Source organism: Actinomycetospora succinea (assembly GCF_004363095.1).
Lineage (GTDB): Bacteria > Actinomycetota > Actinomycetes > Mycobacteriales > Pseudonocardiaceae > Actinomycetospora > Actinomycetospora succinea.
In genome coordinates this window covers 225,521-683,867 of sequence record NZ_SNYO01000001.1, presented here as the reverse complement: position 1 = coordinate 683,867, position 458,347 = coordinate 225,521, and the positions used below count along the sequence as shown (strand labels likewise).

The following is a 458,347-nucleotide window of genomic DNA, read 5'->3' as shown; positions in this document are numbered from 1 at the left end:
GGCGAGCAGCGCGGTGTCGGGCTCGTCGCGCAGGCGCGTGTGCGCGTCGTCGGGCATGTAGTTCTCGACCCACTGCGCGGCGCGGTCCAGGCGCGGGCGGGCGCCCTCGAGGGTGGCGCCGACCCCGGCGAGGATGCGCTCGAGCTGGGCCGGGTCGCCCGCGGTGATGTCGACGACCGACGCCAGCGTCCGGTACGCCACCGGCTCCGGGGTGCGGGGCAGCTCGCGCTCGGCGGTGGTCACCGCGCGGACGTGGCCGGTGGTCTCGATCCCGCCCGCCGTGCCCGCGGCCACCTTGCGCCCGAGGGCGTCCCACTCGTCGTAGAGCCGGTGGATCTCCTGGTCGAACGCGACCTTGATCGCCTGGTTGGGCCGGCGGCGCGCGAACTGCCAGCGCAGCACCGGCACCTCGAGGATCTCCAGGGCGTCACCCGGCGTCGGCACGGAGCCGCGCGAGCTCGACATCTTCGCCTGGCCGGTGATCCCGACGAACGCGTACATGGGGCCGATCGGCTGCCGCCCGCCGAAGACCTCGTCGACGATCAGCCCGCCGACCTGGTACGACGACCCTGGCGAGGAGTGGTCGACGCCGGAGGGCTCGAAGTGCACGCCCTCGTAGGCCCAGCGCATCGGCCAGTCGACCTTCCACACGAGCTTGCCGCGGGTGAAGTCGCGCAGCAGCACCGTCTCGCCGAACCCGCACGCGCACGTGTAGGTCATCTCGGTGGAGTCGTCGTCGTACGCGGTGATCGTCGTGTCGTCGCGCCCGCAGCCGCCGCAGTAGGGCTTGAACGGGAAGTACTCGGCGCTGGTGACGACGTCGGCATCATCATCGGGGTCGTCGTCCGCTGCCGCGTCCTTCTTCTTCGTGCGGAAGCGGCCGAGGATGCCGTCGATCTTCTGCCGCTCGCGCATCGCCAGGAGCACCTGGTCGCGGTAGGCGCCCGAGGTGTACATCTCGGTCTGGCTGACGCCGCGGAACGGCACCCCGAGGTCCTCGAGCGCCGCGATCATCGGGGCCTTGAAGTGCTCGGCCCAGGAGTCGAACGGGCTGCCGAACGGGGCCGGCACCGCCGAGAGCGGCTTGCCGATGTGCTCGGACCACGCCGGGTCGACGCCGGCGGGCACGCGGCGGTAGCGGTCGTAGTCGTCCCACGAGATGAGGTGCTCGCAGTCGTGGCCACGGCGGCGGATCTCATCGGCGACGAGGTGCGGCGTCATGACCTCGCGCAGGTTGCCGAGGTGGATCGGGCCCGACGGGCTCAGGCCCGAGGCGCAGACGATCTTGTTGCCGGGGCCGGCCGCCTCGATGACCTCGTCGGCCATCGTCGACACCCAGTCCGGCTCCGGTGTCCCGGCCGTGTCCATCACGTGCGCGCGCCCTCCTGATCGATCCTGTCCAGGATACGGCGCGCTATCGCGCCTGGACGGGGTTGGTCAGGGTGCCGATGCCCTCGACGGTGACGCTGACCTGCTGGCCCGCCGTCATCGGCCCGACGCCCGCCGGGGTGCCGGTGAGGATCACGTCGCCGGGCAGCAGCGTCATCACCCGCGAGATGTAGGCGATGAGCTCGTCGATCGGATGCAGCAGCAGGTGCGTGCGGGAGTCCTGGCGGACCTCGCCGTCGAGCTCGGTGCGGATCGCGAGGTCGTCGGGGTTGACCGTCGTCTCGATCCACGGCCCCAGCGGGCAGAACGAGTCGTAGCCCTTCGCGCGGGTCCACTGCCCGTCGGACTGCTGGAGGTCGCGGGCGGTGACGTCGTTCGCGACCGTGTAGCCGAGGACGACGTCGCGGGCGCGGGCCTCGGGGACATCGCGGCACGGCATGCCGATGACGATCGCGAGCTCGCCCTCGAAGTCGACGCGCTGCGAGTCCGGCGGCAGCAGGATCGGCAGGCCGGGGCCGATGACGCTGGTCGACGGCTTCATGAAGATCAGCGGGGCCGGCGGGGCCTCGCCGCCCATCTCGTCGACGTGCGCGGCGTAGTTCTTGCCGATGCAGACCACCTTGGTGGGCAGGATCGGCGCGAGGGTCCGGACGTCGGCGAGCGGCCAGGTCCGTCCCGTGAAGGTCGGGTCGCCGAAGGGGTGCTCGGCGATCTCGGCGCAGACGTCGCCGGCCCCGGGCTCACCGCCCGCCGTGGTCGGCGACTGCAGCGCGGCGAACGAGACTCCGTCGGCGTGGGCGATCCGGGCGAGGCGCACGGCCGCCGACCCTATCCGGCGGGGTGCTCAGAGCGCGCCGGCGGCCATCGGCTCGTCCTCGTCCACCCACGACCACCGCTCGTGGTCCGGGGCGACGGCGTTCAGCTCCGCGAGGCCCGTGGCCGGCACGGCGAGGTACACGCCCTGGTCGACCCACAGCCACGCGAGACGGGTGCCGGCGGCGTACGCGGCGCGGGCGACCGCGACGTGCAGGACGGTGCTGAGGTACTTGACGTGACCGGCGTAGTCGAGGTCCGCCACGTCGTCACCCAATCGCAGGCGCAGGTGGTGGCGCCCGTCGTCGGTGATCTCGACGTGCTCGAGGCGCACGGCGAGCGCGTCCCCGACCAGCCGGGCGAGGTCGTCGACCTGCTCGCGCAGGGTGTCGACGAACTGCTCGACGTGCCCGTCGTGGAAGGCGAGGTTCGCGAGGTGGGGCTCGGCGTCGAACCCGGGGTGCCAGAAGCCGGCCTCCCCGATCGCGCCGAGCACCGACCCGGCGGTCGGCGGCTCGCCCGCGTCGGCGACGGCCTCGGCGATCGCGTCGACGTCGGGGACGGCGGAGAGCACCCCGGCCTCGCCGAGCACCCGCAGCACCCGCTCCGTCTCCGCCCGCCCTTTCTCGGTCAGCGCGGGCGGAGGCGTCGGCGTGAACTCGGGCGCCAGCGGAGGAGCGGGCGTGGCTCGGGGTGTCTCAGCCTGGCGGCCACGCTGACGTTGAACGTCAGGAAAGCCGCCACGATCACTCGGGGCGCTGCGAGCGCGGCGCACACTGCGCCACGCCATGCCGCCCAGCACGGCCAGGGCGAGCACGGCGACGACGAACGGGAAGGCGCGGTCGACGGCGGTGCGGCCGGCCCCCTCGGCCGTCACGCCGAGGACGACGAAGTACACCGCGACCGCGACGCCGCACACCAGCTCCACGGCCGCGACGACGAGATGACCTCGGCGTGTCGTCATCGAGGATGTGGCGATCCTGGCGTCAGACGCCAGCAAAGCCGCATCGCTCGCACCGGGACGGTGCGCATCCGCTAGGCCGGGGTGCGGGTGTTCGCGTGGGAGGACACGAGGGCCGCGAGGCGGTCCCCGACGGCGTGGGTGCCGCCGGGGTTGGCGTGGTCGCGGGTCGCGAGGTCGAAGGCCACGGCCGCCTCGACGCGCCGGGCGAGCTCGGGCTCACCCAGGTGGTCGAGCAGCAGGGCCACCGACAGGATCGCGGCGGTCGGGTCGGCGATGCCCTTGCCGGCGATGTCCGGCGCGGAGCCGTGGACCGGCTCGAACATGCTCGGGTTGGCGCGCGAGACGTCGAGGTTGCCCGACGCCGCGAGCCCGATGCCGCCGGTCACGGCCGCCGCGAGGTCGGTGAGGATGTCGCCGAACAGGTTGTCGGTGACGATCACGTCGTAGCGCGACGGGTCGGTGATCAGGTGGATCGTCGTCGAGTCGACGTGCTGGTAGTCGACCGAGACGTCCGGGTGCTCGAGCGAGACCTCCTCGACCACGCGCGACCACAGCGACCCGGCGTGGGTCAGCACGTTGGTCTTGTGCACCAGCGTCAGCTTGCGGCGGGGCCGCGCGGCGGCGCGGGTGAAGGCGTCGCGCACGACCCGCTCGACGCCGAACGCCGTGTTGACGCTGACCTCGGTGGCGATCTCCTGGGGCGTGTCCTTGCGCAGCAGGCCACCGGTGCCGGCGTACGGCCCCTCGGTGCCCTCGCGGACGACGACCAGGTCGATCTCGGCGTTGCCGGCCAGCGGGCCGCGCACGCCCGGGTAGAGCCGGGCGGGCCGCAGGTTGACGTGGTGGTCGAGCTCGAAGCGCAGGCGCAGCAGCAGCCCGCGCTCGAGGATCCCGCTGGGCACCGACGGGTCGCCGACCGCGCCGAGCAGGATCGCGTCGTGCTCCCGCAGCTCCGAGAGCACCGATTCGGGCAGCAGCTCCCCTGTCGAGTGCCAGCGGGCGGCACCGAGGTCGTACTGCGTGGTCTCCACCGACGGGGCGACCTCGTCCAGCACCTTGAGCGCTTCACCGACGACCTCGGGACCGATGCCGTCGCCGGGCACCACCGCGAGTCGCATCCGCACCAACCTCCACGAGCGGGTCGCCCCGCGACGGAGTGACCGGGGCCGACCCGGGGAGACTACTAGGCGTGTCGGTCGATCACGGAACCGGATCGCCGGATCGTAGGAACGCGGTGTCCGACCGAGTTGCAGCGCCCGGCGGGGTTTGACGTCGCCGCGTCTCCCCCGCCAGGCCCAACAAGAACAGCTGCTCAGCGGATCAGCCGAAGCTGATCAGCCGCGTCGTCTGCGCGTCGAGGGCCTCGCCGATCTTCTCGAGGACCTCGGCCGCGACCGGCTGGTCGACGCGCAGCAGCATGATCGACGAGCCGCGGTCGCGCTGCTGCGAGAGCTGGGCGGCCTCGATGTTGACGCCCGACTCGCCCAGCATCGTGCCGACGGTGCCCATGGCGCCCGGGCGGTCGGTGTACTCGAAGAGCAGCACGTCGCCCTCGGCGCGCAGGTCGAAGCTGCGGCCGTTGATCTCCACGAGCTTCTCCACCTCGTCGGCGCCGGTCAGCGTGCCGGAGACGGTGACGGCCTCGCCGCCGTCGCGCACCGACCGCAGGGTGACCATGCTGCGGTGGTTCGGGCTCTCGGTCGCGGTCTCGACGGTGGCGGTGACCCCGCGCTCCTCGGCCAGGGCCGGGGCGTTGACGAAGGTGACCGGCTCGTCGACGACCTCGCCGAACACCCCGCGCAGCGCGGCCAGCGAGAGCACCGAGACGTCCTCGTGGGCGAGCTCGCCGCGCACCTGCACCTGCAGCTCCTCGGGCGCCCCGGCCAGGTCGGAGAGCAGGATGCCCAGCTTCTGGGTGATGCCCAGCCAGGGGCGGACCTCCTCGCCGACCGCGCCGCCGGACACGTTCACGGCGTCCGGGACGAAGTCGCCGCGCAGGCCGGCGAGCACGGAGTGGGCGACGTCGGTGCCGGCGCGGTCCTGCGCCTCGGCGGTGGACGCACCGAGGTGCGGCGTGACCGTGACCTGCGGGAGCTCGAACAGCGGGCTCGAGGTGGTGGGCTCGGTGACGTAGACGTCGATGCCGGCGCCCGCGACGTGGCCGGAGCGCACGGCCTCGGCCAGCGCGTCCTCGTCGACGAGGCCACCGCGCGCGGCGTTGACGATGATGACGCCCGGCTTGGTCTTGGCCAGCGCCTCCTTGCCGATGAGGCCCTGGGTCTCCGGGGTCTTGGGCAGGTGGATGGTCATCATGTCGGCGCGGGCGAGCAGCTCGTCGAGCTCGACCAGCTCGATGCCGAGCTGGGTGGCGCGGCTCTGCGGCAGGTACGGGTCGTAGGCGATGACGTGCGTGCCGAACGAGGCGATGCGCGCCGCGAAGAGCTGGCCGATCTTGCCGAGACCGATGACGCCGACGGTCTTGCCCTGGATCTCGACACCGGAGAGCTTGCTGCGCTCCCACCTGCCGTCGCGCAGGCTCGCGTCGGCCTGCGGGATGTGGCGCGCGGTGGCCAGCAGCAGCGCGAGCGCGTGCTCGGCGGCGGAGACGATGTTCGACGTCGGCGCGTTGACCACCATGACGCCCTGCGCGGTGGCCGCGGGGACCTCGACGTTGTCGAGCCCGACGCCCGCGCGGCCCACGATCTTCAGCTTCTTGGCCGCGGCGAAGACCTCGGCGTCGACCTGCGTCGCCGAGCGCACGAGCAGCGCGTCGGCGGTCGCAACGGCCTCGAGCAGCGACGCACGGTCGGTGCCGTCGACGGTGCGGATCTCGACCTCGTCGCCGAACACCTCCAGCGTCGACGGCGCGAGCTTCTCGGCCATCAGGACGACGGGCTTGCTGGCGGCGGTGGTCACGTGTGATCGCTCCCGGGGGTCGACGGTCGGTCCACGCCGACGAGCCCTGCACTACCGAGATGTCACACGCCGACGTGCTCGCGGGGATCGTCCCGCACTCACGCGGAGCCTACCGACCGGTCGTGAACCGATTCACAGAGCCGGCGCGTCACGAACGAACGGCGCTCTCGCTGCTCCGGAAGCAGCGAAAGCGCCGTTCGTTCGTCCTGCAGGCGGGCTCAGGTGGTCGGGCGCGCCATCCAGGGCATGAGGCCGCGGAGCTTGGCGCCGACCTGCTCGATCTGGTGCGCCTTGCCCTCGTCCTCGAGCTTCTGGAAGTTCGGGCGGCCGTTGTCGTCCTCGGCCACCCACTCGCGGGCGAAGGTGCCGTCCTGGATCTCGCCCAGGATCTTGCGCATCTCCTCCTTGACCGCGTTGTTGACGATGCGCGGGCCGCGGGTGAGGTCGCCGTACTCGGCGGTGTCGCTGATCGAGTAGCGCTGGCCCCAGATGCCGTTCTCGTACATGAGGTCCACGATCAGCTTGAGCTCGTGGAGGCACTCGAAGTAGGCGATCTCGGGCTGGTAGCCGGCCTCGACGAGGGTCTCGAACCCGGCCTGGACCAGCGCGGACGTGCCGCCGCAGAGCACGGCCTGCTCGCCGAAGAGGTCGGTCTCGGTCTCCTCGGTGAACGTCGTCTTGATGACGCCCGCGCGGGCGCCGCCGATCGCCGCGGCGTAGGACAGCGCGAGCGCCTGGGCGCCGCCGGTCGCGTCCTGCTCGACGGCGATGAGGCAGGGCACGCCCTTGCCGTCGACGAACTGGCGGCGGACGAGGTGGCCCGGGCCCTTCGGCGCGACCATGGCCACGTCGACGTCCTTCGGCGGCTGGATCAGGTCGTAGCGGATGTTGAAGCCGTGCCCGAAGAAGATCGCGTTGCCCGACTCGAGGTTGGGGGCGATGTCCTGCGCGTAGATCGTGCGCTGCTTCGTGTCCGGCGCCAGGATCATGATCACGTCGGCCTCGGCGGAGGCCTCGGCGGGCGTGACGACGCGCAGCCCCTCCTCCTGGGCGCCGGCACGGCTCTTCGACGACTCCGGCAGGCCGACCCGCACGTCGACGCCCGAGTCGCGCAGCGACAGCGCGTGGGCGTGGCCCTGGCTGCCGTAGCCGATGACGGCGACCTTGCGCCCCTGGATGATCGAGAGGTCGGCGTCGCTGTCGTAGAAGACCTCGGCGTTGCCGGTGGTCGGGGCACTCATGATGCGGGACTACTTCCTTCCGGGAACAACGAACAGGGTCGAACTTAACGGTGGTGCGCAGCGATGGAGCGCGGGCCACGGGCCAGCGCGACCATCCCCGACTGCACGATCTCGCGGAGGCCGTAGGGCTCGAGCATGCGGCGCAGGGCGTTGAGCTTGTCCTCGGTGCCGGTGGCCTCGACGGTGACCGCCTCGGGCGAGACGTCGACGACCTTGGCGCGGAACATCTGCGTCACCTCGAGCACCTGCGAACGCACGCTCGCGTCGGCCCGGATCTTCATCATGACGAGCTCGCGCTGGACCGACGTCGACGGCTCCAGCTCCACGATCTTGATGACGTGGACGAGCTTGTTGAGCTGCTTCGTGACCTGCTCGAGGGGGAAGTCGTCGACCGTCACGCAGATGGTCATGCGCGAGATCCCCTCCTCCTCGGTGGGGCCCACGGCGAGCGACTGGATGTTGTAGCCGCGCCGGGAGAACAGCCCCGAGATGCGCGCGAGCACACCGGGCTTGTCCTCGACGAGGACGGACAGGGTGTGGGTGGTGGTCATGCGGGCACCTCGTCCGCTCCGCCCGCTTCCGGGTCGTCGAACAGCGGGCGGATGTCGCGCGCCGCCATGATCTGGTCGTTGCCGGTGCCGGCGGCGACCATCGGCCACACCTGCGCGTCGGCGCCGACGGTGAAGTCGATGACCACGGGGCGGTCGTCGATCGCCATCGCCTGCTCGATCACGCGGTCGACGTCGTCCTTCGACTCGCAGCGCAGGCCCTCGCAGCCGAGCGCCTGGGCGAGCAGCACGAAGTCGGGCACGCGGTGCTTGTGCGTGCCGAGCTCGGTGTTCGAGTAGCGCTCCTCGTAGAACAGGGTCTGCCACTGGCGGACCATGCCGAGGTTGCCGTTGTTGATGACCGCGACCTTGATCGGGATGCCCTCGATCGCGCAGGTGGCGAGCTCCTGGTTGGTCATCTGGAAGCAGCCGTCGCCGTCGATGCACCACACGGTCGTGTCGGGCATGCCGACCTTGGCGCCCATCGCGGCGGGCACGCCGTAGCCCATCGTCCCGGCGCCGCCGGAGTTGAGCCACGTGCGGGGCTTCTCGTAGCGGATGAACTGCGCCGCCCACATCTGGTGCTGGCCCACGCCCGCCGAGTAGATCGCGTCCGGGCCGGCGATGGCCCCGATGCGCTCGATGACGTACTCCGGCGAGAGCGTCCCGTCGGCCGGGTCGTCGTAGCCCAGCGGGAACGTCTGGCGCCACCGCTCGAGCTGGTCCCACCAGGGCAGGAGCCGCTCGGTGCGGGCGTCGCGACCGCCGTCGTCGGCGCTGCGCAGCGCCGCGGTGAGCTCGGTGATGACCTCGCGGGCGTCGCCGACGATCGGCACGTCCGCGACGCGGTTCTTGCCGATCTCGGCCGGGTCGACGTCGGCGTGGACGACCTTCGCCTCGGGGGCGAACGTCGACAGGTCGCCGGTGACGCGGTCGTCGAACCGCGTGCCGAGGGCGATCAGCAGGTCGGCCTTCTGCATCGCGGCGACGGCGGCGACCGTCCCGTGCATGCCCGGCATCCCGAGGTTCTGGTGGTGACCGTCGGGGAAGACGCCGCGGGCCATGAGGGTGGTGACCACGGGCGCGCCGGTCTCGTCGGCGAGGTCGAGGAGCTCGGTGGAGGCCTCGGCCTTGATCACACCGCCGCCGACGTAGAGGACGGGACGACGCGCCTCGCCGATCAGGCGGGCGGCCTCCCGGATCTGCTTGCTGTGCGGCCGGGTGGTCGGCCGGTAGCCGGGCAGCCGGGTCTCGACCGGCCAGCTGAACGTGGTGTGGGCCTGCAGGACGTCCTTGGGCAGGTCGACCAGCACCGGACCCGGACGCCCGCTCGCCGCGATGTGGAACGCCTCGGCGATCGCGCGCGGGATCTCGGCCGGGTCGGTCACCAGCATGTTGTGCTTGGTGATCGGCATCGTGATGCCGCAGATGTCGGCTTCCTGGAACGCGTCGGTCCCGATGAGCTTGCGGCCCACCTGACCCGTGATCGCGACGACCGGCACCGAGTCGAGCATCGCGTCCGCGAGCGGGGTGACGAGGTTCGTCGCCCCGGGACCCGACGTCGCGATGCAGACCCCGACACGGCCCGTGGCCTGGGCGTACCCGGTGGCGGCGTGGCCCGCGCCCTGCTCGTGGCGCACGAGGATGTGGCGCACGAGCCGCGAGTCGAACAGCGGGTCGTACGCCGGCAGGATCGCGCCGCCGGGGATGCCGAAGACGACGTCGCACCCGACGGCCTCGAGCGAGCGGACCAGCGACTGGGCGCCGGTGGCCGGCGACGGGTCGACGTGCGTGGGACGGATCGCGTCCGGCTGCACGGGAGCCTGCAGGTTGGTGTCCTGCTGCTCGGTGGGCGCGCCGGTCCGCGGTGCGGGGCGCCGGGTCTCGGCGCCGTGCGCGGACGGACCCGGGGTGCCGGGGGGCGCCGGTCTGGCTGTGGTCATCGGGTGGTCCACCTCGGTGGGTCAGCGGAACAGGGTCCGAACATGAAAAAGCCCCCACCGCCTCGTGGCGGGGAGGGCAGGCGCGTCAGCAGGTTTCTCGCGACAGGCTCGTGAGCCCGTCAGGCGCTGACGCGCCCCGGGATTACGAGAATTCGCCGCTGGATCACGGGCACGAGGGTAGGTGGCCCCTCCGCACGGCGTCAAACCGGGTCCCGCTGGCACCATCGAGGGCGTGACGAGCGAGCAGACCAGCGACGACCCGGTGACGGCGGCGTCCGGCCCGGCGACGTTCCGGCCCGTGCCGCTGGTGGCGCTGATCGCCGTGGGGTTCCTGCTCATCGGCCTCTCGCCCATCGCCTTCCAGGGCGGCGCGTGGTTCCTGGTCCTCCTCCTCCCGCTGCTGCCGGCGTGGTGGCTGCTGCGCACGCGCACGGTCGTCGACGGCACGGCGCTGCACGTGCGGCTGGCGTGGGGCGCGCACCGCGTGCCGTGGGACGACGTCGCGACGCTGCGGGTCGCCGAGCGCGGCTGGGTCCGCGCGGTCCGCGGAGAAGAGGCGGCACGGAGCGGAGCGGGAGCTGCCGCGCCGAAGGCGAACAACAGCGAGGTGGCACTGGTCGGCGTCCGGCCCCGCGACCTCGGCCGTGTCGCCCGCGCCAGCGACGGGCGCATCGACATGCCGACCCCGGACGAGGTCGCCGCCGCGCGCGAACACCAGCGCGAGCTCGAGGCCACGCGCATGCGGATCGCGAAGCTGCGGGAGCGGCAGGCGGCGGAGACGGGGCAGGAGACGGGGCACGAGACAGTGCACGAGACCGAGGACACCGCCGGCGACGAGGAGAGCCGGGCGTAACCTCGCCGGTGGTCCACCACTGATCACCTTTCTGCGAGGTCACCCGTGCCGCCGCTGCGCTCACGCGTCACCACCCAGGGCCGCAACGCCGCCGGGGCTCGCGCCCTCTGGCGCGCCACCGGTCTCACCGACTCCGACTTCGGCAAGCCGCTCGTCGCCATCGCCAACTCCTACACCCAGTTCGTGCCCGGGCACGTGCACCTCAAGGAGCTGGGCGAGCTGGTCGCGGGCGCGGTGCGCGAGGCCGGCGGGGTCGCGCGGGAGTTCCACACGATCGCCGTGGACGACGGCATCGCGATGGGCCACGGCGGGATGCTGCACTCGCTGCCGTCGCGCGAGGTGATCGCCGACGCCGTCGAGCACATGGTCCAGGGCCACGCGGTCGACGCGCTCGTCTGCATCTCGAACTGCGACAAGATCACGCCGGGCATGCTCAACGCCGCGATGCGGCTGAACATCCCGACGGTGTTCGTGTCCGGCGGGCCGATGGAGGCCGGCAAGGCCGTGGTCGTCGACGGCGTCGCGCAGGCGCCGACCGACCTCATCACCGCGATCTCGGCGTCGGCGTCGTCGCAGGTCACCGACGACGGGCTCACCGAGGTCGAGCGCTCCGCCTGCCCGACGTGCGGGTCGTGCTCGGGCATGTTCACCGCCAACTCGATGAACTGCCTGACCGAGGCCCTCGGGCTCTCGCTGCCCGGCAACGGGTCGACGCTCGCCACGCACGCCGCGCGGAAGCAGCTCTTCCTCGACGCCGGCCGCACCGTGGTCGACCTCGCGCGGCGGTACTACGCCGAGGACGACGACTCGGTGCTGCCCCGCAACGTCGCGAGCAAGCACGCCTTCGAGAACGCCATGGCGCTCGACGTCGCGATGGGCGGCTCGACCAACACGGTCCTGCACATCCTCGCCGCCGCCCACGAGGCCGAACTGGGCTTCACGCTCGCCGACATCGACGCGGTCAGCCGGCGAGTCCCCTGCGTCTCGAAGGTCGCGCCGAACTCGTCGCACCACATGGAGGACGTGCACCGCGCCGGCGGCATCCCGGCGATCCTCGGCGAGCTCGACCGCGGCGGGCTGCTGCACCGCGACGTGCACGCAGTGCACGCGCCGTCGCTCGACGCCTGGCTGGGCGCGTGGGACATCCGCGGCGTCTCGCCCTCGCCGGAGGCCGTCGAGCTCTTCCACGCCGCGCCGGGCGGGGTGCGCACCGTCGAGCCGTTCTCGACGACCAACCGCTGGTCCTCGCTCGACACCGACGGCGCCGACGGCGTCATCCACGACGTCGAGCACGCGTTCTCCGCCGACGGCGGCCTCGCCGTGCTGACCGGCAACCTCTCCCCCGACGGCGCCGTGATCAAGAGCGCGGGCCTGCCCGAGGACGGGCGCCACTTCCGCGGCCCGGCCCGCGTGGTCGAGAGCCAGGAGGAGGCCGTCTCGATCATCCTCGGGAAGAAGGTGCAGCCCGGCGACGTGATCGTCGTGCGCTACGAGGGCCCCGCCGGCGGCCCCGGGATGCAGGAGATGCTGCACCCGACCGCCTTCCTCAAGGGCGCGGGGCTCGGGGCGGTGTGCGCGCTGGTCACCGACGGCCGGTTCTCGGGCGGCTCGAGCGGCATCTCGGTCGGCCACGTCTCCCCGGAGGCCGCGGCCGGCGGGGCGATCGGGCTGGTCCAGGACGGCGACGAGATCCTCCTCGACGTCGACACCCGGCGGATCGAGCTGCTCGTCGACGACGACGTGCTCGCCGAGCGCCGCGCCAAGATGGACGCCTCGGAGCGCCCGTGGCAGCCCGCCGTCGAGCGCCACCGCGAGCTGACCAGCGCGCTGCGGGCGTACGCGAAGCTCGTCACCTCGGGGGCCACGGGCGCCGTGCGCTCGGTCTAGTCCCGGAGGGACCGGACGGCCCGGGGGGTCGTGCCACCGAGCATGACCACCCCGGCGCCGACGCCCGCCACGAAGGCCGCGAGCGGCGCCGACGCCGGGCCGCCCAGGACACCGACCACGCCCCCGACGACGGCGATCACCGTCAGGACCGCGCCGAGCACCAGGAACGGCCGGGCGCCGACGAGCCACCAGCGGGCCAGCGCGAGGAAGTGCACGCCCACGACGAGCACGACCCACGGCACCGAGAGCTGGGGCGCGAGCCTGCCGAGCACCGCCGTGCCCCCGAAGAGCGCGACCACCTCGAGCGCCACGATCAGCTGGTAGGACCGGGTCATCGGGAACATCCCCACGTCGCCGGTGACCCGCCGCCGGCGGACGTACGCGAGGACGACCGTGGCCGCGCACGCGACGGCCACCACCGCCGCGACGACGTGCCCGACCGCCCCGAGCAGGCCGGCGTTGAGGACGACGAAGAGCGCCCCGAAGCCCGCGCCCACCAGGTCGCCGACGTCGATGGGGCGGTCCACGGACCGGACGCTACGTCAGGCCGGCGGGTGCCGGTGCGACGCGGCGCGCAGGGCGTCGGCGATCCGCCGGCACTCGTCGCGGGTGAGGACGGCGGTGTGCCGCCCCACGGACATCACGGCGAACGGGTCACCGTCGTCGACCTGCACGGACACGATCTCCTCGCCCGCACCCGTGCTGACGGTCGTCCAGGCTGTCATCGCCCACTCCACTCCTGACGTCGTCCACGTCGGGATGCGTGGGCGCTGACCTCCTTTCTACATACTTGCGTGTCAAATGGCAAGTAAGTGCGGCGGTCAGTACCCGTTGATCACCAGGTTCGGCGGGTCCTCGCCGCGCGCGACGGCGGCGAGCTGGGTGTGCACGACGCGGTAGGCGCGGTCGAGGTGGCCCGGGACGCTGCCGCCGACGTGCGGCGTGATCAGCAGGTGGGGCGCCGACCAGAGCGGGTGGTCGGCGGGCAGGGGCTCGGGGTCGACGACGTCGATCGCCGCGCGCAGGCGCTCGCTACGCAGCTCGGCGAGCAGGGCGTCGGTGTCCACCACCGGACCCCGCGCGGCGTTGACCAGCAGCGCCCCGTCCGGCATCGCGGCGAGGAACGCGGCGTCCACGAGCCCGCGGGTCTCGTCGGTGAGGGGGACGAGGAGCACGACGACGTCGTGGTCGGGGAGCAGGTCGGGCAGCTCGGAGGTGGCGTGCACCCCGTCGCGGGCCCGTCGCCCGACGCGGGTGATCGTGGCGACGTCGAAGGTCTCGAGCCGGCGGGCGGTCTGCTCGGCGAGGTCGCCCGCGCCGACGAGCAGGACGCGCTTGCCGGTGAGCGTGTCGGTGATGTGCTGGTCCCAGCGGCCCTCGTCCTGCGCGCGCACGAACGGCGGGATCTCGCGCAGCACCGCGAGGGTCGTGGCGAGCACCCACTCGGCGGTGACGCCGCCGTGCGCGCCCTGGCAGTCGGAGAGCTGCACGCCCTCGGGCAGGCGCCCCACCCACATCTCCGCGCCGGCGGAGAGCAGCTGCACCAGGCGCAGGGACGGGCAGCGTTCCACCAGCTTGAGCGCCTCGGTGGTGGCCAGGAAGCCGGGGATGAGGACCGCGGCGCGCTGCGCGGCGTCGGGCAGCTCGGCGGCCTGCTCGTCGTAGCGGACGAGCTCGAGCCCGTCGATGTCGGCGAGAGCGGCCTCGCCCTCGGCGTGGGGCACGAGGACGGTCACGGGTTCGGTGCTCACGGTCCGCGGACGGTAGTCCACCCGTCTCACGGCCGGCAGAGACGCCGACGCCTACTGTGTCCCCCCGTGATCGGTCCGCGCCGCTGCACCGCCCGACGGGCAGGGATCCTGCTCGTCGTGCTCGCGGCGCTCCTGGCCGGATGTGCCCAGTTCCCGGACGCCGGCCAGCAGCCGTGGCGCGAGCGCCCGGACCTCGGCGCCGAGCGCGCGCCCCAGCCCCAGCTGCCCGAGACCGGCGAGCCGACGCCCGCGCCGAACTCGGGCCCGCCGTCGGTGCCCCCGCCGTGCGTGGACCCCGACCCGCAGGTGGTCGCCACCTGCCTCGCGCCGCTCTCGGCGATCGTCACCCTGCCCGGCGGGGCCGCCGCGCTGGTCGCCGAGCGCACCACCGGCCGCATCCTGCGCGTCGCGCCCGACGAGGAGCCGGAGGTCGTGGCGACGGTCCCGGTGAACGCCGCGGGCGACGGCGGGCTCACCAGCATCGCGCTCTCCCCCAGCTACGCCGAGGACCAGCTCGTCTACGTCTACGCCACCACCGGCGGCGGCAACGCGGTCATGCGCGTCGCGCCCGGCGACGTCCCGAAGACCGTGCTCGGCGGCATCCCGAGCGGGCCGTCGGGCAACAGCGGCGCGGTCGGCGTCGAGCCCGACGGGACCCTGCTCGTCGCCACCGGCGACGGCGGCAGCCGGGACGCCGCGACCTCCCCGACCTCGCTGGCCGGCAAGCTCCTGCGCATCGACCCGTTCGGGCGGCCGGCGCGCGGCACGCCGAACCCGACGTCGCCGATCGTCGGCAGCGGGCTGCACGCCCCGGGCGACGTGTGCGCCGACCAGGCCACCGGCGTCAGCTGGGTGACCGACCAGGCCGGGCCGCGCGACGTGCTGCTCTCCGTGCGCCCGGGAGAGGCGCCGGGCGCGAACGCCGCGACCTCGCCGGCGTGGACGTGGCCCGACCGCCCGGGCGTCGCCGGCTGCGCCGCCCTGCCGGGCACGCTGGTCGTCGGGCTGGAGGGGTCGAGCGCCATGTTCGTGCTGCGCCCGACGCCGCAGGGGTCGTTCGTCGGCACCCCGCAGTCGGTCCTCGCGGGCACCTACGGGCGCATCACCGGCACCGACGTCGCCTCCGACGGGCTCATCTGGTTCACCACGGCCAACAAGGGCGGCGGGGGTCCCGTGACGCCGACCGACGACCGCGTCGTGCGCATCCGCCCGCCGTCCGGTGGGGCGAGCGGGGCGGACTAGCGGGGTTCGTGGTGCCCACGCACCACCCCCGGACACACCACGGCCCCGCTCCTCCACCAAGGGGTGTGGGGGAACGGGGCCGTGGGTTCGCCCGGTCTGGGGAGCGGACCGGGCGACGAGGTCGGTCGCTCAGTCCTCGTCGCTGTCGCTGTCGGCGTCGCCGAAGGACAGGACGCTCGAGCCGTGCGAGGCGACGGCGTCGTCGAGCTTGTGCGCCCCGGCACCGGTGGCGTCAAGGACGTGGCCGGAGACGCGGTTCGCGGCACCGGAGATCTTCTGCTCGGTGTCGGTGGCGCGGCTGCCGACCGGGACGCCGTTGGCGTTGGCGGCGGTCTGCAGGTCCGAGGTCACCGCGGAGGTGATGCGGTTGACGTCGTGCTGGCCGGCCGAGACGTGGCCGCCGACGAACTCCTCGGCGCCCTTGAAGGTCGTCGGGGCGTCGGTGGACGCGAGGTCAGCCACGCTCTCGGCGTTGCTCTGGGCAACGTCCTGCAGCGTGTGCGTCGTGTTGTCGAGGTCCGGCGCCTCGGCCGCGAACGCGAAGGACGCGGTGCCGCCGGTCAGGGCCAGCGCCGTAGCGGCAGTGAGCGCGCCGCGACCGGCGACCTTGCCGACCGTGCTGGTCTGCCGGGCACTGTGTGCACCCATTCGGAACCCTCCAGTACTTCGTGTGGCGTCGGGGGATACGACCGAGCGATGGCACGCTGTGACGCCCGGTCAAGAAGCCGCTACACGCTGCTCCCTGAATCACCCAACGGAGGGATCCCGTTCGGGTTACGGCCGGATCACGAAAAACATGATCCAGATCTTCGCTGCCGGACCTACCGGCAACGCTCCAGCACCAGCTCCTGCACGCGAGCGGCGTCCGCCTGGCCACGGGTGGCCTTCATCACGGCGCCCACGATCGCGCCGGCGGCCTTGGTCTTGCCCGCGCGGATCTTCTCGGCGATGTCGGGCTGGGCGGCGAGCGCCTCGTCGACGGCGGCCGTCAGCGCGCTCTCGTCGCTGACCACCGCGAGACCACGCCCGGTGACGACCTCGTCGGGCTCGCCCTCGCCCGCCAGCACGCCGTCGACGACCTGGCGCGCCAGCTTGTTGGTCAGCGTGCCGTCGGCGACCAGCGCCACCACGCGCGCGACCTGCGCCGGGGTGATGGCGAGCTCCGGCAGCGTCACGCCGGCGGTGTTGGCCTGCTGGGCGAGGTAGGACACCCACCAGGAGCGGGCGGCCTCGGGCGGCGCACCGGCGTCGACGGTGTCGGCGACGAGGTCGAGCGCGTCGGCGTTGACCAGGTCGCGCAGCTCCTCGTCGGACAGGCCCCAGTCGGTCTGGATGCGCGCCCGGCGCTCCCACGGCCGCTCGGGCAGGCCCGCGCGCAGCGTCTCCACCCAGTCGCGCGACGGCTCCAGCGGCGGGAGGTCGGGCTCGGGGAAGAAGCGGTAGTCGGCGAAGGTCTCCTTCGGCCGGCCCGCCGACGTGGTCCCGGACTGCTCGTCGAAGTGCCGGGTCTCCTGGGTGACGGTGCCCCCGGAGAGCAGGACGCCGGCGTGGCGACCCATCTCGTAGCGCACCGCGCGCTCCACCGAGCGCAGCGAGTTGACGTTCTTCGTCTCGGTGCGCGTGCCGAAGGCCTCGGTGTCCTTGGGCTTGAGCGACACGTTCGCGTCGCAGCGCATCGAGCCCTGGTCCATGCGCACGTCGGAGACGCCGAGCCCGCGCAGCACGTCGCGCAGCGCCGTCACGTAGGCGCGGGCGACCTCGGGCGCGCGCACGCCGGCCCCGACGATCGGCTTGGTGACGATCTCGATGAGCGGCACGCCGGCGCGGTTGTAGTCGAGCAGCGAGTGGTCGGCGCCGTGGATGCGGCCGGTGGCTCCGCCGATGTGCAGGGACTTGCCGGTGTCCTCCTCCATGTGCGCGCGCTCGATCTCCACGCGCCACGTGGTGCCGTCGTCCAGCGGCACGTCGAGGTACCCGTCGAAGACGATCGGGTCCTCGTACTGGGAGATCTGGAAGTTCTTCGGCATGTCCGGGTAGAAGTAGTTCTTCCGGGCGAAACCGGAGCGCTCCCGCACCTGGCAGTTGAGCGCCAGCCCGATCTTGATCGCCGACTCGACGGCGGTGCCGTTGAGCCGCGGCAGCGAGCCGGGCAGGCCGAGGCAGACCGGGCAGATGTTGGTGTTGGGCTCGGCGCCGAACGCGTTGGCGCAGCCGCAGAACATCTTGGTCGCGGTGTTGAGCTCCACGTGCACCTCGAGCCCCATGACGGGGTCGAAGCGCTCGCAGACCTCCTCGACGGTGTAGGGCGCCGCGTCGATCGTGGCGGTCATCGGGTCGTCTCCAGGGCACGCAGTTCCGGGATACGGGGGCCGGCGCCGGGGCCGCGGGCGACCTCGTAGGCGGCGGCGACCCGGTAGGCACGGTCGTCGGCGAGGGCCGGGGCCATGATCTGCAGGCCGACGGGCAGGCCGTCGTCCGCGGACAGGCCGCACGGCACCGAGAGCGCGGCGTTGCCGGCCAGGTTCGACGGGATCGTGCAGAGGTCGGCGAGGTACATCGCCAGCGGGTCGTCGGCGCGCTCGCCGATCGGGAACGCCGTGGTCGGCGTCGTCGGCGAGATCAGCACGTCGCACGTCTCGAACGCCGCAGTGAAGTCGCGGACGATGAGCGTGCGGGCCTTCTGCGCCTTGCCGTAGAGCGCGTCGTACGACCCGGCGGACAGGGCGTGCGTGCCGATCATGATGCGGCGCTTGACCTCGGCGCCGAAGCCCGCCTCGCGCGTCAGCGACATGACCTCGTCGGCCGCGTGCTCGCCGTCGTCGCCGACCCGCAGGCCGTAGCGCATGGCGTCGAAGCGGGCGAGGTTGCTCGACGCCTCGCTGGGCGCGATGAGGTAGTACGCCGGAAGGGCGTAGGTGAACGACGGGCACGAGACCTCGACGACCTCGGCGCCCAGCTCACCGAGGGTCCGCACGGCGTCGGTGAACGCCCCGAGCACGCCGGGCTGGTAGCCCTCGCCGGAGAACTCGGTGACGATGCCGATGCGCACGCCCGACAGGTCGCCGCGGGCGCCGGCCTGCGCGGCCTCGACGACGGGCGGCAGGGGCGCGCTCACCGAGGTCTGGTCGTTCGCGTCCTGCCCCCCGATGACCTCGTGGAGCAGCGCGGCGTCGAGCACCGAGCGGGCGCACGGCCCGATCTGGTCCAGCGACGACGAGAAGGCGATGAGGCCGTAGCGCGAGACCGTGCCGTAGGTCGGCTTGACGCCCACGGTGCCGGTGACCGCGCCGGGCTGGCGGATCGAGCCCCCGGTGTCCGAGCCGAGCGCGAGCGGCGACTCCCCCGCCGCGACCGCCGACGACGACCCGCCGCCGGAGCCGCCGGGGATGCGCGTGAGGTCCCACGGGTTGCGGCTGGGCCCGAACGCGGAGTTCTCGGTGGAGCTGCCCATGGCGAACTCGTCGAGGTTCGTCTTGCCCAGCGGCACCAGGCCCGCGGCCCGCAGCCGGGCGACGACCGTCGCGTCGTACGGCGGCCGCCAGCCCTCGAGGATGCGCGAGGCGGCCGTCGTGGGCATGTCGGTGGTGGTCAGGTTGTCCTTGAGCGCGACCGGCACCCCGGCCAGCGGCGAGGCGGGCGCGCCGTCGGCGATCGCGCGGTCGGCCGCCTCGGCCGCGGCCAGCGCACCCTCCGCGTCCAGGTGCAGGAACGCGTGCACGCCGCTCTCGGCGGGGCCGTCGACGGCCTCGATGCGCTCGAGATGGGCCCGGGTGACGTCGACCGACGACACCTCGCGGGCGTGGATGCGGCGCGCCAGCTCCGCCGCGTCGAGGGAGATCAGCTCCGACCCCGATGCTGCTCCAGCTCCGCTGCGCTGCGTGTCGCTCACAGTTCCTCCCCGAGGATCCGCGGCACGCGGAAGCGCCCCTCTTCGGCGGCCGGCGCCTCGGCCAGCGCGACGTCACGGCGCAGACACGGCTCCTCGGTGTCCGGGCGCAGCACGTTGGTCTGCGGGACGACCTGCGCGGTCGGGGGGACGTCGTCGGGAATCTCGCCGACCCGGGAGACCGTGTCGACGATCGCGTCGATCTGTCCCGAGAACATGTCGAGCTCGGCGTCGGAGACGGCGAGCCTGGCCAGGCGGGCGAGGTGGGCGACGTCGTCGCGGGTGATGTCGGACATGTCCCTCCGGGGTCGTGCACGGGCTCGCGCGTCGAGGGGTCACCGTCGTCCCGGGCGCGGACACCCAGTCTAGGACCGGCCTCATCGAGGTTTCCGGCGGTCAGGCCTGATCATCGCTCGCCCGGACCGGGGTGCTCCTGCGAAGATGCGCCGGTCCCGTCGGCGGGGTCCCACGACGGGCGCCCGGGCGTGACGCCGCCCGACGGCGAGGGGTCGAACCCACGGCCCACGCCGCGAGAGCACGCCGGTGCCGTCGGGAGTCCCGGGAGCCGAGGAGGGCCGTGACCTACCTGCTGCGCGTCGTGCTGCCGGACCGTCCGGGCACCCTCGGGGCGCTCGCATCCGCACTCGGTGCCGAGGGGGCGGACATCCTCTCCGTCGACGTCGTCGAGCGCGGGGGCGGATCGGCGGTGGACGACCTCGTCGTCGACATGCCCAGCTCCCGGCTGCCGGACGTGCTCATCACCGCCGCGGAGGCCGTCGACGGCGTCATGGTCGAGTCGGTGCGCCCGTTCGCCGGCGCGCTCGACACCACCCGCGAGCTCGAGCTCGTCGAGGCCGTCACCGCCCGGCCCGAGGACGGGCTGGACCTGCTCGCGGACGGCGTGCCGCGGCTGTTCCGCTCGGCCTGGGCACTGATCACCGAGGCCACCGGCGAGGGCAGGCGCGTGCGCCGCGTCGCCTCGAGCTCGGCGGCCCCGGAGACCGAGGCCGCCGAGCTCGGATGGTTGCCGCTGGACAAGGCGACCGTGCTCGACCCGGCCGGCGGCCACACGGTCCCCGAGGCCTGGACCGACCTCGACACCGAGCTCGCCGCCGCGCCCCTGGGCCGTCCGGAACGCGCCGTCGTCGTCGGGCGCCCGGGCGGGCCGGCCTTCCGGCCCTCCGAGCTCGCCCGCCTGTCGCACCTCGCCGGGATCGTCGCGACGATCACCGGCTGACCCTCAGGTGGCGGGAATGATGTTGGCGTTGCGGTGGAAGACGTTGTCCGGGTCGTAGGCGGCCTTGATGCGCTGCAACCGGGAGAACTTGTCCCCGTAGGACGCCGGCAGGCGATGGATGTCGTCGGGCATGATCTCGTTGACGTACGCACCCTTGCCGAGGGCGAGGGGTGCGAGCGCGTCGTAGAAGCCCCGGACCCAGACACGCTCCTCCGCGAGACCGTCGGCTCCGGGCGTCATCCCGAGGATGAACACGGACAGGCGCGGGGACCGTCCGCCGCCGAACGCCGTGCTCTGCTCGTCCATTGAACTGAAGGCGCCGGAGAGCACGTAGAAGAACAGCGCACTCATCGGCGAGGCCATGCGACCGGCCTGTTCGACGATCACGTCGATGGCCCTGTCGGTGAACTCCTCGAGATACAGGGCCTTGACGTAGGTGTGCGTGCCCCACGGGAATGCTTCGTCGAACATCTGTTGCAGCGCGGCATAGGGCATCGGCGTGATCAGTTCGAACAACGCAGGGGGCAGCGCACGACGGACCCGGTCGACCACGTCGCGGTGGCTCTGCTCGGACCCGAACCCGACGGCGGCGAGCGCGAAGCCGAGCCGGCCGCGGTGCTCCTCGGGGACGAACGGTTCCGGGGGCGCGTGCAGCGCGACCACCTCGAAGCTCACGTCGGGCGGCAGGTCGGGGATCAGGTCGCGAGCCACCCGCAGGGCGTCTCCCGCGTCGTCCATCCCGTAGAAGAGCATCGCCAGTTCGACCTGCGGACCCACGTCGTGGAGGGCGACCTCGAACGCCGTCACCACTCCGAAGTTGCCGCCGCCCCCACGGATCGCCCAGAAGAGGTCGGGGTTCTCACCCGGGGCCGCGCGGACGATGCGCCCGTCCGCGAGGACGACCTGTGCGGCCACGATGTTGTCGCAGGTCAGCCCGTGCTGGCGGGTCAGCCAGCCCATCCCGCCCCCCGTCGCGATGCCCCCGACACCGGTGTGGCCGATCTCGCCGAGCGGCACGGCGAGGCCGTGCGCCTGGGTGGCCGCGTCGATGTCGCGCTGCAGCGCTCCGCCGCCGATGACGGCGCGGCGGGCCTCGGGGTCCACGACGACGTCGTTGATGCGGCTCAGGTCGATGGCGATCCCCGCGTCGCCGACACCCATGCCGGACCCGGAGTGGGCTCCGCCGCTGCGCACCGAGACCTCCAGCGAGGCGTCGCGGGCGAACACCACGGCCCGGGCGACGTCCTCGGCGCTCTCGCAGTACGCGACGACGGCGGGCCTCCGGTCGATGTCGCCGTTCCACACCTCACGGGCCTTGTCGTATCCCGGATCGTCCGGGGTGACCACGGTGCCGGTCAGCGCCGTGCGTAGATCGTCGATTCGGGAAATGACCTGTGTCATGGTGGCGCTCCGCTCCCGCGAAGAATGAAGGGTCACCACCGTAGAGCGACACTCCGTATTCGGCGCTGCTCTGAAAGAGTCGCGACGAGGAGCAATTCAGGTATCGAAGCGCCGTTCAGTCACGCCACGTGAGAGATCGCGCGCAATACGCGTCACGAACAGCGCAGGGTGTCGGAGCGAACGCAGTGGGGCGTTCGTGAAGGGTTGCTCAGCGACGGTGCTCGGCGCGCGACCCGGGCCAGAACCCCGAGGACCGCAGGCCCCCGCGCACGCCGTTGCGGCGACGCTCGTAGCGCCCGCCGACGTCGTGTCCCAGCGCGTAGCGCACGAGCTCCTCGTTGCCCGTCGCGAGCCAGGTGCCGTCGGGGCCCTTGAGGGTGTCCTCGAAGCCGATGCGGGTGTCGAGGTTGTTGCGCTTGGCGTACTCGAGCACGGGCCAGGCGCCCGCCTCCTCGCCGTGCAGCAGGATCGGCGCCGGCACGGGGCCGAGGGCCTTGAGGATGCGCACGGCCTCCGCGACGGCGGTGTCCGGGTCGGTGACGGTGACCTCGGCGAGCACCCGCACCGTGCCGCGCGGCAGGCCGGCCTGCTTGAGCTGCACGGCGTCGCCGGTGGTCCACACGCCGAGCTCGACGCCGATGTCGACGGCGTCGAGCGCCGCGCACACGCGCTGCCAGCCCCGCTCGTGCACGTTCACCGAGGCGACGTCGGGGCGGGCGTGGCGGGGCAGCCGGCCCCACTGCCCGATGATCTCGGTGCGCTTGAGGGGGTCGGGCTCGACCCAGCGCGCCGTCGTCACGCCGATCTCGAGCTCGGGGGCGTCGCGGCGGATCGTGTCGACCACGGTGCCGATCACGCGCGGGTCGAGGCTCTCCTGGCCGTCCCGGTCGCGGGGGTGCACGTGGAGGCTCTGGACCCCGAGGGCGGCCACCGCGCGGGCGTCGCGGGCCAGGTGGCGCGGGCTCATCGGCACCGCCGGGTAGACGTCGGCAGGTCGGGCACCGTTGGGGCAGCACTGCAGCACCGCGGCGTCCTCCCCTCTCGCGACCCTGGACCGGGGGTGTCCAGCTTCGACGCTGCCGACGACGAGGGCAACGCCACGGCGACGACGTCGGAAATCCCACATCGATCCCACCCGGACGGACGCAGGCGTCGTCACCCGACGGTGTGAGTCTGCCTGACGACGTCCCGGGGCGGCAGACCGCCCGGTCCGTCCCGTTCCCGGCGCCCGCTCAGCCCTCTCCGGCGGACGGGTCGACGGCGGCCTCGGCGGCCGCCTCCGGACCGTCGGCGAGCAGCACCCGGAAGCCGTCCTCGTCGAGGATCGGCACCCCGGCCGACACCGCCTTGTCGTACTTCGACCCCGGCTCGTCGCCGACGACGAGGAACGCCGTCTTCTTCGACACCGAGCTCGCCGCACGTCCGCCGCGGGCGAGGATCGCCTCCTTGGCCTCGTCGCGCGAGAAGGTCGGCAGCGAGCCGGTGACGACGATCGAGAGGCCCTCGAGGGTGCGCGGCACCGACTCGTCGGCCTCCTCGGCGAGCTCCACCCCGGCCGCGCGCCACTTCTCGACGACCTCGCGGTGCCAGTCGACCGAGAACCACTCGCGGACCGCGTGGGCGATGGTGGGCCCGACGCCGTCGACCGCCGCCAGCTCCTCCTCGGTGGCGGCGTCGATGGCGTCGACCGACTGGAAGTGGCGCGCCAGCGCCTGGGCCGCCGTGGGCCCGACGTGGCGGATCGAGAGCCCGACGAGCACCTTCCACAGCGGGCGGTGCTTCGCGGTGTCGAGGTTGGTGAGCAGCTTGCGCCCGTTGGCCGAGACGTTGCCCGCCTTGGTGCGGAAGAGCTCGACCTGGATGAGGTCGTCCTCGGTGAGCCCGAAGACGTCGCCCTCGTCGTGCACCACGCCCGCGTCGAGCAGCGCGCTGGCCGCCTCGTAGCCGAGCACCTCGATGTCGAACGCGCCCCGGCCCGCGACGTGGAACAGGCGCTCCCGCAGCTGCGCGGGGCAGGAGCGGGCGTTGGGGCAGCGCAGGTCCTTGTCGCCCTCGCGCATCTGGCGCAGCTCGGTGCCGCACTCGGGGCAGTGGGTGGGCATGACGAACGCGTGCTCGTCGCCGGTGCGCGCCTCGACGACCGGCCCGAGGACCTCGGGGATGACGTCGCCCGCCTTGCGGATGATCACCCGATCGCCGATGAGGACGCCCTTGCGCTCGACCTCGCCCGCGTTGTGCAGCGTCGCGAGCGACACCGTCGACCCCGCGACGAGCACCGGGTCCATCTCGGCGAACGGGGTGACGCGCCCGGTGCGCCCGACGTTGACGCTGATGTTGCGCAGCGTCGTGGTGGCCTGCTCCGGCGGGTACTTGTAGGCGATCGCCCAGCGGGGCGCGCGGGACGTGGAGCCCAGCCGGCGCTGCAGGGCGACGTCGTCGACCTTGATCACCACGCCGTCGATCTCGTGCTCGGCGTCGTGACGGTGCTCGCCCCAGTAGGCGACGTGCTCGATCACCGCGTCGACGCCGTGGAGCACGCGGGTGTGCGTCGAGACCGGCAGCCCCCACGCCGCCAGCGCGTCGTAGGCCTGCGACTGGCGCTCGGGCGTGAAGCCGCACCGCTTGCCCAGGCCGTGGCAGATCAGGCGCAGCGGGCGGGTGGCGGTGACGCGCGGGTCCTTCTGGCGCAGCGACCCGGCCGCGGAGTTGCGCGGGTTGGCGAACGGCTGCTTGCCCGCCGCGACGAGCCCGGCGTTGAGCTCCTCGAAGTCGGCCAGGCGGAAGAAGACCTCGCCGCGGACCTCCATCAGCTCGGGCACCGGGAACTCGTCGGTGCCCGTCAGCTCGGTGGGCACGTCGGCCAGCGTGCGCATGTTGAGCGTGATGTCCTCGCCGGTGCGCCCGTCGCCGCGCGTCAGTGCGCGGGTGAGGTGGCCGTTCTCGTAGAGCAGGTTGACCGCGAGCCCGTCGATCTTGAGCTCGCAGAGGTAGAGCAGCTCCTCGGTGGGGAAGTCGAGCTCGCGCTGCACGCGCAGCACCCACTCGCGCAGCTCGTCCGCCGTGAAGGCGTTGTCGAGCGAGAGCATGCGCTCGAGGTGGTCGACCGCGACGAAGTCGGTGGAGAACCCGCCCCCGACCCGCTGCGTGGGCGAGTCCGGCGTGACCAACGACGGGTGGGACTCCTCGAGGCCCTGCAGCTCGACGAAGAGCTCGTCGAACTCGCCGTCGGTGACGATCGGGGCGTCGAGCACGTAGTAGCGGAACTGGTGGTCCGACACGACCTCGGACAGCTCGCGGTGGCGCTGAGCGGCGTCGGTCGGCACGTCGGTCTGGTCCGTGCTGGTCACAGGGGCGAGATTAGCCGCGCACCCCGACAGTGAACCGCGGATCGACCGTGTCGGGGCCCGGCGCCGGCGCGGCGCGGTACGGGATCGAGCACGCGATCGTCAGCACGCCCAGGCAGGCGAACAGCAGGACGGTCGCGGCGATCCCCGCGGGGGTGAGGACGTTCCGGCCGGCGTCGAGCAGCGCCACGATGACCAGGAAGGCCACGACCGGGAGGGCCATCGCCACCCAGGCCCACCGCCGCCGCCGCGGCGTCCCGCGGCCGGCCAGGGCCCACCCGCCCGCCATGGCCGGCAGCACGAGGAGCAACGCCGACGGGTCGAGGGCGAAGATCAGCGGCGCGAGCGCCAGCCGGGGGCGCGGGCGGCCGAGGCGCCGCCGGTGCTCGGCGTACCCGAGCAGACCGCCGACGACGGCGCTCGTGAGCAGGATGAAGCCGAACGTCCCGAGCCAGGTGACCTCGGACCCCGGTCCCGCGACCGTGGCCATGAACCCGCGCAGCGCCGCGCCCCAGGCGATCCCGCACAGGGCGCCGGCGACCACCAGCCCGATGCCCGGGGTCCGGTCGTGTGGCACGACGGCGGCGACCGCGAGGCCGCCCACGACGAGCAGGGACACGGCCAGGACCGCGTGCCAGGCGCCGCGGGGCGTGTCGAGGGCGACGTCGTGGTGGACGAGGGCGGTAAGTGCCACGGGGAGCGCCGCCAGCCAGGCCAGCACGCAGACCGCGCCGGCGAGCACCCGTGACCGGGACATGGCCACCTCCCGTGATGATGCACACGGAGAGTACTCGTGATCGGCCGTTCGAGGGGTGATCCTTCGGTCGGCGACTACTCCGGGTCGCGACCGAGGTGCCGTTCCACCGAGGCGACGAAGCCGGCGGCGATGCCCGCGTAGGAGGTCTCGGTGACGCCGCCGACGTGCGGGGTCACGGCGACGTTCTCGGCGAGCAGGGGGTCGTCGGGCTCGATCGGCTCCACCCAGGTGACGTCGAGCCCCGCGCCGGCGAGCCGGCCGTCGCGCAGCGCGGCGAGCAGGGCGTCCCTGTCGACGACGCCACCGCGCGCGACGTTGACGACGTGGCCGCCGGGGCGCAGGGCGTCCAGCGCGGCGGCGCCGACGATGCCGCGCGTCTCGGGGGTCAGCGGGCACGCCACCACGAGGTCGTCGCAGCGGGCGAGCGCGGCGGGGAGGTCGTCGACGCGGTGGTAGTGGGCGTCGTCGACGAGCTCCGCCGCCCGGGGAGTGTCGGCGCGCGGGCGGCGCCCGATCCCCACGGGCTCGGCGGCGAAGGCCCGCAGGCGCACGATCACCTCGGCACCGATGTCGCCGACGCCGAGCACACCCACCGTGCGCCCGGCGAGCGTGCGGCCCGACGGCTCGCCGACCAGGCTCTTCGTGACGTTGGCCCGGGCCTCCTCGAAGCGCCGCAGCAGCGCGAGCAGGTGCAGCAGGGCGACCTCGGCGACGGCGACGGCGTTGCCGGACTCGGCGCCCGAGACGTTGTCGACCGGCAGGCCGCGCGCGGCGGCGGCGTCGAGGTCGACCCCGGAGAGGCCGACGCCGAACTGCTGGATCATGCGCGGCGTCGTCGCGTCCATGAGGGCGCCCGAGATCGTGCTGCCCATCGGGCACAGGACGTCGACGTGCGCGAGGCCGCCGTCCGGCACCTCGACGGGCATGTCGACGATCTCGACCCCGGTCCAGCCGACCGCGTCGAACGCCGTCTCGAGGGCTCCTTGCAGGGCGGCGAACCCGCCGCCGACCAGTCCGATCCGCACGGTGATCTCCTATCCCCAGCCCTCGGGCGGGTCGACGAAGGCGCGGGCGAGCTCGACGCTCGTGCTCGTCGCCCGCCGCGCCCATCCCGGGCTCGCCCCGGCGAGACCGCAGCTCGGGGTGACGACGGCGCGGTCGGCGAGGCGGGCGCGGTCGAAGCCGAGGCGGTCGGCGAGGTCGAGGGCGGGCTGGGCGAGGGGCCGGAGCTCCGGCGGCGCGCTCGGGTCCGTCGAGGGGACGATGCCGAGCCACAGCTCGGTGCCCGCCTCCCAGATCTCGCCGAGGGCGTCGAGGACGTCCTTCGGGGCGTCGGCGCCCCCGAGCGCGGTGAGGTCGATCGCCACCGCGTCGGGGCGCGCGGCCTGGATCAGGGCGAGCGGCGGGGTGGGGTGGCAGCAGTGGACGGCGACGGCCGACGCCCCGGCGTCCTTCGCCGCGCTCACCGCGTTCTCCAGCAGCGTGCGGGCCTCGGCGCCCGGGACCGCGCCGACCGTCCCGTAGCCCGAGGGGGTCTTCAGCGAGCCGGCGAGGACGGCGGGCAGCGTCGGCTCGTCGATCTGGACGACGACGGGCGCCCCGGTGCGCCGCGCGAGCTCCGCGACGTGGGTGCGCAGGCCCTCGCCGAGGCTCGCGGCGAACTCGGCGAGCGCGCCGCGGTCGGTCAGCACCCGGTGCCCGGAGCGCAGCTCGATCCCGGCGGCGAGCGTCCACGGCCCCGCGACCTGGCACTTCACCGCTGGCGGCCGCGCCCCCGCCTCCCCCAGCGCCTCGTCGAGCGCGTCGACGTCGCGGGCGAGCAGCTCCTCGGCGCGCCGGTGGTCGCCGCCGGGCCGGCGTGCCACCCGGTAGCCCGACGGCCACACCTCGACGGCGATGTCCACGAGCAGCGCGGCGGTGCGCCCGACCATGTCGGCGCCGACGCCGCGCGCCGGCAGCTCGGGCACGTACGGCAGCCCGGGCACCTCGCCGACGACGGTGCGCGCGGCCTCGCGCACGTCGGTGCCGGGCCACGACCCGAGCCCCGTGGCCCGGTCGCCGGGCTGGGGCTCGCGGGTGTCCGCTTCCGGCGACGTGCTCGTCTCGCTCACGGCGCCAGGATCCACCTGGCGCGCGGGGGTGCGCGCCGCGGGGTTCCGAGCGAAGGGCACCGTCGCCTCGGAGAGATGGGCGAGGGGCGCCCGCCGCCGGAGCGCTCGCCCAGTCCGGCCGCCCGCTCGCGGAGATCAAGGGCGACCTCACGCACCCGGGACGCCGCCCGACGTGCGCCACGTCGCTCCTGATCTCTCGTGCGCCGGGGTGTGCGCCGCCCCGGCCACCGCTCGCGGAGATCAGGGGCGACGTCACGCACCCGAGACGGCGCCGGACGTGCGCCACGTCGCTCCTGATCTCTCGTGCGCCGGGATGTGCGCCGCCCCGGCCGCCGCTCGCGGAGATCAGGGGCGACGTCGTGCACCCGAGACGCCGCCCGACGTGCACCACGTCGCTCCTGATCTCCAGGACGCCGCGCTCGGCAGCCCGGCGGCGGGCTCAGCGTCGAGCGCCCCCGGCCGGTGCCAGGTCGACCGCGGGCGGCGGCCACCCCACGCCGAGGCTCTCGGCGAGCCCGGCGACGCCGTCGTCGGTGACCTTCAGCGCGCGGTGCCCGGGCGACGAGCGCAGCCAGCCGTCCCGGTCGAACCGCGTGAGCAGCGCCGCGGCCAGCGGACCCGACAGGTGGTGGCGCTGCTCGGTCCAGTCGACGCAGCAGCGCACCGCCGCCAACCCCTCCGGCACGGCGACCCCGAGACCGTCGAGACCCTCCCGCCCGGCCGGGGTGAGCTGATAGGCGCCGTCCTCGGAGACGTATCCGGGCAGCTGGTGACCCTGCCGGCGGGTCAGGTCAGGCGTGCCGTCCGAGCCGGAGATCCAGCCGCGGTCGCGCAGGGCGTCGGTGACGGCGACGCCGAGGCGGCCGGCGAGGTGGTCGTAGCAGCGGCGGGCCATCCGCAGCGCGTGCGCCCGCGTGCCCTCGCGCAGCGACCGGACGGGGCGGGCCGGCGCGATCCGGCCGAGCACCTCGACCAGCCGGGCGACCTCGGGGCCGGCGAGGCGGTAGTAGCGGTAGCGGCCGGTCGCGACGACCTCGGTGAGCCCCCGCTCGGTCAGCTTGCCGAGGTGCCCGCTCGCGGTGGACGGGGCGACGCCCGCCTCGGACGCGAGCGTGCTCGCGGGCAGCGCGCGGCCGTCGGCGAGTGCGAGCAGCATGCGGCAGCGGGCGCGGTCGGCGAGCAGCTCGCCCACCGCGGCCATGTCGACGTCTCCCCCGGTGTGCATGTCGTCGACCGTAGGAGCCGGACGCTGCGGTGGGCGCCGAATCGTCGGGCGACGCTGGCAGCATGGAGGGCGTGGAGGTGCTGGCGAGCGAGGTGTGGCGCGCGCGGGACGCGGCGCACGCCGAGCGCGCCGACGCGCTGACCGCGGGGCACCGGGAGCGGAAGGCCCGCGGCGAGGCGCACCCCGTCGAGGACTTCCTCTACACCTACTACCCGACCCGCCCCAGCCGGCTGCGCCGCTGGCACCCCGGCGCCGGGGTGATCCTCGAGGACGCCGAGGAGCGCGCCGGCTGGCGGCACTACGTGGCGGACCGCGGTGGGACGAGGGTCGACCACGAGACCCTGCGCAACGAGCGCGGGGCGACCGTCACCTTCGTCGCCGCCCTGCTCCGGGCGACCGCGGAGCGCCCCGCCCAGCTCGGCTGCTTCGGTCTGCACGAGTGGGCGATGGTCTACCGCGACAGCGAGACCCGGCACGCCGTCCCGCTGCGCCTCGGTCCGGCCGGCACCGACGCGGTCGTCGAGTCCCACCGCATCCGCTGCTCGCACTTCGACGCCTACCGGTTCTTCACCGACGCCGCCGCGCCCCGCAACGCCGTCACGCCGACCCGCGCGCGCCAGGTCGAGCTCGAGCAGCCGGGCTGCCTGCACGCCGGGATGGACCTCTACAAGTGGGCCGACAAGCTCGGCCCCCTCGTCCCCGGCGAGCTGCTGCTCGACACGTTCACGCTCGCCCGCGACATCCGCGTGCTCGACATGCGCGCCTCGCCCTACGACCTCGCCTCCCTCGGCTACGAGCCCGTGTGCATCGAGACCCCGGAGGGCAAGGCCGCCTACACCGCCGCCCAGCAGGGGTTCGCGCAGCGCGGCGCCGACCTGCGGGAACGGCTCCTGGCGACCGTGTCAGGCGAGAGGGCGTGACGTCCGCACCGCCCCGATGCTCGCCGCGACGACCAGCGCGATCGCCAGCGCCGACACCACGGTGACCTCCTGGCCGAGGACGACGAACCCCGCCGTCGCGGCGATCGCCGGCGCGAGGCTCATGAGCACCGAGAACGTCGAGGTCGGCATCCGGCGCAGCGCGAGCAGCTCGAGGCTGTACGGCACGAGCGAGGACAGCAGCGCCACGGCGAACCCCCACCCGAGCACCACGGGGTCGACCATCGCCGCTCCGCCCGCCACCACGCCGAACGGCACCGTCAGCACGGCACCGACGGTCATCGCGAGCGCCAGCCCGTCGAGACGCTCGAAGCGCCCGCCGGCGTGCCGGGACGCGAGGATGTAGGCCGCCCACATCGTCGCCGCGCCGAGCGCGAACAGCGCGCCGGTGAGCGTGAGCCCGGTGAGCCCGGCCCGCCCGAGCAGCGCGACCCCGGCGAGCGCGAGCCCCGCCCACACCCAGCTCGACGCCCGGCGCGACGCGACGACCGAGAGCACGAGCGGGCCCAGCACCTCGAGGGTCACCGCGGCGCCGAGCGGGATGCGGGCGATGGCCTCGTAGATCAGCGAGTTCATGCCCGCGAGGGCCACACCGAAGACGGCGACGGCCGCCCAGTCGCGGCGCCCGAGGTGCCGGACCCGCGGCCGGCAGACCACCAGCAGCACCAGCGCCGCGAACGCCAGCCGCAGCGACACCGCGCCGACCGGGCCGACGCGCGCGAACAGCCCGGTGGCCGCCGTGGCGCCGAACTGCACGGAGAACTGGCCGACGAGGACCATGAGGACCGCGTCGGCACGTGTCCGTGTGCGCACCTCCGTCACGCCGCGACGCTGTCACGCCCTCAGCCGGCGCGCAGGTGATCGGGCGGCGGGTGCTCGACGCCCCCGGCCAGCCAGGTGCACAGGTCGTCGACGTCGGCGGGCTCGTGCAGCGGGCCGGCGACGACGGCCGGGCCGGTCGGGGCCCGCGCGTGGTCGCAGGGCTGGACCAGCACGAGCGCCCCGGCCCCGTGCGGCGCGGTGCCCTGCCCGCACGCCGAGGTCGTCAGGCACGACGCGCTGACCAGCATCCCGTGCGGGCACCGGCGCACGGCGCCGCGCAGCGCCTCGCTCACGTCCTCGCGACCGATCGCCGGGCGCTGGTGGTGCGGACAGTCCGCCGTGCCGCAGTAGACGGCGGTGAAGCCGACGGTGTCGGTCATCGCTCCCCCTCGGTGAACGCCTCGTCGACCACCCCGGGCAGCTCCGCGCACGGGTCGACGTGCCGGTGGGAGAACGGGTCGGGGAACCGGCGCCACGCCGGCTCCCCGAGCGCCAGCTCCTCGTCGGTGAGCAGCGCGGCGTCGAGCGCTTCGACGATCCCGGCCGGGTCGGCGTCATGGACGAGCACCACGAGCTGCTGCTCGCGGTCGCCGAAGCGCTCGTCCCAGCGCAGGGCCGCGGCGGCCCGGCGCTCGTCGTGGACGTCGTCCCAGTCCTCGGAGCCGGCCAGCCAGGTCCCCGCGACCCCGATCTGCAGCGCGCCGCCCGCGGACTCCAGCCACAGCACGTGCTCGGGCTGCGAGGCCACCCAGACCCGTCCGCGGACCCGGATCGTGCCGTGCAGCAGGACGTCGATCGCGGTGTGCAGGCGCTCCGGGTGGAAGGGTCTGCGGTGCCCGACGTGCAGCATCGAGACCCCGGCGTCGCGCGCGAGCGGCGGCTCGCCGCGCAGCAGCGGCGCGTGCGCGTCCTCGGGGACGCCGCGGCGGGCGTCGTCGCGCAGGTCCGCGAGCCGGGTGACGATCTCCGCGCCCAGCTCGACGGCGATCTCCGGCGCGCTGCCGGGCGGGTCGGCGACGGTCAGGCGTTCCGCGCGCGGAGCCAGGCGGTCGAGCACGGCCTCGAGGCGCACGCGGTCCCACGGCGTCGGGCAGCGCCCGGCGACGACGAGGACGTCGGCGAACTCGGCCTGCGCGACCACCATCTGCGCGACGGTGCGCTCGTCGTCGGCGGTGAGCCCGAGCCCCCGCTCGACGAGCGCGTCGTCACCGCCGGCGTCGTCGAGCCACGTCTCCGCGTCGACCACGCCGACCACACCGCGCAGCGCGAGCACCTCGGTGACCGGGGCGTCGGCGCCGTCGGGCACGAGCACGTGCAGCGCCTCGGCGACCGCCTCGGGCTCCATGCCCGGGTCGAGCAGCAGCACGACGTGGCGCACGGCGGGATCGCGGGCGAGGCGCAGCAGCAACGGCAGCAGGTCCTCGCGCAGCGTGCAGGCCACGCACCCGTGCGCGAGCTCGAGCACGGCGTCGCACGCCCCGTCGTCGTCGACCATCCGCCGGTGCACGACGCCCTCGCCGAGTCCGCGCAGGTCAGGGGCGACGAGCACCCCGCGTGGACCCCGGAGCGACGCCGCCACCGCGGCCGTGGCCGCGCGGTCGGCACCGCACACCAACGTCAGTCCGGTCTCCGGACCCTCGGGCATAGGACTCCCCTCTCGAGCGTTAGTGTGAACGATAATCATTGTCGACAAGGAGGGGAACCATGGCCCGCAACGACATCCGCCCGATCATCAAGCTGCGCTCGACCGCCGGCACCGGCACGACGTACGTGACCCGCAAGAACCGCCGCAACGACCCCGACCGGCTCGTGCTGCGCAAGTACGACGCCCGCGTGGGGCGTCACGTCGACTTCCGCGAGGAGCGCTGACGATGGCGCGCCGCTGCCAGGTCACCGGACGCTCGCCCGGCACGGGGCGGAACGTCTCGCACTCGCACGTCCGCACCCCGCGGCGGTTCGGGGTCAACGTCCAGGACCGCCGCTACTGGGCGCCCAGCCTCGGCCGGCACGTCCGGCTGCGGCTGTCCGCGAAGGGGATCAAGGTCGTCGACCGCGACGGCATCGACGCCGTCGTGGCCCGCCTGCGCGCGGCCGGGGAGAAGGTCTGAGATGGCGAAGAAGTCGAAGATCGCCGCGAACGCGCGTCGACGGGAGATCGTCGCGCGGTACGCCGAGCGGCGCGCGGAGCTGACCGCACTGATCAGGCACCCGGCGACGTCCGAGGACGCCCGGGCGTCCGCCCAACGGGAGCTGCGCGCCCAGCCGCGGGACGCCAGCGCGACGCGGGTCCGCCACCGCGACGCTGTCGACGGCCGACCGCGCGGGTACCTGCGCGCGTTCGGGCTCTCGCGGGTACGGGTGCGCGAGTACGCCCACGCCGGCTTCCTGCCGGGCGTGACGAAGAGCAGCTGGTGAAGGAGAACCCATGAAGGTCCGCGCCTCGCTGAAGGCCCTGAAGCAGAAGCCGGGATCGAGCGTCGTGCGCCGGCACGGCAAGGTCCTGGTGATCAACAAGCAGCACCCGAAGTGGAAGGCGCGCCAGGGTTAGGCCTGGTCGGCCGGGGTGTCGGTGACCCGCAGCAGCAGGGCGACGAACGCGTCGGCGTGGAGCCGCCCGCCGCTGCGGGGCACCTCGCCCCGGCGCTCGTCGTCGTCCACGAGCTCGCCGGCCACGCGCTCGAGGGCGCGCATCAGCGGGTCGGCCAGGTCGGGCGGCACCTCGCCGAGCAGCTCGAGCGAGCCGTCGTCGCGGCGCTGCGTGGACAGGTGCGAGAGGGCGCGGCGCAGCACCCGGCGGGGCTCGCCGGCCACCAGGTCGTCGTCGGGGGCGGTCATGCGGACTCCTCCTCGGCCTCGGTCACCTCGTCCAGCAGCGCCGACCAGAACCGCAGCGCGGCGTGCTCCATCTCCAGGCCGAGGCGCAGGGTGATCATGCGCTTGGCAACGGCGTCGAGATCGGCATACCGGCCCTGCATGTCCTCGTAGACCGCGATGCGCTCGCGGTGCGCGGCGACCTGCTCGCGGGCCAGCCGCGCGACGTCGTCCTGCTCGCCGACCTCGTTGAAGAACAGCTTGAGCTCGGCGATGTCGCGCATCTGGAAGTGCTCGGGCGTGGGCTCGGCGAGCCAGGAGCGCAGCTCGGCCAGCCCCTGGTCGGTGAGCCGGTAGGTGCGCCGGCGCCGCCCGTCGGGCTCCGTCTCGGCGTCGAGCAGGCCGAGCTCGACCAGCCGCTGCGGCTCCGAGTAGAGCTGCGCGTGCGGGAAGTGCCAGAAGTAGCCGATGGAGCGCCCGACCGCCCGCTTCAGGTCGTAGGACGTGGACGGCCCGCGCAGCGCGATCGTCCCGAGGACGACGTACGAGGTCGGGGAGAGCCGGTCGGCCACGACCACGGAGCGTACCGATCCTTGCTGCCTCGCGGTACGTCCCATACCGTCCGAAACAGATGGTATGCGGCGGAGCATGATCGGGAGGCGGCGGCCGATGGATCTGGCGACGGTCTGGGCGTGGGCGGTCGAGCGGTTCCCGACGCGACGCGCCGTCGGCGGCCCCCGCCCGATGACCTTCGCCGAGTGGGACGCCCGCACCGCCCGCCTCGCGCACACCCTGCTCGCGCTCGGCGTCCGCCGCGGCGACCGTGTCGCCCTCGTCCTGCACGGCGGTGAGCCGGCGGCGTCGCTGCACCTCGCCGCCCAGCGCCTCGGTGCCGTCGCCACGCCGCTCTCGCCGCGCTTCGGGCCGCCCGAGCTCGCGCACTGCCTCGCCGACGCCGCCCCGGCGCTCGTCGTCAGCGAACCCGCGACCGAGGAGGCGACCGCCGCGGCCCTCGCCGACGAGCGCATCCGGCCGGTCGCGCACCTCGACCTCGAGCAGGTCGAGCGCCAGTCCCTCGACCGGCCCGACTCCGCGCCGTCCGACCCGCCGCGCCCGGACGACGTCAGCGTCATGCTCTACACGTCGGGCACCACGGGCCGACCGAAGGGCGTGCCGCGCACCCACCGCGCCGAGCACGCCGCGGCCGTCGCCCACCTCGTGCAGACCGGCGGACGCCCGGGCGACGTCGTGCTCGGGGTGATGCCGCTGTTCCACACGATGGGCGTGCGGACCCTGCTCGCGACGATCGTCGCCGGCGGGACGTGGGTGCCCCAGGCCCGGTTCGACGCGGCGGAGGCGGCCGAGCTGATCGCGCGCGAGCGGGTCACGTCGCTCTACCTCGTGCCGACCATGTACTGGTCGCTGCTGCGCGACGCCGACCCGGCTGCGCTCGCCGCGGTGCGCCGGCTCGCCTACGCGGGCGCGCCGATGGCCCCGGCGCTGGCCGAGCGCCTGGTCGACGCCGTGGCGCCCGAGGCGTTCGTCAACCACTTCGGCTCGACCGAGATCTACACCTTCACGATCGGCCCGGACGTCGCGGCGAAGCCCGGCTGTGCGGGGCGGGCGGGGATGTTCAGCCGCGTCCGGCTCGTCGACCCCTCCCCCGGCGCGGGTCCCGACGACGAGGTGGCGCCCGGCGAGCAGGGGCAGGTCGCGGTGTCGATGGCGAGCCCCGAGGCGTTCGCCGGCTACTGGCTGCGCCCGGACGCGACCGCCAGGGCCGTCCGCGGCGGCTGGTACTTCACCGGCGACCTCGCGGTGGCCGACGAGGACGGCGACCTGTGGGTGGCCGGTCGCGTCGACGACATGATCAACACGGGCGGCGAGAACGTGTACCCCGACGAGATCGAGGCCGCGCTCGTGCGCTGCCCGGCGGTGGCCGACGTCGTGGTGGTCGGGCTCCCGGACGAACGGTGGGGGCAGGCGGTCACGGCGTTCGTGGTGCCGGCGGCCGGGGTGGCGCCGGCGGACGCGGTGGTCGCGGCCGACCGGTGGGGCCACGACGCCCTGCCCTCGCTGCGTCGCCCGAAGCGCGTGATCGCGGTCGACGCGGTCCCCCGCTCCGCGGTCGGCAAGACGCTGCGCCGGGTGCTCGTCGGCGGCGACTACACGGCGCTCGCGGACAGCGCCGCCCCCGTTCCGAGCGAAGGGCACCTTCGCTCACCTAGATCGAGCGATGGTGCCCTTCGCTCGGATCGGGGGACGGCGTGAGCCGGGCCCCCGCACGGGACGAGGACGCCGCGCTGGTGACCGGCGCCGCGCGGTTCCTCGACGACCTCGATCCCCTGCCCGGCACGCTCGTCGCCGCCGTGGTGCGCAGCCCGCACCCGCACGCGCGCATCCGTTCGGTGGACCTGGAGGCCGCCCGCGCCCACCCCGGCGTCGCCGCGGTCATCGGGCCGGACGAGGTGCGCGCGGCCGTGCGCCCGTTCCCGCTCTCCACGTCGACGCCGATGCCCTACCTGCCCTCGGCCGTCGACGTCGCGCGCTACGTCGGCGAGCCCGTCGCGGTCGTCGTCGCGAGCGACCGCTACGTCGCCGAGGACGCGTGCGAGCTCGTCGAGGTCGACTACGAGCCGCTCGACGTCGTCGTCGACACGCGGGCGGCGCTGACGGACGAGGCGGTCCTGCTGCACCCGGAGGCGGGCACGAACATCGCCACCGACCGGACGTTCTCGTTCGGCGACGTCGACGGGGCGTTCGAGCGGGCCGACCACGTGGTGCGCGGCGAGTACACGTTCCCGCGCTACTCGTCGGTGCCGATGGAGTGCTACGGCGTGGTCGCGCACTGGGGCGTCGAGACCGTCGAGGTGTGGGCGAACTTCCACGGGCCGTTCACGATGGTCCCGGTCGCCGCCGGGGCGCTCGGCGTGCCGGTGTCGCGGTTCCGGCTGCACGTGCCCGCCGACATCGGGGGCAGCTTCGGGATCAAGTCCGGCATCTACCCCTACGTGGTGCTGATGGCGCTCGCGTCGCGGCACGCCGGGCGCCCGGTGCGCTGGACCGAGGACCGGGTCGAGCACCTGCTGGCGAGCTCGTCGGGCGCGGGGCGGGTGATGGCGTTCGAGGCCGCGGTGTCGTCCGGGGGCGCCGTGGAGGCCCTGCGCGTCGACCTCGTCGACGACGTCGGCGCCTACCTGCGCCCGCCCGAGCCCAGCACGCTCTACCGCTGCTTCGGCAACATCACCGGCGCCTACGACGTGCCCGCCGTCGGGATCCGCGCCCGCGCCGTCGTCACCAACCGCGCGCCGACCGGCCTCAACCGGGGCTTCGGCGGCCAGCAGCTCTACTTCGGGCTCGAGCGGCTGATGGACGCCGTCGCCGCGCGGACCGGGCTCGACGTCGCCGAGGTGCGCCGCCGCAACCTCGTGCGCTCGTTCCCGCACCGGACGCCGACCGGCGGGCTCTACGACTCCGGCGACTACCCCGGCGCGCTCGACCTGCTGCTCGCCAAGGGCGGCTACGACGAGCTGCGCTCCCGGCAGGTCCAGGCCCGCGCCGAGGGTGCGTACTACGGGGTCGGGCTCGCGCTGGTCGTCGACCCGTCCGGCACCAACATCGGCTACGTCGGACTGGCGACACCGGCGCCGGAGCGCAAGCCCGGGCGTGACAAGTCCGGGTCGACCGAGATCGTGCGTGCGTCGGTGGACCTGCAGGGCGTGGTGACGGTGCTGCTCGGCTCGGTCCCGCAGGGCCAGGGGCACGCGACGGTGGCGCGCCGGGTCGCGGCGGCGCGGCTGGGGCTGCCGGTGGAGCAGGTGCGCGCGGTCGTCGACATGGACACCGCGTCGACGCCGTGGACGGTGACCTCGGGGAGCTACTCGTCGCGCTTCGCGCCGCTGGTGACGAGCGCGGTGGTGGCGGCGGTGGACCGGCTCGCGGAGACGGTGTGGGCGGGGGCGTCGGTGCTGCTGGGGGTTCCGCCCGAGGGCCTGGAACTGGCGGACGGGTCGGTGCGGGACCCGGCGTCCGGCGCGTCGTGCCTGTTCCGGCACGCGGCCGGGGTCGTGCACTGGGACCCGGGCTCGCTGCCGGCGGGGGCGCCGGCACGCCTCGCGACCGAGGGCGAGTTCGTGCCGCCCGAGGCGGTCGCGGCGACGGCGGAGGACAGGATCAATTCGTCGCTCTGCTACGGGTTCGTCGCCGAGATGGTGGGCGTGCGGATCGACCCGGACACGCTGGTCGTGACGCTGGACCGCGTGGCCACCGTCCACGACGCGGGCACGATCCTCGACCCGGTGCTGCTCGAGGGGCAGGTGCTCGGGGCGCTCGTGCACGGGCTGGGCGGCGCGGCGTACGAGGAGTTCCGTTACTCCCCCGCGGGCCAGCCGACGTCGGCGACGTTCCTCGACTACCTCTGCCCGACCAGCGCCGAGACCGCGTTCGACCTGGTCTCCGACCACGTGTCGTCGCCGTCGCCGCTCACCCCGCTCGGCGCGAAGGGCTGCGGCGAGGGCAGCTCGATGAGCCTGCCGGTGGCCTACGCCAACGCCGTCGCCGACGCCCTGGCCCCCGCCGGCGTCGCCATCGACTCCCTGCCCCTGCACGGTTCCGTGATCCACGAACTCCTCTGTGAGCGAACTTCCGGGCTATAGCACCAACGTTCGCTCACATACGACAGATGGAGGAATCCAGTCCATGGCATTGACCGGTGGCGAGGTCCGGCTCGAGCGGTCGCACGACGGCCGCGTCGCGGACGTGACGCTGTCCCACGGGCCGTTCACGGTGATCACCTGGGAGATGCGCCGGCTGATGGCCGAGCGCTTCGCCGAGATCGACCGCGACGCGGACGTGCAGGTCGTCGTCATCCGCTCCGACGGCGAGCACTTCTCCTCGGGCGGGGACATCGCCGGGTTCATGGAGGTCGACCCCATCGACTTCACCGACCTCGGCCACGACGTCACCGCGCCGTCGCGCAGCCCCAAGCCGGTGATCGTCGCCGTCGACGGCTACGCGTTCGGGGTCGGCCTCGAGCTGGTGCTGTCCTGCGACATCCGCCTCGCCACCGAGCGCAGCCGCTTCGCGCTCCCCGAGATGAACCTGGGCATGATCCCGGGCTCCGGCGGGACCCAGCGCCTCGCGCGGCTGATCGGCATCTCGCGGGCCAAGCACCACATCATGACCGCGAAGCGGATCAGCGGGCAGGAGGCCGCCGACTGGGGCGTCGTCGCCGAGCTGCACCCCGACCGCGAGGCGCTCGACAAGGCCACCGAGGCGCTCGTGACCAAGCTGCTCGGCTTCTCCCCGCTCGCCCTGCGCGCCGCGAAGGAGGTGCTCGACCGCGGGATCGACGCGCCGCTGTACTCGGGCATCGAGCTCGAGCGGAAGGCCTACGCCATGTTGCGCTCGAGCCACGACTTCGCCGAGGGCGTCGCGGCGTTCGGCGAGAAGCGCACACCGAGGTTCTCCGGGCGATGAAAGCGGCTCCGTTCGCCTACTGCCGCCCCGACAGCGTCGACGAGGCGGTGGACGTGCTCGCGGGCGGGGACGCGAAGGTCCTCGCCGGCGGCCAGTCGCTGGTGCCCGTGCTGGCGATGCGCCTGGGCCGGCCCGGCACGCTGGTGGACATCACGCGGTTGCCGGGGCTGGACTCCCTGGTGATCGAGGACGGGCAGCTGCACGTCGGCGCGGCCGTGCGTCAGCGGACGATCGAGCGGTCGGCGCACGTCGCGTCCGTCCCCCTCGTCGCCCGCGCCCTGCCCTTCGTCGGGCACCGCGAGCTGCGCAGCCGCGGCACGGTCTGCGGGAGCCTCGCCCACGCCGACCCGGCCGCCGAGCTCCCCGCGGTCGCGGCGTGCCTCGGGGCGTCGGTGCTGGTCCGGGGACCGCGGGGCGACCGGGTCGTCGACGCCCGGGAGTTCGTCACCGGGGCCATGACGACGGCCGTCGGCCCCGACGAGCTCGTCACCGGCGTCCGCTTCCCCGTCGCGCGCGACGGCGAGGGCTTCGGGTTCGCCGAGATCGCCCGCCGGCACGGTGACTTCGCGCTGGCCGGGGTGGCGGTGCGGGTGCGGGGGGACGAGGCGACCCTCGCCGCCTTCGGGGTCTCGGACCGGCCCGTGGTCCGCGAGCTGACGCTCGACGACCCCACGGAGTCCGCCCTCCGCCCGACGACCGACGCGCTCGCCGCCGACATCGTCGACACCGACGGCGACGCCCACGGCTCGCGCGGCTACCGCGCCCGCCTGCTGGGGGTGCTCGCCGCGCGGGAGCTCGCCCGCGCGCACCGGGAGGCCCACCGATGAGGGGCCTCCACGTCGCCGCCGACGCGACCGTCGACGTGACCCTGACCGTCAACGGGCGGACCGTCACGGTCGCCGTGTCCCCGCGCACCACGCTCTCCGACGTCCTGCGCGACCGCCTCGGGCTCACCGGCACCCACGTCGGCTGCGAGCACGGCGTCTGCGGGATGTGCACGGTGCTCCTCGACGGCGAGGCCGTGCGCGCGTGCCTGCTGTTCGCGGTGCAGTGCGAGGGCGTGGCGCTGACCACGGTCGAGGGCCTCGGGAGCGCCGACGACCAGCACCCGCTGCAGGAGGCGTTCTCCCACCACCACGGCCTGCAGTGCGGGTTCTGCACGCCCGGGATGCTGATGAGCGCCTACGACCTGCTCGCCGGCGGCACGTACGCCGAGGACAACCTGCCCGAGGACATGTCCGGCGTGCTGTGCCGCTGCACCGGCTACCGCGGCATCCTCGCCGCCGTCGCCGACGTCGCCCGCGAGCACCCCGACGGCGTCCCCCCACCCCGCGCCGCCGTGCCCCCGGCGCTGGTCGGACGCTCGGGGAGTGTCAGCGTGGGGGCCACGCTGACGTCGGGTGAGAGGAAATCCGCCCGCTCGCCCGAGGAGATCACGGTGCCGTCGGGCCCGCCGACGGTCACGGTCGAGGTCCGGCGCGCGCTGGCGTCGCCCGTCGACGACGTCTGGACCGTGCTCGCCGACATGGACCGCCTCGCCGCGTGCCTGCCCGGCGCGGAGATGACCGCCGACCTCGGCGACGACCGCTACCGCGGGCGCGCCGTCGTCGCGCTCGGCCCGGTGTCGCTGCGCTTCGAGGGGCTCGCGCACGTCGTCGAGCGGGACGACACGAAGCGCCGCATGCGGGTGCTCGCCCAGGGCGCCGACCGCGGCGGCTCATCGACGCAGGCCGTCATCCGCCTCGCCGCCGACCCCGCCCCCGACGGCGGCACGACGCTGTGGGCCGACGCCGACGTGCACCTCACCGGGCGCATCGCCCAGTTCGGCCGGGCGCTCGCGGGCGACGTGTCACGGCGGCTGTTCGAGCAGTTCGCCGACGCCGTCGACGAGGCCGCGCGCACGGGCGAGGCGCCGACGAGGAGGTCGAGCCCGCTGCGGTTGCTGCTCGCAGGCCTCACGACGCGCCTCCGACGACTCCTTCAGCGCCCCCGGTAGCGCGGCGCCCGCTTCTCGGCGAAGGCCGCCGGGCCCTCGAGCGCGTCGTCGGTGCGCATGACCCGCACGAACGCCTCGTGCTCGCGCGCCATGGCCGTGTCGTGGTCCAGGCCCAGCCCGTCGAGCACGCGGGCCCGGGCCTCGCGCACGGCGAGCGGGCCCCGGTCGGCGATCGACCGGGCGAGCGTCAGGGCCACACCGAGCAGGTCGGGCAGCGCCACGACCCGGTTCACCAGGCCCACCCGGTGCGCCTCGGCGGCGTCGATCGGCTCGCCGGACAGGATCATCTCCATCGCCAGGCCCAGCGGCACCGCCCGCGGCAGCCGGACGGTCCCGCCGGCACCGGGGATGATCGCCCACTTGGTCTCGGCGAGCCCGAACGTCGCGTTCTCCGAGCAGAGCCGGATGTCGCAGGCGAGCGCCATCTCCAGCCCGCCCGCCAGCGCGTGCCCGTTGACCGCGGCGATCAGGGGCTTGGCCCGGTCGACGGCGGTGAAGCCCCCGAAGTTCCACGGCGGGTCCTCGCCGGCGCGCACCCGGTCGCGGTAGGTCGGGATGAGCCGCTTGAGGTCGGCGCCCGCCGAGAACGTCGTCTCGCCGGCGCCGGTCAGCACCGCGACGAGCTTCGACCCGTCGGCCTCGAACGCGGCGACGGCGTCGCCGAGCGCCTGCTGGTGCTCGGGGTCGAGGGCGTTGCGGGCCTCGGGGCGGTCGATGGTGAGGACGACGACGCGCGGGTCGTCGGCGTCGTCCTCGACGCGGATGGGCACGGCTCAGCGCCGCGCGAGCCGGCGCGCGGCGCCCGGGGAGGACACCGCGAGCCCGTAGTGCTCGAAGATCGCCGGCTCGTCCTCGGCGGCGAGCTCGCCGTCGGTGTCGATCGACGGGGCGTGCTTGGCGAGGTCCTTGCCGACCGTGACCCGCAGGTGGTCGGGCGCCACCGTCGCCCCGGCCAGCGGGACGAACGCCAGACGCCGGCGCCCGACGAAGCCCACGACGACCGTCGCGAACGCCGGCTCGTCGGTGACGGTGTCGACGTAGATCGCCTCGAGCGTGCCGATCTTCCCGTCGGCGGGGTCGACGACGGACTTGCCCTGCCAGTCGCGGATGTTCTCCGCCTCGAAGCCCATGCGCGGAGGTTAGCGGCGCGGCCCGTGCTTCCGCGCCAGCTCCGCTGCGCTGCGTGGCGTCGACAGGACGCGGACCGCGAGGTTCTCGGTGATGTTGAGCCGTGGCGTGTTCGCGCGGGCGCGCTCGGCGATCTGGCGCGGCGAGAGGCCCATGTCGGCGTAGAGCCGGACGATGTTCTCCTGGGCCGGGGTCCAGGTGGGCCGCACCGCACGCGCAGGTCGACGGGTGACGGGCCGTCGGGGCGCCGGTACCCGCGGCGGGGTGTCGACGTGCTCGGTCCCGAGACCCGTGTTCTTCTGCGCGAACTCGCCGGCGGCGGCACGCGCGGCGATCTCGGTGGTGCCGGCGACCCGGAAGGCGTCGCCGCTCTTGTTGACGGCCACCGCGGTGACCGTCGGGCCCCGGCGGAACCGCGCCTGGCAGTCCGGGGCCGTGCAGTAGGTGTATCCCAGCTCGGCGCGCTCCGCGGGGATCCCGCAGCCGCACCCGATGCAGTCGGTGCTCATGCTCACACCGATTCTACGCCTCGCGCTATACGAGTGCGGTGGCCGCGAGGGGGCTCGACGGCCCCGGGGAGCACGCGCGGCCCCGGGGCCGCTCAGCGCGACGTGGACGCGATCGTCGCGCTGCCCAGCACGACGTCGCCGCCGGGCTCCGGGCGGTAGAACACCACCGCCTGGCCGGGCGCGACACCCCGCAGCGGCTCGTCGAGGGTCACCTCGACGCCGTCGTCGTCGACGCGCACGGTCGCCGCCGCCAGCCCGCCGTGGGCGCGGACCTGGACGACGCAGTCGGTCGGGGCCTCCGCGAGCCACACCGGATCGGTGGCGTGCAGCGCCGTGACGTCGAGCTCCTCGGCCGGCCCGACGCGCACCGTGCGGCTCACCGGCTCGAGCCCGAGCACGTAGCGCGGACGGCCGTCCGGCGCCGGGCGGCCGATGCCGAGGCCGTGGCGCTGGCCGACGGTGAAGTCGTGGACGCCGCGGTGGTGGCCGACGACCTCGCCGTCCGGGCCGACCATCTCCCCCGGCGCCTCGTCGATCCGCTCGGCGAGGAAGCCCCGGGTGTCGCCGGAGGGGATGAAGCAGATGTCGTGGCTGTCGGGCTTCTCGGCGACCACGAGCCCGCGCTCGGACGCCTCGGCGCGGACCTCGGTCTTCGGGCTCCCGCCGAGCGGGAAGAGGGCGCCCGCGAGCTGGTCGGGGCGCAGGACGCCGAGGACGTAGGACTGGTCCTTGTCCGGGTCGGCGGCGCGGCGCAGCACGCCGTCGGAGAGCCGCGCGTAGTGCCCGGTGCCCACCGCGTCGAAGCCCAGCGCCCGGGCGCGCTCCAGCACCGCCGAGAACTTGATCTTCTCGTTGCACCGCAGGCACGGGTTCGGCGTGCGGCCCGCGGCGTACTCGGCGACGAAGGGCTCGACCACGTCGTCGCGGAACCGCGCGGCCATGTCCCAGACGTAGAACGGGATGTCGAGCACGTCGGCGCAGCGCCGGGCGTCGCGGGAGTCCTCCACCGAGCAGCAGCCGCGCGCGCCCTCGCGCATCGTGGCGGGCTTGGCGGAGAGCGCGAGATGGACGCCGGTGACGTCGTGCCCGGCGTCGCGCAGCCGCGCCGCCGCCACCGCCGAGTCGACGCCGCCGCTCATCGCGGCCAGGACCTTCATGGGCGGGGCCCACGTGAGTGGAATGGGTTGCCGGGGCAACCCATATCGCTCACCTGGCCGGAGGCCATCACGACCGCGCCAGCGCGTCGCCGGCGCGGCGGGCGCGCTCGACGACGGGGCCGATCGCCTCGACGACGGCGTCCACGTCGGCGGCCGTGGAGTTGTGGCCGAGGGAGAAGCGCAGGGAGCCGCGCGCGAGGTCCTCGTCGAGGCCCATGGCCAGCAGGACGTGGCTGGGCCGCGCGACGCCCGCGGTGCAGGCCGAGCCGGTGGAGCACTCGATGCCCCGGGCGTCGAGCAGCATGAGCAGGCTGTCGCCCTCGCAGCCGGGGAAGGACAGGTGCGCGTTGCCGGGCAGGCGCTCGCCGGGACGGTCCAGCGGCACCCCGTTGAGCCGGGCGTCCGGCACCTCGGCCATGACGCGGGCGACGAGGTCGTCGCGCAGCGCCGTCAGCGTCGTCGTGCGCCGGTCGACGTCGGCGACGGCGGCCCGCACCGCGGTCGCGAGGCTCATGGTGCCGGGCACGTCGAGCGTCCCCGAGCGGACGTCGCGCTCCTGTCCGCCGCCGTGCAGCAGCGGGGTGCAGGGGGTGTCGCGACGCAGGAGCAGGGCGCCGACGCCGACCGGGCCGCCGAGCTTGTGCCCGGTCAGCGACAGGGCGTCGACCCCGCTCGCGGCGAAGTCGACCGGCACCGCGCCGACGGCCTGCACCGCGTCGGTGTGGATCGGCACCCCGTGCGCGTGCGCCACCTCGGCGAGCGCCGCGACGTCGTTGACGGTGCCGACCTCGTTGTTGGCCCACATGACGCTCACGACGGCGACCTCGTGGCCGTGGTCGTCGAGCAGGGCCTTCAGCGCGGCGGGGTCCGCGCGGCCCTCCGCGTCGACGGCGAGGACGTCGAGGACGGCGCCCTCGTGCTCGGCGAGCCACTCCCCGGCGTCGAGGACCGCGTGGTGCTCCGCGGCGGACACGACGACGCGGGTGCGGCGCGGGTCCGCGGTCCGGCGGGCCCAGTACAGGCCCTTGAGGGCGAGGTTGTCGGCCTCGGTGCCGCCGGTGGCCAGCACGACCTCGGACGGCAGCGCGCCCACGGCCTGCGCGATCGTCTCGCGGGACTCCTCGATCGCGCGCCGCGCCCGCCGCCCCGCCGAGTGCAGCGACGACGCATTGCCGACGCGCCCGAGCGCCTCGGTGAGGGTTGCCGCCGCCTCGGGCAGCATCGGCGTGGTCGCCGCGTGGTCGAGGTAGGTCATCGACCGGCCAGCGTAATCCCCTCGTGCGCGGGCGGTCTCCCCACATCGATTCCGCCGCGGATGATCTGGTGACGCGACGTCGTGGAGCACTAGCGTCGCGGCCGGTCACGCCATCCGTTGCGGGAGGTCCCATGACCCGGCACGTGAGCGAGGAGACAGCCGGCTACTGGGCGCCGCAGTGCCCCGCCGGCGTGCACGACGACGCCGAGCACCGGCGCGACCACTTCGACCCGCTCTCGGAGGACCTCACGCGCGGCCGGTACGTGCGGGTGGCCGGGGCGATGGCGCAGCACTGCCCGGTGACGCGGACCGACGGGTTCGGTGAGGGCATCTGGACCGTCTCCGGCTACGCCGAGCTCCAGGACCTGCACCGCCAGGAGGACTCCGCGTTCTCGGCGTTCCCGGTGCTGCTCCAGCACTTCGGCAACACGCGCCCGATGATCCCGATGGAGTCCGACCCGCCGCTGCACCGGCAGTACAAGCAGATCATCGCCCCGCTGCTGTCCCGGGCGGTGCAGGCGGACAGGGAGCCCGCCTACCGCGCGATCGCCCGCGACCTCGTCGACCGCTTCGTCGACCGCGGCCGCTGCGAGGTGTTCGGCGAGCTGTGCAACCCGATGACCGCCCACGCGCTGATGGACGCGCTCGGGGTGCCCGGGCCCGACCGCGAGCGCCTCGCCGACCTCGCCGTCGCGCTCGTCCGGGGCCGCGCCGAGGGCGGGAACCAGGCCGACGAGATCTACGAGTACTTCACCGGCCTCGCCGCGGCCAAGCGCCGCGAGCCCGCCGACGACCTCGTCTCGGCGCTGACCACCGCCACCGTCGACGGGCGCCCGCTCACCGAGGAGGAGATCCTCGACTACTGCGTGATCCTGCTGCCCGCGGGCTTCGAGACGACCGCGAGCTCGATGAGCTTCGTGTTCCTGCTGCTCGCCGAGCACCCCGCGCTCCAGGACGAGCTGCGCCGCGCCCCGGAGCGCATCCCGGACGCCCTCGAGGAGCTCATGCGCCTCGCGACGCCGACGCGCTCGCACACCCGGACCGTGCTCACCGACACCGAGGTCGGCGGGCACCGGATGCGCGCCGGCGAGCGCGTCTACCTCAACTGGGCGGGCGCCAACCACGACCCGCGGACCTTCACCGACCCCGGGGCGCTCGACGTCGACCGGCGCCCCAACCGGCACATGGCCTACGGCTTCGGCCCGCACCTGTGCGTGGGGATGCACATGGCGCGCGCCGAGCTCAAGGTCGCCGTGGAGGAGGTGCTCGCCGCGATGGGCGACATCGCCGTCGAGGACCCGGCGGCCGTCGTCGAGGAGATCGGGACGACCTGGGCGCTCACGCACCTGCCGCTGACCTTCACGCCGCGCCGCTGAGACGAGCGAAGGGCACCTCCGCTCGAGTAGATCGAGCGAAGGTGCCCTTCGGTCAGGACAGCAGGCGCGCCTACGAGCTGCGCTTCTGGACCTCTTCGGTCAGCTGCGGGCTGATCGAGAACAGGTCGCCGACGACACCGAAGTCGGCGATCTCGAAGATCGGGGCCTCGGGGTCCTTGTTGACCGCGACGATCGTCTTCGAGGTCTGCATGCCGGCGCGGTGCTGGATCGCGCCGGAGATGCCGAGCGCGATGTAGAGCGACGGCGACACCGTCTTGCCGGTCTGCCCCACCTGGAACTGGTTGGGGTAGTAGCCGGAGTCGACGGCGGCACGCGAGGCGCCCACCGCGGCGTGCAGCGAGTCGGCGAGGGTCTCGACGACGTTGAAGTTGTCGGCCGACCCGACGCCACGGCCACCGGCGACGACGACGTTCGCCTCGGTGAGCTCGGGGCGGTCGCCGCCGACGATCGGCGAGCGGTTCGACACCTTGGCCGACGTGGCCTCGTCGATCGCCGGGACGTCGACGGTCTCCTGCGTGCCGGCGCCGGCCTGCTCCTCGATCTCGATGGAGCCGGAGCGCCACGAGATCACCGCGGTGTCGGTGGTCGCGCGGGACTGCACGGTGAAGGCGCCACCGAAGATCGAGTGGGTGCCCTCGCGCTGGCCGTCGACCTCGACGAGGTCGTTGAGCCAGCCGGAGTTGGTGCGCACGGCCAGGCGGCCGGCGACCTCGCGCCCGTCGGCGCCCGCGGCGATGAGGACGGCCGGCGGGGAGACCCGCTCGACCAGCGTCGCGAGGGCGTCGACCTGCGGCGTCGAGAGGTAGTTCACGGCGTCGTCGGACTCGGCGACGTAGACCTTCTCCGCACCGTGCGCCGCGAGGCCCTCGGCGAGCTTCGCCGCGGTGCCCGGGGTGCCGACGACGACGGCCGACGGCTCGCCCAGGCGGCGGGCCGCCGTGAGCATCTCGTAGGTGTTCTTCTTGATCTCCCCGTCGACGTGGTCGACGAGGACCAGGACCTCAGCCATGGGTTCTCCTCTTCGTGTCGGGGGTGATCAGATGAGCTTCTGGCCCACGAGGAACTCGGCGATCTTCGAGCCGCCGTCGCCCTCGTCCTCGACCTTCTGGCCGCCCGACTTCGGGGGCCGCGGGGCGAAGGAGTCGACCTGGACGAGCGAGCCGGCGAGGCCGACCTCGTTCGCATCCAGCCCGAGGTCGGAGATGCCGATCGCGTTCACCGGCTTCTTCTTCGCGGCCATGATCCCCTTGAACGAGGGGTAGCGCGGCTCGTTGATCTTCTCGCCCACGCTCACGACGGCGGGCAGCGCGGCGGTGACGTCGCAGGTGCCCTCGTCGGTCTCGCGTTTGACGCTCGCCGTCCCGTTCTCGACGGTCAGGGCGTTGGCGTGGGTCAGCGACGGCCAGCCGAGCACCTCGCCGAGCATCCCGGCCATCGCGCCGCTGCGGCCGTCGGTGGCCTCGTTGCCGGCCAGCACGAGCTGCACGTCGTCGACGGTGCCGATCGCCTTGGCCAGGATCCTGGCCGTGGTCACGGCGTCCGACCCGTGGATGGCCTCGTCGTTGACGTGGACGGCCTTGTCGGCGCCCATCGAGAGGGCCTTGCGGATGGCGTCGGTGGCGCGGTCCGGGCCCACGGTGAGCACCGTGACCTCCGCGTCGCCCGACTCCTTGATCTTGAGCGCCTCCTCGACGGCGCGCTCGTTGATCTCGTCGAGCACCGCGTCGGAGGACGCGCGGTCGAGGGTCTTGTCGGCGTCGGAGAGGGTGCGCTCCGACCAGGTGTCCGGCACCTGCTTGATCAGCACGACGATGTTCATGGGCCTTCTGCGACCTCCTGTGCTCGCGTCCGTCCCGGTGGGACGCTGTTACCGAGCAGTAAGATACCGATCGGTAACTTACCTACTGCCCTGACTCTCCCACGCCCCGTGCCCGGTGGCAGCGTGGCGTACACCTCTCTTGTTACTCGTCAGTAGGGTGTAGGGCCCTACCCACCGGTAACCCTGAGCCGCCCGATTCGGGCGATATCCTGGGGGTACTCGGGGCGGACAACCCGCCCCGCCGCACCGCAGGAGTCGTCGTGCCCGGTCTGTTCTCGAAGATCAGTGAGTTCCTGAAGAGCCCCCAGGGACGCAAGTACACCGACCAGGCCAAGCGCTACGCGCAGGACCCGAAGAACCGCCAGAAGGCGCAGGACGCGCTGAACAAGTTCCGCGGCAAGGGCGGCCAGGGCGGCGCCCACTAGTTCGGTAGGGCTCGGCACTAGGACGACGACGCGGGCTGCTCCGCCGGCGCCCGGCGGGGCAGCCGCGTCGCGCCGACGACGGCGACGAGGCAGAAGCCGAGCGTCCACCAGAACGTGTCGGCGAAGGCGAACGCGATCCCCGGCTCCCCCAGCGGCGCGCGCGCCGCGAGCCGGGTCTGCAGGATCACGGCGAGCACCGCGGTGCCCACGGAGCCCCCGAGGGTGTTGAGCAGGTTGAGCGCGCTCGACGCCCGCGGCAGCTGCGCGTGCGGCATCGACGAGTAGACGAGGCTCATCACCGGCGCCCCGATCATGCCGAGGCCCAGGCCCCGGACCAGCATCGACGCGACGATCAGCGGCTCCGGCGGCACGCTCCCGAGCTGGGTGAACAGCACCGTGCCGGCGGCGATCAGCCCGATCCCGGTGAGCACGAGGGTGCGCGGCGCCACCCGGTCCACGGTCCGGTTGACGACGATCGACCCGAGCGCGGCCCCGAGGCCCTGCGGGGCGAGCAGGAGGCCGGCCGCGAACGGGGTGAGGCCGCGCCCGAGCTGGAAGTACAGCGGCAGCAGGAACATCGCGCCGTACACCGAGGCGCCCAGCACGATCAGCGCGGCCGCGGCGGCCGCGAACGGCGGCCGGGTGAACAGCCGCAGGTCGATCAGCGGGACCCCGCGGGTGCGCAGGGCGTGCACGGCGTAGAGCCCCAGCATCACCACGCCGACGAGGCCGACGAGCACCGGCGCCGAGGTCACCGGGCGCCCGTTGCCGAGCTCGGTCAGGCCGAGCACCAGCACCGCGAGCCCCGGCGGGAGGAGCGCGGCGCCCAGCACGTCGAACTTCGTGCCCTGGGCGGCGGGCGGGTTGGGCGCCACGAACCGCAGGGCCAGCAGCGCCGCGACCAGGCCGATCGGGATGTTGACCCAGAACAGCCACGTCCAGTCGGCGACCGCGAGGATCGACCCCCCGATGACCGGCCCGAACACCGGCGAGAGCAGCGGGATGACGCCGACGATGCTGATGATGCGCCCGATGCGCTTCGGCCCGGCCTCCCGCGCCACGAGGGCCTGCCCGACCGGCGGCAGCAGCCCGCCACCGAGGCCCTGGATCACCCGGAACACGATGAGGCTGGCCGTCGACCACGCCATCGCGCAGAGCAGCGAGCCGACGAGGAACAGCACCACCGCGCCGATCCAGGTCCGGCGCCCGCCGAAGCGGTCGACGATCCAGCCCGACGACGGCACCGCCAGGGTCACGGCGAGCAGGTAGGCCGTCGTCACCCACTGGATCTCGGTGACCGACGCCCGGAACTCGGTCGCCAGGGTGTCGATGCCGACGTTGACGATCGTCGCGTCGAGCGTCGCCATGAACGTGCCGAGCACGAGCACGAACGCGGTGCGCAGCAGCCGCCCGTCGATCTCGGTCGGGTGCGCCGGCGGCTCGGTGTCGGACGCGGTCACGGGTCCTCCGGTAACTCTGGTGACACCGCTAAGGGTGACCTAACAACGACGGTCCCGCTGTGGCAGGGTCGTGATCGTCCGACCCCGTCGAGGAGGAGCTGCCCATGGACCGGGACCGACCCCGGGAGCGCGTCGCGGAGGCCCGGCGGGGCGAGGGGGGCGCGAAGGTGCCCTACCCGATCCGCATCCGCCGGCTCGAGGTCACCGGGACGCGGCGGGTCGGCCCCGCGATGCTGCGCCTGACGCTCGGCGGTCCGGAGCTCGCGGGCTTCGAGAGCCACAGCGTCGTCGACGAGCACGTCAAGCTCGTCTTCCCCGACGACGACGGCGGGCTGCGCCTCCCCGAGGCGAACGGGCTGATGCTCTTCTGGCCGAAGCCGATGCCGCCGACCCGCGACTACACGGTGCGCCGCCACGACCCCGACACCGGCGAGCTCGACCTGGACTTTGTCCTGCACCCCGGCGGGCTCGCCTCGGAGTGGGCGTCGCGCGCGAAGGTGGGCGAGCCGGTGTGGGTGGCCGGCCCGCCCGCGGGCCTCGTGGTGCCCGAGCGCTACGACCACTACCTGCTCGCCGGCGACACCACCGCGCTGCCCGCGATCGAGCGCTGGGTCGGGAACATGCCGGCAACGGCCCGCGGCTGGGTGTTCGTCGAGGTCGCCGACGCGTCCGAGGAGACCGAGCTCCGCGCGCCCGCGGGCGTCACGGTCACCTGGCTGCACCGCGAGGGTGTTCAAGCCGGCCGCAGCACCGTCCTCGCCGACGCGGTGCAGACGGTGAGCGTGCCCCCGGGCGAGTCGGTCTACGTCTGGGTCGCCGGCGAGGCCGGGTCGATCAAGCCGCTGCGCCGGTGGGTGCGCGACGACCTGGGCCTCCCACCCGCCGACGTCTCGATCACCGGGTACTGGAAGCTCGGCCTGTCGATGTTCGACGAGGACCACAACCCCGGCGAGGGCGAGGAGGCCCACGGGCACGGCCACGGGCACGCTCACTGAGTCCTCACCCCAGCGCCCGCGCGACGATCGGCCCGATCACGGCCCAGCCCCGCGGCGCCACCATCGCCGCGTGGTCGCCCTCGACCCGGTGGGCGACCAGGCGGTCGGCGCCGACCAGGTCGCGCCAGACCGCGGCGAGCTGCTCGTCGCCCCCGTCGGAGGCGGCGAACAGGGTGAGCGTCCCGTCGTACACCGGGGCGTGCGACGCGGTCCGGATCGCCACGGTCCGCTCCACGGCCCCGCGCACGGCCTCCAGGAGCTCCGGCGCGTCCTCGGCGGCGCCGGGCGGCAGGGCGGCGCGCAGCTCGCGCTCCACGACGTCCGCGCTCGGCCCCCTCCCGTCGGCGCGCTCGGCGGCGAGCGGCCCGGAGTCGATCATCCCGGCGAACGCCACCTCCTCCCCCGCGGCGGCGAGCTGCGCGGCCGCCGCGTGCACGACGTTGCCGCCGAAGGAGTAGCCGAGCAGGTGGTACGGGCCGTCGGGCTGGATCCCGCGGATCGTCGCCAGGTACTGGGCGGCGAGCTCGTCGATCGTCGCGGCGCTGACCGGCGTGCCCTCCAGCGACGGCAGCTGCAGCCCGATCACCGGCCGGTCGGCGGGCAGCTCGCGCACGAGCCCCGTGAACACCGTCGCGAACCCGCCGGCGGGGTGCACGCAGAACAGCGGGGCCGCGCTGCCCGAGCGGCGCAAGGGCAGGACGTGGGAGCGCGGGAGGTCCAGCGCCGCGGCCCGGTCCGAGCCCGGCTCCCCGATCGTCGCCCGCGCCGCGATGCCCGCGACGGTGCCGCCCTCGAGCACGTCGCGGACCGACAGCTCGAAGCCCTGGCGCCGGGCCCGCGAGACGAGCGCGAGCGAGACGATGCTGTCGCCGCCGACGTCGACGAACTCGTCGTCGAGCTCGATCGCGTCGTTCTCCAGCACCTCGCGCAGCACGCCGAGCAGCACCGACTCGGCCGGCGTGCCCGGCGCCCGCGAGTCGCTCGCCCGGTGCTCCGGGGCGGGCAGGGCGCCGCGGTCGAGCTTCCCGCCCGGACCCAGCGGCAGGCGGTCGAGCGGCACGATCGCCGTGGGCACCATGGCGGTGGGCAGGACGTGCGCGAGGTCTGCGCGCAGCGTCGCGGGGTCGATCCGTGCGCCGTCGACGGGGACGACGTAGCCGACGAGCCGGTCGTCGCGGATGTCGACGACCCCGGCGCGCACGGCAGGGTGGCGGGCCAGCGCCGCTTCGATCTCGCCGGGCTCGATGCGCACGCCACGGACCTTGACCTGGTCGTCGGTGCGGCCGAGGTAGACGAGCTGGCCGTCGGCGCGCCAGCGCACGCGGTCGCCGGTGCGGTACATCCGCTCGCCGGCCGGGCCGAACGGGTCGGCGACGAAGGCCCCGGCGGTCTGGCCGGCCAGGCCGAGGTAGCCGCGCGCCAGACCGGGACCGGCGAGGTAGAGCTCGCCGACCATGCCGACGCCGACCGGTCGCAGCCCGGTGCCGAGCACGTAGGCGCGGACGTCGGGGTCGGGCCGCCCGATGGGCAGCGTCCCCTCGTCGGTGTCGAGCGCGGGCTCGGCGGGGTCGTAGCGCCAGGTCACCGCGTTGATCGTGACCTCGGTGGGGCCGTAGGCGTTGAAGAGCGCCCGCCGCCCGTCGCCCCACCGCCGGGCCAGCGCGGGGTCGAGCCGCTCGGCGCCGACGACGAAGAAGACGTCGGGGTCGACCTGCGCGTCGTCGGGCATCGCGGCCAGGAACGACGGGAGCAGGTTGAGCCCGGTCACGCGGTGCTCGGCGACGTGGTCGAGCAGCTCGGGGCCGGGCAGCCGCACCTCCTCCGGCGCGATCACCGACGTCCCGCCCGAGAGCAGCGGCAGCATCATCTGCCAGACCGCGACGTCGAAGCTCGTCGACGCGAAGTGCAGGTAGCGCTCCTGCCCGACACCGACGACGTCCTCCTGCAGCGCCACGAGCCCCGGGAAGCCGCTGTGGGTCACGGCGACGCCCTTCGGCCGCCCCGTGGTGCCGGAGGTGTAGATGACGTAGGCGAGCGAGTCCGCGGACATGCCGCGGCGGGCGTCGACGGGGTCGTCCGCCGGCCCCTCGAGCAGCTCCGGGTCGTCCAGCCGCAGCGCGGGGACGTCGGGGGGCAGCAGGTCGGCCGGGACGTCGGACGTGGTCAGGGCGGCGACCGCGTGCGCGTCGCGGGCCATGTACTCGAGCCGGTCGCGGGGGTAGTCGGGGTCCATCGGCACGTAGACCGCGCCGGCCTTGAAGATCCCGAAGACCGCCACGACCATCTCGACGTCACGACGCAGCAGCACGGCCACCGGCTGCTCGGGACGCACCCCGCGGGCGAGCAGGGCGTGCGCGAGGCGGCTGGCCCGCCGGTCCAGCTCGGCGTAGGTCAGCGTGCGGTCGCGGCACTCGACGGCGGCCTGGTCGGGCCGCACGCGCACCTGGGCCGCGAACTCCTCGAGGCAGCCCGCGCGGACGCGGTGGGCGGCGACGTGCTCGGTGCCCGCCGCCAGCACCAGGGCCTCCTGCTCCGGCTCGAGCAGCCGCAGCCGCGACACCGCCTGCTCGGGGTGGTCGACCATGTCGCGCAGCAGGGTGCGCAGGCGGTCGCCGAGGTCGCGGACGGTGTCGTCGTCGAAGACGTGGCGCTGGTAGCCGAAGCGGATCACCAGGCTCGGCTCGGGCAGCACCACGATGTTCAGCGGGTAGTGGGTGCCGTCGTCGGTGTCGACGCCGTCCAGCTCGACGCCCGGGGCGAGCGTGACGCCGGTGCGCGCCGACATCGGCAGGTTCTCGGTGACGAGCAGCGTGTCGAACAGGTCGCCGACGCCGGCCGCCCGCTGGACGTCGGCGAGCCCGACGTGGTGGTGGTCGGTCATGGCGATCGACTGCTCGTGCATCGCCGCCAGCACCCGCTCCACCGTGTCCCCGTCGCGGTGGGCGAGGCGGACGACGACGGTGTTCGAGAGCTGGCCGATCATCGTCTCGATGCCGTCGACCTGGCCCGACCGCCCGGAGACCGGCGTCCCGAACAGGACGTCGTCGCGCCCGGTGAGCCGCCCGAGCAGCAGGCCCCACGCGGTCTGCACGACCGTCGCCAGCGTGACGCCGCGCGCCTTGGCGAACGAGCGGACGTCGTCGCTGAGCGCCCGGTCGAGCTCGAGCTGCCGGCGGGCGGGGCGGTCGAGTCCGGCACCTCTCGTCGCGGGCGCCAGGCGCGTGCCCTCGTCGATCCCGGCGAGCCGGTCGCGCCAGGCGTCCAGCGACGCCGCGCGGTCCTGACGGGCGAGCCAGCGCAGGTAGTCGGTCACGGGGGCCAGGGCGGGCGCGGGGGTGCCGCCGCCGAGCTCGTCGTAGACCGCGAAGAGCGTGCGGCACACCAGCGGCATCGACCACCCGTCGAGCAGCGCGTGGTGGTTCGTGATCACCAGCCGGTGCTCGCCGGCGCCGAGCGTGAGCAGCACGAACCGGATCAGCGGCGGCCGGGCCGGGTGCCAGGGGCGGTCCGTCTCGGCGCGGGCGGCCGCGGTGACGGCCTGTTCCGGGTCCGCGGCGGCGGAGAGGTCGACGTGGGCCCAGCCGAGCGCGACCTCCTCGGGCACGACCTGGACGACCTCGCCGGTGGCGGCGGTCGTCAGGGCGCTGCGCAGCGCGGGGCTGCGACGCAGGAGCTCGGCGGCGGCCGCCTCGAGGCGCGCCGGGTCGATCGTGCCGGTGAGGTGGTGGACGCCCTGGACGAGGTAGACCTCGGCGTCGGTGTCCTCGCGGGCGAGGCTGTGCACGGTGAGCCCGGCCTGCAGCGCCGTGGCCGGGAGGGCCTCGCGGATCGGGCCGTCGAAATCGACGCCGGCAGGGTCGACGGCGACGTCGACGTCGACCGCCTCCTCGCTGCGGCGCGCCAGAGCGGCCAGCGACGCGAGGTCCGGCGCCGCGAGCAGCTCGCGCGGGCGCAGCTCGAGGCCGTGGGCGCGCAGCCGCGAGCACACGGCGATCGCGGTGATGCTGTCGCCGCCGAGGCCGACGAAGTCGTCGTCCGCCGTGACCCGCTCCAGGCCCAGGACGTCGGCGAGCACCGCGGCGAGCGCCCGCTCCGACCGCGTCTCCGGGGCGCGGCCGGAGCGGGCGGTCGTGGGCGCCGGGAGCGCGCGGCGGTCGAGCTTGCCGCTGGTGGTGGTGGGCAGCTCGTCGAGCACGACCACCGCCGACGGCACCATGTGCTCGGGCACCCGCTCGGCGAGGGCGCGCCGGACGTCGTCGGGCGGCACGTCGCCGACGACGTAGCCGACCAGCTGCGGGCGGCCGGTCTCGGTGCGCACCACCGCGGCGGCCGCGCGCACCCCGGGCAGGTCCGCGAGCCGGCCCTCGACCTCGCCGACCTCGATCCGGTAGCCCCGGATCTTGACCTGGCCGTCGCCGCGGCCCAGGTAGTCGAGGCCGCGGCCCGGCACCCAGCGGGCCAGGTCGCCCGTGCGGTACATGCGCTCGCCGGGGGCACCGAACGGGTCGGCGAGGAAGCGCTCGGCCGTGGTGCCCGGGTGGCCCAGGTAGCCGCGGGCCAGGTGCGGGCCGGCGAGGTAGAGCTCGCCGACCGCGCCGTGCGGGACCGGCGCCAGGGCGACGTCGAGCAGGTGGACCCGGGTGCCGGGCAGCGGTCCGCCGATGGTCGGGACGCCGGGCGTCAGGGCGGCGGCGGTCGCGTCCACGGACGCCTCGGTGGGCCCATAGACGTTGCGGGCCGGCACGCCCGCGTCGACGACCCGCTGCCACAGCGCGGGCGGGGTGGCCTCGCCGCCGAGGATCAGCAGCGCCGGCGGGTGCGCGCCGGTGAGCAGGCCGGCGTCGACGAGCTGGGTCGCCATCGAGGGCGTCGTGTCCACCACGTCGATGCCGTCGGCGCCGAAGGCCGCGAGCAGCTCCTCGGCGTCCTTGGTCAGGTCGGCGTCGTAGAGGTGCAGCTCGTGGCCGTGCAGCAGCCACAGCAGCTGGTCGATCGAGGCGTCGAAGGCGAACGAGTAGGTGTGCGCGACGCGCAGGACGCCCCGGTCGGCCAGTTCGGGGGCCGTCGCGGGGTGGTGCGCCAGCAGGCCGGACAGCCCGCCCGCGCGGACGAGCACGCCCTTGGGCCGGCCGGTCGAGCCGGAGGTGTAGATGACGTAGGCGAGGCGGTCGGGGGCCAGGTCCCGGGCGGGCGCGATGGCCGGCTGGGTGTCGGCCTCGGCGCGGAGGGCGTCGACGGGCACGCCGAGCTCGCCGACCACCAGCGCCGGACGGGCGTCGTCGATCAGCTCGCGGAGCCGCGTCGTCGGGTGCGCGAGGTCCAGCGGCAGGTAGGCGGCGCCCGCGTCCAGCGCCGCGAGGAGGGTGACGACGAGGTCGACCCCGCGCGGCAGCGCGACCGCGACGACGTCGTCGGTGCCGATCCCCCGCGCCCGCAGGGCCCGGGCGGTGCGGTGGACGCGGTCCCGGAGGTCGGTGCCCGTGAGCCGCTCGTCCCCGCAGACGAGGGCCGTGCCGTCGCCGAGCCGATCGAGAGCGGTGACGACGTCGTCGGGGACGCCCGCCGCCGGGCCCGACCAGTCCGCCAGGAGCCGGTCCCGCTCGTCGGGGGCGACGAGGTCGACCGCGCCGATCGGCGGGGCGGCGGGCGCGGTCAGCGCGTCCACGACCCGCAGCAGCGACTGCGCCCGCCACGCGACTCCGGCCTCGTCGGTGAGGCGGTCGTCGACCTCGAAGCCGAGCTGCAGTCCCCCGTCCGCGGTCGGCGTCGCGGTCAGCTCGTAGTCCTGCGGCGGGCCGCCCGCGACGTTGCGCATGACGCCGGTCGAGCCGGCGAAGTCGATCGTGTAGTCGAAGGCCTTGAGGTTGATCCCGCCGAGGAGCATGCCGCCGAGCCCGGGCACGCCCAGCTCGCGGGGCAGGTCGGCGCCGCGGAAGCGCTGGTGGGAGCGCATCTCCTTCATCCGCTCGGCCACGCGACGGCTGATCGCGGCGAGCCCGTCGTTCCCGCGGACGGTGACGCGCAACGGCAGCAGGTTCACCGCCATCGCCGGCGTGCGCAGCGCGGCCTTGCCGGTGCGGCACATCAGCGGCATGCCGATGACGACGTCGGTCTCGCCGTGCGCGCGGTGCAGGAAGGCGGCGAAGCAGCCGATGAGCACGTCGGCCCAGGTCGTCGCCGTCTCCTCGCCGACGGCTCTGAGGCGCGCGAGGGTCTCCGGCGGCACGACGACCGCGGCGGCGACGGTGCGCTCCGGCGCCCCGGACGCGGAGCGCGCGGCGCCGGTGGGCTCGGGCAGCGGGGTGAGGCGGTCGCGCCAGTAGGCCCGGTCGCGCTCGTGGCGCTCGCCCGCGCGGTACTCCCGGTCGGCGGCGACGAGGTCGGCGATCGCGCCGAACTCGGGCGCCGGGGGCTCGGTGCCCCCGACGAGCGCGGTGTAGTGCGCGGCCGTGCGCCGGGCCATCATCGCCGCGGAGTACCCGTCGATGATCACGTGGTGGTAGAGCTGCACCCACCAGACCGCGCGGTCGGAGAGGCGCAACAGCGTCTGGCTGTCCAGCCGGCGGTCGACCAGCCCGCGGCACGCCTCCGCGGCGCGGGTGCGGATCGCCCCCACCGCGGCGTGCGCGGCGGCGACGGGGTCGGCCTCGCCGCGCAGGTCGATCACCTCGGGCGGCACCGCGGGCTCGTCGGTGAGCGACTGCCGGGGCCCGGCGGGGGTGTCGTGGAACCGCAGGCGCAGCGTCTCGGCCTCGTCGAGGGTGCGGCGCACGGACTCGGCGAGGGCACCGACGTCGAGCGGCTCCCGGCCGTCGATCTCGACGACGTCGCCGACGAGGTAGTGCGGCGAGTCGGGCTCCAGCCACTGCGCGTTCCAGATCCCGAGCTGGGCGCCGGTCAGCTCCAGCAGCTCGGCCTGCGGAGCCTGCGCCTGGACAGCGGTACTCAACCCGTCCTCCCGTCCCTCGGGGACGGGCGTCGTCGAACCCCTGCCCGAAACGTCCCCACTGCCGAATCTGGTTAGGCATACCTAACTCACCATTTCACCCACGCCGGCGCAAGCGCCGGGACCGAGGTGCGGGTCACTCGCGGTGTCGGAATCACCACGTCGGGCGATCACCCGGCTGGTGCGGTGATGCAAGGCTGTCCTAACCTCCGACGAACGCAGCGCCCCCGACGCACCGACGGGTGGCCGACGAGAGGGAGGACCCGTGGCCCCTGTGGGCGAGCACGCCGCCGCCGTCCGAGCACCGAGACCGGGGCTGCGGGCATTGCTCGTGGGCCTCGCGGCCCTGCTCGTGCTGGCCGGGTGCGGGGGCGGCGACGGGTCCGGGGCGAGCGCCGAGACCGAGACGCGCACCGTGCAGTCCGAGCGCGGCCCCGTGCAGGTGCCCGCCGCCCCGCAGCGCATCGCCGTGCTCTCGGGCAGCCTCGCGGGCGACCTGTTCACCCTCGAGGCGCCGGTGGTCGCCGCCGACCCGCGCGTCCTCGGCGTCCAGGCCGACGCGTCCGGGTTCCCGCCGAGCTGGTCGGCGCGGGCCCAGCAGCAGGGCACGCAGCGCCTCGCCAGCGAGGGCGCCGGCCTGTCGATCGAGCAGGTCGCCGCCGCGCGCCCCGACCTCATCATCGGCGGCGGCCAGGGCTTCACCGCCGCGCAGGCCGCGAACGCCTACCCGCAGCTGCAGGAGATCGCGCCGACCGTCCTGCTCCCCGCGTTCACGCAGTGGCAGGACCAGCTGGGGCGGATCGCCGAGGTCGTCGGGCGCACCGACCGCGTCCCGGGCCTCCTGCAGGCCTACCAGGACCGCGCCGCCCAGGTCCGCGGCGCGCTGCGCCTGCCCCCGCAGCCGACGGTGTTCCTCTACCAGGCCCGCGACGGCAAGCCCTACGTGATCACGCCGACCGCGGCGCTGCCCGCCATCGCCCGCGACCTCGGCTTCGTCCCCGACGACGTCATCACCAAGGCGGACAACCCGCCGCTGTTCGGCACCGGCGACTCGTTCGAGACCAGCCCCGAGCTGCTCCCCCGCGTCGCCGACGCCCCGACCGCGATCGTGCTGCCGATCGGCCAGATCCCGCTGGACCAGCTGAGGACGAACCCGGTCTACGCCCGGCTGCCGGCCTTCGCGAGCGGCAACGCCTACGAGCTGCCCTCCACGAGCTTCCGCCCGGACTACCAGGGGGCGATGAGCACCCTCGACACCTTCGGGACCCTGTTCCGCTGATCGATCCGCTGACCCGACCGTCGATCCGAGAGGAACCCATGCGCGTCGTGCTGTTCGGCTACCAGAAGTGGGGAGCGCGGCTGCTCGCCGCGCTGCTCGAGTCCCGCCACGAGGTGGTGCTGACCGTCAGCCACCCCGAGGAGGGCGAGTGGGCGCCCGCGATCTTCGAGGAGTCGATGGGGGACCTCGCGCGCGAGCACGGCATCCCCGTCGTCTACCGCGAGAAGGCGGTCGACGACGAGCTCGTCAAGGCGATCAAGGACTCGGGCGCCGAGATCGGCCTGGCGTGCAACTGGCGGACGTGGATCAGCCCCGAGGTGTTCTCGGCGCCGTCGCGCGGCACCGTGAACACCCACGACTCGCTGCTGCCGAAGTACGCGGGCTTCTCGCCGCTGAACTGGGCGCTGATCAACGGTGAGAGCCAGGTCGGCATCACCGCGCACTGGATGGACGCCGACCTCGACCGCGGCGACATCATCACCCAGCGCACGGTGCCGGTGACGCCGACCGACACCACCGAGGACCTGTTCCACCGCACCGTCGGGCTCTTCGGCGAGCTCTCGCTCGACGCGTTCGACCGCATCGAGCACGGGCCGCACGACTGGCTGCGCCAGGACCCGGAGCACGCGTCGTTCTTCCACAAGCGCGCCGACCCGGACAACAGGATCCACTGGGACCGGTCCGCGCGGGACCTCGTCAACCTCGTCCGCGCCCAGACCGGGCCGTACCCGAACGCCTGGTGCCTGCACGAGGGGCGGCGCCTGCGGGTGCTCGAGGCGTCGGTGTCGCAGGAGAAGGCCGGCGGGACGATCGGGCGGGTGTTCGCCCGCGAGGGCCGCGGCGTGATCGTCGTCGCGGGCCCCGACGCGTGGCGCGGCGGGCAGCACGGGCTGGTGCTGCAGCGCGTCCTCGACGAGGACGGTGTCGAGCACGTCGCGGGCGACTGGTTCCGGCGCATGGGCGACTACCTCGAATGACCGCGACCGCAGCACCTGCCGCCGAGGAGCGCAGCGCACCACCCCTGACCACCGGGACCGCCCGTGCGGCGGGCCTGCTGGCCGGGGTGGTGCTGCTCGTCGTCGCGGTGCTGCTGTCGCTGGCGGTGGGCGCGCTGCCGGTCTCCCCCGCGCAGGTGATCAGCGCGTTCACCGACTACGCCGGCACCGACGCCCACGTCGCCGTCCGGGAGCTGCGGCTGCCCCGGACGCTGATCGGGATCGCGGTCGGCGCGGCGCTGGGCGTCGCGGGCACCGTGATCCAGGGCGTGACCCGCAACCCGCTCGCCGACCCCGGCATCCTCGGCATCGAGGCCGGGGCGGCGTTCGCCGTGGTCACCGCGATCTACGTCCTCGGCGTCACGACGGTCACCGGCTACGCGTGGTTCGCCCTGCTGGGGGCCGGGGTGGCCGCCGTCGCGGTCTACGCGCTCGGGGCCTCGGGCCGGGCGGCGGCGAGCCCGGTCACCCTCGCGCTCGCGGGCGCGGCGGTCGCCGCCCTGCTCACCGCGCTGACCTCCGCGCTGGCACTGCTGGACTCCGGCACCCTCGACGCCTTCCGGTTCTGGGTGGTCGGCTCGCTCGCCGGCCGCGACCTGGGGATGCTCGCGGGCGCGGAGCCGTTCCTGCTCGTGGGCGTGCTGCTCGCCCTGTCCTCGACGCGCGCGCTCAACGCGCTCGCGCTCGGCGAGGACGTCGCGCGGTCGCTGGGCCAGCGCGTGGCGCTCTCGCGGGCGCTCGCCGCGCTGGCGGTGATCTGCTGCGCGGGCGGCGCCGTGGCGGTCGCCGGCCCGATCGGGTTCGTGGGGCTCGTCGTCCCGCACGCGGCGCGGGCCCTGGTCGGCCCGGACTACCGCTGGATCGTGCCGTACTCGCTGCTCATGGGCCCGATCCTGCTGCTGGTCGCCGACGTCCTGGGCCGCGTGCTGGTCTCGCCCGGCGAGCTGCAGGTCGGGATCGTCATGGCCGTCATCGGCGCGCCGGTGTTCATCTGGCTGGTGCGCCGCGGGAAGCTGGTGCAGCTGTGACGGGCACCCTCACGCGCCGCGTCCCGGTCCGCTCCCGGACGTTCTCGCGACTGCTCGATCTTCGGCTGCTCGCGGTCTGCCTCGGTGCGGTCGCGGTCGGGCTCGTCGCGACGGCCCTGTCGGTGAGCCTCGGGGAGTTCCCGATCCCGCTCGGCGACGTCGCCGCGACGCTGGTCGGGGCGGGCTCGCGCACCGACGAGTTCATCATCGTCGGGCTCCGGCTGCCGCGGGCGCTGGTCGGGCTGGGCTGCGGGATGGCGCTCGGGGTGTCCGGGCTGATCTTCCAGACGCTGGTGCGCAACCCGCTCGCGGCGCCCGACGTCATCGGGGTGACCGGGGGCGCGAGCCTCACCGGGGTCGCGATCCTCATCCTCGGCGCCCCGCCCGCGGTGCTGCCGGTCGGCGCCTTCGTCGGGGCGGTCGCGTCGGCGTCGCTGGTCTACGCGCTCGCGTGGCGCGGCGGGCTCTCCCCGTACCGGCTGGTCCTGGTCGGCATCGCGCTGGCCGCCGCGTTCGCCGCCGGGACCTCGTACCTGCTGGTGGTCGGCGACCTCATCGACGTCCAGCGCGCGGCCGTGTGGCTCGTCGGCAGCCTCAACGGCGTCACGTGGGACGAGTTCTGGCCGCTGGTCGTGGGGCTGGTCGTGCTGTTCCCGGCGACCGCGGCGCTCACCCGCGCCCTCGACGCCCTGTCGCTGGGCGAGGAGTCGGCGGTCGCGCTCGGCGTCCCGGTGCAGCGCGCCCGCCTGGGCCTGGTGGTCGTGGCGGCGGCGCTCGCGGCGTTCGCGGTGGCCGCGTCCGGGCCGATCGGGTTCGTCGCGTTCATCGCCCCGCACATCGCCCGGCGCCTCACCGGGCTGACCGGGGCGTCGGCGCTCCCCGCGGCCGCGCTCGTCGGCGGGGTGCTGGTGATGGTGTGCGACCTCGTCGCGCGCCTCGTCCTCGCCCCGATCGAGCTGCCCGTCGGCACGGTGACCGCCGTCGTCGGGGCGCCGTTCTTCCTCTACCTGCTCTACCGCGCGAACCGTCCCGTGGGAGGGGGCTGACGTGAGCCTGCGAGCTGATGGCCTGACCCTGGGCTACGGCGGCGACCCGGTCGTCGCCGACCTCTCCCTCGAGCTGCCCGCGGGGGCGATCACCGCGATCGTCGGCGCCAACGCCTGCGGCAAGTCGACGCTGCTGCGCGGGCTGGCGCGGCTGCTAGCACCGCGGTCCGGGGCGGTGCTGCTCGACGGCACCGAGCTCGCGAAGCTCGGCACCCGCGAGGTCGCCCGCCGGCTGGGCCTGCTGCCGCAGTCGCCCGCCGCGCCCGAGGGGCTGACCGTCGAGGACCTCGTCGCCCGCGGCCGCTACCCGCACCAGTCGTGGCTGCAGCAGTTCTCCCGCGACGACCAGGACCACATCGAGTGGGCCCTCGAGGTCACCGACACGGCCGGGCTGCGCCGGCGCGCGCTCGACCAGCTCTCCGGCGGTCAGCGCCAGCGCGCGTGGATCGCGATGGCGCTGGCGCAGGACACCGAGACCCTCCTGCTCGACGAGCCCACGACGTTCCTCGACATGGCCCACCAGGTCGAGGTGCTCGACCTGCTCGCCGACCTCAACCGCGAGCAGGGCCGCACCGTCGTCATGGTCCTGCACGACCTCAACCAGGCCTGCCGGTACGCCGACCACCTCGTCGCCATGGACCGCGGCCGCATCCACGCCCAGGGCCCGCCCGCCGACGTCGTCGACGCGGCGATGGTGCGCGCCGTCTTCGGGCTCGACGTGCGGATCGTCCCGGACCCCGAGGAGCACACGCCGATGTGCGTGCCGGCGCGGCGGCGCCGTCGGCGCTCGGAGGTGGCCCCCGGAGCGGCGACGGGTGACGCCCGGCACGAGCCCCTGGCACCGGATCCCTCGTGACCAGCACCCTCGAGACGAAAGGACGAGAGCCATGGCGGCAGTGACCCTCGATCGCGACCGGCTCCGGGCCGACATCGCGGCGGCCCTGGGCGAGGCACCGGAGGACGTCGGCGACGACGACGACCTCATGGACCTGGGGCTCGACTCGATCCGCCTCATGAGCCTCGTCGAGGCGTGGCGCGCCGAGACGGGCGCCGAGATCGGCTTCGTCGACCTCGCCGAGGAACCCACCGTCGCGGCCTGGAGCCGCCTGTTCAACGGAGCGTGACCCGATGCCCAATCCGTTCGACGACCCCGACGGCCGATTCCTCGTGCTCGTGAACTCCGAGGGCCAGCACAGCCTGTGGCCCGTGTTCGCCGACGTGCCCGCCGGGTGGACGGTGGTGTTCGGCGAGTCCGGTGAGGACGGCGAGCCCGGCGCCGACCGTGCCGCGGCGCTCGAGTACGTCGAGCAGCACTGGACCGACATGCGCCCCCGCAGCCTCGTGGAGCGCATGGAGAGCGCGGGCTGACCCGATATGTGAGCGAACTTTGGTGCTGTGGCACCAAAGTTCGCTCACAGGGGGTCCGCGCTGGTCAGGGCGCGGGGACGGCCTCGTCGCCGCGGAGGACCCGGGTCGGCGTCAGGCGCGTGCCCAGGAGGTCGGCGAGGGCCGCCGGGGTGGGCGCGTCGAAGACGTCGCGCACCGTCGGGGTCACGCCGAGCTCCTCGCCGACCCGCGACATCAGCCGCATCGCGAGCAGCGAGTGCCCGCCGAGGGCGAAGAAGTCGTCGTCGGGGCCCACCGACTCGAGACCCAGGACCTCGGCGACGACCGCGCAGAGCCGCTCCTGGGTCCGGTCCTCGGGCTCGGTCCGGGCGGCCGGGGCGGGCAGCCGAGCCGTGTCGACCCGCCCGTCGGCGGTGCGCGGGAAGTCGTCGACGACCACGACGGCGCTCGGCACCAGCGCGGCGGGCAGGACCGCAGCCACCCGGGCCCGCAGGTCGTCGGGGACCTGCCCGACCACGTGCGCCACGAGCTGGCCCTCGCGCACCGACACCACGGCCTGCGCGACGCCGTCGAGGCCCTCGAGCGCGGCCCCGACCTCGCCGGGTTCGACGACCTGCCCACCCACCGTGAGCAGCCCGTCGAGGCGCCCGACGGGGGTGCCGTCCCGGCGCACCCGCTCGCCCGTGCGCACCATCCGCGCCCCCGGCGCCCCGGCGGGGTCGGCGACGAACCGGGTGGCGGTCAGGGCGGGCTGCCCGAGGTAGCCGTCGGCGAGGCCCGCGCCGCCGACGTAGAGCTCGCCGGCCGCGCCGTCGGGGACGTCCTGCAGGGCGCGGTCGAGCACCCGGGTGGTGCTCCCGCGCGGCGGTGCCGCGGACCAGAGCGTCCCGCCGTCCGCGAGCCGCGCCCGCGCGGCCGCGCGGGACAGGACGAGCCCCACGGGGCGCCGCCGGCCGGCGGGCACCGGGAGCACGAGCGCCGGGTGGGCGTCGTCCACCGCGAGCACCTCGCCCGCGTCCGCCGCAACGCCGTCGACCGCGATCGTCCGCACCCCCGGCAGCGCGTCGGGCGTCGCCGCCACCCCGAGCACCGGCGCGGTCTCGGCGAGCAGCGGCGCCAGGCGCGCGGCCGGGGCGTCGACGTCGACCGGCAGCACGCTCGCCCCCGCCTGCAGCACGGCGCGCGCCGCACGGTCGAGCTCGGGGCCGGGCGGGAGGGCCACGGCGACGACGGTCCCGGGGCCCGCGCCGGCGTCGCGCAGACGCCCGGCCAGGCCGTCCGCGGGACCGAGCAGCGTGGTCAGGTCGCCCGTCGCCGGCGCCGTCCCCCGCCCCGCCGCCACCGCCGCAGCGCGCTCGTCGGCGTCGAGCAGCGGGACAGCGGCGACGAGGCGGTCCGGCGGCGCGGCGGTCAGGGTGCGCAGGAGGGCGTCGAGGTGGGCGTGGTGGCTCTCGAGCGCCGCGACGTCGTAGGTCGCCGGGTTGGCGTCGACGTCGAGGGCGAGGCCGCCGTCGGGCAGGCGCTGGACGTGCACCGCGAGGTCGTGCACCGGGCCGCCGGAGACGGGGCGGGCGACGCCGGTGGTGCGGGCACCGAAGCGCAGCAGCTCGGCGGGCCGGACGTTGACCCACGGCCCGACCAGCGCGGCCTCCCCGCGCGGGCCCTCGGCGGCGTCGAGGCGCAGGTCGCGGCGCAGGTCCTCGAAGCGGTGGTGCTGGTGGGCCCGCACCGCGGCCAGCTCGGCGACGACGTCGGCGACGAGCCCGCGCACCGTGGTCGTCGGCCGCGGGGCGACCCGCAGCGGCACGATGTTGACGAGCATCCCGGGCGTCCGGGCCGCGGGCGCCCCCGGCCGGCCGAGCCGTCCCATCATCGGCACGCCGAGCACGACGTCCGGGGCGTCCGAGAGCCGATGCAGGTACAGCGCCACGGCCGCCAGCACCATCTCCGGCCAGTGCCCCTTCGCGCGGTCGGCGGCGGCCTCCATCCGCACGACCACCTCGGGCGGCAGGGTGCTGCTGCGCCGCCGGCGGGTGCCGGTGACGCGCGCCGTGGTGCCGGCGAGCGTGGCCGGCTCGGGCGGCCCGGGGAACCGCTCGGTCCAGAAGTCGCGGTCGGCCTCCCCCGCGAGCCGCCGGGCCTCCCCGTCGGCGGCGACGAGCTCGGCGAGCGACCCGGCGCGCGTCGGCGGCACCGTGTCGAACGCGAGGCGGGCGCCGTAGATCGTCGCGACGCGGCGGGCGATCAGCGAGAAGCCGTACGCGTCCATCACCACCTGGTGGTAGCGGTGGAACCAGACGTGGTGCTCCTCGCCGAGACGCAACAGGGCCTGGGAGAACCGCGGCCCCTCGTGCAGGTCGGACGGCGCGGCGAGGGCGTCCTCGATCCACGCCTGCGCCGCCGCCTCCGGGTCGGGCTCGGCGCGCAGGTCGACCCGCGCCACGGCCCACGGCGAGCGCTCGTCCGGACCGAGCGGGACCTGGCGCGGCTGCCCGTCGCGGACGACGAACCGCACGTGCAGCGCCTCGGTCTCCTCGACGGTCTCGTGGATCGCCGCGGCGAGCACGTCCCCGGCCAGCGGACCGTCGATGTCGACCCGCGCGCCCGTGGTGTAGATCGGGTTGGCGGGGTCGAGGTGGTGGGCGAACCAGATGCCCTCCTGCGCCCCGGTGAGGGGCAGGGCCGGCTGGTGACGCGTCACGCCGGCGCCCGGTGCGCCGCGTGGTCGAGCGCGCCGAGCGCGGCGTCGGTGGACAGCACCACCCCGCAGCGCTGCGCGGTCCACGTGAGCGCCTGCTCGTGGTGGTCGCGCGAGAAGTCGGCGACGGCGTCGGCGACGAGGAACGGCTGGACATCGCGCATGAACGCCTCCACCGCGGTGACCATGCACCCGATGTGCGCGTAGATGCCGGTGATCAGCAGCTGGTCGCGGCCCGCCTCGGCGAGCAGCTCCGCCAGCCGCGTGCGCTGGAAGGCGCTGTAGCGCCACTTCGTCAGCACCTCGTCGCCGGGCTCGGGCGCGAGCGCGTCGACGATCGCCACGACGCCCGGGTCCTCGAGGTAGGCGGCGGCCGGGCCGCGGCCCCACAGGTCGTCGAGCAGGCCGCGCTCGGCGGGCGGCTGCTCGCCGGGCTGCGCGGTGTAGACGACGGGGACGCCGAGGCCGCGGGCGCGGGCCGTCAGGGTCGCGATGTTCTCGACGCAGACGCTCGCCGGCTCCTCGCCGCGGGAGAACGGGGCCAGGAAGTAGCGCTGCATGTCGTGCACGAGCAGGACCGCCCGCGCGGGGTCCGGCGACCAGTCGGGGCGGCTGGCGGGCAGCTCGTGCGACCGCGGCATCGGGTAGGGCGCGATCGACGGAATGCTCACGACGGGCTCTCCTCCGCTTTCTCGGTGGCGCGTGCCGCGAGCGCCGTCCGCAGCGCCCGGCGGCTGGTCTTGCCGACGCCGGTGACGGGGAAGGCGTCGACGACCTCGACGGTGTCGGGCACCTTGTAGGCGGCCACCCCGCGCTCGCGGACGAAGCGGCGCAGGGCGTTCGGGCGCGGCGGGTCCCGGTCGGGCACCGGGATGACGTAGGCGTGGGTGCGCTCGCCGAGAAAGTCGTCCGGGACGCCGACGATCGCCGCGTCGACGACGTCGGGGTGGGCCAGGAGGTGGTTCTCGACCTCCTCCGCCGCGATCTTCTCGCCGCCCCGGTTGATCTGCTCCTTCACCCGGCCGGTGACGACGATGTCGCCGCGCGCGGTGATCCGGACGAGGTCGCCGGTGCGGTAGAAGCCGTCGGGGGTGAACGCCTCGGCGTTGTGCTCCTCGGCGCGGTAGTAGCCGCGGATCGTGTAGGGCCCGCGGGTGAGCAGCGCGCCGACCTCGCCGGGCGGCACCTCGCGCTCGTCCGGGTCGGCGGGGTCGACCACCCGCATCTCGTCGTCCGGGGAGATCGGGCGGCCCTGGGTCTCCTCGACGACGTCGTCCGGGTCGTCGTCGCGGGTGTAGTTGACGAGGCCCTCGGCCATCCCGAAGACCTGCTGCAGACGTGCGCCCAGGGCCACGGGGATCCGGCGCGCGAGCTCGGCCGCGCACTTGGCCCCGCCGACCTGCAGCATCGCCAGGCTGGACAGATCCTTGGTGGACGCCGACGCGGCCTGCACCCACGCCGCGGCCAGCGGCGGGACCACGGCCGCGAGGGTCACGCGCTCGGCCTCGATCAGCCCGAAGCACGTGTCGGCGTCGGGCGAGGGCGCGAGCACTGACGTCCCGCCCGCGTGGACGACGCCCAGCAGGCCCGGCGAGCTCATCGTGAAGTTGTGCGCCGCCGGCAGCGCCGCGAGGTACACGGTGTCGGGCGACAGGCCGCAGATCTCCGCGCTGGCCCGGACGCTGTAGTGGTAGTCGTCGTGGGTGCGCGGGATCAGCTTGGGCAGGCCCGTCGTACCGCCCGAGAGCTGCAGGAACGCGACCGACGACGGGTCGACGTCGTCCCCGGGCAGCGTCTCCGGCGGGGTGTGGCGCAGCGAGGCCAGGGTGACGGCGCGCGCGGGCAGGTCGGTCCCGGACGGCGCGGCGACGACCACGTGGCGCACGCTCGGCACCGCCGCGGCCACCTCGGCGGCGGCCGCGGCGTGGTCGAACCGGTCGTGCCGGGCGACCGTCACGATCGCGACCGCCTCGGCGTGCTCGGCGAAGTAGCGGATCTCGCTGCTGCGGTGCGCCGGGAGCGCGAACACGGGCAGGGCGCCGAGCCGGAACAGCGCGAAGACCGTCTCCAGGTACTCGGGGACGTTCGGCATCCAGACCACGACCCGGTCGCCGGGCGACACCCCGCGCTCGGCCAGACCGGCGGCGAGCCCGCGGGCCCGGGCGTCGAGCTCGGCGTAGGTCCAGCGCTGCGCCCCCGACGGTCCGGTGCCGACGACGGCCGTGCGCCCGCCGTGCGCGGCGACGGCCGCGCTGAGCAGGTCGGGGAACGTCTGCCCGGTCCAGTACCCGGCGGCGCGGTAGCGCTCGGCGACCTCGGCGGGGTAGGGCACGACGCCGTCGGCCACCGCGGTCACGGCGCCGTTCACGGCGTGGCCTCCAGGCCCAGCGCGTGGAGCAGCGTGCGGAACTTGGCGGCGGTCTCGGCGAGCTCGGCCTCCGGGCGCGAGCCCTCGACGACGCCCGCCCCCGCGTAGACGCGCACCGCGCGCCCGGCGACCTCGGCGCAGCGGATCGTCACCGCCCACTCGCCGTCCCCGGCGGCGTCGCACCACCCGACGAGCCCGGTGTAGAAGCCGCGCGGGAACTCCTCGAGCTCCTCGATCGCCGCGCGCGCCGCCCCGGTCGGCTCCCCGCACACCGCGGGCGTCGGGTGCAGCGCCTCGGCGAGCTGCAGCGACGTCGGCGCGGGGTCGCGGAGCTTGCCCTCGATGCGGGTCCCGAGGTGCCACAGCGACGCGGTCCGCGTGACGCTCGGCGCCGACGGGACCTCGAGCGACGTGCAGAAGGGCTCCAGGCGCTCGGCGACCCGGTCGACGACGAGGGCGTGCTCGCGCAGATCCTTGGTCGACCGCGCGAGGACCTCGCCGCGGCGCGCGTCCTCCTCGGGGTCGGGGCTGCGTGGTGCGGTCCCGGCCAGCGGGTGGGACACGACGGCGTCGCCGCGCCGGGCCGCGAGCAGCTCCGGGCTGTTGCCGAGCAGGGTGCGCGGGCCCGCCTCCTGGGGGTCGGTGACGTCGGCGGCGAACACGTAGCCGGTGGGGTTGCGGGCGGCGAGGCGCTCGAGCACCGCGGCGACGTCGAGCGGCTCGGGCGCGGTCAGGGTGGCGGCGCGCGCCAGCACGACCTTCTCGAACTCGCCCTCGGCGATCATCTCCAGCGCGCGGGCCACGGCGGCGGCGTAGCGCGGCGGGGGCGGCTCGGCGCGGAAGTCCCAGCGGGTGCCGACCGAGGCCGGCGCCGACGGTGGCGCCACCAGCGGCGGGACGGGCGGCGCGTCCCCGGCCTCGCGGGCGACGGTGGGCGTGCGGTGGACGTGCGCGGGCACCACGAGGCGGGCCTCGCCGTGCGCGAACCCGATGGCGCCCACCACCAGCGGGTCGGGGTTCCCGGCGGCGCGCTCGGCGGCGAGCGTCGCCGCGGCCATCGCGCCGACCGACCCGGGCGACGCCGCGGGCACGCGGGTGCGCACCCCGGTCGTGCGCAGCGTCGACTCGCGCGTCGAGAAGAGGAAGGCGCCCGGCCCGGACCCCGGTCCCGGTGGCACGTCGAGCGACACGTCGGGGTCCGGACCGGCGCTGGTCGGGGTGCTGGTCATGGGTGTCCTCTCACAGCGGGCGGGTGGTCGTGCGAGAACAGCGCGGTCAGGGCCCGAGCGAGGCCCCGCCGTCGACGTAGACGGTCTGCAAGGTGACGTGACGGGCGGCGTCGGAGGCGAGGAACGCGACGACCTCGGCGACGTCCTCGGGCGCGGCGACCCGGCCCAGCGGGATGCCGAGCTTGAAGGTCTCCGCCGACCCGCGGACCAGCGCGGCGTGGTCGGCGGGCAGGTCGCCCATCGCCCCCATGGCACTGAGCATCCCGGTGTCGGTCGAGCCGGGGCACACGACGTTGGCCCGCACGCCCTGCCCGGCGAGCTCGAGCCCCAGGCAGCGGGTGACCGCCACCGCGGCCGCCTTGGACGCGGCGTAGGCCGCCATCCCGGTGCGCGGCACGCCGGCGGCGTTCGACGCGACCGTCACCACCGACCCGCGGCCGCGCCCGGCGAACCGGGCCCCGACGGCCCGGCAGGCGTGCATGACGCCGGTGGCGTTGACGTCGAGGCAGTGGCGCCAGTCGGCGTCGTCGATCTCCGTGACGGCCGCGACGTGCAGCACCCCGGCCACGTTGACCAGCGTGTCCAGCGGCCCGAGCGCGTCCTCGGCCGCGGCGACCGCCTTCTCGACCGCTCCGGCGTCGGTGACGTCGCCCGGCACCGCGACCGCGGTGGCGCCGCGGGCGCGCAGGGCGTCGGCGGCGGCCTCGGTGGCGTCGGCGTCGCGGTCGAGCAGGGCGACCGGCGCGCCCGCGTCGGCGAGGCGCCGGCAGACCGCGGCCCCGATCCCTCCGGCGGCGCCGGTGACGAGCGCCGGCCCGGTCGCGGCGCTCATTCGGTGATCACCCCCGGGTCGCCCACACCCGACCCGAGCGTGGCGTGCTCCCCCACCGCGTCGTGCGCGACCGGCAGCTCGGGCTCGGGGCGGCGGTGCCCGAGCACCGAGTCGACGATCTCGGCGGCCCGCACGGCCGTGGTCGACAGCAGCGTCGAGCTGATGCCGTGCGTGTGCTCGGTGGGTCCCTGCAGGTAGACCCCGGCGCGCAGGGGCGCGGTCGTGGTGATGCGGTAGTCGCGCTCGACCAGCAGCTCGCCGTCCTCGGCCCGCCGGCACCACGCGCCGACGTCGCCCAGCAGCCCGCTCGGGTCGATCGGCCGGTAGCCCGTGGCGTAGACGACGATGTCGGTGCTGATCGTGTGCCGCTGTCCGGTGGGCAGGAACTCGACCTGGAGATCGATGTCGCCGGCGGCGGCCTCCGGGACCCCGGTCACGCGGCTGGCGCCGTGGACGTGCAGGCGCTGCTCCCCGCCGACCTTCTCCTGATAGGCGCGGGCGTAGAGATCACCGATGAGCTCCGGGTCGACCACCGAGTAGTTCGTGTTCGCGTGGTAGTCCATGAGCATCTGCTTGACCTCGCCCGGGGCGGCGTAGAAGTGGTCCACCGCCTCGGGGTCGAAGATCCGGTTGGCGAACGAGGTGTCGTCGGCCGGGCTGTAGCCGTAGCGGGAGAACACCGAGTGCACGGCGGCCGCGTCCTCGCGGTCGTGCAGGTAGGCGGTGGCCTCCGCGGCGCTCTGCCCGGCCCCGACCACCACGTAGCGGCGGCTGCGCGGCGGGGCGGGCGCGAGGTCGCGCAGGCGGTACAGGAGCTCGCTGTTGTGCCAGATGCGCTCGCAGCGCTGCACGCCCGGCGGGAGCCACGGCACGAGCCCGGTCGCGAGGACGAGGTTGCGCGTGCGGACCGTGCGGGTGCCGTCGCCCGCCGCGTCGCGCAGGACCACGTCGAGCTCGTCGACCGTGCCGTCGTCGCCGGCCACGGGCTGCACGGCCACGGCCCGCGTGCCGTACGAGACCAGGTGGCGCACATCGGCGGCGCACCACTCCAGGTAGTCGTGGAACTCCACCCGCGACGGGAACATCGTCTTGGTGTTGATGAAGTCCGCCAGCCGCCCCTGGCCCTGCAGGTAGTTCAGGAACGACCGCGGACTCGTCGGATCCCGCATCGTCACCAGGTCCTTGAGGAACGACACCTGCATCGTCGCCCCCTCGAGCAACATCCCCCGGTGCCACCCGAACGCCGCCTGCTGCTCGACGAAGGCGGCCTCCACCCGCGAGGACCCGCCAGACCGCTCGTTGTGCTCCTGGACCGCCAGCGCCAGCGCCAGGTTCGACGGACCGAAGCCCACCCCGAGGACGTCCAGGGTCTCCGCGCGCCCCGACACCCGAGTCATCGCACTCCCTCGCCCGTGAGCCGCAAGATCGTTAGGAGACCCTAACCTAACTCGCCCGTATCGGGCGACGCGACTGTCGTAGCGGCCACATTCGGTGACCGTTCGGTCACGGGACGCCGGGCACCTCGCGGGCCACGGACGCCATGTCCGTACGGTCGCCGAGCAGCGGTCGCCCACGTGGGCGACGGTCCGCCCACGGTGTGCGGCGTGGCGGCGATCTCCTCGTTCCCGGCGCGCGGGAGGTTGACCATCGCGGGTCGTGAAGTGAGCCTGTCCTGCGTGCTGGACCGAGACGTCGGCGCGGTGACGGTGCCGTGACCGCTCCCCTGACCGGCCCTGCCGTCCTCCGCGGCTCGATCCGCGACCAGCGGGGCCCGGTGTCCTCCGCCGCGGTCCTGTTCATGGGGCACCAGGGGTGCGAGGCGCTGGTCCCGGTGCTCGTCGGCGTCGTCGTCGACCGGGCGATCGCGGCGGGCGACCCGGTGGCTCTCGTCGGCTGGCTCGCGGTGCTCGGCCTCGACTTCCTCGTGCTGTCGTTCTGCTACCGCTGGGGCGCCCGCCGCGCGTGGCTCGGCGACGTCCGCGCCGACCAACGGCTGCGCCTGCTGATCGCCGACCGCCTGCTCGACCCGCGTGGGGGCGCCGAGGCGGGGCGGCTGCCCGGCGAGCTCGCCAACGTCGCGGTCGCCGACGCGAAACGGGTCGGGGTCGTCAACTTCGCGGTCCCCCTGGGCCTCGCGGCGCTGGCGGCGATGCTCGTGGCCGCCGTCGCGCTGCTGCGGACCTCGGTGCCGCTCGGCCTGCTCATCCTGCTCGGGACACCGCCGCTGCTGCTCCTCGTGCACTTCCTCGGCGTCCCGCTGCAGCGGCGCAGCGGCCCCGAGCAGGAGCGGGCCGCGCGCGCCTCGGGCGTCGCCGCCGACCTCGTCGACGGCGTCCGGGTGCTCAAGGGCCTCGGCGCGGTGCCCGCGGCGGTCGCCCGTTACCGGCGCGCGAGCCGCGACGCGCTGGGCGCCACGCTCGGCGCCACCCGCGTGCAGGCCGGCTACCAGGGCGCGGTGCTCGCGGCGAACGGGCTCTTCCTCGCCCTCGTCGCCCTGGTCGGCGGGCGGCTCGCCGCCGACGGGCAGATCAGCGTCGGCGGGCTCGTCGCGGCGGTCGGCCTCGCGCAGTTCCTCATCACCCCGCTGCAGATGCTCGGGTGGGTCAACGGGCGGATCGCGCAGGGCCGGGCGTCGGCGGCGCGCATCGCGGCGGTGCTCGCGACCGGGCCCGCCGTGGGCGAGGGCGACGCGGCCACCCCGGCGGTGCCCGCCCGGCCCGCCCTCGCGCTGCACGACCTGCACCACGGCTCGCTGCGCGGCGTCGACCTCGACGTCGCCGCCGGCGAGACCGTCGGGGTGGTCGCCGCCGACCCCGCGGACGCCGCCGCGCTCGTCGCGTGCCTGGCCCGCGAGGTCGACCCGGACCGCGGCACGATCACCGTCGAGGGCCGGCCCCTCGCTGCGCACCCGCCCCGGGTCGCCCGCACCGCCGTGCTCGTCGCGGAGCACGGCGCCGAGCTCTTCTCCGGGACCCTGCACGAGAACGTGGCCGCGGCCGCGCGGAACTCCTCGGTCGCCCCGGCGATGGCCGCCGCGCAGGCCGACCAGGTCGCCGAGGTGCTGCCCGACGGCGTCGAGACCGTGCTCTCCGAGCAGGGCCGCTCGCTGTCCGGCGGCCAGCGCCAACGGGTCGCGCTGGCCCGGGCGCTCGCCGCCGACGCCCCGGTGCTCGTGCTGCACGACCCCACGACGGCCATCGACGGGGTCACCGAGGTGCGGATCGCGGAGGGGCTGGCGGATCTCCGTGCCGGACGGACCACCCTGCTGCTCGCGACGAGCCCGGCGCTGCTCGGCGTCGCGGACCGCGTGGTGCTGCTCGTCGACGGCCGCGTCGCCGCGACGGGGACGCACGCCGTGCTGCTCGACGCGGACCCCGCCTATCGCGGGGCGGTGACCTGATGGCGGACGCGGAACATCAAGGGGAGCACGCCGACAGGGGAGCCGGACCGTCGAGGCAGCGCACGATCCTCCCCGTCGCCGGGGCCCGCACCGTCCGGATCGCGGTCGGACGCCTGCTGCAGGGCCGCCGCGGCGTCCTCGCCGTGGGGCTGGTGGCGCTCGTGGCCAGCGCGGTCGCGGGCGTGCTCGTCCCGCCGCTGCTCGGGCGGATCGTCGACGTGGTGGTCGCGCGCCAGGGCGCCGACGCCGTCACCGGCCCGGTGCTCGGGCTCGTCGGCGCGGCCCTCGCGCAGGGGCTGCTCGCCGTCGTGGGCATGGCCGCGATCGCCCGGGCCGGCGAGGAGGTGCTCGCCGACCTGCGCGAGACGTTCGTCGCGCGGGCGCTCGGACTGCCCCTCGCGCGCCTCGAGCAGGCCGGTGCGGGCGACCTGACCTCGCGCGTCACCTCCGACCTCGCGCTGGTCGGCGACGCGGTGCGCCAGGCCGTGCCGGACATGGCGCGCGGCGCGCTGGTGATCGTCCTGAGCCTCGGCGGCCTCGCGATCCTCGACTGGCGCTTCCTGCTCGCGGCGCTGATCGCCGTGCCCGTGCAGGTGCTCACCGCGCGCTGGTACGTGCGGCGGTCGAGCCCGCTCTACCGCGAGCAGCGCGAGGTCGGCGGCGCGCAGCAGCAACAGCTCCTCGACACCGCGGGCGGCATCGCCACGGTGCGCGCGCTCGACCTGCACGACGACCACACCGACCGGGTCCGCTCGCGCGCGGCGGAGGTCGTGGACCTCGCGCTGCGGGTCGTGCGGCTGCAGACCGGGTTCTTCGGGCGGCTCAACCTCGCCGAGTTCCTGGGGGTCGCCGCCGTCCTCGCGACCGGGTTCGCGCTGGTCGACGCCGGGACCGCGACGGTCGGTGTCGCGAGCGCCGCCGCCCTGTACTTCATCAACCTGTTCACCCCGATCAACGAGGTGCTCTTCCTCCTCGACACCGTGCAGTCCGCCGGCGCGAGCCTCGCCCGCGTGGTGGGCGTGTCCGAGCTCGCCGAGGAGGAGGACGCCGCGGACCGGTCGGGGGCCGCGCCCGGCGCCGTCCGCGTCCAGGGCGTCTCCCACGCCTACGCCGAGGGCCACGAGGTGCTCTCCGGCATCGACCTCGACGTCGCGCCCGGCACGCGGCTGGCGCTGGTCGGGGCGAGCGGGGCGGGCAAGACCACGCTGGCCACGATCGTCGCGGGCGTGCACCGGCCCAGCGCCGGCTCCGTCGCCGCCGACGACGTGGCGATGGTGAGCCAGGAGGTGCACGTCTTCGCCGGCCCGCTCGCCGAGGACCTGCGCCTCGCCGCCCCCGGGGCCTCGGACGCCCAGCTGTGGGCCGCGCTCGACGTCGTCGACGCCCGCGACTGGGTGGAGGCGCTGCCCGAGGGCCTGGCGACGGTCGTGGGCACGGGCGCGCACACCCCGACGGCCGCGCAGGCCCAGCAGCTGGCGCTCGCGCGACTCGTGCTCGCCGACCCCGCCGTCGCCGTGCTCGACGAGGCGACCGCGGAGGCCGGCAGCGCCGGGGCGCGCGTGCTCGAGGCCGCCGCCGACCGCTCGCTGCGCGGGCGCACCGCGCTGGTCGTCGCGCACCGGCTCACCCAGGCCGCCGCGTCCGACCGGGTCGCCGTGCTCGACGCGGGCGTGCTCGTCGAGTACGGCACCCACGACGAGCTGCTCGCCGCGGGCGGGCGCTACGCCGAGCTCTGGGCGGCCGGGGCGGGGCGCCACACGTCTTGACCGTTAATTCGGTAATGTGGCCGGCATGCCGCGCCCGCCCTCCATCGACGAGGACCAGCTCGCCGACCTGATCGTGTCCGTGTTCCGCGAGAAGGGCTTCGACGGGACCGGCATCGGCGACCTGTCGGCGGCCACCGGGCTGCAGCGGGCGAGCCTCTACCACCGCTTCCCCGAGGGGAAGGAGCAGATGGCGCAGGCCGCGCTGACCACGGTCGAGCGGCGCTTCGGGTGGGTCCTCGCGCCGATGCGCGACGACCCGGACGTCGGCGCGGGCATCGCGGAGACGGCCCGGCGGCTCGGCGCGTTCTACGAAGCCGGCGCGCTGTCGTGCGTCTTGGACACGATGACGCTGGCCGGGGCGCCCGCCGCGCTGCGCGACCACGCGCGCTCGCTCGCGACGGCGTGGCTCGAGGCGATGACCGACGCCTCGCGCCGCGCCGGCCGCCGACCCGAGGCGGCGGTGCGCGCCGCGCGGGACGCCTTCGTGCGCATCGAGGGCGCGCTCGTGCTGGCCCGGGTCACCGGCGACACCGGCGTCTTCGCCGAGACCGTCGCCCTCCTCCCGAGCCTGCTCACACCTGAGGCTTGAATATTACCGTTCGTTCGGTAATGTCGGAGCCATGGCCGACCTCATGTCCCGCACGGCGTTCCACGACGGCGAGCTGGCCGCGCAGCGCGCGGCCGGGCTCACCGAGGAGGCGGAGAGGGTCCGGCCGATCATCGCGGGCGCGATCCCCCGCGGGGCGGTCGAGTTCCTGGCCCGGCAGCGGATGCTCGTGCTGGGCGCCGCGGACCGCGACGGCGCGCTGTGGGCCACGAGCCTGCACGGCCCGGAGGGGTTCCTGTCCGTCGCCGACCCGGTGACGCTGCGCGCGCGAGCGGTCGTGCCGGCGACCGATCCCCTCGCCGACGTCCTGCGCGACCGGGCCGACGTCGGGACGCTCGCCATCGAGCTCGCGACGCGCAAGCGGTTCCGGATCAACGGCCGGTGGCACCGCGTCGAGGGCGGCGGCGAGATCACGGTGCACCAGGCGTACGGCAACTGCCCCCAGTACATCCAGGCCCGCGCCGTCCTCGAGGAGGCACCGGCGGGGCCCGTGCCCGTGGCGACGCGGGGCACGGCGCTCGACGCCGAAGGAGCGCGGCTCGTCGAGGCCGCCGACACCTTCTTCATCGCGACCGCCGCCGCCGGCGGCGCGGACGTCTCGCACCGCGGCGGCAAACCCGGGTTCGTCCGCGTCGTCTCGCCGACCGAGCTCGTCTGGCCCGACTACGTCGGCAACGCGATGATGATGACGGCCGGGAACCTGCGCTTGAACCCCGCGGCGGGCCTGCTGGTCCCGGACTGGCGGACGGGCGCGACGCTGCAGCTCACGGGCACGGCCGAGGTGCGCCCCTCGGCGGAGGCCGCGACCGGGCGGGAGACGGTCTTCCGGATCACCGGGTCGGTGTGGACGGAGAACGCCTTCCCCACGGGGTGGTCGGAGCCCGTGTACTCGCGCTTCAACTGAGCCGGGGCGCCGGCATCGGGCCTCGCACCGCGGAGATCAAGGGCAACGTCACGTACCTCGCGAGCCGGACCAGGTGCATGAGGACGCCCCTGATCTCCGGTAGCGGGGGCGCGCTCACCGCATCTCAGGCCCCGAACGCCAGGACGCGGTCGAGGATCCGGCGCGCGAGGGCGTCGTCGACGGCCGCCGGGTCGTGGATCAGCTCGATCGCCATCGGCTGACCCGGCGCCGTCTCCCAGAACGCGAGGGTGAGGTCGGCGAACGACGCCCCGGTCGGCACCGCGTCGAGCGCGCCGAGCACCGACTGCTCGCCGGCCATCCCCACGTCCTCGTGGTGCACGAGCGCCACCGGGGGCCGGGTGAGCCCGGTGTGGGCGGCGACGTCGGCGAACGGGGTGTCGTGGGCGAACGCCGCGAGGTCGGCGCGGCGCACCCGGTCGAGGAGCTCCTCGGGCGACGGCGCCCCGGAGGTGTCGGTGCGCACGACGATGAGGTCGGCGACCGACCCGACGAGGTCGTCGAGGGCGGCGTCCACGCGGCCGGCGTCCATGGTCACCAGCGGCAGGTCCTCGCCCGCGCCCTCGGCGGTCAGCGCCCACGCGAGGGCGGCCTGCAGCACCATGAGCAGGCTCGCGCGGGTGCGCCGCGCGAGACGGTCGAGCGCGAGCCGCTGCCCGGGGTCCAGCTCGACGGCGATCACCGAGGCATCGGCGGCCCCGGAGGGCGCGAACAACGACGTCGGCAGCCCCACGAGGTCGTCACGGTCGGCGGGAGATCGCACCGGTAGCGCCCCCGCCCACCGCGCGTAGTCGGTGTACGAGATCGGCAGCGGCGTCCACGCCGGCTCGTCGCCCGCCCGCCGCGCGGCGTACGCACCCGCGAGGTCGCGCAGCAGCGGCACCACCGACCACTCGTCGACCGCCGTGTAGCCGAGCACCAGCAGCAGGCGCCCGTCCACCAGGTGCGCCCGGAACGCCGGCTCGGTGGCCAGGTCGAACGGCTCGCGGGCCAGGTCCTCGAGCGCGCCGGTCCGTTCGGTCAGCCCGGGCCCGCCCACACCGACGCGCCGCGACGAGCGCATCGTCGTCCGCAGCGGCTCGTGGCGCGCGACGACGTCGTCGACCGCCGCCGCGAGCGCCTCCCGGTCGAACGGGCCGTCGAGGACGAGCGCGTGGTCCGGGCGCCGGACCGTGCCGTCGACGAGCAGGCGGCGCTGACCCGGCGCGAGGGGCTCCTCCTCGCCGGCCGGCCCGCTCGGCACCGGGCGGGGCCGGGCGCGCGGCGCCTCGGCCACCCGCAGCGCCAGCGCGGCGACGGTGGGCGCCTCGAAGACGTCGCGCACCACCAGCTCGACGCCCAGCGCCTCGCGCACCCCCGAGACCAGCCGCATCGCGGCCATCGAGTGCCCGCCGAGCGCGAAGAAGTCGTCGTCGACACCCACCCGCTCGAGGCGCAGGACCTCGGCGACGATCGCCGCCAGCTGCTCCTCCTCCGGCGTGGTCGGGGCGGCGGACGACACGAGCGCCGACCAGTCCGGCGCCGGCAGGGCCCGGCGGTCCACCTTGCCGTTCGGCGTCAGCGGCACCGGCCCGTCGAGCGCGACGACCAGCGACGGGACCATGTGCTCGGGCAGCCGGGCGGCCGCCGCCGCGCGCACCTCGCCCACGTCCACGACGCCGTCGGACGGGCTCACGTACCCCACGAGGCGCGCCAGGTCGCCGTCGCGATCGGCCACCGCCACGGCCAGCGCCACCCCGGGGTGCTCGGACAGCGCCGCGGCGACCTCGCCGGGCTCGATCCGCACGCCCCGGATCTTGATCTGGTCGTCGTCGCGGCCCAGGAAGTCGAGCACCCGGCCCGCGCTCGCCTCCGGGTCCGGACGCCAGCGCGCGCGGTCGCCGGTGCGGTAGAGCCGCGCGCCCGGCGGGCCGTACGGGTCGGGGAGGAAGCGCGAGGCCGTCAGACCGGGCTGCCCGACGTACCCGCGCGCCAGTCCCCGCCCGCCGACCCACAGGTCGCCGACGACGCCGGGCGCCACGGGCTCGAGGCGCGGCCCGAGCACCCGCACGACCGTGTTGGGGTCGGGCTCGCCGATCGGCAGCAGCCCCGACCAGTCGGTGCGCGTGCGCCACAGTGTCGAGTTCACGGTCGCCTCGGTGAGCCCGTAGGCCACGAGCATCCGCAGCCGGTCGGCCCACCGCGCGACGAGGTCCGGCGGCACGGTCTCGGTGCCGACCAGCACCGTCGTGCCGTCGGGGATCACGCAGTCCGCGGGCAGGGCCGCGACCAGCGACGGCGGCAGGATCGCGTGGGTGATCCGGCGCTCGTGCAGGAAGTCGGTGAGCGGCGGGCCGGCGACCCGGGCCTCGTCGGGCAGGATCTCCAGGCGCCCGCCGAGGGTGAGGGCCATCGTCAGCTCGAACGCGGCGACGTCGAACCCGACGGACGCGAACTGCAGGATCCGCGACTCCGCGGTGACGCTCATGCGGTCGACCGACGTCGCCGCGAGGCTCGCGATCCCCTCGTGCGGCACGACGACGCCCTTGGGCCGGCCCGTCGAGCCCGACGTGTAGAGGACGTAGGCGGCGCCCTCGAGGCTCGCCGGGCGAGCGCGGTCGCGTCGCGGTGACGGTGCGACCCCGTCGAGGACCACCTGCGGCGGCCCGGACGGGACGCGCTCGGCCGTGGCAGAGGTCGCCACGGTGAGGACCGCCCCGGAGTCCTCCAGCATGTGCGCGAGGCGCTCCGACGGGTGCGCGAGGTCGAGCGGGAGCCAGGCGGCGCCCCGCTTGAGCACCCCGAGCACCGCCGCGACCATCGTCACCGACCGCGGCACCGCGACCGCCACGACGTCCTCGGGGCCGACCCCGTCGAGCCGGTCGGCGACGCCCTCGGCCAGCGCGTCCAGCTCGGCGTAGGTCACCTCGCGCTCGGCGTCCGCGACGGCCGCGACGTGCGGGCGCGCGTCGGCGTGCCGCTCGAACGCGTCGATCAACGTCTCCTCGGGCACCGCGCGGGCGTCGGGGCGGCCCTCGAGGGCGGCGAGCTGCGCCCGCTCGTCGGCGGTCAGCACGTCGACGTCCGCGACCGGCGTGCCCGGCGCCGACACCACGGACCCCGCCACCTGCGCGAACCGATCGGCGACGCGGGCGGCCGACGCGCGGTCGAACAGGTCCGCCGCGTACTCGAGGTGCAGGGTGATCTCCCCGTCGGTCTCGACGAACGAGAACACCAGGTCGAACTTCGCGGTGGTGCCGGCGACGTCGTCCTCGGTGACCGCGAGCCCCGGCAGCGACAGCGGCGCCCCCGAGCGGACGTGGTGTCCGACCATCACCTGGAACAGCGGGGTGCGGGCGAGCACGCGCGGCGGGTCGAGGTGCTCGACGACGGTCTCGAACGGCAGGTCGGCGTGCGAGAACGCGGCGAGGTCGGTCGCGCGGACCCGGTCGACGAGCTCGCCGAACGACGGCGCGCCGGACAGGTCGGTGCGCAGGACGACGGTGTTGACGAAGAACCCGACGAGGTCGTCGAGACGCGGGTCGGTGCGCCCGGCGACCGGCGCGCCGAGCGGGACGTCGTCGCCGGCGCCGAGGCGCGAGAGCAGCACCGCCACGGCGGCCTGCAGGACCATGAACGTGCTGGCCCCGCGGTCGCGGGCGAGCTCCCGCAGGCCCTCCGCGACCGAGCTGTCCAGCGGCAGCGCCACCGTGCCGCCCGTGAAGCTGGGCCTCGCCGGCCGCGGGCGGTCGGTGGGCAGCTCCAGCTCGTCGGGCACGCCGGCGAGGGCGTCCGTCCAGAACGCGAGCTGGCGGTCCGCCTCCGACGACCCTGCGCCGGAGGAGTCGAGCAGCTCCGCCTGCCAGAGCGCGTAGTCGGCGTACGTCACCGGCAGCGGCGCGAACTCCGGCGCGTGGCCGTCGCGCCGGGCCGCGTAGGCCGCGGCGAGGTCGGCGAACAGCGGCCCGTCGGACCACTCGTCGGTGGCGATGTGGTGCAGGACGAGGACGAGCAGATGCTCGTCGCCGAGGTCGATCACGGTGGCCCGCAGCGGCGGCCGCCGGGTCAGGTCGAAGGGGCGCGCCACCTCGGCCGTGACGATCTCGGCGGCCTCGTCCTCCGAGGACGCGGACGCCCGCGTCAGCGGGATGCGCACGTCGGACAGCACGCGCTGCATGGCGCCGTCGATCAGCGTGCGCAGCGGCTCGTGGCGGGCGACGACGTCGTCGAGCGCGGCGGACAGCGCGTCGAGATCCAGGCGCTCGCCGTCGGGACGCACCCGCAGGACGATCGGGTAGTGGTACGCGCCGCCACCGGCCTCGTCGAGCTGCGCGAGCATCCACAGCCGCTGCTGCGCGGCCGAGAGCGGGAGCGCGTCGGGGCGCTCGCGGGACACGAGCTCGGGGCGCGCGTCGGCCGGCTCGCGCTCCCCCACCCGCTCGGCCAGTGCCGCCGGGGTCGGCGCGTCGAAGAGGTCGCGCAGGGCGACGTCGGCGCCGAGCGCGGTGCGCACGCGCGAGAGCAGGCGGGTGGCGATCAGCGAGTGGCCGCCGAGGTCGAAGAAGTCGTCCTCGGGCCCCACCCGCGGGACGTCGAGCACCGCGGCGAAGATCCCGCAGAGGGTCTCCTCGGTCGCCGTCGCGGGCGGGCGCCCACCGCCGGCCGGGGCCAGGTCGGGCGTCGGCAGCGCGCCCGTGTCGAGCTTGCCGTTGACGGTCAGCGGCAGCGTGCCGACCTCGACGAGCGCGGCCGGGACGAGGTGGTCCGGGAGCCGGGAACGGAGGTCGTCGCGGACACCGGCGATGTCCCCGGCCGCCACCACGTACCCGATCAACCGCGCCGACCCGCCCGGACCGGACCGGTCGGCGACGACGGCCGCGCGCGCCACCGCGTCGTGCGCGGTCAGCGCCGCGGCGACCTCGCCGGGCTCGACGCGGTGCCCCCGGATCTTGACCTGGTCGTCGGTGCGGCCCAGGAAGTCCAGCACGCCGCCCGATCCGGGGCGGCGGCGCACGAGGTCGCCCGTGCGGTACATCCGCCCGCCGGCCGCGTCGGTGGGATCGGCGACGAAGCGCTCGGCGGTGAGCCCGGCGCGGCGCCAGTAGCCGCGGGCGAGGCCGGTGCCGGCGATGTAGAGCTCGCCGGGGACGCCGTCGGGCACCGGGCGCAGCCAGGGGTCGAGCACGTGCGCGCGGGTGTTGGTGATCGGGCGCCCGACCGTCGGGGTGGCGCTGTCCTCGGTGCCGCCGCCGAGCGTGTTGATCGTGTACTCGGTCGGCCCGTAGAGGTTGTAGCCGAGCGTCCCCCCGGTGTCGCGCAGGGTTGACCAGACGGCGTCCGACACCGCCTCGCCGCCGAGCAGCACCAGCGGCATCCCGCGGTCGGCGAGCAGCCCCTCCTCGATCAGCGCCTCGGCGTAGGTCGGGGTCACGTTGACGACGTCGACGGCGTGCTCGGCGGCGTGCGCCACGAGCCGGGCCGCGTCGCGGCGCAGCTCCTCGTCGAGGACGTGCACCTCGTGGCCCTCGACGAGCCAGAGCAGCTCCTCCCACGACATGTCGAAGGCGAACGACACGGTGTGCGCGATCCGCAGCCGGCGCCCGCCGGCCGCGGCCACCACCGGGTCGAAGATCTCCGTGCGGTGGTTGATCTGCATGTTCGTCAGCCCGCGGTACGGGGTGACGACGCCCTTCGGCTTGCCCGTCGAGCCCGACGTGTAGATCAGGTAGGCGGGGCGGTCGAGGCGGTCGGCGCGGTCGCAGGCGAAGTCGCCGAGCTCGGCGTCGGTCAGCGCGCCCGCGGGCAGGGCATCGCGCTCGGCGGCGACCGCGGGGTCGTCGAGCACGATCGCCGGCACCCCGTCGAACCGGTCCGCGACCCGCGCGAGCGTCACCAGCGCGACCGGTGCGGCGTCGGCGAGGGTCTCCCGGAGCCGCTCGGCGGGGTGGTCGAGCTCGAGCGGCAGGTACGCCGCCCCGGCGCGCAGGACGGCGAAGAGCGCGACGACGGTCTCGGCGGAGCGCGGCACGGCGAGCGCGACCACGGTCTCCGGTCCGGCGCCGCGCGAGCGCAGCAGGCGCGCGGTGCGGTCGATCGCCGCGTCGAGCTCGCGGTAGGTGTACTGCACGTCCCCGGACACCAGGGCCAGGTCGTCGGGCACGAGCGCCGCGCGCTCGGCGAGCATGTCGGCGACGGTCACGTTCCCGAGGTCGACCGGCGCCCCGTCGCGGCCGCCGACCACGGCCTCGCGCTCGTCGGGCAGCAGCGGGTCCAGCGCGGGCACCGCGGTGTCGGGGTCGGCGAGGACCTGGTCGAGCAGGGCGGTGAAGCGGTCGAGCCACGCCTGCGCATCGTCGTCGGAGAGCGGGTGCGCCAGCGTGAGCCGCATCCGCTCGCCCGGGGTGACGATGAAGGTCAGCGGGTAGTGCGTGGCGTCGTCGTTGCGCAGCGCGGTGACGCCGTGGCGTGCGGACAGGTCGGCGATGCGCTCCTCGCCGCCCTCGGGGCGGTAGACGAACAGCGTGTCGAAGAGGGTCCGCCGACCCGCGGCGCGCTGGATCGCGCCGAGGCCGACCCACTCGTGCGCCAGCAGCCCCAGCCGCTCGTCCTGCACGCGCGCGAGCAGCGCGCCCGCGGACTCGCCGCCGTCGAGCACGAGGCGGGTCGGCACGGTCGTGAGGAACAGGCCGACGGTGGTCTCCACGTGCGGCACGGCGTCGGGGCGCCCGGCGACCGTGGTGCCGAGGACGACGTCGGTGCGCCCGGTCGCCGCGGCGAGCACGAGACCCCAGACCGTCGACAGCACGGTGTGCGCGGTGATCCCCCGCTCGCGGGTCAGCGCGCGCAGGCGGGCGGTGACCGCGACGTCGAGCTCGAGGTCCTGCTCGCGCAGCGGCCCCGGTGTCTCCGGCCCGACGAGCGTCGGCTCCTCGAGCCCCGCCAGCGCGGTCCGCCACGCCTCCACCGCGGCGTCGGTGTCCTGCGCGGCGAGCCACGCGAGGTGGTCGCGGTAGGAGCCGGCGGGCTCGAGCTCCTTGTCGGTGGAGCCGGCGTAGGCCCCGAGCAGCTGCGAGAGCACGGTCCACGCCGACCAGCCGTCCCAGAGCAGCAGGTGACGGGAGATCAGGACGCGGTCGGTCTCGGGGCCGCGCACGAGCACGACGCGGAAGAGCGGCGGCGCGGCCAGGTCGAAGCCGGCGGCGCGGTCCTCGGCGGTGGCGGCCGCGACGGCGTCGTCGGACGGCGCGTCGACCACCCGGACCGGCGGGTCGAGCGACGCGGCGACGAACTGGACCGGTTCGTCGAGCCCCTCGCTGGTGAAGCCGGCGCGCAGGGCGTCGTGGCGGGCGAGCAGCGTCGCCACCGCGCCGCGCAGGCGGTCGGGGTCGAGGCGGTGGTCGAGGTCGACGGTCTCCTGGATCCGGTAGACGTCCGCCTCACCGTCGAGGCCGGCGTGGAAGAACAGGCCCTCCTGCAGCGGGGAGAGGGGCCAGACCTCGGCGACGTCGACGTCGGCCCGTACCTCGGACGGCGCCACCGGCGCGACCAGGTCCTCGACGCGCTGCGCGTCGCCCCCGGTCGCCGGCACCCGCGCCGCGACACCGGCCGGGCTGCGGCCCGCGAACACCTCGGCGGGTCCGACGGCGAGGCCCGCGCGCCGCGCGCGGCTCGCGACGCCGATGGCGGCGATCGAGTCGCCGCCGAGCGCGAAGTAGTCGTCGTCCGGGCCGCACGAGTCGCGGCCCAGCACCTCGGCGAAGATCGTGCAGAGCACCCGCTCGGCCTCGGTCGCGGGCTCGCGGGCCGGGCCCGTGCCCAGCTCGGGGGCCGGGAGCGCCGCGCGGTCGAGCTTGCCGCTGGCGGTCAGGGGCAGCGCGTCGAGCGCCACGACCGCGACGGGGACCATGGCCTCGGGCAGCTCCCGCGCCAGGGCCTCCCGGAGGCCGTCGGCGTCGCCCACCACGTAGCCCACGAGCGCGGGCGCCGGGCCGTCGCGGCGCACGGTGACCGCGGCGCGTGCGACGCCGGGCTGCGCGGCGAGCGCGGCCTCGACCTCGCCCGGCTCGATGCGCTGGCCCCGGATCTTCACCTGCTCGTCGGTGCGGCCCAGGTACTCGAGCTCGCCGTCCGGCAGGCGACGCACGAGGTCGCCGGTGCGGTAGAGCCGCTCGCCCGACCCGTGCGGGTCGGCGACGAAACGCTCGGCGGTGAGCCCGGGCCGGCCGGTGTAGCCGCGGGCGAGCTGGACGCCGGCGAGGTAGAGCTCGCCGGGCACCCCGTCGGAGACCGGCGCGAGGCAGGCGTCGAGGACGTGCAGCGTGGTGTTCCAGACGGGCGCGCCGATCGGCACGCGGGCCGTGTCGGCGTCGCTGACCTGGTGGTACGTGACATCGACGGCCGCCTCGGTGGGCCCGTAGAGGTTGTGCAGCGGGACGCCGGTGAGCGCCCGCCAGCGCGCCGCGGCACCGGCCGGCAGCGCCTCGCCGCTCGCGAGCACCCGGCGCAGCGGGGCCGCCCAGGACGGGTCCCCGGTGACCTCGTCGGCGGCGAGGAACGCCTCGAGCATCGACGGGACGAAGTGCATCGTCGTCACGCCGGCCTGCGCGACGAGCCCGGCGAGGTACGCCGGGTCCCGGTGCCCGCCCGGGCGCGCGACGACGATCGCCGCCCCGGTGACGAGCGGCCAGAAGAGCTCCCAGACGCTGACGTCGAAGCCGACCGGCGTCTTCTGCAGCACCCGGTCGTCGGGCGTGAGCCCGTAGGTGTCCTGGGTCCACGCGAGCCGGTTGACGATCGCGCGGTGGCTGACGACGACGCCCTTGGGGCGCCCCGTCGAGCCGGACGTGAAGATCACGTAGGCGGCGGCGTCGGGGTCCGGCTCCGCGGGCGGGGTGTCGGCGTCGCCGGCGTCCTCGATGAGGACCCTCCGAGGCCCGTCCGGGAGCGCGGTCTCACGCGTCGTCACGACGACCTCGACCCCGGCGTCGGCGATCACCGCGGCCAGGCGCTCGCGGGGCAGCTCCACGTCGAGCGGAACGTAGGCGCGGCCCGCGTGCAGCACGCCGGCGAGGGCGACGACGAGGTCGGCCGAGCGCGGCACGGCGACACCGACCACGGGGCCGGCGTCGGCCAGCCGCGCGGCGAGCCCGGCGGCGCGTCGGGCCAGGTCGGCGTGGGTGAGCGTCCCGTCCTCGGCGATCACCGCGGGGGCGTCCGGCGTGGTGGCGGCCTGCGCGGCGATCCAGCCGGTGAGCGTGGTGGGCGGGGCGGCGTGCGCGGTGTCGGGGTGGCGCGGCGGGGCGTCGCGCAGCGGGATCGTCGCCACGGGGGCGTCGAGATCGGCGGCGAGGAGGTCGAGGGTGCGGTGCAGCTGGGCGACGACCAGCTCGGCGGCCGCGGCGTCCACGCGCGTCGGGTCGTGCTTGATCGTCAGGTCGAGACGCGGGCCGACGGCCGCGATGAGCGCCACGGGGTAGTGCACGGCGTCGACGACGTCGATCGCCTCGACCCCGTCCGGCTGCGGGTAGTTCTCCACGACCACGAGCGAGTCGAACAGCTCCCCGTGCCCCAGCTCCCGCTGGAGCGCCGCGAGGGCGACGCCGTCGTGGTCGAGCAGCTCGGTGCGGTGGGCCTGCAGCGCGGCGAGGACGTCGCCGACCGGCTCGCCCGGCGCCCACCGCAGGCGGACCGGAACCGTGTTGATGAACAGGCCGACCGCGTCCTCGACGCCGGGCAGCACGCCGTCGCGACCGGACACGGTGCTGCCGACGACGACGTCGCGGCGGCCGGTGAGGCGCCCGACCATGAGCGCCCAGGCGCCGTGCAGCACGGTGCCGAGGGTCAGGCCGCGGCGCCGGGCCGCGGCGACCAGCCGGCCGGTGGTCTCCTCGTCGACCCCGAGGTGGCTCTGGTGGTGGCGGGGGGCGCGCGCGGGGGCGGGGTCGGTCGCGGCGTCCGGGGCCAGGGCCTCGAGCAGCCGCGTGGGCTCGTCGAGGCCGGCGAGCGTCTCGCGCCAGGCGGCGAGGTCGGCGTCCTGGTCGGGCAGGCGGGCGTAGCGGGCGCGGTGGGTGGCGAGGTCGGAGTCGGGGGTGATGTCGGGAGTGGCCTCGCCGGTGTCGGCCAGCAGCTCCCGCACGACCACGGCGACCGACCAGCCGTCGAGCACGATGTGCTCGAAGGTCAGCACGAGCGCGGCGGCGTCGTCCCCGGTGTGCACGAGGGCCGCGCGGATCAGCGGCGGGCGGGCGAGGTCGAAGCGCTCGGCGCGCTCGGCCACGACGACGTCGTCGAGGGCGTTCTCGGGGGCCGGGGTGTCGAGGTCGCGCAGGTCGACCTCGCGCCAGGGCAGCTCGACGGACGCGGCGATCGCCTGGACGACGCGGCCGTCGGCGCGCTGCGCGAAGCCGGCGCGCAGCTGGGGGTGGCGTTCGAGGAGCCGCCCGGCCGCCGCCCGCCACGCGCCGGCGTCGACCGGGCCGCGCAGCCGCACGACCTCCTGGACGGTGTAGACGTCCGAGAGCGCCGCGTGGACGAAGAAGCCCTCCTGCAGCGCGGAGACCGGCCAGACCTCGCTCGCATCGCCCAGCGCCGCCCGCGCCGCGGCGTCCAGCTCGACCGCGACACCGTCCTGCACGGTGTCGTCGCGCGCCGTCGCGACCTCCGCCAGCCCGGCCACGGTCCGGTGCGTGAAGATCTGCCGCGGCGTGATCACGAGCCCGACCGCCCGCGCCCGCGCGACCAGCGAGACCGAGAGGATCGAGTCGCCGCCGACGGCGAAGAAGTCGTCGTGCACGCCGATGCCCGGCAGCCCGAGCAGGTCGGCGAACACCGGCGCGAGGAGCTCCTCGCGGGGCGTGCGCGGCGCGGTGCCCTCGACCTCGGCGGCGAGGTCGGGCGCCGGGAGCGCGGCGCGGTCGAGCTTGCCGCTGGGCAGTGTCGGCAGCTCCGGGACGGCGACGACCGCCGCCGGCACCAGGTGCTCGGGCAGCCGGTCGCGCAGGTGCTCGCGCACCCCGGAGGTCAGGGCGCCGACGTCGCGGAACGGCGCGGGGCTCGTCGTGCCGGTGGGCCCCCCGCCGCGGAAGACCGGGCCGGCGTCGCCGTAGAGGACCTCGAAGCGCGTCGGGTCCTCGGGGTCCCAGGTCGCCCGGGCCGGGCGGTCGGTGGCGAGCGCGAGGAGGTTCTCGGGATCGGCGGCGGGCACGGCGGGCGGCTCGGTCCCGTCGACCCGCGCGAGCGCCTCCAGGTCGGGGGTCAGCCGCGCGTTCGGGACGCCGACCACGCGCAGGTCCGGCGACGCAGCCAGCGCCTCCCGCACCGCCTCGACCGACCCGCTCCACCTCACCGTACGTGCGTGATCTTCTGAGCTATAGCTGTGAAGATCACGCACGTAGAGGGTCGCGTGGTAGCGGTAGCGGGAGAGCTCGTCGTGGAACGGGGTGCGCTCGAGCTCCACGTCCGTGGCGAGCCCGAGCTCGTCGGCGACCTCGCGGAAGAAGTCGGGGTGCACGAGCAGCTCGGGCTCCCACGCCACCGAGCCGTCGACCGCGCGGCGCAGCGCCACCGGGTCCGCGCCCGGGTCCCGGGCCGTCTCGACGCCCGCGCGCAGCGTGCGCAGCAGGCCAGCGTGCCGGACGTCGCCGACGAGGATCGCGCCGCCGGGCGCCAGCAGCCCGGCCGCGTCGCGCAGGACCGCGCGCAGGTAGTCGCCGTCGGGGAAGTACTGGGCCACCGAGTTCACGACGACCGCGTCGAACGGGCCGCCGTCGACCCCGCCGACCTCGTGCGCCGGCCGGGTCTCGAGGACCACGCGCTCGCGCAGCATGTCGGAGGCCTCGACCCGGCGCTGCAGCGCGGCGATCCCCTCGGCGGACAGGTCGATGCCGACGTAGTGCTCGACCTCCGGCGCGACCTCGGTGAGCAGCAGCCCGCTGCCGACGCCGACCTCCAGCACGCGGCGCCCGGCGGGCAGCGCGCGGATCCGGTCGACGACGCCGTCGCGCCACACGCGCATGTGCTCGCGCGGGATGTCGGTGCCGTCGTAGGTCGAGTTCCACCCGGCGAAGCCGTCGTCGAAGAGCGCGGCGTCCTCGTCGGCGGCCGTGTAGAGGACCTCGTGGAGCTCCTTCCAGTCGGCGACGCGATCGTCGCCGACGGACTCCAGCGCCGGCACCACGTAGCCCACCAGCCCCCGCCCGGCGGGCAGGTCGTCGCGCACGACCGCCGCCGCCTGCGCCACGCCGGGGTGGCCGCGCAGCTCCGACTCGACCTCGCCGGGCTCGACGCGGAAGCCCCGGATCTGCACCTGGTCGTCGGTGCGCCCGAGGAAGTCGAGGACGCCGGCGACACCGCCGTGGCGCACGACGAGGTCGCCGGTGCGGTAGAGCCGCTCGCCGGGCCCGCCGTACGGGTCGGCGACGAAGCGCTCGGCGGACAGGCCCGGGCGGCCGAGGTAGCCGCGCGCGAGACCGGGGCCGCCGAGGTAGAGCTCGCCCGGCACCCCGTCGGCGACCGGCGCGAGCTCGGCGTCGAGGACCCGGGCGGTGGTCAGCGGGTCGGGCACGCCGATCGGGACCGAGGCGCCGTCGAGGGTGTCGGGGTGGGCCTCGCCGAGCGTCGAGTTCACGGTGGCCTCGGTGGGCCCGTACGCGTTGAACATGCGGTGGTCGCGCCCCCACCGCGCCACCAGCTCCGGGGCCACGCGCTCGGTCCCGGCGAGCAGCACGCCCGGCGGCAGCGTGACGTCGTCGGGCATCGCCGCGAGCAGCACCGGCGGCAGGATCATGACGGAGACGTCGTGGGCGTGCAGGTACTCCGCGAGCTCCGGGACCGGCGCCCGCAGCTCGCTCGGCACGATCACCAGCCGCCCGCCGGAGAGCAGCGACTGGCACAGCTCCCAGAACGCGACGTCGAAGCTCGGCGAGGCGAAGGCGAGGACGCGGTCGTCGGGGCCGACGCCGAGGCGCTCGGTCTGGGTGGCGACGAGCTTGTCGACGCCGCCGTGGGTGACGAGCACGCCCTTGGGACGTCCTGTCGAGCCCGACGTGTAGATCACGTAGGCGAGCGAGGCGACGTCGACGCTCGGGTCGAGCGGCGCGGGTGTCGCCGCGTCGAGGTCGAGCTCCTCGAGCAGGACCGCGCGCTCGGCCCACTCCGGCGGGAGGTCGCCGCGCAGCTCGCCCGTCGTCAGGAGCACGGCGGGCGCCGCGTCGTCGAGGACGAGCCGGACCCGTTCCTCGGGCTGGTCCGGGTCGACCGGCAGGTACGCCGCGCCCGCGCAGAGCACCGCGACCTGGGCCACGACCTGGTCGATCGAGCGCGGCAGGGCGAGCCCGACCAGGCGCTCCGGCCCGGCGCCGTGCCCGGCGAGCAGGGCTGCGAGCCGGGCGGCCCGGTCGGCCAGCGCGGCGTAGGTCAGCGACGCGTCGCCCAGCTCGACGGCGACCGCGTCGCCCCGGGCGGCGACCTGCTCGGCGAACCGGTCCGGCCAGGTCCGGCCCCCCACGACCGTCGAGGAACGGACGGAGAGGGTGCTCACGACCCCACCGGCGCGGCCGGCACGGTGCGCACCGCGGTGATCCCCGCGGGACGGCGGAGCTCCAGCGACGCCAGGATCTCGCCGGCCCGCACCGCCGTCGTGGAGAGCAGCGTCGAGCTGATGCCGTGGGTGTGCTCGGTGGGTCCCTGCAGGTAGACGCCCGCGCGCAGCGGCGCGGTCGTGGTGATGCGGTAGTCGCGCTCGACGAGCAGCTCGCCGTCGTCGCCGCGGCGGCACCAGCCGCCGACGTCGCCGAGCATCGAGGTCGGGTCGATCGGGCGGTAGCCGGTCGCGTAGACGACGACGTCGCTGCTCACCGTCTCCCGCTCACCGGTCGGCAGGAACTCGATGTCGACGTCGATGTCGTCCCCGGCGTCCCGCATGCCCGCGACCCGGCTCGCGCCGTGGACGTGCAGCCGCTGCGTGCCGGCGACCTTCTCCTGGTACGCGAGCCGGTAGAGCGACTGGATGAGCTCCGGGTCGACCACCGAGTAGTTCGTGTTCGCGTGGTAGTCCATGAGCATCTGCTTGACGTCGCCCGGCGCCTCGTAGAAGTGGTCGACGGCGTCCGGGTCGAAGATCCGGTTGGCGAACGACGTGTCGTCGGCCGGGCTGTAGCCGTACCGCGAGAACACCGAGCGGACCTCGGAGTCCGGGTAGCGGCGGTGCAGGTGCTCGGTGGTCTCCGCCGCGCTCTGGCCCGCGCCGACGACGAGGAAGCGCCGGGGCGCCCCGGACACGCCGGACGGATCGGACGGGTCGGCGTCGACGGCCCGGAGCCGGTGGAGCAGCTCGCTGTTGTGCCAGATGCGCTCGCTGCGCTCGACCCCCGGCGGGAGCCACGGCACCAGCCCGGTCGCGAGGACGAGGTTGCGCGTGCGCACCGTGCGGGTGCCCTCCCCCGTCGCGTCGCGCAGCACGACGTCGAGCTCCTCGACCGACCCGTCCGGACCGGTGACGGGGTGGACCGCGACCGCGCGGGTGCCGTAGGAGACGAGGTGGCGCACGTCGGCGGCGCACCACTCCAGGTAGTCGTGGAACTCCACCCGCGACGGGAACATCGTCTTCGTGTTGATGAAGTCCGCCAGCCGGCCCTGGCCCTGCAGGTAGTTCAGGAAAGACCGCGGACTCGTCGGATCCCGCATCGTCACGAGATCCTTGAGGAACGACACCTGCATCGTCGCCCCCTCGAGCAGCATCCCCCGGTGCCACCCGAACGCCGCCTGCTGCTCCACGAAGCCCGCCGCGACGCGCGCGGACTCCGGGGAGCGCTCGTTGTGCTCCTGCACGGCCAGCGCCAGGGCCAGGTTCGACGGCCCGAACCCCACCCCCAGCACGTCCAGGGTCTCCCCTGGCCCCCTCGTCCCGTCGATGTCGGTCATCGCGCGCTCCCCGAGGTGCGTCGGTCGGTGCTGGTCGGTGGAGGACCCGTCAGGCGCCGGGCTGGCTGTAGACCCGGGCGAGCTCCGGGGTGATCTGGTCGATGAGGTACGGCAGGCTCAGCGGGCTCGAGAAGCCCAGCGCCCCGGCCACCGGCGAGGACTCCTCGCCGAGGAACGCCACGCGGTTCGCCCGCGTCGCGCCGAGGTTCGCGAACACCGGGTTGGCCAGCGCGGTCGCCGGCGGGACGCCGACGACGGCGATGCCCTGTGCGTCGAGCTGGCCGATCTGCTCGCTGGAGAGCGTCTGGGTGGTCGGCGGCACGCCCAGCCCGAGGCCGGCGAAGGCCTGGGTCCGCAGGTCGTCCTTGCCGAGCGAGATGAACTCGTTCGACGCCACGAGCGTCACCGACACGTTCTTGCCGGCGAACTGCGGGTTGGCGTCGCGGGCGTCGGTGAACCGGCGCTCGACGTCGGCCACGGCCTGCTCGGCGCGCTCGGGGACGCCGAGGGCGCGGCCGGTGATGCGGGTCTGCTCCTGCCACGGCGCGGCGACGTCCTTGACCGGGTCGGCCAGGGTCGGCGCGATCTGGGAGAGGCGGTCGTAGGTCGCCTGGTCCATGTAGGAGTACAGGCCGATGATGACGTCGGGCTGCAGTGAGGCGATCTTCTCGATGTCGAGCTCGTTGCCGCCGACGACCTCGGGCCGCTGCCCGTTCAGGGCCTGCTGGGCCCAGGGGCGGGTGGAGCTGTCGAAGGCGCCGATCGACTGGCGCACGCCGACGGGGACGACGCCGAGCGCGAGGACGAAGTCGGAGTCGTTGTAGCCGACGGTGACGACGCGGGCCGGCCGGTCCGGGATCGTCGTCTGGCCGTAGGCGTGCGGGATCGTGACGGGGAAGCCGGGCGCGGCGGCACCCTGCGGCGCCTCCTGCTCGCTCGATCCGCACCCGGCGAGCAGCAGGGCGAGGACCGCGGCGAGGGCGGCGGCGAAGCGGACACGGAGGGTCATGCGGGGGCGCTCCGGGGGTCGTGGGTGATCGGGGGGGCGGAGGAGTGGTCAGGCGCCGGGCTGGCTGTAGACCCGCGCGAGCTCCGGGGTGACCTGGTCGATCAGGAAGGGCAGGCTCAGCGGGCTGGTGAAGCCCAGCGCGCCGGCCACGGCCGACGACTCCTCGCCGACGTAGGCGACGCGGTTCTGCGCCACGGCGGGGAGGTTCGCGAACACCGGGTTGGCCAGCGCCGCCTGCGGCGGCACGCCGAGCACGGCGACGCCCTGCGCGTCGAGCTGGCCGAGCTGCTCGCTCGAGAGCGTCGCCGTGGTCGGCTCGACCCCGAGGCCGAGGCCGCTGAAGAACTGGGTGCGCGCGTCGTCCTGGCCGAGCACGTAGAACTCGCCGGAGGTCACCAGCGCGACGTCGACGGACTTGCCGGCGAACTGCGGGTTGGCCGCGCGGGCCTGGGCGAACCGACCCTCGACGTCGCTCACGACCTGGTCGCCGCGCTCCGGCACGCCCAGCGCGCGGGCGGTGATGCGGGTCTGCTCCTGCCACGGCGCCGGGCCGCCGGCGGGGTCGGCGACGGTGGGCGCGATCTGGGAGAGCCGGTCGAAGGTGGCGCGGTCCATGTCGGAGTACACGCCGAGGACGAGGTCGGGCGCCAGCGAGGCGACCTTCTCGATGTCGATCTCGTTGCCGCCGACCTGCTGGGGCTGCTGCCCGTCCAGCGCCTGCTGCGCCCAGGGGCGGGTGGTCTCGTCGAAGGCGCCGATGAAGTCGCGCACGCCGACCGGGACGGTGCCGAGCGCGAGCGCGTAGTCGACGTCGTTGTAGCCGACGGTCACGACGCGGGCCGGGCGGTCCGGGATCGTCGTCTGCCCGTACGCGTGGTCGACGGTGACCGGGAAGCCGGGCGCCGCGGCGCCCGGCGCCGGCTCGTCGCTCCCGGAGCCGCACCCGGCCAGCAGGACGGCGAGGACCGCGGCGAGCGCGGCGACCAGGCGGACGCGGAGGGTCATGCGGAGGCGCTCCCGGGATCGACGGTGATCGGTCGGTGGCGGTCGGTGACCGCTTCGGCAGGGTAGGCTTGCCTAACTCAGCGAATCGGTCAATTGGGAGCGGCGTCCGTCACGCGAGGTTTGCCCCCGCGCCCGATGGGCACCACCATCGGCGTGCCCGCGACCGGGTCCGGCACCACGCGGGCCTCGAGCCCGAAGACGTCGCGCAGCGTCGCCTCGGTGAGCACCTCGTGCGGCGTGCCGGCCACGGCGATCTCGCCGTCGTGCATGGCGACCAGCCGCTCGGCGTAGCGCGCGGCGAGGTTGAGGTCGTGCAGCACCATGACGACCGTCCGGCCGCGCTCCCGGTTGAGGCGCTCGACGAGCTCGAGCACGTCGACCTGGTGGGCGAGGTCGAGGAACGTCGTCGGCTCGTCGAGCAGCAGCACGTCGGTGCCCTGGGCGAGCGCCATCGAGATCCACACGCGCTGGCGCTGGCCGCCGGAGAGCGTGTCGATGGTGCGCTCGGCGAAGCCCGCCATGCCGGTCCAGTCGAGGGCCTCGGCGACGGCCTCCTCGTCGTCGGCCGACCACTGGCGGAACCAGCGCTGGTGGGGGTGGCGGCCGCGCGCGACGAGGTCGGCGACCGTGATGCCCTCCGGCGCGGTGGGGTCCTGCGGCAGCACGCCGAGCACGGTCGCGATCTCGCGGGACGGCACGGCGTCGAGACGGCGGCCGTCGAGCAGCACGTGCCCGTGCTTCGGGGTCAGCAGGCGCGCCATCGTGCGCAGCAGCGTCGACTTGCCGCACCCGTTGGGGCCGATGACGGCGGTGACGGAGCCGTCGACGACGTCGAGGTCGAGCCCGTCGGGCCCCCCGACGACGATCGACTCGCCGTAGCCGACGCGCACGCCCTCGGCGCGCAGGCGGACGGCGGCGGCCGTCTCGGGACTGCTGATGAGGTCCTCGGTCTCGGCGCTCACGCGGAGTCCTTCCTCGTGCGGCGGACGAGCAGGTAGAGCAGGTAGGGCGCGCCCAGGACGACGGTGACGACGCCGACCGGGACCTCGCCGCCGAGCGCGACACGGGCCAGCAGGTCGGCGGCCACGACGAGCAGGGCGCCCGCCAGCGCGGAGGCGAGCAGGGGTGGTCGCGAGCCGCCGGTGAGGCGCACCGACACCTGGGGGACGACGAGGGCGACGAAGCGGATCGGCCCGGCGGCCGCGGTGGCCGAGGCGGCGAGGACGACCGCGAGGCCGAGGAGCATCACGCGCGAGCGGTCGACCCGCTCCCCCAGCCCGCGTGCGGCGTCGTCGCCGAGGTCGAGGGCGTCGAGGCGGAAGGCCAGCGCGATCGCGATCGGCAGCACGACCACGAGCACGACCGCGATCGGGACGACGTGCTCCCAGCCGCGGGCGTTGAGCGACCCGCGCAGCCAGATGAGCGCGAGGCTCGCCTGCTGGACGTTCGCGATGACGAGCAGCCACGACGTCACCGAGACCAGCGCGACGCTGATCGCGAGGCCGATGAGGATGAAACGGAACGCGTCGAGGCCCTGCCGGAAGGCCAGCACGACGACCAGGCCGGCCGCGAGGAGCCCGCCGATCAGCGCCGCGATCGGCAGGCCCACGGCGGCGAGCAGCCCGACCGCGGTGCCGCCGCTGCCGGCGAGCACGATCACCAGCAGCGCGGCGACCCCGGCGCCGTCGGTGACGCCGAGGACGTCCGGGCTGGTCAGCGGGTTGCGGGCGACGCCCTGGGTGAGCGCGCCGGCCACGCCGAGGGCGGCGCCGACCAGCGCGCCGCACAGCACGCGCGGGAGCCGGAGCTGGGTGATGACGAAGGTCTCGCCCCGGCTGCCGCCGCCGGCGAGCACGCGCAGGACGTCGGGGACGGCGATCGAGTACTCGCCGCGCCCGATGCTCACCGCGGCGACCAGGACGAGCAGGATCGCCGCGCCGAGGACGACGCTCGCGGTGCGCGGGCGCCACACCGCCGACACCGGGCCGAGCCGCAGCGGGCGGCGGCCGGCGACCTCGGTGGGCTTCTCCGTCGTCGTCACAGCCGCACCATCCGGCGCCGGCGGACCATGGCGATGAAGAACGGCGCCCCGACGATCCCGAGGACGATGCCGACCGCGAGCTCGCCGGGGCGGACCACGACGCGCCCGACGACGTCGGCGGCGAGCACGAACACGGCCCCGACGATCGCGGCGAGCGGGATCAGCCGCCCGTGGGCGGGGCCGACGAGCGAGCGCACGATGTGCGGGGCGACGAGGCCGACGAACCCGATCGGCCCGCTGACCGCCACCGCCGCCCCGGTCAGCAGGGTCACGCCGGTGAGGCCGACGACCCGGGCCCGCGTGATGTTCTGCCCGAGGCCGCGGGCGCTGTCCTCGCCGAGCGCGAGGACGTCGAGCGCGCGGGAGTTCGCGGCGGCCAGGACCAGCCCGAGCACCATGAACGGGAGCACCTGCAGGGTCAGGTCGGCGCCGCGGTCGTCGAGCGCGCCGGCCGCCCAGAAGCGGTAGGCGTCGAGCGACGGGCCGTCGCCCAGCACCATCGCCGACGTGATCGCGAGCAGCAGCTCCGAGACCGCGAGGCCGGCGAGCGCCAGGGTCACCGGCGTCGGGCCGCCCCGGCTCGCCGCGCCGAGCGTGAACACGAGCAGGGCGGCGAGTGCGGCCCCGGCGAACGCGAACCAGATGTAGCCGTAGACGCCGGTGACGCCGAGCACGGTCGTCGAGAGCACGACGAAGAACGCCGCGCCGCCGCTGATGCCGAGCAGGCCCGGGTCGGCGAGCGGGTTGCGCGTGTGGCCCTGCATGAGCACGCCGGCGACGCCGAGCGAGGCGCCGACCACGGCGCCGAGCAGGGTGCGGGGCAGGCGCAGGTCGCGGACGACGATGTCGGTGGGCGAGCCGGTCGGCGAGAACAGGGCGTGCCACACCTCGGCCGGCGTCGTCGGGGCCGCGCCGACCGCGACGCTGAGGACCACGACCACCGCCAGCGCGCCGAGCCCCAGCAGCACCGCCAGCACCGGGCGGTTACGCCGCCGCACGGGGGGCCGGGACAGGAGTGGCCGGCCCACGGTCGTCGATGCCACCGTGCGTGCCCTTCCGTCGACTCCGTGTGTGCTTAGGCGAACCTAACAGCTCACGTCGGGTGCTCGCCCGACGGCGGAGGGCCCGGGACGAACCGCCCATCCGGTGTGCGAGCGATGCGGCATCGCTGGCGATGAAGGCCAGGATCGCCACATCCTCGCCGGCGCGACACGCCGGGAGCTGCCCGAGGCACGGGGTGTCTCAGCCTGGCGGCCACGCTCGCGCTCAACGCCAGGATCGCCACCGGCTCGATGGCGCGACACGCCGGGGAACGGACCGCTACCGACGCGCCGCCGTGCACCACAGGCCCCGCGCCCCCGGCTCGTGCTGGACGACCTCGAGCCCCGCCGCGGCGAGCCGGTCGCGGATGCCCGCCGGCGCCAGACGCAACTTCGGGTAGCTGCTCACGTCCATCACCCAGCCGCCGTCGGTCCGGGTGTGGACGACGTCGTGGACCTCCACCACGTCCGGCCGCACGACGTCGAGGAAGCACGTCATGATCTTGTCGTCGGTGCTCCGGACGGGGATGAACCGCTCGGTGCCGCGCAGGTCGCCGGCGAGGTCGCGGTAGGTGAGCACGACCGTCCCGCCGGGTCGCAGCGCGCGGGCGGCCCCGGCGACGAGGGTCTCGACCTCCTGGGCCGACGCGAGGTGCAGCAGCGTGTCGCCCATGCACACGATCACCGCCACGGAGTCCGGCTCCAGCTCCGCGAGGGCCGTGACGGCGTCGGTCTCCCGGGTCCGCACGGCGGGCCGGTCCGCGGCGTGGTCGCGCAGTTCGGCGAGCAGCGTGGGGTCGGGGTCGACGGCGAGGACGGTGTCGAAGCCGAGGTCGGCGAGGGCGAGGGTCTGCGCGCCCGATCCGCAGCCGAGGTCCATGGCGACGCCGCTCTCGCCGTCACGAGGCGGGAGGACGCCCGCGAGCAGATCCTGCTGGCCCTCGGCGGCCCGTTCGATGTCGCCGCCCAGCATCGAGGTGTAGTGCGCGGCGAGGAGCCGCTCGTAGTGGCCGGTCACCCGGCTGCCTTCGGTGGAGGTCGTCATGCCTCCACGGTCGTGACCGGGGCACGCTCGTCACCAGTCCGGGAATCGGACTGGTCGGCGAGCCGGGCGATGGTCGCGTGCCACGGCGTCGCCGGGTCGAACCAGCCCGGGAACTCCGTCGCGATCGACCGCGGCCCCGCGATCGTGATCGTGCCCGCGGCGAGCGCCTCGGCGAACCGGCGCCGCCCGAGGAACCACCGCTGCAGCTCGGCGGTGTCGCCGGTGACGACGACGTCGACCTCGTGGCCCGGATCGTGGTCGCAGGCCGTGGACCCCGCGGCCTCGAGCAGCAGCCACTGCCGCGCGTCGGGCCGCCGGCACCGCAACTCGACGACCGTACGGTCCGGCGGCAGCCGCGTGGCCCGGACCTTCTCGGACATCCGGAACGCCAGCATCCCCGGGTCGAGCTGCTCCGGCGCCGGGTCGCCGAACAGGCGGCGCACCGACCACTCCCCCAGCGCCATCAGCACCGGCTCGAGGTCCCGGCCCGCCTCGGTGAGGCGGTACTCCACGGTGCGCCCGCTGCCGTGCGCCGTGGGCGTGACGACGCCGGCGCGCTCCAGGCGCCGGAGCCGCTCGGCGAGCATCGAGCGCGAGCAGCGCGGCAGGCAGCGGTGCAGGTCGTTGAACCCGCGGGCCGGCCCCATGAGGTCGCGGATGATCAGCAGGTTCCACCGCTCGGCGACGATCTCGGCCGCAGTCTCGATGGGGCAGTACTGCGTCAGCACCCCGTCAGGATCGCGCCGTCCGACCCTCCTGACCAGGGCCGCAGCGCACGACGGGCCGGCCCCCGACCGCAGGGACCGGCCCGTCGTCACCCGAGCTCGTCAGAGCACGTCGATGCTGTTGCCGCTGAGGTTGTTGCTGAGGATCTCGCTGCAGGTGACGTTCGCGATGTTGCCGGCGATCGGGCTCTGCCCGACCAGGTTGCCCAGCCCCGAGTCGCCGGTGATCTCCGAGGCGGCCGAGGCGTTGCCGCCGTTGATGTTGCAGTCGTCGTCCGAGCTCACCGAGCTCGACTCGTGGTGGTCCGAGTCCTCGTGGCACTCGCTCGCCGACGCGAACGGCGCGGCGACCAGGAGGCCGGCGGCGACGCCCACGGCGACGGTGCCCAGCTTCTTGAACATGTGAACTCCTCGCGTAGCAGTCAGGGGAGCGGACGCCCCGGACGCACTCCCCCCGCGGCGACCCGTCGCCCTCGTGCGCGCCACGGACGCGCACGGTGATGACAGTCACCCAACGAGGCGATCACGGCGGAGTGACGGTGCGCATTTCAGGTATCACTCGTGGTGACAAGCCGCTGTTCGCACCGACCGACGTCGTACGTCGATGATCTCTTCGGCGGTACGCGTGACCAGCCGAAAGGTGCAACTGCGCGGGCTGCGCCCGCCGAGCACCGGAACAGAAGCGACCACGATGCGTGAACACCTTGTGGGAGCCGGGTAGAACGTCGGGGTCCACGCACACCCGACGACGAGGAACCCATGACCCACGCCCCCCTGCCGCTGACCGGCGAGCGCACGGTGCCCGGGCTCGACGTCGAGAACTACTGGTTCCGGCGCCACGAGGCCGTCTACCGGGCGCTGGTGCCGTCGTGCGCCGGTGCGGTGGTCGTCGACGCCGGGGTCGGCGAGGGCTACGGGGCCGCGCTGCTCGCGACGGAAGCGCTGCGGGTGCTGGCGCTCGAGCTCGACCCGGCCGTCGCGGCGCACGTCGGCGGGCGGTACCCGGAGATCGGTGTGGCCCGCGCCGATCTCCAGTCGCTCCCGGTCGCCGACGGGACCGTCGACGCCGTCGTGACCCTGCAGGTGATCGAGCACCTGTGGGACCAGCCCGGCTTCCTCGCCGAGTGCGCGCGCGTGCTGCGCCCGGGCGGGCGGCTGCACTGCGCCACGCCCAACCGGCTGACGTTCTCCCCGGGCGCCGGTCCCGACGACCGCCCGCTCAACCCGTTCCACACCCGCGAGCTGACCGGGTCGGAGCTGGCGGCGCTCGTCACCGAGGCCGGAATGCACGTCGACGCGCTGACCGGGCTCCACCACGGCCCGGCGCTGCGGGCGATCGACGCCCGCCACGGCGGGTCGGTGATCGACGCCCAGATCGGGCTGGCGCTGAGCGGTGAGCCGTGGCCGGACGCGCTCGCGGCCGACGTGGCGTCGGTGACCGCCGAGGACTTCGTGCTGCGCGCCGACGACGTCAGCAGCGTCGACGCGTCGCTGGACCTGCTGGTCAGCGCCGTCCGACGGCCGTGAGCACCGGGTCGGCGACCGACTCGGGCAGCGCCTGGCGCATCGCGCCGGCCGCGGCCTCGCTGACCACCACGTCGCCGGTGTCGCCGCCGCCGGAGCAGTGCGTGCCGCCGGCCGTGAGCTCGCCGCCGCCGCCCGTGCACTGGTCGGCCGTCGTCACCGGGACGCCGGGGATCGGCGAGGCGGTCGCGGTGCCGGCGAGCCCGAGGAGGGCGCCGCCCGCGGAGGCGGTGGCCAGTGCGCCGGCGAGGAGTCGCGCCGTGCGGCGGTTCGTCATGCGAAGCCCCTTCCGGGCTCGGGAGTCAACTCCCCGGCCCAACGAGGCGGCGGCGATCACGTGATGCCTCGTCACCGTTCGGGGGACGCGCCCGTGACAGACTCCGGCGCCGGGCGACGACGAGAGGACCGTGCTTGACGACGGAACCGGTGGGCACGTTCTGCCTCGTCCTGCACTCGCACCTGCCGTGGCTGCTGCGCCACGGGGCCTGGCCGGTCGGCGAGGACTGGCTCTACCAGGCCTGGGCGCACTCCTACCTCCCCGTCGTCGAGACCCTCGAGCGCCTGGCCGCCCGCGGGCACCGGGACCTGCTGACGCTCGGCGTCACCCCCGTCCTCGCCGCCCAGCTCGACCACCCCGCCGCCCTGCGCGCGATGCACACCTGGCTCGCCGACTGGCAGCTGCGCGCCCACGAGGCCCACCGCAGCGATCCCGCGCTGGCCACCCGCGAGCACCGCGCGGCCGGCCACGCCCTCGAGGTCTTCGAGCGCGACTGGCGCCACGGCGGCTCCCCGGTCCTGCGCCGGCTGGCCGACGACGACGTCGTGGAGCTGCTCGGCGGGCCCGCGACCCACCCGTTCGCCCCGCTGCTGCCGGGCCGCGTGCGGCGGTTCCTGCTCAATGCCGGGCTGCGCGACGCCGACCTGCGCCTCGGCCGTCGCCCGGCGGGCATCTGGGCGCCCGAGTGCGGCTACACGCCGGGACTCGAGCAGGACTACGCGGCGGCCGGCGTCGAGCGCTTCCTCGTCGACGGGCCCGCGCTGCGCGGCGACACCGCGGCCGCGCACCCCGTCGACGGCACCGACGTCGTCGCGTTCGCGCGCGACCTCGAGGTGACCTACCGCGTGTGGTCGCCGCGCGCCGGCTACCCGGGCGCCGCCGACTACCGCGACTTCCACACCTACGACCACACCACCGGCCTCAAGCCCGCGCGGGTCACCGGGCGCCGGGTCGCCACCGCGGACAAGAAGCCCTACGACCCCGCCCGCGCGGCCGCCGCGGTGGCGCGGGACGCGGCGGACTTCGTGCGGGTGGTCCACGACCGGCTGGCGTCGTTGCGGGCACAGCGGGGACGCCCCGGCCTCGTCGTCAGCGCCTTCGACACCGAGCTGTTCGGGCACTGGTGGCACGAGGGCCCGGCGTGGCTCGAGGCCGTGCTGACCGCGCTGCCGGAGGCCGGGGTGCGGGTGACGACCCTGCGCGGCGCCGTCGAGGCCGGGCACGTCGAGGAGCCGGTGGTGCTGCCGGCGTCGTCGTGGGGGTCGGGCAAGGACTGGCGGGTGTGGGACGGGCTCACCGTCCGCGACCTCGTGGCCGACAACGAGGACGTGGCGCGCCGCCTGCTCGCCGCCGTCGACGGGGCCGCGCCGGGCGCCGGACGCGACGCCACCCTCGACGCGCTGGCGGCGCAGGCGGCGCTGGCGCTCTCCAGCGACTGGGCGTTCATGGTCACCAAGGACTCCGCCGCGCACTACGCCCGGCGCCGCGCGGGCGAGCACCGCGACCGCGTCCGCGAGCTCACCGACCTCCTGCCCGCCGGCCGCCACGCCGAGGCCGCCGCCCGCGCCGCGACCTTCGCCGCGCAGGACGACGTGTTCGGGCGCCTCGACGCCCGGGCGCTGCGGCGTCACCCGACGCGGCGGACGACCCCTACCTACTCGGGAGTAGGGTCGCTCGCCTGATGGATCAGCGTGGCGGCCACGCTGGCGTTCAACGTGAGGAAAGCCGCCACGATCACGGAGGGAGGGCCGCGCGTGCGGGTCCTGATGCTCTCCTGGGAGTACCCGCCCGTGGTCGTCGGCGGGCTCGGGCGCCACGTGCACGCGCTGGCGATCGCCCTCGCGGACGCCGGCCACGACGTCGTCGTCGTCGCCCGCCAGCCCACCGGCACCGACGCGGCGACCCACCCCACGACGCTCGAGCGCCACGACGGGGTCCGCGTCCTGCGCGTCGCCGAGGACCCCCCGCACCTCGAGTTCGTCCGCGACCTCGTCGCCTGGACCCTCGGGCTCGGGCACGCGATGCTGCGCGCCGCCGGGACGCTGCTGCGCGGCTGGAGCCCCGACGTCGTGCACGCCCACGACTGGCTCGTCGCGCACGCCGCGATCACCGTCGCGGACCTGACCGGGGCGCCGCTCGTCGCCACCGTCCACGCCACCGAGGCCGGCCGGCACGGCGGCTGGCTCTCGCAGACGCTGAACCAGCAGGTGCACTCCGTGGAGTGGTGGCTCGCCCGCCGCGCCGACGCCGTCATCACCTGCTCGGAGGCCATGCGCACCGAGGTCTCGGGACTCTTCGACCTCGACCCCGACGACGTCGCCGTCGTCCACAACGGCATCGACCCCGCGAGCTGGCTGCGCACCATCGAGCGATCCGCCGGTCCCCCGACCCTCCTCTACCTCGGACGCCTCGAGTGGGAGAAGGGCGTGCAGGACCTCGTCGCCGCCCTGCCCGCGATCCGCCGCGCCCACCCCGGCACGACGCTTAACGTCGCGGGCACCGGCTCGTGCTCGGACTGGCTCGCCGAGCGCGCCCGGGCCGCCCGGGTCCGGCGGTCGGTCAAGCTGCTCGGCCACGTCGACGACGCCACGCTGCGGGACCTGCTCGCCCGCACCGACGCCGCGGTCCTCCCCAGCCGCTACGAGCCGTTCGGGATCACGGCGCTCGAGGCGGCGGCCGCCGGTGCCCCGCTCGTCGCGTCGCGGGCGGGCGGGCTGGGCGAAGTGGTCGTCGACGGCGTGACGGGGCTGTCGTTCGACCCCGGCGACGTGCCCGGGCTGGCGCGCGCCGTGATCCGCTGCCTCGACGACCCGGCCGCCGCGCGCACCCGCGCCGACGCCGCCCGCGCGCGCCTCGACACCGACTTCGCCTGGCCCGCGATCGCCGACCGGACCGCGGGCGTCTACGCCACCGCCCGCCCCGCTCCCCCGCGCGTCCTGGGCCGCCCGAAGATCCCGACGGGGAACGTCTTCGGCCTCACGTGAGGTCCGACTCCACCGCCTGCCCCGCCGCCAGCGCGGTCTTCCGCGCGATGTCGGCGAGCGCCGCCCGGTCCGCGGCGGCGGCCTCGTAGTCGGCCATCCGGTCGCGGACCACGCGCGCCGGCGCACCGACGGCCACCGCGTGGTCCGGGACGTCCCCCCGCACCACCGCGTGCGCGCCGATCACGCAGCCGCGCCCGATGCGCGCGCCGCGCAGCACCGTCACCTTCGTCCCGATCCACGTCTCCGGCCCGACGCGCACGGGCGTCTTGACGATGCCCTGGTCCTTGATCGGCACGTGCACGTCGGCGTAGCGGTGGTCGAAGTCGCAGACGTAGATCCAGTCCGAGAGCAGCGTCGCCTCGCCGAACTCGATGTCGAGGTAGCAGTTGACCGTGTTCTCGTTGCCGAACACCGACTTGTCCCCGATCCGCAGCGAGCCCTCGTGGCAGCGCAGCCGGGTGTGGTCGCCGATGTGCACGAAGCGGCCGATCTCGAGGCGCCCGAACCCCTCGCGCGCCTCGAGGTGCACGCCCTTGCCGAGGAACACCAGCCCGCGCAGCACGATGTGCGGCTGCCGCGCGCGGACCTTCATCATCCGCCAGTAGCGCACCAGGTAGTACGGCGTCCACGCGCGGTGGCGCACGATCCAGCGCAACGAGGCCCAGGTGAGCAGTCGCGGCTGGCGCGGATCCGACCTCACGGTGACGACCCTACGATCGCCCGATGTCTCGTCATGGTCCGAGGGTGGCCGTCGTCGGCAGCGTCAACCTCGACCTCGTGGCGCGGGTCGAGCGGCTCCCGGGCCCCGGGGAGACGCTGACCGCCCACGGCGTGACCCGCGTGCCCGGCGGCAAGGGCGCCAACCAGGCGCTCGCGGCCGCCCGCCTCGGCGCGCAGGTCCGCCTCCACGCCGCCGTCGGCGACGACCCGCTCGCCGGCGAGGCCCTGACCCTCCTGCGCGCCGGCGGCGTCGACCTGCGCCACATCCGCATCGCCCGCGACGCGCCCACCGGCACCGCGATGATCCAGGTCGACGACGACGGCGAGACCACGATCGTCATCGACGCCGGCGCCAACGCCACGCTCACCGTCGCGCCCGAGGACCTCGACGCCGACGTCGTCCTGACCGTGCTCGAGGTCCCCGACGAGGCGGTCGCGACGGCCATGGCCGCGCCGGGCTTCACCGTCCTCAACGCCGCCCCCGCCCGACCCGTCGCCGGGGACGTGCTCGTGGACGTCGACCTGGTCTGCGTCAACGCCGCCGAGTTCGGGGCGCTCGCCGCGCACGCCGACCTGGACGACCTCGCCGCCGTCGCGATCACCCACGGCGCCGCGGGGGCCGAGCTGCGCCGGCGCGGGCACGTCGTCGCGACCGTGGAGCCGCCGCCCGTCGACGCCGTCGACGGCACCGCCGCCGGGGACGCCTTCACCGCGGCGCTGGCGCTCGCGCTCGCCACCGACCTCGACGACGAGACCGCCCTGCTCCGCGCCTGCCGCGCCGGCGCGCTCGCCGCGACCCGGCCCGGCGCCCAGCCCTCGCTCCCGACCCTCGGGGAGGTCGACGTCCCGTGACGCCGCTGATCGTCGACACCGACCCGGGTGTCGACGACGCCTACGCGATCGCGCTCGCCGCCCGCGCCTCCGAGGTCGAGCTGCGCGCCGTCACCGCCGTGTTCGGCAACGTCGACCTCGCCACCACGACGACCAACGCGCGGCGCCTGCTCGGGATGCTCGGGCGCGGGGACGTCCCGCTGGGCGTCGGCGCCGAGCGGCCGCTGATCCACCCGACGACGCAGCGGGCGGCGGACGTGCACGGTGACGACGGGCTCGGCGGGGTCGCCGAGCGCTTCGGCCCGCTCGGCCCGGAACCGGCGGGACGGGCGCTGGACGTCATCGCGGACGTGCTGTCGGCGGCCACCGAGCCGGTCGTGCTCGCCGCGATCGGCCCGCTGACCGACGTCGCGCTCCTGCTCGCGACCCGCCCGGACCTGGCCGAGCGGATCGGGCGCCTCGTCGTCATGGGCGGCTCGATCGGGATCGGCGGCAACGTCAGCGCCGGCGCCGAGTTCAACGTCTGGTCCGACCCCGAGGCGGCGCGCCGGGTGCTCGTCGAGGAACGGGTGCCGACGACGCTGGTCCCGCTCGACCTCACGCACGTGGTGACGGTCGACCGGGCGTGGCTCTCCGCGCTGGCGGCCTCGGGGCCCGTCGGCGAGGCCCTGGCCGCGACGCGCGACGTCTACGCCCGCGGGGAGGCCCTCGGCGTCGACCGGGTGCCGATCCACGACGCGGTGGCGCTGCTCGAGGCGGTCGCGCCCGGGACGCTGGCGACGGTGCCGCTCGAGCTCGAGGTCGACACCTCGCTCGGCCCGGCGCGGGGCACGGTGCTCGCCGACCGCCGCGGGCGCGCGCCGGGCGGCCGGACCGTCGACGTCGCGGTCCCCGACGGCACCGACGTCGACGGGGTGCGCGCTGCACTGCTCCGCCGCCTGGGCGATCACATGTGATCGCGGCAGGTCGTGGCCTGCGGCAGCGCCTCGAGCCGCTCGTCGTCGATGGCCTTCCCGCACACCGTGCACGTGCCCCAGGTGCCGTCGTCGACGCGGGCGAGGGCGGCGTCGATGTCCCCGATCTGGCGGGCGACGTCGTCGGCCATCCCCCGGTCCTCCATCCGGGTCTCCACCTCGGTGGCGACGTCGGCCTCGCGCCGGCCCCGCAGACCCATGTCCTCGTCGGACGGGTCCGGGTCCTCGGTCGCGACGGAGCGCCCGAGCTCCTGCAGGCGCTCGCGCTCCTCGGTCATCCGGGTCCGAGCCTGCTCCGCATCCATGGGCTACGGGCTGCCCTGTCCGGCCACGGCCTCACACACGTAGGCCTCCGGCCCGGTCGCGAGGCGGGCGAGGACGACGGTGGCCTCGGCGTCGCCGCGCAGCTTGAGGCGGGGCCGCAGGGCGTTCGGGTCGACGTCGAGGCCGCGCACGAGGATCTCGACGCGCCCGACGCCGCGGTCGGCGAGCGTGCGGCGCAGCGTCTTCTCCGTGTACCGGCCGTGCTCGAGCACCCGGAACGCGCGGACGCCGGGCGGCGGGGCGTCGCCGGAGAGGTAGGCGAGGTGCTCGTCGAGGCGCCACAGCCCGTGGCGCGCCCCGTACTGGCGCACCAGGCCGGCCCGGACGATCGCGCCGTCGGGGTCGACGATCCACTCCCCCGTGAGCGCGACGGGGCACGTGTCGTCCTCGGCGTCGGTGACCTCGAACCTGAGGCCGCGGCTGGACAGCACCGTCGCCCGCCGGGACGTCGTCGCGAGGCCCTCCGACCACAGCGCGGCCTCGCGGACCCGGCCGTCGAGGCTGACGAGCTCGACCTCGGCAGCCCAGGGAGCGAGCGTGACGTCGAGGCCCGGCGCCGTCGAGACGACGAGATCGTGGGTGCTTTCCTGACGTTCAGTGCCAGCGTGGCCCCCACGCTGACACACCTCGGCGAGCTGATCGAGGGGCGGGGCGAAGTCGGCCGGGCGCCAGGTGCGGCGGCCGGCGGCGGTCCGGCGGGCGGGGTCGGCGACGAGCACCGTGTCCCGCGACGGCGGCGCCAGGGCGTCGGCGCGGACCAGGGGCACGCCGGGGACGTTGACGCGGGCCATGGCCAGGCGGACCGGGTCGAGGTCGGAGCCGAGGAGACGCCCGGCCACGCCCCGCAAGGCGAAGAGCTCCGCCCCCACCGAGCACGTCACGTCGTGCACGTCGCGGCCCGCGAGCCGCGCCGCGCGGTGCGCCGCGACCGGGGCGGCGGTCGCCTGCTCGGCGGCGTCGGCGGTGAGCAGCCAGCCGTCGGGGACCCGCCCGCGGGCGCGGTCCTGGAGCAGCGCGGTCTCGAGCACCGGCGCGGCGCGGTCGCCGAGCCGCTCGCGCAGCGTCTGCACGGCCCGGAGACGGTCGGCGCGCACGAGAGGAGCCGCCCCCGCGACGGCGTCGCGCCCGGCCGCGGAGGCCAGGTACGCGACGTCGTCGAGGGTGAAGGCGTAGGGCACTACACGCGGACGGGATCCGGGGGCCGCACGCCCGTGACCAGCGCGTTGTAGAACAGCGAGCGCGGGACGACACGGCTCAGCACGCGCGAGTCCACCCAGGACAGCCGCTGCCACGCGCGGTAGGCGAACATCGCCCAGCCCATGCCGAGGCGCTCCGGCGGTACGGCGGCCTCGAAGGTGCGCACCGGCCACCCGAACACGGCCGCGGTGAGCTCCTCGGTGACGACGCGGACGTCGACCGCACCGGCGGCGTGGGCGAAGCGCTCGAGGCGGTCGGGGTCGAAGACGTGCTGGTCGACCACCGACTCGAGCGCCGCCGCCCGCGAGGACTCGTCCAGCTCGACCTGCGGGCGCAGCCACGACGCCGGCGCGAACCGGGTCGTCGCCCACCACGTCGCCTGGCCGAGCTTGCGCGCGTAGAGGTCGCCGAGGCGCGTCGGCTCGCCCGCGAAGACGAACCGCCCGCCGGGCTTGAGCACCCGGAGGATCTCGCGGAACGCGGTGTCGAGGTCCGGGATGTGGTGCAGCACGGCGTGCCCGACCACCAGGTCGACCGACGCGTCGGGCACCGGGATCGTCTCGGCGTCGGCCACCCGGCCCTCGACGTCGAGGCCGAGGTTCGCCGCGTTGCGCGTCGCCACCGCGACCATCCCCGGCGAGAGGTCGGTGACCGTGCCGCGCCGCGCGATCCCGCCCTGCATGAGGTTGAGCAGGAAGAACCCGGTGCCGCAGCCCAGCTCGAGGGCGTGGTCGTAGGTCTCGGAGCCCGGGTTGACGGCACGGAACCGGTCCACCGCAAACGTCGTGCAGCGCTCGTCGAACGAGATCGACCACTTCTCGTCGTAGGAGTCGGACTCCCAGTCGTGGTAGAGGACGTTGGCGAGCTTGGGGTCGTCGCGCGCCGCGTCGACCTCCGCCTGGGTCGGGCTCACCGGCCGAGGAACGTGGCCTTGCCCGGCCCGTTCTCGACGAACGACCGCATGCCGATCGTCTGGTCCTCGGTGCCGAACAGCGCCGCGAACAGCTCCGACTCGACGGCGAGCCCGTCGCGCAGGTCGATCTCGAGCCCGCGGTCGATCGCGTTCTTGGCCGCGGCGAGCGCGCGGGTGGGCCCGGTGGCGAACTGGGTCGCCCAGGCATGGGCGCGGGTGTAGACCTCGTCCGGCGCCACGACCTCGTCCACCAGGCCCATCTCCAGGGCCTCGGGGGCCTTGACGAAGCGGCCGGTGAAGATCACGTCCTTGGCCTTCGCCGGCCCGACGAGGCGCGCGAGGCGCTGCGTCCCGCCGCCGCCGGGGATGATCCCGAGCAGGATCTCCGGCTGGCCGACCGTCGCGTTGTCGCCGGCGATGCGGCGGTCGCACGACAGCGCGACCTCGAAGCCGCCGCCGAGCGCGTAGCCGGTGATCGCGGCCACCGTCGGCTTCGGGATCTCCGAGACCGCCCCGAAGCCGCGCGAGAGCTGGTGGGTCCGCTCGGCCATCTCGGAGTAGGTCATGTCGGCCATCTCCTTGACGTCCGCGCCGGCCGCGAGCGTCTTCTCGCCGCCGTACACGACGACCGCGCGCACGTCGTTGCGGCTGGTCGCCTCCGCGGCGACCTCCACCAGCTCGTCCTGCACCTGGCGGTTGATCGCGTTCATCGGGGGGCGGTCCAGGCGGATGGTGCCCACGCCGCCGTCCACCTCGAGCCGCACGAACTCCGTCACCGACGAGCCTCCTCAGGTCTGGTCATGGCGCGCCGGACCCTATCTCCGGAACGCGGTGAAGCGCCGCCGCCTGCTCGTGAGCTCGAGCGGCTGGTCGAAGGTCGCCGACAGGTTCTCCGACGTCATCACGTCGTCGAGCAGGCCCTGGGCGACCACCCGTCCCTCGCGCAGCAGCATCGCGTGGCTGCAGTTCGGCGGGATCTCCTCGACGTGGTGGGTGACCATCACGGTCGCCGGGCCGTCCGGGTCGGCGGCCAGCTCGGAGAGCAGCTCGACGAGGTCCTCGCGGGCACCGAGGTCCAGCCCCGCGGCCGGCTCGTCGAGCAGCAGCAGCTCGGGGTCGGTCATCAGGGCCCGCGCCAGCAGCACCCGCTGGCGCTCGCCGGTGGACAGCGTCCCGTAGTGCCGCCCGGACAGCGGGGCGACGCCCATCATCTCCATGAGCCCGGCCGCGCGGCGGTCGTCGGTCTCGTCGTAGCGCTCGCGCCAGGTGCCGAGCACGCCCCACCCGGCGCTGCGCACCACGTCGAACGCGGTCTCGTCGGGCGGCACGCGCCCGGCGAGGCTCGCCGAGGCGAGACCGATGCGTGGGCGCAGCTCGAAGACGTCGACGCGGCCGAGGCGCTCGCCCAGCAGTTCGACGGTGCCCGTCGTGGGGTGCATCTCGGCGGCGGCGAGCTTGAGCAGCGTGGTCTTCCCCGCGCCGTTCGGTCCGAGGATCACCCAGCGCTCGTCGAGCTCGACGGTCCAGTCCAGGTCGGCGAGCAGGTCGGAGCCGCTGCGGCGCACGCCGACACCGCCGATGCGGATCACGGTGTCGGGGTCGGCCGTGCGGGGATCCGGCTGCATCACGGCCGCCATCCTGACGGATCACAGTCCCCGACGGGCGACGGCCCGCCCCGCGATCGGGCACGATCTCGCTCCGATGCCCACCACCGCTCCCCGCCCCGGCTCCCATCTCGACGGCGACGTGCTGCACGTCACCGTCCCGGCCGCGCCGAGCGCCGAGGCGGTGGAGCTGTGCCTGCCCGGCGAGGGGGGCGAACGCCGGATCGAGCTGCGCCGCTCGGGCGACCGGTGGACCGGGGAGGCCGGCGGCGTGAGCGTCGGCGACCCCTACGGGCTGCGCGTGCACGGGCCGTGGGACCCGGCGCGCGGCGTGCGCACCAACCCCGCGAAGCTGCTCGTCGACCCGTGGGCGCGCCGCGTCGAGGGCACCGTCACCTCGCTGGAGGCCGCGCGCCCGTTCTCCGGCACCGACCCGTTCTCGACCCGGCCCGGCGACCGCGACTCCGCGGGCTCCGTGCCGCACGGGATCGTCACCGCGGACCTCGAGCCCGCCACGACGGCCCGCCCGGCCGTGCCGTGGGCGGACACGGTGATCTACGAGACCCACGTCCGCGACCTCACCAAGCTGCACCCCGCGGTGCCCGAGGAGCTGCGCGGGACCTACGCCGGCGTCGCCCACCCCGCCGTCGTCGACCACCTCGTCGCGCTCGGGGTGACGACCGTCGAGCTGCTCCCGGTGTTCGCGCACACCTCCGAGCCCTCGCTGCTCACCCGCGGCCGGCGCAACCACTGGGGCTACTCCACGCTGGCCTACCTCGCGCCGCACCCCTGCTACGCGTCGACGCCGGGCCGCGAGGTCGAGGAGTTCCGGGCGATGGTCGCGACGCTGCACGCCGCGGGCCTCGAGGTCGTGCTCGACGTCGTGTTCAACCACACCTGCGAGGGAGGCGCCGACGGCCCGTCGCTGTCGTGGCGCGGCCTCGACGCCGCCGGCTGGTACGCCCTCGACGCGCACGGCCGCGACGTCGACGTCACCGGCTGCGGCAACACCCTCGACGCCGCCTCCCCGCTGGTGCGCGCGCTCGTCCTGGACTCGCTGCGGCACTGGGTGACGACGATGGGCGTCGACGGCTTCCGCTTCGACCTCGCCTCGACCCTCGGCCGGCCCCACGGCGGCGCCTTCGACCCGGCGACGCCGCTGCTCGGCGCGATCACCGACGACCCGGTCCTGTCGCAGGTCAAGCTCATCGCCGAGCCGTGGGACGCGACCGGCGAGGGCTACCAGGTCGGCGGCTTCCCGCCCCCGTGGGCGGAGTGGAACGGGCGCTTCCGCGACGGTGTGCGCGACTTCTGGCGCGGCCACGGCCCGGTCTCGGAGATCGTCACGCGGATCGCGGGGTCGTCGGACCTCTACTGGCCCGCACGCACCCCGGCCGCCTCGGTCAACTTCGTCACCGCGCACGACGGCTTCACCCTCGCCGACCTCGTGTCCTACGAGCGCAAGCACAACGAGGCCAACGGCGAGCAGGGCCGCGACGGCACCGACGACAACCGCTCGGCCAACCACGGTGTCGAGGGGCCCACGGACGACCCGGCGATCCTCGCCCTGCGCGCCCGCCAGGCGCGCAACCTGCTCATGACGCTGCTGCTCTCGGCGGGCACCCCGATGCTGCTCGGCGGCGACGAGCTCGGCCACACGCAGCACGGCAACAACAACGTGTACTGCCTCGACGACGAGACCTCGTGGCGCTCGTGGGAGTCACCGGACCTCGTCGACTTCGTCGGCCGGGCCCTGTCCCTGCGCCGCTCGACCCCGGCCCTGCGGCGCACCGACTTCTTCTACGGCCGCGAGGACACCGACCCCGACGGCGCCGCCCCGGACATCGCGTGGCTGCACCCCGACGGCAGCGAGTTCACCGAGCCCGACTTCCACCACCACGACCCCACCCTGGTCGTGCGCGTCGACGGCGACCCGGCCCTGCTGCTCGTCCTGCACGCCGGCGGGGCGCCCGTGGACGTGCTGCTGCCGGCCGCGTTCGGCGACACCGCCTGGGTGCCGGTGCTCGACCCGGGCACGACCACCGGCGCCCCGCCGACCACCGACCCCCTGCCGGCCGGGACCGTGCTGCCGGTGCCCGCGCACTCGGCGCTGGCGCTGCGAGCGTCCCCCCGGAGCGCATGATCGCGGCTCCGGTGACGAATCCCCGCGAATCTGCGGGGTTCCGTCACCGGGACCACGATCTCGGCGTCTACGCCGGCAGGACGATCCGGCCGAGCTCCGCCGGCGCCGCGAGGAGGTCGTGGCGCGGCAGGACGCGCACCGTGTAGCCCAGCACGCCCGCGTGGGGCAGGGCGACGACGGCCTCGAAGCGGTGCGAGCCGTCGTGGCCCGCCCCGATCGGGGACATCTCCTGCACGACGGGCTCCGAGAGCTCGTCGGCGTCGTCCGCCCGGCCGACGACCGCCTGCACGAGGACCTCCTCGGGCGCGAGGCCGCCGAGCACGACCTCGGCCCGCACGGTCATCGGCGCGCCGAGCACCGGGGTGTCCGCGCCGCCGGAGGCGTCGACCTCCGCCACGGCCACCGACGACCAGGCGGCGTCGAGGCGCGCCCGGTAGCCCGCGAGCTCCCTGGCGCCCGCGAACCCGTTCGCGAGCACGCGCGCCGCCGACCGGGCCGCCGGGGCGTACCACTGCTCGACGTAGTCGGTGACCATCCGCGTCGCCTGCACCTTCGGCGACAGGGTCGCGAGCGTGTGCCGCACGAGCGAGGTCCAGCGGTCGGGCACGCCGTCGGCGCCGCGGTCGTAGAACAGCGGGGCGACCGTGGTGCCGAGCAGCTCGTAGAGCGCGTTCGCCTCGATGTCGTCGCGGCGGTCCGGGTCGTCGACGCCGTCGGCGGTCGGGATCGCCCAGCCGTTGCGGCCGTCGTAGAGCTCGTCCCACCAGCCGTCGCGCACCGACAGGTTGAGCCCGCCGTTGAGCGCCGACTTCATGCCCGACGTCCCGCACGCCTCGAGCGGGCGCAGCGGGTTGTTCAGCCAGACGTCGCAGCCCCAGTAGAGGTAGCGCGCCATCGACATGTCGTAGTCGGGCAGGAACGTGATCCGGTGGCGGACCGCGGGGTCGTCGGCGAACCGCACCATCTCCTGGATGAGCCGCTTGCCGGAGTCGTCGGCGGGGTGCGACTTGCCGGCGATCACCAGCTGCACCGGGCGCTCCGGGTCGAGCAGCATCGAGCGCAGGCGCTCCTGGTCGCGCAGCATCAGCGTCAGCCGCTTGTAGGTCGGCACGCGGCGGGCGAAGCCGATGGTGAGCACGTCGGGGTCGAAGACGCGCTCGGTCCAGGCCAGCTCGGGCTCCGAGGCGCCGCGCTGCAGCCACGACGCGCGCACCCGCCGGCGGACCTCCTCGACGAGGCGGCGGCGCAGCGTCCCGCGCATCTCCCAGAGCAGCGCGTCGGACACCCCGAACAGCTCCGGGCTGCCCGCGGCCTCGGCGCCCGCGGTGAGCCCGGCGATCTCGCGCGCGGTCCACGTGGGTCCGTGCACGCCGTTGGTCACCGAGCCGATCGGCACCTCCGGGACGTCGAACCCGCCCCACAGGCTCTGGAACATCCCGCGCGAGACCTCGCCGTGCAGCTGCGAGACGCCGTTGGAGCGCTGGGCCAGCCGCAGGCCCATGTGCGCCATGTTGAACATGTCGCCCGCGGGCTCCCGGCCCAGCGAGAGCACCCGGGCGGGCTCGATGCCCGGCAGCATGTCCGCGGTGAAGTAGTACTCGACCAGCCCCACCGGGAAGCGGTCGATGCCCGCGGGCACCGGGGTGTGGGTGGTGAACACGGTGCCCGCGCGGACGGTGGCGAGCGCCTGGTCGAAGTCGAGGCCGGCGTCGTCGACGAGCTCGCGGATGCGCTCGAGGCCCAGGAAGCCCGCGTGGCCCTCGTTGGTGTGGAACACCTCGGGCGCCGGGTGCCCGGTGGAGCGGCAGAAGGCGCGGACGGCGCGCACCCCGCCGATCCCGACGAGGATCTCCTGGCGGATGCGGTGCTCGGCGTCGCCGCCGTAGAGGCGGTCGGTGACCTGGCGCAGGTCGGGGTCGTTGTCCTCGATGTCGGCGTCGAGGAGCAGCAGCGGCACCCGGCCGACCGAGGCCACCCACACCCGCGCCCGCAGCGTGCGGCCCTCGGGCATCGCGACGCCGACGAGCACCGGCGCGCCCGACACGTCCGCGAGCAGGTGCAGCGGCAGGCCCTGCGGGTCGAGCGCCGGGTAGTGCTCCTGCTGCCAGCCGTCGAGCGAGAGCGACTGGCGGAAGTACCCGGATCGATACAGGAGGCCGACGGCGACCAGGGGGACCCCGAGATCGCTCGCCGCCTTGAGGTGGTCGCCGGCGAGGATGCCGAGCCCGCCCGAGTAGTTCGGCAGCACCTCGCTGACGCCGAACTCCATCGAGAAGTAGCCGATCGCCGAGGGGAAGCCCTCCGCGGACCGGGACTGGTACCAGCGCGGCGCGTCCAGGTAGCCCCGGAGGTCCTCCGCGCGCTCCTGCACGCGCCCCACGAACGAGGCGTCCTCGGCGAGCTCGGCCAGCCGCTGGGGACGCACCTCGCCGAGCATCCGGACGGGGTCGCCGGTGGCGCGCCAGGCCGTCTCGTCGATGGTGGCGAAGAGGTCCTGCGTGGGCCCGTGCCACGTCCAGCGCAGGTTCGTGGCCAGCTCCTGGAGGGGCGCGAGAGCGGTCGGGAGCTGGGCGCGGACGGAGAAGCGACGCAGAGCCTTCACGCGCCGGGAGCCTACGGCTCGACCCCCGACGCGCCGTGCCCGCCCACCTTCCCTGGATCGATCCGATGACTACGCTGCGTCGCGTGAGCGCGCTGGGGAGATGGTGGCGGTCCGGACGACGGTCCAAGGAGACCGCGAGCGAGGCGGGGGCGCCCCTCGAGCAGCCCTCGGAGATGCCCACGGAGCCGCGCGACGCGACCGGTGAACAGCCGGCGGTCGGCACCGACGGCGCGAGCGCGCCCCCGTTCGAGGAGAGCTACGGCGGCTACGACGGCCGCCGCGACCCGCACCGCGAGGTCCCCCGCGGCGAGGTCGTCACCGGGCCGTCCTCCGGGTCGTGGCTGCGGCGACGCCGGGGCTGGGGGTCCGCCGACGACGTCGAGGTCGGTCCCCCGCCGCCCCCGGACGCCCGCCCGCACGGGCCGACGACCGGGCCCTTCCCCGTGCCCGGGCGCGCCGCGGGCCCGCCCTCGGGTCCGTTCCCGTCGCCCGGGACGCCGTCGGGCCCGTTCCCGTCGCCCGGGACGCCCGCGGTCGCCGGGCCGTACAGCTCGCCCGACCCCGCGCACCACCCCGCGTCCGGCCCCTTCCCCGCGGCCCCCGACACCCCGTCGCGCGGGTTCCGCGCCGTCGGCGGCGACGCGCCCGACCTCGACGGTCGGCGCGGCCATCCGGCGCCCAGCCTCCCGCCGTGGCGCCGCCCGGCCACCCCGCCGTGGGGCATCGCCACCGGTCGCCCCTCGCCCACCTCCCGCCGCCCGTCCGCATCGAGTCCGCCCGTTGCGGGTAGCGGACCGGACATGAGTTCGTCGCCGGACCGTGGACCCGACCAGCCCTCGGGGCACGCGGTCACCCCGCAGGCGCCGTCCGAGGACCCGGTGTCGGAGACGCCCGCGGCTCCCGAGCCGTCGGCGTCGTCGGAGCCGTCCCCGTCGGAGCCGCGCCGCGAGGACCTCGACGTGCCGCCGGCCTCCGACCCGTCGTGGTTCACGCCGCGCACGCCCTACGCCCCGTTCCCCGAGGGCGCCGGGCGCGGGGAGTCGTCCGGTCCCGCGATGAGCAACCCCGACGACGACCCCGTCACCACCGCCATCCCGCCCACGGACGGCGCGGGCGACACCCCGTCCGGAACCCAGCCCGACGCCGCCGCGGACGACGGCGACCACTCCAGTGGCTGGCGCTCCGCCGCGGCAGGCGCCGCCGGTCTGGGCGTCGCGGGTGCCGCCGCCGGCGCCGCCGGGTTCTTCGGCCGCTCGCGCGACGACGCCGCGACCGGTGCCGACCCCGACGCCGCGAGCACCACCGACAGCAACACCGACAGCAGCACCGACGCCGGCACCCCCGCCGCCTCCACCGAGGGCCCGGCCGCCTCCACGCCGGCCGCCTCCCCCGACGCCGGCGCGTCCTCCGCCGACGTCCCCGCTCGCGACAGCGACACCCCCGTGGCTCCGCGCCCGAGCACGCCGTGGGCACCGCCGCCCGCGCGGCCCTCCGCGTTCTCGACGCCCCCGACGCCGCCCGCCCCGTCGACATCGACGTCGACCCCGTCCGGCGCGGTCTCCGGTGCCGTCACCTCCGGACCCGTGTCCCCGGGACACGGGTCGACGGATGCGACCGACACCCCGGACCCCGACGCCACGGCCGCACCCGTGTCCTCGGGACACGGGTTCTCCGGATCGACCGGCGCCCCGAGCACCGACGACGACCCGCTCGGCGTCGGTCCGCTCTCCGACGACCAGGCGACCCACGTCCACAGCACCGTCGCGCCCGACGCGCCGCGCGACGACATCCCCGGCACCGACAACACCGCCGACGACGCCACGACCAGCACCACGCTCGCCGGCCTCGCCGCGGCCGGCGCGGTCGGTGCCGGTGCGGGCGCCCTCGGTGTCGCGGCGCACGACTCCCGCGCGGGCGACGCCCCCGGCGACGTCACCGAGCCCGACCCGGACGGCGCCGACGTCCCGTCCGAGGAGCCGGCGGGCGCCCCGTCGACCGACCCGGGCGATGCCCCGACCACGACGGCGACCGAGCCGGAGCGGCTCCCGGAGCCGGAACCCGTCACCACCGTCGCGACGCCGGGCCCGCAGCCGACCACGCCCGGCATCCCCGCCGACGCGGTCGACCGTCACGCGCTCACGCAGGGCCGGATCGGGATCGACGAGGTGACCCCGGAGGTCTCCGGCGGCCGGTTCCCGTCGAAGGCGGTCGTGGGCGAGGTCGTGCCGGTCGCGGCGACGGTGTGGCGCGAGGGCCACGACGCGGTGGCCGCGACGGTCGTGTGGCAGCGCTGCTCCGCGGCGAGCCACGGCCAGGACCCGGACGCCGCGATCCCCTGCGGGGACGAGGCGCCGCGCAGCACGCGGATGACGCCGACCGGCCCGCTGACCGACCGGTTCGCCGGCCAGGTCGTGCCCGACGCCGAGGGCCTGTGGAGCTTCCGGATCGACGCGTGGAGTGACCCGTGGGCGACGTGGCGGCACGCCGTCGACGTCAAGACCCGCGCCGGGCAGGGCGCCGCGGAGCTCGCCAACGACCTCGAGTCCGGCGCACGCCTGCTCGAGCGCGGCGCCGAGGGCATCCAGCAGCGGCTGCGCGACAGCCCGCGCCACGCCGACGACGACCCGGTGTCCGAGCGCACCGGCGGGATCGCCATGCCGCCCGCGCTGGAGCTCGCCCGCACGCTCACGAAGGCCGCCACGCAGCTCCGCGACACCGACACCGAGCTGCCCGAGCGCCTCCGCCTCGCGCTCTCGGCGCCGGTGCACCGCACGATGACCGAGCACCCCGTCCGCGAGCTGGTCACCCGGGGCGAGACCCACCACGTCCAGGTCGAGCGCTCGCTCGCGCTGTCCGGGTCCTGGTACGAGTTCTTCCCCCGCTCCACGGGCGGCTGGGACGAAGACGGGAACCCGGTGCACGGCACCTTCGCCACCGCGACCCGCGAGCTCGACCGCGCCGCCGCGATGGGCTTCGACATCGCGTACCTGCCGCCCATCCACCCGGTCGGCACGGTCAACCGCAAGGGCCCGAACAACACGCTCACCCCGGGGCCGGACGACGTCGGGTCCCCGTGGGCGATCGGGTCGGCCGCGGGCGGGCACGACGCGATCGACCCGAACCTCGGCACCATCGAGGACTTCGACGCGTTCGTCGCGCACGCCCACGACCTGGGCCTCGAGGTGGCGCTCGACCTCGCGCTGCAGTGCGCGCCGGACCACCCGTGGGCCGCCGAGCACCCGGAGTGGTTCACGATCCGGCCCGACGGGACGATCGCGTACGCCGAGAACCCGCCGAAGAAGTACCAGGACATCTACCCGGTCAACTTCGACACCGACCCCGAGGGCATCTACGCCGAGGTCCTGCGGGTCGTCCTGTACTGGATGGACCACGGGGTGCGCGTGTTCCGGGTCGACAACCCGCACACCAAGCCGCCGAACTTCTGGAACTGGCTGATCAGCGAGGTGCACCGGCGCGACCCGGGCGTGGTGTTCCTGGCCGAGGCGTTCACGCGCCCGGCGCGGCTGTTCGGGCTGGCCAAGGCCGGGTTCAGCCAGTCCTACACGTACTTCACGTGGCGCACGGGGCGCGACGAGCTGCGCGAGTTCTTCGAGATGCACCGCGACCGGCTCGACGAGTGCCGACCCAACTGCTTCGTCAACACCCCGGACATCCTCCACGAGTCGCTGCAGGTCGGCGGCCCGGGCATGTTCGCGCTGCGGGCGGCGCTGGCGGCCACGCTCTCGCCGGCCTGGGGCGTCTACGCGGGCTTCGAGCTCTTCGAGCACCAGCCGGTGCGTCCCGGCAGCGAGGAGTACCTCGACTCGGAGAAGTACCAGCTGCGCCCCCGCGACTTCGCGGGCGCGCTCGCCGAGGGCCGCAGCCTCGAGCCGTGGATCACGCGGCTCAACCAGCTGCGCAAGGACCACCCGGCCCTGCGCCAGCTGCGGACGCTGCGCTTCCACGAGACCGACAACGACGCGCTGCTCGCGTACTCGAAGACCGACCCGCTCACCGACGACACGGTCCTGTGCATCGTCACGCTGAACCCCTTCGGCGTCGAGGAGGGCACCGTCCACCTCGACATGCCGTCGCTGGGGCTCGAGTGGCAGGACCGGTTCGGCGCGTTCGACGAGGTCAGCGGCCAGACCTTCGAGTGGGGCGAGACCAACTTCGTGCGGATCGAGCCCTGGCGCGACGTCTGCCACATCATCTCGGTGCTGCGGCGGTAGGCGGGGAGATCGTGACCCTGTGCGCCTGCTGAGAACCGGGCGCATCGGGCACGATCGGGGGCTCTCGGGCGTTGGACCGGTCGAGAGCCCTAGGAGGTCACCGTGCGCTTGCTCCTCGCCGTGGCGGTCTATCTGGCCGTCGAGATCACCGTGCTGGTCCTGGTGGGCCAGACGATCGGCTTCTGGGGCCTGCTCGGGGTGCTGGTCCTCTCCGCGGTCGTCGGGGCCTGGGCGATCAAGCGGGAGGGCCGCCGGTCGATGACGGCGCTGCGGGAGGCCGCGCGGCGCGGACAGCCCGCCGAGGCCGAGGTCGCCGACGGCATGTACGTCGCCCTCGCCGGCGTCCTGCTGGTCGTGCCGGGCCTGCTGTCCACGCTCGCCGCGCTCGTGCTGCTGGTCCCGCCGGTGCGCCGGGCCCTCGCGCGCCGCGCCGCCGCCCGGGCCGTGCGCGCCGGGAGCGCGCGCGTCGGGCCGTCGGTCACCGTCGTGGGCGCGGGCGGGCCCGGTGCCTGGGGCGCCGACCCGTGGGGCGCACGCGACACCGCGGGCCCCGGCCGGCTGGACACCGGATCGTTCCGCGGGACGGTCATCGAGGGCGAGGTCGTCGACCGCCGGGACGACGACCGTCCCTCCACCTGAGGAGATGCCCGCCCGGGGCACCGGTCACGTGCCCCCGACCACTAGCGTGACGCCTGATGAACGAGGGAGTCAGCGCGAGCGCCATCGCCGCCGCGCCGAGCGATGAGGACCATGTCCGCGACGTCACCGAGGACCACGGCGCCTCGGCCGTCGAGGAACCCAGCGCCGACGACTTCCGACATGCGCGGACGCTCCCGGTCGACGACGAGTGGTACAAGCGCGCCGTCTTCTACGAGGTGCTCGTCCGGGCGTTCGCCGACTCCAACCGCGACGGCTTCGGCGACCTGTCCGGGCTCACCGACAAGCTCGACTACCTCGCGTGGCTCGGCGTCGACTGCATCTGGCTGCCGCCGTTCTACGACTCGCCGCTGCGCGACGGCGGCTACGACATCCGCGACTACCGCAAGGTGCTGCCGGAGTTCGGCACGGTGGCGGACTTCGTCGAGCTCCTCGACCAGGCCCACGCCCGCGGGATCCGCGTGATCACCGACCTGGTCATGAACCACACCTCGGACCAGCACCACTGGTTCCAGGAGTCGCGCCGCGACCCGGACGGGCCGTACGGCGACTTCTACGTGTGGTCCGACGACGACACCCGCTACTCCGACGCGCGGATCATCTTCGTCGACACCGAGTCGTCCAACTGGACCTACGACTCGGTGCGCGGCCAGTTCTACTGGCACCGCTTCTTCTCCCACCAGCCGGACCTCAACTTCGACAACCCGGCCGTGTGCGAGGCGATGATCGACGCGCTGCGCTTCTGGCTCGACCTGGGCATCGACGGGTTCCGGCTCGACGCCGTGCCGTACCTCTACGAGCGCGACGGCACGAACGGCGAGAACCTCTCCGAGACCCACGCGTTCCTCAAGCGCTGCCGCAAGGTCGTCGACGACGAGTACCCGGGCCGCGTGCTGCTCGCCGAGGCGAACCAGTGGCCCGCCGACGTCGTCGAGTACTTCGGCGACGCCGAGGTCGGCGGCGACGAGTGCCACATGGCGTTCCACTTCCCGTTGATGCCGCGCATCTTCATGGCGGTGCGGCGCGAGTCGCGCTTCCCGATCTCGGAGATCCTCGCGCAGACGCCGGCGATCCCGGAGCGCGCGCAGTGGGGGATCTTCCTGCGCAACCACGACGAGCTCACGCTCGAGATGGTCACCGACGACGAGCGCGACTACATGTACGCGGAGTACGCCAAGGACCCGCGCATGAAGGCCAACATCGGCATCCGCCGGCGGCTGGCCCCGCTGCTCGAGAACGACCGCAACCAGCTCGAGCTGTTCACCGCGCTGCTGCTCTCGCTGCCCGGCAGCCCCGTCCTGTACTACGGCGACGAGATCGGGATGGGCGACAACATCTGGCTCGGCGACCGGGACGGCGTGCGCAGCCCGATGCAGTGGACGCCGGACCGCAACGCCGGCTTCTCCACGTGCGACCCGGGCCGGCTGAACCTGCCGATCATCATGGACCCGGTCTACGGCTACCAGGCCGTCAACGTCGAGGCGCAGTCGAACTCGACGGCCAGCCTGCTGCACTGGAACCGGCGGATGATCGACATCCGCAAGCAGCACCCCGCGTTCGGGCTCGGGAACTTCCACGAGCTCGGCGGGTCGAACCCGAGCGTGCTCGCCTACGTGCGCGAGCACGTCGACGCCGACGGGTTCCGCGACCTGGTGCTCTGCGTGAACAACATGTCGCGCTTCCCCCAGCCGGTGGAGCTCGACCTCATCGCGTGGAAGGACTGCGTGCCCACGGAGCTCACGGGGGGTGTGCCCTTCCCGGCGATCGGGGAACTGCCGTACCTGTTGACCCTCCCGGGTCACGGCTTCTACTGGTTCGCCATCCACGAGGCCGAGGAGCGCTGATGCCCGCCACGAGCCCGACCGACGGAAATCCCGGTGACACCGGTGACCCGCTCGCCGGCCTGCACGACGCCCTGCTCGCCTGGCTGCCCACCCAGCGGTGGTTCCCGGCCAAGGGGCGGGTGGTCGCGGGCCTGCGCACGGTGAGCCACGCCGTGGTGTCCGCGCCCGGCGAGACGCCGACGGTCGAGCACGCCGTGATCGGGGTGTCGTTCGCCGACGCCGCCGACACGGGCGGCAGCACCGAGGAGCGCTACCAGCTCGTGCTGGGCGTCCAGGCGAGCCCGCCGGCGGACGTCGAGTACGCGGTGATCGGGCGGCGTGGCGAGGACGTCGTGTACGACGGCCTCGCCGACGGCCGGATCAGCCGCCTGTTCCTGTCGCTGATCACCGAGAACGCGACGCGCGGGCCGCTGCGCTTCGTCGCCGAGCCCGACACCGAGGCGCCGATCGTGGGGCCCGGGCGCCCGCTGATCGGCGAGCAGTCGAACAGCTCGGTGATCTACGGCGAGCGCGCGATCATGAAGCTGTTCCGGCGCGCGACGGCCGGCCTCAACCCGGACCTGGAGCTGCACCGCGCGCTGGGCCGGCAGGGCAGCCACGAGGTGGCGCCGCTGCTCGGGGCGATCGAGGGCGAGATCGACGGCGAGCCCATGACCGTGGCCATGCTGCAGACCTACGCGTCGAACTCGGCCGACGGCTGGTCGATGGCCGCGGCCAGCGTGCGCGACCTGCTCGCCGAGGCCGACCTGCGTGCCGACGAGGTCGGCGGCGACTTCGCCGGCGAGGCCCACCGCATCGGCAAGACCGTCGCGGCCGTGCACCTCGAGCTCGCCGCCGCGCTGGGCACCCACCCGCTCGACGCGCGCGGCGCCTCCGAGATCGAGGAGTGGATGCTCGAGCGCCTCGACCGCGCAGCCGCCGCCGTCCCGGGCGTCGCCGAGCAGCGCGAGGCGATCGCCGCCGTCCTGCGCGGGGTGTCGGCGGCCGAGCCGTCGACGCTGCAGCGCATCCACGGCGACCTGCACCTGGGCCAGGAGCTGCGCACGCCCACCGGCTGGCTGGTCATCGACTTCGAGGGCGAGCCGTCGAAGTCCCTCGCCGACCGGGTCCGCCCCGACTCCCCGATGCGCGACGTCGCCGCGATGCTGCGCTCGTTCGACTACGCCGCGTTCCACCAGCTCTCGGAGTGGGAACAATCCGCGGACGACCCCGATCCGCAGCTCGAGCGCCGCGCGCAGGAGTGGGCCGACCGCAACCGGTCGGCGTTCTGCGACGGCTACGCCGAGGCCACCGGGACCGACCCCCGGGAGTCGCCCGAGCTGCTGCGGGCCTACGAGCTGGACAAGGCGGTGTACGAGGTGCTGTACGAGACCCGCAACCGGCCGAGCTGGGTGTCCATCCCGCTCCGGTCGATGCGTCGACTGCTCACGCCCGCGGGGCGTGGTGAGCGATGACCCGGGCCCGTCCCCTCACCCCGACCCCCTCGGACCTCGACGTCCACCTCCTCATGGAGGGCTCGCACCGCGACCCGCACGGGGTGCTCGGCCCGCACCGTGACCCCGAGTCGCCCGGCACGGTCATCGTGCGCGCGCTGCGCCCCGGTGCCGACGCGGTCGACGTCGTCATCGACGACGGCCCGACGGCCGGGCGCTACCCGCTCGCCGAGGTGCACCACGCGGGTGTGTTCGCGGCCGGCGTGCCCGGCCCGCTGCCGCGCTACCGCCTCGCGACGCGGCGCACCGACGAGGCCACCGGCGAGACCGTCGAGACGATCGCCGACGACCCGTACCGCTTCTCGCCGGTGCTGGGCCCCGTCGACCTGCACCTCATCGGCGAGGGCCGCCACGAGCGGCTCTGGGACGCCCTCGGCGCTCACTTCCGCCGCTGGCCCACGCCGGCCGGCCCCGTCGAGGGCACCTCGTTCGCCGTGTGGGCGCCGCACGCCCGCGGCGTGCGCGTCTGCGGCGACTGGGACGGGTGGGACGGGACGGCCACCCCGATGCGCGCGCTCGGCTCGGGCGTCTGGGAGCTGTTCGTCCCGGGCATCGGTGACGGCGCCCGCTACGGGTTCCGGATCCTCTCCCCGGACGGCAACTGGCTCGACAAGGCCGACCCGATGGCCTTCGCCGCCGACCTGCCGCCCACGCCGGCGTCGGTGGTCACCACGTCGACCCACGAGTGGACCGACCAGGACTGGATGACGCAGCGGGCCGCGTCGACCCCGCACATCGAGCCGATGAGCGTCTACGAGCTGCACCTGGGCTCGTGGCGCCAGGGGCTGAGCTATCGCGACCTCGCCGACCAGCTCGCCGACTACCTCACCGAGACCGGCTTCACCCACGTCGAACTGCTGCCGGTGGCCGAGCACCCGTTCGGCGGCTCGTGGGGCTACCAGGTCAGCTCGTACTACGCGCCGACCTCGCGGTTCGGCTCCCCCGACGACTTCCGCTACTTCGTCGACCGTCTGCACCGCGCGGGCATCGGCGTCATCGTCGACTGGGTGCCCGCGCACTTCCCCAAGGACGAGTGGGCGCTGGCCCGCTTCGACGGCACGCCCTGCTACGAGCACGGCGACCCGCGCCGCGGCGAGCAGCTCGACTGGGGCACGCTCGTGTTCGACTTCGGCCGCTCGCAGGTGCGGAACTTCCTCGTCGCCAACGCGCTGTACTGGCTCGACGAGTTCCACGTCGACGGTCTGCGCGTCGACGCGGTCGCCTCGATGCTCTACCTCGACTACTCGCGCCCCGACGGCGGCTGGACGCCCAACCGCTACGGCGGCCGCGAGAACCTCGAGGCGGTGTCGTTCCTCCAGGAGGTCAACGCCACCGTCTACAAGGCCCACCCGAGCGTCGTGACGATCGCCGAGGAGTCGACGGCGTGGCCCGGCGTCACCCGGCCCACCCACCTCGGCGGGCTCGGCTTCGGGTTCAAGTGGAACATGGGCTGGATGCACGACACGCTCGACTACATCGGGCGCGACCCCGTGCACCGCAGCTACCACCACAACCAGATGACGTTCTCGATGACGTACGCGTACAGCGAGAACTACGTGCTGCCGCTCTCGCACGACGAGGTCGTGCACGGCAAGGGCTCGCTGTGGACCCGCCAGCCCGGCGACGACGAGCGCAAGGCCGCGGGCGTGCGGGCGCTGTTCGGCTTCATGTGGGCGCACCCCGGCAAGCAGCTGATCTTCATGGGCGGCGAGTTCGGGCAGGTCCGCGAGTGGTCCGAGGAGCGCTCGGTCGACTGGGAGCTGCTCGACGACCCGCGCCACGGGGGGCTGCGCCGGCTGGTCGGCGACCTCAACGCCGCCTACCGGGCGCTGCCCCCGCTGTACGAGCTGGACACCGACCCGGCCGGCTTCTCGTGGATCGACGCCAACGACGCCACGGGCAACGTGCTGTCGTTCGTGCGCCAGGACCGCGCCGGCAACCCGGTGGCCTGCGTCGTCAACTTCTCCGGGTCCGACCACCCGAACTACCGGGTCGGCCTGCCGTCCACGGGGCGCTGGCGCGAGGTCATCAACACCGACGCCGAGATCTACGGCGGGCGCGGGGTCGGCAACTACGGGGCCGTCATCGCGTCGTCGACGGGCTGGCACGGCCGCCCCGCCTCGGCCGAGGTGACCCTGCCCGCGAACGGCGTCCTCTGGCTCGCACCGGGGTGACGGCCCGAGTTGCGCGGAACCGCCCTCGCGGCGCCCGCACCACCGGCATGATGGCGCGCGTGCGGGGATCGGTGCGGGCGCTGGTCGTGACGTGTGCGGTGCTGGCCGTGCTGGTCACGACGGCGTGCGCCTTCCCGGTCGACGGGCGGGCGATCGCCGGCCCGGAGGTCAGCCCGGGCATCGATCCCTCGTTCGTCCAGGGCACCAACGGGGGCGACGAGGACCGCCTCGCCGCGGCCACCCTGCGCGACCTCGAGGGCTACTGGGGCCGCGAGCTCCCGCAGGTCGCGGGCGGTGCGCCGTTCCGCCCGCTCGCCGGCTACTTCTCGGTCGACCCGCGCAACCGCACCGGCGCCGTGCCCGTGCCGTGCCTGCAGAACCCCCAGGAGGTCCGGGGCACGGCGTTCTACTGCCCGAGCGCGGACATCATCGCCTGGGACCGCGGCGAGCTCCTGCCGCAGCTGCGGCGCGACTTCGGCGACTCCGCGGTGGTCGTCGTGCTCTCCCACGAGTTCGGGCACGCCGTCCAGGGCCGCCTCGACCGCACCGGCGCGCTCCAGGGCGCCCCGACGATCCTGCTCGAGGCCCAGGCCGACTGCTACGCGGGCGTGTTCCTGCGCCAGGTGCGCGACGGCGCGCTGCCCGACCTGCGCACGGGCGCGGCGGGCATCGACGGGGCGATGGGCGCGCTGATCGGGTTCCGCGACCCGGTGGGCACCTCGCCGCGCAACGTCCAGGCCCACGGCAACGCGTTCGACCGGGTCTCGTCGTTCCAGGACGGTTTCGACGGCGACCCGGACGTGTGCCAGGCGATCGGGCGCGACCGCGTGTTCACCCAGGAGGCGTTCCGGTCGCAGGCCGACGAGAGCTCCGGGGGCAACCTGGGGCTCCAGCCGCTGATCGACGCGATGGTCCCCGACCTCGACCGCTGGTTCGGCGGCGAGGTCCGCCGGCGCGGCGGGCAGTGGACGACGCCGGGCACCGAGCGGGACGAGGCGACCTGCCCGGACGCCGACGGCGCGGTCCAGGGGCCGGTCGCGTGGTGCGCGACGCCGTCCGCGGTGCACATCGACGGGTCCGGCACCCTCGCCGCCGACCACGCCCGCATCGGCGACTACGCCACCGGCACGCTGCTGGCCTCCCGCTTCGGCACCGCGGCCCTCGCCGCGCTGAACCGCCCCACGGCGGGCGCCGAGGGCGGGCGCGCCGCGCTCTGCCTCGCCGGCGCCTACAGCGCGGCCGTCGGCAGCGGGGCGAGCGGCTTCGCTCTGTCCCCGGGCGACCTCGACGAGTCGGTGACCCTGCTCCTGCGCGAGGACACCGCCTCGCGCGGCACCGACGGCGTCGCCGCCGCCGGCACCGGCTACGAGCGCATCCGCGTCTTCCGCGCCGGCGTCACCGGCGGCACCGACGCGTGCCTGCGGGGCGTCTGAGGCGCGCCCGCGCCGTCACCGAAGCAGCGAACGGGCGGTTCGCTGCTTCGAGGCGTCGGAAGTCCCCGTTCGTGGCGGCGTCGCGGGCTAGTACAGCGCGCGGGCCAGGGCCCGGCGGGCCGTGGTGACGCGCTCGTCCTCGGTGCCGAAGAGCTCGAACAGCTCGACGAGGTGGGTCCGCGCGCGGTCGCGCTCGTCGCCGGCGGTGCGGGCCACGGTGGCCACGAGCCGGTCGAAGGCCCCGGTGACGTCCTGGGCGGCGATCTGGGCGTCGGCGGCCGCGAGCTGGGCGTCGACGTCGTCGGGCGCGGCGTCGGCGCGGGCGATCGCCGAGGGGTCGGCCGACTCGGCGCGCTCGAGGAACTTCACCTGCGCCAGCGCGGCCTGCGCCTCGGCGTTGGCCGGCTCGGCGGCCAGGATCGCCTCGTAGGCCGCGGCGGCCGCGGCGTAGTCGCCCTGCTCGAGGGCCTCCTCGGCGGCGACGACCCGCGGGTCCTCGGGCTCCTCGACGGGCTCGGCCGCGCCCTGGTCGCCCGCGCGCGCCTCGGCCTCGGCGATCCCGGGCATCTGCTCGCGCAGCGCGTCGAGCAGCTGCGTGATCCACTCGCGGAGCTGCGGCTCGGGCTGGGCGCCCTGGAACGACGTGACGGGCTGGCCGCCCGCGACCACGACCACCATCGGGATCGACTGCACCTGGAACGCCTGCGAGATGCGCGGGTTCGCGTCGACGTCGATCTTCGCGAGCACCCACGCGCCACCGCCCTCGGCGGCGAGCTTCTCGAGCACCGGGGACAGCTGCTTGCACGGCTGGCACCACTCGGCCCAGAGGTCGACGACGACCGGGATGGTCATCGAGCGGTCGATGACCTCGGCCTGGAACGTCGCCTCGGTGACGTCGACGACGGTCGCCGGCGCGCCGCCGGGGGCGCCGCCGTCGGCCGGCGGGCCCGCGGGGCTCGGCCCGCCGCCCGGCGAGGCCTGGGGCCGGGCCTCGGCCCGCGCTTTCAGACCGGACAGGTCGACGGCTCCGGCCATCGCGGACGAGAGTGCAGCCGCCTGCGCGGCCTGGCGGGAATCGGGACGTGCCACGCGGTCAAGTCTGCCACTTGCGTGACACGCGCGACTCAGCCCTGCAACCGCTCCTCGACGCGCGCGACCTTGGCCTGCATCTGCCCGGTGTGGCCGGGGCGGATGTCGGCCTTGAGCACGAGCGAGACCCGCGAGCCGTAGCGCCCGGCCGCCTCGGTGGCGCGGCGCACGACGTCCATCACCTCGTCCCACTCGCCCTCGAGCGAGGTGAACATCGACGAGGTCTCGTGCGGCAGGCCCGACTCGCGCACGACGCGGACCGCCGCCGCGACCGCCTCGGACACCGATCCGTCGTCGGCCGGGGAGCCGTCGACACCGACACCGGACGGGGACACGCTGAACGCCACGATCACGAGCACCAGCCTGCCACGCGGGCTTTGTTAGATTCGCCCATGTCATGACCGCTTCCACGCCCCTGCCGTTCGACCCGATCGCGCGGGCCGCGTCGTTGTGGAACGACCGGATCGGCGAGCCGCGGGCGATGGCGGCGGTCACGAGCATCATGCGCGTCCAGCAGATCCTCCAGCACGCCGTGGACGGGGCGCTGCGCCCGCACGGGCTGACGTTCGCCCGCTACGAGGCGCTGGTGCTGCTGCGGTTCGCGCGCTCCGGGTCCCTGCCGATGCGGATCATGGGCGAGCGCCTGCAGCTGCACCCGACCTCGATCACCAACATCGTGGACCGGCTCCAGGCCTCGGACCTCGTGGCGCGGCGCCCGCACCCCACCGACGGCCGCACGACGCTCGTGGAGATCACCGACGCCGGCCGGGAGCTGTGCGCGGCGGCGACGGCGTCGGTGACGGCGATCGACTTCGGCCTCGTCGGGCTCGACGACGACGAGACGCAGGCGCTCACGGACCTCCTGGCCCGCGTGCGTCACGCCGCCGGCGACTTCGCCTGAGCCTCCTGGAGCACCCCGCCGGCGAGGTGGCGCACCTCGTCGACGAGCTCGAGCCCCTCGCCGCGGTGGGCGAGCAGGACGACGGTCCGGCCGGCCGAGGCGTCGAGGAGGTCGGCGACCAGCGCGCGGGCGGTGGCCGGGTCGAGGCCCTCGGTCGGCTCGTCGAGCACGAGCACCGCCGGGTCGACGAGCAGCGCACGCGCGGCGGCGAGGCGGCGGCGCTCGCCGCCGGAGACCGACCCGGCGCCGAGCCAGGTGTCGAGACCGTCGGGCAGCCCGGCGAACCACGCACCGAGGCGGACCCGCCGAAGGACGGCGAGGAGCTCGGCGTCGTCGGCGTCCGGCGAGGCGAAGCGGAGGTTCTCGCGCAGGGTCGTGGCGAAGACGTGGTCGTGCTCGCCGACCAGCGCGACGGCGCGGCGCCAGACGTCGCCGGGGACCGTGGTCGCGTCGACCCCGCCGAGCGTCACCGTGCCGCCGCGGGGGTCGAGCAGCCGCAGCAGGAGCGCCGCGAGCGTCGACTTGCCCGAGCCCGACGCCCCGGTGATCCCGAGGCGAGACCCGGCGGGCAGGTCGAGGTCGAGCCCGCGCAGGGCGGGCGCGGTGCCCCAGCCGGCGGTGACGCCGTGCAGGTGGAGGTCGCGGCCGAAGGGTGACCGCGGGTGCGCGGGCTCGCGGGCGGGCGGGACGGGCGTGCTCAGGGCGGCCAGGCGCGCGCGGGCCCGCCGGCCCCGGACCACGGCGGCGGCGGCCGCCGGGAGGGCGAGGAGCGTCTCGCCGAGCGCGAGCGGCGCGAGCACGGCGACGGCGGCGAGCTCCGGGGACCCGCTCGCGGGGGCGGCCAGCGCCGCGGCGACCGACGCCGCGCCCAGCCCCAGCTGCGCGAGCGCGACGGCGACGGCGCCGCCCGCGGCCTCGCGACGCCGGGCGCGGGCGAGCGCCGCGGCCGTCGCCCGCGGGCGTGCCCGCAGCGCCTCGGGGCCCCGGGCGGCGAGCTCGTCGCGGGCGGCGTGGGTCTCGACGACGGCGGCGCGCAGGTCGTCGGTCGCCGCCTCCACCGCGGGGCCGACGCGCCGGGCGGCGAGGGCGGCGGCGACCGGGGCGCCGACCGTGGCGACGGCGAGCCCCGGGAGCAGGGCCGCGGCGAGCGGCGGGCTCGCGAGCGCCGCGGCCCCGAGCAGCGCCGGCAGCGCCAGCGCGGCGACGGCGAGCGGCAGCACCCCGCGGACGAGGCCGTCGAGGCGGACGTCGACGTCGTCGGTCACCCGGGCGAGCAGGTGGCCCCGCCGCCCCGCGACCGCCCCGGGCACGCGCTCGGCGAGCGCCGCGACCACCGCCCGGCGCCACCGGACCATGCGCGCGAGCCCGTCGGCGTGCGCCGTGACCCGCTCGAGGTAGCGCAGCACGGGCCGGGCGATCGCGAACCCGCGCACCGCGACCACGGCGATCGACAGCGTGAGGATCGGCGGCTGCGCCGCGGCGCGCGCGATCAACCAGGCGGCCGACGCCGTCAGCGCGACGCCCGCCACCGCCGCGCCGGCCCCGAGCACCACGGCCGTCGGGAGCCCGCGCCGGGGCCGGGGTGCCGCAGCGAACGTGGTGTTCGCTGCGTCTACGCGCACGAACTCCGCGTTCGCTGCCTCGGTCGGCGCGCCGTCGTTCGTCGCGAGCGGGGACTGTGCGCGCCTAGAAGCAACGAACGGCGCGTTCGCTGCAACGGGGACAGGCGCGCCCAGCTCCACGACGCGGTCGGCGGCGTCGCGCAGGGCGGGGCGGTGGGCGACGGCGAGGACCAGCGCGCCGCGGTCGGCGATCGCGCGGAGCTCGGCGATCACCGCCTGCTCCGAGTCCCCGTCGAGGTGCGCGGTGGGCTCGTCGAGCAGGACGACGGTGCGCGCCGGGTCCGTGTCGGCGTCGCCGAGCACGCCCGCGAGGGCCAGGCGGCGGCGCTGCCCCGAGGACAGCGAGCGCCCGGCCTCGGCGAGGGGCAGGGCGAGGTCGAGGTCCAGGCCCAGCCGACGCAGCAGGTCCGGCGACCCGGCACCCAGCGCCTCGCCGACGGTCGCGGCGTGCGGGAGCTGCGGATGCTGGCCGAGCACCAGGAGCCGGCCGGCCACCTCGACGGCGCCACTCGCGGACGCCGCGTCGTCCAGCGTCCCCGCCAGCGCCCGCAGCAGCGTGGTCTTGCCCGCCCCGGACGGCCCGGCGACGACGACGAGCTCGCCCCCACGGGCGTCGAGCGCGGGAAGCGACGGCGTCGGCACCGTGCGCCCCGGGTGCGTGACGGCGAGGTCCCGCACGCGCACCCGCGCCTCGCCCGCCACGAGGGATCGCTCCACGGCAGGAGCGCGAGCGGACCCCAGCGCGTCCCTCTCGTCCAGCACCGCCGTCGCCCGCGCCGTGTCGTGGAAGCGCGCGCCGGCCTCGCGCACCGGCCGGTGCGCCTCGCCGGCGAGCAGGATCGCCACGAGCGCCGGGTAGAGCGCCATCGCGCCCTCGACGAGCCGCACCCCGGCCCCGACCGCGACCAGCCCCACCGACAGCGTCCCGAGCAGCTCCAGGGCCGTCGACGACAGGAACGCCACGCGCAGCACGCGCGTCGACGCCTCCCGGTGCCGCTCGCCGAGCTCCTCGACCGACGCCACCGCCCGCGACGAGCGCCCGAACAGCCGCAGCGTCGCCAGCCCCGTCACCGTGTCGAGGAAGTGCCCGGCCAGCCGCTCCCCCGCCGCCCACTCCCGCCGTGCGCGCGCCCGCGCCGCCCACCCGAGCAGCACCGCGAACACCGGCACCAGCGGCAGCGTCACGGCCACGACCAGCGCGGACGTCGGGTCGGCGAGCGCCAGCACCACCAGCACGGCGGGCGGCAGGACCACCGCGAGCACGAGCGCGGGCAGCGTCGCGGTGAACCAGCCGCGCAGGGCGTCGACCCCGTGCGACGCGAGCGGCACGACGGCCGGGGCGTCGTCGTGGGAGAGCCGGTCGAGCAGCCGCTCACGCTCGGCCTCGACGACCCGCTCCCCCGTCCGCGCCGCCACCACGGGCTCGAGCCATGCGAGCCCGGAACGGAGCACGATGACGCCCGCCAGCACCGCGACGGCCGTCGTGGGCACCGAACCGGGCCCCACCACCAGCGCCGTCACCACGCTCGCCGCCGCCAGCGCCGCCGCCACGGTCCCGGCCGCCTGCAGCACCCCGACGAGCACCAGCCCCGCCGTGCCCGCCCAGGCCCCCCGCGCCAGGAGCAGCAACCGCCGATCGATCACGACGCCACCCGCTCGCTCGCGACCCGCCGCCGGAACACCCAGTACGAGAACGCCTGGTAGGCGACGACGCCGGGCAGCACGACCACCGCCGCGATCGTGATCAGCTCCAGCGCCGCGGGGCCCGCGGCCGCGGACGCGACGGTCAGCGAGAACGCCGGGTCCAGCGTGCTCGGCAGCACCACCGGCAGGTGCGCGGCGAGGACGCCGACGACGCCGAGCGCCACCGCCACCGACGCCGCCGCGAACGCCAGGACCTCACGACGCAGCAGCACGCAGACGAGGACTGCGCCGACCCCCACCAGCCCCAGTGGTGCAACCACCGCGACGAGCACCGCCACCGGCACGAGCACCCCGAGCGCCGTCGTCCGCGCCCGCGCCCGCAGCGGCCCGGTCGTGCGCAGCCCGAGGAACGTCGCGCCCTGCAGCAGCGCCGCCCCGACGCCGAGCGCCGCCCCGAGCAGCGCCGGCCCCGACACCAGCGGCGCCAGCGACCGGGCGAGCCCGCCGCCGACGACCTCCCCGTCGGGACCCAGCGCCAGCCCCGTCGCGAGCACGCCGAGCACCGCGCCCCACAGGGCCGCGACCAGCAGCGACGACACCGCGAGCACGCCGTCGCACCAGCGCCGCCAGCGCTCGGTCCCACCCTTCCCGCGGAACTCGAGCGCCACGCCGCGGGCCGCCAGCACGAGCAGGACCAGCACGAACGGCAGGTAGAGACCGCTCATCAGGGCGGCGTACCAGTCGGGGAACGCCGCGAACGTCACCCCGACCGCGGCGACGAGCCACACCTCGTTGCCGTCCCACACCGGACCGATCGTCGAGACGCCGGCGCCGCGCTCGTGGTCGTCGCGGCCGAGGGCGGCGGCGAGCACGCCGACGCCGAAGTCGAACCCCTCCAGCACGAAGAACAGCACCCAGCAGGTGATCGCGAGGGCGAACCACAGGGTCGGGAGATCCATGACCAGTCTCCGTCAGTACGAAGGGACGAGGGGACGGTCGGGCTCGTCCACCGGGACCGGCGCGTCGTCGGACGCCCGGGCGATGCGCAGCATCAGCCGCACCCACACCACCGCCAGCACGCCGTAGACCAGCGCGAACCCGGCCAGCGAGGCCGCGAGCTCGATCGGCGTCAGCCCGGGCGACACCCCGTCGGCGGTGCGGAAGAGGCCGAAGACGAGCCAGGGCTGGCGCGCGGTCTCGGTGAACAGCCAGCCGGCGGTGGCGGCGAGCGCCGGCAGCACGGGCACGGTCCAGAGCAGGCGCAGCAGCCAGCGGTCGGCCGACCCGGAGAGACCCGTGCCCGGAGCCAGACCACGGCCTCGCCGCGTCCTCCACAGCACCCACGCGGCCACGATCGTCGCCAGCACCCCGAAGCCGATCATGAGGCGGAAGCTCCAGTAGGCCATCGGGACGACGGGCACGTAGTCGCCCGGCCCGAACTGGGCCGTGTACTGGGCCTGCAGGTCGTCGATGCCCTGCACGGTCCCGGTCGGGTCGCCGGTCGCGACGAACGACAGCAGCCACGGCACGTCGAGCGAGAAGAACGGCTCCTTCGCCCCCGGCGCGCCGACGGCGAACAGCGAGAACGGTGCCCCGGCCTGCGTCGCGTACAGCGCCTCGGCGGCGGCCATCTTCATCGGCTGGACCTCGGTCATGACCTTGCCCAGCAGGTCGCCGGTCAGGGCCACCAGCGCGCCGGCCGCGAACGTCGTCCACGCCCCCACCCGCGTGAACAGCCGCCAGCGCCCGTCCGGGTCGCCGCGGTGCATCCGGTACGCGCCGATCGCGAGCACCAGCGCCCCGCCGCCGGCGAACGCGCCGGCGATCGTGTGCGGGAAGGCGGCGAGGACGACCTCGTTGGTCAGCAGGTCGGCGAAGCTGCCCAGCCGCGCGCGGCCGGTGGCGGGGTCGAGCGTGTAGGCGACCGGGTTCTGCATGAACGCGTTGGCCGCGAGGATCACGTAGGCGGAGATCAGCGTGCCGACCGCCACGATCCAGATCGTCGCGAGGTGCAGCGCGGGCCGCAGACGGTCGGCGCCGAACCACCACAGCCCCAGGAACGTGGCCTCGAGGAAGAACGCGAGCATCCCCTCGATGGCCAGCGTCGGGCCGAAGACGTCGCCGTAGAAGCGCGCGAACGCCGACCACGACAGCCCGAACTGGAACTCCTGGACGAGCCCGGTGACGATGCCGACCGCGAACGTGATCATGAGCAGCTTGCCCGCGACCAGCGTCAACCGCTGCCACCGGGGATCGCCGCTCCGGTACGACAACGTCTGCAGCAGCGCCGTCAGGGACGCGAGCGAGATCGACAGCGGGACGAACAGGTAGTGGTACACGGTCACGACCGCGAACTGCAGTCGGGACAGCTCCAGTGCGGTCACGACGACCTCCCACCTACGACGCTGCGTCGTATCTACGACCAAGCGTAGTACGACGGTTTGCGTTGGCAAGGGGATCCACGGCTAGGATGCGTGACGTGGCCCTGGGTGAGCTCGAGCGCGCGGTGATGGCGCAGCTGTGGGCCGCTCCGGCGCCCCTGACCGTCCGTGAGGTGCACGACCGGCTCGAGCGCGAGCTGGCGTACACCACGGTGATGACCGTCCTGGGCCGGCTGGCCAAGAAGGGCGTGGTCCGCCAGGAGCGCGACGGGAAGGCCTACCGCTACACGGCGGCCTCCACGCGCGAGCAGCTCGCCGCGTCGCTCATGCTCGACGCGCTGGGCGACGTCGGCGAGGACCGCACGGCCGCGCTCGTGGCGTTCGTCGACCAGGTCGGGCCCGAGGAGGCGGCCGCCCTGCGCGCCGCACTGCAGGCCGGCCCCGGCGCCGTGCCGCCCCCTGCGGCGGCCATGCCCGAGGTGCCCCAGCCCCGCACGGACGGGATGCCGTCCGGACCGGAGCGCGGCCCCGAGTCGTGATCACGGTGGTCCCGGCCCCAGACTGATCCCATGGCGTCGGTGTGGCTGGCCGCGCTGGCCCTCGTGCTGGCGGGCCCCGTCCCCTCGGTGCTGGCCCGCGCCCAGTGGCCGCAGCGCGTGCCCCGCGCGGCCATCGTGCTCTGGCAGGCGATCGCCCTCGCCGCCGTGCTCGCCGCCGTCGGCAGTGCCCTCGCCGCCCCCGAGGAGCTGCTGCGCGCCCTGGGCCCCGAGCAGCGCCAGGGCACCACGATGGTCGTCGCGGTGGCGATCGCGGCGATCCTCGCCGGCCTCATCGTCCTGCGGCTGCTCGGCGTGCTGGTGCTGCTCGCGGTGCGCACCCGGCGCCGGCGCGCCCGCCACCGGGACATGGTCGACCTGCTCGACCGCGCCGAGCGCAGCGCGCTGATCGGCGGCGGCGGGGCGAAGTCGGTGCTGCGGGTGCTCGACGGCGCCGTGCCCTTCGCCTACTGCGTGCCCGGGCGCGCGCCGCGGGTGGTGGTCACCGAGGCCGCCCTCGACACGCTCGACGCCGACGAGCTGCGCGCCGTCCTCGCCCATGAGCAGGCCCACCTCGACGCGCGCCACGACCTCGTCCGCGAGGGCTTCGTCGCCCTGCACCAGGCGTTCCCGGTGCTCGCGCGCAGCCGCCAGGCCCGCGACGCGGTCGGGATGCTCCTGGAGATGCTCGCCGACGACGCCGGGCGCTCCCGCTGCTCGGACACGGCCATGGCCGGCGCGCTCGAGGCGTTCGGCGCCGCCGGCGACACCGAGGTCGGCGCCCGCCTGGCCCGCGTGCGCGCCCAGGCCTGCGGCAGCCGGGCCCTCGCGACCGGGACCTACCTCGCGGCCGCCGCGGTCGTCGTCGTCCCGACGGTCGCCGTCGTCATCCCGTGGCTCGCCGTCGCCCTGCCCGCCGCCGGCGTCCTGCGCTGACCACCGCCGCAGCCCCCGCGACGCGTCAGCCCCGCACCGACGACACGACCTCGTCCGCCGCGGCGTAGGGGTCCAGCTCGCCCGCGACCACGCGCTCGGCGAGCTCGCCCAGCGCCGCATCCCCGGCCAGCTCCCGGATCCGCGCCCGCAGGTCCGCCAGCGCGATCGCCTCGATCTCGGCGCGCGCCCGGCGCCGCGGGCCCTCGGCGAGCCGGTCGTGGTCGGCCATCCAGGCGCGGTGGTCGTCGAGGGCGCCGACGAGGTCGTCGACGCCCTCGCCCGCCGAGGCCACCGTCCGGACCACCGGCGGGCGCCACGCGGGGCCGGAGACCTCCCGGCGGTTCAGCGACACCATGTGCTGCAGCTCGCGCACCGTGGCGTCCGCACCGTCGCGGTCGGCCTTGTTGACGACGAACACGTCCCCGACCTCGAGGATCCCGGCCTTGGCGGCCTGGACGCCGTCACCCATCCCGGGGGCCAGGAGCACGACCGTCGTGTCGGCCAGGGCCACGACCTCGACCTCGGACTGGCCCACCCCCACCGTCTCGACCAGGATCACGTCGCAGCCCGCGGCGTCCAGGACGCGCAGCGCCTGCGGTGTCGCGGCCGCGAGCCCGCCGAGGTGCCCCCGCGTGGCCATCGATCGGATGAACACCCCCGGATCGGTCGCGTGCTCGCCCATCCGGACGCGGTCGCCCAGCAGCGCGCCGCCGGAGAACGGCGAGCTCGGGTCGACGGCGAGCACGCCGACGCGACGGTCGTCGGCGCGCAGGGCCGTGACCAGCGCCGACGTCGTCGTCGACTTGCCCACGCCGGGCGAGCCGGTGAGGCCGACGACCCGGGCGTGCCCCGTGTGGGGGGCGAGCGCGGCCGCCAGCTCGCGCAGGCGCGGGCTCCCGTCCTCCACCAGGGAGATCAGCCGCGCCACCGCGCGCGGGGTCCCGTCGCGCGCCTCCGCGACCAGTCGGTCCAGGTCCACGGCGCGGGACGGTACCGACCGCCGCGCGTGCTTGATAAATCGAGCGTGCGCTGCGTCACGGAGCGGATACTTCGATTCAGATGGTTACCCTGCCCGCCATGGCTAACGACGACCTGGCCGCGAGCGGGATCACCACGATCGACCACGTGGGGATCGCCGTCCCCGACCTCGACGCCGCCATCGCCTGGTACGCCGAGAACCTCGGGCTGGTGGCCACCCACCAGGAGGTCAACGAGGAGCAGGGCGTGCGGGAGGCGATGCTGCACGCCCCGGGCGACGACGCCGGACCGGCGGTCCAGCTGCTCGCCCCGGTGGACGAGACCTCGACGATCGCCAAGTTCATCGACCGCAACGGGCCCGGGCTGCAGCAGGTCGCCTACCGGGTCACCGACGTCGAGCAGAGCGCCGAGACCCTGCGCGCCAAGGGTCTGCGCCTGCTCTACGACGCCCCGCGCCGCGGCACCGCCGGCTCGCGGGTCAACTTCGTGCACCCCAAGGACGCCGGTGGGGTGCTCGTGGAGCTCGTCGAACCCGCCGACGAGCACTAGAGGACACCGACCACCTCACACCCCGGTCCCCAGGACTGTTACCGGTCGGTAGCCTCGCGCCACCGCACCACACCCGGAGGCAAGAACGTGCAGGACATCCGCGACGCCATCCTCGCCGACGACACCGCCGCCCTGGCCGGGCTCTCGGTCCCCGAGTCGTACCGGGGCATCACCGTCCACGCCGACGAGGCCGACATGTTCGAGGGGATGGCCTCGCGCGAGAAGGACCCGCGCAAGTCGCTGCACCTCGACGACGTGCCCACCCCCGAGGTCGCCCCGGGCGAGGCGCTGGTGGCCGTGATGGCCAGCGCCATCAACTACAACACCGTCTGGACCTCGATCTTCGAGCCGGTCTCGACGTTCAGCTTCCTCAAGCGCTACGGCAAGATCTCGCCGCTGGCCAAGCGCCACGACCTGCCCTACCACGTGGTCGGCTCCGACCTCGCCGGCGTCGTGCTCAAGACCGGCGAGGGCGTGCACACGTGGAAGCCCGGCGACAAGGTCGTCGCGCACTGCCTCTCGGTCGAGCTCGAGGCCCCCGACGGCCACGACGACACGATGATGGACCCCGAGCAGCGCATCTGGGGCTTCGAGACCAACTTCGGCGGCCTGGCCGAGCTGGCGCTGGTCAAGACCAACCAGCTCATGCCCAAGCCCGACCACCTCACCTGGGAGGAGGCCGCCTCCCCCGGGCTGGTCAACTCCACCGCGTACCGCCAGCTGGTCAGCGCCAACGGCGCCAACATGACCCAGGGCGACGTCGTGCTGATCTGGGGCGCCTCGGGCGGCCTGGGCTCCTACGCCACCCAGTTCGCGCTCAACGGCGGCGCCACCCCGGTCTGCGTGGTCTCGAACCCCGAGAAGGCCGAGATCTGCCGCAAGATGGGCGCCGAGCTGATCATCGACCGGTCGGAGGAGGGCTACAAGTTCTGGTCCGACCCCGAGACCCAGGACCCGCGCGAGTGGAAGCGCTTCGGCCAGAAGATCCGTGAGCTGACCGGCGGCGACGACCCCGACATCGTCTTCGAGCACCCGGGCCGGGAGACCTTCGGCGCGAGCGTCTACGTCGCCAAGCGCGGCGGCACGATCGTCACCTGCGCCTCCACCAGCGGTTTCATGCACCAGTACGACAACCGCTACCTCTGGATGAACCTCAAGCGGATCATCGGGTCGCACTTCGCGAACTACAAGGAGGCCTACCTGGCGAACCGCCTGGTGGCCCAGGGCGCGATCCACCCGACCGTCTCGCGCGTCTACCCGCTGCACGAGACCGGCGAGGCCGCCAACGACGTCCACCACAACAGCCACCAGGGCAAGGTCGGCGTGCTGGCCCTCGCCCCCGAGGAGGGCCTCGGCGTGACGGACACCGAGAAGCGCGCCCAGCACCTCGAGGGCATCAACCGCTTCCGGGGCGTGTGATCAACACCTCCACGACCCACGGACGGGTGCGGGAATCTCCCTCACCCGTCCGTGGAGCACCCTCCGTCACGCCGGTACCGTGACCCGCATGCCGTCCGACGAGCACGAGCTGTTGCCGCTGGGGACCGGCTTCGACGTCGTGCGCCGCGGGTACGACCGCGGGCAGGTCGAGGAGCACCTCGACCGCGTCGAGGCGGACCTGCGCATCCTCACCGCCGACCGCGACGCCGCCGTGGCGCAGGCGACCGAGCTCGCCCGGGCGCTCGACCACCACCGCGCGCACGTCGAGGACCTGCGCGCGCAGGTCGACCGGCTCTCCGCGCCGCCGGACACCATGGAGGGCCTCTCCGAGCGCCTGCAGCGCATGCTGCGGCTCGCCCAGGACGAGACCCGGTCCATGCGCGACGAGGCCGCCGACGCGTCCCGTCGCATCCGCGAGGAGGCCGACGAATACGCGCGCCGCACGATGAACGGCGCCGACGAGCACGCGCGCAAGACGGCGGCCGAGGCCGAGCAGCGCGCCCGCCAGACGCTCGCGGAGACCGACGAGCAGGCGCGCGCCGCCCTCGAGGAGGCCCGCGGCGAGGCCCGCGCGATCCTCGAGCGCGCCGAGGCCGAGGCCGACCAGGCCCGCCACCGCTACGACGACGGCCTCGCCGACAACGAGCGCCGCCGCCACGCGATGGAGGAGGAGCACCGCAACCTCATGGACGCGGCGCGCGCCGAGGCCGCGCACGTGCGCCAGGAGGCCGAGCAGGAGCGCGAGCGCCTCGACACCGAGGGCCGCGCCACGCGCGAGCAGGTCGAGAACGACTTCGCCGTGGCCATGGCGGCGCGCCGGCGCGAGGCGATGCGCCAGCTCGAGGCCGACGAGAAGGCGTCGCGCGAGCGGGCCGACAAGTACGTGGGCGACGCGTCCGAGGAGGCCCGGCGCCGCCTGCGCGAGGCCGACGCCGAGGTCGCCGACATGAAGCGCCTGCGCGACCGTGTCGGCCAGCAGCTGAACTCCCTGCGCGCGGCCCTCGGGGCGCTGCCCACCGTGGAGTCGTTCCCCGACGAGGCGCCCGGCGACGGGCGCCCGGTGCTGCCCGACCCGCCGACGCACGCCAACGGCACCCACGAGACGGGGGACCTCGGCGGCGCCGCGGCCCCCGAGCAGCGCAGCGCCGCGCCCAGCCGCTAGGAGCGTCGCTCCCGGCGCCAGCAGCCGGTGTGCCAGTGCCGCCGCTCGACGGTGCCTTCCGCCTCGTCGGACGGCCAGGCCACCACGTGCGGCGTCCCCGGCGGGATGTCCTGGTGGCAGCCCGGGCAGACGTAGGTCTTCGTCGCCGCGGTGCCGCTGATCGAGCGCACCGTCCAGCCGTCCTCGTCGCGCACCCAGCCGCCCCGCAGCGGCGGGGGTGCCGCCGCGGGGGGCGGGGTGCGACGAGGCCTGCGGGGCACTACTTCTTCTGGTAGTCCCGGAAGCCCTGGCCGGTCTTGCGGCCGAGACGCCCCGCGGTGACCAGGTGCTCGAGCAGCGGCGCCGGCGCGAAGCCCGGCACGCGGAACTCCATGTACAGCGAGCGCTCGATCGCCAGCGACACGTCCAGGCCGACGACGTCGAGCAGCGCGAACGGGCCCATCGGCAGGCCGCAGCCGTTCTTCATGGCCGAGTCGATGTCGTCGGCGGTGGCGTAGTTCGCCTCGAGCATCGCCGTCGCGTCGTTGAGGTAGGGGAAGAGCAGCGCGTTGACGATGAAGCCGGCGCGGTCGCCGCAGAGCACCGGGTGCTTGCCGATCTTCGCCGTGACCGCGCGGACGGTGCTCGTCACGTCGGGCGCCGTGGTGATCGGGCTGACGATCTCCACCAGCTTCATCACCGACGCCGGGTTGAAGAAGTGCATGCCGACGACGTCGTCGGGGCGCTGGGTGGCCGCGGCGCACTCGACGACCGGCAGCGACGAGGTGGTGGTCGCGAGGATCGCGCCCTGCTTGACGACGTCGTCGAGCGCGCCGAACACGGCCTGCTTGACCTCGAGGTCCTCGGCGACGGCCTCGACGACGAGGTCGCAGTCGGTGAGGTCGTCGAAGGTCGTGGTCGGGCGGACCCGGGCGAGGGTCTCGTCGCGGGCGCTCTCGGAGAGCTTGCCCTTGACGACGGCCTTCTCCAGCGACTTGCGGATGCCGGCGACGACGCCCTCGCCCTTGGCCTCGGTGCGGGCGCGGACGACGACGTCGTAGCCGGACTTCGCGAACACCTCGGCGATGCCGGTGGCCATCGTGCCGGTGCCGACGACGCCGACGCGCTGGACCGATCGCTGGTCGCCGCCCTCCTGCCCGGGCGGCGGCGGGGTCAGCGAGTCGGCGACGACCTCGGGCGAGCCGGGGGCGGCGTAGGTGTAGAAGCCGCGACCGGACTTCCGGCCGAGCAGCCCGGCGGTGATCATCTGCTTGAGGATCGGGGCCGGCGCGTGGCGCTGGTTGCGCGACTGCCGGTACATCGTGTCGAGGATCTCGTAGGCCGTGTCGAGGCCGATGAGGTCCATGAGGGCCAGCGGGCCCATCGGGTAGCCGCAGCCGTAGCGCATGGCCGCGTCGAGGTCCTCGCGCCCGGCGTAGTGGGACTCGAACATCCCCACGGCCTGGTTGAGGTAGGTGAAGAGCAGGTTGTTGGCGATGAACCCGGCGCGGTCGCCGCACACCACCGGGCTCTTGCCGAGCTGCACGGCCAGGCCGGTGACGTCGGAGAGCACCTCGGGGTCGGTGACGACCGTGCGCACGACCTCGACCAGCGCCTGGACCGGCGCGGGGTTGAAGAAGTGCATGCCGACCACCTGGTGCGGGCGCTCGGTGCGCACCGACAGCTCGGTGATCGAGAGCGACGAGGTGTTCGACGCGAAGATCGTCTCCGGGCCGCAGACCTTGCTCAGCGCGGCGAAGACCTCGGCCTTGAGCTCGAGGCGCTCGGGCACGGCCTCGACGACGAGGTCGACGTCGGCGAGGTCGTCGAGGTTGGTGCTGATCCGCACCCGCCCCAGCAGGGCCTCGCGGTCGTCGGTGGCCAGCTTCGAGCGGTCGACGGCCCGCTGGGTCGACGCCTCGAGGGTCTCGCGGCCGTGGGTGGCCGACGCCTCGTCGACCTCCACCGCGACGACCTCGATGCCGCCCCGGGCGAACACCTCGACGATGCCGGCACCCATGGTGCCGAGACCGACCACTCCGACCCGGGCGAATTCGCGCGCCACGCTGAGACCTTCCTGCCGACGTCCGTTGACGGGCGCGATCCTGCCATGTCTGCCGGTGTCTCACCCGGGTCCGACGGAGGGGTTCGTACCAGCCGGTAACTTGACCGTTCCGGTAGGTCGCGGCGACCGACGGGCCAGGAGGAGGGCCCCGACCAGCGCCGCGAGGACGAACGCGCCCGCCGCGACCCCGAACCCGGCGGCGATCCCGGCCGGCGCGGCGGTCTGACCGGGCTGCTCACCGTCGGCGGCGATCACGACCGCCCCGATCACCGCGACGCCCAGCGTGCCGCCGAGCTGGCGGACGGTCTGGACGACGCCGGAGGCCTGGGTGCGCTCGGAGACCCCCACGCGGGCGAGCGCGTCGGTGTTGGTCGGGGAGAGCGTCAGCCCGAGCCCCACCCCGACCAGGGCCATCCCGGGCGTCTGGAGGGCGTAGTCCAGGCCCGGCAGCGCGAGCAGCCACAGGACCGTGCCGACCGCGCAGAGCACCAGGCCGGTGAGCACCGGGCCCCGCACGCCGGCCCGGTCGAACCACCGGCCCCCGATCTGGGCGGCGAGCGTCAGCGGCAGGATCAGCGGCAGCACCGCGAGCCCGGCGCTCATCGGCCCGAAGTCGAGCAGTTCCTGCAGGTAGATCGAGCTGTAGAGCACGAGCCCGAGCAGCCCGAACTGCACGAACCCCATGACCACGGCCGCGCCGGTGAAGCCCCGGTCGGTGAACAGGCGGACGTGGATCAACGGGTCGGACGCGCGCACCTGGCGCACGACGAACCAGCCCGTGGCCGCCAGCCCCCCGACGACCAGGGCCAGGACCGCCGGCGAGGACAGGCCGTCGGTGCCCGCGAGCTGGATCCCGAACGTCGTCGCGGCCAGGCCCGCCACCACGAGCACCACGTCCAGGGGCCGGACGCGGGTGCCGGGGACGCGCTCGGCCGGCACGGGGGCGATCGCCACGAGCACGAGGGTCGCGATCCCGACCGGCACGTTGAGGAAGAACACCGCGCGCCACGACACGTACTCGGTGAGCAGGCCGCCGATGAGCGGCCCGAGCGCCACGAAGATCTGGCTGATGCCGGCGAAGATGGCCATGGCGCGGCCACGCTCCCCCGGGCCGAACGAGGCGATGACGATCGCGCCCGACACCGGCACCATCAGGGCCGCGCCCGCCCCCTGCAGCGTCCGGCAGGCGATGATCGTGGCCTCGCCGAGGTCGCCCGCCGGGGAGAGCCCGCAGCCCACCGAGGCGAGGAAGAACAGCGTCACCCCGGAGCGGAACGCGCGCCGCGGGCCGAGCAGGTCCGCGGCCTTGCCCCCGAGGGCGACCAGGGCCGCGAGGGCCAGCACGTAGGCGTTGACCACCCACTGCTGGCCGGCGGGGTCCAGCGACAGGTCGCGCCCCATCGTGGGCAGGGCGACCGACACGACCGTCTGGTCGAGCATGATCATCGACAGCGAGCCGGTCATCGCGACGAGGACCAGCCACCGCTTCGGCGAGCCCTCCGTGACGGGCGCGCTCATCGGTCGCGCCGGCGCAGCTTCCAGCCCGCCATCGCGGCGGCCGCGGGCAGGAGCGCGAGTCCGTGCGGCATCCCGGCGACCGGCGCGGGGTCCTCCTGAGCGGGCCGGGACCAGGGCCGGTCGTCACGCCCGTGGTCGGCGCGCAGCCCGATCTCGGCGAGCAGGTTGACCGACATCATCCCGGTGAACACCGGGTTCGGGTTCGGCCCGCCGCCGCCGATCTCGGCGAGGCGGCGGGTGATGTCGTCGACGAAGCGGTGCGGGTCGACGGGCTCGTGCCCGGCCGTGACGTCGAGGGCGGCCTCCTGCAGGGCCACGCCCTGCTCGAGCATCTCGTCGAGGTGGGCGACCGCGTCGGCCCCGCGCCGGACCGTGGCGTCGTGGGCCTGGGTCACGGTCGTCACCGCGCCGTCGGCGGCCGCGGTGGCCACGGCACCGAGCACGGAGTGCAGCTTGAGCTGATCGGCGTCGGGCATCGCCCCGCAGCCGCCGTTGGCCTCGTCGCCGAGGTGCACCAGCCCCGCGTCGCGCAGGTGGACCACGACGTGGCCCGCGGTGTGGCCCTGGCTGCGCAGCACCCGCACCGCGCCGTCGGCGAACGACCACCCGGTCATCCGCACCGGGCCGAGCGGCAGGCGCTCGAGCGGGCGCTCCTCGTAGGGCCGGCTCGTGGCGCCGAACGGGTGCATCGGCTGGAAGAGCGAGACGACCTTCTTCGCGGACAGCGCCGGCGGCGCCGGGAGCGGGGCGACGCCGCTGATGCCGGCGAACGCGTGCTCCCAGTAGGTGACCGGGTCGCGCATCTGCTCGACGTCGCGGGCCGGGAACCGGTGCTCGGCGGGCACGCCGCGCTCGGCGGCGAGCTCGTCGACCAGGTCGTTGTTGCCGACGTGGTCGGTGTGGCCGTGGGTGGTGAGCAGGAGCAGTCGCGACCACGGCCCGACCCGGTCGACGGCGCCCTTCAGCGCGGCACGGAAGGCCTCGGTGACGCCCGTGTCGACGAGCACGAGGGTGTCCCCGGTGCGGTGCACGAGCGCGTGGCCGACGTCCGGCTGCTCGTGCTCGACGTCCAGCTCCTGTCCCGTGACGAGGACGGTGCGGTCGTCGATCTCGACGACGGTGCCGAGGGGGGTCTCGGTCACGGGCTCTCCCTGCTGGGCGTCGGGGGGACGTTGTGGTTGATCCGGAAGACGTTGCCCGGGTCCCACGCCGACTTGATCGCCACGAGGCGGGTCCACGTTTCCGCGTCGTAGGCGGCGCGGACGTCGGCGCCCGAGACGTGCGCCCCGGCGAGGAAGTTGACCAGCGCACCGCCGTCGCTCCACGCGTCGAGGTCGTCGAGGAACGCCTGCTCGGCGGCGGTGTCGGACGCCGTCGGCCCGTCCGGGTGCGGGTGGGCCGTCGTGTAGACGGTGGCCGCCGCGGACCGGTGGCCGACCGCGTTCGCCACGGCGGGCGGGCGGGCCAGCGCCCCGCCCATGAGGCGCAGCTCGACGAGGAAGGGCGTCCGCGGGCCGGCGTGCCGCAGGATCGTCGCCACGGCGTCCTCGTCGAGGCGGTGCAGGGCCCGCGAGCGGCTGTTCGTCGCGAGCGGCGTGACGGGGTCGTTGTGGATCGTGCCGATGTCGGTGACGGGCATCGACCGGACGGTGTCGAGCAGCGGCGTCGCCGCGGCGCGCAGCGGGGCGATCACGTCCTCGCAGCGCCCCGGCTCGCCCGACGAGCAGACCCGCACGTGGGCGCACCACCGCCCGCGCAGCGGCCCGGGGACGGCGGGCACGTCGGGGAAGGTCATCAGCGCGATCGAGAGGGTGACCTCGTCGGGCGCGTCGCGCCCGGCCGCGAGCAGGGCCGTGAGCACCGGCCCGGCGTCCTCGCCCGCGAAGAAGAGCCCGCCGCCGTACACCCCGGCCAGCTGCACGAGGTCGACCTCGGCGCCGGTGACGACGCCGACGTTGCCCCCGCCCCCGCGCAGCGCCCAGAACAGGTCCGGGTGGTCGTCGGCGGTGACCCGCCGGGCGACGCCGTCCGCGGTGACCACGTCGAGGCGGCGCACGCGGTCGGCGGCGAAGCCCCAGCGCCGCCCGAGCTCCCCGAGCCCGCCGCCCAGGGTGTACGAGACCGCGCCGACCGCGGGCGCGGAGCCGACGAGCGGGGCGAGGCCGTGCGGGGCGGCCTCCTGCAGCACCCGCTCCCAGCTGACGCCCGCGTCGATCCACGCGGTGTGCGCGTCGGTGTCCACGCGGACGCCGTCCATGCGCCGGGTGGTGATCAGCAGGGCGTCGCCGTCGGCCGGGACCGTGATCCCGTGCCCCGTCGCCTGCACCCCGACCGCGAGGCCCGCCGCGACCGCGCCCCGCACCGCAGCCACGACGTCGGCGGCGCCGGTCGCGCCGACGACGACCGCCGGGTGCTGGCGCACCGCGAGGTCGAACCCGGCGAACTCGTCCTCGTAGCCGTCGTCACCCGCCTGGAGCACAGGACCGGCGACCCGGCGTCGAAGGTCTTCGATCACACGAGTGAGCTTGGCCTAACCGACATCGCTCACCAAGACGCCGGAAGCGTGATCGCGTGACTCAGCGACGGCGGCCGTAGAGGACGCTGACCAGTCCGGCGAGCACCTTCACGACCCAGCCCGGGCGGTCGAACGTCATGACGTTGACGCTGCGGAAGCGGCGCTCGGAGATCGCGAGCGGGCGGGTGAACTCGCGGAGCCCGTCGACGCCGTGGATGCGCCCGAAGCCGGAGTCGCCGACGCCGCCGAAGGGCAGCGACGGGATGCCGGCGAAGGCGATGACGCCGTTGACCGAGACCATGCCGGCGCGCAGGCGGCGGGCGACCTCGTGGCCGCGGGCCGTCGCGAACACCGAGGCGCCGAGCCCGTAGCGCGAGGCGTTGGCGCGCTCGACGGCCTCGTCGATGTCGCGCACCCGGTTGACGACCACCGTCGGGCCGAAGGTCTCGTCGGTGACCGCGCTCGAGTCCTCGGGGACGTCGGCGAGCACGACGGGGTCGACGTAGGGCGCGCGCACCGACTCGCGGCCGCCGACGACGGCGCGCCCGCCGCGGGTGAGCGCGTCGTCGATCTGCCCGGAGATGACCCCGAGCTGCGAGGGCATGGTGATCGGGCCGTACTGGGAGTCCGGCGCCCCGCCCGGGGTGACGGTGGCGGCGCGGCGGGCGACGCGGTCGAGGAGGTCCTCGGCGACCGCGTCCACGACGTACACGCGCTCCACGCCCACGCAGGTCTGGCCGGCGTTCGACATCGCGCCCCAGACCACGGCCGCGGCGGCGTCGTCGAGGTCCGCGTCGGCGTCGACGAGCAGGGCGTCCTTGCCGCCGCACTCGACGAGCACCGGGGTCAGCGTCTCCGCGCAGGTCGCCATGACCTTCTTGGCCGTGGCCGTCGACCCGGTGAACGCGACCTTGTCGACCCCGGCCCGGCACAGCGCCGCGCCGGTCTCGCCCTCGCCGGTGACCAGCTGGAACACCGCGTCCTCACCGACCGCCTCGGCGAAGGTGTCGACCAGCCACTTCCCGACGCCCGGGGTCAGCTCGCTGGGCTTGAAGACGACCGTGTTGCCCGCGGCGAGCGCGTAGGCGATCGAGCCCATCGGCGTGAACACCGGGTAGTTCCAGGGCCCGAGCACCCCGACGACACCGACCGCCGGGTACTCGACGGTCGCCTTGTGGTTGATCATCAGCAGGCCGGCGGCGGCGTTGCGCGGCCCGAGCACCTTCTTCGCGTGGGTCGCGGCCCAGTGCAGGTGGTCGAGGGCGAGGATGCCCTCGATGCGCGCGTCGTCCAGCGGCTTGCCGGTCTCGCGGCTGACCACCTCGGCGAGCTCCTCGCGACGCCTGTCGATCAGCTGGCGCCACGCCGCGAGCTTGTGCGACCGCCCGTCGAACCCCAGGTCGGTCCACCAGCGCGTCGCCCGCCGGGCCCGCGCGACCGTCGCCTCGACCTGCTCGGGCGTGTGCCGCGGGTAGGACGCGATCACCTCGCCGGAGCGGGGATCGAAGGAGTCGAACGTCTGCGCAGAAGCGGCGGGCACCGTTCCCGCGTCGCGGGTGCTCGTCATGCGGCGAAGGTACTCGGCAGTAGCGGTCAGGCGCGACTGTTCGTCGGGGTCGCCACGTTCAGGGCACGGCGGCGCGGAGGCGGTCCGCCGTCGCGTCGAGGCTCGCGCGCCCCGGCGTCTTCCAGGCCGCCAGGAGGCGCAGCCCGTCGCCGCGCCGACGCGGGATGACGTGCAGGTGCACGTGCCACACGGTCTGCCAGGCCACGGCCCCGTCGGCGAGGAGCAGGTTCACACCGTCGGCGAGCCCCGCCGCGCGCAGGCCCGCCGCTACCCGCCGCGCCAGCGCCCACACCGCGGCGCCGTCGGCGTCGGTGGTGTCCGCGAGATGCGCCGCGTGCGCCCGGGGCACGACGAGCACATGGCCCGGCGTGACGGGCTGGAGGTCGAGGAACGCGAGCGCTCCCTCGGACTCCGCGACGACGCTCGCCTCACCGCGCCCGTCGACGATCCGGCAGAACACGCACTCGCCGTCGACCTCGGCCGGCAGGCGCTCCCGCACACGACCACGGCCGAGGCGCCGGGCGAGCGCGCGGGACAGGCGGCCGCCCATCAGTTCCGGCCGCCCACGTCAGAACAACCGGAACTCGTCGACCTCGGCCCCGCGCAGGGTGTCGTAGTCGAGCGTCACGCAGCGGATGCCGCGATCGGTCGCGAGCACCCGGGCCTGGGGCTTGATCTGCTGGGCGGCGAAGATCCCGGCCACCGGCGCGAGCAGCGGGTCACGGTTGAGCAGCTCGAGGTAGCGGGTGAGCTGCTCGACGCCGTCGATCTCCCCGCGCCGCTTGATCTCGACCGCGACGGACCGCCCGGCGTCGTCGCGGCAGAGCAGGTCGACCGGGCCGATCGCCGTGGGGTACTCGCGGCGCACGAGCGACCAGCCCTCCCCCAGCGTCGTGACGTGCGCGGCGAGGAGCTCCTGCAGGTGGGCCTCGACGCCGTCCTTGACCAGGCCCGGGTCGACGCCGAGCTCGTGGCTGGAATCGTGCTGGATCTCCTCGAGGGTGATCGTCAGCGTCTCGTCGGCCTTGTTGCGCACCGTCCACACGCCGGGCTCCTCGGTGAGCCAGCACGGCGGGCTCATCCAGTTCAGCGGCTTGTAGGCGCGGTCGTCGGCGTGGACGCTGACCGACCCGTCGGCCTTGACCAGCAGCAGCCGCAGCGCGCTCGGCAGGTGCGCGGTCAGGCGGCCGGCGTAGTCGACCGTGCAGCGGGCGATGACGAGACGCACACCGGGCAGGGTAGGAGACGGGCGGCGAGGATCATCCCGGGGTGTGGAGCCACCCGTCACCACGTCCAGCCGTGAGATCTACGCCAACCCCTGGATGTCGCTGCGCGAGGACACGTTCCGCCGCCCGGACGGGTCCGGCGGCGTCTACGGCGTCGTCGACAAGCCCGACTACGCGCTGGTCCTGGCCCTCGACGGAGACCGCCTGGCCATGGTCGAGCAGTACCGCTACCCCCTCGGGCTGCGGCGCTGGGAGTTCCCGCAGGGCACCGCCCCCGACCGCGCGGAGATGCCGGCCCGGGACCTCGCCGCCCGCGAGCTGCGCGAGGAGACGGGCCTGACCGCCGCCACCTGGACCTACCTCGGCCTGCTCGACGTCGCCCCCGGGCTGTCGTCGCAGCGCGGGCGCGCGTTCCTCGCCACCGACCTCACCGAAGGGCGCCCCGACCGCGAGGACACCGAGGCCGACATGCGCTTCGCCTGGGTCACCCGCTCGGCGTTCGAGGAGCGCGCCCGCGCCGGCGAGATCACCGACGCCCAGACCCTCGCCGCCTACACCCTCCTGGTGCTCCGCTCGGCCTGACCGCGCGTGCCCGCGGCCGCGCGCGGGCAGAGTGGGGACATGGCGTTGGTGCGGCTCGGACCGCTGGCGGTGCCCACCCCGGGCGAGGTGCTCGACACGAGCCGCTCGGTCGTGGGGTGGGTCGGCGAGGTCGTGGACGTCGGCGCCCGCCTGCCCGGGCGCGTGGACGCCCTGCTCGACGAGGTGACGCGCCTGGTCGGCGTGCTCGGAGCGCTCGCCGACCGCGCCGACGGCCTGGTCGCCCGCGCGGACGGGATCGTCGGCGAGATCGACACCGTGATCGGCGAGGCCCGCCGCATCACCGACGGCGCGAACGAGGTCGTCGGCTCGGCGCGGTCGATCACCAGCGGCGCCGAGGAGGTCGTCGGCTCCGCGCAGAAGATCACCGAGGGCGCCGACGAGGTGGTCGGGTCGGCGCGGCTCATCACGTCCGGGGCCGACGAGGTGGTCACCTCGGCGCGCGCGATCACGAGCGGCGCGGAGGACGTCGTGGGCAGCGCGCGGACCATCACGTCCGGCGCGAGCGAGGTCGTGGAGTCCGCGCGGACCATCACCAGCGGCGCCGAGGAGGTCGTCGGGTCCGCCCGGTCGATCACGAGCGGCGCGGAGGGCGTCGTCGGCAGCGCCCGGGAGATCACCGAGGGCGCGCGGGAGATCGTCGACGGCGCCGGGGCGACCAGCCGCTCGGCCCAGGAGCTGCTGGACACCTACCGCCCGATGCTCGAGCGCGCCGCCCCGCTGGCCGGCAAGTTCGTCGACGAGCTCAGCCCCGAGGAGGTCGACGCGGCGATCAAGCTCGTGGACCAGATGCCGCAGTTCACCGAGCACATGGTCGCCGACATCATGCCGATCCTCGCGACCCTCGACCGCGTCGGACCGGACCTCCACGAGCTGCTCGACGTCACCAAGGACCTGCGCCGGGCCATCGACGGCATCCCCGGCTTCTCGTTCCTCAAACGGCGCGGGGCCGCGAAGGACGACGACGAGCCTGACGACGCCGACGCGTGAGGCAACGCGTTCTATAAGTCGACACTGATACGGTCGTCGGCATGAAGTACACCGTCTCGATCGAGCTCGCCCTGCCGCGGGAGCAGGCGGTCGCGCTGCTCGCCGACCCCGCCCACCTGCCGAAGTGGCTGCGGGGTCTGGTGCGCCACGAGCCGCTGCACGGGGAGCACGGGCAGGTCGGGACGACGTCGCGCGTCGTGCTGCGCACGGGGCAGCAGGAGATGGAGGCCACCGAGACCATCACGCGCCGGGAGCCCGCGGACCTCACACGCCTCCCGGAGGGCGGCGTCGTGCACTACGAGCGCGAGATCGTCGCCGAGGGCATGTGGAACGCCGCGCGCGAGCGGCTGACCGAGGCCGGTCCGGGGACGACGCTCTGGACGAGCGAGAACGAGTACCGGTTCAGCGGGCCGATGCGGCTGCTGGGGCCGTTGATGCGCCCCGTCTTCCGCAAGCAGTCGCGCCGGCACATGCTGGACTTCAAGGCGTTCGCCGAGCACGGCACGGACGTCCGCGAGGGCATCACGCAGGAATGACGGCCTGCGTCTGGGTGGTCCGCGCGACGAGGCGCCCGCGGTCGTCGGTGAGATCGGTCTGCACGACGATCTGCGTGCGCCCGGAGTGCACGGGACGCGCCGTCGCCCGGACGTCGGAGCCCGAGACCGCGCGCAGCAGGTGCGTGCCCGACTGCGTGGTCGCGGTCCGCGCGCCCTCGGGCAGGCCCAGGTAGGCGCAGACCGCACCGGTGGTGTCGGCAAGCGTCATCAGCGCCCCGCCGTGCAGCAGCCCGCCGAGGGTCGTGTTCGCGTCGGACCAGGGCAGCACGGCGACGGTCTCGTCGGCGCCCGCGGTCTCGAGCCGCATGCCGAGGCCGGCGGCGAAGGGCATGGCGGCGATGAGGTCGTCGATCGATGGTCGAGCTCCGCTGCGCTCCGTCTCCTGGGTCATGGGGACCAGCGTCGCCGCCCGCAGCGGTGATCGTCCATGACCTGCGAGGTCATCGACCCGGCTACCCGTGGCGCTCAGGGTTCTCCTCGTCAGCCACGACGAAGGAGGACCCCATGGAGACCATCGACCGCTACCTGGCCGCCTGGAACACGACCGACCCGTCCGCGCGTCGCGACGCGATCGCCGCGGCGTTCACGCCCGACGCGCGCTACGTCGACCCGCTCGCCGACGTCTCCGGCCACGACGGCGTGGACGCGCTGATCGCCGGCGCGCAGGAGCAGTTCGCGGGTCTGACGTTCTCGCGCGGCGACGTGCTCGACGCCCACCACGACGTCGTGCGCTTCACCTGGCACCTCGGGCCCGCGGGCGCCGAGCCCGTCGTGATCGGGTTCGACGTCGCCGAGATCGCCGAGGACGGGCGCCTGCGCACCGTCCACGGCTTCCTCGACAAGGTGCCGGGCTGAGGGCCCCGGCTCAGGCCCCGGCTCAGGCCCCCGCGACGGGCGCCGGCGACGGCGAGTCGAGACCGTTCGCCTCGCGGACGACGTCGACGAACTCGCCCATGATCCCGGTCAGCGAGTAGGTCTTCGGCGTGACGACGCGCTGCACGCCGAGGCGCTGGAGCTGCTCCGCGTCGGCGGGCGGGATGATCCCGCCGACGACCACCGGGATGTCGTCGGCACCCGCGCGGGCCAGCCCGTCGAGCACGGCGGGCACGACCTCGAGGTGCGAGCCGGAGAGCACCGACAGGCCGACGACGTGCACGCCCTCCTGGACGGCGGCCGCGACGATCTCGGCCGGCGTCAGGCGGATGCCCTGGTAGATGACCTCGAAGCCGGCGTCGCGGGCGCGCACGGCGATCTGCTCGGCGCCGTTGGAGTGTCCGTCGAGGCCCGGCTTGCCGACGAGCATGCGCAGCGACGCCGTGCCCATCTCCTCGGCCGTCCGGCGGACGCGGGCCCGGACCTCGGCGAGCTCCTCGGGGGCCTCGCCGGAGCCGGAGGTCGCGCCAGTAGCTCCAGCGACGCCCGTCGGGGCGCGGTAGGAGCCGAAGACGTCGCGCAGCGCGCCCGACCACTCCCCCGTGGTCACGCCGGCGCGGGCGCACTCGAGCGTGGCCTCCATGAGGTTCTCGTCGGTTCCCGCGGCCGTCCGGAGGTGCTCGAGCGCGGCGTCGGCGGCCTGCTGGTCGCGCGAGGACCGCCACTCCTGGACCGCGCGGGCGGCCTCCTCCTCGACCGACTTCTCGACGGTGAAGATCGCCTCGGCGCCCTCGGCCTGCAGCGGGCTGGGCTCGGTGGAGGTGAACTTGTTGACGCCGACGACCACGTCCTCGCCGGACTCCATGCGCTGGCGGCGCTGGGCGAGCGACGACACCAGCTGCGACTTCATGTAGCCGGAGTCGACGGCGGGCACCGCGCCGCCCATCTCGGCGACCTTGGCCATCTCCGCGCGGGCGCCCTCGACGATGGCGGCGGTCTTGGCCTCCATGACGTGGGAGCCGGCGAAGATGTCGTCGTGGTCGAGCAGGTCGGTCTCGTAGGCCAGCACCTGCTGCATCCGCAGCGCCCACTGCTGGTCCCACGGCCGCGGCAGGCCGAGCGCCTCGTTCCACGCCGGCAGCTGCACCGCGCGGGCCCGGGCGTCCTTCGACAGCGTCACCGCGAGCATCTCCAGCACGATGCGCTGGACGTTGTTCTCCGGCTGCGCCTCGGTGAGCCCGAGCGAGTTGACCTGCACGCCGTAGCGGAAGCGGCGCATCTTCTCGTCCTCGACGCCGTAGCGCTCGCGGCACAGCTCGTCCCAGAGCTGCGAGAACGCGCGGAGCTTCGCGATCTCCTCGATGAAGTGCAGCCCGGCGTTGACGAAGAACGAGATGCGCCCGACGACCTGGCCGAACTTCTCGGGCGGCACCTGGCCCGAGTCGCGCACCGCGTCGAGCACCGCGATCGCCGTCGAGAGCGTGTAGGCGACCTCCTGCGTCGGCGTCGCCCCGGCCTCCTGCAGGTGATAGCTGCAGATGTTGATCGGGTTCCACTTCGGGACGTTGGTGTACGTCCACGCGATCATGTCGGTGATCAGCCGGACGCTCGGCGCCGGCGGGAAGGCGTACGTCCCGCGGGACAGGTACTCCTTGACGATGTCGTTCTGCGTGGTGCCCGCGAGCTTCTCGCGGTCGGCGCCGTGCTCGTCGGCCACGGTGACGTAGAGCGCCAGCATGTACATCGCCGTCGCGTTGATCGTCATCGACGTGTTGGCGTCGTTGAGCGGGATGCCGTCGAAGAGGGCCCGCATGTCGCCGATGTGCGACACCGGCACGCCGACCTTGCCGACCTCGCCCTTGGCGAGCTCGTGGTCGGGGTCGTAGCCGGTCTGCGTGGGCAGGTCGAAGGCCACCGAGAGGCCGGTCTGGCCCTTCTCCAGGTTGCGCCGGTAGAGCTCGTTCGACGCGCGGGCCGACGAGTGGCCGGCGTACGTCCGCATGACCCAGGGGCGGTCGCGGGCGTCGTCACTGGGGTAGGGCACGTCAGGTACCTCCGCTGCGCTTCGTCACCTGGCGATGACCCGCTGATGTTACCGACGGGTCGCCGCGACGGAATCGCACGCGGGATGCCGTGGCCCACAGGATCGGTCACGATGGTGGGCGTGGGTTCGGTGACCGAGATCGCGCTGGTGGTGTCGCTGGTCATCCTGCTCGCCGGCATCCTGCGCTACACGTTCGGTCGCGGGCCCGAGGGCGCGCTGCCCGACGAGAACGGCGACCTGGGGCTCCTCGAGACCGTCGCCGTCGTGCCCACCCGCGAGGCCGCGGACGTGCTGGTGGCCAAGCTCGCGCGCGAGAAGGTGCGGGTGACGCTGAGCCACGGCGCCGACGGCTGGCGCCTGCTGGCGTTCCCGAGCGACGCCGACGACGCCCGCGTGGTCCTCCGCGCCATGTGAGTCAGCGCTGGGGCGGGGCGACGATCCGGTGGATGCCGCCGCCGAGGGCGGCGAGGTTCTCGACGAACAGCGGGTAGCCGCGATCGATGTGCGCGACGTCCCAGACCTCGGTCTCGCCGTCCGCGCAGAGCCCCGCGAGCACCAGGCCCGCGCCCGCGCGGATGTCCGACGCCCACACCGGCGCCGAGGACAGCCGCCGCACGCCCCGCACGACGGCGTGGTGCCCGTCGGTGCGCGCGTCGGCGCCGAGCCGGACCATCTCCTCGACGAAGCGGAAGCGCCCCTCGAAGACGTTCTCGGTGATCATCGAGGTGCCCTCGGAGATCGCCGACAGCGCGATCGCCATGGGCTGCAGGTCGGTCGCGAAGCCCGGGTAGGGCAGCGTCACCCAGTCCACGGAGCGCGGCCGGCCCTCCATGACGACCCGGAACCCGCCGTCGAGCGTGGACACCTGCGCGCCGGCCTGCCCGAGCCGGTCGAGCACGAGGTCGAGGTGGTGCGGGTCGACGCCGTTGACCGTGACGTCTCCGCCTGCCATCGCGGCGGCGAAGCCCCAGGTCGCGCCCACGATCCGGTCGCCGATGACCCGGTGCGTCGTGGGCGTCAGCGGCCCGCCGCCGTGGACGGTGAGCGTGGACGTCCCGCCGCCCTCGATCTTGGCGCCCATCTGCTGGAGCATCGTGACGAGGTCGACGATCTCCGGCTCGCGGGCCGCGTTGTCGATGACCGTCGTGCCGTCGGCGAAGACCGCGGCCATGAGGATGTTCTCGGTGGCCCCGACGCTGGGGAAGTCGAGCCAGATCTGGGCGCCGCGCAGCGTCTCGGCGCCCGCGACGACGCAGCCGTGCGAGATCTCGCTCGAGGCGCCGAGCAGGCGCAGGCCCGCCTGGTGCATGTCGAGCGGGCGCGAGCCGATCGCATCGCCGCCGGGCAGCGGCACCACCGCGCGCCGGCAGCGGGCCACCAGCGGCCCGAGTACGCACACCGAGGCCCGCAGCCGCGACACCGAGCGGTAGTCCGCCTCCGGGGTCAGCTCGGCCGGGACGTCGATGGTCACCGTGGCGCCGTCGACCGCCACCGCGCAGCCGAGGCTGCGCAGCACGTCGGCCATCAGGGGGACGTCGAGGATCTCCGGACAGTTGGTGATGACCGTCCGGCCTTCGGCGAGCAGCGCGGCCGCCATCAGCTTGAGCACGCTGTTCTTGGCGCCGACGACGTCGACCGCCCCGGAGAGCGGCCCGGAGCCGTGCACCACGAAGTGCTCGTTCATCGCGCCGGGACGCTACCCGCCCGCCACGGAGCGGCCGTCGCCAGCACCCTCCACGGCGCGTCCGGCCATCCAGTCCGGCCGGCGGGGCACCACCATCGGCGTGCCGGTCTCGGGGTCGGGCAGCACCCGGCAGGCCAGGCCGTAGACGTCGGTGACCAGCTCCTCGGTGAGGACCTCGCCCGGCGGCCCGGTCGCGGCCACGACCCCGCCCCGGCGCAGGGCGACGAGGTGCGAGGCGTACCGGGCGGCCTGGTTGAGGTCGTGCAGCACCGCGACCAGCGTGCGGCCGTGGTGCGCGTGCAGGCGCGCGCAGAGCTCGAGGACGTCGACCTGGTGGGAGATGTCGAGGTAGGTGGTCGGCTCGTCGAGCAGCAGGATGGGCGTCTCTTGGGCGAGCGCCATCGCGAGCCACACCCGCTGGCGCTGGCCGCCGGAGAGCTCGTCGACCAGCCGGGGGGCGAGGTCGGAGACGTTCGTCAGCGCCATCGCCTCGGCGACGGCCACCTCGTCGTCGTCCGACCACTGCTTGAGCAGCTGCTGGTGCGGGTAGCGGCCGCGGGCGACGAGGTCGCCGACGGTGATGCCGCCGGGCGCCGTCGCGGTCTGGGGCAGCAGGCCGAGGCGGCGCGCCACCTCCTTGGACCTGTAGCTCGCGATCTCGGCGCCGTCGAGCACCACCGCGCCGGCCTGCGGGGCGAGCACCCGCGCCAGGGCCGCGAGCAGCGTCGACTTGCCGCAGGCGTTCGGCCCGACGATCACGGTGAACGAGTCGTCCGGGATCTCCACCGAGAGGTCGCGGGCCACCGTGCGGCCCTCGTAGCCGAGCGTCACGTCGCGGGCGAGCAGGCGGGTCATCGGGCTCCTGCCGGGTAGGAAGTGGTGCTCACGTCGTGCTCCCCCGCCACAGGCGCACGAGCAGCGCGACGAGGTAGAGCCCGCCGATGAGGCCGGTGGCGACCCCGACCGGCAGCGGGACGGGCTGGAACAGGCGGGTGACGGCGAGGTCGCTGACGACGAGCAGGGCCGCCCCGACCAGCGCGCTCGGCAGGAGCACCGGCGTCGCCGCCCGGGTCAGGCTGCGCGCGATCTGCGGGGCCGCGAGGGCCAGGAACGGGATCGGCCCGGCGGCGGCCGTCGAGGCGGCGGCGAGGGCCACCGCGCACAGCAGCAGGATCGTGCGGGTGCGCCCGACGTCGACGCCGAGCGCGCCGGCCGGGCGGTCGCCGAGCTCGAGCAGCGCGAGGCGCCGGCCCAGCGCGAACAGCACGGGCAGCAGCACGACGACCACCGCCGCGAGGGCGAGGATCTGGGGCCAGCCGCGATTGCTGAGGTCGCCGAGCAGCCAGGCCTGGGCGTCGACGGCGGTCTGCAGCTGCGCCGTGGTGATCAGCCAGCTGTTGACGGCGAGCAGCGCCGCGCCGATGCCGATCCCGATGAGCACCATGCGCAGGCCCTGCGTGCCGCGCCCCGCGGACAGCGCGACGACGAGCAGCGCCGTGAGCAGGCCGCCGACCAGCGCCCCGAGCGAGGTCCCGAGGGTGCCGGCGCCGAGCACGACGATGGCGACGAGCGCGCCGGTCGAGGCGCCGGTGGTGAACCCGATGACGTCGGGGCTGCCGAGCGCGTTGCGCGAGAGGCTCTGCAGCACCGCGCCGCTGACCGCGAGCGCCGCGCCCACCCCGACGGCGAGCACCAGCCGGGGCAGCCGCTGGTCGAGCACGATGAACTCGGTCGACCGGCTGCCCTGCCCGACGAGGGTCTCGGCGACCTCGGTGAGCGTCAGCGGGAACGAGCCCGTGGTCATCGCCAGGAGCGCGCCGACCACGACCACGACGGCCGCGACCGCGCCGACCACGACCGAGCGCGGACCGACGCGCAGCGAGATCCGGCCGCCGCCGAGGCGGAGCAGCCGCCCCGTGACGAGCGGCGCGTTCACACGCCCACCAGCCGGCGCCGGCGGCACAGGGCCACGAAGACGGGCGCGCCGAGCACGGCCGTGGTGACGCCCACCTGGATCTCGCCGGGCGGGACGAGGACGCGGCCGACGACGTCGGCGACGAGCAGCACGATCGCTCCCAGGACGGCGGTGTAGGGCAGCAGCCAGCGGTGGGCGGGCCCGACGAGACCGCGCACGACGTGCGGGACGGCGAGGCCGAGGAACGCGATCGGGCCGACCGCGGCCGTCGCGGCGCCCGCGAGGACGGTGACGACGGCGCCGGCGGCGACCCGGGTGCGCCCGACGTCGAGCCCGAGCGCTCGGCCGGCGCGGTCGCCGAGCGCGAGCGTGTCGAGCGCGCGGGCCATCGCAAAGGCGGCGAGCACCCCGACCGCGATGAACGGGCCGACCGCGAGCAGCACGTCCATCCGCCGCCCGGACAGCGAGCCGAGGTTCCAGAACCGGAAGGAGTCGAAGGTCCGCGGCGAGAGCACGAGCGCGGCGTTGACCAGCGCGATGAGCACGGCGGTGATCGCGGCGCCGGCGAGCACGAGGCGGTCCGGCGTCCCCGACGCCCGCCCGGTGGCGCCGAGCGCGTGCACCCCGAACATCGCCACGCCCGCCCCGACGAGCCCGAACCACACGTAGCCCGTGATGCTGCCGATCCCGAACACGCCGATCGCCACGACGACCGCGGCCGACGCGCCGGCGTTGACCCCGAGCAGGCCGGGGTCGGCCAGCGGGTTGCGCGACAGGCCCTGCATCACGGCGCCGGCGAGCCCGAGCGCGGCGCCGACCGCCAGCGCGAGCAGGCCGCGGGGCACCCGCAGGTCGCGCACGACGGCCGCGTCGATGCCGGCGGCGCCACCGGGGTCGCCGCCGAGCAGGAGCGTCCACGACTGCGCGATGCCGATGTCGCGCGAGCCGATGCCGATGCTGACCAGCAGCACGAGCACCGCGATCGCGACCAGCGCGAGCAGCCCGAGCACGCGGGTCGCCGACCCCACCACGCCGCCGGGCGTCCCGGTGCGCCGCGCGGGCGGCGCCTGCCCGGGCGCGTCCACCACCACCGCGCGCTCACCCACTCTCGTCCGACGGGGGATCCGCTGTGCAGCCTAACCATTAGGGTTGCCTAGCCTCAGACTCCCAGATTGTCCGATTCGAGTTCCAGGAGTGCGTGTGTCCCCCGGCCCCCGCGGTGCCCTCAGGCGCCTCGTCCTCGCGGCGAGCGCCGCCGCCCTGCTCCTCCTCGCGGCCTGCGGCGGGGGCGGCGACGGCGGCGGTGGCGGCGCCCCGGCCGGCTCGGCCGTCGGCGCCCAGTACCCCGCGACGGTCGACACCCAGTTCGGTCCGGTGACGATCGAGGAGCCGCCGCAGCGCATCGTCGCGCTCGGCTGGTCGGACGCCGAGACCGCGCTCGTGCTCGGCGTCCAGCCCGTCGGCGCGTCGGACTGGCTCGGCTTCGGCGGCACCGGCGTCGGCCCGTGGTCGCCGCCGTACCAGACGCCGCCGACGATCCTCGGCACGACGCAGCTCGACTACGAGGCCGTCGCGGCCCTGCGCCCCGACCTCATCCTCGACACGCGCTCGTCGGGCGACCGCCAGCGCTACGACACGCTCTCGCGCATCGCCCCGACCGTCGGGCCGCCCCCGGGCCTCGCGGCCGCGTACGGCACGACCTGGCGCCAGCAGATGGACATGGTGTCCCGGGCCCTGGGCAAGCCGGACGTCGGCGCCCAGCAGATCGCCGGACTCGAGGAGAAGTTCCGCGCCACGACCGCCGCCAACCCGTCGTTCGCGGGCCGGGCCGCGGGTGTCGGCGCCTTCTACGGCGGGCAGTGGGGCGCCTACGTCCCCGGTGACTCCCGCGTCGACGTCATGAGCGAGCTCGGCTTCCGGACCCCGCCGCAGATCGAGGCCCTCGCGCCCCAGGCCGCCGGGTCGTTCTACGTGCAGCTCTCGGGCGAGCAGGTCGGGCTGCTGTCCTCCGACCTCACCGTCGTGTTCCCGATCAACGCGAGCGCCGACGCCATCCGCACCGACCCGGTGCTCTCGCAGACCCCGGCCGCGCAGGCCGGGCACCTCGTCGTCCTCGACGACAAGACCACGAGCGACGCGTTCTCGTCCGGCTCGGTGCCCGGCACCGCGGCCGCGCTCGACCGCGCCGCGCCGCTGTTCGGGCAGGCGCTGCAGCGCTGAGACACCGTGGTGGACGGCTCGGTGAACGGTTACGGCGTCCCTAGACTGGCGCCGTGGCCGTTCACCTGACCCGGATCTACACGCGCACCGGCGACGACGGGACCACCGGTCTCTCGGACTTCTCGCGCGTGCCCAAGACCGACCCGCGGCTGTCGGCCTACGCCGACTCCGAGGAGGCCAACGCCGCGATCGGCGTCGCGCTCTCGGTGGGCGCGCCGCCCGAGGCCATCGTCGCGCCGCTGCAGCAGATCCAGAACGACCTGTTCGACGTCGGCGCCGACCTGGCCACGCCGATCATCGAGAACCCGGAGTACCCGCCGCTGCGCGTCACCGAGCGCCAGATCGAGCGGCTCGAGGGCTGGTGCGACGAGTTCAACGAGGACCTGCCCAAGCTCAACTCGTTCATCCTGCCCGGCGGCACCCCCGCGGCCGCGTACCTCAACGTCGCGCGCACCGTCACCCGCCGCGCCGAGCGCAGCACCTGGGCCGTCGTCGCCGCCGACCCGGACCGCACCAGCAAGCTGCCCGCGCACTACCTCAACCGGCTCTCGGACCTGCTGTTCATCCTCGGCCGCGTCGCCAACCCGGGCGGCGACGTCCTGTGGGTGCCGGGCGGGCCCGAGGAGCAGCGCTGACGTGTTCGACGAGCGCTTCGCCGGCGGCCTCGACCCGGCCGTCTGGACGCCCGCCTACCTGCCGGCCTGGAGCTCGCGGGCCGAGGCCGCGGCCACCTGGTCGGTCGACGGCGAGGGCCTGCACCTGACGATCCCGCCGGAGCAGCCGCTGTGGTGCGCCGGCGACCACGAGCCGCCGCTGCGCGTCTCGGGCGTGCAGAGCGGCAACCGTTCCGGGCCCGTCGGCAGCACCGACGGCCAGCAGCGTTTCCGCGAGGGGCAGCGGGTGCGCGAGGAGCAGCCGACCGTGTGGGGCTTCACGCCGCGGACCGGGATGGTCGAGGTCGAGGCCCGGGCCCGCATCGGCCCGGCGGCGATGTTCTCGGCGTGGCTCGTGGGGCTCGAGGACGCCCCCGAGCGGTGCGGCGAGGTCTGCCTCGTGGAGGTCTTCGGCGACACCGTCGAGGGCGCCCGCGTGAGCGTCGGCTCCGGGATCAAGGCGTTCCGCGACCCGGACCTCGTCGAGGACTTCGTCGCCGAGCCCCGCGACCTCGACATCACCGTGGCGCACCGCTACGCCGTGCACCGCCAGCCCGGCCGCGTCGACTTCATGATCGACGGCATGGTGACCCGCACCTGCCGCCAGGCGCCCGCCTACCCGATGCAGCTGATGATCGCGGTGTTCGACTTCCCCGACCACCCCGCCCACGACCCCGCCGACACCCCGGAGCTGGTGGTGTCGCGGGTGAGCGGTCCCTAGGGCCTCAGCCGAAGGCCTGGCCCTCGCCCCGGTACGTCGCGGCGGTGCGGACGACCCGGTCGGACTGCACGAGGTGGTACTCCCGGACGTGCTCGGCGAGCTCGCCGGCCTTCGCGTGCCGCATCCACACCCGGTCGCCGAGTGCGGGCAGAGGCCGCCCGGTCACGGGCGTCTGCACCTCGCCGGCGCCCTCGGTGCCGGTCAGCGCCAGGTCGCCGGGCCCGAACGGCGTGGGCAGGCGCGACGCCGCCGCGGGTCCCGAGGCCACCCAGCCGCCGCCGGCCAGGGTGGCGTGGCGGGCGTCGGGGCGGCGCACCACCGGCAGCGCATAGGCGAGCGCGGGCCGGGGGTGCATGCGGGTGTAGCCGTCGAAGAGCGTCGAGCCGATCAGCGCGGAGCCGGCGGCGATCTCGGTGACCGACGGGTCCGCGCGGGTGGTCTCCACGCTGCCGCTGCCCCCGCCGTTGACGAACTCCAGGTCGGCGACCTCCCGGACCGCGGCCACCACCGCGCCACGGCGCCCCGCCAGCTCGGCGGCCGAGCGCCGCTGCATCGCCCGCACCACCGCGTCGCGCAGCCGGGAGCCGGTCGCGTCCGGCACCCCGGCGATCTGGCCCTCGTAGGCCATGAGCCCGACCAGGCGGAAGCCCGGCCGCTCCGCGATCCGGGCGGCGAGACGGCGCGCCTCGGCGGGCGTGCGGACCGGCGAGCGGCGGGCGCCCACGTGCACGCGGGGCACGCCGGGCACCGGGCGCCACGCGGCGTCGAGGTCGAGGCACACGCGCAGCTCGGGGTGGCCGGCGCCGACGGCGTCGTCGACCAGGTCGAGGTGCGCGACGGAGTCGACCATGAGCGTGACCCGGGCCCGCGCGTGCTCGTCGGCGGCGAGGGTGCGCAGTGCGCCGCGGTCGACGCTCGGGTAGCCGACGAGGAGGTCGTCGCCGGTCCCGAGACCGGCGTGCCAGAGCGCCTCGCGCAGCGCGTAGCACATCAGCCGCGGAAGGCCCGCGCGCTCGATCAGCGCCCGGCACCGCAGCGACTTGGTGGCCAGGCGGATCGGCAGCCCCTGCGCGCGGGCCAGCAGGTCGGCGAGGTTGGCGTCGAAGGCGTCGAGGTCGACGACCGCGAACGGTGGGTCGAGGTCGGCGGTGGCGCGATCCCAGTCACGGGAGACGAAGCGCAGCGGAGCTCGACCCGACCTACCGATCACGTGCGGAGGCTACGGTGCTCGCGTGGCTCGTGGCGTGTGGCGCAACTGGTCGGGCACCGTCACCGCGACCCCGGCCCGCGTCCACGTCCCCCGCTCGGTCGACGACGTCGTCGCCGCCGTACGCGCCGTCCGGGGCTCGCACCTGCGCCCGCGCGGCAGCGGCCACTCGTTCACCCCGCTCGCGGCCACCGACGCGCACGCCCTGGACCTGCGCGGATGGACCGGGATCGAGTCGCTCGACACCACCACCGGCCGGGTGCGGGTCCGCGCCGGCACCACCCTGCGCGCGCTGAACGCCGCGCTCGACGCCCACGGGCTCGCGCTGGAGAACCTCGGCGACATCGACGTCCAGACGATCTCGGGCGCCCTCGCCACCGGCACCCACGGCACCGGCGCGCGCCTCGGCGGCCTCGCCACCCAGGTCGTCGCGCTCGACCTCGTGCTCGCCGACGGCACCCCCGTCGCGTGCTCGGCGGGTGACGCCCTCTTCGAGGCCGCGCGGATCGGGCTCGGCGCGCTCGGCGTCGTCACCCACGTGACCCTGCGGTGCGTGCCCGCGTTCGCGCTGCGGGCCAGCGAGCGCCCGGAGCCGCTGGAGGACGTGCTCGCGCACCTGGACACGCTCTTCGACGAGGCCGACCACGTCGAGTTCTACTGGTTCCCCTACGGCGCGCAGGCCCTGGTCAAGCGCAACCAGCGGGTGGACGACCCGCCGGCCCCGCTGCACCCCGTGCGCCGGTTCGTCGAGTACGACGTCGTCGAGAACGCCGCGTTCGGGGCGCTGTGCCGGGTCGGGCGCGCGTTCCCCGCCACCGCCGTCCCGCTGGGCCGCGTCGCGTCCGGGGTGCTGTCCGCGCGCGAGTACGGCGACCGCTCCCACCGCGTGTTCACCACGCGGCGCCGGGTGCGGTTCGCCGAGTCCGAGTGGGCGGTGCCGCGGGCGCGGCTCGCCGGGGTCCTCGACGAGCTGCGCGCGCTGGTCCCGCGCCTCGAGCACCCCGTGCTCTTCCCCGTCGAGGTGCGTGTCGCCGCCGCCGACGACGTCTGGCTCTCCACCGCGCACGGCCGCGACACCGCCTACGTCGCGATCCACCAGTACGTCGGGGCCCCGCGCGCCGAGTACTTCGCGGCGTTCGGCGAGATCGCCGCCGCGGCCGGCGGGCGCCCGCACTGGGGCAAGGAGCACCACCTGGACGCCGCCGCGCTGGCCGAGCGCTACCCGCGCTTCGAGGACTTCCGGCGCGTGCGCCGCGACGTCGACCCCTCGGGCCTGTTCGGGAACGAGCACCTCGACCGCGTGCTCGGACCCGCCTGACTCGAGCAGCCGTTACGGGCGACCGTCGAGCCGGATCGCGTCGGCCATCCCGACGACGACCTCGCGGTCGCCCTGGTACGGCTCGCGGCCGTGGGCCGTGCGGATGTTGTCGACGACCATGACGTCGCCCGCCTGCCAGGGCTCGGTGACCGTGTGCGCGGTGTAGGCGTTGTTGATCAGGTTCACGACGTCCTCGCCGATCGGCTCGCCGTTGCCGAAGCGCGTGGTGAACGGCAGCCCGTCGGGGCCGTAGGACTCGACGAGGTACTCGCGGATGTCGGGGTCGAGCGTCCACTCGTTGAGGAACGCGACCTGGTTGAACCAGCAGGGCCGTCCGTCGACGGGGTGGCGCACGACGGCGCGGCGGCGCTGGCGGGTGCTCAGGCCGTCGCCGTTCCAGCTGAACTCGATGCCCTGGGTGCGGCAGTAGTGCTCGACCGCGCCGCGATCGTTCGTGCCGAAGGCCTCCGCCCACGACGCGCCGATCTCGTCGTTGTAGTTGCGGACGAGCATCCAGCCCTCGTGGTCGAGCCGCTGCACGAGTGCCGGGGGCAGCGCCTGGAGGACCGCCGCGGCGTCGCCGACCGGGGTGGCACCCCCGGCGGCGGCCGGGGTGAGGCACGCGAAGAACATGAAGGCCGGCGGGTCGGGCAGGTAGCTCAGCTCGTTGTGCAGGCACATCTGCTGGGTCGCCGGCCACGGGGTGGCCGAGTACAGGCCGTTCCCGAGCGCCGTGCGGGCGGCGAACGCCTCGCGCTCGGCCAGGAGGCCGACCGCCGCGAGACGGCCGAACACGGCGGCCGTCTGCGCGTGGTCGCGCACGCCGAGCCCCCGGATGAGCACCGAGCCGTGGCGGGCCACGATCTGGCGCACGTCGTTGCGGTGGTACGCCGCCCAGCCGACCGCATCGGGGCCGGGGTTCACCCACAGGATCGGCGGGTGGCCGGGCCGGAGGTCGAGGTTGCCGGCGGCGGGCTGCTGCATCGTGGACGACATGGTGTCTCCGGTCGGGCTAGGGCTGTCGGGTCGGGTGAGGCGGGGTCGACGGATCAGGCGCTGGACGCCGGCGGGGCGGGCAGCTTCTCGGGCAGGATGTGACGGCCGGTCAGGCGGGCCATGGCGCCGTAGTGCTCCTCGCGCCAGAGCGGGGCGTAGACGGTCTCGAGGTACCGCTCGCCGGAGTCGGGCGCCAGGGTCACGGCGGTCATGCCGGGCCGGCCGTGCTCGGACAGCCAGGAGGACGCCCCCGCGACGACGGTGCCGGTGGACCCGCCGAAGAGGAACCCGCGCATCGCGAGGCGCTGGCACATCCGCAGGGTCTCGGTCTCGGGGACCATGACGACGTCGTCGACCATCGAGCGGTCGAGCGCGGGCGGCGTCATGCCCATGCCCAGGCCGGGGATGCGGCGGGTGCCGGCCTGGCCGCCGAAGCTCACCGAGCCCTCGACGTCGACCGCGACGATCTTGACGTCCGGGCGGTGCTGCTTGAACCAGCGGGCGGTGCCCATGAGCGTCCCGCAGGTGCCCGCCCCCACGAACACGATGTCGACGTGGGGGAAGGTGTGGGCGATCGCCGGGCCGGTCTGGGCGTAGTGGGCGCCCGCGTTGGCCGGGTTCTCGTACTGGTTGAGCCAGACGGCGTCGGGGTTCTTCGCGCAGATCGAGGCGAGGTGCTCGAGGCGGGCGCCGAGCAGGCCGGTCTGCGGGTGCGGCACGTCGACGACGTGGACCTCGCCGCCGAAGGCCTCGATGAGCCGGCGGGTCTGGATGTTGCAGCGGTCGTCGGTGACGCAGATGAAGCGGTAGCCGTGGTTCGCGCAGACCATCGCCAGCGCCACGCCGAGGTTCCCCGACGACGACTCGACCACGATCGACCAGGGGTTGAGCAGGCCCTGCTGCTGGGCGGCCGCGATCATCGAGGCGGCCGCCTTCAGTTTCACGGAGCCCGCGAAGTTCATGCCCTCGACCTTGAGGAAGAGGTTGTGCTCGACGATCGCCCGCAGGTCGATGAAGAGGTCGTCGGTGTTGTACTGCTGAGGGGCGGAGATGATGGTCATGGCGACCTCCTCGGTTTCGCTGTCGTCGTCTCGGTGACACCACGAGAGTCCTCGCCCGCGCCCCGCGCCGACATCGCCGCCGGGCCAGCCTTCCCGGCCCGCGGGGTCAGGGTCTTCTCACCTTCTGGTGAGGGCGTGCGAGAGATCGCGTCGTGGTCCACCGCCCGGCCCTCCCGTCAGCCCGCCGCCGGCGTGAGGAGCACGGCGACGTACACGGCGGCCGCGACCGCCAGCGCGGTGCCGAGGACCACCAGGGCGATCCACAGCGCCTTCCGGCCGGTGCCACGCCCGGCGTCCGGCTCCGTCGTCTCCGGCGGCGCGAGCGGCTCGGGCTCGCGCCCGACCGTCGGCGCCGGACGGGTCGTGGGGGCCGGCTCCGCGCCGGGCCGCGGGTAGTAGCCCGACCCGCCCGCCCCCTCGCGGGTCTGTGTCCTGGCCGGTGGCGCGCCGGGGCGCCGGGGCCCGTCGGTCACCCCGCCCGTCGGGGGCCGCATCCCGGTCCCGGTCCCCCGCGCCGGCGGCCCGGGGGTCCGGGCCTGGCGCATGGCCTGCAGCGACGCCCGGGGTGGGCCGGCGGGGCCCTGGGGCCGCGGGCCGTGCGCCGCGCCCGCCGGCGCCGACCGCGCCCCGGGCCGCAGGGCGTCGGTGACGTCGGCCGCGGCGCGGGACGCGGCGCCGGAGGCAGCGGTCCCGGCGGCGGTCGTGGACCGCACGGCCGTCGTGGGCGCGTCGACCGGTGACGAGGCTCCCGATGACGAGGCCGGCGAGGAGGCCGACGACCTCTCGGTGCCGCCGCGGCGGGGCGCTCCGGCTCCGGGCTCGAGGACGGGGCGCTCCCACTGCGCCGTCGTCGGGGTCGACGGCACCTTCGCCCCGGTGTCCGCGTCGAGCGCCGCCCGGGCCGCGGCGGCGAGGGCCCCCGCGCTCGCGGGCCGCTGCTCGGGGTCCTTGGCCAGGCCCGAGGCGACGACCGCGTCGAAGGCCTCGTCCAGGCCGGGCACCGAGCGCGACGGCGCGGGCGGGGCCGTGTACAGGTGCGCGGTCATGAGCTCGGTGAAGTCGTCGATCGGGAACGGCCGGGTCCCGGTCAGGCACTCGTACAGGAGGCACGCCAGCGCGTAGACGTCGATCCCGTGCCCGCCCGTGCCCGAGAACCGCTCGGGCGCCATGTAGTCCATGCTCCCGATCAGGACGCGGGTCCCGGTGAGGGGCGCGCTGTCGTCGCCCACCATGGAGCGGGTGATCCCGAAGTCGACGAGGTAGGCGAACTCGTTGGCGCCGACCGCGTCGTCGACGAGGACGTTCGACGGCTTCACGTCGCGGTGCACCAGGCCCGCGTGGTGGGCGGCGTCCAGCGCGGACGCGACCTGCTCGACGATCGCCACCGCGCGCGCGGGCGGGAGCCGCCCCTCGGTGGCGAGGATCCGCTCGAGGTCGGCGCCCCCGACGAGCCGCATGTCGAGGAAGAGCTGCCCGTCGATCTCGCCGTACGAGTGGATCGGGATGACGTGCGGGCTGCTCAGGCGCGCGACGAGCCGGGCCTCGCGGCGGAAGCGCCGCTGGTACTCCTCGTCGCCGGCGCCCTCGGCGGTGAGGCGCTTGAGGGCGACGACCCGGTCGTGCTCGGTGTCGTGGGCCTCGAAGACCTCACCCATTCCGCCGCGACCGACCACGCGGAGTAACTCATAGGGCCCGAACCGTTCGGCCACCCCGGACACCCCCCTCCGACCGGTCGACGCTGCTGACACTATGTCGCACGCACCCTCGAACGTGATACACCGAACGGCGTACTCTCACTCGAATGTGACCGTTGGTGACCGTCGTCGGCGTGCCGGCGGCGACGCCGCGGACCCGTCCGAGGAGGCGACGCATGACCAGCGACGCGGGTCGCCCGACGAGCTTCCTCGAGGTGTGGCGACCCGGCGGGGTCGAGGTGGTCCTGCTCGCCGGCCCGTCGATGACGATCGGGCGCGAGGAGGGCAACGGGATCGTCCTCGACCACGACGGCCAGGTCTCCTCGCTGCACGCCGTGCTGCAGTCCTACGGGGCGGGCTGGGCGATCCGCGACCTCGGCAGCACCAACGGGACCGTCGTGGCGGGCGAGCGCCTCATCGCCGAGCGCGCCCTGCGTCACGGCGACGCGATCCACGTCGGTGCGACCCGGCTGGTGTTCCGGGGCGCCGCGAGCCGCGCGGCACCCACCAAGGCGCCGCGGAAGGCGCCGGAGCTCACGCGCCGTGAGCGCGACGTCCTCGTGGCGCTGTGCCGGCCGTTGTTCTCGGGCGCGGTGTTCACCGAGCCGGCGACGGCCCGTGCCGTCGCCGCGGAGCTCGTCGTCTCCGAGGCCGCGGTCAAGCAGCACCTCCTGCGCCTCTACGACAAGTTCGAGCTGGACCCGACGAGCACCCGCCGTCGCGTCGAGCTCGCCAACGCGGCGCTGCAGCGGGGGGCGGTCACCCCCGCCGAGCTGACCTGACCCCGCCGGCACCTCCCCCGTACCGCTCGCGTCACGTCGAGGGCGTGAGGTCGGAGGGGCGGAAGCGCACCGTCGGCGCCTCCTCCGCGGGTGCGGCGGCGGCAGGTGCGGCGGCGGGCGCGGGCGCCTGTGCCGGGACCTCAGCCTTGCTGTCGATGAGCGCGGCGAGGTCGGCGAGCACGGGGTGGCCCACGATGTCGGGCAGGCTCACGACCTTCTTCAGGCCGACCGCCATCTTCACCGCGAGCAGCGAGGAGCCGCCCCGGTCGAAGAAGTGGGTGTCCCGGCCGATCGCCGACACGTCGACGCCCAGCAGGGGCGCCCACACGGCCGCCACGCGCTCCTCGGTCGGGCTGAGCGGGGTGGTGTCCGCGTCGGCGGCGGTCTCGGGCTCGTCGAGGGCCAGGGCGAGGGTCGTGAGCGCCTTGCGGTCGATCTTGCCGTTCGGGGTGAGCGGCAGGACCTCCTGGTGGTGCAGCACCGGCGGGACCATGTACCCGGGCAGCGACGCGCCGAGGGTCGCGCGGAGCACCTCGTTCTCCACGGGCGCGGCGGCGCCGTAGAAGCCGACCAGCTGCTTGCCGCGTCCCGGCCGCTCGGCGACGACGACGGCGGCGTCGCGCACGCCGGGCGCCCGCAGCAGCGTGTTCTCGACCTCGCCGATCTCGATGCGGAACCCGGAGATCTTCACCTGGTGGTCGCGCCGCCCGAGGAAGTCGAGCTTCCCACTGGGCAGCCACCGGCCGTGGTCGCCGCTGCGGTAGAGCCGCTCCCCGGCGCGCAGCGGGTCGGGCACGAACGCCTTCGCCGTGCGGTCGGGGTCGTTGACGTACCCGCGCCCGACGCACACCCCGGAGAAGACGATCTCCCCCGGCGCGCCCAGCGGGACCGGGTGCAGCGCCTCGTCGACGACGTAGACGCGGACGTTGGGGACGGCGGGTCCGAGCGGCACCCGCTCACCGGCGGGCACCTCGGTGAGGATCTCGTGGTTGGTGTCGTCGCACGTCTCGGTGAGCCCGTACGCGTTCACCATCGCGACGTCGGGGCGCACCGAGAACCAGCGCGCGACCAGTTCCTTCTTGACGGCCTCGCCGGTGACCGCGATGCGCCGCAGCGCGGGCAGGACCTCGGCCGCCGGGACGTCCTGCTGCTCGAGGTAGGACACGACGACGTCGAGGTAGGACGGCACGAGCTGGGCGACCTCGACGCGGCGGCGGGCCAGGAGCTCCACGAACGCAGGCACGTCGAGGATCGTCGCCTGCTCGACGATCACCGTGGTCGCGCCGACGAGCCAGGGCGCCACGAGCTGCCACAGCGAGATGTCGAAGCACTGCGGGGCGGTCTCGGTGACCACCGTGCCCTCGGTGATCCCGAGGTCCTCGATCTTGGCGTAGAGGTGGTTCACCATCCCCGCGTGCTCGCACATGGCGCCCTTGGGCTCGCCGGTGGAGCCGGAGGTGAAGTACAGGTAGGCGAGCCGGTCGCCCGCGATGTCGACGCGGGGGACGGCGTCGCCGTGCTCCTCGGCGACCGCGTCGTCGACGAGCAGGCGCTCGGGCGCCGCCGCGCCGAGGCCGGCCAGGGCCTCGTCGAGCGTGGCCGTGCTGCCGCGCTCCCCCAGCACGAGGCGGGCGTCGGCGCGGGTGAGCACGGTCGCGATGCGGTCGGCCGGGAAGTGGGGCTCGAGCGGCAGGTACGCGGCGCCCGCCTTGAGGATGCCGAGCACCGAGGCGGCCCAGTCGAGGGTCCGCTCGGCGACCACGGCGACGATGCCCTCGGCCGGCAGGCCGCGGGCCAGGATCGCCCGCGCGACGCGGTCGGTGACCTCGTCGAGCTCGCGGTAGGTCCACGATCGCTCGCCGTTCACCACGGCGACGCGGTCCGGGTCGGCGGCGGCGCGGTCGCGGAAGATCTCGTGCGCGGGCTTCGCGGGACGCTCGCGCACCGGACCCGCGAGGCCGTCGACGAGGAAGGCCAGCTCGTCGGGGCCGACCAGCCCCGCCGCGTCCGGCGCCGCGTCCGGGTCGGCGCAGAGCTGCCCGAGGGCGGCGAGGTGGTACCCGGCGATCCGCTCGGCGGCCGCGGCGTCCAGGTCGCCCGGCCGGTGCACGACCCGCAGCAGGTCGTCCGCCGGGCGGTCGATGCGGAACACGACGCCGTCGTCGAGGGAGGGCTCGGCGGCGGTCTCGGCGGCGGTGTCCGCGGGGTCGAGGGCCAGGACGGTCTCGGGCCAGAGACCCGCGAGGTCGCGGCGCGCCCGGGCCAGGGCGGCGTCCTCGGTGCGGTCCGTGGCCCGCAGCTCGGTCAGGGCCCCGAACGCGGTCGTGACGAGCACCCGCCACGACGCGACGCCGGTCTCGAGGCGACAGGGCAGGGTCCGGCCCGCGACCTCGACACCGGCGAGGACCTCGGGCTCCGCGGTCAGCGCCGCGAGGACGCGGGCGTGCGCCGCGAGGAGCAGCGCGTCCGGCACGACGCCGAGGCGGCCCGCCTGCGCGAACACCGCGGCGGCCAGCTCGGCGGGGACGGCGACCGCCGTGGTGACGGTCCCGCCGCCGACCGGCGCCTCCGCGGAGCTCCACCGCGGGACGGCGGTGGCGCCGCTCGCGAGGACGTCGCGCCACCGGCTGTCGTCGGGGACCGCGCAGATGGTGGGGTTGGTCATGGGTCCGTCCTCGGGGTCGGGTCAGTCGATGCCGCGGGCGGGGTTGCCGCCCCAGATCTCCCCGGGCGGCACCTCCTCGCCCTTCATGAGGAAGGTGTCGGGCGCCAGGATCGCGCCGTCACCGATCGTCGTGCCGTAGTGGATGAAGGACGAGACGCCGAGCGTCACGCGGGCGCCGATGACGACGTCGTCCGACTTGAACCCGCCGTCCTCCTGCGAGTGGCACTGGATGACGCAGCCCTCGCCGAGGGTGGCGTCGTCGCCGATGGTGGTGAAGCCCTTCTCGGTGAGGTTGGCGCCGTCGTCGAACACCCGGGCGCCGACGTGCACCCCGAGCAGGCGCCAGACGAGCGGCTTGAAGGGCGTCCCGTTGAACATCTGCACCCAGTGGGGGGCGGGCACCTTCCAGTACCGCTCGTGGCGCCAGAAGACGGGGTCGTAGATGGAGGCGCCGTCGGGTCGCCGGGCCTTCAGCGGCGAGACGCTGCGCTGCACCAGCGTGAACCAGGCGACCAGCACGACGATGCCGACGAGCTCGGCGAGGACGACCTCGGCCGGGCCCGCCGCGATCGGCAGCGACGCGACCGCCGCCACGGTCACGAGCGACAGGTAGAAGAAGAACCACCGCACGAGCAGGTGCAGGACCATGGAGACCGCGTTGTTCCGGTTCTTGCGCCGCAGCGACGCGGCCAGTTCCTGCGGGTCGGCGACGTCGAGGGCGCTGTCGCGCGCGACCGTGCGCGGGATCTCGAAGCTCGGTGACCCGAGCAGGCCGACACCCTGGCGCACCGGTCCGTGCAGCGGGACCTGCACCTTCGTCGCCAGCAGGCAGTCGTCGCCGGTGCGGCCCTGCGGCGGGTAGGCGATGCGGTTGCCGAGGAAGTTGTTCGCCCCGATCGCCGTGCGCGAGACGCGGAACGAAGTCGCGGAGTACTCGGCGTTCATCACCGACAGGCCGTCGGCGACGACGGTGCCGCTCCCCACGCTGGTGAGGAACGGGTTCTCGTGCTGGACGGCCATGCCGAAGTTCGAGCCCGTCTGTTGCAGGGGCTTGAGCCGGTAGCCGACGAGCACGAGGTAGTGGGCGATCGCGGAGCTGTCGCCGAACAGCTCGACGAACGGCCGGGCGTTGGTCATGGTCCCGATCGAGCGGTGCAGCCAGTAGCGGACGCCGTAGAGCGGATAGACGACGTCGGGGCGGACCCACACCGCGAGCAGCCGCGGCAGCGTCACGATCACGGCCAGCCCGAGCACGAGCCCGCCGAAGAAGAGGATCGCCGTCAGCGCGAGCAGCTCGAGGTGGAACTGCGCCGTGAAGATCACCCCCGGCGCGGGCTCGAACAGCGCGGCGAACTGCGGCACCAGGGAGTACAGCGCCCCGGCCACCGCGAGCGTCGCGGGCGAGGCCACGGCGAGCACGAAGACGAGGAGCACCGACGAGTACAGCGCCCGGCGCGGGCGGCTGCCGGGAGCGGGCGGCACCGCGGGCAGCGGGCCGTCGGCGCGGCGCCCGGGCGAGCCGTGCCAGACCTCGCCGGTGGGGATCGCCTGCCCGGCGTGCAGCGACGAGCTGTGGGCCAGCGAGGCGCCGTCGCCGACGGCGGTCCGCACGTCGAGCACGGTCGCCTCGCCGACGAAGGCGTCCGCGCCGATGCTGACGCCGCCGATCTCGATGCGGCCGTCTTGCGCCCGGTAGCAGGCGATGACGGCCTCCTTCCGCACCAGACTGCGATCACCGATGCTGAACAGGTCCGTGCACACCGGCACCTGGCTCGACAGGTAGGTGACGTCGCGCCCGACCTTCGCCCCCAGCGCCCGCAGGTAGAGCGTGAACGCCGGGGTGCCGGTGAACAGCACCATCGGGCTGGTGCGGACCAGCGTCTTGACCACCCAGAACCGCAGGTAGGCGGGGCTCCAGACGCGGAACGCCCCGGGCTTCCAGCGACCGATGAGCACCCACTTCGCCACGACGGGCAGGACGCTGAGGGTGACGAACCCCGCGACGCCGGCGAGGAGCGCGGCGACGTACCCCTCGACGAGCCCCGTCGCCGCGGTGACCGCCCGGAAGCCCCACGTGAGGATGACCGCGGCGATGTAGCTGTAGGCGAGGACGCAGACGAGCTGCGCGGCGCCGCACAGCACGAACGCGGCCGTGCCCGCGCGCGGACCGGTCGGCTCGTCGGCCTCGGTCGGCGGTGGTCCCGCGGGTCCGGCCGGCCGGTCGTCGCCGGCGCCGAGGGCCGCGGTCAGGCTCGCGATCGTGGGGTGCTTGTAGACGTCGGGCATGCCGACCGACGGCAGGTCGGAGCGCTTGCGGGTGCGGGCGCAGAAGCGGGCCATGAGCAGGGAGTCCGCACCCAGGTCGTCGAAGAAGTGCGCCTGGGGCGGGACGTCGGGCCGCTCCAGGACCTCGGCGAGCAGGGCGCCGAGCCCGGAGGTCGTGCGCGCGGCCCCGGCGGTGTCCTTCGGCTTCGCGGCGGGCGCGAGGGCTCCGGCGAGCCCCGCGAGCGTCGGGTGCTGGTAGACGTCCTGCATGGCCGCCGACGGCAGGTCGGGGTGCTTGCGGATCTTCGCGCAGAAGCGGGCCATGAGGAGCGAGTCGGCGCCGAGGTCGTCGAAGAAGTTCCCGTCCCTCGGCACGTCGGGGCGGCCCAGGACCTCGACGAGGATCTCCTTCAGGAGCGCCTCGGTGGCGCCGGGTGCCGCGGGCGGAGCCGCGACGGCGGACGCAGCGGCCGCGACCGGTGCCGCGGGCGACCCGATCCCGGACGGCCGCGCCGGCGCCGGCGGCATCCCCGGGCGGCCTGGGGCCTGCGGCCGGGCGGCCGGTCCGGCGGGTCCCGGCCCCATCGGACCCGGGCGGCCGGGCGCGCCCGGCCGGACGGGGGGACCGCGGTGCGGGAGCGCGCCGGGTGCTCGTGCCCCGGGGGTAGCGGGGCCGGGAGTCCCGGGGCCCGGCATCCCACGGCCAGGAGTGCCCCGAGCGGGTGTCCCGGGACCGGGCGTGCCACGGCCGGGCGTCGCGAGCCCGGGGGGCGCCTGGCCGGGCGGCGTGGGGCGCCGCCCGGGCGGGGCCGGCGGGCGGCCCGGCGCTGGGGGCGCCTGGGGTGCCCGGGGCGCGGCCGCGGGCGGCGTCGCCCGGAGGGCGGTCGTCGGGGCGTCGACCCCGGACAGCGGCTCGGGAGCGGGGTACCGCGTCGTCTTCCCGGTCGTCGTGTCGCCGGCCTTCTCACCGGTCGTGCCGTCGGCGGTGTCGTCGGGTGCCTTCTCGGTGGTGCCGCCGGCGGTGTCCTCGGCGGTCGTCGCGGCGGTGCCCTCGGCCGTGCCGTCGGTCGTGCCGGCGGCCGTGTCCGGTGCTTCCGGTGCCTCCGAGGCGGGGTGCGGCGCCGTCGTCCCGGTCCCGCTCGCGACCGGCGCGGGCGGAGCCTCCTCGACCGGTGCGGCGTCCCCGGCCGGTGCGGCGTCGTCGTCGGCGACGGGCGTGGACAGCAGGGCCATGACGGTCGTGCGCCGCGAGCGCCCGGGCGCCGCCTGGGGCGACGGCCGCGCCGCCGACGGCGGGATCCGCTCCCCCCTACCATCGGCCCCGTCCAGCCGCGCGATGCGCTCGACCTCGCCCGAGGGGGCGATCCGGCCGAGGTCGCCGGTGCGGAACATGAGACCCGGGCCGCGCCCCGGCACGGGGACGAACGCCTCCGCGGTGAGGTCCCGGCGCCCGACGTAGCCCCGCGCCACGCCGGGGCCGGTGACGGCGATCTCGCCGATCCCCCCGGCGGGCAGGACGCGCCGCGGGTCGGCGGGGTCGGTGATGAGCACGCCGTAGCCGGGCAGCGGACGCCCGTGGGTGGCCGGTCGCTGCGGGTGGAGCTCGGTCCACAGGGCGGCGACCGTGGTCTCGGGGGCCCCGTGCAGACCGACGATCCGGCGCCCGGGCCGGTGCCACCGGGCGAGGAGGTCGCGCGGTCGGCCGGTGCCGGTCAGCAGGAGCAGTCGCAGGTCGGGCAGCGTCTCCTCGATGCCCTCGAGGTCCTCGGCCGATGCGCGCAGGACGGTGACGCGCCGGTCCCGCAGGTGGCGCCCGAGCGCGGTGCCGCGCAGCGGCGGCCCCGGCGGCGCGGTGACCACGGCGGCCCCGCACGACCACGCGAGCCACGTCTCGAGCACCGCGAGGTCCGACCCCGCGCGGGTGTCGTGGTGGAACCGGTCGTCGGGCCCGATCTGGAGCAGGCCCGCCACGCCGCGGACGAAGGCGGCCGCGGCGTCGTGACCGACGGCCGTGGAGCGCAGGCCGCCGTGGGCCCCGGCGGAGCGGTCGGCGGCGTGGACCACGACGTAGGCGGGCGTCCCGACGACCGAGCCGCGCTCGGTGTCGGTGAGACGCTGGGCGTCCTCCTGGTCGATCCGGGCCTGGGCGCGGTCCAGGTAGACGGCGTCGACGTCGGACGCGTCGAGCCGGGACGCCTCGTCGGTGCGGGTCAGCACGATGCCGACCCCGGCGGCCTCGAGCACGGCCGCGAGGGCGGCGTCGGGGAGCCGGGCGTCGAGCGGGACGGCGACGGCACCGATCCTGGCGGTCGCGAGCTGCGCGACGAGCGCGTCGCCGGGACGGTCGAGCAGCACCGCGACGCGGTCGCCCGCCGCGATCCGGCGCCGCCGGAGGTAGCGCGCCAGCCGCGCGGCCGCGGTCTCGAGCGCGACGTAGGACATCGGGCCGTCGCCGGTGTCCACGGCGGCGGCGGTGGCCCGTCCGTGGCGGCGGAGCTCGTCGCACGTCCGCTCGACGAGCCGGTCGATCCTCTCGTCCGCGGGAGCGGGCGCCGGTCCGGCGCCCAGGCCGGGACCGGGCCGGCGTCGGGACCCGGTCCAGCGGCGACGGTTCGGCGGCGGGACGGGAGGTGCCGTGGCGGTGCCGTGCGCTGCGCCGGCAACCATGGCGACTCCCAGTCCGTGCTGTGGCGTTGCTGCGCGGGCGCGCGCGGGACCGAGACATCGTCACGCAGAGGCGTCGCGCTCGCCCAGGAGTATCACCCGAACGAAGTAATGCTGGCCAGTCTTTTCGCCTTCCCGCCAAGATCGTCCGAGTGGCGAGCACTCTCCGTCATCACGTTCGGCACGCTTACCTCGCGGTGAGAAGGCTGTGACCCCGGTCGGCGGGAACGGTGGCCGCGGGGCGATGTCGGGGGCCGGCCCCGCCTCGGATGCTGGTCACACCGCCGCCCGCCCAGCTCCCAGGAGTCCCCGATGACGACCAGGACCCCCGCACCGCCCCGTGACTCGGGACCGGCGACGACGCTGGCGCCTCCCGTGGCGACGCGACGGATGACGGCACGTCTCCCCCGGCAGGCCCCGCCCGTGGCGGTCCGGACAGCCGGCCTGGCCGAGGCGCCGACCGTCCGGCTGCCCGTCGTCACGAGCGCGAGCCCGACGAGGACGACGAGCGGCTCGGGCGCGCGGGTGCGCGGGATCGACGCGGCGCGCGGGCTCGCCCTCCTGGGCATGATCGCGGTCCACACGCTGCCGACCTCCGAGAACGGCGAGCTCACCACCGTCGGCCTCCTGGCCGGCGGGACGTCGGCGGCCCTGTTCGGTGTCCTCGTCGGGCTGTCGGTCGCGCTGCTCACCGGGCGCCGGCGCGTCGACCTGCGCGGCGGGTCGTTCCGGAGCCACGCGCTGCGCCTCGCCGTGCGGGGGCTGGCGGTCGGCGTGCTGGGCCTGGCGCTGGGCGAGGCGGCGCTCGGCGACGTGGACATCATCCTCACGTACTACGGCGTGCTGTTCCTGCTCGCCGTCCCCCTGATCCTGCTCCCGACCCGTGGCCTGTTCGCGCTCGGCGCGGCGCTCGCGGTCGTGGCCCCGGTGACGAGCCACCTCGTCCGCACCTCGATGCCGCCCGCCGAGCTCATCGACCCCTCGTTCACGGCGCTCGTCACCGACCCGGCCGGCCTCGTCGGCACCCTCTTCTTCACCGGCGCCTACCCCATCTGGCCGTGGCTGACCTACCTTTGCGTGGGCCTCGCGGTCGGGCGCCTCTCGCTCACCCGCACCCGCACCGCCGCGGTGCTCGCGGGCAGCGGCGTCCTGCTCGTCGTCGTCGCCGCGGTCGTCTCGCACCTGGCGCTGGTGACGGCCGGCGGTCTGGGCCAGATCCTCGCGAACCCGGGCCTGCCCACCGAGGAGCTGCAGGCCGCCCTCACCGAAGGGCCGAACGGCGTCACCCCGGCCACCACCTGGTGGTGGCTCGCCGTCGACACCGCGCACTCGTCGACCCCGCTCGACCTCGCCCGCACCGTCGGGACGTCCCTCGCGGTGCTCGGCGCGATGCTGCTCCTCGACCGGGCGCTCGCCCACGGGGGTGCGGCGACGTGGGCGCGGGTCGTCGGCGCGGTGCGCAGCCCGCTGGCCGCGGCCGGCGCGATGACGCTGACCTTCTACACGCTCCACGTCGTGGTCGTCGGGCTCGCGCCGACCGCCGAGCCGTGGACCCTCTACCTCGTCCAGATCACGGTCGCCCTGCTCGTCGGCCTGCTCTGGCAGCGCTTCGTCGGTCGCGGTCCCCTCGAGGCCGGGGTCAGCAGGCTCACCGACGTCGTCGCCCCGGCCTCGCGCCCGGCCGCCGACCGGCCCGCCGGCCGCCCGTGGCTGTCCGCCCTCGTCGCCGCGGCCGTGCTCGCGGCCGTCGTCGGCGGGGCCTTCGCGGTCGCCGGGCTCGCCGAGGGCCCGGCCGCCGACACGGCCTCGTCGTCGGCGACGAGCGAGGAGGGCGACGCCCCCGACGGCCCCGTCGTGGAGGAGGACACCGCCGAGGCCGACCAGCCGAGCGTCAGCGAGGACGCGTCCGAGCAGCAGGACACGGGCCAGCCCGACACGGGCCAGGACGCGGCCGACGAGGGCGAGTGACCGGGTCCGGGTCAGGGGTTCGCTGTCAGGGTCCCCAGGTGCGCAGCGACACGGTGTGGGGTGAGCGGCGCAGCTCGGCCAGGGCGTCGTCGGGGATGGCGGCTTCGGTGTCGGTGAGTACGTAGCCGCGCTCCCCCCGCGTCGAGAGGGCCTGGCTCACCACGTTGACCCCGCTGTCGAGCAGCAGCTGGTTGATCCCGGCCAGCACCCCGGGGGTGTTGGTGTGCAGATACCCCATCCGGAACGCACTCGGCGCCACCGGCAACGCCACCTCGGGCAGGTTCACCGACAACGCGGTCACCCCGGTCCCCACGTACTGCAGCAGCTTGGTGGACACGAACCCGCCGATCTCCTCCTGCGCCTCCTGGGTCGACCCCCCCACGTGCGGGGTCAGGATCACGTTGTCCAACCCCCGCAACGGCGACTCGAACACATCGCCCTGCGCCTTCGGCTCGATCGGGAACACATCGATCGCCGCCCCCGCCAGATGCCCGGACAGGATGTTCTCCCGCAACGCCTCGTCGTCGATCACCATCCCCCGCGAGGCATTGATGAAGATCGAGCGCGGCTTCATCAGCGCGAACTGCTCCGCGCCGAACAACCCCGCGTTCCCCGGACGGCCGTCCACGTGCAGGCTCACCACATCGGCCTCGGCCAGCAACGCCTCCAACGACTCCACCTTGCGGGCGTTGCCGTGCGCCAACCGGTCCTGGGTGTCGAAGAAGATCACCCGCAGCCCCACCGCCTCGGCGATGTTCGACAGCTGGGTACCGATGTTGCCGTACCCCACGATCCCGAGCGTGCGGCCGCGGAACTCGTGGCTACCGCGCGCGGACTTGTCCCAGATGCCCTCGTGCATCCGCGCGGTCTTCTCCGGCAGCCGCCGCACCAGCGCGATGATCTCCCCGAGCACCAGCTCCACCACGCTGCGGGTGTTGGAGAACGGGGCGTTGAACACCGCCACCCCCCGCTCCGCGGCCGCGGGCAGGTCGACCTGGTTGGTGCCGATGCAGAAACAGCCCACCGCCAGCAGGTCCTTGCCCGCGTCGAGGACCTCCTCGGTGATCGTGGTGTTCGACCGGATCCCCAACAACGACACCCCCGCCAGCGCATCCGCCAGCTCGGCACCACTCATCGAGCCCGACCGCACGTCGACCTCGTGGCCCCGGGCACGCAGCGCTTCCGTGGCGACCGGGTGGATGTTCCTTAGCAGCAGCACGTTCACACCATGAGAGTAGGGTGCTGGTGCGCTGCGTCACATCCTCCGGATCGGTCCACCCGTCCGGCAGATCGGTGAACGGCGTGAGGACGATCTACCGCGATCCAGGCGGTCGTGACTACTCTCCGCGCTCATGGCCGAGCGATCGACGACGTCCCGGGCCATCGCGGCCGGGCAGCTGCCGGCGGCGACGGCCGCGTTCATCCGCGAGCAGGGAGCGGTGCGCGGGCTGTTCCGCGATCCGCTCGTCGAGGTGACGCACGCGCTGCGCACCGACGAGACGACGACCAAGAGACGGCTCTTCGGCGGCACCCGGACGTCGGTGCGCACGGTCGAGATGCTGCTGACCCCGGACCTGCTGGTCGTCTCCTACCGCGACGGCGCGCGCGACGGTGAGGACCCGGCGGCGCAGGTCAGCTTCCACCGCCTGTACCAGATCGAGTTCGCGCCGCTGCCCTCCGAACTGCTGGAGCGGGCGGGCGGCGCGAAGGTCGCCGTGCCCGCGGGCCTGATGCCGCTGACGAGCACGCCGGTGGGCAGCACCCAGCGCGGGAGCCGCATGGTCCCGCTCGGCGACGGCCCGGACGCCGCGCGCTTCCGCGAGGCCCTGCTCGCCGCGACCGAGCGCTGCCGCCGGGGTGCCGGGGCCTGACCCCGGAACCGGTGACGGACCCCGCGAGGGGACCGGGGTCCGTCACCGGGGTCTCAGCCGAGGAGCGGCTTCACCTTGGTGCCGAAGTCGTGCACGCCCTTCTCGAAGTCGTCGAAGGTGAACATCATCCCCTGCACGCCGGGCATCTTGGCGACCTCGTCGATCTGCCGTGCGACCGTCTCGTACGAGCCGACCAGGGTGGCCATGTTGAAGTTGACCGCGCCCTCGGGGAGGTTGATCGTCCGCGCGGTGCCCCCGCCGTCGGCGGTCTTGTCGGCGCTGCCCTCGTCGCTCATGTAGCCGAGCGCGCCGGCGTCGGCGCCCTCGTTGTAGGAGCGCCACTTCGCCTGGGCCTCCTCGTCGGTGTCCGCCATGATCGCCATGAACAGCGGCAGCGACTTCACGTCGCGGCCGGTCTCCTTGGCGAACGACGCGAGCCGCTCGGTGGGCTGGCGGTAGACCTCGGGGTCGTTGACGCCGGGCGAGAGGATGAAGTTGTAGTCGCCGTACTCGGCGCAGAACCGCATCCCGCGCTCCGACTGCCCGGCACAGACGATGTCGACCTTGCCCGACGGCCGCGGCGAGAGCACGCAGTCGTCCATCTGGAAGTACTTCCCGTCGAGGTCGCAGCGCCCGGTCTCCCACAGGTCGCGCAGGACCTTCACGTACTCCGTGGAGTAGTCGTAGCGGTAGCCGAAGTACTCGTCGCCGGGCCACAGGCCCATCTGCTCGTACTCGCCCTTGGCCCAGCCCGAGACGATGTTGACGCCGAAGCGCCCGGGCGCGATCTGGTCGATCGTCGACGCCATGCGCGCGACGAGGGCGGGCGGCAGCGTCAGCACGGCCGTCGACGCGTAGAGCTTGATCCGGTCGGTGACCGCCGCGAGGCCCGCCATCAGCGTGAACGACTCGAGGTTGTGGTCCCAGAACTCGGTCTTCCCGCCGAAGCCGCGCAGCTTGATCATCGACAGCGCGAACGCGAAGCCCTGCCGCTCCGCCTCCTGCACGACGTTGCGGTTGAGGTCCCACGTCGGCATGTACTGCGGGGAGTTCTCGGAGATGAGCCAGCCGTTGTTGCCGATCGGGATGAAGACGCCGAAGTCCATGGGTGGAGCACCTTCCTGCGGGGTCAGGAGACGGGGACGGGCGCGCGCAGCGCCGGGACGACCTCGCGGGCGAGGAGGTCGAGGGAGGTCCGCGCCGCCTCGACCGGCATGCCGGCCCAGTCGGTGCGGAACACGAAGTGGTCGACGCCGAGCTCGTCGCGCCACGGGAGGAGTGCGGCGATGCAGTCCTCCGGGGACCCCACCACGAATCGGTCGTGGGCGAGGTCGTCGTAACCGACCCGGAACGACTCGGTTCCGGGCATGACACGGTCCTGGCCCCAGTCGGCGTAGACCTCGTACTTGTTCGCCAGGTACGGCATGGCGAGCTCGAGAGCCTGCTCCCGGGTGGGGGCGCAGAACACCTCGCGGATCAGCGGGAGCTCGGCGAGCGGACCGCGTCCGGCGGCCTCCCGCTCGGCGTGGAAGAGCTCGAGCTGCCGGGCGATGGTGGCCCGGGTGGCGTGCGGATTGATCATCCACGTGTCGGCGAGACGGGCCGCCCGCCGCACCGCGCCGTCGGAGTTGGCGGCCATCCAGATCGGGGGCCTCATCGGTTCTGACGGCCTCGCCGCGGGCCGGAAGGTGGCGCGGACGCCGTCGAGCCGGCACCACGGCAGGTCGGCGGAGACCGCCTCGCCGCGCCACAGCGCCTCGACGATCCGCAGGTTCTCGGTGAACCGCCGGACCTTGTCCTCCGGCGGGATCCCGAACGCGTCGTACTCGACCTGCCGGTAGCCCAGCCCGACCCCGAGGATCGAGCGGCCGCCGGCGACGACGTCGAGGCCCGCATAGGCCTCGGCGGTGTCGACGGGGTTGTGCAGGGCGAGCAGATGGATGCCGGTGCCGACGGCCATGTCGCCGGCCTCGGCCGCGAGGCGCGCGAGCCACGGCAGCGGCTGGATGTGCGCCATCGACTCGGCGAGGTGGTGCTGACCGGCGAAGACGGAGTCGAGGCCCGCGTCGCGCGCCGTGCGCACCAGGGAGAGCTGCTCGTCGAGGGCGACGAGCGGGTCGCGGCCGGGCGGCTGCTGGTGGGTGAGGAACACACCGGCACGGACGTCAGAGGCCACGACACGCCTCGGCGAACTCGGCGGCCGGGCGCTCGTCGCCCAGGGACAGCACGGCGTCCCGCACGCGGGCGGCGGTGCCGGCGTCGGCCACGCGCCCGATGGTGCCCTCGAACTTCTCGGCGATCTCCGCGTTGGTCAGCGGGCGCCGGTCGTGGCCGCGGTTGACCTGCTCGCGGTGGGCGACGACCCGGCCGTCGGCGAGCTCGATCTCGACGCGTCCCGAGTAGGCGTCGGGGAACAGCCCCTCGTCGTCGTCGGTGACCTCGACGCGGCGGGCCAGCGCGAGGATCTCCGGGTCGCCGAGCGCGTCGTCCTCCAGCTCGGCCAGCGTGAACTGCCCGCGCGAGAGCGCCGCGGACACCACGAACGGCAGGCTGAACTTGGCGTCGTACTCGTCGCGCGGCGCCCACTTGTTCTCCGCAGGCTGGCAGACGACCTTGCCGGGCACCGGGTGGATGGCGCAGCGGATCGCGCGGACGTCGGCGGGGGCGATGCCGTGCTCGGCGCGCAGCAGCAGCGCCGCGTCGGCGAACGCGTGGTTGAAGTGGCAGATCGGGTAGGGCTTCACCGCGGTGCGCATCAGCTCCCACTGGGTGCCGAGGCCCTCGGACACCGCCTCCGGGTGGGTCGCGCGCCCGGCGAGGTGGGTGGCGTAGAGGCCGAAGCGGCCCTCGTAGACCGCGGCGGGCCCGGTCCAGCCGGCCTTCGCGAACGCCGCCGCCGTGAGCCCGGACATCGCCGCCCAGCCCGGGTGCAGCCGCTTGGTCCAGGAGCCGTCCTCGAGGAACTCCAGCAGGCCCGCCGACATCGACCCGACGACGCCCTGCGCCGCCGCGAGCCCCGCGGCGTCCAGCCCGGAGAGCTTGCCGGCGGCGACCGTGGCACCGAACGCCCCGGCCACCGCGGTGGGGTGGAACCCGACGTCGTGGAACCCGCCGGCCCCGCCGAGCCCGACCCGCGCCGACACCTCGACGCCGAGGACGTAGGCCGCGAGCAGGTCGCGCGTGCTGGCCCCGACCACCGTGGCCGCCGAGATCGCCGCGGGCAGGGCGGCCGCGGACACGTGGGTGACCGCGGGGATGTGCGTGTCGTCGAAGTCCATGCCGTGCACGAGGACGCCGTTGAGCACCGCGGCGTCGCGCGGCGAGAGCCGGTCGGGCATGCCGAGCACCGGGTGCTCGCCACCGCCGAACGTCGCCAGCGCGTCGCGCGCGACGCCCGGGAAGCGGTACGCGGTGGACGCGAACGCCAGCCCGACCGCGTCGAGCACCAGGTACCGCGCCCGCTCGAGGACCTCGTCGGGGATGTCCGCGGCGTCGAGCCCGGCGGCGAAGTCGGCGACGCGGCCGGCCTGGCCGGTGGTCGCGCGGGTGGGGCTGTCCAGGGACACGAGGGGCTCCTGCCATCGGGTGACTGGCCTCACAGGACCATACGTCAGACGTTTAGGTCGCGGAAGGGGGTGCCTGCCGGTGGTGGTCGGTCCGCTCCTGGAACACGCGCGCCGCCCACAGCGCCGTGGCCTCGCGGTGCGGCGGCGCGACGAGCTGCGCGGAGACGGGGCAGCCGTCGGGCGCGAGGCCCGTCGGCACGGCGAGACCGGGGGCGCCGGTGAGGTTGCCGAGCATCGTCGAGCGCGACTGCGCGGCGTAGAGCGGGTACTCCTGCCCGTCCACGACGACCGTGCCGTCGGGCAGGCGCGGGGCCGTCGACGGGCAGGTCGGCACGACGACGAGGTCGGCGCCGGCGAACACCGCGTCCAGCTCGCGCTGCAGCTCCACGCGGAACTGCAGCGCCCGCAGGTAGTCGACGGCGGGCGTGACGATGCCCTGGCTGATCCGGCGGACGACGACCGGGTCGTAGGTGTCCCAGCGGTCGGCGTCGACGCGGTGCAGCGTCGCCGCCTCGGTGAACACGATCTGGTAGCCGATCGGCAGCGCGTCGCCCGCCGACGGCACCTCGCCGGGCACCACCTCGGCGCCCGCAGCCACGAGCTCGCGCACCAGGGCGTCGACGCCGGCCTGCACCGCGGCGTCACAGAGCTCGGTGAAAGCGCCGCCGGGCACGGCGATGCGCAGGCCGCTCAGGTCGCTCGTCGTCGGGACCTCGAGCGGCGGCAGCTGCTCGCTGCGCGGGTCGGCGCCGTCGGGCCCGCGCAGCACCCCGAACAGCGTCGCGACGTCCCGCGCGCTGCGGGCCAGCGGGCCGACGGTCTCGGTGGTCCACGACAGCGGGAAGACCCCGGTGCGCGGGATCGCGCCGGCCGTCGGCTTGAGCCCGGTGAGCCCGCACCACGCCGACGGCAGGCGCACCGAGCCGCCGACGTCGGTGCCGAGCGCGAACGGGACCGCGCGCGCCGCCACCGCGGCCGCCGACCCCGTCGACGACCCGCCCGCCCACCGCTCGGGGTCCCACGGGTTGCGCACCGCACCGAACCGCGGCGGGTGCGGCCCGCCGACGGCGAACTCGGTGGTGCCGTCCTTGCTGATCGGGATGGCGCCGGCGTCCTCGAGGCGGCGCACGACGGTCGCCGAGGCCGGCGCGGGCTCGTCACCGTGGTTCCAGGACCCCTGCGTCGTCGGCACCCCGCCGACGTCGATGACGTCCTTGACCCCGAACGGCACGCCCTCCAGCGGACGCGCGGTGCCGTCGGCCCAGCGGCGCGCGGACTCCTGGGCGGCGGCGCGGGCGCGGTCGTCGAGGACGGCGATCGTGCAGTTCAGGGCCTCGTGGGCGGTCTTCAGCCGGGTCAGGGCGTCGTCGACGGCGGCGACGGGGTCGGTGTCGCCGGCCGCGTAGGCGTCGAGGAGGTCGGTGACGGTCACGGGCGGACCCAGCGGTCGCCGTGGGCCGGGTCCGCGGCGCCGTCGGAGGGCAGTGGGCGCGCTCGGAGCCGGGCGACTGCGGGCTCGGAGGCCTCGACGGCCGCCCGCATCACGTCGACGATCTCGTCGTCGACCGTGTAGCCGAGGCGGGCGGCGAGGGCGGCGAGCTCCTCGCGATCCGGGACGCTCACCCGATGCCCACTCATCCGATGGAGGCCTTCCCCGCCAGCAACGAGCGCGCGACGACCGTGCCGAGCATGTCGTTGGTGCCCTCCCCGATCGACATCAGCGGGGCGTCACGGTAGAGGCGCTCGACCTCGAACTCCGTCGAGTAGCCGTAGCCGCCGTGGATGCGCATCGCGTCGGTGGCGCACTCCAGCGCCGCGTCCGACGCGAAGATCTTCGCCATACCGGACTCGGTGTCCATGCGCACGCCCTCGTCCATCCGCGAGGCCGCCCAGTAGGTCATGAGGCGGGCGGCCTGCAGCTTCACCGCGATCGCGGACAGACGCAGCTGGACGGCCTGGAAGTCGCCTATGGGCTGCCCGAACGCGCTGCGCTCCCGGGCGTAGGCCAGGGACTCCTCGTAGGCCCGCTGGGCGATGCCGACGGAGCGCGCGGCGATGTTGATCCGCCCGGTCTCCAGCGACGACAACGCCTGCTGCAGCCCGCGGCCCTCGACGCCGCCGAGCAGCTGCGACGCCGGCACGCGCACGTCGTCGAGCACCACCTCGCAGGACTCGGTGCCCTTGTAGCCGAGCTTGCCCATGTCCTTGGTGATCTCGAGGCCCGGCGAGTCCGCCTCGACGAGCAGCATGCTCATGCCGCGGTGCGCCGGGGTCGCGCCCGGGTCGGTCTTCACGAGCACCGGCAGCGGGTCGGCGTGCCGGGCGTTCGTGATCCACATCTTGGTGCCGCGGACGATGTAGGAGTCGCCGTCCTTCTTCGCGGTCGTGGTGATGCTCTGCAGGTCGGTGCCGGCGCCGGGCTCGGTGAGGGCGATCGCGGTGCGCCGCTCCCCCGTCGCGAGCTCGGGCAGGTAGCGCTGCTTCTGCTCCTCGGTGCCGTGGCGGGCGATCATCCAGCACGACACCGAGTGGCTCCCGAGGATGCCGGCGATGCCCATCCAGCCCCGCGAGATCTCCTCGAACGTCAGCGCGAACGAGACGGTGTCCGCGGCGAGCCCGCCGTACTCCTCGGGCACGGCCAGCCCGAACAGGCCGAGGTCCCGCATGCCCGCGACGATCTCGGTCGGGTAGCGGCCCTCGTGCTCCCAGTCGCGGGCGACCGGCACGATCTCGCGGTCGACGAACGAGCGCAGCGTCTCGCGGAAGAGCCGCTGCTCGTCGTTGAGGCGGAAATCCATCAGGCGTCCTTCCCAGGTCCGAACGCCCCGGCCGCGCGCAGCGCGTCCAGACGCTCGTCGTCGTAGCCGATCCCGCGCAGCACGGAGTCGGTGTGCTCGCCCATCGCGGGCCCGCCGCGGGCGGGCTGCGTGTCGTCGCCGGGCGGACCGACGCGCACCGGCGAGCGCAGCGACCGCACGGTGCCCCAGTGCGGGTGCTCGGTCTCGGCGATCAGCCCGCGGGCCGCGGTGTGCTCGTCGGTGAGGGCCTCGCCGACGTCGTGGATCGGCGCGCACGGGATGCCCGCCGCCGTCATCGCCGCGATCCACGTGGCGACGTCGCGGCCCCGGAACAGGTCCTCGAGCAGCGGCACCAGGACGTCGCGGTACCGGTCGCGGTCGCGGAACGTCGCGAAGCGGGGGTCGGTGGCGAGGTCCGGGTTCTCGAGCACCACGGTGAGCCGCTGCCAGAACTTCTCCTTCGCGCACCCCACGACCAGCCAGCCGTCGGCGGCCTCGAACGCCTGGAACGGCACGAGCGAGGGGTGGGCGGAGTGGTGCGTGCGCGCCGGTTCGTAGCCCTCGGTGAGGTGCCACGTCGCCGGGTAGGTCAGGAGGCTGACCGCGGTGTCGTAGAGGGAGAGGTCGCAGTCGGTGCCGACCCCGTCGCGCCGCGCGGCGTGGATGCCGGCGAGCAGCGAGATCGCGGCGACGAACCCGCCGCTGTAGTCGACGAGCGACAGGCCCGCCTTCTGCGGCGCCCCACCCGGCTCGCCCGTCAGCGACATCCACCCGCCGAGGGCCTGCAGGACGTAGTCGTAGCCCGGCTCCTCCGCCCGCGGGCCGGTCATCCCGAACCCGGTCAGCGAGCAGCAGACGATCTGCGGGTTGACGTCCTTGAGGTCGGAGTAGCGGATGCCGAGCTTCGCCGGGACATCGCCGCGCAGGTTCGAGTAGACGGCGTCGGCGGAGCGGACGAGGTCGTGGAACACCTCGCGACCGGCCGGGGTGCGGATGTCGAGCAGCACCGAGGACTTGTTCTTGTTGAACGACTCGAAGAACAGCGAGTCGCCGTCCTGGGCGTACGGCGGGACGTAGCGCCCGACGTCGCCGCCCGACGTCGGGTCCTCGATCTTGACGACCTCGGCGCCCAGCTCCGCGAGGTGCATCGACCCGAACGGACCCGCCCCGTACTGCTCGAGCGAGATGATCCGGATGTCCTCGAGCGGCTTCACTGCTCGTTCTCCAGCGACAGCGGCACCTCGGCCTGTGGGAAGTGCGAGGCGGCCCGCGCGGCGCCGCGGCGGTGCACGTAGAAGGCACGCTTGAACGTCAGCACCTCGACGCCGTCCTGGTTGAGCCCGCGGCTGCGGACCCGGACGATGCCCGCCTCGGGGCGGCTCGACGACGCACGCGTCTCGAGCACCAGAGACTCCGACCAGAGCGTGTCGCCCGCGAACACCGGTGCCGTGAGCCGCAGCTCGTCGATGCCGAGGTTGGCGAACGCGTTCTGGCTGGTGTCCGACACCGACTGCCCGAGCACGATCGAGATCGTCAGCGGCGACGCGACGATCATGCGACCGAACTCGGAGTCCGCGCCCACCTGCGCATTGAAGTGCGCCTGGTTCGTGTTCATCGTCAGCAACGTGAACCAGGTGTTGTCGGTCTCGGTGATCGTGCGCCCCAGCGGGTGCTGGTAGACGTCACCGACCACGAAGTCCTCGAAGAAGCGTCCCTGCCACCCCTCGACCACGGCCATGCCCCGGACGCTAAACGTCAGACGTTTTCCCCACAAGGATCGACCGACCGTCTACGCTCACGATCGTGCCCCCGCAGCCGCCCGCCTCCGGCACGTCGGCACCCGTCGCCCATCTACGGGTGCAGCGCGTCCGCCCGGCCTACCGCCAGGTGGCCGACGAGCTGCGCACCCAGATCCTCGCCGGCGCCCTGCCCGCGGGCACCCGACTGCCCAACGAGGCCGAGCTCGGCCGGGCGTTCGGGGTCAGCCGCAGCACCGCGCGCGAGGCGCTCCGCGTGCTCTCCAGCCAGCACCTCGTCGAGACCCTGCGCGGCGTCCAGGGCGGCACGTTCGTCAGCGAGCCCGACCCCGCGCGCGTCGTCGAGGACGTGGGCAGCGCCCTCGGCGTGCTGGTCATGACCCCGCGGCTGCACGTCAGCGACCTCCTCGAAGCACGCCTGCTCCTCGAGCCCGCCGCCGCCCGCCTGGCTGCCCAGCGGGCCGACGCCGAGACGGTCGAGGCCGTCCGGGCCGCGGCGGCCGCCCCGCGCGACGACCGCGACCCCAGCGGCTTCGTCGGCCACCTCGACTTCCACACCACGCTGCTCATGGCCACCGGCAACCTCATGCTCACGCTCATGGGCCAGCCGGTGAACGACGTGCTGCGCACGCGCCTGCGCCGCGCCGGCGTCGAGGCACGCGAGTGGGACAAGGTCGACGCCTGCCACCGCGAGATCGCCGAGCACATCGCCGAGGGCCGCGCGGGCGAGGCCGAGGAGGCCATGCGCGACCACATCGTGGAACTGCGCCGGCTCTACGAGCGCGACGGCTTCTGGGCCTGATCCGGGATCGGCACGGGTGGTCGCCCGCCGAGCCGTGGTCTCTGCTCGAGGTCGAGCCACGCCGGCGGCGTGAACCAGGGCCGACCGTGGATCATCTCGAGGCGCCAGTGGCCGTGGTGGACCAGCTGGTGGTGGTGCGAGCAGAGCAGCACCAGGTTGTGGAGCGCGGTGTCGCCGCCGTCGATCCAGTGGACGACGTGGTGCGCGTGGCAGCGACGGGGTCGCCGGGTGCAGCCGGGGAACGCGCAGCCGCCGTCGCGGACGTTCAGCGCCCGCCGGATCGTGTCGGTGACCGTGCGGGACCGTCGCCCGACGTCGAGGGGCTCGGAGCGGGTGCCCAGCACCATCGGGATGACGTCCGCGTCGCACGCCCACCGGCGCACGGTGTGCACGTCGGCGAGGGCCTCGTTGTCCAGCGTGCCGAATCCGGTCGCCCGTCGCAGCCAGCGGTGGTCGATGGTGATGGTCAGCAGGGCCCGCCCCGCGCCGGCGGGTGTCGCCGACCGCTCGGGGCGTCGCGGCGCGGGGATGAGCGCCTCCTGGCTGTCTGACTCGGGTCCTGACGAGTCGGCGGTGTCGTCGGGCTCTCCCTCGCGACGGCTGTCGGTGATCAGCCCGCCCGGGCCGTTCGCGGCGGCGAAGAGCTCCTTGAGCGCGTCGGCTCGGCGTGCCGCCAGGTCCCGCGGATCGTCGGGCCCCGCCGGCGTCGACATGACGTCGAACCCCTCGTCGATCATCGCTGCGGCCGCCGCGTCGGCGATGACGGCCCGGAGGTCGAGGGTGCCGTCACGGCGGCGCAGCAGCTGCACCCCGTCCGACCGCCCCTCCCCCGGGTCGGGGGCGGCTCCGTCCGGGTCCAGCCGGGCGAGCAGACGGTCGGCGGCCTTGCCCAGCCCGTTCGGCGACAGCTCGCGGGCGTGCTCCGCGAGCGCCTGCTCCGCCTCGGCCACGACCGCGGGGTCGAGGTCGGCCACCGCCTCGAGGCGTCGGACGGTGCGACGGATGACCGCCACGTGCGCGTCGCTGATCGCGCCGGCGGCCAGGGCCGCGCCGGTGTGCGGGAGGCGCGCCGGCAGCGGTTCGCCGGACAGTGCAGACCGGGGCGCGAGATCCCGGGCCTCGTCGACGAGACGCGACGCCTCCCCGCGGTCGCACCGGGCGAGCTCCTGCACGAGACGCTCGAGGTATCGATCGCCGGTCCGGTCGGCCACGCCGTGACGGTCGAGCTCGGCGATGGCCTCGAGCAGCCGGTAGTGCCCGACGTTGCGAGCGGCCAGGCACGCGCGGGTGCGCTCGAGCATCTCCCGCTCGGCGGCCCCCACCCGTTCGCTCATGTGTTCGATTCTACCGCACATCGGCGACACACGCGACACCCGCGACAGGGCCGAGCGGCGCTCGCGACGCGGTGATCGTGGCGCCTTTCCTGACGTTCAACGTCAGCGTGGACGCCACGCTGACACCACCCCGTGCGTCGCGAGCCGTCGGCGTGTCGAGCGAGCGAGGATGTGGCGATCCGGGTGTCACACGCCAGCGATGCCGCATCGCTCGTACTCCCTCGTGCTCCCTCGTGAATCCCCGGCTCTTGACCAGCAGCGCGGCGCGACAGCACGGTGGCGGCGTGGGTGCGCGCAACCTGATGTCTCACGCCATCACCGTCGACGATCTCCCGCCGTCGACGGCGGAGTTCGTGCGCGGGGAGGGTCGCGCGCGGGGGCTGGCGGACGTGCTCGCCGACGTCACGCACGGGCTGCGCACCGACGAGGAGACGATGAACCGGGAGTCGCGGGGCGGCCCGACCTCGGACCGGTACGTCGTCGAGATGCTGCTGACCCCGGAGCTGCTGATCGTCGCGCACCGCCAGAGCGACGACGCCGAGACCGATCCCGGGGCGCGGGTCCGCTTCCATCCGCTCGACCAGCTCGAGGTGACGCTGCCGACCGCCGGACCGCGCCTGGCCATGCCCGCCCGCTCGATCCCGGTGACGAGCACGCCGCTCGGCGGCGCCCGGCGCGCGACGTACCAGCTGCCGATCGCCATCGACGCCGACGTGGACCGCTTCCGGGAGGCGCTCCTGCAGGCCGCCCAGGCCGCCCGCGCGTAGCCCCTCAGCTCGCCTGGCGGTACCCCGTCGACCGGCCGGGCGGCGTGGACTCGAGCCACGACGAGAAGCCGGTCAGCGCGTCGGCGTTGATCGCGAGCTCCCACTGCCGGTCGCCGTCACGGCAGGTCAGGACCGTGGAGCCCGGGGGGTGCATCTCGCCGTCGCGGGGGGCGCGGCGGTCGATGATCTCGAGGCGGGTGCGGTCCAGCACCACGTTGGCGCCCGAGCTGAGCCCGGTGATCCGGTACCAGCGGAACTCGTTGCCGCGGTAGCGCCCGAGCCCCGAGTGCCAGCCGCGGCCGTCGTCGGGGACCCGCTTCTCGCGCAGCGCGACGTCGACGCCGCCCCGGCGCAGCAGCCGGATGCGGCGCAGCAGCAGGAACAGGATGACGAGCAGCACCGCGAGCACCACGATGGCCGCCAGCTCGGCGATCATCGTCGTCCCCACCGGTGCTGCTCGCCCTCCCTCAGTGGCCGGGGTTCTCGCCGGCGGCCCGCAGCCGGGCGCGAGCCCGTGCCGCGGCGGCGGCCGTGTCGTCGACGTCGTCCCCGCCGCCCTCGGCGCGCTGCAGCTCGTCGCGCGCCGCGGCGACGTCGATCTCGGAGGCCAGCTCGGCGAGCTCGGCCAGGATCGTCACCGACTCCGCGGTGACCGAGAGGAACCCGCCGAAGACGGCCGCGTGGAACGCCTCGCCGTCGGTCGGGTCGATGCGCACCACGCCGGCCTCGTCGAGCGCGGCGATCATCGGCTGGTGCCCGGGCAGCAGACCGATGTCGCCCTCGACCGTGCGGGCCGAGACGAAGCTCGCCTGGCCCGACCACAGCCGCTTCTCGACGCCGACGATGGCGACCTCCATCTCGGCCATCAGGACTGGTACTTCTTGATGTTCGCCTCGACGTCGTCGAGACCGCCGCTCATCGCGAACGCCTGCTCGGGGGCGTTGTCGTACTCACCCTTGGTGATCTTGTCGAACGCCTCGACGGTGTCCTTGACGTCGACGAACGAGCCCGGCTCGCCGGTGAACTGCTCGGCGGCGTACATGTTCTGCCCGAGGAATCGCTCGATCCGGCGCGCGCGGGCGACGGTGAGGCGGTCCTCCTCGGAGAGCTCGTCGATGCCGAGGATGGCGATGATGTCCTGCAGGTCGTTGTAGCGCTGCAGGATGCGGATGACCTCGCGCGCGACCCGGTAGTGGTCCTCGCCGACGTACTGGGCGTCGAGGATCGTCGAGGTCGAGGTCAGCGGGTCCACGGCCGGGAAGATGCCCTTGGCGAACACCGACCGGGAGAGCTCGGTGGTCGCGTCGAGGTGGGCGAACGTGGTGGCCGGCGCCGGGTCGGTGTAGTCGTCGGCGGGCACGTAGATCGCCTGCATCGAGGTGATCGAGCGGCCGCGCGTCGAGGTGATCCGCTCCTGCAGCTCGCCCATCTCGTCGGCCAGGGTCGGCTGGTAGCCCACCGCCGAGGGCATGCGGCCCAGCAGCGTCGAGACCTCCTGGCCGGCCTGCGTGAACCGGAAGATGTTGTCGATGAACAGGAGCACGTCCTGCTCCTGCACGTCGCGGAAGTACTCCGCCATCGTCAGTGCGGAGAGCGCGACGCGCATGCGGGTGCCCGGCGGCTCGTCCATCTGACCGAAGACCAGCGCGGTGTCCTTGAGGACGTCCGCCTCGCCGAGCTCCACCCAGAGGTCGTTGCCCTCACGGGTCCGCTCCCCCACGCCGGCGAACACCGAGGTGCCGCCGAAGTTGCGGGCGATGCGCTGGATCATCTCCTGGATGAGGACCGTCTTGCCGACGCCGGCGCCGCCGAACAGGCCGATCTTGCCGCCCTCGACGTACGGGGTGAGCAGGTCGACGACCTTGAGGCCGGTCCAGAGCACCGAGGTCTTGCCCTCGAGCTGCTCGAACGGCGGCGGGTCGCGGTGGATGCCCCAGCGCTCGGCGTCCGCGGCGTAGCCCGGCTCGTCGAGGCAGTCGCCGAGGGTGTTGAACAGGTGGCCCTTGACGACGTCGCCGACCGGCACCGAGATCGGCGCGCCGGTGCTGCGGACGTCCTGGCCACGCACGGCACCGTCGGTGGGCTGCATGGAGATCGTGCGCACCTGGCCGTCGCCGAGGTGCTGGGCGACCTCGAGCGTCAGCTTCTTCGTGACGCCCGAGAGCGTCACGTCGATGTTCAGGGCGGTGAACAGGTCGGGCACCTCGCCGCGCGGGAACTCCACGTCGACGACGGGCCCGAGGATGCGGGTGATGCGGCCGTCGGCACCAGGCGAGCCCTGCTCGGTGCCCTCGGCCGTGGCGGTGGACTGGGTCATCGTCAGCTCCCCTACTCGGCGAGGGCGTTGGCGCCGCCAACGATCTCGCTGATCTCCTGCGTGATCTGGGCCTGGCGCGCCTGGTTCGCCTCACGGGTCAGGTTGTCGACCAGATCGTTGGCGTTGTCGGTCGCGGCCTTCATGGCGCGCTGCCGGGCCGCGGACTCGGACGCCGCGGCGTCGAGCAGGGCCGCGAACACGCGCGCGCGGAGGTACTTGGGCATGAGCCGGTCGAAGAGGACCTCGGGCTCCGGCTCGAACTCGTACTCGGCCTCGCGCTCCCCGGAGTCCGAGGAGCCCGAGGACTCCTCCTCGGAGGACTCGTCGTCCTCGAGCTCCAGCGGGGCGATCTGCCGGGACACGACGGTCTGGCTCGCGACCGAGTTGAACGCGGTGAACACCACGTGCAGCTCGTCCACGCCCTCGAGGCCCTCGGCCTCCTCCGGCGGGACGAACGAGGTCGAGCGGGAACCCCCGCCCTCCTCCTCGCCCTCGTCGGAGGGACGCTGCACGGTCTCGTCGCCGCCGGCGAGGAAGACGGCGGTGAGGGCGTCCGCGGCCCGGGTCGCGTTCGGGTAGTCGGGCACCTCGGAGAAGCCGGTCCACTTCCCGGCGGTCTCCCGGTTGCGGAAGCGGAAGTACCCGACGCCCTTGCCGCCGATGACGAACAGCGAGGTCTGCTTGCCGGCGTCGGACAGCTCGCGCATGACCCGCTCGGCCTCGCGCAGCACGTTGGCGTTGTAGCCGCCGCACAGCCCGCGGTCGCTGGTGACGACGAGGACGCCGGCACGGCTCGGCTCCTCGCGCGCCACGAGCAGCGGGTGGTCGCTGGCCCCGGCCTTGGCGGCCGTGGTCAGGACGTGCGTGAACTCGTCGGAGTACGGACGGGCCGCGTGCACGCGGGCCTGCGCCTTCGCGATGCGCGAGGCCGCGACCATCTCCATCGCCTTGGTGATCTGGGCGATGTTCTTGGTCGACCGGATGCGCCGTCGCAGGACGCGGAGGGATGCAGCCATAGGGCCCTAGCTCCCCGAACCCTGGGTGTCGGACGAGGCCGACGACGCGTCCGTGTCCGAGTCGCCGGACGACTCCTGGGGCCCCTCGTCGGAGTCCGTGCCGGAGGCGTTCTCGCCGAAGAGCTCGCCGCTGCCGCCGTCGTCGACGACACCCTCGCCGGACCCGGTGGCGAACTGCTCCTTGAACTCGGAGACCGTCTTGGTCAGACGCTCCTCGTTCTCGTCGGAGAGCTGCCCGGTGTCGCGGATCTCGGCGAGCACGCCGCCGTCGCGCCGGACGTGCTCGAGGAACTCGGTCTCGAAGCGGGCGACGTCCTCGACGGGCACCGAGTCGAGGTGACCACGGGTGCCGAGGAAGATGCTCACGACCTCCTCCTCGACCGGGTACGGCTCGCCCTGGCCCTGCTTGAGCAGCTCCATGAGGCGGGCGCCGCGGTCGAGCTGCGCCTGGCTGGTGGCGTCGAGGTCGGAGCCGAAGGCCGCGAACGACTCGAGCTCGCGGTACTGCGCCAGGTCGACGCGCAGGCGGCCGGCGACCGAGCGCATGGCCTTGACCTGCGCGGAACCGCCGACGCGCGACACCGAGTTCCCGACGTTCAGCGCGGGCCGCTGGCCCTGGTTGAACAGGTCGGCCTCGAGGAAGCACTGGCCGTCGGTGATCGAGATGACGTTCGTCGGGATGTAGGCCGCGATGTCGCCGCCCTTGGTCTCGACGATCGGCAGCCCGGTCAGCGAGCCCGCGCCGAGGTCGTCGTTGAGCTTCGCGCAGCGCTCGAGCAGCCGCGAGTGCAGGTAGAAGACGTCGCCCGGGTAGGCCTCGCGGCCCGGCGGGCGGCGCAGCAGCAGCGAGATCGCGCGGTACGCCTCGGCCTGCTTCGACAGGTCGTCGAAGACGATGAGGCAGTGCTTGCCCTGGTACATCCAGTGCTGCGCGATCGCGGAGCCGGCGTAAGGCGCGATGTACTTGAAGCCCGCGGGGTCGGAGGCGGGCGCGGCGACGATGGTCGTGTACTCCATCGCGCCGGCGTCCTCGAGCGCCTGGCGCACGCCGGCGATCGTGGTGCCCTTCTGGCCGACGGCGACGTAGACGCAGCGGACCTGCTGCTCCGGGTCGCCGGTCTCCCAGGCCTCGCGCTGGTTGATGATCGTGTCCGTGCAGACCGCGGTCTTGCCGGTCTTGCGGTCACCGATGATCAGCTGGCGCTGGCCGCGGCCGATCGGGGTCATGGCGTCGATGGCCTTGATCCCGGTCTGCAGCGGCTGCTTGACCTCCTTGCGCTGCACGACCGAGGCGGCCTGCAGCTCCATCTCGCGCTCGCCCTCGGACTCGATCTCGCCGAGCCCGTCGAGCGGCTGCCCGAGCGGGTCGACGACGCGGCCGAGGAAGCCGTCGCCGATCGGCACCGAGAGCACGCGACCGGTGCGCGTGACCTGCTGCCCCTCCTCGATGGTCTCGTACTCACCGAGGATGACGACGCCGATCTCGCGCTCCTCGAGGTTCTGGGCCAGGCCCAGGACGCCGCCGGGGAACTCGAGGAGCTCGTTCGTCATCGTCGAGGGCAGACCCTCGACGTACGCGATGCCGTCACCCGTCGAGGTGACGATGCCGACTTCCTGACGGGTCGAGTCCGCGGAGTACGAGGACACGTAGTCCTCGATCGCGCTACGGACCTCGTCGGAGGTGATGGTCAACTCGGCCATGGCTTCCGCTCTCGCTAGTCGTTAGGGGTCACGTGCTGGGGGCTCAGCCGAGCCGGCGGCTCAGTTCGTCGAGCCGGCCGGCCACGCTGCCGTCGATGACCTCGTCCCCCACCTGGATCACGAGACCACCGACCAGTGCGGGGTCGACCTCGAGGTGCAGGGTGATGTCCCGACGGTAGATGCGCGTGAGGGCATCGGCCAGTCGTCGTTGCTGCTGGTCGGACAGGGCGATCGGGGAGCGCACGGTCGCGACCGACCGCTCCCGGCGCTGCGCGGCGAGCTCGGCCAGACGCTCGAGGCCCTGGGCGATCCCGCCGCCCACGGGGTGGGCCACGAGCTGGGCGACGAGCTTGCGTGTGGTGGGCTCGGCCTTGTCGGCGAGCAGGCGGTCGAGCACCTGCTGCTTGCCCTCGGGGTCGGCCGCGGGGTCGCCGAGCAGACGCTCGAGGTCGGGCTGCGCGGCGACGATGCGGCCGAGGCGGAACAGCTCGTCCTCGACGGCGTCGAGGCGGCCCTCCTGCTCGGCCGAGGCGAGCAGCGCCTCGCGACCGACGATGCGCAGGCCGGCGACCAGGTCGTCGGGGCGCGACCACGCGGACGACACCGCGGTGCGCACCACGTCGGCCGTGGCCGAGGTGACCTGCTGGGCGACCAGGCGGTCCGCGAGACCCTCCCGGTCCTCCGCCGAGCGCGACGAGTCGGCGAGCGTGCGCCGCAGCACCGCCTCGCGGCGCAGCAGGTCGGCGACCGCGTCGAGCTGCTCGGCGACCGTGCCGAGGTCGCCCGCGGACGCCTGCGCCGTCGCCTCGGCGAGGCGGCGGCGCGTGGCCTCGAGCGCGTCACGGCTCGCGGCGTGGAAGTCGGCCAGGAGGCCGCTCGTCCCGCTCATGCGCCGGCTCCGTTCCCGCTGATGACGCTCGCGTCAGGGTCGTTCGAGCCGCCCGCCGCGCCGCCCATGGCCTCGAGCTCGTCGAGGAAGCGGTCGACGCTGGCGCCCCGGCTCGCGTCGTCGGACAGCGCCGACGCCACGATCCGCCGGGACAGCTCGACGGACTCGCGCCCGGTCTGGGCGCGCAGCTCCGCGATCGCACGGGACCGCGACGCCTCCAGGGACTGCCGGCCCTGCGCACGCACACGCTCCGCCTCCTCGGCGGCCTTCGCGTCCATGTCCTGGCCGATGCGCTCCGCGTCGGCCCGGGCGTCGTCCCGGATCCGCGCGGTCTCGTCGTCGACCCCGGCGAGCCGCTCACGGCTGCGCGCGAGCTCGGCCTTGGCGTCGGCCTCCATGGCCTCGGCCTTGGCGATCCCGCCCTCGATCTGCTTCTTCGTGTCCTCGTGGGAGGTCACGACGTTCGGCCACGCGAACTTCCCGATCACGTAGACGAGCAGCGAGAAGGCGATCAGGCCGACGATGATCTCCGCGACGTGCGGGAACGCGGCGTACGGCTCGCCCGCCGGCTGCTCGGCCAGCACCTCGATGGCACTCATGTGTTCACCTCCCGCCCCTCCGGCGACCGGTCAGGGGTGGATCAGATGGCGAACGCGAGGACCAGACCGATGATGGCGAGCGCCTCGGAGAGGGCGAAGCCGATGAACGCGATGGTCTGCAGCTGGCCACGGGCCTCCGGCTGGCGGGCGACTCCGTTGATGAACGCCGCGAAGACGATGCCGACGCCGATACCGGGGCCGACGGCGGAGAGGCCGTAGCCGACCATGTTGAGGCTGCCCTGAACCATGAGGGGTTCCTTTCCGGTGTTCGTTCTGGAGATCGGGGAGGTGATCGCCGGTGGGTGCGGCGACTAGTGCTCGTCGGCGAGCGACGCACCGATGTACGACGCCGTGAGGACGGTGAAGATGTAGGCCTGCACCACCTGGATGAAGGCCTCGAAGAACGTCATGACGATCGCGAAGAGGAACGCGAACGGCGACAGGACGTTCAGGACGAGGTCGTCCGCGACGGTGAGCATGTACTCGCCGCCGAAGATGAAGACCAGCAGCAGCAGGTGGCCGGCGAGCATGTTGCCGAACAACCGCAGGGAGAGCGTGACGGGACGCAGGATGAAGTTCGAGAGGAACTCGATCGGGGTCAGGATGACCCGGACCCACCCCGGCACGCCGGGCGGCCAGGTCATCAGCTGCACGTAGCCGCCGAATCCCTGCTTCTTGATGCCGACGTAGTTGTAGATCAGCCAGGTGATGGCGGCGAGCGCGTACGCCATGCCCGGGTGCGAGAACGACGGGAACTGCACGAACGGCAGGATCCCGAAGACGTTGTTCACCAGGATGAACGCGAAGAGCGCCACGAGGTAGGGCACGTACTTGCGGAAGTCCGGCCCGATGTTGTCGCGCGCGATCTGGTCGCGGACGATGCCCTGGAACTTCTCCGCGAGGAACTGCAGGCGCCCGGGCACCACCTTCGGGTCCTTCGTCGCGAGCGCGAAGAACCCCCACACGATGAGCGCGGCCACGATGAACTGGATCGAGACCTTGTCGACCCACTCGAGGACGGGGACGCCCTCGAAGATCGGGGGGAGATTGAAGTCCTCGACACCGGGCGCCTTGAAGCCCTCGGCCGGGGTGCCGGGCGGGACCGGCGGCGCCGGCACCTGCGTCAACAACGACGAGATCACCCGTGCTGCTCCTTCCGGTCCTCCGGGCCGGCGGGTTCACCGGGTCGAGGGGGGTCGGGGGGGACGTAAAGGTATCGGATGTAGATCAACGCGAAGGACGCCGCCCCACCGACCAGCAGGCCGACGAGGAGGAACCACCGCGTCGAGAGCAGGGCGTCGAGTACCCATCCCAGGCCGCCGAACACCAGGAATCCGGTGAGCAGGTGGGAGAGGACCGTCCATGCCTCCGACGGCGAGTGGCCGGACCCCTGCGGAGGGGTGCGACCCGCATCTCCGCGGAGGCTGTCCTGCGCCATCAGGGCGCACCATATCAGCAGGTTCGTCGGAGTCCACTACGGCCCGTCGGAGGCTCTACCCCTGGTCGGGGGACCTCTACGACGCAGGTCACACCGCGATCGTCGGGGTGCGCAGACGGGCGAACGCGATGACCTCGCCGACGATGAAGGCGATGGCCGTCGGCCCCAGCGCGAGCGCCGCGATGCGGGTGTCGACGACGCCGAGCGCCTGCAGCACGAGGAAGACGACGAGCAGCAGACCGAGCTTGCCCATCATGCTCACGAGCGCCGCGGCCATGACGACCATCGGGTCGGCGGCCGCGGTCCAGCGCATCACGAGCGGCCCGAGCGAGCAGACGGCGATGACGACGACCGCGCCCACGATCGCCGCGACCACCCCGGTGACGCCGGCGAGCAGGCCGGCGACCACCGCGGCCAGGACGCCGACGATCGCGGCGGGCCAGAGGCCGCCGCGCAGCATCGCCCGGCTGGCCTCGAGGACCTGCGCGGTGGTGGCGGGGGTGGCGTGCGGGGTCGACAGAGGGTTCGGCTGGGGGTCGGGCCGGGGTGTGGGTTCGGGCGACTCGGGACTGGACTCGGGGCTGGTCATCGGGGGTGTCTCTCTCTGGGGGGAGCGCCGGTCAGGTGCGGGCGCGCAGGCGCGGGACGGCGGAGGCCAGGACGGCGACGAGCACGCCTGCGGTGACCATCCAGATCACCAGGAAGGCGTTGTCGACCAGCGCGAGGGCCACGGCCCCGAACGACAGCACGCCCGCCCACAGGTAGATGAGGAGCACGGCGCGGCGCTGGGAGTGGCCGATCTCGAGCAGCCGGTGGTGCAGGTGCATCTTGTCCGGCGCGAAGGGGCTGGTGCCCGCCCGGGTCCGGCGGACCACCGCGAGCAGCAGGTCGAGCAGGGGCACGAAGACCACCGCGGCGACCACGATCAGCGGGGTGACCAGGGCGAGCGCCCCGGTGGCGCCGGTGGTCGAGTAGTTGGTGCGCCCCGAGGCCGTGGTGGTGGCGGCGGCGAGCGTCAGCCCGATGAACATCGAGCCCGAGTCGCCCATGAACAGGCGGGCGGGCTGGAAGTTGTGCGGCAGGAACCCGGCGAGGGCGCCGGCCAGGACGGCGGCGATGAGCGCGGGCGGATAGGCGTTGACGTCGCCGTTCTGCTGGCCGAGCAGTCCGAGGGCGAACGCGCAGGTGGCGGTGGCCGCGATCGTCCCGATGCCGGCGGCGAGCCCGTCGAGCCCGTCGACGAAGTTCATCGCGTTGATGAGCAGGACGCACAGGAACACCGTGATGAGCACGCCCTGGTCCTGGCCGAGCAGCAGCACCGAGCCGGTGCTCCCGCCGGTGCCGCCCCACGGCAGGTAGATCGCGGTCCACTGCACGCCCATGAGCACCAGCACGCCCGCGGCGGTGGCCTGGCCGGCGAGCTTGGTCAGCGCGTCGAGCCCGAACCGGTCGTCGAGCACCCCGACCAGCACGATGACGCCGCCGGCCACCAGCACGGCGATCGTCTCGTTCGAGTAGTCGAACGCCCGGCGCAGCACGGGCAGCTGCGAGGCGACGAACACGCCCCCGACGACGCCGAGGTAGATGCCGACGCCGCCGAGGCGCGGGATCGGGATCGTGTGCACGTCGCGCCCGCGGGGCACCGCGATCGCGCCGATGCGCAGCGCGAACCGGCGCACCAGGCCGGTCAGCAGGTAGGTGACGACCGCGGCGGACAGTCCGACCAGGAGGTACTCCCGGATCGGTAGCCCCATCGGGGCGAAGTCCGCTGACGGGCCCACGGCAACCGAGGGTAGCCCCGGCGTGTTGCGCCCGGTGTCAGCCCACCCGTGTCGTCGGCGGCTACCGGGTCGTCCCGGCGACGAGGAGACGGCCCGACAGCGCTCCTTCGTCGCGCTGCCCTGCCGTTCCCGCGCCTAGCGGGCGTAGGCCGGGAAGCGCGACACCAGGGTGCCGACCTCCTCGCGCACCTCGCCGAGGGTCTTCTGGCCGACGTCGGTGCTCTCGTCGGCGGTGACCGCGGTGGCGATGAGGCGAGCGACGTCACCCATCTCGGCCTCGGTCATGCCCTGCGTGGTGATGGACGGCGAGCCGACGCGGATGCCCGACGCGGTCATCGGCGGCTGCGGGTCGTACGGGATCGCGTTCTTGTTGAGGGTGATGCCGGCGAGCCCGCTGCGCGCCTCGGCCTCCTTGCCCGTGACCCCGAGCGGCTGCAGGTCGAGCAGCGCGAGGTGGGTGTCGGTGCCGCCGGAGATGGCGCGCATGCCCTGGGTCTCGAGCGCCGAGGTGAGCGCCTGCGCGTTGGCGATGACCTGGCGGGCGTAGGCCTGGTAGTCCGGCGTCGCGGCCTCGGCCAGCGCGGTCGCCTTGGCGGCCACCGCGTGCATCAGCGGACCGCCCTGCAGGAACGGGAAGACGGCCTTGTCCAGGGCCTTCGCGTGCTCGGCCCTGGAGACGAGCATGCCGCCGCGCGGCCCGCGCAGGACCTTGTGCGTCGTGAACGTGACGACGTCGGCGTGGGGCACCGGGCTGGGGATCGCCTGGCCGGCGACGAGGCCGATGAAGTGGGCGGCGTCGACCCAGAGGATCGCGCCGACCTCGTCGGCGATGGCCCGGAACTTCTCGAAGTCGATGAGGCGCGGGTAGGCGGTGGCGCCGGCGACGATCATCTTGGGGCGGTGCTCGAGCGCCAGGTCGCGCACCTGGTCGTAGTCGATGAGCCCGTCGTCCTCGCGGACGGTGTAGGGCACCGGCTCGAACCACTTGCCCGAGAAGCTGACCTTGGCGCCGTGGGTGAGGTGCCCGCCGTGCGGCAGGCTCATCGCCAGCACCTTGTCGCCGGGCTGGCAGAACGCCGCGTACACCGCGAGGTTGGCGTTCGCGCCCGAGTGCGGCTGCAGGTTGGCGTGCTCGGCGCCGAAGAGCTTCTTGGCGCGCTCGACGCCGATGAGCTCGGCCTGGTCGACGACCTCGCAGCCGCCGTAGTAGCGGCGCCCCGGGTAGCCCTCGGCGTACTTGTTCGACAGCGTCGACCCGAGCGCGGCGAGCACGGCGGGGCTGGTGAGGTTCTCGCTCGCGATGAGCTGGAGCCCTCCGCGCAGCCGGGTGAGCTCGTCGTCGACGACCTGGGCGATCTCCGGGTCGACGGCCTTGAGCGCGTCGTAGTCGGGGCCCCAGAAGTGCTGCGAGTCGGCTGCCATGTCGGCCCACGTTACCGGCGTATCACGCGTCCTCGCGCCGCCCCTGGAAGGTGGGTCACAGTGCTGATCTCACAAGGTGACGGGGACGCCGACGACGCGGGAGACGTCCTCGGCGCTGACCGCGCCCTCGCGGCGCAGGCGCGGCGTCTCGCCGGTCAGGTCGACGATCGTCGAGCCCACGCCGGACGCGCAGACCCCGCCGTCGAGGTAGACCTCGACCGAGTCGCCCAGCTGGTCGCGGGCCTCCTGCGCGGTCGTGGCGGGCGGCTGCCCGGAGACGTTCGCGCTGCTCTGGGCCATGGGACCGACCTCGCGCAGCAGCTCGAGGGCCACCGGGTGCAGCGGCATGCGCAGCATCACCGTGCCCCGCGTCGTCCCGAGGTCCCAGGCCAGGCTCGGTGCGTGCGGCAGGACGATCGAGAGCCCGCCGGGCCAGAACGCCTCGACGAGGTCGCGCGCCACCGGCGGCACCGCGCCGACCAGGCCGTCGATCGTCGACCAGCTGCCGACCAGGACCCCGAGCGGCATGTCCGGCCCGCGGTGCTTCGCGGCGAGCAGGTCGGCGACCGCGCGGGCGTTGAACGCGTCAGCGACGATGCCGTAGAGGGTGTCGGTGGGGGTGACGACGAGCCGGCCCGCCCGCACCGCGGCCGCCGCGGCGGCCAGCCCCGTGGGTCGCGTCGCCGGGTCCTCGCAGTCGTACACCGTGGCCACGGTCGAGGAGCCTAAGCCCGGCGTCCGGTGGCCACGCGGGGGCGTCCGGTGAGGTCGGGCAGCGTGGTGACCTCGGTGAACCCGGCCGCGGCGAGCACCTCGCGGACGGCGGCGGGGTGCGAGTCGTCGTGCTCGATGCCCACCGCTCCCCCGGGCCGCAGCAGCCGGTGCGCGAGCGCCGCGACGGGCCGGATCACGGCCAGGCCGTCGGCGCCGGCGAACACGGCGCCGTGCGGGTCGGCGTCGACCTCGGGCGGCACCGCGAGCCCCTCGGGCACGTAGGGCGGGTTGCAGACGACGACGTCGACGGTGTGCTCGAGGTCCGCGAGCACGCCTGGGGCGGTGACGTCGGCCTCGTGCAGCGCGACGCGCGAGCCGGCGAGGTTGCGGCGGGTCCAGCTCAGCGCGCCGGGGTCGACCTCGACGGCGTGCACCACGGCGCTCGGGCGCGCGTGGGCGATCGCCAGGGCCAGCGCGCCGGTGCCCGTGCAGAGGTCGACGACGACGCCGCCGGGCTCGCCGAGCGCCCACTCCAGGAGGATCTCGGTCTCCGGGCGCGGCACGAACACCCCGGGCCCCACGGCGACCTCGACCGGCCCGAGCACCGCGGTGCCGAGCAGGTGCTGGAGGGGCTCGCGGGCGGCGCGCCGGGCGACCAGCGCGTCGAGGGCGGCCTCGTCGGCGGGCGGGTCGGCGAGCAGGAGCCGCCCCCGCGGGAACCCGAGGACGTGGGCGACGAGCTGCTCGGCGTCCGCCCGGGGTGACGCGACGCCGGCGTCGGCGAGCCGGGACGTGGTGCGGGCGAGCAGGTCGCGGACGGTGCTCAGGAGTGCGTCGCCTCGTCCGCGGCGCGGGCCATGCGCTCGGAGCGGTCGGCGGCGCGCAGGGCGTCGAGCACCCCGTCGAGGTCGCCGTCGAGCACCCGGTCGAGGTCGTGGGACTTGTACCCGATGCGGTGGTCGGAGATCCGGTTCTCAGGGAAGTTGTAGGTGCGCACGCGCTCGGAGCGGTCGACCGTGCGGACCTGGCTGCGGCGGTCCGCCGACGCCTGGGCCTGCTCGGCCTCGTCGGCGAGCGACTGCAGGCGGCTGCGCAGCACCTCGAGGGCGCGCGCCTTGTTCTGCAGCTGCGAGCGCTCGTTCTGGCAGGAGACGACGACGCCGGTGGGCAGGTGGGTGATGCGCACCGCGGAGTCGGTGGTGTTGACGCCCTGCCCGCCCTTGCCCGAGGCGCGGAAGACGTCGATGCGCAGGTCCTTCTCGTCGATCTCGATCTCGGACTGCTCGGCCTCGGGGAAGACGAGCACCCCGGCCGCGGAGGTGTGGATGCGGCCCTGCGACTCGGTGACGGGCACGCGCTGGACGCGGTGCACGCCGCCCTCGTACTTGAACCAGGCCCACACGCCGTCGGGGTCACTGCCGGGCGCGCTGACCGCGACGGTGACGTCCTTGTAGCCGCCGAGGTCGGACTCGGTGGCCGACAGAACCTCGACCCGCCAGCCCCGGCGCTCGGCGTAGCGGGAGTACATGCGCAGCAGGTCGCCGGCGAACAGCGCCGACTCCTCGCCGCCCTCCCCCGACTTCACCTCGACGACGACGTCCTCGGCGTCCGCGGGGTCGCGCGGCACGAGCTGCTCGGACAGGCGCGCGCGCAGCGCCTCGACCCGGGTCTCCAGCTCGGTGGCCTCGGCGGCGAACGCCGGGTCCTCGTGGGCGAGCTCGCGGGCGTCGGTGAGGTCGGCCTCGGCGGCGCTCAGCTCGCCGACCGTGGCGACGACGGGCGAGATCGCCGCGTACCGCCGACCCAGCGAGCGGGCGAGCCCGGCGTCGGCGTGCACGTCGGGGTCGGCCAGGCGCGCCTCCAGGCCCGCGTGCTCCTCGAGCAGCGCGGTGACGCCGGGCGACGACGTCATGCTGTCGCTCATCTCCTGGCCTCCCCTCCGGTGAACGGGCCCCGACACGCAGAACGCCCGCCGCCCCGCGCGATGGCGCAGGGGCGACGGGCGTCGCGGGAGCTACTTCTTGGCGGGGGTGCGCTTCCCGTAGCGGGCCTCGAAGCGGGCCACGCGGCCACCGGTGTCCATGATCCGCTGCTTGCCCGTGTAGAACGGGTGGCAGGCGGAGCAGATCTCCACGGTGATGTTGCCGCCCGGCTTGGTGCTCCGGGTCGTGAACGAGTTGCCGCAGCCGCACAGCACCTGGGTCTCGTGGTATTCGGGGTGGATGCCGCTCTTCACGGATCTGGTCCTCTCGTCTGGTGGTCGCCGGGTCCCCGTCGTGCGTGGGGTGAACCGGAACCGGTGGTGCGGGCATTCTCGCAGGACCGCCCGCTGGTCCGTGTAACCACCTCGGGGCCGCCGGTGTTCCCGACGGCCCCCGAGGTGATCAGCGGCTAATCGTCGTCCTTGCCGGGCGTCGTCTTGGCCACCTGCATGAGGAACTCGATGTTCGTCCGGCTCTTGCGGAGCCGGTCGAGGACGAGCTCGATGGCCTGCTGGGAGTCCAGCGCGGCCAGCACGCGGCGCAGCCGGTGGGTCACCGCCATCTCGTCGGGCGAGAGCAGCAGCTCCTCCTTGCGCGTGCCCGACGGGTCGGGGTCGATCGCGGGGAAGATGCGCTTGTCGGCGAGCTTGCGGTCGAGCTTGAGCTCGGCGTTGCCGGTGCCCTTGAACTCCTCGAAGATCACCGTGTCCATCGTCGACCCGGTCTCGACCAGGGCCGTCGCGAAGATGGTGAGCGAGCCGCCGTCCTCGATGTTCCGCGCCGCGCCGAGGAAGCGCTTCGGCGGGTAGAGGGCGGTCGAGTCGACGCCGCCGGACAGGATGCGCCCGGACGCCGGGGCCGCGAGGTTGTACGCGCGGCCGAGGCGGGTGATCGAGTCGAGCAGGACGACCACGTCGTGGCCCATCTCGACCAGGCGCTTCGCCCGCTCGATGGCCAGCTCGGACAGCGAGGTGTGGTCCGACGGCGGCCGGTCGAAGGTCGAGGCGATGACCTCGCCCTTCACCGAGCGCTGCATGTCGGTGACCTCCTCCGGCCGCTCGTCGACGAGCACGACCATGAGGTGGACCTCGGGGTTGTTCGTGGTGATCGCGTTGGCGATCGCCTGCAGCACCATCGTCTTGCCGGCCTTGGGCGGCGAGACGATCAGCGCGCGCTGGCCCTTGCCGACGGGCATGACCAGGTCGATGACGCGCGTGGTGAGCAGGTGCGACTCGGTCTCGAGGCGCAGCCGCTCGTTGGGGTAGAGCGGCGTGAGCTTGGTGAACTCGGGCCGGCGCTTGGCCGCCTCCGGGTCGAGCCCGTTGATCGAGTCGATGCGGACGAGCGGGTTGAACTTCTGGCGGTTCTGCTCGCCCTCGCGCTGCTGGCGGACCTGGCCGGTGACGGCGTCACCGCGGCGCAGGCCGTGCTTGCGCACCAGCGACATCGACACATAGACGTCGTTCGGCCCGGACGCGTAGCCCGAGGTGCGGACGAACGCGTAGTTGTCGAGGACGTCGAGGATCCCGGCGACCGGGATGAGGACGTCGTCGTCGCGGACCTCCGGCTCGCCGCCGCCCTGGCCGCGCTCGTTGCGCTCGCCGCGGTCGTTGCGGTTGCGGCGACGGTCGCGGAAGCGGCGGCCGCGACGGCGGCCACCGCCCTCCTCGTCATCGTCGTCGTCGTCGCCGCGCTGGTTGGTCTGCTGCTGGCCGCCCTGGTTCTGGCCGCCCTGGTTCTGGCCACCCTGGTTCTGGCCACCCTGCTGGCCGCCACCCTGCTGGCCGCCGCCGCGCTGCTGGCCGCCCTGACCGTTCTGGTCGGGGCGCCCGCCCTGCTGGCGGTCGCGCTCGCGCTGGCGACGGGACTGGCTGCCGCCCTGCCCCTGGCCCTGCTGGCCGCCGTCACCGTCGCCGTCGGGCGTGGTGTCGGTGCGCTCGGTGGTGGGGGCGGCGTCCGTCCTGGAGTCGGTCGCGTCGGTGGCGCCGTCGGTCGCGGCACCGCCGTCCGCGGCGGCCGCGCCGTCGGGCGCGTCGACGCCCGGGCCGGCCTCGCGACGGGCACCGCGCCGGCCGCGGCGCGACGACGTCGGCGCCTCGGCGGGGGTGTCGTTGCCGGTGGGGGCCTCGGTGGCCGTGGCGGCCGCGGCCTCGGCACCGGGCACGGCGTCGGAGGCCGCCGTGACGGCGTCCGTCACGGACGCGGAGCCGTTGGTCGCGGCGTCCGCGTCACCCGTGGTGGCGGGCGCCCCGGTGGCCTCCGTGCCGGCCTCGGGCGGCGGGCCCGAGGCGGAGGTGGCACGACGGCGGCCGCCGCGGCGGCGGGAGGGCGCACCCTCGTCCGCGGCACCGTCGGTCGCGGCTTCGGCGGGCGCCTCGGCCGGGGTCTCGGCGGGTGCCGCCGCCGGCGCCTCGGCGGGCGTGCCCGCGCCCTGGGCGGCGTCGTCGCCGAGCGGCAGCTGGTCGCCGCCGCCGGACTGCCGCTTCTTGATCTCGGCGATGAGGTCGTTGCGCCGCATCCCCGTGGTGTCGGAGACGCCGAGCGAGGTCGCGAGATCGCGCAGCTCGGCGAGCACCATGCCGGAGACACCTCCCCGCCGGCGCCGCTCGGGCGCGGGAGTCGCAGCGCCGTCGGCGCCGTCGGTGGAGATGACGTCGGTTTCGGTCACGCAGGTCCTTCCTGACCGGCCCGGGGACCACCCGGGCCAGCGGATGTTTTCGCCTCGCGCGGAGCGGGGCTGCTCGCGGGTCCGTTCCGGCCCGGCGGACCGACAGGTGTCGATCTCGGGCGGGAAGGCCCGCGGAACTCTTGTACAGCGATCATGACGTGTCCGTCCGCCAGGACGACCCGACGGCTGGGGAAGAGGGTGGACCCGAACGCAGCGGGACCAGGGCACCGACGCGCTTCACGCGTGGTCGCTGTGCTCGTCAATGTAGACCCCGCCCCACGCACCGGCAACAACCACCCCCCGCGTGCCGCAGCGAGATCCTTCGTCCGGCCGCGGAGCGGTCAGACGACCTCGGCGCGGGCGCCCTCGGTGTCGACGGCGAGCGTGCGCACCGTGAAGCCGGTGGTGTCGAGGCCGTCGGGCAGCGCCCCGTCGAGCGTCAGCGCGAGCACGGTCGGGCCGGCGCCCGAGACGACCGCGGCGATGCCCGCGGTGCGCAGCTGGTCGACCACGGCGGCGGTCTCCGGGTAGGCGGGCCGCCGGTAGGGCTGGTGCAGGCGGTCCTCGGTGGCCGCGAGCAACAGCTCGGGCTCGCTGGTCAGCGCGTGCACGAGCAGCGCCGCGCGGGCCGCGGTGAACGCCGCGTCCGCGTGCGGGACGCGGTCGGGCAGCAGCCCGCGGGTGGCCTCGGTGGAGCTGGACCGCTCCGCGATCAGCACCACCGGCCGCAGGGCGGGGTGCGGGGTGAGGTGCGCGGCGTGCCACGAACCCTCGTGTCCCCAGCTGACGACGAGCCCGCCGTACAGGCAGGCGGCGACGTTGTCGGCGTGGCCGTCGAAGCCGGCCGCGAGGTCGAGCACCGCGTCGTCGTCCAGCGGATACGTCGACGACAACAACCCGCGAGCCGCGACGATTCCCGCGACGGCGGCGGCCGCCGACGACCCGAGCCCCCGGCTGTGCGGGATGACGTTGCGGCACCGCAGGCGCAGCGACACCCGCGGCGCGCCGGCCCGGTCGAACGTCGCGTGCGCGGCGCGCAGCACCAGGTGGCGCTCGTCGCGGGGGACGCGCGCGGCGCCCTCCCCCTCGACCTCCACGGTGCACCGGTCGCCGTCACCGACCGAGAGCTCGACCTCGTCCCACAGGCCCAGCGCGAGGCCGAGGGTGTCGAACCCCGGGCCGAGGTTCGCCGAGGTGGCCGGGACCCGGACGCGCACGACGGTCCCCGTGGGGACGGCCGCGTGCTGACCGGCCACCCCCGCCCCGGCGCTCAGCGCAGACCCAGGGCGTCGGCGACGGCGTCGACCTGCGGCGGGAGCACCACGGGGTCCGACGCGTCGGCGAGCGCGGTCGCCGGATCCTTGAGCCCGTGCCCGGTGACGGTCGCGACGATCAGCTGGCCGGTGTCGAGACGGCCCTCGCGGGCGCGGGCGAGCAGCCCGGCCACCGACGCCGCCGAGGCCGGCTCGACGAACACGCCCTCGCGCGCGGCGAGCAGGCGGTAGGCCTCGAGGATGGCGTCGTCGTCGACCATCGTGATCTCCCCCGCGGACTCGTCGCGGGCCGCGATCGCGCCGTCCCACGAGGCGGGCGAGCCGATGCGGATGGCCGTCGCGAGCGTCTCGGGCTCGGCGACGGGTGCGCCGTGCACGAGCGGTGCGGCGCCGGCGGCCTGCACCCCGAGCATGCGGGGCGTGCCGGCAACGACGCCGTCGCCGGCGTACTCGGTGTAGCCGCGCCAGTAGGCGGTGATGTTGCCGGCGTTGCCGACCGGCAGCGCGTGGATGTCGGGCGCGCGCCCGAGCTGGTCGCAGATCTCGAACGACGCCGTCTTCTGGCCCTCGATCCGCGCCGGGTTCACCGAGTTGACCAGCGCGATCGGGTACTGCTCGGCGGCGCGGCGGGCGAGCTCGAGGCAGGCGTCGAAGTTGCCCTCGAGCTGCAGGATGCGGGCGCCGTGCACGGTGGCCTGGGCCAGCTTGCCCAGCGCGATCTTGCCCTGGGGCACGAGCACCGCGCAGGTCATGCCCGCCCGCGTGGCGTACGCGGCGGCCGAGGCGGAGGTGTTGCCGGTGGACGCGCAGATCACCGCCTGCGCCCCGCCGGCCAGGGCCTCGGTCATCGCCACGGTCATGCCGCGGTCCTTGAACGAGCCCGTGGGGTTCGCGCCCTCGATCTTGAGGTGGACCTCGCAGCCGGTGAGCTCGGAGAGATGCGGGGCCGGCAGCAGCGGCGTGCCGCCCTCGCGCAGCGTGACGACGTCCCAGCCGGGCTGCACGCGGGGCAGGCGGTCGCGGTAGGCGTTGATGATGCCGGGCCACTCGACGCGGGCACCGAGCGCCTGCACGGGCGCAGCCGGTACGGCGGTCACGACCCACCCCCCAGATCCGTCACCGGACGACCCAGCCCTTCGACCCGCAGCACCCCGGCCACCCCGCGCACGGCGTCCAGCCCCGTGAGGGCCTGCACCGTCGCCGCGAGGGCGGCGTCGGAGGCGGAGTGCGTCACGATCACCAGTGTGGCGTCCTTCGGGCCCGGCGCGCCATCGTCCGCGTCACGCCCGGCCTCCCCGCGGCCCTCCTGCCGCACGGTCGCGATCGAGACCCCGTGCTCGGCGAACACGCCCGCGACCTGGGCGAGCACGCCCGCGCGGTCGTTGACGTCGAGCGCGACGTGGTAGCGGGTGTGCGTCTCGCCCATCGAGAGCACCGGCAGGGCGGCGTGCGCGGTGTCGCGCGGCCCCCGGCCCCCGATGACCCGGTTGCGCGCGGCGGCGACGAGGTCGCCGAGCACGGCGCTCGCGGTCTGCGGGCCGCCCGCGCCCTGCCCGTAGAACATGAGCTGCCCGGCCGCGGCGGCCTCGATGAACACCGCGTTGTAGGCACCGGAGACCGAGGCCAGCGGGTGCGAGCGCGGGATCATGGCCGGGTGCACCCGGGCGGACACGCGACCGTCCACCTGCTCGCAGATCGCCAGCAGCTTCACCGTGCAGCCCAGCGCCTTCGCCGCGGCGATGTCGGCGGCGGAGACGTCGCGGATGCCCTCGCGGTGCACGTCGTCGGCCGTGACGCGGGTGTGGAAGGCGAGGCTCGCGAGGATCGCGGCCTTGGAGGCGGCGTCGTAGCCGTCGACGTCGGCGGTCGGGTCGGCCTCGGCGTAGCCCAGCCGGCCGGCCTCCTCGAGCGCCTCGGTGTAGTTCGCGCCCGACGACGCCATCGCCGAGAGGATGAAGTTCGTGGTGCCGTTGACGATGCCGGCCACGCGCACGATCCGGTCGCCGGCGAGCGACTGCTGGATCGGGCGCAGCAGCGGGATCGCGCCGGCGACCGAGGCCTCGTAGTAGAGGTCGGCGCCCGACTCGTCCGCGGCGGCCGCGAGCGCCGCGCCGTCCTCGGCGAGCAGCGCCTTGTTCGCCGACACCACCGACTTGCCGGCCTTCAGCGCGGTGAGCAGCAGCCCGCGGACGGGCTCGATGCCCCCGACCAGCTCGACCACCACGTCGACGTCGTCGCGGGACACCAGCCCCGCGGCGTCGGTGGTCAGCAGGTCGGCGGGCACGTCCGGGTGGCGCTGGGGGCGCCGGACCGCCACGCCGACCAGGCGCAGGGGCGCGCCGACCCGCGCGGCGAGCTCGTCGGCCTGCTCGGTGAGCAGCCGGACCACCTGGGACCCGACGACCCCGCAGCCGAGCAGGGCGATCGAGATCGGCCGCCCGCCGTTGCCGACCATGATTCAGCCCACCTCCAGTCGCGCCAGGTCGTCGAGGGTCTCGCGCCGCAGCACCGTGCGCGACGTGCCGTCCGCCACGGCGACGACCGCCGGGCGCGGCACCTTGTTGTACGCGCTGGCCATCGCGTAGCAGTAGGCGCCCGTCGCGGCGACCGCGACGAGGTCGCCGGGCGCGAGGTCCGCGGGCAGCCAGCAGTCGCGGACGACGACGTCGCCGGACTCGCAGTGCTTGCCCACGACGCGGGAGCGCACGGGCGGGGCCGACGCCGCGGAGCGCGAGACCAGCCGGCAGTCGTAGTGCGCGTCGTAGAGCGCGGTGCGGATGTTGTCGCTCATCCCGCCGTCGACGCTGACGTAGCGGCGCCGGGCGCCCCCGCCCAGCTCGACGTCCTTGACGGTGCCGACCTCGTACAGGGTCACCGTGCCCGGCCCGACGATCGCGCGACCCGGCTCGACGGCGATCCGCGGCGGCGCCAGGCCGGCGCGCGCGGACTCCCGGTCGACGATCGCGCGCAGCTCGCCGGCCATCCACGCGGGCGAGCGCGGCTGGTCGGCGACGGTGTAGGCGATGCCCATGCCGCCGCCGAGGTCGACGGTGCCCAGCGCGTCGGCGACCGCCTCCCCGTGCTCGTCGCGCAGCTCGGCGAGCAGCCCGATGACGCGGCGCGCGGCCAGCTCGAAGCCGTCGGCGTCGAAGATCTGCGAGCCGATGTGGCTGTGCAGCCCGACGAGGTGCAGGCCCGGCGACTTGAGCACCCGGCGCACCGCCTCGGCGGCGTCGCCCGCGGCCAGCGAGAACCCGAACTTCTGGTCCTCGTGGGCGGTGGCGATGAACTCGTGGGTGTGCGCCTCGACCCCGACGGTCACGCGCACCATCACGTCGGCGCGGACGTCGCGCTCGCGGGCGAGCTCGTCGAGGCGGGCGATCTCGGCGTAGGAGTCGATGACGATCGCCCCGACGCCGGCGTCGAGCGCGGCGGCGAGCTCGTGGCGGCTCTTGTTGTTGCCGTGCACGGTGATCCGCTCGGGCGGGAAGCCGCCGCGCAGCGCGGTGAGCAGCTCGCCCTCGGTGCAGACGTCCAGGCCCAGGCCCTCGTCGGCGACCCAGCGCGCGATCTCGGCGGTCAGGAACGCCTTGGCCGCGTAGTGCACGAGCGACGGGTCGCCGTACGCGGCGGCGTGCTCGGCGCAGCGCGACCGGAAGTCGGCCTCGTCGACGACGAACAGCGGGGTGCCGTGCTCGCGGGCCAGGGTGGTGACGTCGACGCCGGCGAGGCGGACCACGCCGTCGTCCCCCCGCACGGCGTGGCGGGGCCACACGGCGGCGGGCAGCGCGTCGAGGGCGGCGGCGTCCGGCGGGCCGGCGCCGTCCTCGTGCTGCGGGATGACGTCGGCGTGGCGGGGCCCGGCGGGGTGGGCTCTCGTCATCGGCTCGAGCTCCGCTCCGCTTCGTCTCGCGGGGTCATCGTGGGATCCAGCTCTGCTCGTGGGACGGGTGGGTCACATGCGCTCGGGCGCGCTCACACCGAGCAGGCCCAGGCCGTTCTCGAGGACCTGGCGCGCCGCGGAGCACAGCGCGAGGCGCGCGGTGTGGATTCCCGCGGGCTCCTCGTCGCCCTGGGGCAGGACGCGGCAGGTGTCGTAGAAGCGGTGGTAGGCGCCCGCCAGCTCCTCGAGGTAGCGCGCCACCCGGTGGGGCTCGCGCAGGGTCGCGGCCGAGGAGAGCACGCGCGGGAACTCCCCGAGCGTGCGGATGAGGTCGCCCTCGCGGGGGTGGGTCAGCAGGGCGAGGTCCGGGTCGGCGGCCGAGACGCCCAGGTCGGCGGCGTTGCGGGCCAGCGACGCCAGCCGGGCGTGGGCGTACTGCACGTAGAACACGGGGTTCTCGTTGGTGCGGCTGGAGATCAGATCGAGGTCGATCTCGAGGACCTGGTCGACCGAGCTGCGGGCCAGCGTGTAGCGCGCGGCGTCCACGCCGACGGCGTCGACGAGGTCCTCCAGCGTGATGATCGTGCCGGCGCGCTTGGACATCTTCACCGGCTGCCCGTCGCGCACCAGGCTCACGAGCTGCCCGATGAGCACCTCGACGCGCGCCGGGTCGTCGCCGAACGCCGCGGCGACGGCCTTGAGGCGGTGGATGTAGCCGTGGTGGTCGGCGCCGAGCATGTAGATCGCGAGGTCGGCGCCGCGGGCGCGCTTGTCGCGGTAGTAGGCGATGTCGCCCGCGATGTAGGCGGGGTTGCCATCGGACTTGATGACGACTCGGTCCTTGTCGTCGCCCTGCGCCGTGGAGCGCATCCACCACGCGCCCTCCGCGTAGTAGAGCGCGTCGCCGTCCTTGAGGTCCTGCACGGACTGCTCGACCGCGCCGGAGCTGTGCAGCGCGAGCTCCGAGGACCACACGTCGAAGTGGGTGCCGAACGACTCCAGGCTCGCCCGCATCTCGTCGAGCATGATCTGCACGCCGAGGCGCTTGAACGCGGCGAGCACCTGGTCGTCGGGCTGGTCGAGCACGCCCGCCTCGGTGTCGACGACCTTCTGCGCGACCTCGGCGACGTACGCCCCGCCGTAGCCGTTCTCCGGCACCGGCAGGCCCCGCGCCGCAGCGATGAGCGACTCGGCGAACCGGTCGATCTGCGCGCCGGCGTCGTTGACGTAGTACTCGCGGGTCACCGCGGCACCCTGGCTCGCCAGGACCCGGCCGAGGGCGTCGCCGACCGCCGCCCACCGCGTGCCGCCGAGGTGGATCGGGCCCGTCGGGTTGGCGGACACGAACTCGAGGTTGATCGCCTGCCCGGTCAGCGCGTCGGTGTGCCCGTACGCCTCGCCCGCGGCGAGGACGCCGGCGACGATGCCGCCCTGCGCGTCCGCGGCCAGGCGCAGGTTGAGGAAGCCGGGGCCCGCGACCTCGGCGGCGGCGATCCCGTCCTCCTGCTCGAGGCGCTTGGCGAGCCAGCCCGCGAGCTCGGCCGGGGGCACGCCCGCCTTCTTCGCCGAGCGCATCGCGAGGTTGGTGCTGTAGTCGCCGTGCTCCGGGTTGCGCGGACGCTCCACCGTGACCGTCTCGGGCAGCACCGTCGTGTCGAGGCCGCGCTCGGTGAGCACGTCCACGGCGACGGCGCGCAGGAGGTCGGCCAGGGCTGCGGGGGTCACCCCGGGGATTCTAGGGACCGGTGCCTGCGGGTTCTCGGGCCGGAGTCGCCGGACTGGTGATCACGGGGGGTCACCGGGGCGTGACGGCGTCCTCCGTAAACTCCCGGCCATGGCGAGTGGTGGGTCCGGCCGGCGGTCCGGTTCCGGGGCCGGTCCGAGTTCCGGTCGGTCGTCCTCGGGGCCTGCGCGGGGCGCGGGCAACGGTCAGGCGCGCGGGAAGAGCGGCGGCACCGGGCAGCGTGGCAATGGTCAGCGAGGCGGTCAGCGGCCGAACGCCCAGCGCGGGCCGAACCCGGTCACGCGCGGCAAGCGCCCCTCCGTCGCCACGAAGCGTCAGGTGCCGTGGCTGCTGATCGGCGCCATCGCCGTCATCGTGGTGCTCGCCGTCGGCGTCATCGGCTTCGCGCTCACCCGCGAGAGCGAGGTCAGCGCCTGGCGCCCCAGCGACGACAACCGCGACCCGTCGCTCGCGATCCCCGGCATCGTCACCGGGCAGTACGCGGGCCAGCAGCACGTCAACGCCCAGCAGCGCGTCGCCTACGACCGCTCGCCCCCGTTCGGCGGCCCGCACGACGCGTACTGGGCGGCCTGCAACGGCGTCGTCTACCCGACCCCGGTGCGCAGCGAGAACATGGTCCACTCGCTCGAGCACGGCGCGGTGTGGATCGCCTACAACCCCGACCAGATCACGGGGCCCGCGGTGCAGACGCTCGCGGCGAAGGTGCAGGGCCAGGACTACACGATGATGTCGCCGTACCCGGGCCTCGACCAGCCGATCGCGCTGCAGTCGTGGGGCCACGAGCTCAAGCTCGCCGACCCGAACGACCCGCGGATCGACCAGTTCATCTCCTCGCTGCGCCAGAACCAGTACGCCTACCCCGAGGTGGGCGCGAGCTGTGACGCGCTCGGGCCGGGCTACTTCGACCCGGACAACCCGCCGCCCTTCGACGCCTCGCCCCCGCCGCCGGACGCGGTGACGATGGACGGGCGCGGGGCCCAGGCCGGGAACGGCGGATGAGCGCGCCCACGGACGCGGACACCGAGGTGGACCGCACCGACCCGCCGCCGCCGGTCGACGACGACGGTGACGACGGCGGCTCCGGCGGGTGGTGGTCGGCGAGCCCGACCTGGGCGAAGGCGGTCGTCGCCGGCGGGCTGGCACTGCTGCTCGTGCTCGTCGGGGTCATCGGCGGCATCGCCCTCGGGCGCTCGACGGCCACGACGTACGGGCCGGCCGAGGGCTCGATCGACGTCGGGTTCCTGCAGGACATGAACGTGCACCACGGTCAGGCGGTCGAGATGGCCGTGTGGGCGCGGAACAACACCGCCGACCCGCAGGTCCGCCAGATCGCCTTCGACATCGAGTCGACGCAGACCTCGCAGGTCGGGCGCATGGAGGGCTGGCTGACCCTGTGGGGCCAGCCGCTCACCCCGCCCGGCGGGCAGTACATGGGCTGGATGGGCATGCCGACCACGACGATGCCGGGCATGGCCTCGCCGGACGACCTGGCCCGGATGCGCGCGGCGACCGGCCGCGACCTCGACGTCGCGTTCCTGCAGCTCATGCTGCGCCACCACCAGGGCGGCCTGTCGATGATGCAGGCGGCGGCGTCCGACGCCTCGGTGCCCGCGGTCCGCGCGCTCGCCCAGAGCATGGTCGCGTCCCAGACCGCGGAAGCGGCGACGATGACGCAGATGCTCGCCGAGCGCGGCGCCGCGCCCCTCCCGGCCCCCGCCGACCCGCACGCGGGCATGGGCCACGGCATGCCCGGGATGAACTGAGCGCCTCCCAGGGACCATGATCACGATCTCGGTGACGGAACCCCGCAGATACGCGGGGATTCGTCACCGGGTTCCTGATCTCGCCGCCAGGGTCCGGCGCAGCCGCGACAGGAACCCGTCCGGGTCGCTCACGAGCTCGTGCCAGTGGGTGCGGACGACCACCCAGCCCTCGGCAGCGAGTGCCGACTGCCGGGGCCCGTCGGTGAGGAAGGCCCGCAGGTCACGGTGGTAGGCCCACCCGTCGATCTTGAGCACCACCTTCTCGTCGGCGAACACGACGTCGCCGACGGCGCGCCCGTAGCCGGGCAGGACGATCTCGGTGTCCGGGGTCCACCCGCACAGGCCGGCTCGCCGCATCAGCCGGTGGGCACGCCGTTCCGCCTCCGACCGCGCACCACCGCCCGCGAGGGCGAGGAGCTTCGCCGCGACCGGCGCGCCCCGCCGCCCCGCGGTGCGGTGGTGCACCGACACCAGCGCGGGCAGCGACACGCGTCGCCGGACGAGCGCGCGGTCCATCAGCTTCGCGCCGGGGGTCAGCCCCATCCGCACGGCGGCGTCGAGCACCGTCGGGGCCCGGCAGGTGACCACGAGGCGTCGGTGGCGGGTCCGGTCGACGGGATCGATGGTGCGGCGCGTCATGTCGACGTCCCACCGCGGCCGCACCTGATGGGCGCGGTCGACCGCGATCTCGACGCGACCGGGTGCCGCGTCGTGCAGATCCCACCACCACGCCGCGGACCGGCCGACGAGCACCGCGCTCGCGCCGATCGAGAGCATCGCCGCGACCGTGCGCGACGCCGGTGTCTCCTCGTGCTCGGCGACCTGGAAGACGCGAGGCCCCACGGGTCGCCACGCCTTCGTCGCGACCCGGCGAGCGATGGTGTCCTCGCTCAGCCCGGCGGCGCGGGCCTGGGCGAGGCTCACGACGCCGTGCTGGGCGCGGGCGAGTCGGCGGAGCTCGGCCAGCTGCTCGGGAGTGCTCATGCCGGGTTCGACGCAGCGCACCCCGCCACGGATCCACCCGGTCTGCCCTAAGATCACGAGCTCGGTGACGAATCCCCGCGGATGTGCGGGGATTCGTCACCGGGACCGCGATCATGCTCCGAGGCGCGCCCGCACCTCCGCCTCGGCGGCGGCGATCGGGCTCGCCGCGACCTCCCGGTGCAGGGCGTCGAGCCGCTCGCCCGCCTCCGGCCGGCTCCACTCCCGCGCGAAGGCCCCGGACAGGATGTCGTCGTGCATCACGCGGGCGAAGCGCGACGCCAGCTCGCCCCGCTCGTCGAGCCCGGTCAGTGCCCGCAGCTGCCCGTACTGCGAGGTCCGCGAGTGCAGCCCGAGCTGCCCGAACAGGCCGTCGCGGGCCACGTGCGCGAACACCTCGGCGGGCTCGGCGGAGAGGTAGAGCTCGTTGAGCACGGCCTCCTCGCTGAACCCCGCCTCGATCGCGACGCGGTGTGCGGTGCGGACGACGTCGAGGATCGCCGGCCACACCGCCTGCTCGCTGAACAGGTCGAGCGCGGTCTCCTCGCGGGCGCTCGAGACGATCGCGCCGCCGAGCGTGCCCCCGATCGCCCGGGCCACCGCCAGCGTCGTGTCCCACGCCCGCCCCGTGGCGTCGCGCTCCACGGACACGAAGCACGGGAAGCCGTGGCGGTCGACGTAGCGGTCGCGCACCGCCGCCCCGATCATCCGCGGCGCGACCATGACGACGTCGACGCCGTCGGGCACGTCGAGCAGACCGAAGTGCCAGTTGTAGCCGCTGGCGACGACGAGCACGTCGCCGGCCCGCAGACCCGGGGCGATCTCGTCGCGGACGAGGTCGGGCTGCACCTCGTCGGGCACGAGCAGCAGGACGACGTCGCCCGCCGCCGACGCCTCGGTGATCGACCGCAGGTCGAACCCCTCCTCGGCCGCGGCCTCGGCGTACGCGTCGTCCCGGTTGCCGACGACCGGTGCGTGCCCGGAGTCGCGCAGGTTCGCCGCCTGCGCCGCCCCCTGGTTGCCGAAGCCGATCACCGCGACGGTGCGTCCGGACAGGGCCGCGAGGTCCGCGGCGTCGATGCTGCGGTCCTGGTGGATCTCTGCGTGTGCCATCACCCGAGCGTCGGTGGTCCCCGGCTCGTGCGCTAGTGTTGCGCTCGGTCCGCCCCCGTAGCTCAGGGGATAGAGCACCGCCCTCCGGAGGCGGGAGCGCAGGTTCGAATCCTGCCGGGGGCACCACGCACTGACCAGCGCAAACGCGGTTGGATCGTTGCCTGACCGATACCTCGTGGAACGGCTCGTGGAACGAACGGCCCTAGCGTTCGTTCCATGCCATCTCGTACGCGCCGGCGCCGCGGCTCCATCGAGCAGCTCCCCAGCGGCTCCTACCGGGTCCACGTGTACGGCGGCACCGACCCGCTTACCGGCCGCGACCTTCGCGTGCGCGAAACGCACCCGACGTACGGCGAGGCCGAGAAGGCCCTCACGCGCCTCCAGCAGCAGGTCGACGAGGACCAGCACCCCAAGTCCGCCATCACCGTCGGTCAGGCCGTCGAGCGCTGGCTCGAGGTCGTCGTGCTCGAGGACACCACCCGCGAGCGCTACGACGACCTGATCCGGCTCTACGTGCTGCCGACCTTCGGGACCATGCCTGCTGGCCGGGTCGACGCCGAGCTCCTTGAGCGCTACTACGCTCGCTTGCACCGCTGCCGCGTCCTGTCCTGCAACGGCAAGGCGCGCGGCGGCCACGTCTGCCGTCCGCTGAGCACGAGCACCACCCGGAAGGTGCACTACATCATCCGCGGCGCACTCGACCGTGCTGTGCGCTGGCGCCACCTCGGGGTGAATAAGGCGGCCATGGCCGAGGCGCCGGCTCCCCGTCGCACCGAGCCCGACCCGCCCAGCGCCGACGAGGCGGCCCGGCTGCTCAACGCCGCGTGGAGCGACCCGGAATGGGGCCTGCTGCTCTGGCTGACCATGCTCACCGGTCCGCGCCGTGGCGAGGTCTCCGCGCTGCGCTGGCGCCACATCGACTTCGAGCGCGGGCTGCTCTGGGTGCACCAGGCCAACGCACAGACGAAGGCGGGGCTCAAGGAGAAGAGCACCAAGACCAACCAGCGGCGAAAGGTCGCCCTCGACGAGCACACCGTGGAGCTCCTTCAGACGCACCGCGACCGGTGGCGCGAGCGCTGCGAACAGCTCGGGGTGGCGCTGAGCCTCGACGCGTTCGTCTTCTCCCCCGCGCCCGACGGCGGGACGCCCTACCTCCCTCGAGCCATCAGTCAGCGCTACCGCCGGCTCGCCCTAAGGCTGAAGCTGCGCAGCACGCGCCTGCACTCACTGCGGCACTACTCGGCCACCGAGCTCGTCGCCGCCGGCGTCGACATCCGCACGGTGGCCGGCCGCCTCGGGCACGGCAGCGGCGGCGCCACCACGCTCAAGGTCTACGCCGCCTGGGTCGACGAGGCCGACCGTCGGGCGGCCACCACCATGGCCACCGTCCTTCCACGTCCGGTTCCCCAGGCATCGGTCCGCTGCAGCCCGTACGAGGACATCGCCGAGGCACTGCGCGAGCAGATTCGCTCCGGTGCCCTGCAACCCGGTGCCGAACTCCCGACGGTCGCTGAGATCGCCGTTGCCAACACCGTCGCCGTCGGTACAGCCCACCGTGCCCTCGCAGCACTCAAGGCGGACGGTCTGGTGAGGGTGTCTCGCGGGCGAAGGGCCGTGGTGCAGGCTATGTCCGACGCGATGGCCAGCGGATAGAAGTCGCGCCATCGTTGCTCACGAGCTCGAGGCCCACCCGAGCCTGAGCACCTGAAACGGCTGGATGGACCTTCCCTAATTGGTCAAGTGCGGCCCTGGCGGGGCCGCCGACGGGCGGCCCGCTGCGGGCCCCGCCTCTGTCTTCGACTCGTCCGGCCGCGCGGACACGTCCGCCACCGGCAACAGGACGCTGAAGGACCGAAGGGATGTCCTGGCCGGAGGGGCAGGTCTCCGGGATGGCAGGGGACGAGCGGAGTGCGGCACCGGTGAGTGGGTGGTGGCGGGATGTCATCCCGGACGTCCTCCCGGAGGACCCTCACAGCGCCGGTGAGGGGTGTCCGTGGCCATGAAAAAGTCCTCGGTGTTGGCCAGGTAGAGGTCCCCGCGGGTGGCCGTGTGAGGTCCCCGCGGGTGGCCGAGTAGGAGTCGCCGGTCCCTCGTCGTGTCGTGCCGGCGGTGGGGCCCTGGGCGGTGACGGTGGCGGTGTCGAGCCAGTCACCGCACCGCCCAGGGGTCTGCCATTGAAGTCTGCGAGGGAACGGATGGACATCATTTCGGCCTACCGGGAGGTGGGCAGTTACCGCGGCGCGGCCGCGATCTGTGAAACGACGCCGAAGACGGTGCGTAGGGTCATCGAGCGCCACGAGGCCGGCGGGATCGCGCCGGAGCGCAGGCCGCGGCCACGCAACTACGACGCCGTGACCCAGGTCGTGATCGACAAGATCGCCGAGACGAAGGGGCGGATGTCGGCCAAGCGGCTGCTGCCGCTGGCGGTCGCCGAAGGCTACGAAGGCTCCGGACGCAACTTCCGTCGGCTGGTCGCGGCCGCGAAGTCCGAGTGGCGCCGGACCCATCACCGCGGGCGGCGCCCGGCGGTCTGGGCCCCGGGCGAGCACCTCGTGATCGACTGGGGCGTCCTGGGTGGGCTGCACGTGTTCTGCGCGGTCCTGGCGTGGTCGCGGGTCCGGTTCGTGCGCTTCGCCGCCGACGAACGCGCCGCGACCACGTTCTCGCTGCTCGCTGAGTGCTTCGAGACCCTCGGCGGGGTCCCCAAGGTCGTCCTCGCGGACCGGATGGGCTGCCTGCGCGCCGACATCGTCGCGGGCCGAGTCGTCCCGACCCCGGACTACGTCCGGTTCGCCTCCCACTACCGGTTCCGCCCGGACTTCTGCGAAGGCCACGACCCGGAGTCCAAGGGGATCGTGGAGAACCTCGTCGGCTACGCCAAGTCCGACCTGATGATCGGCTGCGAACTCGTCGACCCCGACCGTCCCCACGCTCGTCCTGGCGCTGGTGGTGGCGCTGGTGGTGGCGCTGGTGGTGGCGCTGGTGGTGGCGCTGGTGGTGGCGCCGGGCTCGATCTGGTGGCGGCGAACGCGGCCGCGGCCCGATGGTGCACGCAGGTCAACGCCGCGATCCACTCCGAGATCGCCGCGGTCCCGGCCGAACGCCTCAGAGACCATGAACTCGCCCTGCTCGGCGGGCTCCCGGCGCTGCGACCACGCATCGGGGGTCCGGCGATGTTCCGCAAGGTCGACCGGCTGTCCTGCATCCGGCACGGCTCGGCGCGCTACTCGGTCCCGTCGGCCGCGATCGGTGACAGCGTCGAGATCCGCGTCCACGCCGGTGAGCTGTCGATCCTGACCCGCCAGACCGGAGCGACTCCGCCGCAGCTGTTGGCCTGCCACCCGGTCGTCGGCCCGGGAGAGGTCTCGATCCTCGACGCGCACTACCCGGCCGCGCGACCAGTGGTCCCGACGCGGGCGGTCCGGCCCCGGACCGCGACGGAGAAGGCGTTCTGCGCGCTCGGCCCGGCCGCGCAGGCGTTCCTGACCGGCGCCGCCGCGGCCGGTTCCACCCGCCTGGCGGCCGATCTGGGCGAGCTGGTCGACCTCGGACGCGCCCACGGCACCGAGGCGCTGCTCGAGGCCCTGACCCGGGCGACCGCGTTCGGGCGCTGGCGCGCCGAGGACGTGCGCTCCATCCTCGCCGCCGGGCACACCCCGACCCCACGTCCGGCGGGCGACGCCCTGGTCGTCGAGCTCCCCAGCGTCCCCACCCGCCCCCTGGACGCCTACAAGATCAGCCCGGACGCCGCCGGGTCCGGTGACGCGTCATGACCGCGACCGCGCCACCGCCGCTGGAAGCAGATCTCGAAGCAGGGCTCAAGCGGCTCAAGCTCGCCGCGATGCGTCGGCTGGCCCCCGAACTGCTGGTCACCGCCCGCACCCAACGCTGGCGGCCCGAGGAACTGCTGCGCACGTTGGTCGAAGCCGAGATCGCCGCCCGCGAGGCCTCCAACACCATCAACCGTCGCCGCGCTGCCGGGTTCCCGGTCGAGAAGTCCCTCGCCGAGTTCGACGTCGGCGTCTCCTCGATCCCACCAGCAACGTTCGACTACCTCGCCAGCCTCGAGTGGATCCGCGCCGCGGAGAACCTCGCCCTGGTCGGCCCGGCCGGCACCGGCAAGTCCCACCTGCTCGTCGCTCTCGGACACGCCGCCGTCGAGCACGGGCACCGGGTCCGCTACTTCACCGCCGCCGACCTCGTCGAATCCCTCTACCGCGGCCTGGCCGACAACTCCGTCGGCCGCATCATCGACCAGACCCTGCGCCACGACCTGATCATCATCGACGAGATCGGGTTCGCCCCGCTCGACGACACCGCCGCCCAACTGCTGTTCCGGCTCGTCGCCGCCGCCTACGAACGCCGCTCACTGGCGATCAGCTCGCACTGGCCCTTCGAGCAATGGGGCCGGTTCCTACCCGAACACACCACCGCGGTCAGCCTGCTGGACCGACTCCTGCACCACGCCCACGTCGTCGTCACCGACGGCGAGTCCTACCGCATGCGCCAAGCCCGAACGAAGGGAGCGAAGCCGGCCGCCAGCAGCTGAACAACCCCAGGACCGGGGACTTTCACCCGGCCACCAGCGGGGACCACGAACTGGCCGTTGACAAGGGGCAAGCATGGTCAGTCCGATCCGCTCATACTCGAGGTTGCCGCCCACCGACGACGGTATCCGACTAAAGCCAGGTCGACGGATGACAACAAGGTCGCGCATGAGTCACTGGCGATTCAGCCCAACCGCCCAGCCGACTCACTCAGGCCGATACGCCATTCCTTCTCATCTGGACGCCGCCTCAATTGCACAGTCCCCATCACCGGGTCTATCTTCTCGACTGTCGCTCCCATGTCTCGGAGAGTCCGAGTTACGGCGGCGTCTCGTGGTGCATCTCGACCCCGGCCGAGAGCTGTCGAGTAGAGCTCCCCTCCGGATCTTGCAACTATTCTCGACACGTCATCTTCGAGGGGCAAGGAAACCTTGCCTCGACGAAAAGGGGTCAACACGCAGACCCCCATCGGCGCCATCAGATCTGTAAATATCTGGTCATGGTGACCAGTCTCCGATCCATGGTGGGCTACCTTGTATAGACTGGCTGGCGAAACGCTCACGCTATTACCGAAGACTCCGTTCCAGCCGGTATCAGGAGCCGAAGTTGTCTCCAAGTCAGCCCCCAGCAAAGCACCGTGAGACGCGTGATCCAGCATGGCAGCGACAGAGTAGTCATTAGGTCGAAGGTCAGGGATCCGCACCCGCTTACTCGTAACACTTGGCACCAACCGAGCGATTGTCTGGCTTGCGCTTAGCTGGGCCGCCGAAGACGGGGTTAGAGCAACGACTCGCGTCCCCGACGCTTCATTGCTGCCTTCCCAAAGGATCATGTCGGCTGCGGCAAATTTTGGAGTTCGGCTCGCGACTGCAGGGTCTCTGCCTGTCACAACATCCAAGACCTTCCGGAATTCAGCCACTCCAGAGGTGAGTCGAGTTTGACTCAGACCGTCGGTCGACACCAATTGCAGAAACTCGCGGGTCGCGAGAGCCGAGGAACAGATGAACTCGGCGCCGGCGCATTCGGATACAATCTCCGCCAACCCACGAATATGGTCGTCGTGCCAGTGGCTTGCAACAACTGCAACTACTGCTTCAGGGCTTACTCCTATACTGTCTAAGTAGGTTAGGGCTGCGGGGCGCCTTGTTGACCGATTGATGCACGAGTCGACGATCATCCACTTGGCCCCGCCAAGATGGACTACGACGCTTTCGCCGTAGCCGGGACCGAGGAGCGTAACTTCCCGCTCGTCGCGGGCCGGAGCGCTGGCCTCTAGGGCAACCAATTCTTGGCTACCTCCGCGACCCACTCGCCCCGTACGCGATCTTCGCTAGCCGTTACCGTTGGAATGCGACGGAATCTTAAGAGGGATTCGCGCCGCCTCTGGCCTCCCCTTGTTATGGCATATCCAATCGTCCAGTAGAAGACTGCCCCCGGCTCCACTAGCCGTAAATCCTCATCGGAAACCTCTCGCAAAGGAAGCTCGACGGTCTCCTCATCGGCAAGCAAGTCCATGCTTAGCACTCTTGCTCCGAAAGAGCCGTCAGAAACAGACTCGACAACCCCCTCCCAGCCTTCGAGAGGAACAAACTTTTCGGGCTTTGCGGAGACCCCGGGGCGAATGCGCGGGGCAATGAAGCGTCGCCTCTCCGGCCCGGTCTTCGTGGCAAATCGCCCTTGCCTACTAAACTCACGTTCCAGCGCAGAAGTCGAGCTTAGTGTCTTCTGCCTCTCTACCTCGCTCGGCGGTAGACGTCTCCCTCGGTCGAGCAAATGCGTCTCGACATCATCCAAGCTATCGAGGTCGCCCTGCTCCCCATTCCCCAACGCCGATCGGGCGGTGTTCACTGAGCGAGTCACTGGCTAGACTCCTCTGCGTACTCAAGAATCTTCGATTGTATATTGTGGACGCTCGAAAGATGAGTCTTCCAGCAACTAGTGAAAACGTCCTCGATCCACGCGTCGAAGTCTGCACCAGTAGCGTCTCCGCGAACGAAATGGTCGTTCACGTCGATGAACAAGCCATTATGCACTTGAACGGAAGGTTCAACCGAGACCAAAACCATCCCGAGTTTACCGTCCGTGCGCTCGCCTTGGATGGATACTCGTCGCATCCCGGGACGATCCAACACTTCCCGCCACATGTCTTTTGGAGCTAAGCGGTGGCCTAACTTGTCATACACGTCAGAACTACTTAGTCCGAAATGAGCACTGCGATTGAGCCCAATTGCGTCCACCGGCGTGTGAGGTAGCAACTTCACAATTGAGAAGACTAGATCACGCAGGGAGCTGTAGAACGGCGAGCTTTGAGTAAGTACAGTAAGACGCTCGGGGAGCACCTCTACCGTGAACCACTCGACCTCGAAGCGGGCGAACTCTGGAGTAACGACCACGTTCTCGGCACTTTCAGCCTCTGCGACCCTTATCAGATCGTTTCGCGCGAGCCATTGCGGGTGAAATATTCCAGGGTTCATCGAGCCGGCCAGGACGATCGACGCGCCCTCGATGAGGGGAGACACGTCTGACATGCGCGGAGGCTCCCATACGACGTCGGTGACAGCTGGCTGGCTCTCCGATCTTCGAGCAGCACGCCATGGTATCCCGTGATTGTGACCTAGGTCATATAGCTAGGTTGGTACTTCAGCTGGTGGCACGCGAGGTCTGTCTGGCTCGGCACGTCGGTACAGATCGAGTAGAAGACGCGGGACGCACTGGTAGACAACAACAGACACTGTCAGACGGTGATCATGCAGGCCAGCGACCCGGGTGGGACGAATCCGGAGGTACTACACGGTCCATGACCTATCGTCGGTGTGCCTGCACGTAGGCGGCGACGACGTGACCGGAGAGCCGGCCACGGTCGGACACCGGGATGCCCGAGCGCTGCGCCCAGCGCCGGACCTCTGCGGTAGTCGCCCCGGTGGCCTGAACCACGGGCGGCGGGGTTGCGGCGCGACTGCGGGCGGTGCTCGCGCGGCGCCGACCCCTCTCACTGCCGCGGACGGCGCGAACGACCTGGTCCTCGAACATGCGCTCGATAGCCGACGCCGGGTTGGTGACCGTGCGGACCGAGCGCTGCACCTTCTTGATCGGCTTGGGCGTCAGTGTGCGGACCGGGTTGGCAACCTTGCCCACCGAGCGGCGCGCCTTCTTGATCGGCTTCGGCGCCAACAGCCGCCACAGCAGTCCCACGGTGCCTCCCCCACGTCGACGCTTTCGGGACGTCCGTCGGTCGCGTCGTCGCCCCCGTTACGACTACGACGGCAATGCGGCTACGCAGGCCGGCAGCGACGACTCACAAGACGGTCAACTCGTTGCTGCTCTTCCCCCAACCTGGACCTCCTTGTCGGTCCCACTCCGCACACTGCTCGCATGGACTCTGCCGGGCTGGAGCCTTCCTGGAAGCCACCTTGCCCCAGCGAGATGCCTGATCTCAGAGCGCGGCTGATCGACTACCTAGGCGGGCCCGCGATGCACGCCTCGGTGGTATCCGCACTGGGCGAGGGCCGCGGCGCGATCTCGCCGCGCACCGGCAATCTCAGACGCGATGCCCGCATCCTGATGGAGGAAGAGCTCGAGCGGCTCAAGGCCGCGGAGCTGTTCTACGTGGATGCCGACATGACCCGGCTCGCGGTGGCCGCGACCGAGACGTTGCCGGTGCACGGTCTGCATCCCACAGATGTGCCGGCACCTGCGGGGTTCTGCGTGTTCGCGGAGCCGATCGCGACCTACCTCAACGAGGGCGGGGACTTCGACGGACAGCCCACCTCGATCGTCGCGGTCTCCTGGGGCGACTCGCCCCTGATGCGCCTAACCCGCGAGCGCGGCCTGTGGATGACCCAATGGACTTGGAAGCAGCCCGACGCCGTCGCGGCGCAGATCCACCAACGCCACGGAGTGCCCCTGGCCCGCGCCCTCGACCACGCCCACCGAACAGTCGGTCCGCTGGCGTGGGAGAACGAGGTCACCATGCTCTATGGCGCTACCGGGCAGTTGGCCACCCTGACCACCGCCTCCAACGAGCTCGCCAGCGTCGAGGACGTCGACGAGAACACCCGAGGCGCCGACATCGCCGGTGGCACCATGCACACCGGCATGATCGTCCGGGCCACGTGGCTCCTGATGAACCAACCCGGCGTCGCCGACATCGACACCGCGGCGCTGTCCCGCTCGGAACGTCGACGCGCCAAACGCGACGGGCGCGAACCCCCCGCCGTTCGCGTCGTGCGGATGATCCGGCACACCGAGGACCACCCGAATCCCGAAGAAGGAGCACCGGCGCGGTACAGGGTGCGGTGGACCGTGCGTGGTCATTGGCGTCGGCAGTGGTACCCCAGTCGTGGTGACCACCGACCTGTCTGGATCAACCCTCACCTCAAAGGCCCCGACGGGGCGCCGCTGCATACGGGGCAGACCGTCCACGTGCTGGACAACAAGGGCGAAAGCCGCAGACGAGACGACGACGTGACCACGTCGAAAGAGAGCACCTGAGGGACCGCAGTCCCACCGTCGGTTGACGGCCTCGGTCCTTGGACTGGCGACGCAGGCTAGTCCGACAGGCTGGCTTGAAACGGTGAGAAGGTCCTCATCGACCAGGGCGGCGACCGCGTCGAGAAGTTGACGGCCGGCGGGTCAGGGTGTCGCGGGCCGACCAGCCCACAGGTCCTCGAGGTAGCGACGGACCGGCCCGAACAGGGTCGGCCCCAGAAGGCTCAGCGACTCGGCTACCGGCCGCCAGAACGCGACCACCTCCTCGCCGCCCACCTCCCGAATCGGGCCCACGGAGTCCGACGGCACGACGAGCTCGGCGGCGACGTCCGCGATGCGCGCCCCGGTCGTGGGGTGAACGCGGCCACCGATGACATGGACCGTTCGAACGCTGAGACCGGTTTCCTCGTCGGTCTCCCGGACCGCAGCCTGCTCGACGGTCTCATCGGGCTCGACCTTGCCTCCCGGGAACGCGACCGGTGGAACGCCGTCGGGCCGCTCGATGAACAGGACTCCCTGCGGCTCGACCACTACTGCCAGTGCAATGTTCGGTCGGAGCCTCACGACTGGCGCTGAAGGTGTCGGAGCGTCGCCAGGGTCCGGTCGATGCTCGCGAGCACCCAAGGCGGGGTCGGCTGTGCACACTTCTGGTCCGCACGTAGGAGTGCCCAGGATGCGCGGCGTGCGGTGTCGTCGAGGCCGGCCAGCAGGTGCAGGGCGGTTTCGGCGCGGTCGTCGCCGTCGAGGGCGGCAGCGAACAGCCGGCTGATCGCGTCCCGAGAAGCGCCGCGAGCGCCGGCATGGGGCTCGTCCATAGCGCACTGGTGGATTTTCATGCTGGTCTGACGCAGCTTGGTGGCTCGCCGTTCCCACCCTCGCGAAGCAGGTGGAAACGGCGAGCCTCCGTCACCGGTCGGCCCTTCCTCGCCGACTCCGCGTCGCGAGCTGGGCCAGGATGGCTGCGCGGGCACGGTGGGCCCGCGACTTCACCGTTCCGACGGCCACGCCCAGGAGCTCCGCGGCCTCCTCGTTCGTGAGTCCGTCGAGGTGGAGCACCTCCAGCACCAGACGCTGATCCCTCGGCAACAGCGCAAGCAGGTCGGGCAACACGGCCGCCGCGTGCTCGCGGTCGACAACCTCCAGCGAGGGGTCGCCCGTGTCGGTGCGGTCGGGCTGCTCGTGCGACTTGTACAGCTCCCCGATCGGTGTGAAGGGCCTGGCCCTGCGTCGGCGCGCGGCGCTCAGCGCCTCGTTCACGGTGATGCGGTGCAGCCAGGTCGACACCTTCGCCTCCCCCTTGAACGCCGCCGCGCTCTTGAGCACGCGCAGCCACACCTCCTGCACCACGGCCTCGGGGTCCGGCTCTGACCACGCCATCCGCCGAACGAGAGTCAGCAGCACCCGCTGGTAGCGGTGCACCAGGACCGCGAGCGCGTCGGTGTCTCCGGCGACATGGTCGGCGAGCAGATCGGCGTCGGTGCGTGGGTCGAGATGCGGCTGGGTGGTCATGGTGGCCTCCGACCGGAGAAGAGGTCGGGGCTGGTGGGCCCCGGGCGGTGGGCGGAGGCGCTTGCTGCCTCCACCGCCCGAAGGGCGCCGAGCGGGCCGCCGAGGCTCGCGGTCAAGGGCCGGACGAAGTCCGGTCGCGCAGCGACGCGCAGCGCCCTTGACCGTGAGGGGCGGCCCGATCAAGCTCCGGGGCCCTCCAGCCCCGACCGCCGCGCAGCGGCGTCCACCTCGGTGCCGCAGGCACGCTCGGCCCGCCGGCCTTGAGGCACACGGGAAGTGAGGGGACGGCGATGCCAGACCAGAAATCGGGTTCTCGAGCCACGCGGATATGCATCGCGACGCTGGGCGGGCACAGAAGGCCCGGCAGCAACCCGCTCACGACGCCGGCTGGCACATCGATGCTGGGGCGTCAGCCCATGGGAGGAACCGACTGTTGGGGTGACATCGCCGGCAAGGTCGACAAGGCCTACGAGGACAAGACGATCGCGGAGATCGCGGACGCGCCGGTGGAGGCGCTCCAGGGGGTTAGCGAGGGCGACGCCCAGAAGCTCAAGGACGCCTTCAACATCAAGACCGTGCGCGACCTGGGCACCAACAAGTACTTTCTCTGGGCTCAGTCCATCGCCAAGCTCGCCGAGTAGGCAGCCGTCCCGAGCGCCCGTCCGCTACGAGCGGGCGGGTGCTCGGAGCTCGTCGGCGTCGCGGTCGGGCCGCAGGCCGCGCCAGCTCGGGTGGCGCAGGTGCCCGTCGTCGGTCCAGCTGCGGAACCGCACCTCGCCCACGATTTTGGGCGCGCACCACCGAGCCGCGCGCTCCTCGAGCACAGCCGTGCTGAAGGGGCTGTCGTCGATGGCGTCGGCGACGAGCTGCTCGCGCATCCGGTCGCGGGCAGCGTGGGTGAAGCCGGTGCCGACGTGACCGATGTAGCGCAGGCGCCCGTCGGCCTCGGGCAGACCGAGCAGGACGGCGCCGAGGCTGTCGTGGTTGCGCCCGCGACCCGGCGCCCACCCGCCGATCACGGCCTCGACCGTGCGCCAGATCGGGGTCTTGATCCAGGTGTGTGTCCGACCCGACCGGTAGGGAGCGTCGCGGCGCTTGGCCAGCACGCCCTCCATGCCGTGGGCCTCGGCGAGCGCGAGCGCAGCCGCCGGGTCGACGCCCTCGAGCCACGGCGACGTCGTCAGGCGTGGGTGGGCGTCCAGTCCCAGCCCCTCAAGCAGCCGTCGGCGCTCCTCCCAGGGCCGGTGGATGACCGTCTCGCCGTCGAGGGCGAGGACGTCGAAGGCCACGAAGGTCACCGGCACCTCCGCGCGCAGCGTTGCCGACGGCTTCACCACGCCCATGCGCAGCTGCAAGCGGTCGAAGCTCGGCCGCGCCGGAGCTCCCGGCGCGGGGACCGACAAGGCCACGACCTCAGCGTCCAGCGTAACCTGGCGGGTTCCGACGGTCTCGGCGAGCGCCGCCGCGAGTTCGGGGTAGGAGCCGGTCACCGCACGCTGGTTGCGGCTGACCAGCGTCACCGCGTCCGGCTTCGGGCCCTCGACGTAGGCCAGGGCCCGCATGCCGTCCCACTTCAGCTCCAGCGCCCACCCCGGCCCGGTCGGTACCTCGCCGGCGGTGGCCAGCATCGGAGCCACCCGCGCGAGACCCGCACGCGAGGGGTTGTGCGGGCGGGACACCGCACCGGGTCTACACGATGGCGCCCGAAGGGGCCCGGCATCGACGTGCGGCGCACGCTGTCGGGTCCGGCGGCTACAACGGGGTCGGCGTCTCGCGCAGGGCAGCGGGCGCCGGCCAGCACCTGGTGTGCGAACCTGGTCGTGCCGCGCTCCCCCGCGGCAGGTGCCTGGCGTCTGTCCGGAGGGAGGAGTGCGATGGTCAACCATCGGGATCTGTACCGGCGAGCGGAGCGCGAAGCCCAGGCCGCCGCGATGCGTCGAGCAGCCGAGAAGGTCCGCGTGCGCGGACCTGGGGGCTTCGCCGGCCTCGACCGGGCGTCAGCAGCCGCCGTGTCCGAGCTGCTCGAAGAGCTGGCCTCGGGGTGGCGTGAGAAGCCGACCGCTCCGCGGGTCTGGGAGGCCGCGACCCGCGTCGCCGACAAGGTGCTCGGACCCGAGTTCGACCCCGCACCCCAGTTCCCCGGACCGGCCCCGGCAGGGCACGAGAACCCCAACATCCGCCGCGGGCTCCCGACCGACTAGGGAGCGTCGTCAGCGCTGGAGAGCCCGCTGCACCGACAGCCGACTCAATGCACCCAGAAGTCCTCGTACCACGCTGCGGCGAAGAGATCGAGCTCGACCAGGTCGGGGTGCTCGAAGAGGTTGCGCTGGGAGCGGTCGAGTGCGTCGAGGCGACGTCCGTAGTGCGGGCAGGCGCCGTGGTGGACGACCTGACGAGCCATCCAGGTTCGCGTCGAACCGCAGTCGCGGCAGGGCGTCTGTTCGGTGTGCTGCATGTGTCGATGAACCCCAATCGCTCGGCGCGGTTGCAGGCGTCGCAAATACCCGGGCCCTCTGTGGCGTGGTTCATCTCTTCGAGGTCGCTGCAACGTGGCTTGGGATGGCGGGGTCGAGGGAGGTGTCCGCCGCACCGTTAGAGCCAGGCCGAGAGGCTCTAGGCCGGTGCGCACTCGCATCGCCGCTCGCGTGGCGGCACCACCGTGAGGAGTGTCCGTGACCGTCTCGACTACCCACCCAACCGCCCTCGGTCCTCTTCGTTGTCCGCAACGGACCACGGCATCAGCCTGTGTGCCTTCGAAGACACGCCCGCGAAGGCGTGGAAGCACCTGCAGACAGCCCGCCCCGCCGGCGATACGTTCACCGCGTCAATGTGGCTGAGCCGTGCCTGCCAGGAGCTCGACGCGTACTTCGCCAGTGCGTTGACCGAGTTCACCGTTCCGGTGGACCTGCGGTCTGTGCCCGAGTTCGACCGGCGGGTGCTGGCAGCCCTGCAGGAAGTGCCGGCCGGCCGCACCACGACCTACAGCGAGCTGGCGGTCCGGGCCGGTGCGGGTCCGCAGGGCGCGCGGCGGGTCGGCGGGGTGATGGCCCGCAACCCGGTGCTGGTGCTCGTCGCGTGTCACCGCGTGCTGGGCGCACGGGGTGACCTGATCGGCTACGCCAGCGGTGTGGAGCGCAAGCGCGCGCTGCTCGACCTCGAGCACGAGACCGCCGCGGAGCTCCCGGCGGCGGGCTGATCGGTCTGCGGCAACGAGAAGACGGTTCGCTCGCTGCAACGCCGGAGGACGGATCGGTGTTCGACAGAGCATGAACACGACGGCCCGCCGTGCGCACTCGGCGCCCGACGCGACCACCGCGGACCCGGCCGGTGGCCGGGAGGCCGACGACGCGATTGTGGAGCTGCGCGAGGCCCTCGTCTACGACCTCGACGAGGGCTTCGCCCGGCTGGTCGGCGCCCACCAGGCGGTGGCGTACTCCGTCGCGTTGCGGACCACCGGGCACCGTGCGGACGCGGAGGACCTGCTCGCCGAGTCGTTGCTACGCGCTTACCGCGCCCTGCGTGGTTACGACGCGACGAGGTTGCGGGAGCTCCAACCGCGGCCCTGGCTGCTCACGATCGTGGTGAACACTCGCCGCAACCAGGTCCGGGACGCCGCCCGTCGTCCGCGCGCGGACGGCGCCGAGCCGCCGGATCGCCCGAGCACCGAGCGCAGTGTGGAGGACCGGGCCCAGGACGCGGAGACCAGCGACGAGCTCGCCGCGCAGCTGGCGCGCCTGACCGACGTGCAACGCACCGCGGTGGTGCTGCGGCACGTGGTGGACCTGCCCATCGACGAAGTCGCCGAAGTCCTGGGCTGTCCACCGGGGACCGCCAAGTCCCACGTCTCGCGCGGCCTGAGCCGGCTACGCGCCCTGATGACCCCACCCGACGGTGTCCACACCGCGGCCACCTCGAGGAGCAACCCGTGAACGACATGACCGACCACCCGACCGACGACCTGACCGACGACGCCGTGTCGACCGATTTGCTCGACGAGCTGGCCAACCTCGCGAGCCCCCCGCCGGCAGAGCTCACCGAGGGCTTGTTCGACCGGCTGTTCGACCGGTGGCTGACCACCGAGAGTCCCCTGGGCCCGGTGCTGGTCGCCTACACCGGCCGCGGAGTGAGCTTCGTGCGCACGAGCGCGCTCGTACCCGGCGAGCAGTTCCTCGAGACCCACCGCCGCCGCTTCGGCCGCCCCCTGCGTCGAGCCGACAGCACGCCGGCCGGTCTGGTCGACGCCTTGTGGGGACGCCCGGGCTCCGTCCCGGAGGTAGACCTGGAGGGCCTGTCCGCGTTCGAGCACGACGTGCTCGCTGCGACCCGCACGATCCCGCTCGGGCAGACCCGCCCGTACGCGTGGGTGGCCCGCGAGGCCGGCAGCCCGCGCGCGGTCCGCGCAGCGGGATCGGTATTGGCCCGCAACCCGGTGCCGCTGCTGGTGCCCTGCCACCGCGTGGTGCGCAGCGACGGCAGCCCGGGGCAGTACCTGTTCGGTCCCGAGACCAAGCAGCAGCTGCTGAGCAGCGAGTACGCCCGCGCTCATGACCTCTGACCCCGTGAGACCCGAGGACGGCGACGCCGCGCTCGAGCTGATCCCGCGCCCACGACGCACCATCGCGCCGGGCGTGGTCCACGTCCCGGGCTGGCTCAACCTGCCCGCACAACGGATGCTGGTCGCGGCCGCCCGGGACTGGGCCCGCCAGGGACCGGGAGCGCGCCGCGCGACCCTGCCCGGCGGAGCCCGGATGAGCGTGGAGACGGTGTGCCTGGGGTGGCACTGGATCCCCTACCGCTACAGCCGCACCCGCGACGACCAGGACGGGTCGCCGGTCCAACCCTTCCCCGACTGGCTCGCCGCGATCGGCGCCGACGCCGTCGCCGACGCCTACGACGACCCCGCCGCGGGCGCCGCCTACCACCCCGACGTGGCGCTGGTGAACTCCTACCGCGGCGACGCCCGGCTCGGGATGCACCAGGACCGTGAGGAGCTCGCGCCCGACCCGGTGGTGTCGTTGAGCCTCGGGACCGCGTGCGTCTTCCGGATCGGCAGCCCGCAGCACCGCCGCGGCCCCTGGCACGACGTCGAGCTGTGCTCCGGTGACCTGCTGGTGTTCGGCGGCGAGCACCGGCTGGCCTACCACGGTGTACCCAAGCTGCTGCCCGGGCGCGACGTGCCGCCGATCGGCACCGAGTCCGGCGAGCGGCTCAACCTGACGCTGCGCGTCTCGGGTCTGCACGACGGCGGACCCCGGTGACCCCGCCCGCCACGCCCGACGTCCCGGCACGCACCTACCGTCTGGTCGGCGCGGACGGCCGGCCCTACCTGTCGAGCACGCCCGGAGCGTGGGGCGGGCACCGCCGCCAGCGCATCTACGGGCGACTCGACTGCCCGAGCGCGCTGCGCTGGCTCGCCCGCGGCCACTACGCCCGCCACCGGGTGTTCTTCGCCGACGAGGCCACCGCGCGCGCGGCCGGCTACCGCCCCTGCGCGGTTTGCCTCCCCGGCGCCTACCGCCGCTGGGCCGGCGCGCGCGCCGACACCCGACAGGGGACGGCGGGCACGGACGAGGAGGCACCGCGAGCGGGGCGAGGGTCGCCGCGAGATCGCGGGGACCGGGCTGCAACCGGACCGACACCGCCGGGGTTCCACCCCACGACCGACGCACCGGGCACGGCACACGTCCGTCCCGGCGTCCCCGTCCTCGGGCGGGGAACCGTCCACGAGCAGGAGGAACGTTGAGCCCGACCGCCGCCCCCGCCACGACCGACACCACGACCGACACCCAGTCGAGGGACGTGGCACTTCCCGCGCTCGACAGCCTGGACTGGGACGACCTGGCCCTGCAGCTCGACGGCAACGGGTTCGCCATGACCCCGCCGCTGCTGAGCCCCGACCAGTGCCGGCAGATGATCGAGGTCTTCGACGACGACGGGGCGTTCCGCTCCACGATCGACATGGCCCGGCTCTCGTTCGGCGAGGGCCGCTACCGCTACTTCGCCGACCCGCTCCCGCCCCTGGTTCAGGCCCTGCGGACCCGGCTCTACCCGCCGATGGCCGCGGTCGCGAACCGGTGGGCGGGGGTTCTCGGGGAGGACCCGTGGCCCGACACTCACGGCGAGCTGATCGAGGCCTGCTCGGCGGCGGGGCAGCACAAGCCCACGCCGCTGGTGCTGCGCTACGGACCCACCGGCTACAACTGCCTGCACCAGGACGTCTACGGCGACCTGACCTTCCCGTTGCAGCTGCTGTTCATGCTCAACACCCCCGACGTCGACTTCACCGGCGGCGAGAGCGTGTTCGTCGAGCAGCGCCCGCGCCAGCAGTCGCGCCCGATGGTCGCCCGCCCCGGTCTCGGCCAAGCCGTGATCTTCCCGGTGCGCTACCGCCCGAAGCAGGGCGCCCGCGGCTACCACCGCGTCCAGATGCGTCACGGCGTCTCGGCGGTGCACACCGGCGACCGCCACGTCCTGGGCGTGATCTTCCACAACGCCCGCTGACCCCGCCCGACAGCCGCGCTCTCGAGGCGAAAGGACCGCAATCTCCCCATGGACGTCACCGAGTTCGAGGCCCGCCGCGCGAGCGTCGACACCCCCTCCGGTCAGATCGGCTACGTCGAGACCGGCGACCCGAACGCCCCGGTCGCCCTGTTCGTGCACGGCGTGATCGTCAACAGCTACCTGTGGCGCCACCAGCTCGACGACCTGTCCGACCTGCGCCGCTGCGTCGCGGTCGACCTGCTCGGCCACGGCCACTCGGTCGCCCGCGGTCCCGATCACTCGTTCACCGCTCAGGCCCGGATGCTCGCGGAGTTCCTCGACGCCCTCGGCATCGACCAGGTCGACCTGATCGCCAACGACTCCGGCACCGGCATCGCCCAGCTGTTCGCGGTCGCCGAGCCCGGCCGCGTCCGGACCCTCGCCCTGACCAACGGCGACGTGCACGACAACTGGCCGCCGGCGGACTTCGCTGGCTTCGTCGAGATGGTCCGCGACGGCGGGCTCGCGGCCACCGTGCAGGCGATGGTCGACGACCCGGACCGCTACCGCGCCCCGGACGGTTTGGGCGGCGCTTACAGCCGGCCCGAGAAGATCGACGACAGCACCGTCGAGGCCTACCTGCTGCCCTACCTCGATCGCACCGACACCGTCGCCGGGCTCGAGGCGTTCATCCTCGGGTTCGACCCGGCCCAGACCGTCGCGGTGGAGAACGAGCTCAAGGCCCTGGATGTGCCGACCCTGGTGGTGTGGGGCACCGGCGACATCTTCTTCGATGTCGGGTGGTCGCACTGGCTGGCCGAGACCCTGCCCCAGGTGCGGCGACGGGCCGAGATTCTCGGTGCGCACCTGCTGCTGCCCGAGGAGTACCCCGGCGACCTCAACGCCGAGCTCCGGGAGCACCTCACCGCCTGAGCCCGGACCGGCCCGCGGACCTCACCGCTCCCGCGCCGACCCCTGGTAGTGGTCGGTGCCGTGGGAGAGTTCGACGAAGGCCGCGGGCCGGTCCCCCACGGGCCATGCGTCGTGGCCGCCGGGCAGCATCATGACCTCGCCGGCGTGGAAGTCCTGCTCGCTGCCGTCGTCCATCCTCACCCGCAACGTGCCCTCGATCATGACCGCGACGTGCGGAAGCGGGCAGGTCGGGGTGCCGGCGTCGGGGGCCATGTCGATCGACCATCGCGACCCGGGGTCGTAGCGCACCCGGGTCGCGGTGATCCCGTCCAAGGTCACCGCGCGCTTCGCGACTCCGCCGTGGCGGTCCTCCGCGGCCCCGTCGAACGCGGCCTTGCGCATCACTGACGACGACATCTCACATCCCCTCGAGCATCAATCCGCGGTCACTGTGCCCGATCACTGCGACCGCGCTGCCTGGCGATGTGATGCCGCCGAGGCCCAGAGATGCTCGGCGGCGTAGGCCCGCCACGGCGCCCACCGCAGCGACCGGTCGTTCAGAGCGGACCCGACGGCCACCCCGGCCCGGTGCGCCGCGGCGCGCAGGGAGGGCTCATCAGGCGGGAATGCGTCAGGATCGCCCAGACAGCGCATCGCGATCAGCTCTCGAGCGCTGGCGCCCAACCCGGGCACCGCGGCGAGCTGGGCACGGGCACGCTCGCGGTCCGCGCCCAGACCGAGTTCGATCTCGCCGTCGCAGAGAGCGGTGATGAGCACGTCCATCACCAGGCCGCGCGGGGCGGGCAGCGCCCGCACGTGGGGTGCGCACATGCTCAAGGACTCGGCGGTGGGGAACAGGTGGGTCAACTCCCCTTCGGGGTCGAAGCCCTCGGGTAGCCGGTCACCGTGAACCCTGACCAGGCGGGCGCAGTGCGCGCTGTTTGCTTCGTCGGAGAGGTGCTGGCCCAGCGCGACCCGCAGCGCCAGCTCCTGGGGGTCGACGGTCTGGGGCACGCGCAGCCCGGGCCGCTGGGTGATCAGGGGTTCCAGCGGCGGGTCGGTGGCAAGCACGTCATCGATCGCGACCGGGTCGGCGTCGAGGTCGAGCAGACGGCGGCAACGGTGGATGGCCTGAGGGAGGTCGCGCAGGTCCTGCAGGGTCAGCCGGCAGGACACGTGATCCTCGAACGGACGTAGCGACAGCACCCCTACTCCGCGCGGCAGGCGCACCGTGCGCCGATAGACCCCGTTGCTCCAGGCCTCCACCCCCGCAACGGCCTCCCGCCCCAGGTGGTCGAACAACGGGGCCGTGGCGAACGGCGCCCGCACCGGCAGCCGGAGCTGCAGCGACGGCGCCGGCGTCTCGGCCACCTCGGGATCGTGTGGGGCGTTCCGTCGCCGCAGCTCGCTCGGGCTGCTCGCGTAGACGTCCTTAAGGGTGTCGTTGAACGCCCGGATGCTGGCGAACCCGGCCGCCGCGGCGATCTCGGTCATCGGCAAGGACGTCGTCTCGATCAGCGTGCGGGCGGTCTGGGCGCGTTGCGCCCGCGCAATCGCGCCCGGGCCGGCGCCGAGCTCGGCTCGAACCTGCCGTTCGACCTGTCGCGTGCTGTAGCCGAGCTGAGCGGCCAGGCCGGTGACTCCGACCCGGTCCACCACCCCGTCGGCGATCAGGCGCATCGCCCGCGCCACCACATCAGCCCGCTGATTCCAGTGCGGAGACCCCGGCGACGCGTCGGGCCGGCACCGCTTGCAGGCCCGGAACCCACCCTGCTGGGCCGCGGCGGCGCTCGCGAAGAAGCGGAGGTTGCGCGCCTTCGGTGGCGCCGACGAGCAGCTCGGTCGGCAGTAGATCCCGGTGGTGGTCACCGCGAAGTAGAACCAGCCGTCGAAACGCGCATCGCGCGCGCGGACCGCGCGCAGACACCCCTGCACGTCCTGGATCACCACCCCACCCTCCCACCGCTCCAGAACGCCCCCTAGCAAGAAAACGACATCAACCTCGGGCGCCACGTTGGTGTCGGTTTCTTGCCAGCGGGAGCGGTGGGAGCGCGCCACGGTGGGACCCGCACGCCGTCAAGGCAGCTCAAGAAGGGAGCGGCGAAGATGCCCCAGGACATCCAGCAGAACAAGGACGTCGCCGTCCGGTGGTTCACCGAGTACTGGGCCAAGGGCAACCCGGAGGTGGTCGACGAGCTGGCCACCGACGACATCCTGTTCCACTACCCCATGCACGGTGAGCGCCGCGGCAAGCAGGCGGTCAAGCAGTGCCTCATCGACTTCACCGAGGCCTTCCCCGACGTGAGCTTCTCCGTCGTGGGTGACCTGGTCGCCGAGGGCGAGTACGTGGTCGGCCGCTGGGAGGGCGGGGGCACCCACACCGGCCCCGCCTTCGACGACCTGCCCGTGGGCTCGCTGTCGGCCAACACCGGCCGCAAGATCCACTTCACCGGGACCACCGTCTACCGCATCGTGGACGGCAAGGTCGCCGAGGAGATCGGCGAAGAGGGCGCCCTCACCGCCCTGCAGCAGCTCGGTCTCGTCCCGGAGAAGTAGCCGCCAGCACACGCGGGCGCCCTGCCTGGCCGGGACGCCCGCGTGTGCGGCGCGATCAAACAGCCGCAACCGTCCCAGCCGCACCGGCTCCGCGGTCGCCGCTCACCGTGCCGGCCGTGCGGCCCGCTCGGCGCGTCGTCGCGGGCCGTTCGCCACCCGAGGAGACCCTCGCGATGCCCCCGCCCACCGACTTCGAGACCTACGAGCTCGGCGACCTCCCGCTCGCCGGCGGCGTCACGCTCCCCGACGCCACCCTGGCCTACAAGACCCACGGCACCCTCAACACCGATGGCTCGAACGCCGTGCTGTTCCCGACCTGGTTCTCGGCCTACCACAGCGACAACGAATGGGCCCTCGGCGAGGGCAAGGCCCTCGACGACTACTTCGTGATCATGCCCAACCAGCTCGGCAACGGCCTGTCGTCCTCGCCGAGCAACACCCCGGCACCCCACGGCGGCGCCGACTTCCCCGCCCTGTCGATGCGCGACCAGGTCACCGCACAGCACCGGCTGGTCACCGAGCACTTCGGGCTCGAGCGACTCGCCCTGGTCGTCGGCTCTTCCATGGGTGCCGGGCAGACCTGGCAATGGGCCGTCAGCCACCCCGAGATGGTCGAGCGAGCCGCCCCGATCGTCGGCTCACCGAAGACCAGCGAGCACAACAAGGTGTTCCTGGCCAGCCTGCGCGCCGCGCTCATCACCGACCAGACCTTCGCCGGCGGGCGCTACGACCCCGACAAGCCCCCCGTCGACGGTCTGCGCGCCTTCGCCCGCGTCTACGCCGGCTGGGGCTTCTCCCAGGCCTTCTACTGGCAGCAGGCCTACCGCAACCTCGGCTTCTCAACCCTCGAGGAGTTCCTCACCGGGTTCTGGGAGGCGTTCTTCCTCGACGACCGCGACCCCAACAACCTGCTCACCATGGTCGAAGCGTGGAACAACGCCGACGTCGGCCAGAGTCCCGGCTTCGACGGCGACACCGAGGCCGCGCTGCGTTCCATCCGCTGCCCCGTGCTCGACCTACCGTGTCGCACCGACCTGTACTTCCCGCCCGAGGACGAGCAGCACTGGTCCCAGTTCGTACCCCATGGTCAGGTCCAGGTGATCCCCAGCATCTACGGCCACTTCGCCGGGCTGGGCGCCGACCCCGACGCCGTCGCCTTCATCGACCGCGCCCTGCGGGACCTCCTCCGGAACTAAGTTCGGGTGCCCGAAAGGGCCCGGCAGCGGCCAAGGCCGCCGCCGGGCCCCACGGCAGTCGCACCCCTTGGCAGCACCCACGCCGCCGTCGCGGTTGTTGACCGGGCGGTCGATGCTGCAACCGGCACAGCGGGATCGGTGTTGACCAGCACATGACCTTCCGGACGCTGTCGCGTGGGCCTTGGGTTGCCGATCCGATCGACGGCGAGCTCGACGCGTTGTTCGCGTTGCTCGACGCGCTCCACCCGGCCGTGCTCGCCGTCGGACACGGACGCGATCCCGACTCGACGCGCCGAGCCCGCGCCGCTGCGCACCACTGGGAGGCCCGCGGTGGACAGCTCGCGACCGTCGTGTCGTGGCCGCCCGAGGCCGCATCCTGGTTGCGGCCCGCCTCGCGGCTGATCGCAGACGCCGACGCCTGGCTCGTCGCCGACACCCCCGCAGGCTGGTGCGGAATCGGACCCCGGCTCGCCGAGACCGGCGCCTGGGCACCGACCCGCACGGTGGCCTTCAGCTCACTGGCCGACCCCGACCTGCCACGACAGGCCGGCCGCGCCGCCACCGAGGGCATCCACGGTGCCCACCGGCCCAGCCCGGGCACGACGAACGAGAACTCCGCCGAGCCCAGCACCACGCACTGGGAGTTCCGGCACGGCCTGCTCATCCGACGACCCGCGAGCAGACAGCCTTGATTGCCGGGATAGCCACGACACCCGCAACCGTGGACACGGCACCCACCCCGTCCCGCAACCGATCCTGGCCCAGCGGGGTTCCCCCGTCACACGCCCGCACAGCCCCTCCCGGAGGAGCGACATGACCATGGACACGACGATGGCCACGCCGCTGGGCGAGCTGACCCTGCGCGCCACCGACCAGGGGCTCAGCAGTTGCGTGTTCACCAGCGGCGCCAGGACCAACGCCCGACGGGTTCGGCCACGAACCCGTACCGGCAACGCCAATCTCGCCCAGGTCTGGCTCGACCGCGCATGCGGCGAGTTCGAGGCCTTCTTTGCCGGCGAGCTCACCGAATTCACCGTCCCGGTCGACCTCAGCCGCGTCGACCCACCCGCCAGGCAGGCACTGACCGCTCTCGACGATGTCGGTTACGGCCAGACCACGACATATCGCGGCCTCGCTCTGCTCGCCGGGGACAACGAGCCCCAGGGCGCCCAGCGGGCCGGGATCGCCATGGCCCGCAACCCGATCCTGATCCGCGTGCCCTGCCACCGGGTGCTCGCCGCTGACGGGTCGCTGCGGGGCTACCGGGGCGGCCTCGACCGCAAGCGCGCACTGCTCGACCTCGAGAGCGCCGCGCGACAGACCGAGGCAGGTGCGCAGCCGGCCGCGGCCTGACCTTCAGCCGCCGACCGGGAGCACCTCGACCCCCGCGTCCTCGGCGATGAGGTGCGCGGCCTTCTCACCGATCATGTACACCGCGTGCTGGGGATGCCCCGCCGGCAGCCGTGGCAGCACCGACAGATCCGCGACACGTAACCCACGCACTCCATAGACCCGCAGCCGCGCGTCCACCACGGCTGTCGGATCGTCGGCCGGTCCCATCTTGCAGGTGCCCGACGGGTGGTAGCAGGTCGTCGCGTTGTCGCGCACGAACTGCTTCCACTCGTCGACGGTGTCCGGTTTCGCGACGTCGCGCGGCCACGGTCCGGCCGTGACCTCACTGGTGCCCGCACCCGTAGTCATGATGTCGTGAGCGAACCGGCATCCCCACGCCAGGAGAGCCACGTCCAGCGGGTCGCTGAGATAGGCGTGGTCGATCGTCGGTGGCGCGAGCGGATGGAACGAGGACAGGGTCACCGAACCTCGCGATCGCTGGTGCAGCAATAGGGTCGTCAGCGAGATCGCTGCCTGGCCGGGCCCGGGAGTGTCGAGCTGTTCCTCGTAGCCGCCGTAAGCCTCGGTGCCGAAGAACTCCAGGTGCGGAGCGCCGGGCGGAGCGCCGGTCGGGTCGCCCTCGCGCCCGCCGTCACTCTGTCCGGCGGTGTGCCACTCGACGATCTCCTCGCGCTGCCGCGCGTCGAGACGCATGTAGGCCATCGGGCCGATCAGCACGCTGGCCATCGGACCTGACCGGCTGTCGTGCCATTGCTGCTCAGCCTCAGCGTGGTTCTCCGGCCGGAAGCCGTGATCGTTGGTGAGCTCGGGGTCGCTGATCTCGTAGAACGACCAGACCATGAGGTGGTCGATCAGGTTGCGCCCCACGCCCTCCACCCTGGAGTTGACCGGGATCTGATGCTGGTCCAGCTCACCCTGCGGCCCGATCCCGGAGTGCATGAGCACCACGGGGCTGTTGTAGGCGCCGCTGGAAATCACGACCTCCGCCGTGGCGTCAAGGCTGAAGTGTCGGGTCGTGCGGGTGTGATGGACGTCCACCCCAGAACACACCTTCGCCCCGTCTGGACCGTCCTCGATCCGCGCGCGCAGCACCTGGCAGCGATAGAACACCGTGAGGTTCCGCGGCCACCCACCCTCGGAGAGGTAATGACCCGCGTGGGTCCGGACCCCCTCGTGCACCGACCGCGGAACATGGTCGCAGCCATGGGCTGCACCCGCTGAGAAGAAGTCGGTGACTCGAGGCATCCCCTTCGATTCGAAGCCCTCGACCACCTTGTGCGAGATTCCGGCCGGGTCAGGGTGGCCGAAGGCGAGGGGGCCGGACTGCCCGTGTACGGCGCTCTCGAAGGCCAGCCCGGACGGGTGAAAGGTCTCCACGTTCTTAAAGAAAGGGAGCACCTGCGACCAACTCCACCCGGGGTTCTTCTCCCCGAGATCGTCCCAGTCCTCGGCGCACCCTCGATTGAGCAGCGTGGCGTTGCCCGTCGACGTGCCACCGAGGACCTTGCCACGCGGCAGGTAGATGCTGCGGCCCGACGCACCGGCCTGCGGGGTGGTGAAGTAACGCCAGTCGTTCTCGGTGAAGTGCTGCGACGTGAACATCATCGGCATGTCCAGCGCCGGGTAAAGGTCCTCGCCCGACCCTCCGGCCTCGACCAGCGCCACCCTCGCCGACGGCATGTAGTCACACAGCCGCCGCGCGCACGCCAGGCCCGCCGGACCTGCACCCACGACGACGTAGTCGAAAGATCTCTCCTCGGGAATGGTCTCCTCGCCGCCGCTGACCATGGGACTCATCCCCGGACCGTCGCATAGCCGTCCTTGAGCGGGAACTCGGCGAACGGACGTTTCTCAAGTTCCGTCGCCGCCGCGCGGGCGACCGCAGCCGATCTGAGCTGAAACCGCCGCGAGGAGCACCTGACCAGGGCCGCCGGCTGACACCACCCTTGTCGGGGGCCAGGCGCACACTCAACCCGGGCATAGCGACGGCTGCACACGAGGTGGCCTCCCGCGAGAGGCGGTGGTAGTTATGGGCGAACAGGCGTTGGAGGCGAAGGTCTACGGCGTACCCCGTGTGCAGGCCGTTCCTGACTGGGTGGCTCCACCTCTCACGCGATTTGCGTCGATGGAGCACGCCCTCCTCTGGACCTTCGTCCACCACGGCAGATCGCCGGAGTTGCACGGTGCACAGTCCGCCCTGGCGTGGGTCGGTGGTGTGAACACCACAACGCCGGCAACGGCCGACGCGGCGTTCCCGACTCGGTGGCGATCGATGGGTGAACTCATCGTGTGTGGCGCGGTATCTGCCGGCGATCCATACCCCGCCGTGACGTGGTGGCGCGACGCCGGTATCGGTCAACTCGACACGGCTGATCGGCGCCGTTGGTGGGAGCAGTGGTCGAGCTACGGGTGGACGCGGGCCATCGCCGATGGAGCCGGGCGGGCCCTGAGCTGGGCGCTGGGGTTCTCGGAGGAGACTCCGCCAGTGCTGCCACGGCACCTCGACGACGGCTCTCGCGCAACGACCGCAGCGCGCGAGGAGTGCGCGAGGCTCATCCGCGAGGCGTTGGCCCGGCCGCTTGTGCCGCGCGGTCTAGTTGTGCCGAGCCCCGTGGATCAGACCTCCGCGTCGACGTAGTCCTCCGCCTCGGCGTCGGAGCCGTCGTCGGCCGGTCCGGCGGTCTCCTGGATCTCGACCTCGTCGTCGTGCCAGTCGCTGAGCTGCTGGGCTCGTTCGTCGGCCTCGTGCCGGGCTTCGAGCGCTTCACGGTCGCGAAGCTCGGCGGCGACCAGTTGTGCTCGTGCTGCTGCCACGGCGACCTCGTCGGTAGCAGCAGCATGGAGACTGTCCTGGTCGACGCCGTCGGGCGGACCGACCGCGTCCTCGCGGATGTCGGGGATCGCGGTCTCGAGCAGCGGCTCCTCGTCGACGGGCTTGGGGCGCTCCGCCTCGTCCTGGACCTGCTCTCCGGGGTCCGCTGAGTCGGCACCGGCCGATGCCGGCCGGTCAGCGCTCGAATTGGCATCATCGTGCCGCGTCAGGTCGACATCGGCGATGTCACGGTGTTCATCGTCCTCGTGGCGTGCGGCGCGGTCGAGGGCGAGCCATTCGTCGGCGGTGACTGCCGGCTCCGGCTCGTCGGCAGCGTGCTGCTCGGCGAGGTACTGGGTCGAGGCTTCGGCGAGCGCTCGGGTCATGGCGGTGGCGGCGTACCACTGGGCGTAGGTCTGGGACTGCTCCTCGAGCGAGGCGCCGTGACGGTCGAGGCTGTCAGCGAGCGCGTCGGCGTGGTCGGCCTCGCGGGCTAACCGGTCCTTGTCGCTTGCGTCGTCGGGCGCGGCGTCTGCCTCGGCGCGGCGCAGCTCGGCGGTCTGCCGGTGTCGGGCTTCCGCCTGGCGGGTGCCGGCGAGAAGGTTCTCCACGTAGACGGGTCCCCAGGCCTGCTCGCGCTCCCAGGCCCGGACCCGGACGCGGTGGCCGGCGGGCGAGCACTCGAGCTCATCGCGCTGATGGTCGGGCAGGCCCGCCGCGCGGTGGGCGGCACGGTAAGCGGCGTGCGCTTCGACGTGACCTCGAGGTGGAGCCGATCCCAACACGTCTGCGGCACTCGCCTCCCGAACTCCCTGGTCACCGCCACGCACGTAGCTGGCCTCGTCGCCGTCGAGCGAGTGTCCGCTGAGTTCGCGGTGGGCGGCGATCGTGCCGGCGCGTGCGGTCCACACTTCGCGGTCAGGTGCGTCGTGAGGCACGGGCCCCAGGGCGCTCAATGCCCAGACGGGTGGTTGCTCGGCGAGCTGGGAGCCGAGGTCGCGGGCTCGGGTATCGGCTGCCGCGGCCAGGACCTCGAGGTAGCGGCGGGTGGGTTCGTCGACGTCGTTTGGGACCCAGTCGAACCAGGAGTCGCGGTTGGGTTCGAAGGTGTGCTCGGCACGGATGCGGCCTTGGATGACGTCGCTGACGCGCCGGGCACCCTCGAGAGGACGATCCTCGACCGCGCCGCGGAGAACCTCGGAGGGGTCGTTTCCGGCGATCTCGGCTTGGCGCAGCAGCCGGGTGAGCCCGGCAGTGCCGTCTTCGGCGGCGACCCGCTGACGGTCGTGCGGAGCGAGAACCTCCTGTGCGACGAGTCCGTCGAGCCAGCGGGAGGTCCGCTCCACGCTGGCCTCGTGCGCGACGTCGGCGAACCGCTCGCCGGCCGTCTGCACCGACGCTGCGCGGGCCGCCGCGTCCTCCCGAGCTGCGGTGGCGGACTGGTTCGCCTCGTCGACGGCCTCGCGGGTGTCGAGGATCGCGGCGAGGACAGCGCGCGGGTCGCGGTGCACCTGGTCGGACTCGCTGCCCTGAGCGGCGTCGTCGGGGCTGGAGAGCGTGGCGACGTGCGCGGTGTTGGCTTCTCGGCCTCGTGACAGCCCGACGTAGAGGGCATTGAGGTCGGTGTGCGGGGTGACCACCGGATGGGAGCTCCAGACTGTGGCGCCCTCGGTCGCATGCACAGTGCTCGCGTAGGACAGCGTGAGGTCGGTGGTCACGTACTCGGTGGGGAGCACGAGCCGCTCGCCCTCGCTTTCGGATCGGCCCCTCCGGTCGTGGTCGGCAACGTCGTCCGGCCGTGGGTGGAAGGGCGCGCCAGGTGGGACGACGGCGACGTCGAGGGCGCCGTCGTCGCGGACGCCCAGGACGCGGTAGTGCTCGCGGTTGACCGCGCCGCGGCGGTTGCCCTCGTAGCCAGCGAGCTCCCAGGCCACCCGCCGGCCCTGGACGACGTCGCCGACTCCGGCGTAGGTGCCGTCGCGCAGCGGCACCCCCTGTTCCTCGACCCGGCCGAGGCGCACGAGCTCGTCGCGTATGGATGAGGAGACCCGGGCGGCGGCGTCGTTGGTGTCGACGACGAGCAGGGAGCGATGGCCGGCGAGGGTGTCGGCCAGCCACGAATGGGCCGCGGAGGCTTCGGCGTCGGCGAGGCTGCCGGCGTCGAGGAGCCGCCCGTGGCGGTGGTAGTCCCTGATGACCTCGGGGTCACCGGCGCGCAGCCGCAGGGAAGCGTCGCGCTCCCAGTCGTGGGTGAAGCGACGGGCGTCGGCGAGCTCGTACCGAGCCCCGGCGTTGGCCACCAAGTCCATCGCCCCGCCGGCTCCGACCGCGCCGAGCTGGCGGGGGTCGCCGACCAGCAGGATCTTGGCGCTGGCCTCCTGGGCGTAGGCGTGGACCGCGGCGAGCGAGGCGGTGTCGGCCATGGACGATTCGTCGACCACCAGCAGGTCCCCCTCGCGTAGCCGCCACGGTTCGTCGGTGTCCCGGGCCGGTCGGTGGGTGGCCGCGGCGGAGTCGAGGCGGCGCTGGGCGGCCAGCCACCGTTGGGTGTTGGCCGCGGTCAGGCCCTCAGCGGTGAGGACGTCGGCGGCGACCTGCGCGGTCGCGAGACCGAACACCCGGCGGTCGGGCTCTTCGGGGCGTCGGTGCGTGGGGTCGGTCCACGCGCGGGCGAGCGACCCGACCACGAAGCTCTTGCCCGTCCCGGCCGGTCCGATGAGGGTCTCGAGCCGGGCTCCGGAGGTGAGGATCCCGGCGACCGCGGCCGCTTGGTCGACGCCGAGCTCGATGCCCTCGTCGCGGAGGTGCTCGACGAACCGTTGGGCCTGGCTCGGGGTGAGCCTGACCCCGTCGGCGGCTCGGGTGGCTGCGCGCAGCCGGTTCTCGCTGCGCAGATGCTCGCGGGTCACGTACGAGCGTCCGCCGGGTGCCGAGTAGACCGACGTGCCGTCGCGGCGACGCAGGGCGTCCGGCTCGAGGCCCTCGCCCGGTGTGGGCGCCTCGACCTGTTCCACCAGAGCGATGCCCTGATCGGCCAGTCCCCGCAAGAGGCGGGCGACGTCCGTGCCCTCGGGAGTGCCCAGGTGGTCGGGCAGCAACGCGTTGATCTCCCGGACGAGGTCGGCGTGGGTGAAGCTCGTCTTCTTCTCCTGCATGGCCTCCAGCGCCGCCTCGATGACCTCCGCGGCCGAGAACCGCTCCGGGGCAGCACGGTCCTGCGAACCCTGGGTGCGGGCGGCGTGCGCGATGCCGGCGAGCCCACCCGCGACCTCCGCGCGCAGTTCGCCGTCGACGCGGGCGAGAAACGCCTCGCGGGTCTCGCCGCCGTGTGACTTGGCGGAGCGGGTGTCCAGCGTGGCCTGCCGCTTGATCCGGTCGCGCTCCAGACCGGTCGCCTCCCGACCCTTGGCAGCCTCGAACGCCTCAATGAGCTCGGCGGCCCGCCCGCTGATGTTGTGGGACCGGGTGGAGAACCGGTCCCGGGAGGCGGGGTCAACCGCAGTCGCCTCCCGCGTGAGACCGTCGGGACGCATCGCCATCGCCACCCCGAGGTCCTGGATCAGCGACTCATCGGTAGTGCGTTCCCCTACGGCGGCGGCGGCCGGCTTGAGCCGGTGGACGGCGCGGGAGTCCAGGGTGCGCCACTGCCCATCGTCGGCCTGCTGGCGGTTGAGGGTGGCGTTGTGGATGTGCAGCTGGGGATCGTGGTCGCGGGAATCGTGCTGGAAGAACGACGCCACCACCCAGTTCTGCGCGTCGACCCACCGCCCGGCGGTGCCGCCGTGGTGCCCGACCCGGGCGTAGCCGGCGTGCTCCTGCAGATACGACAGCGCGGCCTCGTTGCCACGCCAGATCGCCCGCTCGACGGTCTCCCGCATCCGGCCCCACTCGGCCGCCTCGTCGTCGAGGCCCGCCTCGCGGGCCTTGACCTCCTCGGCCTCGAAAGCGGTGTGCAGCAGCGTCACCGACTTCTGAACACTGAACGTCAGGTCCAGGAAGGCCACGTTCTGGCGCACCGCCTTGCTGGCCTCGACGCGGAGTTCATCGCGACGTTTAGCCGACGCGTCCGGCTCGCGCTCCAGCGCCACGGCGTACAACTGCTCCGCTGACTTGTACGCCCGCCCTGCATGCCCAAGCGTCGCCGTCTCCCCGAGCTCGTCCCAGCGCGAGGGGTCGCGGAACCCCTCCGCGCGCGGATCGAGGAAACGCGAATAGATCGCCGTCATGTCTTGGGCGTCGACCTCGCCCATCAGCCCGAGGGACTCGGCGCCTGCGCCCCACCAGCGTCCCGGCGGCTCGCCCTCGGCGACCGCGCCCGTGTAGTAGTTCTCCCGTCCGGTCGCGACCTCCTTCAGCAGGTAGTCCGGGTTGTACCCCGTCGCGACGCTCAGCACCCGGACCACCTCCCGAGAGACGCCACGCGTCCCAGCTCAAGATCGGCGCGGCGGCGGGCGCAGACCACGCCGCTCGGCGGCCGGCCGGAGGCCGGCAGGAACCCTCGGATCGTGATGCCTCGGTGTGCGTCCTCTGATCTTTCCCTTGATCTTTTCGTTCTTAAGTCTTGTTGCTCGTGTCGTGTCGTCTGTTCGGTGTAGTGATCGGTGTCGGTTGCTGGTCTTGGTTCTTGTTCTTTGTCTTGGTTCTGGTTGTTGCTCGTGGTCGCCTGCTGTGTGGTCACGGTTGGGCCTCGTCGGTGGTGTCGTTGTCGCTGGTGTTGATCGGGTGCAGGGGCAGCGGGCGGTGGCGAAGCGCCTTGAGCGCAGCCGCGGCGGTGCCGCGGGAGACCTCGGCGGCGGTCTCGAGCTCGGAGACGGTCGGCCAGGCGCCGAGGCGCTGGGCGTGCCGCGACGCGGCCGCCTCGGCCCGGTCGCGCGCCGGCGACGCCGCCGCCCGCGGCGGCAGGACAGCCGATGGGCTGTCGTCGGCGCGCTCGGGGCCGACCGGGTCCGCGTTCTGCCCGGGCTCGGGCTGAACGACGCCGGGCAGGACCTGCGCCTGTACAGCGCCCACGTTGAACTCTGTTCGATGAACGGGTTCGGGCTGAACGGCACGGGGGCTCGCGGCGGCGAGTAGGTAGAGCAGATGGGCGACCACTGCCGCGGCGACGGCGGGCCAAGCACCGATCCCGAACCGCAGCACGGAGGCGACCTCGACGGCGGGGCCGCCGGCGAGGTAAGTCGCCTGAGCGAGCCCCGAGAGGCCTGCGGCGGTAACGACCACGACCCACGCGTAGCGCGCCGCCGCGTCGCTGAGGCGGGCGGTGGCGCCGTAAGCGACGAGCGCGAGCCCGTCGGTGATCAGCGGGTAGAGCCACGCGATCCCGGTCGGCACGCGTGCGGCGACGGCGACCTCGAACAACCCGTGCGCGGTGGCGATCGCCGCGCCGAGCGCGACCGCCAACCCCGGTAGCCACAGCAGCACCCCCGCCCCACGCGAGCCTGGCGCGCGATCGCCCGGGGCAGCGTCCGTGTCGATGTTGGCGTCGGCCATGAGCGATCAGTCCGCGTCGACGTCGAGGCTGCCGCGCTCGACGCTCCGATCGGCGGCGTGCCACTGGGTCAGCTGCTCGCGACGCTGCTGGTCCTGATCGACCTGCTCGCCGGCCCCGGCAGCACCACGCGCTGCCCTGGGTGCAGCGCCTGCGCGAGAAACCGCGTCCGTCTTCCCAGACTGGTGGCGGATGGCGTCGCGGTCGAGGCGGTCGACCGCGTCGCGGAGGTCATCGAGGGTGCCGCAGAAGCAGTGGAACTGGTCGGGCGCAATCGCGTTCATGTGCGCGAAGTAGATCTTCGAGAGCCGGTCCCACTCGGCGCGCTCTGCGGCCTCGCGGGCGCGCTGCTGCGCGCGGGTCTCGGCCTGCTCGGCGGCGGTCACTGCGACCACCGCCCGCGCTCGGCGCCGTTGACCGCGGCGCTGATGCCCGAGTCGTCCCGTGTCGTTGTGCTGTCACGGGCCGGTTCGGGAGGTGCGTCGTCGCGGGCGCCGGCCCACCACCAGGCGATCGACGTCGTGGCCTCGACGCCGGGCACAGGCGTGGCCCCCGAAGGCGCGCTGGCCCAGCCGGGGCGGGTCTGGTGACGCTCCCGCGAACAGGACCCGACGGCGGTCTTGAGGCGGCGCACCACGCCGGGGCGTTGCCGGTCGTGCCAATCCCCCGCGAGCTGCACCGAGGCGCCGCGCCCCTCGTAGGCAGCGCGCCACGCATACATCAGCCAGAGCAGTTCCTCGATGACGTCGGGGTGCCAGAGCCAGCACTCGGGCAGCACCGCGACCCCGTCGGGGTAGCGCAGGAACACCGTGCGCAGCCAGCGGCACAGCTCCTCGAGCAAGCCCATCACTGCTTCGCTGTCGGTGGGCGCGGCAAGCCAGGACGGCGCGACGGTGGGGCCGGGACGCGCCGGCGTGGCGGCGAAAGCGTCGGCGAGCTGGGCGACGGTGCGGGCCAGGTCGTCCACCCGCGTCGGCGTGCCAACCAGCGCGTCCAAGCCGCGGCGCAGCCCGTCGACCTCCCGGGCCAACCCGGCCAGCGCTTCCACTCGCGCGAACTCGCCCTCACCGTCGCCGGAAGCCGCCTGGCCGGGCGGTCGGCGGGTCACCGACCCCACCTCTGCTCGCCGAGGCCATCCGCGCCGTCGTCGGCCGCCTGCACGGTGTCGAGATCGTCGCCGGTGTCAGTGGTGCGGTGGTCATCGTGGTGCCAACGGGCCAGCTGCTCGCGCCGCTGCTCGTCCTCAGGGAGGCTCTCCTGGGCGTCCGCAGCGAGGGAGGCGCGCAGAGTCTCGATGCGTCGGCGCAACCGTTCGGGGTCGTCGAGGGCCCCGAGGTCCCCGCTGGCGTCCGCTCTGTTCGGATCGCAGGTGCCGGCGGCCCACGCACCGGTCGAAGGCCACCACAGTCCCTGGGTGTCGGTGAACGGCCCGTCGCGGTTGTCGGCAGCTTCGTTGGAGTCTCGGCCGTCGAAGGCCGCTTCGTCGGTCCAGTGATCGCGGGCGACCCGGTCCTCGTCGTTCCAGGCTGGCGCGGCGAGGATGTCGGGCCGACCGTGCTCGTCGCGGGGGAGGCCGTCGAGCGCGTCATGAGCCGGGAGCGGCGCGAGGCGGTCCAAAGCCTGGAGTCGCTGGTACTCGGCCCAGGCATAGGGGTCGGAGTCGTGGGCTCGGTAGAGCACGGCGCGCTCCTGGGCGTCCTGGAACGCGTCCTCGACCGGGGTCAGTGGACGTGTCGGCCAGCCCGGCGCCGGTGGGAAGTAGTCGCGGAGGTAGGCGATGCGGGCACCGGCCTCGGCGTCGGAGGCCGGCTCGCGCCAGTCACCGTCGCCGTACTCCGCCGCCGGGTCGTAGCGCGAGGTCTCATCCGGGCGGCTGTCGAGGTAGGCGTCGTGCCGCCCGGCGGGCCACGGCAGCGCCGTTCGCGGGGTGTCTGTTGCCTGCTCGGGCCGGCTCATCGCAGCTGCCTCTCGTCACTGCTGAGGGGGTGGTCGTGCTCGCCCAGGACGGGCGGTACTACCGGGTCGACATCGATCACCAGCGGCGGCCGCGCGTCCGAGGACGGGCGCGGCGCCGGCACACTCGTGCTGCCACCACTGGTGGTCGCTCGCCGCCACAGGCCCGCGACGCGGGCCCGCCAGCTGCGTCGCCGCGGGGCGGCGAGTCGTCGGAGCGCGGCGGTCAGGCCGACCTCGAGCCACGCCCGGGCGCGCTGCCCGCGACCCCGCCAACCGACGGCGGGCTGCGCGCGCAGAGCGCGGACATCCGAGCGGGTCCAGGCCATCCGCGCCCGGCCGATGACCGGGGCGATCCCTCGCCGGTACACGACGACCTTCCCGGCGGGCAGGTTCGCGATCTGCGCCGGCGCGAGGACCGGCACCTTGCGCACCGTCCGCGACGCCACCCGTCCGTGCAGGTCGGTGGTCTTGATCCGCTCGTCGCGCTCGCCGGCCAGGGTGGACCAGAAGTGCAAGTCGGCCTGGTCGCGGGTGCCGCCGAACAGCAACACCGAGCCGGTGTTGTTCAGGATGGTGGCGGTCTTGTGCTCCCCGTAGCGCGCCAGCAGCTGGGCGCGGGACTGGAACGGCGCGATGATCGTGACTCCGCGCCCGCCCATGTCCGCGGTCCAGTTCTCCAACGGCACCGGCGAGATCAGCGCGGCCTCATCGAGAGCCAGCAGCAGCGGCGGATCGAGCCGCCCCGAGGGCTTCGCCACGGCGAGCCGGCGGGCTTCGCGGGCGATGTGCCCGGTCAGCGCGCACACCAGCGGACCGGTGTCGGCCTCCTCGGCGCCGAGCAGGAACACCGTGGCCCGCGCGGCGAGCAGCTCCTCCACATCGAAGTTGCGCCCGGACGCGGCGGCCGCGGCGGCGGGATGGTTCAGCCACCCCAGTGCGGGCATGATCGAGTTGGTGATGGAGGTGCGGGTGCGGTCGTTGGTGGTGACGAACTGCTCGGCGGCCTTGTCGAAGGTCTCCACCTGACTGCGGCGCAGCAGCGCTGGCACCTCGCGGGCGGCGCGGTCGTTGTCGGCCACCCACCCGAGCACGTCGCGCATCGACCCACGTCCCAGGGCGGCGGCGTGCAGCAGCGCGGCGAGCACCCGGCGGGCCTGGGCGTCCCACCGCTCCGCATCCCCCGAGGTGGCTCGGGAGGTCGCGGAGACCATGTCGGTGGCTCGCTCCATCGCGGCTACCGGGTCGGTGCACCCGGTCAGCGGGTCGAAACTGATCGTGGAGCGCAGCCCACCGAGCCCGACGGGGTTGAACACGAACACCGAGCCGCGGTTCTTCTGCCGGATCGGGGCGCACAGCTCGAGCAGGTCCGTCCGGGTCGACGTCACCACGGCCGCACCGGGGGCGTCGAGGACGCGGCCGGCAAGCCAGCCGGTCTTGCCGGTCCGCGGCCCGCCGAACACCAGGGTCACGTCCTCGACCGAGGACCACACCCGCTGCAGCCCGACCCGGCACAGCTCCACCCCGACCGCCGAGGTCGGGGTCGCCCACCCCTCGCGGCGCACCAACGACCCCAGCGACGGCCGCACTGTCCCGGCGCGGCGGCGGGTCGCGACCGTGCCCGCGTGGCGGGCGATGTCGACCGTGGAGGCGACCCCCGCGCGGCGGCGTGACCGCGCCGACCACCGGGTGATCGTCGCCCGCGACCGCGACCAGCGGTGCCACACGACAAGCGCGAGCACGGCGATCCCGACCAGCAGCGCTGGCCACGACAGCGTTTGGAGCAGCGTCGTCACGGGCAGCGCCGCCAGCGCCCCGCACACTAATGCCGGCCGGACCGCGCCCCGCATCAGCTGCACCACAGTGGCGCCCACCAGCAGCACCAGGATCAGCAGCGTCGCCATCACCGTGACCACCCGCTTCCAGGCGGCGGCAGCTTCCCGGTGTCGGTGGCGTCGGCGAGCCAGTAGCCGCCGGCGCGATGAGCGAGCTGGAAGCGCACATCACCGCCGGTGACGCGCCGGGCCCAGGCCTGCGCGGCGTCGTCGGTCAGCGGCTCGTCGGTGCGGCCGGCTACGGCGCCGTCGATGAACAGCGCCCACGTGATCGACCCACCGTATGGCGCGTCCCCGAGCTCCAGCCCGACCACGCTCCTGGCGACGTCGGCGCGGACCAGCTCGATCCCGAGCAGCAGCGGCACGGTCGCGTGCGCCTGGTTGTCCGGGGCCGGTGTCGTACTCGTCGGTCGGCGGTTACGCATCGGTGCCTCCTTCGGTCCTCCACGCCTCGAGCGCTGCGACGCGGCGAGGGCAGTAGTCGTGATGGCCGGTCTCGCGGTCGTCGGGGTGCGAGGCGAACGGGCCGGTATCGCGCACCCGTGCCGCGCACGTCGTGCACGTCCACACCGCCGACGACGGCGCCCCGGTTCGGGGCGAGGGCGCGGGCGGTCGGTGCTCGACGAGCCACTCCCACGCCGCCTCTGCCCGGCTGGTCCCGCCGGGTTCCGCGCGCAGGTCCAGTGCGGCGCCGACCTCGTCCCAGGTGCGACCCGCGCCTCGGGCCCGAAGCGCCCACTCCCGCAGGGCACCTGTGGCCACCTCGGCGACCAGGCGGCCTGCCTGCACTCCTGCGAGGGGTTCGTCCAGCACCGGGCGCGACAGCCCGTGGAAGCCCTCGACCGGCTCGATCGCCTCGATGGCGCCGAACGCCGACACAGCCATGCGCCGCACGTGCTCGCGCGTCGACCAGGCGGCTTGCTCCCGCCGGCTGACCTCGATCGTGCTCACCGGGGATCACCTCGGCCCGACGCGACCTCCTCGCGAAGTCGGGACACCCAGCGGTCGACGGTCCGTACCGTCACCCCGCACTCGTGGGCGATCTCCGGGTGCGAGCGCCCGGCGTCGAGGAGTGCCTGCCACCGCGGGGTGTCGGCCCTGGCGAGGCTGTCCGCCGACCGCACTCGGCGACGCTCCTGCTCGGTGAGCCCTCCGGCGATCCCGTGCGGCAGCCGCAGCAGCGCGTCGGCGAGGCACCGGTCGCGGACGGGACAGACTCGGCACACCGCCTTCGCCGCCGCTACCTGCTTGCGCACGAGCGGCTCGTCCGAGGATTCCGGGAAGAACAGCTCCGGGTCCACGCCGCGGCAGGAGGCCCGGCCACGCCAGTTCGAGTCAGACATCGCTGCTCGCCAGGCCCTCGACGGCAGTCGCTCCGTCGGCATCGGCCGCTGGCGCGTTGACACGCTGGGGACGCGCCATGGCGAAGCGCAACGACGCACCGAGCTCGTCGACCTCGAGCTCGATCACCTGCCGACGCTGGCCCTCGGCGGTCTCGAACGACCGCTGCCGCAGCCGGCCCACCACGACGACGTGGTCGCCCTTGCCCAGGGACTCCGCGGCGTTCTCCGCGAGCGGGCCCCACGCCACGGCGCGCAGGAACAGCGCGTCCCCGTCGACCCATCGACCGGACTGGCGCTCGAAGCGCCGCGGCGTCGAGGCGACCGTGAACCCTGCTCGTGCTGCCCCGCTCGGCAGGTAACGCAGCTCCGGGGCCTCGGTCAGGTTTCCGATGATCGTCAGCGTCGTCTCGTTCATGTTCGTGCTCCTCACAGAAGGTGGTCAGCTGCGCGAGCCGCACAGCTGTGGTCGGAGGGGTCCGCCGGTCGGCGGTGCAGGCGCTCCCTCCTGCCTGCACCCCGCTCCGGGGCGCCGCGGGCCGTCGAGGTCTCTCGGGTCAAGGGACGGACGGAGTCCGGCCGCGCAGCGGCGCCGTCGGCGCCCTTGAGGCGGGAGGAACGGCCCGCTCACGCTCGGCGGGCTCATCCCGGGCGCCGCCGGACGGCGGCTCGACATCGCTCCTCGGCCCCGCGGCCTTGAGCGAGACCGTTGGAAGCCGAAGCCGTGCGCGTGGACCGCTAACCGTCAGTCGGTGCCCCTGACTCGCCCGACAACGCTGGTGTCGTCGCTTGATCCACCGCCGACATGAAGCCGCCGATGGCTCCCGGTAGGCCCTGGCCGATCGGAGTGCCGATGAACAGCGACAAGGCAATCAGCGAGAACACGACGGCCCCGGCGGCCGACCTGGTCTTGGCGCAGATGAACGCGCCGAGGACGGCTCCAAGGATCAACAGCCCGACGCTCGGCATCAGGACTCCCGCGCGGGTTCCGCCGAGACCTGGACCCACGCGGCAGCGCTAATGACGCTCTGCTCCGAGATCGCAGTCTCGATCATGGCGTCCAACGCCTGAGCCGGGACGATCAGGCGACCGCGGATGCGGACCGCGGGGAACTCGTGGGCGCGGATCGCGCGGTAGAGCGTCACCGGTGCGGTGCCGATGAGCCGCGCTGCCTCCGGAACGCTGTAGAAGCGACGAACTCCGACCGACGCGGAGGCAGGTCGGGCTGAACTTGTGGTCACGGCTGGCTCCTGGCTGAAACGGCTGCGCCCTGCGGGCCTCTGCGGCTAGCGTCAGAGCGGTGGGGAGCGAGGACCCGGAAGGAAATTCCGGGGTCGTTCATCGACCTCGGAAGAAGGTGATCGTCGTGCGCGGAATGACCGAGACGATGACCATTGGCGAGCGAATCGCGTTCTACCGTCGGAGACGGGGACAGTCACAGCTGGTGCTGGCCGGCTTGGTGGGGCGTACCGAGGACTGGCTGAGCCGCGTCGAGAACAATCGCATCGAACTCGACCGATTGTCGGTGATCCGGCGGTTGGCCGACGCCCTGGACGTCGCCATCGGCGATCTCGTCGGCGAGCCCACGCTCCTCGAATGGACCGACGACAGCGGCGTCAACACCGTGCCCGCGCTACGCGCGGCCCTGATGGACTACAGCCAGCTCGCTCCGCTCCTCGGCGCTGGCAACGCCGACGACGAGCCGGTCAGTCTCGACAACGTGGAGCGGGACGTGGCCTCGGCGTTCGAGGCCTACCAGGCGAGCCGGTACGCGTACGTGACGGCGCGCGTCCCGCTCATCCTTAACGACGCCCTACGGGCCACCCGCACGGCCGACGTCGAGGACTTCGGTCGGGTGCAAGGTCTGCTCGGGCTCACCTACCAGGTCGCCGTCTCCGTACTGACCAAGCTCGGGGAGACCGATCTCGCCTGGATCGCTTCCGAGCGTGGGCTCACCGCCGCGCAAAGGTCCGGCAATCCCGTTGTTCTCGGATCGCTCTTTCGATCGGTCACCCACGCCTTGCACTCCACGGGTCGGTTCGCAGCCAGCGTCGACCTCACCCGCGCCGCGGCCGACCTCCTCGAGCCCCAGCTCGGTCCTCGGGCTGATGACGCCCTGCTCTCGGTCTACGGAACGCTCTTCCTGACGGGCGCCGTCGCGGCGGCTCGCGCCGACGACCGCGCCGCCGCCCGCTCGTTCCTGGACGAGGCTCAGGAGAGCGCCAGCCGGCTCGGGCGCGACCAGAACGCCATGTGGACTGCGTTCGGGCCGACTAACGTGGCGCTCCACCGGATGACCACAGCCATGGAACTGGGCGACGTCCAGGTCGCCGTCGACCTCGCCCCTCGGATCGACGCGTCCGCGCTACCCGTCGAGCGTCAGGTCCGCCACGCGATCGAGACTGCCCGGGCGTACACGGCTCGGAGCCGACGCGATGACGCCCTCGGCGTGCTCCTTCAGGCCGAGCAGCTCGCGCCCGAACAAGTCCGGCACCACGCCATCAGTCGCCAGCTCGTGCTGAGCTGGCTGCGGAACAACCGCGGCGCCCGCAGCATGGCATTGGAGCAGCTCGCCGGGCGTCTGCACCTCGCCTGACCCACCACATAGGCTCGGTGCCGTGACGGACCCGAGCGACAGCTTCGCGACGCCCCGAGTGGCCGCCGGCGCACTGTTCTTCGATGACCGGGGCCGGGTCTTGCTCGTGCACCCGACCTATAAGGACACCTGGGACATCCCCGGTGGTTATGTCGAGCGCGGTGAATCGCCGGCGGCGGCGTGCCGGCGCGAGATCGCCGAGGAGCTCGGCCTCGATCGCCCCGTCCTCCGCATGCTCGGCATCGACTGGGCTCCCAACGGCAACGAGGGCGACAAGCTCCTGTTCCTGTTCGATTGCGGCTCCCTCGGCGCCAACGAGCACCGAATCAACCTCGACGGCAGCGAGCTTGATGACTGGCGGTGGGTCGAGCTAAGCCATCTCGACGACCTCGTCATCTCCCGCATCTCCCGCCGCATCCGAGCGGTAGCCGCCGAGGGCGCTACCTACCTCGAGCACGGCAAGCCGACGATGGCGACCGAGACTGCAGACTTGACGTAGGTGCTTCGCAGTCCCGACCTGATCGCGTGCTGCTTCGACTGCGCGCCCGGACGGCTACACCGCACAGCGGTCCTCGGTCGTTGGCTCAGGCCTGAGCACCTTGGCGGCATAGCGGTCTCGTGTCGATAATCTCGATCGATCATGCTCCCGCCGAACCCGCGCGCCGTGCCGAGACCCAAGACCCCGCGAACGTTTTCCAGGGACTGGAGACGATCCGTTGCGGTAGTCGTCAGTGTTGTTGCGCTGGCGACCGCAATTGCCAGTATTGCGCTTTCGCTAATCGCAGGAACGGGACCGCAGTCTCAGATACGGCTTGATGTGGCGAAAACCGCGTTAGCCGTCGCAGCTGGGGCCGCGGGAATCATCACACTCTTGTATGCGGTACGACGCCAATTGCTGAGCGAGCAAGTGGCAGAGGACACGAGACTGGACCTGTCGGAGCGGAGGTCAACGGAACTGTACGTCAGGGGTATTGAGCAGCTTGGTTCCGACAATCCGGTCTCGAGAACCGGCGGGCTGGCAGCCCTCGAACGTCTAGCTGACAATGACCCGAGCCTTCGAGAGACTGTGACAGATGTCGTGTGTGCGTACCTTCGCGCATCCCATTTCGAAGACGATGAGATGGTCAGGCGCTCGGCACAACTCTTGCTACACGATCATCTCATTCCTGAGTCCAAGTACTCGTTCGTCAAGACGTACTGGTCGGTTGGAATGATAATTCTCACGGGCGCGCAGCTAAACTCTTTCGCCCTCGACTGCGGGCTAATTGATACTGTTCATTTCGACAAGTGCGATTTTCAGGGCGGCGCCTCTTTTCGTGACCTCACTATACGTGGCGCCGACTTCATGGGTGCAAAATTTACCGGCGACACAACCTTCGAGAACTCTAGGTTGCAGAAGCCAGTGTTCATCGGGGCCGTGTTCGACGGTGCAGCAAACTTCGACGGCGCCGAGTTTGGCAACTGCCCAGACTTCACTGGAGCGAGCTTCAGTCGAGGCTGCACCCTCAAGGGCGCTCGAGTGTTCGACCGCGACGGGATGCGGGGTTCCCTGCCAGAAGGGTGGAAATTGGGTCCACGTAATTCTGACGGGAGCTACGGAGTTCTACCCGCAACTAACGATGACGCGGACAAGCACGCCCAGGTCGGCAACACCCTCACCTGACCACTACCGTGTCAAGGGCGCATGGTCAGACGACCTGGGGTAGGGGCGGACCAGCGTGCGCGCCTTGACCTGCAACGTCGTTGCGATGCGTGTCGGGTGGTGTCAACGCCTCGCGGCGATCTCGGCTCCGAGTTGGCTCCGGACGATCTCTTCGGTGTGAAGCCTGCATCGTCGTCCAGACCGGCGGCATCTTACGGCGGATGGCCTGCTCAACGCCCTCCCTCGTAGTGAGCTGGATCGGCAAGAGACGCCGGGTCGTCTGCTGCCTATGTTCCCGCGCTGTTCCCGATCCTCGACAACTCACGACCGACGTTGGGGCTTGATCAGTAGCCCGACGCAACTACAGGACCGTGCGCCAGCCACGCTCTTCGGCTCGGCTCTCGCTACACCACCTGCGTCCGTCGGAGTCCAAGTTGGCGCTTGGAGGCGCCGAGGAGTCGATGACGTCGTTTGAGTTGCGCCCACGGTCTCGGTCAGCTCCCCCTCGTCACGTTCGACATCGCATGGGTCCGCGTCCAGGTCCAAGACCCGGACCCGGACCCGGACCCGGACCCGGACCCGGACCCGGACCCGGAGACCTTGATAACCGCGAAGGCAGTAGAGTTACGCTAAGGCGGAAGTTGAGACAAAGAAGCTCAATGCAGGAGATGCGATCCGATGGCCTCTACCCTGCCCTCGCGTAAGGCTCTGAGAGACGAACTTCTCGAGCAAGGTTTTGTAGTTATTGACGGCGTAAGTGTCGCAGCTATGCGAGAAACCATCACCAAGATGAGTGACGGGGGCGTCTCCGCCGGTGATGTGATACGCCCGACGACAACCGCTCAGTCAGCCAACTCGTCTTTATCGGGAATACACGGGCTTGAACCTTTTCCCTGGCATTCCGACGGTGCAATCTCGAAGCGTCCTCCCAGGCTGCTCGGAATGTTGGCCCTGGAGGTCCCAGATTCATGCGCCTCGACTGGCCTTCTCGATATCAAAGGGTGCGCACATGTCCGAGATATACTTAAGGGCACGCTGGTCCGTGGTGCACTCCCGGGATGGCGGAGCAGCATCTTGCGAGCCTCCGAGACTGTCGACGGCGTGCGTCGCTGGCGCTGGGACCCTCGTTTCGAGATCGTATCCGGCGATGCGGGACTCGCCGAGGAGGTCGCCTCTATAAAGTCCACCTACGAGTTGGCCTGGAAGCATAGACGACTAGTCCTAATCGACAACTGGCGGCTCCTTCATCGGCGGAGCACAGTGCGCGCTAGCGGCCTAAACCGGAGATTGTATCGCATGTATGGAAGGTTGGTGTCGAATGTGGAGTGAAAGCGATTTCCGAACTAAGGCTCGACGATACTTCGCGAAAGCCGAGACCGACGACGACCAGCTGGCGACCTTTCTCTGGTGTGCGCTAGGAGTCGAGTTTCTGCTGCGTGCACCTCTCGCGAAGGCAAACCCAGTGCTGCTCGCTGACCCCAACTCGGGTGAGGGCTACAGCGTACTACATGCCGCCGGATTCACCCCAACTAAGAATGGTCGAGCACAGTCGGTGGGCGTGGGCACTGTGCTTGAACGATTGGTTGCAGTTGTGCCCGGGTTCACTGTCGAGGATCGAGAATCCGCGAGATTTATAGTAAACCTCAGAAACAGTGAGCTACACAACTCTGAATCCCCAATCGATCGGCTGCCCGCGTCGGAATGGGTCCCGAAGTTTCTTCGCGTGGTGGAGCGCGTGGCTTCCTTTTTCGCTGAAGACGTGACAGACTACTTGTCTGACGATTTCATCAAGTACGCGAGTGGGTTGGTCGACGCCGAAGATAAGAAGATCAAGGCCGAGGTCGAGCAGAGAATTAATCGCGCCCGTCATCTCTATGAAGGTTTGACAGATAGCGAAAAGGCCAACCGCAGGCGCGCCTTCTTTCTCCCGCCGGCTGGATCACAGCTGACTGCGAGCCGGTACACCTGTCGGGCCTGCGGCGAGCCAGCTGTCATGCTGGGCGAGGCTATCCGCGCGGGTCGAGTGATCCTCGATGACGACGCCGTGATCCGTAATTACCGCGTCGTTGCACAAGAATTTGACTGCACGGTCTGCTTGTTGGCTCTTCACGGAGCCGTCGAGATCGGTTCGGCGGGGATGGACCAGTCGTGGGTGATCGAGGAGCAGGAGACTCTCGAGGATCGCTACACGGGCTACGACGATGAGCCCGACTATGGCAACGACTGACGAACTCGCCCCGTACTTCGTACGGTTATGACTGATCGGAGCGCGCACCCCCTACCTGCGGGCGTCTTCGCGCGAAATAGTCCTGGTCATCAGATGGATAGTTGAAAGGTTGACATAGAACATCCAGGAATGCCAAAGGGCTGAGTCGTATTCTCCGCGTTGTTTGGCGTCGAGGTGGCGGACAGTATACTTGTTTGCGATCTCGAAGAGTGCACCCTCGTCCCCTTTCATCATGTGGACCTTGATTTCCGGACGCATTTTCTCTAAGGCATCGAATGTGTTCCTCACCGCGTTCCGCAGGTCGTCGGGAGAACGGTTCCTGTTCCGGAAAAGTGCGACTGCACCCGCCACTCGCTCGGCGATCGCGGGGTCTTTGGTTCTGATGGGTGTGTCCAGCAGTTCGTCTAAACCCGTTTCAGCAGTTCGCTCTACACGTCCTTCATTGCTCAATCTGAACCCGTCGCCGTAGCTTGACAGTGTTCGATTCAGTCGATCCCGAAATCTCTGTCGAGCTGGACCTGGATCGAATACCTCGTAGTGCCAGCCGCACCCATTGTAGTTGTGGAAATCGCCGGTGACGCCCGCCGACACGTGAAGGAAGAAAAACTCCATCAGGTCGAATAGCTCGTCTTCCCATGGCTGTAAGCTGGGTTCAAATTCTTCAGCGAGCTTTGGCCCGAAGTCCTCCGCGATGGGCCAGGCGTTGCGCCGTCCGGTTTCAACCTCGATGTAGTCGACTAGGGGCATTGCGGATTTCCCGAGATCGTCTGGGTTATCGACGCAATCTTTGCCGAACCACTCTTGGAGATACTCCAGCCGTTGCATTTCGTTGACTGCGAGAGTCAGTACACGCGCTACGTCCTGGAGTGATGGGTTCGCCAGGGGGCCCCGACCGAGTCTCTGAGAGTAGTAGCTGGCCACGAGTCGAGTATCGCATCGAATCACTCGCTGAACCGAACCGGACCAGCCGGGCTGGCCCCGCCTGGTTGCTCCCACCGGCTGGCGATCCGCTCCACGTTCCTGGTCCCGCCGCCAGAGCGACCGAGAACGACCCGTGGCGCCAGCAGCGTGGACGCTTGGACGTTTGGACGTTTGGACGTTCGATGTCAATCCTTGGCGTCAAGTAGCCCGCGTCTGGTTGGTACCGCGACGGTATCAGGAGATAGCAAGCCCGATCTTAGTCGACTACCCGGTCACGAGAAGCGGATATTGTTGAGGATTCTATGCTGTTCAATGGCAGCGTTAGCGGACTTTTTCGACGCGGAGCGATCGAACCCTCGCGCTAAGAAGCGCGAGATCGTAGCCTTTTCGTAATAGTCATACCACATTGCGCGGAAAGTGTCGCTTCCAACCTGAACAACAATCCGATCTTCATTCGGCTTATCTGAAAGCCGATCGCCCGCCTTCGCTGACTGCAGGGACACGAGTTCGTTCGCTACAGCGATATCGGTTAAGCCTCCATACTTGTTCACTGGCAACTCCAAGGTAAAGGAACACCTCACCGGCCTCTCAAATGAGAGAGTCAAGAACGCGGTATAGGGCTCGCGCGAGCCAAGTCGCCACTTGTACGTAACGTCGCCCATGCCGTCCGAATGGAGTCGAAAGAGCTCCCGAACGTCGGGACGCTCTGAAGAGTCGATGAGAAGCACCGGTATGAGCTTGCCCCATGCCTCGCCCCGCTGCACGATCGCGCCGTCGCCAACAATCGGGATAAGGGACAACTCGGACGCCCAGACATTAGCACGAAGCTGACTCAGCTTCTTACCCTTTGGGGTCGCAATCTGTTTAATCTTCTTTGGCTTCCTTTTCCGGGACACCCTTCACCTCCCGCGGGTAGATGTCGTGAAGCCGTACTTCAGCTCCGAGTGCGTCTTGTGCTACGAGCGTGAGCCTCTCGATGCTCCGCCCGCCCATGAAGGACGCTGTTACCACGAAAGGTATCAATCCCCCCACGGCTTCACGAGGCCCGAGGGCGAGGGGTACGTCCAAGTAGGAGCCAGAAGGACCGAGCTCAACGACTTCATCGGAGGGACTCGACGGAAGCCGTAGCTCGACAATCGAGTAGTCTTGCAAGCTCTTGGCGTCCCTTACGGAGATGGACAACTCTGCTCGCACAATGGAGTTGGCCGCGGCGGCCTTATTGGTAAAGACGACCGATAACAGAACATGGCGAACATCGTCGTAGCCAGTGATCGACCAGGCGTCGCTCAAGTACGCGTCAATTGACAGTGAAGTTCGTTCATCCTGGGCGAGGGCGAGCTTATAGGACTTGTTCGCTGTACGTGTGCCAATTCGCGAGTTTACCAAAGACAGAATGGCCACCGTCAGAGATGCTAACGATATCCAGGTCGCAGGCTGCTCGTACCACATCTCCAAGTCCTCCGACCCGGTCAACTTCTATGACGGCCGGCCGAGGAGCGGGGGTCCGGCGCACATCACGCTCACCATAACGAAAGCCGGAGGGGTCCTCATCGCAGGACGGATAGCGTGTATCCCGAGGAGACGGCGGGGTGTCGGTGCGTGATGGGTGGGGCCCGTTCTTGGCCCCACCGCGCTCGCGGGCGCTTCGGCCGTCGGAGGCTCACCAGCAAGGGTAAGAGCAAACGATCATGAACGGCCCTGTTCGGTCGTCTGCCTGGTGCCCGTGACGCCGCCGGGCAAGATGGTTTGCGGCCCTTGCTGGTGAGGGACGGCCGGTCAAGCTCGCGCCGACGCATCGCCGTTGTACACCGCCGGAGGCGGTTCCTGCGTTCTTGCTCGTGGCCGCTTGGCCCTGATGCCTCGCGTCCGGTGAGACTTCAACGTCTGCTGCTGGTCTACGGAAGTGGCCGGGCGTGCCCGCGCCGGCCACCGGGCCGAAGGTAGAGGCGTGTCGGCCGCGGAGCCGCCCGGTCCGGCCCGTCAGGGCCGGCTTGAAGACGTAAGGAAGGTCCTCACATGACCTGACGGCCTCGTTGTTGCCGCGCTCGACACCGCGAAGACAGCGCCCAGCTGGGGAGTCGTTGGTCCCGCCAGCGTCCGCGTGGCGCGTGGGACGGCTCGTGGGACGAACTGGGGACCACGACGAGCCGCCACAGGCTCTCCGCGCGACGGTACGAGTCCGTTAGGACCAGGCAGAACGCCCGCGGTCACGAGGTCGCCCGGCCTCCGGAGGCGGGTGCGCAGGTTCGAATCCTGCCGGGGGCACCCTGTGGTGTCTCAGGACATCCGCATAGCCCCGAACCCTCATGGGTTCGGGGTTTCCTGCGTTCCGGGGCGGGTTGGTTGGTAGTCGCGGGTGGGGTCGAGGACGAGCTCGCGGATCAGCTGGCCGGTGGTGGCGTTGACGATGCGGATGTCGCGGTCCGCAACGAGCAGCAGGATGTGGGTTCGGGCGTGGGCCCGCCCGATGCCGATGTGGTGCAGCCGCCCGTCATATCGCAGGGTGACCACTCCTGAGGTGTCGACGCGGTCGCGGCGGACCCGGACATCGGCGGGTGAAGCGTCGCCGCTGGGGGCGGCCTTGGGGCGGGCGAGGTAGGCCGCGAGCGGGGTGCGCCGGGCCAGGGAGCGGTGCGGCCGGCGGGTGTTGTACTCGGCGGCGAACTGCTCGAGCAGGACTTGGAGCTCGGCGATCGTGGCGGGCTGGACTGATCGGGCCGCGAGCCAGCGTTTCTGGGTCTGGTGCAGTCGTTCGACCTTCCCGCAGGTCTGCGGGTGATTGGGCTTGGAGTTCTTCTGCTCGATCCCGTGGCGGGCGAGCTCGGTCTCGAACCCGTTGCGGGTCTTGGCGCGGGCCCGGCCGCCGGCGAAGCGGGTGGTGAACACCATCCCGTTGTCCGACAGCACGCTGGCCGGGGCGCCGTGCGCGGTGACCGCGGCCCGGAACACCTCGACGACCAGCGTGCCGGTGACCCGGGGCGCGGCCACCGAGGCCAGCAGGTAGCGGGAGTGGTCGTCGAGGATGTTCAGCACCTCCACGTCGGTGCCGAGACCGCGAACGCCACGGCCGGTGTCGAGGCGGTAGTGCGTGAAGTCGGTCTGCCACATCTGGTTGGGCAGCTCGGCCTGGAAGCGGGTGTAGGAGGAGCGGGGCCGCTTGGCCGGGGCCGGGATGATCTGCCGGTGCCGGGCCAAGATCCGCCACACCGTGCTGACCGACGGCACCTCCGACACCGAGGCGAGCTGCTGGTGGTGGTGCTCGTGGAGGTGCCAGACGATGGTGTGCGGGCCGGCGTCGAGACCCTGCTCGGCGAGCTGCTTGCGCAGCCGCAGCACCAGCTCCACCACCCCGGCCGATGTGGCCGACGGTGAGCGGGTCGGGCGCCGCGAGCGCGGGGTGAACGCCGTCTCGCCCTCGGCGCGGTAGCGGGCCACCAGCCTCGACACCCACGGCTGGGACACCCCGTAGGCGCGGGCCACATCGCTCTGCGAGCGGCCCTCCACCACCACCGCTGTGATCACCAACCGGGCCTTCGACACCCCGCAGCAGGACCATCACAGCTATGCCGATGTCCTGAGACACGCCATGCCTATGTCCTGAAACAGCACACTGCCGGGGGCACCACGGTTGACCTGCGACGACGTGCCACGTCGGCGGTGGTTCCGGTGCGCGTGGGACGGGCGTGGGACGAGTTGCTGGTCCATGCGTTGTATCGTCGAGGTCCGCACGTTGGTGACGAATGACCCGAACGCCGCTGTATCGGGTTGCGGGTGTTCGCTGAAGAAGCCGTGCGCGTCTCAGGGACGACGTGCGGTCGGCGGCCAGAACTCGATCACGCGGACCGTCGAGGACGTTCGCGCGGTGGTCCACGGCGGACACCGCCCTCATGGCGGCCGAATGGGTTGATCGCGGGCGGGCCCGAACGCGGGGCGGCGCGCCTGCGAACCAGCGGTCATGAGATCTCATGCGTCACCATCGGAGACGGAGGTCGGCGACCGACGGGACCCTGACCCGCGCCGCAGGCGGGTTGTGAGCGGGGCCGTACTCGCCCTGCTGGTGCTCGCGGTGCTGGCGATTGTCGCGGTGGACTCCGACGCGACCGACGGCCCCCCGCCCGGAGAGGTCGGCGCGGTCGGGGACCCCACCGCCGCGGCCAGGCTGGCCGTGGCCCGCCGGACGCCGGGCGACCCGCTGGCCCTGGGCCGCCCGGATGCCCCTGTCGTGGTGTCCGAGTGGGGCGACTTCCAGTGCCCGTTCTGCCGTCTCTACGCGACGACCACCGAACCGGCCCTGTTGCGCCAGTACGTGGACAGCGGGCAGGTGCGCATCGAGTGGCACAACTTCGCGTATCTCGGCCCCGAGTCGGTACTCGAGGCCCGGGCCGCGCGCGCGGCGGGACGCCAGGGCCGGTTCTGGGACGTCCACGCCGCCCTCTACCGCGACCAGGCGCCGGAGAACCGTGGCGAGGTCACCGACGCCTCCCTGGTCGCCCTGGCCGGCCGGCTCGGCCTGGACGTGCCGCGGTTCGCGCGCGACTACGCCGACCCCCGGATCGCCCGGGACGTCGCGGACGACCAGCAGCTCGGCTCCCGGCTCGGGGTCGGCGGCGTGCCCAGCTTCGTCATCGGCGATCGGCTGATCTTCGGGGCGCAGCCGCTGGCCGCCTTCCAGCAGGCCGTCGACGCGGCGCTGGCGCGGAGCCGCTGACGTGGTCGACATCGGCTACGCCGCGGCCTTCGCCGGTGGCGTGCTCGCCCTGCTGAGCCCCTGCAGCGCCCTGCTGCTGCCGTCGTTCTTCGCCTACGCCTTCGGCGGGCGCACCGAGCTGGTCGCCCGCACCGGGGTCTTCCTGCTGGGACTGGCGATCGTGCTCGTCCCGCTCGGAGCCGGATCGGGGGCGCTGGCCTCGGCGCTGACCGCGTACCGCGCGGAAGTCGTCGCCACCGCCGGCGTCGTGATCATCGCGCTCGGCGTGGTGCAGCTCCTCGGCGGCGGTTGGGCGCTCGCCTCCGCCGGCCGGCTCCAGTCCCGGATGGCCCGTCGCGGGACCTGGCTGGCGACGCTCGGGCTCGGGGCCGCCTACGGGCTGGCCGGTTTCTGTTCCGGCCCGATCCTCGGTGCCGTGCTCACGGTCGCCGCCGCCGGCGGCCAGGCCGTCCGCGGGGCTTCGCTGCTGGCGGTCTACGCCGTCGGGATGGCGCTACCGCTGTTCGTGCTCGCGCTGCTCTGGCAACGCTTCGACCTCGGCCGGCGCCGCTGGCTCCGCGGCCGGGCCTACCGGCTCGGTCCGCTGCACCTGCACACCACCACCACCGTCTCCGGGCTGCTCTTCGTCGCCATCGGGACGTTGTTCATCGCCTTCGACGGCACCGCCGGCCTCACCGGGGCCGACCCGTCCACCGCGGCCGCCGCCGAGAACCTCGTCGTGGCGGTCGGTGACAGCGTTCCCGACCTCGCCCTGCTCGGGCTCGCTGCTGCGGTGACCATCGCCGTGGTCGCCTGGCGGCTCTCCCGGCTCCGACGCCGCCCACCGGGCCGGGACACCACGGACCTCGACCGGGAAGCTCCACGGCCACGATAGATCGAGGCTGGACGGGCGCCGGGTTCCGACTCGACGAACGTTGCCGTCACCGCGGATGGCGGTCGTCGCGCTCGGCAGCGCTTCCCTCGGCGGCCCCGCTCGTTCCGAGGTGCCCACCGATGAGTACCGAGACCACGGCGACCAGGATCAGCCAGAGGACCTGGAGACCGGTGCCCGCCTGGAGGACGAACACCCCGGTCGCGACCAGCGCCATGGAGGCCGGCTCCTCGAACAACCTGCCCCTCCCCGGGGATGCTGCGTTGATCACGGTGGCGACCTCCTCAAGACCCCGAGAGAATCGACCGAACTGTTCGCCGACCGCGGCGTCGGAGTTCGACCGCGCGGCGCGCGCCCTCCTGGTGGGCGGGACGTGGCGCCCCCGGGGGGGCTGTGCGGCATGTGAAGTCTGAGTTGGATCTCGCTCGGTGGCGAACCGCACACCGGCAGCGAGCGGAGGCCGGGCGTCGGGGCGTTCGGCAATGAGCCGGGGGCCGTTCTCAACGTCAGAGAGGTCCTTGCTCATGAGAAGTCCGCGGAGAGTCGCCGGGGTCGTGGTCGCGGGAATGGCCGCGTTGGCGCTGACCGGGATCGGTGTGGGTGCGGCCCAGGCTGCCGAGCCGATCGCCACCATTCCCGACCTCACCGGCCAGTCGACCTCGGTCCGGCTGGACTCCGGGTTCACCGACGCACTCGAGTCGCTCCAGGTCACCCCGGGCACTGTCGGCGACGCCACCATCTCCGATGGCAGCGCCCGGTTCCCGATCACCGGCGGCAACGTCACCGTCTACCGGCCGGGCGAGGCCGACCCCTACGTCCAGGGCCGCATCGAGCACCAGGGCAGCGGGCTGAGCTTGACCAAGGGCGACACGAAGGTCGAGCTCACCGACTTCGTGGTCGACCCCGGCAACCCGGCCACCCTCTCGGGCAAGGTCACCGCCAACGGCCAGACCGTGGCCGAGTCCACCGTCCTGTTCGACCTCGACGGCTCCACCCTGCAGCCGATCCAGACCGACATGGACGCCGGCACGGCGACCCTGACCGGCACGACGGTGCGGCTCAACCCCGGGGCGGCGATGGCGCTGAACCAGGCGTTCTCCACCGACGCGATCCAGGGTGGGCTGACGATCGGAATCGCCACGATCGTGGTGAACCTGCCCGGCCAGATGCCGGCAATGCCGCAGGGCGGGGTGGAGACCGGTGGTGGCTCGACCGCCGGCGGCCCGGACACCGCGCTGATCGCGGCGGGTGGGCTGGCGCTGCTGGCCGCCGGCGGCACGGTGCTGGTGGCCCGACGTCGTGGAGCAGCCCGCCGCTGACGGCTGGTCCACGACCCTGGTGGCCGTCCTACCCCGGAGTGTTCCTCTGGGGTGGGACGGTCGCGCTTCTCGGGAAGGAACCACGGTGCGTCGACGTCCGCTGCTGATCGCCGTCGCGATCGCGCTCGCCGCGCTGGGCTTGGTGCTTGCGACCATCGGGCTCGTCGGGCGGTCCGGCCCGCCGACCACGCAGAGCACGCCGGCCGCCTCTGCCGGTCCGGATCCGGCGGGTCCGGCGGCCGGGACCGCGCCGCGCACCACGCCCTTGTCGGACCTGCGCCAGCGGCCTGCGTCGGGTCCCGCGCCGGTCTCCCTCGACATCCCCGCGATCGGGGTGTCCACCCCGGTCAACAGTGTCGGCCTGAACCCCGACGGCACCCTGGAGGTGCCGGCGCCGGGGCCGCAGTACGACCAGGCGGCCTGGTACCGCGGCTCCCCCACCCCCGGCCGCGTCGGCCCCTCGGTGATCCTCGGGCACGTCGACTCCGCGGCCGATGGGCCCTCGGTGTTCTATGACCTGGGCCGCCTGCGTCCCGGTGACCGGGTCACGGTGACGGTCACCGACCGCTCCGTGCGGACCTTCGCCGTCGATGGCGTCCGCCGCGTCCCCAAGGACGCGTTCCCGCGCCTCGAGGTCTACGGCGACACCGCCGGACCCGAGCTCCGTCTGATCACCTGCGGTGGCCCGTTCGACGCCGCCGAGCGCTCCTACGAGGACAACACCGTCGTCTTCGCCCACCTGGTGCCCTGATCCGTGCTGGCGGTCCGCGTCAGATCGCGGTGACGTCGACGGTGTGCCACCCGGAGGCGCCGTCCGGGATGGTGAGGCTGGGCGTGGCCACCTGGGTGTCACCACCGCGGTCGGTGGCGCGGACCTGCAGGCGGTGCGCCCCCGGCGCCAGGTCGACCTCGGTGCGCCACATCCGCCAGGTGTCGATCGAGACGTCGCGCGCGAGCTCGGCGTCCTGCCACGCGCCGCCGTCGGCGCGGACCTCCACCCGCGCGACCCCGGTGTGCTGGGCCCAGGCGACCCCGGCGAGCGTCGTCCGGCCGGCCAGCACCGTGCCCCCGGCGCGCGGCACGTCGATGCGCGACTGCGTCTTGACCGGCGCCTGCTCGGCCCAGCCCCGCTGCTCCCAGTAGGACGTGAACTCGCCGAAGGTGGTCAGCTCCATGTCGGTGAGCCACTTGCACCCGGACACGAACCCGTAGAGGCCCGGTACGACCATGCGCACCGGGAAGCCGTGCTCCACGGGCAGCGGCTCCCCGTTCATGGCGAGCGCCAGCATCGCCGCGCGGCCGTCGGTCACCGCCGCGACCGGGGTCCCGGTCGTGAAGCCGTCGACGCTGGTGGACGCGATCTGCTGGGCCTCCGGCCGCACCCCGACCTCGGCGAGCAGATCGGCCAGGGGCACGCCGAGGAACACGGCGTTCGAGATCAGGGAGCCACCGACCTCGTTGGACACACAGGTCATGGTGATCGGCGCCTCGACCAGGCGCCGGGCGCGCAGGTCGTCGTAGGACAGGCGGAGCTCCCGGTCGACCAGCCCGTGGATGCGCAGCGCGTAGTCGCGCGTGGTGAGCTGCGGGACCTGCAGGGCCGTGTCGATCCGGTAGAACGCGTTGTTGGGCGTCAGCCACGTCGGGGTGCCCTGCGCAGCGAAGTCCGCACCGGAGAGATCGGCGAGAGGACCCGGCGCGTCGGGCAGCGCCCCGACCGCCGCCCGCGACGCATCGGCCCCGCCCGCCGCGGCGAGCCACCGCCCCGCGACGGCCGCCGCACCGGCACCGGCGGCGGCGCCGACGACACCGAGCAGGAATCGGCGCCGGGCGGCCCCGAGCCTCCCCACCGGCCCTGTGCGGTGCACCGTGGGCTGTTCGGAGGACGACGGCGCGTCCTCGCTGCCCTCCTCGTCCGGAGCCGAACCGTCGTCGGAGGACGCGACGGCGGCCGCGCGGCGCATCGCCAACCGGTGCAGCCCGAACCACACCGCGAGCCCCGCGGCGAGGGCGGCGAGCGGAGCGACCAGGTCGACCAGCGAGAACACCGGGGCGGCCGTGGCCGAGGCGACCGCGACGACCCCGAGGACGACGATGACCACGGCGCCCGGCGCCGCACTGCGCCGGCTCCCGAGGCCCGCGGCGGCCGCCATGAGCACGAGGACGACCGCTATCCCGAGGAGCAGGGCGAGCTTGTCGTAGACGCCGAACGTGGCGATCGCGAAGGCCTTGAGCCACTCCGGTGTGAGCCGGATGAACTGGCCGCCGACCGCGAGGACCGGCGAGGACGCCGGCGAGAGCAGGCCGGCGACGAGGTCGCCCACCGCGAGCGCCGCGGCGACGCCGAGCAGTCCGCAGAGCGCGGCGGGAGGGGCGCTCAGGCGCGTCGCGGTGGCGGGTTCCGGGTCGTCCGTCGCGAGGGGCACGTCTCGGCGTACGTCACCGACCCGGCGTGAGTTCACCGCTCCCGGCCGAGCCGGCCCGATGGGACGACGACGACCACCCGGGCCGATCCACGTCCGGGTGGCGGAACGAAGATGCCCATATGACCGCCACCTCGCTGGTCCGTCCTGCCGAACAGGCGGAGATCAGCAACGAAGCGGTCCCGTCCCCGCACGGAGGCAGGCGTGACCGCCTCCGTCGGCTGCTCCTCGGTGTCACGCTCGTCGTCGGTCTCGCCGCCACCGTGGTCGCGGGCCTCGTCGCGATCGCTCCGGTCGAGGCCACGACGTCCACGATCAGCTGGCCCCGCGCGGGCGAGGAGCCGGAGCCGACGACGGCCTTCCTCGTCCCCTACCGGCCGGCGCAGCTGCAGGCCGCCGTCCCCTGCACCGCGCTGCGGGAGGCGTCGCGGGCCTCCACCGAGACCACGGTCCTCGCGACGACGACCACCGGAGCCTCCTCCGGGCTCGCGATCCGCACCGTGAAGGGCACCCCGCGGCTGCTGGCGGGAGGCCGGGCCGAGGAGCTCGCGCTGCCCGACGGCGACTGCACGCTGCGGGTCGACGCGGACGCCGCCGGTCTGCGGGCCGCGGTCGACGACCGCACGGTCGTCGACCTGCCGGGCGACCCGGTCCCCGAGGTCTTCGCGATCACCACCGACCTGCGCGGCGACGCGGCGGCAGGCCTGTCCTTCCGCGCCCGCACGCCGTCGTGGTTCGACAACGCCCGCACCCCCGAGAAGTCGGCGCTGCTCGAGCTCCAGTTCGGGCTCGCCGGGCTCGCGCTCACGCTCCTCGCCGTGCTCGGCGTCGTCGACCGCTCCGGCCCGGCTCGCGACGCCCGAGGCGCCACCCTGCCGAGGGTGAGCCGCGCCCTGCGACGGCGGCTCACCACGCTGCGCCGCCCCCGCACCTGGGCGCTGGCCGCGCTCGACGTCGGCGTGGTCGTCGCCGTCTCGTGGTGGTCGGTGGTGGGACCGTTGACCGACGACGACGGATTCGCCGCGCTCATCGCGCGCGCGGCCGCCGACGGGGGGCCGGTCGGCAACTACGTGCGCTGGTTCGACGCCTCCGAGGCCCCGTTCGCGACGAGCCAGATGCTGGTGAGCCTGGTCGTGGACCGTGGCGTCGACGCGCTCACCCTGCGGCTGCCGAGCGTGTTCGCCGGCATCGCCCTGTGGTTCCTCGTGACCCGCGGAGTGCTCCCCGCGCTCGGGCGACGAGCCGGAGCCGGCGTCGGTGTCCGGCTCCTGACGGTGGTGGCCCTCGGCGTCTGGTGGCTGCCCTACGATCTCGGCACGCGCCCGGAGTCGTTCGTGGCCACGGGCGTGACGGCGGTCCTCGTGCTGGTCCTGCGGGCCGTGCGGGCCGACGCCCGCCACCCGCTGCCGTGCCTGGGGCTCGCCGCGGGCGTCGCCGCGCTGACGGTGACGGTCGCGCCCTCGGGCCTGCTCGGGCTGGCGCCGTTCCTGCTCACCCTGCCGCGTCTGGGCCGGCTGGTCCGCGGCGAGCACGCGGGCCCGGCGGCCGCCGGGCGGGTCGCGGCCGTCCTCGCCGCGCTCGCCGGGGTCGCCGCGGTCGCGGTGGTCGTCGTGTTCGCCCGCCAGTCGTGGCACGGGCTGCTCGTCGCGACCTCGATCCACCAGCAGTTCGGCCCGAGCCAGCCCTGGTACGCCGAGTGGCTGCGCTACAGCTATCTGCTCGGTCAGGACAGCTGGGGGTCGGCGGGCAAGCGGCTGCCGGTCCTGCTGATGGTGGCGACGGCCCCGGCCGCGGTGGCGCTCCTGGCCCGCCGCGGCCGTGCGGCCCTGGACCCGCGGGCGAGCGAACCGGTCCTGCTGCTGCTCGGCCCCGTCGGCCTCGCACTGCTCGCGGTGACGCCGTCGAAGTGGTCGCACCACTTCGGCGCGCTCGCCGGCTTCGGGGCGGTCTCCCTGGTGGCCGTGGTCGTCGCGTTCGCCCGACTCGCGTCAGGACCGGAGCCCGGCCGGACCCTGCGCGCGACGGGGGCGGGGACAGCCCTGGGCGTCGTCGTCGCCGCGGCCGCCGCGTTCTCGGGACCGAACGCCTGGTGGGGATACTCGAACGCGCACATGCCGTGGGCGACCACGTCGGTGTCGCCGTTCGACTCGCCGGTGCTCTGGCTCGCCGCCGGCGCGGTGGCGACAGCGGTGGTGAGCGCCGGGGTCGTCGCATGGCGCCGACGGTCGGGAGGCGTGCCGGGCCGGCTCGCCGTCGCCTCCGCGGTCGGCCCGGCGGCACTCGCGGTGCTGGCCGCGGCCACCTCCGTCGCGGTCCTCGCCGGTTCCTTCGCCGTGGCCGCGACGCCACCGCGGGGTGGCTGGTCGCTGGGCGCCGCGAACCTGGCCGCGGCCCGCGACCCCGGGGCCGGTGCCGCGTGCGCCCTGCAGGACCGCGTCCAGGTGATCACCACGGCGAACGGCGGGCCGCTCGTGCCGCAGGACCGGTCCGACGAGGGCGACCTCGACGGGTTCGAGGCCGGCGGCGGGTGGGACGACCCGCCGCCCGCCCGCCCGGGCCAGGACGACGAGGGCACCCGGGACGACACCTTCGCCTGGGGATCGAAGGACGTCGGTCCGACCGGCGTCGGCACCCTCACCAGCCCGTGGTTCACGCTGCCGACGCCGCGCGCCGGGCAGGAACTGGCTCTCTCGGTCGCCGGCCGCACCGAGGACGGGGCCTCGGTCGTGCTCGAGTACGGCCGGTCGGGGCCGGACACCGTCACGCCCCAGGGCACCCGCCGTCTCCTCGAGCCCCCGGCTCCCGAACGCGGGTACCGCGGTTTCGCCCCCGACCCGCAGCGAGCCGAGCTGCAGGACCGCTTCCGCGACGTGTCCACCTGGCGGACCCTCACCGTCCCGGCGGACACGATCCCGGCCCGCACCGACCGCGTCCGCGTCGTCGCGCGCGACGACCGCACCGACGAGCGCGGCTGGGTCGCGGTCACCGGCCCCCGGCTCGTGGACGTCACCCCGATCACCGAGTACCTGGCCGACCGCGGACGCGTCCTGGTCGACTGGACGCTCGCGCTGGCGTGGCCGTGCCTGAGGGACCTCGCCACCGTGGGTCGCGGGCTCGCGACGACACCCGGCGCACTGATCCTCGCCCCACCGGGACCCACCGACCCGGTCGGCGGCCGCCTCCTCGACGACGGCGCCCCGGGCGACATCGTCCCCGAGGTGTGGACCGGCGGCGGAGCCGGACTCTCGACCGGGACCGACGTCGGGGGGAGCTTCGCGGGCGCATCGGAGGCCGGCGACCTCGAGGAGGCCGACACCCGCCTGGCCGGCGAACCCGGACGGGTGTGGGGCCGCCTGGTCGTTCCCGACTACGACGATCTCGCGCGGGACGCCTACGACGCGCGGTCCACCACCACCCGCATCGCAGGCACCGACGGCGATCCCCCTCCGGTCCGCGAGCCGCAGACCGACTTCGCACCTTGATCGCGCCTCTCCGCGACACCGAACTCGGTCACCCGGCCGGCGCGAGAAGCGTCGAGGTTCGGCGCTCAACGCGTCGGGGACTCCCCCGCGTCGAGATCGACAGCGAGGAGACTGCAGGTGAGCGATCAGGTGTGCCTGATCACCGGGTCCAGCCGGGGTATCGGGGCCGCGAGTGCGCGCGAGCTCGCGGCGCGCGGTCACGGTGTGGTGGTCAACCATCGTGACAGCGCGACCGACGCCGAGGCCGTCGCCCAGGAAGTTCGGGCGGCCGGCGGGGCTGCGCTGGTGGTGCAGGGCGACGTGACCGATCCGGGCGACGTGGCGCGGATGGTCGACGCGGTCGTCGGGCAGTGGGGACGGCTCGACGTGCTGGTGCACAACGCCATGACCCCGTTCCCGGTCACCTCGTTCGCCGACCTGAGCTGGGAGCAGCTCGGCACGAAGCTCGACCAGGAGATGCGTGCGGCGCACCTGCTGACCCACGCCGTGCTGCCGGGGATGATCGACCGCGGCTACGGACGGCTGGTCTACCTGTCCACCGGCCTGTCACGACGCCCCCGAAACGGGATGATCGCCCTCGGCGTCGCCAAGGCCGCCCTGGACTCCTTCGTGCGCTACGTCGCCGCCGAGGTGGCACCGCACGGCATCACCGCCAACATCGTCGCCCCGTCCACGGTCGAGGACACCGCGGTGAGCGAGCGACTCCCCGAGGAGCTCAGGGCACAGCTCGCCGCCGCGACACCGATGCGTCGGCTCGCCCGACCCGAGGACGTCGCGCGCACGGTCGCCTACTTCGCCAGCGACGACGCCGCGTTCACCACCGGCAGTTGGGCGCCGGTCAACGGCGGCCTGATCATGCCGTGATCCTGGCTCGTGACCGCTGGCTCGTGACCGCCATGACGCCCCGACCCCGTTCCAGGAGCACCGCGTACACACCCTCGACCTCACCTACGTCGGCCACGGCCTGCACGAGGAGCTCGTCGCCTACGTGGCGGATCAGGAAGGCTTCCCCGAGCAGGAGGGCGTGCACCTCGCGGTGCGCGACGGGGTGAGCTGGGACGACCAGCGGCTGCGTCGCGGCGCCACCATCGGGCTGGGGCGATCGGTGTTCGCCCGCCTGACCGACGGTGTCGAATGGACCGCGCTGTCGGTGAGCACCCACCGGCCGCTGTTCTGGTTCGTCGGCGGCCAGCAGGTGAGCGCGATGGAGAAGCTGCGGGGACGTCGCCTGCTGGTCCACGCCCCGCACACCGCGCCGGGCTGCTTCGCCCGCATCGTCCTGCGCCGTCACGGCCTCGATCCCGACCGCGACCTCGAGTGCGTGATCCGCCCGCCCGGGGACTACGCGATGGACCTGCGACGGCTGCGCGCGGGCGAGGTCGACGCCGCCTACCTCGGCAGCACCCTCGACCCCGCACAGATCACCGCCGAGGAGGGGTTCCACGAGCTCGCCTGGGTCGGCGACCACCTCGCCGTCCCGACCGTCGGCCTCGCCGTCGACCCCGCCGTCATCTCACTCGACGAGCCTGCGGTCGCGGCCGCGGTGCGCGCGCAACGGCGGGCCCTGGCACTGCTCGCCGCCGACCCGGACACCGCCGTCGCCTACCTCCAGCGATTCCTGGGCCGCGACACCCCGGACGAGGTCCGGCACTATCACGCCCGCTTCATCGCGCCCTGGTTCACCGCCGACGAGCAGGTCGATCTCGTCGCGGCCGAGGAAGGCCTCGCCGCCGTCGCCGACGAGCTCGGTGTGGCCCAGGCCCCCCGAGCTCCGACGTGTACCGCACCGAGCACATCACCCTCTGACCAACACCCGTCGCCACTAGACGACATTTGCGCGGTTGAGACAGAGGCCCGACGATGTGACCGTCATGGCCCCCGGTCCTCCCACCTGACCTCCTCGACCGAGGTCCTGTCGCATTGTGAACGCCGTTCCTGATCTCGCCACGGCGCGGGTCGCGGGCCACTCACGCCACTCCCTGCGCCGTCTCAGCAGCACAGGACTGATGAACGCCAGCCGCGGACACCACGAGTGACCAGCACGAACATCCGCGAGCCGTCACGGTGAAGGTCGTGAGTCTCGTCGACTGGCGGTTCAGTCGGTGGTTCCGCTTGTGCGAGCCATCGACAGCATGTTCATTGCCTCATTAGTTCGTTGTCGGTCAGGACGCTCGTCCCGGCAATGACAAGGTCAGTGAGGTCAGCAAGCCAGCGCTCGCCGTCCTCGCCGGCGAAGTCGGCGGCGACCACGATCCCGTCGGCCGGCGACTCGGTCGGCACAGTCGACGCCGGACCCGCATCCAGCTCTCGCTGCAGAGCGTCGAGCTTTCCCACCACCGGGAAGTCGGTGTGATCCCCAATCGTCAGGTAGCGGTCGTCGGCCACAGTGAGGGAGACATCTCGCCCAAGTCCGACTCGCGCGGGCGGTGGACCACCTGCTCCCGGACCGTCTGCTGACGCCCTCCTCCTGACGAGGCGACCGGGAGAGTCGGCCGGGAGGCCGCCCGGGCGGCGGCGGGTCACCGCTGCTCGGGTGAGAGTCTCCGTCAGTGCGGACGGGTGAGGGTCGTGTCGAGTCAGTCGTAGTCCGATGGCACTTCCATGGGGATGGGTCCTGGTCGGCGCGGCTGATGGTCGACGGCGTCGCCGACGAACCGCTGACTGCCACGACCGCCATCGAGGTGATGGGCGAGCTCGCGGCAGCTCTCGAGGTTCTGGCGGGTCGCTGGGGCTGTGGTCTCGATGTCGTGCACGACCTCGAAGGGGATGTACGAGCGTTCGCCGTGATCGCGTGGTTGGAGGGCTTCGCAGAGTCGATCCCCTGTCACGTCCCGGCCACACGGGCCGCGTTGTGATCGACATCGGGGAGAGAGCAGCGCCAACACAACGAGCCACGACCCGGGGATGTGGCGGGCGACGACTTCGTCGACCGGGCGAACGTCGAGCACAGGATCGAGCGCGTGCTGTCGCTCGTGCTGCCTGGATGCTGCATTGATCTTGAGCTGCGAGGGCGATATGCGGCGCCGCGGCAGGACGACGAACCTGACGGATGCCGCGTCGGCCCATGCAGACGTTCACGAACGACACCCGACGCGCTCTCTGAGCTGGGCTCGGAACCCCGGCGCTGTCGGGCCAGCATCCGGGCCGCTCCCCTATCCCGGCTTTCCGGGGAAGAATCGTGGGGGGACGATCTTGTTAGGAGTGGCCCGCTCCTGGCGATGGGCGACGGCTTCCCTCCTGCCGGAGAGATAGCGGGAGGAGAGGCCGTCAGCTCGACGGTAACGGTTGTGCAGGTAGGTCCGGGAGCACCGGCGAGGCGCACAGGCGCGCCTGTAGGGACCGGCTCAGCGCCCCCGCCGCTCGACGTTTCGGTCGCCGGGGGCGCTCTCGGCGGTACGCGGCCCGATCCTCGCCTTGACCACCCTGGTCCGATCTTGTGCGGCGCGTCAGACGGCGCGCAAGGCAGGCGGGGAGTTCGTCTGTTCGTCATCCCTGTCGACGACGGCTCGAACTCGCTCCTCGGTGCCCATGGCGTGACCGGCGAGGGTGTCGGCCTCTTCGGCGAGCCAGGCGGCGACGTCGCGGAGCTTCATGTTGGTCTCCTGCGAGGCCTCGCGCAGCTTGGCGAAGGCGCCGTTCTGGTCCAGGCCGAAGCGCTCCATAAGAATGCCCTTGGCACGCCCGATGACGTCGCGCGAGTCGACGGCCTCCTGAAGCTGCGCGGCGTGCTCGGGGGCCAGCAGCAGCATCGCGGCGGTCATGCCGAGCATCGCAGCGGCGCGGCAGGCCTGCTCGTCGAAGCCGTCCGCGCGGTTGCTGTAGAGGTCGACCGCCGCCTTCGGCCGCCCGTCGACCTCGAGCAGCACCGCCAGGGGCCGGCAGCACCGGGAGGCGGATGGGTCGTCGTAGCGCTCGCGGGCGGTCAGCTGCCTGGCGGCGTGAGCGCCGGGCAGATGCACGTCCGCGACCAGCGCACGTCCCTGGTGGCAGTGCAGAAGCGTCGCCCGAGTCCGTCGTGGGCCGACCAGGCGTGCGGGCAGACGGTGCACGACGGATCCGTTCCGTGCTCGGTGACGCTCGTGGCCTCGGTGGAGCTCATGGTGGTCCTTCGTCGTGCTGTCGGCTGGTGTGAGTCGCGCGGGGTTGACAACACGGAGCAGCTTGCGCGGGGCGGGTCCTGCGGGGCGGACGGAGCGCCCGTGGCGGCGGCGACCTGACGCCGGGCTCGTAGTCGGGGCCCGGCCTTGTCCGCAGGGCGGTGCGTCTCACGCCGGGGCGTCCGAACGCACGTTCGCGTGTTCCAGGACCTTCTGGGTCCGAGCTCTCTTACCGGAGCTCGTCGCGCGGGTTGGTCGACACTGCAGCGAGCGCTGCAGCGTGGAGCGAGATACCGGCGTGGGCGGCGCGGTCTCCCAACGCGCGGAAGCCTTGGGCACCTGTCAGCCCGTGCGCGTCGGCAATCATCCTTGCCGCTCGCTCGACGTCGCGCTCGTCCTGCCGCTCGTGCGGGTTCTTGCGTGCCATGTCTGTCCTTCCTGGCCGCCTCGGAAGAAGGGCGTCGGGCCGGCTGGTGCCAGCAACCCTCAGTGGCGTCGATGTCGACCGGGTAGGGCGTCGCTCGTGGTCGTCGTCGCCGCGTTCGGGTGGATCGCGTGGAGGTGTCCGTGCAGCGTCGGCTGCTCCGGTGTCGGCGGTGGGTCCATCAGCAGCTGCTCGGTCGGTTCGGTCGAGAGCACGGCGAGTGCTGCCGCGTGCAGCGACACACCCGCTGCCGCAGCGCGGTATCTCAGCGCCTCGACACTGGCCTCACGAGCGAGCCCGGACGCCAGGGAGAGCATGAACTCGGCACGACAGATGTCCCGACGTTTCTGTAGATCGTGCGGGTCATCGCACATCATGGTTCTCTCCGAGGATGCGGCAACAGCGCCGCTCGGCCCCGGACGAATGCCACCGTCGACGGAACGATCTCGACTGCATCCGTGGGAGACCGGCGAGCAGGTGATCGTTTCAGGCCGAGGACGCGCCGAGCTCGTCGCAGGTCCGGGCGACGCTGTCCCACATGTGTCGTGCCAGGGGGTCGTCGGCCATCCACTTGTCCGCGTGAGCTGCGGCGGTCGTGTCGCCGTTGGCGGCCAGGACATGGAGCTCGACGAGACGGTCGCGATCCAACCACTCGGTGGCCTTCGTGTTGTCGGTACTGGTCATTTCCGTTCCCTCGCTCATGATCAGAGAATCGATGTCGTGGTCGGCGCGAGCGTGCCGGGGAGCGCCGGTTGCGTCCGCCGAGTCCCCCCGCGGTGCGGCGGACGCAACCGGGCCCTGAGCCGACGCCGATGTGGTCATCGGTGTCTGCTCGGGCATCCACGCGGACACGGCGCTGCGGCCGGGTACCGGTGGGACGGTGGTGGTCGGGGCGGTGTCGTGCAGGCACGCGGCCTGATAGACGGCGAACAGCTCGTCGAGGGGCGCCTCGTCGAGGGCCGCGAGCACCGCGGGGCGGTGCAGTCCGACGAGGAACAGCTCGCAGCTGTGCGCTCGAGTCGTCGAGGTCAGCCTGGCGAGGGTGGTGACGAAGCTGGGGTAGGCGTCGCCGAGGGCCGACAGGTCCACAGTCAGCTCGGCGATGCCGCAGGACAGAAGACCCTCGGCGGATCTGCGCAGCGAGGCTGCGGCCAGATCATCTCCGAGGCCACCGACGCTCAGGTGCGCGCTCGCGTGCGATCTCCGGGTGACGTCGTCAGGCGTCGTCATGGCTCGACGCCGACCGTGCCACCGTGGAAGCGGCCGCGACGCGGCCATGGATCGAGCATGGGGGGGACCGGCAACTCTCTGGGGCGCCCGATGCTCCCCGGGGGCCGTACTACCGAAGTCCGCCAGCCCTGGTGGTCGATGGCGATGCCCGCAGCTGCCGTCGACGGTGTCAGGTGCTCGTCTCCGCGCACAAGGGCGGTCCGACAAGTGATGCCGCTATTGGGCCGTGCGGCGGTGCATCTCGCGATCTGCAGCAGCTGGCGGGGTCTGTCGGCGCCGGTCGCGGGGTGCTGTCCCGGTGGCCGGAGCGTCCGAGCACGGGCGCGGACGCTCGCGCCCCAGGGCGGACGGCCCACCATGGCTTCACACGCCGGTCCGACCGGCCTTGGGGGCCAGGTGGAACCCGCCCGAGCGGGACCGTCGCACGGCCCCGGCCGGCGGACCCGAAGCTCAGTCCGGGCGCATCCCTGGACCGTTCTCCTCCGCGAGCACGGCGACGAGCGCGTCGTAAGCAGCCCCGACGAGAGCGAGGCGGTCGATGAGGCGACCGGTGTCGACCTCGGCCTCGACAACGGTGCGGCCGTCCGTGAGCAGGGTGATCCGTGTGCGCATCCCGAGGGGCTGGACCCGGGCGCAGCGCCCGTGGGCGTCGAAGACCGATCCGCCACCGTCGTCGGAGAACGACGGCGCGGGAGCGCTTCCGCGACGTGCGTGCGCAGACCACACGGCGGCGCTGAGCGCCGTGGCCGACTCCGTGAGGGCAAGAGGTGTAGCCGGGCGGCTTCCGCGGACTCCGCCCGGCGCCACACCGGTGATCAGAGCGGACGCACCGAGTCGGCCTGCAGACCCTTCTGGCCCTGCGAGACGGTCAGGCTCACGCGCTGGTTCTCCTCGAGCGAGCGGTAGCCGCCCGACTCGATGGCGGAGTAGTGCACGAAGACGTCCTTGCTCCCGTCATCGGGCGCGATGAAACCGAAGCCCTTCTCGGCGTTGAACCACTTGACGGTTCCTTCGATCACAGAATTCCTCTTCTCGGTCGCGCGGCCGCCGCAGGGACCTGCCGTCGGCATTGCCGGTCGCTGCACCGAGGTCGTCCCCGGATGCGCGCAAGCCGTTGTCGTGTGGTCCGGCGCGCAAAGCGGGGAAAACAGGACTGCAACGATTCGAGGCTACACGGCGCGCCGTCGACGGTCGGGTTCGAACGTGAGCCGCGTGCCGGGCTCCCCGGCACGTCCGTGGTCCCGATGGTCCCGTGCAGCCCTTCGCGCTCGGACATCACTCCAGCAGCTCACGAGGTGTCGGCGCCCCGCGGCTTGTGGCGGTGGGACGACCGGAGCGGCGCGCCGACGGCGTGCAGGTGGCGCAGGACCTGCCCGTAGGAGTCGAGCGCGCCGGTCCGGGTGTAGGGCAGGTCGTGCTCGGCGCAGAAGGCGGCCACGAGGACCTGGGCGCTCCGCAGGTTGGGTCGCGGCATGGCGGGGAAGAGGTGGTGCTCGACCTGGTGGTTGAGCCCGCCGAGCACGTAGTCCACGACCGGCCCGCCGCGCACGTTGCGGGCGGTCAGGACCTGCTTGTGCAGGTGGTCGAGGCGCCGGCCGGGTTCGATGATCGGCATGCCCTTGTGGTTGGGCGCGAACGCGAGCCCCATGTACGTCCCCCACACACCCTGGTGCACGAGGGCGAAGACGATGGCCTGCAGCGGCGTGAGGACGAGGAACAGGGCCGTGAGGTAACCGACCGCGTGGACCGCGAGCAGTGCCAGCTCGAGCCGGCTGCGACGCACCTCGCCGCGCAGGGCGGCCTGCGCCGAGGTGAGGTGCAGGCTCCAGCCCTCCAGGAGCAGCAGCGGGAAGAACAGGATCGCCTGGTGGGCGACCGTCCACCGCACCAGGCCCCGCCGCCCCGCGACCTGGTCGGCGCTGAAGGCCAGCACCGGGATGTCGATGTCGGGATCCTCGTCGGCGTGGTTGGGCTGGGCGTGGTGGCGGTTGTGCTTGCCCACCCACACGCCGAAGCTCATCCCGACGAGACAGCCGTGCAGGTACCCGACCACGTCGTTCGGTCGCTTCCGGCCGAAGATCTGTCGGTGGCCGGCGTCGTGACCCAGGAAGGCCAGCTGGGTGGAGACCAGGCCGGCGAACACCGCGGTGAGCATCTGCCACCACGACGACCCGAGCACGACGAAGGCCGCGACACCCAGGGCCGCGAGGAAACCGTTGAGGGCGAACAGACCGAGGTAGGCGCCGCGGCGCCTGCGCAGCAGCCCGGCCTGCTTGACCGTCCGCACCAGCTCCGGGAACAGGTCCTGAGGTGGGGCGGGGGTCGCGCCGATCGACGGCTCCCTGATCACGGCCGTGGAGTGCGGTCCCGTGCTCTCGCCTTCGGGGGGCTGGGCCGTCGCCTGCCGTGGGCCGGCGGCTGCCTGCGCATCGACGGGCTCGAGCGCCGGCTCGCGTCGGAGGTGCGGGAGGGACGCGGGCGGTGCCGGCGTCACAGCCGGGCACCACCGGGCAGCGACATCCGGGCGATGGTGGCGAGGACGCCGGCGTACTGCCGGTGCAGCGGCCCGCTGGTGTACGGGAGCCCGTAGCGCTCGCACAGGGCGCGGACCGCGGGGGCGGCCTCGGCGTAGCGGTTGGACGGCATGTCCGGGAACAGCCCTCCCGACGGGCGGTCCTCGACGACGGGACGATTGGTCGGGGTCGTCGGTGTCAGGGTGGTCGAGCTCAAGTGGCCTCCGTGGCCTCGTGATCGTCGTGTCCACCGGCCCTGCGCGGGCCCGGGGAGGCGAGGAGCACGGGTCTGGGCACCAGCTCGCCGAGCGGTCGGGTGTCCGTCCGCAGCACGTTCGCCCCAGGGATATCCCGTTCGCTCGATCCGCACGCGTCGCGGAGGGGTAGCGCACAACCGGCTCCGCCGGCGACCCGAAGGGTCAGAGCGATGTGCGTGCCATCGGCGCCGGCGTGGACGGCGACGTCGTCGACCAGCGAGCGCATCGTGGCCGAGAACACCAGGTAGACCCCCCGCCGGCGGACGACGAGGCCCATCAGCGTCACGCCTCGCCTCGCCACCAGCGCCGAGCGCGCCGGCTCCGGCAGGGTTTCGTCGTCCGCACCGATCGGCCGAGGGAACGCCCGGAGCCGGACTCGAGGTGGGGCCACCTGGTCGACGATCGCCCGCTGACATCGGGGCCTGTGCGTGCCACGGTGGCGACGACGAGAGGTGAGCGGAGATGAGCAGGCGGGTGACGGTTCTCCTGCGGGGCGGGCACGAGATCGTGCTGCAGGGTGTCGAGGACGAGCACGCGGAACAACTTCTCCACCGTCTTGCCGAGTCCTTCGAGCAGAGCGAACCGACGGGCTGCACGACGACGCCCGACGGCACCTTGATCCGGCACTCGGAGGTGGTCGGCGTGCGCGACTCCAACGAACAGGCACTGAGCAATCGCTCGGGTCGACGCACCTGACAGCCGCAGAACCAGCGACGACCCGGCAGGGCCGTCGTCGACGGGCGAGTATGGTCACGCCTACCGAGGGTTCCCCGCACGTCGGCGTTCGAGCCGACGTCGTCGTCGGCGTTGTTCTCCCCCGGTCCACCGATCGGAGACGGGAGTGCCGGCATGCGTCCGGCCCCGAGTACCCCCCTCACCCCGGCCACCATCCCCGTCGATGACGTCTCCCCCTCGAGGCGCCTGCGGCTGAAGCCCGCGGCTCCCGTGTCGGGCCACGTCGACGGCGCATGGTGGCCGCATTCACGCGACCTGCCGTCCGAGCTGCCCTCGATGCTGGCCGAGCTGGAGCAGCGTGCCGGACCGGCTGCCCGCATCAGCTACCACCTCGGTGGTTGGGATCGCGCGCCGCGGCGCCTCCCCGCCGGCCGGGTGAGGCTCGAGGGATTCCGCACGACCGACCCGCACACGCTGACCGTCGTCGGCCTCTCGGGCACCCGGACCGTCCTGCTCGTCGTGCCACCCGACACGTTCGGCCCCGCCGCGGAGGCCGCGCTCGACGCGGCCTCCGCGTCGGGCGACCGGCGTTCCACAGCCGAGCTCCTGGCGGACACCACCACGAGCACACGGACGACGTGACCTGCACGGTGTGCCCGCACCCCTGGCCGGACCGAGCCGATGTCGTGGGTGAGGTCCGTCGGGCCGACCTCACCAGCATCGTCCGGTCGGGCCGTGACCCCGCGGACCCACCCGCTCGAGGCGAGGCACGGAACCCCGTCGTCGCGGCGGCAGTGGTGAGGAGCGGGTCGGCTCAGTCACCGGCTCCATAGAGGGTCAGAGCGATGTGGGTGCCGTCCGCGCCGGCGTGGACGGCGACGTCGTCGACGAGCGTGCGCATCATGGCCAGGCCGCGCCCGCGTGTGCCGGGTGCGGACGTCGGCTGCCAGTGGCCGTCGTCGCCCACGGTGATGACCAACCCGTGGTCGAAGGGACGGGCCGCCAACGTCATCACTCCGCTGACCGATGTGCCTGCGTAGGCGTGGTCACAGCAGTTCTCCAGCGCCTCGGAGGTGGCCAGGACGAGGTCGTCGATGACGTCGGCGTCGAGGTGGTCCCCGTCGAGCCACTGTGTGAGGTACCGGCGCAGGACCCGCACCTGAGCGCCGTGGGCCGTTGCGGTGATCCGCAGTGGCTCGGGCCAGCGCGGCACGGTAGCGGCGCCGCGGCTGTCTGTGGTCGGCATGGTGCGTCCGGGTGCCCGACACGACCGCCCCGGCAACCCGACGGTGAGCGAGCGCTCAGCCCGGCCCGGCGTTGCCGGGTCCGGGTGCCCGGGGCAGGTCAGCGCGCGGGAGCGAGGTCGAGGACTTCGTCGAAGCCGGCCCGGAGGTCCTCGAGGAACGCGTCCGGCTCGGTGATGGCCGCCGGGTCCAGGGTCACCGCGATACAGCAGGTGTCGCCGTGGGAGGTCAGCGTGATCATCGCCGCGCCGCCCGGCAGCGGCGCGAACGCGTAGCTGCGCACGATCTGCGCGCCCGCCAGGTACGCAGGCCCCGACATGCCCGGAACGTTGCTGGCCTGCAGGTCGTTCGCGCTCGTCGCCCCGCCCTGGATCAGCGCGAGCAGCGGCGGCGGCAGCACAGCCAGCAGCGGCGCGATGAGACCGAGGCCGTCGACCACCCGCTCGCCGGTGGTCCGCCGGACGACCTCCCGCACGTGCCGGATGCGCACGACGGGGTCGGCGTCGCCCAGGGGCGCCGCGAAGCGCGTGCCGGCCCAGTGGTTCCCGCCGACGGGGTCGTCGGCGTCCCGCGTGTTCACCGGCATGCCCATCGCGAGGTGCTGCGGGATCGCGCCGAACCGCTGGTGATAGCGACGCATCCCGCCGAGCAGCGCGGCCAGGTACGCGTCGTTGAGCGAACCGCCCGCCGCGCGCCCGGCGGCCTTGAGCGCGCCGAGGTCCACCTCGAGCGCCTCGAAGCGCCGCTCCAGGCTCCGGCGGCGCAGCAGCGGCGACCGGGGCACCACCGGCCCGACAGCCGCCCGCAGCGCCGACTCCAGGAACGCCGAGCCGTCGGAGATCGTGGCCAGAGGCCGCGTGAGGAGCCGCCCGAGCAGGCCGGCGCCGGCGGAGACCAGGTCCAGCGTCCGGGTCGGCACGGCCGCGACGGCCCGCGCCGCCTGGCTCACGGTGAGCCCCAGCCTCGAGGGGCCGTCCCGGTCGGGCTCGGGGTGATCGGGGAGGTCGGTGTGCTCGCGCACCCCGCTGTGCAGCATGCGCAGGATCTGCACCAGGCCCAGGCCGTCGGCCATGGAGTGGTGCACCTTGAGCACGTACGCCGCCCGCCCGTCCGCGAGCCCGGTGACGATCTTCGCTTCCCACGGGGGGCGCTCGCGGTCGAACGGGGTCAGGGCCATCGACGCCGCGAGGTCGAGGAGCTCACGGCTCCCGCCGGGTCGTGCCACCTGCGCGCGGGCGAGGTGGTGCGGGAGCGCGAAGTCCGGGTCGGGCACCCAGGACGGCGTGCCCCAGTCGCCCCACGGCTCCAGAACGCGCTCGCGCAGGCGCGGCACGAACCGCGTCGCCCACTCGTGAGACGCGACGACCCGGTCCCAGTCCGGCTCTGTGTCCAGGACGTCGAGGACGACGACCGGCGACCGCAGGCGCGGGTCGACCTCCGCACGCCACATCATGGTCTCGAGCGGGTTCAATTCGCTCGAAGTGCGGACCACATCGCCGGTCCCGCTCGTCATGCCGTCCCTCCGGGCCCGACTGCCACAGGCCGGATCAGCGTAGGCCCCACGCCGACACCCCTCACCGGGCATCGCGCGGGCCACGTGACCCATCGAGCGGCGCGAGGGAGCGGCCGGTCGAGCGGGTCATGTCGCGGGTCTCGCTGACGTCGTGAGAACGGCCTCTCCGTCGACAGGTGGGGGGTACTGTCGAGGACATCGAGGAGCTCCACGCCGAGAGCGATCATCGCCGGCCTCCTCGACGCTCTCCATAGCGGTCGCTGGGCGGCCTGGAACGGGGGCACCGACCGATGTCGGAGCCACGAGACGATCACGACCCTGGATCGAGTACCGAGCACGGCAGCGACGCCGACGACGTGCTCGAGGAGCAGAGGGCACCCGACCAACCAGCCGAGCGCGAGGTGCTGCCGGCTGGTGCCGCCCACGCCGTTCTCGAGGTCATGCCATGAACGACTCCGGCTCGAGCGCACCCGATGATCGGCTGCCGTCGCAACGACCGGTGCCCGAGACCTGCTCGGTCTGTCCCCACCCCTGGGCGGCACATGACGCCCTGGGTGCGCGGTTCTGCCTGGCGACCATCGCAGCGGTGCGGACGCGCGGATGCATCTGCCGACCATGACTCCTTCAGTTCACCGGTAATCCTCGCGACCCGGCACCGTCCCGTCGATCATCCCGTGCCCGGACCGCCTCGGCCTGCGACACCGAACCACCCAGCACCGCCACAGCCGCAGTGCGGCAGCGCGGGCCCGTGGGACGACTTGTGGGACGAACCGCGGGCCGCAGGAGGGCACCAGAGGTCATCTGCGCGACCGGCCGACCTCCTCAGGACCAGGCAGAACGCCTGCGATCACCCGGTTGCCCGGCCTCCGGAGGCGGGAGCGCAGGTTCGAATCCTGCCGGGGGCACCACTCCTGACCTGCGAGAACGTCCGGCGATGTGACGGGCCTCGCTCGCCGTGGGACGAGTGTGGGACGAGAGCTTGCGCCGTTCGACCTAACGACAGCATCTGTGCGTCAGCACCGCTGTGCTCCCGGCCGGGGCCCTCGCTCGAATCCCCCGGGGTGGTGGAGCCCACGCCATCCAGGTTGCGTCGTACGCGGCGAGCCCAGCGGTCATCCGCGCGGCCGCGAGGTACACGACCCACCTGCCACGCCTCGGACCCATAACCTGGGTCGATGCCCCTGCCAGCGCGCGTCGCGGATCTCGCGTCCTACGACGTGGTGCTGTCGGTGGCCGAACTGGGCAGCATGGGCCGCGCGGCCGCGGCGCACGGGGTGTCGCAGGCCGCGGTCAGCGCCCGCGTCCGGGCCCTGGAGAGCGCGCTGGGGTTCACCCTGTTCGAACGGTCGCCCCAGGGGACGCGGCTCACCGAGGCCGGCGGCCTGGTCGCGGACTGGGCCCGCAGCGCGATCGACGCCGCCTGGGCGATGGAGGAAGGCGTCGCCGCCCTGCGTGCTGAGCACACCGGCCGGTTGCGGGTCGCGGCCAGCCACACGGTGGCCGAGTACTTGCTGCCGCGCTGGCTGGTGTCGCTGCGCAGCGAGCTGCCCGACACCTCGGTCGCGCTCTCGACCCGCAATTCCACCGACGTCGCCGACGACATCCGCAGGGGCGCCGCCGATATCGGCTTCGTCGAGGGCCCGGAGATCCGTGACGACCTCGACTCCCAGGTCGTCGCCCGCGACCGGCTCACGCTCGTCGTCTCCCCCGGGCACCCCTGGGCACGGCGCCACGGGATCGACGCGGCGAGACTGGCCGGTACCGCCCTGCTGACCCGCGAGGCGGGGTCGGGCACCCGGGAGTTCCTCGAGCGGGCGCTGCGGAGCGCCGGTGTCGAGACCATCGCCCACCCCGTGCTCGAGCTGGCTTCCACGACGGCGATCAAGGGCGCGGTCGCCGACGGCGTCGCGCCGGCCGTGCTGAGCTCGCTGGCCGTCGCCGGCGAGCTCGCCGCCGGGACGCTGGTGACGGTCCCGATCCGCAAGCTCTCCCTCGACCGTCGCCTCACCGCGATCTGGCCCCGCGGCCGTCCACCCGACGGTGCCGCCGCGGCGCTGCTCCGTCGCGCGAGCACCCGCTCCGAGCGCCGGCGCTGACCCGGCTGGTGACCATCAGCCCGAGACCCGTTCGTGCAGCCTGCCGATCACAACCTCGGGTTGTGGCTCCCCAACGACACGGCAGCTACCGCACTGATCGGTCCGACCTCAGGGTGGACACATGCCAACGGCAAGCACCGCACACCCCGGAGCCGGGACGAAACGACCCGACATGGTGGTCCACGAGGAAGACCCCTACAACGCCGAACCGCCACGATCAGCACTCGCCGAGCACGCGATCACACCGGTCGAGACCTTCTACAGCCGCAACCACGGCGAGCTGCCCGAGCTCGACCCGCAGCGGTGGCGTCTCCAGGTCGACGGGCTGGTCGACGAGGAGCTGAGCCTCTCGCTCGACGAGCTCCGGCGCTTCGAGCACCACGAGGTGACCGCCACCCTGCAATGCGCCGGCAACCGGCGCGCCGGGCTGCTGGCTGTGCGCGACATCCCCGGGCAGCACCCATGGGGCGACGGAGCAACCTCCACCGCCCGCTGGGTCGGCGCCCGCCTCGCCGACGTGCTCGCCGCGGCGGGCCTGCGACACGACGCCAGCAACATCGCGTTCGCCGCGCCCGACATCGCGCCCGAGGCCACACCACCGGCGCCCTACGGCGGATCGATCACGACCGGCAAGGCCACCAGCCCCGAGGTGCTGCTGGCCTGGGTGATGAACGGCGAACCCCTCACGGTCGCCCACGGCGCGCCAGTGCGCGTCGTCGTCCCCGGCTGGATCGGCGCCCGCAGCGTCAAGTGGGTCGAGAGGATCACCGCCCAGCACCACCCCTCGGACAACTTCTTCCAACAGAGCGCCTACCGGCTCCTACCCCCCGACCACGACGACCCCGCCCCCGGCGACGGGGTCGAGCTGACCGCCGTCGCCCTCAACTCCGCGATCCTGCGCCCCGACGAGGGCGCCGTCATGACCGCCGGGCCCACCGAGGTCACCGGCTACGCCTTCGCCGGCGGCGACCGCGACGTCGTCCGCGTCGACGTCTCCGCCGACGGCGGCCGCACCTGGCACCAAGCCGAGCTCGACGACCAGCTCGGCGCGTGGGCGTGGCGGTTCTGGCGCACGACCCTCGAGCTGCGGCCCGGCGAGCACGAGATCGTCGCCCGCGCCTGGGACAGCACCGCGGCCCTGCAGCCCGAGCACGCCGCCAGCCTCTGGAACCCCAAGGGCTACATCAACAACGCCTGGCCCACCGTCAGCGTCACCGCCGAGCACCCGCCGGAGGTGCACCTGTGACCAGCGCCGAGCCGAGAGCCACCGACACCCCTGAGAACGACGCCGAGCACGAACCCGACTACCGCTTCACCCTCGCCAACGAACGCACCTACCTGGCCTGGCTGCGCACCTCGCTGTCACTGCTCGCCGCCGGCGTGGCCGTGGTCCAGCTCGTCCCCGCCTTCCCGATCCCCGGCATCCGCTCCGCCATCGGTGGCCTGCTGGTCGCTCTGGCCGTGCTCACCGCCGCCGGCGGACTCGTCCGCTGGCTCCGTGTCGAGCACGCCATGCGCCGCGACCGCGATCTCCCCCGCCAACGCATCCCTTGGGTACTCGCCCTCGGGCTCGTGCTGCTCGCCCTGGTCAGCCTCGCCCTCGTCGTCACCGAGGGCCTGGCGTGACCGGCCCTCCGCCCCGCGCCGCCGACGACGCACCCGGCTTCGGCGGGCTCCAGGCCGAACGCACCACCCTGGCGTGGAACCGCACCGCCCTCGGTCTGGTCGCCAACGCCGCCCTGCTCTCGATCCGCGAGCTCCACACCACGACCTCCCGACTCGCCGCGGCCCCGATCGTGCTCGCCGTCGTCGTCGCCCTCGCTACCGTCCTGTACGCGCGCCACCGGGACACCACCCTGCGCCGGGACCCGCTGCCCCGACCCGTCGCTCCCCGACGCGCCCTGATCGCCCTCGGCAGCGCCGTCACCGCCCTCGCGATCACCGCAGGGGGCACCCTCCTGTTGTGAGAAGCTGTCCGCCCGGGCGCCGCCGCCCGAGACCACGTCGGTCGGCTCGAGGCCGCATCCCGTGGGACGGATCGTGGGACGAAGCAGAGGTCCACGGGGGCACCTCGAGAGCGCTCCGGCGAACCTCCGGAACCTGGAAGCGCAGGCGGGACGCCGGAGAGCGGTCGGTTGCCCGGCCTCCGGAGGCGGGTGCGCAGGTTCGAATCCTGCCGGGGGCACCACGCGCGACCAGCGGGAACACCCCGCTATCCGCGGGCCCGTGCCGGCATCTGCAGCGGCACGCCGAACCGGTTGAAGGCGTTCATCAGGGCGACCTGCACGACGAGCGCGCCGAGCTCCTCGTCGTCCATGGCCTCCCGGACGCCGGCCCAGACGTCGTCGGCGACGCCGAGCTCGGTCAGCGTCGTCGCGGCCTCGGTGTACTCCAGCGCCGCCCGCTCCGCCGGCGTGAACAGCGCCGACTCGCGCCACGCCACCAGCTGCAGGAGGCGGTCGGTGGTCTCGCCGAGCTCCATCGCCTCGCGGCTGTGGAGGTCGATGCAGTGCACGCAGCGGTTGATCTGCGAGGTCCGCAGCTTGACCAGCTCGCGGATCGTCGGGTCGAGGGGCGACTCGCGGATCGCCCGGTCGGCGGCGTAGAGCCCGCGGGCCGCCTGCGGCGCGGCGCGGCGCAGGTCGAGGCGGGGCTCGCGGGTGTGGACGTGCGCGGTCATCGCTGTCTCCTCGGGTCGTGAGGTGGTGTCACACCTCCGACAGGGCAGCGGGACCGGACGTGACAGGACCCCGCGTGGCGTCGATCACGCCAGCCGGACGACGTCCCCGCCGCCCCGGGACTCGACGACCTCGGGGTCGTGACCGGGCACGACGGTCTCCGCCAGCTCCACGAGGCGGTCGAACGCCGCGTGCACGCCGGGCACCGAGTGCAGGATCGGCGGCGGCCGGTCGGCGTCGAGGTTCTCGTGGAAGTGCGCGGCGTCGGAGGCGAGGACGAGCGGGCCCGAGGCCGTCTCCACGCGCACGACCTGCATGCCCGCGGTGTGGCCGCCGACGTGGTGGACCTCGAGCCCCGGCACGATCTCCGCGGAGCCGTCGACGAGGTCGAGGCGGTCGCGCGCGGGACCGGTGAGGTGGGCGAGGTCGTCGCGCGAGACCAGCCAGTGCTCGCGGCGGATGCGGGCCGCGACCGGGCCCGTCCAGTAGTCCAGCTCCGCGCGCTGCACGACGTACCGGGCGGACGGGAACGCCGCGACCGTCCCGGTGTGGTCGTAGTGCAGGTGCGTCAGGACGACGTGGTCGACGTCGCCCGGCCCGACGCCCAACGACGCGAGCCCGTCGGTCGGCGACCCGTGGAACACGAGGCCGTCGATCGGCACCGGGCGCGCGGGGTCGATGCCGGCGTCCACCACCACGGTGTGCGCGTCACTCCTCGCGAGCCACACGTAGTACGCCGTCGGATGGGGCTCGCCCGACCGGTCGTCGTGGCCGAGGAAGTGCTGTCCGCGGACACCGGGCCTGCTGGCGAACCGGATCGCGTGGACCGCGAAGGTCACGCGGCCGCCTCCGCGTGCGGCCGCGGCACCGGCTGCTTGCCGAGGTCCTCGGTCGGCGTGCGGTAGTAGTCGCGGCCCGTGGCGACGGCGATGATGTTGATCAGGCACACGACGGCGACGAAGCCGGCGACCGCCGGCCAGTTGCTGCCGTCGTCGCCGGCGAGGGCCGCGGCGATCGAGGGGGCGAAGCCGGCGACGGCGAACCCGATCTGCGTGCCGATCGCGACCCCGGAGAGCCGCACGCGGGCCGGGAACATCTCGCCGTAGAACGCGGGCCAGACGCCCCCGGTGGCGCTGTTGCCGAGGCCGAACACGAGGACGCCGAAGACGAAGATCCAGGCGTAGCTGCCCGCGGAGATCGCGTACAGGTAGCCGACCATCGTCACGGCCATCCCGATCGACCCGGCGAGGAAGACCGGCTTGCGCCCGATCCGGTCGCCGAGGAGCCCGAAGAACGGGATGACGACGATCGCGACGAGGTTGGCCACGACGCCGACCCACAGCATCGCGGTGCGCGAGAGGCCGACGTCGTTGACCGCGTAGGAGAGCGCGTAGACGGTGAAGATCGTGCTGACGGTGGCGATCGTGGCCGCGAGGACGACCCGGATCACCGCGCCCGGGTGCTCGCGCAGCAGCTCCTTCACCGGCGCCTTGGCGGTCTCGGCGCGGCGCTCCTGCTCCCGGAAGACCGGCGTCTCGTCGAGCGTGCGGCGGATGAGGAGCCCGGCGACGACGACCACGGCGCTCAGCCAGAACGGCAGGCGCCAGCCCCAGCTCAGCAGGTCCTCCTCGGGCAGCGCGGCGACCGGCAGGAAGATCGCGGTGGCCAGGACCTGCCCGAACTGGGTGCCGCCGAGGGTGAAGCTCGTGAAGTACGCGCGCCGGTGCGGCGGGGCGTGCTCGAGGCTCGTCGACGAGGCGCCGGCCTGCTCGCCGCCGGCCGAGAAGCCCTGCAGCAGCCGCAGCAGGACCAGGATGATCGGCGCGGCGACCCCGATCGTCGCGTAGGTCGGCAGGCAGCCGACGGCGAACGTCGCGACGCCCATCAGCAGCACCGTCGACACGAGGATGCGCTTGCGCCCGAAGCGGTCGCCGAGGTGGCCCAGCACGAACGCCCCGAGCGGGCGGGCGAGGTAGCCGGCGCCGAAGGTGGCGAGCGCGAGCAGCGTGCCCGTCGCCGGCTCCGAGCCGGGGAAGAACAGCTTGTTGAACACCAGCGCGGCGGCCGTGCCGTAGATGAAGAAGTCGTAGTACTCGAGCGCGCTGCCGATCCACGCGGCCAGGGCCGCCTTGCGAGGCTGGGCAGGAGGTGCTGCCTGCGGTGCGGTCACGACCACTCCCTCGGCACGACTATGTACCAAACAGTTACGTACCGGATGGTGAGTTGCGAGGCTCAGTCGTGTCAAGCACGGCCGACGTGGGCCGTCAGGTACTCGACGACGAGGTCGCCGACCATGCGCCGGTAGTGCGCCCGCCGGCCGGGGTCGAGGAGATCGCGGTCGAAGACGGCCTGGAACGTGTGCCGGTTGGCGGTGCGGAAGATGCAGAACGCGCTGATGACCATGTGCACGTCGACGGCGTCGACGTCGGCGCGGAAGAGACCGGCGGCGCGCCCGCGCTCGAGGATGCCGCCGAGCACGTCGACGGCCGGGGCGGCGAGCCCGGCGAGGGCCTCGGACTGCTTGAGGTGCTCCGCGCGGTGGATGTTCTCGATCGCCACGAGCCGGATGAAGTCCGGGTGGGACTCGTGGTGGTCGAACGTGAGCTCCGCCAGCGCCCGCATGGCGCGGGCGGGGTCGAGGTGGTCGACCTCCAGCCCGGCCTCGAGCGCCCGGATGCCGGCGTAGGCGTGCTCCAGCACCGCCAGGTAGAGCCCCCGCTTGCTGCCGAAGTAGTAGTAGATCATCCGCTTCGTGGTGCGGGTCCGGGCCGCGATCTCGTCGACCCGCGCGCCGGAGAACCCGTGGTCGGCGAACTCGGTGGTGGCCACCGCCAGCAGGTCGGCACGCGTGCGGACGGCGTCACGCCGACGCTCTACCGCCTCGGCCGTCGCGGTCTCGGCCGCAGCCCCCTCGCTCACGCTGCGACCCTAGGCGACCACGCGAGGGCGTAGATAATGAACCATCTGGTACGTACGCTGACCGCTCGTGAGACTCGTCGCCGACCCGGACACCGTCCACGTGGGCCTGATCGGGGCGGGCATCGGCCCGTCGCTCTCCCCCGCGCTGCACGAGCGGGAGGCGCGCGCGCTCGGCCTGGCCTACCGGTACACGCTGCTCGACCTCGACGTGACGAAGGCCGACATCGGCGACCTCCTCGCCGAGGCCCGCGACGCCGGCCTGCGCGGCGTCAACGTCACCCATCCCGTCAAGCAGCGGGTCCTGCCCCACCTCGACGGGCTCTCCGAGGACGCCGCGGCGATCGGCGCGGTCAACACCGTGGTCTTCGACGACGGCCGCGCCCTCGGCCACAACACCGACTGGTCGGGGTTCGCGGCGGCGCTGCGCACGGGCCTCCCCCGCGCCGCGAAGCACCGGGTCGCCGTGCTCGGGGCCGGTGGCGCCGGCGCCGCGGCGGCGCACGCGCTGCTCACGGGCGGAGCCGGCACCGTCGAGGTCCTCGACGTCGACGCGGACCGGGCCGCCGCGCTCGCCGCCCGCCTCGACGCCACGTTCGGCACCGGGCGGGCGCGGGCGACACCGACGAGCGCCCTCGCCGACACCCTGGCCACCGCCGACGGGCTCGTGCACGCCACGCCGACCGGCATGGCCGAGCACCCCGGACTGCCCGTGCCCGCCGAGGTGCTCCACCCGCGCCTGTGGGTCGCGGAGATCGTCTACCGGCCGCTGCGGACCGCCCTGCTGGAGGCCGCGACCGCCCGAGGCTGCCCGACGCTGGACGGCGGGCTGATGGCCGTGCACCAGGCCGCGGACGCCCTGCACCTGTTCACCGGCCTGCACCCCGACGCCGCCCGGATGCGCCGTCACCTGCAGGAGCTCGTCGAGACCCGGGAGGACCACCGTGCCGGCTGACCCCCGCACCGCCGTGGCGACCGTGTGCCTGTCCGGCGCCCTCGAGGAGAAGCTGGCGGCCGCCGCGACCGCGGGCTTCGACGGCGTCGAGATCTTCGAGCCCGACCTCGTCGCCTCGCCGATGTCCCCGGGCGAGATCCGCCTGCGCTGCGCGGACCTGGGCCTGTCCATCGACCTGTACCAGCCGTTCCGCGACCTCGACTCCACCGACGCCGACCGCCTCGCCGCGAACCACCGCCGCGCCGAGCACAAGTTCGACGTCATGGCCGCCCTCGGCACCGACACCGTCCTCGTGTGCTCCTCGATCGCGCCCGACGCCGTCGCCGACCCCGACCGGCTCGCCGCGCAGCTGCACGGGCTCGCCGAGCGGGCCGGCGAGCGCGGGCTGCGGCTGGCCTACGAGGCGCTGGCGTGGGGACGGCACGTCGACACCTGGGAGGCGTCGTGGGACGTCGTCCGGCGCGCCGACCACCCCGCGCTGGGCCTGTGCCTCGACAGCTTCCACGTGCTGTCGCGGACCTCCGAGGTCGACGGCATCGCCGACGTCCCGGGCGAGAAGATCTTCTTCCTGCAGCTCGCCGACGCGCCGGTGCTGTCGATGGACGTGCTGCAGTGGAGCCGCCACCACCGCCTCTTCCCCGGGCAGGGCGGCTTCGACCTCCCCCGCTTCCTGTCCGCCGTGCTGCGCGCCGGCTACCGCGGGCCCCTGTCGCTCGAGGTCTTCAACGACGTCTTCCGGCAGGCCGACCCCGTCCGCACCGCCGTCGACGGGCACCGTTCCCTGCTCGCCCTCGCCGAGGCGACGGCCGCGGGCGGCGTCGGCACGGACCCGGTCGGCGGCGCCGCCCCGGCCCTCGAGGGCACCGCGTTCGTCGAGATCGCGACCGACGGGGACGACCCCGCCCTCGACGGCACGCTCGCCGCGCTCGGCTTCGCCCGCACCGGGCACCACGTCACCAAGCCCGTCGCGCGCTGGGAGCAGGGCCGCGCGCGCATCCTCGTCAACCGGTCGGGCGGGCACACGGCGGCGATCAGCGCGCTCGCCGTGGAGTCGGCGGACCCGACGGCGGCGGCGCGGCGGGCCACCCGCCTCGGGGCCCCGCCGCTGCCGCGCTCCCGCGGGCCCGCCGAGGCCGACCTCCCCGCTGTCACCGCCCCCGACGGCACCGCGCTGTTCTTCTGCCGGCCCGGCGACGACGCCGACTGGAGCGGCGACTTCCGGGCCACCGGCGAGACGGCGGCCGGGATCGGCGTCACCGGTGTCGACCACGTCGGGCTCGCCCAGCCGTTCGACCACTTCGACGAGGCGACGCTGTTCTACCGCGCGGTGCTCGGCCTGCAGCCCGGGAGCATGGGCGAGTTCGCGGCCCCGTTCGGCCTGGTCCGCAGCCGCGCGCTCGCCGACCCGGCCCGCCGGGTCCGCCTCGGGCTCACCGTGTCGCTGCTGCGCCGCGGGGAGTGGGCGCCGGGCATCCCGGAGCCGCAGTACGTCGCGCTCGCCGTCGACGACGTCGTGGCCGCGGCGCGCGCCGCCCGGGACGCCGGCGCGCCGCTGCTCGCCATCCCGGACAACTACTACGACGACCTCGCCGCGCGCGTGGACCTCCCGCCCGACCGGCTGGCGGCCTACCGCGAGCTCGGCGTCCTGCACGACCAGGGCCCGGACGGCGCGTACCTGCAGGTCTGCACCGAGGTCCTGGCCGGGCGCATCTTCATCGCGCTGGTCCAGCACGTCGGCGGCGACGACGGCCTCGGCTGGACCGACACCCCGGTCCGCATGAGCGCCCACCGGCGCCGGCGCCTGGCCCGCCGGCAGCTGACCCGGAGCTGACGGTCCGCCCGGTCACCTCCCAGAGGTGATGTGCACGCCCGGCGGCGGCCCGCACGGTGGACGGGCATCGTCCACCCACGGAGGTCCGCCATGGCGTCGCATCCCCTGGACCGCAGGTTCAACACCCGGCTCTTCCTCGGCGGCGCGGTGCTCGCCGGCGTCGGCAGCCTGTTCGTCAGCGTCGGCCTCGCGCTCGGCAGCGTCGCGGACCTCGAGGCCGCGCGGCGCTGGCAGCGGAGCACGGAGATGACGCCGGGCCAGCTCGCACGGCACGCGGTCGGCGTGGCCCAGGCGGCGACCAGCGCCGGCGCCCACGCGTGGCAGGCGCCGATGCCCGAGGGACGCCGGTCGGTGGTGTCGGGCGACGGGCGCATGCAGCCCGTGCCGTGACGGCGGGGGACGCGCCCGCGCCGCCCGACCCGCTGACCGTCCTGCGGTCGCGCCGCTACCTCGGACTGCTGGCGCTGGCCGCCGTCATCGGCATCCCGATCTCGGCGATCGCCTACGGGTTCCTCGCCCTCGTCGGCCTCGTCCAGGACTGGGCCTACACGGGTCTGCCGGCGGGCCTCGGGTTCACGACCCCGCCGCTGTGGTGGCCCCTCCTGCCGCTCGCCCTCGCGGGCGCGCTGGTCGGGCTGACCGTGCGCTACCTGCCCGGGCACGGCGGCGAGTCGCCGGCCGACGGCTTCCACGCCGGCGGGTTCCCCACGCCGGCGGCCCTCGGCGGGATCGCCGTGGCCGCCGTCGCGAGCATCGGTCTCGGGGTCGTCGTGGGCCCGGAGGCGCCGTTGATCGCGATCGGCGGCGGGCTCGCCGTGATCTCGCTGCGGCTGGCCCGCCGCGGGGCGGCGCCGGCGGCGGTGGCCTCGGTGGTGGCCGCGACCGGGAGCTTCGCCGCGGTGAGCACGCTGTTCGGCTCCCCGCTGGCCGGCGCGTTCCTCATGATGGAGGCGGCGGGGCTCGGCGGCGCCACGGCCACGATGGTGCTGGTCCCGGGGCTGCTGGGGTCCGGGATCGGGTCGCTGGTCTTCCTCGGGCTGGACTCGTGGACCGGCTTCGGCACCTTCTCCCTGGCGGTCACCGGCCTCCCGCACGTCGACTCCCCGACCCTGCGCGGGCTCGCGTGGGCGCTCGTCGCCGGGATCGTCTCCGCCGGCCTCTGCTTCGCCATCCGGTGGCTGGCCCTGCGGGTGCGACCGGTCGTGGTGCGGGGGCCCGTGCTCGTGACCCCGCTGGTGGGCCTCGCGATCGGCGGCCTCGCCGTCGTCTACGCCGCCGCGACCGGCCACCTCGCGACCGACGTGCTGTTCTCGGGGCAGGACGCGCTGGGGCCGCTGCTCAAGGACCCCGCGGCGTACGGGCTCGGTGCGCTGCTCCTGCTCATCGTCTGCAAGGGCCTGGCCTACGCCGGGGCGCTGGGCGGCTTCCGCGGTGGCCCGACGTTCCCGGCCATGTACATCGGCGCGGTCGGCGGCACGGCGCTGGCGCTGCTGCCGGGGCTCGACCCCGTCTCGGGCGCGGCGATCGGGATGGGCGCGATGACCGTCGGGATGCTGCGCCTCCCGATGACCTCGGTGCTGCTCGCCACCCTGTTCCTGGGGTCGGCGGGCATCACGGTGATGCCGCTCGTGATCGTCGCCGTCGTCGCGTCCTACGTCGCCACGCTGCGCCTGCCCGACCCGGCGCCCCGCTCACCCTCGCCGGGCGAGGACGCCCCGGACCCCGCCGACGAGCATCGGGACCCGTCGGAACAGGAACGCGGAAGGCGGGACCATGACCGAGCCGAGAGCTGAGACCGGGCCGATCGACTACCTGGTCGTCGAGTTCCCGCCCGGGACGAGGACGGGCGTGGGCATGCCCCTGCTGCTCGACCTCGTCGACCGCGGCCTGATCCGCATCCTCGACCTCGTCTTCGTGGCCAAGGGCGACGACGGCACGGTCACGGTCCTCGAGCTCGCCGACGTGGACGGGGACGGCGACCTCGACCTGATGGTCTTCGAGGGCGTGACCTCGGGCCTCCTTGGGCCAGGAGGACGTGGACGAGGCCGGCGCGGTGCTCGACCCGGGCGCCACGGCCGCGGTGCTCGTCTACGAGAACGTCTGGGCGGCGCCGCTGGCCAACGCCCTGCGTCGCAACGGTGCCCAGCTGGTCGCCGGCGGCCGCATCCCCGTCGACGAGGTCGAGGCCGCGCTCGCCCCGTCGGTCCCCGCGTAGAGGAGCTCACCCATGCCAGGTCTGTTGCGAGGACTAGCCCGCACCGCGCTCGTGGCCGGCACGGCCACCGCGGTCTCCAACCGCGTCTCGCGCCGCCAGGCCGGACGCTGGGCCGCCGAGGCGGAGCAGCAGGCGCCGCCGCCCCAGTACGCGCCCCCGCCGCAGCAGTACGCCGCGCCCCCGGCGCCCGACCCCATCGAGCAGCTCCGGCAGCTCGGCGAGCTCAAGAGCCAGGGCATCCTGACCCAGGAGGAGTTCGACGAGCAGAAGCGGCGGATCCTCGGCTCCTGACCAGTCGTTCGGTCCGATCGGTGGACTGACACGGCGATCTCCGTGGGAGAGGCTGGTCGGCGATGGTCCGACCCGCCCCGGCCGTGACGCAGCTCCTCTGGGACGCCGTCGTCGAACGCTCCGACCTCGAGCCCACCGTCCTCGCTCTCCGCGACGCCCTCTCGGACGCCGTCGAGCAGGGCCACTGGGCCCACGTCGCGACCCTGCTCGACCGCACCGACGACGACCTGCCGTCCGCCCTGAGCGCCAACGCGCTGCGGGCGGGCGACCGGACCGGGACCGCCCCGCTGCACCACGCGGCGCGGCAGGGCGCGCATCCCGACGTCGTCGACGACCTCGTCGCGCGGGGTGCGTGGCGCACGCTGCGCACGGCCGAGGGCGAGACCGCCGAGGCGGTGGCCCGGCGGCTCGGTCACGTCTCGCTCGCCGAGCGGCTGCGCCCGGAGCCGGCGATGGCGCTGGACGACGAGGCGGTGGCCGACATCGAGACGTTCCTGCGCGCGCTCGTCGAGGTCCGCACCCGGCGCCTCGCCCGCCCGCTGCGCCACCCCCAGCTCGGGCCGCTGCTCGAGTACCCGGACGCGACGATGTGGGTCCGCGTCCCCGGGATGTACGGCGGCTTCGCCTGCCGCTGGGCCGAGGACATCGGCGAGCCGACGGTCGAGGTGCGCAGCGCGAGCCGCGTCGTCGGCGGCTCGGGCCGCACGCACCACGTCACGGTCGAGGGCATCGAGCTGGTCACGCGCGTGCTGTGACCTCGGAGTCCTTCACCACCGAGTACGCGACGTCGCGGTGCGCGTCGTGCTCGGCGAGCCGGGCGACGAGCGAGGCGCGGACGTCGTCGTAGGTGTCCGAGCCGAGCGGCAGCCGCAGGGGCGTCGCGCCGCTGTCGACGAGGTCGACGACCGCGCCCGCGATCTTCTCCGCGTCGTTGGGCAGGGTGAAGGTGCCGCCGGTCAGGGCGCGCCGCACCTCCCCGGCCGGGGTGTCCTCGTACTCCGGCATGACCGGGGCGGTGACCAGCGCGCCCCCGAACCCGGTCGGCGTCGCCCCGGGCTCGACGATCGTCATCCCGATCCCGAACGGCGCGATCTCCTGGGCCACCGTCTCGGCGAAGCCCTCGATGCCCCACTTCGACGCGTGGTAATAGGCGAAGTTCGGGTAGGTCGTCTGCCCGCCGGCGGTCGTGACCTGCAGGATCCGCCCGTGCCCCTGCGCGCGCAGGTGCGGCAGCGCCGCCCGGACCACGTGGATCGAGCCGAGCAGGTTGGTGTCGACGACCTGGCGGATCTGGTCGTCGGAGGCCTCCTCGACCGAGGCGAAGACGCCGTAGCCGGCGTTGTTGACGACGACGTCGATCGTGCCGAGCGCGGCGAACGCGTCGTCGACGACCCGGTGCACGGCCGCGGTGTCGGTGACGTCGAGCGTTCCGATCCAGAGCCGGTCGCCGTGCTGCGCGCGCAGGTCGTCGAGGGCCCCGGGCCGGCGCAGGGTCGCGGCGACGCGGTCGCCGCGGGCCAGCAGGCGCTCGGTCAGCAGGCGCCCGAAGCCGGACGACGTGCCGGTGATGAACCAGGTGGTAGCCATGTCGGCGACGCTAGGAGTTGAAGTCGACTTGAAGTCAAAGCCGTAGTCTGGTGACCGTGACCACCGACACGGACGCGCTGCTGAGCATCGGCGAGGTCAGCGAGCGCACGGGCCTGCCCACCCACACGCTGCGGTTCTACGAGCAGGAGGGCCTGTTCGCCGGGCCGGTGCGCCGGAACGCCGCGGGCCGGCGGATGTACTCCGAGGAGCAGGCGCACTGGGCACGGGTGTGCACGAAGCTGCGCTCGTCGGGCATGCCGCTGCCCGAGATCCACCGCTACGTGGCCCTCGTGCGCGAGGGCCCGGGCAACGAGAAGGAACGGTTCGCGATCCTGCGCGAGCACGAGAACAAGGTCGCCCAGCAGGTCGCCGACCTCCAGGAGGCCCTCGCGGTCATCCACACCAAGGTCGAGATCTACGAGGAGGCCCTCTCCGCGGGCACGGCCGACCAGCTCTGGCGCGACGGCCCCACCTGCGACTGACCCGTCAGGACGGCTGGTACGGCGGCGCGACGCCCCAGCCCCACCGCGGGACCGGCGCGTGCTCCACGACCTCGGCCCCGGACTGCGAGTTGCCCAGCGCCAGCCGGGTGCCCCACTCCACGTAGCCGACGAACGCGGCGCGGAACTCGGGGTCGTCGGGCAGGTCCGCGTCGTCGGCCGCCCGGCTCATGGTCTCGGCGAACCGCCGCCGCTGGTCCGGGGTGATCCCCAGATCGATGTGGTGGGCCAGCATCCGCTCGTAGCCGCCGAGCGTGGCCGTGTAGTCCGCGGGCCCGCCGAAGACCTCGATCCACCACAGCGTCACGTGCGCGCGGTGCGCCTCGTGGACCCCGCCGGGGAAGAGCGGGCTGAGGAGGTCGTCAGCCTCCACACGGTCGTAGAACGCGTCGATCAGGCGGCGGAACGCGTCCGAGCCGCCCGCCCACTCGTACAGCGTCGGCGTCACCGGCAACACTGTAATCACCGCATCAGGAGAAGACGAGCACGTCGTCGCCGACGGCCAGGTGCCCGAAGAACGCCGTCGCGTCGGGCGCCTCGAGGTGGATGCAGCCGTGCGACGACTCGGTGAGGCTGCCCTCGTGGAAGGCGATGCCGCCGGGTGCGAAGTAGACGGCGTGCGGCATCGGCTCGCCGTACTCGTGGGAGACCGCGTCGGCGTCCTTGCGCTGCACGTGGAAGAGGCCGGTCGGGGTGGCGGAGCTGGTCGGTCCGGGCGCACGGCGTCCGGTGTCGGCACCCGGGAGGAACGGCACCGGCCCGTAGACGACGTCACCGTCGCGCTGCAGCCAGCTCTGGTGGGTGCGCAGGTCGACGCACGCGCTGACCTGCGGCGGGCACGAGGCTTGGTCGGCGATGCCGGCCGGCGGGGCCGGCGCCGCGGCGGGAGGCGGGGCGGCGTGCGCGACCGGCCCGACGGTCCCCGAGCTCCCGTGGACGAGGACGGCCACGGCGGCCAGCGCGAGCCCGAGGACGGCGACGGCCGCGAGGGCGACCGGGCCTCCGCGGCGGGAGCGACCCCTGCGATGTGACGGCACCGCGACGAGTATGGCCCCGCCCGCGGCTACCCGAGCGTGAAGGGGTCCCGCGTGCCGCCGGTCAGCTCGACCCGGACGGCCTTGGTCTCGAGGTAGGCGTCGCCGCCGTGCACCCCGTGCTCGCGGCCGAGGCCGGTGGCGGTGCTGACGCAGACGCGGCAACAGCATGGTCGGGTACCCGCAGGTGCGGAGATCGGTCATGCTGTCGTCGTGCTCGACCCCACCGCGCTCTACCGCCTCCGGGACGGTGCGTACGCCACGGACCTGATCATCGCCGCGGTCTGCGACGACCTCTTCGCGTGGCTCGCGCGCCACGGTCCGGTGCCGGCGGCCGGGCTGCGCGAGGCCATGGGCTGGGCGGAGCGTCCGGCCGACGTGCTGCTCACCCTGTGCGCGGCGCACGGTCTGGTCGACCGCTTCGTGGAGGCCGACGACCTCGTCAGCGTCTCCGACCTCGCGCGCTGGCACCTCACCCACGAGACCTCGTTCGACCTGCGCCCGTACTTCGGCTCGCTGGCCGAACGCCCGGCCGTCGCCGAGTTCGCGGAGGTCCTGCGCACGGACCGGCCGGCGGCGTGGGCGAGCGCAGCGGGCGAACGGGACTGGTCGGGGCGCCTGGACGACCCGCGGTTCGCGCAGCGCATCACCGCCGCGATGGACGCGCGCGGCGCCTTCCTCGCCCCGTCGGTGGCCCGGGCGCTGCACGATCTCCCGATCGAGCGCCTCCTCGACGTCGGCGGGAGCTCCGGGATCTACGCGATGGCCCTGCTCGAGGACCGGCCGGCCGCGACGGCGACCGTGGTGGAGCGCCCGCCGGTGGACGAGGCGGCGCGCACCCTGCTCGCGGAACGCGGCGCCGGCGGGCGGATCGACGTGGTCACCGCGAACATGTTCGCGGACCCGTGGCCGCCGGGCTGCGACGTGCACCTGCTCTCCCAGGTCCTGCACGACTGGGACCTCGCCCGCGTCGAGCGGCTCGTCCAGCGGTCGTTCGACGCCCTGGCCCCCGGCGGGCGGCTGGTGGACGTCGACGCCCACGTCGACGGGCGCCGCACGGGTCCACGGCCGGTGGCCGAGTACTCGGCGCTGCTGATGCACTCGACGCCCGGGAAGTGCTGGTCGGTGACCGAGCTCGCCGACGTCGCGCGGCGGGCCGGGTTCGCCGGCGTCGAAGTGCGTGACTGCGCCGCCGACCGCTCCGCGCTCGTCTTCACGAAGCCGGCGTGACACCGGGCGGGACCTCGTGCGGCGCCTCCGCGTCGCGCAGCAGGCCAGTAGCCGGGTGGCAGTTGACGTACTCGTAGTACTGCTCGCTCGCGTCGAACACCGAGACCTCGTGGTAGAGCCGCAGCGTCGGGAACCGGCGGGCGAGGCTGACGAACGCGACGAAGACGCGCAGGTGGCTCGGGTGGGTCTCGGCCCACTGTTCGAGCTTGTCGAGCGAGCGCCAGTGCGAGATCGCGTAGGTCTTGTCGAGCGGCCGGCCGTCGAGGTCGACGTAGCGGACGTAGCGGTTGCTGTAGCAGCCGAGGCGCTGGCCGCGGTCGCGCAGGAAGTCCATCGCCTCGCGCAGCGCCGGCTCGACCTCGGTCTCGTAGAGCGCGTGCTCCTCCGGGTCCGCCTCCGACCAGTCCTGGCCCGAGCGGATGAGGGCGATGTTGTCGTGGCCGCGGACCACGACGCGCCCGCCGAGCGCCGGGTCGCCCGTCGCCGAGAGGCCGCCCTCGGGGCGCATCCGGTCGGTCTGCGAGAGCGGGATGCGGTCGCGCATGGAGCCCCAGTACGCGTGCTCCTCGATCTCGTCGCTGACACCGTCCATGACCCCGCCCACCCCGGGGAGCCGGTCGGTGAACGGGTAGAGCGTCTCGAACTGGTCGGCGCGCGGGGAGACGATCTCGCGGAAGAACCCGAGGTCCCCGGTGCGGCGCTCGTCGGCGTCCCACCACGCGGCGATCTCGGGCCGGGCGAGCCAGCGCCCGTAGGTCTCGGGGTCGCGCCAGTACCCGACGGCGATCAGGTTGTCGTAGCCGGCGGCATCGCGGTGGTGGGTCGTGTCCCACGCGCCGGGGCCGTCGGGGCGCCCGAAGTCGTCGACGAGGTGCCGCAGGCCGGCGAAGGCCTCCTCGCGGTGCTCCTCGCCGCGGTACTGCACGCCGAAGTAGCCCATCACGACCGCTGTGACGTCCTCGCCCGCACGGGCCACCCACACCGGGAACGGCGGCCGGTAGTCCTCCCCCGCCCTCCGGGACAGCGTGCGGGGGCACTGCAGGTGGGTGTCGATCGCGGACTCCATGGGTGCCTCCCGAGATAGGTACCGCGCGGCGAACGACGGGGATTCTCTCCCGACGCGGGGCCCGGACGCCCGCTCCTAGCGTCGTCGCAGGCCACGAGGCCGACGAAGAGCTACCGAGGAGAACGACATGGCCACCTTCCTGATCGAGCGGACCATCCCGGGCGCGTCCGACCTGTCGAGCGAGCAGCTCGCGGAGATCGCGACGACCTCCAACGACGTCGTGGACTCCCTCGGCGTCCCGTACACCTGGAGCCACAGCTACGTGGCCGGCGACAAGTTCTACTGCGTGCACCAGACCGACGACGCCGACTCGGTGCGCGAGCACGCCCGCCGCGGCGGCTTCCCGGCCGACCTCGTGGTCGAGGTCGCCGCGACCATCGGCCCGGCCACGGCGGACGACTGACCCTGTGGCCGACGTCACCCGATCGGACGTCGCCGCCGTGGGCGCGACCGGGCCGGGGCTTCCGCCCCGCGTCCACGTCGCGGCCACGGCGCGGCGGCCGAAGCTGCGGTCCGCCACAGCCTCCCGACGGCCCGCAGGCACCGGCGTGGCACCCCTACCTTGGTCGTGACCAGGGCCGATGTGCGTCGCCCCCCGGCGTGCCCCGGCCCTGGTCCCTCACCCCACGACGAGGAGGTCCCCCTGGTGTCCGTGTCCGCGAGCGGATCGGCCGAGCTGCCCGGGCTCGCCGATCTCGCCGCCCTGCTGAGCGACCGCTCGCTCGACGACGCCGCCCTGGCGGCGCGCAGCGACGAGGCGCCCGAGACCCCGGTGCTGCCCGGTGTCTCGGTGCTCAAGATCGGCGGCCAGAGCCTCATGGACCGGGGGCGCACCGCGGTGCTCCCTCTGGTCGACGAGATCGTCGCCGCCACGCAGCGGCACAAGCTCCTGATCGGCACCGGCGGCGGCACCCGCGCCCGCCACGCCTACGCGCTCGCCGCCGAGCTGGGCCTGCCCACCGGCGTGCTCTCCGAGATCGGCTCGGCGGTCGCCGGCCAGAACGCCACCATGCTGGGCTACCTGCTCGCGAAGCACGGCATCCCGGTCGTCGAGGCCAACGCCTTCGGCACGCTGCCGCTGCGCCTCGCGGAGGTCGGCGCGGCGGTCTTCCCGGGCATGCCGCCCTACGGCATGTGGCAGCGTGTCCCGCACGAGGGCGTCATCCCGCCCTACCGCACCGACGCCGGCTGCTACCTCGTCGCCGAGACCTACGCCTGCCAGCAGATGATCTTCATCAAGGACGAGGACGGTCTGTTCACCGCGAACCCGAAGAGCGACCCCGGGGCCACCTTCATCCCCGAGATCACCGTCGACGAGCTGCTCGCCCGCAACCTGCCCGACCTCGTGCTCGAGCGCGGCATGCTCGAGCTGCTGCAGAACGCCCGCCACGTCCGGTCCGTCCAGGTCGTCAACGGCCTCGTGCCCGGCAACGTCACCCGCGCCCTCGCCGGCGAGCACGTCGGCACGATCATCTCTGCCGGAGGCTCGCAGTGACCCCCGATGACCGCCAGGGCCGGGACGTCGAGTCCGCCTTCGTCCGCCAGACCCTGCTCGACCCCGAGCTGGTCCGTTCCGCCGAGCCCGACGACGTCGCGCCGATCCGGCTGCTGCCGTGGCTCGAGGTCGTCGTCCTGGGCGGGTCGACGATCGTGGACCGCGGCCGCGACGTCCTGCTCCCGCTCGTCGAGGAGATCCGCTCCCTGCTCCCCGAGCACCGGATGCTGCTGCTGACCGGCGCCGGCATCCGCGCGCGCCACGTCCTCGGGGTCGGCCTCGACCTCGGGCTGCCCGCCGGCGCGCTCGCCGGGCTGGCGGCCACCGAGGCCGAGCAGAACGGCCGACTCGTCGCCTCGCTGCTGGCGGCCGAGGGCGTGTCCTACCTGCCGCACCAGACCGTGGCGGGCCAGCTGCCCGTGCACCTCGCCGCCGCCAACGCCGCGGTCTCCAACGGCTACCCGCCCTACGGCGTCCACGAGTTCCCGGCCACCGCCGGGCGCCTGCCCGTGCACCGCACCGACACCGGCGCGCTGCTGCTCGCCGACGCGTTCGGGGCGTCGCGGCTGGTCTACGTCCGCGACGCCGCGGCGCTCGCCGGCCTGCCCGACGAGGTCTCCGCGAAGGAGCTGCTCTCCCGCGGCGGCGACCTCCCGATCGACCGGCTGACCCTCGAGCGGCTCGGCCTCGCGCGTCACGTCACGTCGCTGACCCTCGTCGACGGGACCACCCGCGGCGCGCTGACCGGCGCGCTGGCCGGCCAGGGCGGCGTCACCGTCACCGCGGTGTGATTCCGGGGAACGGCGGCCTGTCCGGCTGACAGACCGTGCCCGGGGGCGGCGTCACCAGGTCGACGAGGTAGCGCTCCCGGGCCGCGTCGACGCACGCGCCGGGGTCCTGGTAGGTCGGGTGGCCGTAGCCGTCCTGGACGAGCAGGACGGCGTTCCCGAGCCGCTGCTGCGTGGCCTCCGCGTTGCGGATGCCGGTCGCCGGGTCCCACCGGTTGTTGATCAGCAGGACGGGGGCCTGGGTGCGGGCGTTCCACGGCCCGGCGTAGCGGTCGTCGCTGCGCCCGGGCCACCCGGAGGCGCACGGTCCCCAGAGCCACCACCCGTTGACCGCTCCCCACAGCGCGCTGCTGCGCGCGAACTCCGGGACCACCGTCGGCCACGCCGTGACCGGCTGCTGCGCGGGCCCGTCGAGGCACGAGATCGCCGACGACGTGACGCTCGACCGGTAGCCCTCGGGCGACTGGTACTGCTGCGCCGAGGTCTCCAGCGCCGAGGCGTCGCCGGTGGCGGCCGCGTCGAGGTCCGTCGCGAACTGCGGCCACATCTCGGGGACGCGCAGCGGGGTGAAGGTGGAGACCAGCAGGTCGCCGTAGGTGAGCTCGCCGCGCGGTGTCGCGGTCGGCGCCGGGATCGGCCCCTGCCGGGCGCGGTCGAACAGGGCGGCGACGCGCTGGTCGACGGTCTCGGGGCCGCGCGCGAGCGCGCAGCCGGTGGGCCCGGCCTGCTGGCACAGCTCCCGGAACCGCGCGAACACCTCGTCGGTGTGTGCGACGTCGCCGACGGTCCGCGCCTCGGCGCCCTCGGTGTACTCGACCGCGTCGATGAGCCCGTCGAGCATCACCGCGCGCACGCGGTCGGGGAACATGTTCACGTAGGTCTGGCCGATCATCGTCCCGTAGGACAGGCCGACGTAGGTGATCTGCGGGTCGCCGACGGCGGCGCGCAGCGCGTCCAGGTCGCGGGCGGTGTCGGCCGTCGAGACGTGGTCCAGCAGCTCACCGCTGACCTCGCCGCAGCGCCGCGCCAGGTCGGTGGTGCGCTGAGCGTAGGCCTGCGACTCGGCGTCGGTGGCCGGGACGCTCACGCCCGCCCAGAACCGCGCCTGCTCCTCGGGCGAGGTGAAGCACTCGACCGGCGAGCTGTCGTTCGTCCCGCGCGGGTCCCACCCGACGACGTCGAAGCGACCCCCGCCCCACCGGTCGAAGTCCGAGCCGCCGCCCGCCACCAGCTCGACGCCGCTCTGCCCGGGTCCGCCGGGGTTCACGAACATCGACCCGAGGCGCTCGGCCGGCTTGCTCGCCTGCCGGCGCATCACGGCCAGCTCGATCTGCCGGCCCTGCGGCGCGTTCCAGTCGAGCGGGACCGGCAGGCGCGCGCACTGCAGCGCGGGGTCCTGGTCCGAAGGCGGTGCGCAGGGTCCCCAGGCGATGCCGGGGCCGGGGGTCGGGCCCGTCACGGGCGTGGCCGGGCTCGCGAGGGTGGCCGGGGCCGCACCGGCCTGCTGTGTCGCGGAGGAGCAGGCGGCCGCCAGGAGAGCGGCGCACAGCGCGACGGCGACCGCACGGAACACACTCAGCGTCATGCACGACCACCCGTTCGAGGGACAAGTCGCGCCACGCTACTGGGTAGGTATCACGCTGTGCAGCTAGTGCTGTCGCCTATCGGACAGCTTCCGGCTCGTCGCTGACGCCCAGCCGCAGGTGCTGGACGTGGTTGATCGCCTCGGTCAGCAGGCGCGCCACGTGCCGGTCGAAGAGGCGGTAGGAGATCTGCTTGCCCTGCCGGGTGCCGACGACGAACCCGAGCTGGCGCAGCACGCGCAGCTGGTGGGACACCGCGGACTGCTCCATCCCGACGGCGGCGGCCAGGTCGCCGACCGAGCTGGGTCCGTCGGCGAGGTGCAGCAGGATGCGCAACCGGCTCGGCGTGCTCAGCGCGCTCAGGGTCTCGGCGATGCCCTCGACGGGGACCTCGGTGCCGGCGCGCAGCGTGGCGAGCAACGACGTCTCCCCCGGCGTCCCGTGGCCCACACGCAGGACTCTACCGAGCGGACACCTCAGGACCTGCTGAACCGACCACATATGAACGCGTGCTCACGTGAGCTAGCGTGCAGGACATGGTGATCGGTTCGTGGTGGCGGAGCGTCGTCCGCCTGTCGGAGGCGCGGTGGGCCCTCGCGTCGCTGGCGTTCTTCGCCGTGGCGGCGCTCGCGCAGGTGATCGACGCGCCGGCCTGGCTCTGGGGGCCGCTCTACGCCGCCTGCTACCTCAGCGGCGGCTGGGAGCCCGCGCTGTCCGGCCTGCGGGCGCTGCGGGAGCGGACGCTCGACGTCGACCTGCTGATGATCGTCGCCGCGGTGGGCGCCGCCGCCATCGGCCAGGTCCTCGACGGCGGCCTGCTGATCGTCATCTTCGCCACCTCCGGGGCGCTCGAGGCCTGGGCCACCGAGCGCACCGAGTCGTCGGTCCGGGGCCTGCTCGAGCTGGCGCCGGAGCGAGCGTGCCGGGTGCTCCCGTCCGGCGAGGAGGTCGTCGACGTCGCCGACCTGCGGGTCGGCGACGAGGTCCTCGTGCGCCCCGGCGAGACGATCAGCGCCGACGGGGCCGTGGTCGACGGGGCCGGCGAGGTCGACCAGGCGAGCATCACCGGCGAGCCGCTGCCGGTGGCCAAGGCGGCGGGTGACGAGGTCTACGCCGGCACCATCAACGGCACCGGCGCCCTGCGCGTGCGGGTCGGGCGCGAGGCGGGCGAGTCGGTCGTCGCGCGCATCGCGGTGCTGGTCGAGCAGGCGTCGGCGACGAAGGCCCGCACGCAGCGCTTCGTCGAGACGATCGAGCAGCGCTACTCGGTCGGCGTCGTCGTGGCCACCGTGGCGATCTTCGCGATCCCGCTGTGGTTCGGTGAGGACCTGCAGGGCGCGCTGCTGCGGGCGATGACGTTCATGATCGTCGCCTCGCCCTGCGCGGTGGTGCTCGCGACGATGCCGCCCCTGCTCGCGGCGATCGCGACGGCGGGCCGGCACGGCGTGCTGGTCAAGTCCGCGCGGGTCATGGAGGACCTCGCAGGAGTCGACGCCGTCGCGCTGGACAAGACCGGGACGCTCACCGAGGGCCGCCCGGAGCTCGCGTCGGTGCGCGGTGACGAGGCCGTGCTCGGCGTGGCCGCGGCCGCGGAACGGCCCAGCGAGCACCCGCTCGCGCGGGCGGTGGTGGCCGCGGCGCGGGCGCGGGGCCTGCGCGTTCCCGACGACGTCACCGACTTCGCCGCCGAGCCCGGGCGCGGGGTGCGCGCCGTGGTCGAGGGCCGGGTCGTGCGGGTGGGGAGCCCGGCGCTGCTGGGCGACGACGGCGTGCGGGGTCTCGTCGACGATGTCGAGGCCGAGGGGCACACCGCCGTCGTCGTCCTCGTCGACGACCGCCCCCGCGCCGTCCTCGCGCTCACCGACGCCCTGCGCCCCGGCGCCCGCGCGGCCGTCGCGGACCTGGCCGCGCGCACCACCGACGCCCCGGTGCTCCTGACCGGCGACAACCCGCGGACCGCGTCCCGGACCGGCGAGGCCGTCGGCATCGCCGATCGCCGGGCCGAACTGCTGCCCGCCGACAAGGTCGCCGCGATCGAGGACCGCCAGGCCGCCGGGCGCCGCGTGATGACCGTCGGAGACGGGATCAACGACGCCCCGGCCCTCGCCGCGGCCCACGTCGGCGTCGCGATGGGCCGCGCCGGGGCCGACCTGACCCTGCAGGCCGCCGACGTGGTGGTGGTCCGCGACGACCTCGCCACCCTGCCCGCGCTGATCGACCTCGCCCGCCGGGCCCGCCGCGTGGTCGTCGCGAACCTGGTGATCGCCGGGACGATCATCACCGGCCTCGTCGTCTGGGACCTCGCCGGCACGCTCCCCCTGCCCCTCGGGGTCGCCGGGCACGAGGGCTCGACGGTGCTCGTCGGCCTCAACGGGCTGCGCCTCCTGTGGTCGGGCGCGTGGTCGCCGCGGTCCGCTCCCGCCGCGCACACCGACCAGCCCGTCGGAGCTGCCACGTAGACGGAGCGACCGGTGTTCTGCAGGACATGGCGCCCACGACGACCGACGTCCCTGCCCTGCCCGCGCTGGACGGCCTCGACTGGACGAGCATCGGCACCGCCCTCGACCGCGACGGCTACGCGACGACCGGACGGCTGCTCGACCCGGAGCAGTGCGCGGAGATGATCGACCTGTTCGACCGTGACGAGGTCTTCCGGTCGACCGTCGAGATGGCCCGGCTCTCGTTCGGCGAGGGCCGATACCGCTACTTCGCCGACCCGCTGCCGCCGCTCGTGCAGACGCTCCGGGAGCGCCTGTACCCCGGGCTGGCGGGCGTCGCGAACCGCTGGGCCGACGTGCTCGGCGAGGACGGCTGGCCCGCCGAGCACCCCGACCTCGTCGAGCGCTGCGCCGCCGCCGGCCAGCACAAGCCGACGCCGCTCGTGCTGCGCTACGGCCCGACCGGCTACAACTGCCTGCACCAGGACGTCTACGGCGACCTGACCTTCCCGCTGCAGCTCCTGATCATGCTGAACACGCCGGACGTCGACTTCACCGGCGGCGAGAGCGTGTTCGTCGAGCAGCGCCCGCGCCAGCAGTCGCGGCCGATGGTCGTGCGCCCGGGCCTCGGCGAGGGCGTCGTCTTCCCCGTCCGGTACCGCCCGAAGCAGGGTGCGCGCGGGTACCACCGCGTCCAGATGCGCCACGGCGTCTCGGCGGTGCACACGGGTCAGCGCCACGTCCTCGGCGTGATCTTCCACAACGCTCGCTGAGACCCCGGCTGATGCGATCCCGCCTCACGGGTCCAGCGCGTCGAGGCCCGTCTCCGTCACGTGGCGCAGCGCGTCGAGACCCGCCGCGATGGTCGGCAGTTCCTGCGAGCCCGCGCGGACGGCCGCGATGACCCGGCGGGTCGGCACCGGCGGGGTGGTGATCGGGAGGCGCCGGGTGTCGTGGTGCGCGGGCAGGTCGGCGAGGCGCGGGACGAGCGCGACGCCGAAGCCGCGCGCGACGAGGGCGGCGCCGGTGTCCCACTCGTCGGCGTGGTGCGCGATGTCCGGGGCGAAGCCCGCCTGGGAGCAGGCCAGCGTGACGAGCTGGTGGTAGGCGCGGCCGGTGTTGCCGCAGACCCACGGGTCGGCGGCGAGGTCGCTGAGCGCCACGACGTCGGCGTCGAGCAGGGGGTGGCCGGGGCCGACGAGGACGTCGAGCGGCTCGTCGAACAGGGCGTGCTGGTCGAACGCCGGGTCGGACGCGGGCGGGATGCTCGGCGTCGCGACGACGACGGCGAGGTCGACGTCCTCGGCGGCGAGGAGATCGAACGAGCGCGCCGGCTCGGTCTCGCGCAGGCGCGCGCGTAGCTGGGGGTGCTCGCGGCGCAGGTGCTCGAGGACCCGGGGCACCACGACGGCCGCCGCGCTCGAGAACGCCGCGAAGCGCAGCGTCCCCCCGACCGCCCCCGCGCGGTGGGCCGCGAGGTCGGCCCGCGCCTGCTCCCACTGCGCGGTGAGCGTCTCGCCGTGCTCGAGCAGCGTGTGCGCCGCCGGCGTGAGCCGCACGCCCCTCCCGACGGGCTCGAGGAGCGGCACGGCGAGCTCCCGGGCGAGCGCCTGCATCTGGTGCGAGACCGCCGACGGCGTCAGCCGGCAGACCTCCGCGGCGGCCGTGACGGTGCCGTGCCGGGCGATCGCCGCGAGCACCCGCAGACGCCGATCAATCATGCAACCAACGTACAAGATCATAGGTTCGACGTTTCGATGGACGTGGACGGAATCCGGCTCCCACACTGCGGTCACGCACCGCGTCACCGCCGCCGCGTGCCCACGAACCACCAAGAGAACCGAGGGTTTCCGCCTCGGCACCGGGAGTCAGAAGATGTCCTACCGCGCGATCGTCGTCGGCCTCGGCGGGCTGGGTTCGGCGACGCTCTACCGCCTCGCCGCGGACCTCGGCCCCGGCGTCCTGGGCCTCGAGCAGTTCGAGCTCGGGCACGCCCGCGGCGCGTCCCAGGACCACTCGCGCATCATCCGCCTCGCCCAGCACCAGGAGGAGTACGCGGCCCTCGCGGAGCCCGCGTACAAGGCGTGGCACGAGGTCGAGGCGCAGGCGTGCCAGCAGATCATCACCCGCACCGGCGGGCTGGTGATCGAGGACCGCGTCGAGCGGGCCGGCATCGCGTCCGGCAACCGCAACATCGAGGGCTACACCGCGATGTTCGACCGGTTCGGCGTCGCCTACGAGCGCCTCGACGCCGACGAGCTGGTCGCGCGCTGGCCGCAGTTCGCGCTGGCGGGCGGCGAGCAGGCCCTCTACCAGCCCGACTCGGGCATCGTCGACGCCGCGCGGGCCAACGCCGTGCACCGCGCGCTCGCCCGCGCCCACGGCGCCGAGATCCGGGCGAACACCCCCGTGCGCGCGATCCGCCCCGACGGCGAGGGCGTCGCGGTCGTCACCGACGGCGGCGTGCTGCGCGCCGACCGCGTCGTCGTCACCAGCGACGCCTGGACCAATCAGGTGCTCGCCGAGACCGGCACGGCGCTGCCCCTGACGGTGCTGCAGGAGCAGGTCACCTACTACGCCACCCCGCACCTGGCGGAGTTCTCGCCGTCCCGCTTCCCGATCTTCATGTGGCACGGGCGCCACAACTTCTACGGCTTCCCGGTCTACGGCGAGGTCGCCACCAAGCTCGGCCAGCACATGGGCGGCCACGAGACCACCGCCGACGACCGCACGTTCGAGCCCGACCCGGTGCGCCGGGAGCGCTACGCGGCGTTCCTCGACCGGCACGTCCCGCGCTTCGGCGGGCCGGAGCTCTACACGAAGACCTGCCTCTACACCGTCCCGCCGGACCAGAACTTCGTGCTCGACACCCTCCCCGAGCACCCGCAGATCGTCGTCGCCAACGGCGCGGGCCACGCGTTCAAGTTCGCCGCCCTGATCGGGCAGCTGCTCGCGGAGCTCGCCGTCGGCCACACCCCGTCCCAGCCGATCGGGAGCTTCTCGATCACCCGCCCCGCCCTGACCGACCCGAGCTACCCGCGGAGCTTCCATGTCTGAGACGACCCTGCCGAAGGGCACGCCGGCGACCCCGGCCACCCTCCCGGCGCGTCCCGTCGACCCGGCCACCTACACCGACGAGGCCACCTACGCCGCGACCCGGCTGCCCGTCGAGCTCGCGGCGACCCTGCTGCCCGACGCCTACTCCGCGCCCGAGTTCTTCGCGCTCGAGCAGCAGAAGGTGTTCGCCTCGGGCTGGGTCGCGGTCGGGCTCGCCGCCGACGTCGACCGGCACGGCGCGTGCATCGTCGTCGACGTCGCCGGCCGCTCGGTGATCGTCACGCGCAACCGCCACGGCGCCCTGCGGGCGTTCCACAACGTCTGCCGCCACCGCGCGACGAAGCTGCTCGCGAACGACGCCCGCGAGGTCGGGCACCGCGGGCGCATCCGCTGCCCGTACCACTCGTGGACCTACGACACCGACGGCACGTGCCTCGGCACGCCGCTGTTCGAGGGCTCCGACGTCCCGGCCGGCGAGGAGTCGATCTTCGACACCTCCGTCGCCAAGGGCTTCGACAAGGCCGACTACGGGCTGATCGACGTGGCCGTCGACACGTGGGGCCTGTTCCTGTTCGTCAACCTCGACGCGGACGCCTCCCCGCTGGCGACGCACCTGGGCGACCTGCCGACCCGGTTCGCCGACTACCGCCTCGACGAGTGGGTGCCGCAGCGCCGGCTCACCTACGACATCAACGCGAACTACAAGCTCGTCGGCGAGAACTTCATGGAGTACTACCACCTGCCCTGGGTGCACCCGGAGCTCAACCAGGTCTCCAAGTTCTCCGACCACTACCGGTGGCAGGGGCCCGGGATGTACACGGGCATGTGCACGACGCCGGTGTCGCGCAACTCCGACGCCGGCGGGTGGGACGGCCTGCGCCCCCTGAGCACGCTCGGCGCGCAGGACGCCGACGCCGGCCGGTTCGTCTGGCTGTTCCCCTCGACCGCGCTCGTCGTGCTCCCGAACCACGCGTTCGTGCTGTTCAACCGCCCGGTCGCCGCGAACCGCACCGTGGAGACCGCGGTGCTGCTCGCGCACCCCGAGTCGCTCGAGGCCCCCGATGCCGAGGACGGCATCGAGCAGCTCGCCAAGTTCTGGGACCTCGTGAACCGCCAGGACATCGAGATCGTCGAGCGGGTCCAGGAGGGCATCGAGAACCCGGCCTACCGGGGCGGGCGCATGTGCTTCCGGTTCGAGGAGCCGCTGCACCGCTTCCAGAACATGGTGATCGACAAGGTCGTCGGCGTCGACCGCGTGCCGGGCGGTGACGAGGACACGATGACCCGCATGTTCCCGGACCCGTGACCGCACTCGTCGAGTCGGCCCACTTCCTCGGCGGCGAGCACGTGGCGGCCCGCGCCGGCCGCACCATCGCCGTCGAGGACCCGTCGACGGGCGAGACGATCGCCGCGATCGCGCGCGGCGACGCCGGCGACGTGGACCGCGCGGTGGCCGCTGCACACACCGCCGCACGGCGCACGCGCCGGACCACACCGGCCGACCGGGCCCGCATGCTGCGGGCCCTGGCCGCCGCGCTGGACGCCGACCGCGAGGAGTTCGCCCGCCTCGAGACCCTCGACACCGGCAAGCCGCTCTCGCTCGCCCGCGGCGAGATCGCCGGGTGCGTCGGCTACCTCGACTACTACGCGGGCGCGGCCGACAAGCTGCACGGCGAGACGATCCCGCTCGGCCCCGGCTCGCTGGCCTGGACCGTGCGGGAACCGGTCGGGGTCACCGCGCACATCGTCCCGTGGAACGCGCCGTGCTCGATGCTGTGCCGCAGCCTCGCCCCGGCGCTCGCCGCCGGGAACACCGCGGTGGTCAAGCCCGCCGAGCAGACCCCGCTGACCGCGCTGCGGTTCGCCGGGCTCGCCGAGGCGGCCGGGTTCCCGCCGGGCACCGTCAACGTCGTGACCGGGCTCGGCGCCGAGGCCGGGCACGCCCTGGCGGCGCACCCCGGCATCGGCTCGCTGACGTTCACCGGCTCGGTCGCCACCGGGCGGGCGGTGCTGCGGGCGGCCGCCGAGCACATCACCCCGGTGGTCACCGAGCTCGGCGGCAAGTCGCCGCAGATCGTCTTCGCCGACGCCGACCTCGACCACGTCGCCGCCCAGGTCGTCATGGGCTTCACGACGAACACCGGCCAGTACTGCGACGCCGGCACGCGGCTGCTCGTCGAGCGCGCGGTGCAGGAGGAGCTGGTCGAGCGCATCGTCGCGCGGACCGCGGCGCTGACGATCGGGCGCGGCATCGACGACCCCGACCTCGGTCCGCTCGTCTCCGCCGAGCACCACCGGCGCGTCACCGGCTACGTCGAGGTCGGGCGGCAGGAGGGGGCGCGCGTCGCGGACCGCCCGCGCGAGCTCCCCGACGCGGGGTACTTCCTCGCCCCGACGACCTTCGTCGACGTCACCCCGGACATGCGCATCGCCCGGGAGGAGATCTTCGGGCCGGTGCTCGCCGTGCTGCCGTTCGACGGCGAGGACCAGGCGATCGCCCTGGCCGACGACACCGACTACGGCCTCGGCACCGGCATCCACACCCGCGACATCGACCGCGCGCTGCGCGTGGCCGACCGGGTCGACGCCGGCTACATCATGATCAACGAGTACTGGGGCGGCGGGCCGGGCGTCCCGTTCGGCGGCACCAAGCACAGCGGCACCGGCCGCGAGCGCGGGCTGGTCGCCCTCGAGAGCTACGTGAAGCTCAAGACCGTCGTCGCGCGCGTCGCCCCCCACCCCCCGTCGAACCAGGAAGGTACCCCGTGAGCACGAACACCGCGGACGTCGTCGTCATCGGCGGCGGCCTCGAGGGCTGCGCCGCCGCGTGGGCGCTGACCGGCCGCGGCGTCACCGACGTCGTGATCGTCGAGCGGGCGACCGTCGGCTCGGGCGGCACCGGCAAGTCGTCGGGCGTCGTGCGCAGCCACTACGGCGTCTCGTCGCTGGCGGCGATGGCCGCGAGCAGCCTGCAGACCTTCGAGGACGCCCCGCTCGTGCTCGGCGCCGACGTCGGCTTCCACCAGACCGGCTACGTCGTCGGCGTCGGCCCGGAGAACGTCGAGGCCTTCGCCGCCTCGCTCGACGCCCAGCGCGCCGTCGGGGTGAAGACCGAGGACATCGACCGCCGCGAGGTGCAGGAGCTCTGGCCGGTCGCCGACCTCGAGCCGTTCGGGGCCTTCGCCTACGAGCCGCGCGGCGGGTACGGCGACGCCTACCAGACCGCGCAGGCCTTCGCGGGCGCCGCGCGCCGCGCCGGGGCCCGGCTGCGCCAGGGCACGACGGTCACCGCGATCCGCACGGCGGGCGAGCGCGTCACCGGCGTCGAGCTCGCCGACGGCTCGGTGATCGCGGCCGGCACCGTCGTGCTCGCCGCCGGCCCGTGGTCGGTGCCGCTGCTGGGGGCGCACGGGATCGAGCTGCCGCTGACCCCGCACCGCGAGCAGATCGTGCTCGTCGACCCCGGCCAGCCGCTCGGGCCGGTGCCGGTGTTCTCGGACCTGGTCTCGCTGCAGTACATCCGGCCCGAGGGCTCGGGACAGCTGCTGTTCGGCAACTCGGACCTCTCGGTGCTCGAGCCGGCCGACCCGGACCGCTACTCGAACCAGGCCACACCGGAGGCCGTCGACGTCGCCGTCGAGAAGGTCGGCACGCGCCTGCCCGGGCTCACGGATCCGGCGATCGCGTCCACGTACGCCGGGTGCTACGACGTCACGCCGGACTTCAATCCCGTGATCTCCCGGACCGGGCTCGAGGGCCTGGTCGTCGCCGCCGGGTTCTCCGGGCACGGCCACAAGATCTCGCCCGCGGTCGGACGGCTGGTCGCCGACCTCGTCGTCGACGGGACGAGCTCGGACCCCGACATCCCCGCGGAGGACTTCCGCCTCACCCGCTTCGCCGAGGGGGCGCTGCTCACCAGCCCGCACCCGTACGTCGGCGCCGGCCAGATGCGCTGACGGAGGCGCCCACCATGGACATGATCATCCACGAGCGTCGCGACGAGGCCGACGGCGTCGTGTCCCTGACGCTGGGGTGTGCCCGGGGCGGCGAGCTGCCGGCGTGGGCGCCCGGGGCGCACGTCGACGTGCACCTCGGCCCGGAGCTGGTCCGCCAGTACTCGCTGTGCTCCGACCCCGCCGACCGGCAGCGCTGGCGCCTCGGCGTGCTGCGCGAGCCGGTGAGCCGCGGCGGCTCCGAGTACGTCTTCGACAAGCTGCACGGCGGCGACATCGTCACCCTCGGCGAGCCGCGCAACCACTTCGCGCTCGAGCCCGCCGCGCGCTACGTCTTCGTCGCCGGGGGCATCGGGATCACGCCGATCCTGCCGATGATCGCCGCGGCCGAGGCGGCGGGCGCCGAGTGGACGCTGCTCTACGGCGGGCGCTCGCGCTCGTCGATGGCGTTCACCGACGAGCTCGCGGCCTACGACGACCGCGTGACGATCGCGCCGCAGGACGAGGTCGGGCTGCTCGACCTCACGGGCCTGCTCGCCACCCCGCGGCGCGACACGCTCGTCTACGCCTGCGGGCCGGAGCCGATGCTCTGCGCCGTCGACTCCTTCATGGCCGGCTGGCCCGCGGGCAGCCTGCGCGTGGAGCGCTTCGCGCCGAAGACGCTCGAGGACACCGGCACCGAGACCTTCGAGGTCGAGTTCGCCGCCAGCGGCGTGGTCGCGACCGTGCCGCCGGACCGCTCCGTCCTCACCGTCGCCGAGGAGGCCGGGATCCCGGCGCTCTGGTCGTGCCGCGAGGGCACCTGCGGGACGTGCGAGACGCCGCTGCTCGCCGGCCGCGCCGAGCACCGCGACTCGGTGCTGACCGACGAGGAGAAGGCCTAGCAGAACACGGTGTTCATCTGCGTCTCGCGCGCCGAGCAGGGGTGCGCGCGGCTCACGCTCGATCTCTGAGGGCCTCGACCCCCGCCAGCTCGCCGGGCGCGGTCGGGCGCCCGCAGGCGGTGAGGAGCAGCGCGAGCGCGGGACCGCGCACCTCCGGGCCCTCGCCCAGGGCCAGGTCGGCGTCGCTCGCGACGAGCCGGACGCGCGCCACGAGCTCCTTCGCGCCGCCGAACGACGCCGGGGTCCGCGCCTGGAGCCGCACGGCGCGGGCGACGGCGTCGGGCGGGTAGGCGCGCGGCAGGCCCAGGGGGCGGCGGACGTCCTCGCCGTGCACGATCTCCTCGACCAGCCGGGAGTCCAGCGGCGCCGGAGGCGTCGTGCGGCGGGGTGCCGCCGCGCGGAGCCGTTCCAGGGTCACCGCCGGGGTGACGCCGCGCTCGCGGGCCACGCCGCGCGCGTTCTGGCGGTCGAAGTCGAACCCGGCGCGGGCGAGCCCGACGACGAAGCCGACCCGGGTCGTCCGCGCGGTGTCGACGAGGTGCGCGACGACGTCGTGCACCGTCCAGCCCGGGCACGGCGACGGCTCGTCCCACCGGCGATGGTCGCTGCGCTCCAGGTCGTCGATCAGCGCCGCGCGCTCCGCGTGCACCAGCGACCAGACGTCGTCCACGGTTCCTCCTCGTCGTCGTGCCCGTCGGAGGTGTGACGGCCCGGGACCGCGGGACTCATCGCTCAGGCGGAGCCGCCGTAGGCGGGGTGGGTCACGGTGTCGCGCTGCTCGACGAGCCGGCGCGCGTCCTCCGGTGCCCGGCCCCGCGCGGCCTCGGCGACCGCACGGCCGGTGGCCTCGCGGGCGGCGCGGCACACGGCGTCCTCGTCGGAGGCGTCCGCGTCGATCCACAGGGACACGAAGACGAGCGTCTCCTGGTCGGCCGCGACGAGGTCGGCGGCCACGGCGTCGAGGACCCCCCGCGCGATCCCGACCTGGCAGGCGCCGAAGACGAGGCTCTCGAGCTGCGGGGTGTCGGCGGGGATCTTGTTCAGCATGAGCGTCGGCGGGAGCAGCGTCTCGTAGGACGGCTGGTCCGGCCCGAGGCTGATGAGGATCGGCGCGAACCCCGCCGACGGGGCCGCGAACGTCGTCGTCAGCGCGGCGGCCGTCGCCGACCCGCGCTCGGCGAGCACGACGTTGACGTGCACCCCGTCGGGCGGCGCGCCGCCCCAGCCCTGGCTGATGCGTCCGTCGAGTCCCGGCATGACGTCCTCCCCTTCAGATCCGGGCCGCTTCAGACCCTCGCCGCCGCGAGCAGCGGCACCACGTGCTCGTCCCCCGTCAGCGAACCGTGCTGGCCCGGCAGACGCGAGAGCAGGCGCTCGCCCTCGGTGCGCACCACGGCGGCGGTGCCCCGCAGGGCGGCGACGACGTCGGGCACGCGCGGGCGCACCGGGTCGTCCAGCGCGCCGAACCACCCGCGCTCGAGGACCTCCGCGCCGGGCAGCACCCACGCGTCCTCGCCGAGCACGCCCCGCCACGTGGCGAGCACGTCGTCGGCGGCGCCGTCCTCGGCGTAGACGAGGCGGGCGCGCGGGTCGCCGCCGACCAGCGCGACGCCGGCCCGCAGGTCCGGGTCGGTGTCGGCGTCGTAGCGGCGGTCGACGGTGACCATGCCGTGGTCGCCGGTGACCGCGAGCAGGGTGCCGGCGGGGAGCTCGGCGACGAGCTGCTCGACGAGCCGGTCGATCTGGCGCAGCTGCCAGCGCCAGGCCGTCGAGCCGGGTCCGTGCAGGTGGCCGAGCTGGTCGAGGTCGGCGTGGTAGGCGTACACGAGCTGCGGACCCGGGCGCCCGAGGGCGTCGAGGAGCTCGGCGGCGAGGTCGCCGAACGCGCCGACCCCGCGGTAGTCCGCGCCCCGCAGCGCCGAGCGGGTCAGCCCCGACTCCCGGAACGCGCGGGCCGAGACGACGGTGGCGCCGACGTCGCGGGCGGCGGCGCGCTCGAAGACCGTGGGGTGGGGCTGGACGGTCTCGGGCGGGAGCGCCTCGAGCGTCCGGTCGGCGTTGCCGGCGTCGCTGGTCCAGGTCAGCGAGTCGAGCAGGGTGCCGTCCACGCGGAACCGGATCCCGAGCGTGCCGTGGGTGCCCGGCGGCAGGCCGGTGCCCAGCGAGGTCACGCTGATCGAGGTGCTGCTCGGGAAGCCGACGAGCAGGGGTCCGTGGTCGGCCATCGACGCCAGGAACGGGGCATCGCTCGCGTGCTCGTGCAGCAGGCGGTGTCCCAGCCCGTCGACGAGCAGCAGCGCGGCCGCGCGGACCGGCGGGAGACCCAGGCGCTGCGGGCCCCCGGTCACCGCGTCCAGCAGCGCCGGCATGACGTCGTGCAGACCGGGGCGGGCGGGGTCGGGCAGGACGAGCTCGGCGGCCTCCACGCCGGGCATTCTGTCGCGCGTCGACGCTGGGTGCTGGCAAGCACACAGCGCGCCGAATACGTAGGGCCGTTCGAGTGATGACTACTGGCGTTGTCCGCCACCCACTGTCACCGTCGGGACTCTCGGTGACCGAAGGAGGCCCACCATGAGCATCGACACCGCGACCCGCACGGTCATCACCACCGCTCCCGCGCGCGCCCGGGGACACGTCCACGACCGCACGTGCTTCTGGGACGTCCTCGCGTGCCGCTGGGCGGGCCCGGCACACCCGGACCTCGCCCGCCCCGCCGACGTGCCCGCGCCGCGGCGCTCGCCGGAGGACTGACGAGGCCTTGATCGCTCCGGGTGCTCCTCCGACCACGTGTCAGGGGGTCGACGGAGCACCGGGAGCGATCATGGGGTGCCGGGCCTTCCCGGAACTCCGCCCGCCTGTCCGGCGGCTGCGCTAGCGTCGATGACGTGACCGCGACGCGCCCGGTCGATCCCGGACCCGAGCCGCCACATCCGCTCGCGCCGGGCGCCCAACCGGCGGCGATCGCTGACGCCCTGTGGTCCGAGGACCGACGTCGGTTTCTGGAGTCCTACGACCGCGAGTTGGCCCGCGCGCGGTCGACGCTCGACCTCACGTCGCTGTTCACGATGCTCGAGCAGTGGCGCGGACTGGCGGCGATGCAGTCGCGCCCGGAGCAGTACCGGCGCAACCTGCGCAAGGCCGCCGAGCTGATCACCGGCGAGCCGAGCCCGGAGGACGAACCGATCCAGGTCACCCGGGCCAAGGCCGGCGCGTAGGCACACTCACGCCGCGACGGCGCCCGTTCCGGCGCGACGGCGCAGGAAGTCGCTGATGATCGGGGCGACGTCGTCGAGGTGGCTCTCGAGCAGGAAGTGGCCGCCGTCGAGCAGGTGCACCTCGGCGTCCGGGGCGTCGTCCAGGAACGCCCGGGCACCGGCGGGGCCGAAGATCTCGTCGTGGCGGCCCCAGACCGCGAGCACCGGCACGCGGGTCTCGCGCAGCATCGCGTGCAGCGCCGGGTAGAGCGGCGGGTTGCTCACGTAGTCGGCGAACAGGCGCAGCTGGACGCGGTCGTTGCCCGGCCGGGAGACCAGCGCGTGGTCGTGGTGCCACGTGTCGGGGCTGACGACCTCGGCGTCGGGCACGCCGTGCGTGTACTGCCAGCGGATCGCCTCGAGGGACAGCGCCGGCCGGACGCCCGCCTCGTTCTCCGGGGTCTGCTCGCGGCCCCACGCCCACACCGGCGCCCAGAAGTCCTCGACGAAGCCGGCGTCGTAGCCGTTGCCGTTCTGGCTGACGATCGCGGTGATCGCCTCGGGGTCCCGGATCGCGAGCCGCCACCCGACGGGCGCGCCGTAGTCCTGCACGTAGATCGCGTAGCGGGTGACGCCGAGGCCCGCGAGGAGCTCTGCGGTCAGGTCGGCGAGCGCGTCGAAGGAGTAGGCGAACTCGTCGACATCCGGGGCGTCGGAGAGCCCGAAGCCGAGGTGGTCGGGGGCGATCACCCGGTGGTCGCGGGCCAGGCGCGGGATCAGGTCGCGGAACATGAACGAGCTCGTCGGGAAACCGTGCAGCAGCACGATCACCGGGTCGTCCGGCGACCCGGCCTCGCGGTAGAAGAGCTGGTGCCCGCGGACGGAGGCGTAGCGGTGGCGGATCACGTCTAACCTCTCAAGCGACGATGAACGGTTACTCGTCCACAGTGCACCGTGCCAACCGTTCACACAAGGATGAGTGGTTAGGCCGTGCGCTCGTGGTGGCGCGAGGCCTTGACGCGGTTGCCGCACGTCGCCATCGAGCACCAGCGCCGCGTGCCGTTGCGGGAGGTGTCGAAGAAGTGCAGGACGCAGCGGGGATGCGCGCAGTGCCGGATCCGGTCCGGCGCCCGCTCGACGAGGCGCAGGTAGCCCTCGGCGGCGGACCAGGCGGGCAGCCAGGCCGGGCTGTCGGCCTCGACCTCGGTGACCGGGCCGTCCGGCCCGACCGCGCGGCGCAGCCGGCCGTGGCGCAGGACCTCGTTGAGCTCGCGGTGGGCGCCGGCGTCGTCGCGGTCGACCACGCCGGCGAGGGCGGCGCGGGTCCGGCGCAGCGCCGCGAGGGTCTCCTCGTCGGCGGGCCCGTCGAAGCCGTGCCCGGCGAGCCAGGCTCCGAGGCCGTCGACGTCGTCGAGCAGGTCGCGCTCGACCTCGCCGTCGAGCCAGCGCGTGTTGAGCAGGTCGAGGGGCAGGGGCTCGCCGGTCAGGGGGCGGGGATCGACCCGTGACGGCGCGGCGGACATGCCCCGAGCGTAGCCACCCGCCGAGGTCAGCGACCCGCCGCGAGGAGCCCGCCCGACGGGAAGAGGTGGCGTTCGGCGACGAGCGCGAGGAACCGGCGCGCCATCTGCGGGGACTCCGCGACGCCCGCGGGCACCGCCCCGCCGACGTGCGCGTACGCCCGGCCGGCGAGCTGCTCGAGGAGCTCGGTGACCGGCCCCTCGCCCGCGCCGGTCAGCCGGGCGAGCCGCGGGCCGCCGAGGGTCCGCTCGGCGTGCTCGGGGAAGACGCCGGCCAGGAAGAGCGCGCCGTCGCCGATGCGCCGCCACACCCCGGGCTGCTGGTCGGCCGGGACGGCGCCGAGCAGGCGGGCCAGCGCGGGCAGGTCCAGCTCGTCCCACCGCTCGCGGCGGCGCCCCCACTCGTCGCGGCGCCACACGACGCCGGAGGTCAGCCGGGAGTAGGAGGCGAGCAGCTCCGCGAGGTGCAGGCGGTGCTCGGGGTCGTCGGCGAAGGCCGCGAGCACCGGGGCGTCGAAGATCGGCACCCGGGTGCGCGGCGCGGTGCGGTCGGGCGTGTGCAGGCGCCCGACCAGCGCCCGGCTCGTCCGGTGCACCGCCGCGGCGAAGACGAGGAACGGCGAGACGTGGCGGAAGCGCCCGTTCTCGTCGCGCCGCGCGGTGAGGACGGCGTCGGCGACCGCCGGCCGGTCGAGCAGGTCGAGCACGAGCTCCGGGCGGCGACGCAGGGGCGCCACCCGGTCCGGCTCGCCGTCGGCGAGGGCCAGGAGGTCGCGGTCGGTCAGGTGCTCGCCGTAGCGGCGCCCGACGGCCTCGCGCGCGTCCATCCCGTCATCATGCGGCGCGGCGCATGCTCAGGGCGAGACCGATGTCCGCGGCGCCGCGCAGCAGGAAGCCGAGCGCGACCAGGATCGCGATCGTCCCGACGGCGGTGGCCGGCGAGAACAGCAGGATCAGCGCGATGATCAGGCTGAGCACGCCGAGGACGATGTTCCAGATCCGGTGCTCGCTGCCCGAGCCGGCGTGGAGCAGGTCGTTCACGCCCGCGATGATGAACCAGAGGATCAGCCCCCAGGTCAGCACGAGGATGCCGCCGCCGGGCTGGAAGAGCACGAGGATGCCGGCCACGAGCGCCAGGACGCCGAAGGCCGCGAGCCACCCGCGGCCCGCCGACCCGGTCTCCGCGCGCCAGGCGACACCGATCTCCAGGGCCCCCTGGATGATCAGGCCGATCCCCAGGGCGAACGCCACGCCGAGCAGCGCCAGCCCGGGGAAGAACAGCGCGAGCACCCCCACCAGGATCCCGAGGATCCCGGAGGCCAGGATCCAGCCCCACCCGCTGGACGACCGATTCACAACCCCACTCGCCGCGCTGGTCATCGCACGTCCCCTCCCGCCACACCGGTGATCAGGCACATCGAATCGCCGACGGCGCTCCGTGTCGAGAGAACATCCGGAGATCACCCGTGGCGGATGAGTTGGCCCGAGCCTTGCCGCCCGTGTGTGGGCGTGGTGAGGTCCGCGGTCGTGGCCACTGCACTGCTCGATCCCGCCGTCCCCGGCGACGCCCATGCGGCGCAGCGTCTGGCGTCCGATGCGGTGATCTGGCTGGGCACGGTGGCCCCCGACGGGCGGCCGCACACGGTGCCGGTGTGGTTCGCCTGGGACGACCCGAAGGTCACCATCTTCAGCCGCCCCGACACCGCGAAGGTGGCACATCTGCGCCGGCACGACCTCGTCACCGTCGCCCTCGACACCGCCGGCCAGGGCACCGACGTCGTCACCGGCAGCGGGCGCGCGACGCTCTCCGAGTTCGGGAAGGTCGAGAAGGCGCTCGACGCGTTCGGGCGCAAGTACGCGCCGATGCTCGGCGGGCAGCCGCTCGACGCCTGGCTGATGACCTTCTCGCTGCCGATCGTCGTCACGCTCGACCGGTTCGTCGCGTGGCGGAACCTGCCCGACGGCCTCGAGTACCGGTCGCTACCCTCCCGCGGGTGATCAGCCGCCGTACCGCGCTGGTCGGGGCAGGCCTCGCCGTGCTCGCCGGGTGCACGCAGCAGGACGCCCCGGCACCCGCGCCGGTGACGATGTCCGAGCCCCCGATGGCGCTCGCCGGCCTCGAGCAGCGCTCCGGGCGACGGATCCGGCTGCTCGCCCTGGACACCGGCACCGGGCGCGCCGTCGGCCACCGCGCCGACGAGCGGGCGCTGATGTGCTCGACGGCCAAGGTCCTCATCGCCGCCGCGGTGCTCCGGCGCGCCGCCACCGAGCCCGGCCTGCTCGACCGCACGATCCGCTACTCGCGCGCCGACCTCCTCGACTACGCGCCGACCACCGAACGCTTCGTCGACACCGGCATGACCGTCGCCGCCCTCTGCGAGGCCGCGCTCGTCGTCAGCGACAACACCGCCGCCAACCTGCTGAGCGCGCTGCTCGGCGGGCCCGCGGCGACCACCGCCTTCGTCCGCACCCTCGGCGACACCACCACGCGCCTCGACCGCCTCGAGCCCGAGCTGAACGAGACCGCTCCCGGCGACGAGCGCGACACGACCACGCCCGCTGCGATGGTCGCCGACCTGCGGGCGCTGGTGCTCGGGGACGCCCTCGACCCCGCCGGGCGCGACCGGCTCACGGGCTGGATGGTCGGCGCGGTCACCGGCACCGAGCAGATCCGCGCGGGGCTCCCCCGCGACTGGCGCGTCGGCGACAAGACCGGCTCGGGCGCGCAGGGCGAGAACAACGACGTCGCCGTCGCCTGGCCCCCGGGCCGGGCGCCCTGGGTGATCGCCGTGTTCACGACGCCGACGGATCCGGCCAGCACCAACGGCCGCGCGACGATCGCGGACGCGACGCGGATCGCGACCGCGGCCCTGTAGGTCCGGCACGGTAGGAAGTGACCATGGCGAGCACCGACGAGGCACCGCGGAAGCTCCCCGCCGTGCGCTGGCTCTCGCCCACCGAGCTGATCCGCACGGGCGTGACGGTGCTGCTCGGCAGCACGGTCGCGGCCTACGCCGACAAGCGCGACGTCATGGCCGGGACGACGTTCGCGCAGCACCTCGCCGTGTACGACGTCGGCGACGGGGAGGACTTCTGGTTCGACTTCCTCTGCGACACCGGCGACGGCTTCCGCGCGATGGCCACGGTCGCGACGCTGCTCGGCGCCCCCGAGGTGGCCGTCGACGGGGAGGTGCTCCCGCGCGGGCGGGTGCTGCTCATGGGCGGCGACGAGGTGTACCCGGTGGCCGGGACGCTCGCCTACGAGCTGCGCCTCGAGAGCCCGCTGCAGGAGCAGTTCGTCGACGACCCGGACGGCGAGACCCCGACCGTCTACGCGATCCCCGGCAACCACGACTGGTACGACGGCCTGACCGCGTTTCTCCGGGTGTTCTGCCAGGGCCGGCACTTCGCCGGCTGGAACACCGACCAGCGGCGCTCGTACTTCGCGCTGGCGCTGCCCCGGGGCTGGTGGGTCCTCGCGATCGACATCCAGCTCGACACCTACGTCGACGCCACGCAGCTCGAGTGGTTCCGGGACGTCGTGGCGCGGATCCCCGACGGCGACCGGCTCGTGCTGCTCACGGCCACGCCCGCCTGGTACGGCGCGCAGGACGGCGACGACCGCTCGATGGACCGGCTCGCCTTCTTCCTGCGCGAGGTCCTCGGCGGCCGCGACCTGCCGATCCGGCTCGTGCTCACCGGCGACACCCACCACTACGCCGTCTACGAGCTCGACCACCCCGATCACGAGCAGGTCCTCGTCACCGCCGGGCTGGGCGGCGCCTACACCTCGCCGACGCACTTCCTGGCGCCCACGCTGGACGTCACCACCGACCTCGTCGACCCGGGCCCGCAGCGCGCCACCGGGACCCACCGCTACGTCCGCGGCCCGCACACCTTCCCGACGGTGCGCCGCTCGCGCGCCGAGGCGTTCAAGGTGCTGTGGCGCCTGCCGCTGCGCAACGGCCTGCTCCTGCCCCTGCTCGTGCTGCTGCCCGCCCTGGTGATCGTGCCGTGGGTGCTCGGGGTGCCCGCGGTGTCGGTGATCGCGGGCGTGGCCGTCGCCGGCGGCTCGTACGCGTTCGTCGTCCCGCAGCGCGCGGGACGCCTGCGCCGGCTCGGCCTCGGGCTCGCGCTCACCGTCCCGGAGCTGGCCGTGGCGATCGGCGCGACGGTCGTCGCCACCCGGCTCGACGACCCGCTCGCCACCGTGCTCGTCGTGCTGGCCGCCGGGCTGCTGTCGAGTCTCGTGCTCTCGACGTTCCTGCTGCTCGCGGCCCGCGGCGCCAACCGCAACGAGCTCTTCGCCGCCCAGAGCATCGAGGACCACAAGGGCTTCCTGCGGCTGCGGGTCGCCGACGACGGGACGCTGACCGTCTACGCGCTCGGCGTGGAGAAGGTGCCGCGGCGCTGGCGGTGGGCGCCCGGCGCCACGCCCCGCTGGAGGCCGCACACGCCGGTGGACGTGCGTCTGGTCGACGAGCCGATCGTGCTGCGGCCCTGACTCACAGCGCGAGGGTCAGGTGCACGCTGTTCGGGTCCTCCGGGTAGTCGCCGAACGGGGCGCAGGGCACGAACCCATGGCGCGCGTAGAGCCGCTGGGCCGGCGCGAAATGCGCCGACGACCCCGTCTCCAGGCTCAGGCGCCGGTAGCCGCGCCGCCGGGCCTCGGCGACGAGGTGCCGGACGAGCGCCGAGCCCACCCCGAGGCCCTGGTACGCCGACGCGGTGCGCATCGACTTGATCTCGCCGTGCGCCGCGTCGAGCTCGCGCAGGGCACCGAACCCCAGCAGGACGTGGTCGTCCCACACCGTCCAGAACGTGACGTCCGGGGCGCGCAGGGCGTCGAGGTCCAGCGCGTGCTTGCTCTCCGGCGGCGAGGCCGCGCGCATGTCGTCGAGGTGCTCGGCGAGCAGTGTCGCGACCTCGGGACCGGCGAGGTCGTCGACGACGATCGCGACACCGCTCACGGGACGGGGGCGAGCGCGGGCCGCTTCGCGCCGCGGTCGTCGCCGGTGCTGCGGCCCTGCGCGCGGCGCTGCACCCACGGCCAGAGGTGCTCGCGGGCCCAGCGCACGTCCTCGACGCGGCGGTGGCTCCACGTCGTCGGCGCCTCCGCGGGCCATGGCGCGTGCCAGTCGACCTCGGGCGGCAGGCCGAGGACCTCGCTGACCCGCGCGGCGACCCGGGCGTGCCCGCCGGCGTTGAGGTGCAGGCGGTCGTCGGTGCGGGCGCGCATGTCCGACAGCGGCGGCATCACCCACAGGTCGACGAGGTGGGCGCCCCGGCGGTGGGCGATCTCGCGGATGTGGTCGTTCATCGCGGCCAGGCGCTTGCCGATGAGGTTGAGCAGCGGGCTCTCGCGGGTGTCGAACCCCGTGAACACCAGGACGTCCGCGCCGGTCGCCCGCAGCGTCGCCACCGCGCCCTCGAGACGGTCGGCGAGCACGGCGGGGTCGGCGCCGGGGCGCAGCAGGTCGTTGCCCGCCGCGCACAGGCTCACGAGGTCCGGGCCCATGCGGACGGCCTCGGGCACCTGGGTGCGGATGATCGCGTCGAGCAGCAGCCCGCGGACCGCGAGGTTCGCGTACCGGAACCCGGGGTCGCGGCGGGCCATCGACGCGGCGAACCGGTCGGCCCAGCCGCGCTCGATCCCCGTCACCGGATCCGGGTCGCCGACGCCCTCGGTGAAGCTGTCGCCGAGGGCGACGTAGCTGCGCCACGTGCCGCTCACGGCGGCGATTCTGCCCCGCGCGCCGGGCGAGCCGGGAGGGGGCTCCCGGTTACCGGCCGCCCGCGACGTCCAGCACGCTGCCCGTGCAGTAGGACGCCTCGTCGGAGAGCAGCCAGGCGATCGCGGCGGCGACCTCGTCGGCCGTGCCGGCGCGGCCCACCGGCACCATCGGACCGATGCGCGCCACCCGGTCGGGCTGTCCGCCGGTCGCGTGGATCTCCGTGTCGATGATCCCGGGCCGCACGACGTTGACGCGCACGCCCTCGTCGGCGACCTCCTTGGCCAGCCCGAGCCCGAGGGTGTCGGTCGCCGCCTTGGACGCCGCGTAGTCGACGTACTCCCCCGGCGACCCGAGCCGCGACGCCGCCGACGACACGATGACGATCGACCCGCCCGGCCCGCCGTGCGCGGTCGAGAGCCGCCGGACGGCCTCGCGGCAGGTGACGACGGCGCCGACGACGTTGATCGCGAGCATCTCGCCGACGCGCGCGGCCGACATGGCGTCGACGCGGGACTTCGGCGCCACGACCCCGGCGTTGACGACGACCCCGCCGAGCGGGCCCATCGCGTCCGCCGCCGCGAACGCGGCCTCGACGTCGGCCTCGACCGCCACGTCGGCGCGCACGGCGCGGGCCTCGACGCCCTGCTCGCGGGCCGCCGCGACCACCTTCTCCGCGGCGTCGGCGTCGCTGCGGTAGGTCAGGCAGACGTCCCAGCCGGCGGCCGCGGCCCGGGCGACCAGCGCCGCGCCGATGCCCCGGCTCCCGCCGGTGACGAGGAGGACGGCCATCAGACGAGGAACCGCAGCGACGAGTCCCGGCCCGCGGCGCGCGCGGCGCGGTGCTCGGCGAGGTTGGTGTGGTCCGCGAGGCCCCGTCCGTCGGGGCCCTCGCCCATGCCGGCGAGGACGGCTGCCTCGGCGCGCTCGACCTCCTCGGCGCCGGGCAGCGCCGCGCGCACCTGGTCGGACGTGGCGACGGCGAGCCCGTCGTCGTCGCCCAGCACCAGGTCGCCCGGCCGCACCGGCACCCCGCCCAGCGCGACGGGCCCCTCGTCGAGCCCGCGCGGGTCGCGCGCGCTGCCCGAGGCGGGCGTCGAGCCCCGCGCGAACACCGGCAGCCCGAGCCGGCGCAGGCCGGCGACGTCGCGGCAGTACCCGTCGATGACGACCCCGGCCAGCCCCCGGCGGCGGGCCTCGGCGGTGACCAGCTCGCCGGCGACCGCTCGAGCGCCCCGCAGCGTCGTGACGACCAGCACCGAGCCCGGCGCGGCCTGCCCCGCGGCGAGCAGCACCGGGAGGTGGTCGTCGGGGGCGACGACGGTGACCGCGGGGCCGGCCATGCGCACGTCGGGCACCATCGCCCGGATCGCGGGGTCGGGCAGGAGGAAGGTCTTGTCGGCGTCGCACAGCGAGGAGGTCGCGAGGGCGCGCACGCGGCCGAGCTCCTCGGGGGTCAGGGGATCCACGGCACGGATGATCCTCGACGCGGCGCCGTGTGGCGACGATCCTCCGTCCCGTGACATCTCCAGGGACGTCTCCCGTGATCCTCGAGGTCGCCGTCAACGGGGCCACCCCGCGGTCGGTGAACCCGCACGTGCCGCTCACCCCGGCCGAGGTGGCCGACGAGATGCTCGCCTGTGTGGCCCGCGGGGCGAGCATCGCGCACGACCACCACGAGGCGATGTTCGTCCCCGACGGCGTGCACCCGGTGGAGCCCTACGTCGAGGCCTGGTCGCCGGTGCTCGCGCGGTACCCGGACCTGCTGCTCTACGCGACCATGGCCGCCGGGGCCCGCGGCATCCCGATCGAGACGCGCTGGGCGCACCACGAGGAACTGGCCCGCCGCGGCCTCGGGGGCCTGAGCCTCGTCGACCCGGGGTCGGTGAACCTGGGTCTGACCAGCGACGGCGCGATCGCCGAGGCCGCCGCCCCGGGCCCGTACCAGAACAGCCTGGCCGACACCGAGCACATGTTCGCCCGCTGCGCGGCGCACGGCACCGGCCCGTCGATCTCGATCTTCGATCCGAGCTTCCTGCGGGTGGCGCTGACCCTGCACCGCCACGGGCGCGTGCCGCGCGGCGCGATCGTCAAGCTCTACTTCGGCGGCGCGCTGGAGTTCGGGCTGCCGCCGACGACGACCGCCCTCGAGGCCTACCTCGAGATGCTGGAGCCGTCGGGGCTGCCGTGGTCGGTGGCGGTGCTGGGTGGCGACGTCGTCGCGACCGGGCTCGCGGAGACCGCCGTGCGCCGGGGCGGGCACGTGCGGGTCGGGCTGGAGGACTACGCCGGCGACCGCACTCCCACCAACACGGAGCTGGTCGACGAGATCGTGGCGCTGCTCGCGGACCTGGGGCGCCGACCGGCGACGATCGCCGAGACGCGGGGGATCCTCGGGCTGTGAGCTCCCTGGTGGCCCGCCTGCGCGCGGCGGGGTGCGTGTTCGCGGAGGAGGAGGCGGCGCTGCTGGCCGGCGCGCCGGAGTCCGCGGTCGCCCGGCGGGTGGCCGGCGAGCCGCTGGAGCAGGTGCTCGGGTGGGCAGAGTTCGCGGGGCTGCGGGTGGCGGTCGCGCCCGGGGTGTTCGTGCCGCGGCGGCGCAGCGAGCTCCTGGTGGCGGCGGCGCTCCGCGTCCTGGACGGCGGCGAGACCGTCGTCGACGTGTGCTGCGGGACCGGGGCGATCGGGGCGGCGCTGCTGGCGTCGTCCCCGGGGCTCGTGCTGCACGCCGCCGACGTCGACCCCGCAGCCGTGGCGTGCGCGCGCGGCAACCTCCCCGGGGCCGCGGGCGTGCACGCCGGCGACCTGCTCGCCGCCCTGCCCCCATCGCTCGCCGGGCGCGTCGACGTCGTCGTCGCGAGCACGCCGTACGTGCCGAGCGAGGCCGTCGCCGCCATGCCGCCCGAGGCCCGCGAGCACGAGCCGCGCGCGGCGCTCGACGGCGGCGGGGACGGGGTGGACGTCGTGCGGCGGCTGGCGGCCCAGGCCCCGGCGTGGCTGCGGCCGGGCGGTCACCTGCTCGTCGAGTGCGCCGAGCACCAGGGCGAGGCGGCGCGCGCGGCGCTCGCGGCGGCGGGGTTCACGGCGTCGGTGGCCCACGACGACGAGCACGACGCGACCGTCGTCACCGGCGCGCTGTGATCACTCCCCGCGCTCGGCGGCCCGCTTGCGGCGCTTGCCCTCGTGCATGGCCTGGACGCGGGCGACGGGGATCGTGCGGCCCTCCTCGAGGAGCTCGGCGGGCAGCGTCTGGGGCGCCGGGCGGGCGTCGGCGGCGCTCCACGGGTCCGGGCGGTCGGGGGCCGTCGCGACGGTGATCTCGGCGGGCACCACGGTGTCGAGCTCGTCCCACGAGACCGGGAACGACACGGGCAGCCCGGGGCGCACGCGCGGGCTGTAGACCGAGGCGATCGTGGAGCCGCCGGCGCGGGTGGGGTCGACGAACACCTTGCCGCCGCGGTCGGCGCGGATGAACGCGGTGGTCGCGACGTCCGGGTCGAGGCGCTCGGTGCGGACGGCGAGCGCGCGGGTGGCGCCCGCGACGTCCTCGTGGGTCGGGCCCGGCGCGAGCGGGACGAGGATGTGCACGCCCTTGGCGCCGGTGGTCTTCACCACGCCCTGCAGGCCCGCGTCGTCGAGCGCGCGGCGCACGAGGTGCGCGGCGGCCACGACCGCGTCGAACCCGGCGTCCTCCGGCGGGTCGAGGTCGAGCACGAGGTGCTCGGGGACGTCCATCGCGTCCGCCCGCACGAGGGTCGGGTGGTACTCGATGGCCCGCTGGTTGCCGAACCACAGCAGCGTGGGCAGGTCGTCGCACAGCGCGTAGGCGACCTCGCGGTGCGACGTCTCGGCCCAGAACGACACCGTGCGCACGAAGTCCGGCGCGTACTTGGGGACGTTCTTCTGCATGAACGGCTTCTGCCCGCGCAGCGCCCGGACGACCGACAACGGTCGCCCGGCGAGCGCCGGGAGCATCCGCGGGGCCATCCGCTCGAGGTAGTCGACGAGCTCGCGCTTGGTCACCCCCGCGCCGGAGAACAGCTCCTGGTCGAGGTTGGTCAGCGCGACGCCGGCCCGTTCCTCACCCTTGTCCCCACCCGTGTCCCGCCCGCCAGATCCCTTTCCCGCCACGGCGTCACTTTCCTGCTCACGGGCACGTCGGGCAAGGAGGCAGGGGGTCCCGGCGCCTGCTGATCGGGATGAGAGAGTCCCCGCCCGGCAGGCCGCGTCGCCACGGAGCGCATCCGGAGCGTCACCCCCAGGGACCACCCGGAGAGACCACTCGTCCGTGGCGCGGGAACTGCCGTTGAGAGGGAGGCGCCGTGGGTACGGCGGCGAACCGTCGAGAGGAGCACGGTGGGTCGGCACACGTGGATGGAGATCGGGGCCGGGGCGCGGGAGAGCGCCCGAGGCGCACGTCGCCGGATGGGCGGCCGTCTGGCCGCGCTCGTCCTCGGGCTCGTCGCGCTGGCCGGACTCGGCAGCATCGGCGCGGTCGCGATGGCCGTGCCGAAGGCCGCGATGCCCTGTGAGGACAACGTCAAGGCCTGCGCCCGCCTCTCGACGAACGAGGCGTGGCTGTCCGACGGCCAGGGCAACATCATCCGCGGCCCGGTCCGGATGAACCACGGCTCGCCGGGTCACGAGACGCCGCTGGGCTTCTTCTCCGTGCAGCGCAAGGAGGAGGTCCACCTCTCCAAGGAGTACAACAACGCGCGCATGCCGTGGTCGGTGTTCTTCGACGACAACGGCCGCGCGTTCCACGGCGGCGACCCCGCCCGCCAGTCGGCCGGCTGCGTGCGCATGGCCGACCCCGACGCCCAGGCGTTCTTCAACGGCCTGAACGTCTACGACCGGGTGCAGATCGTCCAGTAATGGCCTTCGGCCATGTGAGTGATATGGGTCGTCCTGACGACCCATATCACTCACGTGCGGCGGAGCCGCATCGACCGCAGGCGGTTGAGGGCGGCGGCGATCTCGTGACGGCGCGGGCGGGCGAGATCCTCGGAGCGGCCGTCGAGCAGCGCCTCGAGACCCCGCCGGTCGAGCTCGGCGTCGAGCAGGTCCAGGCCCTCCGCGAGGGTGATCGTGCCGTCGAGGACGTGGTCCCCGAGCAGCGCCAGCGCCCGCCCGATGCCCGCGACCTGCGAGCGGTCGGTGATCTGCTCCACGGCGGAGAGGTCGATGTCGTCCTCGCCGAACGAGAGCTTGTCCGCACCCCGGGCGGTCACGCGGCGCTTGCCCTTGGCCGTCGGGTCGAGCGAGGCCGGATCGACGACGCGCGGCGTCACGGCCGGGAAGCCCGTGTGCTCCACGGTGCGCGACGGCCCGGCCGCCGCGATCTCGTGGGCGCGCGCCGTGACGTCCGACGCCCGGTACGCATCCATCATGATCACGGTGTCGGCGACGCCGAGGTAGTCGCCCGACCCGCCCATGACCAGCACCGTCGACACCCCGTGCTCGGCGTGCAGCGGACGCACGCGCTCCACGAAGGGCACCAGCGGCTCGGTCGCGATCAGCTGCTGCATCCGCGCGTCGCGGATCATCATGTTGGTCGCCGAGGTGTCCTCGTCGATGAGCAGCACGTCCGCGCCCGCCTCCACCGCCTCGACGGTCGAGGCCGCCTGGCTCGTCGACCCCGAGGCGTTCGTGGTCGAGAAGTCGTCGGTCGGCTCGCCGGACGGCAGGTGCGCGACGAACGCCGACACGTCGTCGTGGATCACCGCGCGCCCGTCCTCGGCGCGCAGCTTCACCGCGTCGGGCCGGGTGACCACCTGCTCGCGCCCGTCGCCGGGCACGTGGTCGTAGACGCCGGCCTCGATCGCGCGCAGCAGCGTCGACTTGCCGTGGTACCCGCCGCCGACGATCAGCGTGACCCCCTCGGGCACCCCGAGGCCGGTCACCTCGCCGGCGTGCGGCGTCGGCAGCGTCACCTGGAGCGACGACGGACCGGAGAACGGCGTGGCGCCGTCGAGGGGCCGGTCGTCCACCCCGCTGCGGCGCGGCAGCACGGCTCCGTCGGCGACGAACGCGACCAGCCCGCGCTCGGCCAGGGCGGCGCGCAGCGCGACGGCGTCCTCGACGGTCTCGACGAAGGCCCGCGCGGCCGCCTGGTCCACCGACGACCAGCACAGGGCCTCCCGCGCCGCCGCCGGCAACGTCTCCGCCAGCAGCGTCGCCGCCTCGCGCCCGAGGATGCGGCGCTTGGGTCCCGGGAAGGGGACGCCGACCTCCACGGAGACGACGCCGTCGGAGTCGACGGTGCCCGCGGTGCGGTCGAGCACCTCGGGACCGCCCGCGTCGACGTGCACCGGCGTGCCCCGCAGCGCCCGGCGCAGCCCGCGCAGCAGGAACCCGGCCAGCGCGCGGCGCCGATCGGGGTCCGCGACGAGGTCGGCGGGGATGCCGGCGTCGGACAGCGTCAGCCGCACCCGGCTCGGCGGCGCGAACGGGTCGGCCTGCACGCGCAGCACCTCGAGCTGGACCGCAGTCGATGGGTCGAGCTCCGCTCCGCTACGTCTCCCCCCCACGGACCACGACCCCGACAACGACTTGTAGCGCCCGTAGCTCGCACCGTCGAGCGAGCGGAGGGAGCCGGCCAGATCCGAGCGCGCAGCCATGGTCGGGATGGTGCCCGGCGGAGGCGGCGCTCACGCCCGGGGGAACTTCGCGGCGCCCCCACGCGTCTTCCGTCACACAGGACGCGGAGAGTTGTCCGACTTGTCCCGGACCGCAACGGTCGACCCTTTCACGGGGTGACCCCCCACGACAGAGGAAGCAGCGCTCACGCAATAGTGGAACCGCTCACAACGTCGTGTCCTATCCCCAGAGGAGCGCCGTGATCGTTCTCGGCCTGTCCGGTCTGCCGCACTCGCAGGAGCACCTGCGAGCCACGAACCCCGACATCGCACCGCTCGACGAGCGCATCTGTCAGGGCCTCGACAGCGCGGCCGCCCTGATCGTCGACGGCCGCCTCGTCGCGGCCGCCTCGGAGGAGAGGTTCACCGGCGAGAAGGGCACCGGGTCGCTGCCGGTGCAGGCCATCGCGTCCTGCCTGGCCGACGCCGGGGTCACGCCCGACGACGTCGACCTCATCGCCCACGGCTTCGACTACGAGCGCCACCGCCGCGCCTTCCAGATCGCGGGCGCCCCGTTCGACGAGGTCTACGCGAGCACCACCGTCACCGACGGGCTCACCGAGCTCGGCTGGTCGCGGGTCACCGAACGCTTCCGCCCGGTGCGCCACCACGTCGCGCACGCCGAGTCCGCGCTCGCCCCGAGCGGGTTCGACCGCGCGCTCGTCGTCGTCAGCGACGGCATGGGCGAGGCGGAGTCGCTCTCGATCTTCCGCGCCGAGGGTGACGAGCTCGAGCTGCTGCACACCGTCCCCATCGCCGCGTCGCTCGGCATCCTGTACTCGATCGCGACCCGGTTCCTCGGGTTCCAGTTCAACAACGACGAGTACAAGGTCATGGGCCTCGCGCCCTACGGCGACCCCGAGCGGTTCCGGCCGGTGTTCGAGAAGCTCGCCCGCGCCGACCTCGAGCGCGGCACCGTGGTCGTCGACTGGCCCGCGGGCAGCCTCACCGAGCCCGCCGCGGGCTACCCGCACGCCCGCGCCTTCCTCGCCGAGGCGGCGTTCACCCCGCAGACCCCCGACGGCGACATCCACCGCGACGAGGCGGACTTCGCCGCCGCGCTGCAGGAGCGCCTGACCACCGTGCTCGTCGAGCTCGTCGGCCACTGGCTGGAGCGCACCGGCGAGCGCCACCTCGCGCTGGCGGGCGGCACGTTCCTCAACTGCAAGGCCAACCAGTCGATCGCCGACCTGCCCGGCGTCGACGCGATGTTCGTCCAGCCGGCCTCCGGCGACGACGGCACCGCGCCGGGCGCCGCGTGGCACGTGGCGCGCACCGAGGGCGGCGGGCTCGCGCCCGTCACCGGGCCGTTCGACCCGTACCTCGGCCCGTCCTACACCCCGGACGACGTGCGCGAGGCCCTCGAGGCGCGCCCCGAGCTGACGTGGACCTGGCTCGGCGAGACCGACGAGTACTACGCCCGCGCCGCCGAGGACATCGCCGCCGACCGGATCGTCGCCTGGTTCTCCGGGCGCATGGAGTTCGGGCCGCGCGCCCTGGGGCACCGCTCGATCCTGGCCCGCCCCGACGGCGACCGGATCAAGGAGCGGATCAACGGCGCGGTGAAGTTCCGCGAGGCGTTCCGGCCGTTCGCGCCCGCCGTGCTGGACGAGGACGTCGACCGGCTGTTCGTCACACGCGGATTCGAGCCCGACCGGTACATGCTGTGCACCGCGCAGGTCCGCCCCGAGGCCCGCGCCGTGGTCGACGGGATCGTCCACGCCGACGACTCCGCGCGCATCCAGACGGTGCGCGACGACCTCGCCCCCGGCTTCGCCCGCCTGCTGCGCGAGGTCAAGGCACGCACGGGCTCGGGCGTCGTGGTCAACACGTCGTTCAACGTCAAGGGCCAGCCACTGATCATGGCGCCGGGCACGGCGCTCGACACGTTCGCCGGGATCGCTCTCGACCGCCTCTACATCGAGGGGTACGTCGTGGAGCCCCGGGCGACGACGAAGGACGCATGACCGGAATCCGCCCCCTGCTGCGGGAGGACCTGCCCGCCGTCGCCGCGCTCTACGAGCGCCTCGCCCGCTCCGGCGGGGACACACCGCCGGCGCCCCTGGCCGGCTACCTGGCCCGGACGACGCTGGACGCCGTCTGGGCGGATCCGGAGATCCCGCCGCTGGTCGCCGAGGGGTCCGACGGCACGGTCGTCGGCTTCCTGGGCTCCTACCCGCGCCGGCTGCGCCTCGACGGGCGGGCGCTGCGGGTCGCCTGCTCGGGGCACCTCGTGGCGGACCCGTCGACCCCGGGGATCGGCGCCCTGCTCACGCGGGCCTACCTGCGCGGCCCGCAGGACCTGACGATCACCGACGGCGCCACCGACCTCATGCGGCGGATGTGGCGCCAGCTGCGCGGTCGCGTGCGCACGGCGCCGTCGTTCGCGTGGTACCGCGTGCTGCGCCCGACGTCGACCGTCGCCACGTACCTCGGCAACCGCGGCCGGGCGATCCCGGGCCCGCTGCGCACGGCCGGGGGCGGCGTCGACGCGCTCGTGCGCCGGGTCCCGCGGATCGGCGCGCGGCCCGCGCCGGCGCCCGACCCGGAGCTCATCGGGGAGCCGCTGACCGTCGAGGCCCTGGTCGAGCAGATGGCCGAGGCCCCGCGGCACTGGCGCCTGCACCCGGACTACGACGCGCGCTACCTCACCGCCCTGTTCACCGAGCTCGACACGGTGGCGCCGGTGCGCGGCGAGGTCGTCCGCACGCTCGTGCGCCGGCGCGGGGGCAAGGTGGTCGGCTGGTACGTCGCGTTCGCCCCCGAGGGCGGGATCGTGCAGGTCCAGCAGCTGGCGAGCACCACGCCCGACCCGGGCCCCGTGCTCGACCACCTCGTCGCCGACGCCGACGCCCGCGGCGCGGCCGCCGTGTCCGGGCGGCTCGAGCCCTCGCTCGCCGAGGCCGTCCGGGAACGGCGCTGCCTCGTGCGCCCGGCCGCTTGGGCGCTCGTCGACTCGCAGGACCCCGGCGTGCTCGCGGCCCTCGACGCCGACGACACGCTCCTCACCCGACTCGACGGCGAGTGGTGGATGGGCCACCACGTGCTCTGGCCCCAGGGGGTGCCCGGATGACCGGTCTGACGGTCTACTCGACCTGCCCGCAGTCCAAGGACGTGGCGGCCGCCGACTACCTCGACGCGGTCGCCGCGACGGCGCGCTGGAGCGAGGAGGCCGGCTGCGCCGGGATGCTCGTCTACACCGACAACGGCATCGCCGACCCGTGGCTCGTGTCGCAGACGGCGATCGCCGCGACGACGCGCCTCGCCCCGCTGGTGGCCGTGCAGCCGGTGTACATGCACCCGTACACCGCGGCGTCGATGGTCTCCTCGCTCGCGTACCTGCACGGGCGCTCCGTGCACCTCAACATGCTCGCCGGGGGCTTCAAGAACGACCTCGTCGCGCTGGGCGACCGCACCGAGCACGACGACCGCTACGCGCGCACCGTCGAGTACACCCAGATCCTCACCGCCCTGCTGCGCGGCGAGACCGTCACCCGCGACGGGCGCTGGCACCAGGTGGAGAACCTGCGCCTCGCCCCGCCCCTGCCGACCGAGCTCATGCCCGAGGTCCTGATCTCCGGCTCCTCCCCCGCCGGCCGCGCGGCGGCCGAGGAGATCGGGGCGACGCCGATCCGCTACCCCGAGCCGCTCGGGGCGGGCACCGACACCGACGCCCCCACCGGCGGCGGGGTGCGGATGGGGATCATCGCCCGCGACGACGCCGACGAGGCGTGGCGCGTGGCCCACGAGCGCTTCCCGGCCGACCGCGCGGGCCAGGTCGCCCACGCGATGGCGATGCGGGTCTCCGACTCGCACTGGCACCACCAGCTCGCCGCCGCCGCGAAGGCGCCGACGCCGCCGGCCGAGCTCGACGCCGAACCGGACCCGTACTGGCTCGGCCCGTTCGAGAACTACCAGTCGTTCTGCCCCTACCTGGTCGGCTCGCACGACCGGGTCGCGGCCGAGGTCGCCCGCTACGTCGAGCGCGGGACCGACGTGTTCGTGCTGGACATCCCGCCCGCGGCCGAGGACCTCGGCCACGCCGGCGAGGTGTTCGCCCGGGCCGGCGCGGCGGTGGGGGCATGACCCACCTCCAGGACCTGCTCGCCACGTCCGCCGAGAAGCACGCCGACCGGACCGCACTCGTCGGCACCGACGTGACGATGACCTACGCCGAGCTCGACGGGGCGGTCAACCGGGTCGCGCACGTGCTGCTCGAGCACGGCCTCACCCCGGGTGCGCGCGTGTGCGTGCTCGCCGAGAAGGCGCCGTGGACGATCGCGGCACTGATCGGGACGCTGCGCGCGGGCGGCGCCTACGTGCCCGTCGACCCGGCCGGGCCGGCGTCGCGGGTGGCGCGGATCGTCGGCGCGGCGGAGCCCGAGATCGTGCTCGTCGACACCGCATCGCGCGCGCTGCTCGACGAGGTGCTCGCCGAGCTGCCCGGTCCGCTGCCCCTGGTCGGGGCGATCGACAGCCAGGAGGGGCTCGCGTTCACCCGCGACGACCTCCTGACGGCGTCGAGTGCGGACCCGGGCGTGGCGGCGACCGACCTCGCCCACCTGCTGTTCACGTCCGGCTCCACCGGGGTGCCGAAGGGCGTGATGATCACCCACGACACGGTCCTCGCGTTCGTCGACTGGGGTCTGCGCCACTTCGGGACCCGCGCGGGCGACCGGGTCTCCGGGCACCCGCCGCTGCACTTCGACCTGTCGACCTTCGACATCTACGCGACGCTCGCCGCGGGCGCCGAGCTGCACCTCGTGCCGGCCTCGCTGGGCGTCGACCCGCGGGCGACGGCGGCGTTCATCCGCGACCGGGCGCTCACCCAGTGGTTCTCGGTGCCGAGCGTGCTGACCTACCTGGCGCGGTTCGACGTCGTCGCCCAGGACGACTTCCCGGCGCTCGAGCGGCTGCTGTGGTGCGGAGAGGTGCTGCCGACGCCGATCCTCGCGCACTGGATGCGCCGGCTGCCCCACGTCCGGTTCACCAACCTCTACGGGCCGACCGAGGCGACGATCGCGTCGTCGTGGTTCGACGTGCCCGAGGTCCCGCCCGACGAGACCGTGCCGGTGCCGATCGGGGTGGCGTGCGACGGCGAGGAGCTGCGCATCCTCGATGACGCGATGACCCCGGTGCCCACGGGCGAGATCGGCGACCTGTGGATCGGCGGGGCGGGCCTGTCCCCGGGCTACTGGCGCGACCCGGAGAAGACCGTCGCCGCGTTCGTCCCCGACCCGGTCTCGGGCGAGCGGCTCTACCGCACCGGTGACCTCGCCCGCGCCGACGGCGACGGCGTCGTGCACTTCCTGGGCCGCGCGGACTCCCAGGTCAAGAGCCGCGGCTACCGCATCGAGCTGGGCGAGATCGAGGCCGCGCTCGCGACGGTGCCGGGCATCCGCGAGGTCGCCGTGGTCGGCGTCGAGACCGGCGGGTTCGAGGGCACGACGATCTGCTGCGCGTACTCGGTGGCCGAGGGCCACGTGCTGCCCGCCACGGACGTGCGACGGCGGCTGACCGAGCTGGTACCGAAGTACATGGTGCCGGCGCGGTGGGCGGAGCTCGACGACCTGCCCCACAACGTGAACGGCAAGATCGACCGCCCGGCGCTGCGGGAGCGTTTCGCCCCCGCGGACGCCACGACAGGAGGACGCTGAGCATGCCCGACGCCACCACCGGGCCCCTGACCGAGCGGCTGACCGACCTGGTCCGCGACCGGCTCGGGGTCGAGGTGCCCAGCGCCGACACCGACCTGGTCGCCGAGGGCCTGCTCGACTCGCTCGCCCTGGTGACGCTGATCGTCGGCCTGGAGGACACCTTCGGGTGCCAGCTGCCGCTCGACGACTTCGACATCGACCGCTTCCGCAGCATCGACGCGATGGCCGCGTTCCTCACCGAGGTCGGGGTCACCGCGTGAGCGCACCCGCCACCGGTCTCGACGACGTCGACGGCCACCTCGCCGCGGTGGTCGAGCACCTCGCGGCACCGCCGTCCGACCGCGACCCGCTGCTGTGGGCCGCGCACGAGGCGGCGCTCTGCGCCCGCGCGCTGCTGGCAATGCGCGCGGGCGCGGGGGACGCGGACTGGGCCTCGGTGCTCGCGTCGGCCCGGGCCTCGATGGCCGCGGTGTCCTACGCGCGGCGCGAGGCGGGCTAGAGAGCGCTGACGGGGAGGCCGTGCGCCTCGCCGACGGCGGCGCTGTAGAGCGCGCCCGCGTGGGTCGCGAGACCATCGGCGAGCCCGGCGTCGGCGGCCACGGCGTCGCGCCAGCCGCGGTCGGCGAGCGCGAGCGTGAACGGCAGCGTCGCGTGGGTCAGCGCGTGGGTGGAGGTGTTCGGCACCGCGCCGGGCATGTTCGCCACGCAGTAGAAGAGCGTGTCGTGGACCGGGAACGTCGGGTCGGAGTGCGTCGTCGGGTGCGAGGACGCGAAGCAGCCGCCCTGGTCGATGGCGATGTCGACGAGCACGGCGCCCGGCTTCATGCGGGCGACGAGGGCGTCGGGCACCAGCGTCGGGGCCTTGGCACCCGGCATGAGGACGGCGCCGACGACGAGGTCGGCGTCGAGCACGGCGCGCTCGAGGTTGTCGACGCTCGAGTACATCGTCTGCACGCGGCCGGCGTAGCGGGCGTCGAGGGCGCGCAACGTGTCGAGGTTGGTGTCCAGCACGGTGACGCGGGCGTGCATGCCGACCGCCATCTGGACCGCGCTCGCGCCGGAGACGCCGCCGCCGATGACGACGACGTGGCCCGCGGGCGCACCGGGGACGCCGCCGAGCAGCAGGCCGCGGCCGGCGTTCGAGCGCATGAGGTGGTACGCGCCGACCTGCGGGGCGAGGCGGCCCGCGACCTCGCTCATCGGGGCGAGCAGGGGCAGCGCGCCGTTCCGGGTGACGGTCTCGTAGGCGATCGCCGTGGTGCCGGCGTCGAGGAGGGCCTCGGTGCACGCGCGGGAGGCGGCGAGGTGGAGGTAGGTGAAGAGCGTCAGGTCCTCCCGGAGGCGGTGGTACTCCGAGGCGACCGGCTCCTTGACCTTGACGACCATGTCGGCGTCGCCCCACACGGCGTCGGCGTCGGCGAGGATGCGGGCGCCGGCCTCCTTGTACTCGTCGTCGCCGAACGCGGAGCCCAGGCCCGCGCCCTGCTCGACGGTCACGTCGTGGCCGTGGGCGACGAGCTCGCGCACGCCGCCGGGCGTCAGGGCCACCCGGAACTCGTTGTCCTTGACCTCGGCGGGCACCGCGACCTTCATCGTCCATCTCCGTCCGTCGGCGTCTCCCCTCCAGCGTGAAGTTCCTGCGCCATGATTGGTACATCGCTGCAGATGATTCTGTAGATTCGCGTTGTGCGTGAAGGATCGGACGACGTGCCGCGTCCGGCGGTTCTGTCGCCGAACGATGTGCGGGCGCTCGACGAGGTCGACCGCGCCCTGCTGGCCCACCTCGTCGCCGACGCCCGCATCACCAACGCCGCGCTCGCCGAGGCCGTCGGCGTCGCCCCGTCGACGTGCCTCGCGCGCGTGCGGTCGCTGCGCGAGCGCGGGGTCATCCGCGGGTACCACGCCGACGTCGATCCCGCGGCGGTCGGGCTGCCCCTGCAGGCGATGATCTCGGTGCGGCTGCAGAGCGACGCGCGCGACCGGCTCGGCGAGTTCACGGGGCTGGTGCGGCGCCTGCCGGAGGTCCGCGACGTGTACTTCGTCGCCGGCGAGGACGACTACCTGCTGCACGTGGCGACGGCGGGCACCGGCGCGCTGCGCGACCTCGTCGCCCGGCTCAACGCCCACCGCGACGTGGCGGGCACCGTCACCAGCCTGATCTTCGACCACCTCCGGCCCGTCCCCGTGCCCGGCTCGTAGGCTGCCGACCGTGATCGTCGGCCTGACCTTCGTGGTCCTCGCGCTCGCCCTCGCGTGGGCGCTGTGGTGCGTGGTCTCCGCGGTGATCGGGCAGGCCCCGACCTTCGGCCACCGCATCGGGCTGCTGGTGCTCGAGGGCATCGCGCTGGTCGTCGCGCTCGTGATCGTCGTCGGGCTGGTCGTCGAGGGCGGGCGCACCACCGGCGCCGTCGTCGAGATCGTCGGGTACCTGATCGCGATGCTGGCGGTCCTGCCGATCGGGGCCGCGCTGGCCCACGGCGAGCGGACCCGGTACGGCTCGGTCGTGCTGGCGGTCGCGGGCGTCACGCTCGCGGTGCTGTTGCTGCGCACGGGCCAGGTGTGGGCGGTGACCGGTGCCCGCTGAGCGTCTCTCGTCGGGTCCCGGCCGCGTCCTGCTGGTCGTGTACGTGGTCTTCGCGATCTCGGCGGGCGCCCGGGCGATCTACCAGATCGCGGTGCAGTTCGAGCGCGCGCCGGAGGCCTACCTGCTCTCGGCGTTCGCGGCGGCGGTGTACCTGGTCGCCGCGGTCGCGCTGGGCCGCGGGGCGCGGCGGGTGGCGCTCGTGGCGGTGGTGATCGAGCTGGTCGGCGTGCTGGCGATCGGGACGCTGTCGCTGCTGCGCCCGCAGGACTTCCCGGACCCGACGGTGTGGTCGGACTTCGGCATCGGCTACGGCTTCGTCCCCGTGGTCCTCCCGGTCCTGGGCCTGCTGTGGATCCGCCGCGTCTCACGTGCGTGATCTTCTGAGCTATAGCTCAGAAGATCACGCACGGAGGGAGGCGAGCAGGGCGCCCGTGACGACGTCGGGGCGCTCGAGGTTGGGGTAGTGCCCGGCGCCCGGGACCTCGACGACGCGGTCGGCGACCTCGCGGGCCATGCGCTGGTGGTCGGGGCTGTCGAGCAGGCCGACGATCGCGAGCACCGGGAGGGTCAGCTCCCGCGCGCGGGCTGCGGCGTCGGCGACCGGCGTGGGCAGGACGGGCATGCCGTCGGGGACGTGGTGGTCGAGCGTGTCGTCGGTCATGCGCCGGACGTGCGCGAGGACGTCCGGCGCGACGTCGTCGAACGACCGGCCCACCCCGAAGCCCAGCTCGAGGAAGGTCTCGGTCCAGCGCGCGCGGTCGCGGGCCTGCTCCGCCGCCGCCCAGCGGGCGAGGAGGTCGAGCGTCGCCGGGTCGCGGAACTCCGCCCCGCCCGCGCCGGCGCCGCTGACCACGAGCTGCGCCACCAGCTCGGGCGCCTCGAGCGCCAGGTCCACGGCGACGGTGGCACCGAGGGAGATGCCGGCGACGGTGACCGGCGCGAGGTCGAGGTCGCGGACGAGCGCGGCGACGTCGTCGACGTGGCGGAACGGCGCGGTCGGGGTCTCGGAGGCGCCGTGGCCGCGCAGGTCGGGCGCGACGACCCGGTGGGTCCGCGACAGCTCGGGGATCTGGGGCTCCCAGAGGCGGTGGTCCAGCGCGCCGCCGTGCAGGAGGAGGACGGGCGGGCCGGAGCCCTGGTCGACGTGGGCGAGCATGACACCCAAGGTGTCATGTCGTCGCCGATATGACAACATGGGTGTCATGAGCGATCCCGGTCTGCGCCTCGCCGCGGTGTTCGACGTCCTCGGACCGCTCTACCGCCGGGGCGTGCGGACGGTGGAGCAGGAGGGCGGCATGCCGGTCGGCGTCCGCGCGGTGCTCGACGCGCTGGCCGGGTGTGGGGCGACGACCGTGCCGGCACTCGGGCGCACCCTGGCGCTCTCCCGGCAGTTCGTGCAGCGCTCGGTCGACGACGCCGCCGGGCGCGGGTGGGTGCGCACGCGCGAGAACCCGGCGCACCGCCGGTCGGTGCTCGTCGAGCTCACGGCCGACGGCGCGCAGGTGCTGGCCGACGTCCGGGACGGCGAGCGCCGGGAGCTCGCCGCGCTGGAGCAGTCGCTCGACCTGCACCCCGACGACCTCGACGCCTGCCTGCGCGTCCTGCGCGCCCTGTCGACCCGCCTCACCGACCACCCCACGTGAGTGAAATTCCCGGCTATCGCCGGGAATTTCACTCACGTACGCCGATCAGCCCAGTCCGGTCCCCTCGACGCCGCGGCGCCAGTAGCCGTCGAGGTCGACGGCGGCGGTCGGCAGGAGCGCGCGCAGGCGCCGCCGCACCGGGCGGAGCGCCCCGGCCTCGGCGCCCATCCACGCGAACCCCTCCCCTGCCGGCGGGGTGAACGCGGCGACGGCATCGTCGAGCAGGGTCGTCGTGCCCGGCGCGGCGCCGTCCCGGTGGCACCACTGCACCGTGACGTGCGGCGGGACGTCGCCGAGGTAGGCCTCCTCGGCGGCGTCGGCGACCTCGGCGACGACGTGCACGGGCACCGTCGGCAGCTGGTCGATCCACCGGGCGAGCGCCGGGAGCGCGGTCTCGTCGCCGCCGAGCAGGTACCAGTCGCGGGTCTCGACGGCGAGGCTCGAGCGCGGGCCGTGCAGCCACAGCGCGCCGCGCGGGTCCTCGGCCCACGTCCCGGCGAGCCCGCCGCCGTGGCGCACGAGGTCGATCTCGACGACGCCGGCGGCCGGGTCGTGGCGGCGCAGCGTGTACTCGCGGTAGGGCCGCGGGAGCCCCGCCGGCGGCACGACGAGCCCGCGGGCGTTCAGCTCGGGCTCCGGCGGCTCCTCGCCGGGCGCGGGCGGGAAGAAGACCCTGGCGTGGTCGGTGGGGCCGGCGACGGGCAGGTCCTGCAGGTCGCCGGCGAGGCGGACCCGGCGCATCCGCGGCGTCAGGTCCCGGGCCTCGACGACCTCCACCCGGCGCGGGCGCGACGCCTCGGGGGTGTGCTCGACGTGCGAGACGATCGGGGCGTCGCGGACCACCATGCGCCCACGCTAGCGACGCACCCGGTAGCGCAGGTGCACCGCGCCCCGCGCGAAGCGGCGCTCGCCGACCAGCTCCAGGTCGAGGCGCACCCCGTCGGGCAGGAACCGGGTGCCGCCGCCGACCACGACCGGCATGACCACCGGCGCGACCTCGTCGACCAGCCCCGCCGCGAGCGCTGCGGACGCCAGACCGGGGCCGTCGACGGTGAGGTCGCCGGACTCCTTGAGCGCCCGCACGGCGTCGGCGTCGAACGCCCGCTCGATGCGGGTGCGCGCGCTCGACACCTCGTCCAGCGTCCGCGAGTAGACGATCTTGTCGGCGGCCTGCCAGGTCTTGGCGAACTCCGCGACCTCCGCCGGCTCACCGGGCAGGGCGTCCGCGGTCTCCCAGAAGACCATCGTCTCGTACATCCGCCGCCCGTAGAGGTAGGTGCCGACGTCGCGGCCGAACTCCTCCATGGCGCGGTGCAGTTCGGGGTCCTCCTCGATCCCCCAGCCGAAGGCGCCGTCGGCGTCGGCCGTGTACCCGTCGAGCGAGGTCAGCATCGAGTAGATCAGGCGGCCCATGGCGTCCTCCGGTTGCGTTCTGCAAGTGGTTCGGACGATAGCGGATCGTGCTAGGACTCGGGAATGCTCGACGACCTCATCGCCGCGGTCGGCGCCGACCACGTCGTCGCGGGTGACGACCCCTCGGTCGCGGACCTGTGCGCCGACGAGGCCCTCGGCGTCCCGGCGGGCACGCCGTCGTACGTGGTGTGGCCGGGCGACCGGGACGAGGTGGCCGCCGTCGTGCGCGCCGCCCGCGCCGCCGGGGTCTCGCTGACGGCACGCGGCGCCGGCACGGGCCTGTCCGGCGCCGCGACCCCCGACGACGGCGCCGTGCTCGTCGCGTTCGCACGCATGGACCGAATCCTCGAGATCGACCCGGTGGACGCCGTCGCAGTGGTCCAGCCCGGGGTGAGCCTCGCGGACCTCGACGCCGCCGCCGGCGAGCACGGGCTGACCTACCCCGTGCACCCCGGCGAGACGACGGCGTCGCTGGGCGGCACGGTCGCCACCAACGCCGGGGGCATGCGCGCGGTCCGCTACGGCGTCACGCGCTCGCACGTGCTCGGGCTCGAGGCGGTGCTCGCGGACGGGGCGGTGGTGCGCACCGGCGGGAAGCTCGTGAAGGTCTCGTCCGGCTACGACCTCACCCAGCTCCTCGTGGGCTCGGAGGGCACGCTCGCGCTGGTCACCGAGGTGACCGTCCGGCTGCACCCGCGCCTGCCCGTGCGCCGGACGGTGCTCGCCCCCTTCCCCGACGCGGACGCCCTGATCGCCGCCGTCGGGCGGGTGGTCTCCTCGGGTCTCGAGCCGGCGGTGTGCGAGTACCTCGACGGGCCGACGATGCGCGCGGTGTGCGCGGCCGCCGACCTGTCGCTGGGCCTGCCCGAGGACCTCGTCGACGCCGACCACCTGCTCGTCGAGCTCGCCGGACGGCGTCAGGAGCGGGTGGACGAGGACGCCGAGGAGCTCGCCGACGTCCTGGGCGCCGCCGGCGCCCGCGACGTGTTCGACCTGCCGACGGGCTCGGCGCGGCGGCTGGTCGAGGCGCGGGAGAAGGCGTTCTGGGCGGTCAAGGCCGCGGGCGCCGACGAGATCGTCGACCTGGTGGTGCCCCGCTCGTCGATGGCGGCGTTCCTGTCCCGGGCGCGCGCGGCGGGAGACGCGCACGGCTCGCGGGTGCTCGGCTGCGGGCACGCGGGCGACGGCAACGTGCACCTCGCGGTGTTCCAGCCCGACCCCGGGCTCCTCGAGAAGACCCTGCACGACGTCTTCGCCGCCGGGACCGCGCTCGGCGGGGCGGTGTCGGGCGAGCACGGGGTGGGGCGCGCGAAGGCGCACGCGCTCGCGGAGTTCGGCGACCCCGTCGGCCTCGACGTCGTGCGGCGCCTGCGCGCGGCGCTCGACCCGGACGGCGTGCTGAACCCGGGGTGCGCGTTGCGCTGAGGTCGTCGCTCGACCGACACTCGTGAGCGTGCGCAACGATCCCGACGTCGTCGTCATCGGGGCCGGGTTCGCCGGGCTCTACATGATCCACCGCCTGCGCGAGCTCGGGATCTCCGTGCACGGGCTCGAGGCGGCCGACGGCGTCGGCGGCACCTGGTACTGGAACCGGTACCCGGGCGCGCGGTGCGACTCGGAGAGCTACTACTACTGCTACGCGTTCTCCCGCGAGCTCGAGCAGGAGTGGGACTGGTCGGAGCGCTACCCCGGGCAGGCGGAGATCCTCTCCTACCTCGAGCACGTCGCCGACCGCTTCGACCTGCGGCGATCCGTCTCGTTCTCCACCACGGTCGTCTCCGCGGCCCACGACGGCGACCGCTGGGTGATCGACACCGAGGGCGGCGCGCGGTGGACCTGCCGCTGGCTCGTCACCGCGGTCGGCTGCCTGTCGTCGGCGAACGTGCCCGACATCCCGGGGCTGGAGTCGTTCGCCGGCGAGTGGCACCACACCGGGCAGTGGCCGCACGAGGGCGTCGACGTCACCGGCCGGCGGGTCGGGGTCGTCGGCACCGGGTCCACCGGCATCCAGGCGATCCCCGTGCTCGCCGCGTCGGCCGGCGAGCTCACCGTCTTCCAGCGCACCGCCAACTTCAGCATCCCGGCCCGCAACGCCCCGCTCTCCGACGACGAGGCGGCGGGCTACAAGGCCGACTACGCGGCGATCCGCGCGGTCCAGCAGGCGTCCACCAACGGGCACCCGTTCGTCGTCAGCGACGTCGACACCCTCGCGCTGTCCGACGACGAGCGCCGCGAGCTCTTCGAGCGCGCCTGGGAGCGCGGCGGCCTGCGGTTCCGGGCGGCGGTGCGCGACGTGCTCGCCGACCCCGCCGTCAACGAGAAGGCCTCGGACTTCCTGCGCTCGAAGATCCGGTCGACCGTCGAGGACCCCGACGTCGCCGAGACGCTGACCCCGCGCGACCACCCGTTCGCCACCAAGCGCCCGCCCATCGACACCGACTACTTCGAGACCTACAACCGCGAGAACGTGACCCTCGTCGACGTGCGCGCGGACCCGATCGCCGAGATCACGCCGGACGGGGTGCGGCTGGCCTCGGGCGCCGAGCACCCGCTCGACGTGCTCGTGTTCGCGACCGGCTTCGACGCGCTGTCGGGCCCGCTGCTGCGCCTGGGCCTGCGCGGCACCGGCGGCGTCGCGCTCGCCGACGCCTGGGCCGAGGGCGCGGCGACCTACCTGGGGCTCGGCGTCGCCGGCTTCCCGAACCTCTTCACGATCACGGGCCCGGGCAGCCCCTCGGTGCTGACCAACATGCCGACCTCGATCGAGCAGCACGTCGACTGGATCGCCGACCTCGTCGCGCACCTGCGGGCCCACGACCTCGACGCCGAGCCGACGCCCGAGGCGCAGGCCCGGTGGGCCGACCACGTCCGCGAGGCGGCCGACGCGACGCTGCTGCCGCAGGCGGCGAGCTCCTGGTACCTCGGCGCGAACGTGCCGGGCAAGCCGCGCGTGTTCCTGCCCTACGCCGGCGGGTTCGCGCGCTACCGGGAGATGTGCGACGCCGAGGCGGCGGCGGGCTACCCGGGGTTCGCGCTGCGGGCGCGGCGCGAGGTGGCGTAGGGGCCGACGTCGAATCGGCGGACCCGCGTTCGTCGTCGTGTCGAAGGCCCATCACCGAGGGAGAGCTGCCGCCATGACGCCCACGCCCCGCCGCCTGTTCGAGCTCCTCGAGCCGATCTGCCTGGTCACCTTCTTCGCCGACGAGTGCCACGAGGAGCTGGCCGCGCTCGGCCACCGCACCTACTGGGACGGCTACTTCGCCAGCCGTGCCGCACCCCTGGGACGGGTGCCGGCGGCGGTGGTGCACGCGGCGTTCTACAGCTTCGCCGACGGGGAGGCCGCGCGGCACATCCCGAGCGCGTGGGAGACGATCCCGCCCGAGGCGTCGCTGGCCGCGCGGGAGCGGGGCAGCGCGGCGTCGCTGCGGCGGCTGCTCGGTGACGAGCTCGCCGGATCGCCGGGCCTCGTGCGCGCCGCCGACCTCGCCGTCCGGGCGGCGCAGGGCGCGCCCGTCGAGGGCCGCGTGAACTTCGCCGGGATGCGCGCCCTGCCGGTGCCGAGCGACCCGGTGGCGCGGCTGTGGCACGCCGCCACGATGCTGCGCGAGCACCGCGGCGACGGGCACATCGCCGCCCTGCTCGGCGAGCGCATCGGGGGCACCGAGGCGCACGTGCTGTCGGCGGTGGCGATGGGGATCGCGCCGCCGGAGTCGTTCGGGCGGATCCACCACCTGCCGAGGGCGCGTCTGGCCGCGGTCATGGCGGGCCTGCGCGAGCGCGGCATCATCGACGCCGAGGGCCGGTTCACCGAGGCGGGCCGCGCGACCCGGGAACGCATCGAGGACCGGACCGACGAGCTCGCCGCCGCGCCGTACGAGGCGCTCTCCCCCGCCGAGCGGGACGAGCTGGTCGCCGCGCTCGAACCCCTCACCGCGGCCCTGGTGGCCGGGGGCATCCCGATGCCGACCCGCTGACGGGTGCCTCAGGCCGTCTGCAGGGCCGGGCGGTCGGGGTGGTCGGCGCGGACGACGAGGTCGGCGACGCTCTCCGGGTCGACCTCGTCGGCGTAGCGCGCGTAGGCCGGCAGGGTCCAGGCCTCGTCGGCGGGCGTGCGGCGCTGCAGCACGGTCTCGGACAGGGCGAGGTGCACCGCGAGCTCCGCCGGCAGGCCGCGCCCGAGCAGCAGCGGCCCGTCGACGACCACGACCCCGGACGGCGCCACGGTCACCCGCTGCGCCCGGGCCGCCCGGTCCACCTCGACGTCCCAGAGCCGCGGCAGCACCTGCCCGGTGCCGCCGTGACCCAGCGGGGCGAGGACCTCGCGCACCAGCGCGCCGCCGTCGAGCCAGTCGTCGTAGAACGAGTCCGGGTCGGTGCGCCCGCGCTCGAGGCGCACCGACGCCGGGCGCAGGAAGTCCCACGCCGACACCCGCACGACGGGCCGCGAGCGCACCCGCAGCGGGTCGACGAGCGCGTCGGCGAGCACCTCCGGGCGGGCCGGCGGCGCACCGTCGACCAGCACCCGGACGTGTCCCGGCCCGGCGCGCTCGACCGCCGCGACGATCTCGGCGGCGAGGGCCTCGGGGGTCAGGGGACGGATGGGCATCCGGCCCAGAATCTCAGGTCTTCTGACGCTCCGAGCGCGCCGCGTCCTGGATCGCGTCCTGGCCCGCGTCGTCCTCGGACGCGAAGTCGGCCTCGTCGGCCTCCGGCGGCCGCGGGTGCATCATCAGCAGCGCGATCATGGAGACCACCGCGCAGAGGATGATGTAGATCGAGATCCAGGTGGTCGAGCCCGTCCCGGCGAGGATCGCGGTCGCGATCAGCGGGGCCGGCCCGCCCGCGGTGATCGAGGCGAGCTGGTAGCCCAGGCCCGCGCCGGTGTAGCGGATGCCGGTGCCGAAGCTCTCGGAGATCAGCGCCGCCTGCGGCCCGTACATCATGTCGTGGAAAATCAGGCCGAGGATGATCCCCAGCAGGATCAGCCCGCCGACCGCCGTGTTCAGCAGGGCGAAGTACGGGAACGCGTAGAGGCCCGTGAGCACCACGCCGACGCCGTAGACGAGCCGCCGGCCCAGCACGTCGGAGAGCCACCCGAAGAACGGGACGCTGACGATGCCGATGCAGGCCGCGATGATGAGGTAGAGCAGCAGGTCGCTGCGTTCGAGGTCGAGCTGCTGGGTGCCGTAGGCCAGCACGAACGACGTGAAGATGTAGAACGGGGCCTGCTCGGCGGTGCGGACGAACATCGCCTTGAGCACGTCGCGCCACTGGGTGCGCAGGGTCTCGGCCAGCGGCAGCTTCGCGACCTTGCCGGACGTCTTGATCTGCGCGAACGCGGGCGACTCGAGCACCGAGAGCCGCACCCACAGGCCGATCGCGATGAGCACGATGCTGGCGATGAACGGGACGCGCCAGCCCCACGCGAGGAACTCGGGGCCGGAGAACTGCCAGACCACGAACGTGCCGAGCGCGAGGCCGATCGGGACGCCGGCCTGCGGCCACGCCGCCATGAGCCCGCGCTGGCGCCGGTGGCCCCACTCCATCGACATGAGCACCGAGCCGCCCCACTCCCCGCCGACGCCGATGCCCTGCAGGATGCGCAGCAGCGTCAGCAGGACCGGGGCGAGCACGCCGATCGAGTCGTAGGTGGGCAGGCAGCCGATGAGGACCGTCGCCCCGCCCATGAGCAGCAGCGTCGCGACCAGGCTGTACTTGCGCCCGATGCGGTCGCCGTAGTGGCCGAAGATCGCCGCCCCGACGGGGCGGGCCGCGAACCCGACGAACTGGGTCGAGAACGCCAGCAGCACGCCGCCGGCCGCCGAGTCGGCGAAGAACAGCGGGCCGAAGACGAGGGCGGCCGCCGTGTTGTAGAGGAAGAAGTCGTACCACTCGATGGTCGTACCGACGGTGCTGGCGACGACGGCCCGGCGCTTGAGCGCCCGACGGTCGGCTCCGGCGGGAAGTGTGCTCATGCCGGACTATGTTCGCCATCACACTCACACAGGGCAATAGCTCCGGCGCTGCGAGTGACTATGCCATTCGGACTAACCCGATCAGATCACCGAGAAGCGGTCGGTCAGCGGCTCGCCGTCACCCCGGGAGATGACGCAGCTGACCTCGCGACCACCGCGTGTCGCCCCGGCCGACCCCGGGTCGGCGAACGCCGCCTGGCTCGGCACCACGGCCGTCATCCGCAGGTCGTCGCGGTCGACGCCGCCCGACGCCGGGACGAGCAGGTCGGAGTCGACGTACATCGCGCAGTAGGCGCGCCCGAAGTCGGCCAGGGCGGCCTCGCCGGGGTACGAGACCGCGCGGCCCTCGCCGATCGGGGCCGTCGAGGCGACGACCTCGACGTCGTGGGGCGTGCCGCACTGGGCGTCGGCGTCGGCACCGAAACGACCGCCGCTCGCCAGCTCGCCGCGGGCGCACTGGCCCTCGAAGAGCGTGTACTCCGCGAGGTCCCCGCCGGGCCCGAACGTCAGCACGTCGGGCTCGGCGGTGAACGGGCGCCAGCCGCCCATCAGGGCGCCGGCGAGCAGCACCACGAGGACGGCGCCGACGGCCCCGGCGGCGAGCGCCACGCGCGGCGGCACGGCCGGGACCCGGGTCCTCACGGCGCTGTCCCCATGCTGCTCAGTTCTCCTGCTCCACGCGCATGGCCTGCTCCTCGACGGTGCCCGGCTCGTTGTCGATGGCCGCGACCTCGCCGATCGCGTCGTCGGCGGGCAGACCGGTCGCCTCGGCGCTACCGGCCGCCGACGACACCCCCAGCTCGACCTCGCGCTCCTCGTCGGCCAGGCGCTCGCCCTCGGTGACGCCGTCGGCACCGTCGGGGTCGAGCACGACCGCGCCGCCCACGCCGTCGACGGCGTTCTCCGGGTCGTCGACCGACTCGTCGAGCTCGTCGATCGGCGTGTCCGCGAGCGGCCGGTCCGGGGGCTGCTCGGCCTCGGTCTCCGGCTCCTCCTGCGGCAGGCGGTAGTCGATGCTGGGCGACTCGGTCTCCCACTCCTGGGTGCCGCCGAGCCGGACGTCCCGGCTGTAGCCCTCGGGGGCGTCCATGCCGTCCTCGAGCGGGTCGGCGTCCAGGCGGTCCTCGTCCAGGATGACGGACGGCTCGGCGTCCAAGCTCGTCATGTCGTTGTCCAGGACGGCTTCGCCCCGTTCCACAGACTCCTCGCTCACGCGTCCTCGCTCCTCATCGCTACTCGGCGGACAGTCTCCGCCGTCCCGCAGCGTTTCCCGCCACCGCCCCCCGGCATGCGTGGCGTGCGCCGGGAGGCTCAGCCGCGGATGCGGGTGGCGCTGTCGCCCCACTCCTTGGCGCGGAGCTCGAACTTCTGGATCTTCCCGGTCGACGTCTTCGGCAGCTCGTCGACGATCTCGACGTCGCGCGGGGCCTTGTAGCGGGCGATGGCGCCCTTGACGTGGTCGATGATCGCCTCGGGCTCCGCCGACTGCCCGGAGCGCAGGATGACGAACGCCTTGGGCCGCTCGCCCCACTTCTCGTCCGGCACCCCGACGACGGCCGCCTCGAGCACCGCGGGGTGCGAGAGGACGGCCTGCTCGACCTCGACGGTGGAGATGTTCTCGCCGCCGGAGATGACGACGTCCTTGGCGCGGTCGCGCAGCTCGACGTAGCCGTCCGGGTGCATCACCCCGAGGTCGCCGGAGTGGTACCAGCCGCCGGCGAACGCCTTGGCCGTCGCGTCGGGGTCGCGGAAGTAGCCGGACATGACGTTGTTGCCCTGCATGACGATCTCGCCCATGGTCTCGCCGTCGTGGGGCACGTCGACGAGCTGCACGGACGCCCAGTCGGTGACGTCGTCGCCGAGGGTCTCGACGACGCGCAGCGGCTCGGTCTGCAGCATCCCGACGCCCTGACGGGCCTGCAGCTTCGCCCGCGCGTGCTCCTCGAGCCCGCGCCACTCCTCCTGCCACTGGCACACGGAGTACGGCCCGTAGGTCTCGGTGAGCCCGTAGACGTGCACGATCCGGAAGCCCATCTTCTCCATCTCGAGGATGGTCGTCGGGCTCGGCGGGGCGCCCGCGGTGGTCACGACCAGCGCGTAGTCCAGCGTCCGCGCCTCGGCCGCGTTCATGATCGTGGTGACGACCGTGGGGGCGCCGTTGAGGTGGGTGACCCGGTGCTCGCCGATGAGGGCCCAGATCGCGTCCCCGCGCACCTCGCGCAGGCACACGTGCGTGCCGCCGATCGCCGTGATCGCCCAGGGCGTGCACCACCCGTTGCAGTGGAACATCGGCAGCGTCCACAGGTAGACCGACGACGGGTCGTGGTAGCTGTGGACGATCTCGCCGAAGGAGTTCAGGTAGGCGCCGCGGTGGTGGTACTGGACGCCCTTGGGACGCCCCGTGGTGCCGCTGGTGTAGTTGATGCTGATCGTGGAGCGCTCGTCGGCGACCTCCCACGCCAGGTCGTCGCCCTCGTCGCCGCGGGCCAGCAGGGCGTCCCACGTCGTCCCCTCGACCGACGCGCCGGCGTCGGGGCCCTGCGGGTCGACGAGGGTGACGATCTCGCGCACGGTCTCCAGCGAGCCCGCGATCGGCTCGACGGTGCCCCACAGCGCCGAGTCGACGACCAGCACGCTCGCCTGCGCGTGGTCGAGGATGTAGCGGACCTCCTCGCTCGACAGGCGCGTGTTGACCGCCACGAGCACCGCCCCGGCCAGCGGCACGCCGAAGTGCGCGACGAGCATCGGCGGCACGTTCGGCAGCAGGCACGCCACCCGGTCGCCCGGCGCGATCCCGCTCGCCCGCAGGCCGCGGGCCAGGCGCTGGGCCTGCTCGGCGAACTGCGCGTAGGAGATGCGCTGCGTGCCGTGCACGATCGCCGTCTTGTCCGGGTAGACGTCGGCGGAGCGGCGCAGGAACGACAGCGGTGTCAGCTCGGTGATCCAGGTCTGGGGCGCGGTCACGCCCGGATCATCGCTCAGTGGCCGTGTGACGGGCCAGGGTCCTTCGCGTAGTCGGGCCGCTCGTCGGACCCCGGCCCGGTCGGGAGGCCGTCGGCCGCCCAGGCGCGGAACCCGCCGGCGACGTCGGTGGCGCGGTGCAGGCCGAGGTCCTGCAGGGCCGCCGCGGCCAGCGACGACGTGTAGCCCTCGGAGCACAGCACGATCCACTGCTGGTCGTGATCGGTCGCCTCGGCGACGCGGGCGTCGGAGGCGGGGTCGAGGCGCCACTCGAGGTGGTTGCGCTCGATCACCAGCGCGCCGGGCACCGTGCCCTCGTCGAGGCGCTGCCACCCGGGGCGGATGTCGACCAGCCGCGCGCCGTCCTCGACCGCCGCGGCCGCCGCGGACGGGTCGAGACGGTGCAGGCGGGACCGGGCGTCGGCGAGGAGGTCGTGGATCGTGCTCACTCGGGCTGCCTTCACTCCGGCGATTGTCCCGGCGCCACGAGCTCCGAGCGCGTGCGGCGCAGCACGCCCGCCTCGACGCCGTAGTACGACATCGCCGACAGCGGCGGCGAGTAGGCGTGCACGCTGACCGCGGTCGGGGCGGCGCGGTTGGACACGTCGTGCACGTGGCCGAGGCCGAACGCGACGCCGCGGCCGGCGTCGATCGCGCGGCGCCGCAGCCCGGGGCCGCGCGCGGGCAGCTCCTCGGCGGGGCAGGTGCCGTCCTCGTCGCTGCCGGCCGTCCAGCGCCACTCGGTCAGCGAGCCGCGCACGACGGTGAGCGCGCCGAGCGAGCCGCCGTGGTCGTGCAGCTCGGCGGCCTGGTCGGTGGCCCAGGAGATCAGCCAGACGTCGAGGTGCTCGTCGGCGTGCAGGCGCCGCGACCAGCGGTGCACGGGGTCGACCTCGACGGTGTGGCGGCCGGCGTCGACCTCGGCGGCCACCTCACGGGTGAGCGCGAGCAGGTCGGCGAGGCTCGCCGGGGTGGGGCCGTCCTGCCAGCGCCGCACGTCGGGACGGCGGGAGCGGGGGCGGGTGAAGGTGTGACTGGCGTGCGCGGGGTGGTCGACCAGGGCGGTCACGGACTCGTTCCTCCGGGAGTGCGGGCGTCCGCGCACACGCGCCACCGGCCGTCGTCGGCCGGATCTCCAGGAGGGCGGGGCGGTGCGCGGGCGAGGGGGATGTCGCGCCCGGTTGGCACGCGACCCGTCTCGTCAGGCCCGGCAACACCGCTGGTCGAACAGGTGCGCACGACGGCTCTCCCACAGGGGGCCGAGGAGGAAGTGCTGCACGCCGACATTTGACCACGGCGGCGGGGGTTCGTCACGTCCGGGTCCTCGCGCGCGGCGGGCTGTCGGGGGGCGGCCCTAACCTGGAGGGCGCTCACCTCACCACCACACCCCGGAGGGCACCACGGAGCGCACGTCTGCGCCGACCCGTCCCGCACGCGGCTGGGTCCGGCGTCTCGCCCGCGACTGCTGGCGCCACCGGGCGCTGTCGGTCGCCGCCCTCACCGCCTCCGTGTTCGGCGTGAGCCTCGAGGCCGTCGGCCCGCTGATCATCGGCACCGCCGTCGACCGCGCCGTCGCCGGCTCCACCGAGGGGCTGGGGTGGCTGGTCGGCGGGCTGACCGCGATCGCGCTCGTGCGCTTCGGCGCGGCGTTCCTGCGCCGCTACCTCGGCGGGCGGCTCTCGCTGGGCGTGCAGCACGACCTGCGGCGCCGGGTGTTCGGGTCCGTGTCGCGCCTCGACGGCCCGAAGCAGGACGCGCTGCGCACGGGCCAGGTGGTCTCGCGCGCGAACTCCGATCTCCAGCAGGTCCAGGGCCTGCTGGGCATGGTCCCGCTGGTGGCGGGCACGCTCGGCCAGCTCGTCGTGTCGATCGTGATCATGCTGTTCCTGTCGCCGCTGCTCACGGCGGTCTCGCTGATCGTGCTGCCGCTCGGCGTCGTGTTCACCGCGCGGCTGCGCCGGCGGCTGTTCCCCGCGACGTGGTCGGCGCAGCAGCGCGCCGCCGAGGTCGCCCAGCACGTCGAGGAGACGGTCACCGGCGTCCGCGTCGTCAAGGGCTTCGGCCAGGAGACCCGCGAGGTCGGCCGGCTGCGCGCGGCGGCGCGGCGGCTCTACGCGGAACGGCTCCGCGCGGCGCACCTCAACGCCCGCCTGACGCCCACGCTCTCGGCGCTGCCCACCGTCGGGCAGCTCGTGGTGTTCGCGCTCGGCGGCGCGATGGCGGTCAACGGGTCCATCTCGCTGGGCGTGTTCGTGGCGTTCACCTCCTACATCGCCGCGCTGGTCGGGCCGGCGCGCCTCGTCGCGGGGCTGGTCGTCATGGGCCAGCTCGCCCGCGCCGGCGTCGAGCGCGTCTACGAGCTCATCGACTCCCAGCCCGACATCGTCGACGCGGACGCGGCCCGCGCGGTGCCCGACGGCCCGCTCGGCGTGCGGCTCGACGACGTGCGCTTCGGCTACGCGCGCAGCGAGCCGGTGCTCGACGGGCTCACGCTCGACATCACGCCGGGCGAGACGGTGGCCCTGGTCGGCACCGCGGGCTCCGGCAAGTCGACGGTGGCGCTGCTGACGCCCCGGTTCTACGACGTCCAGGGCGGCGCGCTGCGCATCGGCCCGCCCGACGACCTCGTCGACGTGCGCGACCTGCGCCTCGACTCGCTGCGCCACGCGGTCGGCGTCGTGTTCGAGGAGGCGTTCCTCTTCTCCGACACGGTGCGCGCCAACATCGCCTACGGGTGCCCGGACGCGACCGAGGAGCAGATCCGCGCGGCCGCCGTCGCCGCGCAGGCCGACGCGTTCATCACCGCGCTGCCCGAGGGCTACGACACCCGCGTCGGCGAGCGCGGGCTCACGCTGTCGGGCGGCCAGCGCCAGCGCGTGGCGCTCGCCCGCGCCCTGCTCTACGACCCCCGGGTGCTCGTCCTCGACGACGCCACCTCGGCGGTCGACGCCACCACCGAGGCCGCGATCGGCGAGACGCTGCGCGCGGTCACCGCCCGGCGCACCACCGTCGTCATCGCGCACCGGCGCTCCACGCTCGCCCTGGCCGACCGCATCGCGGTCCTCGACGGCGGCCGGGTCGTCGACGTCGGCACGCGCACCGAGCTCGAGGGGCGTTGCCGGCTCTTCCGCGAGCTGCTCGCGGGACCGGCGGAACGCATCGACGAGACCGGGCGGGTGCCGGACGAGTCGGACTCCGAGTCGGACTCCGAGTCGGACTCCGAGCCCGCCCCCGACCTCACCCGCTCGCTCTGGCCCGACGACCCCGCGCCCGACGAGCCCGTCCCCGCGCCCGCCCCGGCCACCGTCGCGGCCGGGTCGGAGGCGCTCGCGGGCGGCATCGACGGCGGCGCCTCCCCGGAGATCCGCGCCCAGCTCGACCGCCTGCCGCCCGCCACCGAGGAACCGGACCTCCACGGCGAGGACCCGACGGCACCCGACCCCGCGTTCCGCCTCGGACGCCTGCTGCGCCCGGTGCGCTGGGCCCTGCTCCTGGCGGTCGTGCTCGTCGCGCTCGACGCGGCCGCCACCGTCGCGTTCCCCTCGCTCGCGCGCCTCGCCGTCGACGGCGGCATCCAGGGGCGCTCGCTCGACGTGCTGTGGCTGGCCGTCGGGGTCGGCGTGGTCGTGGTCGCCCTCGACTGGTTCGTGGTGGCCGCACAGACCGTGCTGACCGCGCGGATCGGCGAGGGACGGCTGTTCCTGCTGCGCACCCGCAGCTTCGCCCACCTGCAGCGCCTCGGTCTCGACTTCTACGAGCGCGAGCTCGGCGGCCGGATCATGACCCGGATGACCACGGACGTCGACGCGCTCTCCACGTTCCTGCAGACCGGGCTCGCGCAGGCGTTCGTCGCCCTCCTGACGATCATCGGCGTCGCGGTGGCCCTGCTGGTCACCGACGTCGAGCTCGCGCTGGTCGCGCTGGCGGTCATGCCCGTGCTGATCGTGGCCACGGTGATCTTCCGGCGGCTGTCGTCGGCGGCCTACGCCGAGGCGCGCGAGCGGGTCAGCGTCGTCAACGCCGACCTGCAGGAGAACGTGGCCGGGCTGCGCGTCGCCCAGGCGCACACCCACGAGGAGATCTCGGCGGCCACCTTCGCCGACAACAGCGACGCCTACCGCCGGGCGCGGCTGCGCGCCCAGCGCCTCATCGCCACGTACTTCCCGTTCGCGGCGATGCTCTCCGACCTCGCGCAGGCAGTGGTGCTCGGCGTCGGGGCCGCGCGCGTCGCCACCGGCGGCCTGTCCCCCGGCATCCTCGCCGCGTTCCTGCTGTACCTGGCGATGTTCTTCGGCCCGGTACAGCAGCTCTCGCAGGTCTTCGACGGCTACCAGCAGGCCCGCGTCGGGCTCACCCGCATCGGCGAGCTGCTGCGCACGCCGACCTCGGTGCCCGCCCCGGAGCACCCGGTGGTGGTCGACGACCTGCGCGGCGAGGTCGAGCTGCGCGACGTCGGCTTCTCGTACTCGGGCGCGGAGACCCCGGCGCTCGCCGACTTCTCGCTGCACGTGCCGGCCGGGCAGACGGTCGCGCTGGTCGGGGCCACCGGCGCGGGCAAGTCGACGGTGGTCAAGCTCGTCGCCCGGTTCTACGACGCCTCCTCGGGCAGCGTGCTGATCGACGGCGTGGACGTCCGCGAGCACGACCTGGCGACGCTGCACCGGCGCCTGGGCGTCGTGCCGCAGGAGGCGCACCTGTTCGTCGGCGACGTCGCCACCAACATCGCCTACGGCGACCCGGACGCCACGCCGGCGCGCATCGAGCAGGCGGCCCGCGACGTCGGGGCGCTCGAGATGATCGCCTCGCTGCCCGGGGGCTTCCGCCAGCCCGTCGGCGAGCGGGGCGGGGGCCTGTCGGCCGGGCAGCGCCAGCTCGTCGCGCTGGCCCGCGCCGAGCTCGTCGACCCGCGGCTGCTGCTGCTCGACGAGGCCACCGCGGCGCTCGACCCCTCCACCGAGGGGGCGGTGCTGGCGGCCGGCGAGCGCCTCGCGGCGCCGCGCACCACGTTCGTCGTCGCCCACCGGCTCGCCACCGCCGCCCGCGCCGACCACATCGTCGTCATCGACGCCGGGCGGATCCTCGAGGAGGGCACGCACGCCGAGCTCCTCGACCGCGACGGCGCCTACGCGCGCCTGTGGCGCGCCGGGGCCGGGACGGTCGACGACGCGGTGGGCGAGGGCGGTCTCGTCGACCCCGACGACGACCTGGCCCGCGCCGGCTGAGCACTGCTTTCGGACGTGCCGGGGCGGGCGGTTCGATATCGCGCGAAATCGGCGGATCCGCGAACCGTTGTGCACAGCCGAACGGAGGACCGGGCACAGGTCGGCGAGGACGCCGGCCCCGGAGAGAGGCCCTTCCGTGAGCATTCGCCGCAGGCTCGCCGCCGCCGTCGTCACCGGTGCGGCGGCACTGACCCTCGCCGGCCTCGGCGCCGGCACCGCTGCCGCCGCCGACCCGATCGCCACCATCCCCGACCTCACCGGCCAGTCGTCGTCCGTGCGGCTCGACTCCGGCTTCACCGACGCGCTCGGTCAGCTGCAGGTCACCCCCGGCACGATCGGCGACGCCACGCTGCAGGACGGCAGCGTGCGGTTCCCGATCACCGGCGGCAACGTCACCGTCTACCGCCCGGGCGACGCCGACCCGTACGTCCAGGGCCGCATCGAGCACGACGGCAGCGGGCTGAGCCTGACCAAGGGCGACACCAAGGTCGAGCTGACCGACTTCGTGATCGACCCGGGCAACCCGGCCACGCTCAGCGGCAAGGTCAGTGCCGGCGGCCAGACGCTCGCCGAGTCCGCCGTGCTGTTCGACCTCGACGGCTCGACGCTGCAACCGATCCAGACCGACGCCGCCGCGGGCACCGCCACGCTGACCGGCACGACCGTGCGCCTGTCGTCGGGCGCCGCCGACGCCCTGAACCAGGCCTTCGGCACCGACGCGATCCGGGGCGGGCTGACCATCGGCGTCGCCACGATCGTCGTCAACCTGCCCGGACAGATGCCGGCGATGCCGCAGGGCGGCGTCGAGACCGGCGGCGGGTCCACCAGCGGTCCGGACACCGCGCTGGTCCTCGCCGGCGTCGCCGCGCTCGTCGCGGCCGGCGGTGTCGGCCTCGTGGCCCGGCGCCGCGCCGGGGCACACCGCGGCTGACGCACCCGTCCCCCGGACCACTGGCTGGTATCGCTCGCTCAGCGAGTGATACCAGCCAGTAACCACGGCACTCCGCGAACTCAGGAGCCCCGATGACCCCGCCCACGCCGCCCCGCCGACGGGTGCTGACGGTCGTCGTCGGGGTGCTCGTCGTGCTCGGGCTGGTGCTGGTCGGTGTCGGCGCGCTGGGGACGGCGGCGCCGCCGGAACCGGCCGCGGCGCCGGCCGCCACAGCGCCGCCCGCCACAGCGCCCCCCGCGGGACCCGCCACGGGTCCGCGCCAGGACCCGGCGACCGGCTCGCCGCCGGTGGCCCTCGACATCCCCACCATCGGCGTCACCGGCCCCGTGAACAGCGTGGGCCTGCAGCCCGACGGCACGCTCGAGGTGCCCGCGCCGGGCCCGGACTACGACGAGGCCGCCTGGTACCGGGGCTCGCCGACCCCCGGCCGCGTCGGGCCCGCCGTGATCCTCGGGCACGTCGACTCCGCCGCGAACGGCCCGTCGGTGTTCTACCGGCTCGGCGCGCTGCGCCCGGGTGACCGGGTCACGGTCACGCTCGCCGACCGCACGACGCGGACCTTCTCGGTGACCGCGGTGCGCTCGGTCCCGAAGGACGCGTTCCCGCGGCTCGAGGTCTACGGCGACACCGCGGGCCCCGAGCTCCGGCTGATCACCTGCGGCGGCGACTTCGACGACGCCGCCCGCTCGTACCGCGACAACACGGTCGTCTTCGCGCGCCTCGTCGGCTAGATCCGGACCGCGTGCACCACGAGGTTGTCGGTGTAGCTGCGCGCCCCGCGGTCGAACTCGCCCGCACAGGTCACCAGCCGCAGGACGTCGTCCGGGGTGGCGCCGAAGACGGCGAAGGTCGGGAACGCGTCCTTGGCGACCTGCTCGGTGCGCTCGACGCCGTAGCGGGCGACCGATCCGTCCGACCGGCCGACCTCGATCACGTCGCCGGGCCGCAGGTCGCGCAGCCGGAAGAACACGGCAGGCCCGCTCCGCGAGTCGACGTGACCGAGCAGCACCGTGGCCGCCCCGGGCGCCGCGAACCACCCCACCCGGCCGAAGTCCTGCGGGACCTCGGCGGTGCCGTCCGGCGCGACCCCGAGCGGCACGAGGGCGTCCTCGTCGACGTCGATCGCCGGCACCCGCACGGAGCCCGGCACGACGCGACCGTCGGCGACCGGCGCGGCGGGACCGGACCCGGAGACGGACCCGGAGACGGACCCGGGTGCCGCGGGCGGGCGCGGGTCGCCGGCACACCCGACGAGGACGGTCACGAGCAGGGCGAGGACCGCGACGACCCGGGCGCGCCGCCCGGGACGTCGCGAGACCACGGTTTCGTGCTCCACCGTCAGGAACGCGCCCCACGCCGGCGCAGCACGGCGAGGCCCGCCGCGACGGCGGCGAGCAGGCCCCCGCCGACCGCGAGCGCCGGACCGGCCTGGTCACCGGCGGACGCCGTCGCCCCCGCGCCGGTCTCGACGCCGCCCATCGGCACGCGCGTGAGCTGCCCGCGCACCGCGCCGGCCGAGTACTCGGCGGTGTGGGTGTCGCCGAAGAACGCGGCCGGGTTCTCCTCGATCTCGCGCAGCGAGAACCCGGTGCCGCTGTCCTGCCCGTCGGCCATGACGCCGGTGGTGAACGGCCCCTGGAGGCAGCCGGAGCTGGTGCGGGTCTCGCCGTCGCCGTCCGGGTTCGGGAAGGCGATGCGCGGCGGGCCGGACATGCCCGGCTGCGCCTCGTGGATGTGCGTCGCCGTCCGGGCCGGGCTCTGGTACTCGCCGGTCACGCCGCGCAGGGTGAGGTCGTAGCAGATGATCTCTTCGTCGCTGTTGATGCGGTAGTCGAACGTCCCGGTCGCGCCCGGCTGGCCCGGCGCCGGCTGGTTGTTCATCCCGACGACCATGTCCGGCGTCGCCATGACGGTGAACATCGAGGTGAAGGTGTCCGGCTCGGGCACCTCGGTGTCGGCCGCGGACGCGGTCCCCGACGAGAGCACGACCGCACCGGCGGTCAGGACGGACAGGGCGGCGAGCTTCGGGAGAGTACGGCGCACGGGGGCCTCCTGGAGGGCGAGATGTCCGAAGTGCCCGTCTCTACGGCGGCCCGGTCGCCGGCGTTCACGACGGATTCGTCCGATCTCGCGTGAACGGGCCCGCCCCGTGGCCCGTATCGACCTCCGTGACCCGCGCCGTGCCCGCCCCGAGAGCCACGGACGTCACGACGCGGTCACACACGGGCGATCAGGATGTTCCGGATGCCGGGTCGCGCTGGGGGGAACGGGTGAGCGAGGCGGCCGGCACGGCGCGCGCGCCGGTGGACCTGCGGCGCATCGAGGACCTCGAGGCCGCCTACCGCGCCCACGCCGGCGAACTCGAGCGCTTCGCCCTCCGGCAGCTGCGCGACGCGGGCGCCGCGGCGGACGTGGTCCAGGAGGTGTTCGTCCGGGCCTGGCGCCACGCCGAGCGCTACGACGCGGCCGTGGCGAGCCTGCGCGTCTGGCTGTTCACCATCGCGAGGAACGTCGTGGTCGACCACGTGCGCCGCGCCCGCAGCCGCCCGGCGACGCCGACCGCGCCCGCCGACCTGTCGCTCGCGACGCCATCCAGCGCCGACTTCACCGACGACCTCGTCACCGGGTGGTTCCTCGAGGAGGCCCTGGCCCGTCTCGGCGACGACCAGCGCCGTGCCATCGTCGAGACGTCCGTCCGCGGACGCCCGTACGCCGAGGTCGCGGCCGAGCAGGGCGTGCCGGTCGGGACCCTGCGCAGCCGGGTCTTCTACGGCCTGCGCACGCTGCGGCATATCATGGACGACATGGGAGTCCCGCTGTGACCACCACTCCGGACGGCCCCGCACACGAGCGCCTCCGTGAGCTGCTCGGCGCGCACGCGATCGGCCGGCTCGACGGTGCCGAGCGGGCCGAGGTCGAGGCCCACCTCGCCGGCTGTCCGCCGTGCCGCGCCGAGCTCGCCGCCCTCGCGCCGCTGGCCGGACCCCTCGGCCGCGTCGACCCCGACGCCGACCACGACGCCGACCACACCCCGGCCGCCGCGTCGCCGGACGGGTTCGCCGCCGTCCTCGGGCGCCTCGAGCGGGAGCGGGAGCACGACGAGCTCGCACCCCGCCGTCCCCGCGCCGTCCGGCCCCTGGTCGCGGCGGCCGCCGCCGCCGTGATCGGGCTCGCCGGGGTGGGCGTCGGGCTGGCCGTCGCGGGGGCGGGCGAGCCGCCGGTGGCGCCGGTCGCGGTCCAGGCGCTCGACCCGACCGTGCGGGCCAGCGCCGGCACGATCGACCACACCTGGGGGGTCGAGGTGGTGCTGACGGCGTCGGGGTTCGCCGAGGGCCAGCGCTACGAGGTCACGGTGCTCGACCGGGGCGGGCGCCCCGTCCCCGCCGGCGAGTTCCGCGGCACCGGGGCGGCCGAGATGGTCTGCCGGCTGAACTCGTCGGTCCTCCTCGACCAGGCCGGCGGGTTCGTCGTCACCGATGCCGACGGCAGCGAGGTGCTCCGCTCGCGATTCGCCTGATCACGGGTGCAGATGGGTGAGATGGCCCACGGTGTGTGTCCATCCGGTGGCTCAGCGGCACCGAGCGCAGCGAGAGCAGCCGCATGGACCGGTGCAGTACGCGACAGGGCACCGACCCCGTGAGGTGTCAAGCGCTAATCTGGACACGCTTCCGACGCCACCGCGACGACTGATTGAGGCGATTTCGAGTCGTGTCGAGTAGTAGCCCGACCGCCCAGTTCGGACCCAACGAGTGGCTGGTCGACGAGATGTACCAGCGCTACCTGGCCGACCCCGACTCCGTCGACGCCGCGTGGCACGACTTCTTCGCCGACTACAGCCCCGACACCGCCCCCGACGAGGCCGGTGCGCACGCGAGCGCGGGCAACGCCGCCAACGGCACCGCGCCGCTGTCGGCGGAGACCGCCGAGCCGCGCACGTCCGCGAACGGGGAGGCCGCGTCGGCCCCGGCGCGTCCCGCCGCCGAGACGCAGCAGGCTCCGCAGCAGCAGGCGCCGCAGCAGCAGGCGCCGCAGCAGCAGGCCCCGCAGCAGCCGGCGGCCCCGGAGCAGACCCAGCAGCAGGCCCCCCAGCAGCAGGCCTCCCCGCAGGCCCCGAGCGAGAAGGCCCCTGTGACGAGCGCGCCGACCCAGCAGTCCCCGTCCGGCGGCGGCACCGACAAGCCGGCGGCGGGCACCACGAGCCCGGCCAAGTCGGCCCAGCCCGGCGCGTCCAACGGCGCCGTCGAGACCACGAAGCCGCTGCGCGGCGCGCAGAACGCGATCGCCAAGAACATGACGGCGTCGCTGCAGCTGCCGACGGCGACGAGCGTGCGCGCGGTGCCGGCGAAGCTGCTGGCCGACAACCGCATCGTGATCAACAACCACCTGCGGCGCACGCGCGGCGGGAAGGTGTCGTTCACCCACCTGCTCGGCTACGCGATGGTGCGCGCCCTCGCGGACTTCCCGAACATGAACCGGCACTTCGGCGAGGACGAGAAGGGCAAGCCCGCCGTCGTCGACCCCGGTCACGTCAACCTCGGCCTGGCGATGGACCTGCCGGGCAAGGACGGCTCGCGCTCGCTGGTCGTGGTGGCCCTCAAGGGCACCGAGAACATGAGCTTCGCCCAGTTCTGGGCGGCCTACGAGGACATGGTGCGCAAGGCCCGCACGGGCTCGCTGACCGCGGAGGACTTCGCGGGCGTCACCATCTCGCTCACCAACCCGGGCACGATCGGCACCAACCACTCGGTGCCGCGCCTGACCGTCGGCCAGGGCACGATCGTCGGCGTCGGCGCGATGGAGTACCCCGCCGAGTTCCAGGGGGCGAGTGAAGAGAAGCTCGCCGACATGGGCATCAGCAAGATCATCACGCTGACGTCCACGTACGACCACCGGATCATCCAGGGCGCCGAGTCCGGCGACTTCCTGCGCCGCATCCACCACCTCGTGCTCGGCGAGGACGGGTTCTACGACGACATCTTCGCGTCGCTGCGGATCCCCTACGAGCCGATCCGCTGGCGCCAGGACCTGCCGTCGTCGCAGATCGACCGCACCGCGCGGATCATCGAGCTGATCGACGCGTACCGCACGCGCGGCCACCTCATGGCCGACACCGACCCGCTGTCGCACCCGCAGCGCAAGCACCCCGACCTCGACATCGCGTCGCACGGCCTGACGCTCTGGGACCTCGACCGCGAGTTCCCCGTCGACGGGTTCGCCGGGCGCGACTCGATGAAGCTGCGCGACGTCCTCGGCGTCCTGCGCGACTCGTACTGCCGCACGGTCGGCGTCGAGTACATGCACATCCTCGACCCCGAGAAGCGCGCCTGGCTGCAGGAGCGCATCGAGCGCCCGCACGAGAAGGTGCCGGTCGCCGAGCAGAAGTACATCCTCTCGAAGCTCAACGCCGCCGAGGCGTTCGAGGCGTTCCTGCAGACCAAGTACGTCGGGCAGAAGCGCTTCTCGCTGGAGGGCGCCGAGACCGTCATCCCGCTGCTCGACGCCGTGCTCGACACGGCCGCCGCGCACGAGATGGACGAGGTCGTCGTCGGCATGCCCCACCGCGGGCGCCTCAACGTGCTGGCCAACATCGTCGGCAAGCCGGTCTCGCAGATCTTCCGCGAGTTCGAGGGCAACCTCGACCCGGGCCAGGCGCACGGCTCCGGCGACGTGAAGTACCACCTCGGCGCCGAGGGCAAGTTCTTCCGGATGTTCGGCGACGGCGAGACCACGGTGTCGCTGACGTCGAACCCCTCGCACCTCGAGGCCGTCGACCCCGTGATGCAGGGCATCGTGCGGGCCAAGCAGGACATGCTCGACAAGGGCCCCGAGGGCTTCACCGTCCTGCCGGTGGCGATGCACGGCGACGCCGCGTTCGCCGGCCAGGGCGTCGTGGCCGAGACGCTGAACCTCGCGCTGCTGCGCGGCTACCGCACCGGCGGCACCGTGCACGTGATCGTCAACAACCAGGTCGGCTTCACCACCGCGCCCGAGCACACCCGCTCGACGCACTACTGCACCGACGTGGCGAAGATGATCGACGCCCCGGTCTTCCACGTGAACGGCGACGACCCCGAGGCCTGCGTCTGGGTGGCGCGCCTCGCCGTCGAGTTCCGCGAGCGCTGGAACTCCGACGTCGTGATCGACATGATCTGCTACCGCCGCCGCGGTCACAACGAGGGCGACGACCCCTCGATGACCCAGCCGGAGATGTACGACGTCATCGACGCCAAGCGCTCGGTGCGCAAGACCTACACCGAGTCGCTGATCGGCCGCGGCGACATCTCGCTCGACGAGGCCGAGCACGCGCTGCGCGACTACGGCAGCCAGCTCGAGCACGTGTTCAACGAGGTCCGCGAGCTCGAGAAGGCCGACCCGGAGCCGAGCCCGTCGGTCGAGTACGAGCAGGCCGTGCCGAACTCGCTGCAGACGGCGGTGCCGCTGGACGTCATCCAGCGGATCGCCCGGGCGCACACGGACATCCCCGAGGGCTTCGCCGTGCACCCGCGCGTCAAGCCGGTGCTCGAGCGGCGCAGCAAGGCCGCGGCCACCGACTCGAGCGAGGGCATCGACTGGGCCTACGCCGAGCTGCTGGCCTGGGGCTCGCTGCTCATCGACGGCAAGCTCGTGCGCCTGTCGGGCCAGGACTCCCGGCGCGGGACGTTCGTGCAGCGCCACTCGGTGGTCATCGACCGCCACGACGGCTCGGAGTACGTGCCGCTGCGCAACCTCACCGCCGACCAGGGCCGGTTCATGCCCTACGACTCGGCGCTCTCGGAGTTCGCGGCCGTCGGCTTCGAGTACGGCTACTCGGTGGCCAACACCGACGCGCTGGTGCTGTGGGAGGCCCAGTTCGGCGACTTCGTCAACGGCGCCCAGTCGATCATCGACGAGTTCATCTCGTCCGGTGAGGCGAAGTGGGGCCAGACCTCCGACGTCGTGCTGCTCCTGCCGCACGGCCACGAGGGCCAGGGCCCCGACCACACGTCGGGACGCATCGAGCGCTTCCTGCAGCTGTGCGCCGAGGGGTCGATGACGGTGGCGCTGCCGTCGAGCCCGGCGAACTACTTCCACCTGCTGCGCCGCCACGCCACCGACGGCGTGCGCCGCCCGCTGGTCGTCTTCACGCCGAAGTCGATGCTGCGCAACAAGGCGGCGGTCAGCCCGGTGGAGGACTTCACCTCGGGCGGCTACCGGCCGATCCTCGACGACCCGGCCTTCGACCAGACCCGGGGCGAGCACGCCCCGGAGGACGTCACGCGCCTGCTGCTCTGCGCCGGCAAGATCTACTACGAGCTGGTCGCCGCGCGGGAGAAGGCGGGCCGCGTCCACGACACCGCGATCGTGCGGATGGAGCAGCTCTACCCGCTCGCCACCGACGAGCTCGCCGCGGTCCTCGACCGGTACCCCAACGCCGTCACCGACGTGCGCTGGGTGCAGGAGGAGCCGGCGAACCAGGGCGCCTGGCCGTTCCTGGGCCTGTGGCTCCCGGAGCGCATGAACGGCCGCCTGCCCCACCTCAAGCGCGTCTCCCGGCGCCGCATGGCCGCTCCCGCGGCCGGTGTCGCCAAGGTGCACGAGGTGGAGCAGAAGGCGCTCATCGCCGAGGCCCTCGCGGACCAGTAAGGGGATGTACTTCACCGACCGCGGGATCGAGGAGCTCGAGGACCGGCGGGGCGAGGAGAAGGTCAGCCTGGCGTGGCTGGCCGACCGCCTCCGCGCCTTCGTCGACGCCCACCCCGAGCACGCCGGCGCCGCCGACCGGTTCGCGACGTTCCTCGCCCGCGACGACAGCGATGACGAGTAGGGACGAGTAGCCGGCCCTACTCCAGCCCGAACTCGCGCATCTTGCGGTAGAGCGTCGTCCGCCCGATGCCGAGCGCGCGGGCCGCGCGGGTGCGGTTGCCGTCGGCGGCGCGCAGGGCGCCGACGACGGCGTCGCGCTCCGCGCGCTCGAGCAGGCCCGGGGTCCGCCCGCGCGCCCGGAGCTCATCGGGCAGGTCGTCGGGCTCCACCACGCCGCCGCGCGCCCGCCGGGCGAGCGCGACGACGGTGGCGCGCAGCTCGGCGACGTCGCCGGGCCAGTGCCAGGCCGCCGCGAGGTCCCAGGTCGCGGGCGCGAGGCGGCTGTGGCGCTCGGGCTCCGGCAGCTCCGCGAGGACCGACCGCACGAGCGCCGGCAGGTGCGTGGGGGTCTGCGCCAGCGCCGGGAGCCGGACGACGGTGGCGAGCCGGCGGACGACGCCCAGCACGGTGTCGCTCGCCCGGTCGGTGTCGAGGGCGAGTGCGAGGACCGCGCCGGTCTCGCCGAGCGCCGTGAGCAGCCCGGCGTCGCGGTCGGGCACGGCGTGGGCGCGCCGGACGAGCACGCCGCGCCCCGCCCGGGCGGCCGTCCGGGCGGTCGTCCACCAGGCCGGGTCGAGGGAGGGGTCGACGACGACCGGGTCGGCGATCCCCGCGCCGCGCAGGACCCGCCGGGCGGTGTGGGCCTTGCCGGCGCCGGCGGGACCGGCGACGGCGACCCGCTCGCCGTGGCGCAGCGCCCGGTGCAGGGCGCGGTCGACGTCCGGGACGTGGTGCCACGGCTCCGGCGCGGGCGCGTCCCCCGCGGGCAGCTCGCGGCGCGGCGCCTCGCGGACCGGCAGCAGCCGCACGCTGAACGCGGTCCGCCCGCCGTCGTGGATCGGCTCGACGAGCGCCTCGCGGACCCCGCCCGGCAGGGGGACCGCCATCCGGCAGGGCCGGCCCGGGGCCCGCTCGGCGAGGAACCGCCACAGCAGCGGGTGCAGCTCCGGTCCGCCGTGGACGGTCCCGCGGCGGTTGACGAGCAGGGTCTCCTCGTCGACCACGAACGCGCCGTCCGGGGCGCCGTCGACGGCGAGGTAGGAGCGCACGAGGCGCCGGCGCCGCTCGCCGGCCTCGTCGAGCAGCCGCTCCTCGATCTGCCGCCCGATGTCGGAGGTCATGGCCGTCATCAGCGGGTGCACGTCGCGCACCGCGCAGGCCAGGGAGAAGCCGCCCAGCATCCGGCCGGTCCAGGGCTCGATGATCGGGGTGCCGGCGCAGGTGAGGTCGTCCAGGCGCGGGTTGTAGTGCTCCGGGCCGCGCACCAGCACCGACCGCCGCTCGACGAGCACCGTCCCCAGGCCGTTGGTGCCGACGGCGTGCTCGGAGAAGTCGGAGCCCTCGACGGCGCTCGCGCGGTCCATCGCGGTGCGCTGGCGGCGCTCCTCGGCGTGCCGCACCACGATCCGGCCGGTCTCGTCCGAGAGCACCATCGCCACCGGCACGTCGGCGAAGCTGTGCCGCAGGCGCTCCAGGACCGGCGCGGCAGCACGGGACAGGGCGCCGACGGCCTCGTCCGGCTCGCGGTACGGGATGTGGGCGGGGTCGACGGGCACGCCCTCCCCCACGCACCGCCGCCAGCTCGTCTCGATCACCGACGGCACCCCGGCGCGCCCCGGCGGCGCGACGAGGACGCCCTGGTCGACCAGCGCCTCGCGGCTGCGGCGGGTGCGCAGCAGCTCGGCCGACGACAGGGTCGGCCGGCTCTCGTCTCGACGCATCGATGCCTCGCACGCTCGGTCGGTCGGCCCCCCGAGGCACAGACCTCGGATCACAGTGCCCCATGTCACACGCCGGACGCCAGATCGCCGGCCCGAGTTCTTCGCGGCGGGGGTGTGCCGGATCGGAACAGTCCCGGGGCCCGCGCGCCGGGGAAGAGTCCTGCCCCGGTCCACCGGAGTGCGAGGAGGCACGCGATGACGGACACGAGCACACCGATCCCCACGAGCTCGGCCGAGCCGGCCGGGTCGGACAGCCTGCGCGCCCTCTACGCGGACTGGACCGAGATCATCACGACCACCCCCGACCTGACGACGCGCCTGTTCCGCAGCGTCTTCGACGAGTGGCACCAGGCCACCCGCGAGCCCGAGGACGTGACCTACGCCGAGGAGACGATCGGCGGGGTCCCGGGGATCTGGACGCTCCCGCTCGGCGCCGACCGCACCCGGGTCCTGCTCTACACCCACGGCGGCGGGTTCGCGGTCGGGTCGGCGTCGAGCCACCGCAAGCTCGCCGGCCACGTCGCGAAGGCCCTCGGCGTGACGGCGTTCGTGCTCGACTACCGGCGGGCTCCGGAGCATCCGCACCCGGCGCAGGTCGAGGACGGCGTCGCCGCCTTCCTCGCGCTCGTCGAGCGTGGCATCCGGCCCGAGGACATCACGACCATCGGCGACTCGGCCGGGGGCAACCTCGCGATCGCGGTCCCGCTGGCGCTGCGCGACCAGGGGCAGGCGCTGCCGGGGCGGGTGATCGCGTTCTCCCCCTGGCTGGACATGGAGAACACCGGCGAGAGCCTGGTGTCCAACGCCGCCACCGACGCGCTCGTCACCGTGCCGCTGCTCGAGAGCATGATCGCCGGCGTCCTCGCCGAGGGCCGGATCCACCCGCGGACGCCGCTCGCGAACCCGCTGCACGCCGACCTCACCGGGCTCCCGCCGCTCTACCTCAACGCCGGGGACGCCGAGACCCTGCGCGACGACGCGGTGCGCTTCGCCGCGGTGGCCGAGGCGGCCGGCGCCGACGTAACGCTCTCGGTGGTCGACGACATGCAGCACGTCTTCCCGTTCATGGCCGGCGTCGCGCCCGAGGCCGACGACGAGATCGCGGCGATCGCCGCCTGGTACCGCCGGAGGAACTCATGACCACCCCCGTCACCCCGGACCTCGACGCGATCGTGATCGGCGCGGGGTTCGGCGGCATCTACATGCTGCACACGCTGCGCGACCGGCTCGGCCTGCGCACCCGCGTCCTCGAGAAGGGCGGCGGGGTCGGCGGCACCTGGTACTTCAACCGCTACCCGGGCGCGAAGTCCGACACCGAGGGCTTCGTCTACCGCTACTCCTTCGACACCGACCTCCTGCAGGACTGGGACTGGAGCACGCGCTACCTCGACCAGCCCGACGTCCTCGCCTACCTCGAGCACGTCGTCGAGCGCTTCGACCTCGCGCGCGACATCCAGCTCTCGACCGAGGTGACCGGGGCGGTCTTCGACGAGGAGAACGACCTCTGGCTGGTCAGCACCGGTGCCGGCGAGCGGCTGACCGCCCGCTACCTCGTGACCGCGCTCGGGCTGCTCGCGAAGAGCAACATCCCCGACATCCCGGGACGTAACGACTTCGCCGGCCGGCTCGTGCACACCAACGCGTGGCCCGACGACCTCGACATCACCGGGCAGCGCGTCGGCGTCATCGGCACCGGCTCGACCGGGACCCAGTTCATCGTGGCGGCCGCGCCGAGGGCCGAGCACCTCACCGTGTTCCAGCGCTCGGCGCAGTACGTCGTCCCGTCGGGCAACGGCCCGGTGGACCCCGACGACGTCGCGCGGACCAAGGAGGACTTCGCCGCGATCTGGGAGCAGGTGCGCGGGTCGGTCGTCGCGTTCGGCTTCGAGGAGAGCGCCGTCCACGCGATGGAGGTGTCGGCCGAGGAGCGCGAGCGGGTGTTCCAGGAGAACTGGGACAAGGGCAACGGCTTCCGGTTCATGTTCGGCACGTTCTGCGACATCGCCACCGACCCGGACGCCAACGCCGCCGCGGCCTCCTTCATCCGCTCGAAGATCGCCGAGATCGTGGACGACCCCGAGACGGCCCGGAAGCTCATGCCGACCGACCTCTACGCCAAGCGCCCGCTGTGCAACGAGGGCTACTACGAGGTCTTCAACCGCGACGACGTGACGCTCGTCGACATCAAGGAGAACCCGATCGACGCGATCACCCCGTCCGGCGTCCGCACCGCCGACGGGGTCGAGCACGAGCTCGACGTCCTGGTCTTCGCCACCGGGTTCGACGCCGTCGACGGCAACTACCGCGCGATGGACCTGCGCGGACGCGGCGGGCGGCACATCGACGAGTACTGGACCGACGGCCCCACCAGCTACCTGGGCGTGTCGACGACCGGCTTCCCGAACATGTTCATGATCCTCGGCCCCAACGGGCCGTTCACCAACCTGCCGCCGAGCATCGAGGCGCAGGTCGAGTGGATCGGCGAGCTGGTCCGGCGCACCGAGGAGTCGGCGTCGAGCACGGTGGAGCCCACGCGGGCCGCCGAGGAGCGCTGGACCGAGACGTGCCGGGAGATCGCCGACATGACCCTGTTCCCGCAGGCCGACTCGTGGATCTTCGGGGCGAACATCCCCGGCAAGAAGAACGCGGTGATGTTCTACATGGCCGGGCACGCCGCCTACCGCGAGCAGCTCGCCGGCGTCGCGGACGCCGACTACGAGGGGTTCGTGCTGAGCGGGGCCGGTCAGACGGCGTCGACGCGGTCCGACTCCTCGTAGCGCAGCACCGGCAGGAGCGACGGCTCGTCCGCCGCGGGGTCGGCGGCGCAGGCGTCGAGCGCCGACTCGAGACCCGCCGCGTCGAGACCGACGCCGAGGAACACCATCCGGGCACCCGCGACGTCGACCGACCGGGGCGCCGGGCGCACGCGGATCGCCGTCCCGACCGTCTGCACGACGAACGGGGCCGCGCCGGGGAACCGCACCACGCCCTTGGCGCGGAACACCCCGGCCGGCCCCGCCTCGAGGAACGCCGCGAACCGTGCCGGGTCCAGCGGGACGGCGCGCTCCACGGCGACGCTGTCCCAGGCGGCGTGCGCGTGCTCGTGGGCGTCCTCGCGCAGGAGCACGTCGAACGAGAGCTGGCCCGACCGGGGCGGGGCGCGGCGGGCGGGCGGGTCGACGAGCATCGCCGGGTCCACCGCGCCGCGGACCACCGGGAGCACCGGGCCCGGGGCGATCGCGCGCAGGGCGGCGAGCAGCGGAGCGGGGTCGTCGACGCGGTCGACCTGGTTGAGCACCACGAGGTCGGCGAGCCGGACGACGCCGTCGGGCTCACCCCGGACGGCGTCGACGACCACCACGAGCCCGCCGTACGCCGCGTGGCGCGCCTCCCCGGCCACGGCATCGAGCAGGAGGCGCACCAGCTCGCGGGGCTCGGCGAGGCCGCTGGCCTCCACGACGACGAGGTCGAGGCGCGCCGAGGGCGCGGTCAGCACGGCGAGGAGGTCGGCGAGGCCGTTGGCGTCGGTGGTGCAGCACAGGCAGCCGTCGGCCAGCGAGGTCACCGCGCTGGCCTGCCCGGCCACGAGCATCGCGTCGATCCCGACGGCGCCGAAGTCGTTGACCACGACGCCGATGCGGACCCCGTCGGCGCGGCGCAGCAGGTGGTTGACCAGCGTCGACTTGCCGGCACCGAGCTGACCGGCGACCAGCACCACGGGGACGCGACGGGGCACGCCGACCACCCTGGCACAGGGTGATCGGCGTGCCCGGAGCCGCTACTGGATGCCCGCCTGCGCGAGCCAGTCGCGGGCGACCTGCGCCGGGTCGGGGCGGTCGGGGCCGGCGAGGCGCTGGTTGAGCTGGGTCAGCTGGGCGGTGTCCATCCTCGCCGAGATCTGGTTGAGCGTGTCGGTGACGCGGGGGTCGGACGACTTCGCCCGGTTGACCAGCGGCACCACGTTCTGGGCGGCGAAGTTCGAGCGCGGGTCCTCGAGCACCACGAAGTCGTTCTCGGGGATGGCGGCGTCGGTGGTGAACAGGTCGGCGGCCTGGACGGTGCCGTCGCGCAGCGCGGCCACCGTGAGCGGGCCGCCGGCGTCGAGGGCGCGGAACTCGCGGAACGTGCAGTTGTAGTTCCGCTGCAGGCCGGGGACGCCGTAGGAGCGCTGCTGGAACTCCGGCGGGCCGCCGAACGAGATCGTCGAGCACAGCGGCGCGAGGTCCTGGATCGAGCGCAGGTTGTTCTGCGTCGCGTAGGCGCGGGTGACGACGACGGCGTCCTTGTCCTCCGCCGCGCTCTGCTGGAGCAGCTGCAGGTTCGGGGCGACCTTCGTCGTGAGCTGCTGGTAGATCTCGTCCGACGCCGTGGCGGTGGCCTGCGGGTCGAGGAACTGCAGCAGGTTGCCGGTGTAGTCGGGCACGAGGTCGATCTCGCCGCGCTGCAGGGCGGGGTAGTAGGTCTCGCGGCTGCCGATGCCGAACCGGCGCTCGACGGCGACGCCCTTGGTCTCCAGGGCGGTCGCGTAGATCTCGGCGACGAGGCGGTTCTCGGTGAAGTTCGCCGAGCCGATGCGCACCGTGCCCTGCGCCGAGGGCGCGGCGGGCTGGGTGGCCAGGGGGTCGGAGCCGCCCCCGCACCCGGCGAGCAGGACGCCGACGGCGGCGACCGCCGCCAGGAGCAGCAGGCGCGGCCGACGCAGCGGAGCGGAGCTCGGCTGGTGACGCTGCGAACGGATCATCGATCGACCCTCTCTGGGTGGGACGGGGCGGAGGCGGACGTCAGGGCGTCCGCAGCGGGATTCGGAGTGGGGGTGCCGTCGGGACGGCGCCCCAGCCGGAGGCGGTCGGGACCGGGCGTCACGAGGCGCCCGAGGACCTGGAGGACGAGCTCGACGACGATCGAGAGCACCGCGACGATCAGTGCGCCGCCGAGCATCTGCGGGAAGTCGCGCACCGAGAAGCCGTCGATGATGTAGCGGCCGAGCCCGCCGAGGCCCACGTAGGCGGCGATGGTCGCGGTGGCGATGACCTGCAGCGTCGCGAAGCGCAGCCCGCCGAGCATCAGCGGGACGGCGGAGGGCACCTCGACCTGCAGGAGGATCTGGTGCTCGCGCATCCCGATCCCCCGCGCCGCGTCGACGGCGCCCGGGTCGGCGCCCGCGACGCCCGCGTAGGCGCCGGCGAGCAGCGGCGGGATCGCGAGCAGCACCAGCGCGAGCGTCGGCGGCAGCAGCCCGAGGCCCAGCAGCAGCACGAACAGCACCAGCACGCCCAGCTCGGGCAGCGCCCGCAGGCCGTTGGCGACGCCGACGACGGCGAGCCCGCCGCGGCGGGTGTGGCCGATGACCGCGCCCACCGGCAGCGCGATGACCGCGGCGATGGCGACGGCGAGCAGCGTGTACCCGAGGTGCTCGAGCACCCGGGCCGGGATGCCCGCGGAACCGCTCCACTGCGCGGGGTCGGTGAACCACTCGACGAGACGTCCGAGCACCGCCTACACCCCCGCCCGCGCCCGCGACCACGGCGTGAGGGCCCGTCCGAGCCCCAGCCACAGCGCGTCGAAGATGAACGCCAGCGCAATCGAGCCGACGATGCCGGTGACCACCATCGCCGTGTAGTCCTGCTGGAAGCCGTCGGTCATCAGCGTGCCCAGCGACTCGATGCCGACGAGGGCGCCGACCGTGACCAGCGAGAACGACGACACCGACGCCACCCGGAGCCCGGCGGTGAGCACCGGGACGGCCAGCGGCAGCTGCACGCCGAGCAGCAGCCCGGCGGGCCGGTAGCCGACCGCGAGCGCGGCCAGCGAGACGCTGGCGGGCACCGCGTCGAGCGCCTCGGCGACGCTGCGCACGAGCAGCGCGACGGTGTAGATGGTCAGCGTCAGGCCGACGTTGACCGGGCTGAGGATCGGCGTGCCCAGCACCACGGGGATGAACACGATCAGCGCCAGCGACGGGATCGTGTAGAGCGCGCCCGAGAGCGGCACGAGCACCCGGCGCGCGCCCCGCGACCGGTGGGCCCACCAGCCCAGCGGCAGCGCGATGATCATCCCGAGGATCACCGGGATGATCGCGAGCAGGACGTGGGCGATCACCAGCTGGTCGATGTCGTAGCCGAACGCCCTCACCGGGTGGTACCCCGGTCCAGCAGCGCCAGCACGTCGTCCGGCTCGACGCCGCCGCGGTAGCGGCCCCCGCCGTCGACGGCCACACCGCGGCCCGCGGGCGAGCTCAGCGCCGCGTCGAGGGCGCCGCGCAGCGTGCCGGCCGCGTCGGACGCGGCGTCCGCGCCGTCGGTGACGTAGAGGGAGCCGAGGTCGTGGCGCGCGCCGTCGGGCCCGAGCCAGGCCGACGGGCGCTCGGTGCCGTCGAGCAGCACCGTCCACTCCCCCGGCACGGCCCGATCGGGGGAGTCAGGGGAGTCGCCGTTGGCGTCGGCGCGCGTGGGCAGGTCGACGAGCCGCAGCGCGGTGGCCGACACGAACCCGAGGCGGCGGTAGCCGCGGTCGCGGCCGACGAACCCGGACACGAACTCGTCCACGGGGGCGGCGAGCAGCTCGTCGGGCGGCGCGAACTGGGCCAGGCGCCCGCCCACCCGCAGCACGGCCACGCGGTCGCCCAGGCGGATGGCCTCGTCGATGTCGTGGGTGACGAACAGGATCGTCTTGCCGAGCTCGGCCTGCAGGCGCAGCAGCTCGTCCTGCAGCTCGACGCGCACCACGGGGTCGACCGCGGAGAACGGCTCGTCCATGAGCAGCACCGGCGCGTCGCCGGCGAGCGCGCGGGCCACGCCGACGCGCTGCTGCTGGCCGCCGGAGAGCTGGGCGGGCCAGCGCTGGGCGAGGGCGGAGAGCCCCACGCGCTCGAGCACCTCGGCGGCCCGCTTCTTGGCCTCCTGGCGCGAGAGGCCCTGGAGCACCGGCACGGTCGCGACGTTGTCGATCACCCGCCGGTGCGGGAAGAGCCCCGCCTGCTGGATGACGTAGCCGATGCCGCGCCGCAGCTCGGGCGGGTCGACGTCGGCGACGTCGCGCCCGTCGAGGTGCACCGACCCCGACGTCGGCTCCACCATCCGGTTGACGGTGCGCAACGACGTGGTCTTGCCACAGCCCGAGGGCCCGACCAGCACGGTGATCTCGCCCTCGCGGGCCGTCAGCGACAGCTCCTCGAGGCCGACCGTGCCGTCGGCGAACCGCTTCCCCACGTCCCGGAACTCGATCACGTTCTTGCTCCCGGGATCGGACGGCGGCACGGGACGGCCACCGAGTCGGAGCGTGAATCTAATCGGGCACCCCGACACCCGCGACCGATCAAGGCCCGGCGACACCGTTCGGTGTGATCCCGGTCTCAGGCGGAGTCAGCCCGCCTGTCGGTCCTCCGGGGTCAGCGGCCCGCGGCGGAGCAGCTGCGTGAACGCCTCGCCCGGCATCGCGCGGGCGAACAGCCAGCCCTGGTAGGCGTGCACGCCGAGGTCGCGCAGCACCGCGAACTGGTCGGAGTCCTCGACGCCCTCGGCCACACAGATCTGGCCGATCGCGGCGGTGAGGTCGACGACGGCGCGGGCGACGGCGCGGTCGGACTCCCCGGTCGCCACCCCCCGGACGAAGCCGCGGTCGAGCTTGACGATCTGCGCGGGCAGCCCCGTGAGCCGCGACAGCGACGAGTAGCCGGTGCCGAAGTCGTCCACCGCGAAGCGCACGCCGGCGGCGATCAGCTCGTTCATCTCGCGCAGCGTCGTCGACGGGAGGTCGGCGAGGCAGGTCTCGACGAGCTCGAGCACCAGGCGGTCGTAGGGCAGGCCCGCGCCGGTGACGGCCTCGTGGACGGTGTCGAGGAAGTCGGGATCGCCGGGCAGCAGGCCCGCGAGGTTGACCGCGACCGAGGGCACGACCCCGTCGGGACCCGACGGCGGCCACACCGCGGCCTCGCGGACGGCGGTGCGCAGCACCCAGCGGTCGAGGTCGCCCATCAGGTCGGCGGCCTCGGCGACGGGCAGGAACTTGTCCGGGAAGATCAGCCCCTGCTCGGGGTGCTGCCAGCGCACCAGCGCCTCGGCGGTCTGCACGCGCCCGTCGGGCCCCACGACCGGCTGGAAGTGCAGCACGAGTTCGTCGTTGACCATCGCCTCGCGCAGCTGGGTCTCCATGCGCAGCGCCTCGTCGGCGCCCTTCATGATCGCCTCGTCGGCGAGCGCGAACCGGCCGGTGCCGCCGCTCTTCGCCTCGAACAGCGCGGCGTCGGCGAAGCGCATGAGGTCGCCGGTGCCCGGGTGCCCCGGCGCCGGGTCGAGGCCGGCGAGCTCGGTGGCGCGCTCCAGGCGCAGGACCTGCTCGACCGGGTCGGCCGTCGGGTCGATCTCGGGGCGAGCGGGGTCGGTGTGCGGGTCGGCGCCGATGGTGGCGCCGACCGCGGCACCCACGGTCGCCGAGATGCGCACGAGCTGCCCGTGGACCGGGATCGCGGTGCGCAGGATGCCGGCGACCGTGGCCGAGAGCGCGTCCAGCCCGCCGTGCAGGTCGACGTCGGCGCAGACCACGACGAACTCGTCCCCGGCGCTGCGCGAGGCCGCGCACCCGGCGGGCAGCCGCTCGCGCAGCCGGGCCGCGAGCTCGACGAGCAGCTCGTCGCCCGCGTCGTGGCCCAGCGAGTCGTTGACGCGCTTGAAGTTGTCGAGGTCGCAGAACAGCACCCCGGTGCGCCGCGCCGTCGGGCCGGCCAGCAGCCGCGACACCGTGGTGGTCAGCGCGCGCCGGTTGGGCAGGCCGGTGAGCTCGTCGTGCATGGCCTGGTGGCGCAGGCTCGCCTCGACCCGCCGGGCGTCGGTGACGTCGGTGAACACGACGAGGTGGGTGACGCCGCCGTCGTCGTGGACCGAGACCGACACGTGCAGCTCGCACCACACCGGGTCGGCGTCGGCGCCGCCCGCGCCGCGCTCGCGGGTCCGCAGCGCCCGCGGCGCGCACGACCAGCTCACCGACCCCGCCGAGCCCGCCGGGCGCGAGAGCAGCGGCGTCACCGGGCCGGGCACGACGGCGGTCTCGGCGGCGAGGTCGAGCAGCTCGTCGGCCCGCCGGCCGCGCAGCGCCTCGGGGCCTTGGCCCAGCAGCCGGCAGAGGGCCTGGTTCGCCTGGACCATGCGCTCGTCGTCGTCGAAGAGCGCGATCCCGACGGGGGCGACCGCGAGCAGGTCGGTGAAGCGCTGGGTCAGCGTGCGCAGCCGCTCCTCGGCCTGGCGGCGGGAGGTGACGTCGGACGCGGTGCCGAGCACGGTGCCGTCGCCGCGCAGCGCGGCGTGCACCTCGAGGATGCGCCCGGTGCCGTCGCCGAGGCGCGCCTCGGCCTCCAGCGGCGTGCCGTCGGCGAGCAGGGCGGACCAGCAGCGGGCGAACCCGGGCCGGTCGGCGGGGTGCAGCGCCTGCAGGAGGTCCCCCGCGCGCCGACCGGCCCGGTCCGGGATGCCCAGCAGCTCGGCGAGCGCCGGCGAGAGCCACGCCGAGCCCGTGGCGAGGTCGACCTCCCAGTGCCCGAGGCCCGCGATGCGCTCGACGTCGGCCGCCGAGGGGCCGGGAGCGGGCGCCGGCTCCGACGAGGGGGCCTGTGGCACCAGGACCAGCGTCGCCCCGCCCACCGCGTCCGGCCAGACCACGACGTGCACCGGCAGCGGGACGTCTGCCACGCGCCGCAGCCGCGCGGTCAGCAGGCCCTCGGGGCCCGCGCAGGGGTCGACGGCGCCGAAGTCGACGAGCAGGTCGTGCAGCGGGCGTCCGAGCGCACGGTGCGGTTCGACGGTGCCGGAGGGGTCGACGAGGCGCACGACCTGCTCGCGCACGGCGACGATGCGCCCGCGGGCGTCGTGGTGCAGCGCGGCGCCGGGCGGCAGCGTGAGGCTGCCCTCCGGGCCCCCGTCGGCGGGGGGAAGGACCGCGAGCGCGTCGGCGCGGTGTCGCGCAGCGGCGACGGCGAGGCTGCGCGAGCCCGGCACCGGCACGGCACTCCCCACGTCTGCGCTCCCCTCGCACGCGGGTCCCCCGCCGCCCCGGATGGAACGGTGTCTCCGCGTCTGTCTCAGCAACGAAGGAGACCCGGTCCGGGTCCGGGTAGATCACCCCGTGGAGGGACCTCGCGCGGCGACCGCGAGTTCCGACGCGTTCTGCTGCACGACACGGACGATCGACCTTGAGGTCACCGACCGGTCGTCGCGCCGAAGCGGACGGAGTCCACGACGAGCGGCAGACGGCCCAGAACCACTCGGCCGATGGACCACCAGGTCACCCACCTGCGGCTCAGCGGCCTACCGACGGTGCTCCCGGGGTGCCACGAACGGTCCCGATCACGCCGCGAACGTTCCGCAACCTCCGGAAGGATGACGGGTGATCCGCCGGGTGAGCGACACCGACACGCCGGGAGCGGGAGCTGCCCGGTACCCGATGGCGCGACGTCCTACACCGTCGTGGACAACCGGATCGCGCGCCACCGGGTGACGGCCTCACTGGTGCCCGTGCCCCTCCGCCGCGACCTCCGCCACGTGGCGCCGCACGACGCCCTCCTCCGCGGCCGCGCGGGCGACGGCGGCCGCCACCGCCGGCGCCACGCGGTCGTCGAGGGCGCTGGGGACGATGTGGTCGACCCCGAACTCCTCGTCGCCGGCGGCGATGTCGGCGATCGCCTCGGCGGCGGCCAGCTTCATCGCCTCGGTGATCCGCCGGGCCGCGGCGTCGAGCGCGCCCGCGAAGACACCCGGGAAGGCGAGCACGTTGTTGATCTGGTTCGGGTAGTCGCTGCGCCCGGTGGCGACGACCGCCGCGTGCTTGCGCGCGACCTCGGGGTCGATCTCCGGGTCGGGATTGGACAGCGCGAACACGATGCCGCCCTCGGCCATCGAGGCGATGACCGACTCGGGGATGGTCGAGCCCGAGAGGCCGAGGAACACGTCGGCGCCCTCCACCGCGGCGGCGAGGTCCCCGCGCACGCCCCGCGGGTTGGTCTCCTCGGCCAGCGCCATCTTCTCGACGTTCATGCCCTCGCGGCCCGCGTGGATGACGCCGCGGGAGTCGAGCACGACGACGTCGCTCGCCCCCGCCGAGAGCAGGATCTTCGCGCAGGCCACCCCGGACGCCCCCGCGCCGCTGACGACGACCTTGAGCGCGGCGAGGTCGCGGCCCAGCACACGGGCGGCGTTGCGCAGCGCCGCGAGCACCACGATCGCGGTGCCGTGCTGGTCGTCGTGCATGACCGGGCAGTCGAGCGCCTCGATCAGCCGGCGCTCGATCTCGAAGCAGCGCGGGGCCGCGATGTCCTCGAGGTTGACCGCGCCGAAGCTCGGGCGCAGGTGCACGAGCGTCTCGACGATCTCGTCGACGTCGGTGGTCTCGAGGACCAGCGGGATCGAGTCGAGGTCGGCGAACGCCTTGAACAGCGCCGACTTGCCCTCCATCACGGGCAGCGAGGCGCGCGGGCCGATGTCGCCGAGCCCGAGCACCGCGGTGCCGTCGGAGACCACGGCCACCAGACGGTGGGTCCACGTGTAGCGGGCGGTGAGCGCCTTGTCGTCGGCGATCGCGCGGCAGACCTTCGCCACCCCGGGCGTGTAGGCGATGGAGAGGTCGCGACGGCCGGAGAGCCCGACGGTCGGCGTCACCGAGAGCTTGCCGCCCTCGTGGGACTCGAACACCTCCTCGTCGGTGATGTCGCGGCCGTCGAGGGAGGGCTGGTTCGTGGTGGCGTCTTCGCTCACGGTGGCTCCAAGCGGGCGGGTGGGGGGCGGCGGCGGTCCCGGAGGTCGGCTGCCGAGGTCGGGGTACCCGGGCGGGAGCGGAAGGACGGCGCCCGCGGTCGGCGGGCGCCGGGCGGGCCGTCGGCGCGGGTGGGCGCGCGGCCCGGGCTGGTGCTCACTCGCCCGGTCGGGGCGAATACTCGCGCGTCGGCGGGGGTCGTGTCTGCGTCCGGGGTCACCCGGCGCGCCGCGAACCGCTCGTCATTCCACGGCTTTTCCCCTTACTTCTCCCGTGTGGAGGCGGTAGAGTCGAACACGTGTTCGACAGCGGGTGGACGGCGGTGGTCGAGGAACCACGTCCGTCCGCGTCGCCGTGCTGGTCGCAGTGGACGCCGGGCCCGGAGCTCGCGGCCGCGCTGGAGGCCTCGGAGCCGGTGGACCTCGCCGTCGACGAGGGTTACGACGCCGCGGAGCGCCTCGCCGGGTACGAGGCGCTGGCGAACTGGGCGGCCGGTCGGCTCTACCGCGAGACCGCCGAGTACCTGCAGGCCCGCCAGGCGACCGCGCGGGGGGCCGGGCGCGCGGAGCTGGTGGCGGAGTCGGTGGCGATGGAGGTCGCCGCGCTGGGGCGGGTGGCGCCGCGCACCGGTGAGATCCGGGTGTTCCAGGCCGAGATGCTGCTCGACCGGCTGCCACACACCCTCGCCGCGCTCGAAGAAGGGCGGATCTCGCTGGGTCATGCGCGGGTGGTGCTCGAGCAGGTCGAGAGCTGCGACCCGCAGACCGCGCGGCTGGTCGACGCCGAGCTGTGGTCGCGGACCCCGCGGGATCGCACGCCCACCCAGCTGCGTGATGTGGTGCGGCGGATCATCACCCGCCTGGCGCCGGACATGATCCGCCGACGCCCCGAGCAGGCGATGAGGAAGCGCGGCCTGCGGTACTGGTCGGACGACCACGGCGCCACCGGGGTACTGCAGCTGCGCCTGCCCGCCGACCAGGCCCGCGGCGTGTACTCCGTGATCGACGCCGTCGCCCGACGGGCCGGCGATGACCCCGACGCCCCGCGCGACATGGTCCAGAAACGTGGCGACACCACCCGCGACCTGATCCTCGACGGCGCCGCCGCCCACGGCGTCCCCTGCGACCCCGACTGCTGCCCGGACGACCCCGCAGCCACGGCCGAGGACACCGCAACCGGGGACGACGCGGGCGTGGACAAGGCAACCGGCGACGACGCCGCCGGTGGTGACGGCGCGACCGGCGATGACCCGACCGGCGACGAGACGCTGCCCGACGGCAGCGACTCGGGCGACGCGCGTGACCCGGTGCGCGGCGTGCGGCGTGGCACGCGGTCGCCGGTGCGCACCGAGGTGCGGGTGACGATCGGGTGGGACGTGCTCGCCGGGTTCTCCGATCGCCCCGGTGAACTCGAGGGCCACGGCCCGATCCCCGCCGCCATGGCCCGCCGCCTCGCCAGCAACCCCGACGCGTGGTGGCGGCGACTGCTCACCGACCCGGTCACCGGCACCGCGTCCCACCTCGACGCCCGCCGCTACCGACCACCCGCCTCGATGCAGGACTTCGTGCGCGCGCGGGACATGACCTGCGCCGCCCCGGGATGTCGGGTGCCCGCGTCACGCTGCGACCTCGACCACGTCGCGCGCTACGAGCACCACCGCCCCGGCGGCGGCGCCGGACCCACCCGCGCCGACAAGCTCAAACCCGCCTGCCGACGACACCACCGCATCAAGACCCACGGCGGATGGTCCGCCGCCCTGAGCCCCGACCCCGACGGCGGCGCCGCGCCCGTGATCACCTGGACCTCCCCGTCCGGGCACCGCTGGTCGGTGCGCTCACCCGAGCTCGACCCACCGTGGTGGGAACGCGACACCGAACCCGACACCCCCGACCCCGGCTGGCCCCGCGACCTCGACTCCTGGCGACGCCGCGAGGCGCAACCGCCACCCGGCGACCCGTGGAAGCGGCCGGCCGTGTGAGGAGGACTACCGCGCGTGCAGGCGTCCCGGCCGGGGCCAGAGTCGCCAGCGCACGGGTCCGAGCGCCTCCGCGGGACCGAGGGTGCGGGAGTCGGTCGAGGCCTCCGGGGCGTCGCCGACCGCGAACCAGCCGTCGTCGAAGGCGAGCGCGGCGCGCTTCACCGAGAGCTGCGCGGGCCGCGACGCCCACCGGACGAGGGCGAGCTCGCCGGGACGGACGGTCGCGCCCGGGAGCGCGAGGACGACGTCGCCGTCACGCAGCGTCGGAGCCATGGAGCCGCCGCGCACGAGGACACGGCGTGGACGGCGCCCGAACAGCGTGATCAGCCGCTCACGAGGGCTCCTCACCGGCGGCGCTCCACGTGTCGGCGGACGGGGTCAGGGGTACGTTCTCTGACGTCGGAACGATCACCATTCCTCACCAGGAAGAGGGAGGCGAGATGGGACTGCTCTCCAGCGTCCTTCACCCGCGTCTGGAGGCCACCGCGCACTGCGACCTCCCCTGCGGCGTCTACGACCCGGCTCAGGCCCGGATCGAGGCCGAGTCGGTCAAGGCGATCCAGGAGAAGTACCAGTCCAACGAGGACCCGGCCTTCCGGACCCGCGCCATCCAGATCAAGGAGGAGCGCGCGGACCTCGTCAAGCACCACCTCTGGGTGCTGTGGACGGACTACTTCAAGCCGCCGCACTTCGAGAAGTACCCGCAGCTCCACGAGCTGTTCAACAAGGCCACCAAGGCCGCGGGCGGCGGCGCCGACGGCGCCAAGTCGTCGATGGACCCGCAGACCGGTCAGCAGGTCCTCGACTACATCGCCGAGATCTCGGACATCTTCTGGGAGACCAAGAAGGGCTGAGACCGCCCGCACGAGACACGCCCGGCGCGCCCGTCCCCGACACCCGGGGGCGGGCGCGTCGCTGTGAACGGGCCCCCGACCGGGTAGGAACGCCCTCGTGAGCGCGACCCCGATCGGACGCATCTACGTCCTGCGGCACGGCGAGACCGAGTGGTCCCGCGACGGGCGGCACACCAGCCGCACCGACCTCCCGCTGACCGAGAAGGGCCAGGAGGCGGCGCGGACCGCCGGGCGCCTGCTCGAGACGCTGCGCGGCGCCGACGTCCCACCCCCCGCGGTGTGGACCAGCCCCCGCCGCCGCGCGGAGGACACCGCCCGTCTGGCGGGCCTCGAGCCGTCGGCCGTGCGCGAGGACCTCGTCGAGTGGGACTACGGCGCCTACGAGGGCCGCACGACCCCCGAGATCCGCGAGGAGGTGCCCGGCTGGACGGTGTGGAGCCACCCCAGCCCGGGCGGCGAGACCGGCGACGAGGTGGCCGCGCGCCTCGACCACGTCCTCGCCGACGCCGAGCAGGAGCTCGCCGCCCGCGACGTCGTGCTCGTGGGCCACGGGCACGCCGGGCGGGTGCTCATCGCCCGCTACCTGGGCCTCGGGCCGGCGGCCGGGGTCGGGTTCGCGTTCGACGCGGCGTCGGTGACGGTGCTGGGCCACGAGCGCGGGGTGCCGCGCATCGACCTGCTCAACGCCCCCGGTGGGCTCGTCGAGCCCCCGCCGCCGCCGGCGGACCGGCACTAGGGACGCGGGTCAGCGCCCGGCGCGGAACCGGAACGACCGCTCGCCGGCGTCGGCGGACGCCTCGGAGAAGCCGGCGTCGCGCAGCCGGTCGGGCATCGTCGCCGGGTCGACGACCACCATCGTGTCGCCGACGTGCAGCAGCCGGAACCGCAGGCTCCGGACGCTGTCCGACCCGGCGAACACCCCGCCCGGGCGCAGCACGCGCGCCGCCTCGGCGAACACCCGGTCCTGCTGGGCGACCGAGGGCACGTGGTGGAGCACGGTGAAGCAGACGACGACGTCGAAGCTCGCGTCGCGGAACGGCAGCCGCGCCCCGTCCCCCGTGTGGACGTCGACGCGCCCCGCCATCTGGCGGTCCAGGTCGGTGGCCAACCGGGGGTCGACCTCCACGGCGGTCAGCGGGCCCGTCCGCTCGACCAGCCACCGCGTCGTCACGCCGTAGCCCGGCCCGATCTCGAGGACGTCACCGCCGAGGTCGAGGCCCTCGAGCGCCCACGGCAGGACCTGGCCGTGCATCCGCTCGGCCCAGCGGTCGGAGCGGCACAGCCGGCGGTGCATCACGTTCATGGCCACGCCTGTCGAACCTACTGCTCCGCCCACGCGCGCGCGGGCGCGCAGAGGAGGCCGTAGAGCACGGCGGCGGCCGCGATGATGACCGGGAAGCCCCATTCCGGGCGCTGCGAGGGCACGGCGGCGTAGAACGCGCACCCGAGGGTGAGGAGCTGGGCGACGAGCGCAGGCCCGCGGGCGCCCCGCTCACCGCGCAGCAGGACGACACCCACGACGCCGAGCCCGAGGGCCAGGAGCAGGACGAACCCCCACACGGCGAACCCCACGCCCTCGGTGGCCATCAGCACCGCCACGACGACCCCCACGACGCCCTCGACGAGCACGCCGACGGCCGCGAGGCGGACGGGGCGGGGCGGGGCGGTCACACGCTCAGCGTAGGGAGCGCCGAGAGATGGGCGACATCCCGGGACCACACCCCCCGATCGGACTGGGCACGGCGTCTACGGTGAGCGACGTGCGTGCGCTGCTCGTGGCCAATCCCTCGGCCACCACGACGACGGCGGCCGGTCAGGACGTCATCGCGCACGCGCTCGCCAGCGAGATCAAGCTCGACGTCGTCGCCACCCGGTACCGGGGCCACGCGGCCGAGCTCGCCGCCCGCGCGCGGTCCGAGGCCGTCGACCTCGTCATCGTCCTCGGCGGCGACGGCACCGTGAACGAGGCGCTCAACGGCCTGCTCGCCGACGGCCCCGGCGAGGGCGTCCCGGCGCTGGGCGTGGTGCCGGGCGGGTCGGCCAACGTCTTCGCGCGCGCCCTGGGGCTGCCCCGCGAGCCGCTGGAGGCCACCCACACGCTGCTGACGGCCCTCGCGGAGGGCCGCTCGCGCACGGTGGGCCTCGGGCGCGCCGACGAGCGGTGGTTCAGCTTCAACGCCGGGCTCGGGTGGGACGCCGACGTCATCGCCTCCATGGAGCGCGCCCGCGGCCGGGGTCACGACGCGACCCCGACCCGCTACGTCGCCACCTCGATCCGCCGCTGGACGCGCACCCGCCTCGACCCGCCCGACCTCACCGTCGAGATCGCGGGCGAGGAGCCGGTGCCCGGCGTCCGGCTGGCGATCGTGTCCAACACCGACCCGTGGACCTACCTGGGGCCCCGCCCGGTGCGCACCAACCCCGGCTGCTCGTTCGACACCGGCCTCGGCCTCTTCGCCCTCAAGTCCGTGGGCCTGCCGACGGTGCTGCGCCTCATCAACCAGGTCCTCAGCCGCGACGGGGCGGCCGGCCTGAAGTCCGTCGTGCAGCGTGACGACGCCCCCGCGCTGCGGATCACCAGCGAGGTGCCGGTCAACCTCCAGGTCGACGGCGACCACCTCGGACAGCGCAGCGACGTCGAGTTCGTCGCCGTCCCGGAAGCGCTGCGGGTCGTCGTCTGAGGCCCCTGAACGAACCCGCGTGAAGTCCGCGTGAAGCCCGACGGGCGGTCGACGGGCTTCTGAATCGAGTCCACCTGCTGCCGTTCGTCGTGGGGTCACGGACGGGTGGACGGTTCGTCGTGCTGTAATCGTCGCTCGTCGCAGCCGAACGGTCATGACCGTCTGCGCAATTCCACTCACCGACCGAGTTCGCCCGCCGAACCGCTTGGCACTCGATCTCGCAGGTCACGTCCTGCAGATTGAATCGCATCCCCCGCGAATGCCGGGAAGGACGCACGGCCCTCCGGGGCCGGGTGCTCCGGACCGGTCGGGTCCGTCGTTCGGAAAAGCGAGCGTCGGGCGGGAGATCGGGCGACAGTGAGTGTCCCTGATCTCCGTTGGCTGGTCACGGCGCCACACCGCGTCGTGACGAGGTCGAGAACACAACGACCACGACCGGTGCGCTCCCCGAGGCGCACCCACCGAGGAGCTCAGAACGATGGACTGGCGGAACGACGCTGCTTGCCGCGACGAGGACCCGGAACTGTTCTTCCCCGTCGGCACGAGTGGCCCCGCGCTCTCGCAGATCGCCCGCGCCAAGAGCGTCTGCCGGCGTTGCCCGGCGATGACCGAGTGCCTGAAGTGGGCGCTCGAGTCGGGTCAGGACGCCGGCGTCTGGGGCGGTGCGAGCGAGGACGAGCGCCGCGCCCTCAAGCGCCACGGCGTGCGGCCCGAGGTGCACACCGGTTTCTGATCCGGACCGAGGACGTCCACTCCCCGGCGTCCTCGCCCTGGACCACCGACCCCCGGCGCACTCTCGAGAACGCTCCCCCACCGCGCCGGGATCGGGTCGGACGCTCGCTCCCCACGCGTCCGACCGATCGTCACGCAGGCCCCGGGCCGTCCCCCGAAGACGGCGCCGGGGCCTTCGTGTGTGTGCCTCAGCGGCCGCGGTGCTGCAGCGGCACCGTGAGGACCGCGCGCGTGCCCGCCTCCTCGCCCGGGAGGATCCGCAGGGTGCCGGCGAGCTCGGAGTCGACGAGCGTGCGCACGATCTGCAGGCCGAGGCCCGTGGCCTGCTCCAGCGAGAAGCCCTCGGGCAGCCCGCGGCCGTCGTCGCGGACCGCCACCTCGAGCTCGGCGGCCGTGCGCGACGCCGCGATGACCACGGTGCCCGGGGCCCGCTCGGCGAACCCGTGCTCGAGGGCGTTGGCGACGAGCTCGGTGAGCACCATGACCAGCGGCGTCGCCATGACCGCCGGCAGCACGCCCACCTCGCCCTCGCGGCGCATCGCGATCCGGGCGCCGGGGCGGGTGAGGTCGTTCATCATCGGCAGCACGCGGTCGAGCACCTCGTCGATGTCGACCTTCTCGTCCACCGACGCGGCCAGCGCCTCGTGCACCAGCGCGATCGACGCGACGCGGCGCACCGACTCGGTGAGCGCCTCCTGGGCCTCCGAGTGCGGTGTGCGGCGGGCCTGCAGGCGCAGGAGGGCCGCGACGGTCTGGAGGTTGTTCTTCACGCGGTGGTGGATCTCGCGGATCGTCGCGTCCTTGCTCAGCAGGGCGCGGTCGCGGCGGCGGACGTCGGTCACGTCGCGGACCAGCACCAACGCCCCGCTCGGCACCCCCCGCGGGTGCAGCGGCAGCGCGCGGAGCACCGCCGTGGCGCCGTGGCCCTCGAGCTCGGCGCGCTGCGAGGGGGTGCCGGTCAGCGCGCCGCGCACGTGCTCGGCCGCGTCGCCGCCCTCGAACGCGTCGTCGGCGACCTCGCGCACCACCGTCGCGAGGTCGACCCCGACCAGTTCCTCGCTCCAGCCGAGGCGGTGGAACGCCGACGCGGCGTTCGGGCTCGCGTAGAGCACACGGCCCGACGTGCTGATCCGCACCAGTCCGTCGCCCACCCGGGGCGACGAACGGCCCTCGTCGCGCCCCTCGGCGGTCGGGAAGGTGCCGTCGGCGACCATCTGGCACAGGTCCGCCGCGACGGCCGTGTAGGAGATCTCGAGGGTGCTCGGCACGCGCGGGGCGGCGAGGTTGGTGTCGCGGCCCAGGACGGCGACGACCTCGCCCCCGCCGAGCTCGCGCACCGGCACCACCTCGCGGCGCACCGAACGGCCCCGGTGCCAGCGCGGCTGGTCCTCGCGGCGCATCGTGGTGTCCGCGAAGGCCCGGTCGAGCTGCGGGTGCTGGCTCGACGAGGCCCGCACGCCGACCATGTCCTCGGGATGAGCGGTCGCCGTCGTCGTCGGGCGGCTCTGGGCGACGCAGAGGAGGTCGCCGTCCGTCGTGCGCACCCACAGCAGGAAGTCGGCGAACGACAGGTCCGCGAGCAGCTGCCACTCGGCGACCACGCGCTGGAGGTGCGCCGCCGCCGCGCCGGACAGCGCGGTGTGCGCGGCCAGCAGGTTCGACAGCGTCGACACCGGCCGGCCGCGGTTCCCCACGGCGATCATCCAACCACCGCGCGGGTCGGGCGCCCGCGACATGGGACGATGGACGCATGTCGAAGCGCGCGCGCCAGAAGCGGGACCGCAAGAAGAAGAGCTCGAATCACGGCAAGCGTCCCCACGCCTAGCCGTGCAGGACACGACAGGGCCCGTCCGCGAGTGATCGCGGACGGGCCCTTCGTCGTGGTGCTCAGCTCTTCCAGGACTCCACGCGGGTGTGGTTGACCTCGACGACGGTGCCGGCCGGGCTCCGCTCGACGGATACCTGGGCCTGCTCGAGCACGGTGGCGCGGATCTGCTCGCGCAGCCGCTGGTGCAGCCCGGCGGGCGCGTGCTCGCCGCTGCAGCTGCGGCTCAGCAGTGTCTTGACCTTCTCCTCGAGCCCGTAGCGGGCCAGGCAGGGCCCGCACTCGTCGAGGTGGCGGCGCAGCTGCGCGTCGCGCGCCTCGTCGCACTCGTGGTCGAGGAGGAGCCAGACCTCGGCGAGGACCTCGGAGCAGTCGGTCTCGTGGTGATCACCGCAGCTCATCGCCGGGCCCCCTCTCCGGTGGTCGCCGAAGCCTGACCGTCACGGATGAACCCGCGGTCGCGGGCGGTGTCGGTCAGGGCGTCACGCAGCTGACGGCGGCCCCGGTGCAGCCGCGACATGACGGTGCCGATCGGGGTGCCCATGATCTCCGCGATCTCCTTGTAGGCGAAGCCCTCGACGTCCGCGAGGTAGACCGCCATCCGGAAGTCGTCCGGGAGGTTCTGCAGCGCGTCGCGGATGTCGTTGTCGGGCAGGTTCTCCAGCGCCTCGGCCTCCGCGGACGGGAGCCCGGAGCTCGAGTGCTCACCGGCCTGGGCGAGCTGCCAGTCGGTGATCTCCTCCGTGGGCGACTGCTGGGGCTGGCGCTGCCGCTTGCGGTAGGTGTTGATGTAGGAGTTGGTGAGGATCCGGTACAGCCACGCCTTGAGGTTCGTGCCGGGACGGAACGAGGCGAACGACGAGTACGCCTTGAGCACCGTCTCCTGGACCAGGTCCTCCGCATCGGCGGGGTTGCGGGTCATCCGCAGCGCCGCGCCGTAGAGCTGGTCGACCATCGGCATCGCGTCGCGCTCGAAGCGCGCCGCGCGCTCCTCCGGCGTCTCGGTCGCGACGTCGACGGTCTCGATCTCGTCGGCGGACTGGTCAGGAGTCACAGCCCTCGCCGCGTCGGCCACGGGGCTCCCTTCGGGCCGCGCCACGGGCGCGGTCGGGACGTCGATGAATCCCGAGGAGACTACCCGCGTCGGGCGCAGGACACCCGGTCCCGCCGACGACGTCACGCCGTGGAACGGCGTCGCGGCGACCGTGTCGGCCTCCGCCATCGTCATCAGTGCTGGCATGTCCGGCTCAACGCGGTGACCGGGTACGGGATTCCCCTACCCTCCGGCCTCGTGGCGCGACGAGCAGCGGCGGCGGCGACCCCGGCCCTGGTGGCGCTCGACGACGCCGGCATCCCGTACACGACACATCCGTACACGGCGCCGGGGAAGACCGCCTACGGCACCGAGGCCGCCGAGGCGCTGGGGCTCGACCCGGCGCGCGTGCTGAAGACGCTGGTCGCGGAGGTGGACGGGGCGCCGGTGCTCGCGATGGTGCCGGTGTCGGGGACGCTCGACCTCAAGGCACTCGCCGCCGCGCGGGGCGGCAAGCGGGCGGTGATGGCCGAGGCCACCGCCGCGCAGCGGCTCACCGGCTACGTCGTCGGCGGCATCTCCGCGCTCGGGACGCGGCAGGCGCTCGACGTCGTGATCGACCTCTCGGTGGCCGAGCACGAGACCGTCTACTGCTCGGCGGGCCGACGGGGGCTGCAGATGGAGCTGGCCCCCGACGACCTCGTCGCCGCGACGAACGGTGCGCTGGCCGAGATCAGCTCGTCCTGAAGAACGTCCAGAGGTCGGCGACGACGACCTCCGGCAGCTCGAGGACCGCGAAGTGCCCGCCGCGCTCGTGGCGGCTCCAGTGGACGACGTCCGTGTTGTCGCGCTCGGCGAACACCTTGATCGTCTGGAAGTCGTCGGCGAACACCTGGACGCCGGTGCGGGCGGCGCTCACCCGCGGCTCGACGCCGGAGTGCGCCTCCTCGAAGTGGTAGCGCACGGCCGTCGCGGCCGTGTTCGTCAGCCAGTACAGCGACACCTGGGTGAGGATCTGCTCCTCGGTGACGAGGCTGGTGCCGTTGCCGAACGAGGTGAAGAGCTCGTTGTAGGCGAGCTGCCCGACCGGCGAGTCGGCGAGGCCGACGGCCACGGTCTGCGGGCGCGAGCCGTTCATCTGGTTGTAGCCGCCGACCTTCTGGAACCACTGCATGTGCTCGAGGCCGGCATAGTCCGACGGCTCGAGGCGCTCGAACTCCGAGGGGTCGCCCGACGGGAAGCTGAACAGCTGCAGGACGTGCAGACCGAGGAACCCGGACGGGTCGAGCAGGCCGAGCTCGCGGGCGACGAGCGCGCCGCCGTCGCTGCCGTGGGCGCCGTAGCTCTCGTACCCGAGCCGGCGCATGAGGGTGTCGTAGGTGCGCGCGACCCGCGCCATCGTCCAGCCGCGGTCGGCGACCGGCGTCGAGAACCCGAACCCCGGCATCGACGGGACGACCACCGAGAACGCGTCCTCCGCGCGGCCGCCGTGGGCGACGGGGTCGGTGAGGGGCCCGATCACGTCGAGGAACTCGGCGAACGACCCCGGGTAGGTGTGCAGCAGGAGCAGCGGCGTCGCGTCCGCCTCGGCCGACGGCACGTGCACGAAGTGGATCGTCTGGCCGTCGATCTCGGTCAGGAAGTTCGGCACGGCGTTCATCCGCTTCTCCTGGGCGCGCCAGTCGAAGGTCGTGCGCCACTGCTCGACCATGGCGGCGAGGTAGTGGTTCGGGGTGCCGTAGTCCCAGTCGTCGCCGGGGGCGGGGCGCGGCAGGCGGGTGCGGGCGAGCCGGTCGGCGAGGTCGTCGAGGTCGGCCTGCGGGACGTCGACGGTGAAGGGGGTGATCTCTGTGCTGCTCATGGGGAGAACGATAGGAAGCAACCAGGCACGTTTCGTTCCTCGTTTCCGGGCAGTATTCAGCTCGTGCGCGACACCTCCGCCCGGATGCTGGCCCTCCTCTCGCTGCTGCAGTCCCGGCCCGACTGGCCGGGGCCGGAGCTCGCCGAGCGCCTGGGCGTGAGCGCCCGGACGATCCGCAACGACGTCGCCCGCCTGCGCGAGCTCGGCTACCCCGTCGACGCGGAGACCGGGCGCGCGGGCCGCTACCGGGGTCGGGGCGTCGCTCCCCCCGCTGCTGCTCGACGACGACGAGGCCGTCGCCATCGCCCTCGGGCTGCGCGCTGGAACGGGGCTCGCCGGCGTGCAGGAGACCAGCGCCCGGGCCCTCGCCAAGCTCGAGCGGGTCCTCCCGTCGCGGCTGCGGCGCACCGTGTCCGCGCTGGTCGAGACCACGGCGCAGGGGCCCGGGAACACCGGGTCCGACGCCCCCGACCCCGAGGTCGACCCCGCGCTGCTGCGGGCGGTGGCGGAGGCGATCCGGGACCGGGTCGCGCTGCGGGTCGGCGACGACGGCCCCGCCCGCCTCCTCGAGCCCTACCGGCTCGTGAGCTGGGAGCGGCGCTGGTACGTGGTGGTGCGCTCGCCCGACCGAGGCGCCTGGACCGTCCTGCGCGCCGACGGGCTGGCGCTGCGGACGCCGGGCGGGCCGCGCTTCACGCCCGTCGAGCCGCCCGAGGACCTCACCGACCTGGTGCTGCGCGAGGTGGCCGCCGCGGGGTGGTCGGTGCACGCCCGGATCGTTGTGGCGGCGCCGGCGTCCGAGGTGCTGGCGCGGATCAACCCCGCGGTGGGCGTGGTCGAGCCCCGCGACGCGCACAGCTGCGTGCTCGTCACGGGCGCCGACAGCGTCGCCACCGTGGCGGCCTACGTCGGGATGCTCGATCTCGACTTCCGCGTCGAGGGCCCGCCGGAGCTGGTGGAGCAGCTGCGGGTGACCGGGGAGCGCTACCTGCGGGCGATCTCCACCACGAAGCGGAACCGGACGTCGCCCTGACCGAGCCGGGCGAGCGCCTCGGGCAGCCGGTCGGGCCCGACGACCTCGACGTCGGCGACGATGCCGTGCTCCGCCGCGACGTCGAGCATCTCGCGGGTGGCGGGGACGCCGCCGCTGCCGGTGCCGGCGATCCGCTTCTCGCCGACGACGAGGCTCATCGGGTCGATCCGCAGGCCCTCCGGCGGGATGCCGGCGAGGACGTAGGTGCCGTCGACCGCCAGGGCGCCCAGGTACGGGGCGAGGTCGAGCGGGTGGCCGGTGGTGTCGAGGAGGAGGCCGAAGCGGCGGGCCTGGCGGGCGAGCGCGTCCGGGTCGCGGGTGAGGACGACGTCGTCGGCGCCCAGCGCCTTGGCGGCGTCGGCCTTGGCCTCGCTGGTGGTCAGCGCGACCGTCTCGGCGCCGAGCGCGTGGGCGAACTTGATCGCCAGGTGCCCGAGGCCGCCGACCCCGACGACGCCCACCGTCGTGCCCGGGCCCGCGCCGAAGCGCCGCAGCGGCGCCCAGGTGGTGATCCCCGCGCAGAGCAGCGGCGCCGCCCCTGCGGGGTCGAGGCCCGCGGGCAGGGCGTACACGAAGTGGCGGTCGACGACGATCTCGGTGGAGAACCCGCCCTGGGTGATCCCGCCGGAGACCCGGTCCTCGCCGCCGTAGGTCAGGGTCGGGAACGCCTCGCAGTCGTTCTCGCGCCCGGCGCGGCACGACCGGCAGGTGCGGCACGAATCGATGATGTTGCCGACCGCGACCCGGTCGCCGACGGCGAGGTCGTCCACGTCGGCGCCGAGGGCCTCCACCACCCCGGTCATCTCGTGGCCCGCGACCAGCGGGAACGCGGCGGGGTCGCCCGCGGCGAGCGCGTGCCGGTCGGTGGCGCAGACGCCGCAGTGGGTGACGCGGACGACGACGTCGCCCCCGCGCGGGTCGCGGCGCTCGAAGCCCCACGGAGCCGGCGCGGCACCCGGGGCGTCGGCGGCCCAGCCGGTGACCTGACGCATGAGCGGTCCTCCCTCGACAAACAAACCGTTTGGTTACTTGAGACCGTAGCACGTAACCGACCAGTTGGTTACTCTCACGGCCGTGCCCCGTGACGGAACGGCGACCCGCCGCCGGCTGCTCGACGCCGCGACCGCGGAGTTCTCGCGGTACGGCATCGCCGGCGCGCGCGTCGACCGGATCGCCGACGCCGCCGAGGCCAACAAGGCCCAGATCTACGCGTGGTTCTCGTCGAAGGACGGCCTGTTCGACGCGGTGTTCGCCGAGCACCTGGCGCTGATCGTCGACCTCGTCCCGTTCGACGCCACCGACCTCGCGGGCTACGCGGTCCGGCTCTACGACGCCTACCTCGAGAAGCCGTCGGTGATCCTGCTCGCGGCGTGGGCGCGCCTCGAGCGCGTGCCGACCGGCGACCTGCTCACCACCGCCGCGAAGGACGTCGCCGCGAAGCTGGACGCCGTCCGCACCGCGCAGGCCGAGGGGCTGATCGACCCCGAGCTCGACCCGCGCGACGTCTACTCGATGGTCATCGCGCTGTCGATGTCCTGGTCCCCCGCGGCGACGGTGATCGCGGCCGCGCCGGACGACCCGGCCGGCGACCACGCGCGTCGCCGCACGGCCCTGCACGCCGTGGCCCGGCGGGCGTTCGCCCCGGGCTAGACGGTCGCGCGCGCCAGCACCCTCTCCAGCCAGGGGCCGACCGCCGCGGCGACCGGCCCGCGCGCCTTCAGCGAGTGGTCGCCCGCGAGGACGACGACCTCGCGGGTCGCCGTCGGCTCCGGGATGCCGAAGCGGTCGCGCTCGCCGGAGACCGCCAGCACGGGCACCGTGACCGCGTCGATCTCCGGTCCGCGGTCGGGCCGGGTGCCGTCGCGGCGGGCCGGCGCCAGCAGCGGGAACGCGAGCGCGAGGACGGCGACCGGGCCGAGCGTCGCGGCCCCGCGGCAGGCGACGCGCGCGCCCGAGGAGCGTCCGCCGTGGACCTGCGGGGTGTCCGGGAACCGCTCGGTGAGCGCCGCGAGCACAGCGGCCCAGGCGGCGTCGAGGTGCGCCGCGGGCGGCGGGGCCTTGCGGTTCGCCACGCGGTAGGGCTGGAGCACGCGGGCGACCGCGAGCCCGGCGTCGCGGGCCGCGGAGCGCGCCCCGAGCAGGTCGGGCGCCTCGATGCCCCCGCCGGCGCCGTGGCCGAGCACGAGCAGCCCGCGCGGCGCGCCGTCGGGCTCGTCGAGCTGGACCTGCGCCGGGCCGTGGGGGGTCTCGACCGTGATCATTGAGTCGCGGGCACGTCGAGATCCAGCTCCAGGCCCTGCTGCTCGGGCTCGTCGTGGCTCTCCTCGACGAGCTCCGGCCCGTGGTTCTTCACGTTGTTGACCTTGGTGGACACCTGGCGCAGCTCGAACGACGTGAGCAGCTCGGGCGGGGGCGGCTCGAGGAGGTCGGTGGGGTCGTCGTTGTCGGGGTCGAGCCAGGCCTTCCAGCGCTCGGCGGGCAGCACCAGCGGCATCCGGTGGTGGATGTCGACCAGCGGGCCGGCGGCGTCGATGGTGACCACGGTGGTGCTGATCAGCGGCGAGGTGTCCTTGGGCGCGTCCTTGGGCCGCCAGGTCTCCCACAGCCCCGCGAACGCGAGCGACTTCCCGCCCGGCAGGGTGATGAAGTACGGCACCTTCCGCCCGCCGGGGCCGTCCTTCTGCCACTCGAACCAGCCGTCGGCGGGGAGCAGGCAGCGGCGTCCCTTGACCGCGCGGCGGAACGCGGGCTTGCTGGTCAGCGAGTCGGACCGCGCGTTGATCATTCGGCTGCCGACCTTCGGGTCGTCGGCCCACCCCGGCACCAGCCCCCAGCGCATGGCCCGCAGGCTGCGCTCGAGGGCCTGCGGGTCGGCCTGCCCGTTCGCGTCGCGGGGGTGCCGGTCGACCACGCCGATCACGGTCTCGGTGGGCGCGACGTTGTACTCGGGGCCCGGCCACGCCCCGTCGGTGGCGTCGACGGCGTCGAACTCCTCGGCGAGGGTGGCGGGGTCCTTGGCCTGGCTGTAGCGGCCGCACATGCCTCCATCCTGGCACCGGGGTCCGACACGGCGGCGATCGCGAGAGGATGTGCGCATGACCGATCAGCCCTGGGCCGCCCCGACCGCCGACGCGCCGGTGCGGGGCACGGTGTCGGTGCCCGGGTCGAAGTCGGTCACCAACCGGGCGCTGGTGCTCGCCGCCCTCGGCACCGACGGCGTCACCCGCCGCGTCCGGGGCGCCGCCCGCTCGCGCGACACGACCCTGATGGCGGGCGCCCTGGAGGCGCTCGGCGCCGACGTGACGACCTCCGAGGGCCGCGCCGGCACCCTCGACATCGCCATCACCGCCCCGGCGACCTTCCGCGCCGCGCACGTCGACTGCGGCCTCGCGGGCACGGTGATGCGCTTCGTCCCGCCGCTGGCCGCGCTCGCCGACGATCCCGTGGTGCTCGACGGCGACCCGCGCGCCCGCGAGCGGCCGATGGGCGGGATCGTCGAGGGCCTGCGCGGGCTGGGCGTGGCGGTCACCGGCGAGGCGCTGCCGCTGACCGTGGCGGGCGGTCCGCACCCGGTCGGCGGCGAGGTCACCGTGGACGCGTCGGCCTCGAGCCAGTTCGTCTCGGGCCTGCTGCTCTCGGGCGCCCGCTACGCGCGCGGGGTCACCGTCACCCACTCCGGCGCGCGCGGCGTCCCGTCGCTGCCGCACGTCGCGATGACCGTGGCGATGCTGCGCTCCGCGGGCGTGACGGTCGCCGAGGACGCGGCGCGCTGGCACGTCGCCCCCGGTCCCGTCACCGCCCCCGCGGACATCGACGTCGAGCCCGACCTGTCCGGGGCCGCCGTGTACCTGGCCGCCGCGGTGGCCACGGCGGGCGAGGTGACGATCGCCGGCTGGCCCGACACCGACCTGCAGCCCGGCGGCGTGGTGCGCCGCGTGCTGGAGGCGTTCGGCGCGCAGGTCACGCTGACCGCCGAGGGCCTGACCGTGCGCGGGCCCGACCGGCTGACCGGCGTCGACGTCGACCTGCACGAGGTCAGCGAGCTGACGCCCACCGTCGCCGCCCTGGCCGCACTCGCCGCGCGGGACGGGGCGTCGTCGCGGCTGCGCGGGGTCGCGCACATCCGCGGGCACGAGACCGACCGCCTGGCCGCCCTCGTCGCCGAGCTCGGCACCGTCGGCGCGCGCGTCGCCGAGACCGAGGACGGGCTGGAGATCGCCCCGGCGCCGCTCGGCGCGCCGACGCGGCCCTGGCGGGCCTACGCCGACCACCGGATGGCCACCGCCGGCGCGATCGTCGGGCTCGTCGTGCCCGGCGTGACGATCGACGACGTCGCCGCGACCACGAAGACCCTCCCCGACTTCGCCACCGACTGGCCCGAGCTCGTCGGCGCCGGGGTCGGGGTCTGAGGCCGGGAGGGTGACACGCGGCGGCGGGCGGGGCGCGGCGTCCCGGCTCGACGAGTCCGACGTCCGGATCCGGCCCGGCCGGGGCACGCGCCCGCGCAGCAAGCGCCGCCCCGAGCACGCCGACGCAACGGAGGCGATGGTCGTCGGGGTCGACCGCGGGCGGTGGACGTGCGCCCCGGACGACGACCCGGAGCTGCGCGTCGTCGCCATGCGGGCCCGCGAGCTGGGGCGCACGCCCGTCGTCGTCGGCGACCAGGTCGGGCTCGTCGGGGACGTCTCCGGTGGCGAGGACGCGCTCGCGCGGATCGTGCGGGTCGCCGAGCGCTCGAGCGTCCTGCGCCGGACCGCCGACGACACCGACCCCTACGAGCGGGTGGTCGTCGCCAACGCCTCGCACCTGGTGATCGTCACGGCGCTGGCGGACCCGGTCCCGCGCACCGGCTTCGTCGACCGCGCCCTGGTCGCCGCCTACGCGGGCGGGCTGGAGCCGGTGCTCTGCCTGACGAAGGCCGACCTCGCCGACCCCGACGAGTTCGCCGCCAACTACGCCGCCCTCGACCTCACCGTCGTCGTCACCCGCGCCGACGAGGACCCCGCCGCGCTGCGCGAGGTCGTCGCAGGCCGGGTGTCGGCGCTCATCGGGCACTCCGGGGTGGGCAAGTCGACGCTGGTCAACCAGCTGGTCCCGGATGCCGACCGGGCGGTCGGCGAGGTCTCCGGGGTCGGCAAGGGGCGGCACACGTCGACGTCGGCGGTGGCCCTGGCCCTGCCGGACCTCGACGGCTGGGTGATCGACACCCCGGGCATCCGGTCCTTCGGACTGGCCCACATCGCCCCGGACGACGTCGTGGCGGCGTTCGGCGACCTGGCCGCGGCGATCGAGGAGTGCCCGCGGGGCTGCGGGCACCTCGGTCCGCCGGCCGACCCGGAGTGCGCGCTGGACGCGGAGGTCGCGGCCGGCCGCCTCTCCCCCGCCCGCAAGGAGGCGCTGCGCCGGGTGCTGGAGGCACTCCGCACGCCGGCGTGGGAGACGTGAGCGAGGACGAGGGCTCCACCGGTGGGGAGTCCACGCTCACCGTCCTGCTCGCGCTGGCGTCGAACGTGCTGGTCGGCGTGCTCAAGCTGGTCGCCGGGCTGCTCACCGGCTCGTCGGCGATGCTCGCGGAGGCGGCGCACTCGGTCGCCGACACCACCACCGAGGTCTTCCTCGTCACCGCGCTGCGCCGCTCCGGGCGCCGTCCGGACCGCAGCCACCCCTTCGGCTACGGCAAGGAGCGCTTCTTCTGGGCGATGATCGCGGCGGTCTCCGTGTTCGTCACCGGCGCCGCCTACTCGATCATCGAGGGCATCCGGACGATCGTCGAGCACCCCCGCGACCCCGCCGAGGAGCAGTACGCCTGGGTCGCGTACGGGGTGCTGCTCCTGTCGTTCCTCATCGAGGGCACGTCGTGGCAGCAGGCCGTGCGGCAGGTGTGGCGGGAGAAGCGCGAGCTGCGGCTCTCGCTCGTGCGCTACCTGCGGCTGTCCGACGACCCGACGGTCAAGAGCGTGCTGTTCGAGGACTCCGCGGCGCTCGTGGGCCTGGTCTTCGCGGCGCTCGGCGTCGGCCTGCACCAGCTGACCGGCTCCTCGGTGTGGGACGGCGTCGCGTCGATCATGATCGGCCTGCTGCTGGTGTTCGTCGCCTACGCACTCGGGCGCACGAACAAGAACCTGCTGATCGGCCGGTCCGCGGAGCCGCGGGTGCTGCGGGCGGTGTTCGACCACCTGGCCGACGCCCCCGAGGTCGACACGGTCGTCGACCTGCAGTCGATGCTCACCGGCACCGACAGCGTCCTGCTCTGCGCGCGCGTCGACTTCGTCGACACCCTCACGGCCGCCGACCTCGAACGCGCGTGCGTGCGGCTCGACGACGAGCTGCACGACCGGTTCCCCGACCTCGACCAGGTCTTCATCGAGCCCGTGCCGCGCACCGACCCGGACATGCGCGCCGCCGTGCTCGAGCGCTACGGCACCCTGCTGGCCACCTGGCAGCGCGAGCACGACGCTCGTTAGGCGGGCGCCGGGACCACGCCGAGCTGGACGAGCATGCCGAGCATGTCCTGGTGGTGGCGGTTCGCGACGAGCTTGTCGTCGCGCCAGGTCTGCCACATCGACGCCCACGACGTGAAGGCGCGCCCGGTCGGCGGGATCGTCGTGGCGCCCGCGGAGAGCGGCCCGGACTGGGTGCCGCGCCAGACGAGCTCGAGGACGGCCAGGTCGCCGTCGGTGACGATCCGGACGACCTCGCCGGTGCAGTCCGGGACGCCGGTGCGCCAGTCGCGCAGAGCGGTGAGGATGTCGTCGGCGCCGGTGAGGACGCGGCCGGTGGCGGGCTCCTCGTAGACCGAATCCGGTCCCATCATCGCCCGCATGGCGTCCCAGTCGGCGCGGTTGAAGTTGTCGATGGTCTGGCGCGCGAGCTCGTCGATCCCCATGGCCGTGCCCCTTCTGTGTCGCGAGTCACAGCAGGATGGCCCTGGTTCGTCGGAGGAGGCACCACCGAACGTGGTCGGGGTTGGTCCCGACGGGTGGTCAGCCGCTCTCGACGACGCGGTCGGCCCGGTGTGCGGTGGCAGCGATGACCCGGGCGTTCGCGGCGTCGCTGCCGTCCGCGCGGGCGACGGCCTCCGCGTGGCTGCGGCCGTGGTGCTCGTGGCGCGCGACGAGCCGGGCGCGGCGCACGTCCTCGTCGGGCGCGACGAACCACGCCTCGTCGAGCAGCGCCCTGATGCCGTCCCAGGGCGGGTCGTCGAGCAGCAGGTAGTTGCCCTCGGTGACGACGACGAGGGCGTCGGGCGGGACCTCGAGCGCCCCGGCGATCGGCTCCTCGACCTCGCGGCGGAACTCGGGCGCCCACACCGTCGTCTCCCGCGAGCGGACGCGGTCGAGGAAGGCGACGTAGCCCGCGGCGTCGAAGGTGTCGGGGGCGCCCTTGCGGTCGCGGCGGCCCAGGCGGTCGAGGACGGAGTTCGCGAGGTGCCAGCCGTCCATCCCGACCACCGCGACGCCGGGGCCCGCGAGCGACGCCGCGAGCGTGGACTTGCCCGCGCCGGGGCCGCCGACGATCCCGAGCAGGCGGCGGCGTCCGTCGGCGCGGGCGGCGTCGAGGAGGTGGTCGATGGTCACCCGCGCATGATTGCCCACGACGGGGTACCGCTGGTGGATGCAGCTCCCCGTGCCCGCGCCGGGCCCCGACGCCGCGGTGGCGTTCGTCCGCGAGCACCTCGCCGACCTCGCGTGCGACACCCCTGCCGCGTCGCGCTCGTTCCGCGGCGGGCAGACCGCGGCCGACGCGGCGCTGGCCGCGCTCGACGTCACCGGCTACGCGGGCCGTCGCAACCAGGTGCTGCCCGAGTCGCGGCGCGGGGCCTCGCGGATGTCGCCGTACATCCGCTACCAGCTCGTCGGCCTGCCCGCGCTGTGGGACCACGTCGCCGACGCGCCGGCGAACGACCGCCGCAAGTACCGCGACGAGCTGACCTGGCAGGAGTTCACCCGGCACCTCTACGCCCGCTTCGGCCGCGACGGCGAGCCCGCGCTGCGCGAGGAGCTGCGCGCCCACCCGCCGTCACCGCCGGAGCCGTGGGACGAGCCGTGGCCGCGGGACATGGCGTGCATGGACGCGACCCTCGAGGAGCTCCACACCGACGGCTGGCTGGTGAACCAGACGCGGATGTGGCTGGCCAGCCAGTGGACCGTGCGCGCCGGCGCCCGCTGGCGCGACGGCGAGGAGGCGTTCTTCACCCACCTCCTCGACGGCTCCCGGGCCGCCAACCGCCTGAACTGGCAGTGGACGACGGGCGCGGGCAACGGGAAGGCCTACGCGTTCTCGCGGTGGCAGGTGCAGAAGCGGGCGCCGTCCCTGTGCCGCGGGTGCGCGCTGCGCGACGCGTGCCCGGTGGCGTCGTGGCCGGCGGACGAGCGCACCACCCGGGCCCCGATCTCGGACCTGCTGCGCGGCGACCCCGACCCGGCGGTGACCGCGGGGCCGGAGTCGTCGCCGTCGGGGGAGGTCGACGCCGTGTGGCTGACCGCGGAGTCGCTCGGCGACGCCGACCCTGCCCTGGCCGCGCACCCCGACGTCCCGGCGGTGTTCTGCTTCGACGAGCCGTTGCTGCGGCGGCTGACGCTCTCGGGCAAGCGGCTGGTGTTCCTCGCCGAGACGCTGGCCGACCTCGCGACCCGGCGGCCCGTCGAGATCCACCGCGGGCGGGTGGCCGACGAGCTCGCCGGGCGCCGCCTCGCCGTGACCTTCGCGCCGGTGCCCGGCTTCCGGCGGCGCGCCGCCGAGCTCGAGCCGGCCGTCGTGCACCCGTACCCGTGGCTCTTCCGGCCGCGCGCCGGGCGGATGCAGTCGTTCACGGCCTGGCGCAAGGGGATGCCGGCGCAGCCGGACCGGTGAGCGGCCCTGTGTCCGGGTCTCGTGCCAGGGTGAGCCATGGTCCGCGAGCAGCAGCCGTGGCTGGACGTGCCGTTCGGGGAGAAGGACGACGCCAAGGCCGCCGGCGCGCAGTGGGACTGGCGGGCGAAACGCTGGTACGCCCCGCGGCCCGGGATGCCGGAACTCGCGCGGTGGTTGCCGGTGCCGGCTCCGGCTGGTCCTCCACCTGCTGACGAGGACCAGGACCTCGCCGCGCGGACGCCGGGTCCGGCCGACGACCGGAGCGGGCGGTCCTGGCCGGCGGGCGCCGAGGGCGAGGTGCGGCTCGCGGAGGCGTTGCGCGGGATGACCGAGGCGGGCCCGCTCGCGCAGCGCCGCCCGCCGTGGCGGGTGCTGCACGCCGTGCCGACGGGGCCGGGGCACGGCGACCTCGACCACGTCCTGCTCGGCCCGCCGGGCCTGGTCGTCGTGAACACCGAGCACCACCACGGGCGGGCCGTGCGCGTCGACGGCGACCGGATGACCGTCGACCGCGAGCCCGTCGACCACGTGCCCCGCATACGGGCCGAGGCCGAGCGCGCCGGACGGCTCCTCGGGGCCGCGCGGAGCGACGACCCCGGGGTGGCGCCGCCCGCGACGGGCGCCCTCGCCGTCGTCGCCGCGTCGGTGACCACCGCGCCGGGCGGGTCGACCCCGGAGGGCGTCCTCGTCGCGACGCCGGCCGGGCTCCCGCGGCTGATCACGGCCCTGCCCGCGGTGCTGGCCGACGACGAGATCGACGAGCTCTACGCCGTGGCGCGGCGGCTGGGCACCTGGACGCGGGAGCTGTGAGCGCGGCCGGACCGCTCGCTAGCCTCGCCCCCATGAGTCGCCTCGAGGGCCGCACCGACCGCGGGAGCCGGACCATCGCCGCCACCCCCGAGGACGTCTACGCCGCGCTCGTCGAGGGCGAGCGGCTCGAGGCCTGGTTGCCGCCGGAGGGCATGACGGGGCGCCTCGAGCACTTCGACCCACGGCCCGGCGGCGGCTTCCGCATGGTGCTGACCTACCTCGACCCCACCGACGCGCCCGGCAAGACCTCGGACGCCCAGGATGTCGTCGACGTGGAGTTCGCCGACCTCGTGCCCGGCGAGACCGTGGTGCAGCGCGCCGTCTTCGACTCCGAGGACCCCGCCTACGCCGGCACGATGACGATGACCTGGAGCCTCGCGCCGGTGGACGACGGCACCGAGGTCGTCGTCACCGCCACCGACGTCCCCTCGGGCATCGACCAGGCCGTGCACGAGATCGGCATCGCCTCGTCGCTGGCCAACCTCGCGGCGTACCTCGAGCGGCCCTGAGGAAGCACCGCTCCTCGGGCCGGTCGAGGCCGCGCGCGTCGATCGTCAGAACGGCGGCGGATCCGGGTCGTCCGGCGGTGGCGGGCGGCCGGTCGGTGGGGGTGTCTCGGGCGCCGGAGCTCGCGCCGGTGTCCGCGGGTACGGGTCGTTCTCCCAGAGGGGCCCGTCGTCGGCGTACTGGTGCGGCTCGGCGCTCGACCGGACGGCCGGCGGATGGGCCGCCGGGAGGTCGTCGACCACCGGCCGTGGCGGGCGGTCGTAGGTGTGACCGGTGGGGCTGGTCCACCTGAACCAGCCCGGCCGGGGCTGGTCGAGCTGCCAGCCCTGGTCCTTGAGGTCGTGGTCGTGTCCGCAGGCCGGGCCCAGGTTCGACCCGACGGTGAGCCCGCGCTCGAGCACCGACAGGGTGTGGTCGATCTCCGCCTCGAGCGCCGACGCCCCGCACGGCGGGAAGACGCAGGAGCGGTCGCGCATCGTGATCCAGCGCCGCAACGCCGCCGACGGGAAGCGGGCGACGGCCTCCCGGGCCCTTCGACGCCGCCGCGCCGCGATCCGCTCCCACGCGGCGGCGTCCGGCCCGATGGTCTGACCGAACGGCGACAGCCCGGCGGTCGGATTGCCGGGAGCGTCGGCCGCCGAACACTCGGAGGCAGGGCTGAGCTCGGAAGCTCGGTCCTCGGCCGTCTGGTCCTCGGCGGCTCGTTGCTCCGCGGCCCACTCCTTGGCCGCTCGTTCCTCGGCCGCGCGCTGCTCGGCGGCACGCTGCTCCGCTTCCCGGGCGGCACGGTCCTCGGCGCGGGCGGTGCGCCAGCAGGCGAGCTGGTGCTGCAGGTCGGTGAGCAGCCGCGCCCAGCCCGGGAAGTCGCCGGGGCGCAGGGCGTCGAGCGCCGCCTCAGGGACGTGCAGTTCGACCACCGGTCGCGGCGCACCCTCGATGGGCGGCTCCTGCGGCGTGGTGGTCGCCTCGCTCGGGCGGTGGCGCGTGATCAGGGCGGCGATCAGCGCCCCGCTCTCGTCGGTGACCGCCACCCGCCACTCGGCGTCGCCGTACGCCGCGGCGAGCTCGCGGGCCGTGCCCGCCGGGACGACGCCCCAGCCGGGCAGCCGGGCCGGGCGGTCGTCGATCCGGAGCAGCGTCGCCAGGCCGACCCGCAGCTCGAACCGCGACTGCCGCGTCGACCGCCGCCTGCGGGACGGGGTCGACGGCGGGTCCTCCGGCGGAGCATCGGCCGGGTCCGGCGTGCGCCGTGGCTGCGGGTCGTCGGGCAGGGCGGCCGCGAGCACCGCCGCGACGATCTCCTCCTCGGAGGCGCCCGCGTGGGCGGGATCCCACACGGCCAGGAAGGTGTCGGCGCGGATGGTGTCGATCAGCCCGGGGTGTCCCGCGGCCTGGGCCCGCGCGGCCAGCGCGTGGATCCGGCGGGTCGTGGTCACCCCGCCCGGCAGCGGCAGGTCCATCGCCGAGATGTTCACCGTGCCGGCCTCGGTGCAGCGTGCCCGTACCCGGCGCTGGCGACGGTGCCGCCGGTAGAGCTTCTCCGCCCACTCCGGGTCGAGCGCCTTGGCCAGCGCCTCGACCTTGTCGATCAGCCGCGACAGCGTCAGCGATCCCGCCTCGTCCACGAGCCGCTCGATCACCTCGGACGCGTGCTCCTGCGACAGCGGCGCGGTCCGGCGCACGAGGATCGCCACCCGCTGCTCGTCGACCCGCCCCGCCTGCCACGCCGCCCCGAGGCGGGGGTGGCGCTCGGCGGCCTCGGCGAGGTCGAGCACCCGGCCCACCGCCGTGCGCGACGCCGCCAGCACCGCCCGCAGCTCGTCGCCGGCCGCCGGCACGTCGAGCTCGGCACGCCCGCCCGGCGCCGCGGGGTCGGCTAGCGACGCCTCGCGCGCCGCGACGTGGAAGCACGCCTGCTGGTGGGCGAGCTGGCGGTGCTGGGCGGCCACGAGCCGCACCGTGTCGTACGGCGACACCCGCAGCGGATCGATCCGTTCGAGCACGGCGGCCAGCCCGGCGCCGACGGGGAGCTCCTCGAGCCCCGCCGGCACCTCCTGGTAGCCGTCATCGAACATGTGTTCGAGTCTACCGGCCACCACCGACACTCACGGACGCTTCGCTCAGATCTGCCGCGCCCAGCCCACGACGAGCAGCACCGCGGCGAGGACCACCACCGCCGCCACGGGCAGGACCCACCGCCGCCGGCGGGTGCCCAGCACGTACTCGGTGAGCCGCACGTGCAGCGCCGCGAGCCCCCACCACAGCAGCGCCACGACCACCAGCACCCCGACCCACGCCCACGCGTGCGCCGCCCACGCCCCGACGAGGCCCGGGCCGCCCCAGGCGTCGTCGTACGGCCCGGCGACGACGAACCCGTAGAACGGGCCCCGCGCGGTGGCCAGCAGCGCCATCCAGGCCAGCCACCAGAAGAGCAGCCCGACCACGACCCCGAGCACCCCGTGCACCATCACCCGGGCGCCGCGGACCCGGTCGCGCACGGACGACGGGGTGAAGCCGCCGCAGACGAGGTGCCGCCGCGCGGCGTCCACACCGCCGGCGGGGCCGCTGATCGCCACCGCCGTCATCACCCCCGCGGAGGCGGGGAGCAGGCCGAGGCCGTAGGCCAGGCGACGCCCGGCCGTGCGCCGGAGGCCGCCACCGCGCCCCCCGGGGACAGGCCCCGCCGCGACGGCACGAGGAGGGCTCGAGGTCGTCGCGGCGCGGCTCATGCCCGGGGACGGTAGGACCGTCCCCCGACAGCGCGAATCACCCCGAGGGACCGGATCCGTCTCCCCCGGAGGTATGAGATCAGAGCAGCTCGAGCACGAACGGGAGCTCCTGCACGCCGTACCAGGCGAGCTCGTGGTCCTCGGCCTCGCCGAGGGTGAACTCCGCGTCCGGGTCGCCGAGGTCGGCGGCGTCCACGACCGCCGCCGCGGCCCGCACGGCGCCGCCGGCCTCCTCGAGGTCGAGGTGGACGGCCGCGAGCCGCGCCATCGGGATCGGGCCCGCCACCCGCACCACGGCGTCGTCGAGGTCGGGACGCAGGGTCACGTCGTCGACGTCCGCGCTGACCACCGCCCGCCGCGGCGGCGCCGACGGGTCCTCGGCCAGCTCGGTGGCCAGCAGGCGCAGCGACGCCCGCGCCGCCTCGCTCATCGCCACGTACTCGAGCTCCTCGTCGTCGCCCGACGCGTACGCCTCGCGCAGGCGCGGCGTCAGGGCGAAGGCGGTGCCCGAGAGCGGTTGCAGCTGCTCGTCGTCGAGCAGCCGCCGCAGGCCGGCCACCGTGGCCGGGACGTAGATCCTCACCGTTCCCCTGTCCTCTCCCGCTCCCAGCGCGCCGCCGTCGTCCGCAGCGCGACCTGCGCGACCTCGGCCTGCTTGCGGGGATCCATGACGTTCCAGCCGGTCACGGCCCGGTCCTCGGCGTCCGGCGCGTGCTCGGTCACGGTGATCCCGGCCGCGCGCACCCGGGCGATCTCCCGGGCCGAGCGTCCGCCGATCAGCCCGCGCAGCCAGCCGTCCGTGGCCCCGACGGGATTCGACCACACGTCCGGCGACTCCCCCGACCGGGCCAGGGGCACGAGCACGAGGGCCTCGTCGACGCGGGGCAGGTCGGGGTCGAGCAGCAGGTCCGCCGACGTCGCCGAGCACACGCCGCCGTCGACGTAGCGCTGCCCGCCGATCCGCACGGGCGAGAACCAGCCCGGCACCGCGCACGACGCCGTCGCCGCCTCGGCCATCGACGCGGGCGGTGCCCCGGTCCGCCCGAACGGCACCCGGGCGCCGCTGTCGTAGTCCATCGCGACGATCCGCACCTGCGGCGCCTCCGGCCACTGCTCGTGCGCCCACTTCGTGGCCCAGCGGTGCAGGCCGGTGGTGTCGCCGCGGCCGGTCGGCAGCAGCGCCGCCCCGAACGCCAGCGGCGGGAAGCGGCGCGGGCTGCGGGCGATCTCGCCCAGCAGCCGCAGCGACCCGGGCCCGACCCGCGGCATCGGGGGCAGGCCCCGCCGCGCCGTCGACTGTGGGGCACCCTTCGGCCGTGACGGCGCGGGCGGCGGGTCGAGCAGCTGCGCGAGCATGTCCGCCACCGGCACCCCGCTGGCCAGCGCCGCGGCGATCACCGAGCCCGCCGAGGTCCCGATCAGCACGTCCGCCTCGCGCGCGTCGCGCCCGGTCTCCTGCTCCCAGGTCGTCAGCGCCGCGATCGTCCACGCGTAGCCCAGCTGACCGCCGGTGCCCAGCACCAGGCCCAGGCTCACCGCAGGCCCCTCACCGCGGCACCGTCGCCCGCAGCTCCGCCAGCGACTCGGTGACGAGCTCACCCAGCTCGTCGACGTCGGCCATCGAGTCGCGGTCGGCGTTGAAGCCGTAGAACACCCCGCCGTCGTAGGACGTCAGGCCCACCGCGAGCGACTGCCCCTTCGCCAGCGGCACCACCGGGTACATCTCGAGCATCCGCGCCCCCGCCGCGTACAGCGCGTGCTGCGGGCCCGGGACGTTGGAGACGACGAGGTTGAACAGGCGCCGCGCGAAGCCGTTGGCGGCCCGCGCGCCCAGCGCGTGCAGCGTCGGCGGCGCGAACCCGCCCACCCGGACCAGCGCGTTCGCCCCGACCGACTGGCCCGACTCCTTGTGCTCCCGCATCGCGTGCGCGACGTGGTGCATCCGCAGGACCGGGTTGGGCTCGCCGACGGGCAGGTCGACCAGGAACGACGCGATCTGGTTGCCGAGCAGCCCGGCGCCCGCGATCGACCCCGTCGTCTCGGCGTCCCCGCGCACCGACAGCGGCACCATCGCGCGCATCGTCGTCGTCGGCGACACCGTCGCGCCCCGCGAGAGCAGCCAGTTGCGCAGCGCCCCCGAGATCACGGCTAGCACGACGTCGTTGATCGTGCCGCCGTGGGCGCGGCGGACGGCGCGGTAGTCCTCGAGGTCGGTGCGGGTCATCGAGAAGCGGCGCTGGGTGGAGATCGGCACGTTCAGCGGGCTCACCGGCGCCGGGCGCACCGCCGTGCGCACCGCCGAGAACAGGCCGCCGGCCACGCCCGCGACCTTCGTGACGGTGTCCGCCGCGTCCCGCACCGCGTCCCGGGCCGCCTCGACGGCGTTGCCGGGGCGGGAGACGTTCTCGCTCACGGCGTCGTAGATCAGCTGCCACGACGACGGCTCCCGGCGGGCCGTCCACTCGTCCTCGGGGGTCGGGCGCCCGCTCGCGGTGTCGTCGAGCACGACCTGGCCGATGTCGATCGACGCGACCCCGTCCACCATCGCCTGGTGGGTCTTGGTGACCAGGGCCACGCGCCCGCCGGAGAGCCCGTCGACGAGGTACATCTCCCACAGCGGCCGGGTGTGGTCCAGCGGCCGCGACATGAGGCGCGCGACGAGGTCGCACAGCGCCCGCTCGGTGCCCGGAGGCGGCAGCGCGGAGCGCCGCACGTGGTAGGTGACGTCGAAGTCGACGTCGTCGATCCACACCGGACGGGCCATGCGGCCGGGGACCTCGCGGATCTTCTGGCGGTAGCGCGGGACCAGCCCGATCCGGCTCGAGATCAGGTCGACGAGGCCGTCGTAGTCGAACCCGGACCGTGGCTTCCGGAAGATGGACACGCTCCCGACGTGCATCGGAGTCGTCGGTTGATCCATGTAGAGGAACGAGGCGTCCAGCGCCGACAGGCGGTCCGGCATGGTCGCGATCGTCGCACAGGGACCGAGCCGGGGCCGGGGGTCGGGCGGTCTGCCAGGCTGGTCGTGATGTCGCCCTCACCCGGTTCACGCCCCGTCTCACCGAAGGACGCCTTCGTGACGGTGTACGGGCGCAAGCCGGTGCTCGAGGCCCTCGGCGACCCCGCGCTGGAGGTCGACAAGGTCGTGCTCGCCGAGGGCGCCGACCGCGACGCCGTGCGCACCTTCACCGAGGCCGCCCGGGCCCGCGGCCTGGTGCTGCAGCGGGCGTCGGCGCAGCGGGTGAAGGTCCTCGCCGGCAACGGGCGCCAGGACCAGGGGGTGCTCGCCGACGTCGTCGCCCCGCGGATGCGGCCGCTCGAGCACTTCCTCGACGACCTAGCCCCCGACGCGCCCGCCCGCGTGCTCGTGCTCGACGGCCTGACCAACCCGGCGAACGTCGGCATGATCCTGCGCTCGGCCACCGGCGCCGGCCTCGAGGGCGTGCTGCTGCCCCGGCGCGGCGCCCCGTCCATCGACCCACTCGTGATCAAGGCCTCGGCCGGCGTCGCGTTCCACGCCCCCGTGCTGCGCGCCCGCACGGCCGCCGACGGCCTCGACGCCCTGGCCGGGGCCGGGTTCCTGTTGTTCGGGCTGGACGGGCTCGCCGAGACTTCCCTGTTCGACGCCGAGCTCCCCGACCGCGTCGCCCTCGTCGTGGGCGGCGAGACCGACGGGCTCACCGACGACGTGCGCGCCGAGCTGCACGGGACGGTGACGATCCCGCTGGCCGAGGGCGTCGAGTCGCTCAACGCCGCCGTCGCCGCCTCGGTGGCGTGCTTCGAGCTGGCCCGGCGCCGGGGCTGACTTCTCCCGAACGGCCCTCCCGGACGCGGCCGCGCGCCTAGCCTCGGTCCCGTTCCCGCGGACCGGTCCTCCCCCGGCCCCGCCCGCCGCGTGTGCCGGGAGGACCCGTGATCGCCGTGAGCTCCGCCGTCCCCGCGACCGCCCCTGCCCGCGCCCGGCGGGTGGGTGCCGTGCCCGCCCCGCGAGTGCGCCCGCTCGACGAGGTGCTCGCCGGCCCGGCGGCGCCCGCCGGACCGGCCCCACCGCCGACCCGGGACGCCCGGCACGCCCAGCACGACCTCGACCGCCTCGCCGCCGCCCTGCGCCCGCTGGCGGCGCGCCTGCTCACCGCGGTCGGCGACGTCCTCGCCGGGCGCCGGCCGCCGCGGCACCTCGACGCCCTGCTCACGCCCGACGCGCTGGCCACGCTCGTCCGCGCCGCGCCGTCACCCCGCTCGGCGGCACGGACACGCCCGGGCCCACCCGGAGCCGCCCTGCGCGGGCTGCGGGTGTGCGCGGTCGGGCTGCGCGCCGCCGAGGTGGCGGCCGTCCTCCCCGGTCAGGACCGTGCCCGGGCCCTCGCCGCCCGGCTCGAGCGCGTGGACGACGGGCCCGCCGACCCAGGCCGGTGGCACCTGGTGACGCTGTGGCCGGGGTAGGCGCGTCGGCCCAGGATCAGCCCGGCGTCCGGGGCGGCGCCCCGTGGCACTGCTTGTACTTGCGCCCCGAGCCGCACGGGCAGGGCGCGTTGCGCGACGGGGTGTCGGCGCGCCGGGCCTGCTGCGGGTTGGACCGGGCGGCGCGACCGCCGCCGTTGCCGTCGCCCGCCGCGTGCCGGGCGGCCTGGCCGTCCTCGTCGGGGCCGCTGTAGCTCAGCTCCTGCGAGCGGCGGCCGCCGAGGCCCGCGCCGCGGAACGCCTCGGGCATCGCGCTCTGGTCGAGCTGCGAGAGCGCGGGCCCCGCGGCCGTGACCGGCCCGCCGTCCGCCTCCTGCGCCGCGGGCTGGCTACGCCGGCCGCCCTGGCCGTTCCCGGGCCGCTGCGTCTCCGGCGCCGGGCCGCGACCGGGACGGTTGCGTCCGCTGCGCCCGGTGGGCACCTGGGCCGCTGGCGCCTGCGGCTGCTGGGGAGGCGCCCCCGCCGGCGGCATCGCCCCCGGCGGCACGGGGCCGCCCTGGCCGCCGGGCGCCCGCTGCGGCACCGGGATCGCGCTGGTCGGCGCGCCGGTGAGGCGCGGGTCGACCGGCAGCGGCGCCGCGCCCGCGGTGGTGCGGGTCTGGCTGGTGCGCGGGTCGGGCGTGTCGGGCGTGATGGCCGCCTGGACGTTGGTGTCGGTGGACGGGTTCGCCCCCGGCACCGCGTCGACGGGCGCCTGCTCCTCGACCTGGATGGTCAGGTTGAACAGGAACGCGACGGACTCCTCGCGGATGCCCTCCATCATGGAGGAGAACATCTCGAAGCCCTCGCGCTTGTACTCGATCTTCGGGTCGCGCTGCGCGAGCGCCCGCAGGCCGATGCCCTGCTTGAGGTAGTCCATCTCGTACAGGTGCTCGCGCCACTTGCGGTCGAGCACCGAGAGGACGACCTGGCGCTCCAGCTCGCGCATCCCGCCCTCGGGGGCGATCTGGTCGATCTCGGCCTCGCGGCGCGCGTACGACTCGAGCGCGTCCTCGGTGAGCACCTCGACCAGGAAGTCGCGGTCGATGTCGTCGTGCTCCTCGACGAGGTCCTCCCAGCGGACCCCGACCGGGTAGAGCTGCCCCAGGCCCGTCCAGAGCTTCTCGAGGTCCCAGTCCTCGCTGTAGCCCTCGGCGGTCGCGCCGTCGACGTAGGCCGTGACCACGTCGACGATCATGTTCTGGACCTGGTCGGACAGGTTCTCGCCCTCGAGGACGCGGTGGCGCTCGGCGTAGATCACCGTGCGCTGCTGGTTCATCACCTCGTCGTACTCGAGGACGTCCTTGCGGGCCTCGAAGTTCTGCTGCTCGACCTGCGTCTGGGCGCTGCGGATGGCCCGCGAGACCATCTTGGCCTCGATGGGCATGTCCTCGGGCAGGTTGAACCGCGTCATGATCGACTCGACCATGGCGCCGTTGAACCGCCGCATGAGCTCGTCGCCCAGCGACAGGTAGAACCGCGACTCCCCCGGGTCGCCCTGACGCCCGGAGCGGCCGCGCAGCTGGTTGTCGATGCGCCGCGACTCGTGGCGCTCGGTGCCCAGCACGTACAGGCCGCCGGACTCCTTGACGTCCTCGGCCTCGCGCTCGACCTCGTCCTTCACCGCGGCGAGCGTGTCGTCCCACGCCGCCTCGTACTCCTCGCGCGTGTCCACGGGGTCGAGACCCTTGGCGCGCAGGCGCTGGTCGGCGATGAAGTCGGGGTTGCCGCCGAGCACGATGTCGGTGCCGCGACCGGCCATGTTGGTGGCCACCGTGACCGCGCCGGCCCGGCCGGCCTCGGCGATGATCTGGGCCTCCTGCTCGTGGAACTTGGCGTTGAGCACCGAGTGCGGCACGCCCCGTTCCGTGAGCAGCTTCGCCAGGTACTCGGAGCGCTCGACGCTCGTGGTGCCGATCAGCACCGGCTGGCCGCGCTCGTAGTGCTCGGCCACGTCGTCGGCGACGGCCTCGAACTTGGCCGGCTCGGTCTTGTAGACGAGGTCGGCCTGGTCGACGCGCTGCGGCGGGCGGTTGGTCGGGATGCTGACCACGCCGAGCTTGTAGGTCTTCGACAGCTCGGCCGCCTCGGTCTGGGCGGTACCGGTCATCCCGGAGAGCTTGTCGTAGAGGCGGAAGTAGTTCTGCAGCGTGATCGTCGCCAGCGTCTGGTTCTCCGGCTTGATCTCGACGCCTTCCTTCGCCTCGATCGCCTGGTGGAGACCCTCGTTGTAGCGGCGCCCGACCAGCACGCGGCCGGTGAACTCGTCGACGATCAGGACCTCGCCGTCGCGGACGATGTAGTCCTTGTCGCGGAGGAAGAGCTCCTTGACCTTGATCGCGTTGTTCAGGTATCCGACGAGCGGGGTGTTCGCGGCCTCGTAGAGGTTGTCGATGCCGAGCTGGTCCTCGATGAAGGACACGCCCTCCTCGGTGACACCGATCGTCTTCTTGCGCTCGTCGACCTCGTAGTGGACGTCGCGCGTCATCTTCGGCGCCAGGCGGGCGAACTCGGTGTACCAGCGCGCGCTCTGCTCCGCGGGCCCGGAGATGATCAGCGGCGTGCGGGCCTCGTCGATGAGGATCGAGTCGACCTCGTCGACCACCGCGAACGCGTGGCCGCGCTGCACGCACTCGGTCTTCGACCAGGCCATGTTGTCGCGCAGGAAGTCGAAGCCGAATTCGTTGTTCGTGCCGTAGGTGATGTCGGCCTCGTAGGCGCGGCGGCGCTCGTCGCCGGGCATGCCCGAGTAGATGGCGCCGACCGTGAGCCCGAGGAAGCGGTGCACGCGGCCCATCCACTGCGAGTCGCGCTGGGCCAGGTAGTCGTTGACCGTGATGACGTGCACGGGCTCGCCGGAGATGGCGTTGAGATACGCCGGGAGCGTCGAGACCAGCGTCTTGCCCTCACCGGTGCGCATCTCGGCGACGTTGCCCTCGTGCAGCGCCGCCCCGCCCATGAGCTGCACGGGGTAGTGGAACTGGCCGAGGGTGCGCGAGGCCGCCTCGCGGACGACCGCGAAGGCCTCGGGCAGCAGGTCGTCCAGCGACTCGCCGTCCGCGAAGCGCTCGCGGAACTCGACGGTCTTCGCCCGGAGCTCGTCGTCGGTCAGCTCGGCGGTCTCGTCGGCGAACGTGTCGACGTAATCCGCGATCTTGCCGAGGCGCTTGACCGTGCGCGTCTCGCCCGCCCGCAGCAGTCGGTTCAGGACCACGGTGGTGACCTCGCTCGTCCTACTCGGCGCCACGGTTCTGCGGGCCCGGCACACGCCGCGGGGTACACAGCGGCACCGGCCCGTTCCCCATCGTAGGCGTTGCGGGGAACGGGCCCGGTGCCCGCTGTCCTGTCGAGCCTCAGACCAGCGCGATGACGCCGTAGGCGTAGCCGTGGCGGCGGTACACGACGCTCGGTCGGCCGGAGTCCTTGTCGGAGAACAGGAAGAAGTCGTGGCCGACGAGCTCCATCTGCGAGAGCGCGTCGTCGATCGTCATGGGGATCGCGTGGTGCTCCTTGGTGCGCACCACCTGTCCGGGCAGGTACGGGTCGATGTCCTCGAGGGCCGCGGTGTCGTCGGCCGGCACGCGGGCGGCCGGAACGTCGATCTCCCAGCCCTCGGCGGGCACCTCGCGCTCGAGCACCTCGGTGGCCGCCGCGGCGGAGGAGCCGACGGCGGCCTCCGGGACGGTCAGGCCGCCGGTCGCCTGCGCGACCGAGGTCGGCACGCGGCGGCCGTGGCTCACGCGACGGCGGTCGTGCGCGCGGCGCATGCGGGCCTCGAGGCGCGCGACGGCCTGGTCCATCGCGCAGTAGAAGTCGTTGGAGCACCCTTCGCCGCGCACCACGGGGCCGCGTCCGCGACCGGTGATCTCCACGCGCTGGCAGTTCTTGGAACGACGGGGGTTCGGCTCGTGGGAGAGCTGGACCTCCATCCGGACGATCTTGTGGTCGTAGCGCTCGAGACGGCCCAGTTTGTCTGCCGTGTGCTCGCGGAAGTGTTCAGGGACTTCGACGTTCCGTCCGCAGACAACGATCTCCAAGACGACCTCCCGGTCTGGGGATACGGTGCGCGGCCCGCTCGTCGGGGAGGGATCGGATCGGCATGCCTCGCCGGGACCGGGACCGCGTCGAAACTGCGTTCGCGCCTCCTGTCGTTCACCGACTCAGGATGTGAGGCGTCACCGTAGTGACAACTCCCGTTCTGATGGAAGGTCCGATCCGTCCGGAGACGACCTCTCGGACGACACCCGCGCGGGTGGTTCACGCAGCGTGTCGGCGCCCGGGTGGGTGACCACCCGGTTGCCCGTCCGACCCCACCCGGGTGAGCGTCCGCCGGCCACGCGACCCGGCCACGGTCAGCACGACCACCACGTCGACCGGCCGGCCGGCCGCCGCGAGCAGGCCCGCGGCGGCCCGGGCCGTCGCGCCGGTGGTCAGGACGTCGTCGAGCAGCGCCACCGCGCACCCCGGCGGGGGCAGCCCGCGCGGCCGCAGCCGCAGGTGACGGGCCAGGTTGTCCGCGCGGGCGGCCGCGTCGAGCCCGACGGCGTCGAGCGCGCCGCGGCCCATCGCCAGGGCGCGGGACACGCACGGCACCTCCCCGCGCGACCGGCTCGACGCCACCACCGCCCGGGCCAGCCGGGCCATGTGGTCGCCGCCGCGGGCCCGGGCGGCGGACGGCCGCGACGGCGCGGGCACGAGCGCCGCGGGCGGCACCCCGCCGGCCCGCAGCGCGTCGGTGACCAGCTCGGCGAGCGGGCGGGCGAGCTCGCGGCGGCCGCGCTCCTTGTAGGACAGCAGGACCTCGCGCGGGCTGCCCGCGTAGGGCGCGAGCGCGAGGACGGGCGGCAGGTCCGGCAGGTCGAGCAGTGCCGGCTGCCGCCACCGGTCGCGGCACGCCGCGCACCAGCGCTCGCCGTCGAGCCCGCACCCGGCGCACGGCGACGGGAGCACCAGGTCGGCGAGCGCGAGGAACGCCTCGTGCAGCGGGCGGTCGGTCCGGCGGGCCACGTCGACCAGGGTCGGGCCGGACCCCTGCCCGGGGCCAGCTCCGGCCCGCGGGCCTGGGGACGCGTTCGGCCGATGGGGACGGCGGACGGGTGAGCCCGACCAGGTGGCCGCGACGAGACGGCTCAGCCCGGGTAGGCCGGCACCGTGCCCGCGCCGAAGCCCGGCACCGCCTGCCAGACGTCGCCCCCGGTGGTGCTCCCGCCGTCGAGGGGCAGGGTCCAGGTGCCGCCCTGGTCGGCGACGACGAGCGGGCGCCCGGGCCGGGCCGCGACGGCGGTGACCGGGGGCGTCAGGTTGGTCGTGGACAGGGACTCGACGTCGAGGCCGTCCACCGAGGCGAGCGTGACCGGGCGGTCGGCGCGGTTGCCGACGACGACGAGCTGGTCGGTACGCGTCCAGCCGACGTCGAGGGCCTGGTCGAGCGCCTCCGGGCGCAGCTCGGTGACCGACCCGAGCCGGGCGCCGCCCGCGCCGTCCCGGGCGATCGCCGCGACGAGCACGTGGCCCCCGGAGATCATCGCGACCCGGGACCCGTCCGGCGAGATGCGCAGCGCCGACACCGACCCCATGGCGCCCGGGGCGGGGGCGAGACCGACCCCGGCCAGCGCGGACGTGTCGACGGCGACGGGCCGGACCGCCGCGCCCGGCTCAGTGCGCGCCGCGCGCACGACCGTGCTGCCGTCCTGCACCGACCAGACCTCGGTGCCGTCCGGGGTCCAGGAGGGCCGGGCCAGCGAGCGGCCCTCGATGCCGCTGGCGGCGAGCTCGGCGCCCCCGGCCCCGGTGAGCAGCCGCGCCCGGCGGGCCGCCGGGTCGCCGTTCGGGACGTCCTCGGCGACCACCGCCACGTCGCCCTCGTAGCTCGCCGACGCCGACACCGCCCGGTACGCGCCGCGCCCGGCGGGGCCGCCCGCCGGCTCGCCGGAGAGCAGGCGCAGCCGCCCGCTGTCGGCCACGAGCACCGGCACCTCCGTGTCGCCGGGACCGCCGACGACCGGGTCCACCGGCAGGTCGGGGCGGCGGGCGACCTCCGGGGGCAGGCCCTGGAGGGTGTCGCCGACGGCGATCTCCGGGGTGCCCGCCAGCAGCGGCTCGCCGTCGACCAGCAGGCGCACCTGCGAGACCCCGATGCCCGCGAGGGTCAGCGTCACCTGCTGGGCGATCTCGCGGCGCCGTGGCTCGTCCAGCGGGCCGGTGCGCGACAGGTCGACCACCGCGGTGCCCTCGGGGGTGAGCGAGACGTCGGAGCGCAGCGTCGTGCCGGCCGGCAGCGAGCTCACCGCCGCGCCCGCCAGCGACTCCGACGGCCCGGCGAGCAGGTACTGCATCGTCCGCGTCGGCACCGACCGCGCCGGGCTCGTCGCCAGGTAGCGGGGGTCGGAGACGGGGCCCGTGCGGCGGGTGTCGAGGAACCACGTGCGCACCGGGCGGGTGTTGGCGCGCAGGTCGGAGCGGCGCACGATCGTGCCCGTCGGCAGCGAGGAGATGCGCCACTGGCCGTTCTGCTCGGTGAGGCCGACGTCGACCTCCACCGGGCGCACCCCGGCGACGAACACGCCCTCCGGCGTCAGCACGCCCAGCGCCGTCGCCCGGATGCGCACCGCGGCCTGGCCGCCCGGGGCCGGGCGGTCGGCGAACACCGTGTCCACCTGGTCGTTGACGACGACCGGCGCCGCGCCGTCGTCCCAGGTCCCGGCCGCGCCGGGGGTGAGGAACGCCCGCGCGGCCTGGTGGCGCTCGGCGGTCGCCCCGGACGCGAGCACCCATCCGCGCACGGTCTCCAGCGGCCCGGCGTCGCGGGCGGGCCCGGGCGGGGCGGTGGGCTCGGCGGCGTCGCCCACCCGGCGCAGCACGGTGACGTCCGACGACCCCGGGACCGACGCGCAGCCGGCGGCGAGCGCCAGGAGCAGGGCCAGGGCGAGCAGCACGCGCGGGGTCCGGCGCCTCACCGCGCCACCGACGTGCCGGGGTCGGAGGGCGGCGAGGGCTGGGGGAAGGGTTCGGGGAAGCCGTCGTCGTCGAGGTCGAGGTCGTCGTCGCCGCCGTCGTCCGCATCCATCGGGGGCAGCGCGGTGCCGGTGGTGGGCGCGGCGTCGTGGATGCCCGGGTCCGCGGCGGCCGGCGAGGCCGCGACGGGCAGCAGGGGCAGGGGGCTCGTGCGCAGTCGCTCGCCGTGGCGCAGGGGCAGCGTCAGCCGGAACACCGCGCCCCGGTCGACCTCGCCCCACGCCTGCAGCCAGCCGCCGTGCAGGCGGGCGTCCTCGAGGCTGATCGCGAGCCCCAGGCCGGTGCCGCCGCTGCGGCGCTGGCGCGACGGGTCGGCCCGCCAGAACCGGTTGAACACCAGCCCCGCCTCGCCGGGCTTGAGGCCGATCCCGTGGTCACGCACCACCACCGCGAGCGCGCCCTCGTCGGCGGCGAGGCGCACCTCGATCGGCCTGCTCTCGCCGTGGTCGATGGCGTTGGCCAGCAGGTTGCGCAGGATGCGCTCGACGCGGCGGGGGTCGACCTCGGCGAGCACGGGTTCGTCGGCGTCGCCCAGGTCGAGCAGCAGGGGCGTCGCGGTGTCGTCGACGAGGTGCCGGACGGTCTCGGCCGCCCGCCGCACCACCGAGGCGACGTCGACGAGCTCGAGGCCCAGCTCGGCCATGCCCGCGTCCAGGCGGCTGATCTCGAGGAGGTCGGACAGCAGCGTCTCGAAGCGGTCGAGCTCGTCGACGAGCAGCTGGGCGGAGCGCGCCGCGGTGACCTCGCTCGGGTCGACCTGTGCGTGCAGCACCTCGGCGGCCATCCGCACCGTGGTCAGCGGGGTGCGGAGCTCGTGGCTGACGTCGGAGGTGAACCGGCGCTGCAGGGCCCCGAACTCCTCGAGCTGGCGGATCTGCGACTGGATGCTCGCCGCCATCTCGTTGTACGACTCCGCGAGCCGGGCGACCTCGTCGTCGCCGTGCACGGGCATGCGTTCGTCGAGGTGGCCGTCGGCGAAGCGTTCGGCGACGTCGGCGGCCTGGCGGACCGGGCGCACGACCTGCCGCGTCACCACCGACGAGATGCCCGCGAGCAGCACGAGCAGCACCCCGGCCGCGAGCGCGAGCGTGCTCTGGACGAGCGCGAGCGTGCGCTGCTCCGCCGAGAGCGGGAAGAGCAGGTAGAGCTGCAGGTTGCGCCCGGCGGTGCGCACCGGCTGGCCGACGACCAGCGTCGGCACCGGCGCAGCCTGGCCCGCCGAGGCGACCGTCAGGTACTTCGTGGCGAGGAAGCCCTGGAGCACCGGCGCGCGCAGCTGCGGAGGGATGACCTGCGCCGGGCCGGCGCTGATCTCGCCGGTGGAGCCGCCCGGCACCGTCGGCAGCGCGCCGGGCACCGACCCGAGCGTGTCCGAGCCCGCGATGAGCACCGCGTCGAACGCGCCGGCGTCGCTGGTGGGGTCGCTGCCGCGGGTCACGCCGTTCGACCCGGCGTCGCGCCCGCTGGTGGACAGCCGGTCGAGGACGTCGTCGAGCACGGCCTGAGCGCCGTCGCGGTCCGGGTCGATGCGGGCGAGGTCGCGCTCGAGGGCCTGCCGCGAGATGTCGGCCTGGATGAGGGCGGCCTGCTCCTTGCCCTGGACCAGCCGGTCGGCGATCTGCGTCTGCAGCACGAGCCCGAGCACGGCCACGACGACGATCGACATCGCGAGCGTCGAGAGCACCACCCGCAGCTGCATCGAGCGGCGCCACAGCACGCGGACCTGGCCGACGCGCTCGGCCGCGAAGCGGTCGAGCCGGCGACGGACGCTGGTCAGCACGGGGACACGCCGATCAGGGCGGGCCGGCCTTGTACCCCACCCCGCGCACGGTCAGCACGACCTCGGGGTGCTCCGGGTCGACCTCGACCTTCGAGCGCAGCCGCTGCACGTGGACGTTGACCAGCCGGGTGTCGGCCGCGTGCCGGTAGCCCCAGACCTGCTCGAGCAGCACCTCGCGGGTGAACACCTGGCGCGGCTTGCGGGCGAGCGCCACCAGGAGGTCGAACTCCAGCGGCGTCAGCGGGATGGTGCGCCCGTCGCGGCGCACCTGGTGGGCCGGGACGTCGATCGTGACGTCGCCGATCTGCATCTGCTCGGCGGGCTCGGACGGGAACTGCCGCAGCCGCGCCCGGATGCGCGCGACGAGCTCCTTGGGCTTGAACGGCTTGACCACGTAGTCGTCCGCGCCGGACTCCAGCCCGAGCACCACGTCCACCGTGTCGGTCTTGGCCGTGAGCATCACGACCGGGACCCCGGACTCCGCGCGGATCGCCCGGCAGACGTCGATGCCGTTCATCCCCGGGAGCATGAGGTCGAGCAGGACGAGATCCGGCGCGTTCTCGCGCAGGGCCGGCAGCGCGCCCGGGCCGTCGTTCACGACGGTCGTCTCGAAGCCCTCGCCCTCGAGGACGATCGTCAGCATCTCCGCCAGCGAGGCGTCGTCGTCCACCACGAGGATCCGCGAGCTCATGTCTCAATGGTGTCACTTCTCACCGACGATCCGGACGAGATATCGCCCGACGTTCCGGTCCCGAGTCGTTCTGCGACCACCGACTCAGCCGTTCGGGTGAGTGCGTCGTGCCCCTCGTCGGCCCCGACCACCGACCAGGGCGCGAGCCATGTCCGCGCGACGAGCTCGTCGTACACCTGCGCGCACCGGGCCTGGAGCGCCGCGTCGGACTCGTAACCGTCCGGAGTACGGGACGGATCGGCCGCGGCCCGCTCACGGACCCGTCGCGCGGCCAGGTCCCCCGGCACGCGGACGAGGACCTGGGCGTCGGGCGCCGGCACCCCGAGCCGCTCGATCTCGAGGGCGTGCACCCAGGCGACGAACTCCCCGTCGGCGTCCTGCTCCTGCCGCGCCGCCCCGTACGCGGCGTTGGAGGCGACGTAGCGGTCGACGAGGACGAGGTCGTGGGTGTCCCTCGCCGCCGTGAGCTCGGCGGCGGCACCGGCCCGGTCGAGCGCGAACAGCACGGCCATCGCGTGCACCGAGGACCGGAGGTCGCCGTGCGCGCCGTGGAGCGCCTCGCCGGCGAGCCCGGCGTGGACGTCGGCGTCGTAGCGGGGGAACGCGTGTGTGCTGACGCTGGCGCCCCGGCGCGCGGCGGCGTCGGCGAGCGCCGCGACCAGCGTCGCCTTGCCCGCGCCGTCGAGCCCCTCGACGGCCACCATCACGCCCACGGCGGAACCCTATGCGGCGGCCCTGTGCGGTCCGAGCGAAGGGCCCCTCCGCTCGAGTAGTTCGAGCGAAGGGGCCCTTCGGTCAGCCGGTGGTCACCTCAGCCGGTGGCACCCGCGCGGCGCCGCACGTCGACACATCACGCGACGAAGGAGCGCGAGGTGTCGAACCGGCTTGCCGCGACTCTTAGTAGCGGTAGTGCTCCGGCTTGTACGGGCCCTCGACGTCGACGCCGATGTACTCGGCCTGCTCCTTGGTGAGCTTGGTCAGCTCCGCGCCGAGCGCCTCAACGTGGACCTTCGCGACCTTCTCGTCCAGGTGCTTGGGCAGGCGGTACACGCCGATCGGGTACTCACCGGGCTTGGTGAAGATCTCGATCTGCGCGATCGTCTGGTTCGCGAACGAGTTCGACATGACGAAGCTCGGGTGGCCGGTGGCGTTGCCGAGGTTCAGCAGCCGGCCCTCGCTCAGCAGGATGATCGAGTGGCCGTCCTCGAACTTCCACTCGTCGACCTGCGGCTTGATGTTGATCCGGGTCGCGTTCGACTTCTCGAGCTTCTCGACCTGGATCTCGTTGTCGAAGTGGCCGATGTTGCCCAGGATCGCCTGGTGCTTCATCCGCTTCATGTGGTCGAGGGTGACGATGTCCTTGTTGCCGGTCGTCGTGATGACGATGTCGGCCTCGTCGATGACGCTGTCGAGCGTCTTGACGTCGTAGCCCTCCATGAGCGCCTGGAGCGCGCAGATCGGGTCCGACTCGGTGATCGTCACGCGGGCGCCCTGGCCCGCGAGCGACTCGGCGGAGCCCTTGCCGACGTCGCCGTAGCCGCAGACGACGGCCTTCTTGCCGGAGATCAGCACGTCGACCGCACGGTTGATGCCGTCGACGAGCGAGTGGCGGCAGCCGTACTTGTTGTCGAACTTCGACTTGGTGACCGAGTCGTTGACGTTGATCGCCGGGAAGAGCAGCTTGTCCTGCTCGAAGAACTCGTACAGGCGGTGGACGCCCGTCGTGGTCTCCTCGGTGACGCCCTTGATGCCGGCCGCGACCTTGGTCCAGTGCTGCGGGTCCTCCTGCAGCGACCGGCGCAGGGTCTCGAGGACGACGCCGTACTCGGCGGGGTCGTCGGCGGAGGTCGAGGGGACGACGCCGGCCTTCTCGAACTCGACGCCCTTGTGGACGAGCATCGTGGCGTCGCCGCCGTCGTCGAGGATCATGTTCGGGCCGCGGGTGTCGGCGTCACGCCACGCGAGCATCTGCTCGGCGCACCACCAGTACTCCTCCAGCGTCTCGCCCTTCCAGGCGAAGCACGCGATGCCCTTCGGCTCGTCGACCGTGCCGTGCGGGCCGACGACGACCGCGGCGGCCGCGTGGTCCTGGGTGGAGAAGATGTTGCAGGAGGCCCAGCGGACCTCCGCGCCCAGCTCCACCAGGGTCTCGATGAGGACGGCGGTCTGCACCGTCATGTGCAGCGAGCCGGAGATGCGCGCGCCGTGCAGCGGCTTGGCCTCCGAGTACTCCCGGCGCAGGGCCATCAGGCCGGGCATCTCGTGCTCGGCCAGCCGGATCTCCCGGCGCCCGAAGTCGGCCTCGCCCAGGTCGGCCACGGCGAAGTCGATGCCGTTCTTCTCGGCGTACTTCTCGTTGACGGTGCCCACTGCGTTCGTCATGACTCCTCGTCTTCTCGGGTTGGGGCCGATGGCGGACCGTGAGGTCTCCGAAGCCCGTGCGCGCGGGGTGCGTCTCGACCGGTGGGCGGGACACACCGGGACGTCACGGGACTCTCAGAAGACCTGCAAGCACGGTTCACCACCATCCACAGGCGCCCTTGCGATGGTGCGGACCACTGCCGAGCGTGGCGGACGCCCCAGCGATCGGGCCGTCCGTTGCAGCGCCACTCGACAGCTTCCGTTCGCACGAGGTGTGCGATCGATGCCGTGACAGAAGTCCAGCACAGGCCCCATAGCCGGTCAACCGCAGCGCGCCGCGCGCGGGACCGGACGCACGCATCCGGTGACCCGTCCGCGCAGGTCCGGCTCGGGTCCCCACGGAGCGCGTCGACCGGGTCACACCGCGCACACCACCGCGCGTGATCGCCACGGCGCCGATTCCGGCGAGGGGGTGATTCCGGGCGCCGGAAACGTAGGATGCGTGATCGGAACCACAAGACGACCCCGCCCGGGGACAACGGTCATCCAGGAGGCCACGGACGTGCTCGGACAGATGCAGGACTACCCGCTCGCCCTGCCGCACGTGTTCCACCGCGCCGAGCAGCTCTTCGCCCACAAGCCGATCGTCGGCGTCGGCGCGGGCGGCACGGTGCACCGGACCGACTACGCGAGCTGGGCCCAGCGGGTCCGGCGGGCCGCGGCCGCGCTCGACGCCCTCGGCGTCTCCGCCGAGGGCCGGGTGGGCACGTTCAGCTGGAACAGCCCGGCGCACCTCGAGCTGTACTTCGCCGTGCCGTGCAGCGGGCGCGTGCTGCACACGCTGAACATCCGGCTGTTCACCGAGCAGCTGATCTACATCGCGAACCACGCCGAGGACGAGGTCGTCTTCGTCGACCGCTCGCTGCTGCCGCAGTTCTGGCCGCACGTCGACGAGATGACGACGGTCCGCAAGGTGATCGTCATCGACGACGGCGCCGACGTGGCGATCCCCGAGGACGAGCGCGTCCTCGACTACGACGAGCTGCTCGCCTCGGTCGAGCCGTTCGCCGGCCGCTTCGAGATCGCGGACGAGAACCAGGCCGCCGCGATGTGCTACACGTCGGGCACCACCGGCAACCCCAAGGGCGTCGTCTACTCGCACCGCAGCTCGGTGCTGCACTCGATCGCCGTGCTCATGGCCGACGTCGCCGGGCTCGTCGAGCGCGACACCCTGCTGCCGATCGTGCCGATGTTCCACGCCAACGCCTGGGGCACGCCGTACGCGGCGGTGTTCGCCGGCTCCTCGATCGTCTTCCCCGGGCCGAACATGACCCCCAAGGCGATCGCCGGCATCCTGCGCGACCACGAGGTCACGGTCACCGCGGGCGTCCCGACGATCTGGATGGGCGTCCTGCCCGAGCTCTCCGAGGGCGACCTGCCCGACCTGCGCCTGCTGCTCTGCGGCGGGTCGGCGGTGCCGAAGTCGCTGTCCGAGGCGTGGCGCAAGAAGATCGGCCTGCCGATCACCCAGGCCTGGGGCATGACCGAGACCAGCCCCATCGCCACCACCGGCGTCCTCAAGAGCGTCCACGACGACCTCGGCGACGACGAGCTCGCCGACGTGCGCGCCACGGCGGGCACCCCGTCGCCGCTGGTCGACCTGCGCATCTGCGACCCGGACTCCGGCGAGGTCCTGCCCTGGGACGGCGAGACCTCCGGCGAGCTCCAGGCCGCCGGGCCGTGGATCGCCGCCTCGTACTACCGCAACGAGGACGGCGGCAAGCAGTTCACCGAGGACGGCTGGCTCAAGACCGGCGACGTGGCGGTGATCGACCGCTACGGCTACGTCAAGCTCGTCGACCGCACCAAGGACCTGGTCAAGTCCGGTGGCGAGTGGATCTCGTCGGTCGACCTCGAGAACGAGATCATGTCGATGGAGGGCGTCGCCGAGGCTGCCGTCATCGCGATCCCCGACGAGAAGTGGTCGGAGCGCCCGCTGGCGTGCGTCGTGCCGAAGCAGGGCGTCGAGCTCACCCGTGAGGCCGTGCTCGAGCACATCGCGACCCGCGTCGCGAAGTGGCAGGTGCCCGACGACGTCGTCTTCATCGACGAGGTGCCCAAGACCTCGACGGGCAAGTTCTCGAAGAAGACGCTGCGCGAGAAGTTCGCCGGCCACCAGGCGCCCGCGAAGGCCTGAGCGACGACGAGCGCCCCCGGAGCCGAGGCTCCGGGGGCGCTGTCGTGCGCAGGGCTACTGCGGCTGGGTCGGCGGAGCGGTCGGGCCGCCGCCCGGGTTGGTCACCGAGGCCTCCTCGCCGCGCTCGCGCTTGCCGAGCACGGAGTTGCGGCGCGAGTAGGCGAAGTAGATGACCACGCCGAGGACCATCCAGACGATGAACCGGATCCACGTCTCGACGGTCAGGTTGATCATCAACCACAGGCAGCTGATCACCGCGAGCGTGGCCACCACCGGCAGGGCCTTGACGGTGAAGCTCCGCTGGAGGTCGGGCCGGCGACGCCGCAGGTAGACCGTGCCCACCGCGACCAGCACGAAAGCGAACAGCGTGCCGATGTTGACCATCGACTCGAGCTCGTCGATCGGGAAGAAACCGGCCAGCACGGCGCACAGCACGCCGATGATGATCGTGATCTTCACCGGGGTGCCCCGGGAGCCCGTCTGCGCGAGGTTGCGCGGGAGCAGCCCGTCGCGGCTCATCGCGTAGAAGACCCGGCTCTGGCCGAGCATCAGCACCATGACGACGGTGGTGAGGCCGGCGAGCGCGCCGATGGAGATCACCGTGGACGCCCAGTTGGCGCCGACCAGCGAGAACGCCGTGGCCAGCGTGGCGCTCTCCTCGCTGCCGGGCGGGGTGGCGAGCTGGGTGTAGCTGACCATGCCCACCAGCACGAGCGACGTCGCGACGTAGAGGACCGTGACGACGCCGAGCGAGCCGAGGATGCCGCGGGGCAGGTCCTTCTGGGGGTTCTTGGTCTCCTCGGCGGTGGTGGACACCGCGTCGAAGCCGATGAAGGCGAAGAACACGAGCGAGGCGCCGGCGAGCAGGCCGTAGATGCCGAACGTCGACCCCTCGCTGCCCGCGATGAGCGACAGCAGCGACGCGTCGGCCCCGCCCCCGCTCTCCTGCTCGCCCCCGGGCGGCGGGATGAACGGCGAGTAGTTCTGGGCCTTGATGTAGAACAGGCCGACCACAATGACGAGCAGCACGACGAGCACCTTGATCGAGGTGATGATCGTGCTGACCCGGCTCGAGAGCTTGATGCCCAGGACGAGGACCACCGTCAGGGCGCCGATGACCAGCACGGCGCCCCAGTCGAAGGTCACCGGGCCGAGCTCGAGCGAGGCCGCGGTGCTGCTGCCGCCGAAGAGCTCGCCCAGGTACTGCGCCCAGCTCTTCGAGACCACGGCCGCGCCGAGGGCGTACTCGAGGATGAGGTCCCAGCCGATGATCCAGGCGATGAACTCGCCGAACGTCGCGTAGGAGAACGTGTAGGCGCTGCCGGCCACCGGCACCGTCGAGGCGAACTCGGCGTAGCACAGGCCGGCGAACCCGCAGGCGATCGCGGCGATCACGAACGAGATCGCGATGGCGGGGCCGGTGATGTCGCCGGCGACGCGCGCCGTGATGGTGAAGATGCCGGCGCCGATGAGGACGGCGACACCGAAGACGGTGAGGTCGAAGGCACCGAGCTCGCGCCGGAGCTTGCTGCCCGGCTCGTCGGTATCGGCGATGGACTGTTCCACCGACTTGGTCCGGAAGAGCCCGCCTTGCGGCTGGGTCGACGTCATGGGCACTCCTGAAGGTCCGACCGAATCAGTCCGTGGTCGGGCGGGACCTTACGCCCGCAGACCCCCCGGATGAGTACGGAGACGACCAGATCCGTGACGGCGTGTTCACCTCGTTGTGCCGACCGGACGCCCCGCGGCGTCCGGTCGGCCGCGATCAGCGCGGCTCAGCGGGGGTGGGGTCGAGCGCCTCGTCGACGGGCCCGGCGTCGCTCCGGTCCAGGTCGGGCTCGAGGTAGACGAGTCGGGCCTCGGGCACCGCCGCGCGCAGCCGGGCCTCGGCGTTGTCGATCGCCTCGGCGACCACCTCGGTCGGCAGCGACGACGAGACCGCGATCTTGGCGGCGACCAGCAGCTCCTCGGGACCGAGGTACTGGGTCCGGAGGTGGATGACGCGCTCGACGGGCCCGCCGACCAGCGAGTCCGTGATCGTCCGGACCAGCGGCGGGCTCGCGCCCTCGCCGATGAGCAGGCTCTTCGTCTCGACGATGAGGATGACCGCGATGACGCCGAGCAGCACGCCGATGCAGATGGTGCCCACGGCGTCCCAGATCGGCTCGCCGGTCAGCGTGGAGAGGCCGACGCCGCCCAGGGCCAGGACGAGGCCGATCAGCGCGCCAGTGTCCTCGAGGAGCACGACCGGCAGCTCGGGGTTGACCGACTGGCGGATGAAGCCCCACCAGGTGGCGTCGCCCTTGAGCTCGCGGGACTCGTGCACGGCGGTCCGGAAGCTGAACCCCTCGAGCACGATCGCCACGACGAGGATGACCACCGCGACGATCGGCGAGGTCAGCTCCTCGTGCGACGAGAGCTTGTGGATGCCCTCGTAGATCGCGAACACCGAGCCGAGGCTGAACAGCAGCAGCGCCACGACGAACGAGTAGAAGAACCGGTCACGGCCGAAGCCGAACGGGTGCTCGGGCGTCGCGGCCCGCTTGGCGCGCTTGCGGCCGAGCAGGAGCAGGCCCTGGTTGCCGGTGTCGGCGACCGAGTGGACGCTCTCGGCGAGCATCGAGGACGAGCCCGTGATGACGAAGCCGACGAACTTGGCCACGGCGATGCCGGCGTTGGCGGCCAGCGCGGCGATGATCGCCTTGCCGCCTCCGGATGCGGACACGGGGTGCCTCCAGGGGATGGACTCGGCCGGTTCTGATCTGGGCGAGATGTGAGTGCTGGGTGAAATCTAACGCCCGGCCCGCGCGAGGGCTCCTACCCGTCGCCCAGCCCGTCCGCCGCGGCGAACGCCAGCGCCGGGCCGTCGACCGCGGCGATCGTCACCGGGCCGTCGCACGCCGGCACCCAGGCGGCCGTGCCGCGCGCGACGTCCCGGGTCTGGCCCCGCGACGTGCCCAGCCGGACGGTGCCCTCGACGGCGATGACGATCCGGGGGCCCTCGATGCCGAGGTCGGCGTCCTTCTCCTCGGTGCCGTCGAACGCGCAGCGGGCGAGGCTGAAGTACTCCGACGGCGCGAACCGGGTGACGGGTCCCTCGCCCTCCCCGGAGAGCAGCGTCGGCGCGCCGGGCGCGAAGTCGAGCACCCGCAGCAGCTCGGGGACGTCGACGTGCTTCGGGGTCAGCCCGCAGCGCAGGACGTTGTCGGAGTTCGCCATGAGCTCCACGCCGGCCCCGGCCAGGTAGGAGTGCGGCGAGCCCGCCGGCTGGTAGAGGCACTGCCCGGGCTGCAGGGCCACGCGGTTGAGCAGCAGCGCGGCGAGGACCCCGGCGTCCCCGGGGTAGCGCTCGCCGAGGTCGAGCAGCGTGCGCGCCTCGGTGGTGAACTCGCCGTGCGCGCGGGCGTGCGCCACGCAGCCGTCGAGCAGGGCGGGCACCAGGTCGTCGACCGCCCGCTGCGGCAGCGTGATCCACGTGGTGAACAGCGCCCGCAGGCCGTCGGCGTCGGGCTGCGCGGCGAGCAGCTCGGTGTGGTGGTCGAGCGCCCGCACGTCGAGGGCCCGCAGCAGGCGCACGGTCTGTGCCGGGTCGCGGAACCCCGCCAGCGCGTGGAACTCGGTGAGCGCGCAGAGCAGCTCGGGCTTCGGCAGCGGGTCCGGGTAGTTCCGGTCCGCGGCGGTGCGCGGCACGCCCGCCGCCTCCTCGCGCGCATAGCCCGCCGCGGCCTGCTCGGCTGACGGGTGGGCCTGCAGGCTCAGCGGCTCCTCGGCCGCCAGCACCTTGAGCAGGTAGGGCAGCCGGTCCGACCAGCGCTCACGGCGCGACGGGCCGAGCGAGCCGGCCGGGTCGTCGCGCAGCACGTCGGCCAGCGACCGGCCGCCCTCGGTGAGCTGCGAGGGCTCGTCGCGGTGCGCGCCGAGCCAGAGCTCGGCCTGCGGGTGGGGTGAGGGGACCGGGTCACCGAGGAGCTCGGCGAGGTGCGTCCGGGAGCCCCACGCGTACGTGCGCACGCTGCCCCTGAGGACCTCCACGTGTTGGTGCCTCCGTGTCGTGGGTCAGGCGGTGCGGACCCCGGGCGCCCGCGCCCCGAGGGCCAGGCCGAGGTAGACCGCGGTGAAGTCGAGCCGGGTGGCGAGCACGGCCGCGCGCAGCGCGTCCGGCGACGGGCCCTCCCCCGCCAGCTCGACGTCGTCGATCTCCAGGACGTCCGCGCCCGGATGGCGGGCGCCGACGTCGCTGACGAGCCGCCGCGTCGTGAGGTCCTCACGCACGGCCAGCAGCACCAGCCGGGGCGGCGGCGCCGCCGGGGCCGGGTCGTCGAAGGGGTCGGCGAAGATCGACGCCTCCCCCGAGCTCTCGACCAGCCGGGCCCGCAGCGCCGGTTGGGCGCCGGCCGCGGCCGCGGTGGTGGCCTGGGCGACCACCCCCGCGTGGGTGGCCAGGACGGTCGCGCCGTAACCCGCGAGCAGGCCGGCGACCGGGTCGGCGCCCCACAGCAGCGGGGTCCGCTCGGCGAGGCGCAGCGCCAGGCTCTTCGCCGGGTTGACGAACGCCTCCCCGCGCGGGCCGTCGCGCTCGGCCTCGGCGTCGAGGCGGTCGGCGAGGTCGTCGAGGTCCAGGTCGAGGAGCTCGAGCGCGCCGGCCACGGCCAGGCCGGTGGCCAGCACCGTGGCGGTGTCGAGCCCGTCGAGGTCCTCGCCGGGGACCCCGACGGTCATCCGGGGCGTGACCGCGAGCGCGCGCCCGGCGCCGGCGGCCGCCGCCGGGCCCTCACCCGGCCCGGTGAGCACGACGTGGGCGCCGCGGCGCACCGCGCGGTGCACCGACTCGGCGACGTCGGCCTCGACCGGGTCGCCCTCGCGCCCGCGGTGGGTGGCGACGACGACGTCGAGCGGGCCCAGCCACGGAGGCGCGACCCCGCTGACGATCACCGGCAGCGGCGCCGTCGGGGTCAGCAGCGCGGCCATCAGCCGGCAGGCGGACTCGGTGGTGCCGGGCCGGGTCAGCAGCACCAGCGCGCGGGGCCGCAGGCCCGCGAGCTCGCGGTGCACGCCGGCCTCACGGGCGGCCTCCGCCGTCGCCCGCACCTGGGCGCCCGCAGTCGCCACCGCGCGCAGGATGCCGTCGTGGTCGGCGGCGATCAGGCGCGACTCGTCGGAGAGCAGGGCGTCGTCGAGCATCGTGGCTCACCCCCGAGCCGTCGGGTCCGGCTCCGCTCCGCTTCGCGTCCCGAGGTGCTCGGGGCCCCCGGTCGCCTCGGACAACAGGAGCACCGGGATGCCGTCGGTGACCGGGTAGCGCCGGTCGCAGACGGTGCAGGTCAACGCGGGGGCCTCGGCGTCCTCGGGCGTGCCCGGGCGCAGCGCGCCGTGGTCGGGCGCGGGGCAGGCCAGGATCTCCAGCAGGTCGGGGTCCAGACCGAGCGGCATCGGGTCTCCTCCTCGGTCGGATCAGCCGCGGACGAGGCCGAGGACCTCGTCGCGCAGCGCGGCCACGGCGTCGTCGTCGGCGGCCTCGACGTTGAGCCGCAGCAGCGGCTCGGTGTTGGACGGGCGCAGGTTGAACCAGGAGCCGTCGGGAAGCGTCACGGTGAGACCGTCGAGGTCGTCGGTGGTGACGCCGTCGCGCCCACCGAAGGTCTGCTCCACCTCGGCCATCACGGCGCGCGGGTCGTCGACCGTCGAGTTGACCTCGCCCGACGCGGCGTAGCGCGAGTACTGCGCCATCAGCTCCGAGAGCGGCCGGTCCTGCTCGCCCAGGGCGGCCAGGACGTGCAGGGCCGCGAGCATGCCGGAGTCGGCGCGCCAGAAGTCGCGGAAGTAGTAGTGCGCCGAGTGCTCCCCGCCGAACACGGCGTCGGTCTCGGCCATCGTGCCCTTGATGAACGAGTGCCCGACCCGCGAGCGCACGGGCGTGCCGCCGGCCTCGGTGACGATCTCGGGGACGGCCCGCGAGGTGATCAGGTTGTGGATCACCGTGGAGCCGGGGTGCTTGGCCAGCTCGCGGCTGGCGACGAGCGCGGTGATCGCGCTGGGGCTGACGGCGTCGCCCTTCTCGTCGACGAGGAACACGCGGTCGGCGTCGCCGTCGAAGGCCAGACCGGCGTCGACGCGGCCGAGCGTGATCACCTTGCGCTGCAGGTCGCGCAGGTTGTCGGGGTCGAGCGGGTTGGCCTCGTGGTTGGGGAACGAGCCGTCGAGCTCGAAGTAGAGCGGCTCGACCTCGATCGGCAGCGGGTCCGTCACCGCGGGCACGGTGTGCCCGGCCATGCCGTTGCCCGCGTCGACGACGATCGAGAGCCGGCGGATGCCCGAGAGGTCGACCAGCGAGCGCAGGAACGCCGCGTAGTCCTCGAGGAGGTCGCGGTGGCTCACGGTGCCGCGCGCGCCGGAGTCCGGGGTGACCTCGCCCGGCCCGCGGTCGAGCAGCGCGGCGATCTCGTCGAGCCCGGAGTCCTGGCCCACGGGCGCCGCGCCGGCGCGGCAGAGCTTGATGCCGTTGTAGGTCGCCGGGTTGTGGCTGGCGGTGAACATCGCGCCGGGCATCTCGAGGGCGCCCGAGGCGTAGTAGAGCTCGTCGGTGCTGGCCAGGCCGATGGCGACGACGTCGACGCCGAGCGACGTGACGCCCTCGGCGAACGCCTCGGAGAGCTCGGGCGACGACTCGCGCATGTCGTGGGCGACGACGACGCCCTTGCCGCCGCCGAGGCCCGACCCCGTGCCCTGCTCCTGCTCGTCGAGCAGGACCCGCGCGAAGGCCGCACCCACGTCGCGGACGAAGGTCGTGTCGAGCTGGCTGCCCACCAGCCCGCGGATGTCGTAGGCCTTGATGACCTGGTCGATCACCTGGGCCCTGTCCGGAGCCTCTCGTGTCCCCTGCTGCGCACTGGCCACGTCCTCAGCCTATCGGCGCGACCGACACCCTGCGCCCGCCGGGCGGGCACGTCCGCCGATGGGTGAACGGTGGCCCACGACCGTTCCGGGACGGCCCGGACCGTCCGGGAACGATCAGTGCACGGGTCAGGAGGAGGCGGGGTCGGGCAGCACCCGGAGGTGGCCCCGACGGCCCGTCGGCGTGCTCGCGACACCGCCGCCGACGCCGCCGGCCATGCCGCTCGCCACCCCCGGCGGCGGGCCCGGGAGCCCCTGCCCCAGGCCCGACCCGGCGGTCACCCGCGCCCGGCCGTCGCCGCCGTCGAGCGGGCGGTCGGCCCGCCCGGCCTCGCGCACGGCCTCGGCGAGGGCGGTCAGGTCGTCGGCGGAGGGCTCCGCCGGGAACTCGCCCTCGTAGCGCACGACCTCCCACCCGCGCGGGGCGGTGAGGCGGACGGCGTGGCGTTCACAGAGGTCGTAGGAGTGCGGCTCGGCGCTCGTCGCCAGCGGACCGACCACGGCGGTCGAGTCCGAGTAGACATAGGTCAGGGTGGCCACGGCCGCGTGACCACACCCGGTCCGTGAGCACTTCCGCACTCCTCGCACGACGCAGGACAGTAGTCCGCCGAACGGCCGTCATCGTGCAGGCGCGCGGGGCGCGTCGCGCCCCGTCCGGGCGTCCCCGCGTAGGCTCCGCGGGCGTGACCAGGAGCGCGAGCCGCCGGGGCAGCACGCCGGCGCCGGGGCCGCGTCGGCGGCGCCGCGACCGGCGCGGGCGGGGCCTGCGGATGCCGCTCTACCCGTCCGGCTCCCCCGCGTCCCGCACGCGCGCCGAGCGCTTCGACGCCCTGGTGCTCGAGGCCCTCGAGCCGATCGAGGAGCGCTGGAGCGCCGAGCTCGCCGACCTCGACGTCGCCGTCGACGACGTGCCGGAAGTGCCCTCGGGCACGCGCTCGCCGGTGGAGGACGACGCGGTGCTCGGCGACGGCGAGATCCCGCTGGCGCGCCTCGTGCCCGCCGGCATGGACCGGCGCGGCGCCGTGACCCGCGCGCGCATCGTGCTCTACCGCCGCCCGCTGGAGGCGCGCGCGCTCGACGGCGAGGACCTCGCCGACCTGCTCCACGACGTGCTCGTCGAGCAGGTGGCGGGCTACCTCGGCGTCGAGCCGGACACGATCGCCGGCGAGGACTAGCCCGGCCTCACGAGAACGTGTGGTGGACGGCCTCCACGTTGTGGCCGTCGGGGTCGCGGAGGAACACCGCGTAGTAGCCCGGGTGGTACTCCGGGAAGATCCGGGGCGCGTGCAGCACCTCCGCCCCGTGCGCCAGGGCCGCCTCGTGGACGGCGTCGACCGCCGCCCGGTCGGGCGCACCGAACGCGACGTGCAGCTCCTGCTCGACGGCGTGGCCGGGCGCGAGCCAGAACTGGTTGTGCCCGCCGCCGGAGCCGAGGCCGACGACCTCGGGGGCTCCGGGCGGACCGGTGGGGATCCGCAGCCCGACGGTCATGCCGAGGGGCGCGAACACCGCGGTGTAGAAGGCGACGGAGGTCTCGACGTCACCACAGGGGAATCCGACGTGGTCGAACATGCCCCGGAGCCTAGGGAGACCCCCCGACAGCGGTCCTCCGGCTAGTCCAGCCGCTTGCGCGACGGCAGCGCCGACAGGGCCGTGAACAGCACGAGCGCGAGCTGCAGCAGCAGGAGGAGCAGGCGCACGGTGTCGTCGCGGTCGACGACGACCGCCCCGCCGCCGGTCGGCACGGCCACGCCGACGAGGTGGCCCCACGCGGGCACGACCTCGGCGGGCGCGCCGCCGACCGAGGCCGTCCACCCCGACTCCAGCTCCGCGGCCACGACGAGCAGGCGGCGGTCGGCGCCCGGAGAGACGCGCACCGCGACGGTGGGCAGGTCCGACGGCACGGTCGCCACGCCCGCCGGGCGGCGCGGGGCCGCGCGGGCCTCTCCTGCGTCGTCGGAGATCGGCGGCTCGAGCAGCACCGCGCCGGCGACGGGCAGCGCGACCCGGGCGGTCGGGCGCCCGTCGGACGTCGGCGGGGCGTCGGTGAGCAGCGGCCCGGCGGCGGTGCGGACCGAGCGCGCCGTCTGGGCGTCGGGCAGCACGACGAGGCCGGTGCCGCCGGTGGCGAGCTCGGCGACGCCCGCCTGCGCGGTGGCCGGGTCGCCGGAGAGCAGGGCGCGCACGTCGCGCTGCAGGCGGGCCGGGGCCGCGCCGACCGGGGCGAGGTCGTCGTCGCCATAGCGCGGCAGCTCCGGGCCGGCGCGGCGGGTGGTGTCCGGGTCGCGGGTCACGACGACGACCCGCGCGCCCGACGCTGCGAGCTCGCCCGCCACCGGTGGGGCGAGGGCGGCCGCCCGCGTGTCGGCGAGGGGTCCCGCCCCGCCGCCCAGGACGGTGACCACGGCGAGCGCGGCGACCGCCACCGCCACCACGGGCACCGCCACGCTGCGCGCGCGGGCGCTGGTGTCGGCGGCACTGCGCGGACGGAAGCGCCCGGCCAGGCCCTCCATCGCACCGGCGACCCGCCCGCCGAAGCCGGCGCCGCCCAGGTCCAGCTCGGACTCACCGCGCCGGGCCGGGCCCCGATTCGGACGGTCCACCCGGTCCCGGCGCTCCAGGAGGCGGCCGAGCGGCTCGGTCCGGGCCGCGGCGACCTGCGCGAGCAGGCTCCACAGCGCCCCGCACGCGGCGACGGCGAGCGCCGGGCCGGTCCAGCCGGGGCGGGCGTCGCCGCCGGCGAGCGGGGGCAGCGCGAACGACCCCACGACGCCGGCGGCGACGATGCCGAGCAGCAGCAGGGCGAGCCCCGGGACCGCGGCGCGCCGGGGGGCGACCAGCGCCCCGCCGACGGCGAGCAGCACGAGCAGCAGGCCCGCCCAGGGCACGGTCGCGGCCCCGCCGGGGTTCAGCGAGAGGACGTCGAGGGCGCCGACGAACCGCTCGGCGACCGGTGACCCGGTGCCGTGCAGGAGGACCTCGGGCGCCGCGAGCAGCACCGTCGGCCAGGGCAGGAGCAGCAGCACCGGCAGGACGACGATGACGGCCAGGGCCATCGCGCGGCGCCCGGCCGCCTTCGGGGGCGCCGGCACGAGCACGAAGCCGATCACCACGACGACCAGCACGAGCGCGTGCACCAGCGGCGCGAACGCGCTGATCACACCCAGCGCGAGAGCGGTGCCCGCGGCCGTGCTCCACCACGACCCGCGCCGGCCGGCGACGCGTGCCCCGCGCAGCACGGCGACGACGCCGGCGAGCACCAGGGGCAGCAGGATCGCGGCGACGACGCCGTCGAGGCGGCCCTGGGCCACCGCGCCCGCGGTGATCCCGAGCAGCGCGTAGACCGCGCCGGCCAGCGCGCGCAGCACCCGGCCCACGCGCAGCTCGCGGGTCGCGAGGTAGGCCGACAGCCCGGCGAGCGGCAGCGCCGCGACCAGCAGCACCGACACGGCGGCCGGCGGCCCGCCCATCGGCGCGGCGGGGGCGCCGAGCACCCCGACCACGGCGAGCGCCGACGGGGCGGGCGCGCCGGTGCCGCCCGCGATCGGGTGCCAGGCCGCGAGGTAGGACGACCACAGCTCGCCCAGGCCCGGGACCTCGGCGATCCGGCCGCCGGCCAGGCCGAGCCCGAGGCGGGCGCGCTGGGTGAGGACCGAGACCAGGGTCAGGCCCACGACCAGCAGCAACGGCGGGGCGAGCAGCAGCTCGCGCGCCACCCGGCCCGGGGTGATCGGGACGTAGACGACGCGTTCCCCGTCGGGCGCCGGCCGGGGATCGCTGGGGCGTATCGGCGCCACGGCCTCGGTCGGGGGCTCGGCGTCGGCCGGGGCCCGTGGGCCCGGCAGCGCCACGGCGAGGGACTCGCCGGGACGGCGCAGGCCCGCCGCGCGCCGGCGCCGCAGGGCCGCGCCGGCGGGCAGGGCCTCGGGACCGACGGCCCGGCGGTGGGTGCCCGCGTCCTCGTCGGCCCCGGCGCGCGACCCCTGCTCGGCCCACTCCGGCAGGCGGCCGAGGTCGAGCTCCTCGCGCAGGCGCCCGCGCACGAGCGAGGTCAGCCCGCCGCGCACGGCGTTGCGCAGGCGGGTGGTGCGGCTGGTCAGCAGGCCGCGCAGCTCGCGCGGCAGGGCGGTGGCGCCGGTGCTGCGCCGGCGCCGGGCGTCGGCGAGGTCCGCCAGCCCCGGGCCCGAGCCGAGCACCCGCGTCAGGCCGGCGAGCTCGGCGCCGGCCGCGCGGGTGCGGCGCACGAGCAGGAACCCGAGCGCCCGCAGCACCGCGAGCACCGGCAGCCGCAGCAGCCCGAGCACGAACGCGGGGCTGGAGCAGTTCGCGAGGAACGTCCGCACGCCGTGGGCGCGGTCGGTGGCGCGGTAGCGCGGGTCGACGCCCGCGGTGTCCAGGGTGCGCGCGCGGGTCGTCAGCCCGCGGGCGTGGCGCAGCCGGGCCGAGGGCGCGCAGAGGACGAGGCCGCCGGCGCGGTTGACGCGCCAGCCGTAGTCGACGTCCTCGCGCAGCAGGCCGAGCGCGGTGTCGTAGCCGCCGAGGGAGTCCCACTCGCGGCGGCGCACGAGCGAGCCGGCGGAGCCGACCGCGAGCACCTCGGAGTTGGTGGCGAACTGGCCCATGTCGAGCTCGTCGGCGCCGATGCCGGTCTGCCGCGAGCCGGACGCGTCGATCGAGACCCCGGCCTCGACGACGAGCCGGGGGTCGTCCCAGTCGAGGCACAGCGGCCCGAGGACCGCCGCCGACGGGGACGTCGCGGCGACCGAGAGCAGGACCTCGAGGCAGTTCGGGTCGGGCGCGGCGTCGTCGTGCAGGACCCAGATCCATTCGCCCGACCCGTTGGGGCCCACCTGGGCCGTGCGGCCCCAGCGCCGATCGGCGTCGTCGGCGGCCGTGTGGACGGCCTCGGCGAACCCGGTGTCGCGCGGCATGCGCAGCACCACGTCGACCTGGTTGCTCGCCGCCAGGATGCCGGCGGTGCCGTCGGTCGAGCCGGTGTCGACGGCGACGACCCACCGCGGGCGACGCGTCAGGCGCGCGAGCGCGTCGAGCGTGCCCGGCAGCCAGGCCTCACCGTCGTGGCAGACCAGGACGGCGAGCACGGGAGCAGCCGTGCTCGTGGGGGACGGTCGAACCACGGACGCCGTCCTTCCCCTCGGGCCACCTGCCGAGGGCGCCCACGCTGCGGTCGACGTCCGAGGGTAGGGCCCGCCTCAGCGGGCCCTCAGACCGCCCTGCGCTTGAGACGCCTGCGCTCGCGCTCCGACAGACCGCCCCAGATCCCGAAGCGCTCGTCGTGCCCGAGGGCGTACTCGAGGCACTCGCCACGGACCTCGCAGCTGTTGCAGATCTGCTTGGCCTCCCGGGTGCTGCCGCCCTTCTCGGGGAAGAACGCCTCCGGGTCGGTCTGCGCGCACAGGGCGCGCTCCTGCCACTCCTGCTCGTCCTCGGTCACCATGGCGAGCTCGGACAGGACATCCCTCAGTCCGGCCTTCGGCCCTTGCGCTTCGCTTCCCAGCACCACCGACCCGCTCTCCGCACCGTTCACGACGCCTCCCTCGCCTCGACTCCCCCCGGCCCCCACTGAGTGGACGAGGCGCCGGCCCCGCACCGACGTGTCATCGCGTAGGAATTACACCGGTGTCGTTCCATCCGGGTCAAGCCGGGGGCCTCGTCTGGCCGCATGTCGCGACGACCGGTCGTCACGTGCGGTGAACGTCATGCGCTATCCGTAGCAATGCACGCGCATTTCGCTGCCCGGCTGCTCCAACCGGCCCCGACGGGTCGGGGACACTGGACCCGTGGCCCCCCGCGTGTCCCGGCTGCGATCGCCGGTCAGCCCCATCTTCCTGGTCCTCGTGGCACTCACCGCGGCCGGGGGTGCGCTGACGCTGCTGCCCGCCGAGGGAGCGATCATCGGCGGCACCGTCCTGCTGGTCCTCGCCGGGTGGGCCGTGTCGCTCTGCCTGCACGAGTTCTCCCACGCCCTGACCGCCGACCGCTGCGGCGACCACTCCGTGCGGGCGCTGGGGTACCTCTCGCTCGACATCCGCCGCTACGCCAACGTCGGCCTCACGCTCGTGCTGCCGCTGCTCTTCCTCGTGCTCGGCGGCATCCCGCTGCCCGGCGGGGCCGTGTGGATCCAGCGCTCGGCGCTGCGCTCCCGGCCGGCGATGAGCGCCGTCTCGCTGGCGGGGCCGGTGGCCAACCTCGTGCTCGCCGCCCTGATCGCGCTCGCGCTGGCGCTCACCGCGCCCCCGCTGCCGCTCGCCGCCGCGCTCGCGTTCCTCGGGCTGATCCAGGTCCTGACGTTCGTGCTGAACCTGCTGCCCGTGCCCGGCCTCGACGGCTGGGGCGTCATCGACCCCTACCTGCCCTGGCGGACGCGCCAGGGCGCGGCGCGCATCGCGCCCTACGCCCCGCTCGCGATCATCCTGCTGCTCTTCCTGCTCCCGGGCGCCTCGGCGGTGCTGTTCACCGTCGCCGACGCGCTGTTCACGCTCGTCGGCGGCGACTCGACGCTCGCCGCGGTCGGGCAGGACCAGTTCATCTCGCTGCTGCGCTGACCCGCTGCGCCGCGCTGTCGGTCTCGGGGAGGAACATCGGGGGAGCAAGCCACGAGAGGAGCTCCGGTGCAGGTCACCGTTCTGGTCGGGGGCGTCGGGGGCGCCCGCTTCCTGCAGGGCGTCAAGGCCGCCGCGGGTCCCGGCGACACCATCCGCGCGGTGGTCAACGTCGGCGACGACATCTGGCTGCACGGGCTGCGCGTGTGCCCGGACCTCGACACCTGCATGTACACCCTCGGCGCGGGCATCGACACCGAGAAGGGCTGGGGCCGCGCCAAGGAGACGTGGTCGGTCCGCGAGGAGCTCGAGGCCTACGGCGCCGACCCGACGTGGTTCGGCCTGGGCGACCGCGACGTCGCCACCCACCTCGTGCGCACGCGCATGCTGCGCGCCGGCTTCCCGCTCTCCCAGGTCACGGCGGCGCTGTGCGACCGCTGGCAGCCCGGCGTCGAGCTGATCCCGGCGAGCGACGACCGCATCGAGACCCACGTGGTCGTCGACGACCCCGCGGACGGCGCCCGCAAGGCCATCCACTTCCAGGAGTGGTGGGTGCGCCACCGCGCGGCCCTGCCGGCGCACTCGTTCGCCTCGGTGGGCCGCGACCAGGCCACGGCCTGCCCGGACGCGCTCACCGCGGTGGCCGAGGCCGACGTCGTGCTCGTCGCGCCGTCCAACCCCGTGGTCAGCGTCAACACCATCGTCGACGTGCCCGGCATGCGCCCGGCGCTGACGGCGGCGCCGGGCAGGGTCGTCGGGGTGTCGCCGATCGTCGACGGGCACGCGGTGCGCGGCATGGCCGAGGCCTGCCTCGCCGCGGTCGACGTCCCGGTCAGCGCCGAGGGCGTCGGGCGCTGGTACGGCTCGCGCACCACCGGCGGGCTGCTCGACGGCTGGCTCGTCGCGCCGGGCGACGGCGCGCAGGTGCCGGGCGTCGAGGTCCGCGAGGTGCCGCTGATGATGACCGACCCCGACGCCACCGCGGCCATGGTCCGCGCGGCGTACGAGGTCGCCGGTGTTTGACCACGCGTCCTCGGGCGGGCTGACGCTCTGGGGCGTCCCCGGGCTGCCCGAGTTCCGGCCCGGCGACGACCTCGCCGCCGCGCTCGCGACGGCGCTGGACGGCGCGCTCGCCGACGGCGACGTCCTCGTCGTCACCTCGAAGGTGCTCTCCAAGGTCGAGGGCCGCCTGGTGACGGTGCCGTCCGACCCCGACGAGCGCGACGCGGCCCGCCGCGCGCTGATCGACCGCGAGACGGTCCGGCTGCTCGCCACCAAGGGCCGCACCAAGATCGTCGCCAACCCGCTGGGCATCGTGCAGGCCGCGGCCGGGATCGACGCCTCGAACGTCGCCGGCGACGAGGTCGCCCTGCTCCCCGAGGACCCGGACGCCTCGGCCGCCGCCCTGCGCGCCGCGCTGCGCGAACGGCTCGGGGTCGACGTCGCCGTCGTCGTCACCGACACCATGGGCCGCACCTGGCGCACCGGGCAGACCGACGCCGCGATCGGCGCCGCGGGCCTCGAGGTCGTGCACGCCTACGGCGGCGCGGTCGACGCGCAGGGCAACGAGCTGGTGGTCACCGAGGTCGCGGTCGCCGACGAGGTCGCCGCGGCCGCCGACCTCGTCAAGGGCAAGCTCGGCGGGGTGCCGGTCGCCGTGGTGCGCGGGCTGCCGGCGGCGCTGCGCTCGGAGACCGCGCGGGGCGCCGACCTCGTGCGCCCCGTCGAGGAGGACCTGTTCTGGCTGGGCGCCGACGAGGCGCTGGCCCGGGGTCGGGACGAGGGTCGGCGGGAGGCCGTCCCGGCGCGCCGGTCGGTGCGGGCGTTCGCCCCCGACCCCGTGGACGGCGCCGCGCTGCGACGGGCCGGCGCCGCCGGGCTCACCGCACCCGCCCCGCACCACACCCGCCCCGTGCGGTTCGTGCACCTGACCTCGCCGGAGGTCCGGACCCGCCTGCTCGACGCCATGGCCGCGGCCTGGCGCGACGACCTGCGCGGCGACGGGTTCGCCGAGGACGCCGTGGCGCGGCGGGTGGCGCGCGGCGACATCCTGCGCACCGCGCCCGAGGTCGTGCTGCCGTTCCTCGTCCCCGAGGGCGCGCACCCCTACCCCGACGACCGGCGCGCCGCGGCCGAGCACACGATGTTCACGGTCGCGGGCGGCGCCGCGGTGCAGGGGTTCCTCGTGGCGCTGGCCGCCGAGGGGCTCGGGTCGTGCTGGGTGTCGTCGACGATCTTCGCGGCGGACGTCGTGCGGGCCGAGCTCGCGCTGCCGGCGACCTGGGAGCCGTTGGGGGCCGTCGCCGTGGGGCACCCGGAGGCGGCTCCCCCCGCCCGGGGGGACCTGACCGTCGACGACCGGTGGGTGGAGATCGGATGACTCCCGAGGAGACGCTCGCGTCCGGCGTCCGCGCCGCCGTCACCACCGCCGCGGCGCACGCCGACGCCCGCGCGGTGCTCGACCGCTGGCGCCCGGCCGCCCGCGAGGTCGACTCCGTGCGGCAGGCGCTGCTGTCGTACCTCGACGCCCGGCCCGACGCGTGCTCGCGCTCCTGCGCGCCGGGCCACCTCACGGCCTCGACGCTCGTGCTCGACGCCGACGGCCGGCACGCCCTGCTGACCCTGCACCCGCGGGTCAACGCGTGGATCCAGCTCGGCGGGCACATCGAGCCCGACGACACCACGCTCGCCGGCGCCGCGCTGCGCGAGGCGACCGAGGAGTCCGGGATCGAGGGGCTCGTGCTCGACCCCGAGCCGGTGCACGCGGAGGTGCACGCGTTGACCTGCTCGCTGGGTGTGCCCACCCGCCACCTCGACGTCCGCTTCGTCGCGCACGCGCCGCCCGGCGCCGTCGAGGCGATCAGCGAGGAGTCGCTGGACCTGCGCTGGTGGCGGCTCGCGGAGCTGCCGGACGAGGTCGCGTTCGGGCGGGCGCTCGCCTGACCGTGACCGGGGAGCTCAGTACGTCCGGTAGTCCTTCGGCGAGAACCGGGGGCCGAAGCGCGGGCGGCGGAAGCCCGAGGCCTCGATGTAGCGCACGGCCCGTTGGCGCTGCGGCGCGTAGCAGGCGAGGACCTCGAGCATCCCGGCGTCGTCGAGCTTGCGGCCGACGAGCGCCCAGCCGACGGTCGACGGGATGTGGAAGTCGCCGACGCTGACCGCGTCCGGGTCGCCCCACGAGCGCTGGGCGACCTCGGCGGCGGTCCAGATCCCGATGCCCGGGATCTTCTGCAGCAGCGCGCGCCCGGCCTCGCCGCGCAGCTCGGCGGCCTTCTCGAGGCGGTGCGCGACGGTGGCGCAGGCGAGGATCGCGCGGCGGCGGCTGTTGTCGACGCCGGCGCGGTGCCACTCCCAGTCGGGGACCTCGCGGATGCGCCGCGGCGTCGGCGGCAGCTTCATGCGCCGCGGCGTCGGGCCGGGCGCGTCCTCGCCGAAGCGCCAGCACAGCTCGCGCCAGGACCGGCGCGCCTCGGTGCCGGTGACCTTCTGCTCGAGGATCGCGGGCACGAGCTGGTCCCAGACCGTGCGCGTGGCGCCGAGGCGCAGGCCCGGCATGCGGCGCCGGGTCTCGGCGACCAGCGGGTGGTGACCGACGAAGCCGGCGTCGTCGTCCTCGGCGCCCAGCAGGGCGGGCACCCCGTCGACGATCCACGCGGCGCCCGGTCCCCACGCCCGCGCGCGGACCTCGCCGTCGCGGCGCGAGAGCGCGAGCGTCGCCGGGCCCTCGGGCGTCGGGGTGGCGCGCCACAACGACCCGCCGTCCGGCCCCTCGAGCTCGGTGTGGAACGTCGGGTCGCCCTTGCCGCGGCGCAGCGGGGCGACGAGCGAGCGCATGTCGAGGACGAAGTCGGGCCGCCAGGTCCGTTCCGCCTCCGGCGCGGCTACGACGACGTCAGGCACCACCCGAGAATCGCAGACCGCCGTCCGGGATCACGAGACCGGGCCAGATGCGCACGCCGGCGAGCAGCTCGCAGGAGGCCCCGATCGACGCGTCGTCGCCGACCACGGCGTCGGTGACCACGGTGTCGTCACCGATCGTCGCGCCCGGCCCGATCACCGAGCGCTCGACGAGCACCCCGTCGCCGATCCGCGCGCCGTCCATCAGCACCGAGCCGGAGATCCGGGCGCCCTCGCCGATCTGCACGTCGGCGCCCACCGTCGTGCCGTCGGTGAGCGACGCCGAGCCCGCGACCTTCGCCCCGGGCAGCAGCAGCGCGGTGCCGACCGGGCCGGGCAGCGCCGCGGTGGGCGCGGCGCCCTGCACGAGGTCGGCGCTGCCGCGCACGAACGAGGCGGGCGTGCCGAGGTCGAGCCAGTACGACGACTCGACGTGGCCCTGCAGCCGCGAGCCGGCCGCGAGCAGGCCCGGGAACGTCTCGCGCTCGACCGACACGGGCCGCCCGGCGGGGATGGCGTCGAGCACGTCGCGGCGGAAGACGTAGCACCCGGCGTTGACCTGGTCCGTCGGCGGCGTGAGCGTCTTCTCGAGGAAGGCGGTGACGCGCCCGGTCGGGTCGGTCGGCACGCAACCGAACGCCGTCGGGTCGGGGACGCGCACGAGGTGCAGGGTCGCGTCGGCGCCCGCGGCGCGGTGCTCGCCGACGACGGCGCGGACGTCGACGCCGGAGAGGATGTCGCCGTTGAACACGACGACCTCCTCGAACCCCGGCGCGAGCGCGTCCGCCGCGTAGCGGATGCCCCCGCCGGTGCCGAGCGGCTCGGGCTCGGGCCGGCAGGTCAGGTCGAGGCCCAGGGCGGAGCCGTCGCCGAGGAAGCCCTCGAAGACCTCCGCGCGGTAGGCGGTGCCGAGGATCACCGTGCGGATGCCGGCGGCGGCGATCCGCGAGAGCAGGTGCGCCAGGAACGGCACGCCGGCCGTCGGCAGCATCGGTTTCGGTGTGGTCAGCGTGAGCGGGCGCAACCGGCTGCCCTGCCCCCCGACGAGGACGACCGCGGCGGTCCGCGCCGGGTCGATCTCCGCCGTCTCCCCCGCCTGCATCACCCGATGCCCCCCTCGTCGATGACGAATCGTGACCGCGGGCGATAGTGTGGACCCTCCCGGGGCGTCGTGGGCGCAGACCCCGCCCCTGTCCCGCCCGTGGGGGAACGAGCAGGAGGGGTGCGGTGGCCTCGAATGCGTGGGAGCGCGCCCAGGACGCCATCGCGCATGCCCACCAGCGGGCCACGGAGCGTGACGAGGACGTCGTCACGCCCGACACGGCCGTCTCGCCGTTCGACGCGTCGAGCACCACGGTGCTGCCGCACGCCCTGACCTCGCGGCGGGGCCAGGGGCAGGACCCGGACCTCACCCAGCGCCTCCAGCGCGGCGACACACGCCGGACCAACGGGCACCACCGCGCGCCGTCCCCCGAGGACGACGAGGACGCCACCACGGTGCGGTTCGAGGCCCGGCCGTCGAGCGCCAACCCGGGCACCTCGCCCTTCCGCGCGAACCCCTTCCCCGGGGGCCCGGGTCCCGCGGAACCGGAGCCCGAGCGGGACGAGACCCCGGCCCCAGGGCCCGAGCACCGCCCCTGGTGGAAGCGGCTGTTCGGCGGTTAGTCGGCCCGGGCGTGGAACGCCGCCAGCCGCGCGTCGACGGCGGCGGCGTGCGAGCTCGGCAGGGCGTGCGTGGCGTCCGGCCAGACCTCGACCTCGACGTCGCCGATCAGGGAGCGCGCGCGGGCGGCGGCGCTCCGGGCCCGCAGCACCGTGCTCCGCCCGCCGAGCAGCGCCAGCACGGGCATCGCGAGCGAGCGCAGCGCCGCGTCCGACGGGTAGCCGGGCGGGCCGAGCCGCATCCGGTAGGTGCTCGCGCCCAGCTCCATCAGCGGGGTGAGCGGGTCGTCGGCGGGCGGGGCCTCGCCGCCGGCGTAGCGCAGGAAGAGGCCCCGGAACCCGACCAGGGACGCCAGCGAGGCCAGCACGAACCCCGGGCGCAGGCGCGCGAGCGTGTGCGCCGGGTCGAGCAGGGCGAGCGAGCGGACGGCGTCCGGGTGACGCACGGCGAGCTCGAGGGCCCAGCGCCCGCCCAGCGAGGCACCGACGACGTGCAGCGGGCCGCCCAGGGTGGCGGCGACCTCGGCGAGCCAGTCGCCCTGGTCGGCGTCGCCGGTGATCGGCGCGGTCTGCACGCTCGCGCCGGGCTCGCCGAGCAGGTCGAGGGCCCAGACGGTGCGGCGGGCGGCGAGCGCGGGCAGGTTCGGCGCCCACATCGCCGTCGTGCCGACGCGCCCGGGGACGAGCAGGAGCGGGGTGCCGCCGCCGCTGCCGAACCGGTGCACGCGCACGGTGCCGAACGCCGTGTCGACGGTGTGCGAGACGTGCGGCGGCAGCGCGGCCATGGCGGTGGACAGGGCCGTGGCGTACCGCGCCCGGGCCCGCTCGTCGACGAAGGACCCGACGGTGGCGGTGCTCACGGGTCGAGAGAACCGCGGGACCGGGCTCCCGCACCACGGACTTTCGTCTACTCCCGCGCGACCGACGTCGGTGCCTGCTCCGGCAGCGGCGCCACCGCGGGCCGGGCACCGGCGAACCGCCGCCCGATCTCCTCGCGGGTCCAGGCGTCGCCGCGGCGCTCCAGCGCCCGCCGCCCGGCCCGCGTGCGCGCCACGAGGCCCGACAGGACGAGGTTGCGGAGCACGGTGGGCGGCACGGTCCACGGGAGCGCGGTCGGCAGCCCGAGGTCGGTCAGCGCCTCGCGGCCCAGGAACCAGCGCAGCAGGCCCAGGACGTGCCGGGGGTGTCGCTGACCGGCGACCAGCGCCCCGGCGAGCGCCGGGCCGGCCGGCGTCACGTCGTCCTGGACGAGCAGGACGTGGTGCAGGAAGTGGTTCTGCTCGCGTTCGGTGGTGAAGAGCCAGTCGTCGTCGACGCCCATGAGCCAGCCGACGTAGCGCCACAGGTGCATCACGGCGCGGGACTCCGCGGGCGTCACCACCCAGCCCAGCGCCCGCGCGCCGAGCAGGCCGGTGCTGCTGAACAGCCCGAGGGTCGCGGCCTGGTCGGACTGGTTGACCGGCAGGCCCCAGTGCCCGACGTTCCACCGCCCGTTGGTCTCGAAGCGCCGGTTGACCAGCGCGTGCATGGCCCGCACGTGCACCGTCAGGCGCCAGCCCTCGCCGTCGCGGCGCATGCCGCCCGGGGAGATCACCGCGCGCGCCCACTCCGTCGTCTCGCCGAGCCGGCGCGTCGCCGTCGACCCGGTCAGCCCACCGGTGGCGACGAGCAGGTCGGCGGGCCCGCCGAAGCGGTAGCCGCCGATCAGCGACAGGGTGAGCAGGACGTCGTCGAGCGTGCGCCCCATCCGCCGCAGGGCCCGGCCGCCGCGCTCCACCTCGTCGAGGTCGACCCAGTCCGGGGTGTCCTCGACGGCCGCGAAGAACCGGCCCAGGGCAGTGTCCGGCCTTCGGCGCGGCAGCTCCGCTTCGCTCCGTGCCGCCGTCGTCTCGGGGTCCGAGCCGGCCAGCGCCCGGTGGAACGCCGCCATCGTGACCCGCTCGGGGTCGGTGCGCGGGCGGCTCATCGCCGCCGCGAGGTCGGCGCCGAGCTCGTCGCGGGCGAACATCCGGGTGCCGATGCGGTCGAGCAGCTCCTCGTCGACGCCGCGGACCCGGGCCACCACGCCCAGGGGCCGCGCGATGCGTCGGGACCGCTCGGGCGCGTTCCGGAAGCGTCCCGGATACCGCGGCTGCCCCACCTGCTCGCGTGCCACCATGACGACCATGCTGAGACGAGTTCCTGCTCGCGTTCAAGTCGCGTTCGGGCCGTGACCGCGCCCCGCCGGCGCCGGCAGCCCCGTCAGGAGCGCTCGCGGGCCATGGTCGAGGGGATCGTGGCGGCGGGCCGGACCGTGCTGCTCGAGCGCGGCGTCGAGGGCCTGACCACCAACCACGTCGCCGCGGCGGCCGGCATCAGCCCGGGCTCGCTCTACCAGTACTTCCCGGACAAGGACGCGATCGTCGACGAGGTCGTCGCCCGCTACGCCGACGACCTCGAGGAGCGCGTGACCCGCGCGCTCGTCGACACGGCGGGCGAGCGGGACCCGGCGCTCGCGGTGCGCCGGGTCGTGCTCGCGCTGGTCGACGCGCTGGCCGAGCACCCGGCGCTGCTGCGGGCGGTTGCCGAGCGGCTGCCGCGCGCGGGCGACGACCGGCGCGCGGCGTTCGCGCGGCGGGTCGACGCGCTGCTGACGAGCACCCTGCTCGCGCGCCACGGCGGCGACCTGCGCCACCCGGCGGGGACGGTGGCCTGGCTGCTCGTGCGCACCGTGGAGAGCCTCGCCGTCGCCTACGTCCTCGAGGAGCCGCCGATCGACCGGGAGGGGTTCGCCGACGAGGTGACCGCGCTGGTGCTGGGCTACCTGGGCCGGGCCCTAGAAGGCTGACCGCGCGCCGGACCGGGCTCGGAGCCCCAGCCCTGCCCTCAGCGCGAGACGCAGGGGGGCCCAGCGCGCCCCGCGGTAGCGGTCGGCGAGGAAGCGGTAGGCGCTGCGGTGGTGCTCGGCGAGCATCCGCGACGAGGTGGGGGCGTCGCGCTCGGTGGCGTGCCCGCCGGTGTGCACGACCTCGGCGTCGGGGACGTAGACGTTGAGCCACCCGGCGCGCCCGAGGCGGTCGCCGAGGTCGACGTCCTCGAAGTACATGAAGTAGCGCGGGTCGAACCCGTTCACCGAGTCCCACGCCTCGCGGCGCAGCAGCACGCACGAGCCCGACAGCCAGCCCGCGGTCCGCTCGGCGACCGCGCCCTCCTGGCGGTAGGAGCGCGTCCACGGGTTGGCCGGCCACACCGCCGCGAACAGCGCGTGCCCCACGCCGCGCCCGAGGCTGGGCTGCAGGCGCGCCGACGGGTAGACCTCGCCGCCGGTGCGGATCAGGGGCCCGAGCGACCCGGCGCGCGGCCACCGGGCGGCCGCGTCGAGCAGCGTGTCCAGGCAGCCGGGCCCGAAGACGATGTCGGGGTTGGCGACGAGCACCCAGCCCACGTCGGCGGGCAGGCCCGCGACCGCCCGGTTCGCCGCCGCGCCGTAGCCGACGTTCTCGCCGACCCGCAGCAGCTCGACCCGCTCGTCGGCGGCGGCCGCGGCCTCGGGGGCACCGTCGACCGAGCCGTTGTCGGCCAGGACCACGCGGTACGGGCGCGCGGTGGCCTTCTCCAGCGAGGAGACGAACTCGGCGAGCGAGTCGCCCGGCGAGTAGGTCACGCAGACGACGGCGAGCGCGGGACCGTAGGCGGGATCGGGCACGGGGTCGGACACTGACACCGCGGCATTGTCGCCGCTCAGTCGTCGTACTCGTCGACCAGCCCGCGGTACTGCATCTCGAGCAGCGCGACCGCGTCCGGGTCGCCCCGCCGGGCGGCCTCCTCGATGTAGGGCTGCGCCTCGTCGGAGCGGCCCTGGTCGAACAGGAACCGGCCGACGTGGAACGCCGCGCCCGGCTCGCCGACCTCGTAGGCCTTCCGCAGCTCGGCCTCGGCGCCGGCGTGGTCGTCGTGGCGGTCGCGCAGGAACCAGCCGAGGTAGATGTGCCCGCACGGCGCGCCCCCCGCGGCGGCGCGGCGGTAGAGGTCCGCGGCCTCCTCGACCCGCCCGGCGGCCAGGCGGCAGTCGGCTAGCGCGAGGAGCGAGGCGGGCTTGCCCTCGTCGAGGAGGTCCTCGGCGAGCTCGGTGGCCGTCATCGGGTCGTCGAGCTCCTCGAGGTGCAGCGCGACGAGGTTGAGCGGGGCGAGCTCGTCGCCGAGGCGCACCGCGCGGTCGAGCACGTAGAGCGCCTCCTGGGTGCGGCCGCGCCCGCGCAGGAAGACGCCGTAGTCGTTGGTCGCCGCCGGGTCGTCGCCGTCGATGCCGACCATGAACGCGGCCTCGGCGCTCTCGTGGTCGCCGATCGCGGCGAGCGTCTCGCCCAGCAGGCCGGCGTGCTCGCTCTCGCGGCGGCCCATGACGAACGGGGCCAGCAGGTCGACGGCCTCGCGGCGCTCGCCGCGGGCGAGGTGCGCGTGCGCGAGCAGGGCGGGCGCGGAGGGCTCGCCGCTGGCCAGGGCGCGGCGCAAGAGCGCCACGCGGTCCTCGAGGCTCTCGACGGTGTCGCCGCCGGGCCCGGCCGCGATGGCGCGGGCCTCGTCGCAGAGGGGCTCGTCGCCGACCGTCTCCGTCGCCCCCGGCGCGGCCTGCTCCGTCATGCGATCAGTGTGCGCGCACGGACCGACGACCTGAAGGGTCTAGAGACGGGGCCCGCTGGATCCGTCCTCCGCCGACGGCAGGGTCAGCGGCCAGTAGCGCCAGGCGTCGGGGGACGCCGCGGAGGCGGCCGCCGCCCGGTCGCGCCGCGCGCAGCGCCGCCGCTCGGCCTGCCAGCGTTCGTCACGGGCCACCCGGGCCCGCAGCCGGTGACGCTCACGCCCGGCGTCGATCACCAACCACACGGCGACGAGACCGAGCAGCGCCAGGAGCACCGTCTCAACACCCATGACCGCTCAACGCGCGAGGAGGGCGCGAGGACACGCGAATGACAACGATGGAAGTAAGCAGCTAGCCCGTTCAGCCCAGCAACAACTCCGGATGGTGGCCCACCGCAGTGCGCAGCGCCTCTCGCCAGGGTGGTAGCGGCTCCAGACCGGCGGCGCGCCACGACCCGTCCGAGAGCACCGACCACGCCGGGCGCGGGGCCGGGCGCGGGAAGGACGCGGTGTCGCACGGACGGACCCGCCCGGGGTCCGCGCCCAGCTCCTCGAGCACCGCGCGCGCGAGGCCCCACCACGTCGTCGACCCGCCCCCCGCGGCGTGCCGCGTCCCGGCGGGTGCCGACGAGCGGGCCAGGGCGATCAGCCCGTCGGCGAGGTCGGCGGTCCACGTCGGCGAGCCGTGCTGGTCGTCGACGACGGTGAGCGTGTCGCGCTCGCGGGCGAGCCGGGCCATGGTGCGCACGAAGTTCGGGCCCGTCGCGCCGTAGAGCCAGGCGGTGCGCACGACGTGGTGGGCGTCGGGCAGGGCCGCCCGCACCCGCTCCTCCCCCGCGAGCTTGCTGCGCGCGTAGACGCCGGCGGGGGCCAGCGGGTCGTCGGGCTCGAGCGGTCGCCGCTCGCCGCCGGGCAGCGGGCCGAGGACGTAGTCGGTGGAGACGTGGACCATGGTCGCGCCGCCGTCGCCGCACGCGGCCGCGAGCACACCGGGCGCCTCGGCGTTGACCGCCCAGGCCGCCGCGGCCGCGTCCGGGTCGGTCTCGGCGAGGTCCACCGCGGTGTACGCGGCCGCGTTGACCAGCACCGCCCTCCCCTCGCCCGGCGCCGCCAGCCACGCGCGCACCGCAGCACGCACGGCGTCGGGGTCGGTGACGTCGAGGTCGGCGCGGGTCAGCGCCGTCACGGAGTCGGTCGGCGGAGCACCCGGAGCGTCGGGCGCGCCGAGCCGCGCGACCAGGTCGGTCCCCAGCGCTCCCCCCGCACCGACCACCATCCACCGCATCGGGACCCCCCGTCCGTCGATCACCCGGTCGGAGTCTCGCAGCCGGGCGGACCACGGACGGCCAGGCGGTGGGCGTGGCCGGTGACGATGCCCGCCGCGACGGGGACGCCCCCACCCTGCTCGGGAGCGGGTTCGCCGCCCCGTCCTCACCGCGCGTCGTCGCGACGCGCCGACGAGCCGTCCAACGGGTGATCGACCCCGAACGAACCGCAGGCCGTCTAGCCTGCGAATCACGACGAACCCTGCCGTGACGGCACCGCGGCTGCGCGTCGTGATCACCGACGGCGACGGACGACGATCGGCCTGCGACCCCGACGAGGGGTGGACGGCGGAGGGAGGCGTGGCGATGGATCGTGGCGACCCGCGCGACGTCTCCCGTGACGTCTCGTCCCGCCGCGACCCGGCCCGCCGCTTCGGGCCGTCCGCCGCCCGCCGCAGCCCCGGCCGTGCCGGCGGCCCGCCGGTCGACGATCCCCGCGACCCTCCCCGGGCCGACGAGAGCGTCACCGAGCCCGACCGCCGCCCGCCGTCGGCCCGCGGCCGGAACGGGAGCGGGTCGACCGGGTCGAACGGGTCCGGCCTGCGCCGCCGCGACCTCGCGGAGCTCTCCGCGGCGCCGTCGGGAGCCCGCCGGGGTGACGGCGCCGCGCCGCCGTCGGACCGCCCACGCCGCCCCGCGCCGGCCGACCGGGACCGCGATCGGGATCCCCGCGACCGCGACCCGCGCGACCGCGACCCCCGCGACCGCGATCCCCGTGACCGGCCCCTGCGCGACCCCGGCCGGCCGCGCACGCCGGACCGGGACAGGGACGGGAACAGGGACCGGGACAGGGAGCGCGGCCGCCCGGCCCCGCCGCCCCCTCGCCCGCCCGGCACGACGCGCCCGCCGCGCGACGCCGAGCCCCCGGACGACCGCGGCGGACGGCGCTCGCTCGCGCGCACGGTGCGCCTCGGTCTCGTGGTGATCTCGGTGCTGGTGTTCGCGCTGTCCGGCACGGCGTGGGCCGCGCTCTCGGGCAGCATCAGCGGCTCGAGCGCCCTGGGCAACGGGCCGGTCGGCAACGCCGCCGACGGCGCCACGGACATCCTGCTCGTCGGCGTCGACAGCCGCACCGACGCGCAGGGCCAGCCGCTCCCCAACGACGTCCTGCGCGAGCTCGGTGCCGGCGCCGCGGACGGCGTGATCAACACCGACACGATGATGCTGGTCCGCGTCCCCAACGACGGCAGCCGCGCGGTCGCGTTCTCGATCCCGCGCGACAGCTACGTCAACATCCCCGGGGCCTTCCGTCGCGACAAGATCAATTCAGCATATCCCGGCGCGAAGGCCGAGGAGGCCAACCGGCTCGTGCAGTCCGGGGTCACCGACCCGCGCGAGGTCGACGTCCGCTCGTCCGAAGCGGGCCGCCAGGAGCTGGTGCGCGCGGTCGGCGACCTCACCGGCCTGACCGTCGACCACTTCGCCGAGGTCAACCTCCTGGGCTTCTACACGCTGACCAACGCCATCGGCGGCGTCGACGTGTGCCTCAAGAACCCGGTCGACGACGACCTCTCCGGCGCCCGCTTCCCCGCCGGCCCGCGCACGGTCGCCGGGCACGACGCGCTCGCCTTCGTCCGCCAGCGCCACGGCCTGCCCAACGGCGACCTCGACCGCGTGCGGCGCCAGCAGGCGTTCCTGGCCTCGATGTCGCGCAAGGTGCTCTCGAGCGGCACGCTCGGCGACCCCATCACCCTGAGCCGGCTGCTCGACGCCGTGCGCCAGTCGGTGGTGCTCGACGGCAACTGGGACCTGCTGCAGTTCGCCCGGCAGATGCAGGACGTCAGCGCCGGCGCCGTCGCGTTCCTCACGATCCCCACCAACGGCACCCGCAACATCGACGGCCGCGGCGAGGTCCTCGACGTCGACCCGTCCGAGGTCCGCACCTTCGTCAACGACGCCATCGGCCCCGAGGACTCCGCGGACGCCAACGACGAGGGCCCGGCGCCCGCGACGATCCCGGTCGACGTCCGCAACGCCTCGGACACCCAGGGGGCGGCGGCCCGCGTCGTCGCCGTCCTCTCCGCCCAGGGCTACGCCCGCACCGTCGCCGGCAACGCCGAGGCGCCGGCGCCGCGCTCGGAGGTGCTGTTCGGGCCGGCCGGCGACGGCGGCGGCGCCCGCGTGGCGCGCAGCCTCGGCGACCTCCCCACCCGCTTCGACCCCACGGTGCCGCCGAACTCGGTGCGCGTCCTGCTCGGCGCCGACTACCGCGGACCGGGCGCCGCCGCCCCGGCGCCGGCGCCGTCGAGCGGGTTCTCCACGGACTCCGACGAGGCCCCGGCCGTCGCGCCACCGCCGCAGCCGGCGATCACCGCCGACGGCGTCCCCTGCATCGATTAGCGATAGCGTCGGCGCCGATGACCGTCACCGACGCCCTGCTCGCCCCGCTGCTCGCCGGCGACCCCGCCAAGCCGCTGATCACCTTCTACGACGACGCCACCGGCGAGCGCATCGAGCTCTCCGGCGCGACGTTCGGCAACTGGGTGGCGAAGACCGCCAACCTGCTGCGCGACGAGTGCGACGTCGAGCCGGGCACGCCGGTCGCGGTGCTGCTGCCCGCGCACTGGCAGACCGCGGCCGCGCTGTGCGCGATCTGGTCGTGCGGCGCGGAGGCCGTCGCCGACCCCGCCGGCGCCGAGGTCGCGCTCGCCGCCGCCGACACCCTCGAGCAGGCCGCGGGCGCGGGGCTCGTCGTCGGCTTCTCGCTCGACGCGTTCGGACAGGGGCTCGGCGACGCACTCCCGAAGGGGGCGGTCGACTACGCCACCGAGGTCCGCGTGCACGGCGACCACTTCGACCCGCTCGCCCCGGTCCCCGACGACGCCCCCGCGCTGGCGGGCACCGACGTCGCCGGCGTCGTCGCCACCGCCCGGGCCCGCGCCGCCGAACTGGGGCTGGGTCCCGACGACCGTGTGCTCTCCACCGCCGCGTGGCCCCTCGCCCTGTCGGGCGGGCTCGTCGACGGCTTCCTCGCCGTGCTCGCCGCCGGCGCCTCGCTGGTCCAGGTGCGCCACCCCGCCGGCGACCAGGAGCGCCGCGCCGGCACCGAGAAGGTCACCCGGGTGCTCGACGCCTGATTTCCGGGAGAGCGTGCTCGCCCGGATGCGCGCACCCCGGAACAACGAACGGCGCTCTCGCTGCTTCGGAAGCAACGAGAGCGCCGTTCGTTCGTCCTGGCGCGTGCCGTGGCTCAGCGAGCCACCCGGATCAGGCCTGCGGCTGCTGCGGGTAGTTCTGCTGCGGCGGGTACTGCTGCTGCGGCTGCTGGTAGCCGCCCTGCTGCGGGTAGCCCTGCTGCGGGCCGGCCTGCGGGTAGCCCTGCTGCGGGTAGCCACCCTGCGGGTAGCCGCCGGCGACCTCCTGCTTCGGGTTCATGCCGTACTGGTTGACGCCCGGCGTGCCGTCGAGGCACATGAAGACGAGCAGCACGATGCCGCCGACGAACGGGATGAGCGCGATCAGCACCCACCATCCGGTGCGGTCGGTGTCGTGCAGACGACGGACGGTCACGGCCAGCGTCGGGATGAGCACCGCCAGGGCGTAGAGACCCTGGAGGAGACCCGGCGAGTAGAAGTACGTGCCACCGGAGCCGTACACGGACGCCGTGCCGATGACGGTGTCGATGATGCCCAGCACGATCGACGCGATCGCGCTGAACAGCGTGAACATCCAGAACTCGGTGCGACGCGCACGCCCGTTGAAGTCGGCGTACTGCTTGAGCACCTTCAGGTACCACTGCATGGGGGACCTCTCACGGAGCGTGGGGAGAGATCGCGGTCATCGCGGCCTCTTTCGCCCGGCTAGGCTAGCTCCCCATACGCTCCGTGACGAGTACCCCGAACGGGCTACTTCTTCAGCAGCGCCCGCGCCATCACCATGCGCTGGATCTGGTTGGTGCCCTCGTAGATCTGGGTGATCTTGGCGTCGCGCATCATCCGCTCCACCGGGAAGTCGACGGTGTAGCCGGCGCCGCCGAAGATCTGCACCGCGTCGGTGGTCACCGACATCGCCGTGTCCGAGGCGAAGCACTTCGACGCCGAGGCGATGAGGCCCATCTTCTCGCCGCGCTCGGCCCGCGCCGCGGCCGCGTAGACGAGGTGGCGGGCGGCCTCGGTGTTCATGGCCATGTCGGCGAGCATGAACTGCAGGCCCTGGAAGTCGGCGATGCTCTTCCCGAACTGCTGGCGCTCGCGGGCGTAGTCGACCGCCGCGTCGAGCGCGCCCTGGGCGATGCCGACGGCCTGCGCCCCGATGGTCGGGCGGGTGTGGTCGAGGGTGGCGAACGCCGTCTTCAGGCCCGTCCCGGGCTCGCCGATGATCCGGTCGCCGGGGATGCGGCAGTTCTCGAAGTAGATCTCGGTGGTCGGCGAGCCCTTGATCCCGAGCTTGTGCTCCTTCGGGCCGACCGAGAAGCCCGGGTCGTCCTTGTGCACCACGAACGCCGAGATGCCGTTGGCGCCCTTGTCCGGGTCGGTCTTCGCCATGACGGTGTACCAGTCGGAGATGCCGCCGTTGGTGATCCAGCACTTGGTGCCGTTGAGCACCCAGTCCGCACCGTCCTGCTGCGCGCGCGTGCGCATGGAGACGGTGTCCGAGCCCGCCTCGCGCTCGGAGAGGGCGTAGCTGATCATCGACTGGCCCGAGGCGATCGTCGGCAGCACCTGCTGCTTCAGCTCCTCGGAGCCCGACAGGATGATCGGCATCGAGCCGAGCTTGTTCACCGCCGGGATCAGCGAGGCCGACGCGTCGACGCGCGCGACCTCCTCGATGACCATGCAGGCCACGATGGAGTCGGCGCCCTCGCCCCCGTACTGCTCGGGGATGTGGATCGCGTGGAACCCGTTCTGCACGAGGGCCGTGCGCGCCTCCTCGGGGAAGCGCGGCGTCAGGTCGACCTCCGCGGCGTGCGGGGCGATCTCCTTCTCCGCCAGGGCGCGGATCGACTCGCGCAGCGCGTCGCGCTCCTCGCCGAGGCTGTACAGGTCGAAGTCCGGGTCCACGGG

General features: G+C 74.1%; 424 protein-coding genes, 1 tRNA gene and 6 pseudogenes (1 of these 431 only partly in view). 176 read left to right on the top strand and 255 right to left on the bottom strand.

Going from position 1 to position 458,347, the window contains the following annotated elements; genetic code table 11:
• The 8 genes from lysS to EV188_RS03180 all read right to left on the bottom strand — a co-directional run.
• A protein-coding gene (gene lysS, locus EV188_RS03215; protein ID WP_133825379.1) for a lysine--tRNA ligase crosses the window boundary here: on the bottom strand, positions 1-1,368 show its 5' portion. It extends 279 nt beyond the left edge of the window; the window shows 1,368 of its 1,647 coding nt (coding positions 1-1,368); it begins with the start codon at positions 1,366-1,368; its stop codon lies beyond the left edge, outside the window.
• A 46-nt stretch (positions 1,369-1,414) separates the two neighbouring features.
• Positions 1,415-2,206: a fumarylacetoacetate hydrolase family protein gene (locus EV188_RS03210; protein WP_133824751.1), complete on the bottom strand. Its 792-nt coding sequence runs from the start codon at positions 2,204-2,206 to the stop codon at positions 1,415-1,417.
• A 27-nt stretch (positions 2,207-2,233) separates the two neighbouring features.
• Positions 2,234-3,166 carry a hypothetical protein gene (locus tag EV188_RS31350; protein WP_166659695.1) on the bottom strand — a complete coding sequence of 311 codons (933 nt, stop codon included), beginning with the start codon at positions 3,164-3,166 and terminating at the stop codon, positions 2,234-2,236.
• Between the two features lie 71 nt (positions 3,167-3,237).
• Entirely contained in the window at positions 3,238-4,284 is a 1,047-nt protein-coding gene (locus EV188_RS03200; protein WP_133824749.1) for a 3-isopropylmalate dehydrogenase, read from the bottom strand.
• A gap of 202 nt (positions 4,285-4,486) precedes the next feature.
• The gene (serA, locus tag EV188_RS03195) at positions 4,487-6,049 is read right to left on the bottom strand and encodes a phosphoglycerate dehydrogenase (protein WP_243741516.1); all 1,563 of its coding nucleotides are present in this window, start codon (positions 6,047-6,049) and stop codon (positions 4,487-4,489) included.
• Positions 6,050-6,300: 251 nt separating this feature from the next.
• The gene (gene ilvC, locus EV188_RS03190) at positions 6,301-7,323 is read right to left on the bottom strand and encodes a ketol-acid reductoisomerase (protein WP_133824747.1); all 1,023 of its coding nucleotides are present in this window, start codon (positions 7,321-7,323) and stop codon (positions 6,301-6,303) included.
• A gap of 44 nt (positions 7,324-7,367) precedes the next feature.
• Complete coding sequence (gene ilvN / locus EV188_RS03185) at positions 7,368-7,874, bottom strand: acetolactate synthase small subunit (protein ID WP_133824746.1); 507 nt, start codon at positions 7,872-7,874, stop codon at positions 7,368-7,370.
• Entirely contained in the window at positions 7,871-9,814 is a 1,944-nt protein-coding gene (locus EV188_RS03180) for an acetolactate synthase large subunit (RefSeq protein ID WP_133824745.1), read from the bottom strand. Before EV188_RS03180 ends, ilvN begins: the two co-directional genes overlap by 4 nt.
• Before the next feature lie 232 nt (positions 9,815-10,046).
• Here EV188_RS03180 and EV188_RS03175 point away from each other — a divergent pair, with 232 nt between their 5' ends.
• Both EV188_RS03175 and ilvD read left to right on the top strand, forming a co-directional pair.
• Complete coding sequence (locus tag EV188_RS03175) at positions 10,047-10,667, top strand: PH domain-containing protein (protein WP_166659694.1); 621 nt, start codon at positions 10,047-10,049, stop codon at positions 10,665-10,667.
• A gap of 45 nt (positions 10,668-10,712) precedes the next feature.
• Positions 10,713-12,554, top strand: coding sequence for a dihydroxy-acid dehydratase (gene ilvD, locus EV188_RS03170; protein ID WP_133824743.1), 1,842 nt, complete (start codon positions 10,713-10,715; stop codon positions 12,552-12,554).
• On the opposite strand, the gene EV188_RS03165 is transcribed toward ilvD, so the two are convergent.
• From EV188_RS03165 to EV188_RS03155, 3 genes are all read right to left on the bottom strand, one after another.
• Positions 12,551-13,081, bottom strand: a complete 531-nt coding sequence (locus EV188_RS03165) for a hypothetical protein (protein WP_133824742.1) — start codon at positions 13,079-13,081, stop codon at positions 12,551-12,553. The two genes, ilvD and EV188_RS03165, sit on opposite strands and share 4 nt — an antisense overlap.
• A 15-nt stretch (positions 13,082-13,096) precedes the next feature.
• Entirely contained in the window at positions 13,097-13,279 is a 183-nt protein-coding gene (locus EV188_RS32150; protein ID WP_208113960.1) for a hypothetical protein, read from the bottom strand.
• Between the two features lie 96 nt (positions 13,280-13,375).
• Positions 13,376-14,305, bottom strand: coding sequence for a 2-hydroxyacid dehydrogenase (locus EV188_RS03155; RefSeq protein WP_133824741.1), 930 nt, complete (start codon positions 14,303-14,305; stop codon positions 13,376-13,378).
• 66 nt (positions 14,306-14,371) lie between these two features.
• Between EV188_RS03155 and EV188_RS03150 the strand changes: the two genes are divergently transcribed.
• Complete coding sequence (locus tag EV188_RS03150; RefSeq protein ID WP_243741442.1) at positions 14,372-15,547, top strand: PQQ-dependent sugar dehydrogenase; 1,176 nt, start codon at positions 14,372-14,374, stop codon at positions 15,545-15,547.
• 129 nt (positions 15,548-15,676) lie between these two features.
• Here the strand turns inward: EV188_RS03150 and EV188_RS03145 are convergent, their stop codons facing one another.
• The 4 genes from EV188_RS03145 to gatC all read right to left on the bottom strand — a co-directional run bounded on the left by EV188_RS03145 (position 15,677) and on the right by gatC (position 19,729).
• Positions 15,677-16,195: a hypothetical protein gene (locus tag EV188_RS03145; protein ID WP_133824740.1), complete on the bottom strand. Its 519-nt coding sequence runs from the start codon at positions 16,193-16,195 to the stop codon at positions 15,677-15,679.
• A 173-nt stretch (positions 16,196-16,368) separates the two neighbouring features.
• Positions 16,369-17,877: an Asp-tRNA(Asn)/Glu-tRNA(Gln) amidotransferase subunit GatB gene (gene gatB, locus EV188_RS03140; protein ID WP_133824739.1), complete on the bottom strand. Its 1,509-nt coding sequence runs from the start codon at positions 17,875-17,877 to the stop codon at positions 16,369-16,371.
• Positions 17,874-19,436, bottom strand: coding sequence for an Asp-tRNA(Asn)/Glu-tRNA(Gln) amidotransferase subunit GatA (gatA, locus tag EV188_RS03135; RefSeq protein ID WP_133824738.1), 1,563 nt, complete (start codon positions 19,434-19,436; stop codon positions 17,874-17,876). The genes gatB and gatA overlap by 4 nt, the downstream gene beginning before the upstream one ends.
• Positions 19,433-19,729: an Asp-tRNA(Asn)/Glu-tRNA(Gln) amidotransferase subunit GatC gene (gene gatC / locus EV188_RS03130; RefSeq protein ID WP_133824737.1), complete on the bottom strand. Its 297-nt coding sequence runs from the start codon at positions 19,727-19,729 to the stop codon at positions 19,433-19,435. The genes gatA and gatC overlap by 4 nt, the downstream gene beginning before the upstream one ends.
• A 281-nt stretch (positions 19,730-20,010) precedes the next feature.
• Between gatC and EV188_RS03125 the strand changes: the two genes are divergently transcribed.
• Positions 20,011-20,670, top strand: a complete 660-nt coding sequence (locus EV188_RS03125; protein WP_133824736.1) for an ACT domain-containing protein — start codon at positions 20,011-20,013, stop codon at positions 20,668-20,670.
• Positions 20,671-20,673: 3 nt separating this feature from the next.
• On the opposite strand, the gene EV188_RS03120 is transcribed toward EV188_RS03125, so the two are convergent.
• The 7 genes from EV188_RS03120 to EV188_RS03090 form a co-directional block, all read right to left on the bottom strand.
• Positions 20,674-22,071 (bottom strand): FAD-binding oxidoreductase, encoded by a 1,398-nt coding sequence (locus EV188_RS03120; RefSeq protein WP_133824735.1) that lies wholly within the window; start codon positions 22,069-22,071, stop codon positions 20,674-20,676.
• A gap of 208 nt (positions 22,072-22,279) precedes the next feature.
• Positions 22,280-23,095, bottom strand: coding sequence for a 3-keto-5-aminohexanoate cleavage protein (locus tag EV188_RS03115; RefSeq protein ID WP_133824734.1), 816 nt, complete (start codon positions 23,093-23,095; stop codon positions 22,280-22,282).
• 208 nt (positions 23,096-23,303) lie between these two features.
• A complete protein-coding gene (gene ligA, locus EV188_RS03110; RefSeq protein WP_133824733.1) occupies positions 23,304-25,418 on the bottom strand; it encodes an NAD-dependent DNA ligase LigA in 2,115 nt (704 codons plus the stop codon).
• A 10-nt stretch (positions 25,419-25,428) separates the two neighbouring features.
• Positions 25,429-26,172: a hypothetical protein gene (locus EV188_RS03105; protein WP_133824732.1), complete on the bottom strand. Its 744-nt coding sequence runs from the start codon at positions 26,170-26,172 to the stop codon at positions 25,429-25,431.
• A gap of 74 nt (positions 26,173-26,246) precedes the next feature.
• Positions 26,247-27,197 carry an NAD(P)-dependent oxidoreductase gene (locus EV188_RS03100; protein WP_133824731.1) on the bottom strand — a complete coding sequence of 317 codons (951 nt, stop codon included), beginning with the start codon at positions 27,195-27,197 and terminating at the stop codon, positions 26,247-26,249.
• A 9-nt stretch (positions 27,198-27,206) separates the two neighbouring features.
• Positions 27,207-28,283, bottom strand: coding sequence for a methionine synthase (locus EV188_RS03095; RefSeq protein WP_133824730.1), 1,077 nt, complete (start codon positions 28,281-28,283; stop codon positions 27,207-27,209).
• 439 nt (positions 28,284-28,722) lie between these two features.
• A complete protein-coding gene (locus EV188_RS03090) occupies positions 28,723-29,508 on the bottom strand; it encodes an ArsR/SmtB family transcription factor (protein WP_133824729.1) in 786 nt (261 codons plus the stop codon).
• Between the two features lie 62 nt (positions 29,509-29,570).
• Between EV188_RS03090 and EV188_RS03085 the strand changes: the two genes are divergently transcribed.
• Positions 29,571-30,428, top strand: a complete 858-nt coding sequence (locus EV188_RS03085) for a 3-methyladenine DNA glycosylase (RefSeq protein WP_133824728.1) — start codon at positions 29,571-29,573, stop codon at positions 30,426-30,428.
• Here EV188_RS03085 and EV188_RS03080 read toward each other — a convergent pair.
• The 3 genes from EV188_RS03080 to mrf are packed head-to-tail and all read right to left on the bottom strand — an operon-like array spanning position 30,411 to position 32,913.
• Entirely contained in the window at positions 30,411-31,268 is an 858-nt protein-coding gene (locus EV188_RS03080; protein ID WP_243741441.1) for an EamA family transporter, read from the bottom strand. The genes EV188_RS03085 and EV188_RS03080 overlap by 18 nt on opposite strands.
• A gap of 20 nt (positions 31,269-31,288) precedes the next feature.
• On the bottom strand, positions 31,289-31,648 hold the full coding sequence (locus EV188_RS31345; RefSeq protein ID WP_166659693.1) for a hypothetical protein: 360 nt from the start codon (positions 31,646-31,648) through the stop codon (positions 31,289-31,291).
• Positions 31,645-32,913, bottom strand: a complete 1,269-nt coding sequence (mrf, locus tag EV188_RS03070) for a ribosome hibernation factor-recruiting GTPase MRF (protein WP_133824727.1) — start codon at positions 32,911-32,913, stop codon at positions 31,645-31,647. The genes EV188_RS31345 and mrf overlap by 4 nt, the downstream gene beginning before the upstream one ends.
• Before the next feature lie 59 nt (positions 32,914-32,972).
• Here mrf and rpmG point away from each other — a divergent pair, with 59 nt between their 5' ends.
• Genes rpmG through rpmJ form a run of 4 tightly spaced genes read left to right on the top strand, consistent with a single transcriptional unit; the run spans position 32,973 to position 33,816 of the window.
• Positions 32,973-33,137, top strand: a complete 165-nt coding sequence (rpmG, locus tag EV188_RS03065) for a 50S ribosomal protein L33 (RefSeq protein ID WP_133824726.1) — start codon at positions 32,973-32,975, stop codon at positions 33,135-33,137.
• A gap of 2 nt (positions 33,138-33,139) precedes the next feature.
• Positions 33,140-33,376: a 50S ribosomal protein L28 gene (gene rpmB, locus EV188_RS03060; protein ID WP_133824725.1), complete on the top strand. Its 237-nt coding sequence runs from the start codon at positions 33,140-33,142 to the stop codon at positions 33,374-33,376.
• Position 33,377: 1 nt separating this feature from the next.
• Positions 33,378-33,683, top strand: coding sequence for a 30S ribosomal protein S14 (rpsN, locus tag EV188_RS03055; protein WP_133824724.1), 306 nt, complete (start codon positions 33,378-33,380; stop codon positions 33,681-33,683).
• A gap of 10 nt (positions 33,684-33,693) precedes the next feature.
• The gene (gene rpmJ, locus EV188_RS03050) at positions 33,694-33,816 is read left to right on the top strand and encodes a 50S ribosomal protein L36 (RefSeq protein WP_133824723.1); all 123 of its coding nucleotides are present in this window, start codon (positions 33,694-33,696) and stop codon (positions 33,814-33,816) included.
• On the opposite strand, the gene EV188_RS03045 is transcribed toward rpmJ, so the two are convergent.
• Positions 33,813-34,103 carry a hypothetical protein gene (locus EV188_RS03045; RefSeq protein ID WP_133824722.1) on the bottom strand — a complete coding sequence of 97 codons (291 nt, stop codon included), beginning with the start codon at positions 34,101-34,103 and terminating at the stop codon, positions 33,813-33,815. The two genes, rpmJ and EV188_RS03045, sit on opposite strands and share 4 nt — an antisense overlap.
• Positions 34,100-34,651, bottom strand: a complete 552-nt coding sequence (locus EV188_RS03040; RefSeq protein WP_243741440.1) for a PadR family transcriptional regulator — start codon at positions 34,649-34,651, stop codon at positions 34,100-34,102. The genes EV188_RS03045 and EV188_RS03040 overlap by 4 nt, the downstream gene beginning before the upstream one ends.
• 97 nt (positions 34,652-34,748) lie before the next feature.
• Between EV188_RS03040 and EV188_RS03035 the strand changes: the two genes are divergently transcribed.
• From EV188_RS03035 to EV188_RS03015, 5 genes are read left to right on the top strand one after another with little or no spacing between them, the layout of a single operon-like run.
• Positions 34,749-36,350 (top strand): class I adenylate-forming enzyme family protein, encoded by a 1,602-nt coding sequence (locus EV188_RS03035; RefSeq protein ID WP_133824720.1) that lies wholly within the window; start codon positions 34,749-34,751, stop codon positions 36,348-36,350.
• Positions 36,347-38,734 (top strand): xanthine dehydrogenase family protein molybdopterin-binding subunit, encoded by a 2,388-nt coding sequence (locus tag EV188_RS03030; RefSeq protein WP_133824719.1) that lies wholly within the window; start codon positions 36,347-36,349, stop codon positions 38,732-38,734. The genes EV188_RS03035 and EV188_RS03030 overlap by 4 nt, the downstream gene beginning before the upstream one ends.
• A 43-nt stretch (positions 38,735-38,777) precedes the next feature.
• Complete coding sequence (locus EV188_RS03025; protein ID WP_133824718.1) at positions 38,778-39,557, top strand: enoyl-CoA hydratase/isomerase family protein; 780 nt, start codon at positions 38,778-38,780, stop codon at positions 39,555-39,557.
• Positions 39,554-40,384: an FAD binding domain-containing protein gene (locus EV188_RS03020; RefSeq protein WP_133824717.1), complete on the top strand. Its 831-nt coding sequence runs from the start codon at positions 39,554-39,556 to the stop codon at positions 40,382-40,384. Before EV188_RS03025 ends, EV188_RS03020 begins: the two co-directional genes overlap by 4 nt.
• Positions 40,381-41,553 carry a xanthine dehydrogenase family Fe-S subunit gene (locus EV188_RS03015; protein ID WP_133824716.1) on the top strand — a complete coding sequence of 391 codons (1,173 nt, stop codon included), beginning with the start codon at positions 40,381-40,383 and terminating at the stop codon, positions 41,551-41,553. The genes EV188_RS03020 and EV188_RS03015 overlap by 4 nt, the downstream gene beginning before the upstream one ends.
• Here EV188_RS03015 and EV188_RS03010 read toward each other — a convergent pair.
• The 5 genes from EV188_RS03010 to EV188_RS02990 form a co-directional block, all read right to left on the bottom strand.
• Positions 41,538-42,323 carry an enoyl-CoA hydratase/isomerase family protein gene (locus EV188_RS03010; RefSeq protein WP_133824715.1) on the bottom strand — a complete coding sequence of 262 codons (786 nt, stop codon included), beginning with the start codon at positions 42,321-42,323 and terminating at the stop codon, positions 41,538-41,540. The two genes, EV188_RS03015 and EV188_RS03010, sit on opposite strands and share 16 nt — an antisense overlap.
• Before the next feature lie 3 nt (positions 42,324-42,326).
• Entirely contained in the window at positions 42,327-42,683 is a 357-nt protein-coding gene (locus tag EV188_RS03005; RefSeq protein ID WP_133824714.1) for a PRC-barrel domain-containing protein, read from the bottom strand.
• A gap of 9 nt (positions 42,684-42,692) precedes the next feature.
• Entirely contained in the window at positions 42,693-43,190 is a 498-nt protein-coding gene (locus EV188_RS03000; RefSeq protein ID WP_133824713.1) for a hypothetical protein, read from the bottom strand.
• 92 nt (positions 43,191-43,282) lie between these two features.
• Positions 43,283-44,347: a tRNA 2-thiouridine(34) synthase MnmA gene (gene mnmA / locus EV188_RS02995; protein ID WP_133824712.1), complete on the bottom strand. Its 1,065-nt coding sequence runs from the start codon at positions 44,345-44,347 to the stop codon at positions 43,283-43,285.
• A 67-nt stretch (positions 44,348-44,414) separates the two neighbouring features.
• Positions 44,415-45,602: a cysteine desulfurase family protein gene (locus tag EV188_RS02990; protein WP_133824711.1), complete on the bottom strand. Its 1,188-nt coding sequence runs from the start codon at positions 45,600-45,602 to the stop codon at positions 44,415-44,417.
• A 131-nt stretch (positions 45,603-45,733) separates the two neighbouring features.
• Between EV188_RS02990 and EV188_RS02985 the strand changes: the two genes are divergently transcribed.
• Positions 45,734-46,978: a cytochrome P450 gene (locus EV188_RS02985; RefSeq protein ID WP_133824710.1), complete on the top strand. Its 1,245-nt coding sequence runs from the start codon at positions 45,734-45,736 to the stop codon at positions 46,976-46,978.
• A 70-nt stretch (positions 46,979-47,048) separates the two neighbouring features.
• Here the strand turns inward: EV188_RS02985 and EV188_RS02980 are convergent, their stop codons facing one another.
• Together EV188_RS02980 and EV188_RS02975 are read right to left on the bottom strand one after the other, a co-directional pair.
• Positions 47,049-48,008 (bottom strand): electron transfer flavoprotein subunit alpha/FixB family protein, encoded by a 960-nt coding sequence (locus EV188_RS02980; RefSeq protein ID WP_133824709.1) that lies wholly within the window; start codon positions 48,006-48,008, stop codon positions 47,049-47,051.
• Between the two features lie 27 nt (positions 48,009-48,035).
• Complete coding sequence (locus tag EV188_RS02975) at positions 48,036-48,818, bottom strand: electron transfer flavoprotein subunit beta/FixA family protein (protein WP_133824708.1); 783 nt, start codon at positions 48,816-48,818, stop codon at positions 48,036-48,038.
• Between the two features lie 260 nt (positions 48,819-49,078).
• Between EV188_RS02975 and EV188_RS31340 the strand changes: the two genes are divergently transcribed.
• On the top strand, positions 49,079-49,243 hold the full coding sequence (locus tag EV188_RS31340; protein WP_166659692.1) for a hypothetical protein: 165 nt from the start codon (positions 49,079-49,081) through the stop codon (positions 49,241-49,243).
• Between the two features lie 17 nt (positions 49,244-49,260).
• On the opposite strand, the gene EV188_RS02970 is transcribed toward EV188_RS31340, so the two are convergent.
• Positions 49,261-50,703, bottom strand: a complete 1,443-nt coding sequence (locus EV188_RS02970) for an MDR family MFS transporter (RefSeq protein WP_243741439.1) — start codon at positions 50,701-50,703, stop codon at positions 49,261-49,263.
• 104 nt (positions 50,704-50,807) lie between these two features.
• Here EV188_RS02970 and EV188_RS02965 point away from each other — a divergent pair, with 104 nt between their 5' ends.
• Positions 50,808-51,698: a siderophore-interacting protein gene (locus EV188_RS02965; protein WP_133824707.1), complete on the top strand. Its 891-nt coding sequence runs from the start codon at positions 50,808-50,810 to the stop codon at positions 51,696-51,698.
• Positions 51,699-51,702: 4 nt separating this feature from the next.
• Here the strand turns inward: EV188_RS02965 and EV188_RS33175 are convergent.
• Positions 51,703-52,353: pseudogene (locus tag EV188_RS33175) on the bottom strand (alpha/beta fold hydrolase); the annotation flags it as partial.
• Positions 52,354-52,365: 12 nt separating this feature from the next.
• Positions 52,366-58,608 (bottom strand): annotated as a pseudogene (locus EV188_RS02960) (amino acid adenylation domain-containing protein); the annotation flags it as partial.
• 301 nt (positions 58,609-58,909) lie between these two features.
• On the opposite strand from EV188_RS02960, the gene EV188_RS02955 reads away from it, so the two are divergent.
• From EV188_RS02955 to EV188_RS02925, 7 genes are read left to right on the top strand one after another with little or no spacing between them, the layout of a single operon-like run.
• Complete coding sequence (locus EV188_RS02955; RefSeq protein WP_243741438.1) at positions 58,910-59,923, top strand: ABC transporter substrate-binding protein; 1,014 nt, start codon at positions 58,910-58,912, stop codon at positions 59,921-59,923.
• Positions 59,924-59,961: 38 nt separating this feature from the next.
• A complete protein-coding gene (locus EV188_RS02950) occupies positions 59,962-60,900 on the top strand; it encodes a methionyl-tRNA formyltransferase (protein ID WP_133824706.1) in 939 nt (312 codons plus the stop codon).
• A complete protein-coding gene (locus EV188_RS02945) occupies positions 60,897-61,946 on the top strand; it encodes a FecCD family ABC transporter permease (protein ID WP_133824705.1) in 1,050 nt (349 codons plus the stop codon). Before EV188_RS02950 ends, EV188_RS02945 begins: the two co-directional genes overlap by 4 nt.
• Positions 61,943-62,992 (top strand): FecCD family ABC transporter permease, encoded by a 1,050-nt coding sequence (locus EV188_RS02940; protein ID WP_166659691.1) that lies wholly within the window; start codon positions 61,943-61,945, stop codon positions 62,990-62,992. Before EV188_RS02945 ends, EV188_RS02940 begins: the two co-directional genes overlap by 4 nt.
• Before the next feature lies 1 nt (position 62,993).
• Positions 62,994-63,848, top strand: coding sequence for an ABC transporter ATP-binding protein (locus EV188_RS02935; RefSeq protein ID WP_133824704.1), 855 nt, complete (start codon positions 62,994-62,996; stop codon positions 63,846-63,848).
• Positions 63,849-63,879: 31 nt separating this feature from the next.
• Positions 63,880-64,116, top strand: a complete 237-nt coding sequence (locus tag EV188_RS02930; protein ID WP_133824703.1) for a phosphopantetheine-binding protein — start codon at positions 63,880-63,882, stop codon at positions 64,114-64,116.
• 4 nt (positions 64,117-64,120) lie between these two features.
• Positions 64,121-64,360, top strand: a complete 240-nt coding sequence (locus tag EV188_RS02925) for an MbtH family protein (RefSeq protein ID WP_133824702.1) — start codon at positions 64,121-64,123, stop codon at positions 64,358-64,360.
• 64 nt (positions 64,361-64,424) lie between these two features.
• Here the strand turns inward: EV188_RS02925 and EV188_RS02920 are convergent, their stop codons facing one another.
• From EV188_RS02920 to EV188_RS02895, 6 genes are read right to left on the bottom strand one after another with little or no spacing between them, the layout of a single operon-like run.
• Positions 64,425-67,040, bottom strand: a complete 2,616-nt coding sequence (locus tag EV188_RS02920; RefSeq protein WP_166659690.1) for a condensation domain-containing protein — start codon at positions 67,038-67,040, stop codon at positions 64,425-64,427.
• On the bottom strand, positions 67,037-67,708 hold the full coding sequence (locus EV188_RS02915; protein ID WP_279536698.1) for an isochorismatase family protein: 672 nt from the start codon (positions 67,706-67,708) through the stop codon (positions 67,037-67,039). Before EV188_RS02915 ends, EV188_RS02920 begins: the two co-directional genes overlap by 4 nt.
• Entirely contained in the window at positions 67,705-69,405 is a 1,701-nt protein-coding gene (locus EV188_RS02910) for a (2,3-dihydroxybenzoyl)adenylate synthase (protein WP_243741437.1), read from the bottom strand. Before EV188_RS02910 ends, EV188_RS02915 begins: the two co-directional genes overlap by 4 nt.
• Positions 69,402-70,634, bottom strand: coding sequence for an isochorismate synthase (locus EV188_RS02905; protein ID WP_133824700.1), 1,233 nt, complete (start codon positions 70,632-70,634; stop codon positions 69,402-69,404). Before EV188_RS02905 ends, EV188_RS02910 begins: the two co-directional genes overlap by 4 nt.
• 46 nt (positions 70,635-70,680) lie before the next feature.
• Positions 70,681-71,466: an SDR family NAD(P)-dependent oxidoreductase gene (locus tag EV188_RS02900; RefSeq protein ID WP_133824699.1), complete on the bottom strand. Its 786-nt coding sequence runs from the start codon at positions 71,464-71,466 to the stop codon at positions 70,681-70,683.
• Positions 71,463-72,863, bottom strand: a complete 1,401-nt coding sequence (locus EV188_RS02895; protein ID WP_133824698.1) for a lysine N(6)-hydroxylase/L-ornithine N(5)-oxygenase family protein — start codon at positions 72,861-72,863, stop codon at positions 71,463-71,465. Before EV188_RS02895 ends, EV188_RS02900 begins: the two co-directional genes overlap by 4 nt.
• Positions 72,864-73,177: 314 nt before the next feature.
• On the opposite strand from EV188_RS02895, the gene EV188_RS02890 reads away from it, so the two are divergent.
• From EV188_RS02890 to EV188_RS02875, 4 genes are read left to right on the top strand one after another with little or no spacing between them, the layout of a single operon-like run.
• Entirely contained in the window at positions 73,178-74,866 is a 1,689-nt protein-coding gene (locus EV188_RS02890; RefSeq protein ID WP_424922904.1) for an ATP-binding cassette domain-containing protein, read from the top strand.
• Positions 74,866-76,632, top strand: a complete 1,767-nt coding sequence (locus EV188_RS02885; protein ID WP_133824697.1) for an ABC transporter ATP-binding protein — start codon at positions 74,866-74,868, stop codon at positions 76,630-76,632. Before EV188_RS02890 ends, EV188_RS02885 begins: the two co-directional genes overlap by 1 nt.
• Before the next feature lie 25 nt (positions 76,633-76,657).
• A complete protein-coding gene (locus EV188_RS02880; RefSeq protein ID WP_133824696.1) occupies positions 76,658-77,221 on the top strand; it encodes a TetR/AcrR family transcriptional regulator in 564 nt (187 codons plus the stop codon).
• Between the two features lie 31 nt (positions 77,222-77,252).
• Positions 77,253-78,143 (top strand): pyridoxamine 5'-phosphate oxidase family protein, encoded by an 891-nt coding sequence (locus tag EV188_RS02875; protein WP_208113959.1) that lies wholly within the window; start codon positions 77,253-77,255, stop codon positions 78,141-78,143.
• Positions 78,144-78,267: 124 nt separating this feature from the next.
• Here EV188_RS02875 and EV188_RS02870 read toward each other — a convergent pair.
• The 10 genes and pseudogenes from EV188_RS02870 to EV188_RS02825 all read right to left on the bottom strand — a co-directional run.
• Positions 78,268-91,677 (bottom strand): annotated as a pseudogene (locus EV188_RS02870) (amino acid adenylation domain-containing protein); the annotation flags it as partial.
• On the bottom strand, positions 91,674-93,059 hold the full coding sequence (locus EV188_RS02865) for a lysine N(6)-hydroxylase/L-ornithine N(5)-oxygenase family protein (RefSeq protein WP_133824694.1): 1,386 nt from the start codon (positions 93,057-93,059) through the stop codon (positions 91,674-91,676). The gene EV188_RS02865 and the pseudogene EV188_RS02870, both read right to left, overlap by 4 nt.
• Positions 93,060-93,108: 49 nt before the next feature.
• Entirely contained in the window at positions 93,109-94,068 is a 960-nt protein-coding gene (locus tag EV188_RS02860) for an iron-siderophore ABC transporter substrate-binding protein (RefSeq protein WP_133824693.1), read from the bottom strand.
• Positions 94,069-94,116: 48 nt separating this feature from the next.
• The gene (locus EV188_RS02855) at positions 94,117-95,073 is read right to left on the bottom strand and encodes an iron-siderophore ABC transporter substrate-binding protein (RefSeq protein WP_133824692.1); all 957 of its coding nucleotides are present in this window, start codon (positions 95,071-95,073) and stop codon (positions 94,117-94,119) included.
• A gap of 89 nt (positions 95,074-95,162) precedes the next feature.
• Positions 95,163-96,035 (bottom strand): ABC transporter ATP-binding protein, encoded by an 873-nt coding sequence (locus EV188_RS02850; RefSeq protein ID WP_133824691.1) that lies wholly within the window; start codon positions 96,033-96,035, stop codon positions 95,163-95,165.
• On the bottom strand, positions 96,032-97,114 hold the full coding sequence (locus tag EV188_RS02845; protein WP_133824690.1) for a FecCD family ABC transporter permease: 1,083 nt from the start codon (positions 97,112-97,114) through the stop codon (positions 96,032-96,034). The genes EV188_RS02850 and EV188_RS02845 overlap by 4 nt, the downstream gene beginning before the upstream one ends.
• Positions 97,111-98,112, bottom strand: a complete 1,002-nt coding sequence (locus EV188_RS02840) for a FecCD family ABC transporter permease (protein WP_243741436.1) — start codon at positions 98,110-98,112, stop codon at positions 97,111-97,113. The genes EV188_RS02845 and EV188_RS02840 overlap by 4 nt, the downstream gene beginning before the upstream one ends.
• Before the next feature lie 322 nt (positions 98,113-98,434).
• On the bottom strand, positions 98,435-99,199 hold the full coding sequence (locus EV188_RS02835) for a class I SAM-dependent methyltransferase (RefSeq protein ID WP_133824688.1): 765 nt from the start codon (positions 99,197-99,199) through the stop codon (positions 98,435-98,437).
• The gene (locus EV188_RS02830) at positions 99,196-99,927 is read right to left on the bottom strand and encodes a winged helix-turn-helix transcriptional regulator (protein ID WP_133824687.1); all 732 of its coding nucleotides are present in this window, start codon (positions 99,925-99,927) and stop codon (positions 99,196-99,198) included. The genes EV188_RS02835 and EV188_RS02830 overlap by 4 nt, the downstream gene beginning before the upstream one ends.
• 99 nt (positions 99,928-100,026) lie before the next feature.
• Complete coding sequence (locus tag EV188_RS02825) at positions 100,027-100,326, bottom strand: hypothetical protein (RefSeq protein WP_133824686.1); 300 nt, start codon at positions 100,324-100,326, stop codon at positions 100,027-100,029.
• 357 nt (positions 100,327-100,683) lie between these two features.
• Here EV188_RS02825 and EV188_RS02820 point away from each other — a divergent pair, with 357 nt between their 5' ends.
• A complete protein-coding gene (locus EV188_RS02820; protein ID WP_133824685.1) occupies positions 100,684-101,451 on the top strand; it encodes a class I SAM-dependent methyltransferase in 768 nt (255 codons plus the stop codon).
• Here the strand turns inward: EV188_RS02820 and EV188_RS02815 are convergent.
• Complete coding sequence (locus tag EV188_RS02815; protein WP_133824684.1) at positions 101,429-101,725, bottom strand: hypothetical protein; 297 nt, start codon at positions 101,723-101,725, stop codon at positions 101,429-101,431. The genes EV188_RS02820 and EV188_RS02815 overlap by 23 nt on opposite strands.
• Positions 101,726-101,859: 134 nt before the next feature.
• On the opposite strand from EV188_RS02815, the gene EV188_RS02810 reads away from it, so the two are divergent.
• A complete protein-coding gene (locus EV188_RS02810; RefSeq protein ID WP_133824683.1) occupies positions 101,860-103,407 on the top strand; it encodes a 1,4-alpha-glucan branching protein domain-containing protein in 1,548 nt (515 codons plus the stop codon).
• Between the two features lie 72 nt (positions 103,408-103,479).
• Positions 103,480-104,709: a glycosyltransferase family 4 protein gene (locus EV188_RS02805; protein ID WP_133824682.1), complete on the top strand. Its 1,230-nt coding sequence runs from the start codon at positions 103,480-103,482 to the stop codon at positions 104,707-104,709.
• Here the strand turns inward: EV188_RS02805 and EV188_RS02800 are convergent.
• Entirely contained in the window at positions 104,702-105,409 is a 708-nt protein-coding gene (locus EV188_RS02800) for an acyltransferase (RefSeq protein WP_133824681.1), read from the bottom strand. The genes EV188_RS02805 and EV188_RS02800 overlap by 8 nt on opposite strands.
• A gap of 44 nt (positions 105,410-105,453) precedes the next feature.
• On the opposite strand from EV188_RS02800, the gene EV188_RS02795 reads away from it, so the two are divergent.
• The gene (locus EV188_RS02795) at positions 105,454-106,281 is read left to right on the top strand and encodes a PfkB family carbohydrate kinase (protein WP_208113958.1); all 828 of its coding nucleotides are present in this window, start codon (positions 105,454-105,456) and stop codon (positions 106,279-106,281) included.
• Positions 106,278-107,216: a nucleoside hydrolase gene (locus EV188_RS02790; protein ID WP_133824679.1), complete on the top strand. Its 939-nt coding sequence runs from the start codon at positions 106,278-106,280 to the stop codon at positions 107,214-107,216. Before EV188_RS02795 ends, EV188_RS02790 begins: the two co-directional genes overlap by 4 nt.
• Here the strand turns inward: EV188_RS02790 and EV188_RS02785 are convergent.
• The 5 genes from EV188_RS02785 to EV188_RS02770 are packed head-to-tail and all read right to left on the bottom strand — an operon-like array spanning position 107,207 to position 111,305.
• A complete protein-coding gene (locus EV188_RS02785; protein WP_208113957.1) occupies positions 107,207-107,512 on the bottom strand; it encodes a TraR/DksA C4-type zinc finger protein in 306 nt (101 codons plus the stop codon). The two genes, EV188_RS02790 and EV188_RS02785, sit on opposite strands and share 10 nt — an antisense overlap.
• A 30-nt stretch (positions 107,513-107,542) precedes the next feature.
• A complete protein-coding gene (locus tag EV188_RS31335; RefSeq protein ID WP_166659689.1) occupies positions 107,543-108,736 on the bottom strand; it encodes a THUMP-like domain-containing protein in 1,194 nt (397 codons plus the stop codon).
• Positions 108,736-109,668, bottom strand: a complete 933-nt coding sequence (locus tag EV188_RS02780) for a class I SAM-dependent methyltransferase (protein ID WP_133824677.1) — start codon at positions 109,666-109,668, stop codon at positions 108,736-108,738. The genes EV188_RS31335 and EV188_RS02780 overlap by 1 nt, the downstream gene beginning before the upstream one ends.
• Positions 109,665-110,444: an enoyl-CoA hydratase/isomerase family protein gene (locus EV188_RS02775; RefSeq protein WP_133824676.1), complete on the bottom strand. Its 780-nt coding sequence runs from the start codon at positions 110,442-110,444 to the stop codon at positions 109,665-109,667. Before EV188_RS02775 ends, EV188_RS02780 begins: the two co-directional genes overlap by 4 nt.
• 39 nt (positions 110,445-110,483) lie before the next feature.
• Positions 110,484-111,305 carry an ABC transporter ATP-binding protein gene (locus EV188_RS02770; RefSeq protein ID WP_133824675.1) on the bottom strand — a complete coding sequence of 274 codons (822 nt, stop codon included), beginning with the start codon at positions 111,303-111,305 and terminating at the stop codon, positions 110,484-110,486.
• A 64-nt stretch (positions 111,306-111,369) separates the two neighbouring features.
• On the opposite strand from EV188_RS02770, the gene glgX reads away from it, so the two are divergent.
• Entirely contained in the window at positions 111,370-113,415 is a 2,046-nt protein-coding gene (gene glgX / locus EV188_RS02765; RefSeq protein WP_133824674.1) for a glycogen debranching protein GlgX, read from the top strand.
• A gap of 67 nt (positions 113,416-113,482) precedes the next feature.
• On the opposite strand, the gene glgP is transcribed toward glgX, so the two are convergent.
• Complete coding sequence (gene glgP / locus EV188_RS02760) at positions 113,483-116,017, bottom strand: alpha-glucan family phosphorylase (protein ID WP_133824673.1); 2,535 nt, start codon at positions 116,015-116,017, stop codon at positions 113,483-113,485.
• A gap of 2,105 nt (positions 116,018-118,122) precedes the next feature.
• On the opposite strand from glgP, the gene EV188_RS02755 reads away from it, so the two are divergent.
• The 6 genes from EV188_RS02755 to EV188_RS02730 all read left to right on the top strand — a co-directional run bounded on the left by EV188_RS02755 (position 118,123) and on the right by EV188_RS02730 (position 127,850).
• Positions 118,123-120,249, top strand: coding sequence for a maltotransferase domain-containing protein (locus tag EV188_RS02755; protein ID WP_133825368.1), 2,127 nt, complete (start codon positions 118,123-118,125; stop codon positions 120,247-120,249).
• A gap of 102 nt (positions 120,250-120,351) precedes the next feature.
• Entirely contained in the window at positions 120,352-120,888 is a 537-nt protein-coding gene (locus tag EV188_RS02750) for an FxsA family protein (protein WP_133824672.1), read from the top strand.
• A gap of 56 nt (positions 120,889-120,944) precedes the next feature.
• Positions 120,945-122,750 (top strand): maltose alpha-D-glucosyltransferase, encoded by a 1,806-nt coding sequence (gene treS, locus EV188_RS02745; protein ID WP_133824671.1) that lies wholly within the window; start codon positions 120,945-120,947, stop codon positions 122,748-122,750.
• The gene (locus EV188_RS02740; protein ID WP_166659688.1) at positions 122,750-124,204 is read left to right on the top strand and encodes a maltokinase N-terminal cap-like domain-containing protein; all 1,455 of its coding nucleotides are present in this window, start codon (positions 122,750-122,752) and stop codon (positions 124,202-124,204) included. The genes treS and EV188_RS02740 overlap by 1 nt, the downstream gene beginning before the upstream one ends.
• Complete coding sequence (glgB, locus tag EV188_RS02735) at positions 124,201-126,417, top strand: 1,4-alpha-glucan branching protein GlgB (protein ID WP_133824670.1); 2,217 nt, start codon at positions 124,201-124,203, stop codon at positions 126,415-126,417. Before EV188_RS02740 ends, glgB begins: the two co-directional genes overlap by 4 nt.
• Positions 126,418-126,467: 50 nt before the next feature.
• Complete coding sequence (locus EV188_RS02730; protein WP_424922903.1) at positions 126,468-127,850, top strand: neutral zinc metallopeptidase; 1,383 nt, start codon at positions 126,468-126,470, stop codon at positions 127,848-127,850.
• 87 nt (positions 127,851-127,937) lie between these two features.
• Here EV188_RS02730 and EV188_RS02725 read toward each other — a convergent pair whose 3' ends face one another.
• Positions 127,938-128,885: a tetratricopeptide repeat protein gene (locus EV188_RS02725; protein WP_133825366.1), complete on the bottom strand. Its 948-nt coding sequence runs from the start codon at positions 128,883-128,885 to the stop codon at positions 127,938-127,940.
• 89 nt (positions 128,886-128,974) lie between these two features.
• On the bottom strand, positions 128,975-129,292 hold the full coding sequence (locus tag EV188_RS02720) for a thiamine-binding protein (RefSeq protein WP_133824668.1): 318 nt from the start codon (positions 129,290-129,292) through the stop codon (positions 128,975-128,977).
• Positions 129,293-129,336: 44 nt separating this feature from the next.
• Between EV188_RS02720 and EV188_RS02715 the strand changes: the two genes are divergently transcribed.
• On the top strand, positions 129,337-129,840 hold the full coding sequence (locus EV188_RS02715; protein WP_133824667.1) for a MarR family winged helix-turn-helix transcriptional regulator: 504 nt from the start codon (positions 129,337-129,339) through the stop codon (positions 129,838-129,840).
• Here EV188_RS02715 and cydC read toward each other — a convergent pair.
• The 3 genes from cydC to EV188_RS02700 are packed head-to-tail and all read right to left on the bottom strand — an operon-like array spanning position 129,816 to position 135,490.
• Positions 129,816-133,106, bottom strand: a complete 3,291-nt coding sequence (gene cydC, locus EV188_RS02710; RefSeq protein WP_133824666.1) for a thiol reductant ABC exporter subunit CydC — start codon at positions 133,104-133,106, stop codon at positions 129,816-129,818. The genes EV188_RS02715 and cydC overlap by 25 nt on opposite strands.
• A complete protein-coding gene (cydB, locus tag EV188_RS02705) occupies positions 133,103-134,065 on the bottom strand; it encodes a cytochrome d ubiquinol oxidase subunit II (protein WP_133824665.1) in 963 nt (320 codons plus the stop codon). The genes cydC and cydB overlap by 4 nt, the downstream gene beginning before the upstream one ends.
• Before the next feature lie 12 nt (positions 134,066-134,077).
• Positions 134,078-135,490, bottom strand: coding sequence for a cytochrome ubiquinol oxidase subunit I (locus EV188_RS02700; protein WP_133824664.1), 1,413 nt, complete (start codon positions 135,488-135,490; stop codon positions 134,078-134,080).
• Positions 135,491-135,585: 95 nt separating this feature from the next.
• Between EV188_RS02700 and EV188_RS02695 the strand changes: the two genes are divergently transcribed.
• Entirely contained in the window at positions 135,586-136,026 is a 441-nt protein-coding gene (locus EV188_RS02695; protein ID WP_424922902.1) for a BlaI/MecI/CopY family transcriptional regulator, read from the top strand.
• Positions 136,027-136,056: 30 nt separating this feature from the next.
• Positions 136,057-136,959, top strand: coding sequence for a M56 family metallopeptidase (locus EV188_RS02690; RefSeq protein ID WP_133824662.1), 903 nt, complete (start codon positions 136,057-136,059; stop codon positions 136,957-136,959).
• A gap of 25 nt (positions 136,960-136,984) precedes the next feature.
• On the opposite strand, the gene meaB is transcribed toward EV188_RS02690, so the two are convergent.
• The gene (gene meaB, locus EV188_RS02685) at positions 136,985-137,938 is read right to left on the bottom strand and encodes a methylmalonyl Co-A mutase-associated GTPase MeaB (RefSeq protein ID WP_133824661.1); all 954 of its coding nucleotides are present in this window, start codon (positions 137,936-137,938) and stop codon (positions 136,985-136,987) included.
• Between the two features lie 98 nt (positions 137,939-138,036).
• On the opposite strand from meaB, the gene mce reads away from it, so the two are divergent.
• The 3 genes from mce (at position 138,037) to EV188_RS02670 (ending at position 141,088) form a co-directional block, all read left to right on the top strand.
• Positions 138,037-138,486, top strand: a complete 450-nt coding sequence (gene mce, locus EV188_RS02680) for a methylmalonyl-CoA epimerase (protein WP_208113956.1) — start codon at positions 138,037-138,039, stop codon at positions 138,484-138,486.
• Positions 138,487-138,573: 87 nt separating this feature from the next.
• Positions 138,574-139,905, top strand: coding sequence for a crotonyl-CoA carboxylase/reductase (ccrA, locus tag EV188_RS02675; protein WP_133824659.1), 1,332 nt, complete (start codon positions 138,574-138,576; stop codon positions 139,903-139,905).
• An 88-nt stretch (positions 139,906-139,993) separates the two neighbouring features.
• Entirely contained in the window at positions 139,994-141,088 is a 1,095-nt protein-coding gene (locus EV188_RS02670; RefSeq protein WP_133824658.1) for a DivIVA domain-containing protein, read from the top strand.
• On the opposite strand, the gene EV188_RS02665 is transcribed toward EV188_RS02670, so the two are convergent.
• The 8 genes from EV188_RS02665 to nucS all read right to left on the bottom strand — a co-directional run bounded on the left by EV188_RS02665 (position 141,085) and on the right by nucS (position 149,960).
• Positions 141,085-141,348, bottom strand: coding sequence for a hypothetical protein (locus tag EV188_RS02665; protein ID WP_208113955.1), 264 nt, complete (start codon positions 141,346-141,348; stop codon positions 141,085-141,087). The two genes, EV188_RS02670 and EV188_RS02665, sit on opposite strands and share 4 nt — an antisense overlap.
• Positions 141,348-143,132 carry a 3-hydroxyacyl-CoA dehydrogenase family protein gene (locus EV188_RS02660; protein WP_133824657.1) on the bottom strand — a complete coding sequence of 595 codons (1,785 nt, stop codon included), beginning with the start codon at positions 143,130-143,132 and terminating at the stop codon, positions 141,348-141,350. The genes EV188_RS02665 and EV188_RS02660 overlap by 1 nt, the downstream gene beginning before the upstream one ends.
• Before the next feature lie 60 nt (positions 143,133-143,192).
• Positions 143,193-144,650: a DHA2 family efflux MFS transporter permease subunit gene (locus EV188_RS02655; protein ID WP_133824656.1), complete on the bottom strand. Its 1,458-nt coding sequence runs from the start codon at positions 144,648-144,650 to the stop codon at positions 143,193-143,195.
• Complete coding sequence (locus tag EV188_RS02650) at positions 144,647-145,792, bottom strand: MBL fold metallo-hydrolase (RefSeq protein ID WP_166659687.1); 1,146 nt, start codon at positions 145,790-145,792, stop codon at positions 144,647-144,649. Before EV188_RS02650 ends, EV188_RS02655 begins: the two co-directional genes overlap by 4 nt.
• Complete coding sequence (locus EV188_RS02645; protein ID WP_133824654.1) at positions 145,789-147,165, bottom strand: FAD-binding oxidoreductase; 1,377 nt, start codon at positions 147,163-147,165, stop codon at positions 145,789-145,791. Before EV188_RS02645 ends, EV188_RS02650 begins: the two co-directional genes overlap by 4 nt.
• A gap of 61 nt (positions 147,166-147,226) precedes the next feature.
• Positions 147,227-148,732, bottom strand: coding sequence for an aldehyde dehydrogenase family protein (locus EV188_RS02640; RefSeq protein WP_133824653.1), 1,506 nt, complete (start codon positions 148,730-148,732; stop codon positions 147,227-147,229).
• 58 nt (positions 148,733-148,790) lie between these two features.
• Positions 148,791-149,282: an HIT family protein gene (locus EV188_RS02635; RefSeq protein WP_133824652.1), complete on the bottom strand. Its 492-nt coding sequence runs from the start codon at positions 149,280-149,282 to the stop codon at positions 148,791-148,793.
• Positions 149,283-149,300: 18 nt separating this feature from the next.
• Positions 149,301-149,960 (bottom strand): endonuclease NucS, encoded by a 660-nt coding sequence (gene nucS / locus EV188_RS02630; protein WP_133824651.1) that lies wholly within the window; start codon positions 149,958-149,960, stop codon positions 149,301-149,303.
• A 94-nt stretch (positions 149,961-150,054) separates the two neighbouring features.
• Between nucS and EV188_RS02625 the strand changes: the two genes are divergently transcribed.
• From EV188_RS02625 to EV188_RS02615, 3 genes are read left to right on the top strand one after another with little or no spacing between them, the layout of a single operon-like run.
• Positions 150,055-150,540 (top strand): NUDIX domain-containing protein, encoded by a 486-nt coding sequence (locus EV188_RS02625; protein ID WP_243741513.1) that lies wholly within the window; start codon positions 150,055-150,057, stop codon positions 150,538-150,540.
• 39 nt (positions 150,541-150,579) lie between these two features.
• Complete coding sequence (locus EV188_RS02620; protein ID WP_133824649.1) at positions 150,580-151,548, top strand: methyl-accepting chemotaxis protein; 969 nt, start codon at positions 150,580-150,582, stop codon at positions 151,546-151,548.
• A 41-nt stretch (positions 151,549-151,589) separates the two neighbouring features.
• A complete protein-coding gene (locus EV188_RS02615; protein ID WP_133824648.1) occupies positions 151,590-152,084 on the top strand; it encodes an SRPBCC family protein in 495 nt (164 codons plus the stop codon).
• On the opposite strand, the gene EV188_RS02610 is transcribed toward EV188_RS02615, so the two are convergent.
• A complete protein-coding gene (locus tag EV188_RS02610) occupies positions 152,071-152,496 on the bottom strand; it encodes a PaaI family thioesterase (protein WP_166659686.1) in 426 nt (141 codons plus the stop codon). The genes EV188_RS02615 and EV188_RS02610 overlap by 14 nt on opposite strands.
• 113 nt (positions 152,497-152,609) lie before the next feature.
• On the opposite strand from EV188_RS02610, the gene EV188_RS02605 reads away from it, so the two are divergent.
• Positions 152,610-152,960: a nuclear transport factor 2 family protein gene (locus tag EV188_RS02605; protein WP_133824647.1), complete on the top strand. Its 351-nt coding sequence runs from the start codon at positions 152,610-152,612 to the stop codon at positions 152,958-152,960.
• Positions 152,961-152,982: 22 nt separating this feature from the next.
• On the opposite strand, the gene EV188_RS02600 is transcribed toward EV188_RS02605, so the two are convergent.
• Entirely contained in the window at positions 152,983-155,022 is a 2,040-nt protein-coding gene (locus tag EV188_RS02600) for a protein meaA (RefSeq protein ID WP_133824646.1), read from the bottom strand.
• Positions 155,023-155,142: 120 nt separating this feature from the next.
• On the opposite strand from EV188_RS02600, the gene EV188_RS02595 reads away from it, so the two are divergent.
• Positions 155,143-155,436, top strand: a complete 294-nt coding sequence (locus tag EV188_RS02595) for a hypothetical protein (protein WP_133824645.1) — start codon at positions 155,143-155,145, stop codon at positions 155,434-155,436.
• Between the two features lies 1 nt (position 155,437).
• Here the strand turns inward: EV188_RS02595 and murA are convergent, their stop codons facing one another.
• From murA to EV188_RS02575, 4 genes are read right to left on the bottom strand one after another with little or no spacing between them, the layout of a single operon-like run.
• Positions 155,438-156,706, bottom strand: a complete 1,269-nt coding sequence (gene murA / locus EV188_RS02590) for a UDP-N-acetylglucosamine 1-carboxyvinyltransferase (RefSeq protein ID WP_133824644.1) — start codon at positions 156,704-156,706, stop codon at positions 155,438-155,440.
• A 12-nt stretch (positions 156,707-156,718) separates the two neighbouring features.
• Positions 156,719-157,561, bottom strand: coding sequence for an ABC transporter ATP-binding protein (locus EV188_RS02585; RefSeq protein ID WP_133824643.1), 843 nt, complete (start codon positions 157,559-157,561; stop codon positions 156,719-156,721).
• A 28-nt stretch (positions 157,562-157,589) separates the two neighbouring features.
• Positions 157,590-158,642: a FecCD family ABC transporter permease gene (locus tag EV188_RS02580; protein WP_243741435.1), complete on the bottom strand. Its 1,053-nt coding sequence runs from the start codon at positions 158,640-158,642 to the stop codon at positions 157,590-157,592.
• Positions 158,639-159,727, bottom strand: coding sequence for a FecCD family ABC transporter permease (locus EV188_RS02575; RefSeq protein ID WP_243741434.1), 1,089 nt, complete (start codon positions 159,725-159,727; stop codon positions 158,639-158,641). The genes EV188_RS02580 and EV188_RS02575 overlap by 4 nt, the downstream gene beginning before the upstream one ends.
• Positions 159,728-159,821: 94 nt before the next feature.
• On the opposite strand from EV188_RS02575, the gene EV188_RS02570 reads away from it, so the two are divergent.
• The 3 genes from EV188_RS02570 to EV188_RS02560 are packed head-to-tail and all read left to right on the top strand — an operon-like array spanning position 159,822 to position 162,215.
• Positions 159,822-160,841: an iron-siderophore ABC transporter substrate-binding protein gene (locus EV188_RS02570; RefSeq protein WP_133824641.1), complete on the top strand. Its 1,020-nt coding sequence runs from the start codon at positions 159,822-159,824 to the stop codon at positions 160,839-160,841.
• A 53-nt stretch (positions 160,842-160,894) separates the two neighbouring features.
• Positions 160,895-161,476, top strand: coding sequence for a cob(I)yrinic acid a,c-diamide adenosyltransferase (locus EV188_RS02565; RefSeq protein ID WP_133824640.1), 582 nt, complete (start codon positions 160,895-160,897; stop codon positions 161,474-161,476).
• Position 161,477: 1 nt separating this feature from the next.
• Positions 161,478-162,215 (top strand): glycoside hydrolase family 16 protein, encoded by a 738-nt coding sequence (locus tag EV188_RS02560; RefSeq protein WP_133824639.1) that lies wholly within the window; start codon positions 161,478-161,480, stop codon positions 162,213-162,215.
• Positions 162,216-162,219: 4 nt separating this feature from the next.
• Here the strand turns inward: EV188_RS02560 and EV188_RS02555 are convergent, their stop codons facing one another.
• Positions 162,220-163,398, bottom strand: coding sequence for an alanine racemase (locus EV188_RS02555; protein WP_133825362.1), 1,179 nt, complete (start codon positions 163,396-163,398; stop codon positions 162,220-162,222).
• A gap of 49 nt (positions 163,399-163,447) precedes the next feature.
• Here EV188_RS02555 and EV188_RS02550 point away from each other — a divergent pair, with 49 nt between their 5' ends.
• On the top strand, positions 163,448-164,740 hold the full coding sequence (locus EV188_RS02550; RefSeq protein WP_243741432.1) for a D-arabinono-1,4-lactone oxidase: 1,293 nt from the start codon (positions 163,448-163,450) through the stop codon (positions 164,738-164,740).
• 12 nt (positions 164,741-164,752) lie between these two features.
• On the opposite strand, the gene EV188_RS02545 is transcribed toward EV188_RS02550, so the two are convergent.
• The 3 genes from EV188_RS02545 to EV188_RS32145 all read right to left on the bottom strand — a co-directional run bounded on the left by EV188_RS02545 (position 164,753) and on the right by EV188_RS32145 (position 168,506).
• Positions 164,753-165,736 (bottom strand): TauD/TfdA family dioxygenase, encoded by a 984-nt coding sequence (locus tag EV188_RS02545; RefSeq protein ID WP_133824638.1) that lies wholly within the window; start codon positions 165,734-165,736, stop codon positions 164,753-164,755.
• Positions 165,737-165,789: 53 nt separating this feature from the next.
• Complete coding sequence (gene sbnA / locus EV188_RS02540; RefSeq protein ID WP_133824637.1) at positions 165,790-166,797, bottom strand: 2,3-diaminopropionate biosynthesis protein SbnA; 1,008 nt, start codon at positions 166,795-166,797, stop codon at positions 165,790-165,792.
• 176 nt (positions 166,798-166,973) lie between these two features.
• Positions 166,974-168,506, bottom strand: coding sequence for a serine/threonine-protein kinase (locus tag EV188_RS32145; protein WP_279536697.1), 1,533 nt, complete (start codon positions 168,504-168,506; stop codon positions 166,974-166,976).
• Positions 168,507-168,667: 161 nt separating this feature from the next.
• Between EV188_RS32145 and EV188_RS02530 the strand changes: the two genes are divergently transcribed.
• A complete protein-coding gene (locus tag EV188_RS02530; protein WP_133824636.1) occupies positions 168,668-169,273 on the top strand; it encodes an FHA domain-containing protein in 606 nt (201 codons plus the stop codon).
• 31 nt (positions 169,274-169,304) lie between these two features.
• Here the strand turns inward: EV188_RS02530 and EV188_RS02525 are convergent, their stop codons facing one another.
• Complete coding sequence (locus tag EV188_RS02525) at positions 169,305-171,938, bottom strand: amino acid adenylation domain-containing protein (RefSeq protein WP_133824635.1); 2,634 nt, start codon at positions 171,936-171,938, stop codon at positions 169,305-169,307.
• Between the two features lie 21 nt (positions 171,939-171,959).
• Positions 171,960-176,870, bottom strand: a complete 4,911-nt coding sequence (locus EV188_RS32880; RefSeq protein WP_208113953.1) for a Pls/PosA family non-ribosomal peptide synthetase — start codon at positions 176,868-176,870, stop codon at positions 171,960-171,962.
• A 420-nt stretch (positions 176,871-177,290) separates the two neighbouring features.
• Here EV188_RS32880 and EV188_RS02505 point away from each other — a divergent pair, with 420 nt between their 5' ends.
• A complete protein-coding gene (locus EV188_RS02505; RefSeq protein WP_166659684.1) occupies positions 177,291-178,835 on the top strand; it encodes a heparan-alpha-glucosaminide N-acetyltransferase domain-containing protein in 1,545 nt (514 codons plus the stop codon).
• A 25-nt stretch (positions 178,836-178,860) separates the two neighbouring features.
• On the opposite strand, the gene serA (EV188_RS02500) is transcribed toward EV188_RS02505, so the two are convergent.
• Positions 178,861-180,060, bottom strand: coding sequence for a phosphoglycerate dehydrogenase (gene serA, locus EV188_RS02500; RefSeq protein WP_133824632.1), 1,200 nt, complete (start codon positions 180,058-180,060; stop codon positions 178,861-178,863).
• Between the two features lie 127 nt (positions 180,061-180,187).
• On the opposite strand from serA (EV188_RS02500), the gene EV188_RS02495 reads away from it, so the two are divergent.
• Positions 180,188-180,706 carry a hypothetical protein gene (locus EV188_RS02495; RefSeq protein ID WP_133824631.1) on the top strand — a complete coding sequence of 173 codons (519 nt, stop codon included), beginning with the start codon at positions 180,188-180,190 and terminating at the stop codon, positions 180,704-180,706.
• A gap of 53 nt (positions 180,707-180,759) precedes the next feature.
• On the opposite strand, the gene rutA is transcribed toward EV188_RS02495, so the two are convergent.
• The 8 genes from rutA to EV188_RS02455 are packed head-to-tail and all read right to left on the bottom strand — an operon-like array spanning position 180,760 to position 188,808.
• Complete coding sequence (gene rutA, locus EV188_RS02490; RefSeq protein ID WP_133824630.1) at positions 180,760-181,812, bottom strand: pyrimidine utilization protein A; 1,053 nt, start codon at positions 181,810-181,812, stop codon at positions 180,760-180,762.
• Positions 181,813-181,835: 23 nt separating this feature from the next.
• Entirely contained in the window at positions 181,836-182,882 is a 1,047-nt protein-coding gene (locus tag EV188_RS02485) for an LLM class flavin-dependent oxidoreductase (RefSeq protein WP_133824629.1), read from the bottom strand.
• Positions 182,872-184,272 carry an MmgE/PrpD family protein gene (locus EV188_RS02480; RefSeq protein ID WP_133824628.1) on the bottom strand — a complete coding sequence of 467 codons (1,401 nt, stop codon included), beginning with the start codon at positions 184,270-184,272 and terminating at the stop codon, positions 182,872-182,874. The genes EV188_RS02485 and EV188_RS02480 overlap by 11 nt, the downstream gene beginning before the upstream one ends.
• Before the next feature lie 52 nt (positions 184,273-184,324).
• Positions 184,325-185,704: an amidase gene (locus EV188_RS02475; RefSeq protein ID WP_133824627.1), complete on the bottom strand. Its 1,380-nt coding sequence runs from the start codon at positions 185,702-185,704 to the stop codon at positions 184,325-184,327.
• Positions 185,701-185,895 carry a hypothetical protein gene (locus EV188_RS02470; RefSeq protein ID WP_133824626.1) on the bottom strand — a complete coding sequence of 65 codons (195 nt, stop codon included), beginning with the start codon at positions 185,893-185,895 and terminating at the stop codon, positions 185,701-185,703. The genes EV188_RS02475 and EV188_RS02470 overlap by 4 nt, the downstream gene beginning before the upstream one ends.
• A gap of 11 nt (positions 185,896-185,906) precedes the next feature.
• Positions 185,907-187,070, bottom strand: a complete 1,164-nt coding sequence (locus EV188_RS02465; RefSeq protein ID WP_133824625.1) for an acyl-CoA dehydrogenase family protein — start codon at positions 187,068-187,070, stop codon at positions 185,907-185,909.
• On the bottom strand, positions 187,070-188,284 hold the full coding sequence (locus EV188_RS02460; protein ID WP_133824624.1) for a CaiB/BaiF CoA transferase family protein: 1,215 nt from the start codon (positions 188,282-188,284) through the stop codon (positions 187,070-187,072). The genes EV188_RS02465 and EV188_RS02460 overlap by 1 nt, the downstream gene beginning before the upstream one ends.
• Positions 188,281-188,808 carry a MaoC family dehydratase gene (locus tag EV188_RS02455; protein WP_133824623.1) on the bottom strand — a complete coding sequence of 176 codons (528 nt, stop codon included), beginning with the start codon at positions 188,806-188,808 and terminating at the stop codon, positions 188,281-188,283. Before EV188_RS02455 ends, EV188_RS02460 begins: the two co-directional genes overlap by 4 nt.
• Positions 188,809-188,873: 65 nt before the next feature.
• Here EV188_RS02455 and EV188_RS02450 point away from each other — a divergent pair, with 65 nt between their 5' ends.
• A complete protein-coding gene (locus EV188_RS02450; RefSeq protein ID WP_243741431.1) occupies positions 188,874-189,629 on the top strand; it encodes a FadR/GntR family transcriptional regulator in 756 nt (251 codons plus the stop codon).
• Here the strand turns inward: EV188_RS02450 and EV188_RS02445 are convergent.
• A complete protein-coding gene (locus EV188_RS02445; RefSeq protein ID WP_166659683.1) occupies positions 189,602-190,963 on the bottom strand; it encodes an HNH endonuclease signature motif containing protein in 1,362 nt (453 codons plus the stop codon). The genes EV188_RS02450 and EV188_RS02445 overlap by 28 nt on opposite strands.
• Before the next feature lie 284 nt (positions 190,964-191,247).
• On the opposite strand from EV188_RS02445, the gene EV188_RS02440 reads away from it, so the two are divergent.
• Positions 191,248-191,730, top strand: a complete 483-nt coding sequence (locus EV188_RS02440; RefSeq protein ID WP_133824620.1) for a hypothetical protein — start codon at positions 191,248-191,250, stop codon at positions 191,728-191,730.
• A 4-nt stretch (positions 191,731-191,734) separates the two neighbouring features.
• Here EV188_RS02440 and EV188_RS02435 read toward each other — a convergent pair whose 3' ends face one another.
• The 23 genes from EV188_RS02435 to argS all read right to left on the bottom strand — a co-directional run bounded on the left by EV188_RS02435 (position 191,735) and on the right by argS (position 215,139).
• A complete protein-coding gene (locus tag EV188_RS02435; RefSeq protein WP_243741430.1) occupies positions 191,735-192,178 on the bottom strand; it encodes a DUF2550 domain-containing protein in 444 nt (147 codons plus the stop codon).
• 19 nt (positions 192,179-192,197) lie between these two features.
• On the bottom strand, positions 192,198-192,596 hold the full coding sequence (locus EV188_RS02430; RefSeq protein ID WP_166659682.1) for a F0F1 ATP synthase subunit epsilon: 399 nt from the start codon (positions 192,594-192,596) through the stop codon (positions 192,198-192,200).
• Positions 192,596-194,053: a F0F1 ATP synthase subunit beta gene (atpD, locus tag EV188_RS02425; protein WP_424922915.1), complete on the bottom strand. Its 1,458-nt coding sequence runs from the start codon at positions 194,051-194,053 to the stop codon at positions 192,596-192,598. The genes EV188_RS02430 and atpD overlap by 1 nt, the downstream gene beginning before the upstream one ends.
• Positions 194,054-194,058: 5 nt before the next feature.
• Positions 194,059-195,063 (bottom strand): F0F1 ATP synthase subunit gamma, encoded by a 1,005-nt coding sequence (locus EV188_RS02420; protein ID WP_133824618.1) that lies wholly within the window; start codon positions 195,061-195,063, stop codon positions 194,059-194,061.
• Between the two features lie 6 nt (positions 195,064-195,069).
• A complete protein-coding gene (gene atpA, locus EV188_RS02415; RefSeq protein ID WP_166659681.1) occupies positions 195,070-196,764 on the bottom strand; it encodes a F0F1 ATP synthase subunit alpha in 1,695 nt (564 codons plus the stop codon).
• A gap of 43 nt (positions 196,765-196,807) precedes the next feature.
• The gene (locus tag EV188_RS02410; protein WP_133824617.1) at positions 196,808-197,653 is read right to left on the bottom strand and encodes a F0F1 ATP synthase subunit delta; all 846 of its coding nucleotides are present in this window, start codon (positions 197,651-197,653) and stop codon (positions 196,808-196,810) included.
• Positions 197,650-198,252: a F0F1 ATP synthase subunit B gene (atpF, locus tag EV188_RS02405; protein ID WP_133824616.1), complete on the bottom strand. Its 603-nt coding sequence runs from the start codon at positions 198,250-198,252 to the stop codon at positions 197,650-197,652. The genes EV188_RS02410 and atpF overlap by 4 nt, the downstream gene beginning before the upstream one ends.
• Before the next feature lie 41 nt (positions 198,253-198,293).
• The gene (gene atpE, locus EV188_RS02400; protein WP_116706531.1) at positions 198,294-198,500 is read right to left on the bottom strand and encodes an ATP synthase F0 subunit C; all 207 of its coding nucleotides are present in this window, start codon (positions 198,498-198,500) and stop codon (positions 198,294-198,296) included.
• Positions 198,501-198,563: 63 nt separating this feature from the next.
• Entirely contained in the window at positions 198,564-199,394 is an 831-nt protein-coding gene (gene atpB, locus EV188_RS02395) for a F0F1 ATP synthase subunit A (RefSeq protein WP_133824615.1), read from the bottom strand.
• Entirely contained in the window at positions 199,391-199,690 is a 300-nt protein-coding gene (locus tag EV188_RS02390) for an AtpZ/AtpI family protein (protein ID WP_133824614.1), read from the bottom strand. Before EV188_RS02390 ends, atpB begins: the two co-directional genes overlap by 4 nt.
• A gap of 88 nt (positions 199,691-199,778) precedes the next feature.
• Entirely contained in the window at positions 199,779-200,279 is a 501-nt protein-coding gene (locus tag EV188_RS02385) for a Cg1360 family ATP-synthase-associated protein (protein WP_133824613.1), read from the bottom strand.
• Between the two features lie 31 nt (positions 200,280-200,310).
• Positions 200,311-201,444 (bottom strand): glycosyltransferase family 4 protein, encoded by a 1,134-nt coding sequence (locus EV188_RS02380; RefSeq protein ID WP_133825358.1) that lies wholly within the window; start codon positions 201,442-201,444, stop codon positions 200,311-200,313.
• A 162-nt stretch (positions 201,445-201,606) separates the two neighbouring features.
• On the bottom strand, positions 201,607-202,893 hold the full coding sequence (locus tag EV188_RS02375) for a serine hydroxymethyltransferase (RefSeq protein ID WP_133824612.1): 1,287 nt from the start codon (positions 202,891-202,893) through the stop codon (positions 201,607-201,609).
• 69 nt (positions 202,894-202,962) lie between these two features.
• Positions 202,963-203,607 (bottom strand): L-threonylcarbamoyladenylate synthase, encoded by a 645-nt coding sequence (locus EV188_RS02370; protein ID WP_133824611.1) that lies wholly within the window; start codon positions 203,605-203,607, stop codon positions 202,963-202,965.
• 11 nt (positions 203,608-203,618) lie between these two features.
• Complete coding sequence (gene prmC / locus EV188_RS02365) at positions 203,619-204,434, bottom strand: peptide chain release factor N(5)-glutamine methyltransferase (protein WP_133824610.1); 816 nt, start codon at positions 204,432-204,434, stop codon at positions 203,619-203,621.
• Positions 204,431-205,531, bottom strand: coding sequence for a peptide chain release factor 1 (gene prfA, locus EV188_RS02360; RefSeq protein ID WP_243741429.1), 1,101 nt, complete (start codon positions 205,529-205,531; stop codon positions 204,431-204,433). Before prfA ends, prmC begins: the two co-directional genes overlap by 4 nt.
• A gap of 90 nt (positions 205,532-205,621) precedes the next feature.
• On the bottom strand, positions 205,622-205,843 hold the full coding sequence (rpmE, locus tag EV188_RS02355; protein ID WP_133824609.1) for a 50S ribosomal protein L31: 222 nt from the start codon (positions 205,841-205,843) through the stop codon (positions 205,622-205,624).
• 155 nt (positions 205,844-205,998) lie between these two features.
• Complete coding sequence (rho, locus tag EV188_RS02350; RefSeq protein WP_243741512.1) at positions 205,999-208,167, bottom strand: transcription termination factor Rho; 2,169 nt, start codon at positions 208,165-208,167, stop codon at positions 205,999-206,001.
• 431 nt (positions 208,168-208,598) lie between these two features.
• Positions 208,599-209,474 (bottom strand): homoserine kinase, encoded by an 876-nt coding sequence (thrB, locus tag EV188_RS02345; RefSeq protein ID WP_243741428.1) that lies wholly within the window; start codon positions 209,472-209,474, stop codon positions 208,599-208,601.
• Positions 209,475-209,527: 53 nt separating this feature from the next.
• Positions 209,528-210,628, bottom strand: coding sequence for a threonine synthase (gene thrC / locus EV188_RS02340; RefSeq protein ID WP_243741427.1), 1,101 nt, complete (start codon positions 210,626-210,628; stop codon positions 209,528-209,530).
• A complete protein-coding gene (locus tag EV188_RS02335; protein ID WP_133824606.1) occupies positions 210,625-211,986 on the bottom strand; it encodes a homoserine dehydrogenase in 1,362 nt (453 codons plus the stop codon). Before EV188_RS02335 ends, thrC begins: the two co-directional genes overlap by 4 nt.
• 3 nt (positions 211,987-211,989) lie before the next feature.
• Positions 211,990-213,414, bottom strand: coding sequence for a diaminopimelate decarboxylase (gene lysA / locus EV188_RS02330; RefSeq protein WP_133824605.1), 1,425 nt, complete (start codon positions 213,412-213,414; stop codon positions 211,990-211,992).
• Positions 213,415-213,486: 72 nt separating this feature from the next.
• Positions 213,487-215,139: an arginine--tRNA ligase gene (gene argS, locus EV188_RS02325; RefSeq protein ID WP_133824604.1), complete on the bottom strand. Its 1,653-nt coding sequence runs from the start codon at positions 215,137-215,139 to the stop codon at positions 213,487-213,489.
• Between the two features lie 337 nt (positions 215,140-215,476).
• Here argS and EV188_RS02320 point away from each other — a divergent pair, with 337 nt between their 5' ends.
• Together EV188_RS02320 and EV188_RS02315 are read left to right on the top strand one after the other, a co-directional pair.
• Entirely contained in the window at positions 215,477-216,157 is a 681-nt protein-coding gene (locus EV188_RS02320; RefSeq protein ID WP_243741426.1) for a DUF3105 domain-containing protein, read from the top strand.
• On the top strand, positions 216,154-216,921 hold the full coding sequence (locus tag EV188_RS02315) for a DUF305 domain-containing protein (RefSeq protein ID WP_133824602.1): 768 nt from the start codon (positions 216,154-216,156) through the stop codon (positions 216,919-216,921). The genes EV188_RS02320 and EV188_RS02315 overlap by 4 nt, the downstream gene beginning before the upstream one ends.
• A gap of 63 nt (positions 216,922-216,984) precedes the next feature.
• Here the strand turns inward: EV188_RS02315 and EV188_RS02310 are convergent, their stop codons facing one another.
• Positions 216,985-217,905, bottom strand: coding sequence for an endonuclease domain-containing protein (locus tag EV188_RS02310; RefSeq protein ID WP_133824601.1), 921 nt, complete (start codon positions 217,903-217,905; stop codon positions 216,985-216,987).
• A 111-nt stretch (positions 217,906-218,016) separates the two neighbouring features.
• A complete protein-coding gene (locus tag EV188_RS02305; protein WP_133824600.1) occupies positions 218,017-219,015 on the bottom strand; it encodes an NAD(P)-binding domain-containing protein in 999 nt (332 codons plus the stop codon).
• Positions 219,016-219,066: 51 nt separating this feature from the next.
• Between EV188_RS02305 and EV188_RS02300 the strand changes: the two genes are divergently transcribed.
• The 4 genes from EV188_RS02300 (at position 219,067) to istB (ending at position 223,564) form a co-directional block, all read left to right on the top strand.
• A tRNA-Arg gene (locus EV188_RS02300) sits at positions 219,067-219,141 on the top strand.
• A gap of 159 nt (positions 219,142-219,300) precedes the next feature.
• Entirely contained in the window at positions 219,301-220,668 is a 1,368-nt protein-coding gene (locus tag EV188_RS02295) for a tyrosine-type recombinase/integrase (RefSeq protein ID WP_208113952.1), read from the top strand.
• Positions 220,669-221,189: 521 nt separating this feature from the next.
• The gene (istA, locus tag EV188_RS02290; RefSeq protein ID WP_133824598.1) at positions 221,190-222,788 is read left to right on the top strand and encodes an IS21 family transposase; all 1,599 of its coding nucleotides are present in this window, start codon (positions 221,190-221,192) and stop codon (positions 222,786-222,788) included.
• Positions 222,785-223,564: an IS21-like element helper ATPase IstB gene (gene istB, locus EV188_RS02285; RefSeq protein WP_133824597.1), complete on the top strand. Its 780-nt coding sequence runs from the start codon at positions 222,785-222,787 to the stop codon at positions 223,562-223,564. The genes istA and istB overlap by 4 nt, the downstream gene beginning before the upstream one ends.
• Before the next feature lie 182 nt (positions 223,565-223,746).
• Here the strand turns inward: istB and EV188_RS33170 are convergent, their stop codons facing one another.
• The 3 genes from EV188_RS33170 to EV188_RS02270 form a co-directional block, all read right to left on the bottom strand.
• Complete coding sequence (locus tag EV188_RS33170) at positions 223,747-224,871, bottom strand: MBL fold metallo-hydrolase (RefSeq protein WP_133824596.1); 1,125 nt, start codon at positions 224,869-224,871, stop codon at positions 223,747-223,749.
• Positions 224,872-225,418: 547 nt separating this feature from the next.
• Positions 225,419-226,090 carry a cupin domain-containing protein gene (locus EV188_RS02275; protein WP_133824595.1) on the bottom strand — a complete coding sequence of 224 codons (672 nt, stop codon included), beginning with the start codon at positions 226,088-226,090 and terminating at the stop codon, positions 225,419-225,421.
• 274 nt (positions 226,091-226,364) lie between these two features.
• Positions 226,365-226,754, bottom strand: coding sequence for an Lsr2 family DNA-binding protein (locus tag EV188_RS02270; RefSeq protein WP_133824594.1), 390 nt, complete (start codon positions 226,752-226,754; stop codon positions 226,365-226,367).
• Between the two features lie 180 nt (positions 226,755-226,934).
• Here EV188_RS02270 and EV188_RS02265 point away from each other — a divergent pair, with 180 nt between their 5' ends.
• Positions 226,935-228,053: a hypothetical protein gene (locus tag EV188_RS02265; RefSeq protein WP_133824593.1), complete on the top strand. Its 1,119-nt coding sequence runs from the start codon at positions 226,935-226,937 to the stop codon at positions 228,051-228,053.
• A 141-nt stretch (positions 228,054-228,194) separates the two neighbouring features.
• Here the strand turns inward: EV188_RS02265 and EV188_RS32135 are convergent, their stop codons facing one another.
• The 3 genes from EV188_RS32135 to EV188_RS02255 form a co-directional block, all read right to left on the bottom strand.
• Positions 228,195-228,614: an NUDIX hydrolase gene (locus EV188_RS32135; RefSeq protein WP_279536696.1), complete on the bottom strand. Its 420-nt coding sequence runs from the start codon at positions 228,612-228,614 to the stop codon at positions 228,195-228,197.
• Entirely contained in the window at positions 228,611-228,865 is a 255-nt protein-coding gene (locus EV188_RS32130; RefSeq protein ID WP_208113950.1) for a hypothetical protein, read from the bottom strand. The genes EV188_RS32135 and EV188_RS32130 overlap by 4 nt, the downstream gene beginning before the upstream one ends.
• 91 nt (positions 228,866-228,956) lie before the next feature.
• On the bottom strand, positions 228,957-229,559 hold the full coding sequence (locus tag EV188_RS02255) for a sigma-70 family RNA polymerase sigma factor (protein WP_133824591.1): 603 nt from the start codon (positions 229,557-229,559) through the stop codon (positions 228,957-228,959).
• Between the two features lie 290 nt (positions 229,560-229,849).
• Here EV188_RS02255 and EV188_RS32390 point away from each other — a divergent pair, with 290 nt between their 5' ends.
• Entirely contained in the window at positions 229,850-230,200 is a 351-nt protein-coding gene (locus EV188_RS32390) for a hypothetical protein (protein ID WP_243741425.1), read from the top strand.
• A 24-nt stretch (positions 230,201-230,224) separates the two neighbouring features.
• Here EV188_RS32390 and ligD (EV188_RS02245) read toward each other — a convergent pair whose 3' ends face one another.
• Complete coding sequence (gene ligD / locus EV188_RS02245) at positions 230,225-231,187, bottom strand: non-homologous end-joining DNA ligase (protein ID WP_133824590.1); 963 nt, start codon at positions 231,185-231,187, stop codon at positions 230,225-230,227.
• Between the two features lie 303 nt (positions 231,188-231,490).
• On the opposite strand from ligD (EV188_RS02245), the gene EV188_RS02240 reads away from it, so the two are divergent.
• Positions 231,491-231,760, top strand: a complete 270-nt coding sequence (locus EV188_RS02240) for a hypothetical protein (protein ID WP_166659679.1) — start codon at positions 231,491-231,493, stop codon at positions 231,758-231,760.
• A gap of 44 nt (positions 231,761-231,804) precedes the next feature.
• Here EV188_RS02240 and EV188_RS31330 read toward each other — a convergent pair whose 3' ends face one another.
• Positions 231,805-231,960, bottom strand: a complete 156-nt coding sequence (locus tag EV188_RS31330) for a hypothetical protein (protein ID WP_166659678.1) — start codon at positions 231,958-231,960, stop codon at positions 231,805-231,807.
• Between the two features lie 315 nt (positions 231,961-232,275).
• On the opposite strand from EV188_RS31330, the gene EV188_RS02235 reads away from it, so the two are divergent.
• The 7 genes from EV188_RS02235 to EV188_RS02205 all read left to right on the top strand — a co-directional run bounded on the left by EV188_RS02235 (position 232,276) and on the right by EV188_RS02205 (position 236,972).
• Positions 232,276-232,755, top strand: coding sequence for a methylated-DNA--[protein]-cysteine S-methyltransferase (locus tag EV188_RS02235; RefSeq protein ID WP_133824588.1), 480 nt, complete (start codon positions 232,276-232,278; stop codon positions 232,753-232,755).
• A gap of 70 nt (positions 232,756-232,825) precedes the next feature.
• Complete coding sequence (locus EV188_RS02230; protein ID WP_133824587.1) at positions 232,826-233,488, top strand: RNA polymerase sigma factor; 663 nt, start codon at positions 232,826-232,828, stop codon at positions 233,486-233,488.
• Positions 233,489-233,493: 5 nt separating this feature from the next.
• Positions 233,494-234,114, top strand: coding sequence for a methylated-DNA--[protein]-cysteine S-methyltransferase (locus EV188_RS02225; protein ID WP_208114011.1), 621 nt, complete (start codon positions 233,494-233,496; stop codon positions 234,112-234,114).
• 4 nt (positions 234,115-234,118) lie between these two features.
• On the top strand, positions 234,119-234,817 hold the full coding sequence (locus EV188_RS02220; protein ID WP_243741424.1) for an alpha-ketoglutarate-dependent dioxygenase AlkB family protein: 699 nt from the start codon (positions 234,119-234,121) through the stop codon (positions 234,815-234,817).
• Complete coding sequence (locus tag EV188_RS02215) at positions 234,814-235,302, top strand: Ada metal-binding domain-containing protein (protein ID WP_133824585.1); 489 nt, start codon at positions 234,814-234,816, stop codon at positions 235,300-235,302. Before EV188_RS02220 ends, EV188_RS02215 begins: the two co-directional genes overlap by 4 nt.
• Positions 235,299-236,060, top strand: a complete 762-nt coding sequence (locus EV188_RS02210; protein WP_243741423.1) for a 2OG-Fe(II) oxygenase — start codon at positions 235,299-235,301, stop codon at positions 236,058-236,060. Before EV188_RS02215 ends, EV188_RS02210 begins: the two co-directional genes overlap by 4 nt.
• A 48-nt stretch (positions 236,061-236,108) precedes the next feature.
• A complete protein-coding gene (locus EV188_RS02205; RefSeq protein WP_133824584.1) occupies positions 236,109-236,972 on the top strand; it encodes an alpha/beta fold hydrolase in 864 nt (287 codons plus the stop codon).
• Between the two features lie 21 nt (positions 236,973-236,993).
• Here the strand turns inward: EV188_RS02205 and EV188_RS02200 are convergent, their stop codons facing one another.
• Positions 236,994-237,368, bottom strand: coding sequence for a cupin domain-containing protein (locus EV188_RS02200; protein WP_133824583.1), 375 nt, complete (start codon positions 237,366-237,368; stop codon positions 236,994-236,996).
• 42 nt (positions 237,369-237,410) lie between these two features.
• Positions 237,411-238,898, bottom strand: coding sequence for a bifunctional transcriptional activator/DNA repair enzyme AdaA (locus EV188_RS02195; RefSeq protein ID WP_133824582.1), 1,488 nt, complete (start codon positions 238,896-238,898; stop codon positions 237,411-237,413).
• A 159-nt stretch (positions 238,899-239,057) separates the two neighbouring features.
• On the opposite strand from EV188_RS02195, the gene EV188_RS02190 reads away from it, so the two are divergent.
• From EV188_RS02190 to EV188_RS33160, 5 genes and pseudogenes are all read left to right on the top strand, one after another.
• Entirely contained in the window at positions 239,058-239,507 is a 450-nt protein-coding gene (locus EV188_RS02190) for an ester cyclase (protein WP_133824581.1), read from the top strand.
• Between the two features lie 173 nt (positions 239,508-239,680).
• Positions 239,681-240,703: an alpha/beta fold hydrolase gene (locus EV188_RS02185; RefSeq protein ID WP_133824580.1), complete on the top strand. Its 1,023-nt coding sequence runs from the start codon at positions 239,681-239,683 to the stop codon at positions 240,701-240,703.
• 152 nt (positions 240,704-240,855) lie between these two features.
• Positions 240,856-241,395: a hypothetical protein gene (locus EV188_RS02180; protein WP_133824579.1), complete on the top strand. Its 540-nt coding sequence runs from the start codon at positions 240,856-240,858 to the stop codon at positions 241,393-241,395.
• A gap of 121 nt (positions 241,396-241,516) precedes the next feature.
• A pseudogene (locus EV188_RS33165) lies at positions 241,517-241,741 on the top strand (hypothetical protein); the annotation flags it as partial.
• A 42-nt stretch (positions 241,742-241,783) separates the two neighbouring features.
• Positions 241,784-242,056: a methylated-DNA--[protein]-cysteine S-methyltransferase gene (locus EV188_RS33160; protein WP_424922914.1), complete on the top strand. Its 273-nt coding sequence runs from the start codon at positions 241,784-241,786 to the stop codon at positions 242,054-242,056.
• Between the two features lie 3 nt (positions 242,057-242,059).
• Here EV188_RS33160 and EV188_RS02170 read toward each other — a convergent pair whose 3' ends face one another.
• From EV188_RS02170 to EV188_RS02110, 13 genes are all read right to left on the bottom strand, one after another.
• Positions 242,060-243,853 (bottom strand): GMC family oxidoreductase, encoded by a 1,794-nt coding sequence (locus EV188_RS02170; RefSeq protein WP_133824577.1) that lies wholly within the window; start codon positions 243,851-243,853, stop codon positions 242,060-242,062.
• Positions 243,854-244,672: 819 nt separating this feature from the next.
• The gene (mobF, locus tag EV188_RS02165; RefSeq protein ID WP_243741422.1) at positions 244,673-249,262 is read right to left on the bottom strand and encodes a MobF family relaxase; all 4,590 of its coding nucleotides are present in this window, start codon (positions 249,260-249,262) and stop codon (positions 244,673-244,675) included.
• 280 nt (positions 249,263-249,542) lie between these two features.
• Positions 249,543-250,358, bottom strand: coding sequence for a hypothetical protein (locus tag EV188_RS02160; protein ID WP_133824575.1), 816 nt, complete (start codon positions 250,356-250,358; stop codon positions 249,543-249,545).
• A gap of 6 nt (positions 250,359-250,364) precedes the next feature.
• Positions 250,365-250,742 (bottom strand): hypothetical protein, encoded by a 378-nt coding sequence (locus tag EV188_RS02155; protein WP_133824574.1) that lies wholly within the window; start codon positions 250,740-250,742, stop codon positions 250,365-250,367.
• Positions 250,739-251,464 (bottom strand): hypothetical protein, encoded by a 726-nt coding sequence (locus EV188_RS02150; RefSeq protein ID WP_208113949.1) that lies wholly within the window; start codon positions 251,462-251,464, stop codon positions 250,739-250,741. The genes EV188_RS02155 and EV188_RS02150 overlap by 4 nt, the downstream gene beginning before the upstream one ends.
• On the bottom strand, positions 251,461-252,312 hold the full coding sequence (locus EV188_RS02145; protein ID WP_133824573.1) for a hypothetical protein: 852 nt from the start codon (positions 252,310-252,312) through the stop codon (positions 251,461-251,463). Before EV188_RS02145 ends, EV188_RS02150 begins: the two co-directional genes overlap by 4 nt.
• The gene (locus tag EV188_RS02140; protein ID WP_133824572.1) at positions 252,309-254,213 is read right to left on the bottom strand and encodes a type IV secretory system conjugative DNA transfer family protein; all 1,905 of its coding nucleotides are present in this window, start codon (positions 254,211-254,213) and stop codon (positions 252,309-252,311) included. The genes EV188_RS02145 and EV188_RS02140 overlap by 4 nt, the downstream gene beginning before the upstream one ends.
• Complete coding sequence (locus EV188_RS02135) at positions 254,213-254,569, bottom strand: hypothetical protein (protein ID WP_133824571.1); 357 nt, start codon at positions 254,567-254,569, stop codon at positions 254,213-254,215. Before EV188_RS02135 ends, EV188_RS02140 begins: the two co-directional genes overlap by 1 nt.
• A complete protein-coding gene (locus tag EV188_RS02130; RefSeq protein WP_133824570.1) occupies positions 254,562-255,095 on the bottom strand; it encodes a hypothetical protein in 534 nt (177 codons plus the stop codon). The genes EV188_RS02135 and EV188_RS02130 overlap by 8 nt, the downstream gene beginning before the upstream one ends.
• Complete coding sequence (locus EV188_RS33070; RefSeq protein ID WP_166659677.1) at positions 255,092-255,487, bottom strand: WhiB family transcriptional regulator; 396 nt, start codon at positions 255,485-255,487, stop codon at positions 255,092-255,094. The genes EV188_RS02130 and EV188_RS33070 overlap by 4 nt, the downstream gene beginning before the upstream one ends.
• Positions 255,480-255,902: a single-stranded DNA-binding protein gene (gene ssb, locus EV188_RS02120; RefSeq protein ID WP_133824569.1), complete on the bottom strand. Its 423-nt coding sequence runs from the start codon at positions 255,900-255,902 to the stop codon at positions 255,480-255,482. The genes EV188_RS33070 and ssb overlap by 8 nt, the downstream gene beginning before the upstream one ends.
• Before the next feature lie 320 nt (positions 255,903-256,222).
• Positions 256,223-256,453 carry a hypothetical protein gene (locus EV188_RS02115; protein ID WP_166659676.1) on the bottom strand — a complete coding sequence of 77 codons (231 nt, stop codon included), beginning with the start codon at positions 256,451-256,453 and terminating at the stop codon, positions 256,223-256,225.
• Positions 256,453-256,725 (bottom strand): helix-turn-helix domain-containing protein, encoded by a 273-nt coding sequence (locus tag EV188_RS02110; RefSeq protein ID WP_133824568.1) that lies wholly within the window; start codon positions 256,723-256,725, stop codon positions 256,453-256,455. Before EV188_RS02110 ends, EV188_RS02115 begins: the two co-directional genes overlap by 1 nt.
• Before the next feature lie 59 nt (positions 256,726-256,784).
• Here EV188_RS02110 and EV188_RS02105 point away from each other — a divergent pair, with 59 nt between their 5' ends.
• The 4 genes from EV188_RS02105 to EV188_RS02080 all read left to right on the top strand — a co-directional run bounded on the left by EV188_RS02105 (position 256,785) and on the right by EV188_RS02080 (position 261,949).
• On the top strand, positions 256,785-258,080 hold the full coding sequence (locus EV188_RS02105) for a helix-turn-helix domain-containing protein (RefSeq protein ID WP_243741421.1): 1,296 nt from the start codon (positions 256,785-256,787) through the stop codon (positions 258,078-258,080).
• Positions 258,081-258,102: 22 nt separating this feature from the next.
• On the top strand, positions 258,103-258,579 hold the full coding sequence (locus EV188_RS02100) for an NUDIX domain-containing protein (RefSeq protein WP_133824567.1): 477 nt from the start codon (positions 258,103-258,105) through the stop codon (positions 258,577-258,579).
• A gap of 408 nt (positions 258,580-258,987) precedes the next feature.
• Positions 258,988-259,743, top strand: a complete 756-nt coding sequence (locus EV188_RS02095; protein WP_166659675.1) for a pentapeptide repeat-containing protein — start codon at positions 258,988-258,990, stop codon at positions 259,741-259,743.
• 1,702 nt (positions 259,744-261,445) lie between these two features.
• Positions 261,446-261,949 (top strand): hypothetical protein, encoded by a 504-nt coding sequence (locus tag EV188_RS02080; protein ID WP_208113948.1) that lies wholly within the window; start codon positions 261,446-261,448, stop codon positions 261,947-261,949.
• Positions 261,950-262,000: 51 nt separating this feature from the next.
• On the opposite strand, the gene EV188_RS02075 is transcribed toward EV188_RS02080, so the two are convergent.
• From EV188_RS02075 to EV188_RS02060, 4 genes are all read right to left on the bottom strand, one after another.
• Positions 262,001-262,870: a hypothetical protein gene (locus EV188_RS02075; RefSeq protein WP_133824563.1), complete on the bottom strand. Its 870-nt coding sequence runs from the start codon at positions 262,868-262,870 to the stop codon at positions 262,001-262,003.
• 272 nt (positions 262,871-263,142) lie between these two features.
• Complete coding sequence (locus EV188_RS02070) at positions 263,143-263,766, bottom strand: hypothetical protein (protein WP_133824562.1); 624 nt, start codon at positions 263,764-263,766, stop codon at positions 263,143-263,145.
• Complete coding sequence (locus EV188_RS02065; protein WP_133824561.1) at positions 263,735-264,271, bottom strand: hypothetical protein; 537 nt, start codon at positions 264,269-264,271, stop codon at positions 263,735-263,737. The genes EV188_RS02070 and EV188_RS02065 overlap by 32 nt, the downstream gene beginning before the upstream one ends.
• A gap of 903 nt (positions 264,272-265,174) precedes the next feature.
• Positions 265,175-266,392 carry an integrase core domain-containing protein gene (locus tag EV188_RS02060; protein ID WP_243741420.1) on the bottom strand — a complete coding sequence of 406 codons (1,218 nt, stop codon included), beginning with the start codon at positions 266,390-266,392 and terminating at the stop codon, positions 265,175-265,177.
• Between the two features lie 508 nt (positions 266,393-266,900).
• Between EV188_RS02060 and EV188_RS02055 the strand changes: the two genes are divergently transcribed.
• Both EV188_RS02055 and EV188_RS02050 read left to right on the top strand, forming a co-directional pair.
• Positions 266,901-267,578, top strand: a complete 678-nt coding sequence (locus EV188_RS02055) for a DsbA family protein (protein WP_166659674.1) — start codon at positions 266,901-266,903, stop codon at positions 267,576-267,578.
• Between the two features lies 1 nt (position 267,579).
• Positions 267,580-268,452: a cytochrome c biogenesis CcdA family protein gene (locus tag EV188_RS02050; RefSeq protein WP_133824558.1), complete on the top strand. Its 873-nt coding sequence runs from the start codon at positions 267,580-267,582 to the stop codon at positions 268,450-268,452.
• Positions 268,453-268,498: 46 nt separating this feature from the next.
• On the opposite strand, the gene EV188_RS02045 is transcribed toward EV188_RS02050, so the two are convergent.
• Positions 268,499-268,975 carry a hypothetical protein gene (locus EV188_RS02045; RefSeq protein ID WP_133824557.1) on the bottom strand — a complete coding sequence of 159 codons (477 nt, stop codon included), beginning with the start codon at positions 268,973-268,975 and terminating at the stop codon, positions 268,499-268,501.
• A 40-nt stretch (positions 268,976-269,015) separates the two neighbouring features.
• Here EV188_RS02045 and EV188_RS02040 point away from each other — a divergent pair, with 40 nt between their 5' ends.
• Together EV188_RS02040 and EV188_RS02035 are read left to right on the top strand one after the other, a co-directional pair.
• On the top strand, positions 269,016-269,768 hold the full coding sequence (locus EV188_RS02040; protein ID WP_243741419.1) for a hypothetical protein: 753 nt from the start codon (positions 269,016-269,018) through the stop codon (positions 269,766-269,768).
• 85 nt (positions 269,769-269,853) lie between these two features.
• Positions 269,854-270,519 (top strand): class F sortase, encoded by a 666-nt coding sequence (locus EV188_RS02035; protein WP_133824555.1) that lies wholly within the window; start codon positions 269,854-269,856, stop codon positions 270,517-270,519.
• Positions 270,520-270,538: 19 nt separating this feature from the next.
• Here the strand turns inward: EV188_RS02035 and EV188_RS02030 are convergent, their stop codons facing one another.
• Positions 270,539-272,194, bottom strand: a complete 1,656-nt coding sequence (locus EV188_RS02030) for a molybdopterin-dependent oxidoreductase (protein ID WP_208113947.1) — start codon at positions 272,192-272,194, stop codon at positions 270,539-270,541.
• A 119-nt stretch (positions 272,195-272,313) separates the two neighbouring features.
• Here EV188_RS02030 and EV188_RS02025 point away from each other — a divergent pair, with 119 nt between their 5' ends.
• The 3 genes from EV188_RS02025 to EV188_RS02015 all read left to right on the top strand — a co-directional run bounded on the left by EV188_RS02025 (position 272,314) and on the right by EV188_RS02015 (position 277,612).
• Entirely contained in the window at positions 272,314-275,673 is a 3,360-nt protein-coding gene (locus tag EV188_RS02025) for an arabinosyltransferase domain-containing protein (RefSeq protein WP_133824554.1), read from the top strand.
• Between the two features lie 117 nt (positions 275,674-275,790).
• Positions 275,791-276,537 carry an SDR family NAD(P)-dependent oxidoreductase gene (locus EV188_RS02020; RefSeq protein WP_133824553.1) on the top strand — a complete coding sequence of 249 codons (747 nt, stop codon included), beginning with the start codon at positions 275,791-275,793 and terminating at the stop codon, positions 276,535-276,537.
• A 124-nt stretch (positions 276,538-276,661) separates the two neighbouring features.
• On the top strand, positions 276,662-277,612 hold the full coding sequence (locus EV188_RS02015) for a substrate-binding domain-containing protein (protein ID WP_208113946.1): 951 nt from the start codon (positions 276,662-276,664) through the stop codon (positions 277,610-277,612).
• A gap of 197 nt (positions 277,613-277,809) precedes the next feature.
• On the opposite strand, the gene EV188_RS02010 is transcribed toward EV188_RS02015, so the two are convergent.
• Complete coding sequence (locus EV188_RS02010) at positions 277,810-278,058, bottom strand: hypothetical protein (protein ID WP_133824552.1); 249 nt, start codon at positions 278,056-278,058, stop codon at positions 277,810-277,812.
• 245 nt (positions 278,059-278,303) lie between these two features.
• Between EV188_RS02010 and EV188_RS02005 the strand changes: the two genes are divergently transcribed.
• Positions 278,304-278,528, top strand: coding sequence for a hypothetical protein (locus EV188_RS02005; RefSeq protein ID WP_133824551.1), 225 nt, complete (start codon positions 278,304-278,306; stop codon positions 278,526-278,528).
• Between the two features lie 591 nt (positions 278,529-279,119).
• On the opposite strand, the gene EV188_RS32375 is transcribed toward EV188_RS02005, so the two are convergent.
• The 10 genes from EV188_RS32375 to EV188_RS01965 all read right to left on the bottom strand — a co-directional run bounded on the left by EV188_RS32375 (position 279,120) and on the right by EV188_RS01965 (position 284,480).
• A complete protein-coding gene (locus EV188_RS32375) occupies positions 279,120-279,632 on the bottom strand; it encodes an ANTAR domain-containing protein (RefSeq protein ID WP_243741418.1) in 513 nt (170 codons plus the stop codon).
• Positions 279,596-279,772: an RGCVC family protein gene (locus EV188_RS33155; protein WP_208113945.1), complete on the bottom strand. Its 177-nt coding sequence runs from the start codon at positions 279,770-279,772 to the stop codon at positions 279,596-279,598. The genes EV188_RS32375 and EV188_RS33155 overlap by 37 nt, the downstream gene beginning before the upstream one ends.
• 227 nt (positions 279,773-279,999) lie before the next feature.
• Positions 280,000-280,197, bottom strand: a complete 198-nt coding sequence (locus EV188_RS01995) for a hypothetical protein (protein WP_133824550.1) — start codon at positions 280,195-280,197, stop codon at positions 280,000-280,002.
• 59 nt (positions 280,198-280,256) lie between these two features.
• A complete protein-coding gene (locus EV188_RS01990; protein WP_133824549.1) occupies positions 280,257-280,571 on the bottom strand; it encodes a hypothetical protein in 315 nt (104 codons plus the stop codon).
• Positions 280,572-280,680: 109 nt separating this feature from the next.
• Complete coding sequence (locus EV188_RS01985) at positions 280,681-281,424, bottom strand: hypothetical protein (RefSeq protein ID WP_133824548.1); 744 nt, start codon at positions 281,422-281,424, stop codon at positions 280,681-280,683.
• Between the two features lie 450 nt (positions 281,425-281,874).
• Complete coding sequence (locus EV188_RS31320; RefSeq protein ID WP_166659673.1) at positions 281,875-282,036, bottom strand: hypothetical protein; 162 nt, start codon at positions 282,034-282,036, stop codon at positions 281,875-281,877.
• Between the two features lie 203 nt (positions 282,037-282,239).
• Positions 282,240-282,443: a cold-shock protein gene (locus EV188_RS01980; RefSeq protein WP_243741417.1), complete on the bottom strand. Its 204-nt coding sequence runs from the start codon at positions 282,441-282,443 to the stop codon at positions 282,240-282,242.
• 269 nt (positions 282,444-282,712) lie between these two features.
• Complete coding sequence (locus EV188_RS01975; RefSeq protein WP_243741416.1) at positions 282,713-283,774, bottom strand: fatty acid desaturase family protein; 1,062 nt, start codon at positions 283,772-283,774, stop codon at positions 282,713-282,715.
• Between the two features lie 140 nt (positions 283,775-283,914).
• Positions 283,915-284,154, bottom strand: a complete 240-nt coding sequence (locus tag EV188_RS01970) for a hypothetical protein (RefSeq protein ID WP_208113944.1) — start codon at positions 284,152-284,154, stop codon at positions 283,915-283,917.
• Positions 284,151-284,480, bottom strand: coding sequence for a hypothetical protein (locus tag EV188_RS01965; RefSeq protein WP_133824547.1), 330 nt, complete (start codon positions 284,478-284,480; stop codon positions 284,151-284,153). The genes EV188_RS01970 and EV188_RS01965 overlap by 4 nt, the downstream gene beginning before the upstream one ends.
• A gap of 176 nt (positions 284,481-284,656) precedes the next feature.
• On the opposite strand from EV188_RS01965, the gene EV188_RS01960 reads away from it, so the two are divergent.
• Both EV188_RS01960 and EV188_RS01955 read left to right on the top strand, forming a co-directional pair.
• The gene (locus EV188_RS01960; protein ID WP_166659672.1) at positions 284,657-284,890 is read left to right on the top strand and encodes a hypothetical protein; all 234 of its coding nucleotides are present in this window, start codon (positions 284,657-284,659) and stop codon (positions 284,888-284,890) included.
• A gap of 153 nt (positions 284,891-285,043) precedes the next feature.
• A complete protein-coding gene (locus tag EV188_RS01955; protein WP_133824545.1) occupies positions 285,044-285,511 on the top strand; it encodes a DUF5994 family protein in 468 nt (155 codons plus the stop codon).
• A gap of 172 nt (positions 285,512-285,683) precedes the next feature.
• Here the strand turns inward: EV188_RS01955 and EV188_RS01950 are convergent, their stop codons facing one another.
• Together EV188_RS01950 and EV188_RS01945 are read right to left on the bottom strand one after the other, a co-directional pair.
• A complete protein-coding gene (locus EV188_RS01950) occupies positions 285,684-286,115 on the bottom strand; it encodes an ATP-binding protein (RefSeq protein WP_133824544.1) in 432 nt (143 codons plus the stop codon).
• A gap of 98 nt (positions 286,116-286,213) precedes the next feature.
• Positions 286,214-287,566: a wax ester/triacylglycerol synthase domain-containing protein gene (locus tag EV188_RS01945; RefSeq protein ID WP_243741415.1), complete on the bottom strand. Its 1,353-nt coding sequence runs from the start codon at positions 287,564-287,566 to the stop codon at positions 286,214-286,216.
• Between the two features lie 505 nt (positions 287,567-288,071).
• Between EV188_RS01945 and EV188_RS33150 the strand changes: the two genes are divergently transcribed.
• The 5 genes from EV188_RS33150 (at position 288,072) to EV188_RS01925 (ending at position 291,689) form a co-directional block, all read left to right on the top strand.
• Positions 288,072-288,245: an RGCVC family protein gene (locus EV188_RS33150; protein ID WP_208113942.1), complete on the top strand. Its 174-nt coding sequence runs from the start codon at positions 288,072-288,074 to the stop codon at positions 288,243-288,245.
• Between the two features lie 556 nt (positions 288,246-288,801).
• Positions 288,802-289,722, top strand: a complete 921-nt coding sequence (locus EV188_RS01940) for a LysR family transcriptional regulator (RefSeq protein ID WP_133824542.1) — start codon at positions 288,802-288,804, stop codon at positions 289,720-289,722.
• Positions 289,723-289,894: 172 nt separating this feature from the next.
• Positions 289,895-290,968, top strand: a complete 1,074-nt coding sequence (locus tag EV188_RS01935; RefSeq protein ID WP_133824541.1) for a sulfite oxidase — start codon at positions 289,895-289,897, stop codon at positions 290,966-290,968.
• Positions 290,965-291,348, top strand: a complete 384-nt coding sequence (locus EV188_RS01930; protein WP_133824540.1) for a YidH family protein — start codon at positions 290,965-290,967, stop codon at positions 291,346-291,348. Before EV188_RS01935 ends, EV188_RS01930 begins: the two co-directional genes overlap by 4 nt.
• Positions 291,345-291,689: a DUF202 domain-containing protein gene (locus EV188_RS01925; RefSeq protein WP_133824539.1), complete on the top strand. Its 345-nt coding sequence runs from the start codon at positions 291,345-291,347 to the stop codon at positions 291,687-291,689. The genes EV188_RS01930 and EV188_RS01925 overlap by 4 nt, the downstream gene beginning before the upstream one ends.
• A gap of 245 nt (positions 291,690-291,934) precedes the next feature.
• Here EV188_RS01925 and EV188_RS01920 read toward each other — a convergent pair whose 3' ends face one another.
• The 4 genes from EV188_RS01920 to EV188_RS01905 all read right to left on the bottom strand — a co-directional run bounded on the left by EV188_RS01920 (position 291,935) and on the right by EV188_RS01905 (position 295,319).
• Positions 291,935-292,402 carry a carboxymuconolactone decarboxylase family protein gene (locus EV188_RS01920; RefSeq protein ID WP_133824538.1) on the bottom strand — a complete coding sequence of 156 codons (468 nt, stop codon included), beginning with the start codon at positions 292,400-292,402 and terminating at the stop codon, positions 291,935-291,937.
• A gap of 84 nt (positions 292,403-292,486) precedes the next feature.
• Positions 292,487-293,239: an N-acyl homoserine lactonase family protein gene (locus tag EV188_RS01915; RefSeq protein ID WP_133824537.1), complete on the bottom strand. Its 753-nt coding sequence runs from the start codon at positions 293,237-293,239 to the stop codon at positions 292,487-292,489.
• Positions 293,236-294,570, bottom strand: coding sequence for an MFS transporter (locus EV188_RS01910; RefSeq protein WP_133824536.1), 1,335 nt, complete (start codon positions 294,568-294,570; stop codon positions 293,236-293,238). Before EV188_RS01910 ends, EV188_RS01915 begins: the two co-directional genes overlap by 4 nt.
• Before the next feature lie 71 nt (positions 294,571-294,641).
• Positions 294,642-295,319, bottom strand: a complete 678-nt coding sequence (locus EV188_RS01905) for a TetR/AcrR family transcriptional regulator (protein WP_133824535.1) — start codon at positions 295,317-295,319, stop codon at positions 294,642-294,644.
• Positions 295,320-295,386: 67 nt separating this feature from the next.
• Between EV188_RS01905 and EV188_RS01900 the strand changes: the two genes are divergently transcribed.
• The 7 genes from EV188_RS01900 to EV188_RS01870 all read left to right on the top strand — a co-directional run bounded on the left by EV188_RS01900 (position 295,387) and on the right by EV188_RS01870 (position 301,363).
• Positions 295,387-296,271: a shikimate dehydrogenase gene (locus tag EV188_RS01900; protein ID WP_133824534.1), complete on the top strand. Its 885-nt coding sequence runs from the start codon at positions 295,387-295,389 to the stop codon at positions 296,269-296,271.
• On the top strand, positions 296,261-298,102 hold the full coding sequence (locus tag EV188_RS01895; protein WP_133824533.1) for a sugar phosphate isomerase/epimerase and 4-hydroxyphenylpyruvate domain-containing protein: 1,842 nt from the start codon (positions 296,261-296,263) through the stop codon (positions 298,100-298,102). Before EV188_RS01900 ends, EV188_RS01895 begins: the two co-directional genes overlap by 11 nt.
• 90 nt (positions 298,103-298,192) lie before the next feature.
• Complete coding sequence (locus EV188_RS01890) at positions 298,193-298,492, top strand: hypothetical protein (RefSeq protein WP_133824532.1); 300 nt, start codon at positions 298,193-298,195, stop codon at positions 298,490-298,492.
• Positions 298,489-299,895, top strand: a complete 1,407-nt coding sequence (locus EV188_RS01885; RefSeq protein ID WP_133824531.1) for a chloride channel protein — start codon at positions 298,489-298,491, stop codon at positions 299,893-299,895. Before EV188_RS01890 ends, EV188_RS01885 begins: the two co-directional genes overlap by 4 nt.
• Before the next feature lie 242 nt (positions 299,896-300,137).
• Positions 300,138-300,317 (top strand): hypothetical protein, encoded by a 180-nt coding sequence (locus EV188_RS32365; protein WP_243741414.1) that lies wholly within the window; start codon positions 300,138-300,140, stop codon positions 300,315-300,317.
• 12 nt (positions 300,318-300,329) lie between these two features.
• Positions 300,330-300,608 (top strand): SHOCT domain-containing protein, encoded by a 279-nt coding sequence (locus EV188_RS01875; protein WP_133824530.1) that lies wholly within the window; start codon positions 300,330-300,332, stop codon positions 300,606-300,608.
• Between the two features lie 62 nt (positions 300,609-300,670).
• A complete protein-coding gene (locus EV188_RS01870) occupies positions 300,671-301,363 on the top strand; it encodes an ankyrin repeat domain-containing protein (protein WP_133824529.1) in 693 nt (230 codons plus the stop codon).
• Here EV188_RS01870 and EV188_RS01865 read toward each other — a convergent pair.
• Entirely contained in the window at positions 301,347-302,195 is an 849-nt protein-coding gene (locus EV188_RS01865) for an SDR family oxidoreductase (protein WP_133824528.1), read from the bottom strand. The genes EV188_RS01870 and EV188_RS01865 overlap by 17 nt on opposite strands.
• 56 nt (positions 302,196-302,251) lie before the next feature.
• On the opposite strand from EV188_RS01865, the gene EV188_RS01860 reads away from it, so the two are divergent.
• Entirely contained in the window at positions 302,252-302,677 is a 426-nt protein-coding gene (locus EV188_RS01860) for a MerR family transcriptional regulator (RefSeq protein WP_243741412.1), read from the top strand.
• A gap of 4 nt (positions 302,678-302,681) precedes the next feature.
• On the opposite strand, the gene EV188_RS01855 is transcribed toward EV188_RS01860, so the two are convergent.
• Together EV188_RS01855 and EV188_RS01850 are read right to left on the bottom strand one after the other, a co-directional pair.
• On the bottom strand, positions 302,682-303,143 hold the full coding sequence (locus tag EV188_RS01855) for a group II truncated hemoglobin (protein WP_243741410.1): 462 nt from the start codon (positions 303,141-303,143) through the stop codon (positions 302,682-302,684).
• A 22-nt stretch (positions 303,144-303,165) separates the two neighbouring features.
• Complete coding sequence (locus EV188_RS01850; protein WP_133824527.1) at positions 303,166-303,732, bottom strand: L,D-transpeptidase; 567 nt, start codon at positions 303,730-303,732, stop codon at positions 303,166-303,168.
• Between the two features lie 210 nt (positions 303,733-303,942).
• On the opposite strand from EV188_RS01850, the gene EV188_RS01845 reads away from it, so the two are divergent.
• The gene (locus EV188_RS01845; RefSeq protein WP_133824526.1) at positions 303,943-304,959 is read left to right on the top strand and encodes a methyltransferase; all 1,017 of its coding nucleotides are present in this window, start codon (positions 303,943-303,945) and stop codon (positions 304,957-304,959) included.
• Here the strand turns inward: EV188_RS01845 and oxdA are convergent.
• The gene (gene oxdA, locus EV188_RS01840) at positions 304,943-306,025 is read right to left on the bottom strand and encodes an aliphatic aldoxime dehydratase (protein WP_133824525.1); all 1,083 of its coding nucleotides are present in this window, start codon (positions 306,023-306,025) and stop codon (positions 304,943-304,945) included. The two genes, EV188_RS01845 and oxdA, sit on opposite strands and share 17 nt — an antisense overlap.
• Positions 306,026-306,152: 127 nt before the next feature.
• Here oxdA and EV188_RS01835 point away from each other — a divergent pair, with 127 nt between their 5' ends.
• The 3 genes from EV188_RS01835 (at position 306,153) to EV188_RS01825 (ending at position 308,311) form a co-directional block, all read left to right on the top strand.
• Positions 306,153-306,428, top strand: coding sequence for a DUF4242 domain-containing protein (locus EV188_RS01835; RefSeq protein ID WP_133824524.1), 276 nt, complete (start codon positions 306,153-306,155; stop codon positions 306,426-306,428).
• Positions 306,429-306,671: 243 nt separating this feature from the next.
• Positions 306,672-307,520 (top strand): amino acid kinase family protein, encoded by an 849-nt coding sequence (locus tag EV188_RS01830; protein ID WP_243741408.1) that lies wholly within the window; start codon positions 306,672-306,674, stop codon positions 307,518-307,520.
• Positions 307,517-308,311, top strand: a complete 795-nt coding sequence (locus tag EV188_RS01825) for an amino acid kinase family protein (RefSeq protein ID WP_133824523.1) — start codon at positions 307,517-307,519, stop codon at positions 308,309-308,311. Before EV188_RS01830 ends, EV188_RS01825 begins: the two co-directional genes overlap by 4 nt.
• On the opposite strand, the gene EV188_RS01820 is transcribed toward EV188_RS01825, so the two are convergent.
• Both EV188_RS01820 and EV188_RS01815 read right to left on the bottom strand, forming a co-directional pair.
• The gene (locus EV188_RS01820) at positions 308,298-309,893 is read right to left on the bottom strand and encodes an alpha/beta hydrolase (RefSeq protein WP_133824522.1); all 1,596 of its coding nucleotides are present in this window, start codon (positions 309,891-309,893) and stop codon (positions 308,298-308,300) included. The two genes, EV188_RS01825 and EV188_RS01820, sit on opposite strands and share 14 nt — an antisense overlap.
• 76 nt (positions 309,894-309,969) lie before the next feature.
• Positions 309,970-310,341 carry an ArsR/SmtB family transcription factor gene (locus EV188_RS01815; protein WP_424922901.1) on the bottom strand — a complete coding sequence of 124 codons (372 nt, stop codon included), beginning with the start codon at positions 310,339-310,341 and terminating at the stop codon, positions 309,970-309,972.
• Between the two features lie 86 nt (positions 310,342-310,427).
• On the opposite strand from EV188_RS01815, the gene EV188_RS01810 reads away from it, so the two are divergent.
• Positions 310,428-312,350, top strand: a complete 1,923-nt coding sequence (locus EV188_RS01810; RefSeq protein WP_133824520.1) for a heavy metal translocating P-type ATPase — start codon at positions 310,428-310,430, stop codon at positions 312,348-312,350.
• A gap of 26 nt (positions 312,351-312,376) precedes the next feature.
• Entirely contained in the window at positions 312,377-313,102 is a 726-nt protein-coding gene (locus EV188_RS01805) for a 2OG-Fe(II) oxygenase (protein WP_133824519.1), read from the top strand.
• A 24-nt stretch (positions 313,103-313,126) separates the two neighbouring features.
• Here the strand turns inward: EV188_RS01805 and EV188_RS01800 are convergent, their stop codons facing one another.
• Positions 313,127-314,050: a LysR family transcriptional regulator gene (locus EV188_RS01800; protein WP_133824518.1), complete on the bottom strand. Its 924-nt coding sequence runs from the start codon at positions 314,048-314,050 to the stop codon at positions 313,127-313,129.
• A 154-nt stretch (positions 314,051-314,204) separates the two neighbouring features.
• On the opposite strand from EV188_RS01800, the gene solA reads away from it, so the two are divergent.
• The 5 genes from solA to EV188_RS01775 are packed head-to-tail and all read left to right on the top strand — an operon-like array spanning position 314,205 to position 320,223.
• Complete coding sequence (solA, locus tag EV188_RS01795; protein WP_133824517.1) at positions 314,205-315,386, top strand: N-methyl-L-tryptophan oxidase; 1,182 nt, start codon at positions 314,205-314,207, stop codon at positions 315,384-315,386.
• Entirely contained in the window at positions 315,379-316,692 is a 1,314-nt protein-coding gene (locus tag EV188_RS01790) for an aromatic ring-hydroxylating oxygenase subunit alpha (protein ID WP_133824516.1), read from the top strand. The genes solA and EV188_RS01790 overlap by 8 nt, the downstream gene beginning before the upstream one ends.
• Positions 316,689-318,155 carry an aldehyde dehydrogenase family protein gene (locus tag EV188_RS01785; RefSeq protein WP_133824515.1) on the top strand — a complete coding sequence of 489 codons (1,467 nt, stop codon included), beginning with the start codon at positions 316,689-316,691 and terminating at the stop codon, positions 318,153-318,155. The genes EV188_RS01790 and EV188_RS01785 overlap by 4 nt, the downstream gene beginning before the upstream one ends.
• Positions 318,152-319,342, top strand: a complete 1,191-nt coding sequence (locus tag EV188_RS01780; RefSeq protein WP_133824514.1) for an NAD(P)/FAD-dependent oxidoreductase — start codon at positions 318,152-318,154, stop codon at positions 319,340-319,342. The genes EV188_RS01785 and EV188_RS01780 overlap by 4 nt, the downstream gene beginning before the upstream one ends.
• Before the next feature lie 14 nt (positions 319,343-319,356).
• Complete coding sequence (locus EV188_RS01775; RefSeq protein WP_166659671.1) at positions 319,357-320,223, top strand: PDR/VanB family oxidoreductase; 867 nt, start codon at positions 319,357-319,359, stop codon at positions 320,221-320,223.
• Positions 320,224-320,275: 52 nt separating this feature from the next.
• Here EV188_RS01775 and EV188_RS01770 read toward each other — a convergent pair whose 3' ends face one another.
• The 3 genes from EV188_RS01770 to EV188_RS01760 form a co-directional block, all read right to left on the bottom strand.
• Positions 320,276-320,893, bottom strand: coding sequence for a maleylpyruvate isomerase family mycothiol-dependent enzyme (locus tag EV188_RS01770; RefSeq protein ID WP_133824513.1), 618 nt, complete (start codon positions 320,891-320,893; stop codon positions 320,276-320,278).
• A 62-nt stretch (positions 320,894-320,955) separates the two neighbouring features.
• On the bottom strand, positions 320,956-321,480 hold the full coding sequence (locus tag EV188_RS01765) for a formaldehyde-activating enzyme (RefSeq protein ID WP_133824512.1): 525 nt from the start codon (positions 321,478-321,480) through the stop codon (positions 320,956-320,958).
• Between the two features lie 29 nt (positions 321,481-321,509).
• Positions 321,510-322,592 (bottom strand): alkaline phosphatase family protein, encoded by a 1,083-nt coding sequence (locus EV188_RS01760; protein WP_243741510.1) that lies wholly within the window; start codon positions 322,590-322,592, stop codon positions 321,510-321,512.
• Between the two features lie 202 nt (positions 322,593-322,794).
• Between EV188_RS01760 and EV188_RS01755 the strand changes: the two genes are divergently transcribed.
• Together EV188_RS01755 and EV188_RS01750 are read left to right on the top strand one after the other, a co-directional pair.
• Positions 322,795-322,974: a hypothetical protein gene (locus EV188_RS01755; protein WP_133824510.1), complete on the top strand. Its 180-nt coding sequence runs from the start codon at positions 322,795-322,797 to the stop codon at positions 322,972-322,974.
• 134 nt (positions 322,975-323,108) lie between these two features.
• Positions 323,109-323,438 carry a DUF6247 family protein gene (locus EV188_RS01750; protein WP_133824509.1) on the top strand — a complete coding sequence of 110 codons (330 nt, stop codon included), beginning with the start codon at positions 323,109-323,111 and terminating at the stop codon, positions 323,436-323,438.
• A 6-nt stretch (positions 323,439-323,444) separates the two neighbouring features.
• Here EV188_RS01750 and EV188_RS01745 read toward each other — a convergent pair whose 3' ends face one another.
• The 4 genes from EV188_RS01745 to EV188_RS01730 all read right to left on the bottom strand — a co-directional run bounded on the left by EV188_RS01745 (position 323,445) and on the right by EV188_RS01730 (position 326,293).
• Positions 323,445-324,320, bottom strand: a complete 876-nt coding sequence (locus tag EV188_RS01745) for an alpha/beta fold hydrolase (RefSeq protein WP_208114006.1) — start codon at positions 324,318-324,320, stop codon at positions 323,445-323,447.
• Positions 324,321-324,400: 80 nt separating this feature from the next.
• Positions 324,401-324,940 carry a CGNR zinc finger domain-containing protein gene (locus EV188_RS01740; RefSeq protein ID WP_133824508.1) on the bottom strand — a complete coding sequence of 180 codons (540 nt, stop codon included), beginning with the start codon at positions 324,938-324,940 and terminating at the stop codon, positions 324,401-324,403.
• Between the two features lie 26 nt (positions 324,941-324,966).
• On the bottom strand, positions 324,967-325,764 hold the full coding sequence (locus tag EV188_RS01735; protein ID WP_133824507.1) for a hypothetical protein: 798 nt from the start codon (positions 325,762-325,764) through the stop codon (positions 324,967-324,969).
• 7 nt (positions 325,765-325,771) lie between these two features.
• Positions 325,772-326,293, bottom strand: a complete 522-nt coding sequence (locus tag EV188_RS01730; RefSeq protein WP_166659670.1) for an HdeD family acid-resistance protein — start codon at positions 326,291-326,293, stop codon at positions 325,772-325,774.
• Positions 326,294-326,464: 171 nt separating this feature from the next.
• On the opposite strand from EV188_RS01730, the gene EV188_RS01725 reads away from it, so the two are divergent.
• Genes EV188_RS01725 through EV188_RS01715 form a run of 3 tightly spaced genes read left to right on the top strand, consistent with a single transcriptional unit; the run spans position 326,465 to position 329,441 of the window.
• Positions 326,465-326,935, top strand: a complete 471-nt coding sequence (locus EV188_RS01725) for a pyridoxamine 5'-phosphate oxidase family protein (protein WP_166659669.1) — start codon at positions 326,465-326,467, stop codon at positions 326,933-326,935.
• Positions 326,932-327,813 (top strand): class A beta-lactamase, encoded by an 882-nt coding sequence (gene bla, locus EV188_RS01720; RefSeq protein WP_133824504.1) that lies wholly within the window; start codon positions 326,932-326,934, stop codon positions 327,811-327,813. Before EV188_RS01725 ends, bla begins: the two co-directional genes overlap by 4 nt.
• 23 nt (positions 327,814-327,836) lie before the next feature.
• Positions 327,837-329,441: a metallophosphoesterase family protein gene (locus EV188_RS01715; RefSeq protein ID WP_133824503.1), complete on the top strand. Its 1,605-nt coding sequence runs from the start codon at positions 327,837-327,839 to the stop codon at positions 329,439-329,441.
• Position 329,442: 1 nt separating this feature from the next.
• Here the strand turns inward: EV188_RS01715 and EV188_RS01710 are convergent, their stop codons facing one another.
• From EV188_RS01710 to EV188_RS01695, 4 genes are read right to left on the bottom strand one after another with little or no spacing between them, the layout of a single operon-like run.
• The gene (locus tag EV188_RS01710; RefSeq protein ID WP_243741407.1) at positions 329,443-329,907 is read right to left on the bottom strand and encodes a GNAT family N-acetyltransferase; all 465 of its coding nucleotides are present in this window, start codon (positions 329,905-329,907) and stop codon (positions 329,443-329,445) included.
• On the bottom strand, positions 329,904-330,671 hold the full coding sequence (locus EV188_RS32360; protein ID WP_133824501.1) for an SGNH/GDSL hydrolase family protein: 768 nt from the start codon (positions 330,669-330,671) through the stop codon (positions 329,904-329,906). The genes EV188_RS01710 and EV188_RS32360 overlap by 4 nt, the downstream gene beginning before the upstream one ends.
• 49 nt (positions 330,672-330,720) lie before the next feature.
• Positions 330,721-331,461 (bottom strand): SDR family oxidoreductase, encoded by a 741-nt coding sequence (locus tag EV188_RS01700; protein WP_133824500.1) that lies wholly within the window; start codon positions 331,459-331,461, stop codon positions 330,721-330,723.
• The gene (locus EV188_RS01695; RefSeq protein ID WP_243741406.1) at positions 331,461-332,138 is read right to left on the bottom strand and encodes an RraA family protein; all 678 of its coding nucleotides are present in this window, start codon (positions 332,136-332,138) and stop codon (positions 331,461-331,463) included. Before EV188_RS01695 ends, EV188_RS01700 begins: the two co-directional genes overlap by 1 nt.
• Positions 332,139-332,212: 74 nt before the next feature.
• Here EV188_RS01695 and EV188_RS32115 point away from each other — a divergent pair, with 74 nt between their 5' ends.
• Positions 332,213-333,073 carry a beta-keto acid cleavage family enzyme gene (locus EV188_RS32115; protein ID WP_208113941.1) on the top strand — a complete coding sequence of 287 codons (861 nt, stop codon included), beginning with the start codon at positions 332,213-332,215 and terminating at the stop codon, positions 333,071-333,073.
• Positions 333,070-333,807 carry a putative protein N(5)-glutamine methyltransferase gene (locus EV188_RS32110; RefSeq protein ID WP_208113940.1) on the top strand — a complete coding sequence of 246 codons (738 nt, stop codon included), beginning with the start codon at positions 333,070-333,072 and terminating at the stop codon, positions 333,805-333,807. The genes EV188_RS32115 and EV188_RS32110 overlap by 4 nt, the downstream gene beginning before the upstream one ends.
• Here EV188_RS32110 and ligD (EV188_RS01685) read toward each other — a convergent pair whose 3' ends face one another.
• Positions 333,808-334,797 (bottom strand): non-homologous end-joining DNA ligase, encoded by a 990-nt coding sequence (ligD, locus tag EV188_RS01685; RefSeq protein ID WP_133824498.1) that lies wholly within the window; start codon positions 334,795-334,797, stop codon positions 333,808-333,810. It lies immediately after the preceding gene.
• A 225-nt stretch (positions 334,798-335,022) separates the two neighbouring features.
• Here ligD (EV188_RS01685) and EV188_RS01680 point away from each other — a divergent pair, with 225 nt between their 5' ends.
• Positions 335,023-335,541 carry a L,D-transpeptidase gene (locus tag EV188_RS01680; RefSeq protein WP_243741405.1) on the top strand — a complete coding sequence of 173 codons (519 nt, stop codon included), beginning with the start codon at positions 335,023-335,025 and terminating at the stop codon, positions 335,539-335,541.
• 50 nt (positions 335,542-335,591) lie between these two features.
• Here the strand turns inward: EV188_RS01680 and EV188_RS01675 are convergent, their stop codons facing one another.
• A complete protein-coding gene (locus EV188_RS01675) occupies positions 335,592-337,286 on the bottom strand; it encodes an ABC-ATPase domain-containing protein (protein WP_133824497.1) in 1,695 nt (564 codons plus the stop codon).
• A gap of 218 nt (positions 337,287-337,504) precedes the next feature.
• Here EV188_RS01675 and EV188_RS01670 point away from each other — a divergent pair, with 218 nt between their 5' ends.
• Genes EV188_RS01670 through EV188_RS01645 form a run of 6 tightly spaced genes read left to right on the top strand, consistent with a single transcriptional unit; the run spans position 337,505 to position 343,460 of the window.
• A complete protein-coding gene (locus tag EV188_RS01670) occupies positions 337,505-339,271 on the top strand; it encodes a carbamoyltransferase family protein (protein WP_133824496.1) in 1,767 nt (588 codons plus the stop codon).
• On the top strand, positions 339,268-340,377 hold the full coding sequence (locus EV188_RS01665; protein WP_133824495.1) for an SH3 domain-containing protein: 1,110 nt from the start codon (positions 339,268-339,270) through the stop codon (positions 340,375-340,377). Before EV188_RS01670 ends, EV188_RS01665 begins: the two co-directional genes overlap by 4 nt.
• Positions 340,374-341,390, top strand: a complete 1,017-nt coding sequence (locus EV188_RS01660) for an LLM class flavin-dependent oxidoreductase (RefSeq protein ID WP_208113939.1) — start codon at positions 340,374-340,376, stop codon at positions 341,388-341,390. The genes EV188_RS01665 and EV188_RS01660 overlap by 4 nt, the downstream gene beginning before the upstream one ends.
• The gene (locus tag EV188_RS01655) at positions 341,387-342,961 is read left to right on the top strand and encodes an amino acid adenylation domain-containing protein (RefSeq protein WP_133824494.1); all 1,575 of its coding nucleotides are present in this window, start codon (positions 341,387-341,389) and stop codon (positions 342,959-342,961) included. The genes EV188_RS01660 and EV188_RS01655 overlap by 4 nt, the downstream gene beginning before the upstream one ends.
• Positions 342,962-342,963: 2 nt before the next feature.
• On the top strand, positions 342,964-343,221 hold the full coding sequence (locus tag EV188_RS01650; protein ID WP_133824493.1) for an acyl carrier protein: 258 nt from the start codon (positions 342,964-342,966) through the stop codon (positions 343,219-343,221).
• Complete coding sequence (locus EV188_RS01645) at positions 343,218-343,460, top strand: hypothetical protein (RefSeq protein WP_133824492.1); 243 nt, start codon at positions 343,218-343,220, stop codon at positions 343,458-343,460. The genes EV188_RS01650 and EV188_RS01645 overlap by 4 nt, the downstream gene beginning before the upstream one ends.
• On the opposite strand, the gene ald is transcribed toward EV188_RS01645, so the two are convergent.
• Positions 343,457-344,554 (bottom strand): alanine dehydrogenase, encoded by a 1,098-nt coding sequence (gene ald, locus EV188_RS01640; RefSeq protein WP_133824491.1) that lies wholly within the window; start codon positions 344,552-344,554, stop codon positions 343,457-343,459. The two genes, EV188_RS01645 and ald, sit on opposite strands and share 4 nt — an antisense overlap.
• 114 nt (positions 344,555-344,668) lie before the next feature.
• Here ald and EV188_RS01635 point away from each other — a divergent pair, with 114 nt between their 5' ends.
• From EV188_RS01635 to EV188_RS01625, 3 genes are read left to right on the top strand one after another with little or no spacing between them, the layout of a single operon-like run.
• Positions 344,669-345,160, top strand: a complete 492-nt coding sequence (locus tag EV188_RS01635) for an Lrp/AsnC family transcriptional regulator (RefSeq protein ID WP_208113938.1) — start codon at positions 344,669-344,671, stop codon at positions 345,158-345,160.
• 10 nt (positions 345,161-345,170) lie between these two features.
• The gene (locus tag EV188_RS01630) at positions 345,171-345,545 is read left to right on the top strand and encodes a hypothetical protein (RefSeq protein ID WP_133824490.1); all 375 of its coding nucleotides are present in this window, start codon (positions 345,171-345,173) and stop codon (positions 345,543-345,545) included.
• Complete coding sequence (locus tag EV188_RS01625; RefSeq protein WP_133824489.1) at positions 345,535-345,921, top strand: hypothetical protein; 387 nt, start codon at positions 345,535-345,537, stop codon at positions 345,919-345,921. The genes EV188_RS01630 and EV188_RS01625 overlap by 11 nt, the downstream gene beginning before the upstream one ends.
• A 24-nt stretch (positions 345,922-345,945) precedes the next feature.
• Here the strand turns inward: EV188_RS01625 and EV188_RS01620 are convergent, their stop codons facing one another.
• Positions 345,946-346,701 carry an alpha/beta fold hydrolase gene (locus EV188_RS01620; RefSeq protein ID WP_208113937.1) on the bottom strand — a complete coding sequence of 252 codons (756 nt, stop codon included), beginning with the start codon at positions 346,699-346,701 and terminating at the stop codon, positions 345,946-345,948.
• A 46-nt stretch (positions 346,702-346,747) separates the two neighbouring features.
• Between EV188_RS01620 and EV188_RS01615 the strand changes: the two genes are divergently transcribed.
• Positions 346,748-347,188 carry a MarR family winged helix-turn-helix transcriptional regulator gene (locus tag EV188_RS01615; RefSeq protein WP_208113936.1) on the top strand — a complete coding sequence of 147 codons (441 nt, stop codon included), beginning with the start codon at positions 346,748-346,750 and terminating at the stop codon, positions 347,186-347,188.
• Between the two features lie 45 nt (positions 347,189-347,233).
• Here EV188_RS01615 and EV188_RS01610 read toward each other — a convergent pair whose 3' ends face one another.
• Both EV188_RS01610 and EV188_RS01605 read right to left on the bottom strand, forming a co-directional pair.
• On the bottom strand, positions 347,234-348,034 hold the full coding sequence (locus EV188_RS01610) for a siderophore-interacting protein (protein WP_133824487.1): 801 nt from the start codon (positions 348,032-348,034) through the stop codon (positions 347,234-347,236).
• Between the two features lie 9 nt (positions 348,035-348,043).
• Positions 348,044-348,601, bottom strand: coding sequence for a dihydrofolate reductase family protein (locus EV188_RS01605; protein WP_133824486.1), 558 nt, complete (start codon positions 348,599-348,601; stop codon positions 348,044-348,046).
• Positions 348,602-348,664: 63 nt separating this feature from the next.
• On the opposite strand from EV188_RS01605, the gene EV188_RS01600 reads away from it, so the two are divergent.
• From EV188_RS01600 to EV188_RS01590, 3 genes are all read left to right on the top strand, one after another.
• Positions 348,665-350,026 carry an FAD-binding oxidoreductase gene (locus tag EV188_RS01600; protein WP_133824485.1) on the top strand — a complete coding sequence of 454 codons (1,362 nt, stop codon included), beginning with the start codon at positions 348,665-348,667 and terminating at the stop codon, positions 350,024-350,026.
• A 28-nt stretch (positions 350,027-350,054) separates the two neighbouring features.
• Positions 350,055-351,662 (top strand): flavin-containing monooxygenase, encoded by a 1,608-nt coding sequence (locus EV188_RS01595; RefSeq protein ID WP_279536695.1) that lies wholly within the window; start codon positions 350,055-350,057, stop codon positions 351,660-351,662.
• A gap of 73 nt (positions 351,663-351,735) precedes the next feature.
• On the top strand, positions 351,736-352,575 hold the full coding sequence (locus EV188_RS01590; RefSeq protein ID WP_133824484.1) for an SCO6745 family protein: 840 nt from the start codon (positions 351,736-351,738) through the stop codon (positions 352,573-352,575).
• Between the two features lie 8 nt (positions 352,576-352,583).
• Here the strand turns inward: EV188_RS01590 and EV188_RS01585 are convergent, their stop codons facing one another.
• The 7 genes from EV188_RS01585 to EV188_RS01555 form a co-directional block, all read right to left on the bottom strand.
• Positions 352,584-353,207 (bottom strand): nucleoside/nucleotide kinase family protein, encoded by a 624-nt coding sequence (locus EV188_RS01585; protein WP_133824483.1) that lies wholly within the window; start codon positions 353,205-353,207, stop codon positions 352,584-352,586.
• 13 nt (positions 353,208-353,220) lie between these two features.
• Positions 353,221-354,576, bottom strand: a complete 1,356-nt coding sequence (locus EV188_RS01580) for an MFS transporter (RefSeq protein ID WP_133824482.1) — start codon at positions 354,574-354,576, stop codon at positions 353,221-353,223.
• 81 nt (positions 354,577-354,657) lie between these two features.
• On the bottom strand, positions 354,658-355,218 hold the full coding sequence (locus tag EV188_RS01575; RefSeq protein WP_133824481.1) for a hypothetical protein: 561 nt from the start codon (positions 355,216-355,218) through the stop codon (positions 354,658-354,660).
• Between the two features lie 19 nt (positions 355,219-355,237).
• A complete protein-coding gene (locus tag EV188_RS01570; RefSeq protein WP_133824480.1) occupies positions 355,238-355,741 on the bottom strand; it encodes a hypothetical protein in 504 nt (167 codons plus the stop codon).
• Between the two features lie 146 nt (positions 355,742-355,887).
• On the bottom strand, positions 355,888-357,540 hold the full coding sequence (locus EV188_RS01565) for an acyl--CoA ligase family protein (RefSeq protein WP_133824479.1): 1,653 nt from the start codon (positions 357,538-357,540) through the stop codon (positions 355,888-355,890).
• A gap of 14 nt (positions 357,541-357,554) precedes the next feature.
• On the bottom strand, positions 357,555-357,986 hold the full coding sequence (locus EV188_RS01560) for a rhodanese-like domain-containing protein (RefSeq protein ID WP_133825336.1): 432 nt from the start codon (positions 357,984-357,986) through the stop codon (positions 357,555-357,557).
• An 11-nt stretch (positions 357,987-357,997) separates the two neighbouring features.
• Entirely contained in the window at positions 357,998-358,606 is a 609-nt protein-coding gene (locus EV188_RS01555) for a cysteine dioxygenase (RefSeq protein ID WP_243741404.1), read from the bottom strand.
• Positions 358,607-359,054: 448 nt separating this feature from the next.
• On the opposite strand from EV188_RS01555, the gene EV188_RS01550 reads away from it, so the two are divergent.
• The 3 genes from EV188_RS01550 to EV188_RS01540 all read left to right on the top strand — a co-directional run bounded on the left by EV188_RS01550 (position 359,055) and on the right by EV188_RS01540 (position 364,442).
• Positions 359,055-362,759: an ABC transporter ATP-binding protein gene (locus tag EV188_RS01550; protein ID WP_424922900.1), complete on the top strand. Its 3,705-nt coding sequence runs from the start codon at positions 359,055-359,057 to the stop codon at positions 362,757-362,759.
• 136 nt (positions 362,760-362,895) lie between these two features.
• Positions 362,896-363,690 (top strand): hypothetical protein, encoded by a 795-nt coding sequence (locus EV188_RS01545; RefSeq protein WP_243741403.1) that lies wholly within the window; start codon positions 362,896-362,898, stop codon positions 363,688-363,690.
• Positions 363,691-363,782: 92 nt separating this feature from the next.
• Positions 363,783-364,442: a class F sortase gene (locus tag EV188_RS01540; RefSeq protein WP_133824477.1), complete on the top strand. Its 660-nt coding sequence runs from the start codon at positions 363,783-363,785 to the stop codon at positions 364,440-364,442.
• Here the strand turns inward: EV188_RS01540 and EV188_RS01535 are convergent.
• On the bottom strand, positions 364,439-365,032 hold the full coding sequence (locus EV188_RS01535) for a class F sortase (RefSeq protein ID WP_133824476.1): 594 nt from the start codon (positions 365,030-365,032) through the stop codon (positions 364,439-364,441). The two genes, EV188_RS01540 and EV188_RS01535, sit on opposite strands and share 4 nt — an antisense overlap.
• A 17-nt stretch (positions 365,033-365,049) precedes the next feature.
• Positions 365,050-365,754: a CHRD domain-containing protein gene (locus EV188_RS01530; protein WP_208113935.1), complete on the bottom strand. Its 705-nt coding sequence runs from the start codon at positions 365,752-365,754 to the stop codon at positions 365,050-365,052.
• 227 nt (positions 365,755-365,981) lie between these two features.
• Here EV188_RS01530 and EV188_RS01525 point away from each other — a divergent pair, with 227 nt between their 5' ends.
• The 4 genes from EV188_RS01525 (at position 365,982) to EV188_RS31315 (ending at position 371,515) form a co-directional block, all read left to right on the top strand.
• Positions 365,982-366,533: a sigma-70 family RNA polymerase sigma factor gene (locus tag EV188_RS01525; RefSeq protein WP_133824475.1), complete on the top strand. Its 552-nt coding sequence runs from the start codon at positions 365,982-365,984 to the stop codon at positions 366,531-366,533.
• Entirely contained in the window at positions 366,530-367,228 is a 699-nt protein-coding gene (locus EV188_RS01520) for a zf-HC2 domain-containing protein (protein WP_133824474.1), read from the top strand. Before EV188_RS01525 ends, EV188_RS01520 begins: the two co-directional genes overlap by 4 nt.
• 248 nt (positions 367,229-367,476) lie before the next feature.
• Positions 367,477-371,334 (top strand): multifunctional oxoglutarate decarboxylase/oxoglutarate dehydrogenase thiamine pyrophosphate-binding subunit/dihydrolipoyllysine-residue succinyltransferase subunit, encoded by a 3,858-nt coding sequence (locus EV188_RS01515; RefSeq protein ID WP_424922913.1) that lies wholly within the window; start codon positions 367,477-367,479, stop codon positions 371,332-371,334.
• A gap of 4 nt (positions 371,335-371,338) precedes the next feature.
• Positions 371,339-371,515: a DUF6104 family protein gene (locus EV188_RS31315; RefSeq protein WP_166659668.1), complete on the top strand. Its 177-nt coding sequence runs from the start codon at positions 371,339-371,341 to the stop codon at positions 371,513-371,515.
• A gap of 16 nt (positions 371,516-371,531) precedes the next feature.
• Here EV188_RS31315 and EV188_RS01510 read toward each other — a convergent pair whose 3' ends face one another.
• Entirely contained in the window at positions 371,532-373,274 is a 1,743-nt protein-coding gene (locus EV188_RS01510; protein ID WP_133824472.1) for a sigma-54-dependent Fis family transcriptional regulator, read from the bottom strand.
• A gap of 195 nt (positions 373,275-373,469) precedes the next feature.
• On the opposite strand from EV188_RS01510, the gene EV188_RS01505 reads away from it, so the two are divergent.
• The gene (locus EV188_RS01505; protein WP_133824471.1) at positions 373,470-374,414 is read left to right on the top strand and encodes an alpha/beta hydrolase; all 945 of its coding nucleotides are present in this window, start codon (positions 373,470-373,472) and stop codon (positions 374,412-374,414) included.
• Positions 374,411-376,051, top strand: coding sequence for a flavin-containing monooxygenase (locus EV188_RS01500; RefSeq protein WP_133824470.1), 1,641 nt, complete (start codon positions 374,411-374,413; stop codon positions 376,049-376,051). Before EV188_RS01505 ends, EV188_RS01500 begins: the two co-directional genes overlap by 4 nt.
• Here EV188_RS01500 and EV188_RS01495 read toward each other — a convergent pair.
• The 7 genes from EV188_RS01495 to EV188_RS01465 form a co-directional block, all read right to left on the bottom strand.
• Positions 376,018-377,010 carry a CobW family GTP-binding protein gene (locus EV188_RS01495; protein ID WP_243741402.1) on the bottom strand — a complete coding sequence of 331 codons (993 nt, stop codon included), beginning with the start codon at positions 377,008-377,010 and terminating at the stop codon, positions 376,018-376,020. The genes EV188_RS01500 and EV188_RS01495 overlap by 34 nt on opposite strands.
• A gap of 42 nt (positions 377,011-377,052) precedes the next feature.
• A complete protein-coding gene (locus EV188_RS01490) occupies positions 377,053-378,015 on the bottom strand; it encodes an ABC transporter substrate-binding protein (protein ID WP_133824469.1) in 963 nt (320 codons plus the stop codon).
• Entirely contained in the window at positions 378,012-378,767 is a 756-nt protein-coding gene (locus EV188_RS01485) for an ABC transporter permease (protein WP_133824468.1), read from the bottom strand. Before EV188_RS01485 ends, EV188_RS01490 begins: the two co-directional genes overlap by 4 nt.
• A 3-nt stretch (positions 378,768-378,770) precedes the next feature.
• The gene (locus EV188_RS01480; protein WP_243741401.1) at positions 378,771-379,406 is read right to left on the bottom strand and encodes an ABC transporter permease; all 636 of its coding nucleotides are present in this window, start codon (positions 379,404-379,406) and stop codon (positions 378,771-378,773) included.
• A complete protein-coding gene (locus EV188_RS01475) occupies positions 379,403-380,500 on the bottom strand; it encodes an ABC transporter ATP-binding protein (protein WP_133824467.1) in 1,098 nt (365 codons plus the stop codon). Before EV188_RS01475 ends, EV188_RS01480 begins: the two co-directional genes overlap by 4 nt.
• Positions 380,501-380,635: 135 nt before the next feature.
• Positions 380,636-383,278, bottom strand: a complete 2,643-nt coding sequence (locus EV188_RS01470; RefSeq protein ID WP_133824466.1) for a putative bifunctional diguanylate cyclase/phosphodiesterase — start codon at positions 383,276-383,278, stop codon at positions 380,636-380,638.
• A gap of 486 nt (positions 383,279-383,764) precedes the next feature.
• Positions 383,765-385,012: an NAD(P)-dependent malic enzyme gene (locus EV188_RS01465; RefSeq protein WP_133824465.1), complete on the bottom strand. Its 1,248-nt coding sequence runs from the start codon at positions 385,010-385,012 to the stop codon at positions 383,765-383,767.
• A 296-nt stretch (positions 385,013-385,308) separates the two neighbouring features.
• On the opposite strand from EV188_RS01465, the gene EV188_RS01460 reads away from it, so the two are divergent.
• Complete coding sequence (locus EV188_RS01460; RefSeq protein ID WP_133824464.1) at positions 385,309-386,988, top strand: HNH endonuclease signature motif containing protein; 1,680 nt, start codon at positions 385,309-385,311, stop codon at positions 386,986-386,988.
• A gap of 6 nt (positions 386,989-386,994) precedes the next feature.
• Here the strand turns inward: EV188_RS01460 and EV188_RS01455 are convergent, their stop codons facing one another.
• Complete coding sequence (locus EV188_RS01455; RefSeq protein ID WP_243741400.1) at positions 386,995-387,336, bottom strand: S24 family peptidase; 342 nt, start codon at positions 387,334-387,336, stop codon at positions 386,995-386,997.
• A 92-nt stretch (positions 387,337-387,428) separates the two neighbouring features.
• Here EV188_RS01455 and sodN point away from each other — a divergent pair, with 92 nt between their 5' ends.
• Positions 387,429-387,842, top strand: a complete 414-nt coding sequence (sodN, locus tag EV188_RS01450) for a superoxide dismutase, Ni (RefSeq protein WP_133824463.1) — start codon at positions 387,429-387,431, stop codon at positions 387,840-387,842.
• 97 nt (positions 387,843-387,939) lie between these two features.
• The gene (locus EV188_RS01445) at positions 387,940-388,578 is read left to right on the top strand and encodes a histidine phosphatase family protein (protein WP_133824462.1); all 639 of its coding nucleotides are present in this window, start codon (positions 387,940-387,942) and stop codon (positions 388,576-388,578) included.
• A 9-nt stretch (positions 388,579-388,587) separates the two neighbouring features.
• On the opposite strand, the gene EV188_RS01440 is transcribed toward EV188_RS01445, so the two are convergent.
• On the bottom strand, positions 388,588-389,145 hold the full coding sequence (locus tag EV188_RS01440; RefSeq protein WP_166659740.1) for a class I SAM-dependent methyltransferase: 558 nt from the start codon (positions 389,143-389,145) through the stop codon (positions 388,588-388,590).
• 17 nt (positions 389,146-389,162) lie between these two features.
• Positions 389,163-389,513, bottom strand: coding sequence for a hypothetical protein (locus EV188_RS01435; RefSeq protein ID WP_133824460.1), 351 nt, complete (start codon positions 389,511-389,513; stop codon positions 389,163-389,165).
• A gap of 89 nt (positions 389,514-389,602) precedes the next feature.
• Between EV188_RS01435 and EV188_RS01430 the strand changes: the two genes are divergently transcribed.
• Positions 389,603-390,523: a diacylglycerol/lipid kinase family protein gene (locus tag EV188_RS01430; protein WP_133824459.1), complete on the top strand. Its 921-nt coding sequence runs from the start codon at positions 389,603-389,605 to the stop codon at positions 390,521-390,523.
• Positions 390,524-391,001: 478 nt separating this feature from the next.
• Positions 391,002-391,256 (top strand): WhiB family transcriptional regulator, encoded by a 255-nt coding sequence (locus EV188_RS01425; RefSeq protein WP_133824458.1) that lies wholly within the window; start codon positions 391,002-391,004, stop codon positions 391,254-391,256.
• 187 nt (positions 391,257-391,443) lie between these two features.
• Here the strand turns inward: EV188_RS01425 and EV188_RS01420 are convergent, their stop codons facing one another.
• A complete protein-coding gene (locus tag EV188_RS01420; protein ID WP_133825329.1) occupies positions 391,444-392,928 on the bottom strand; it encodes a sensor histidine kinase in 1,485 nt (494 codons plus the stop codon).
• A gap of 77 nt (positions 392,929-393,005) precedes the next feature.
• On the opposite strand from EV188_RS01420, the gene EV188_RS33145 reads away from it, so the two are divergent.
• On the top strand, positions 393,006-393,080 hold the full coding sequence (locus tag EV188_RS33145) for a 50S ribosomal protein bL37 (protein ID WP_378022413.1): 75 nt from the start codon (positions 393,006-393,008) through the stop codon (positions 393,078-393,080).
• Positions 393,081-393,142: 62 nt separating this feature from the next.
• On the opposite strand, the gene rsrA is transcribed toward EV188_RS33145, so the two are convergent.
• Positions 393,143-393,481 (bottom strand): mycothiol system anti-sigma-R factor, encoded by a 339-nt coding sequence (gene rsrA, locus EV188_RS01415; protein ID WP_133824457.1) that lies wholly within the window; start codon positions 393,479-393,481, stop codon positions 393,143-393,145.
• The gene (locus tag EV188_RS01410) at positions 393,478-394,107 is read right to left on the bottom strand and encodes a sigma-70 family RNA polymerase sigma factor (RefSeq protein WP_243741509.1); all 630 of its coding nucleotides are present in this window, start codon (positions 394,105-394,107) and stop codon (positions 393,478-393,480) included. Before EV188_RS01410 ends, rsrA begins: the two co-directional genes overlap by 4 nt.
• A gap of 264 nt (positions 394,108-394,371) precedes the next feature.
• On the opposite strand from EV188_RS01410, the gene ybaK reads away from it, so the two are divergent.
• A complete protein-coding gene (ybaK, locus tag EV188_RS01405) occupies positions 394,372-394,860 on the top strand; it encodes a Cys-tRNA(Pro) deacylase (protein ID WP_133824456.1) in 489 nt (162 codons plus the stop codon).
• On the opposite strand, the gene EV188_RS01400 is transcribed toward ybaK, so the two are convergent.
• The gene (locus EV188_RS01400) at positions 394,847-395,974 is read right to left on the bottom strand and encodes an epoxide hydrolase family protein (protein ID WP_133824455.1); all 1,128 of its coding nucleotides are present in this window, start codon (positions 395,972-395,974) and stop codon (positions 394,847-394,849) included. The genes ybaK and EV188_RS01400 overlap by 14 nt on opposite strands.
• Before the next feature lie 63 nt (positions 395,975-396,037).
• Between EV188_RS01400 and EV188_RS01395 the strand changes: the two are divergent.
• Positions 396,038-397,007: pseudogene (locus EV188_RS01395) on the top strand (helix-turn-helix transcriptional regulator).
• Here the strand turns inward: EV188_RS01395 and EV188_RS01390 are convergent.
• Positions 396,959-397,999, bottom strand: a complete 1,041-nt coding sequence (locus EV188_RS01390; RefSeq protein ID WP_133824454.1) for an NAD(P)-dependent alcohol dehydrogenase — start codon at positions 397,997-397,999, stop codon at positions 396,959-396,961. The pseudogene EV188_RS01395 and the gene EV188_RS01390 overlap by 49 nt on opposite strands.
• A gap of 82 nt (positions 398,000-398,081) precedes the next feature.
• Between EV188_RS01390 and EV188_RS01385 the strand changes: the two genes are divergently transcribed.
• Positions 398,082-398,657 carry a TetR family transcriptional regulator gene (locus tag EV188_RS01385; protein WP_133824453.1) on the top strand — a complete coding sequence of 192 codons (576 nt, stop codon included), beginning with the start codon at positions 398,082-398,084 and terminating at the stop codon, positions 398,655-398,657.
• Here the strand turns inward: EV188_RS01385 and EV188_RS01380 are convergent.
• Both EV188_RS01380 and EV188_RS01375 read right to left on the bottom strand, forming a co-directional pair.
• Positions 398,654-399,268, bottom strand: a complete 615-nt coding sequence (locus EV188_RS01380; RefSeq protein WP_133824452.1) for an alpha/beta hydrolase family protein — start codon at positions 399,266-399,268, stop codon at positions 398,654-398,656. The two genes, EV188_RS01385 and EV188_RS01380, sit on opposite strands and share 4 nt — an antisense overlap.
• Positions 399,265-400,047 (bottom strand): SOS response-associated peptidase, encoded by a 783-nt coding sequence (locus tag EV188_RS01375; RefSeq protein WP_133824451.1) that lies wholly within the window; start codon positions 400,045-400,047, stop codon positions 399,265-399,267. Before EV188_RS01375 ends, EV188_RS01380 begins: the two co-directional genes overlap by 4 nt.
• 55 nt (positions 400,048-400,102) lie before the next feature.
• On the opposite strand from EV188_RS01375, the gene aroA reads away from it, so the two are divergent.
• Genes aroA through EV188_RS01360 form a run of 3 tightly spaced genes read left to right on the top strand, consistent with a single transcriptional unit; the run spans position 400,103 to position 403,471 of the window.
• Positions 400,103-401,416 (top strand): 3-phosphoshikimate 1-carboxyvinyltransferase, encoded by a 1,314-nt coding sequence (gene aroA / locus EV188_RS01370; protein ID WP_133824450.1) that lies wholly within the window; start codon positions 400,103-400,105, stop codon positions 401,414-401,416.
• A gap of 10 nt (positions 401,417-401,426) precedes the next feature.
• Positions 401,427-402,452, top strand: a complete 1,026-nt coding sequence (rsgA, locus tag EV188_RS01365; RefSeq protein ID WP_133824449.1) for a ribosome small subunit-dependent GTPase A — start codon at positions 401,427-401,429, stop codon at positions 402,450-402,452.
• On the top strand, positions 402,449-403,471 hold the full coding sequence (locus tag EV188_RS01360) for a cation diffusion facilitator family transporter (RefSeq protein ID WP_133824448.1): 1,023 nt from the start codon (positions 402,449-402,451) through the stop codon (positions 403,469-403,471). The genes rsgA and EV188_RS01360 overlap by 4 nt, the downstream gene beginning before the upstream one ends.
• Here EV188_RS01360 and EV188_RS01355 read toward each other — a convergent pair.
• The gene (locus EV188_RS01355; protein WP_133824447.1) at positions 403,468-403,893 is read right to left on the bottom strand and encodes an ester cyclase; all 426 of its coding nucleotides are present in this window, start codon (positions 403,891-403,893) and stop codon (positions 403,468-403,470) included. The two genes, EV188_RS01360 and EV188_RS01355, sit on opposite strands and share 4 nt — an antisense overlap.
• Before the next feature lie 97 nt (positions 403,894-403,990).
• Entirely contained in the window at positions 403,991-404,584 is a 594-nt protein-coding gene (locus EV188_RS01350) for a nucleoside/nucleotide kinase family protein (RefSeq protein WP_133824446.1), read from the bottom strand.
• Positions 404,585-404,621: 37 nt separating this feature from the next.
• On the opposite strand from EV188_RS01350, the gene EV188_RS01345 reads away from it, so the two are divergent.
• The 3 genes from EV188_RS01345 to EV188_RS01335 are packed head-to-tail and all read left to right on the top strand — an operon-like array spanning position 404,622 to position 407,179.
• Entirely contained in the window at positions 404,622-405,860 is a 1,239-nt protein-coding gene (locus EV188_RS01345) for an FAD-binding domain-containing protein (RefSeq protein WP_133824445.1), read from the top strand.
• 36 nt (positions 405,861-405,896) lie between these two features.
• Positions 405,897-406,670, top strand: a complete 774-nt coding sequence (locus EV188_RS01340) for a DUF5710 domain-containing protein (protein WP_133824444.1) — start codon at positions 405,897-405,899, stop codon at positions 406,668-406,670.
• 32 nt (positions 406,671-406,702) lie between these two features.
• Complete coding sequence (locus EV188_RS01335; protein WP_133824443.1) at positions 406,703-407,179, top strand: SRPBCC family protein; 477 nt, start codon at positions 406,703-406,705, stop codon at positions 407,177-407,179.
• Positions 407,180-407,224: 45 nt separating this feature from the next.
• Here EV188_RS01335 and EV188_RS01330 read toward each other — a convergent pair whose 3' ends face one another.
• The 5 genes from EV188_RS01330 to EV188_RS01310 form a co-directional block, all read right to left on the bottom strand.
• Positions 407,225-409,252 carry an HNH endonuclease signature motif containing protein gene (locus EV188_RS01330; protein ID WP_133824442.1) on the bottom strand — a complete coding sequence of 676 codons (2,028 nt, stop codon included), beginning with the start codon at positions 409,250-409,252 and terminating at the stop codon, positions 407,225-407,227.
• Positions 409,253-409,297: 45 nt separating this feature from the next.
• On the bottom strand, positions 409,298-409,906 hold the full coding sequence (locus EV188_RS31310; protein ID WP_166659667.1) for a hypothetical protein: 609 nt from the start codon (positions 409,904-409,906) through the stop codon (positions 409,298-409,300).
• A 79-nt stretch (positions 409,907-409,985) separates the two neighbouring features.
• Positions 409,986-410,489, bottom strand: coding sequence for a DUF6912 family protein (locus EV188_RS01320; RefSeq protein ID WP_133824441.1), 504 nt, complete (start codon positions 410,487-410,489; stop codon positions 409,986-409,988).
• Positions 410,486-411,442 (bottom strand): patatin-like phospholipase family protein, encoded by a 957-nt coding sequence (locus tag EV188_RS01315; protein WP_166659666.1) that lies wholly within the window; start codon positions 411,440-411,442, stop codon positions 410,486-410,488. Before EV188_RS01315 ends, EV188_RS01320 begins: the two co-directional genes overlap by 4 nt.
• Before the next feature lie 10 nt (positions 411,443-411,452).
• Positions 411,453-412,868, bottom strand: coding sequence for a WS/DGAT/MGAT family O-acyltransferase (locus tag EV188_RS01310; protein ID WP_133824439.1), 1,416 nt, complete (start codon positions 412,866-412,868; stop codon positions 411,453-411,455).
• Positions 412,869-412,934: 66 nt separating this feature from the next.
• Here EV188_RS01310 and EV188_RS01305 point away from each other — a divergent pair, with 66 nt between their 5' ends.
• The gene (locus EV188_RS01305) at positions 412,935-413,711 is read left to right on the top strand and encodes a TrmH family RNA methyltransferase (RefSeq protein WP_133824438.1); all 777 of its coding nucleotides are present in this window, start codon (positions 412,935-412,937) and stop codon (positions 413,709-413,711) included.
• 116 nt (positions 413,712-413,827) lie between these two features.
• The gene (locus tag EV188_RS01300) at positions 413,828-414,349 is read left to right on the top strand and encodes an Rv3235 family protein (RefSeq protein WP_133824437.1); all 522 of its coding nucleotides are present in this window, start codon (positions 413,828-413,830) and stop codon (positions 414,347-414,349) included.
• A gap of 16 nt (positions 414,350-414,365) precedes the next feature.
• Here the strand turns inward: EV188_RS01300 and EV188_RS33300 are convergent, their stop codons facing one another.
• From EV188_RS33300 to ahcY, 9 genes and pseudogenes are all read right to left on the bottom strand, one after another.
• Entirely contained in the window at positions 414,366-414,617 is a 252-nt protein-coding gene (locus EV188_RS33300; protein WP_481726158.1) for an SEC-C metal-binding domain-containing protein, read from the bottom strand.
• Between the two features lie 79 nt (positions 414,618-414,696).
• Positions 414,697-417,560 (bottom strand): annotated as a pseudogene (gene secA, locus EV188_RS01295) (preprotein translocase subunit SecA).
• 139 nt (positions 417,561-417,699) lie between these two features.
• Entirely contained in the window at positions 417,700-418,383 is a 684-nt protein-coding gene (hpf, locus tag EV188_RS01290) for a ribosome hibernation-promoting factor, HPF/YfiA family (protein WP_133824435.1), read from the bottom strand.
• A 220-nt stretch (positions 418,384-418,603) separates the two neighbouring features.
• Positions 418,604-419,353, bottom strand: coding sequence for a ComF family protein (locus tag EV188_RS01285; RefSeq protein WP_208113934.1), 750 nt, complete (start codon positions 419,351-419,353; stop codon positions 418,604-418,606).
• 122 nt (positions 419,354-419,475) lie between these two features.
• Positions 419,476-421,302, bottom strand: coding sequence for an LpqB family beta-propeller domain-containing protein (locus EV188_RS01280; RefSeq protein ID WP_133824434.1), 1,827 nt, complete (start codon positions 421,300-421,302; stop codon positions 419,476-419,478).
• A complete protein-coding gene (gene mtrB / locus EV188_RS01275) occupies positions 421,299-423,059 on the bottom strand; it encodes an MtrAB system histidine kinase MtrB (protein ID WP_424922912.1) in 1,761 nt (586 codons plus the stop codon). The genes EV188_RS01280 and mtrB overlap by 4 nt, the downstream gene beginning before the upstream one ends.
• Before the next feature lie 94 nt (positions 423,060-423,153).
• Entirely contained in the window at positions 423,154-423,831 is a 678-nt protein-coding gene (gene mtrA / locus EV188_RS01270; RefSeq protein ID WP_133824432.1) for an MtrAB system response regulator MtrA, read from the bottom strand.
• The gene (locus tag EV188_RS01265) at positions 423,828-424,544 is read right to left on the bottom strand and encodes a dTMP kinase (protein WP_133824431.1); all 717 of its coding nucleotides are present in this window, start codon (positions 424,542-424,544) and stop codon (positions 423,828-423,830) included. The genes mtrA and EV188_RS01265 overlap by 4 nt, the downstream gene beginning before the upstream one ends.
• A gap of 184 nt (positions 424,545-424,728) precedes the next feature.
• Positions 424,729-426,213 carry an adenosylhomocysteinase gene (gene ahcY, locus EV188_RS01260; RefSeq protein WP_133824430.1) on the bottom strand — a complete coding sequence of 495 codons (1,485 nt, stop codon included), beginning with the start codon at positions 426,211-426,213 and terminating at the stop codon, positions 424,729-424,731.
• Between the two features lie 541 nt (positions 426,214-426,754).
• Between ahcY and EV188_RS01255 the strand changes: the two genes are divergently transcribed.
• Positions 426,755-428,389, top strand: a complete 1,635-nt coding sequence (locus tag EV188_RS01255; RefSeq protein WP_208113933.1) for a long-chain fatty acid--CoA ligase — start codon at positions 426,755-426,757, stop codon at positions 428,387-428,389.
• 54 nt (positions 428,390-428,443) lie between these two features.
• Here the strand turns inward: EV188_RS01255 and EV188_RS01250 are convergent, their stop codons facing one another.
• The 7 genes from EV188_RS01250 to EV188_RS01220 form a co-directional block, all read right to left on the bottom strand.
• On the bottom strand, positions 428,444-430,000 hold the full coding sequence (locus tag EV188_RS01250; RefSeq protein WP_133824429.1) for an amino acid permease: 1,557 nt from the start codon (positions 429,998-430,000) through the stop codon (positions 428,444-428,446).
• Positions 430,001-430,154: 154 nt separating this feature from the next.
• The gene (locus EV188_RS01245) at positions 430,155-431,114 is read right to left on the bottom strand and encodes a cation diffusion facilitator family transporter (RefSeq protein WP_133824428.1); all 960 of its coding nucleotides are present in this window, start codon (positions 431,112-431,114) and stop codon (positions 430,155-430,157) included.
• 92 nt (positions 431,115-431,206) lie between these two features.
• Entirely contained in the window at positions 431,207-432,421 is a 1,215-nt protein-coding gene (manA, locus tag EV188_RS01240) for a mannose-6-phosphate isomerase, class I (RefSeq protein WP_133824427.1), read from the bottom strand.
• Positions 432,422-432,445: 24 nt separating this feature from the next.
• Positions 432,446-433,570 carry an SIS domain-containing protein gene (locus EV188_RS01235; protein WP_133824426.1) on the bottom strand — a complete coding sequence of 375 codons (1,125 nt, stop codon included), beginning with the start codon at positions 433,568-433,570 and terminating at the stop codon, positions 432,446-432,448.
• Between the two features lie 6 nt (positions 433,571-433,576).
• Positions 433,577-433,819: a Trm112 family protein gene (locus tag EV188_RS01230; RefSeq protein WP_133824425.1), complete on the bottom strand. Its 243-nt coding sequence runs from the start codon at positions 433,817-433,819 to the stop codon at positions 433,577-433,579.
• Positions 433,820-433,840: 21 nt separating this feature from the next.
• Positions 433,841-435,235 carry a phosphomannomutase/phosphoglucomutase gene (locus tag EV188_RS01225; protein WP_133824424.1) on the bottom strand — a complete coding sequence of 465 codons (1,395 nt, stop codon included), beginning with the start codon at positions 435,233-435,235 and terminating at the stop codon, positions 433,841-433,843.
• Positions 435,236-435,409: 174 nt separating this feature from the next.
• Positions 435,410-435,859 (bottom strand): DUF3499 domain-containing protein, encoded by a 450-nt coding sequence (locus EV188_RS01220; RefSeq protein WP_424922911.1) that lies wholly within the window; start codon positions 435,857-435,859, stop codon positions 435,410-435,412.
• A 191-nt stretch (positions 435,860-436,050) separates the two neighbouring features.
• On the opposite strand from EV188_RS01220, the gene EV188_RS01215 reads away from it, so the two are divergent.
• A complete protein-coding gene (locus EV188_RS01215) occupies positions 436,051-436,455 on the top strand; it encodes a metallopeptidase family protein (protein ID WP_133825326.1) in 405 nt (134 codons plus the stop codon).
• 7 nt (positions 436,456-436,462) lie between these two features.
• On the opposite strand, the gene EV188_RS01210 is transcribed toward EV188_RS01215, so the two are convergent.
• The 3 genes from EV188_RS01210 to EV188_RS01200 form a co-directional block, all read right to left on the bottom strand.
• Positions 436,463-436,852, bottom strand: a complete 390-nt coding sequence (locus tag EV188_RS01210; RefSeq protein WP_133824422.1) for a VOC family protein — start codon at positions 436,850-436,852, stop codon at positions 436,463-436,465.
• Between the two features lie 41 nt (positions 436,853-436,893).
• The gene (locus EV188_RS01205; RefSeq protein WP_133824421.1) at positions 436,894-440,418 is read right to left on the bottom strand and encodes a glycosyltransferase; all 3,525 of its coding nucleotides are present in this window, start codon (positions 440,416-440,418) and stop codon (positions 436,894-436,896) included.
• Positions 440,419-440,504: 86 nt separating this feature from the next.
• Positions 440,505-440,738, bottom strand: a complete 234-nt coding sequence (locus tag EV188_RS01200; protein ID WP_133825325.1) for a WhiB family transcriptional regulator — start codon at positions 440,736-440,738, stop codon at positions 440,505-440,507.
• Between the two features lie 343 nt (positions 440,739-441,081).
• Between EV188_RS01200 and EV188_RS01195 the strand changes: the two genes are divergently transcribed.
• The 4 genes from EV188_RS01195 to EV188_RS01180 all read left to right on the top strand — a co-directional run bounded on the left by EV188_RS01195 (position 441,082) and on the right by EV188_RS01180 (position 444,786).
• Positions 441,082-441,846 carry a site-2 protease family protein gene (locus EV188_RS01195; RefSeq protein ID WP_243741398.1) on the top strand — a complete coding sequence of 255 codons (765 nt, stop codon included), beginning with the start codon at positions 441,082-441,084 and terminating at the stop codon, positions 441,844-441,846.
• Positions 441,847-441,912: 66 nt separating this feature from the next.
• Positions 441,913-442,866 carry a 2-phospho-L-lactate transferase gene (gene cofD, locus EV188_RS01190; protein WP_133824420.1) on the top strand — a complete coding sequence of 318 codons (954 nt, stop codon included), beginning with the start codon at positions 441,913-441,915 and terminating at the stop codon, positions 442,864-442,866.
• Entirely contained in the window at positions 442,859-444,223 is a 1,365-nt protein-coding gene (locus tag EV188_RS01185) for a coenzyme F420-0:L-glutamate ligase (RefSeq protein WP_133824419.1), read from the top strand. The genes cofD and EV188_RS01185 overlap by 8 nt, the downstream gene beginning before the upstream one ends.
• A complete protein-coding gene (locus tag EV188_RS01180; protein WP_133824418.1) occupies positions 444,220-444,786 on the top strand; it encodes an NUDIX hydrolase in 567 nt (188 codons plus the stop codon). The genes EV188_RS01185 and EV188_RS01180 overlap by 4 nt, the downstream gene beginning before the upstream one ends.
• A 15-nt stretch (positions 444,787-444,801) precedes the next feature.
• Here the strand turns inward: EV188_RS01180 and EV188_RS01175 are convergent, their stop codons facing one another.
• A complete protein-coding gene (locus EV188_RS01175; protein ID WP_133825323.1) occupies positions 444,802-445,677 on the bottom strand; it encodes a DNA-3-methyladenine glycosylase family protein in 876 nt (291 codons plus the stop codon).
• Between the two features lie 58 nt (positions 445,678-445,735).
• Complete coding sequence (manB, locus tag EV188_RS01170) at positions 445,736-446,842, bottom strand: mannose-1-phosphate guanylyltransferase (protein ID WP_133824417.1); 1,107 nt, start codon at positions 446,840-446,842, stop codon at positions 445,736-445,738.
• Between the two features lie 125 nt (positions 446,843-446,967).
• On the opposite strand from manB, the gene EV188_RS01165 reads away from it, so the two are divergent.
• Positions 446,968-447,405 (top strand): hypothetical protein, encoded by a 438-nt coding sequence (locus EV188_RS01165; RefSeq protein WP_133824416.1) that lies wholly within the window; start codon positions 446,968-446,970, stop codon positions 447,403-447,405.
• On the opposite strand, the gene EV188_RS01160 is transcribed toward EV188_RS01165, so the two are convergent.
• Positions 447,402-448,262 (bottom strand): alpha/beta fold hydrolase, encoded by an 861-nt coding sequence (locus EV188_RS01160; protein ID WP_133824415.1) that lies wholly within the window; start codon positions 448,260-448,262, stop codon positions 447,402-447,404. The two genes, EV188_RS01165 and EV188_RS01160, sit on opposite strands and share 4 nt — an antisense overlap.
• Before the next feature lie 47 nt (positions 448,263-448,309).
• The gene (locus tag EV188_RS01155) at positions 448,310-449,560 is read right to left on the bottom strand and encodes an oxygenase MpaB family protein (RefSeq protein WP_243741396.1); all 1,251 of its coding nucleotides are present in this window, start codon (positions 449,558-449,560) and stop codon (positions 448,310-448,312) included.
• A gap of 51 nt (positions 449,561-449,611) precedes the next feature.
• On the opposite strand from EV188_RS01155, the gene EV188_RS01150 reads away from it, so the two are divergent.
• A complete protein-coding gene (locus EV188_RS01150; protein WP_208113932.1) occupies positions 449,612-450,229 on the top strand; it encodes a TetR/AcrR family transcriptional regulator in 618 nt (205 codons plus the stop codon).
• On the opposite strand, the gene EV188_RS01145 is transcribed toward EV188_RS01150, so the two are convergent.
• The 4 genes from EV188_RS01145 to rfbD all read right to left on the bottom strand — a co-directional run bounded on the left by EV188_RS01145 (position 450,218) and on the right by rfbD (position 453,328).
• Positions 450,218-451,087 carry a glycosyltransferase family 2 protein gene (locus EV188_RS01145; RefSeq protein ID WP_133824413.1) on the bottom strand — a complete coding sequence of 290 codons (870 nt, stop codon included), beginning with the start codon at positions 451,085-451,087 and terminating at the stop codon, positions 450,218-450,220. The genes EV188_RS01150 and EV188_RS01145 overlap by 12 nt on opposite strands.
• A gap of 35 nt (positions 451,088-451,122) precedes the next feature.
• Positions 451,123-452,022 (bottom strand): tetratricopeptide repeat protein, encoded by a 900-nt coding sequence (locus tag EV188_RS01140; RefSeq protein ID WP_133824412.1) that lies wholly within the window; start codon positions 452,020-452,022, stop codon positions 451,123-451,125.
• A 39-nt stretch (positions 452,023-452,061) separates the two neighbouring features.
• A complete protein-coding gene (locus tag EV188_RS01135; RefSeq protein WP_133824411.1) occupies positions 452,062-452,310 on the bottom strand; it encodes a hypothetical protein in 249 nt (82 codons plus the stop codon).
• Between the two features lie 70 nt (positions 452,311-452,380).
• Positions 452,381-453,328, bottom strand: a complete 948-nt coding sequence (gene rfbD, locus EV188_RS01130) for a dTDP-4-dehydrorhamnose reductase (RefSeq protein WP_341770729.1) — start codon at positions 453,326-453,328, stop codon at positions 452,381-452,383.
• Positions 453,329-453,650: 322 nt separating this feature from the next.
• On the opposite strand from rfbD, the gene EV188_RS01125 reads away from it, so the two are divergent.
• Positions 453,651-455,684 carry an LCP family protein gene (locus EV188_RS01125; protein WP_243741507.1) on the top strand — a complete coding sequence of 678 codons (2,034 nt, stop codon included), beginning with the start codon at positions 453,651-453,653 and terminating at the stop codon, positions 455,682-455,684.
• Positions 455,685-455,701: 17 nt separating this feature from the next.
• A complete protein-coding gene (locus EV188_RS01120; protein ID WP_133824410.1) occupies positions 455,702-456,421 on the top strand; it encodes a TIGR03089 family protein in 720 nt (239 codons plus the stop codon).
• 130 nt (positions 456,422-456,551) lie between these two features.
• On the opposite strand, the gene EV188_RS01115 is transcribed toward EV188_RS01120, so the two are convergent.
• Both EV188_RS01115 and EV188_RS01110 read right to left on the bottom strand, forming a co-directional pair.
• Positions 456,552-457,085, bottom strand: coding sequence for a DUF805 domain-containing protein (locus EV188_RS01115; protein WP_133824409.1), 534 nt, complete (start codon positions 457,083-457,085; stop codon positions 456,552-456,554).
• A 104-nt stretch (positions 457,086-457,189) separates the two neighbouring features.
• Positions 457,190-458,344: an acyl-CoA dehydrogenase gene (locus tag EV188_RS01110; RefSeq protein WP_243741395.1), complete on the bottom strand. Its 1,155-nt coding sequence runs from the start codon at positions 458,342-458,344 to the stop codon at positions 457,190-457,192.
• Positions 458,345-458,347 lie beyond the last annotated feature (3 nt).

What these genes read in the sequence shown, in the direction of transcription:
- EV188_RS02005 (WP_133824551.1), top strand. Translation starts at nt 278,304, where the DNA reads ATGGTCGACGGCGTCGCCGACGAACCGCTGACTGCCACGACCGCCATC.
- EV188_RS02785 (WP_208113957.1), bottom strand. Translation starts at nt 107,512, where the DNA reads ATGACCGAGGAGCGCGAGCGCCTGCAGGAGCTCGGGCGCTCCGTCGCG.
- EV188_RS02885 (WP_133824697.1), top strand. Translation starts at nt 74,866, where the DNA reads ATGGCGGACGCGGAACATCAAGGGGAGCACGCCGACAGGGGAGCCGGA.
- EV188_RS02160 (WP_133824575.1), bottom strand. Translation starts at nt 250,358, where the DNA reads ATGGCCGACGCCAACATCGACACGGACGCTGCCCCGGGCGATCGCGCG.
- EV188_RS01120 (WP_133824410.1), top strand. Translation starts at nt 455,702, where the DNA reads ATGACCGTCACCGACGCCCTGCTCGCCCCGCTGCTCGCCGGCGACCCC.
- EV188_RS02610 (WP_166659686.1), bottom strand. Translation starts at nt 152,496, where the DNA reads ATGACCCAGGAGACGGAGCGCAGCGGAGCTCGACCATCGATCGACGAC.
- EV188_RS02605 (WP_133824647.1), top strand. Translation starts at nt 152,610, where the DNA reads ATGGAGACCATCGACCGCTACCTGGCCGCCTGGAACACGACCGACCCG.
- EV188_RS02390 (WP_133824614.1), bottom strand. Translation starts at nt 199,690, where the DNA reads ATGGCGCAGGACAGCCTCCGCGGAGATGCGGGTCGCACCCCTCCGCAG.
- ssb (WP_133824569.1), bottom strand. Translation starts at nt 255,902, where the DNA reads ATGAACGAGACGACGCTGACGATCATCGGAAACCTGACCGAGGCCCCG.
- EV188_RS02190 (WP_133824581.1), top strand. Translation starts at nt 239,058, where the DNA reads ATGCCCCAGGACATCCAGCAGAACAAGGACGTCGCCGTCCGGTGGTTC.
- EV188_RS03200 (WP_133824749.1), bottom strand. Translation starts at nt 4,284, where the DNA reads ATGCGACTCGCGGTGGTGCCCGGCGACGGCATCGGTCCCGAGGTCGTC.
- EV188_RS01570 (WP_133824480.1), bottom strand. Translation starts at nt 355,741, where the DNA reads ATGACGAGCTTGGACGCCGAGCCGTCCGTCATCCTGGACGAGGACCGC.
- EV188_RS01250 (WP_133824429.1), bottom strand. Translation starts at nt 430,000, where the DNA reads ATGACGTCGACCCAGCCGCAAGGCGGGCTCTTCCGGACCAAGTCGGTG.
- glgB (WP_133824670.1), top strand. Translation starts at nt 124,201, where the DNA reads ATGACCCGGGCCCGTCCCCTCACCCCGACCCCCTCGGACCTCGACGTC.
- EV188_RS01920 (WP_133824538.1), bottom strand. Translation starts at nt 292,402, where the DNA reads ATGACCGCGCACGTCCACACCCGCGAGCCCCGCCTCGACCTGCGCCGC.
- EV188_RS02880 (WP_133824696.1), top strand. Translation starts at nt 76,658, where the DNA reads ATGCCGCGCCCGCCCTCCATCGACGAGGACCAGCTCGCCGACCTGATC.
- EV188_RS01310 (WP_133824439.1), bottom strand. Translation starts at nt 412,868, where the DNA reads ATGCCGGACCGCCTGTCGGCGCTGGACGCCTCGTTCCTCTACATGGAT.
- EV188_RS01605 (WP_133824486.1), bottom strand. Translation starts at nt 348,601, where the DNA reads ATGGGCCGCCTGATCTACTCGATGCTGACCTCGCTCGACGGGTACACG.
- EV188_RS31330 (WP_166659678.1), bottom strand. Translation starts at nt 231,960, where the DNA reads ATGGCTCGTCAGGTCGTCCACCACGGCGCCTGCCCGCACTACGGACGT.
- EV188_RS02180 (WP_133824579.1), top strand. Translation starts at nt 240,856, where the DNA reads ATGACCTTCCGGACGCTGTCGCGTGGGCCTTGGGTTGCCGATCCGATC.
- EV188_RS01960 (WP_166659672.1), top strand. Translation starts at nt 284,657, where the DNA reads ATGAGCAGGCGGGTGACGGTTCTCCTGCGGGGCGGGCACGAGATCGTG.
- EV188_RS02375 (WP_133824612.1), bottom strand. Translation starts at nt 202,893, where the DNA reads ATGGCAGCCGACTCGCAGCACTTCTGGGGCCCCGACTACGACGCGCTC.
- EV188_RS01740 (WP_133824508.1), bottom strand. Translation starts at nt 324,940, where the DNA reads ATGTCCGCCGCGCCGTCACGGGTCGATCCCCGCCCCCTGACCGGCGAG.
- EV188_RS02145 (WP_133824573.1), bottom strand. Translation starts at nt 252,312, where the DNA reads ATGAGCCGGCCCGAGCAGGCAACAGACACCCCGCGAACGGCGCTGCCG.
- EV188_RS01760 (WP_243741510.1), bottom strand. Translation starts at nt 322,592, where the DNA reads ATGCCGGCGCTGCTGGACGCGGTGACCGGGGGCCCGCAGCGCCTGGGT.
- ilvC (WP_133824747.1), bottom strand. Translation starts at nt 7,323, where the DNA reads ATGAGTGCCCCGACCACCGGCAACGCCGAGGTCTTCTACGACAGCGAC.
- istB (WP_133824597.1), top strand. Translation starts at nt 222,785, where the DNA reads ATGACCGCGACCGCGCCACCGCCGCTGGAAGCAGATCTCGAAGCAGGG.
- EV188_RS01230 (WP_133824425.1), bottom strand. Translation starts at nt 433,819, where the DNA reads ATGCCGCTCGGTCTGGACCCCGACCTGCTGGAGATCCTGGCCTGCCCC.
- EV188_RS31345 (WP_166659693.1), bottom strand. Translation starts at nt 31,648, where the DNA reads ATGACCGACACCGTCGGCTTCACCGCCGTCTACTGCGGCACGGCGGAC.
- EV188_RS01890 (WP_133824532.1), top strand. Translation starts at nt 298,193, where the DNA reads ATGGCGTCGCATCCCCTGGACCGCAGGTTCAACACCCGGCTCTTCCTC.
- EV188_RS01330 (WP_133824442.1), bottom strand. Translation starts at nt 409,252, where the DNA reads ATGTTCGATGACGGCTACCAGGAGGTGCCGGCGGGGCTCGAGGAGCTC.
- EV188_RS32150 (WP_208113960.1), bottom strand. Translation starts at nt 13,279, where the DNA reads ATGACAGCCTGGACGACCGTCAGCACGGGTGCGGGCGAGGAGATCGTG.
- ilvN (WP_133824746.1), bottom strand. Translation starts at nt 7,874, where the DNA reads ATGACCACCACCCACACCCTGTCCGTCCTCGTCGAGGACAAGCCCGGT.
- EV188_RS02670 (WP_133824658.1), top strand. Translation starts at nt 139,994, where the DNA reads ATGCCGTCCGACGAGCACGAGCTGTTGCCGCTGGGGACCGGCTTCGAC.
- atpA (WP_166659681.1), bottom strand. Translation starts at nt 196,764, where the DNA reads ATGGCCGAGTTGACCATCACCTCCGACGAGGTCCGTAGCGCGATCGAG.
- EV188_RS02725 (WP_133825366.1), bottom strand. Translation starts at nt 128,885, where the DNA reads ATGGCCGGAGCCGTCGACCTGTCCGGTCTGAAAGCGCGGGCCGAGGCC.
- rho (WP_243741512.1), bottom strand. Translation starts at nt 208,167, where the DNA reads ATGGTGCTCGCCGAGCTGCGCGATCTCGCGACCTCGCTCGGCGTCTCC.
- EV188_RS01620 (WP_208113937.1), bottom strand. Translation starts at nt 346,701, where the DNA reads ATGCTCGCCCACGTCGACCAGGGCTCCGGCCCGCCCGTCCTCCTCCTG.
- EV188_RS02225 (WP_208114011.1), top strand. Translation starts at nt 233,494, where the DNA reads ATGACCGACCACCCGACCGACGACCTGACCGACGACGCCGTGTCGACC.
- EV188_RS33300 (WP_481726158.1), bottom strand. Translation starts at nt 414,617, where the DNA reads ATGCCCGAGGCGTTCCGCGGCGCGGGCCTCGGCGGCCGCCGCTCGCAG.
- EV188_RS32130 (WP_208113950.1), bottom strand. Translation starts at nt 228,865, where the DNA reads ATGGACGAGCCCCATGCCGGCGCTCGCGGCGCTTCTCGGGACGCGATC.
- EV188_RS02900 (WP_133824699.1), bottom strand. Translation starts at nt 71,466, where the DNA reads ATGAGCGCCGCGACCGGGCCGGCGCTCGTCACCGGCGCCGCCGGAGGG.
- EV188_RS02140 (WP_133824572.1), bottom strand. Translation starts at nt 254,213, where the DNA reads ATGGCGACGCTGCTGATCCTGGTGCTGCTGGTGGGCGCCACTGTGGTG.
- EV188_RS01375 (WP_133824451.1), bottom strand. Translation starts at nt 400,047, where the DNA reads ATGTGCGGCCGCTACAGCCAGGCCAAGGACCCCGCCACCCTCGCCGAG.
- EV188_RS02690 (WP_133824662.1), top strand. Translation starts at nt 136,057, where the DNA reads ATGGCGTCGGTGTGGCTGGCCGCGCTGGCCCTCGTGCTGGCGGGCCCC.
- EV188_RS03020 (WP_133824717.1), top strand. Translation starts at nt 39,554, where the DNA reads ATGAAAGCGGCTCCGTTCGCCTACTGCCGCCCCGACAGCGTCGACGAG.
- solA (WP_133824517.1), top strand. Translation starts at nt 314,205, where the DNA reads ATGTCCTACCGCGCGATCGTCGTCGGCCTCGGCGGGCTGGGTTCGGCG.
- treS (WP_133824671.1), top strand. Translation starts at nt 120,945, where the DNA reads ATGAACGAGGGAGTCAGCGCGAGCGCCATCGCCGCCGCGCCGAGCGAT.
- EV188_RS01305 (WP_133824438.1), top strand. Translation starts at nt 412,935, where the DNA reads ATGTCGCCCTCACCCGGTTCACGCCCCGTCTCACCGAAGGACGCCTTC.
- EV188_RS32880 (WP_208113953.1), bottom strand. Translation starts at nt 176,870, where the DNA reads ATGGTTGCCGGCGCAGCGCACGGCACCGCCACGGCACCTCCCGTCCCG.
- EV188_RS01155 (WP_243741396.1), bottom strand. Translation starts at nt 449,560, where the DNA reads ATGGTGGCACGCGAGCAGGTGGGGCAGCCGCGGTATCCGGGACGCTTC.
- EV188_RS01490 (WP_133824469.1), bottom strand. Translation starts at nt 378,015, where the DNA reads ATGATCCGTTCGCAGCGTCACCAGCCGAGCTCCGCTCCGCTGCGTCGG.
- EV188_RS02860 (WP_133824693.1), bottom strand. Translation starts at nt 94,068, where the DNA reads ATGACCCTCCGTGTCCGCTTCGCCGCCGCCCTCGCCGCGGTCCTCGCC.
- EV188_RS02545 (WP_133824638.1), bottom strand. Translation starts at nt 165,736, where the DNA reads ATGTCGTCCACGATGCAGCAGCCCGCCGCCGGCAACCTCGACCTCCGG.
- EV188_RS02385 (WP_133824613.1), bottom strand. Translation starts at nt 200,279, where the DNA reads ATGACCAGCCCCGAGTCCAGTCCCGAGTCGCCCGAACCCACACCCCGG.
- EV188_RS01440 (WP_166659740.1), bottom strand. Translation starts at nt 389,145, where the DNA reads ATGAACGTGATGCACCGCCGGCTGTGCCGCTCCGACCGCTGGGCCGAG.
- EV188_RS01510 (WP_133824472.1), bottom strand. Translation starts at nt 373,274, where the DNA reads ATGCGTCGAGACGAGAGCCGGCCGACCCTGTCGTCGGCCGAGCTGCTG.
- EV188_RS01955 (WP_133824545.1), top strand. Translation starts at nt 285,044, where the DNA reads ATGCGTCCGGCCCCGAGTACCCCCCTCACCCCGGCCACCATCCCCGTC.
- EV188_RS03120 (WP_133824735.1), bottom strand. Translation starts at nt 22,071, where the DNA reads ATGACACAGGTCATTTCCCGAATCGACGATCTACGCACGGCGCTGACC.
- gatB (WP_133824739.1), bottom strand. Translation starts at nt 17,877, where the DNA reads ATGACCGCCACGATCGACGCGGCGCCCTACACCGTCGAGGAGGTCTGC.
- EV188_RS01990 (WP_133824549.1), bottom strand. Translation starts at nt 280,571, where the DNA reads ATGATGTGCGATGACCCGCACGATCTACAGAAACGTCGGGACATCTGT.
- mce (WP_208113956.1), top strand. Translation starts at nt 138,037, where the DNA reads ATGGCTAACGACGACCTGGCCGCGAGCGGGATCACCACGATCGACCAC.
- EV188_RS02410 (WP_133824617.1), bottom strand. Translation starts at nt 197,653, where the DNA reads ATGAGCGGGACGAGCGGCCTCCTGGCCGACTTCCACGCCGCGAGCCGT.
- EV188_RS02495 (WP_133824631.1), top strand. Translation starts at nt 180,188, where the DNA reads ATGGCCGAGCGATCGACGACGTCCCGGGCCATCGCGGCCGGGCAGCTG.
- EV188_RS01715 (WP_133824503.1), top strand. Translation starts at nt 327,837, where the DNA reads ATGGCGAGCACCGACGAGGCACCGCGGAAGCTCCCCGCCGTGCGCTGG.
- murA (WP_133824644.1), bottom strand. Translation starts at nt 156,706, where the DNA reads ATGAACGAGCACTTCGTGGTGCACGGCTCCGGGCCGCTCTCCGGGGCG.
- EV188_RS02380 (WP_133825358.1), bottom strand. Translation starts at nt 201,444, where the DNA reads ATGGGGCTACCGATCCGGGAGTACCTCCTGGTCGGACTGTCCGCCGCG.
- EV188_RS01665 (WP_133824495.1), top strand. Translation starts at nt 339,268, where the DNA reads ATGACCGGAATCCGCCCCCTGCTGCGGGAGGACCTGCCCGCCGTCGCC.
- EV188_RS02040 (WP_243741419.1), top strand. Translation starts at nt 269,016, where the DNA reads ATGGCCGCGTTGGCGCTGACCGGGATCGGTGTGGGTGCGGCCCAGGCT.
- EV188_RS03085 (WP_133824728.1), top strand. Translation starts at nt 29,571, where the DNA reads ATGGAGGGCGTGGAGGTGCTGGCGAGCGAGGTGTGGCGCGCGCGGGAC.
- EV188_RS02930 (WP_133824703.1), top strand. Translation starts at nt 63,880, where the DNA reads ATGGCGGCAGTGACCCTCGATCGCGACCGGCTCCGGGCCGACATCGCG.
- EV188_RS02530 (WP_133824636.1), top strand. Translation starts at nt 168,668, where the DNA reads ATGACCAGCGACGCGGGTCGCCCGACGAGCTTCCTCGAGGTGTGGCGA.
- EV188_RS31315 (WP_166659668.1), top strand. Translation starts at nt 371,339, where the DNA reads ATGTACTTCACCGACCGCGGGATCGAGGAGCTCGAGGACCGGCGGGGC.
- EV188_RS01590 (WP_133824484.1), top strand. Translation starts at nt 351,736, where the DNA reads ATGACGCCCACGCCCCGCCGCCTGTTCGAGCTCCTCGAGCCGATCTGC.
- EV188_RS02875 (WP_208113959.1), top strand. Translation starts at nt 77,253, where the DNA reads ATGGCCGACCTCATGTCCCGCACGGCGTTCCACGACGGCGAGCTGGCC.
- EV188_RS01380 (WP_133824452.1), bottom strand. Translation starts at nt 399,268, where the DNA reads ATGATCACGGTCGAGACCCCCCACGGCCCGGCGCAGGTCCAGCTCGAC.
- EV188_RS01650 (WP_133824493.1), top strand. Translation starts at nt 342,964, where the DNA reads ATGCCCGACGCCACCACCGGGCCCCTGACCGAGCGGCTGACCGACCTG.
- EV188_RS02825 (WP_133824686.1), bottom strand. Translation starts at nt 100,326, where the DNA reads ATGTTCAAGAAGCTGGGCACCGTCGCCGTGGGCGTCGCCGCCGGCCTC.
- EV188_RS01950 (WP_133824544.1), bottom strand. Translation starts at nt 286,115, where the DNA reads ATGCCGACCACAGACAGCCGCGGCGCCGCTACCGTGCCGCGCTGGCCC.
- EV188_RS02315 (WP_133824602.1), top strand. Translation starts at nt 216,154, where the DNA reads ATGAGCGCGCCCACGGACGCGGACACCGAGGTGGACCGCACCGACCCG.
- EV188_RS02950 (WP_133824706.1), top strand. Translation starts at nt 59,962, where the DNA reads ATGCGCGTCGTGCTGTTCGGCTACCAGAAGTGGGGAGCGCGGCTGCTC.
- EV188_RS01875 (WP_133824530.1), top strand. Translation starts at nt 300,330, where the DNA reads ATGCCAGGTCTGTTGCGAGGACTAGCCCGCACCGCGCTCGTGGCCGGC.
- EV188_RS03090 (WP_133824729.1), bottom strand. Translation starts at nt 29,508, where the DNA reads ATGCACACCGGGGGAGACGTCGACATGGCCGCGGTGGGCGAGCTGCTC.
- ald (WP_133824491.1), bottom strand. Translation starts at nt 344,554, where the DNA reads ATGAAGGTCGCGGTGCCCGCCGAGGTCAAGGACAACGAGTTCCGGGTG.
- EV188_RS01835 (WP_133824524.1), top strand. Translation starts at nt 306,153, where the DNA reads ATGGCCACCTTCCTGATCGAGCGGACCATCCCGGGCGCGTCCGACCTG.
- EV188_RS01675 (WP_133824497.1), bottom strand. Translation starts at nt 337,286, where the DNA reads ATGGCTGCGCGCTCGGATCTGGCCGGCTCCCTCCGCTCGCTCGACGGT.
- EV188_RS02305 (WP_133824600.1), bottom strand. Translation starts at nt 219,015, where the DNA reads ATGGCACACGCAGAGATCCACCAGGACCGCAGCATCGACGCCGCGGAC.
- EV188_RS01940 (WP_133824542.1), top strand. Translation starts at nt 288,802, where the DNA reads ATGCCCCTGCCAGCGCGCGTCGCGGATCTCGCGTCCTACGACGTGGTG.
- oxdA (WP_133824525.1), bottom strand. Translation starts at nt 306,025, where the DNA reads ATGGAGTCCGCGATCGACACCCACCTGCAGTGCCCCCGCACGCTGTCC.
- EV188_RS02265 (WP_133824593.1), top strand. Translation starts at nt 226,935, where the DNA reads ATGGACTCTGCCGGGCTGGAGCCTTCCTGGAAGCCACCTTGCCCCAGC.
- rpsN (WP_133824724.1), top strand. Translation starts at nt 33,378, where the DNA reads ATGGCGAAGAAGTCGAAGATCGCCGCGAACGCGCGTCGACGGGAGATC.
- glgX (WP_133824674.1), top strand. Translation starts at nt 111,370, where the DNA reads ATGCCCACCACCGCTCCCCGCCCCGGCTCCCATCTCGACGGCGACGTG.
- EV188_RS02335 (WP_133824606.1), bottom strand. Translation starts at nt 211,986, where the DNA reads ATGGTCGGCAACGGCGGGCGGCCGATCTCGATCGCCCTGCTCGGCTGC.
- EV188_RS03180 (WP_133824745.1), bottom strand. Translation starts at nt 9,814, where the DNA reads ATGACCACAGCCAGACCGGCGCCCCCCGGCACCCCGGGTCCGTCCGCG.
- ligD (WP_133824590.1), bottom strand. Translation starts at nt 231,187, where the DNA reads ATGCTGGCCACCGCCGGCGAGGTACCGACCGGGCCGGGGTGGGCGCTG.
- EV188_RS31320 (WP_166659673.1), bottom strand. Translation starts at nt 282,036, where the DNA reads ATGCGCACACGGATCACCCTGCTCACGGACGGCCGCACCGTTGTCGAG.
- EV188_RS01140 (WP_133824412.1), bottom strand. Translation starts at nt 452,022, where the DNA reads ATGACGGAGCAGGCCGCGCCGGGGGCGACGGAGACGGTCGGCGACGAG.
- atpF (WP_133824616.1), bottom strand. Translation starts at nt 198,252, where the DNA reads ATGAGTGCCATCGAGGTGCTGGCCGAGCAGCCGGCGGGCGAGCCGTAC.
- manB (WP_133824417.1), bottom strand. Translation starts at nt 446,842, where the DNA reads ATGCAGGCGGGGGAGACGGCGGAGATCGACCCGGCGCGGACCGCCGCG.
- EV188_RS01200 (WP_133825325.1), bottom strand. Translation starts at nt 440,738, where the DNA reads ATGGTGACCGAGGACGAGCAGGAGTGGCAGGAGCGCGCCCTGTGCGCG.
- cydB (WP_133824665.1), bottom strand. Translation starts at nt 134,065, where the DNA reads ATGGATCTCCCGACCCTGTGGTTCGCCCTCGCGATCACCTGCTGGGTG.
- EV188_RS02865 (WP_133824694.1), bottom strand. Translation starts at nt 93,059, where the DNA reads ATGACCGACATCGACGGGACGAGGGGGCCAGGGGAGACCCTGGACGTG.
- EV188_RS01400 (WP_133824455.1), bottom strand. Translation starts at nt 395,974, where the DNA reads ATGAGCAGCACAGAGATCACCCCCTTCACCGTCGACGTCCCGCAGGCC.
- EV188_RS01210 (WP_133824422.1), bottom strand. Translation starts at nt 436,852, where the DNA reads ATGTTCGACCACGTCGGATTCCCCTGTGGTGACGTCGAGACCTCCGTC.
- EV188_RS03005 (WP_133824714.1), bottom strand. Translation starts at nt 42,683, where the DNA reads ATGGGCTTCGAGGCGGAGAACATCCGCGACTGGCAGGGCAAGTCCGTC.
- ahcY (WP_133824430.1), bottom strand. Translation starts at nt 426,213, where the DNA reads ATGACGAACGCAGTGGGCACCGTCAACGAGAAGTACGCCGAGAAGAAC.
- EV188_RS01765 (WP_133824512.1), bottom strand. Translation starts at nt 321,480, where the DNA reads ATGCCGGGACTCGACGGACGCATCAGCCAGGGCTGGGGCGGCGCGCCG.
- EV188_RS01125 (WP_243741507.1), top strand. Translation starts at nt 453,651, where the DNA reads ATGGATCGTGGCGACCCGCGCGACGTCTCCCGTGACGTCTCGTCCCGC.
- EV188_RS33150 (WP_208113942.1), top strand. Translation starts at nt 288,072, where the DNA reads ATGAACGACTCCGGCTCGAGCGCACCCGATGATCGGCTGCCGTCGCAA.
- EV188_RS02420 (WP_133824618.1), bottom strand. Translation starts at nt 195,063, where the DNA reads ATGGCTGCATCCCTCCGCGTCCTGCGACGGCGCATCCGGTCGACCAAG.
- EV188_RS02455 (WP_133824623.1), bottom strand. Translation starts at nt 188,808, where the DNA reads ATGGCCGTGGTCGAGGGGTGGCAGGGACGCTTCTTCGAGGACTTCGTG.
- EV188_RS02205 (WP_133824584.1), top strand. Translation starts at nt 236,109, where the DNA reads ATGGACGTCACCGAGTTCGAGGCCCGCCGCGCGAGCGTCGACACCCCC.
- EV188_RS02115 (WP_166659676.1), bottom strand. Translation starts at nt 256,453, where the DNA reads ATGCCGAGCGTCGGGCTGTTGATCCTTGGAGCCGTCCTCGGCGCGTTC.
- EV188_RS02980 (WP_133824709.1), bottom strand. Translation starts at nt 48,008, where the DNA reads ATGGCTGAGGTCCTGGTCCTCGTCGACCACGTCGACGGGGAGATCAAG.
- EV188_RS01600 (WP_133824485.1), top strand. Translation starts at nt 348,665, where the DNA reads ATGCTCGACGACCTCATCGCCGCGGTCGGCGCCGACCACGTCGTCGCG.
- EV188_RS01865 (WP_133824528.1), bottom strand. Translation starts at nt 302,195, where the DNA reads ATGGCTACCACCTGGTTCATCACCGGCACGTCGTCCGGCTTCGGGCGC.
- EV188_RS02945 (WP_133824705.1), top strand. Translation starts at nt 60,897, where the DNA reads ATGACCGCGACCGCAGCACCTGCCGCCGAGGAGCGCAGCGCACCACCC.
- EV188_RS01945 (WP_243741415.1), bottom strand. Translation starts at nt 287,566, where the DNA reads ATGATGTGGCGTGCGGAGGTCGACCCGCGCCTGCGGTCGCCGGTCGTC.
- EV188_RS01805 (WP_133824519.1), top strand. Translation starts at nt 312,377, where the DNA reads ATGGCGCCCACGACGACCGACGTCCCTGCCCTGCCCGCGCTGGACGGC.
- EV188_RS02185 (WP_133824580.1), top strand. Translation starts at nt 239,681, where the DNA reads ATGCCCCCGCCCACCGACTTCGAGACCTACGAGCTCGGCGACCTCCCG.
- EV188_RS01610 (WP_133824487.1), bottom strand. Translation starts at nt 348,034, where the DNA reads ATGGTGGTCCGCGACGCCCCGATCGTCTCGCACGTCGAGCACACCCCC.
- EV188_RS02990 (WP_133824711.1), bottom strand. Translation starts at nt 45,602, where the DNA reads ATGACCTACCTCGACCACGCGGCGACCACGCCGATGCTGCCCGAGGCG.
- sodN (WP_133824463.1), top strand. Translation starts at nt 387,429, where the DNA reads ATGGGACTGCTCTCCAGCGTCCTTCACCCGCGTCTGGAGGCCACCGCG.
- EV188_RS01790 (WP_133824516.1), top strand. Translation starts at nt 315,379, where the DNA reads ATGTCTGAGACGACCCTGCCGAAGGGCACGCCGGCGACCCCGGCCACC.
- EV188_RS33070 (WP_166659677.1), bottom strand. Translation starts at nt 255,487, where the DNA reads ATGTCTGACTCGAACTGGCGTGGCCGGGCCTCCTGCCGCGGCGTGGAC.
- EV188_RS01655 (WP_133824494.1), top strand. Translation starts at nt 341,387, where the DNA reads ATGACCCACCTCCAGGACCTGCTCGCCACGTCCGCCGAGAAGCACGCC.
- EV188_RS02135 (WP_133824571.1), bottom strand. Translation starts at nt 254,569, where the DNA reads ATGCGTAACCGCCGACCGACGAGTACGACACCGGCCCCGGACAACCAG.
- EV188_RS02655 (WP_133824656.1), bottom strand. Translation starts at nt 144,650, where the DNA reads ATGAGCGCGCCCGTCACGGAGGGCTCGCCGAAGCGGTGGCTGGTCCTC.
- EV188_RS01810 (WP_133824520.1), top strand. Translation starts at nt 310,428, where the DNA reads ATGGTGATCGGTTCGTGGTGGCGGAGCGTCGTCCGCCTGTCGGAGGCG.
- EV188_RS03000 (WP_133824713.1), bottom strand. Translation starts at nt 43,190, where the DNA reads ATGAGCACCGACTGCATCGGGTGCGGCTGCGGGATCCCCGCGGAGCGC.
- EV188_RS01235 (WP_133824426.1), bottom strand. Translation starts at nt 433,570, where the DNA reads ATGCTCGACGACGCCCTGCTCTCCGACGAGTCGCGCCTGATCGCCGCC.
- EV188_RS01985 (WP_133824548.1), bottom strand. Translation starts at nt 281,424, where the DNA reads ATGACGACGCCTGACGACGTCACCCGGAGATCGCACGCGAGCGCGCAC.
- EV188_RS02620 (WP_133824649.1), top strand. Translation starts at nt 150,580, where the DNA reads ATGGCGTTGGTGCGGCTCGGACCGCTGGCGGTGCCCACCCCGGGCGAG.
- EV188_RS01515 (WP_424922913.1), top strand. Translation starts at nt 367,477, where the DNA reads ATGTACCAGCGCTACCTGGCCGACCCCGACTCCGTCGACGCCGCGTGG.
- EV188_RS02730 (WP_424922903.1), top strand. Translation starts at nt 126,468, where the DNA reads ATGGCGCGCGTGCGGGGATCGGTGCGGGCGCTGGTCGTGACGTGTGCG.
- EV188_RS01345 (WP_133824445.1), top strand. Translation starts at nt 404,622, where the DNA reads ATGCAGCTCCCCGTGCCCGCGCCGGGCCCCGACGCCGCGGTGGCGTTC.
- prfA (WP_243741429.1), bottom strand. Translation starts at nt 205,531, where the DNA reads ATGAGCGACAGCATGACGTCGTCGCCCGGCGTCACCGCGCTGCTCGAG.
- EV188_RS02895 (WP_133824698.1), bottom strand. Translation starts at nt 72,863, where the DNA reads ATGACTCGGGTGTCGGGGCGCGCGGAGACCCTGGACGTCCTCGGGGTG.
- EV188_RS01870 (WP_133824529.1), top strand. Translation starts at nt 300,671, where the DNA reads ATGGTCCGACCCGCCCCGGCCGTGACGCAGCTCCTCTGGGACGCCGTC.
- EV188_RS02975 (WP_133824708.1), bottom strand. Translation starts at nt 48,818, where the DNA reads ATGAACATCGTCGTGCTGATCAAGCAGGTGCCGGACACCTGGTCGGAG.
- EV188_RS01580 (WP_133824482.1), bottom strand. Translation starts at nt 354,576, where the DNA reads ATGAGCACACTTCCCGCCGGAGCCGACCGTCGGGCGCTCAAGCGCCGG.
- EV188_RS02045 (WP_133824557.1), bottom strand. Translation starts at nt 268,975, where the DNA reads ATGAGCAAGGACCTCTCTGACGTTGAGAACGGCCCCCGGCTCATTGCC.
- EV188_RS01340 (WP_133824444.1), top strand. Translation starts at nt 405,897, where the DNA reads ATGGTCCGCGAGCAGCAGCCGTGGCTGGACGTGCCGTTCGGGGAGAAG.
- EV188_RS03015 (WP_133824716.1), top strand. Translation starts at nt 40,381, where the DNA reads ATGAGGGGCCTCCACGTCGCCGCCGACGCGACCGTCGACGTGACCCTG.
- EV188_RS01505 (WP_133824471.1), top strand. Translation starts at nt 373,470, where the DNA reads ATGACGGACACGAGCACACCGATCCCCACGAGCTCGGCCGAGCCGGCC.
- EV188_RS02625 (WP_243741513.1), top strand. Translation starts at nt 150,055, where the DNA reads ATGTCGCTGCGCGAGGACACGTTCCGCCGCCCGGACGGGTCCGGCGGC.
- EV188_RS02310 (WP_133824601.1), bottom strand. Translation starts at nt 217,905, where the DNA reads ATGAGCACTCCCGAGCAGCTGGCCGAGCTCCGCCGACTCGCCCGCGCC.
- EV188_RS02525 (WP_133824635.1), bottom strand. Translation starts at nt 171,938, where the DNA reads ATGACCAACCCCACCATCTGCGCGGTCCCCGACGACAGCCGGTGGCGC.
- EV188_RS02715 (WP_133824667.1), top strand. Translation starts at nt 129,337, where the DNA reads ATGACCGCTTCCACGCCCCTGCCGTTCGACCCGATCGCGCGGGCCGCG.
- EV188_RS02240 (WP_166659679.1), top strand. Translation starts at nt 231,491, where the DNA reads ATGCGTCGAGCAGCCGAGAAGGTCCGCGTGCGCGGACCTGGGGGCTTC.
- EV188_RS02640 (WP_133824653.1), bottom strand. Translation starts at nt 148,732, where the DNA reads ATGACGAGCACCCGCGACGCGGGAACGGTGCCCGCCGCTTCTGCGCAG.
- EV188_RS01775 (WP_166659671.1), top strand. Translation starts at nt 319,357, where the DNA reads ATGGACATGATCATCCACGAGCGTCGCGACGAGGCCGACGGCGTCGTG.
- EV188_RS01180 (WP_133824418.1), top strand. Translation starts at nt 444,220, where the DNA reads ATGACTCCCGAGGAGACGCTCGCGTCCGGCGTCCGCGCCGCCGTCACC.
- EV188_RS01995 (WP_133824550.1), bottom strand. Translation starts at nt 280,197, where the DNA reads ATGGCACGCAAGAACCCGCACGAGCGGCAGGACGAGCGCGACGTCGAG.
- EV188_RS02200 (WP_133824583.1), bottom strand. Translation starts at nt 237,368, where the DNA reads ATGTCGTCGTCAGTGATGCGCAAGGCCGCGTTCGACGGGGCCGCGGAG.
- EV188_RS02585 (WP_133824643.1), bottom strand. Translation starts at nt 157,561, where the DNA reads ATGACCCGCCTGCTCGCCCGCGACGTGACGCTCGGCTACGAGGGCCGC.
- EV188_RS01175 (WP_133825323.1), bottom strand. Translation starts at nt 445,677, where the DNA reads ATGCGCTCGCTCGTCGCCCCGCTGCGCCGCGGCAAGGGCGACCCGACG.
- EV188_RS02770 (WP_133824675.1), bottom strand. Translation starts at nt 111,305, where the DNA reads ATGGCGGCCGTGATGCAGCCGGATCCCCGCACGGCCGACCCCGACACC.
- EV188_RS02820 (WP_133824685.1), top strand. Translation starts at nt 100,684, where the DNA reads ATGACCCACGCCCCCCTGCCGCTGACCGGCGAGCGCACGGTGCCCGGG.
- rpmB (WP_133824725.1), top strand. Translation starts at nt 33,140, where the DNA reads ATGGCGCGCCGCTGCCAGGTCACCGGACGCTCGCCCGGCACGGGGCGG.
- EV188_RS01615 (WP_208113936.1), top strand. Translation starts at nt 346,748, where the DNA reads ATGAGCGATCCCGGTCTGCGCCTCGCCGCGGTGTTCGACGTCCTCGGA.
- EV188_RS01820 (WP_133824522.1), bottom strand. Translation starts at nt 309,893, where the DNA reads ATGACGCTGAGTGTGTTCCGTGCGGTCGCCGTCGCGCTGTGCGCCGCT.
- EV188_RS02740 (WP_166659688.1), top strand. Translation starts at nt 122,750, where the DNA reads ATGCCCGCCACGAGCCCGACCGACGGAAATCCCGGTGACACCGGTGAC.
- rsrA (WP_133824457.1), bottom strand. Translation starts at nt 393,481, where the DNA reads ATGAGCTGCGGTGATCACCACGAGACCGACTGCTCCGAGGTCCTCGCC.
- sbnA (WP_133824637.1), bottom strand. Translation starts at nt 166,797, where the DNA reads ATGACCATCATCTCCGCCCCTCAGCAGTACAACACCGACGACCTCTTC.
- EV188_RS01935 (WP_133824541.1), top strand. Translation starts at nt 289,895, where the DNA reads ATGGTGGTCCACGAGGAAGACCCCTACAACGCCGAACCGCCACGATCA.
- EV188_RS01335 (WP_133824443.1), top strand. Translation starts at nt 406,703, where the DNA reads ATGAGTCGCCTCGAGGGCCGCACCGACCGCGGGAGCCGGACCATCGCC.
- EV188_RS02965 (WP_133824707.1), top strand. Translation starts at nt 50,808, where the DNA reads ATGGACCGGGACCGACCCCGGGAGCGCGTCGCGGAGGCCCGGCGGGGC.
- EV188_RS01735 (WP_133824507.1), bottom strand. Translation starts at nt 325,764, where the DNA reads ATGGACGCGCGCGAGGCCGTCGGGCGCCGCTACGGCGAGCACCTGACC.
- mtrB (WP_424922912.1), bottom strand. Translation starts at nt 423,059, where the DNA reads ATGCAGCTGCGGGTGGTGCTCTCGACGCTCGCGATGTCGATCGTCGTC.
- EV188_RS03145 (WP_133824740.1), bottom strand. Translation starts at nt 16,195, where the DNA reads ATGGGTGCACACAGTGCCCGGCAGACCAGCACGGTCGGCAAGGTCGCC.
- EV188_RS02170 (WP_133824577.1), bottom strand. Translation starts at nt 243,853, where the DNA reads ATGAGTCCCATGGTCAGCGGCGGCGAGGAGACCATTCCCGAGGAGAGA.
- EV188_RS03045 (WP_133824722.1), bottom strand. Translation starts at nt 34,103, where the DNA reads ATGACCGCCCCCGACGACGACCTGGTGGCCGGCGAGCCCCGCCGGGTG.
- EV188_RS31310 (WP_166659667.1), bottom strand. Translation starts at nt 409,906, where the DNA reads ATGAGCCGCGCCGCGACGACCTCGAGCCCTCCTCGTGCCGTCGCGGCG.
- rpmG (WP_133824726.1), top strand. Translation starts at nt 32,973, where the DNA reads ATGGCCCGCAACGACATCCGCCCGATCATCAAGCTGCGCTCGACCGCC.
- EV188_RS02255 (WP_133824591.1), bottom strand. Translation starts at nt 229,559, where the DNA reads ATGACCACCCAGCCGCATCTCGACCCACGCACCGACGCCGATCTGCTC.
- EV188_RS02430 (WP_166659682.1), bottom strand. Translation starts at nt 192,596, where the DNA reads ATGGCCGAGATGGAGGTCGCCATCGTCGGCGTCGAGAAGCGGCTGTGG.
- EV188_RS31350 (WP_166659695.1), bottom strand. Translation starts at nt 3,166, where the DNA reads ATGACGACACGCCGAGGTCATCTCGTCGTCGCGGCCGTGGAGCTGGTG.
- mtrA (WP_133824432.1), bottom strand. Translation starts at nt 423,831, where the DNA reads ATGAGCTCGCGGATCCTCGTGGTGGACGACGACGCCTCGCTGGCGGAG.
- EV188_RS01755 (WP_133824510.1), top strand. Translation starts at nt 322,795, where the DNA reads ATGAGCATCGACACCGCGACCCGCACGGTCATCACCACCGCTCCCGCG.
- EV188_RS02025 (WP_133824554.1), top strand. Translation starts at nt 272,314, where the DNA reads ATGACCGCCACCTCGCTGGTCCGTCCTGCCGAACAGGCGGAGATCAGC.
- EV188_RS01800 (WP_133824518.1), bottom strand. Translation starts at nt 314,050, where the DNA reads ATGATTGATCGGCGTCTGCGGGTGCTCGCGGCGATCGCCCGGCACGGC.
- mrf (WP_133824727.1), bottom strand. Translation starts at nt 32,913, where the DNA reads ATGCCCGAGGGTCCGGAGACCGGACTGACGTTGGTGTGCGGTGCCGAC.
- EV188_RS01660 (WP_208113939.1), top strand. Translation starts at nt 340,374, where the DNA reads ATGACCGGTCTGACGGTCTACTCGACCTGCCCGCAGTCCAAGGACGTG.
- EV188_RS32390 (WP_243741425.1), top strand. Translation starts at nt 229,850, where the DNA reads ATGCCAGACCAGAAATCGGGTTCTCGAGCCACGCGGATATGCATCGCG.
- mnmA (WP_133824712.1), bottom strand. Translation starts at nt 44,347, where the DNA reads ATGAAGGTCCTGGCCGCGATGAGCGGCGGCGTCGACTCGGCGGTGGCG.
- EV188_RS01700 (WP_133824500.1), bottom strand. Translation starts at nt 331,461, where the DNA reads ATGGCCGTCCTCCTCGTCACCGGCGGGAGCCGGGGCATCGGCGCGGCG.
- EV188_RS33155 (WP_208113945.1), bottom strand. Translation starts at nt 279,772, where the DNA reads ATGAGCTCCACCGAGGCCACGAGCGTCACCGAGCACGGAACGGATCCG.
- EV188_RS02230 (WP_133824587.1), top strand. Translation starts at nt 232,826, where the DNA reads ATGAACACGACGGCCCGCCGTGCGCACTCGGCGCCCGACGCGACCACC.
- EV188_RS01540 (WP_133824477.1), top strand. Translation starts at nt 363,783, where the DNA reads ATGACCCCGCCCACGCCGCCCCGCCGACGGGTGCTGACGGTCGTCGTC.
- EV188_RS01115 (WP_133824409.1), bottom strand. Translation starts at nt 457,085, where the DNA reads ATGCAGTGGTACCTGAAGGTGCTCAAGCAGTACGCCGACTTCAACGGG.
- EV188_RS02445 (WP_166659683.1), bottom strand. Translation starts at nt 190,963, where the DNA reads ATGAGCGAACGGGTGGGGGCCGCCGAGCGGGAGATGCTCGAGCGCACC.
- EV188_RS02925 (WP_133824702.1), top strand. Translation starts at nt 64,121, where the DNA reads ATGCCCAATCCGTTCGACGACCCCGACGGCCGATTCCTCGTGCTCGTG.
- EV188_RS02275 (WP_133824595.1), bottom strand. Translation starts at nt 226,090, where the DNA reads ATGTCAGACGTGTCTCCCCTCATCGAGGGCGCGTCGATCGTCCTGGCC.
- EV188_RS02985 (WP_133824710.1), top strand. Translation starts at nt 45,734, where the DNA reads ATGACCCGGCACGTGAGCGAGGAGACAGCCGGCTACTGGGCGCCGCAG.
- EV188_RS03105 (WP_133824732.1), bottom strand. Translation starts at nt 26,172, where the DNA reads ATGTCCCGGTCACGGGTGCTCGCCGGCGCGGTCTGCGTGCTGGCCTGG.
- EV188_RS01425 (WP_133824458.1), top strand. Translation starts at nt 391,002, where the DNA reads ATGGACTGGCGGAACGACGCTGCTTGCCGCGACGAGGACCCGGAACTG.
- EV188_RS03025 (WP_133824718.1), top strand. Translation starts at nt 38,778, where the DNA reads ATGGCATTGACCGGTGGCGAGGTCCGGCTCGAGCGGTCGCACGACGGC.
- EV188_RS02615 (WP_133824648.1), top strand. Translation starts at nt 151,590, where the DNA reads ATGAAGTACACCGTCTCGATCGAGCTCGCCCTGCCGCGGGAGCAGGCG.
- EV188_RS02815 (WP_133824684.1), bottom strand. Translation starts at nt 101,725, where the DNA reads ATGACGAACCGCCGCACGGCGCGACTCCTCGCCGGCGCACTGGCCACC.
- EV188_RS02635 (WP_133824652.1), bottom strand. Translation starts at nt 149,282, where the DNA reads ATGGGCGGCCGCCTGTCCCGCGCGCTCGCCCGGCGCCTCGGCCGTGGT.
- EV188_RS02855 (WP_133824692.1), bottom strand. Translation starts at nt 95,073, where the DNA reads ATGACCCTCCGCGTCCGCCTGGTCGCCGCGCTCGCCGCGGTCCTCGCC.
- rutA (WP_133824630.1), bottom strand. Translation starts at nt 181,812, where the DNA reads ATGGACTTCGGCGTCTTCATCCCGATCGGCAACAACGGCTGGCTCATC.
- EV188_RS01585 (WP_133824483.1), bottom strand. Translation starts at nt 353,207, where the DNA reads ATGCCCATCCGTCCCCTGACCCCCGAGGCCCTCGCCGCCGAGATCGTC.
- gatC (WP_133824737.1), bottom strand. Translation starts at nt 19,729, where the DNA reads ATGTCCGACATCACCCGCGACGACGTCGCCCACCTCGCCCGCCTGGCC.
- EV188_RS01215 (WP_133825326.1), top strand. Translation starts at nt 436,051, where the DNA reads ATGCCGCTCTACCCGTCCGGCTCCCCCGCGTCCCGCACGCGCGCCGAG.
- EV188_RS03035 (WP_133824720.1), top strand. Translation starts at nt 34,749, where the DNA reads ATGGATCTGGCGACGGTCTGGGCGTGGGCGGTCGAGCGGTTCCCGACG.
- EV188_RS01390 (WP_133824454.1), bottom strand. Translation starts at nt 397,999, where the DNA reads ATGCGTCAGGTCACCGGCTGGGCCGCCGACGCCCCGGGTGCCGCGCCG.
- EV188_RS02465 (WP_133824625.1), bottom strand. Translation starts at nt 187,070, where the DNA reads ATGGATTTCCGCCTCAACGACGAGCAGCGGCTCTTCCGCGAGACGCTG.
- EV188_RS01135 (WP_133824411.1), bottom strand. Translation starts at nt 452,310, where the DNA reads ATGGGTGTTGAGACGGTGCTCCTGGCGCTGCTCGGTCTCGTCGCCGTG.
- serA (WP_243741516.1), bottom strand. Translation starts at nt 6,049, where the DNA reads ATGGCCGAGAAGCTCGCGCCGTCGACGCTGGAGGTGTTCGGCGACGAG.
- EV188_RS02835 (WP_133824688.1), bottom strand. Translation starts at nt 99,199, where the DNA reads ATGACGACCTCCACCGAAGGCAGCCGGGTGACCGGCCACTACGAGCGG.
- EV188_RS02905 (WP_133824700.1), bottom strand. Translation starts at nt 70,634, where the DNA reads ATGACCAGCACCCCGACCAGCGCCGGTCCGGACCCCGACGTGTCGCTC.
- EV188_RS01355 (WP_133824447.1), bottom strand. Translation starts at nt 403,893, where the DNA reads ATGGGGATCGACGAGCTCGCGCGCCAGACCATCGACAACTTCAACCGC.
- lysA (WP_133824605.1), bottom strand. Translation starts at nt 213,414, where the DNA reads ATGACGAGAGCCCACCCCGCCGGGCCCCGCCACGCCGACGTCATCCCG.
- EV188_RS01500 (WP_133824470.1), top strand. Translation starts at nt 374,411, where the DNA reads ATGACCACCCCCGTCACCCCGGACCTCGACGCGATCGTGATCGGCGCG.
- aroA (WP_133824450.1), top strand. Translation starts at nt 400,103, where the DNA reads ATGACCGATCAGCCCTGGGCCGCCCCGACCGCCGACGCGCCGGTGCGG.
- rpmJ (WP_133824723.1), top strand. Translation starts at nt 33,694, where the DNA reads ATGAAGGTCCGCGCCTCGCTGAAGGCCCTGAAGCAGAAGCCGGGATCG.
- atpE (WP_116706531.1), bottom strand. Translation starts at nt 198,500, where the DNA reads ATGGTTCAGGGCAGCCTCAACATGGTCGGCTACGGCCTCTCCGCCGTC.